Source organism: Variovorax sp. ZS18.2.2, assembly GCF_024701975.1.
Taxonomy (GTDB): Bacteria; Pseudomonadota; Gammaproteobacteria; order Burkholderiales; family Burkholderiaceae_C; genus Variovorax.
Genome location: NZ_JANLNM010000004.1, coordinates 1 through 451,967, shown reverse-complemented (window position 1 = coordinate 451,967; position 451,967 = coordinate 1). Strand labels below are relative to the sequence as shown.

Annotated in this window: 424 protein-coding genes, 1 other RNA gene and 5 pseudogenes (1 of these 430 running past the window's edge); 198 read left to right on the top strand and 232 right to left on the bottom strand. The window is 65.5% G+C overall.

Annotated elements, in window-relative coordinates; translation table 11 throughout:
* The 5 genes from cphA to NU688_RS18955 form a co-directional block, all read left to right on the top strand.
* On the top strand, positions 1-868 hold the end of the coding sequence (cphA, locus tag NU688_RS18970) for a cyanophycin synthetase (protein ID WP_257862339.1). Its footprint begins 1,700 nt before the window's first position; only the last 868 of its 2,568 coding nucleotides appear in the window; its start codon lies off the left edge, out of view; its stop codon occupies positions 866-868.
* A gap of 157 nt (positions 869-1,025) precedes the next feature.
* On the top strand, positions 1,026-1,436 hold the full coding sequence (locus NU688_RS18965; RefSeq protein ID WP_257862338.1) for a hypothetical protein: 411 nt from the start codon (positions 1,026-1,028) through the stop codon (positions 1,434-1,436).
* Between the two features lie 29 nt (positions 1,437-1,465).
* Complete coding sequence (locus tag NU688_RS33990; protein WP_308340316.1) at positions 1,466-1,720, top strand: hypothetical protein; 255 nt, start codon at positions 1,466-1,468, stop codon at positions 1,718-1,720.
* A gap of 33 nt (positions 1,721-1,753) precedes the next feature.
* A complete protein-coding gene (locus NU688_RS33985) occupies positions 1,754-1,921 on the top strand; it encodes a hypothetical protein (protein WP_308340315.1) in 168 nt (55 codons plus the stop codon).
* A 152-nt stretch (positions 1,922-2,073) separates the two neighbouring features.
* Positions 2,074-2,328 carry a hypothetical protein gene (locus tag NU688_RS18955; protein ID WP_257862337.1) on the top strand — a complete coding sequence of 85 codons (255 nt, stop codon included), beginning with the start codon at positions 2,074-2,076 and terminating at the stop codon, positions 2,326-2,328.
* A gap of 24 nt (positions 2,329-2,352) precedes the next feature.
* Here NU688_RS18955 and NU688_RS18950 read toward each other — a convergent pair whose 3' ends face one another.
* On the bottom strand, positions 2,353-3,132 hold the full coding sequence (locus NU688_RS18950) for an SDR family NAD(P)-dependent oxidoreductase (protein ID WP_257862336.1): 780 nt from the start codon (positions 3,130-3,132) through the stop codon (positions 2,353-2,355).
* A 120-nt stretch (positions 3,133-3,252) separates the two neighbouring features.
* Here NU688_RS18950 and NU688_RS18945 point away from each other — a divergent pair.
* Positions 3,253-4,122, top strand: a pseudogene (locus tag NU688_RS18945) (LysR family transcriptional regulator); the annotation flags it as partial.
* 46 nt (positions 4,123-4,168) lie between these two features.
* Here NU688_RS18945 and NU688_RS18940 read toward each other — a convergent pair.
* The 9 genes from NU688_RS18940 to NU688_RS18900 form a co-directional block, all read right to left on the bottom strand.
* Positions 4,169-5,086 carry a dihydrodipicolinate synthase family protein gene (locus NU688_RS18940; RefSeq protein WP_257862335.1) on the bottom strand — a complete coding sequence of 306 codons (918 nt, stop codon included), beginning with the start codon at positions 5,084-5,086 and terminating at the stop codon, positions 4,169-4,171.
* A 16-nt stretch (positions 5,087-5,102) separates the two neighbouring features.
* Positions 5,103-6,143 (bottom strand): galactofuranose ABC transporter, permease protein YjfF, encoded by a 1,041-nt coding sequence (gene yjfF, locus NU688_RS18935; protein ID WP_257862334.1) that lies wholly within the window; start codon positions 6,141-6,143, stop codon positions 5,103-5,105.
* Entirely contained in the window at positions 6,140-7,174 is a 1,035-nt protein-coding gene (locus NU688_RS18930) for an ABC transporter permease (RefSeq protein ID WP_257862333.1), read from the bottom strand. The genes yjfF and NU688_RS18930 overlap by 4 nt, the downstream gene beginning before the upstream one ends.
* 145 nt (positions 7,175-7,319) lie before the next feature.
* The gene (locus tag NU688_RS18925; protein ID WP_257862332.1) at positions 7,320-8,840 is read right to left on the bottom strand and encodes a sugar ABC transporter ATP-binding protein; all 1,521 of its coding nucleotides are present in this window, start codon (positions 8,838-8,840) and stop codon (positions 7,320-7,322) included.
* 2 nt (positions 8,841-8,842) lie between these two features.
* Positions 8,843-10,051 carry a multiple monosaccharide ABC transporter permease gene (mmsB, locus tag NU688_RS18920; RefSeq protein WP_257862331.1) on the bottom strand — a complete coding sequence of 403 codons (1,209 nt, stop codon included), beginning with the start codon at positions 10,049-10,051 and terminating at the stop codon, positions 8,843-8,845.
* A complete protein-coding gene (gene mmsA, locus NU688_RS18915; protein ID WP_257862420.1) occupies positions 10,038-11,564 on the bottom strand; it encodes a multiple monosaccharide ABC transporter ATP-binding protein in 1,527 nt (508 codons plus the stop codon). The genes mmsB and mmsA overlap by 14 nt, the downstream gene beginning before the upstream one ends.
* 38 nt (positions 11,565-11,602) lie before the next feature.
* Positions 11,603-12,673 (bottom strand): multiple monosaccharide ABC transporter substrate-binding protein, encoded by a 1,071-nt coding sequence (gene chvE, locus NU688_RS18910; protein WP_257862330.1) that lies wholly within the window; start codon positions 12,671-12,673, stop codon positions 11,603-11,605.
* Between the two features lie 12 nt (positions 12,674-12,685).
* Positions 12,686-13,651, bottom strand: a complete 966-nt coding sequence (locus tag NU688_RS18905; RefSeq protein ID WP_257862329.1) for an ABC transporter substrate-binding protein — start codon at positions 13,649-13,651, stop codon at positions 12,686-12,688.
* 47 nt (positions 13,652-13,698) lie between these two features.
* Positions 13,699-15,165, bottom strand: coding sequence for an aldehyde dehydrogenase family protein (locus NU688_RS18900; protein WP_257862328.1), 1,467 nt, complete (start codon positions 15,163-15,165; stop codon positions 13,699-13,701).
* A 408-nt stretch (positions 15,166-15,573) separates the two neighbouring features.
* Here NU688_RS18900 and NU688_RS18895 point away from each other — a divergent pair, with 408 nt between their 5' ends.
* Positions 15,574-16,533 (top strand): LysR family transcriptional regulator, encoded by a 960-nt coding sequence (locus NU688_RS18895; RefSeq protein WP_257862327.1) that lies wholly within the window; start codon positions 15,574-15,576, stop codon positions 16,531-16,533.
* On the opposite strand, the gene NU688_RS18890 is transcribed toward NU688_RS18895, so the two are convergent.
* The gene (locus NU688_RS18890) at positions 16,534-17,307 is read right to left on the bottom strand and encodes an SDR family NAD(P)-dependent oxidoreductase (RefSeq protein ID WP_257862326.1); all 774 of its coding nucleotides are present in this window, start codon (positions 17,305-17,307) and stop codon (positions 16,534-16,536) included.
* 130 nt (positions 17,308-17,437) lie between these two features.
* Here NU688_RS18890 and NU688_RS18885 point away from each other — a divergent pair, with 130 nt between their 5' ends.
* On the top strand, positions 17,438-18,358 hold the full coding sequence (locus tag NU688_RS18885; protein WP_257862325.1) for an SMP-30/gluconolactonase/LRE family protein: 921 nt from the start codon (positions 17,438-17,440) through the stop codon (positions 18,356-18,358).
* A 9-nt stretch (positions 18,359-18,367) separates the two neighbouring features.
* Here NU688_RS18885 and NU688_RS18880 read toward each other — a convergent pair whose 3' ends face one another.
* The 5 genes from NU688_RS18880 to NU688_RS18860 form a co-directional block, all read right to left on the bottom strand.
* Complete coding sequence (locus tag NU688_RS18880) at positions 18,368-19,447, bottom strand: aldose epimerase family protein (protein ID WP_257862324.1); 1,080 nt, start codon at positions 19,445-19,447, stop codon at positions 18,368-18,370.
* On the bottom strand, positions 19,444-20,388 hold the full coding sequence (locus tag NU688_RS18875; RefSeq protein WP_257862323.1) for a S9 family peptidase: 945 nt from the start codon (positions 20,386-20,388) through the stop codon (positions 19,444-19,446). The genes NU688_RS18880 and NU688_RS18875 overlap by 4 nt, the downstream gene beginning before the upstream one ends.
* 14 nt (positions 20,389-20,402) lie before the next feature.
* Positions 20,403-25,178, bottom strand: a complete 4,776-nt coding sequence (locus NU688_RS18870) for a CapA family protein (RefSeq protein WP_257862322.1) — start codon at positions 25,176-25,178, stop codon at positions 20,403-20,405.
* 107 nt (positions 25,179-25,285) lie between these two features.
* Entirely contained in the window at positions 25,286-26,332 is a 1,047-nt protein-coding gene (locus NU688_RS18865; protein WP_257862321.1) for an OmpA family protein, read from the bottom strand.
* A 215-nt stretch (positions 26,333-26,547) separates the two neighbouring features.
* A complete protein-coding gene (locus NU688_RS18860) occupies positions 26,548-27,429 on the bottom strand; it encodes a LysR family transcriptional regulator (RefSeq protein WP_257862320.1) in 882 nt (293 codons plus the stop codon).
* Positions 27,430-27,561: 132 nt separating this feature from the next.
* Here NU688_RS18860 and NU688_RS18855 point away from each other — a divergent pair, with 132 nt between their 5' ends.
* From NU688_RS18855 to NU688_RS18815, 9 genes are all read left to right on the top strand, one after another.
* Entirely contained in the window at positions 27,562-28,545 is a 984-nt protein-coding gene (locus tag NU688_RS18855; RefSeq protein ID WP_257862319.1) for a DMT family transporter, read from the top strand.
* A 1-nt stretch (position 28,546) separates the two neighbouring features.
* Positions 28,547-29,668, top strand: a complete 1,122-nt coding sequence (locus NU688_RS18850; protein WP_257862318.1) for an NADH:flavin oxidoreductase/NADH oxidase — start codon at positions 28,547-28,549, stop codon at positions 29,666-29,668.
* A gap of 265 nt (positions 29,669-29,933) precedes the next feature.
* A complete protein-coding gene (locus NU688_RS18845; RefSeq protein WP_257862317.1) occupies positions 29,934-32,489 on the top strand; it encodes a type VI secretion system Vgr family protein in 2,556 nt (851 codons plus the stop codon).
* 3 nt (positions 32,490-32,492) lie between these two features.
* Entirely contained in the window at positions 32,493-33,368 is an 876-nt protein-coding gene (locus tag NU688_RS18840) for a DUF4123 domain-containing protein (protein ID WP_257862316.1), read from the top strand.
* Positions 33,369-33,382: 14 nt separating this feature from the next.
* Entirely contained in the window at positions 33,383-33,772 is a 390-nt protein-coding gene (locus NU688_RS18835; RefSeq protein WP_257862315.1) for a hypothetical protein, read from the top strand.
* On the top strand, positions 33,769-34,302 hold the full coding sequence (locus NU688_RS18830) for a DUF3304 domain-containing protein (protein WP_257862314.1): 534 nt from the start codon (positions 33,769-33,771) through the stop codon (positions 34,300-34,302). Before NU688_RS18835 ends, NU688_RS18830 begins: the two co-directional genes overlap by 4 nt.
* Before the next feature lie 160 nt (positions 34,303-34,462).
* Complete coding sequence (locus NU688_RS18825) at positions 34,463-34,912, top strand: DUF3304 domain-containing protein (protein ID WP_257862313.1); 450 nt, start codon at positions 34,463-34,465, stop codon at positions 34,910-34,912.
* A gap of 94 nt (positions 34,913-35,006) precedes the next feature.
* Positions 35,007-35,519 carry a DUF3304 domain-containing protein gene (locus NU688_RS18820; protein ID WP_257862312.1) on the top strand — a complete coding sequence of 171 codons (513 nt, stop codon included), beginning with the start codon at positions 35,007-35,009 and terminating at the stop codon, positions 35,517-35,519.
* A gap of 26 nt (positions 35,520-35,545) precedes the next feature.
* Positions 35,546-37,711 (top strand): DUF2235 domain-containing protein, encoded by a 2,166-nt coding sequence (locus NU688_RS18815; RefSeq protein WP_257862311.1) that lies wholly within the window; start codon positions 35,546-35,548, stop codon positions 37,709-37,711.
* 64 nt (positions 37,712-37,775) lie between these two features.
* On the opposite strand, the gene NU688_RS18810 is transcribed toward NU688_RS18815, so the two are convergent.
* The 4 genes from NU688_RS18810 to NU688_RS18795 form a co-directional block, all read right to left on the bottom strand.
* Positions 37,776-38,270, bottom strand: a complete 495-nt coding sequence (locus NU688_RS18810) for a DUF2147 domain-containing protein (protein ID WP_257862310.1) — start codon at positions 38,268-38,270, stop codon at positions 37,776-37,778.
* A 139-nt stretch (positions 38,271-38,409) separates the two neighbouring features.
* On the bottom strand, positions 38,410-39,468 hold the full coding sequence (locus NU688_RS18805) for a DUF3396 domain-containing protein (protein WP_257862309.1): 1,059 nt from the start codon (positions 39,466-39,468) through the stop codon (positions 38,410-38,412).
* 71 nt (positions 39,469-39,539) lie between these two features.
* Positions 39,540-39,965, bottom strand: coding sequence for a hypothetical protein (locus NU688_RS18800; RefSeq protein WP_257862308.1), 426 nt, complete (start codon positions 39,963-39,965; stop codon positions 39,540-39,542).
* Positions 39,966-39,969: 4 nt separating this feature from the next.
* Positions 39,970-40,209 (bottom strand): hypothetical protein, encoded by a 240-nt coding sequence (locus NU688_RS18795; protein ID WP_257862307.1) that lies wholly within the window; start codon positions 40,207-40,209, stop codon positions 39,970-39,972.
* Positions 40,210-40,675: 466 nt separating this feature from the next.
* On the opposite strand from NU688_RS18795, the gene NU688_RS18790 reads away from it, so the two are divergent.
* Positions 40,676-42,376 (top strand): carboxylesterase/lipase family protein, encoded by a 1,701-nt coding sequence (locus NU688_RS18790; protein WP_257862306.1) that lies wholly within the window; start codon positions 40,676-40,678, stop codon positions 42,374-42,376.
* A 128-nt stretch (positions 42,377-42,504) separates the two neighbouring features.
* Entirely contained in the window at positions 42,505-42,846 is a 342-nt protein-coding gene (locus NU688_RS18785; protein ID WP_257862305.1) for a hypothetical protein, read from the top strand.
* On the opposite strand, the gene NU688_RS18780 is transcribed toward NU688_RS18785, so the two are convergent.
* The 4 genes from NU688_RS18780 to NU688_RS18765 all read right to left on the bottom strand — a co-directional run bounded on the left by NU688_RS18780 (position 42,831) and on the right by NU688_RS18765 (position 45,533).
* Positions 42,831-43,448 (bottom strand): hypothetical protein, encoded by a 618-nt coding sequence (locus NU688_RS18780; protein WP_257862304.1) that lies wholly within the window; start codon positions 43,446-43,448, stop codon positions 42,831-42,833. The genes NU688_RS18785 and NU688_RS18780 overlap by 16 nt on opposite strands.
* A gap of 161 nt (positions 43,449-43,609) precedes the next feature.
* A complete protein-coding gene (locus NU688_RS18775; RefSeq protein WP_257862303.1) occupies positions 43,610-44,386 on the bottom strand; it encodes a class I SAM-dependent methyltransferase in 777 nt (258 codons plus the stop codon).
* Positions 44,383-44,925: a GNAT family N-acetyltransferase gene (locus tag NU688_RS18770; RefSeq protein WP_257862302.1), complete on the bottom strand. Its 543-nt coding sequence runs from the start codon at positions 44,923-44,925 to the stop codon at positions 44,383-44,385. Before NU688_RS18770 ends, NU688_RS18775 begins: the two co-directional genes overlap by 4 nt.
* Before the next feature lie 5 nt (positions 44,926-44,930).
* Positions 44,931-45,533: a helix-turn-helix domain-containing protein gene (locus NU688_RS18765; protein WP_257862301.1), complete on the bottom strand. Its 603-nt coding sequence runs from the start codon at positions 45,531-45,533 to the stop codon at positions 44,931-44,933.
* 130 nt (positions 45,534-45,663) lie between these two features.
* On the opposite strand from NU688_RS18765, the gene putA reads away from it, so the two are divergent.
* The gene (gene putA / locus NU688_RS18760; RefSeq protein WP_257862300.1) at positions 45,664-49,410 is read left to right on the top strand and encodes a trifunctional transcriptional regulator/proline dehydrogenase/L-glutamate gamma-semialdehyde dehydrogenase; all 3,747 of its coding nucleotides are present in this window, start codon (positions 45,664-45,666) and stop codon (positions 49,408-49,410) included.
* A gap of 268 nt (positions 49,411-49,678) precedes the next feature.
* Here the strand turns inward: putA and NU688_RS18755 are convergent, their stop codons facing one another.
* The 14 genes from NU688_RS18755 to NU688_RS18690 form a co-directional block, all read right to left on the bottom strand.
* Entirely contained in the window at positions 49,679-50,071 is a 393-nt protein-coding gene (locus NU688_RS18755; protein WP_257862299.1) for a carboxymuconolactone decarboxylase family protein, read from the bottom strand.
* Positions 50,072-50,113: 42 nt separating this feature from the next.
* Positions 50,114-50,752, bottom strand: a complete 639-nt coding sequence (locus tag NU688_RS18750) for a phytanoyl-CoA dioxygenase family protein (RefSeq protein WP_257862298.1) — start codon at positions 50,750-50,752, stop codon at positions 50,114-50,116.
* Positions 50,753-50,773: 21 nt separating this feature from the next.
* On the bottom strand, positions 50,774-52,018 hold the full coding sequence (locus NU688_RS18745) for a lipopolysaccharide biosynthesis protein (RefSeq protein WP_257862297.1): 1,245 nt from the start codon (positions 52,016-52,018) through the stop codon (positions 50,774-50,776).
* Between the two features lie 5 nt (positions 52,019-52,023).
* Positions 52,024-53,289 carry a hypothetical protein gene (locus NU688_RS18740; protein ID WP_257862296.1) on the bottom strand — a complete coding sequence of 422 codons (1,266 nt, stop codon included), beginning with the start codon at positions 53,287-53,289 and terminating at the stop codon, positions 52,024-52,026.
* Entirely contained in the window at positions 53,286-54,350 is a 1,065-nt protein-coding gene (locus tag NU688_RS18735; protein WP_257862295.1) for a glycosyltransferase, read from the bottom strand. Before NU688_RS18735 ends, NU688_RS18740 begins: the two co-directional genes overlap by 4 nt.
* Positions 54,351-54,362: 12 nt before the next feature.
* Positions 54,363-55,520: a polysaccharide pyruvyl transferase family protein gene (locus NU688_RS18730; RefSeq protein WP_257862294.1), complete on the bottom strand. Its 1,158-nt coding sequence runs from the start codon at positions 55,518-55,520 to the stop codon at positions 54,363-54,365.
* The gene (locus NU688_RS18725; RefSeq protein WP_257862293.1) at positions 55,517-56,587 is read right to left on the bottom strand and encodes a hypothetical protein; all 1,071 of its coding nucleotides are present in this window, start codon (positions 56,585-56,587) and stop codon (positions 55,517-55,519) included. Before NU688_RS18725 ends, NU688_RS18730 begins: the two co-directional genes overlap by 4 nt.
* Positions 56,584-57,309 (bottom strand): sugar transferase, encoded by a 726-nt coding sequence (locus NU688_RS18720; protein WP_257862292.1) that lies wholly within the window; start codon positions 57,307-57,309, stop codon positions 56,584-56,586. The genes NU688_RS18725 and NU688_RS18720 overlap by 4 nt, the downstream gene beginning before the upstream one ends.
* Positions 57,310-57,638: 329 nt before the next feature.
* Positions 57,639-59,900: a polysaccharide biosynthesis tyrosine autokinase gene (locus NU688_RS18715; protein ID WP_257862291.1), complete on the bottom strand. Its 2,262-nt coding sequence runs from the start codon at positions 59,898-59,900 to the stop codon at positions 57,639-57,641.
* Positions 59,897-60,352 (bottom strand): low molecular weight protein-tyrosine-phosphatase, encoded by a 456-nt coding sequence (locus tag NU688_RS18710; protein WP_257862290.1) that lies wholly within the window; start codon positions 60,350-60,352, stop codon positions 59,897-59,899. The genes NU688_RS18715 and NU688_RS18710 overlap by 4 nt, the downstream gene beginning before the upstream one ends.
* Positions 60,353-60,371: 19 nt before the next feature.
* Positions 60,372-61,526: a polysaccharide biosynthesis/export family protein gene (locus NU688_RS18705; protein WP_257862289.1), complete on the bottom strand. Its 1,155-nt coding sequence runs from the start codon at positions 61,524-61,526 to the stop codon at positions 60,372-60,374.
* Between the two features lie 903 nt (positions 61,527-62,429).
* Positions 62,430-62,633: a hypothetical protein gene (locus NU688_RS18700; protein WP_257862288.1), complete on the bottom strand. Its 204-nt coding sequence runs from the start codon at positions 62,631-62,633 to the stop codon at positions 62,430-62,432.
* Positions 62,634-62,717: 84 nt separating this feature from the next.
* Positions 62,718-62,900, bottom strand: coding sequence for a hypothetical protein (locus tag NU688_RS18695; RefSeq protein ID WP_257862287.1), 183 nt, complete (start codon positions 62,898-62,900; stop codon positions 62,718-62,720).
* Positions 62,897-63,931 carry an aldehyde reductase gene (locus NU688_RS18690; RefSeq protein ID WP_257862286.1) on the bottom strand — a complete coding sequence of 345 codons (1,035 nt, stop codon included), beginning with the start codon at positions 63,929-63,931 and terminating at the stop codon, positions 62,897-62,899. Before NU688_RS18690 ends, NU688_RS18695 begins: the two co-directional genes overlap by 4 nt.
* A gap of 114 nt (positions 63,932-64,045) precedes the next feature.
* Between NU688_RS18690 and NU688_RS18685 the strand changes: the two genes are divergently transcribed.
* Complete coding sequence (locus NU688_RS18685; protein WP_257862285.1) at positions 64,046-64,669, top strand: TetR/AcrR family transcriptional regulator; 624 nt, start codon at positions 64,046-64,048, stop codon at positions 64,667-64,669.
* 7 nt (positions 64,670-64,676) lie between these two features.
* Here NU688_RS18685 and NU688_RS18680 read toward each other — a convergent pair whose 3' ends face one another.
* From NU688_RS18680 to NU688_RS18645, 8 genes are all read right to left on the bottom strand, one after another.
* On the bottom strand, positions 64,677-65,642 hold the full coding sequence (locus tag NU688_RS18680) for an alpha/beta fold hydrolase (RefSeq protein ID WP_257862284.1): 966 nt from the start codon (positions 65,640-65,642) through the stop codon (positions 64,677-64,679).
* A gap of 11 nt (positions 65,643-65,653) precedes the next feature.
* Positions 65,654-67,081 (bottom strand): aldehyde dehydrogenase family protein, encoded by a 1,428-nt coding sequence (locus NU688_RS18675; protein WP_257862283.1) that lies wholly within the window; start codon positions 67,079-67,081, stop codon positions 65,654-65,656.
* Entirely contained in the window at positions 67,078-68,409 is a 1,332-nt protein-coding gene (locus tag NU688_RS18670; RefSeq protein WP_257862282.1) for an MFS transporter, read from the bottom strand. The genes NU688_RS18675 and NU688_RS18670 overlap by 4 nt, the downstream gene beginning before the upstream one ends.
* Entirely contained in the window at positions 68,406-69,800 is a 1,395-nt protein-coding gene (locus NU688_RS18665) for an ATP-binding protein (RefSeq protein WP_257862281.1), read from the bottom strand. The genes NU688_RS18670 and NU688_RS18665 overlap by 4 nt, the downstream gene beginning before the upstream one ends.
* Positions 69,791-70,459 (bottom strand): response regulator transcription factor, encoded by a 669-nt coding sequence (locus NU688_RS18660; RefSeq protein WP_257862280.1) that lies wholly within the window; start codon positions 70,457-70,459, stop codon positions 69,791-69,793. Before NU688_RS18660 ends, NU688_RS18665 begins: the two co-directional genes overlap by 10 nt.
* On the bottom strand, positions 70,456-71,691 hold the full coding sequence (locus tag NU688_RS18655; RefSeq protein WP_257862279.1) for an MBL fold metallo-hydrolase: 1,236 nt from the start codon (positions 71,689-71,691) through the stop codon (positions 70,456-70,458). Before NU688_RS18655 ends, NU688_RS18660 begins: the two co-directional genes overlap by 4 nt.
* Positions 71,691-72,350 carry a class I SAM-dependent methyltransferase gene (locus tag NU688_RS18650; protein WP_257862278.1) on the bottom strand — a complete coding sequence of 220 codons (660 nt, stop codon included), beginning with the start codon at positions 72,348-72,350 and terminating at the stop codon, positions 71,691-71,693. The genes NU688_RS18655 and NU688_RS18650 overlap by 1 nt, the downstream gene beginning before the upstream one ends.
* A gap of 249 nt (positions 72,351-72,599) precedes the next feature.
* Entirely contained in the window at positions 72,600-73,667 is a 1,068-nt protein-coding gene (locus NU688_RS18645) for an agmatine/peptidylarginine deiminase (protein WP_257862277.1), read from the bottom strand.
* Positions 73,668-73,766: 99 nt separating this feature from the next.
* Here NU688_RS18645 and NU688_RS18640 point away from each other — a divergent pair, with 99 nt between their 5' ends.
* The 3 genes from NU688_RS18640 (at position 73,767) to NU688_RS18630 (ending at position 77,012) form a co-directional block, all read left to right on the top strand.
* The gene (locus tag NU688_RS18640) at positions 73,767-74,666 is read left to right on the top strand and encodes a LysR family transcriptional regulator (RefSeq protein WP_257862276.1); all 900 of its coding nucleotides are present in this window, start codon (positions 73,767-73,769) and stop codon (positions 74,664-74,666) included.
* An 82-nt stretch (positions 74,667-74,748) separates the two neighbouring features.
* A complete protein-coding gene (locus NU688_RS18635) occupies positions 74,749-75,909 on the top strand; it encodes an agmatine deiminase family protein (RefSeq protein WP_308340314.1) in 1,161 nt (386 codons plus the stop codon).
* An 11-nt stretch (positions 75,910-75,920) separates the two neighbouring features.
* On the top strand, positions 75,921-77,012 hold the full coding sequence (locus NU688_RS18630; RefSeq protein WP_257862275.1) for an agmatine/peptidylarginine deiminase: 1,092 nt from the start codon (positions 75,921-75,923) through the stop codon (positions 77,010-77,012).
* A 1-nt stretch (position 77,013) separates the two neighbouring features.
* Here NU688_RS18630 and NU688_RS18625 read toward each other — a convergent pair whose 3' ends face one another.
* Complete coding sequence (locus NU688_RS18625) at positions 77,014-77,772, bottom strand: winged helix-turn-helix domain-containing protein (protein ID WP_257862274.1); 759 nt, start codon at positions 77,770-77,772, stop codon at positions 77,014-77,016.
* 735 nt (positions 77,773-78,507) lie between these two features.
* Positions 78,508-78,735: a hypothetical protein gene (locus NU688_RS18620; protein WP_257862273.1), complete on the bottom strand. Its 228-nt coding sequence runs from the start codon at positions 78,733-78,735 to the stop codon at positions 78,508-78,510.
* A 676-nt stretch (positions 78,736-79,411) separates the two neighbouring features.
* Here NU688_RS18620 and NU688_RS18615 point away from each other — a divergent pair.
* A complete protein-coding gene (locus tag NU688_RS18615) occupies positions 79,412-79,816 on the top strand; it encodes a helix-turn-helix domain-containing protein (protein ID WP_257862272.1) in 405 nt (134 codons plus the stop codon).
* Positions 79,817-79,939: 123 nt separating this feature from the next.
* Here the strand turns inward: NU688_RS18615 and NU688_RS18610 are convergent, their stop codons facing one another.
* Complete coding sequence (locus NU688_RS18610; RefSeq protein WP_257862271.1) at positions 79,940-80,401, bottom strand: hypothetical protein; 462 nt, start codon at positions 80,399-80,401, stop codon at positions 79,940-79,942.
* A 126-nt stretch (positions 80,402-80,527) separates the two neighbouring features.
* Positions 80,528-80,764: a hypothetical protein gene (locus NU688_RS18605; protein WP_257862270.1), complete on the bottom strand. Its 237-nt coding sequence runs from the start codon at positions 80,762-80,764 to the stop codon at positions 80,528-80,530.
* A 414-nt stretch (positions 80,765-81,178) separates the two neighbouring features.
* On the opposite strand from NU688_RS18605, the gene NU688_RS18600 reads away from it, so the two are divergent.
* Positions 81,179-81,523 (top strand): hypothetical protein, encoded by a 345-nt coding sequence (locus tag NU688_RS18600; RefSeq protein WP_257862269.1) that lies wholly within the window; start codon positions 81,179-81,181, stop codon positions 81,521-81,523.
* A 127-nt stretch (positions 81,524-81,650) separates the two neighbouring features.
* On the top strand, positions 81,651-82,316 hold the full coding sequence (locus NU688_RS18595; protein ID WP_257862268.1) for a DUF1826 domain-containing protein: 666 nt from the start codon (positions 81,651-81,653) through the stop codon (positions 82,314-82,316).
* A 449-nt stretch (positions 82,317-82,765) separates the two neighbouring features.
* On the opposite strand, the gene NU688_RS18590 is transcribed toward NU688_RS18595, so the two are convergent.
* From NU688_RS18590 to NU688_RS18530, 13 genes are all read right to left on the bottom strand, one after another.
* Positions 82,766-83,548: a type 1 glutamine amidotransferase gene (locus NU688_RS18590; RefSeq protein ID WP_257862267.1), complete on the bottom strand. Its 783-nt coding sequence runs from the start codon at positions 83,546-83,548 to the stop codon at positions 82,766-82,768.
* Between the two features lie 106 nt (positions 83,549-83,654).
* Positions 83,655-83,831 (bottom strand): hypothetical protein, encoded by a 177-nt coding sequence (locus tag NU688_RS18585; RefSeq protein ID WP_257862424.1) that lies wholly within the window; start codon positions 83,829-83,831, stop codon positions 83,655-83,657.
* Positions 83,832-83,857: 26 nt separating this feature from the next.
* Positions 83,858-84,217, bottom strand: a complete 360-nt coding sequence (locus NU688_RS18580; RefSeq protein WP_257862266.1) for a hypothetical protein — start codon at positions 84,215-84,217, stop codon at positions 83,858-83,860.
* A 56-nt stretch (positions 84,218-84,273) separates the two neighbouring features.
* Positions 84,274-84,669 carry a roadblock/LC7 domain-containing protein gene (locus tag NU688_RS18575; protein ID WP_257862265.1) on the bottom strand — a complete coding sequence of 132 codons (396 nt, stop codon included), beginning with the start codon at positions 84,667-84,669 and terminating at the stop codon, positions 84,274-84,276.
* Positions 84,666-85,208: an ATP/GTP-binding protein gene (locus tag NU688_RS18570; RefSeq protein ID WP_257862264.1), complete on the bottom strand. Its 543-nt coding sequence runs from the start codon at positions 85,206-85,208 to the stop codon at positions 84,666-84,668. The genes NU688_RS18575 and NU688_RS18570 overlap by 4 nt, the downstream gene beginning before the upstream one ends.
* Positions 85,205-85,903: a hypothetical protein gene (locus NU688_RS18565; RefSeq protein WP_257862263.1), complete on the bottom strand. Its 699-nt coding sequence runs from the start codon at positions 85,901-85,903 to the stop codon at positions 85,205-85,207. The genes NU688_RS18570 and NU688_RS18565 overlap by 4 nt, the downstream gene beginning before the upstream one ends.
* Before the next feature lie 31 nt (positions 85,904-85,934).
* Positions 85,935-89,699: a pilus assembly protein gene (locus tag NU688_RS18560; RefSeq protein WP_257862262.1), complete on the bottom strand. Its 3,765-nt coding sequence runs from the start codon at positions 89,697-89,699 to the stop codon at positions 85,935-85,937.
* The gene (locus tag NU688_RS18555; protein ID WP_257862261.1) at positions 89,696-90,316 is read right to left on the bottom strand and encodes a hypothetical protein; all 621 of its coding nucleotides are present in this window, start codon (positions 90,314-90,316) and stop codon (positions 89,696-89,698) included. The genes NU688_RS18560 and NU688_RS18555 overlap by 4 nt, the downstream gene beginning before the upstream one ends.
* Complete coding sequence (locus NU688_RS18550) at positions 90,313-91,437, bottom strand: PilW family protein (RefSeq protein ID WP_257862260.1); 1,125 nt, start codon at positions 91,435-91,437, stop codon at positions 90,313-90,315. The genes NU688_RS18555 and NU688_RS18550 overlap by 4 nt, the downstream gene beginning before the upstream one ends.
* Positions 91,434-91,850: a type IV pilus modification protein PilV gene (pilV, locus tag NU688_RS18545; RefSeq protein WP_257862259.1), complete on the bottom strand. Its 417-nt coding sequence runs from the start codon at positions 91,848-91,850 to the stop codon at positions 91,434-91,436. Before pilV ends, NU688_RS18550 begins: the two co-directional genes overlap by 4 nt.
* A complete protein-coding gene (locus NU688_RS18540; RefSeq protein WP_257862258.1) occupies positions 91,847-92,422 on the bottom strand; it encodes a GspH/FimT family pseudopilin in 576 nt (191 codons plus the stop codon). The genes pilV and NU688_RS18540 overlap by 4 nt, the downstream gene beginning before the upstream one ends.
* 8 nt (positions 92,423-92,430) lie before the next feature.
* A complete protein-coding gene (locus NU688_RS18535) occupies positions 92,431-92,940 on the bottom strand; it encodes a type IV pilin protein (protein ID WP_257862257.1) in 510 nt (169 codons plus the stop codon).
* A gap of 123 nt (positions 92,941-93,063) precedes the next feature.
* Positions 93,064-94,002 carry a LysR family transcriptional regulator gene (locus tag NU688_RS18530; RefSeq protein ID WP_257862256.1) on the bottom strand — a complete coding sequence of 313 codons (939 nt, stop codon included), beginning with the start codon at positions 94,000-94,002 and terminating at the stop codon, positions 93,064-93,066.
* 317 nt (positions 94,003-94,319) lie between these two features.
* On the opposite strand from NU688_RS18530, the gene NU688_RS18525 reads away from it, so the two are divergent.
* Positions 94,320-94,904 carry a MarR family winged helix-turn-helix transcriptional regulator gene (locus NU688_RS18525; RefSeq protein ID WP_257862255.1) on the top strand — a complete coding sequence of 195 codons (585 nt, stop codon included), beginning with the start codon at positions 94,320-94,322 and terminating at the stop codon, positions 94,902-94,904.
* Between the two features lie 110 nt (positions 94,905-95,014).
* Here the strand turns inward: NU688_RS18525 and NU688_RS18520 are convergent, their stop codons facing one another.
* Positions 95,015-97,303, bottom strand: coding sequence for a LamG-like jellyroll fold domain-containing protein (locus NU688_RS18520; protein WP_257862254.1), 2,289 nt, complete (start codon positions 97,301-97,303; stop codon positions 95,015-95,017).
* Between the two features lie 258 nt (positions 97,304-97,561).
* Positions 97,562-98,812, bottom strand: a complete 1,251-nt coding sequence (locus NU688_RS18515) for a hypothetical protein (RefSeq protein ID WP_257862253.1) — start codon at positions 98,810-98,812, stop codon at positions 97,562-97,564.
* Positions 98,813-99,443: 631 nt separating this feature from the next.
* Here NU688_RS18515 and NU688_RS18510 point away from each other — a divergent pair.
* The gene (locus NU688_RS18510; RefSeq protein WP_257862252.1) at positions 99,444-100,355 is read left to right on the top strand and encodes an amino acid ABC transporter substrate-binding protein; all 912 of its coding nucleotides are present in this window, start codon (positions 99,444-99,446) and stop codon (positions 100,353-100,355) included.
* A 285-nt stretch (positions 100,356-100,640) separates the two neighbouring features.
* Positions 100,641-102,770, top strand: a complete 2,130-nt coding sequence (locus NU688_RS18505) for a LamG-like jellyroll fold domain-containing protein (protein ID WP_257862251.1) — start codon at positions 100,641-100,643, stop codon at positions 102,768-102,770.
* Positions 102,771-102,841: 71 nt separating this feature from the next.
* On the opposite strand, the gene NU688_RS18500 is transcribed toward NU688_RS18505, so the two are convergent.
* Positions 102,842-103,231, bottom strand: a complete 390-nt coding sequence (locus tag NU688_RS18500; protein ID WP_257862250.1) for a MarR family winged helix-turn-helix transcriptional regulator — start codon at positions 103,229-103,231, stop codon at positions 102,842-102,844.
* Positions 103,232-103,335: 104 nt separating this feature from the next.
* Positions 103,336-103,941 (bottom strand): hypothetical protein, encoded by a 606-nt coding sequence (locus tag NU688_RS18495; protein WP_257862249.1) that lies wholly within the window; start codon positions 103,939-103,941, stop codon positions 103,336-103,338.
* A gap of 464 nt (positions 103,942-104,405) precedes the next feature.
* On the opposite strand from NU688_RS18495, the gene NU688_RS18490 reads away from it, so the two are divergent.
* On the top strand, positions 104,406-105,344 hold the full coding sequence (locus tag NU688_RS18490; RefSeq protein ID WP_257862248.1) for a LysR family transcriptional regulator: 939 nt from the start codon (positions 104,406-104,408) through the stop codon (positions 105,342-105,344).
* 110 nt (positions 105,345-105,454) lie between these two features.
* A complete protein-coding gene (locus NU688_RS18485) occupies positions 105,455-106,393 on the top strand; it encodes a LysR family transcriptional regulator (RefSeq protein ID WP_257862247.1) in 939 nt (312 codons plus the stop codon).
* Between the two features lie 49 nt (positions 106,394-106,442).
* On the opposite strand, the gene NU688_RS18480 is transcribed toward NU688_RS18485, so the two are convergent.
* The 3 genes from NU688_RS18480 to NU688_RS18470 form a co-directional block, all read right to left on the bottom strand.
* Positions 106,443-107,240 (bottom strand): winged helix-turn-helix domain-containing protein, encoded by a 798-nt coding sequence (locus NU688_RS18480; protein WP_257862246.1) that lies wholly within the window; start codon positions 107,238-107,240, stop codon positions 106,443-106,445.
* Entirely contained in the window at positions 107,218-108,000 is a 783-nt protein-coding gene (locus NU688_RS18475) for a response regulator transcription factor (RefSeq protein ID WP_257862245.1), read from the bottom strand. Before NU688_RS18475 ends, NU688_RS18480 begins: the two co-directional genes overlap by 23 nt.
* 220 nt (positions 108,001-108,220) lie before the next feature.
* Entirely contained in the window at positions 108,221-109,132 is a 912-nt protein-coding gene (locus NU688_RS18470; RefSeq protein WP_257862244.1) for a LysR family transcriptional regulator, read from the bottom strand.
* A gap of 162 nt (positions 109,133-109,294) precedes the next feature.
* Here NU688_RS18470 and NU688_RS18465 point away from each other — a divergent pair, with 162 nt between their 5' ends.
* Genes NU688_RS18465 through NU688_RS18455 form a run of 3 tightly spaced genes read left to right on the top strand, consistent with a single transcriptional unit; the run spans position 109,295 to position 112,350 of the window.
* Positions 109,295-110,287, top strand: coding sequence for a tripartite tricarboxylate transporter substrate binding protein (locus NU688_RS18465; protein ID WP_257862243.1), 993 nt, complete (start codon positions 109,295-109,297; stop codon positions 110,285-110,287).
* Positions 110,287-111,843 carry an amidase gene (locus tag NU688_RS18460; RefSeq protein WP_257862242.1) on the top strand — a complete coding sequence of 519 codons (1,557 nt, stop codon included), beginning with the start codon at positions 110,287-110,289 and terminating at the stop codon, positions 111,841-111,843. The genes NU688_RS18465 and NU688_RS18460 overlap by 1 nt, the downstream gene beginning before the upstream one ends.
* Positions 111,844-111,897: 54 nt before the next feature.
* Complete coding sequence (locus tag NU688_RS18455; protein WP_257862241.1) at positions 111,898-112,350, top strand: hypothetical protein; 453 nt, start codon at positions 111,898-111,900, stop codon at positions 112,348-112,350.
* Positions 112,351-112,462: 112 nt separating this feature from the next.
* Here the strand turns inward: NU688_RS18455 and glmS are convergent, their stop codons facing one another.
* On the bottom strand, positions 112,463-114,343 hold the full coding sequence (gene glmS, locus NU688_RS18450; RefSeq protein ID WP_257862240.1) for a glutamine--fructose-6-phosphate transaminase (isomerizing): 1,881 nt from the start codon (positions 114,341-114,343) through the stop codon (positions 112,463-112,465).
* Between the two features lie 137 nt (positions 114,344-114,480).
* Between glmS and NU688_RS18445 the strand changes: the two genes are divergently transcribed.
* Complete coding sequence (locus tag NU688_RS18445) at positions 114,481-114,963, top strand: Lrp/AsnC family transcriptional regulator (RefSeq protein ID WP_257862239.1); 483 nt, start codon at positions 114,481-114,483, stop codon at positions 114,961-114,963.
* A 14-nt stretch (positions 114,964-114,977) separates the two neighbouring features.
* On the opposite strand, the gene glmU is transcribed toward NU688_RS18445, so the two are convergent.
* Positions 114,978-116,408: a bifunctional UDP-N-acetylglucosamine diphosphorylase/glucosamine-1-phosphate N-acetyltransferase GlmU gene (glmU, locus tag NU688_RS18440; protein ID WP_257862238.1), complete on the bottom strand. Its 1,431-nt coding sequence runs from the start codon at positions 116,406-116,408 to the stop codon at positions 114,978-114,980.
* Here glmU and NU688_RS18435 point away from each other — a divergent pair.
* Positions 116,407-117,294, top strand: coding sequence for a DUF6279 family lipoprotein (locus NU688_RS18435; RefSeq protein ID WP_257862237.1), 888 nt, complete (start codon positions 116,407-116,409; stop codon positions 117,292-117,294). The genes glmU and NU688_RS18435 overlap by 2 nt on opposite strands.
* A 22-nt stretch (positions 117,295-117,316) precedes the next feature.
* On the opposite strand, the gene NU688_RS18430 is transcribed toward NU688_RS18435, so the two are convergent.
* Positions 117,317-118,087 carry a Crp/Fnr family transcriptional regulator gene (locus tag NU688_RS18430; protein WP_257862236.1) on the bottom strand — a complete coding sequence of 257 codons (771 nt, stop codon included), beginning with the start codon at positions 118,085-118,087 and terminating at the stop codon, positions 117,317-117,319.
* Positions 118,088-118,178: 91 nt separating this feature from the next.
* On the opposite strand from NU688_RS18430, the gene NU688_RS18425 reads away from it, so the two are divergent.
* A complete protein-coding gene (locus tag NU688_RS18425) occupies positions 118,179-118,583 on the top strand; it encodes a BLUF domain-containing protein (RefSeq protein ID WP_257862235.1) in 405 nt (134 codons plus the stop codon).
* A 78-nt stretch (positions 118,584-118,661) separates the two neighbouring features.
* Here the strand turns inward: NU688_RS18425 and NU688_RS18420 are convergent, their stop codons facing one another.
* Positions 118,662-118,982 carry a DUF2917 domain-containing protein gene (locus NU688_RS18420; protein WP_093443289.1) on the bottom strand — a complete coding sequence of 107 codons (321 nt, stop codon included), beginning with the start codon at positions 118,980-118,982 and terminating at the stop codon, positions 118,662-118,664.
* Positions 118,983-119,157: 175 nt separating this feature from the next.
* On the opposite strand from NU688_RS18420, the gene NU688_RS18415 reads away from it, so the two are divergent.
* Positions 119,158-120,141, top strand: coding sequence for a LysR substrate-binding domain-containing protein (locus NU688_RS18415; protein WP_257862234.1), 984 nt, complete (start codon positions 119,158-119,160; stop codon positions 120,139-120,141).
* A 6-nt stretch (positions 120,142-120,147) separates the two neighbouring features.
* Here the strand turns inward: NU688_RS18415 and NU688_RS18410 are convergent, their stop codons facing one another.
* Positions 120,148-120,765 carry a 5-formyltetrahydrofolate cyclo-ligase gene (locus NU688_RS18410; protein WP_093443293.1) on the bottom strand — a complete coding sequence of 206 codons (618 nt, stop codon included), beginning with the start codon at positions 120,763-120,765 and terminating at the stop codon, positions 120,148-120,150.
* Between the two features lie 36 nt (positions 120,766-120,801).
* Between NU688_RS18410 and NU688_RS18405 the strand changes: the two genes are divergently transcribed.
* From NU688_RS18405 to NU688_RS18395, 3 genes are all read left to right on the top strand, one after another.
* Complete coding sequence (locus tag NU688_RS18405) at positions 120,802-122,805, top strand: lytic transglycosylase domain-containing protein (RefSeq protein WP_257862233.1); 2,004 nt, start codon at positions 120,802-120,804, stop codon at positions 122,803-122,805.
* Between the two features lie 91 nt (positions 122,806-122,896).
* Positions 122,897-123,451: an MgtC/SapB family protein gene (locus tag NU688_RS18400; protein ID WP_257862232.1), complete on the top strand. Its 555-nt coding sequence runs from the start codon at positions 122,897-122,899 to the stop codon at positions 123,449-123,451.
* Between the two features lie 96 nt (positions 123,452-123,547).
* Positions 123,548-124,231 (top strand): glutathione S-transferase family protein, encoded by a 684-nt coding sequence (locus tag NU688_RS18395; RefSeq protein ID WP_257862231.1) that lies wholly within the window; start codon positions 123,548-123,550, stop codon positions 124,229-124,231.
* Positions 124,232-124,252: 21 nt separating this feature from the next.
* Here the strand turns inward: NU688_RS18395 and NU688_RS18390 are convergent, their stop codons facing one another.
* Complete coding sequence (locus NU688_RS18390) at positions 124,253-124,978, bottom strand: OmpW family protein (RefSeq protein ID WP_257862230.1); 726 nt, start codon at positions 124,976-124,978, stop codon at positions 124,253-124,255.
* Positions 124,979-125,189: 211 nt separating this feature from the next.
* Between NU688_RS18390 and NU688_RS18385 the strand changes: the two genes are divergently transcribed.
* From NU688_RS18385 to otsA, 5 genes are all read left to right on the top strand, one after another.
* Positions 125,190-126,452, top strand: coding sequence for a multifunctional CCA addition/repair protein (locus NU688_RS18385; protein WP_257862229.1), 1,263 nt, complete (start codon positions 125,190-125,192; stop codon positions 126,450-126,452).
* Positions 126,453-126,540: 88 nt separating this feature from the next.
* On the top strand, positions 126,541-128,376 hold the full coding sequence (locus NU688_RS18380) for a hybrid sensor histidine kinase/response regulator (protein WP_257862228.1): 1,836 nt from the start codon (positions 126,541-126,543) through the stop codon (positions 128,374-128,376).
* A gap of 160 nt (positions 128,377-128,536) precedes the next feature.
* Complete coding sequence (gene otsB, locus NU688_RS18375; protein WP_257862227.1) at positions 128,537-129,355, top strand: trehalose-phosphatase; 819 nt, start codon at positions 128,537-128,539, stop codon at positions 129,353-129,355.
* Positions 129,352-131,274: a glycoside hydrolase family 15 protein gene (locus NU688_RS18370; protein WP_257862226.1), complete on the top strand. Its 1,923-nt coding sequence runs from the start codon at positions 129,352-129,354 to the stop codon at positions 131,272-131,274. The genes otsB and NU688_RS18370 overlap by 4 nt, the downstream gene beginning before the upstream one ends.
* On the top strand, positions 131,271-132,656 hold the full coding sequence (gene otsA / locus NU688_RS18365) for an alpha,alpha-trehalose-phosphate synthase (UDP-forming) (RefSeq protein ID WP_257862224.1): 1,386 nt from the start codon (positions 131,271-131,273) through the stop codon (positions 132,654-132,656). Before NU688_RS18370 ends, otsA begins: the two co-directional genes overlap by 4 nt.
* A gap of 15 nt (positions 132,657-132,671) precedes the next feature.
* On the opposite strand, the gene NU688_RS18360 is transcribed toward otsA, so the two are convergent.
* Positions 132,672-133,010, bottom strand: a complete 339-nt coding sequence (locus NU688_RS18360; protein WP_257862223.1) for a hypothetical protein — start codon at positions 133,008-133,010, stop codon at positions 132,672-132,674.
* 196 nt (positions 133,011-133,206) lie between these two features.
* Between NU688_RS18360 and NU688_RS18355 the strand changes: the two genes are divergently transcribed.
* Positions 133,207-134,667 (top strand): PLP-dependent aminotransferase family protein, encoded by a 1,461-nt coding sequence (locus tag NU688_RS18355; protein WP_257862221.1) that lies wholly within the window; start codon positions 133,207-133,209, stop codon positions 134,665-134,667.
* Here the strand turns inward: NU688_RS18355 and NU688_RS18350 are convergent.
* The 5 genes from NU688_RS18350 to hisN are packed head-to-tail and all read right to left on the bottom strand — an operon-like array spanning position 134,664 to position 138,597.
* Positions 134,664-135,113: a YfbM family protein gene (locus NU688_RS18350; RefSeq protein ID WP_257862219.1), complete on the bottom strand. Its 450-nt coding sequence runs from the start codon at positions 135,111-135,113 to the stop codon at positions 134,664-134,666. The genes NU688_RS18355 and NU688_RS18350 overlap by 4 nt on opposite strands.
* Positions 135,110-136,648 (bottom strand): tetratricopeptide repeat protein, encoded by a 1,539-nt coding sequence (locus NU688_RS18345; RefSeq protein WP_257862217.1) that lies wholly within the window; start codon positions 136,646-136,648, stop codon positions 135,110-135,112. The genes NU688_RS18350 and NU688_RS18345 overlap by 4 nt, the downstream gene beginning before the upstream one ends.
* A 21-nt stretch (positions 136,649-136,669) precedes the next feature.
* Entirely contained in the window at positions 136,670-137,596 is a 927-nt protein-coding gene (locus NU688_RS18340; protein WP_257862216.1) for an ROK family protein, read from the bottom strand.
* Positions 137,597-137,616: 20 nt separating this feature from the next.
* Entirely contained in the window at positions 137,617-137,811 is a 195-nt protein-coding gene (locus NU688_RS18335) for a DUF2905 domain-containing protein (RefSeq protein WP_257862215.1), read from the bottom strand.
* A gap of 9 nt (positions 137,812-137,820) precedes the next feature.
* Positions 137,821-138,597, bottom strand: coding sequence for a histidinol-phosphatase (gene hisN / locus NU688_RS18330; RefSeq protein WP_257862214.1), 777 nt, complete (start codon positions 138,595-138,597; stop codon positions 137,821-137,823).
* 112 nt (positions 138,598-138,709) lie between these two features.
* Between hisN and NU688_RS18325 the strand changes: the two genes are divergently transcribed.
* On the top strand, positions 138,710-139,102 hold the full coding sequence (locus NU688_RS18325; RefSeq protein ID WP_257862213.1) for a DUF5329 domain-containing protein: 393 nt from the start codon (positions 138,710-138,712) through the stop codon (positions 139,100-139,102).
* Between the two features lie 10 nt (positions 139,103-139,112).
* Here NU688_RS18325 and NU688_RS18320 read toward each other — a convergent pair whose 3' ends face one another.
* From NU688_RS18320 to NU688_RS18300, 5 genes are all read right to left on the bottom strand, one after another.
* Positions 139,113-139,982, bottom strand: a complete 870-nt coding sequence (locus tag NU688_RS18320; RefSeq protein WP_257862212.1) for an ABC transporter permease — start codon at positions 139,980-139,982, stop codon at positions 139,113-139,115.
* A complete protein-coding gene (locus NU688_RS18315) occupies positions 139,979-140,848 on the bottom strand; it encodes an ABC transporter ATP-binding protein (protein ID WP_257862211.1) in 870 nt (289 codons plus the stop codon). The genes NU688_RS18320 and NU688_RS18315 overlap by 4 nt, the downstream gene beginning before the upstream one ends.
* Before the next feature lie 60 nt (positions 140,849-140,908).
* Positions 140,909-141,919, bottom strand: a complete 1,011-nt coding sequence (locus tag NU688_RS18310; protein ID WP_257862210.1) for an ABC transporter substrate-binding protein — start codon at positions 141,917-141,919, stop codon at positions 140,909-140,911.
* Between the two features lie 23 nt (positions 141,920-141,942).
* Positions 141,943-142,833, bottom strand: a complete 891-nt coding sequence (locus tag NU688_RS18305; protein WP_257862208.1) for a TauD/TfdA family dioxygenase — start codon at positions 142,831-142,833, stop codon at positions 141,943-141,945.
* Positions 142,834-143,730: 897 nt separating this feature from the next.
* Positions 143,731-144,843 carry a class I SAM-dependent methyltransferase gene (locus NU688_RS18300; protein ID WP_257862206.1) on the bottom strand — a complete coding sequence of 371 codons (1,113 nt, stop codon included), beginning with the start codon at positions 144,841-144,843 and terminating at the stop codon, positions 143,731-143,733.
* A 29-nt stretch (positions 144,844-144,872) separates the two neighbouring features.
* Here NU688_RS18300 and NU688_RS18295 point away from each other — a divergent pair, with 29 nt between their 5' ends.
* From NU688_RS18295 to NU688_RS18285, 3 genes and pseudogenes are all read left to right on the top strand, one after another.
* The gene (locus NU688_RS18295) at positions 144,873-145,652 is read left to right on the top strand and encodes an SDR family oxidoreductase (RefSeq protein WP_257862205.1); all 780 of its coding nucleotides are present in this window, start codon (positions 144,873-144,875) and stop codon (positions 145,650-145,652) included.
* A 21-nt stretch (positions 145,653-145,673) separates the two neighbouring features.
* Positions 145,674-146,051 (top strand): dihydroneopterin aldolase, encoded by a 378-nt coding sequence (locus NU688_RS18290; protein ID WP_206177330.1) that lies wholly within the window; start codon positions 145,674-145,676, stop codon positions 146,049-146,051.
* 52 nt (positions 146,052-146,103) lie between these two features.
* Positions 146,104-146,295, top strand: a pseudogene (locus NU688_RS18285) (tRNA 2-thiocytidine(32) synthetase TtcA); the annotation flags it as partial.
* A 547-nt stretch (positions 146,296-146,842) separates the two neighbouring features.
* Here NU688_RS18285 and NU688_RS18280 read toward each other — a convergent pair.
* On the bottom strand, positions 146,843-147,088 hold the full coding sequence (locus NU688_RS18280) for a helix-turn-helix domain-containing protein (protein WP_257862202.1): 246 nt from the start codon (positions 147,086-147,088) through the stop codon (positions 146,843-146,845).
* 286 nt (positions 147,089-147,374) lie between these two features.
* Here NU688_RS18280 and NU688_RS18275 point away from each other — a divergent pair, with 286 nt between their 5' ends.
* The 9 genes from NU688_RS18275 to NU688_RS18235 all read left to right on the top strand — a co-directional run bounded on the left by NU688_RS18275 (position 147,375) and on the right by NU688_RS18235 (position 152,910).
* Positions 147,375-147,707 (top strand): hypothetical protein, encoded by a 333-nt coding sequence (locus tag NU688_RS18275; protein WP_257862201.1) that lies wholly within the window; start codon positions 147,375-147,377, stop codon positions 147,705-147,707.
* Positions 147,708-147,709: 2 nt separating this feature from the next.
* Positions 147,710-148,150 carry a hypothetical protein gene (locus NU688_RS18270; protein WP_257862200.1) on the top strand — a complete coding sequence of 147 codons (441 nt, stop codon included), beginning with the start codon at positions 147,710-147,712 and terminating at the stop codon, positions 148,148-148,150.
* A 30-nt stretch (positions 148,151-148,180) separates the two neighbouring features.
* Positions 148,181-149,014, top strand: coding sequence for a metallophosphoesterase (locus tag NU688_RS18265; protein WP_257862198.1), 834 nt, complete (start codon positions 148,181-148,183; stop codon positions 149,012-149,014).
* Positions 149,011-149,226: an antitoxin Xre/MbcA/ParS toxin-binding domain-containing protein gene (locus NU688_RS18260; protein ID WP_257862196.1), complete on the top strand. Its 216-nt coding sequence runs from the start codon at positions 149,011-149,013 to the stop codon at positions 149,224-149,226. The genes NU688_RS18265 and NU688_RS18260 overlap by 4 nt, the downstream gene beginning before the upstream one ends.
* Positions 149,227-149,252: 26 nt before the next feature.
* The gene (locus NU688_RS18255; protein ID WP_257862194.1) at positions 149,253-149,759 is read left to right on the top strand and encodes an HAD domain-containing protein; all 507 of its coding nucleotides are present in this window, start codon (positions 149,253-149,255) and stop codon (positions 149,757-149,759) included.
* A gap of 19 nt (positions 149,760-149,778) precedes the next feature.
* Positions 149,779-150,723, top strand: coding sequence for a metallophosphoesterase (locus NU688_RS18250; RefSeq protein WP_257862193.1), 945 nt, complete (start codon positions 149,779-149,781; stop codon positions 150,721-150,723).
* Positions 150,724-150,814: 91 nt separating this feature from the next.
* Entirely contained in the window at positions 150,815-151,267 is a 453-nt protein-coding gene (locus NU688_RS18245) for an HAD domain-containing protein (RefSeq protein ID WP_257862192.1), read from the top strand.
* Positions 151,264-152,097 (top strand): metallophosphoesterase, encoded by an 834-nt coding sequence (locus NU688_RS18240; protein ID WP_257862190.1) that lies wholly within the window; start codon positions 151,264-151,266, stop codon positions 152,095-152,097. Before NU688_RS18245 ends, NU688_RS18240 begins: the two co-directional genes overlap by 4 nt.
* Before the next feature lie 243 nt (positions 152,098-152,340).
* Complete coding sequence (locus NU688_RS18235; RefSeq protein WP_257862188.1) at positions 152,341-152,910, top strand: hypothetical protein; 570 nt, start codon at positions 152,341-152,343, stop codon at positions 152,908-152,910.
* Between the two features lie 16 nt (positions 152,911-152,926).
* Here the strand turns inward: NU688_RS18235 and NU688_RS18230 are convergent, their stop codons facing one another.
* Positions 152,927-153,475: a zinc-ribbon domain-containing protein gene (locus tag NU688_RS18230; RefSeq protein ID WP_257862187.1), complete on the bottom strand. Its 549-nt coding sequence runs from the start codon at positions 153,473-153,475 to the stop codon at positions 152,927-152,929.
* A 238-nt stretch (positions 153,476-153,713) separates the two neighbouring features.
* Here NU688_RS18230 and NU688_RS18225 point away from each other — a divergent pair, with 238 nt between their 5' ends.
* Positions 153,714-154,058 carry a hypothetical protein gene (locus tag NU688_RS18225; protein WP_257862186.1) on the top strand — a complete coding sequence of 115 codons (345 nt, stop codon included), beginning with the start codon at positions 153,714-153,716 and terminating at the stop codon, positions 154,056-154,058.
* A 370-nt stretch (positions 154,059-154,428) separates the two neighbouring features.
* Positions 154,429-154,869 carry a helix-turn-helix transcriptional regulator gene (locus NU688_RS18220; RefSeq protein WP_257862184.1) on the top strand — a complete coding sequence of 147 codons (441 nt, stop codon included), beginning with the start codon at positions 154,429-154,431 and terminating at the stop codon, positions 154,867-154,869.
* Here the strand turns inward: NU688_RS18220 and NU688_RS18215 are convergent, their stop codons facing one another.
* Genes NU688_RS18215 through NU688_RS18205 form a run of 3 tightly spaced genes read right to left on the bottom strand, consistent with a single transcriptional unit; the run spans position 154,870 to position 156,740 of the window.
* Positions 154,870-155,496: a hypothetical protein gene (locus NU688_RS18215; protein ID WP_257862182.1), complete on the bottom strand. Its 627-nt coding sequence runs from the start codon at positions 155,494-155,496 to the stop codon at positions 154,870-154,872.
* Positions 155,497-155,499: 3 nt separating this feature from the next.
* Complete coding sequence (locus tag NU688_RS18210; protein WP_257862181.1) at positions 155,500-156,522, bottom strand: ImmA/IrrE family metallo-endopeptidase; 1,023 nt, start codon at positions 156,520-156,522, stop codon at positions 155,500-155,502.
* The gene (locus NU688_RS18205; RefSeq protein WP_257862180.1) at positions 156,519-156,740 is read right to left on the bottom strand and encodes a hypothetical protein; all 222 of its coding nucleotides are present in this window, start codon (positions 156,738-156,740) and stop codon (positions 156,519-156,521) included. The genes NU688_RS18210 and NU688_RS18205 overlap by 4 nt, the downstream gene beginning before the upstream one ends.
* 185 nt (positions 156,741-156,925) lie before the next feature.
* Here NU688_RS18205 and NU688_RS18200 point away from each other — a divergent pair, with 185 nt between their 5' ends.
* The 4 genes from NU688_RS18200 (at position 156,926) to NU688_RS18185 (ending at position 162,064) form a co-directional block, all read left to right on the top strand.
* Complete coding sequence (locus NU688_RS18200) at positions 156,926-157,570, top strand: sce7726 family protein (protein WP_257862179.1); 645 nt, start codon at positions 156,926-156,928, stop codon at positions 157,568-157,570.
* Between the two features lie 143 nt (positions 157,571-157,713).
* Entirely contained in the window at positions 157,714-158,757 is a 1,044-nt protein-coding gene (locus tag NU688_RS18195; RefSeq protein ID WP_257862178.1) for a beta family protein, read from the top strand.
* Positions 158,758-158,867: 110 nt separating this feature from the next.
* Positions 158,868-159,170 carry a hypothetical protein gene (locus NU688_RS18190; protein ID WP_257862177.1) on the top strand — a complete coding sequence of 101 codons (303 nt, stop codon included), beginning with the start codon at positions 158,868-158,870 and terminating at the stop codon, positions 159,168-159,170.
* Between the two features lie 224 nt (positions 159,171-159,394).
* Positions 159,395-162,064, top strand: a complete 2,670-nt coding sequence (locus NU688_RS18185) for an AAA family ATPase (protein ID WP_257862175.1) — start codon at positions 159,395-159,397, stop codon at positions 162,062-162,064.
* A 115-nt stretch (positions 162,065-162,179) separates the two neighbouring features.
* Here NU688_RS18185 and NU688_RS18180 read toward each other — a convergent pair whose 3' ends face one another.
* Entirely contained in the window at positions 162,180-163,058 is an 879-nt protein-coding gene (locus NU688_RS18180) for an EamA family transporter (protein WP_257862173.1), read from the bottom strand.
* A gap of 91 nt (positions 163,059-163,149) precedes the next feature.
* On the opposite strand from NU688_RS18180, the gene NU688_RS18175 reads away from it, so the two are divergent.
* The 11 genes from NU688_RS18175 to NU688_RS18125 all read left to right on the top strand — a co-directional run bounded on the left by NU688_RS18175 (position 163,150) and on the right by NU688_RS18125 (position 171,603).
* A complete protein-coding gene (locus NU688_RS18175) occupies positions 163,150-163,473 on the top strand; it encodes a helix-turn-helix transcriptional regulator (protein ID WP_257862172.1) in 324 nt (107 codons plus the stop codon).
* Positions 163,474-163,495: 22 nt separating this feature from the next.
* The gene (gene arsN2, locus NU688_RS18170) at positions 163,496-163,945 is read left to right on the top strand and encodes an arsenic resistance N-acetyltransferase ArsN2 (protein WP_257862171.1); all 450 of its coding nucleotides are present in this window, start codon (positions 163,496-163,498) and stop codon (positions 163,943-163,945) included.
* A gap of 53 nt (positions 163,946-163,998) precedes the next feature.
* Complete coding sequence (locus NU688_RS18165) at positions 163,999-164,481, top strand: ArsI/CadI family heavy metal resistance metalloenzyme (RefSeq protein WP_257862170.1); 483 nt, start codon at positions 163,999-164,001, stop codon at positions 164,479-164,481.
* A gap of 9 nt (positions 164,482-164,490) precedes the next feature.
* Entirely contained in the window at positions 164,491-164,985 is a 495-nt protein-coding gene (locus tag NU688_RS18160; protein WP_257862169.1) for an arsenate reductase ArsC, read from the top strand.
* 1 nt (position 164,986) lies between these two features.
* Positions 164,987-165,472 (top strand): arsenate reductase ArsC, encoded by a 486-nt coding sequence (locus NU688_RS18155; RefSeq protein WP_257862167.1) that lies wholly within the window; start codon positions 164,987-164,989, stop codon positions 165,470-165,472.
* Positions 165,473-165,559: 87 nt separating this feature from the next.
* On the top strand, positions 165,560-166,846 hold the full coding sequence (locus NU688_RS18150; RefSeq protein ID WP_257862166.1) for an arsenic transporter: 1,287 nt from the start codon (positions 165,560-165,562) through the stop codon (positions 166,844-166,846).
* Between the two features lie 37 nt (positions 166,847-166,883).
* The gene (arsC, locus tag NU688_RS18145) at positions 166,884-167,315 is read left to right on the top strand and encodes an arsenate reductase (glutaredoxin) (RefSeq protein WP_257862165.1); all 432 of its coding nucleotides are present in this window, start codon (positions 166,884-166,886) and stop codon (positions 167,313-167,315) included.
* Positions 167,299-168,018 (top strand): arsenical resistance protein ArsH, encoded by a 720-nt coding sequence (gene arsH, locus NU688_RS18140; protein WP_308340313.1) that lies wholly within the window; start codon positions 167,299-167,301, stop codon positions 168,016-168,018. Before arsC ends, arsH begins: the two co-directional genes overlap by 17 nt.
* A 25-nt stretch (positions 168,019-168,043) precedes the next feature.
* Positions 168,044-169,222: an MFS transporter gene (locus tag NU688_RS18135; RefSeq protein WP_257862164.1), complete on the top strand. Its 1,179-nt coding sequence runs from the start codon at positions 168,044-168,046 to the stop codon at positions 169,220-169,222.
* 21 nt (positions 169,223-169,243) lie between these two features.
* Positions 169,244-170,299: an ArsO family NAD(P)H-dependent flavin-containing monooxygenase gene (locus NU688_RS18130; protein WP_257862162.1), complete on the top strand. Its 1,056-nt coding sequence runs from the start codon at positions 169,244-169,246 to the stop codon at positions 170,297-170,299.
* Positions 170,300-170,514: 215 nt separating this feature from the next.
* Positions 170,515-171,603, top strand: coding sequence for a methyltransferase domain-containing protein (locus NU688_RS18125; protein ID WP_257862161.1), 1,089 nt, complete (start codon positions 170,515-170,517; stop codon positions 171,601-171,603).
* Between the two features lie 104 nt (positions 171,604-171,707).
* Here NU688_RS18125 and NU688_RS18120 read toward each other — a convergent pair whose 3' ends face one another.
* The 3 genes from NU688_RS18120 to NU688_RS18110 are packed head-to-tail and all read right to left on the bottom strand — an operon-like array spanning position 171,708 to position 175,360.
* The gene (locus tag NU688_RS18120; RefSeq protein ID WP_257862160.1) at positions 171,708-173,078 is read right to left on the bottom strand and encodes a sigma-54 dependent transcriptional regulator; all 1,371 of its coding nucleotides are present in this window, start codon (positions 173,076-173,078) and stop codon (positions 171,708-171,710) included.
* The gene (locus NU688_RS18115; RefSeq protein ID WP_257862158.1) at positions 173,053-174,507 is read right to left on the bottom strand and encodes a sensor histidine kinase; all 1,455 of its coding nucleotides are present in this window, start codon (positions 174,505-174,507) and stop codon (positions 173,053-173,055) included. Before NU688_RS18115 ends, NU688_RS18120 begins: the two co-directional genes overlap by 26 nt.
* 4 nt (positions 174,508-174,511) lie before the next feature.
* Positions 174,512-175,360 (bottom strand): PhnD/SsuA/transferrin family substrate-binding protein, encoded by an 849-nt coding sequence (locus tag NU688_RS18110; RefSeq protein ID WP_257862157.1) that lies wholly within the window; start codon positions 175,358-175,360, stop codon positions 174,512-174,514.
* Between the two features lie 167 nt (positions 175,361-175,527).
* Here NU688_RS18110 and NU688_RS18105 point away from each other — a divergent pair, with 167 nt between their 5' ends.
* The 5 genes from NU688_RS18105 to NU688_RS18085 are packed head-to-tail and all read left to right on the top strand — an operon-like array spanning position 175,528 to position 179,789.
* Complete coding sequence (locus tag NU688_RS18105) at positions 175,528-176,055, top strand: arsenate reductase (azurin) small subunit (RefSeq protein WP_257862154.1); 528 nt, start codon at positions 175,528-175,530, stop codon at positions 176,053-176,055.
* Positions 176,056-176,067: 12 nt separating this feature from the next.
* Complete coding sequence (locus tag NU688_RS18100) at positions 176,068-178,551, top strand: arsenate reductase (azurin) large subunit (protein WP_257862152.1); 2,484 nt, start codon at positions 176,068-176,070, stop codon at positions 178,549-178,551.
* On the top strand, positions 178,548-179,201 hold the full coding sequence (locus NU688_RS18095) for a nitroreductase (RefSeq protein ID WP_257862150.1): 654 nt from the start codon (positions 178,548-178,550) through the stop codon (positions 179,199-179,201). The genes NU688_RS18100 and NU688_RS18095 overlap by 4 nt, the downstream gene beginning before the upstream one ends.
* Before the next feature lie 33 nt (positions 179,202-179,234).
* Positions 179,235-179,552, top strand: a complete 318-nt coding sequence (locus tag NU688_RS18090) for a c-type cytochrome (protein ID WP_257862148.1) — start codon at positions 179,235-179,237, stop codon at positions 179,550-179,552.
* 39 nt (positions 179,553-179,591) lie between these two features.
* Entirely contained in the window at positions 179,592-179,789 is a 198-nt protein-coding gene (locus NU688_RS18085) for a hypothetical protein (RefSeq protein ID WP_257862147.1), read from the top strand.
* Positions 179,790-179,803: 14 nt separating this feature from the next.
* On the opposite strand, the gene phoU is transcribed toward NU688_RS18085, so the two are convergent.
* From phoU to NU688_RS18060, 5 genes are all read right to left on the bottom strand, one after another.
* Positions 179,804-180,553, bottom strand: coding sequence for a phosphate signaling complex protein PhoU (gene phoU, locus NU688_RS18080; RefSeq protein ID WP_257862146.1), 750 nt, complete (start codon positions 180,551-180,553; stop codon positions 179,804-179,806).
* 7 nt (positions 180,554-180,560) lie between these two features.
* Positions 180,561-181,358, bottom strand: a complete 798-nt coding sequence (pstB, locus tag NU688_RS18075) for a phosphate ABC transporter ATP-binding protein PstB (RefSeq protein ID WP_257862145.1) — start codon at positions 181,356-181,358, stop codon at positions 180,561-180,563.
* Positions 181,359-181,407: 49 nt separating this feature from the next.
* Positions 181,408-182,328: a phosphate ABC transporter permease PstA gene (gene pstA / locus NU688_RS18070; RefSeq protein WP_257862144.1), complete on the bottom strand. Its 921-nt coding sequence runs from the start codon at positions 182,326-182,328 to the stop codon at positions 181,408-181,410.
* The gene (pstC, locus tag NU688_RS18065) at positions 182,328-183,287 is read right to left on the bottom strand and encodes a phosphate ABC transporter permease subunit PstC (protein WP_257862417.1); all 960 of its coding nucleotides are present in this window, start codon (positions 183,285-183,287) and stop codon (positions 182,328-182,330) included. The genes pstA and pstC overlap by 1 nt, the downstream gene beginning before the upstream one ends.
* A 93-nt stretch (positions 183,288-183,380) precedes the next feature.
* A complete protein-coding gene (locus NU688_RS18060) occupies positions 183,381-184,376 on the bottom strand; it encodes a PstS family phosphate ABC transporter substrate-binding protein (protein WP_257862142.1) in 996 nt (331 codons plus the stop codon).
* Between the two features lie 332 nt (positions 184,377-184,708).
* On the opposite strand from NU688_RS18060, the gene pstS reads away from it, so the two are divergent.
* The 3 genes from pstS (at position 184,709) to NU688_RS18045 (ending at position 187,317) form a co-directional block, all read left to right on the top strand.
* Positions 184,709-185,746, top strand: coding sequence for a phosphate ABC transporter substrate-binding protein PstS (gene pstS / locus NU688_RS18055; RefSeq protein ID WP_374684663.1), 1,038 nt, complete (start codon positions 184,709-184,711; stop codon positions 185,744-185,746).
* An 837-nt stretch (positions 185,747-186,583) separates the two neighbouring features.
* Positions 186,584-186,892 (top strand): type II toxin-antitoxin system HicA family toxin, encoded by a 309-nt coding sequence (locus tag NU688_RS33980; protein ID WP_308340312.1) that lies wholly within the window; start codon positions 186,584-186,586, stop codon positions 186,890-186,892.
* 8 nt (positions 186,893-186,900) lie between these two features.
* Positions 186,901-187,317, top strand: a complete 417-nt coding sequence (locus NU688_RS18045) for a type II toxin-antitoxin system HicB family antitoxin (protein ID WP_257862140.1) — start codon at positions 186,901-186,903, stop codon at positions 187,315-187,317.
* A 68-nt stretch (positions 187,318-187,385) separates the two neighbouring features.
* Here NU688_RS18045 and NU688_RS18040 read toward each other — a convergent pair whose 3' ends face one another.
* A complete protein-coding gene (locus tag NU688_RS18040) occupies positions 187,386-188,108 on the bottom strand; it encodes a winged helix-turn-helix domain-containing protein (protein ID WP_257862139.1) in 723 nt (240 codons plus the stop codon).
* Between the two features lie 184 nt (positions 188,109-188,292).
* Here NU688_RS18040 and NU688_RS18035 point away from each other — a divergent pair, with 184 nt between their 5' ends.
* On the top strand, positions 188,293-188,670 hold the full coding sequence (locus tag NU688_RS18035) for a helix-turn-helix transcriptional regulator (RefSeq protein ID WP_257862137.1): 378 nt from the start codon (positions 188,293-188,295) through the stop codon (positions 188,668-188,670).
* A 124-nt stretch (positions 188,671-188,794) separates the two neighbouring features.
* Here the strand turns inward: NU688_RS18035 and NU688_RS18030 are convergent, their stop codons facing one another.
* The gene (locus tag NU688_RS18030) at positions 188,795-191,068 is read right to left on the bottom strand and encodes a PhoX family phosphatase (protein ID WP_257862136.1); all 2,274 of its coding nucleotides are present in this window, start codon (positions 191,066-191,068) and stop codon (positions 188,795-188,797) included.
* Positions 191,069-191,512: 444 nt separating this feature from the next.
* On the opposite strand from NU688_RS18030, the gene NU688_RS18025 reads away from it, so the two are divergent.
* The 4 genes from NU688_RS18025 to NU688_RS18010 all read left to right on the top strand — a co-directional run bounded on the left by NU688_RS18025 (position 191,513) and on the right by NU688_RS18010 (position 197,191).
* Entirely contained in the window at positions 191,513-192,796 is a 1,284-nt protein-coding gene (locus NU688_RS18025) for a tyrosine-type recombinase/integrase (protein ID WP_257862135.1), read from the top strand.
* Between the two features lie 12 nt (positions 192,797-192,808).
* Complete coding sequence (locus NU688_RS18020) at positions 192,809-194,308, top strand: hypothetical protein (RefSeq protein ID WP_257862134.1); 1,500 nt, start codon at positions 192,809-192,811, stop codon at positions 194,306-194,308.
* A gap of 296 nt (positions 194,309-194,604) precedes the next feature.
* Positions 194,605-196,791, top strand: coding sequence for a hypothetical protein (locus NU688_RS18015; protein ID WP_257862133.1), 2,187 nt, complete (start codon positions 194,605-194,607; stop codon positions 196,789-196,791).
* Positions 196,772-197,191 (top strand): hypothetical protein, encoded by a 420-nt coding sequence (locus tag NU688_RS18010; RefSeq protein ID WP_257862132.1) that lies wholly within the window; start codon positions 196,772-196,774, stop codon positions 197,189-197,191. The genes NU688_RS18015 and NU688_RS18010 overlap by 20 nt, the downstream gene beginning before the upstream one ends.
* A gap of 112 nt (positions 197,192-197,303) precedes the next feature.
* On the opposite strand, the pseudogene ttcA (NU688_RS18005) reads toward NU688_RS18010, so the two are convergent.
* Positions 197,304-198,188: pseudogene (ttcA, locus tag NU688_RS18005) on the bottom strand (tRNA 2-thiocytidine(32) synthetase TtcA); the annotation flags it as partial.
* A gap of 199 nt (positions 198,189-198,387) precedes the next feature.
* Between ttcA (NU688_RS18005) and ttcA (NU688_RS18000) the strand changes: the two are divergent.
* The 4 genes and pseudogenes from ttcA (NU688_RS18000) to NU688_RS17985 all read left to right on the top strand — a co-directional run.
* Positions 198,388-199,140: pseudogene (gene ttcA / locus NU688_RS18000) on the top strand (tRNA 2-thiocytidine(32) synthetase TtcA); the annotation flags it as partial.
* A gap of 47 nt (positions 199,141-199,187) precedes the next feature.
* The gene (locus tag NU688_RS17995; protein WP_257862131.1) at positions 199,188-199,832 is read left to right on the top strand and encodes a DUF4136 domain-containing protein; all 645 of its coding nucleotides are present in this window, start codon (positions 199,188-199,190) and stop codon (positions 199,830-199,832) included.
* Positions 199,833-199,853: 21 nt separating this feature from the next.
* Positions 199,854-200,498 (top strand): histidine phosphatase family protein, encoded by a 645-nt coding sequence (locus NU688_RS17990; protein WP_257862130.1) that lies wholly within the window; start codon positions 199,854-199,856, stop codon positions 200,496-200,498.
* Between the two features lie 53 nt (positions 200,499-200,551).
* Positions 200,552-201,244 (top strand): Crp/Fnr family transcriptional regulator, encoded by a 693-nt coding sequence (locus NU688_RS17985; protein WP_257862129.1) that lies wholly within the window; start codon positions 200,552-200,554, stop codon positions 201,242-201,244.
* A 235-nt stretch (positions 201,245-201,479) separates the two neighbouring features.
* Here the strand turns inward: NU688_RS17985 and NU688_RS17980 are convergent, their stop codons facing one another.
* A complete protein-coding gene (locus NU688_RS17980) occupies positions 201,480-204,644 on the bottom strand; it encodes an efflux RND transporter permease subunit (RefSeq protein ID WP_257862128.1) in 3,165 nt (1,054 codons plus the stop codon).
* Positions 204,641-205,822: an efflux RND transporter periplasmic adaptor subunit gene (locus NU688_RS17975; RefSeq protein WP_257862415.1), complete on the bottom strand. Its 1,182-nt coding sequence runs from the start codon at positions 205,820-205,822 to the stop codon at positions 204,641-204,643. Before NU688_RS17975 ends, NU688_RS17980 begins: the two co-directional genes overlap by 4 nt.
* Before the next feature lie 277 nt (positions 205,823-206,099).
* On the opposite strand from NU688_RS17975, the gene NU688_RS17970 reads away from it, so the two are divergent.
* The 9 genes from NU688_RS17970 (at position 206,100) to NU688_RS17930 (ending at position 216,311) form a co-directional block, all read left to right on the top strand.
* On the top strand, positions 206,100-206,534 hold the full coding sequence (locus NU688_RS17970) for a hypothetical protein (RefSeq protein WP_257862127.1): 435 nt from the start codon (positions 206,100-206,102) through the stop codon (positions 206,532-206,534).
* A gap of 90 nt (positions 206,535-206,624) precedes the next feature.
* Positions 206,625-207,992 carry a tRNA (N6-isopentenyl adenosine(37)-C2)-methylthiotransferase MiaB gene (gene miaB, locus NU688_RS17965; protein WP_257862126.1) on the top strand — a complete coding sequence of 456 codons (1,368 nt, stop codon included), beginning with the start codon at positions 206,625-206,627 and terminating at the stop codon, positions 207,990-207,992.
* The gene (locus NU688_RS17960) at positions 207,992-209,419 is read left to right on the top strand and encodes a sensor histidine kinase KdpD (RefSeq protein WP_257862125.1); all 1,428 of its coding nucleotides are present in this window, start codon (positions 207,992-207,994) and stop codon (positions 209,417-209,419) included. The genes miaB and NU688_RS17960 overlap by 1 nt, the downstream gene beginning before the upstream one ends.
* 103 nt (positions 209,420-209,522) lie before the next feature.
* Positions 209,523-210,143 (top strand): hypothetical protein, encoded by a 621-nt coding sequence (locus NU688_RS17955; protein WP_257862124.1) that lies wholly within the window; start codon positions 209,523-209,525, stop codon positions 210,141-210,143.
* Positions 210,140-211,528: a sigma 54-interacting transcriptional regulator gene (locus NU688_RS17950; protein ID WP_198787992.1), complete on the top strand. Its 1,389-nt coding sequence runs from the start codon at positions 210,140-210,142 to the stop codon at positions 211,526-211,528. The genes NU688_RS17955 and NU688_RS17950 overlap by 4 nt, the downstream gene beginning before the upstream one ends.
* Positions 211,529-211,721: 193 nt before the next feature.
* Positions 211,722-211,925 carry a hypothetical protein gene (locus tag NU688_RS17945; RefSeq protein WP_257862123.1) on the top strand — a complete coding sequence of 68 codons (204 nt, stop codon included), beginning with the start codon at positions 211,722-211,724 and terminating at the stop codon, positions 211,923-211,925.
* A gap of 5 nt (positions 211,926-211,930) precedes the next feature.
* A complete protein-coding gene (gene mdoH / locus NU688_RS17940; RefSeq protein ID WP_257862122.1) occupies positions 211,931-213,955 on the top strand; it encodes a glucans biosynthesis glucosyltransferase MdoH in 2,025 nt (674 codons plus the stop codon).
* A gap of 317 nt (positions 213,956-214,272) precedes the next feature.
* Entirely contained in the window at positions 214,273-215,175 is a 903-nt protein-coding gene (locus tag NU688_RS17935) for an RNA ligase family protein (RefSeq protein WP_257862121.1), read from the top strand.
* On the top strand, positions 215,172-216,311 hold the full coding sequence (locus tag NU688_RS17930) for an AAA family ATPase (RefSeq protein ID WP_257862120.1): 1,140 nt from the start codon (positions 215,172-215,174) through the stop codon (positions 216,309-216,311). The genes NU688_RS17935 and NU688_RS17930 overlap by 4 nt, the downstream gene beginning before the upstream one ends.
* A gap of 61 nt (positions 216,312-216,372) precedes the next feature.
* Here NU688_RS17930 and ffh read toward each other — a convergent pair whose 3' ends face one another.
* On the bottom strand, positions 216,373-217,761 hold the full coding sequence (ffh, locus tag NU688_RS17925) for a signal recognition particle protein (protein WP_257862119.1): 1,389 nt from the start codon (positions 217,759-217,761) through the stop codon (positions 216,373-216,375).
* A gap of 115 nt (positions 217,762-217,876) precedes the next feature.
* Here ffh and NU688_RS17920 point away from each other — a divergent pair, with 115 nt between their 5' ends.
* The 8 genes from NU688_RS17920 (at position 217,877) to NU688_RS17885 (ending at position 228,284) form a co-directional block, all read left to right on the top strand.
* On the top strand, positions 217,877-218,692 hold the full coding sequence (locus tag NU688_RS17920) for an inner membrane protein YpjD (RefSeq protein ID WP_257862118.1): 816 nt from the start codon (positions 217,877-217,879) through the stop codon (positions 218,690-218,692).
* The gene (locus NU688_RS17915; RefSeq protein ID WP_013539480.1) at positions 218,689-218,961 is read left to right on the top strand and encodes a PP0621 family protein; all 273 of its coding nucleotides are present in this window, start codon (positions 218,689-218,691) and stop codon (positions 218,959-218,961) included. Before NU688_RS17920 ends, NU688_RS17915 begins: the two co-directional genes overlap by 4 nt.
* Before the next feature lie 16 nt (positions 218,962-218,977).
* Entirely contained in the window at positions 218,978-220,675 is a 1,698-nt protein-coding gene (locus NU688_RS17910; RefSeq protein ID WP_257862117.1) for a nitrogen regulation protein NR(II), read from the top strand.
* A 4-nt stretch (positions 220,676-220,679) separates the two neighbouring features.
* Entirely contained in the window at positions 220,680-222,251 is a 1,572-nt protein-coding gene (locus tag NU688_RS17905; protein ID WP_257862116.1) for a sigma-54 dependent transcriptional regulator, read from the top strand.
* The gene (gene ampD / locus NU688_RS17900) at positions 222,238-222,861 is read left to right on the top strand and encodes a 1,6-anhydro-N-acetylmuramyl-L-alanine amidase AmpD (protein ID WP_257862115.1); all 624 of its coding nucleotides are present in this window, start codon (positions 222,238-222,240) and stop codon (positions 222,859-222,861) included. The genes NU688_RS17905 and ampD overlap by 14 nt, the downstream gene beginning before the upstream one ends.
* Positions 222,862-223,211: 350 nt before the next feature.
* Positions 223,212-226,127 (top strand): ribonucleoside-diphosphate reductase subunit alpha, encoded by a 2,916-nt coding sequence (locus NU688_RS17895; RefSeq protein ID WP_257862114.1) that lies wholly within the window; start codon positions 223,212-223,214, stop codon positions 226,125-226,127.
* Between the two features lie 203 nt (positions 226,128-226,330).
* Complete coding sequence (locus NU688_RS17890) at positions 226,331-227,569, top strand: ribonucleotide-diphosphate reductase subunit beta (protein ID WP_257862113.1); 1,239 nt, start codon at positions 226,331-226,333, stop codon at positions 227,567-227,569.
* 196 nt (positions 227,570-227,765) lie between these two features.
* Complete coding sequence (locus tag NU688_RS17885) at positions 227,766-228,284, top strand: histone H1-like DNA-binding protein (RefSeq protein ID WP_257862111.1); 519 nt, start codon at positions 227,766-227,768, stop codon at positions 228,282-228,284.
* Between the two features lie 81 nt (positions 228,285-228,365).
* On the opposite strand, the gene NU688_RS17880 is transcribed toward NU688_RS17885, so the two are convergent.
* From NU688_RS17880 to NU688_RS17850, 7 genes are all read right to left on the bottom strand, one after another.
* Entirely contained in the window at positions 228,366-229,268 is a 903-nt protein-coding gene (locus tag NU688_RS17880) for a carbohydrate kinase family protein (protein WP_257862109.1), read from the bottom strand.
* A 70-nt stretch (positions 229,269-229,338) separates the two neighbouring features.
* Positions 229,339-230,730, bottom strand: coding sequence for a zinc-ribbon and DUF3426 domain-containing protein (locus tag NU688_RS17875; protein WP_257862108.1), 1,392 nt, complete (start codon positions 230,728-230,730; stop codon positions 229,339-229,341).
* Positions 230,731-230,812: 82 nt separating this feature from the next.
* On the bottom strand, positions 230,813-231,703 hold the full coding sequence (gene prmA / locus NU688_RS17870) for a 50S ribosomal protein L11 methyltransferase (protein ID WP_257862107.1): 891 nt from the start codon (positions 231,701-231,703) through the stop codon (positions 230,813-230,815).
* A gap of 16 nt (positions 231,704-231,719) precedes the next feature.
* The gene (gene accC / locus NU688_RS17865; protein ID WP_257862106.1) at positions 231,720-233,069 is read right to left on the bottom strand and encodes an acetyl-CoA carboxylase biotin carboxylase subunit; all 1,350 of its coding nucleotides are present in this window, start codon (positions 233,067-233,069) and stop codon (positions 231,720-231,722) included.
* Positions 233,070-233,071: 2 nt separating this feature from the next.
* Positions 233,072-233,530: an acetyl-CoA carboxylase biotin carboxyl carrier protein gene (gene accB / locus NU688_RS17860; RefSeq protein ID WP_257862105.1), complete on the bottom strand. Its 459-nt coding sequence runs from the start codon at positions 233,528-233,530 to the stop codon at positions 233,072-233,074.
* 100 nt (positions 233,531-233,630) lie between these two features.
* On the bottom strand, positions 233,631-234,185 hold the full coding sequence (locus tag NU688_RS17855) for a TlpA disulfide reductase family protein (protein ID WP_257862104.1): 555 nt from the start codon (positions 234,183-234,185) through the stop codon (positions 233,631-233,633).
* Complete coding sequence (locus NU688_RS17850) at positions 234,186-234,782, bottom strand: hypothetical protein (protein ID WP_257862414.1); 597 nt, start codon at positions 234,780-234,782, stop codon at positions 234,186-234,188. It lies immediately after the preceding gene.
* Between the two features lie 111 nt (positions 234,783-234,893).
* Here NU688_RS17850 and mpl point away from each other — a divergent pair, with 111 nt between their 5' ends.
* Both mpl and NU688_RS17840 read left to right on the top strand, forming a co-directional pair.
* A complete protein-coding gene (gene mpl, locus NU688_RS17845; RefSeq protein WP_257862102.1) occupies positions 234,894-236,366 on the top strand; it encodes a UDP-N-acetylmuramate:L-alanyl-gamma-D-glutamyl-meso-diaminopimelate ligase in 1,473 nt (490 codons plus the stop codon).
* Positions 236,363-236,872 carry a cupin domain-containing protein gene (locus NU688_RS17840; protein ID WP_257862101.1) on the top strand — a complete coding sequence of 170 codons (510 nt, stop codon included), beginning with the start codon at positions 236,363-236,365 and terminating at the stop codon, positions 236,870-236,872. Before mpl ends, NU688_RS17840 begins: the two co-directional genes overlap by 4 nt.
* Positions 236,873-236,879: 7 nt before the next feature.
* Here the strand turns inward: NU688_RS17840 and NU688_RS17835 are convergent, their stop codons facing one another.
* From NU688_RS17835 to NU688_RS17810, 6 genes are all read right to left on the bottom strand, one after another.
* Entirely contained in the window at positions 236,880-237,998 is a 1,119-nt protein-coding gene (locus NU688_RS17835) for a 3-deoxy-7-phosphoheptulonate synthase (RefSeq protein ID WP_257862100.1), read from the bottom strand.
* Between the two features lie 228 nt (positions 237,999-238,226).
* The gene (locus NU688_RS17830; protein WP_257862099.1) at positions 238,227-238,772 is read right to left on the bottom strand and encodes a hypothetical protein; all 546 of its coding nucleotides are present in this window, start codon (positions 238,770-238,772) and stop codon (positions 238,227-238,229) included.
* Between the two features lie 79 nt (positions 238,773-238,851).
* Positions 238,852-240,312 (bottom strand): metalloprotease TldD, encoded by a 1,461-nt coding sequence (tldD, locus tag NU688_RS17825; RefSeq protein ID WP_041942779.1) that lies wholly within the window; start codon positions 240,310-240,312, stop codon positions 238,852-238,854.
* 56 nt (positions 240,313-240,368) lie between these two features.
* Positions 240,369-241,523, bottom strand: a complete 1,155-nt coding sequence (gene rodA, locus NU688_RS17820) for a rod shape-determining protein RodA (protein ID WP_257862097.1) — start codon at positions 241,521-241,523, stop codon at positions 240,369-240,371.
* A 32-nt stretch (positions 241,524-241,555) separates the two neighbouring features.
* Complete coding sequence (locus NU688_RS17815; protein ID WP_257862096.1) at positions 241,556-243,412, bottom strand: ATP-binding protein; 1,857 nt, start codon at positions 243,410-243,412, stop codon at positions 241,556-241,558.
* A gap of 6 nt (positions 243,413-243,418) precedes the next feature.
* Positions 243,419-244,162, bottom strand: a complete 744-nt coding sequence (locus tag NU688_RS17810) for a response regulator transcription factor (RefSeq protein WP_257862094.1) — start codon at positions 244,160-244,162, stop codon at positions 243,419-243,421.
* A 368-nt stretch (positions 244,163-244,530) separates the two neighbouring features.
* On the opposite strand from NU688_RS17810, the gene NU688_RS17805 reads away from it, so the two are divergent.
* From NU688_RS17805 to NU688_RS17785, 5 genes are read left to right on the top strand one after another with little or no spacing between them, the layout of a single operon-like run.
* Entirely contained in the window at positions 244,531-245,124 is a 594-nt protein-coding gene (locus tag NU688_RS17805; protein ID WP_257862413.1) for a YqiA/YcfP family alpha/beta fold hydrolase, read from the top strand.
* A 48-nt stretch (positions 245,125-245,172) separates the two neighbouring features.
* Positions 245,173-247,233, top strand: coding sequence for a ribonuclease catalytic domain-containing protein (locus tag NU688_RS17800; RefSeq protein ID WP_257862093.1), 2,061 nt, complete (start codon positions 245,173-245,175; stop codon positions 247,231-247,233).
* Between the two features lie 49 nt (positions 247,234-247,282).
* Positions 247,283-248,134 carry an energy transducer TonB gene (locus tag NU688_RS17795; protein WP_257862092.1) on the top strand — a complete coding sequence of 284 codons (852 nt, stop codon included), beginning with the start codon at positions 247,283-247,285 and terminating at the stop codon, positions 248,132-248,134.
* A gap of 23 nt (positions 248,135-248,157) precedes the next feature.
* Entirely contained in the window at positions 248,158-249,015 is an 858-nt protein-coding gene (aroE, locus tag NU688_RS17790; RefSeq protein ID WP_257862091.1) for a shikimate dehydrogenase, read from the top strand.
* Positions 249,012-249,755, top strand: a complete 744-nt coding sequence (locus NU688_RS17785; protein ID WP_257862089.1) for a transglycosylase domain-containing protein — start codon at positions 249,012-249,014, stop codon at positions 249,753-249,755. Before aroE ends, NU688_RS17785 begins: the two co-directional genes overlap by 4 nt.
* On the opposite strand, the gene NU688_RS17780 is transcribed toward NU688_RS17785, so the two are convergent.
* Positions 249,700-250,140, bottom strand: coding sequence for a DUF2809 domain-containing protein (locus tag NU688_RS17780; RefSeq protein WP_257862088.1), 441 nt, complete (start codon positions 250,138-250,140; stop codon positions 249,700-249,702). The genes NU688_RS17785 and NU688_RS17780 overlap by 56 nt on opposite strands.
* Before the next feature lie 9 nt (positions 250,141-250,149).
* Here NU688_RS17780 and NU688_RS17775 point away from each other — a divergent pair, with 9 nt between their 5' ends.
* From NU688_RS17775 to ruvC, 3 genes are read left to right on the top strand one after another with little or no spacing between them, the layout of a single operon-like run.
* On the top strand, positions 250,150-251,010 hold the full coding sequence (locus tag NU688_RS17775; protein WP_257862087.1) for a lysophospholipid acyltransferase family protein: 861 nt from the start codon (positions 250,150-250,152) through the stop codon (positions 251,008-251,010).
* Between the two features lies 1 nt (position 251,011).
* A complete protein-coding gene (locus NU688_RS17770) occupies positions 251,012-252,001 on the top strand; it encodes a phosphatidate cytidylyltransferase (protein WP_257862085.1) in 990 nt (329 codons plus the stop codon).
* 5 nt (positions 252,002-252,006) lie between these two features.
* Complete coding sequence (ruvC, locus tag NU688_RS17765) at positions 252,007-252,555, top strand: crossover junction endodeoxyribonuclease RuvC (RefSeq protein ID WP_257862084.1); 549 nt, start codon at positions 252,007-252,009, stop codon at positions 252,553-252,555.
* 3 nt (positions 252,556-252,558) lie between these two features.
* Here the strand turns inward: ruvC and NU688_RS17760 are convergent, their stop codons facing one another.
* The 22 genes from NU688_RS17760 to dksA all read right to left on the bottom strand — a co-directional run bounded on the left by NU688_RS17760 (position 252,559) and on the right by dksA (position 277,382).
* Positions 252,559-252,948, bottom strand: a complete 390-nt coding sequence (locus NU688_RS17760) for a hypothetical protein (RefSeq protein WP_257862083.1) — start codon at positions 252,946-252,948, stop codon at positions 252,559-252,561.
* 65 nt (positions 252,949-253,013) lie between these two features.
* Positions 253,014-253,190 carry a hypothetical protein gene (locus NU688_RS17755; protein WP_257862082.1) on the bottom strand — a complete coding sequence of 59 codons (177 nt, stop codon included), beginning with the start codon at positions 253,188-253,190 and terminating at the stop codon, positions 253,014-253,016.
* Between the two features lie 21 nt (positions 253,191-253,211).
* Entirely contained in the window at positions 253,212-254,135 is a 924-nt protein-coding gene (gene lpxC, locus NU688_RS17750) for a UDP-3-O-acyl-N-acetylglucosamine deacetylase (protein WP_257862081.1), read from the bottom strand.
* Positions 254,136-254,336: 201 nt separating this feature from the next.
* Positions 254,337-255,548, bottom strand: a complete 1,212-nt coding sequence (gene ftsZ / locus NU688_RS17745; RefSeq protein WP_257862080.1) for a cell division protein FtsZ — start codon at positions 255,546-255,548, stop codon at positions 254,337-254,339.
* Between the two features lie 170 nt (positions 255,549-255,718).
* Positions 255,719-256,948: a cell division protein FtsA gene (gene ftsA, locus NU688_RS17740; RefSeq protein ID WP_013539446.1), complete on the bottom strand. Its 1,230-nt coding sequence runs from the start codon at positions 256,946-256,948 to the stop codon at positions 255,719-255,721.
* A gap of 22 nt (positions 256,949-256,970) precedes the next feature.
* Positions 256,971-257,759 (bottom strand): cell division protein FtsQ/DivIB, encoded by a 789-nt coding sequence (locus tag NU688_RS17735; protein WP_257862078.1) that lies wholly within the window; start codon positions 257,757-257,759, stop codon positions 256,971-256,973.
* 2 nt (positions 257,760-257,761) lie between these two features.
* Positions 257,762-258,733 (bottom strand): D-alanine--D-alanine ligase, encoded by a 972-nt coding sequence (locus NU688_RS17730; protein WP_257862077.1) that lies wholly within the window; start codon positions 258,731-258,733, stop codon positions 257,762-257,764.
* On the bottom strand, positions 258,730-260,208 hold the full coding sequence (murC, locus tag NU688_RS17725; protein ID WP_257862076.1) for a UDP-N-acetylmuramate--L-alanine ligase: 1,479 nt from the start codon (positions 260,206-260,208) through the stop codon (positions 258,730-258,732). The genes NU688_RS17730 and murC overlap by 4 nt, the downstream gene beginning before the upstream one ends.
* A gap of 157 nt (positions 260,209-260,365) precedes the next feature.
* Positions 260,366-261,430, bottom strand: coding sequence for an undecaprenyldiphospho-muramoylpentapeptide beta-N-acetylglucosaminyltransferase (gene murG, locus NU688_RS17720; protein ID WP_257862075.1), 1,065 nt, complete (start codon positions 261,428-261,430; stop codon positions 260,366-260,368).
* Positions 261,427-262,728, bottom strand: coding sequence for a putative lipid II flippase FtsW (gene ftsW, locus NU688_RS17715; RefSeq protein WP_257862073.1), 1,302 nt, complete (start codon positions 262,726-262,728; stop codon positions 261,427-261,429). The genes murG and ftsW overlap by 4 nt, the downstream gene beginning before the upstream one ends.
* Entirely contained in the window at positions 262,725-264,815 is a 2,091-nt protein-coding gene (murD, locus tag NU688_RS17710) for a UDP-N-acetylmuramoyl-L-alanine--D-glutamate ligase (protein ID WP_257862072.1), read from the bottom strand. The genes ftsW and murD overlap by 4 nt, the downstream gene beginning before the upstream one ends.
* Positions 264,816-264,825: 10 nt before the next feature.
* Positions 264,826-266,004 (bottom strand): phospho-N-acetylmuramoyl-pentapeptide-transferase, encoded by a 1,179-nt coding sequence (gene mraY, locus NU688_RS17705; RefSeq protein WP_257862071.1) that lies wholly within the window; start codon positions 266,002-266,004, stop codon positions 264,826-264,828.
* A 22-nt stretch (positions 266,005-266,026) separates the two neighbouring features.
* Complete coding sequence (gene murF / locus NU688_RS17700) at positions 266,027-267,466, bottom strand: UDP-N-acetylmuramoyl-tripeptide--D-alanyl-D-alanine ligase (protein ID WP_257862070.1); 1,440 nt, start codon at positions 267,464-267,466, stop codon at positions 266,027-266,029.
* Positions 267,463-269,025: a UDP-N-acetylmuramoyl-L-alanyl-D-glutamate--2,6-diaminopimelate ligase gene (locus tag NU688_RS17695; RefSeq protein ID WP_257862069.1), complete on the bottom strand. Its 1,563-nt coding sequence runs from the start codon at positions 269,023-269,025 to the stop codon at positions 267,463-267,465. The genes murF and NU688_RS17695 overlap by 4 nt, the downstream gene beginning before the upstream one ends.
* A gap of 2 nt (positions 269,026-269,027) precedes the next feature.
* Positions 269,028-270,782 (bottom strand): penicillin-binding protein 2, encoded by a 1,755-nt coding sequence (locus tag NU688_RS17690; RefSeq protein ID WP_257862068.1) that lies wholly within the window; start codon positions 270,780-270,782, stop codon positions 269,028-269,030.
* Positions 270,779-271,126: a cell division protein FtsL gene (ftsL, locus tag NU688_RS17685; RefSeq protein ID WP_257862067.1), complete on the bottom strand. Its 348-nt coding sequence runs from the start codon at positions 271,124-271,126 to the stop codon at positions 270,779-270,781. Before ftsL ends, NU688_RS17690 begins: the two co-directional genes overlap by 4 nt.
* A 1-nt stretch (position 271,127) precedes the next feature.
* Positions 271,128-272,051 (bottom strand): 16S rRNA (cytosine(1402)-N(4))-methyltransferase RsmH, encoded by a 924-nt coding sequence (gene rsmH, locus NU688_RS17680; RefSeq protein ID WP_257862066.1) that lies wholly within the window; start codon positions 272,049-272,051, stop codon positions 271,128-271,130.
* Positions 272,052-272,059: 8 nt separating this feature from the next.
* Positions 272,060-272,488, bottom strand: coding sequence for a division/cell wall cluster transcriptional repressor MraZ (gene mraZ, locus NU688_RS17675; protein ID WP_012746060.1), 429 nt, complete (start codon positions 272,486-272,488; stop codon positions 272,060-272,062).
* Between the two features lie 272 nt (positions 272,489-272,760).
* Positions 272,761-274,089, bottom strand: a complete 1,329-nt coding sequence (hslU, locus tag NU688_RS17670) for an ATP-dependent protease ATPase subunit HslU (RefSeq protein WP_176660160.1) — start codon at positions 274,087-274,089, stop codon at positions 272,761-272,763.
* Between the two features lie 2 nt (positions 274,090-274,091).
* A complete protein-coding gene (gene hslV, locus NU688_RS17665) occupies positions 274,092-274,637 on the bottom strand; it encodes an ATP-dependent protease subunit HslV (protein ID WP_257862064.1) in 546 nt (181 codons plus the stop codon).
* A 54-nt stretch (positions 274,638-274,691) separates the two neighbouring features.
* Positions 274,692-276,356 (bottom strand): STAS domain-containing protein, encoded by a 1,665-nt coding sequence (locus tag NU688_RS17660; protein WP_257862063.1) that lies wholly within the window; start codon positions 276,354-276,356, stop codon positions 274,692-274,694.
* A gap of 48 nt (positions 276,357-276,404) precedes the next feature.
* Positions 276,405-277,382, bottom strand: a complete 978-nt coding sequence (dksA, locus tag NU688_RS17655; RefSeq protein WP_257862412.1) for an RNA polymerase-binding protein DksA — start codon at positions 277,380-277,382, stop codon at positions 276,405-276,407.
* Between the two features lie 378 nt (positions 277,383-277,760).
* On the opposite strand from dksA, the gene NU688_RS17650 reads away from it, so the two are divergent.
* Positions 277,761-279,260, top strand: a complete 1,500-nt coding sequence (locus tag NU688_RS17650; protein ID WP_257862062.1) for a YdgA family protein — start codon at positions 277,761-277,763, stop codon at positions 279,258-279,260.
* A 137-nt stretch (positions 279,261-279,397) separates the two neighbouring features.
* Here the strand turns inward: NU688_RS17650 and NU688_RS17645 are convergent, their stop codons facing one another.
* The 12 genes from NU688_RS17645 to NU688_RS17590 form a co-directional block, all read right to left on the bottom strand.
* A complete protein-coding gene (locus tag NU688_RS17645; RefSeq protein WP_257862061.1) occupies positions 279,398-280,450 on the bottom strand; it encodes a GTP-binding protein in 1,053 nt (350 codons plus the stop codon).
* Between the two features lie 95 nt (positions 280,451-280,545).
* Positions 280,546-281,766, bottom strand: coding sequence for a class I SAM-dependent rRNA methyltransferase (locus NU688_RS17640; RefSeq protein WP_257862060.1), 1,221 nt, complete (start codon positions 281,764-281,766; stop codon positions 280,546-280,548).
* A gap of 16 nt (positions 281,767-281,782) precedes the next feature.
* Positions 281,783-282,736 (bottom strand): tyrosine recombinase XerC, encoded by a 954-nt coding sequence (locus NU688_RS17635; RefSeq protein WP_257862059.1) that lies wholly within the window; start codon positions 282,734-282,736, stop codon positions 281,783-281,785.
* On the bottom strand, positions 282,720-283,355 hold the full coding sequence (locus NU688_RS17630; protein WP_257862058.1) for a YdcF family protein: 636 nt from the start codon (positions 283,353-283,355) through the stop codon (positions 282,720-282,722). Before NU688_RS17630 ends, NU688_RS17635 begins: the two co-directional genes overlap by 17 nt.
* Complete coding sequence (locus NU688_RS17625; protein ID WP_257862057.1) at positions 283,352-284,047, bottom strand: DUF484 family protein; 696 nt, start codon at positions 284,045-284,047, stop codon at positions 283,352-283,354. The genes NU688_RS17630 and NU688_RS17625 overlap by 4 nt, the downstream gene beginning before the upstream one ends.
* The gene (gene dapF / locus NU688_RS17620; RefSeq protein ID WP_257862056.1) at positions 284,044-284,919 is read right to left on the bottom strand and encodes a diaminopimelate epimerase; all 876 of its coding nucleotides are present in this window, start codon (positions 284,917-284,919) and stop codon (positions 284,044-284,046) included. Before dapF ends, NU688_RS17625 begins: the two co-directional genes overlap by 4 nt.
* Before the next feature lie 9 nt (positions 284,920-284,928).
* Entirely contained in the window at positions 284,929-285,564 is a 636-nt protein-coding gene (locus NU688_RS17615) for a 2-hydroxychromene-2-carboxylate isomerase (RefSeq protein WP_257862055.1), read from the bottom strand.
* A gap of 48 nt (positions 285,565-285,612) precedes the next feature.
* On the bottom strand, positions 285,613-286,350 hold the full coding sequence (locus tag NU688_RS17610; RefSeq protein WP_257862054.1) for an anti-sigma factor domain-containing protein: 738 nt from the start codon (positions 286,348-286,350) through the stop codon (positions 285,613-285,615).
* Positions 286,347-286,949 (bottom strand): sigma-70 family RNA polymerase sigma factor, encoded by a 603-nt coding sequence (locus NU688_RS17605; protein WP_257862053.1) that lies wholly within the window; start codon positions 286,947-286,949, stop codon positions 286,347-286,349. The genes NU688_RS17610 and NU688_RS17605 overlap by 4 nt, the downstream gene beginning before the upstream one ends.
* A gap of 57 nt (positions 286,950-287,006) precedes the next feature.
* On the bottom strand, positions 287,007-287,567 hold the full coding sequence (locus NU688_RS17600) for a DUF3455 domain-containing protein (RefSeq protein WP_257862052.1): 561 nt from the start codon (positions 287,565-287,567) through the stop codon (positions 287,007-287,009).
* A 308-nt stretch (positions 287,568-287,875) separates the two neighbouring features.
* Positions 287,876-288,211: a hypothetical protein gene (locus NU688_RS17595; RefSeq protein ID WP_257862050.1), complete on the bottom strand. Its 336-nt coding sequence runs from the start codon at positions 288,209-288,211 to the stop codon at positions 287,876-287,878.
* Positions 288,212-288,778: 567 nt separating this feature from the next.
* Positions 288,779-289,846 (bottom strand): hypothetical protein, encoded by a 1,068-nt coding sequence (locus tag NU688_RS17590; protein ID WP_257862048.1) that lies wholly within the window; start codon positions 289,844-289,846, stop codon positions 288,779-288,781.
* A gap of 409 nt (positions 289,847-290,255) precedes the next feature.
* Here NU688_RS17590 and NU688_RS17585 point away from each other — a divergent pair.
* From NU688_RS17585 to NU688_RS17575, 3 genes and pseudogenes are all read left to right on the top strand, one after another.
* Positions 290,256-291,458: pseudogene (locus NU688_RS17585) on the top strand (MFS transporter).
* 55 nt (positions 291,459-291,513) lie between these two features.
* Positions 291,514-292,338 (top strand): 2,5-didehydrogluconate reductase DkgB, encoded by an 825-nt coding sequence (gene dkgB, locus NU688_RS17580; protein ID WP_257862047.1) that lies wholly within the window; start codon positions 291,514-291,516, stop codon positions 292,336-292,338.
* 11 nt (positions 292,339-292,349) lie between these two features.
* Positions 292,350-292,733, top strand: a complete 384-nt coding sequence (locus NU688_RS17575; RefSeq protein ID WP_257862046.1) for an adenylate cyclase — start codon at positions 292,350-292,352, stop codon at positions 292,731-292,733.
* Here NU688_RS17575 and NU688_RS17570 read toward each other — a convergent pair.
* From NU688_RS17570 to NU688_RS17555, 4 genes are all read right to left on the bottom strand, one after another.
* Positions 292,693-293,070: a hypothetical protein gene (locus tag NU688_RS17570; protein ID WP_257862044.1), complete on the bottom strand. Its 378-nt coding sequence runs from the start codon at positions 293,068-293,070 to the stop codon at positions 292,693-292,695. The two genes, NU688_RS17575 and NU688_RS17570, sit on opposite strands and share 41 nt — an antisense overlap.
* A gap of 124 nt (positions 293,071-293,194) precedes the next feature.
* Positions 293,195-293,752: an RICIN domain-containing protein gene (locus tag NU688_RS17565; protein ID WP_257862043.1), complete on the bottom strand. Its 558-nt coding sequence runs from the start codon at positions 293,750-293,752 to the stop codon at positions 293,195-293,197.
* 75 nt (positions 293,753-293,827) lie between these two features.
* Positions 293,828-294,817: a patatin-like phospholipase family protein gene (locus tag NU688_RS17560; RefSeq protein ID WP_257862042.1), complete on the bottom strand. Its 990-nt coding sequence runs from the start codon at positions 294,815-294,817 to the stop codon at positions 293,828-293,830.
* A gap of 150 nt (positions 294,818-294,967) precedes the next feature.
* Positions 294,968-295,246: a hypothetical protein gene (locus NU688_RS17555; protein WP_257862041.1), complete on the bottom strand. Its 279-nt coding sequence runs from the start codon at positions 295,244-295,246 to the stop codon at positions 294,968-294,970.
* Positions 295,247-295,405: 159 nt separating this feature from the next.
* On the opposite strand from NU688_RS17555, the gene NU688_RS17550 reads away from it, so the two are divergent.
* Positions 295,406-295,816, top strand: coding sequence for a hypothetical protein (locus NU688_RS17550; protein ID WP_257862040.1), 411 nt, complete (start codon positions 295,406-295,408; stop codon positions 295,814-295,816).
* A gap of 17 nt (positions 295,817-295,833) precedes the next feature.
* On the opposite strand, the gene NU688_RS17545 is transcribed toward NU688_RS17550, so the two are convergent.
* Together NU688_RS17545 and NU688_RS17540 are read right to left on the bottom strand one after the other, a co-directional pair.
* Positions 295,834-296,547 (bottom strand): hypothetical protein, encoded by a 714-nt coding sequence (locus tag NU688_RS17545; protein WP_257862039.1) that lies wholly within the window; start codon positions 296,545-296,547, stop codon positions 295,834-295,836.
* A 25-nt stretch (positions 296,548-296,572) separates the two neighbouring features.
* Positions 296,573-297,604 (bottom strand): trans-acting enoyl reductase family protein, encoded by a 1,032-nt coding sequence (locus NU688_RS17540; RefSeq protein ID WP_257862038.1) that lies wholly within the window; start codon positions 297,602-297,604, stop codon positions 296,573-296,575.
* 121 nt (positions 297,605-297,725) lie between these two features.
* Between NU688_RS17540 and NU688_RS17535 the strand changes: the two genes are divergently transcribed.
* Positions 297,726-298,334 carry a TetR/AcrR family transcriptional regulator gene (locus tag NU688_RS17535; protein WP_257862037.1) on the top strand — a complete coding sequence of 203 codons (609 nt, stop codon included), beginning with the start codon at positions 297,726-297,728 and terminating at the stop codon, positions 298,332-298,334.
* Between the two features lie 11 nt (positions 298,335-298,345).
* Here NU688_RS17535 and NU688_RS17530 read toward each other — a convergent pair whose 3' ends face one another.
* The 3 genes from NU688_RS17530 to NU688_RS17520 form a co-directional block, all read right to left on the bottom strand.
* Positions 298,346-298,603: a hypothetical protein gene (locus NU688_RS17530; RefSeq protein WP_013539384.1), complete on the bottom strand. Its 258-nt coding sequence runs from the start codon at positions 298,601-298,603 to the stop codon at positions 298,346-298,348.
* Positions 298,604-298,714: 111 nt separating this feature from the next.
* Entirely contained in the window at positions 298,715-299,974 is a 1,260-nt protein-coding gene (locus NU688_RS17525; RefSeq protein ID WP_257862036.1) for a S9 family peptidase, read from the bottom strand.
* Between the two features lie 52 nt (positions 299,975-300,026).
* On the bottom strand, positions 300,027-301,229 hold the full coding sequence (locus tag NU688_RS17520; RefSeq protein WP_257862035.1) for an amidohydrolase family protein: 1,203 nt from the start codon (positions 301,227-301,229) through the stop codon (positions 300,027-300,029).
* A gap of 137 nt (positions 301,230-301,366) precedes the next feature.
* Between NU688_RS17520 and NU688_RS17515 the strand changes: the two genes are divergently transcribed.
* Together NU688_RS17515 and NU688_RS17510 are read left to right on the top strand one after the other, a co-directional pair.
* Positions 301,367-302,299, top strand: a complete 933-nt coding sequence (locus tag NU688_RS17515; protein ID WP_257862034.1) for a DMT family transporter — start codon at positions 301,367-301,369, stop codon at positions 302,297-302,299.
* Between the two features lie 387 nt (positions 302,300-302,686).
* A complete protein-coding gene (locus tag NU688_RS17510) occupies positions 302,687-303,988 on the top strand; it encodes a hypothetical protein (protein ID WP_257862032.1) in 1,302 nt (433 codons plus the stop codon).
* Here NU688_RS17510 and NU688_RS17505 read toward each other — a convergent pair.
* The gene (locus NU688_RS17505; RefSeq protein WP_257862031.1) at positions 303,985-305,433 is read right to left on the bottom strand and encodes an MFS transporter; all 1,449 of its coding nucleotides are present in this window, start codon (positions 305,431-305,433) and stop codon (positions 303,985-303,987) included. The genes NU688_RS17510 and NU688_RS17505 overlap by 4 nt on opposite strands.
* Before the next feature lie 137 nt (positions 305,434-305,570).
* Between NU688_RS17505 and NU688_RS17500 the strand changes: the two genes are divergently transcribed.
* The gene (locus NU688_RS17500) at positions 305,571-306,401 is read left to right on the top strand and encodes a TorF family putative porin (protein ID WP_257862030.1); all 831 of its coding nucleotides are present in this window, start codon (positions 305,571-305,573) and stop codon (positions 306,399-306,401) included.
* A gap of 167 nt (positions 306,402-306,568) precedes the next feature.
* Here NU688_RS17500 and NU688_RS17495 read toward each other — a convergent pair whose 3' ends face one another.
* Positions 306,569-307,588, bottom strand: coding sequence for a tripartite tricarboxylate transporter substrate binding protein (locus tag NU688_RS17495; RefSeq protein WP_257862029.1), 1,020 nt, complete (start codon positions 307,586-307,588; stop codon positions 306,569-306,571).
* 206 nt (positions 307,589-307,794) lie between these two features.
* On the opposite strand from NU688_RS17495, the gene NU688_RS17490 reads away from it, so the two are divergent.
* The 3 genes from NU688_RS17490 to NU688_RS17480 all read left to right on the top strand — a co-directional run bounded on the left by NU688_RS17490 (position 307,795) and on the right by NU688_RS17480 (position 310,895).
* Complete coding sequence (locus NU688_RS17490) at positions 307,795-309,492, top strand: MBL fold metallo-hydrolase (RefSeq protein WP_257862028.1); 1,698 nt, start codon at positions 307,795-307,797, stop codon at positions 309,490-309,492.
* On the top strand, positions 309,489-310,214 hold the full coding sequence (locus tag NU688_RS17485; RefSeq protein WP_257862027.1) for an RNA pseudouridine synthase: 726 nt from the start codon (positions 309,489-309,491) through the stop codon (positions 310,212-310,214). Before NU688_RS17490 ends, NU688_RS17485 begins: the two co-directional genes overlap by 4 nt.
* A 108-nt stretch (positions 310,215-310,322) precedes the next feature.
* Positions 310,323-310,895, top strand: coding sequence for a hypothetical protein (locus NU688_RS17480; protein WP_257862026.1), 573 nt, complete (start codon positions 310,323-310,325; stop codon positions 310,893-310,895).
* A 10-nt stretch (positions 310,896-310,905) separates the two neighbouring features.
* On the opposite strand, the gene NU688_RS17475 is transcribed toward NU688_RS17480, so the two are convergent.
* From NU688_RS17475 to NU688_RS17440, 8 genes are all read right to left on the bottom strand, one after another.
* The gene (locus NU688_RS17475) at positions 310,906-312,123 is read right to left on the bottom strand and encodes a multidrug effflux MFS transporter (protein ID WP_257862024.1); all 1,218 of its coding nucleotides are present in this window, start codon (positions 312,121-312,123) and stop codon (positions 310,906-310,908) included.
* Complete coding sequence (locus NU688_RS17470; RefSeq protein ID WP_257862022.1) at positions 312,120-313,589, bottom strand: efflux transporter outer membrane subunit; 1,470 nt, start codon at positions 313,587-313,589, stop codon at positions 312,120-312,122. The genes NU688_RS17475 and NU688_RS17470 overlap by 4 nt, the downstream gene beginning before the upstream one ends.
* A 4-nt stretch (positions 313,590-313,593) precedes the next feature.
* Positions 313,594-314,517, bottom strand: a complete 924-nt coding sequence (locus tag NU688_RS17465; protein WP_257862021.1) for an HlyD family secretion protein — start codon at positions 314,515-314,517, stop codon at positions 313,594-313,596.
* A 13-nt stretch (positions 314,518-314,530) separates the two neighbouring features.
* Positions 314,531-314,737 (bottom strand): DUF1656 domain-containing protein, encoded by a 207-nt coding sequence (locus NU688_RS17460; RefSeq protein ID WP_257862020.1) that lies wholly within the window; start codon positions 314,735-314,737, stop codon positions 314,531-314,533.
* 11 nt (positions 314,738-314,748) lie between these two features.
* A complete protein-coding gene (locus NU688_RS17455; RefSeq protein ID WP_257862019.1) occupies positions 314,749-316,857 on the bottom strand; it encodes an FUSC family protein in 2,109 nt (702 codons plus the stop codon).
* A complete protein-coding gene (locus NU688_RS17450) occupies positions 316,858-317,304 on the bottom strand; it encodes a MarR family winged helix-turn-helix transcriptional regulator (protein WP_257862411.1) in 447 nt (148 codons plus the stop codon).
* Positions 317,305-317,472: 168 nt separating this feature from the next.
* An RNA gene (gene rnpB / locus NU688_RS17445) (RNase P RNA component class A) lies at positions 317,473-317,830 on the bottom strand.
* Positions 317,831-317,974: 144 nt separating this feature from the next.
* Positions 317,975-318,769: a helix-turn-helix domain-containing protein gene (locus tag NU688_RS17440; RefSeq protein ID WP_257862018.1), complete on the bottom strand. Its 795-nt coding sequence runs from the start codon at positions 318,767-318,769 to the stop codon at positions 317,975-317,977.
* Between the two features lie 111 nt (positions 318,770-318,880).
* Between NU688_RS17440 and NU688_RS17435 the strand changes: the two genes are divergently transcribed.
* The 6 genes from NU688_RS17435 to NU688_RS17410 all read left to right on the top strand — a co-directional run bounded on the left by NU688_RS17435 (position 318,881) and on the right by NU688_RS17410 (position 324,685).
* Positions 318,881-319,777 (top strand): DMT family transporter, encoded by an 897-nt coding sequence (locus NU688_RS17435; protein ID WP_257862016.1) that lies wholly within the window; start codon positions 318,881-318,883, stop codon positions 319,775-319,777.
* A 100-nt stretch (positions 319,778-319,877) separates the two neighbouring features.
* A complete protein-coding gene (gene cysK, locus NU688_RS17430; RefSeq protein ID WP_257862015.1) occupies positions 319,878-320,798 on the top strand; it encodes a cysteine synthase A in 921 nt (306 codons plus the stop codon).
* Between the two features lie 71 nt (positions 320,799-320,869).
* Complete coding sequence (locus NU688_RS17425) at positions 320,870-322,516, top strand: NAD(P)/FAD-dependent oxidoreductase (protein WP_257862013.1); 1,647 nt, start codon at positions 320,870-320,872, stop codon at positions 322,514-322,516.
* Positions 322,516-323,076, top strand: coding sequence for a VUT family protein (locus NU688_RS17420; RefSeq protein WP_374684661.1), 561 nt, complete (start codon positions 322,516-322,518; stop codon positions 323,074-323,076). The genes NU688_RS17425 and NU688_RS17420 overlap by 1 nt, the downstream gene beginning before the upstream one ends.
* A 9-nt stretch (positions 323,077-323,085) precedes the next feature.
* Positions 323,086-323,709, top strand: coding sequence for a flavin reductase family protein (locus NU688_RS17415; RefSeq protein ID WP_257862012.1), 624 nt, complete (start codon positions 323,086-323,088; stop codon positions 323,707-323,709).
* 64 nt (positions 323,710-323,773) lie between these two features.
* On the top strand, positions 323,774-324,685 hold the full coding sequence (locus NU688_RS17410; RefSeq protein ID WP_257862011.1) for a ProQ/FINO family protein: 912 nt from the start codon (positions 323,774-323,776) through the stop codon (positions 324,683-324,685).
* Positions 324,686-324,779: 94 nt separating this feature from the next.
* Here NU688_RS17410 and htpX read toward each other — a convergent pair whose 3' ends face one another.
* The 5 genes from htpX to NU688_RS17385 form a co-directional block, all read right to left on the bottom strand.
* Positions 324,780-325,652 carry a protease HtpX gene (gene htpX, locus NU688_RS17405; RefSeq protein ID WP_257862010.1) on the bottom strand — a complete coding sequence of 291 codons (873 nt, stop codon included), beginning with the start codon at positions 325,650-325,652 and terminating at the stop codon, positions 324,780-324,782.
* Positions 325,653-325,801: 149 nt separating this feature from the next.
* The gene (locus NU688_RS17400) at positions 325,802-326,527 is read right to left on the bottom strand and encodes a DUF3025 domain-containing protein (protein WP_257862009.1); all 726 of its coding nucleotides are present in this window, start codon (positions 326,525-326,527) and stop codon (positions 325,802-325,804) included.
* Positions 326,528-326,531: 4 nt separating this feature from the next.
* Positions 326,532-327,335: an NYN domain-containing protein gene (locus NU688_RS17395; protein ID WP_257862007.1), complete on the bottom strand. Its 804-nt coding sequence runs from the start codon at positions 327,333-327,335 to the stop codon at positions 326,532-326,534.
* Positions 327,332-328,363, bottom strand: coding sequence for a dihydroorotase (gene pyrC / locus NU688_RS17390; protein WP_257862006.1), 1,032 nt, complete (start codon positions 328,361-328,363; stop codon positions 327,332-327,334). The genes NU688_RS17395 and pyrC overlap by 4 nt, the downstream gene beginning before the upstream one ends.
* A 32-nt stretch (positions 328,364-328,395) precedes the next feature.
* Positions 328,396-329,124, bottom strand: coding sequence for a peptidoglycan-binding protein (locus NU688_RS17385; RefSeq protein WP_257862005.1), 729 nt, complete (start codon positions 329,122-329,124; stop codon positions 328,396-328,398).
* 226 nt (positions 329,125-329,350) lie between these two features.
* Here NU688_RS17385 and NU688_RS17380 point away from each other — a divergent pair, with 226 nt between their 5' ends.
* From NU688_RS17380 to NU688_RS17350, 7 genes are all read left to right on the top strand, one after another.
* Positions 329,351-331,012 (top strand): ABC transporter substrate-binding protein, encoded by a 1,662-nt coding sequence (locus tag NU688_RS17380; RefSeq protein WP_257862004.1) that lies wholly within the window; start codon positions 329,351-329,353, stop codon positions 331,010-331,012.
* A gap of 37 nt (positions 331,013-331,049) precedes the next feature.
* Positions 331,050-332,003 (top strand): ABC transporter permease, encoded by a 954-nt coding sequence (locus NU688_RS17375; RefSeq protein WP_257862003.1) that lies wholly within the window; start codon positions 331,050-331,052, stop codon positions 332,001-332,003.
* A gap of 19 nt (positions 332,004-332,022) precedes the next feature.
* Positions 332,023-332,925: an ABC transporter permease gene (locus NU688_RS17370; protein WP_257862002.1), complete on the top strand. Its 903-nt coding sequence runs from the start codon at positions 332,023-332,025 to the stop codon at positions 332,923-332,925.
* 4 nt (positions 332,926-332,929) lie between these two features.
* Positions 332,930-333,976 (top strand): ABC transporter ATP-binding protein, encoded by a 1,047-nt coding sequence (locus NU688_RS17365; RefSeq protein WP_257862001.1) that lies wholly within the window; start codon positions 332,930-332,932, stop codon positions 333,974-333,976.
* 103 nt (positions 333,977-334,079) lie between these two features.
* Positions 334,080-335,069 carry an ABC transporter ATP-binding protein gene (locus NU688_RS17360; RefSeq protein ID WP_257862409.1) on the top strand — a complete coding sequence of 330 codons (990 nt, stop codon included), beginning with the start codon at positions 334,080-334,082 and terminating at the stop codon, positions 335,067-335,069.
* A 25-nt stretch (positions 335,070-335,094) separates the two neighbouring features.
* Positions 335,095-336,273 carry an amidase gene (locus NU688_RS17355; RefSeq protein ID WP_257862000.1) on the top strand — a complete coding sequence of 393 codons (1,179 nt, stop codon included), beginning with the start codon at positions 335,095-335,097 and terminating at the stop codon, positions 336,271-336,273.
* Positions 336,274-336,336: 63 nt separating this feature from the next.
* Entirely contained in the window at positions 336,337-337,083 is a 747-nt protein-coding gene (locus tag NU688_RS17350; RefSeq protein WP_257861999.1) for a hypothetical protein, read from the top strand.
* A gap of 13 nt (positions 337,084-337,096) precedes the next feature.
* Here the strand turns inward: NU688_RS17350 and NU688_RS17345 are convergent, their stop codons facing one another.
* Complete coding sequence (locus tag NU688_RS17345; RefSeq protein WP_257861998.1) at positions 337,097-337,705, bottom strand: hypothetical protein; 609 nt, start codon at positions 337,703-337,705, stop codon at positions 337,097-337,099.
* A 96-nt stretch (positions 337,706-337,801) separates the two neighbouring features.
* Here NU688_RS17345 and NU688_RS17340 point away from each other — a divergent pair, with 96 nt between their 5' ends.
* Entirely contained in the window at positions 337,802-338,182 is a 381-nt protein-coding gene (locus NU688_RS17340; protein ID WP_257861997.1) for a cupin domain-containing protein, read from the top strand.
* On the opposite strand, the gene NU688_RS17335 is transcribed toward NU688_RS17340, so the two are convergent.
* Entirely contained in the window at positions 338,179-338,691 is a 513-nt protein-coding gene (locus NU688_RS17335; RefSeq protein WP_257861996.1) for an ureidoglycolate lyase, read from the bottom strand. The genes NU688_RS17340 and NU688_RS17335 overlap by 4 nt on opposite strands.
* A 98-nt stretch (positions 338,692-338,789) precedes the next feature.
* Here NU688_RS17335 and NU688_RS17330 point away from each other — a divergent pair, with 98 nt between their 5' ends.
* The 3 genes from NU688_RS17330 to NU688_RS17320 are packed head-to-tail and all read left to right on the top strand — an operon-like array spanning position 338,790 to position 340,020.
* Complete coding sequence (locus NU688_RS17330; RefSeq protein ID WP_257861995.1) at positions 338,790-339,143, top strand: Rieske (2Fe-2S) protein; 354 nt, start codon at positions 338,790-338,792, stop codon at positions 339,141-339,143.
* Positions 339,144-339,171: 28 nt separating this feature from the next.
* Entirely contained in the window at positions 339,172-339,741 is a 570-nt protein-coding gene (locus NU688_RS17325; protein WP_257861994.1) for a YbhB/YbcL family Raf kinase inhibitor-like protein, read from the top strand.
* Positions 339,742-339,786: 45 nt separating this feature from the next.
* Positions 339,787-340,020, top strand: a complete 234-nt coding sequence (locus tag NU688_RS17320; RefSeq protein WP_257861992.1) for a hypothetical protein — start codon at positions 339,787-339,789, stop codon at positions 340,018-340,020.
* Here NU688_RS17320 and NU688_RS17315 read toward each other — a convergent pair.
* Entirely contained in the window at positions 340,005-340,925 is a 921-nt protein-coding gene (locus NU688_RS17315; protein ID WP_257861991.1) for a LysR family transcriptional regulator, read from the bottom strand. The genes NU688_RS17320 and NU688_RS17315 overlap by 16 nt on opposite strands.
* A 157-nt stretch (positions 340,926-341,082) precedes the next feature.
* On the opposite strand from NU688_RS17315, the gene NU688_RS17310 reads away from it, so the two are divergent.
* The 12 genes from NU688_RS17310 to NU688_RS17255 all read left to right on the top strand — a co-directional run bounded on the left by NU688_RS17310 (position 341,083) and on the right by NU688_RS17255 (position 355,652).
* Positions 341,083-343,218, top strand: coding sequence for a 3-hydroxyacyl-CoA dehydrogenase NAD-binding domain-containing protein (locus NU688_RS17310; RefSeq protein WP_257861990.1), 2,136 nt, complete (start codon positions 341,083-341,085; stop codon positions 343,216-343,218).
* 14 nt (positions 343,219-343,232) lie between these two features.
* Complete coding sequence (locus NU688_RS17305) at positions 343,233-344,423, top strand: acetyl-CoA C-acyltransferase (RefSeq protein WP_257861989.1); 1,191 nt, start codon at positions 343,233-343,235, stop codon at positions 344,421-344,423.
* Between the two features lie 10 nt (positions 344,424-344,433).
* Complete coding sequence (locus NU688_RS17300) at positions 344,434-345,642, top strand: acyl-CoA dehydrogenase family protein (RefSeq protein ID WP_257861988.1); 1,209 nt, start codon at positions 344,434-344,436, stop codon at positions 345,640-345,642.
* A 12-nt stretch (positions 345,643-345,654) separates the two neighbouring features.
* Entirely contained in the window at positions 345,655-346,797 is a 1,143-nt protein-coding gene (locus NU688_RS17295) for an acyl-CoA dehydrogenase family protein (RefSeq protein WP_257861986.1), read from the top strand.
* Complete coding sequence (locus NU688_RS17290; protein ID WP_257861984.1) at positions 346,794-347,606, top strand: oxepin-CoA hydrolase, alternative type; 813 nt, start codon at positions 346,794-346,796, stop codon at positions 347,604-347,606. The genes NU688_RS17295 and NU688_RS17290 overlap by 4 nt, the downstream gene beginning before the upstream one ends.
* Before the next feature lie 82 nt (positions 347,607-347,688).
* Entirely contained in the window at positions 347,689-348,897 is a 1,209-nt protein-coding gene (locus tag NU688_RS17285; RefSeq protein WP_257861983.1) for a CaiB/BaiF CoA-transferase family protein, read from the top strand.
* 45 nt (positions 348,898-348,942) lie between these two features.
* Positions 348,943-349,926 carry a tripartite tricarboxylate transporter substrate binding protein gene (locus tag NU688_RS17280; RefSeq protein WP_257861982.1) on the top strand — a complete coding sequence of 328 codons (984 nt, stop codon included), beginning with the start codon at positions 348,943-348,945 and terminating at the stop codon, positions 349,924-349,926.
* A 48-nt stretch (positions 349,927-349,974) separates the two neighbouring features.
* Entirely contained in the window at positions 349,975-351,918 is a 1,944-nt protein-coding gene (locus NU688_RS17275; protein WP_257861981.1) for an acyl-CoA synthetase, read from the top strand.
* Between the two features lie 42 nt (positions 351,919-351,960).
* The gene (locus tag NU688_RS17270; RefSeq protein ID WP_257861980.1) at positions 351,961-352,959 is read left to right on the top strand and encodes a tripartite tricarboxylate transporter substrate binding protein; all 999 of its coding nucleotides are present in this window, start codon (positions 351,961-351,963) and stop codon (positions 352,957-352,959) included.
* 32 nt (positions 352,960-352,991) lie between these two features.
* A complete protein-coding gene (locus NU688_RS17265) occupies positions 352,992-353,741 on the top strand; it encodes an electron transfer flavoprotein subunit beta/FixA family protein (protein ID WP_257861978.1) in 750 nt (249 codons plus the stop codon).
* 2 nt (positions 353,742-353,743) lie between these two features.
* The gene (locus tag NU688_RS17260; protein WP_257861977.1) at positions 353,744-354,676 is read left to right on the top strand and encodes an electron transfer flavoprotein subunit alpha/FixB family protein; all 933 of its coding nucleotides are present in this window, start codon (positions 353,744-353,746) and stop codon (positions 354,674-354,676) included.
* Between the two features lie 4 nt (positions 354,677-354,680).
* Positions 354,681-355,652 carry a nitronate monooxygenase family protein gene (locus NU688_RS17255; protein ID WP_257861976.1) on the top strand — a complete coding sequence of 324 codons (972 nt, stop codon included), beginning with the start codon at positions 354,681-354,683 and terminating at the stop codon, positions 355,650-355,652.
* Positions 355,653-355,741: 89 nt separating this feature from the next.
* Here NU688_RS17255 and NU688_RS17250 read toward each other — a convergent pair whose 3' ends face one another.
* Positions 355,742-356,224, bottom strand: coding sequence for a GreA/GreB family elongation factor (locus NU688_RS17250; RefSeq protein ID WP_257861975.1), 483 nt, complete (start codon positions 356,222-356,224; stop codon positions 355,742-355,744).
* Positions 356,225-356,626: 402 nt separating this feature from the next.
* On the opposite strand from NU688_RS17250, the gene NU688_RS17245 reads away from it, so the two are divergent.
* Both NU688_RS17245 and NU688_RS17240 read left to right on the top strand, forming a co-directional pair.
* Positions 356,627-357,136, top strand: coding sequence for a DUF1993 family protein (locus NU688_RS17245; protein WP_055803081.1), 510 nt, complete (start codon positions 356,627-356,629; stop codon positions 357,134-357,136).
* A 327-nt stretch (positions 357,137-357,463) separates the two neighbouring features.
* Positions 357,464-358,024, top strand: coding sequence for a hypothetical protein (locus NU688_RS17240; RefSeq protein ID WP_257861974.1), 561 nt, complete (start codon positions 357,464-357,466; stop codon positions 358,022-358,024).
* Positions 358,025-358,192: 168 nt separating this feature from the next.
* Here NU688_RS17240 and NU688_RS17235 read toward each other — a convergent pair whose 3' ends face one another.
* Entirely contained in the window at positions 358,193-359,641 is a 1,449-nt protein-coding gene (locus tag NU688_RS17235) for an IS1182 family transposase (RefSeq protein ID WP_257862408.1), read from the bottom strand.
* 138 nt (positions 359,642-359,779) lie between these two features.
* Between NU688_RS17235 and NU688_RS17230 the strand changes: the two genes are divergently transcribed.
* From NU688_RS17230 to NU688_RS17205, 6 genes are all read left to right on the top strand, one after another.
* Positions 359,780-360,214, top strand: a complete 435-nt coding sequence (locus NU688_RS17230; RefSeq protein WP_257861972.1) for an ankyrin repeat domain-containing protein — start codon at positions 359,780-359,782, stop codon at positions 360,212-360,214.
* 440 nt (positions 360,215-360,654) lie between these two features.
* On the top strand, positions 360,655-361,245 hold the full coding sequence (locus tag NU688_RS17225) for a TRAP transporter small permease (protein WP_257861971.1): 591 nt from the start codon (positions 360,655-360,657) through the stop codon (positions 361,243-361,245).
* On the top strand, positions 361,242-362,540 hold the full coding sequence (locus NU688_RS17220) for a TRAP transporter large permease (RefSeq protein WP_257861970.1): 1,299 nt from the start codon (positions 361,242-361,244) through the stop codon (positions 362,538-362,540). The genes NU688_RS17225 and NU688_RS17220 overlap by 4 nt, the downstream gene beginning before the upstream one ends.
* A 46-nt stretch (positions 362,541-362,586) precedes the next feature.
* Positions 362,587-363,624 (top strand): DctP family TRAP transporter solute-binding subunit, encoded by a 1,038-nt coding sequence (locus NU688_RS17215; protein WP_257861969.1) that lies wholly within the window; start codon positions 362,587-362,589, stop codon positions 363,622-363,624.
* 247 nt (positions 363,625-363,871) lie between these two features.
* The gene (locus tag NU688_RS17210; RefSeq protein WP_257861968.1) at positions 363,872-364,927 is read left to right on the top strand and encodes a nucleoside hydrolase; all 1,056 of its coding nucleotides are present in this window, start codon (positions 363,872-363,874) and stop codon (positions 364,925-364,927) included.
* A gap of 129 nt (positions 364,928-365,056) precedes the next feature.
* Entirely contained in the window at positions 365,057-366,085 is a 1,029-nt protein-coding gene (locus tag NU688_RS17205) for a dienelactone hydrolase (protein WP_257861967.1), read from the top strand.
* Between the two features lie 54 nt (positions 366,086-366,139).
* Here the strand turns inward: NU688_RS17205 and NU688_RS17200 are convergent, their stop codons facing one another.
* From NU688_RS17200 to NU688_RS17175, 6 genes are all read right to left on the bottom strand, one after another.
* Positions 366,140-366,877: an amino acid ABC transporter ATP-binding protein gene (locus tag NU688_RS17200; RefSeq protein ID WP_093442030.1), complete on the bottom strand. Its 738-nt coding sequence runs from the start codon at positions 366,875-366,877 to the stop codon at positions 366,140-366,142.
* A 35-nt stretch (positions 366,878-366,912) separates the two neighbouring features.
* On the bottom strand, positions 366,913-367,602 hold the full coding sequence (locus NU688_RS17195) for an amino acid ABC transporter permease (protein WP_257861966.1): 690 nt from the start codon (positions 367,600-367,602) through the stop codon (positions 366,913-366,915).
* A 1-nt stretch (position 367,603) separates the two neighbouring features.
* Positions 367,604-368,335, bottom strand: coding sequence for an amino acid ABC transporter permease (locus tag NU688_RS17190; protein ID WP_257861965.1), 732 nt, complete (start codon positions 368,333-368,335; stop codon positions 367,604-367,606).
* A 91-nt stretch (positions 368,336-368,426) separates the two neighbouring features.
* Complete coding sequence (locus tag NU688_RS17185; protein ID WP_257861964.1) at positions 368,427-369,326, bottom strand: amino acid ABC transporter substrate-binding protein; 900 nt, start codon at positions 369,324-369,326, stop codon at positions 368,427-368,429.
* 182 nt (positions 369,327-369,508) lie between these two features.
* Complete coding sequence (locus NU688_RS17180) at positions 369,509-370,963, bottom strand: aspartate ammonia-lyase (RefSeq protein ID WP_257861963.1); 1,455 nt, start codon at positions 370,961-370,963, stop codon at positions 369,509-369,511.
* Between the two features lie 199 nt (positions 370,964-371,162).
* Complete coding sequence (locus NU688_RS17175; protein WP_257861962.1) at positions 371,163-372,155, bottom strand: LysR substrate-binding domain-containing protein; 993 nt, start codon at positions 372,153-372,155, stop codon at positions 371,163-371,165.
* 61 nt (positions 372,156-372,216) lie between these two features.
* Here NU688_RS17175 and NU688_RS17170 point away from each other — a divergent pair, with 61 nt between their 5' ends.
* A complete protein-coding gene (locus NU688_RS17170; RefSeq protein ID WP_257861961.1) occupies positions 372,217-373,659 on the top strand; it encodes an amidase in 1,443 nt (480 codons plus the stop codon).
* A gap of 123 nt (positions 373,660-373,782) precedes the next feature.
* On the opposite strand, the gene NU688_RS17165 is transcribed toward NU688_RS17170, so the two are convergent.
* Positions 373,783-374,721, bottom strand: coding sequence for a 2-hydroxyacid dehydrogenase (locus NU688_RS17165; protein ID WP_257861960.1), 939 nt, complete (start codon positions 374,719-374,721; stop codon positions 373,783-373,785).
* A 42-nt stretch (positions 374,722-374,763) separates the two neighbouring features.
* Positions 374,764-376,608, bottom strand: coding sequence for an ABC transporter ATP-binding protein/permease (locus tag NU688_RS17160; protein WP_257862407.1), 1,845 nt, complete (start codon positions 376,606-376,608; stop codon positions 374,764-374,766).
* Positions 376,609-376,649: 41 nt separating this feature from the next.
* Here NU688_RS17160 and NU688_RS17155 point away from each other — a divergent pair, with 41 nt between their 5' ends.
* Positions 376,650-377,075: an acyl-CoA thioesterase gene (locus tag NU688_RS17155; RefSeq protein WP_257861958.1), complete on the top strand. Its 426-nt coding sequence runs from the start codon at positions 376,650-376,652 to the stop codon at positions 377,073-377,075.
* A 6-nt stretch (positions 377,076-377,081) separates the two neighbouring features.
* Here NU688_RS17155 and NU688_RS17150 read toward each other — a convergent pair whose 3' ends face one another.
* The 13 genes from NU688_RS17150 to NU688_RS17090 all read right to left on the bottom strand — a co-directional run bounded on the left by NU688_RS17150 (position 377,082) and on the right by NU688_RS17090 (position 390,446).
* Positions 377,082-378,239, bottom strand: a complete 1,158-nt coding sequence (locus NU688_RS17150) for an ABC transporter substrate-binding protein (RefSeq protein ID WP_374684660.1) — start codon at positions 378,237-378,239, stop codon at positions 377,082-377,084.
* A gap of 145 nt (positions 378,240-378,384) precedes the next feature.
* Complete coding sequence (locus NU688_RS17145) at positions 378,385-379,149, bottom strand: enoyl-CoA hydratase (RefSeq protein WP_257861956.1); 765 nt, start codon at positions 379,147-379,149, stop codon at positions 378,385-378,387.
* 46 nt (positions 379,150-379,195) lie between these two features.
* Entirely contained in the window at positions 379,196-379,789 is a 594-nt protein-coding gene (locus tag NU688_RS17140) for a 2-hydroxychromene-2-carboxylate isomerase (protein ID WP_257861955.1), read from the bottom strand.
* 29 nt (positions 379,790-379,818) lie between these two features.
* A complete protein-coding gene (locus tag NU688_RS17135) occupies positions 379,819-380,568 on the bottom strand; it encodes an SDR family oxidoreductase (RefSeq protein WP_257861953.1) in 750 nt (249 codons plus the stop codon).
* Positions 380,569-380,570: 2 nt separating this feature from the next.
* Entirely contained in the window at positions 380,571-381,407 is an 837-nt protein-coding gene (locus NU688_RS17130) for an acyl-CoA thioesterase II (protein WP_257861952.1), read from the bottom strand.
* A 31-nt stretch (positions 381,408-381,438) separates the two neighbouring features.
* Positions 381,439-382,356, bottom strand: a complete 918-nt coding sequence (locus NU688_RS17125; protein ID WP_257861950.1) for an alpha/beta fold hydrolase — start codon at positions 382,354-382,356, stop codon at positions 381,439-381,441.
* 55 nt (positions 382,357-382,411) lie between these two features.
* A complete protein-coding gene (locus NU688_RS17120; protein ID WP_157611950.1) occupies positions 382,412-383,608 on the bottom strand; it encodes an acetyl-CoA C-acyltransferase in 1,197 nt (398 codons plus the stop codon).
* The gene (locus tag NU688_RS17115) at positions 383,605-384,021 is read right to left on the bottom strand and encodes an endonuclease domain-containing protein (RefSeq protein WP_257861948.1); all 417 of its coding nucleotides are present in this window, start codon (positions 384,019-384,021) and stop codon (positions 383,605-383,607) included. The genes NU688_RS17120 and NU688_RS17115 overlap by 4 nt, the downstream gene beginning before the upstream one ends.
* A gap of 60 nt (positions 384,022-384,081) precedes the next feature.
* On the bottom strand, positions 384,082-386,481 hold the full coding sequence (locus tag NU688_RS17110) for a 3-hydroxyacyl-CoA dehydrogenase/enoyl-CoA hydratase family protein (RefSeq protein ID WP_257861946.1): 2,400 nt from the start codon (positions 386,479-386,481) through the stop codon (positions 384,082-384,084).
* Between the two features lie 39 nt (positions 386,482-386,520).
* Positions 386,521-386,955, bottom strand: a complete 435-nt coding sequence (locus NU688_RS17105) for a DUF2147 domain-containing protein (protein ID WP_257861944.1) — start codon at positions 386,953-386,955, stop codon at positions 386,521-386,523.
* Positions 386,956-387,002: 47 nt separating this feature from the next.
* A complete protein-coding gene (locus NU688_RS17100) occupies positions 387,003-388,799 on the bottom strand; it encodes an acyl-CoA dehydrogenase C-terminal domain-containing protein (RefSeq protein ID WP_257861942.1) in 1,797 nt (598 codons plus the stop codon).
* Positions 388,800-388,865: 66 nt separating this feature from the next.
* Positions 388,866-389,561 (bottom strand): TetR/AcrR family transcriptional regulator, encoded by a 696-nt coding sequence (locus tag NU688_RS17095; protein WP_093441643.1) that lies wholly within the window; start codon positions 389,559-389,561, stop codon positions 388,866-388,868.
* 126 nt (positions 389,562-389,687) lie between these two features.
* Positions 389,688-390,446: an SDR family oxidoreductase gene (locus tag NU688_RS17090; RefSeq protein ID WP_257861940.1), complete on the bottom strand. Its 759-nt coding sequence runs from the start codon at positions 390,444-390,446 to the stop codon at positions 389,688-389,690.
* 117 nt (positions 390,447-390,563) lie between these two features.
* On the opposite strand from NU688_RS17090, the gene NU688_RS17085 reads away from it, so the two are divergent.
* Positions 390,564-391,451 (top strand): LysR family transcriptional regulator, encoded by an 888-nt coding sequence (locus NU688_RS17085; RefSeq protein ID WP_257861939.1) that lies wholly within the window; start codon positions 390,564-390,566, stop codon positions 391,449-391,451.
* Between the two features lie 10 nt (positions 391,452-391,461).
* Here NU688_RS17085 and NU688_RS17080 read toward each other — a convergent pair whose 3' ends face one another.
* Genes NU688_RS17080 through NU688_RS17065 form a run of 4 tightly spaced genes read right to left on the bottom strand, consistent with a single transcriptional unit; the run spans position 391,462 to position 394,667 of the window.
* Positions 391,462-392,295, bottom strand: coding sequence for an AraC family transcriptional regulator (locus NU688_RS17080; protein ID WP_257861938.1), 834 nt, complete (start codon positions 392,293-392,295; stop codon positions 391,462-391,464).
* A gap of 20 nt (positions 392,296-392,315) precedes the next feature.
* Positions 392,316-393,164: a fumarylacetoacetate hydrolase family protein gene (locus tag NU688_RS17075; RefSeq protein WP_257861937.1), complete on the bottom strand. Its 849-nt coding sequence runs from the start codon at positions 393,162-393,164 to the stop codon at positions 392,316-392,318.
* A 25-nt stretch (positions 393,165-393,189) separates the two neighbouring features.
* Positions 393,190-393,936, bottom strand: coding sequence for an SDR family NAD(P)-dependent oxidoreductase (locus tag NU688_RS17070; RefSeq protein WP_257861936.1), 747 nt, complete (start codon positions 393,934-393,936; stop codon positions 393,190-393,192).
* Positions 393,933-394,667, bottom strand: coding sequence for an SDR family oxidoreductase (locus tag NU688_RS17065; protein WP_257861935.1), 735 nt, complete (start codon positions 394,665-394,667; stop codon positions 393,933-393,935). Before NU688_RS17065 ends, NU688_RS17070 begins: the two co-directional genes overlap by 4 nt.
* A gap of 125 nt (positions 394,668-394,792) precedes the next feature.
* Here NU688_RS17065 and NU688_RS17060 point away from each other — a divergent pair, with 125 nt between their 5' ends.
* The 7 genes from NU688_RS17060 to NU688_RS17030 are packed head-to-tail and all read left to right on the top strand — an operon-like array spanning position 394,793 to position 402,146.
* The gene (locus NU688_RS17060) at positions 394,793-395,500 is read left to right on the top strand and encodes a FadR/GntR family transcriptional regulator (protein ID WP_257861934.1); all 708 of its coding nucleotides are present in this window, start codon (positions 394,793-394,795) and stop codon (positions 395,498-395,500) included.
* A 46-nt stretch (positions 395,501-395,546) separates the two neighbouring features.
* Positions 395,547-396,560 (top strand): sialic acid TRAP transporter substrate-binding protein SiaP, encoded by a 1,014-nt coding sequence (locus tag NU688_RS17055; RefSeq protein WP_257861933.1) that lies wholly within the window; start codon positions 395,547-395,549, stop codon positions 396,558-396,560.
* A 9-nt stretch (positions 396,561-396,569) separates the two neighbouring features.
* Complete coding sequence (locus NU688_RS17050) at positions 396,570-397,127, top strand: TRAP transporter small permease (RefSeq protein ID WP_257861932.1); 558 nt, start codon at positions 396,570-396,572, stop codon at positions 397,125-397,127.
* A 38-nt stretch (positions 397,128-397,165) separates the two neighbouring features.
* Complete coding sequence (locus tag NU688_RS17045; protein ID WP_257861930.1) at positions 397,166-398,560, top strand: TRAP transporter large permease; 1,395 nt, start codon at positions 397,166-397,168, stop codon at positions 398,558-398,560.
* Between the two features lie 47 nt (positions 398,561-398,607).
* Positions 398,608-400,134 carry a UxaA family hydrolase gene (locus NU688_RS17040; RefSeq protein WP_257861928.1) on the top strand — a complete coding sequence of 509 codons (1,527 nt, stop codon included), beginning with the start codon at positions 398,608-398,610 and terminating at the stop codon, positions 400,132-400,134.
* A 14-nt stretch (positions 400,135-400,148) separates the two neighbouring features.
* A complete protein-coding gene (locus NU688_RS17035; RefSeq protein ID WP_257861927.1) occupies positions 400,149-401,081 on the top strand; it encodes an SMP-30/gluconolactonase/LRE family protein in 933 nt (310 codons plus the stop codon).
* A 3-nt stretch (positions 401,082-401,084) separates the two neighbouring features.
* Positions 401,085-402,146, top strand: a complete 1,062-nt coding sequence (locus NU688_RS17030) for a malate/lactate/ureidoglycolate dehydrogenase (RefSeq protein ID WP_257861926.1) — start codon at positions 401,085-401,087, stop codon at positions 402,144-402,146.
* 123 nt (positions 402,147-402,269) lie between these two features.
* Here the strand turns inward: NU688_RS17030 and NU688_RS17025 are convergent, their stop codons facing one another.
* Both NU688_RS17025 and slmA read right to left on the bottom strand, forming a co-directional pair.
* Entirely contained in the window at positions 402,270-403,793 is a 1,524-nt protein-coding gene (locus NU688_RS17025; RefSeq protein ID WP_257861925.1) for a catalase, read from the bottom strand.
* 130 nt (positions 403,794-403,923) lie between these two features.
* Positions 403,924-404,571, bottom strand: a complete 648-nt coding sequence (gene slmA, locus NU688_RS17020) for a nucleoid occlusion factor SlmA (protein WP_257861923.1) — start codon at positions 404,569-404,571, stop codon at positions 403,924-403,926.
* A gap of 125 nt (positions 404,572-404,696) precedes the next feature.
* Between slmA and galE the strand changes: the two genes are divergently transcribed.
* On the top strand, positions 404,697-405,713 hold the full coding sequence (gene galE / locus NU688_RS17015; protein ID WP_257861921.1) for a UDP-glucose 4-epimerase GalE: 1,017 nt from the start codon (positions 404,697-404,699) through the stop codon (positions 405,711-405,713).
* 22 nt (positions 405,714-405,735) lie between these two features.
* On the opposite strand, the gene argB is transcribed toward galE, so the two are convergent.
* Together argB and NU688_RS17005 are read right to left on the bottom strand one after the other, a co-directional pair.
* Positions 405,736-406,629 (bottom strand): acetylglutamate kinase, encoded by an 894-nt coding sequence (gene argB, locus NU688_RS17010; RefSeq protein WP_257861919.1) that lies wholly within the window; start codon positions 406,627-406,629, stop codon positions 405,736-405,738.
* Positions 406,630-406,679: 50 nt separating this feature from the next.
* Positions 406,680-407,777, bottom strand: a complete 1,098-nt coding sequence (locus tag NU688_RS17005; protein ID WP_257861918.1) for a glycosyltransferase family 4 protein — start codon at positions 407,775-407,777, stop codon at positions 406,680-406,682.
* A 45-nt stretch (positions 407,778-407,822) separates the two neighbouring features.
* Here NU688_RS17005 and NU688_RS17000 point away from each other — a divergent pair, with 45 nt between their 5' ends.
* Together NU688_RS17000 and NU688_RS16995 are read left to right on the top strand one after the other, a co-directional pair.
* Positions 407,823-408,593 carry a glycosyltransferase family 2 protein gene (locus NU688_RS17000; protein ID WP_257861917.1) on the top strand — a complete coding sequence of 257 codons (771 nt, stop codon included), beginning with the start codon at positions 407,823-407,825 and terminating at the stop codon, positions 408,591-408,593.
* 66 nt (positions 408,594-408,659) lie between these two features.
* Positions 408,660-410,708 carry an acyltransferase family protein gene (locus tag NU688_RS16995; RefSeq protein ID WP_257861916.1) on the top strand — a complete coding sequence of 683 codons (2,049 nt, stop codon included), beginning with the start codon at positions 408,660-408,662 and terminating at the stop codon, positions 410,706-410,708.
* Here NU688_RS16995 and NU688_RS16990 read toward each other — a convergent pair.
* From NU688_RS16990 to NU688_RS16980, 3 genes are read right to left on the bottom strand one after another with little or no spacing between them, the layout of a single operon-like run.
* Positions 410,705-411,757, bottom strand: coding sequence for a glycosyltransferase family 2 protein (locus tag NU688_RS16990; protein ID WP_257861915.1), 1,053 nt, complete (start codon positions 411,755-411,757; stop codon positions 410,705-410,707). The two genes, NU688_RS16995 and NU688_RS16990, sit on opposite strands and share 4 nt — an antisense overlap.
* Positions 411,758-411,785: 28 nt before the next feature.
* Positions 411,786-412,790 (bottom strand): glycosyltransferase family 2 protein, encoded by a 1,005-nt coding sequence (locus tag NU688_RS16985; protein WP_257861914.1) that lies wholly within the window; start codon positions 412,788-412,790, stop codon positions 411,786-411,788.
* Positions 412,787-414,619: a glycosyltransferase family 2 protein gene (locus NU688_RS16980; protein ID WP_257861913.1), complete on the bottom strand. Its 1,833-nt coding sequence runs from the start codon at positions 414,617-414,619 to the stop codon at positions 412,787-412,789. Before NU688_RS16980 ends, NU688_RS16985 begins: the two co-directional genes overlap by 4 nt.
* Before the next feature lie 93 nt (positions 414,620-414,712).
* Here NU688_RS16980 and NU688_RS16975 point away from each other — a divergent pair, with 93 nt between their 5' ends.
* From NU688_RS16975 to NU688_RS16965, 3 genes are read left to right on the top strand one after another with little or no spacing between them, the layout of a single operon-like run.
* Positions 414,713-416,131, top strand: a complete 1,419-nt coding sequence (locus NU688_RS16975; protein WP_257861912.1) for a mannose-1-phosphate guanylyltransferase/mannose-6-phosphate isomerase — start codon at positions 414,713-414,715, stop codon at positions 416,129-416,131.
* The gene (locus NU688_RS16970) at positions 416,128-416,931 is read left to right on the top strand and encodes an ABC transporter permease (protein ID WP_257861911.1); all 804 of its coding nucleotides are present in this window, start codon (positions 416,128-416,130) and stop codon (positions 416,929-416,931) included. The genes NU688_RS16975 and NU688_RS16970 overlap by 4 nt, the downstream gene beginning before the upstream one ends.
* Before the next feature lie 3 nt (positions 416,932-416,934).
* A complete protein-coding gene (locus tag NU688_RS16965) occupies positions 416,935-417,639 on the top strand; it encodes an ABC transporter ATP-binding protein (protein ID WP_257861910.1) in 705 nt (234 codons plus the stop codon).
* Here NU688_RS16965 and NU688_RS16960 read toward each other — a convergent pair whose 3' ends face one another.
* The 14 genes from NU688_RS16960 to NU688_RS16895 form a co-directional block, all read right to left on the bottom strand.
* Positions 417,640-421,656 (bottom strand): glycosyltransferase, encoded by a 4,017-nt coding sequence (locus NU688_RS16960; protein WP_257861909.1) that lies wholly within the window; start codon positions 421,654-421,656, stop codon positions 417,640-417,642.
* Positions 421,657-421,698: 42 nt separating this feature from the next.
* Positions 421,699-424,239, bottom strand: coding sequence for a glycosyltransferase (locus NU688_RS16955; protein WP_257861908.1), 2,541 nt, complete (start codon positions 424,237-424,239; stop codon positions 421,699-421,701).
* A 70-nt stretch (positions 424,240-424,309) separates the two neighbouring features.
* A complete protein-coding gene (gene gmd, locus NU688_RS16950) occupies positions 424,310-425,347 on the bottom strand; it encodes a GDP-mannose 4,6-dehydratase (protein ID WP_257861907.1) in 1,038 nt (345 codons plus the stop codon).
* A gap of 223 nt (positions 425,348-425,570) precedes the next feature.
* Positions 425,571-426,308, bottom strand: coding sequence for a cephalosporin hydroxylase family protein (locus NU688_RS16945; RefSeq protein WP_257861905.1), 738 nt, complete (start codon positions 426,306-426,308; stop codon positions 425,571-425,573).
* Entirely contained in the window at positions 426,298-427,362 is a 1,065-nt protein-coding gene (locus tag NU688_RS16940) for a class I SAM-dependent methyltransferase (RefSeq protein ID WP_257861904.1), read from the bottom strand. Before NU688_RS16940 ends, NU688_RS16945 begins: the two co-directional genes overlap by 11 nt.
* Positions 427,362-428,204: an NAD(P)-dependent oxidoreductase gene (locus NU688_RS16935; protein WP_257861903.1), complete on the bottom strand. Its 843-nt coding sequence runs from the start codon at positions 428,202-428,204 to the stop codon at positions 427,362-427,364. Before NU688_RS16935 ends, NU688_RS16940 begins: the two co-directional genes overlap by 1 nt.
* Positions 428,201-429,427 carry a class I SAM-dependent methyltransferase gene (locus NU688_RS16930; RefSeq protein WP_257861902.1) on the bottom strand — a complete coding sequence of 409 codons (1,227 nt, stop codon included), beginning with the start codon at positions 429,425-429,427 and terminating at the stop codon, positions 428,201-428,203. The genes NU688_RS16935 and NU688_RS16930 overlap by 4 nt, the downstream gene beginning before the upstream one ends.
* Positions 429,424-429,984: a dTDP-4-dehydrorhamnose 3,5-epimerase family protein gene (locus NU688_RS16925; RefSeq protein WP_257861901.1), complete on the bottom strand. Its 561-nt coding sequence runs from the start codon at positions 429,982-429,984 to the stop codon at positions 429,424-429,426. The genes NU688_RS16930 and NU688_RS16925 overlap by 4 nt, the downstream gene beginning before the upstream one ends.
* Entirely contained in the window at positions 429,971-431,041 is a 1,071-nt protein-coding gene (rfbG, locus tag NU688_RS16920; RefSeq protein ID WP_257861900.1) for a CDP-glucose 4,6-dehydratase, read from the bottom strand. The genes NU688_RS16925 and rfbG overlap by 14 nt, the downstream gene beginning before the upstream one ends.
* A complete protein-coding gene (gene rfbF, locus NU688_RS16915) occupies positions 431,038-431,811 on the bottom strand; it encodes a glucose-1-phosphate cytidylyltransferase (protein ID WP_257861899.1) in 774 nt (257 codons plus the stop codon). Before rfbF ends, rfbG begins: the two co-directional genes overlap by 4 nt.
* A gap of 152 nt (positions 431,812-431,963) precedes the next feature.
* Positions 431,964-433,295, bottom strand: coding sequence for a glycosyltransferase family 2 protein (locus NU688_RS16910; protein ID WP_257861898.1), 1,332 nt, complete (start codon positions 433,293-433,295; stop codon positions 431,964-431,966).
* 182 nt (positions 433,296-433,477) lie between these two features.
* Positions 433,478-434,638: a glycosyltransferase gene (locus NU688_RS16905; protein WP_257861897.1), complete on the bottom strand. Its 1,161-nt coding sequence runs from the start codon at positions 434,636-434,638 to the stop codon at positions 433,478-433,480.
* 2 nt (positions 434,639-434,640) lie between these two features.
* Entirely contained in the window at positions 434,641-437,262 is a 2,622-nt protein-coding gene (locus NU688_RS16900) for a glycoside hydrolase family 99-like domain-containing protein (protein ID WP_257861896.1), read from the bottom strand.
* 509 nt (positions 437,263-437,771) lie between these two features.
* The gene (locus NU688_RS16895; RefSeq protein WP_257861894.1) at positions 437,772-438,173 is read right to left on the bottom strand and encodes a hypothetical protein; all 402 of its coding nucleotides are present in this window, start codon (positions 438,171-438,173) and stop codon (positions 437,772-437,774) included.
* Between NU688_RS16895 and NU688_RS16890 the strand changes: the two genes are divergently transcribed.
* The 11 genes from NU688_RS16890 to NU688_RS16840 all read left to right on the top strand — a co-directional run bounded on the left by NU688_RS16890 (position 438,150) and on the right by NU688_RS16840 (position 450,700).
* Positions 438,150-439,343, top strand: a complete 1,194-nt coding sequence (locus NU688_RS16890; protein ID WP_257861893.1) for a hypothetical protein — start codon at positions 438,150-438,152, stop codon at positions 439,341-439,343. The genes NU688_RS16895 and NU688_RS16890 overlap by 24 nt on opposite strands.
* Positions 439,344-439,365: 22 nt before the next feature.
* On the top strand, positions 439,366-440,655 hold the full coding sequence (locus NU688_RS16885) for an FkbM family methyltransferase (protein WP_257861891.1): 1,290 nt from the start codon (positions 439,366-439,368) through the stop codon (positions 440,653-440,655).
* Between the two features lie 313 nt (positions 440,656-440,968).
* Complete coding sequence (locus tag NU688_RS16880; protein ID WP_257862406.1) at positions 440,969-442,396, top strand: UbiA family prenyltransferase; 1,428 nt, start codon at positions 440,969-440,971, stop codon at positions 442,394-442,396.
* Positions 442,393-443,730, top strand: coding sequence for an FAD-binding oxidoreductase (locus tag NU688_RS16875; RefSeq protein ID WP_257861890.1), 1,338 nt, complete (start codon positions 442,393-442,395; stop codon positions 443,728-443,730). The genes NU688_RS16880 and NU688_RS16875 overlap by 4 nt, the downstream gene beginning before the upstream one ends.
* Positions 443,727-444,473, top strand: coding sequence for an SDR family oxidoreductase (locus NU688_RS16870; protein WP_308340311.1), 747 nt, complete (start codon positions 443,727-443,729; stop codon positions 444,471-444,473). The genes NU688_RS16875 and NU688_RS16870 overlap by 4 nt, the downstream gene beginning before the upstream one ends.
* A 37-nt stretch (positions 444,474-444,510) precedes the next feature.
* Positions 444,511-445,446, top strand: coding sequence for an NAD(P)-dependent oxidoreductase (locus NU688_RS16865; RefSeq protein ID WP_257861889.1), 936 nt, complete (start codon positions 444,511-444,513; stop codon positions 445,444-445,446).
* A complete protein-coding gene (locus NU688_RS16860; RefSeq protein ID WP_257861888.1) occupies positions 445,447-446,799 on the top strand; it encodes an NAD(P)/FAD-dependent oxidoreductase in 1,353 nt (450 codons plus the stop codon).
* A gap of 10 nt (positions 446,800-446,809) precedes the next feature.
* The gene (locus NU688_RS16855; RefSeq protein WP_257861887.1) at positions 446,810-447,199 is read left to right on the top strand and encodes a GtrA family protein; all 390 of its coding nucleotides are present in this window, start codon (positions 446,810-446,812) and stop codon (positions 447,197-447,199) included.
* The gene (locus tag NU688_RS16850) at positions 447,196-449,292 is read left to right on the top strand and encodes a hypothetical protein (RefSeq protein ID WP_257861886.1); all 2,097 of its coding nucleotides are present in this window, start codon (positions 447,196-447,198) and stop codon (positions 449,290-449,292) included. Before NU688_RS16855 ends, NU688_RS16850 begins: the two co-directional genes overlap by 4 nt.
* A 5-nt stretch (positions 449,293-449,297) precedes the next feature.
* A complete protein-coding gene (locus NU688_RS16845) occupies positions 449,298-449,675 on the top strand; it encodes a GtrA family protein (RefSeq protein WP_257861885.1) in 378 nt (125 codons plus the stop codon).
* Positions 449,672-450,700 carry a glycosyltransferase family 2 protein gene (locus NU688_RS16840; protein ID WP_257861884.1) on the top strand — a complete coding sequence of 343 codons (1,029 nt, stop codon included), beginning with the start codon at positions 449,672-449,674 and terminating at the stop codon, positions 450,698-450,700. The genes NU688_RS16845 and NU688_RS16840 overlap by 4 nt, the downstream gene beginning before the upstream one ends.
* Positions 450,701-450,709: 9 nt before the next feature.
* Here the strand turns inward: NU688_RS16840 and rfbC are convergent, their stop codons facing one another.
* Both rfbC and rfbA read right to left on the bottom strand, forming a co-directional pair.
* Complete coding sequence (gene rfbC / locus NU688_RS16835; RefSeq protein ID WP_257861883.1) at positions 450,710-451,258, bottom strand: dTDP-4-dehydrorhamnose 3,5-epimerase; 549 nt, start codon at positions 451,256-451,258, stop codon at positions 450,710-450,712.
* Positions 451,255-451,967: glucose-1-phosphate thymidylyltransferase RfbA (gene rfbA / locus NU688_RS16830; RefSeq protein WP_257861882.1), on the bottom strand; the 713-nt coding region annotated here is incomplete at its 5' end. The genes rfbA and rfbC, both read right to left, overlap by 4 nt.

Below are 451,967 nucleotides of genomic sequence, written 5' to 3'. Positions count from 1 at the left end.
CCACCTGGGCCTGAACTACATCACCACCGTGGAAGACCTTGCGGTGCTGAAGCGCGTGATCGTGCGCAACGTGGCCGCCGACGGCTACGCGGTGCTGAATGCGGCCGACGTGAACGTTGCCGCCATGGCGGCCGGCTGCCCCGGCCATGTGATCTTCTTCACCGCCGACCGCATGCACCCGGTGATGGCCACGCACCGCGCGCAGGGCAAGCGCACCGTCTATGTGGACCAGGACACGCTGGTGGCCGCCGAAGGCTCGTGGCGTGAGCGCATTGCACTGCGCGACGTGCCGATCACGCGCAACGGCACCATCGGCTTCCAGGTCGACAACGTGATGGCTTCGGTGGCCGCGGCCTGGGCCGTGGGCCTGGACTGGGACACGATCCGCAGCGGCCTCGCGAGCTTCATGAACGACGCGGCCGGCGTGCCCGGGCGCTTCAACGTCATGGACTACCGCGGCGCGACCGTGATCGCCGACTACGGCCACAACACCGACGCGATGCGCGCACTGGTCTCGGCCGTGGACACGATGCCGGCCAACAAGCGCTCGGTGGTGATCAGCGGCGCGGGCGACCGGCGCGATTCGGACATCCGCGACCAGACGGCGATCCTCGGCGAAGCCTTCGACGATGTGATCCTTTATCAGGATGCCGCGCAAAGGGGCCGCGCCGATGGCGAGGTGATGGCGCTGCTGCGCCAGGGCCTGCAGGGCGCGGGCCGCACGCGCCAGATCGACGAGATCCGCGGCGAGTTCGTGGCGATCGATACGGCGCTGGCCCGTTTGCAGCCGGGTGACCTGTCGCTGATCCTGGTCGACCAGGTCGAGGAAGCGCTCGCTCACCTCGCACAGCGCATCGCGGCAGGCTGATCCCGGGGTTGACGGACGTGTCCCACACACAGGGGCGCGTCCGGCCCGCCCGGTGAACGGGCCTGTCCCACACACCGCGGGCCAGGGTCGGCACAACACTGTGGCTCCGGTCGCGCAATGCCTCTCGCAGGCATGCGCGCCCCAACCAGGAGCCCGCATGACAACAACAGTTCGTTCCCTTCTTTCCGCCACGGCCCTCTTCGCCGCCGGCGGCTTCATCGTCTTCGGCGCACAGACCGCCAGCGCGCAAGCGCCCGGCACGGATGCCCGCGCACAGAAGGAACGCGCCGTGTGCGACGGCGTGCAGCAAGACCGTGCGGCGTGCCTGCGTGAAGCCGGCGCCGCGAAACAGGAAGCCGGCCGCGCCGGCCTCACCACGCCGAGCCCGGCACGCGGCCAGGTCAACGCCCTCGCGCGCTGTGCCGAACAACCCGCTGCCGACCAGGCCGATTGCGAAGCCCGCATCAAGGGCGGCGCCCGCACCACCACCGAAGGCAGCGTGATGGGCGGCGGCGTGATCCGCGAAACCGTGACGCCCCTGCCTGCGCAACCCGCGCCGGCACGTTGATTTGCTCTGATCCCTCCCAGGAGAACATCATGAAAAGCAACACCCGTTCGATCTTCATCGCCCTGCTCGCCGTCGGCGGCATGGCCAGCGCCACCCTGGCCACCGCACAAAGCGGCCGTGGCGGCATCTACCAGCAGGAGCTCTCGGTCTGCGGCCACAACCAGCAAGACCGCGCAGCCTGCATCCGCGAAGCCGGCGCCGCCCGCCAGGAAGCCGCGCGCGGCGGCCTGACCGGCGCACCCGACTACCGCGCCAATGCGCTCGCGCGCTGCGGCCTGCAGTAGTCGCCCGGTGATCGCAGGGATTGCGAAGCCCGCGTGCTCGGCGGCGCAGGCAACACCAGCGCCAGTGTCGAAGGCAGCGTGATGGGCGGCGGCGTGATCCGCGAATCGGTCACCACGGTCGTGATGCCGGCACCCGCCGTGATGCCTGCACCGGCTCCGGCGCCGATCATCATCGCGCCGATGCCGGCGCCGATCCGCTGAGTTGGCACGCAAATGAAGCCATAGGCATTCGCTTTGGGCGGCGGGAGGCCCCGGCCTCCGGGCGATGGCCTTGATTGTCACGAGATTGTCATAAAAGGCCATCCCGTGCTAGCTATAGTTCTCGGTCCCTGCCCACCGAGGAACTCTTTCCCATGAATGCCATCAAGGTCGCTCGCCGATTCATAGAAACGGACCCGGCCAACGAATCGGCCAAGATCCTGGCCCAACTCGTGTTGGCCCTGGAGTCCGAACACAGCTTCGAGCTGGTCACGCTCTACTCCCTCGACTACAAGAGCTTCGAGCTCGCCATGAACATCCTGAAGGAATGGCGGCTCGACCGCTACTACGCCAGCAAGTCCAAGCTGTTCGACCTGTCGCTGCAGGTCTCCGAACTCGAAAAAGACTGAACGCCCCCGTCGCCGGGGTGCCGTTCAGACGAGCATCCCGCCCGACACCTCGATGCGCTGGGCATTCACCCAGCGACTCCCCTCCCCCAGCAAGCCCGCGATCGCACCGCCGATGTCGTCGGGCTTGCCCGCGCGTCCGAGCGCGGTGAAGCCCGCGACCATCGCGTTCACCTGTGCGTTGTCGCGCACCATGCCCCCGCTGAAGTCGGTCTCGATCGCACCCGGTGCGATCGTGTTCGCCGCGATGCCGCGCTTGCCGAGTTCCTTGGCGAGGTAGCGCGTCAGCACTTCCACGGCGCCCTTCATCGCGGCATAGGCCGAAGCGCCTTCCATGGCGAAGCGCGTGAGCCCCGTCGACACGTTGACGATGCGCCCGCCGTCGTTGATGAGCGGCAGCAGCTTCTGCGTGAGGAAGTACGTGCCCTTGAAGTGGATGTTGTAGAGCGTGTCGAACTGCGCTTCGGTCATGTCCTCGAAGTTCACGTGCAGGCCGACGCCGGTGTTGTTCACCAGAAAGTCGAAGCGCTCTCGCTGCCAGGTGGCCGCCAGTGCCGCTTTCACTGAATCCGCAAACGCGGCAAAGGCTGTGCTGTCGCCGACGTCGAGTTGCAATGCGACGGCGCGGCGCCCTTTCGCCTCGATATCGGACACCACCGCCTGCGCGCTGGCTTCGTTCGACACGTAGGTCAGGATCACATCGACGCCGTCTGCGGCGAGCGCCAGCGCGGCGCTGCGGCCGAGGCCGCGGCTGCCGCCGGTGATGAGTGCGATGCGAGAAGGGTTGGAGATGGTGGAAGCGGTCATTTCAAAGTCCTTGGGTAATTGATCGGTGGATCGATGGGTGGACTTTAAAAATTACCGGCAGAAAGATAAATTCCGCCAAACTACGCACACTGTTATCCACAAGAGAAACAATCTGCCGCCATGAACACCGACGAACTGCGCATCTTCGCGAGGGTCGCCGAGCTCGCGAGCTTCAGCCGCGCCGCGGACCAGCTCGGCCTGACCCGCGCACGCGTCTCGGTCGCCGTGCAGCACCTCGAAGAGCGCCTCGGCACGCGGCTCCTGCAGCGCACCACACGCAGCGTGCGCCTCACCGAAGACGGCGAGCGCTTTCTCGACCGCTGCAAGGACTATCTCGCCGAAGGCGAGCAGCTCACCACCATGTTCCGCGCGGACACCGGCGGCCTGACCGGGCGCCTGCGCATCGACCTGCCGGCCACCGTGGCGCGCGACCTCGTCATTCCGCGCCTGCCCGAATTTCTCGCGCGGCATCCCGCGCTGGAGATCGGCATCAGCACCACCGACCGCCGCGTCGACCTGGTGAACGAGGGCTTCGACTGCGTACTGCGCGCGGGCGTGCTGGGCGACTCCGAACTGGTCGCGCGGCCGCTCGGTTTCATGCGGATGGCCAATGCCGCCAGCCCGGCCTACCTGCAGGCGCACGGCACGCCGCAGACGCTGGCTGACCTCGCGCAGCACCGCATCGTGCATTTCGCGCAGACCCTCTCGCCGAACGACGCGGGCTGGGAATACTTCGACGCGACCCAGGGCCGCTACCGGATGCAGCCGGTGCGCTCCCTCGTCACGGTGAACGGCACCGACGCCTACAACGCCGCGGCGGTCGCGGGCCTCGGGCTGATCCAGGCGCCGATCGGCGGCCTGCTGCCCTGCTTTGCGGCCGGCTCGCTCGTGCAGGTGATGCCGGCGTTCACCGCGCGTCCGATGCCGGTGTCGCTGGTGTACGTCAACCGGCGCCAGCTCGCGCCGCGCGTGCTTGCGGTGATGAACTGGCTGACCGAGATCCTCGCGCCCTACTTCGTCGAGGACAGCGAACTGGCTATCGCGCCCAGCGCAGTACCAGCGGATCGAGCCGCTTCGCAGTCTCGATCAGGCCTGCGCGCGTCGCGGGATGCATCGCCGGCAGCGGATGCCGCGGTGCCTCGCAAGCGATCACGCCGCCCTCCTTCATGAGCGACTTGCAGGCCAGGAGACCTGCCTGCCGGTTCTCGTAGTTGATGAGCGGCAGCCACTGCTGGTAGAGTGCGCAGGCCTTGTCGCGGTCGCCCGCGCGGTGCGCCTCGATGATCGGGCGGATGCCATCGGGATAGCCGCCGCCGGTCATCGAGCCGGTCGCGCCGGCATCGAGATCGGGCATCAGCGTGATGGCTTCCTCGCCGTCCCACGGGCCTTCGATGGCGTCGCCGCCCAGACGGATCAGCTCGCGCAGCTTCGCGGCCGCACCGGCCGTTTCGATCTTGAAGTACGCGACGTGTTCGATCTCCTTGGCCATGCGCGCAAGGAACGGCGCCGACAGCACCGTGCCGCTCGCGGGCGCATCCTGGATCATGATCGGAATGCTCACCGCATCGGAGAGCCGTGCATAGAACTCGAAGATCTGCGGCTCGGGCACGCGGAAGGTCGCACCGTGATACGGCGGCATCACCATCAGCATCGCCGCGCCCATGTCCTGTGCGCGGCGGCTGCGCTCGGCGCACACCTTGGTGCTGTAGTGCGTGGTGGTCACGATCACCGGCACACGGCCCTTCACGTGCTCGAGCATCGTGCGTGTGAGCACCTCGCGTTCCTCGTCCGACAGCACGAACTGCTCCGAGAAATTCGCAAGGATGCACAGCCCGTCGGAGCCCGCGTCGATCATGAAATCGACGCAGCGCTTCTGGCTTTCGAGGTCGAGCGCGCCCTGTTCGGTGAAGGTGGTCGGCACCACCGGGAAGATGCCGCGGTATCTGGGAGTCATGGGGGATGTAGATCGATCAGTGGGAATGACGGGGCGCACGCGAGGTGAAGAAGCGTTGCAGCAGGCAGAACACGAAGAGCAGCGCGCCGACGACGATGCGCGTCCACCACGAACTCAGCGTGCCATCGAAGGAAATCAGCGTCTGGATGATCCCGAGCATCAGCACGCCGAAGAGCGTGCCCGCCACATAGCCCACGCCGCCGGTGAGCAGCGTGCCGCCGATCACCACCGCCGCGATGGCGTCGAGCTCCAGCCCGAGCGCATGCAGGCCGTAGCCCGAGAGCATGTAGAAGGTGAAGATCACGCCCGCCAGCGCCGAGCAGAAACCCGAGAGCGTGTACACGCCCACGAGCGTGCGGCGCACCGGCAGGCCCATCAGCATGGCCGAATGCTCGCTGCCGCCGATGGCGTACACCGCACGGCCGAAAGGCGTGCAGTGCGCGATGAACACCGCGGCCAACAGCACCACGATGGCGATCACCGCGCTGATCGAGACCGAAGCCTCGCCCCAGATCGGAATGCGGATCTGCGAGACCTCCGAGTAGAACTCGTTGGTGATGCTGATCGAATCGATGCTGATGAGATAGCAGAGCCCGCGCGCGAGGAACATGCCCGCGAGCGTGACGATGAAGGGCTGCAGCCGGAAGCGCTCGATGAGCAGGCCCATGAACGCGCCGAACGCAGTGCCCATCGCCAGCACCAGCGGAATCACGATGGCCGGGCTCCACCCGTGCTTTTCGACCAGCGAGGCCGACACCATCGTCGTGAGCGCGATCACCGAGCCCACCGAGAGATCGATGCCGCCCGAGAGAATCACGAAGGTCATGCCGACCGCGACGACGATGAGGAACGCGTTGTCGATCAGCAGGTTGAGGAACACCTGCGCCGAGAAGAAGCCGTCGTAGAACACCGAGCCCAGCGTTGCCATCAGCATGAAGAGCGAGATGGTCGCCGTCAACGGCAGGTATTTCGGATTGAGCCCTGTCTTGCCCCCTCTCCCGCGCGCGGGAGAGGGCTGGGGTGAGGGTGCAGCGCTGGTCTCGATCACCGCACTCATGCCCGCCCCCCTTCATGCGCCGGCCGCTGCACCAGCGACCGCACCTCCGCCCTGAACTCCGGCGACTGCAGCAGCATCACCACGAACACCACCACCGCCTTCACCACGAGGTTGATCTCGGGCGGCACGCCCAGCGAATAGATCGCGTAGGTCAGCGTCTGGATGATCAGCGCGCCGATCACGCTGCCCATGAGGCTGAAGCGCCCGCCCGTGAGCGCCGTGCCACCGAGCGTGACCGCGAGGATCGCATCGAGCTCCAGCAATTGGCCCGCGTTGTTGCCGTCCGCGCTCTTGACGTTAGAGCTGATCAGCAAACCTGCCACGCCCGCGCACACGCCGCAGAACGCGTACGCGCCGACGACGAGCCGCCGTGCCTGGATGCCCGCGACACGCGCGGCCGTCGGGTTGATGCCCACCGCCTGGATGAAGAGCCCCAGCGCCGTGCGCGTGATCGCGAGGTACAGCAGCACGAACACCGCCGCCACGATGAACAGCGAGAACGGCAGGCCCAGCAGGTAGCCGCTGCCGAGGAAGAAGAAGGGCTTGTAGTAGATCGTGATGATCTGCCCGTCCGAAATGAGCTGTGCGATGCCGCGCCCTGCCACCATGAGGATCAGCGTCGCGATGATCGGCTGCATGCCGACCTTCGCGACCAGCAGCCCGTTCCACAGGCCGCACAGCAATGCGACACCGATGGCCGCGAGGATCGCGAGGGGCATCGGGAAGCGGCTTACGTCGCTGGTCACCGAACCGCCAATCATCCAGGCCGCGACCGATGCCGCAATGGCGACCACCGCGCCGACCGAGATGTCGATGCCGCGCGTGGCGATCACGAGCGTCATGCCGAGCGAGACCAGCACGAGCGGCGCCGCGCGGTTGAGGATGTCGATCAGGCTGCCGTAGAGATGGCCTTCGCGCCATTCGAGGTGCAGGAAGCTGGCGTTGAAGGCGGTGTTGATTGAGAGCAGGAGCAGCAATGTGACGATGGGCCAGGCGAGGCGATGGCTCATGAGGGACGAGAGGCGGTTCATCTGGTCTGCCTTGCTCCTTCCCCCTTTGGGGGAAGGTTGGGATGGGGGCAGGCGGCCTCGAACGCTGTGCAGCGGTGAAGGCCGCTTGCCCCCACCCCGGCCCTCCCCCAGCGGGGGAGGGAGAAGGGCCAGAGGAGTGCGTAGCTCATGTCGCGGCAATCATTTCGTAGACCTCGTCCTCGGTGGAGCCCCCCGGCAGCTCGCCCACCTTCTGCCGGTCCCGCAGCACCACGATGCGATGCCCCACGCGCACCACCTCGCTCATCTCCGACGAGATGAAGATCACCGCCATGCCCGCACGGGCGAGCCGCAGGATCTCTTCCATGATTTCCTGCTTGGCCGCCACGTCGATGCCGCGCGTGGGCTCGTCGAGGATCAACAGGCGCGGCTCGGTCGCGAGCCAGCGCGCGATCATGGCTTTCTGCTGGTTGCCACCCGAGAGCAGGCCGATGGGGGTCTCGACGCTCGCTGTCTTGATGCCCAGCGAGGCGACGAAGCGCTCGGCCATGGCGGTCTGCTCCGCATGCGAAAGAAACTTCCGCGTGCCGAGGCGCGCCTGCAATGCCAGCGCGATGTTCTCGCGCACTGACAACTCGGCCACGATTCCGTCGGTCTTTCGCTCTTCGGGGCACAGCGCGATCCCTTCTCGGATCGCATCGGCCGGATTCGAGAAACTGACGTAGCGACCATCGATCTTCAACACACCACGGTCGGGCGATTCGAGCCCGAACAGCAGGCGTGCGAGTTCGGTGCGACCCGCGCCCAGCAGCCCGGCGATGCCGACGACCTCGCCGGCACGCACGCGCAGATCGGTCGCCTGCAACTGTCCCGCTTGACCCAGCCCTTCGGTTTGCAGCAAGGCGGGCGCCGCTTCATCGAATGCCGGCAGTGCGGCAGGTCGCGCAGATTGCGCCGCCAACTCGCGCCCCAGCATCGCCGCAATCAGCGCTTGCGGCCCGAGATCCGCAGCGCGCCACTCGCCCACCCAGTTGCCATTGCGCAGCACCGTGATGCGGTCCGACACCGCGTACATCTGGTTCAGAAAGTGCGTCACGAACACGATCGCGAGCCCTTCGCCGCGCAGCCGCCGCAGCACCTCGAACAGCTTCTCGACCTCGTCGTCATCCAGGCTCGATGTCGGCTCATCGAGGATCAGCACCTTCGACGACACGCCGAGCGCGCGCGCAATCGCCACCATCTGCTGCACCGCGACCGAATAGCTCGACAGCAAGCGCGTCACGTCGATATCGAGCCCGATGCGCGCCAGCAGCTCTTCTGCCCGGTGATTCACCGCCGCCCAGTCGATGCGAAAACCCTGCATCGCGCTGCAGCGCGGATAGCGCCCCGCAAACACGTTCTCCGCCACCGAGAGGTTCGGGCACAGGTTCACCTCCTGGTAGACCGTGCTGATGCCCAGCTTCTGCGCCTCCAGCGGCGAGCCGGGCCGGATGGCCTCACCACCCAGGAACATCTCGCCACCGCTCGAGGGCAACACGCCGGTGAGCACCTTGATGAGCGTCGACTTGCCCGCGCCGTTCTGCCCCATCAGCGCATGCACCTCGCCCGGGTAGAGCTTGAGCTGCACGTCGTTCAGCACGGAGATGCCGCCGAACTGCTTGTGGATGCCCCGCAGTTCGAGCACGGGTGCGGCGCTGGAGTCGGCCATGTCTACTTGTTCTTGTTGTAGACGTCGATGAACACCGCCGCCAGCAGCACCAGCCCCTTGATGACCTGCTGGTAGTCGATGCCGATCCCCAGGATCGACATGCCGTTGTTCATCACGCCCATGATGAAGGCGCCGATCACCGCGCCCATCACCCGCCCCACGCCGCCCGAAGCCGAGGCGCCGCCGATGAAGCAGGCCGCGATCACGTCGAGCTCGAATCCGAGGCCCGCCTTGGGCGTGGCCGTGTTGAGCCGCGCCGCGAACACGAGGCCCGCGAGCGCCGCGAGCGCACCCATGTTCACGAAGGTGAGGAACGCCAGGCGCTGCGTCTTCACGCCCGACAGCCGCGCGGCCTTCTCATTGCCGCCGAGCGCGTAGATGCGCCGGCCGATGGTCGTGCGGTTGGTGACGAAGTCGTACACCACGATCAGCACCGCCATCACCACCAGCACATTGGGCAGGCCCTTGTAGGTGGAGAGCAGGTAGCTGAAGAAAAGAATGATCGCCGCGAAGAACAGGTTCTTCACGAGGAAGAAGGCATAGGGCTCCTGCTCCATGCCATGCGCCTTGAGCTTGGCGCGTCCGCGCAGCTTGAAGAACACCAGCGCCGCAGCGGCCAGCACGCCCACGATCAGCGAGGTGGTGCGCAAGGTGTCGCCACCCAGCGGATCGGGAATGAAGCCTGAGCTGAGCCGCTGGAACTCGACCGGAAACGGCCCCACCGACTGCCCCGCCAGCAGCGCCAGCGTGAGCCCCTTGAACACCAGCATGCCCGCGAGCGTGACGATGAACGACGGGATCTTGCGGAACGCGACGAACCAGCCCTGCGCGGCGCCAATGACTGCGCCGGCCGCGATGCTGATGATCGCGGTCGGTATGAAGTGCCATTCATATTCCACCATCAGCACCGCCGCGAGCGCGCCGATGAAGCCGCACACCGAACCCACCGACAGGTCGATGTGCCCCGCCACGATCACCAGCAGCATGCCCAGCGCCATGATGACCACGTAGCTGTTCTGCAGCAGCAGGTTGGTGAGGTTGAGCGGCCGCAGCAGCGTGCCATCGGTCAGCACCTGGAACAGCACCATGATCGCGACCAGCGAGATCAGCATGCCGTATTCGCGCAGGTTGTTCTTCAGGAAGCCGACATGCAGCTTCGGGGTGGCAGCGGGTGCGGCGCCCTGCACCGCGTTGGCTTCAGGCTGCGACATGGACCGTGCTCCCTGCGCTCACGATGGCATGCATGATGCGCTCCTGCGAAGCCTCGGCCGCGGTGAACTCGGCCACGAAGCGCCCCTCGTTCATCACGTAGATGCGGTCGCACATGCCGAGCAGCTCGGGCAGTTCGGAAGAAATCATGAGAATGCCTTTGCCCTCGCTCGCGAGCTGGTCGATGATGGTGTAGATCTCGTACTTGGCGCCCACGTCGATGCCGCGCGTGGGTTCGTCCAATATCAGCAGTTCGGGCTTGGTGAAGAGCCACTTGCTCAGCACCACCTTCTGCTGGTTGCCGCCCGACAAATTGACCACCAACTGCTCGACGCCCGAGCAGCGGATGTTCAGTGCCTTGCGGTAGTCGTTCGCCACCTTGAACTCGCGCCCGTCGTCGATCACCGCGCGTTCGGAAATCGCATCGAGGTTCGCGAGGCTGATGTTCTTGCGGATGCCTTCCTCCAGCACCAGCCCGAGGCCCTTGCGGTCTTCGGTGACGTAGGCGATGCCGTGGTCGATGGCCTTGCGCACGGTACTCACGTCCACCAGTTTTCCGTGCATGAGCACCGAACCGCTGATGCGCTGGCCATACGACTTGCCGAACACGCTCATCGCGAGCTCGGTGCGGCCCGCGCCCATGAGGCCCGCGATGCCGACGATCTCGCCCTGGCGCACATGCAGGTTCACGCCCTTGATCTGCTCGCGGTCGGCGTGCAGCGCGTGGTGCACGCGCCAGTCGCGCACCTCCAGCACCGTCTCGCCGATCTTCGGCGAGCGCTGCGGGTAGCGGTGCTCCATGTCGCGCCCGACCATGCCGCGGATGATGCGGTCCTCGCTGATCGCCTGCCGCGCGCAGTCCATGGTCTCGACCGTGGCGCCATCGCGCAGCACGGTGATCGAGTCGGCCACCTTGGCGATCTCGTTGAGCTTGTGCGAGATGAGGATCGATGCGATGCCCTGGCGTTTCAATTCGAGCAGCAGCGCGAGGAGCGCGTCGCTGTCGTTCTCGTTCAGGCTCGCAGTGGGCTCGTCGAGGATCAGCAGCTTCACCTCTTTCGCCAGCGCCTTGGCGATTTCCACCAACTGCTGCTTGCCGACGCCCAGGTCGGTCACGAGCGTCGTGGGCAGTTCCTTCAGGCCCACCTTGGCAAGCAGCTCGCGCGTCTTCGCATAGGCGGCGAACCAGTCGATCACGCCGCCGGTGGCGATCTCGTTGCCGAGAAACAGGTTCTCGGCAATCGAGAGCAACGGCACCAATGCGAGCTCCTGGTGGATGATGATGATGCCCAGCTTCTCGCTGTCGGCGATGCCCTTGAAGCGGCGCAGCTCGCCCTCGAAATGGATCTCCCCGGTGTACGAGTCGCACGGGTAGACGCCGCTCAGCACCTTCATGAGCGTCGACTTGCCCGCGCCGTTCTCGCCGACCACCGCGTGGATCTCCCCCGCGCGCACGGCGAGGTTGACGTTGCTGAGGGCCTTCACCCCCGGGAACGTCTTGGTGATCCCGCGCATCTCGAGGATCGTGCGTCCGTCCTCTTTGCCCTTGTCGCTCACTTGACCTGGCTTTCCTTGTAGTAGCCGCTGTCCACCAGCACCTGCTTCCAGTTCGAGGCGTCCACGCTCACCGGCTTGAGCAGGTACGAGGGCACGACCTTGATGCCGTTGTTGTAGGTCTTGGTGTCGTTCACCTCGGGCGTCTTGCCCGAGAGCATGGCGTCGACCATCGCGACCGTCACCTTGGCCAGCTCGCGCGTGTCCTTGAACACGGTGGAGGTCTGTTCCTTGCGCAGGATCGACTTGACCGACGGCACCTCGGCGTCCTGGCCCGAGACGATGGGCATCGCCTGCGTGCCCGAGCCGTAGCCCACGCCCTTGAGCGACGAGAGAATGCCGATGGAAAGACCGTCGTACGGCGACAGCACCGCATCGACACGGTCCTTCGTGTAGTAGGCCGACAGCAGGTTGTCCATGCGCGCCTGCGCCACCGCGCCGTCCCAGCGCAGCGTGCCGACCTTGTCCATGCCCATCTGCTTGCTGCGCACCACCAGCTTGCCGCTGTCGATGTAGGGCTTCAGCACCGACATCGCGCCGTTGTAGAAGAAGAAGGCGTTGTTGTCGTCGGGCGAGCCGCCGAACAGTTCGATGTTGAACGGGCCTTTGCCGCTCTTGAGGCCCAACGCCGTTTCGATCGACTGCGCCTGCAGCACGCCGACCTGGAAGTTGTCGAAGGTCGCGTAGTAGTCGACGTTCTTCGAGCCCTTGATGAGCCGGTCGTACGCGATGACCTTCACGCCCTTGTCAGCAGCCTTCTGCAGCACGTCGGAGAGCGTGGTGCCGTCGATGGCCGCGATCACCAGCACCTTCGAGCCCTTGGTCACCATGTTCTCGATCTGCGCGAGCTGGTTCGGAATGTCGTCGTCCGCGTACTGCAGGTCGGTCTTGTAGCCCTTGTCCTTGAAGTACTTGGCCATGTTCGCGCCATCGGCGATCCAGCGGGCCGACGACTTGGTGGGCATCGAGATGGCGATCAGGCCCTTGTCCTGCGCGTTGGCAAGGGGCGTGAAGCCGACGACGGCGAAGGCGAGGCCCGCGAGCGAGGCCTTGAGGAAGTTGCGTTTCATGGGGTGCTCTTCTTAGTACTTGCGGTTCGGGAATTCTTTTGCGGCCACTTCCATCGGGAAGATGCCTTCTTCGGTGACGATGCGCTTGGGCAGCGCCTTGCCGGCCTTGATGTCTTTCACAGCGCTCATCAGTTGCGGCCCGAGCAGCGGGCTGCACTCCACCGACACGTTGAGCTTGCCGGCGATCATGGCTTCGAAGGCGCCCTTCACCCCGTCGATGGAGATGATGATGATGTCCTTCGCGGGCTTCAGGCCCGCCTCTTCGATGGCCTGGATCGCGCCGATGGCCATGTCGTCGTTGTGCGCGTAGAGCACGTTGATCTTCTTGCCCTCGGCCTTGAGGAAGGCCTCCATCACCTCCTTGCCCTTGGCGCGGGTGAAGTCGCCGGTCTGCGAGCGGATGATCTTGAACTTCGGGTCGGCCTTGATGATTTCCTCGAAGCCCTTCTTGCGGTCGATGGCCGGCGCCGAGCCCACGGTGCCCTGCAGCTCGACGATGTTCACCTCGCCCTTCTGGTCCTTCATCTTCTCGGCGAGCCAGCGGCCGGCCTTGCGGCCTTCCTCGGTGAAGTCGGAGCCCATGAAGGTCACGTAGAGCGTTTCGTCCTTGGTGTTGACGGAGCGGTCGGTCAGCACCACCGGGATCTTGGCGGCCTTGGCTTCGCGCAGCACGGTTTCCCAGCCCGACTCGACCACGGGCGAGAACGCGATCACGTCGACCTTCTGCGCGATGTACGAGCGGATCGCCTTGATCTGGTTTTCCTGCTTCTGCTGCGCATCGGAGAACTTGAGCTCGATGCCCGCCTCCTTGGCCGAGGACTTGATCGACTCGGTGTTGGCGGTGCGCCATTCGCTCTCGGCGCCGACTTGCGCGAAGCCGAGCACGAGTTTCTTCTGCGCGAAGGCGGAGGCGGGCAGCAGGCTGCCCAGGGACGCTGCGGCGAGCGCGATGTTGAGGGTGCGGCGATTCATGGTCATGGGATGTCTCCTTCTTTCTTGCTTGCGATGGGTGATGGATGCCCGGGTCAGGCCAGCATGTAGCCGGTCTTGACCGTCGTGTAGAACTCCGCGGCGTGGCGCCCTTGTTCGCGCGGCCCGTAGCCCGACCCCTTGCGGCCGCCGAAGGGCACGTGGAAGTCCACCCCCGCGGTCGGCAGATTGACCATCGTCATGCCGACCACGGCATGGCGCCTGAAATGCATCGCGTGTTTCAGCGAGTTGGTGCAGATGCCCGCGCACAGGCCGAAGGGCGTGTCATTGCACAGCGCCAGCGCCTCGTCGTAGTCGTCGGCGCGCAGCACAGAGGCGAGCGGCCCGAAGATTTCCTCGCGCGCGATGCGGTGCGACGGCTTCGCGAGGAACAGCGCGGGGCTCATGTAGTGGCCAGGCGTCGAACGCTCCAGCGCCTCGCCGCCCCACACATGCTCCGCCCCTTCTTCGCGCGCGATCTCGACCCAGGCGAGGTTCATCGCCAGACGCTCTTCGTTGGCCACCGGGCCGATGTCGATGCCGCGCTCCAGCGCGTGGCCGATCTTCAGTGTCTTCAGGCGCTGGCGCAGCTTCGCCACGAAGGCGTCGTGCACCGCCGCCTCGACGATGAGCCGGCTCGATGCCGTGCAGCGCTGGCCCGCGGAGAAGTAGGCGCCCTGCACCGCGCAATCGACCGCGCGGTCCAGGTCGGCATCGGCCAGCACCACGAGCGCGTTCTTGCCGCCGGTCTCCAGCTGCACCTTGGCGCGGCGCGTGGCAGCTGCCTGCAACACGCGCTCGCCGTTGGCGGTGGAGCCGGTGAAGCTCAGCGCATCGACCAGCGCGCTGTCGACCAGTGCTTGGCCCACCTCGCGGCCGCTGCCCATCACGAGGTTGAAGGCGCCCGCCGGCAGGCCCGCACGGCTGATGATCTCGGCCAGCGCCCCGCCGCAGGCCGGCACCAGTTCGGCCGGCTTGAACACCACGCTGTTGCCATGGGCCAGCGCGGGCGCGATCTTCCAGGCGGGAATCACGAAGGGTGCGTTCCACGGCGTGATGAGCCCGACCACGCCGACCGGCTCGCGCGTCACGTCGACCTGCACGCCGGCGCGCACCGAGGCGAGGTTCTCGCCGCCCCCCGCACCCGCGCCACCGCGCAGCGCCTCACCCGCGAAGAACTTGAAGACCTGCCCCGCGCGCGCCGTCTCGGCCACGGCCTCGGGCAAGGTCTTGCCTTCCTCGCGCGCCAGCAACAGGCCCAGCTCGTCCTTGCGTGCGATCAGCTCGGCGCCGATGCGGTCGAGCACGTCGGCGCGGCGCTGCGGGGTGCTGTGGCTCCAGTGCGGAAAGGCCTCGGTGGCCGCGCGGATGGCGGCTTCGGCCTGGCGGCGGTCGGCGCGTGCGTACTCGGCGACCACCTCGCTGGTGTCCGACGGATTGGCGCTCACACCGGTGGTCGCGCTGGTTTCCCAGCGGCCGTTGATGTACTGCCGCACGTTCTGGTGGATCTCGCCGTGGATCACGAAGGCGCCGACCTTGTCTCATTGTTTGAACTGGCGAGAGTCTAGGAACAGAATTGATATCGATCCAATCGTTTTTTAGACAAAATGCATATCGATCGCCGGATTCTGGAAAACCCGCGCAGCCTCGAGCCTGTTCATGGTCTTTTTGGGGCCACGTTGGGGTGCAATCGGGATGAGTTGGTGCGCCGAGCTCGCCGCATGGGCTCATGCCCATGCAAGAGATTGGGGCGCCAAATCGCCCGATTTCACCCCAACCCGAAGGGCAGGTGCCTATGGGGGCGGGCTGCGGCGTTGCGCTGCTTGCCAATAGCCATGCTATTGGCCGCGCACCGCGCCTTGCAGCCCGCCCCCATAGGCACCTGCGTGGCCCCAAAAAGACCATGAACAGGCTCTCAGTTCCCACGAACCATGACCAACTACAACCACTGGTTTATTCGCGCTCGCCTCAAGACACGGCAGCTGCTCTTGCTGGTCGCGCTGGCCGAGGAAGGCAACATCCACCGCGCGGCGCAGGTGCTCAACATGACGCAGCCCGCCGCGTCGAAATTGCTGAAAGACCTGGAAGACGTGCTGGAGGTGCCGCTCTTCGACCGCCTGCCGCGCGGCATGCGGCCCACCTGGTATGGCGAAACCATGATTCGCCACGCCCGCGTCGCGCTCGCGAGCCTGAACCAGGCACACGACGAACTCACCGCGCTCAAGGCCGGGCGCTTCGGGCAGGTGAGCGTGGGCGCCATCACCGCGCCGGGGCTGGCGCTGCTGCCGCCGGCCGTCGCGATGGTCAAGCGCGAGCAGCCCGATCTGCGCGTGTCGCTGGAAATCGAAACCAGCCCGGTGCTGATCGAGCGGCTCGAGCAGGGCAAGCTCGACATCCTCGTGGCCCGGCTCTTCGCCGAGCACGACAAGTCGCAGCTGCGCTACGAAGCCCTGAGCGAGGAGCCGGTGTGCGCGATGGTGCGGCCGGGCCATCCGATGCTCGGCGAGAGCGGCCTCACGCTGCGCGACGTGGTCGGCGCCGGCTGGATCGTGCCGCCCGCGGGCAGCGTGCTGCGCCACCGCTTCGAGCTGATGTTCCAGGAGGACGGCCTCGCGCCGCCGACCAACACCATCGAGAGCTCGGCCCTGCTCTTCATCACGCGGATGCTGCAGCAGAGCGACATGGTGGCCGTGCTCGCGACCGACGTGGCGCGCTACTACGCGTCGCACGGCATCGTGTCGATGCTGCCGCTCGACATGCCCTGCCACATGGACCAGTTCGGCATCATCACGCGCACCGACCGGCTGCTGTCGCCTGCGGCGCGGGTGATGATGAAGGCTCTCAAGACGGCCAGCATGAGCGTCTACGGACGCAAACTGGAGATGGACTGATCAGGTCCAGCCCGCGTCCACCGTGAACTCCTGCGCCGTGCACATCTTCGCGTCGTCCGATGCGAGGAACAGCACCATACGCGCGATGTCTTCCGGCATCAGCTTGTCGGGCAGGCACTGGTTGCGCTTGAGCGCCTTCTCGCCCTCTTCATCGAGCCACAGCTTCACCTGCCGCTCCGTCATCACCCAACCCGGCGACACGGTGTTGATGCGGATGCGGTCCTTGCCCAGGTCCACCGCAAGCCCGCGCGTGAGACCGTTCACCGACGACTTCGCGATCGCATAGCAGGGATAGCCCGAGCCCTTGGTCTGCCAGCCCGTGGAGCCGAGGTTGACCACCGAGCCAAAGCCCAGCCGCTTCATGCCCGGCACCACCGACTGGATCGCGAACAGCGCGGGCCGCTCGTTGATCGCCATGCGGTTGTCGTAGTACGCGGGCGTGACCGATTCGAGCGTGTGGCGGTCGTCGCTCGCCACGTTGTTGACCAGCACCGCGAAGTCACCGAGCGAGGCCGATGCATCGGCGATGGCAGCTTGCAGCGCGCCGATGTCGCGCACGTCGCAGGCGCGCCACCACGGCGCGTCATCGCCGGCTGCGACGATCTGCTGCGCGAGGGCGGCGCTCGCGCCTTCGGCGATGTCGACAAAGGCCACCCGCGCGCCCTGCGCAGCGAAAGCCGCGACGATGGCCGCGCCGATGCCGCTGCCGCCGCCGGTGACGAACACGGTGCGGCCTTTCAGGCTCGGATGGATCGAGAGTTGGGGCGAATTCAAGAAAGGTCTCCAGTGAGATGGAAAAGTGATATTGCAAAATGCATATCGATCTATTCCATATTGTTTGATTTCAATTATCAATATGCCTTGATACGATCCGCCGCGTCAAGGAGACATGACAAGGAAAACAATGACGAGCTACACCGCACCCTCGATCGAGGGCTCCCCCGAATGCATCTGGCCCGCCGAAGCGAACCTCGGCGAGGGCACGCTCTGGTCGCAGCGCGAGCAGGCGCTCTACTGGATCGACATCCTCACGCCGCGCCTGTTCTGGTTCCGCCCGTCGGACGGCGCGCGGCGCGCCTGGCTGTTCGACGAAGAGATCACCGCGATCTCGGAGCGCGCGAACGCGCCGGGCCTCATCCTCACGCTGCGCCGCGGCTTCGCGCTCTTCGACACGACGCAGTTGCCGGGCGCCGGCGCCCAGCCGCGCTACCTGCACCAGCCCGAACCCGAGCGCACCAACAACCGCTTCAACGACGGCAAGTGCGACAGCCGCGGCCGCTTCTGGGGCGGCAGCATGGACTTCGACTGCAAGGCACCCACCGGCGCGCTCTACCGCTACGACGCCGACGGCCGCTGCACCAAGCACGACGACGGCTTCGAGGTGACCAACGGCCCGACGTGGTCGGCCGACGGACGCACCATGTACTTCAACAACACGGTGCTCAACAACCTCTACGCCTACGACTTCGACATGGAAGCCGGCACCGTGTCGAACCGCCGCGTGTGGCATCGCTTCCCCAAGCCCGATGGCCTTCCCGACGGCATGACCACCGACGCGGCCGGGCGCCTGTGGATCGCGCACTGGGACGGCGCCTGCGTCACCTGCCACGACCCAGTGACCGCGGCGGAACTCGCGCGCATCGCGCTGCCTGCAAGCAACGTCACCGACTGCGCCTTCGGCGGCGCGGACATGCAGACGCTCTACATCACGACCGCGCGCAACGGCCGCACCGAAGAACAGTTGAAGAGCGAACCGCTGGCCGGTGGCCTGTTCGCCGTGCGCATCGGCAGCCCCGGCGTGCCGGCTGCGTTGTTCGCTGGCTGACGCGAGGCTTCAGCCAGCGACGCTGAAGCGGTGTTCCGTGATGCTGCGGAACACCTCGCCCGGCCGCAGCACGGTCGACGGAAAACCCGGCTGGTTCGGCGAGTCCGGGTAGTGCTGCGTCTCGAGGCAGAGGCCATCGCCCTGCCGCAAGCTCGCACCCTGCGACCCCATGAGGCTGCCGTCGAGGAAGTTGCCCGAATAGAACTGCACGCCGGGTTCGGTGGTGTGCACTTCCATCACGCGGCCCGAGGCTTCGTGTTCGACGCGCGCGGCCATGGCAAGGCCGGCGAGGCCGTCGTCCTTGCGATCAAGCACCCAGTTGTGGTCGTAGCCATGCGCGCGCAGCAGTTGCTCGTGTCCTTCGCGAATGCGTTCACCGATGAGGGTCGGCGTGCGGAAGTCGAAAGGCGTCGTGCTCACCTCGGCTGTGCCGAGCGGAATCAGTTGCGCATCGACCGGGCAGAAGCGGCTCGCGGGAATCGTCAATCGGTGGTCCATCACATGGCCACTGCCCGCGAGGTTGAAGTAGTCGTGGTGGCTCAGGTTCAGCACCGTCGGCTTGTCGGTCTCGGCGCGGTAGTCGATGCGCCATATGTTCTGCGTCGCCGAGAGCGTGTAGCGCACCGTGAGCTGCACTTCGCCGGGGTAGCCTTCTTCGCCATCGACGCTCGTGTAGCGCAGCTCGATGGCGACATCGCCGCGCGCGTCCTCCGCGGACACCGGCGCGATCTCCCAGAAGCGCGTGCCGAACCCCTTCGGCCCGCCGTGCAGCGAATTCGCGCCGTCGTTCAGGCCAACCTGGTACGTGGTGCCGTCGAGCACAAAGCGCCCCGCCGCGATGCGGTTCGCATAGCGGCCGACGATGGTGCCGAAATGCGGATGCGGCTTCAGGTAGTCATCGAGCGATGGCAAACCCAGCACGATGTTCGCGCCGTTCCCATGCCGGTCGGGCACGTGCAGCGCGGTGACGATGCCGCCGTGGTTGATGGCACAGAAGCGCAGGCCGCGGCCGTTGTCGAGGGTGTATTCGGTCACCACGCGCCCATCGGGCATGCGGCCGTATTCACGGGAGGTGATGCTGATGCTCATTCGGCTCCAGATGTTGGCGGAAACAGCGCCTCGCGCGCGCACAGCGATGCGGTGTGCAGGCCGATGCGGTCCGTGAGGTCGTGATAGGTGGGTGGCTCGGCCGCATGGGTCTTCACCTCGATGCGGTGCCCCGCCTTCGCCACCGCATCGCCGAAGCGCTGCTGCAGGGCGAAGGGCGTGTTCCTGTCGTCGCGGTTGCCGATCAGCACGATGCGCCGCGCCGGGTCGCGCACGATGCCGTTCACATGGTCGAGCGGGTCGTAGAACAGCGTGCTGCCGGTGGTGTCGGTGCGTCCGTCCTTCGACATGCCCAGCATGCGCGCCCGTTCGAGCAGCCCATAGGCGCCCGAGGTCAGCACCGCGCAGGCCACGCGCGTGCGGCCCATGGTGAGCAACGCGGCGCCGGCGGTCGCGCCGCCGCTGTGCCCCAGGATCACGATGCGCTGCAGCTGGTGGCGCTGCATGAGCGCATCGAGCGCCGCATCGAGCGCGTGAAACTCCACGGGCTCGCGGCGCCTCCGGTGGTCGCCCGAGGAGCCGTACGTGCCGGGCCGTGCCATGAAGATCCACGGCACGCCCGCACGGTCGCGGCTGCGCTGCGCATCGAGCGTGCGCAGCGCCTCGGTATTGCCGGAAATGCGCGTGGGCGGCTGGTCCATCACGCTGTCGCGGTCGCCGGAAAACTGCACGATGGCCACGCGCGCGCCGTCGATTTCGTCGCTCGCGAAATAACGGATGCAGGCCGGCCCTTCGACCGGCTGCACCCAGAGGTAGCCGCGGCGGTCGGGGCAGTTCGCGCGCACGGCGGGCTGGTTCCAGTGCAGCACTTCGTCTTCGGCCGCCGGCGCGCGCAGGTCGGCGCCGGCGCGCTGCGCGCAGGCGGCCTGCATCAACGCGAGCAGCACGAACGCGAGGCGCCGGTGCCACCGCAGGACGGGCATGAAAGGCAGCGTCGTCACAGCTTCTTGAGCAGCGAGGGAATGGTGCCGAAGTCCGAGCGGTCGCGGTCGCCCTTCACCAGCAGCAGGTCGCCATCGCGCAGGTACTCGCCAAGGTAGAGGGTCAGCTCGGCTGCGTTGTCGAAATGCGGGCCGAGCAGGCTCACGGGCACTTCTTCGCGCAGCCAGCGCATCTCGTCGCCGTGCGTCACCAGGTGCGCGATGCCCGAGGCCAGCAGCGGTTCGGCCAGTCCGCGGTGCATTGCCTCGGCCTGCTCGCCCAGGTTGACGATGCGCCCGAGCACGCCGACCTTGCGGGCGACCGGCGCGTTGCCGCCTGGTGCGCGGTAGCTGCGCACGAAGCTCATCGCGTTGCGCATCGACATGACCTCGGCATTCCAGCTGTCGTCGATCAGCGTGACCAGCGCGCCGCTGCGGGTGCGCAGCGGCTCCACCTGCATCACCGACGCGGGCAGCCGCACGTTGGGCATGCGCGCGCTGGCTTCTTCGGCATCGAAGCCCATCGCCACGATCGCGGCGAACGCCAGCGCCGAGTTGCGCACCAGCCCGATGCTCGCCACCGGGAACAGGTACTCGTGGATGCGCCCCTTGAACGAGAGCCGCACGCGGCAGCCCGAGGACTCGGGGCGCGCATCGAGCAGGCGGATGTTGTCGTTCGGCCCGGTGCCCACGGTCCACACCTTGGCGGCCGTGCGCATCGCGGCCTTCACGACCTTCGCCATGTAGGGAATGTGCGCGCTGACGACGGCGATGCCGCCGGGCTCCAGCCCGAGAAAGGCGCGAGACTTGTACTCGGCCGTCTTCTCCAGCGTGTCGGTCTTGGCGGTTTGCGAGAGCCCGACCTCGGTGAGGATCGCCACGTGCGGGCGCGCCTCCAGCGAGATCGGTCCGCGGTCCATCCACAGCGCGCTCTGCGCCATTTCGAGGATGCACACGTCCACGTCGGGCCCCAGGCTCGCCATGGCGCCGGGCACGCCGACGCGCGAGTTGTTGTTCTCCACCGTGGTGAGCACGCGCGCGCCGGGCGGCAGCAGGTCGCGCACCATCGCGATGGTGGACGACTTGCCCACCGTGCCGGTGACGCCCACCACCAGCCCCTTGTAGCGCGCCCGGGCCGCCGCGCCGAGCGAGAGCAGCGCGCGGATCGGGTCGGGCACCTGCAGCAGCGGAAAGTCCGGCGGCAATCCTTCGACCGGGTGCTGCACGATCGCGCCCGCGCACAGGGTATGCAGGCGTTGCAGGTCATCGTGCTGGTCCCAGTCTTCAGGCGCGCGGCTGAAGTTCTCGTGCGCGGCCAGCGTGCGGTAATCCGACGCGACGAACAGCGCCGGCCCCGGCCGCACCTTCAGGTGCATCGGAAGGCGCACCACCGACTGCACCGACCAGCCCGCGGGCGGCGGCACCAGCCACTGGCCACCGGTGATCTGCGCGAGCTGCCCGGCCGTCCACACCGGCCCGGGTTCGCGGCTTGCACCCGGCAGGTTGACCGAGAGCACCGGCGCGCGGGTTTCGGGCAGCGGCGCCGGCACGCCGGGCATGCGCAGGCCGCACCACACGGGGAGCCGACGCGGCCCGGGCAGCTCGGGCGCGCCGCGCAGGCGCACTTCGAGCTGCAACACATCGCTTTCCATCTGGCGCGTGAGCGGCGGCCGCAGGCCGTAGCGGTCGCGGTAGATGCGCCCGGGCGTCCAGCGGCTGGTCGGCCACATCCAGTCGCAGGGGTCGTGGTCCATGCCCTCGCCCCACACCGGCATGGTCTTGCTGCGCACCGGCAGCGCGCGGAACTGCAGCCGCAGGTCGGCCTCGACGGGCGCATCGACCGTCCAGAACGATTCGACCCACAGGAGCTGGCGGCCGAAGACCTGGTTGGGCATGCAGCGCATGCCCACGAGGCGCAGCGGCCCGATCTTCAACGGCGCCATGGCCGCGTCCGCGGGCACGGCATCGACGACCCAGCCGGGCCTTGCGGTGCCCAAGGGCGGCGAGGCGGGGCGAGCCGCCGCTTCGGCTTTTACTGATTGCAGCGGCTGTTGCGGCAGCACCTCCCGCGCGGGCGGCGCCAGGTGCAGCACACAGCCGCCCCCCGGCGTCGGAAAGACCTGTGTGCCCAACGCATGGCATTGGGCGGCGAAGTGTTCGCTCGCGGCGCGTGCGCGGTCGCCTTCGTACTGTTCGGAGAAACCGAAGTCCACGCGGATAGGCGTGAACTGCACCCGCTCGACGCCGTGCGGATGGAGCGTGAGCGAGAAGATGCCCGCGTTCCACGCATCGCCGCGCATCGCATCGAACAGCAGGTCGCCCGCGTCATGGATGATCGGCCGCCCGCGGTAGATCTCGATGCCCTGCAGCACGTGCGCCGAGGTGCCGAGGATGGCGTCTGCGCCCGCATCGATGATCGCGTGGCCCACAGCGATCTCGGCGCGCGAGGGCACGGTCTCGAGGTTGTCGCCCCAGTGCACCGCCACCAGCACCACGTCGGCCTGCGACCGCGCGCGTGCGATGCGCGGCGCGAGCACCGCGGTCCATTCGGCGGGGTCGGCCAGCGGCAGGTAAGCGCCGCCCGGGTGCCAGGCCGTGGCCGCGAATTTCGGCTGCGTGGCATCGAGCGAGAACAGCGCCACGCGCACCTCGCCGGCGCGGCCCATCACCGGCTGCAGCGCGGCCTCGAGGTCGGGCCCGGTGCCCGCCGAGCCGATGCCCGCGGCGTCCAGCAGCGTCTTCTGTTCCAGCAGGGCCTGCGGGCCGTAGTCGCCGCTGTGGTTGTTGGCGGTGCTCACGAGGTCGATGCGCGCGGCCGTCAGCACGTCGATCATCTCGGGACGCGCGCGGTAGTAATACGCGCCGGTCTCGTCCTTGTCGGCGCCCTGCTCGCCGGTGGTCGCGACCACGCATTCGAGGTTGACGATGCGCAGGTCCGCATCGCGCAGCGCGGCGATGTTGCCCAGCATCGCCTGTGGGCCGCCCAGCTCGGCCACCCGGTAGTGCTGGCGCCGGCCCAGGTTCACGTCGCCGCCCCAGGCCACTACACCGCTCGGGCCGCGCGGGCCCGATGCGGCCGCCGTTTCCGCGGCGCCGGCTTCCGCCTGCTGCGCCTCGCGGTTGCGCAGCAACCGGTGGTACGCCACATAGCCCGAGAGGTAGTGCTCCACATCGTCGATGCGCACCCGGAAGCTGTGGTGCTTGATGAAGAACGAGCCGGCCACGCGGTCCGGGTTGCGAAAGAACATCGCCAGCTCGGGCCAGAAGTGGCCGTTGGCCAGATACCGCGCGCGGTGCTCCAACGCGCGGTCGAACTTCTCGCGGTCCAGGCCATCGAGCAGCGGGCGAAGGGCCGGGTCGGCATCGATGCGCAACACCATCTCGCGCGCCGCCATCATCAGTTCGAGCAGCGTCGGGAAGGTGGTGATGCGCTCCAGCACGAAGTCAAGATAACCCGTCACGTTCTGCAGGCCGAACCGGTAGTAGCGCGTCTCGGGCCGGTAGCGCGTGAGTTCGTTGACGCAGTAGCTCAGCCAGTGGTCGTGCGCCTCCCAGTGTTTGGCGGCGATGAAATGGTCGAAGGCCTTTTCCACCACCGCAAGCCAGCGCTCGTCGCGCGTGAGCCCGTACAGGCGCATCAGCCCGAAGGCGGCCTCGCCGTCGTAGTAGATGACGCGGAACGCATCCTTGATGTCGAGCTTGGGGAAATTGAGCACATGCACGAAGCGCCCGCTCTTCTGGTCCTGCATGGCGCGGATGCCGAGCGCGAGTTGCTCCATCAGCGTCAGGTACTGCCGGTCGCCGGTGAGCTCGGTGTACTTCACCAGCGCGAGCAGGCAGACCGCGTTGCCGCCGAGCTTGACCTCGTTGCCGACGTCCACCAGCAGCGCCGCGCGCGTGCCGTCAGGCAGCGGCACCTGGCGGATCAGTCGCTGCGTGAGGATGCCCAGCGAACGGTCGATGGCCGCCTTCTGCGTGGCGCTGCGGGTGAGCTCCCAGGCTTCGAGCATCGCGTAGGTGGTGCTGGCGTGACGCAGGGTGTTGTAGGTGGGAATGACGCGGTCGAAGCAGGGAAACCAGCCGTAGTGGAACTCGCCGGTGGGCTTGACCTGCTCGGCGAGGTAGTCGCTGGCCGAATCGATCATGGTGCGGACCTGCCGTGCGTTCCAGTGGTCCAGCCGACGGAAGCCCGCGGCCTGGCCTTCGGCGGTGAGGGGCCACGCGCCCTCGGCATCGACGTACACGGCGCGGGTGGTGAAGCACCAGACGGGCGCGGCATCCTCCGTGGGAAAGTCGATCTCGGCGCCGAAGCGGCGCTTGGCGTACAGGCGCAGGTTGGCGAGGTTGGGGAGCGCATGCTCGACCTCGCCGCTGTAGAGGACCGCGGCGCCCTGCATCTCCTGGGCGAGCAGCGCGTGCTTGAAATGCGCGTCGAAAGCGATGCCGAGGTTGAAGTAGTTGCGCTTGGTTTGCGCCAGCTTCGCCTTCAGCTCGCCCCAACTCATGGCCGTGACCGTGTCGACGATCTCCGCGCGCAGACGTTCGGGAGGCCGGTCGCCGCGCTTGGCCTGGACAGCCGCGGCATCGGCGGTGCGCTTCCATGCGGCCTCGATGTCGGGTCCGCGTCCGGATGCCACGCGGGCCCGGCTTTCGCCTTCGCCCATGGCGAAGAACACCACGCACCCCGCCTCCGCGGTGGCGGGCGATGCGGAGGGCAGCGCGCCCCCGGCATCGACCAGGGCAAGCCTGGCACGGCTCAACAGATCGGAGAGGGGGTGAGGGTCGTGCGTCATTCCACTGCGAATGATGACAGGCCACGATGCAGCCTGCCATCCCGGTAACCCATGACGCCGGATACTGCCCGGCCGCTATTTATTCAGGTGCTGCTCAGGTATCAGGTCTACAGCCGCATCAGTTCCACGCGCCGGTTCTTCGCGCGGCCGTCTTCGCTCGTGTTCGGCGCCACGGGTTCTTTCGATCCGGCGCCGCGCGAGGTGAAACGGCGCCCGTCGACGCCCGTCTTCGCCAGCGCTGCAATGACCGACACGCTGCGGCGGCGCGAGAGGTCCGCGTTGTGCGGCTCCTCGCCCTGCGCATCGGTGTGGCCCACCACCTGCACACGCAACTGCGGGTTGGCGCGCATCAGCTTGGCGATCTCGTCGATGGTGGGCTGCGACTCGGGCTTGATCGTGTCCTTGTCCAGGTCGAAGTGAATGCCGTAGAGATTGACGCGGCCGTTCTCCGCGAGCCCCTTCTGCATCGCGGTGGCATCGACAAAAACGATCTTGTCGGCCTCCATCGCCTTCGTCTCGACCACGCGCACGAAGGCGAAGTTGCCCTTGCCCGGCGTGCTCTCGGCCAGCGCGATGCTGGCGTACACCGTGCCCGCGGGACCGTCGTACTGCGCGAGCACATAGCGGCCGCTGTTCTCGAAGTAGTTGCTGACGAACTGCCGCCCGCGGCCGATCTGCGGCCACTCGGGCGTGTCGATCGCGTTGGCCAGGCCCGAGACATCGGTGTACGGGGTCTCGCGGTCCGGGTCCTTCTTGTAGCAGCTGCTGTCGGTCGTCGCGCAACTGAACTTCAGCTGGAAGCCCTTGGCCTTCAGGCTGGCTTCGTAGTTGCGCTGCACCTCGAGCAGCGAACGTCCGTCGGGCAGCTTGTAGTAGTAGAGCGAGACCTTGCCCGCCACCTTCAGCGCATCGGGGTTCGTCTTGTCCGCGTACTTGATGGGACCCCGGATGAGGCCGACCTCGTCGTAGGCGTTGCTCTGAAACGCGTCGAGCACCGAGCCTTCATAACGGCCGACCAGCGGGTGGTCCTTGGCCGGCTCGGCGGCCGATGCGAAGGCGGCTGTCGTGAGCAGCGCGACGAAGGCCAGAAGGTGATGCCAGTGGGAGCCTGCGCGTCCGGGCCGGACGAACGTCGGCGATGAAGAATGAGCCATGTAGTTTTCCGTTTTTCCAATGCAGATCGCGCCCCGGATGGAGCGCGATTCAAAGGTAGCGGCGGCGCGGCGAGCCGGTCAATAAGCCGTTCGTCATGGCCGTAAGTCGAAACTCGTAAGAACAGGGGCGGACAGATGTAAATATCGCTGCGGCGTGTCGCGCACGCTACTCGGCGCGCTGCGTCGGCACCAGTCAGGCGAGAGTCAGGCGAGAGTCAGTGGGCCCAGGCTTCCAGCACTGCACTCCGCACCGCATCGACCGACACGGCGCGCTTGCCATCGACCGTCGCAATCCAGCAGAGCCACGTGTGCGAGCGCCAGCCGTTCCAGATCGCGAACTCTCCGTTGCGCTCGCCCTGCTCCGCCTGGTCCAGCCGCATCAGCCCCGCGCCCATGCCGCTCGCGACCATGCTGCGGATCGCGCTTTCGCCGTCGGCGGTGCGGCCCTGCTGGTACTCGCGACCCGCGCTCGCGAACAGCTTGTCGAGGTGCACGCGCAGCATGCAGGAGGTCGGCGTGCCCACCCATGGCAGGTTCACGAGTTCGTCGAGCGAGAGATCGGGATGCGCCCGGGCCACCGGCAACGGCAGCACCACGGCCAGGTCGACCACGCCGAGGCGCCGCAGCTCCAGCCCCTCGGACTGCTCGCTGTCGCTGAGCACATAGGCGCAGTCGAGGTCGCCGCGCTGCACGCCAGCCAGCGTTTCGAACGACAGCCCCTGCTTGAGCTGCAGCGTGACCTGCGGATGCCGCTCCGCCAGCGTCACCAGCACCTCGCCCAGCTTCAGCGACACCGGATCGACCACCGTGCCGAAGCGCACCACGCCCTGCGCCGCGCCGCGCAACTGGTCGGCCGCCGAACGCATGCGCATCGCCGAGGCCAGCGTGCGCTCGGCCTCGTCGAGCAGGCTGTGACCGGCTTCGGTGGGCACCATGCCGCGCGGGGTGCGGTCGAACAGCTTCACGCCCAATTCGTCTTCCAGCGCCTTGAGCTGCGCGCTGACCGCCGGTGCGCTGGTGAACACACGCTCGGCGGCGCGGGTCAGGCTGCCCTCCTTGGCGATGGCGACAAAGGTCTTGAGTTGGTAGAGCTCCATGGGGCAAATTGTGGGCGCTTCGGCGCGAATCGGCCATTCGCTTTTTTGGAGGACCCGGTCCAAAGAAGCGAATGGAAATCGGGGCGCGGAACCCCGATTCTTGGAGCCATTGATTCATTGCAAAGGCTCCCCGTGTCACTCCCTCTATCCCATCGTCAACGCCTGCTCGGCATCGCCGCGCTGCTGCTCGCCACCTCCAGCTGGGGCGGCATGTTCCTTGTCAGCAAGGGCGTGCTCCACCATGTCGAACCCGTGTGGTTCACGCTGATCCGCTACAGCATGTCCGCGCTGCTGTTCGCGCTGCTCATTCTTCCGCGCGGCACGGCGCCCTGGCGCAAGCTGCGGCTGCACGCGGGGCCGCTGGCGCTGCGCGGGTTCGCGGGCTTCGGCGTTTTCAGCGTGATGCTGCTGGTCGGCCTTGCGCATTCGGTGCCCTCGCACGGCGCGGTCATCGTGGCGACCACGCCGATGACCACGCAGCTGCTGCGCTGGGCGCTCGACGGCGTGCGCCCCTCGCGCACGACGCTGCTGGCCTCGGCGCTGGCGCTGCTGGGCGTGGCGATCGTGTCGGGGCTGCTGTTCGGCGATGCGGCGGCGGGCGCGTCGACGCTCTTCGGCGATGCCGTGGCCTTCGTCGGCACGTTGGGCTGGGTCTGGTACACGCGGGGCGCCGCGCGCTTTCCCGGACTGGACGTGATCGAGTACAGCGCGCTCACCGTGCTGGCCGCGTGGCCGCTGCTGCTGGCCGTTGCCGTCGGAGCGAGCCTGCTGGGGCTCTCGCAGATGCCGAGCGCGGAGGGCCTGCGCCTGTCGTGGGAAGCACTGCTCTACGTGGGCCTGGTGTCGTCGGCCATCGCGGTGCTGGCTTTCAACTATGGCGTGAGCAAGCTCGGGGCCGTGACGGGCACGGCTTTCTTCAACTTCGTGCCGGTGTCGGCGCTGCTGATGAGCATGGCGATGGGCAAGATGCCCACGGCGAACGAAGCGGTCGGCATGGCGATGGTGATCGGCGCGCTGCTGATCCATACCGCGGCGGGCCGCAAGGCTTCTGCGGCGGCGGCAGCAGAGGCCGTGCCGCCGCTCCAGAATCGCGGCACCTGCGCCGCCACTTCATGACATGAGCCAAGCCCAACTCTTCACGCCCCTGCAACTCGGAACGCTTCGCCTGGACAACCGCATCGTCATCGCGCCGATGTGCCAGTACTCCGCCACCGAGGGCACGCCGGGCGACTGGCACCTGATCCACCTGGGCCACCTCGCGCTTTCGGGCGCGGGGCTGATGATCCTGGAGGCGACGGCGGTGGAGGCCGAAGGGCGCATCTCGCCGGGCGACCTCGGGCTTTACTCCGATGCGAATGAAGAGGGCCTGGCTCGCGTGCTCGCGGCGACACGGGCGAACTCACCCATCAAGATCGCGATGCAACTCGGACACGCGGGGCGCAAGGCGTCGAGCCGCGCGCCGTGGGAAGGCGGCAAGCAGATTGCGCCGGGCGAGCCCGGCGGATGGAAGGCTTACGCACCTTCGGCGGTGCCGCATGCGCCCACCGAAGACCCACCCCTTGCACTCGACGCCGCAGGCCTCGCACGCATTCGCAACGCTTTTGCCGATACCGCACGGCGTGCGGCGCGGCTGGGCCTCGACGGCCTGGAGATCCATGCGGCGCATGGCTACCTGCTGCACCAGTTTCTCTCGCCGCTGGCCAATCACCGCAACGACGCATACGGCGGCAGCCTGGAGAACCGCATGCGCTTTCCGCTCGAGGTGTTCGATGCGGTGCGCGAGGCCTTTCCCGCCGACAAGCCGGTGTGGGTGCGCGTGTCGGCCGTCGACTGGGTGCCGGACGGCTGGGACCTCGAGGGCACCGTCGCTTTCGCCAAAGCGCTCGAAGCGCGCGGCTGCGCGGCCATTCACGTGTCCAGCGGCGGCGTGTCGCCGAAACAGGCCATCGCGCTCGGCGCGGGCTACCAGGTGCCGTTCGCCGAGCGCGTGAAATCGGAGGTCGGCATGCCGGTCATTGCCGTGGGCCTCATCACCGAACCGCGGCAGGCCGAGGAGATCATCGCGAAGGGACAGGCCGATGCGGTGTCGCTCGCACGCGCGATCCTCTACGACCCACGCTGGCCGTGGCATGCGGCCGCCGAGCTGGGCGCGCAGGTGAAGGCGCCGCACCAGTACTGGCGCTCGCAGCCGCGGGAGTTCAAGGACCTGTTCGAGAACGCGGCGTTCGGGGCGCGTTGATGCTCGCTGTCAGATCGGCGGCTGCGGCATCTCTTGCTGCAGCCGGCATCCGCATATCCGTGCCGCTGCTCTGAGTAGCCCGCGGCAGATTGCCCGATGAGTCGGTCCGCTCATCGAAATTTCACCGTGTCCGCTTTCGCGCATGTGAAGTTTTCATGCCCCTCCAAACTTGATTGATGGAGATCGAGGCTAGTTCACTATTGTTGGCAGTGTGTGCAGCTGGCGTGCGCCAGACTTTTGAGCCTTCCGTACAAGAAGCTCTCGCATGCCACAGACCCTCTCCATTTCCAGCACCGCCATTTCGCCGATCCAGGACCACCCGGGCCTCGAGCCTGTGCGGCTCGCAGGTCGCGAAGGCATGAACAGCCTCTTCGAATATGAGCTGCTTCTCAAGACACCGGATGCACTGAATCCCGGAGCCGACGGGGCCGCCGACTTCGACCTCGATGCCTTCATTGGTCGCGAGATCAACTGCACGATCGAACTGGATGGCTCCGGCGCCTTCGTGCCCGGTGCCACTGGCTCAGGCAGCAGCCACATCGGATCCGGCGTGCGCCAGATCAATGCACTTGTCACGGATGCCGCCATCTGGGGCGAAGAAGGCCGGCATATCCAATACAAGCTGACGCTGAGGCCCTGGCTGCACTTGGCCACCCTCACCACCGACTGCAAGATCTTCCAGGACAAGACCGTTGTCCAGATCCTCGATGAGTTGCTCGCCGACTACGCCTTCCCGGTCGACAAGCGGCTGTTCGAGACCTACCCGGTGCGCGATTTCCAGACCCAGTTCAACGAGACAGACTTCGACTTTTTCAGCCGGATGTGCGAAGAGTGGGGACTGAGTTACCACTTCGAGCACAACGAAGGAAAGCATCGCCTGGTCCTGAGCGATGCCATGGGGGCTTACAAGCCTGCCGACAGTGCGGCGTATCGGGAAGTCGAGTATCACGCGCCCGGCTGGAAGGTCGATGCCGAATACATCAGCAGTTTCGTTCCGCATGCCCACCTCACGAGCGGCCAGTATTCGACCCGCGACTACGACTACACCCGTCCGCGCGCCGACCTGAGCGTCAGCCGCAAAGAGCCTCGGCCAACGGGGCAGGCCGGCGCCGAGGTGTACCAATGGCATGCCGTCCATGCTGGCAGCCACTACGCTCAACCTCGCGCCGGCCAGGCACAGCGGAACGATCCTCACGACGAAGGCCGGCTGCTCGCGCTGCTGCGCATGCAGACCCTGCGCACCCACGGCGAACGGGCAGAGGCCAGCGGCAATCTGCGCGGCATGTGCCCCGGCTGCACCTTCGAGTTGCAAAAGCATCCTCGCGAAAAATCCAACACCGAGTACCTCGTGCTCGACACCCATTTCGTCATCGAGAACGTCGCACAGGACAGCCAGAACAAGGATGCGGAGCGAGCACGCCGACAACAGTGGCACGTCCTGGTGGACTTCACCGCCCATCCGGTTACCCAGCCCTTGCGCCCGGCTTCCACGCGCGCGAAGCCGCAAGCGGGCGGCCCGCAGTCCGCACTGGTGGTCGGCCCCGAAGGGCAGAACCTCTGGACCGACGAATTGGGGCGCATCAAGGTCCAGTTTCCCTGGGATCGCATCGGCCTGAAGAACCAGCACAGCACCTGCTGGTTGCGTGTGAGTTCACCGTGGGCCGGCAACCAGCTGGGCGGCATTCATATTCCGCGCATCGGTCAGGAAGTACTTGTCGACTTTCTGGGTGGAGACCTTGATCTGCCCATCTGCACCGGCCGTATCCACAACCAGTCGAATCTGCCGCCCTGGGTCTTGCCCAATCAATCAGCCCTCTCCGGTTTTCGCAGCCGCGAGCTGACCAAGGAAGGCGGCAACAGCGCGTCGGGGCGCTCCAACCACCTGGCTTTTGACGACACCGACGGAAAGATCCAGGCCCAGATCAAGTCCGACCATCAGCACAGCCAGCTATCCCTCGGCCACATCACACGCATCGAAGACAACGCGGGACGCAAGGACCCGCGCGGCCAGGGCTTTGAACTGCGCACCGACGGACATGGTGCGGTGCGCGCGAACAGCGGCTTGCTGCTCACCACCGAGCCACGCCCGAATGCGCGATCGCATGTGCTCGACAGCGCCGAAACCGCGATCCGCTTGTTGCAAGGCCAGGACCAACACGACAGCCTTGCCGCTGCGGCGATGAAGGCGGAGGCTCACGAGACGGGAGACCAAGACGAAGTTGCCCAGGCCCTGAAAAAACAAGGCGATGAGATCAAGGGCCATGGAGGCAATCGTGCAGAGGGCGAATTCCCTGAATTTCTGGCTCCTCATCTGGTGCTCGCCAGTCCGGTCGGTATTGCAACCACCACGCCGAACTCGACGCATCTGGCCAGCGGCGAGCACATTGCGTTGACCAGCGGCAGCCACACCAGCATCTCGTCCAACAGGAGCTTCCTGGTCAGCGCCGCCCATGCCGTTCGCATGTTTGCCTTCAAGGGTCTCGTCAAGATCGTCGCGGCCCAGGAAGACATCGACATCACGGCACTGAAGAAAAGCATCCACATGCTGGCCAAGAAGGACATCACGCTGAGGGCCAACAGGATCACGCTGGACGCCGACGAGATCGTGACCATCAACGGCGGCACCAGCTACAGCCTCTGGAAAAAAGCCAGCATCGAGCATGGCACCAGCGGCCTGTGGCGCGAGTACGCCGGCAGCCACAGTCTTCAGCCGCAGAAGGACTTGCCGCTGCCCGAGATCAAGTTCCCGACGACGCTGTGCGAGGACTGCGTGCTCAAGGCGCTCAAGTCCGGCAGCCTTGTTGCAGCGGTAGGGGGATGAGCCGTGTACTTTGCGCAAGACCCCACCAACCTCAAGGCGGCTGAAAAACACCTGGCCGACGCATTCGCCGCCGAACCCGGCCTGCATTGGATCGCGCTGGTCGATGCTGCATTCGATCACGGCAGCAACGCCGCAGGAACTCTCTACAAAGGACTGAATTGCTACGCCGCGGAATTTCCGCTCAATGATCTGACAGGCGCAGCGCCGTGGCTGATCGAACTGGACCCGTTCGAAAAGAACCACCGGCAGATGGCGCAATTGCTCGCCCATTGCAGCGGGCGACCAATGCTCAGCGTGATGGCAAGCCGTATCCCGGCGTGGGCTCTTGCCAAGCGTTGGCTGCCTCTGCATCGCGTGCATACGAACGACAAGCAGCGCCTTCTGTTGCGCTTTGCCGACACCCGCACGCTGCCCTTGTTGCCAGACATCCTGACACCTGCGCAGTGGTCCGCCATCGCAGCACCGCTTGCCCGTTGGCTCTATGTGGAACGAGAGGGCGCCATGGTCGCCGTTCGCTTACCCGAGCCCTTAGCGATTGCCCCGCCAACGGCCTTGCATCTGAGCCAGGCGCAGCTCGACACCATGGTGAGTGCCTGCGAACCCGATGCCGCACTCGGCTTATTGGCCGACCAGATGCCCGAAGTGTTCGCCCCCACCATGGCGCACGGCAACCTGCACGCCTACATCAAGAAAAAGACATTCGGCCTGATCGAAAGACATGGCATCGAAAACTGGACCGACAAGGTGTCGCTGGTCACGGCCGAATTGCTGACCAACGGAAAGATTCACGACAACCCGATGCTGCAGGAGTTGCTTCTCACCAAGGCATGGCAACCCGGCAATCTGCGCGAAGCCTTGCTGAATCACAAAATCGTTTGAACATCTGAAAACGTATGGAATACCTTGTCGCTCCTCTTTCGTTGCTTCTGTATTTTTGGCAACGCTACGGCCTGTTCATCTTCGTTCCGCTCGTCTATTCAATCGGCTACCTCTTGCTCGGATGGGCCCGGGTCAGATCCAGGATCTTGCGTTTCGGACTGACCTTGCTGCTCGTGCCCATCCTTTTCTGGCTTTTCTTGTTCCGGCATGTCTTCTTCATGGCCGACGACGCCTCGGAGTTCTGGGCAATGGTTGTCAGTCTTTGGCGCGAGGTGCTGACTGCTCTTCCTACGGACCCCTGGACCGTCTGCACCCTGCTCAGCATGGTGACGGGGTCGATTCTTTGCGGCATAGGAATAGCGAAGAAGAGGCATGCAACGCAACGCCAGAGCACGCTGTCATGAGAACGATCATTCCTGAAAGCGCCTCGAATCGCTCACGCATCGCGGGCCGACTCTGGCGCGCGCTGGGAGCCCCGGTCCTTGCGGCCATGCTGAGTGCTTGCGGCGACAACGACATACTGACTGGGGATGTCACCGGCTACAACCATATGCCTGAATCCGGTTGGAGCATTGCGGGTTTTACGGTCAATGGTGCGGGGGGGCCGAACATTCAGCCCGAGAGTGGGGGCGGCGCGTTCTCCTGCTGCATTTCCTTCCCCAAGCACTGGCGCCCTGGCATGAAGGCAAAGGTCAGATGGTTCTACAACCATAAAGCCAGTGACCCTGAGGCTACGCCTCCACCACCGCAAGAAGCGGAAGTCGATATCCCCGAGTACACACCCAAGACAGCAGGTGCAATCAACGTGCATTTCTATTCGGATCACCGCATCAAGGTGGTGATTAGCAGGTATGCGATCGAACACCCTCGCTATCCCATGAGTGAAGAGGACAAGAAACCATGGGTCACGCGCACGGACATCGTTGGCGAATGACCCAGTGCATTCGCCGGAGAAACCGAGCGAGCACAACGCGAGGCTCAGTCGACGACCATGACGACAGCATTAAAAACATCAGGAGGAAATCCATTGAAATCAAGCGCCACACGTCATCCTGTTTCGCATCGTTTCCGGCAGTTCGCATGTCTCGGGGGGGATGGCTGTCACGCTGGCTTCCTGCAGCGACAACGACATGCTGGCTGGGGATGTCACCGGCTACAACCACATGCCTGAATCCGGTTGGAGCATTGCGGGTTTCACGGTCAATGGTGCGGGGGGGTCCAATGCCCAGCCCGGAAGCGGCGCGGGCAATTCCTGCTGTATGTCGTTCCCCAAGAAATGGCGCCCCGGCATGAAGGCCAAGGTCAGGTGGTTCTACAACCACAAAGCCAGTGACCCCGAGGCGACGCCTCCGCCGCCGCAAGAAGCAGAAGTCGAAATCCCTGAATACACACCCAAGACAGCAGGTGCCGTCCAGGTGCATTTTTATTCCGACCATCGCGTCAAAGTCGTGATCAGCATCTACGGATTGGGTCACCCACGCTACCCCATGAGCGAAGAGGACAAGAAACCCTGGGTCACGCGCACAGACATTGTTGACGAATGACCCCGTGCATGCGCTGGATCAACCCCAACGGACACGGCAGAAGGCTCGATCTATTGAACGTAATGCAGCATCTAAAACGTCATGAGGAAATTCAATGAAATCAATCACCAAACGCCGCCCTGTTTCGCATCGCCTTCGGCAATTCGCTTGCATCGGCGGATTGACGGTCATGCTGACCGCCTGCAGCAAGAACGACATGCTGGCTGGAGATGTCAGCGGCTACAACCACATGCCTGAATCCGGTTGGAGCATCGCGGGATTTACGGTCAACGGCGCGGGGGGCGCCAATGCCTCACCTGGATACGGAGCAGGCAGTTCCTGCTGCATGTCGTTTCCAAAGCACTGGCGCCCTGGCATTAAGGCCAAGGTCAGGTGGTTCTACGACGTCATGGTCGGAGATCCCCGAACGCCACCTCCCCCGCAGGAAGCGGAAGTCGAGATTCCGGAATACACACCCAAGACGGCAGGCGCAATCAATGTGCATTTCTATTCGGATCACCGAATCAAGGTGGTGATTAGCAGATATGCGATCGAGCACCCACGCTATCCCCTGAGCGAAGAAGACAAGAAACCCTGGATCACACGCACAGACATTGTTGGCGAGTAACTCCTACACACACCGGAGCACATTTCATGAGCATGACGATTCCTGTTGATTCCGCACTGAATCCCGCATTGGGCCGGACCCGCAGCGGGGAACGCCCCCTGAGCAATCGGGAGCAATTACAGCGGGCGGCCGCGCATTGCGCAGCCAATCCATCCGGTCCGTCGCCCGCGTGTACAGGCTGTGTGTTCATAGGCATGTTCTTCGACGGCACCGGCAACAACGAGCAAAAGGATTACCTCGATCAAGTCGGTACACCACGTGAGATGCGGCACAGCAATGTAGTTCGGCTCTATCACGCGCATCCGGGGCCGCTATCTATCGCAACCAATGGGTACTACCGCTACTACATCCCTGGCCTCGGCACCCCCTTCCCTCAAATTGGAGATGTCGATGGCGAAGGTGACGAGAAAGGCAGCTTGACTCAGAAGTGGCACACGCTCATGCAGCAACTGGGCTCCATCGGCGCGATGAACGGGGCCCCTCGCATCGTGTGGGGTTTGACTCGCATCTTCAATGCCATCAATCGACATGTTCACGGAGATGATCTGATCGACGATGCAACGGCCAAGGACCTGGCGGTTTCGTTCTTCGACATGATGCTGCCGCAGCCCGTCATCGACATCCGCCGCCGAGAATCGCTCAAGGAATACTGGCAAGGCAAGCTCAAAGACAAGCTCGCCCATCAGCCTGTCAAGCTGAACCTGATCACCGTCAACGTGTTCGGATTTTCCCGGGGGGCAGCCGAAGCGCGGACCTTCGTCAACTGGCTGTATGAAATCTGCAAGCAAAAAGACGGCGGCTACCTTTTTGCAGGCATCCCGATTCGAGTGCAGTTTCTGGGCCTCTTCGACACCGTGGCGTCGGTCGGCGCAGCGGGTCTCTACACCTTCATCGAAGGTCGCGCGGGTTGGGCCGACGGCAGCATGCAGATCAACCCTGGCGTGGAGCAATGCGTGCACATGGTCGCAAGCACCGAGGTGCGCGCCTGCTTTCCTCTGGATTCGGCGCGCGTCGGCAGAAGCTACCCTGCCAATGTGGTGGAGTACGTTTATCCAGGCTCGCACTCGGACGTGGGTGGCGGCTATAAGCCCGAGGCATTGGGCTGCAAGGATTGGGGCAATGAGGACGAAGACCTACAGTTGGCCCGAGTACCGGGCTACGAGATGTATTGCGCAGCGCTGGGCGCCGGAGTGCCTTTTCAAACCACCTTCGGTCGACAAAAGATCGCGGGAACCGGCTTCGGACTTGGCGCATTTCCACCACTGAATCAGATGATTGCCAAGGCTCTCAAACCCTCCCCTGCCACAGTCAAGGCATTCGACGCCTACTACCTGAAGGCCAACATACAAGCCGGGCCCGTGGAAGACATGGCGCGGCAACACCTGAGCCTGTATTTCACCTACCGTGTGCGCCACAGCGACTGGCGGACCTCGCCAGCCATGAAGCAGTCCCTCCGAACACCCAATGGCTCGCTCGGCTCCTACAAGGATGAACCGCGCACCTTGTGGAAGACGCAGCTCGCCTTGATCTTCGTGATCGCCTCGCTCTGCGACGAAATTCAGCGCCGCATTCAAGCAGGCGGCACCGAAGACGAAGTGCTGCGGCAACGCTACGACGCTTTCGCCGAAGTAAGAGACAGCACGGTCAAGGGTCTGTCGGAGTGGTGGCCCGGCAGTTCCGTTCATGCGCTGGTCGGCTCTGCCATGAGCGGGTTTTCCACTCGCAAAGGGTTGATGGAGCGCAACCTGCGCGAAGAGGACTTGCAAAGAGCCATCGGCAAGGCAAAGAAGGCGCCGCTCTATCTGGCCGAGTGGCGCAAGTTTCTGGCTCAGGCGACACAAGCCGAAGTGCGCGATATCGTCGTCGAGCGCGACGGTGTTCGTTTGCTCGAAGCCATCCAGTCGCAGCCTGTGCCCGGCGAGGTCGCGATATTCTTCGACGAACTGGTGCATGACAGCATGGCCGGATTCATCGGATTCGGAATGCCCGAGTTCGAGACGAACGGCTACGGCATTGCCAAATTTCGTCGCACATTCTTCGGTGATGACGGAGATGCCATGCTGCGCGATGAGGCCGAGCGCGGCAACAAGAGGCGCGCCTCGGCACTCGATGCGAAGCGCGCCAAGGACCGGGCGCAACGTGCCAAGTGGGAGGGGGAAGCCGCCGGATTTCGGGGAGCAATGCCGCGCTGACGAGTTGGGATCGCGAAGCCGGGATGCGCGCGAGAGCGGAACTGGCGAGCGCTGGCACCCGCGTTCAGTTCGACGCAACCCGCCCCCAGCGCTGCGTCTTGCCGAACAACGGCAACCCGACATACGCATGCAGCAGCAGTTCGCCCGCCGCATTGCCGGCCGTGCTGACCGACATGTTGCAGCTATAGGTCTTGCCGTTCTCGCGGTTGTAGATCTGGCCGGCCCATTCGGTGGGTGGCCGTGCGGAGTCGGCAGTGGCATCGACGGGTGCGAAGTCCTTCAGCAGCGTCATGCCCAGCACTGGGCGGTTGTCGGCGGCCTGCATGTCGCCGCCGCCGGGCGCCATCGAGCGGTTGCCCAGGACCTTGGTGACGGTGCCGCACAGCGCGGCGCCGCAGGGCGCGACCTCCACTTCGAGGTTGCCGTTCGCGGTGACCCAGCGACCGCGCGGATCGGAGGAGGCGGATGAAGAAGACTGCGCCTGCGCGGCGAAGGCTGTGGCGAACAGCAGGACAGCGCCGAATGCGCGGCCTGGACGATGAAACGAGGAAGTGGTCATGGCGGGTTTCGTGTCGAGTGGATGGAGCGCTCATTCCATCGCGACAGGCGCCTTCATATGTGTCGAGACACACACTGAATCGTCGTGTTCCGTATCTGGCGGGGCGCCAGACAAAGTGAGATACAAATATCTCCGCGCTTCATTCGCGCAGCGCCTCGAACCACCGGCCGTCGTAGAAACGACGCTCCCACAACAAGCTGGAATGGGCCGCGCCGCTGCCGAACACCGGCTCCCGCGGCCAACGCACGCTGGGGCAGCCTTCGCCGAAAGGCTTCAGCCTGCGGCCGAGCGCGTGATAGAGCGGCAGGAGCGCGTCGTCTTCGTCCTTCTGACCGGTGATCGGCCGCTCGCCCAGCTGGAACAGCACGGCCCTGTCCGAGACATCCGCCTCGATGGCGCGCGGCAAGCCTTTCAGCAGGCGCTCGGCGCCGCCCAGCACCGACAGGAACGGCTCGCCCACCAGCGTCAGCCAGTTGATGCCGCAGATCCACGACCGCCCCAGGTCGTGGTCTTCATTCGGGAACCATGCGCGCAGCGGCGATGGGCAGACATCGATGGCCGGGTACTTCCGTGCGACCGGCAGCAGCAATGAGCGCGGCGGCTCGTTCCTGTCGAAATGGCTCGAAGTGGCCATACCGTAGCCGGCCAGCGCCGTGCGCACCGGCAGACCGAGCATCGCGGCCTTGAGGGCGGCGATGTCGAGCTCCTGCCTCTCGAAGGAAGAGACGGGAATGGTCGCATCGACCTGAACCGACCGGGCAACCCGGAAGCGAAAACCGGTGGGGCCCCTGTCGTGCAGCCGCGCCGTCCTTCCGCTCTGGAAGTCGAAGCCGATCCAGTAGCGCTCGTAGTTGTCGACGACCCGCTTCAGGTGATGGAAGGGTTGCCAGTCCGCGCGGGTGACCGTCGTTCTCTTTCGTGGATCGGCCACGGCCTCCTCGATCATCGTCAGGCGTTCGGCGTCCCGCTGCAGGATGGGCTTGAACACCTGGAAGAGCCGGTCATAGGCCTGTACATGGTCCAGCGGGTGGGCCTCTCTCAACGCGCCCTGGGCGCTCAGCCGGAAGGCCGGTGTCGCCACCCCGCCGAGCTCCTTCAGGCTGCCCGGATCGCTCGCCTGGAACAGGCCATCCGACGGCCATCCGGTCCGGTGTATCGCGTCGGCACCGGCATCTTTCAGGAGAACTCTGGATGTCATGGATTTCGCCCGGTCGGTTGCTGTTGTCCGTTGACCCTCGCGTTCATCCACGCCTTGGTGAACCGGGCGCGCTACCGCCCGAGGAACTGCCCGCGCGCGGCGTTCCGCGCCGGCCGCCACACCGTCGCCAGCGGCGGCTGGGTGCGCAGCGCGTGCTGCACCGTGGTCAGGGTTTCGAAATCCACAGGCGCTTCCGGGTCCGGTTCAGATTCCGGAGCTGCGTACGCCCAATCCGATGTCGCCTGTTCCACCCGCGCATCGCCGCTCTGCGTGCGGCGAAAGCGTGCGATCTGGTTGCTCGGCGCGCCTTCGTTGATGCGATCGACATGGCCGCGGCGGCGCAGATAGCCCACGGTGTTCATCAGCATGACCATCGGCAAGCTGGTGTCCTGCGCGAGTTCCGCGTACGTGGTGCAGAGCCCGATGGCGGCGAGCACGCGCAGCATCCTTGCGTCCCGGCCCATCGCCGCATTCGCTTCACGCGCGGTGTTGTTCATTCACTCAGTTTGCAAACTTCACCACGGGCGCATCGTGTCGCGGGTGAAGGGCTTCGCGCGACGGGCGCTCGGACCTGGGAGCGTCCCAATACGTCTGCACTGCATGGACCACGCGCTCCTCGGTGCGGTACATCGCCGCGTCGGTCGATGGCACCCAGAAACTGGCGGCGAGCATCGCAAGACCGATGAGGATCGTCGAGCCGAACACGACGACCCCGACGACGTGTCCGGTGGAGTAGGTCATTTTTTCGCTTTCCTTGGCGCTGAAGAAGAAGCGTCGTCCATTGCGTCGGCTGTGCCGGACAGCGTCAATGCAACCCGCCCGCAGGCACGCCCGATGTACAGGCCCACCCGCACAGGGTTCGACACGTGGACGACGTTCGAACTATGGGCCTGCGAGTCGCGCCAGAAAATGATCGCGGTGACCTGAAACCATACAAAAAGGGACAGCCTTCATCGTTGCTGCGCGCATGTGTGGAATCGTTCCGGAACGAGATGCGCTCGGGCGTTCGCCTGCTCGGTAAATCCGACGCCAACGACGACGGGCAGTGCAGTTGTCCGTTTTCGCATCGTTCGAGGCCGCCGCGATCATTCCCAAGCGCAGCGCTCGCACCCATAGTCCGACGCGGTATCCGTGTCGTTCGACACCTCGGCAGTCGACAACCAAGACACCGCCTTGCTTCCTGCCGAATCCACATGGGAGACAACTCGTGAACTTCAGATATCTGTCACGCGTCGTGCGTCGCGCCTCGGCGCTTGGCGCCGCGGCGGTTATTGCGGCTTTCGCAACGGTCTCGGCGCCCGCGATGGCCGCCTACGACCAGAGCCTCGTGCGCTCGCTGACCGACGGCCCGATCAAGGGCAAGGCGGCCGCCAACGAGACGCAGGCATTCCTGGGAATCCCCTTCGCCAAGCCACCGGTCGGTGATCTGCGCTGGCGTGCGCCACAGCCGCCGGACAAGTGGAGCAGCGAGCGCGATGCCACGCAGTTCGCCAGCATGTGCGCGCAGATTGGCGGCCTGTTCGGCGAGCCCGACCCCGACACCTTCGGCAAGCTGGTGGGCAGCGAAGACTGCCTTTACCTGAACGTGTGGCGCCCGAACTCCCGCGACGAGAAGCTGCCGGTGTTCTTCTGGATCCACGGCGGCGGCAGCATCATGGGCTCGGCGCGCGAGCCCATCTACGACGGCGCCTACCTCGCACACCAGGCCAACATGGTGGTGGTGACAGTGCAGTACCGCCTGGGCATGCTCGGCCTGCTGCGCCATCCGGCCCTGAGAACTGGCAACAAGCTGGACGATTCGGGCAACTTCGCCACGCTCGACCTGGTGCGCGCGCTCGACTGGGTCCGGGGCAACGCCGAAAAGTTCGGCGGCGATCCCGGCCTCGTGACCGTGGCCGGGCAGTCGGCAGGCTGCTTGAACACCTGGGCCCTGCTGCAGTCGCCGCTGGCCGAAGGCAAGCTCCATCGCGCGTTGTGCATGTCGAACCTTGCGTCCGTCTCCAAGCCGATAGACGGCGAGGCAAAAGCGGAAGAGCTGATCAACCGCCTGCTGATCGATACCACCCGCGACTTGGGCGAGGCCATCAAGCAACGCGTGGTCGTGAACCTGCTCCCTTCAGGTATCAACTCCTACCTGCTGCGCAAAGTCGGCGCAGAGCAGATCATGAGACTCACGGTCGGGGGACCGCTGACAGACTCGGTCATGCCCGGCCCGTACGCCGACGGCACCGTGATCCGCTCCGGCAGCACGGATGACAACCTGGCGAAGGGCAACTACAACAAGGTACCGCTGATGATCGGCTCGACAGGCGAAGACGCCAGCAGCACGGCCTTCTGGGTGGACTCGATGGGTCCGAGGTGGATGGTCCAGCCGACGCAAAAGGAGTTGTGGAAGCTGATCAATGAAGGAGACCCCAGCAAGGTGGCCTCCGGTCAACTCATCAAGCCCGGACTGAGCCAGGGCCTCTTCGCAATGGCAACCTGGGCTGGGACCACCGCCCTTAACAAGTTGATCGACGACCAGATCCGAGTGCTGACGCCGAAGAACGACAACATCTACCGCTACAGCTACAACTGGAAAGACATTCCCCAACCGTGGAAGGACACTTTCGGCGCCTTCCACAACAGCGACCTGGCGGCACTGTTCGGCAACTTCGTGACCGACGAGCCGAGCTTCATGCGCTTTGCCTGGACCGCGGACAACGCCGTCAGCCGCAAGGCGCTGTCGGACAAGTTCATCGGCTACGTGGCCAACTTTGCCCGCTACGGCAAACCGTTCGGGCAGTTCGACGGTTTCGAGCTGAAGTGGTGGTTTCCGTGGACGGACACCCATTGCCCAGGGCTGTGCCCCAAGGGTCCCACGCGGATGATCTTTGACAACAACCTCCGCGTGTCGAGCGACAACTGACCTCTGGCCGCCTTGTCTCAACGGGTAGCTCGTCCCAATGAGGCAAAGCACGTTTGTCCGTTTTCATATCGATTGTGGTCACTTCCATCATTCCCAGGCTGGACTCTGAAACCTAGAGTCCAGCCTGGATGAACGCCTTCAAGACCGACTGCGAACCCCGCATCGAAATGCGCCCGGGCAGCCTCCCGCACGCCCGGACACTGACGCTTGCCTTCGGGCGGCGCGTCTTCTCGCGGGTGAGCGCTCGGTGGATGCAATCCCAAGCGTTCTGGATCGGTCTCTCGCTCGCGATGCCGATCGCGGCGCTGGTCGCGTGGTACCTCTTCGACAGCCGCAGCTTCGGCACCTGGATGCGCAGTGAACGGGCGGGCTGGCTGGTGCTGGCGTCCGTGGTGCCGGTCGTCTTGCTGTATGTCGTGAGGCTCGCGATGCTGATGCGCGAATGGAGACCCGGTCAGCGCCCGCCTTGAGGCACCTGCCCGGCGTACCCCGGCTGCGTGGCAGCCAACTGCCGGGTGAACTCGTCCCGGATCTCGGGGGCGATCTGGCCGACCTCCGACAGCAACTTGGCCACGACCACCGCTTCGTTCGGACGGAGCCCGCCCTGCGCCACATGCTCGGGAAGCCGCTTGAGCACTTCATAGGCTTCCTGCCGCCGCTCTTCCTCGCTGAGGCTCGGCAGCAGTTCGCCCAGGGTGTTCATGCGGTCGCGGTAGCGTGCGAGCCCGACCTGCCGGGCCACCTCGTCCTCGACAGGCTTGCCGGCGCGCGCCAGATCGCGCCGCAGTTGATCGACATCCAGCTTGCGTTCGAGCGGCCCTGCCGACATGAGGTAGGGCGAGGCGCCCGGCGCAAACACCTTGTACTCGGGTGCGCGCCGCGCGAGCACGACGCTGTCGCCGGCCGGCACGGGCTTCGTGCCGACCGTCGTCGCGGTGCTCGGCGCCGCAACGACGGGTGCCTGCTCGGCGCCCGGCTCCGCGAACAGCAGCCACAGCACCGCGGCCGTCATCACGCCGCCCACGAGGGCGATCAGCCTCGCGCCGGTCAGGAAACGAAAACGGGAACGCATGCGAATCTCTCCCTGTCTGGTTTGTCCATTCGACACGCGGTACGAACGACGACGCCAGCATAGGAAAACCCGCCGGGTCGGGAGCGCGGGTATGCCCTCGCTTCTGTCTCGCCCCTGACAGATTCGGACCCGGATTTCTCGGATGGGGCCTGGCCAGCACCCTATGGCTTGCTGGCCTCCAGCCAGAACAGCTTCTGCCGCATCGTCAGCGGCCCATGGTCTTGAATGCGCTCGTGCAATCGCTCCAGCGCGGCGCGGCATCCGTCGATGGTGAATTCGGGGCACACATAAGGCACGTGCTTCAGGTACCAGGCAAACGCGCCGATGTCATCGAACGACAGCACTTCGGCGCCCTCTTCGCCTTGCTCGATGACCAGGCCGGCAAGCGTGAGCTGATCGACCGCAGTGTCCAGTTGCCATCGCGGCAACGCGGGCATGCGCAGGTCCAGCAGCGCGTAGCAATCGGCATTGAAATCCGATGCGACCTGCTGCGTGACGAAGTGCCCGCCCGCCGCAAGGATGCGGTGCACGTCGTTCGCAACGAAAGACTCGTGGCGATTGACGACCAGATGGAATGACGCATCCGCGAACGGCAGCTGCGCCTGTTGCTCTTCGCCCTGCGTTGCGTTGTCGTCGGCGCCTTCGACCTCGACCACTTCGACACCCAGCGGCGCAAGGCGCTCGCGCGCGACGGCGACATTGGGCGCCCAGCCCTCGGTCGCAACGGTGCGCGCCGGACGATGCGCCAGTCGACTCAACCACTCGCCACCGCCCGTGCCCATGTCGAGCATGTCGAGCGACCGGCGCGCATGCCGCTCGACTGCAGCCTCGAAGTTCCATGGCGTGGCGGTGGTGGTGATGCGGCCGTCGCACGACAGGTCCCATCCGACCAGCGGCCGTGTATCCGCATCGCGCAGCAGTTGCTCGAAAGCGCTCACGCGCGCGCCTCCAGCGCGCGATAGAAGAAGGTGGTGCCGCACGGCTCACCCTCCGGCAGCAGCGCGAAGCCGGGGATCACGCCCACGCGCTGCCAGCCCATGCGCGCATAGAGCCGCTCGGCCTCGGCGCTCGATGTGTCTAGCACCAGCAGCGTCTTGCGATGTTCGTGTGCCGCATCCTCGGCCGCCTGCATCAGCAGCGCGCCGATGCCCCGGCGCCGCGCCCGGCGGTACACGAGCATCTTCGAGACCTCGGCGCGGTGCGGCTGGTTCTCGGGCTGGTCGAGCACGAGCTGCACCGTACCCAGCAGGCCCTCGGCGTCTTCGGCCACGAGCAGCACGCGCTCGCCGCGCGCCACGCCGTCGGCCACCTTGCGCCAGAACGCGAGGGCGCGCTCGCGCGTGATCGGCAGCATGAAGCTCACCGACGCGCCGCCCTCGACGCAATCGATCAGCAGGTCGGCCAGCGCGTTCACCTCTGCATCGATCACGGTCGACAGGGCACGGATGAGGGGTACTTCGGTCGTTGTCGTCGTCATGTCATTCATCTCCAGGAGGTGGGTGCCGTGGTGATCACGACGGCATAGCGCGCGGTCTTGCGCGTGGGGTTGTGATAGCTCATCGGGTGGTCGAGCGTGAGCGCGAGGCAGTCGCCCGCATCCAGTTGGTGGAGGTCGTCGCCCACGGTGACTTCGATGCGGCCTTCGAGGACCCACACCTGCTGGTGGATGCGCGGCTCGCGCGCGCCGGTTTCGTAGGCCACGCGGGCCTTGGGCGGAAAGTTGACCTCCACGATCTGTATCGGCGAGATGGCGCCGCCGGGCGAGACGTTCCGCCGCACATAGCCGGAGTGCGGGTCGCGCCACTGCAACTGGTCGGCCAGCCGCGACACGGGGCTGGCGACAGGCTCGGCGTCGTCGAACAGCGAGGCGAGCGGAACGCCGAGGCCGGTGGCGAGTTTTTCGAGCAGCACTGCGGTAGGACTGCTCTCTCCACGCTCGATCAGAGAGATCATCGAGCGGCTGACGCCGCAGTGCGTGGCCAATGCATCGAGCGACAGGCCGCGGGAGGCGCGAAGCTCGCGCACGCGCTGGGCGATACGGTCGTTGAGGGTGGTGGTGGCCGGGGGTGGCGTTGATTCCGTCATATTGGATTAAATATCCATTAAAAGGGAAACCACGTCAACCCGTCATTTACTCAGTGAAGCGGCCATTCTTCGAACGAATATTCGTCAAAGAGATTGAGATCATTCAACAACTCACCAGCACGGATTCGACATGAGCGCCAACAACCCCGACCCTCTGCCTTCCTCGTTCATCGATTTCGCCGACGGCCTGACCCCGCCTTCGGCCTTGCGTGCACCGATCACCGCCGCCTACCGACGCCCCGAACCCGAGGCATTGCCGCCCCTTCTCGAACAGGCGCGCCTACCGGCCGGGCAGGCCGAAGAGGCGCATGCCCTCGCTCACCGAATCGCCGAGCAGTTGCGAAACCGCAAGAACGCCGCTGGCCGCGCCGGCCTCGTGCAAGGCCTGCTGCAGGAATACGCGCTCTCCTCGCAGGAAGGCGTCGCGCTGATGTGCCTGGCCGAAGCGCTGCTGCGCATTCCCGATGCCGAAACGCGCAACGCGCTGATCCGCGACAAGATCGCGCACGGCCAGTGGCAGTCGCATGCGGGGCGCAGCCCCTCGGTGTTCGTTAACGCCGCGACCTGGGGCCTGCTGCTCACCGGAAAACTCGTGGCCACGCACAGCGAGACGGGTCTCTCCACGGTCCTCACGCGCCTGATCGGCAAGGGCGGTGAGCCGCTGATCCGCAAGGGCGTGGACATGGCGATGCGCATGATGGGCGAGCAGTTCGTCACCGGCGAAACCATCGCACAGGCGCTGGACAACGCGCGCGAGCTGGAGGCCGAGGGCTTTCGCTATTCGTACGACATGCTCGGCGAAGCGGCGCTCACCACGGAGGATGCCAAGCGCTACCGCATCGCGTACGAAGACGCGATCCATGCGATCGGCAAGGCCTCGAACCACCGCGGCGTGTATGCCGGCCCGGGCATCTCCATCAAGCTCTCGGCACTGCACCCGCGCTACAGCCGCGCGCAACACGCGCGTGTGATGGACGAGCTGTACCCCGTGCTGCGCGCGCTCACACTGCTCGCGCAGCAATACGATATCGGCATCAACATCGACGCCGAGGAAGCCGACCGCCTCGAACTCTCGCTCGACCTGCTGGAGCGCCTGTGCTTCGAGCCGGCGCTCGCGGGCTGGAACGGCATCGGCTTCGTGATCCAGGGGTACCAGAAGCGCTGCCCCTTCGTGATCGATTTCGTGATCGACCTTGCGCGCCGCAGCCGGCATCGGTTGATGGTGCGCCTCGTGAAAGGCGCGTACTGGGACAGCGAGATCAAGCGCGCGCAGATCGAAGGGCTCGAGGGCTACCCGGTCTACACGCGCAAGGCCTATACCGACGTGTCGTACCTCGCCTGCGCACGCAAGCTGCTCGACGCACCCGAGGCGATCTACCCGCAGTTCGCCACGCACAACGCGCACACGCTCGCCGCGATCTACACGATGGCGGATCCGTCGCGCTACCAGCCGGGGCAGTACGAATTCCAGTGCCTGCATGGCATGGGCGAACCGCTGTACGAGCAGGTGGTCGGGCCGCTCGGACGGCCGTGCCGCATCTACGCGCCCGTGGGCACGCACGAGACGCTGCTCGCATACCTCGTGCGGCGGCTGCTGGAGAACGGCGCCAACACTTCGTTCGTCAACCGCATCGCGGACCCGACGATTCCGCTCGAAGCGCTGGTGGAAGACCCGGTCGCGACGGTGGAACGCATGGCCTTGACTGAAGGCGCCATCGGTTTGCCGCACCCGGCCATTGCATTGCCCGCCGCGCTCTACGGCAAGCAGCGCATCAACTCGCAAGGCATCGACCTCGCGAACGACGACAGCCTGCGCATGCTGGGTGAAACGCTCCGCGCCACGGCCACCCACCCATGGCGTGCAGAACCGCTGCTCGCCGAAGGCGGATCAAGTGACAGAGCCTCCCCACAATGGGCCGATGTGCTGAACCCCGCAGATCATCGCGACGTCGTCGGGCAGGTGCGCGAAGCCACACTGGCCGATGTCGAATCGGCCGTGACACAAGCCAAAGGCATCGCAACGACATGGGCAGCAACGTCGCCCGCAGAACGCGCCGCCCTGCTCGACCGCGCAGCCGACCTGCTTGAAGCCCAGCAACCCCGCCTGCTCGGCCTGCTCGCACGCGAGGCCGGAAAGACCTATGCCAACGCCATCGCCGAAGTGCGCGAGGCGGTGGACTTCCTGCGCTACTACGCGGCGCAGGCACGCACCGATTTCTCCAACGACACGCACCGCGCGCTCGGGCCGATGGTGTGCATCAGCCCATGGAATTTTCCGCTCGCGATCTTCACCGGCCAGGTGGCCGCCGCGCTCGCGGCCGGCAACCCGGTGCTGGCCAAGCCCGCGGAGCAGACGCCGTTGGTCGCCACCGAGGCGATCCGCGTGCTGTGGCAGGCGGGTGTTCCGCACGCGGCCGTTCAACTGCTGCCGGGCCGCGGCGAGACCGTGGGCGCCGCGCTGGTCGCGGATGCGCGCGTGCAAGGCGTGATGTTCACCGGCTCGACCGAGGTCGCGCGCATCCTGCAGAAGACGCTGTCGACAAGGCTCGGCGCGAATGGCGCGCCCGTGCCGCTCATCGCCGAGACCGGTGGGCAGAACGCAATGATCGTGGACTCGTCCGCGCTGATCGAACAGGTCGTCACCGACGTGATGGCCTCGGCCTTCGACAGCGCCGGCCAGCGCTGCTCGGCGTTGCGCGTGCTGTGCGTGCAAGAGGAAGCGGCCGACCGCCTGATCGAGATGCTGAAAGGCGCAATGGCCGAGAGCTGCCTCGGCAACCCCGCGCGGCTGGCCGTGGACGTGGGCCCGGTGATCGACGCCGAGGCCCGCGACAACATCGAGCGCCACATCGCCACCATGCGCAGCCGCGGCCGCCGCGTCTACCGGCAAGGCCGCGAGTACGCGCACGACACGCGCCAGGGCACTTACGTGATGCCGACACTCATCGAGCTCGACAACATCGCCGAGTTGCAGCGTGAGGTGTTCGGACCGGTGCTGCATCTGGTGCGCTACCGCCGCCGCGACCTGGGCGCGCTGGTCGGCCAGATCAATGGCACGGGCTATGGGCTCACGCTGGGCGTGCACACGCGCATCGACGAAACCATTGCGCAGATCGTGGAGCATGCGAAGGCGGGCAACGTTTATGTGAACCGCAACATCGTCGGCGCGGTCGTGGGCGTGCAGCCGTTCGGCGGCGAGGGCCTGTCGGGCACAGGGCCGAAGGCGGGCGGGCCGCTGTACATGTACCGCATGCTGTCGAAGCGGCCGGACGATGTGCTGGTGCGTGCGATCGCGGATGCGGACCCGGGCAACACGTCGCAGACACATGCCGCGCTCTCGGCCTTGGCCCGATGGGCCAACGAAACGAACCGCAGTGCGTTGGCAACGCAATGCCAACGCTTCGGCGAACTCTCGCGCTCGGGCAGTTCGCGCACGCTGGCCGGTCCGACGGGCGAGCGCAACGTGTACACGCTGCAGCCGCGCGAAGCCGTGCTGTGCCTGGCCGATGCGGAAGCCGACCGGCTGGTGCAACTGGCGGCCGTTCTATCGGTGGGAAGCACCGCGATCTGGCCTGCGGATGCCGGCGCACAAAGCCTGCGCGCATCGTTGCCAGTCGAGGTGCAGCAATCGGTCGCCGTTGCGAGCGACTGGACTTCGGAGACCGTGGTCTTCGACGCTGTTCTTCATCACGGCGATGCGACGGGCCTGACGGGCGTCGTGCATCACATCGCGTCGCGGCCGGGGCCGATCGTCGGCGTGCGCGCGTTCGCTCCTGGGGATACGGGCATTCCGCTTGAAAGCCTTGTGGTCGAACGTGCTTTGAGCGTCAATACCGCCGCTGCCGGGGGCAATGCGAGCTTGATGACCATCGGCTGAGGCCGTTGTTCAGGGCGGGTGCACAGGCCGCCGGGTACTCCCCTCCGCGAATGTCCCCCGCTTCGCTCCTCCTTTATTTCGCTGCGGGGAGCACCCGACGCCCTGCGCACTTGGGCACGCTGCTGGTGCGCGGCCGATCAACGACCGCTCTGAAAACACTCGCGCTGATGGTGGGTTCTGTTTCGCGAAATCAAGGAGGAGCGAAGCGGGGGACATTCGCGAAACAGAGCCCACCGCCGGCGCGAGTGCCGCCCCGAACGCAGAGAACTTACTTGTCGAACGCAGGATCGACAGGCACGCGATACCCGTTGACCAGCCGGTTCGTCTCGTTCGCCATCCCGACCACGCCCATGAGCTCGCCGAACATCTCGGGCGTCATGCCAGCCTTCTCCGCGCCCGCGTGGTGGCTTGCGATGCAGTAGCCGCAGCCGTTGCTGACGCTCACCGCGAGATAGATCATTTCCTTGACCACGGGGTCGAGCGCGCCGGGCGCCATCACCTCCTTCAGGCTCGACCAGGTGCGCTTGAGCGCCGCGGGGTCGTTGGCCAGGTACTTCCAGAAGTTGTTGACGTCGGGCACGTTGCGCGAGGTCTTGATGTCGTCGAACACGGCCTTCACTTCGGCGGAGGCGTCTGCGTAATCGATCGGTTGGGGTTTCATGAGGTCTCCTGTGTCAGCGGTGTGGCGAGGATAGTCCGCCCCTCATGCCAGGCGAGGTCCGTGGTCTCTGGCGGCCGGGGGCATGAGCGGCGGCCGGTGCCTCAGCGCGAGCGCGTCGTCCGCATAGAGGATCGCGAACGCCCTTCGCTTCTCGTTGAAGTTCACGCCGCTCGCGCCCGCATGGTGCAGCGACCGGTAGTTGAAGGCCACCACGTCGCCCGCGTCGACCTCGTAGCCCACGATGTCGAAGGCGCGGCGGTTGGCCTCGATGTCGCGCACCTCGATGCGGCCGGCCCAGCCGCGCTCCACCTTCCAGAGGTGCGAGCCGCGCACCACCTCGATGCCGGTTTCGCGCGGCACGTGGTCCACCGGCATCCACACGCGCACGATGCGGTGGCTGTCGGCGAGGCCGTACGAGGTGTCCTGGTGCCAGGGAGTACCCGCCATGGAGTCGCTGTCGAACAGCTGGTCGTAGATCCAGCGCAGCCGCCTCGTCACGGTCAGTTGTCGTGCGACCTCGCCGGCACCCGACTCGAACATCACCTGCTCGTGCTCGACGCCGTCCTGCGCGCGCCGCACCCACTCCGGCGAGATGATCTGGCGCAGGCACACCACGCCATCCCGCAGGAAGCGCAGGCGCTCGTCCATGCGGACGTCGCGGAGCAGAGGGTTGATGTTCATGGCGGATTGCCTCTCGGCCTCTCAGGCGCCTTGTTTCCTCGGCGTTCGCATGAACACGAACAGCCAGCCGATCATCAGCGCGGCCATGCAGGCAAAGCCCAGGGTCATCGCGTGGATGGTCTGGATGTACGAGACCGGTGGCTTGGCCGCGAGCATCGAGATGCCGAACACCACCGCCCCCACGACCGAGCAGAACAACAGCGCGCCCGGCCGCGCGGCAGCACGGAAGCCCGTGCGCAGGCACATGGTGAGACCGAAGATGGCGGGCGCGTAATAGAAGGGCGAGAAATCCATGTGCCGGTAGTTCTCGCCGAAGGCCAGCACCACGAGGTGCGGCCCGAGCAGGCCCAGCACCACGCCGGCAACTTCGGCGATCAGGAACCCGACCACCACGAACATCACGAAGAGCCGGTGCACGCTCCTGCGGTCTTCGGCATGCCAGCGGGCCGCCAGTTGCGGCAGCAGGTAGTAGCCCAGCGCCGCGAGCACGTACTGCATCGGCAACAGGAAGGTGATGTAGATCTTGAGCAGGCCACCCTGCTCCGAATCGGCCGACGAACCCAGCAGCAGGATGGCGCCGCCCGTCATGATCCAGCTCATGAACTGCGAAAGGCTGGCCTTCCAGCCGTAGGCCATCGATTCCTTCACGGTGAGCCCTTGCGCATCTTTCGCAACAGGCGGTGCAGGCAACGCGGGCATGACGTTGCGCAGGTTCAGCAGAACAAGGACCAGGAACGGGAGCTGGAGCACCGAGACCAGCAGCAGCGCCTCGGCCCATGTCGCGGGCTTCTCCACGCCGAGCACCGCGACATACCCCACGCTGATCAGCACGCCGGTGATGCACAGCATCGCGTAGCGACGCCCGGTAAGCAGCAGACTGCGCGAGAGCCAGAAGATCTCGTAGCCGACGATGAGCGCCACGCCCACCCAGCGCAGTTGCCCGGGAAACACGATGAGCTGCCAGCTCAAGTAACCCACGAGCGAGAAGAGCGCCACCAGCCCCCAGCTCGTCCACGCCGCCGACCGGCTCACGTAGAAGCGCCGGATCAGCAAGGGCTCGTGCACCATCGCCGTGTGCAGGATGTACTGGAAGCTCACGACCGCCAGGAACGCGGAGGCGATGCCGAAATCCGAAGGCGACAGCACGCGCGCGAGCGCAAAGCTCAGCAGCAGCTGGCTCGCGCTGTAGATGCACTGGTCCGCAATGGCGAAGACAGGGCCGCCGAGACGTTTACGGAGTCCCGAAAGGCGGGCAATGAGCGCCATCGCATCTAGTCCGAGATGGACAGCAGCACGGGATAGGCCGAGGCCTTTGCGGAGAACCCGCCGTCCGCGCGGGGCCCGCAACTGCCGCGGCGCACCTGCGGGAAAAAGTCGACGCGCGTGCACTTCTTGCCTTCGGCGACGGGGACTGTCACGTCCTTGTCTGAGCCGGGTGTCCACAGCACATGCAGCAGCGCGTCGTCGCGCTTCAGGACCAGCTGGTTCACACCCTTCGCGTCGTCGTACGAAATCTTCTTCGAGTGCCTGGCGATCTTCAGGAATTCGGTGAGCGCGGAGAACGCCTCCTTCTTCTCGCCCGCGTTCGACATGATCCCGAAGTTGTCCTCCTTCGAGAACGACGAGCGGCCACGGTCGCGCCATGCATAGAGGTTCAGCAGCTTGATGTCGGCTGCGGCGTTGATGAGGTACTCGCGAAAGACCAGCGAAGCCTGCATGCTCTGGCTGCGCACCGGCAGGTACGAGGCATAGCCCCATTCGGAGATGGCGATGCCGGTCTTCTGCAGTTGCCGCTGGTCGAGTTGCGCGCGCAGCTTCCCGTAGTCGGCGAAGGCGGTCTCGGGCACCGGACGGTACGGGTGGATGGAAATGTCGGTCAGGCAATCGGACTTCGCGGCCGCGACGAAGGCGTTTTCCAGTTGCGCCGGCACCTTGCCGCCCACGAAGGGCAGGTTCGCGAAACCGAAGCCAACGACGATGTTCGGCTGCACTTTCTGCCGGGCCATGTTGGCGCACAGCTCCGACGATGCGGCCTCGAAGTCCGACAGCAGCCCGGGGTTCAAGAAGGTCTTGTGGTCGGGCTCGTTCCAGACTTCCCACACGGCCACGTCGTCGGTGTGCGCCTTCATGAAGCCGACCGCGAAATCGGAGAACAGGCTTTCCTTGCGGGCGCCGGCGCGCAGGTCTTCAGGCTTCGAGCCCCAGATCGCATTGCCGCCGAACAGCGTCACGATCGCGTCGAGCTTCGCGTTGCGCACGCGCTTGATGAGGCGCGGGTAGTCGATGAGGCTGGGGTTCACGCTCTTGAGCGGCGGGCGCACGCCGAAGCGCACGAACTCGAAACCGGCCGCGCGGATTTCGTTGAGGTCGGCGTCGGTGATGGTGGCGGGGTCGATCTGCACGCTCAGCGCCACCGGGTAATCCGTGTCGATGCCGCTCACGCCCCGGGCTTGCGCGGGATTGCCCGCGAACATCCACACGCCCAGCAACGCAAGGACCTGCAGGAAGCGCACGGCGCGGCAGGAAAAGCTCTTCATCGGAGAACCGACTCCTTGTACAGGTTGACGATGGCGGTGTTCATGCGCTGCGAGGTGAACTTCTCCTCGAAGATCTGCCGCCCGGCCTGCCCCATCTGCCGCAGGGCCGCATCGGAGAGGCCGTCGATGTCGCGCAGGGTCTGGTCCATCTGTTCGAGGGGAAAGAGCCGGCCGCTCTTGCCGTGCTCCACGATGTCGACGAGGCCGCCGACGGCCGAGGCGAACACGGGTTTGCTGCGCGCCATCGCTTCCACCGCGACGAGGCCGAAGCCTTCCCACCGCGACGGGACGATGGTGGCATCGCACGCGCGGTAGACCGCGTCGAGCGCGTCTTTCTCGAGCCAGCCCTTGAACTCGACGTGCTCGGGCTGCGCGAGCTGCAGGTCCTTGCGCACGGAGTCGCCGACCACGATGAGCTTGAAGTTCGGCCGCACCCTCGCGTACGCATCGAGCAAGGCGTCGATGCCTTTCTGTTTGTCGAGCCGGCCGACGAAGAGCACCTTGCGCGGCTCGGCGGCGCTCGTCGGCATGCCCTGCTGCACCGGCTCCATGCGGTCGATGCCGTTCGGAATGCACTGGCAGCGCAGGATGCCGAACTTCTCGGCAATCCGGATCTCGTGCTTGCTGATGCAGATGATCGCGTCGCTGCGCCAGGAGAGCAGCCGCTCGATCCAGCGGTAGGCCACGTTCTTGTACGCGGGGCCGGTCTGGTCGAAGGCCCATCCGTGCGAGCAGTAGACGATCTTCACGCCGCGCGGAACCTGCCCGGCGAGCGCCATGGCGCGCACGACGCCGCCGGCGATCGAGCTGTGCAGGTGAAGAATCGCCGGGCGCTCCGCCTCGATGATCTTGCGCACGCTCTTCGCATACCCGAGCAGCGCCGAGGCCTTGCGCGCCGTCGGCACGACGTGCGTGTTCTCCGCGCCCAGCCAGTCGACCTGCCCCGGCAGCACGAACTTCACTTGGCTGATGTCAGGCGAAGTGGTCTGGTGGCGCGCGACGATGCGCAGGTACGTCTCCAGCCCGCCCTTGAGCGTCTCGGCAACGTGCAGTACTTTCATGATGAGGCGTGCTCAGATGAGGGCATGCGTGCCGGCGATGACTTCGCCCTGCAGCACATCGAGCCGTTCGCGATTGGGGTTCTTCTCGCGCAGCAGCTCCAGCACCGAGGCCTTGAGCTGGTCCGGGCGCGGCGACAGGTCGAACAGGTACTGCGTGCGGCCGGTGAGGCGGAAGAACGATTCGACCTTCTTGTCCCAGTTCATGCCCACCGAGGGAATGTTCAGGCTGTAGGCCACGATGTTCGCGTGCAGCCGGTGCGCCGCGATGCACGAGCACGCGCTGATGAGCGCGACGAGGTCGTCGGGGCGCTTGGGCACGAGGAAGGCGGTTTCCGCCGCGTCCGCGCTGACGGGGCGCGCCGAGATCTCGGCCATCACGCGGTTGTCTTCGGCCGCGCCGTTCGTGAAGTACAGAACGCGCGCGCCCTCCTTCTGCAGCGCCTCGGCGAGGTTCGCGAAGAACTCGGCCGAGCCGATGGCGTTCGCTTCGCCGTACTCCGAGTTCATGACCAGCGCGTCGAGGCTGCTCACGCAGATGCCCACGTCCCATTTCTTCTCGGTCGAGAGTTCGCCGGAAAAGGCACTCTCGCAGACCAGTGCCGGGTCGGGCACCACGCGGATGTCGGGCCGGGGAATGCGGAAGATGTCGTGCAGGTTCTTCGCCGACTCCGCATCGCGGGTGGCGAAGAAGACGGGCGCGGCATTCTTGAAGAACTTGTTGACGAGCACCTTGCCCCAGTACGACCACTTGGCCGTGACGCCGACCGACACCACCGCCACGCGCTTGCCGCGCAAGAGGCGGCTCAAGAGGAACAGCTTGGCCGGGAAGTTCAGCGCCACGTCGCAGAAGAGCTGACCGCCGCCGACGATGACGAGGTCGGCATCGCTCACGGCCGCCTTCCAGTGCGGGCGCCAGCGCTGGAAGTAATTCTTCAGGCAATAGGCGAACACGATGGCCGAGCGCAGCAGCGCCGGCAGCTTCTGGAAAACACCGAATGCGCCGCCGCCGCGCAGGTTTTGCTCGTCGAATCCGTGCCGCCCGGCAATGTCGAGAAATTCGACCCGGGCGTCCGGGTATTTGAGGGCTGCAATGTGCGCCAGCGACGCTGCAATGACCCCGTCGCCGAGGTTGTCGCTGAATGGCACGGCGCAAATCAGGATTTTTTTCATCTGAGGAATGGTTTTCTCTCGGCAACCTTGATGGCAATGAGATAAAGCAGCACCGAGGTCAAATGGCGGGTGAAACTGCCGAGATCGGGTTCGAATATCAATTGCACCAATATGTGGGCAATGAAAAGACTGGCAAAGAATCTGGTTTCGAAGCGGTCATGCCCGCGCCGGGCTTTTTTCCGGGCGCGGTAAAGAATGATCAGCATGACGCCGATCATCAATTGCATGAAGAAATCACTGGGCGTCTGGAAATACAGAACCGGCGTGATCAATACCGTACCGGCATAGACGTAATTGACCAGAAACCCGGGGCCGCTGGCGGGCGACGCGATATTGGTAAAGGCTGTCCGGTTGTCGCTGCCTATTTGCTCCGCATAAGCGTTCGACGTGTCCCGCGGCGATTGCAATGTCTGCAAAATACTGGACGGCGCTGCCATGATTGCACCCGCCGCAACAATAGCTGCCAGCACGTGGTATTTGAGCGGGCGCCGCCAGATCCAATAGACGACGAAGAACACGCCAACGATCAGCAAATAATATTGCCGGACGAATATTCCATAGACCGCGTACAGGAAAATAAACGAGATGAAGGTGTATTTCTTCGAGGTCCGGAAATAGATCGCCGACACGGTGATGAACATCGTCATGATGAGCACCACCGTTTCCTTCGACGGCGCAAACATGTTGAGCATGATGCACGGCGCAATCAGCAGCAATCTCGCAAAGAAATCCCCGGCCCGACGGATATCGTGGGTCGCGAACAGCAGAAACAGCGCGCTCACGCTGCAGGTGAAGACATCCAGGTTGTCCACGCCGATGATGCCGAACAATGCCGCGGTGATCGCGAACGAATTGTCCAGATCACCGCCCGCACCGCCGTAATTCAGGATCTCGATGATTTTTGCCGAGTCGACGCTCCATTTATCGGGAAGCGAATCCCGAAAATAGACGTAGATGACCGTGTAGATGAACACGATCGAAATCCCGGCAATCGCATAGGGGTTGACGCGCCCCGAATTTCTTTTTGTTGTTGTCGCTGGATATCCCTGCTGGATGGCGTGGCTCACCGCGACCCGTGACCGACCGCGACCACCCATATCGTTCTCAGGAAAATATCGACGTCCTTCCCGACGGAAAGCGTCTCGACATACCTCACGTCCAATGCAACGCGCGCGTTATAGGTCAGTTGATTGCGGCCACTCACTTGCCAGAGGCCCGTGATGCCCGGGCGCACGGCGCAGTAATGAACCCAGTCGTGCCCGTAGAGCGACTTCTGGTCGAGCATGCAGGGGCGCGGGCCGATGAGGCTCATCTCGCCCGTGAGCACATTCCAGAACTGCGGCAGTTCGTCCAGGCTGGTCTTGCGGATGAACTTGCCGAAAGGCGTGATCCGCGGGTCGTTTTCCAGTTTCTGGTATTCGTCCCATTGCCGGCGCGCCTCGGGATTGTTTTTCAGATGCTCCTCGAGCACCTGTGCCGAATTGGCCGTCATTGAGCGGAATTTCCAGAAGCGGAATACCCGCCCGTCTTTTCCATAGCGTGGCTGCGAATAGAAGACGGGCGCGCCGGAACTGATCATCACGCAGAGACCGATCAATACGAACACCCAGCCGAAGGCAATGAAGAAGAAAAGCGCGGCGGCAATGTCCACCGATCTTTTTCCGATTCGAAGCACGGCCGGATGGCGCACCCGGTTCTGCCCGATGTCGTAGGGCGATTCGCTGTGATGATTTTCCGAATTGTCCCAACCTTGCGGGACCAGTGATTCTTCGGGGCGGAGGTTTCTCATGGCTTTCTCCATCCAGCGGTGAAACGCGAAAGGATTTCTTTCGGAAGGTATTTCATTGGCGACGCACCTTTCCACATGCAGGCAAAACGCCTGCATTTCTTCGGTTATGGCCCTTGATTTTTTTGGCCGACACGACCCGCGCAAATGCCTCGTAGCTTCTGCTCTGCAAAAACTATTGCGCGGCCAACGGACTCGAATGACGTAGTAAGAATGAATGACTGTTCATTGTTACTACATAGGTTTGACTGAATACAAATTGAGTATGGACTCAATGCGCCCGTCTAAATGTCAAGCGCACCGAGATGAATTTAACTCCAATTTTTCACGGTCTAGGTGGAATCCCTGTTGGTTTTGTATGTGTATTGTAAGTGCTTGTAAGCACCAAACTTATAACCCCCACTGCCGGCATGGCGACGTGATAGGTCAATAGCATTCAGAATTACGCCATTTACCGAACGGCCCGCATGCGCAAGCCGCCGGACGCTTTCATTCAATTCGCCGAGCTGGGTCTTTTCGGCCCGTGCAACCAGCAGCAAGGTGCTTGCCAGCGGCGCCACAGAGGCGGTATCGGCGGCCACCAGGACGGGTGCCGTGTCGATGATCACGAGGTCATAACCGGGCGACAGCTTGTCCAGCACCTGGACGAAGGATTCGCTCATGAGCAATTCGGCCGGATTGGGCGGCAGCACGCCGGTGGTGACGATGTCCAGATTCGGCAGCACCGAAGGGCGCACGGCCTTTTCGTAGCTGAGGGTTCCTGCTATCAATTCCGACAATCCGGAAGACCTGGGAATCGACAGGAATTGATTGACACGGCCTTTTCGCAAATCCGCATCAATCAAAAGAACTCTTTTTCCGGCGGCGGCGGAAATGGCCGCGAAATTGACCGAAATAAACGTTTTGCCTACACCGGGCGTTGCACCGGAAATGAGCAGGCGATTGTTGGTCGCCTCCAGCATGGCGAACTGCAGCGCGGTGCGCAGGCTCCGCAGGCTCTCGACCGCCGGGTCCTCGGGCTGCAGGTGCGCGAGCACGTGCACGCCGGCCACCTTGTTCTCGATGTTCCGGTCGATCGTGCGCTGGGCGGCGCTCAGCGGAATGCTGCTGTAGACGTTGAGCCCGGTGTGGGTCTCGATCTCGCCCGGGTTGCGGATGCCGCCGAAGAACGAGCTGCGCGCCACCGCGGCCGCCACGCCGGCAGCGAGCCCCAGGATGAGCGCGAGCGCGATGACCAGCGGGCGCTTGGGCCACACCGCTTCTTCGGGAACGATGGCCTCGTCGAGCAGGCGCACGTTGCCGACCTTGCCCTCCTTGGCCAGGCGCATCTGCAGCGAGCTGTTGAGCAGCGACACATACAGGTCGGTGTTGACCTTGATGTCGCGCTGCATGCGCACGGTGTTCTGCTGCAGCTCGGGCATCTTGCGGATGCGCGCATCGATGCTGGCCAGCGCCGCCTTCCATGCCACGACCTGGGTGTCGAGCGTCTGCACCGCGGGGTGCTCGTCGGTGAAGCGCGCGGCGAGCTCGCGCCGCTTCTGTTCGGCTTCGAGCAGCTTGGATTGCAGGTCGACGGTTTGCGTGAGCGCGTTCTTGGCCTCGTCGTCCAGGCTCACCGTGCCGTTCTGGTTGCGGTAGCGGTTGTAGATGTCTTCGGACTGCTCCAGCTGCTTCTTGAACTGCGGCAGCGCGGTGTCGAGGAAGCCCAGCGTCTTCTCGGCTTCAGCCGCCTTGCGCTCCATGTTCTGGCGTACGTAGAGGGTGCCGATCTCGTTGAGCAGCTGCGTGAGCTTTTCGGGGTCGGCGCTCTTCCAGCTCACGTCGAGCACGCCCGACTGCTTGCCCTTCTCGACGACCTTCAGGGCGTCCTGCAGCGCGAGCAGCGTCTGCTGCGTGGACGAGCGCACGAGCTGGAACTGCGCGCCCGGCTTGCCGTCGATGCTGGTGACCATCAGGCCGAGGCTGCCGTTCACGACGTTCGGGATGTTCGCCGAGAGCAGCGTGCCGACGGTGCCCTTCATCGGCGTGTCGATGGCGGGGTTGCTCAGTTCGTACTGGCCGTTCGTGCCGACGGTCAACGTGAAGGGCTTGTCCTCGAAGTCGGGCGGCACGTCGAAGCGCGGCACGAGGATCTTCTCGGTGCCGGTGACGTAGCCCGAGAGCCCCATGAAGCCCGGCTCCGAAAGGTCGGTGGCGCGGCGCGAGAGGTAGCTGCCCACGAAGGGCGCATAGCGCGGCCGCGCGCTGATGTAGAGCCGGGTGTTCTCCACGGCCTTGCCGAGGATGGCGCGCGAGCGGAGGATTTCGATCTCGCCCGCGGCCGGCGTCTTCACGCTCAGGAGCGACGAGGCCGCATCGCCGAGGAAGCTGCCCGCGGAGTTGCCTGAGTCTTCCACCTGCACCGCGAGGTTGGCTTCGTAGACGGGCTTGCCCAGCAGCGCATAGGCCGTGCCGATGAACAGGAAAACGGCGACCACGGCCGCGACGAGCCAGCGGTTGTCGACCAGGATGTCCCAGTACTCCGCGGGATTGATGCCTTCGCCTTCGTCGTCCGGCGCTTGCATCGGTGGGGCGGCTTGCGGGGATGCATTCATGTGGGTTGATGCTCGGGTTTTGTGATCTTCAGGACGCGCTCGATCCACGAGCGGGCGCCGGCCTCGATGAGGGCCAGCGCGTCGGTGAATGCGGCTTCGCCTTGGCGGTAGGGGTCGGGCACGTCTTGCGCAAGGGTGTCGGCGATGCGGAACACCTTGCCGCGCACGAAGGGGTAGGTCGACTCGAGGTGGCGGCGCTGCGCGAGGTCCATCACAAGGACGAGGTCGGCCTGGCGGCACAGCAGTTGGCTCACCTGCTGCGCGACGTGGCCCGAGATATCGATGCCGCGCGCCCGCATGAGTTTTTGCGCGGTGGCGTCGGCCGGCTGGCCGATGAGCGCGCCGGTGCCCGCGGACACCACGCGCAGCTGCGGAAGGCCCGCCGCGAGCAGGCCCTCCGCCATCGGACTCCGGCAGATGTTGCCGATGCAGACTGTGAGCACGGATTTCATCGGTGGCCTCCTCGCTGGCTCATCGGTGGTTCATGTAGACGCGGTCGCCGATGTCCAGCACCTGGGCGGCCGGCAGGATCAGGCTGGCCACGCGGTTCCAGCTCACGAGCGGCACCGAGTCGATGTAGACAACGTCGCGCGGCTGCAGCGGAAAGCGGTCGGCCAGCGCGAGCGCGGCGGGATTCTTCGCGTTCAGGTGGAACACGGCCGGCGTGCCCTTGGCGGTGTTGCGCACGACGTAGATCTGCCCCGTGTTCGCGGTGCCCAGGCTCGCGCTGCCGGCTTCGCCGAGCGCTTCGTTCAGGCTCAGGCGCCCGTTGTGCATGAGCAGCGCCGAGGGACGCAGCACCTCGCCCATCACCACCACCTTGTTCTCGTCGCGGTTGCGCACCAGCACCACGTCGCCGTTCTGCAGCGGAATGCTGCCGGCGCCGCTGCCCAGGTCCTGCAGGCGGGTGAGGTCGATGAGCGTGGTGCGGTCACCGCGCGTGAGCGTGACGAACGAACGGTCGCCGTTGGCGGTGATGCCGCCAGCGCGGTTGAGCGCTTCGGCCAGCGTCATCGGCACGTCGGTGAAGATCTGCAGCCCCGGCGTGCGCACCTCGCCTTCGACGAACGCGCGGCGGCTTCGGAAGGACTGGATGCGCACCGTGACCTGCGGCTCCTTGATGTAGCGCGCGATGCGCTTGGTGATGAGATCGGAGGCCTCGATTTCGGTGAGGCCCTGCATCTTCACGCGGCCGATGTACGGAAAGCTGATCTCCCCGTTGGCGCCGACGATGAAGCCCGGCGCCACGCTGATGCCGGTCGGATCGACCTGCTGGGAGATGACGGCGCCGGCGTTGGGCAGCAACTCGGGGTGGTCGTAGACGATGACGCCCACGACGTCCCCCGGCCCGATGGTGTACGGAGCCGCTTCGCCGAACAGCGCCTTCACGTCAGCCGGCACCGCGGTCGATTGGGCATCGGCCATCGCGCGGATGAGCGCCGGCGAAATCGGCGTGAGCGCGCCTTCGGGCGAGCCGTCGGCGGACAGGGCCGGCGCCGGACCCAGGTCGGGCTCGGAAGCCGCCATGGCGCCGAAGCCCGGCGCACAGCCCTGGAGCAACATCGCGCCGGCCAGGGCAGCGCTCCACCCCATCAGGTACACGTAGCGTGTCAAATTGATCTCCATTGCAAAACTGGTTTTTCTTTCAACTGCGGTGCATATGCAAAGGTCGAGCCCGCTCGGGTCGGACGGACCTTTTGATCGCGGTGCACCGCAAAGCGAATCCGTGATTTATCGGTGCACGGGTCGAAAACTGAATTGTCGCTGCGCCCGAAGACCCATTTTTTCGTCGTGCAGGCGAAAGAAACGTGTCTATACGTGGCGCAACCCTGTGCAATGCATGGGTATCTGCCATCGCACTCTTCGGAACACTGTTTTCACTGGGAAAACCGGTGCTGGAACAGCATTCCGGAATGCCATTTTTGCGTTTGGAATGGCGACTTATTAATTACCCCGCCAAGCGGGGAGATCGTGGTGTGTGTGCCACAAAATCGGATTTCTGAGGGTTTTTGATATTGCACGCCCTTTTGTAAGCGTTTGTGTTTTCGTGCAGTGTAGGAGAACTTCCCGAGTGGAGAACGATGGCGACGCCCTTCAGCCGGGCATGCGGCAGCACCCGCAAGGGGCACCGCGACGGTGATCCACGCCCCGATTCGAATGGTTGTAGGTTTTTCGATTTACCTGGAATTCGGTTTGCACGGCCGCGAGTGGCACCAATATCGTGCAACCATTGCTCACAAAGTTAAATGAATAATTTCACATTCATTTTTCAGCTAAAACTTTTGCATTGTTTTTCAATTGAAGTCATCCAGATGCCACGGATCTTTCGCATTTCGGTCATGCAAATCCGGCCTAATCACCAAATCGGAAGGGTGAATCAGAAAAAAGAATTCAGGCCGAATGTGGATATACGAATTCCCCGATAAGAGTTATCGGGGAATTCGGGCGCGCAGGCGCGGGGCCGTTAAATGAAAAAGGCCTCCGTGAGGAGGCCAATGATCGATGCGGGCCGGTGGGCCGTGAGGAGGCTTACTGCTCCAGGTCGTCGCCGGGCTGGCCCAGCTTGTCCTTGGTGGCGCGAACGCCGCGCAGCACCAGGAACAGGGTGATGCCGACAAGAACGAGAAAGCCGACGAGCGCCCAGCCACCCATGCCGAAGGCCCACCACCAAAACAGGCCGCTCAGTGGCAGCAGCACCACGGCCAATAGCAGTTCGATGAAGATCAAGCGCATTTGTCTCTCCCCCTTCGCTCGGGCACGCGTCAGCCCCATGGGTGTGTAAAAAATCGCTACGCGTGTCGGGTGCGAGAGGATAGCCTAAGAAAAGCCGAGGATATGCAGGTCCCTGGACGCTGCATAGAGAGTATTTGCGCTGAACCTGTGCACCGGCTGACCGCGCACTTTCCCGCTTCTTTTCGGCACACCCCGCGGGTCGGCCAGCGCCTGGCGCAGCACCTCGGTGCCGGCAAAGCCGGTGGCACCCGTGAGGATGCGCTTCATGCCGCGCCTGCGGGCAATCCGGGCAACAGGCTGCGCGCGCAATCGGCCAGCGTTTCGGCCGCCGGGCGTGGCTGCCAGCCGAGCAGCGCCTTCGCCTTGGCATTCGAATGGCGGTGCTTGCGGCCCAGGCGCGGCGTCATCGAACGCAGCGACGGATCCAGGAGCGACAAGAGGCGCAGCAGCATGTCCGGCATCGCGCGGGTCGGCACCTTGGCGGCCGCGCTGCCGAGCTGGTCGCGCAGCGATTGGGCGATCTCACGCATCCACATGAATTCCCCGACCGCCAGGAAGCGCTGGCCCGCAGCCTCGGGCGCGGTCATGGCGCGGATGTGCGCATCGGCGAGGTCGCGCACGTCGACCACCTCGAAGCCCAGGCGCGGCGTGCCGGGCATGCGGCCTTCGAGCATGCGGCCGATGACCTGCACCGAGCCCAGCGTGTCGCGAGACAGCACCGGGCCGAACACCGCACCCGGCAGGATGGTGGCGAGCGTGGTCGTGGCGGGCGCGCTCTTCATGAAGTCCCAGGCCGCGCGCTCGGCGAGCTGCTTGGACTTGCGGTAGGCGTCGGCATCTTTTTCCGTCGGATCGAACCACACGGATTCGTCGCTGAAGCTGTCAGGGCCGGTGATCGGCGGCGTGGCCGCGGCGGCGGCGGAGGTCATCACCACGCGGCGCACGCCGGCGCGGGTGGCCGCGCGCAACACGCGCAGCGTGCCGTCGAGCGCGGGGCGGATCACTGCGTCGGGGTCCTTCGGTGCATCGATGCCGAGCGGCGACGCCACGTGCAGCACGTAGGCGCAGCCTGCGACCGCCTCGTCCCAGCCCGCGTCCTGCGTGAGATCGGCCACATGAAAACTCAAGCGCACGCGGCTCTCGCGCCCGGCGACCGCCTCGACCGCGGCGCGCACGCCCGCTTCCTTCGACAGGCTGCGCACCGTGGTGCGCACGGCATAGCCGCGCTGCAGCAGCAGGGCGATGCACCAGCCGGCGACATACCCGGTGCCACCAGTGACAAGAACAGTTTCGACCATGGAAAGGACTCCGATACCAAAAATACCAAGGGGGAATCCGGCAGGTGCCGGATTCATGTCTACAGCCGTATACTAATCAAACTCCAATCCAATGTCTACAGCCGTATACACGCCATGAGCACTTCCGAGGTTTCTTCCGCAGAACCGGCGCGCAAGCGCAACGCCGCCGCCACGCGCGAGGCGATCCTCTTGTCCGCGCGCAAGGCCTTCGCCCGTGCGGGTTACGACGGCGCCGGGGTGCGCGAGATCGCGGCCGGCGCCGGTGTCACCGCGATGTTGGTCAACCGCTATTTCGGATCGAAGGAGCAGCTCTTCGCCGAGGTGGTGGCCGAGGGCATGAAGCAGCCGATCATCCTGAGCGAGAAGAACATCGGCTCGACCACCATGGCCCGGGACTTCGCCAAGGCGCTCGTCGCGATCACCGACCCGCATGCACCGGCGCTCGAGGGTTTCCAGGTCATGCTGCGTTCGGCCTCGAGCCAGCGGGCCGCGGAGATCGGCCGCGAGGAAATCGAGAAAGGCCACCAGCGCACGATGGCCACACTCTTGCGCGGCCGCCTCGCGCCGCAGCGCGCCGCGCTGCTGCTGTCGCTGGTCGCGGGCGTGCAGGTGATGCGGCAGATGGTCGGACTCAGCGCGCTGGCCGATGCCGACCCGGCCGCGCTGGTGAAGCTGCTGGAGCCGCTGATCCAGCAACTGCTCGACGACGGCAAGACGCCCAAGCCCCCGAAGGATTGAGGCTGGCTCAGCGCCCCTGGCGCTGCTGCGCCTGCATGAACGGCAACGCCGCCGCCAGCACGGCCGGCGCCTCGCCGAAGGTGATCGCATGGCCCTTGCCTTCGAGCTTCGCAAGCTTCATCTGCGGCACCGCTTCGGACAGCACGGCGGCCTGCGCGATCGGATTGACCTTGTCCTCGGTGCCCCACACCGCGAGCACCGGCAGGCCCGAGCGGCCGAGCGCCTTGTAGTCGTCGGGCTGCCAGGCGGCGTCGTAATGGCGCAGCGTGTTGAGGATGCCGCTCGCGAAACCGTCGTAGCGGGTCTGCGCCTGCATCCAGCGGTTCAGGCTCTCGCCGTCCGGTGAGCCGGCATAGGCGTCGGCCATCATGCCGCGCATGTTGCGATTGCCGAAAAAGTGGAACACCGCATCGCCCACCACCGGCCAGAGCAGCGCGCCGTTCACCACCTGCACACGCCCACCGCCCGCGGGTGCCACCAGCACCACCGAGCGCAGCCGCTGCGGATGGCTCGCGGCAAACGCGGTGACGACCGCACCGCCCAGCGAGGCGCCCACGATGTCGACCGGCGCGCGGATGTCCAGCGCGTCGAGCAGTTGCGCGATCTGCGCGGCATAGAAGTCGCGGTCGTAGTTCATGTCCGGCCGGTCCGAGAACCCATAGCCCAGCAGGTCCGGAATCACCACGCGGTAGCCGGCGTCCACCAGCGGACGCTGCCATTTCTCGAACGCGAAGCCGCCGATCACGCCGCCATGCACCAGCAGCACCACCGGCCCGTCGGCGGGGCCGAGCACGCGCACATGCATCGTGCCGAGCGGCAGCTTCACGAACTGCCGCGCCTCGCCGGTCTGCAGCAGCGAAAGGCGCGCCGCGTCGTCGAGCCGTTCGCCCGCTTGCGTGGCGAAGGGCGTGCCCAGGAGCGAGGCCGACATGGAAAGCGCGGCCAGGGTCTTCTTCATCCAATGGTTCTTCATGACTGTTCTCTTCATTCCACAAAAACCGACTTCAGCTCGAGGTACTCCCTGATGCCGTACTCGCCGAACTCGCGGCCGATGCCCGACTGCTTGAAGCCCCCGGCCGGTGCACCGGCTTCGTCGAGCAGGTCGAAGCCGCGGTTGACCATCACCATGCCGGCATCGATGCGCTCCGCGACGGCGCGGCCACGCGCGGCGTTGGTGGTGCTGATCCAGCCCTGCAGGCCGTAGATGGAGTCGTTGGCGATGGCGATCGCTTCTTCCTCGGTGTCGTAGGCGATGACGGCCAGCACCGGGCCGAAGATCTCCTCGCGCGCGATGGTCATGCGGTTGTCCACGTCCACGAAGACGGTCGGCCGCGCGAAGCAGCCCGTTGGCAGATGGGACGGGCGGCCCGGTCCGCCCACGAGCAGCCGGGCGCCCTCCTCGATGCCGCGGCGGATGTACGCCTGCACGCGTTCGTACTGGCGTTCGTTCACCAGCGGGCCGAGTTGGGTGTCGGCGTCGGCGGGGCTGCCGACCTTCCATTGCGCGACCGCTTCCGCAAGCGCGGCCGTCACTTCATCGAGCCGGCTGCGGGGCACCAAGAGGCGCGTCCCCGCGATGCAGGCCTGCCCGTTGTTCGCAAAGCCGACCGCGAGCGCGAAGGGAATCGCCTGCGCCAGGTCCGCATCGTCCAGGACGATGTGCGCCGACTTGCCGCCCAGCTCCAGCGTCACGCGCTTCATCGTCTCGGCGGCGTTGCGCATGATCGTCTTGCCCACGGCGGTCGAGCCGGTGAAGGACACCTTCGCGACGTCGGGATGCATGGACAAGACGTTGCCCACGGCCTCGCCCGTGCCGTTCACGATATTGACCACGCCCGGCGGCAGACCGGCCGCGTGGATGCATTCGACAAGCAGCCGCGTCTGCTGCGCGCTCAGTTCGCTGGGCTTCACGACCACGGTGCAGCCTGCGGCCAGCGCCGGCGCGAGCTTGTTGCACACCATGAAGACCGCAGAGTTCCACGGCGTGATGAGCGCGGCCACACCCACCGGCACCGAGACCACCTCGGCCTCGCCGAGCTTCTTGCTGAACGGCATCGCCTCGAGCGTCTTCTTCATGTTGAGGAAGACCTTGGCCGCGCCTGCAATCGAGAACCGGCTGTGTTTCGCGACGCCACCGTACTCCTCGGTGCGCACCGCGATGTGTTCATCGAACCGCGCGAGGATCGCGTCGTGGATCGCCTGCAGGTAGCCGGCGCGCTCCTGCACCGAGGTCTTCGAATAGCTCGCGAAGGCGCGCCTGGCAGCCCCGATGGCGCGCCGCGCGTCGACTTCGTCGCCCAGCGTCACGCGCGCCAGCGGCGCGAGCGTGACCGGGCTGGCGAGGTCCAGCGTGGCGGTGCCGTGCGACGGAACGAATCGCCCGTCGATGTAGTGGCGGTCGATGATTTTCATGAAGACAAGGCTCCTGTGATGGGGGTGGATTCGCGATGCGCCTGTGCGATGGCGGCCACCGCATGGCGGCGGCCGAGGTGAAGCACGAGGGCGGCGCAGCCTCCGAAGAAGGCATAGGACAGGGCCAGGGCGGTGCCCAGGCCATCGGGGCCGCCGATGCGATCGCTGAGAAAGGCCACGGTGCTCGGCCCCAGCGTCATTCCGACGGCGTTGTAGAACATGATGTAGGCGGCCGAGATGCGGCCCCGGTACGCGTCGGGCGCCACGATCTGCAGCACGGCGCCGGAGACGCCGGAGAAAGGTTGCAGGAACTGGATCGCACCGAAGACCAGCACCACGATCGCGAGCGACACCGGCAGCGACGGCGCGAGAAAGAAGCCCAGCCCGCCGATCATCGCGACGCTCGCCGCCACGCGCGAGAAATGCCGCAGGTGCGCATCGCGCCGGCCACGCGCGAAGGCGCGGTCGACGAACCAGCCGGTCGACAGCACGCCCACCATTCCGACCGGCACCGCCGCCACAGCCAGGATCAGCCCGACGGTCTGCACATCGAGCCCGTGCACCCGCGACAGGTATGTGGGCACCCAGGCGGCTGCGCCGAAGACGGCGGCGCTGTGAAGGCCGAAGCCCGCGAAGTGGCAGGCGAGAAATGCACGCCGGCTGCGAACGAAATTCAGCCAGCCGTGCGCGGCCGATGCGCCCTGCCCGCCCGCTCGCCGCGCTGTCGAAGGCGCGATGAAGATCAGCAGCGCCAGTGCAAGACCCGGCAGGCCCGCCACCACGAACACCAGCTGCCAGGGCGCGAGCCCGTCGAGCCACGGCAGGCCCGCAACATGCCCCCACTGCCCGGCCTGCGCGAGCAGGAAACCGCCCAGGAGGTAGGAGCCGGCCGCGCCGATCTGCGCCCCCGAAGACAGCACGCCGATCGCCAGACTCAGCCGGTGCGCGGGAAAAATCCGCGCGACCACGGTCCACCCCGCCGGCTGCAGGATCGCCTGGCACAGTCCGACGAAGCAGCGCGCCACCACCATCTCGACGAAGGTGCCCGCGAGGCCGCAGGCGATGGTGGCCAGCGACCAGCCGGTCACGCCCAGGTAGATCGCCCACTTGCTCGAAAAGCGGTCGACCACCCATCCCATCGGCAGGCTGCCGAGCAGAAAGAAGATCGCGAAGGCCGGCCCCTGCAGCAGACCCATCTGCGCATCGCCGACACCGAGTGCATGGCGGATCGGATCGACCATCAGCGCGATGGCGTTGCGGTTCACCGAGGCCAGCACCGAGAGCACCAGCAGCACCGCCACCACGGACCACGAACGCAGCGCGCTCATGGCGCCGCCTCCGCCGGCGGAAAGACCAGCCGCACGCACAGGCCCGGATCGCCGAAGCCCGCGCCGGTCTCGATGCGCGCGCTGTGCATGCGCGCAATGCGCCGCACCAGCGACAGGCCGATGCCCGCGCCGCGCACGCCGGGGTTGCCGCTGCCCCGGTGAAAGCGCTCGAAGATCGCCTCGTGCTCGGCGGGCGGCACGCCGGGGCCGTCGTCCGAGATCTCCAGCACGGTGCGTTCGCGGCCGTCGATATCGCGGTGCGCGGTGCAGCGCACACGCACGCGCCCACCCACGAAGCTGTAGCGCAGCGCGTTGTCGACCAGGTTGCGCACGAGGATGCCGATCTCGTCGACATTGCAGTGCATGCGGCACGCGTCCACGGCAAGCTCGATGTGCCGGTGGCTGCGCTCGGCGTGCAGCTCGAACTCGCTCACCACATGCCGCACGATGTCGCCGAGGTCGCACCATTCACGCACCGGCGCATGCTCGCCAGCCTCCAGCTGCGCCATGTCCAGCAACTGGTCCGACAGGCGGCTCGCGCGCTTCACGCCCAGCAGCAGCTTGCGCAGCGCGGCATCGCGCTCGTCGTCGGCGCGGGCGCGCATCACCACCTCGAGCTGCGACTGCAGCGCCGCCAGCGGCGTGCGCAGCTCGTGCGCCGCATCGCCGATGAACTGGCGCTCGGCCTTGATCGACTGGTCCAGCCGCGCCAGCACATGGTTGAACGAATTCACCAGCGGCAGCAGTTCGGCGGGCAGCGCGCCGGTGGAGAGAGGCGTCAGGTCGAAGGCGCTGCGGCTACGCGTGTCCTTCTCCATCTTCGCGATCGGCTTCAACGCGCGGTGCACAGCCCACCACATCATCAGACCCACCAGCGCCATGCCCAGCGCGCCGAGCGAAACGGCCTTGGCCGAGTGCTTCTGGAAGTCCGCGTCGATCATGTCGCGGTCGTTGCCGACCTGCACGCGCACGCGGCCGCCCACGTCGGCCACCGAGTACACACGCCAGTCGCGGCCATCGACCACCACGCTGGAGAAGCCGTTCGCAAAGCCGGCGTTCAGCGGTGCCGATGGCGCCCCGGGCGTGGCGGCGATCAGGCGGCCCTCGCGGTCCCAGATCTGGAAGTTCAGCTCGTTGTTGTGGGCGATGACGTCGGCGCGCAGCGTGGGCAGCTTCGGTGCGTCGGAGGCTTCGATTCCCGCGGGCTGCATCTCGAGCAGCTTGATCGCCATCGACTGCAGCTTGTCGTCCCAGTTGCTGGCCTGGTTGCTCACGCTGAAGCTGTACATCGCGAGCAGCGCGGCGCCCCATGCGAGCACTGTCCACAGCACCAGCGCCCGGATCATCCGGCGCTCGAGCGAGCCGTTGCTGTTGTTGTTCGTCATGGGCATGGCGCGCTCCCGATCGTGTAGCCCTGGCCATGGACCGTGACGATGATCCCTTCGCCGAGCTTGCGCCGCAGCTGGTGAATGAACACCGCGGCGGTGTTGCTCTCGGCCGTGTGCTCGTCGCCGTACACCAGGCGCTGCAGATGGTCGCGCGTGAGCACGCGGCCCGGGCGCTCCATCAGCGTCAGCAGGGTACGGTACTCGTGCGCGCTCAGCGGCACGCGTTCGCCGCCGCGCGTGACGACGCGTGCCGCGGGGTCGATGCGCACGTCGCCGCACGCGAGCGCCGACACCACGCGCCCCTGGCTGCGGCGCACCAGTGCGCGCACGCGGGCGAAGAGTTCGTCGAACTCGAAGGGCTTGATGAGGTAGTCGTCGGCGCCCGCGTCCAGGCCCTTGATGCGTTCGGTGAGTTGCCCGCGCGCGGTGATGATGAGCACCGGCGTGGCGTCGTAGCGCGCGCGCAGCCACTTGAGCACCGACAACCCCGATTCGCCCGGCAGGCCGATGTCGAGCAGCACGCCCGAGTAGGTGTGGTCCGAGAGCAGCAGCCGCGCCGCCGACGCATCGGCCACATGCGCGATGCGCCATTCGTGCTGCCGCACGCCGTCGCAGACGGCATCGGCCAGCGGCAGGTCGTCTTCCACCAGCAGGAGGTTCAAACGGGCTTCTCCTTGCGGCACGCGTCGACCTCGAAGCGCTCCCCGGGCTCGCCCTTCTTCGTCGCGGCAACGGGCGCGGACGCGGCCGTCTGCCAGGGCAGTTCCGGCCACCAGCGCGCCACCGGGCGGGCCCGCGTCGGCTCGATGCTCTCGCCGGGACGCGGCAAGGCGACCGTCACGCCGGCGCACCGCGCGGCAGCCAGCACGCGCTCGGCCGGCTCGGTCCATCCGTGGTTCGCCTCCTTGAGCAGCGCCCAGTGCACTGGCATCAGCGTGACGCCGCGCACGAGCTGATGGGCGCGCACCGCGGCTTCGGGGCCCAGGTGCGTGTCGGGCCAGAGGGTGTCGTACTGGCCGGCATCGAGCAGGGTCAGGTCGAAAGGACCGAGGCGTTCGCCGATGCGTGCGAGTTCGCCGTGGAAGCCGGTGTCGCCGGAATACCAGACACGGTGCTTCGGACCGACGAGCGCGAAGCCGGCCCACAGCGTCTTGTCCTGCTGGCCGATGAATCGGCCCGACTTGTGGCGTGCCGGCGTGGCCGTGATCTCGATGCCGCCGATGCGGCGGGACTCCCACCAGTCGAGCTCGACGATGCGCTCGGCGGGAACATGCCATCGCGCGAGGTGCGCGCCGATGCCCGGCGGCACCACGAACAAGGCGTGCGAGGACTTCAGGCCTTCGACGGCCGTGCGGTCGAGGTGGTCGTAGTGATCGTGCGAAATGATCACCGCGTCGATGGCGGGCAGCGCATCGAGCGCGATCGGCGGAGGAAACCAGCGCTTCGGCCCCGCCCACGGGACCGGCGATGCGCGCTCGCCCCAGAACGGATCGATCAGCACGCGCACGCCGTCGATCTCGACCAGCGTCGAGGAGTGGCCGAACCAGGTCGCGCGCAGGCCCGATGCGGGCGGCTGGGCAAGCAACGCAGGGTCGGTGCGAACGACAGGCACGGGCGTTGCCGGCTGCACATCCGGCGTGGACGCACCGAACAGCAGGCGGCGCCAGGCGCCGGCCGCATCGGACCACTGCGGCTCGACGTTGTGGAAGCTGCCGTCGTGCCACTGCGGCGACTTCTGCAGCCGCTTCAGATGCTCACCGGATGGCGTGTCGCCAAGCGACGTGCAGCCGGCCGTGAACGCTCCCGCGAGCAACGTCGAGCCGAGGGCCAGCGCAGCCAGGCCGCGCCAGAGCCAGCCGCGACGCGTGCGCTTCGTTTGTCCGGAAGCAGCCATCAGCCGATCGCCTCGAAGCCGTGCAGGCGCACGCGGCCCGTGCCGACGCGGCTATCGCGCCGCGTCACCGCCAGAGGCTGGCGCCGGCTGATGCGATAGACCCGGGCCGGCGGCAGGTTCCACAGCGTGCCGCCGACGCAGACGGCCTTGAGCCCCAGGCGCTCCAGCAAGGCACGCGGAACCGGGCAGCGCGGGAAGTAGGTGAACTGGTAGAAGCTGCCCGCGGGGCGCAGCCTGTCGAAGGCGCCCGAGAGGATTTCCATCACGCGCCGCGGCGGCATGGTCAGGAGCGGCAGCCCGCTCACCACCGCGCCGAAACTGTCGGCCGCGAAGGGTTCGCGGCGCGCGAGCAATGTTGCATTCGCCTGCACCACCCGCGCACGCGGAAAACGCTCTCGCAAGGTGGCCGCGAAATCGTCGTCGCATTCGACGAGGGTCAGCGCGTCTTCGGGAATGCCGAGGTCCAGCAGCGCGCGCGTGAAGACGCCGGTGCCGACGCCCAGCTCGAGCACCGCGCCGTCGGAGGGCGAGATGCCGCGCGTGATGAGGCGGGCCAGCGTATCGCTCGACGGCGCGACGGATGCGACCCGCCGCGGGTCGGCGAGCCATGAGCGAAAGAAGCGGCTGAAGTCGGTGGTTTGGGAAAGAACGGTCCGCATGAAACGGGCTCCTGTTGGGCGACGCGGCGGAGCGCTTTCTTCGCTGCTTCCGCGTTTGTCTACACTCGTATACTAAATTGAATCGAAGCTCATGTCTACACATGTAGATTTTTGAAGACGACCCGTCGCGACGCGTGTGCAGGGATGTGCGGGAAGCGCAAGAAGGGCCGGTTCGTCGATCCGGCACCGATGCTCTCGTGAAGTTTTTAAGGACGCTTTAACGCAGCGCCCGAGCCGGTTCCGCCGAGTTCAGAACGCGCGCACGGCCAACCGGTTGCCCAGCATCGGCTGCTGCTGCGTGGAACAGTGCGCAGCACCGCCGCCCAGCGAGATGGCGCCGATGGGCAGCAGTTCGATCCGGCGATCGGGGAAGGCACGGCCGAAGACCTCGCGGGCCTCTGCGTCCCGCGGCACGTCGAAGGCGGTGGAGATCACGGCGCCATTGACGAGGATGTAGTTCGAATAGATGTCGCAGAAACGCGCGCTGCCGTGGTTCTGCACCTGGCGCGGCACGGGCAGGTCGAGGATCTCGAAGCGGCGGCCTTGTGCATCGGTGGCCAGTTCCAGGGCGCGGCGGTTCTCCTGCATCGCCCGGTGGTAGTCCCCCTGGTCGGGATCTGCCGTGTTGAAGAGAACCCTGCCCGGTGCGATGAAGGACGCGATGCCGTCCACATGCCCATCGGTTTCGACCTCGGCCGCGTGGCCCGGCAGCCAGACGATCTTTCGCACGCCCAGCATGCGCCGCAGCTCGGCCTCGATGTCCGGCTTGCGCATGCCCGGGTTGCGGTTGACGTGCAGCAGGCAGCTTTCGGTGGTCAGCAGGGTGCCCTGCCCGTCCACGTAGAAAGCGCCGCCTTCGAGCACCATTTCTGATTCGACCAGCGGCACCTGGGCCAGCGCCGCGATGTCCGCAGCGGCACGCTGGCAGCCGTCATGGGGCTGGTACTTCTCGCCCCATGCATTGAAGCGAAAACCGACCGCCGTCTGCGTGACCCGGTCCTCGTCCACGAGAAAGATAGGGCCGCAGTCGCGCAGCCAGTTGTCCTCCGCCGCGATGGGCACGACGGTCACGTTCGGCCCGCAGATCGCCCGGGCATCACCCGCCAGCGGCGCATGCGTCGCGACGATGCAGCGCTGGTAGCGGGCGATCGTTCGCGCCAGCAGGCCGAACGCCTGGCAGACCGATTCATAGTGCGCGCCCCAGAGCGCTTCGCGGTTCTCCAGCACCGGCCAGCCCAGCCAGGTCGCGGCCATGGGCTCCCATTCGGCGGGCATGCGCAGCCCGGCACGGCGCGCGTCGAAATCGTTGGAAATCAAGGTGTCCTTCTTGCGGAAATTTCAGAGGCGGCCACTCTGACTTGAACTCCTTCGATTAAAAAGCGATATTTTCTCAGCCCATTCATCGATCTGATTCATATGTCCAATGCCAAGCTGCCCTCCTTCAAATTCCTGATCGGCTTCGAAGCGGCGGCGCGCCTGGGCAACTACTCCCGCGCGGCGGAGGAGCTTTTCGTCTCGCAGTCCGCCATCAGCCACCAGATCGCGCAGTTGGAGGAGCAGCTCGGCCAGCCGCTGTTCCGGCGCAAGGGGCGCGGCGTGGAGCTGACGGTGGCGGGGGGCCTGCTGCTGGACAGCGTGGGCAAGTCGATCGAGCAGTTGCGCAACGGGCTCGCCCGCATCGAAACCTACATGGACGATCGCCTCGTCACGCTGGTCTGCCCCGCGCCCATTGCCAGCGGCTGGCTGCAGCCGCGCGTGGACCGGCTGCTGCAGGCGCACCCCGATCTGTGTCCGATCATCTCCGTCGACGAGAGCGCCCGCTTCATCGACGAACTGGACGTGGACATCGCGATCACCCTCGAGCCGCTCAAGCAGCCGGACGTGTTCGAGGTGCCGCTCCTGACCGACGAACTGGTGGCCGTCGGCCCGCCCCAGGGGGCTGCGGAGGATGTCGATGGAGATGCGGGACTCGGCCTGCTGTGCCTCGAAGCGGACCTCACGAGCGACCGCATCGGCCCCTTCATCCGCGCGCACTTCGGGGGCCTGCGCAAGGCCGCGATCTACGACGATCCGCGCCTCCTGCTCGACGCCGCGCTGCGGGGACGGGGCATCGCGCTGGTGTCCCGGCTGCTGGCCGACGAGGCCCTGCGCACCGGGCGGCTGCGGCATCTGGCAGCGTATCCGGGCTTGTCGCTCGGGACCGTCTGGATCTCGCGCACGAACGGCCCGTCGCGGCTGCCCCTGGTGCGGGAGGTGTTCGACAGCCTGCTGGCATTTTCACGCGAAGACGCGCTAATCATGAGCCATATCGATTGATATACCAATAAAAGATCAATTGTGCAGATGAATAGGCGCAGACAGAATCCGGGACTTCTTATTGGTAGTAACCCTGATCTGCATGACAACTCGACGCACTCTCCTGGGCCTGGGCGGCCTTGGACTCATCCACGGACTCGTGACCGCCTGCGGCGGCGGTGGCGGCGGTACTGGCGGCCCGTCGGCACCCTTTCCCATGCCTGCGCCTGCCCCGTCTGCTGCGCCTTCGCCTTCACTCGCCGCCGGCTGGCAGATGCCTGACGAAGGCGGCGCCCATCGCGCGGTCTGGATGGCTTTCGTGGCGCGCGAGTCCATCTGGACCGCAGCCCTGCGCCAGCCGGTGCAGCAGGCGCTGGCGCGCATCGCAAACGCCATCAGCGTCTATGAGCCAGTCAAGATGCTCGTGAACGCTGCCGACTTCGCCACGGCCCGGCAGCTTTGCGGCTCCAACGTGCAACTGATCGAACACCCCATCGACGATCTCTGGATACGCGACACCGGCTGCGTCTTCGTGCGCAACGCCCGCGGCGAGCGGGCCGCGGTGAACTTCAACTTCAACGGCTGGGGCAACAGGCAGCCGCATGCGCGGGACGCCACGGTCGCAGCGCGCATGGCCGAGCTCGCCGGCGTGCCGCTGCTGCAGAGCCGCCTGGTGCTCGAGGGCGGCGGCATCGAGGTCGACGGACAGGGCACAGCCATCGTCACCGAGAGCTGCGTGCTCAACGAGAACCGCAACCCGGGCGTCGGCAAGGCCGCGGCCGAGGAGGAACTCAAGCGGATGCTGGGCCTGGACAAGATCATCTGGCTGCCGGGCATCGCGGGCCGCGACATCACCGACGGCCACACCGACTTCTACGCCCGCTTCCTCAAGCCGGGCGTGGTCGTGGCGGCGCTGGACAACGACATCGACTCCTTCGACCACGCCGTGACCCGGCGGCACCTGGAGTTGCTGCGCGTGGCCACCGACGCGCGCGGCCGCGCCCTGCAGATCGTCACGCTCCAGACGCCCAGCCAGGTGCGCCCCGCCTATGCGCGCAAGGAATTCGCGGCCGGTTATGTGAATTTCCTGGTCACCGACAAGGCCCTCTTCCTGCCGGAATTCGGCGACGCCGTGGCCGACGAGGCAGCGCGTGCCGCGCTGGCGGCCCAGTTGCCCAGCCACCAGATCGTGCAGCTGAACATCGACGCCATCGCCGCGGGCGGCGGCGGCATCCACTGCACCACACAGCAGGAACCAGCCTGAAGATCGACACCATGAATTTCTCACCAACCCGCCGCCGCCTGCTGAACGGACTGGGCCTCGCGCCCCTGGCTTGGGCCGCCGACCCGGTCGCCGCGGCGCCCGAGGCCTGGCACATGCCGGACGAAGGCGACCCTCACCGCGCCACCTCGATGTCCTTCGGGCCCAGCGAAAAGATCTGGGGCCGACGCCTGCTGAAGCCGGCGCGCGAGCAACTGGCCCTCATCGCCCGCACCATCGCCGCCTTCGAACCCGTGCACCTCCTCGTGCGCGAGCAAGAGCACGACCTGGCCGCGCGCCTATGCGGCAACCGCGTGCAACTCGAGGTGCAGCCGGTGGACGACCTCTGGATGCGCGACACCGGCCCGGTGTTCGTGCGCGATGCCAAGGGCGAATGGGCGGGCATCGACTTCAATTTCAACGGCTGGGGCGGCAAGCAGGCCCATGCGAACGACGCCGAGGTGGCCGGATACGTGACCGGCGCGGCCAAGGTGAGGCGATTGGCCACCCGGCTCGTGCTGGAGGGCGGAAGCATCGAGGTCGACGGCGCGGGCACGGCGATCGTCACCGAGAGCTGCGTGCTCAACGCCAACCGCAATCCGGGTCTGAACAAGGCCGCCTGCGAAGCCGAGCTCGGGCGTCTATTGGGCGTGCGCAAAATCATCTGGCTGCCGGGCATCGCGGGCCGCGACATCACCGACGGACACACCGATTTCTACGCCCGCTTCGCCGCGCCCGGCGTGGTGGTGGCGGGCCTGGACGAAGACCCCGATTCCTACGACCACGCCGTGACCCTGCGCCACCTGGAGATCCTGCGCCGGGCCACCGATGCGCGCGGACAGCGGCTGCGTGTGGAAGTGCTCAAGGCGCCCGAGACGGTGCGCCCCACCTTCGAGACCGACGAGTTCGCGGCCGGCTACATCAACTTCTATGTGTGCAACGGCGCCGTCATCGCACCGCAGTTCGGCGATGCGGGCGCCGACGCCAATGCGCGGGGGCTGCTGCGCGACCTGTTTCCGCGGCGCGAGGTCGTGCAGCTCGACATCGACGCCATTGCCGCGGGCGGCGGCGGCATCCACTGCACCACGCAGCAGCAGCCGCGCTGATTCACACCTGCGCCTCCTTGCGCATCGAATTCACCTCGTAGCCCCGCCCGTAGATCGATCTCAGGATCAGCCCTCTTTCCGGCAGAAGCTTCAGTTTTCTGCGCACGTTCGAAATGCAGACATCGAGAGCTCTCGATCCGGGAGATCGGGGCCGCCCCCGCCATAGGACGGAAAGCCTTTCGCGGGTCACCAATGAATTCATATTTCGGAACAATTCGAGCGCCAGATGGAATTCCATGGGCTTCAAGGGCACGCTTTGTTCCCCCAGCCACACCTGACGCCGGGCGATTTCAAAGCGATATTCATCCCACACAAAATCCCCAGCAGTTGCATTGGCAGCCAACTTTCGCTGTGCCAGCATTTCCAGCCGCCATTCGAGTTCCTGATCGCTGCAGAAAGGAAGCACGACATCCATGCTTCCCAATCCCGCGAGTTCCGTCTTCAAACCGGACAAGGTACCGAGGTATTCGGGAAGCGCCACGAGCAGCAAGGGCACATCGAAATCGATCAGGATCGATTTCAACTGATGTTTGAATTCTTCGGTGGAGATTGCAATCAATATGCATCCGAACTTCTTTCCTGCGCGCAGGTCGGCAAATAGATCGTCCATCGAATCGAAGGCCAGGGAAGCGCATCCGAGCGCATCCAGACGGCAGCGCAGCAAACTCCTTTGTGTCGCATCGCTGTCCATCAGCGCTACAAAAAAGGTTTTGTCTTTGACAGCGGTACCCGCTTGTCCTGATTTATCAAATGAAATCATAAATTCATTTCCAAGGGAAGTGGAATGGCTCGGTTTCATTACAAGCACTTGCGACTCGAAAATAGGCTTTCAATACACCACGGTTATCATGAAACTTCACATCCCAACGTATTGAATAAGATTTTAGAAATATCACAATAAACAATTTTCCCGATCCAGATTTTTAATTCAATCCGCGTTTATTTGCAGGCATTCAAAGAAAATACAAAGGCCTGTTAGTTCTATTTATCGACGCCGAACAAGCAAGGCCTTCGACCAGCGGACCGAGAGCAATGCCCGAGGCGGGGAAAGATGGATATGAGTAGCGAACTCGCCTCCGATCTTTCCTGCCGCTATTGCGCAGAAAGGTGAGGAATTCTTCCCATCTCTAAACCAAATGCTTTTTTGAATGTAAAGCAGACGACTTTTGAGAGAAAAAACTTGCCAAACCTGCAAGTATTTCACTTAAAAATTCGGCCATCTATTGCCATCCAAGGCGGAAAGTGGTTTCAAACCCGCCGGACTCGAAGGCTCGCGCGGGCGCAACCCGGGCGCTTCAGACAGCAGCGAGGGCTTTCTCAGCCTGGCAGCGAGCAGGTTTGAAGGCGACTCCAAGGCAGATCAAGCTGCATCTGGTCGATCTTCATGATTTCTGGCGTCGTCGGCCGCTTTGAACCGCCGAGAAGGAGGAAGCTCAAGGCGACCCCGTATGTAGTAACAAAGATTACAAATACCGTGAACAGGGTAGTGCAGCAGTCACGGGTTCGCTGAAAGAATGCTGCGTTGCAATACATCTGCCGATAAGCCATAGAGCTTGGCAAGGGGGCCCATGACATCCAGACCGCCCTCTTTATGCACAACCTGTTTTCTGCCTGCCCATGCGGCATCGATCATCTCAAGCGCATGCGCCGCAGCACGTGGATGCGAGTCCTGCCGTGGCTGCGCCTCTATCGCTGCGACAACTGCGGCAAGCACCAACTCCATTCCGAACGGGAGATAGAGGCGGCACGGGTCAAAAGAGACGCCCGGACCAGTTTCGCGAAGAGGTAGTGGCCTTGCCAGTACAGAAGTGACGAGCGGGGTGCGCCTTCATTCCTTTCCCTTCACCTCCAGGCGCATTCGGCGAAGAAGCGCCTTGCCGGTCCGCCGCGTCGCCCGAATGCTCCCGAGCCGTTCGTGGCGAGCGTCCCTTCACGAACGCCGGCAGGCGATGAAGCGTCGGCAGCGTTGCCGCAACGGGCGCTCATGCGATCCGGCCGGATGTCGCTTGCGCGATCAATTCATCGCAGATATCTCCAGTTGATGATGAAAAATAACCTATTTCGTGAAAAAATGCACAGATGCATCGGCATAGCCAATGGACGGAGAGCCTGGCAGGGGGAGCGTCACGGAACCGTTCTCAACCCCTGGATTTCATGTCTCATCCGTCTTTCGCCTTCCCATGCAGCGTTGTTCACCCGGTGAAACATCTCTGCCGACGCGCAAGGACGCGCCCGTTTCCCTGGCTGCTCCTGCGGCATCGCCGCGCCCTGTGCAGCAAGCCTCGAACGCCTTCCGAACACGCGTCGGACGCTGCATTCGCACTCCGGACCACGCCGCAGCGCTCTTGGCGCCTCCTTGCCCCGCCGCTACCTCGCGGCCGGATCGCGGGTTGACCGCAATGAGCAGTACGTTCACCGAGCGTCTGAAGGAACTCACGACGGACATCGGCCGCGGATGGCAGGCCAGCCTCGCCCGCCGCTGCGGGGTGACTCGTGCCGCAATCACCAACTGGCTTTCGGGTCGAAACAAGGGCATCGAATCGACTCACCTGTTCGCCATTGCCGACTATTTCCGGGTCAACCCGCGATGGCTGGCCACCGGTGCCGGGCCCAAGTGGGCCGAGGTCCCGATGCAACTGTCGAAGAATGTGCATCCCACCGTGGGCGAGGTACTGGTCAAGTTCGAGGAAATGGCCGCCCGGCACCAGCAGATGAACGAGTCCGAACGCATCGAGCTCTACATCTGGCTGGCCGGCGAGAGGCTGAGTATTCAGGCAACGGTGGGCCCGCAAACCACGGATTGAAGGCTCGCTGTTCTTGGCCACTAATGCCGGAGACACCTCAAAGGGTGGCTCATCACCAGTGCGGCGAGTCGTGAACTTAGACATCAATGGAGAACCTGCTCCATCCGAGTCGGCGGCCAAGGACTACGGCTCTTCGGATGCCACGTCGCTTCCATTGAGCGACCTGATGCCTCCGTCGCGGTAGTACAGCCGATCCCCTACCCGGCTCGGGTGTCGGAGCGCATCAAGACATCCCTGTCGGCCGTTGAAGGGACGCATCTCGGACCCGTCGTACGCCTCTCGAATTGGCGACGACACGGGCCTGCCGGGCCGAACGCCCGTCTCCGGGGGAGCGGGATGGCCCGAGTCGGCGAGCAGCGCCGCACCCTTGACAGTGATGGTGTAAAGCGTGGCGGGTGTTCCATCGAATCGGCGGCCCAGATGTTCGCAAATGTGCCCTTGCTGGCACAGCGTGAGCAGGTCTTGAGGCACGGTTCGCCCCAGTGCCTGCGCGATGGCGGAAGCCGGCATGAAGTCCCTGCGCGAAACCGCTCGCAGCACCTCGACATGCGCATGGCTGACAGATGCAGTTGCCTTGTGATTCATGCGATTACTCTTTGACTCGTGGTATGTCCACGCAAATGAAAACCCGCGCAGGCAGACATAGAGCGTCGGAAATCTTTTGATCTCGACCTGTACGCGGCTGCGAAGAAGCAAAACGGCGCGAGGAAGCTACAGGCCCGGTGTATCAGCAGGCACGCGAAGCGCAAGCCTGCCTTTGTCGGTGATGGCGAGCATCGTGGCCGCCTTGGAGCCAGTGGCACCGTGGCGGATGACTTCCGTCGACGGGATGAAAGCCATGACCAACCCCGCTGCTCTCAGTACGCTGAGCATGTTGATCTCGCTCGGGGTGTGCACCTGGCAGGGAAGACTCTGCTTGGCGAGGTGCCTCAAAAATTCCACGGTCATACAACGGTTCCTTGCTGCCATCTCGAAGATGGCAGAGAAATATTCTGAGCCGCCGTCGAAGCGCGATCAACCCGCAAGCAGGCCTGGCGCACGCGCTTCTATTCATTTTTTACAGGTCGCCCCCAACATTTATTTCCGCTTTTACGCACGCCTTCCGAGACTCGCTGACTTGTGTCGTTTGCAGAGGTGATGAATGGATTTCGTGTGCATTGCCGCCATCGTGATCGTGTGGGTCGCAGCGGCAGAGTTGTTGGTCTGGCGGTTCAAGCTCGACGCGCCCAGGCGTGAATGGCCATGATCGATCCTCAGGGATCCCGTTTACGCGGCATTTCCATCGACGGGCGCAATGTTTGCACCGTTTTCATACGCATCTGACGATATTGGCGCTGTGTACATTTCCATCACAGGAGTTTCATGGCTTACGCCGCCTATCGGGAATATGCGGGCACCGTGCTCGCCAAGAGCGAGACGATCTTCAAGGTACTTGATGTCACGGTGCCATCGATTGACGCGTGCCGCGTTCGGCGCGGCATCGCCGTATGCAAGGGGGCAGGCGTGCTGCGCTGCGAACCCCTGATCCGCGTGAATGCAACATGTTCGAGCGGAGCCCCGCGCGCGCGCCTCATGATTCGTCTGCCCTTGGAGAGCTATGCCTCCGTGGTGCACTGCTTGCTCGAATGCGCACCCGATGGCGAGATCGGCCACCTCACAAGCTGGCGCGAGCATCTCCAGCGTCGTGGGCTGGCCCACGGTGGGTGACTCGCGGAGGACGGTCGTTGACCTGGCCCTCGAGTCCGGCCTGACTCTGGGCCGCAGTCGCGCAGGCGAGTTCGAGGGGCGCTCGCAATGGTCCGGTGCAAGGTCCTCGACGAACTCGAACATATCTTTGCCGCAGCCGATCGCGCCGTCTGTCCGGCAGGAAGCTTCGCGGTCTCGGCAATCGCACGAGGTATTGCTCGGCCAGGACATCGAGGTGCTCGAAAGGATTCTGGAACCAGGGGTCGATCTGGCGTTGTGGGAGCGTGACCCCTGCGCTTCGATGTCTGCATGGCTGGAAGCCTTGCCCTCGGCAAGGCTTCCCACAGGGCAACTGCAATTGCGCGCGGCCGATGTCGCATCCGGACTGAACGCGGCGTGCAAGACATCGCGTACGCCGAGTGGGCCGGAGCGAGACGGCTTGATGGCGGACATCGACATGCTGGCGACCCGCTTCGCGCTGATCACGGGACACCCCCGAATGACCCTTACCCTGCAGGCGCGTGGACGAGACGTCGATGAAAACTGGCACTTCGACGATGCCGGCCTGCATCTGCTGTGCACCTACAGCGGCCTCGGCGCCGAATGGGTAGCCTCCCGTCATGCGGACGCAGCGTTGCGGGCGCCGAAGGGATTTGCCGGGCCTTTCCGGCGCATGCCGCTGCACACCGTTGCTCTCTTTCGAGGTCGTGGGACGGATGAACAGGACTGCGGCCGGGGGCTCGCGCACCGTTCCCCGGCGTTGAGCAGCGCCCGGTCGCGCCGGTTCGTGCTGCGCCTGGACGAATTGCGCTGACTTCCCGTGCGGGCTGATGACCCCGCTGATCCGGTCAACGCAGATTCAGTCCGATCCGAGGTCAGCGATCAGTGGAGCCCAACAGGAGCGCATCCTGTCGGGCCCGAATGCCGCAAAACCGCTCGACTCTACGGTCTCGCCAACGTCTGGCTGCAGGCATTGGCAAAGGTTTTCAGCTTTGGAGGGTTGGCCATGGGCGAGCCACGGCTCCACTCGCTCCTGGTGTCTACGCGCACCTCGAAACGGACTTTCCCGTTTTCGATGGCCGTCACTCGGCGTTCTTGCGTGTTGGACAGTGCATAGATGCCTCCAACAACGACTTCGGATTCAGCGATTGGCACAAATACTCCGCTCATGGATGTTTGAAAAACGGCTGAGTGTTCTCAGCCAGGTGCAATGCGTCGGCAGGCTCAGGCTGTTTCACCTCCAGCCCGCCGCGCCGTTTCGTTTCAGGCCGCGAGCCTGACGAAGTCCACGGGGCGCGGCGCGCCTGGCAACTGCTGCGCCCAGCGCGTGAAGATCCGATGGGCCAAGGTGTTCAATTTGCCCATGCGTTCAGGCAGGGCGCGCTGCATGGAGATGCGGTTCTGCACATCAGGCCCTTTGGCCTGTGCGAGCTTGGTGCCTTTGCGGGCGCACCAGGCGACCAGGTCCACGGGCGTGAGCCCCAGGGGACACAGCAAGCCCATGTTTTGTCCCAGCGTGAACCCCTTGTTGTGGCAGTGCCTGTCCAGCAAGAAGCATTCGGCTTCGGGCGGCAGTTCGAGGGTGTGGTCGTGGGCATTGAAGATCTCCAACCTGGTCGGCACGTCGAACCAGGCGCCGGCCTGGGGCGTGAGCCACGACGGTGTCCAGCCATAGCTCGGAGAATTGCTTGGCGCGACGCTGCCTCCTGCAGCCACGGCCAGCAACTGAGCGCCATAGCCCAGTCCAAGCACGGGCACGCCCTGGGCCAGACTTTCCTTGCAAAGACTCAGCTCGGCGCGAATCCAATTCAACCGGTCGAGCGCACTTCGCTCGCTGTCGAGCAGGACAATGCCGCTGAACGCCTGCGCGTCCTTGGGCACCGCCTGCCCTTTGTCGGTCCGGATCAGTTGCAGCGGCACGGCGAGTTGCTGCAGGCATTCGTGCAGGCTGCCCGGGCCCATGTGTTGTTCGTGTTGAAGGATGGCTACTGGTTTCATGTGCTTGCCAAGGCATTGATTCATTGAGGCAGCCATCTTGTCCGCCATCGCATCAAAACCTTGTACAAAACAGCGCTATGCGCATAAAGGTTTGATCATCGCGATGCGCTGTCTCCGACATTGCCGGCAAGGAACACGGCAAACCATCGATTGTTCAGGTCTTGGTCGCGTAGCGCGCATCGCCGCGCTGGTTGGTCGCGACGTTGTCGACGAAGGGCGGCGTCGCGGCCGGGTCAGGCACGGGCGCGGTGTCGGTGAAGCCCAGGTCCTTCGGCGGACCGGCCACGACAACGACCGGCGGATTGGCTGCGCACCTGACAGCGGAACTCAACGAACTGATGGTTCGCGTGAGCGGTTTCAAAATTCCATCTGCTTGTCGGCGTCCTGCGTCTTGCGGCGGCCGAGCGCGAGGTTGGCACGCTGCTTGTCCAACACGACGTAGATGAACACACCCTCCTTGGTGGCCGAGGGACGGATGATGTGGTACTGCTTTCCCAGCGTGATCAGCATGTCCTCGATCACGTCGCTCAAGCCCAGGGCCCGCATGGTCTTGAGTTTGGCGCGCACGACCTCGGTGTTGCCGGCCGCGGCGATCTCTATGTCCAGGCCCGCGCCCGCGGCGCCCAGGATCATGCCGCTGGCCGAGTCGACCACGGCCGCGCACATGGCACCTTCGATGGTCAGGATGTCGTCGAGGGTCTGCTTGATGGTTGCCAAGTTGTTCTCCAGTAAAAAAAGCGGTTCGAAAAAATGCGGCCTTGCCGCTCGGTGGGTCATGCGTCGGTGAGGGTCCTGGCCAGCTGCGCGGCCCGATAGGCCACCAGCGCCAGCACGGCCGCATCGCGGGCGAGCACGTTGATGACGAGTTCGACGTCGCGCCGGGGCACGCTGCAAAAGACGGCAAAGCCCGACTCCGTCTGCACGATCACGCTCTTGTGGCGGCCCAGGCGCGCCTCTTCGGAGACAACGCTGGCAATGGCCACGATGGAACTGGCCATCGCCGCGACGCGGGCGGGGTCCGCATCGCCGATGACCGCGGAGGCCACATTGAAGCCGTCGATGGTCGCGACCACGACGGCCGTCACGCCGTCCAGTTCGTCGACCAGCTTGCGTGCCTCGCGCTGCGCATGCGCGGCTGCCGTACGGGACAGGTCTTGTCGATCAATCACTTTGTCTCTCTCCCACAATCGGCTTCGAGTTGCACCAGCAGCGTGTCGATCAACAGGAGCACGTCGCTCCTGTCTCGCACGTCCACTTCGAGGATCGGATGTACCTGGCCCTTTGCGGCGAGCGCTTCCGCGTAGTCGTCCAGGGTCGGCACCGGATGCGCCAGCAGTCGCCCCACGCCGACGACGCAAGGCATCGTGCGAAGCGCTTCGGAGAAGCCGGTCATGTAGATGGCCAGGTCCGCCAGCGGATCGGGCCGCGAGTTGTCGATCAGAACGATCACGCCCAGCGCGTTGCGCACCAGGATCTTCCAGAGGAATTCGAAGCGCGGCTGCCCGGGCGTTCCGTACATGCGGACGCGGTCCCCGCTCTCCAGCGTGAGCAGGCCGAAGTCCAGGCCCACGGTGGTGCGCTCCTTGTCGATCGATGTGTCGGAGTTGAGCACGTCGGTCATGACCGGCATCGCATCGCTCACGCAACCGATCGCAGTCGTCTTGCCGGCGCCCACGGAGCCCGTGAAGAGGATCTTGTATTCCCTCATGGCGTTGCTCCGAGGCCCAGCCGGCGACGGATGCCGCCGATGAGGCCGCGCATGAACTCGCTGCGCACCGGGGCTGAAGTGATCGGGAGGTACGGCAGTTCCGCGTGCCCCCTTGCGGCAGCCGGTGCCACATGCAGCTCCAGCATGCCCGCCGAGCGCAGCGTCTGCAGGAACGTGACGCACCGGGGAAGAGAGATCTCGCCCAGTTCGGCCAGTTCGATGGCGCTCAGCGTGCGGCGCGCCAGCAGGCTGGACATCCGCACCTTGTCGGGGTCGTTGCGCAACAGCAGGGCCGAAGGCCAGCGCCGCAGCGTGAAGCGGACCGAATAGGAAACCTCGATCTCCAGCGCGGACTGCTCTTCCATCGCCGAGCGCGTGGACCGCGCGGCCAGCAATGCGCGCTCGGTGCTCTTGAGCCATTGCTGCAGCTTGTCGGCCCGTATCGGACGCTCCAGCGTATGGGGCGAGCCACCGGAATTCCTGCGCGTGAGCGCGAGCACGGCGCCGGCCGTGCGGGCGAACTCGGCGCGCTCGTTTGCCGTCGCGCTCTCGTCGACAAGCAGTGCGTCGTACGGCGGTGCATTGACCATGGTCCACGGAAAGGCCACGTCGTTCGCATACAGCTGGACGATGGTCCGGATCACGGCCGCCTCGGGCGCGGGCAACCTGTAGACACCGAGTCTCAGAACGGTCATGTCTCGCCTCCCTTGCACACGCAGCTGCGCATCAGTTCACCGCCGGTACTTCGCGCCAGTTCAAGAGACGCAGCGAGATGCCCTTGGTCAGATCGGCTTTCACGGGCACCGGTCTCCCATCCGTCCCGACGATGATGCGGGCGGACCCATCCACGCTCACGAATCGCAGGTCGGTGACGGCGCTGGGGAAACTCTGATAGGCGGTTCCGGAGGGCAGCAGCACCGAGCTTCCCGTTCCGTAGTTGATGGCATAGACCCGGCTTTGCCCCGAAGGACTGCAGGCGTCGCCGGTGGTCAGCAGGCTGGAGAAAGCCACGATGCCGTTGAAGGCCGCCGGGTTGGAAACCAGGCGCCAGCTGACACTGGTATCGACACCCATGTCCAGATACCAGCCCGGCGAAGTGTTCGAGAGGCTGATGCCCTTGATCACGTCGTCCACCTTCGTGAGCTGGCTGCGCGTGATGGGATCGGTCACGGCATTGAAGCTGCCGGCCGTGCCGTCGACGATGGCGTAGAACGACTGCGGCGCCTTCGAATTCACGTCCGAGGCGTCCAGCAGCCTGCCGGTTCCGAGCAACACGAAGCGCTTGCGCGTGACAGGGTTGATCTCGATCAACGGCGCGGTGGTCACGGGCTGCGCGTTGCCGGATGAATCAGTGAGCCTGGCCAGCAAGGTCGGCACCGGGTAGGCGGCAGTGCTGCCCTTGGCGGCGGTGAGATCGAAGCGCCAGAGCTGCCCGTCGAGGTCCGCGGCATAGACGGCATCCGCCGTGTTGTCGGCATGGTCGGCGACATAGGCGGACGCCTGTGCGAGGCCGCTGGAGGACGTGGGCGTTCCCATCTTCTCGAGCAACGCGCCGGTCTTCGGATTGACGATGTACAGGTAGCCCTTGCCGTCGCTGTTGTTGTAGCCCGAGGTGAGGATCACGACCCAGCCGTATTTCTTCGTCTTCACGGCTGTGGGCGCGCCATAGCTGTAGCCCATGGTGGCGTCGGTGAACTCCCATTTCACCTTGCCGGCCACCGCGGCTTCGCTGCCCATGCCTGCCGGGTCGGTCACGTCGATGGCGTAGTAGCTCTTGCCGCCCTTGCCCAGCCCGCCGATCAGCAGGCTGTGCCAATCGGCGCCGTTGCCGTTGCTCGCGGTGGTGAATGCGCCGCCGGCGCTATTGAGGTCGATGTCGAAGGCCAGCGGTGTCGCGTCCACGTAGTAGCGATGGGCGTACTTGGGGCTTCCAAGCTGTGCCAGTCCATCCACCTGCGGTGTGCCGTTCGGCCCCTGGAACAGCGCACCCGGCACGTAGGCGAACTGCTCGACTCCGGCGGTGGCGCCGTCGAGCGCGCCATTGAATGCATGCAGCATGCCGTCGTTGGCGCCGACGTAGACCATGGTGGGACGCGCGGCCCACTTGGTCTTGAAGGCCGTGTAGCCCGGGTTGCTCTTCTCCGAATAGCCGGTGCCGGGCGGCCCGACAGGCATCACCTTCGCATTGACGATGTCGCCCAGCAGCAGGGCCCGGCTGCGCAGGGCCCGCGTGCTTCCGGCCACCGTCGAGGTGCCTTCGTTCTTGCGATCGCCACGCAGGTAGTTGAGGTAGTCGGTGCTGGTCGTGGTGGGGGCGTAGGCAGGCGCGAGGGCGGCCAGTTGTGCCGACGTCACGCTGCCGGCGCGGAAGGCCACGCCCTTGCTGCCGTCCCATGTCGCGATGCGGCGCGCCGTGTCCCAGCCGCCGTTGGCCAGTTGCGCCTCGAGCGTGGTGCTCGTGGTCCAGACCGGCGCGGCGGACGGCGTGCCGTCGCTGGCGAAGGTGAGCTTGCTGGCGGTGAGCACGCCCGTCCATCCCTTGGAGTCGTACTGCGACGCATAGGAAGCGCTGCCGGTGGAAGCGGCCTGCGCGGTGGAGAGGGAGAAAGACGTGGTGTAGGCCTTGATGGCGTTGGCGATGTCGGTGAATGCGGCTCGCAGGCCGCTCACCATCTGTCCTGCGTTACCGGCCAGGAAGTAGTTGTCGGGCCGAAGGCGCTTGTTGCCGTTCATGTCGATGCTGTCGCCCGAGGTGTTCCACCATTCCTGCGCCAGCGGCGCGGTGGTGTTGGCCGGGTCGTAGTTCGCGGGCACGCTGAAGCCGCCGTACTTGGTCGCCAGGTAGTACGGGTTCAGGTCCTCGGCCCGCTGGTACTCCATGACGTCCATCCAATAGGTGGAAATGTTCTGGACGCCGGCCAGGTCGGGGCGGATGTCGTTGACGTGCGTGCCGTAGGCCAGACCGGCAATGTAGTAGGTCGTATCGCTGCCGCCGTTGCTCCACCATGGCGTCGGTGTCTTGAAACCTTCCAGCACCTGCAGGTTCTTCGTCCACGCATCCGCCTTGTTCAGCGAGTCCGCGGCGACCGCCGCGGGATTGCCCCGCCAACTCGTCACGGCGCTTCCGCCCACGTTGTAGTCGTAGTGGGTGTGGTCATCGCCGATGCCCAGAATGAAATTCTTCTGGCACGAATAGGCGATGGGGTCCTTGCCGCTCCAGTCCGTCACCGCAGGAAAACCGTCGAGCTTGGCCTCCCTGCCCTCCACGTTCGCTGCCACCGAGTTGGTCCATTCGGGCACGTTGCCCAGGTTCTCGAAGTACCGCACGGTCGCGTAGTAGAGCTCGCTGACGTTGTCATACATCATGTAGTTCTTGGCGGACTGGCCGAACTTGTTGAGGTAGTTCATCACCCCGCTCTGCGTGACGCCGCTCGCGGTGGCCGAAACAGCGTCGGGGTTGGTGTTCATGATGCCGGTCGTGGCATCCCACTCGCCGCGGGTGTTGGTGACCACCGCGGTGGACAGCGGCTGTGGATACGTCGGGCCGATGAACCCCATCGGCGCGCGCATCACGCCGCCCTGCTGCGCTATGCCGCCAGCATTCAGGAACGAGAAGGTGCCGTAGCGGATCTTGTTGGCGTTCTGCTGCAGCAAACCTTCCGGCTTGTAGTTGGTGCCGTACTTGACGCAGTTGGCTTCCACGCCGCCGGCCGAGGCCGACGTGTCGCAGACCTTGACGCGCACATAGACCTGGTAGACGGCGTCCGCCTTCTTCTGCTTGTTGGCAGCGTCGACGTCCTTCAGGTCGTCTCCCGTGCCGGTGGAGTTGCCTGTCCCGGTGAACACCATGGTGTTGCCGCGCGACCAGATGTTCGCGTTGAAGTTGCTCCAGTTGCTGAACGGCGTGACCGAGGAAACCAACGCCTTTGGCAGCCTGTGCCCGGCGCCCTGGTCCGTTCCCCGCAACGGGAAGTTGGTCAGGTTGCCCTGGCTGGAACCCCACGCCTTCTCCAGGATGGTCTCGCTCGTCGTGTCGACGCTGCGGTAGCCGCCCGAGAGTGCCCATCGAAAAGGGTCGATGGTCTGCATCGTGGCCCAGTTCATGAAGTTGCCGCTCCATTGGCCCGAGCAGCTGTGCTTGCTGGTGCCGGTGGCCGCGCCCGCTGGCTGGAAGTAGCTGTCGGACGCGGCGCCCTTCTTCTCCGCCGGCTTGACGTACTGGTAGGTGTAGCACTTGCGCGGATCGAAGTAGCCGAGGTACTCGGTGGCATCCGCGTAGTCGTTGAGGTTCGCCACGCTGATCGCAGTGGGGTATTCCACCGACAGCGCCAACGCAAGATTGCCCGGCACATCGGATGAGGCAAACACCGGCTGGTCCGACAGCTTCGCGGTCGCCGCCAGCGCGGCCGTGCACGACACGCCCAGACAGACGGCCGCGATCGCACCGATGCGCGAGGCCACAGTCGATGAACGACAAAAAGCGCGTGTCATGGGGATGCGGTGCCTTCCTGGTCTGGCTTGGTGAACGTCGACTGCATGAACACCTGCGTGTCGCGCGGACCGCTGACGCGCAGGCTCAGGCGGTAGATCGTGGCGGTGGGTGGCGTCGGCGGCGGCGAGGGGCTGGCCGTGCCGCCGGCCGGGGCCGCGGACGACTGCACGCAGTTGGTGCTGGTGGCCAGTCCGGTGCTGCTGCAGAGGCGATCGATCACGTAGCGGATGTCAACCTGCGCCACCGTGTCGGCGATGTCGTTGGAGGCCTTGCCGACGGTGGCGAAGGTCTTGTCGTCCAGCAACGCCAGCGGCACGCCCTGCGTGTTGGTGTCCAGCTTGGTCGCCTTGAAGTTTTCGCCCGGCAGGTCGTCGGTCGCGTTCGCGAGCGCGCCGCCGCTGGCCAGCTTGTTGGCCAGCACGAAGGACACGGCCCGCTCGCCCTGGTTCACGAGGTCGCGCCGGAAGGCCAGGTTGCCGGCGGAGGTCAGCGACGTGTTCATGGACCGCACCACCGCGACACCACCGGCCAGCAGGATGACGAGGACGATGAGGCACAGCAGCAGGACGACGCCGCGCTGGCGTCGCGCGGGCGGGAAGGCGCTTGAAATCTTCATGGCAGCAGCAGCATGTTGCGCAGCGGGATGGTGAATTCGACGACCCGGTGGCGGTAGTGCCGCTCGTCGTCGCTCAACGTCACGGTCTGTGCGACCGGATTCTTCGAAGCGTCCTGGAAGTCGTCGCCGAAGAGCTTGAGCGTGGCGGACGACACGGTCTCCTTCTCCTTGTTCGCGCTGCGCATGACCAGCGCGATGCGAACGGCGACGATCTTGCGCATCGTCTCCGGCGTCTGCATGACGGCGGCGATGTCGAAGCCCGCGGCGCCCGGGTCCGCCCAGCTGTCGAGAATGCCGTCGCCGTTGCTGTCCACGCCGTAGATGGCATGCAGTTCGGCCACGCCGTCGGCCAGGGCTTGCGTCGCGCCGTCGGCGCCCAGCAGCAGGTCGTAGCCGACCAGCGTGCGGTTGTCGCCCACGCCGAGGAGCAGGAACTGCACGTTGCCGTTCGCGGGATTGCCCAGCGGCGTGACATAGGTGGAAGTGCTGGCCGCCAATGTCTCCAGCGAGGTGGACTTGCCGGCCGTGTAGTAGTTGCCGCCCAGCGTCAGCACCTTGCTCGCGACGCCCGAGACCTGTTCGAGCAGGCAGTCCGTCGTGCCCTGCTGGCTGACCAGCACAAGGTCGTCCACCGACACGCCGACGGTGTTGTCCATCGCGAGCGTGTTGGCGCTGCCCGGGTCCGTCAGGCCGCGCGGCACGCCGCCGGCCACCGCATCGCCGCCCATGACGACCAGCACGTCGGAGCCGGTGTCGGACTGGCTCTTGCCGATGAGCAAGGGCGCCACCCGCAGGTCGGACGCGGCCTTGGTCAGAAAGGCCTTCTTGAACGGCGCGGGAAATCCGGTGGCCGGTAACTTGGCGGCCGCGTTGAGCTTGCAGCCGAACACGCCCCGGTCCGTCGGCTGCACCGACTGGACCAGGCTCGAGCCGGCGCTGCGCACCGCGCGGTCGAGCACGTAGGCTGCGTACGCGCCGGCCTGCTCCATGTCGTTGGTCGAGGTGGTGATGCGCTTGTGGGTCTCGCCCGTCACCACGATGCTGGTCACGGCCAGCGTCACGATCAGGCCGATGACCATGGCCACGAGCAGTTCGATGAGCGTGAGACCGCGCTGCTTCATGGGAGGGTCACCCGCGTGGTGAGCTTGCTGTCTTGATCGGCGACCACGCGGCCAGGCGCCCTCCAGGTGACGAGGATGTCGGCGCTGTTGGTGGTGCCGGTCACCGCGGTGACGGTCACGAGACCGTCCGGCAAGCCCGCACCTGCTGTATCGCTCGCACGTTTCTGCCAGACCGAGTTCGCGCCGGTGTCCACCGCCACCGACTTGCCGAGCCACATCGCGCTGGCGACATCGTTGGCCAGCAATGCGGCACGGTTGCGATCCTGCGCGTCCGTCGACAGGCTGATGGCACGCGCCTGCAGGCCGATCAGCCCGAGGATGCCCAGCGAGAACAGCAGGACGGAGACGAGCACTTCGAGCAAGGCGACGCCCGACTGCCTCGCACCGGAGGCTTTGCGGAGACTTTTCTTCATGGGCAGCCGTCAGGGGAATCTGCGAGCTTGCGGGCCGGGTCGCACATGCGGACCTGCCCGCCCAGGCCGACGAGCACGCGCAGGGGGCGGTCGGAGCCGGTCGCATTGACGATGTAGGTGAACACCGGCGAGCCGGTGCCGCAGTTCGCACCGTTCACGCCGGTATCGGGATTCACGGCAAGGCGCCCCATGGCGTTGAAGCAGATGGCCGCAAGGCCGGTGATGCTGACGCCGGATGCAACGTCGGGAAGCACGCCAGCCTGCACGAACGCACTGCTCGCATCCAGGCTCGACTTGGAGACGTTGATCGACCAGTTGCTGCCGTTTTCCGCGGCGGTCAGGCTCTTGTCGGGCGCGGCGCTGTTGGTGAGCGAGAAGACCATCGGCCGGCTGCGGCGCAATGCTTCGGACTGCGCGAAGCGCAAGCCGTTCTGCAGCGAATCGCTGACGGTGCGCACCTTGTTGTTGGCGACCCAGGTGGTGAACGACGGCATGGCGAGCATCGTCAGGATGCACATCAAGGCGATCGTCACCATCATCTCGATGAGCGTGAATCCCGCTGCGCGTGCCATGCGGTCTTTCATTTCGGGCACGCCTGGCCTCGCCGGGTCACCCAGGCCTTGTCGCAGCCCGTCCAGCCGGTCTTGTTGTTGACCGTGGTGCCTTGAACGCCCAGCTGATCCACCTTGAAAGTGAATCCGTCGGTGGGTCCGCTGCCGACGGCCTGCAGCGTGTACGTCGTCGACGTGGCCGCAGGCGCGGAGGCGCAAGACAACTGGAAGGTGCCGACGATATTGGCGCGGGCAGCGGTCGCGGTGCACGGCGGAACGAAGTCCCCGGTCTTGAGATAGGTCCGGTTGTCCTGGTAGTAGCGCTCCATGTCCGCACGCATGACCGACAGGCCGTTGGTGCCGTCGACGAGCTGGCCGCGCAGCACATAGTCGCGATAGCTGGGGAAGGCGATCGCCGAAAGGATCGCCACGATGGCCACGGTGACCATCACTTCGATCAACGTGAAGCCGGCGATGCCTCGGCCCGCGATGACGGTCGCACGCTGCCGCCTCGCTGTCTTCAAAAGCCGAACTTGCATTGCCGCCTCCTTGCCACAAAAAACCAGCCTCTTGCCGGTGTCGTTAAGAAACTGATGTGACAATTGTTTGCAAGAATGAATGCTTTCGACTAGACCAATGAATGAAATGCAGCCACTCATTTTTCAGGGCAATGGCGTGGCCGAACGGGGTGCACCAGATGCGGGCGCCCATTCCTGCTGGCTCAGTTTTTCCACGGCCATGTCGGCGAATGCCGCTACCGCCAGCGGGCGCTGCTGGCGACTGGGATAGACGACGCTCAGCCCACGACCGGCCCGCGTGTACTGCGGCAGCACCCGCACCAGCCTGCCCGCCGCGATATCCGATGCGGTCAGGACCGACGGCAGCGCCGCGATGCCAAGGCCGGCGCACGCGGCCTTGCGCAGGACCTCTTGTGCGTTGCTGTTGAAACGCCCGCTCACGCGCACCTCCTTCTGCATGCCATCCATGTCCTGCAGGTGCCACGTGACGCTGCCGCCGGCATTGGACTGCACCACGCATTCATGCTCGCGCAGTTCTTCCAGGTCGGCGGGCATGCCATTCGCCGCCAGGTAGGAAGGGCTGGCGATCAGTTCGCCATGGCTCGCGAAGATTCGCCGGATCACGTAGCTGGAGTCTTGCAAGGGTCCGCCGCGAAATGCGATGTCGATGCGATCCGCAATCAGGTCGACCAGAAGATCGCTGAGCACGAAGTCCAGGCGCACCAGCGGATGCTCGGCCAGAAACGTCTCCACCCATTCCATCTGAAAGAAGTCGAAGAAACTGGTTGGCGCAGCCACCCTCACCATGCCAGTCGGCTCCGCGTTGTCCGCCACATGCAGTTGACCGGCTTCGATGAGTTCCTCGACCGCCGGGCCGCATCGCTCGTGGAAGGATTCGCCCGCGCTCGTCAACGTGAGCTTGCGGGTCGAGCGCTGCATCAACCGTGTGCCCAGCCGCGCCTCGAGTTGCTGGATGCGCCGGCTCACCGTGGCGGAAGGTACGCTCAACCGTCTTGCCGCCTCGGCAAAGCTGCCGCTGCGAGCCACCTGCACAAACATCGCTACTTCATTCAGATCGAGCATGGGATTCTTTCTGTTGTTGTCGTCGGGTTCGAGCCGGCTTTTTTCGATGCTTCTCCAACTTTCCCGGCAGCTTTAGGCACCAATCGGGGGCGCATGCGGCGCACCACGAGTGCGCACCCGGGATGTATTTGAGGTACGCCCCTCAAACAAAACCCTGAACGGTGGCTGACATCCCCGTCAGCGCTGTGTACTTTGCGAAAAAAAGCTCGCCGTTCGCTCCAAGTTGCCGCAGCATGTCGTCCGTTGATGGTTATAAAAACATAACGATCAATTGACCTAATTAACTACCGGCAGCTTCGTCGCGAGCCTTGACCCACATGCAAGCCTTTCCCGATACGAGAGCACTGCGCGCGCCGCGCGCACTGGATGACCTCCTGCTTTACCGCTTGTGGCGTGCCACGCGCGCAAGCACGGCCATGGCGACGCGCATCGTGGAGGGCGGCTTCGGCATCACGCATCGCGAGTGGGGAATGATCGGCATGCTCGCGCAGGTCGGAGAGATCAAGCCCTCGGCGCTCGCCGAGCAGTTGCAGCTGGACCGCGTGCGCACATCGCGCGGCCTGCGCAGTCTTTTCGAAAAGCGCCTGATCGAACGGCGCCAGAACGCCGATGACGGCCGCGAAGTCCACGTGCAATTGAGCGATGCCGGTCAACAACTCTTCGACGAGTTGTTCCCTCGCATCGCCAGCCTCAACATCGATCTTCTCGAAGGCCTCGATGCCGAAAACCACGACATCTTTCTCCAGTGCCTGCGCCTGCTCGAGTCGCGCGGCAACGCATTGAATGCACAGCGTGCCGTCCCGGAGAAAGCAGATCGTCGCTCGGGTGGCACGCGCCACCATTGGTCAAGGCAGATCGACATCTGCCTGACCCAGGGGAGCGTCTACTCAAGTCCCCGCTAGACGATCCGGATCGGTTGTGCGATCGCGGAAGTACAGCGCCGGGTGAAGCGCGATGTGCAATGGCACATTGCGGGCCGACCCGGCGACATGGCGAAGATGCCCAAAGCGCTTCAGGATGCCCGTGCCGTCAGCCACTTGTCCGAGGAAAGCGGTGCGCCAACGATGCGGATTTCACCCATGTTTCCTAGGAAACCCGTGGACATGTTGCCGTCCCATTGACCGCAGCCGATCGCTATCTGCTGCGTGGGGGCCACATAGCGAATGCCTTTCATGTTCGTGTTGTTGCGCAGAACCGGGGCGCCTTCCACATACATGGTCGTCGAATACGACGCGGCCGGATCATTGACGATGGCCACGTGCAGCCATTGGCCCGCCGACACACCGCCGGACCAGCAGGTCAGATTGGTGTTTTGATCCGTCGGAGCGATTTCCCACTGGAATTCCATCAGGTTCGAAAAGGCGAACATCAGGGCGCAATCGCCGTCGCCGGAGTCGAATCCCGGCAATTGCGACCGCGCGCCCAGGCGATAGATGATCCCCATCCAGCCATTGAGGTTCGCGTCGAAGGCCGGGTCGATATTGACAAAAGCCTCGATGGTGTAGCCATTGGGGAAAGTCTCCACATTCAAAGCCGAATTTTTATCGGTGGTGAAATAGGCCGACCGGGTTTTGGTTGCATTCAGAAAACGCAGGCTTCCAGGCGCGGACGACAGCGGATGATGGCTTTTGGACCACACCAGGTCGCCCGATTTCCCCATCCAAGTATTCACCGAAACAGGATTTTTGGCGCCGGTCGATGAATCCGGAATTTGCTGCCCTGCCTGCCAGGGAAACAGATCACCTTCCGCCGCGGCCGAATTGAAGAAGCGCCAGTGCGCGAGGGTTCCATCGACCTTGGGGTAATCTTCCGTGCCCGAAGGGAGCTTGGCGGATTTTTGCGGCGGCTGGCTGTAGTTGGTCAATATCAGTTGCTTGGCCGCATCGGTCAAAGCGGTTTCGGACGATCCGTCGGGCACGGAGAAACTGGCGTTGAAAGAAGAAAATCTTTTGACGAAATCAATGTCCAGAGAAAAAGATTGATTGGTGTCCGTCAGCCACGCGGCGTCAAAATCATTGAGCGCATCCGCGGGCTTCAAAGGCACCCATGGAGAAAACGAACTGGCAATGATTTTCTTGTTGGTGAGATCGAATTCGAACATCCGCATGAGGCCATTGCCGCCCATATAGGCCATCTGGTAATCCACGACCATCAAATGAACATCATTGCCGAATGAATTCTTTTTCACGGCGCCGCAGGAGCCGTGGTAATGACCGCTCACGGCCATGAAAATCTGGTCGTTGCCCTTGATGAGCTTGTCCCACATGTAATTCGAATAAGCGGTGTCCGCAGCGGTTTTACCGTCCGTCCCGATGCCTACCAGCTGATGGTTCACCAGAATGACCGGGGTGTCCTTGTGCGTCTGTATGACCTGGTTCGCCCAGGCAATGGCGTCGTCCGACGCTCTCCACGACATGGAGAGCACGAGGAATTGATTTCCCTCCGCCTGGAAAACATGGTATTCGTGAAATCCGGAGGCATGCCGGCCGCCGAAAGTGGCCTGCTTCCTGGCGCGCTCCGCCGGGAAAACCTGCAAATAGGGCTCGAAAAGTCCGGCCCGATGGCTGCCACCATCCTGATAACCGTCGTTATTGGCGAAACCTGTCACGCCCACGCCCCAATCGGGACCCCATTGCATATCGCTGCCAATGGCACCGACATCATGATTGCCGGCGCAAATCGAATAAGGACATTTGGCCACCTCGAGCACCTGCATGGCCTGGCTTGCGAGTTCCCATTCCTTCGTCACCTGGCCGTTGCTCAATTGCCCATTGCCCACCAGATCGGTTGAATCGCTCCACGGCGTCGATCCTTCTGCCTTGTAATACCACGACTGATCGACGATATCTCCGAGATGGATCGTGAATGGCATTTTCAATTGCCGGGCGTTCTGTGCAATCCATTGCGTCTGGGTCTTGAATGGATTGTCGTACTGCGGATTGATATGGGGATACAGCTTCTGGTATAGCTCTCCCATTTTTTCCGATGCATAACGGGGATAGAACTGCGTGTCCGGCAGCACGGAAATGGTGAAGCTGGAGATCTTTTGCGCAGGAGAATCCGGATTGGGAGGGGTTTGACCGGGAGGCGTCGAACCTCCAGTGTCCGGCGAACCGCCCACTCCCGAAATCGGAAATGTTCCGATGCCACCACCACCACCGCCGCAACCCGACAGGGTTGCAATTCCCGCCGCGGAGCCGGCAATCATCAATTTCAACAATTCTCGCCGCCGGGTTTCCGGTACGCGAGCCAGTTCATTCAGGTCGATTGAGTTTGCTGCCGCATTTTTCCGATTCATCATTTCTTTGATTCCGTCGCCGCATTGAATATTTACGGGATGCAGGATGATCCCGAACGGCCACGACTCTATCGACGGAATATGATGCTTTTGTGAAACAATTACCGCGTAAAACCGCGTATTTGCGCGCAATTAATCTGAAATTGCACGCAATCCATTTTCCATATACGCGGAATTACGGAAGGCAATGATTTGATGCTGACGCACTCCTGACCGGATCCCGGTATTTGAATCGGCAAGTGCAATTCCGATGGCCGATCGCTACTTCAAGGCCGCACCGCCTCGTGCGAGGTACTGGCCCGAGAGGCGGGCAAACTGACCGCCATCGGTGGCAATCGAGGTCTGGTGGCTCCCACCCGGGCTGAAGACGATCGCGAACGTGTGGGTGTCGCCGTACTCCTGCGCGTTGCGCAGCATGTAGTCGACATGGTTGTTGCGGTAGTGCTGGTCGGTGCCGCCGGGCGTGTCGGACGGCACGCCCATCGGGGTCTGCCACCACAGGATCGGGAGGCCATTGCCCAGCGCCGCGCGATAGTCCGAAATCTGGCTCTGCGACTCGTGGAAGTTCGGGCTGGTCTTGTTGCTTGCGTCCCAATAGAACGGACCGCTTCGTCCCGTGCATTCGTCAGGAGGCGATGCGACTTCCCTGCAGCCCGCGTCGCGGTCGCTGGTCTGGGCAACGATGAAGTCCGCCCTGTCGGCCCCGACCGCCCGCATCTGCGCGCCGATTTCGGCGGGGGTGCCGCTCCAGAAGGCGGGCGGGAATCCCACCAGCGCCTTGGGCGCGATCTGCCTGCCCATCTGCACGAGACATTGGCCCAGGCCCGCGGCGGTGTTCGGCAACCCGGCACATTCGGGCTGGTTGTTCACGGAGGCCGGCAGCCGCGTCGCATCGCGACCGGGCGCCTGCGAGGCAACGAAGCCCCAGAAGTCCGGCTCCAGGTTGATCAGAACGGGGCCACCGAGGTTTGCAATGAGCTGGTACATGAGCCGGACCTGCGCCCAGTATTTATTCATGAACGCCGGGTCGTTGATGCCGCCCAGATTGCCCTCGCCATTCGCCGTCATCTGGTAGAGCGTGTACATGGGAATCGCGCCGTAGGCCTGGATGGCCTGCGCGGTGAACGTGAGGTATGCCCCTTCGGGGCTATTCCAACTGGGCCAGGACGTCGGGCCGACGCCTACGAGGTAGGTGTCCACGATGTCCGGGTGAATGTCCTGGCTCTTCATCTGATCGATGCTGCCCGAGCCCAGTCCGACCAGCACCCGGGCGGGCTTGCCGAGCTTGGTCACCAATGCGGTGGTCGCTGCGACGGGCGAAGCGCCGCCGTCGGTGCCACCTGCGTCACCTGTGTCACCGCCGCTTTGGCTATCGCCGCCTTGGCTCCCACTGCTGCTGCCCAGGCCGAGCAGGCCGGCGAAGCCACCACCTTGACTACCGCCGCCACCGCCACCGCAGCTGGACAAGAACGCCGAAAGCATCAGCACGGAAACGCATCGTCGGGTAGGCATGTTCATGGATATGGATTTTTTGAGATTGAAAGACAACCAGCCGCTGCGCGCGACGCGCGGTGCGTACTTCGTTTCTGGGGATCTGTCGATGACCAAGGTCCGACCTCAACATCGAAAGCAATCGTGGGCCCGCCGAAAGGACCGCTCTTGACGTTGATTCACCGCCGGCTTCAACGCCCGGTTCGGTGGCGCAGGACCTCTGACCTGCGGTCGGCTGACCGCAGAGCCACAAGCAGACCACCCGTGCCCCGTTTCATGAAGAAACCGAGGATGACGATTGTTTGAGGTGACCGTGCTTTCGACTAGGTGGCCGAATGAGATGCAGCCACTCATTTTTCATGGGAATGACGTGAAGGCTGAACGGCGACTTCTGCGTTAGACACTCAGCGCCCTTGCCGATTGCACGGAAAACTGAGTGTCTGATTTCCATTTTTATTGCTAGTGAAAAGTACACGTTGCTCCAAACAATGGGCGCTTATTTTTCTGTACGACTCATGTGCCTGCTTTGAGAGATTCGAATCTTTTTCAAGGGCGAAGAAGCGCAGCGGATGAACCGACGCCTGAAGGTTGGCGAAGCGGCAATGGCGTGTGATCGACATCGAAATTCAAACAGCCCTTGGAGCCGTACCTCATGTTCCCCTTTTCCGCGCATCTGCTGCGCGCCACGCTGATTCCTTTTTCCCTCGCGCTGGCGGCACTGCAGGCGCAGGCCGCCGTCGATACGATGAGCAAGATCCGCGAAACACGCACGATCGTGCTCGGCGTGCGCGAAGCCGTGCCGCCCTTTTCTTTCGTCAATGCGCAGAAGCAGCCCGCGGGCTATTCGGTGGACCTGTGCATGAACGCGGTCGAGGAGATCAAGCGCGAGCTCAAGCTTCCCGACATCAAGGTTCAGTACAAGTTCGTGGCCGGCGCGGAGCGCATTCCGAAACTGCTCGCCGGCGAGATCGACCTCGAGTGCGGCTCGACGACCAATACGATGGCGCGCCAGGAGAAGGTGGACTTCAGCTACACCTTCTTCGTCGCTGCGATGCGCGTGCTGACGAGCAACAGCCTTCATGTGGAGACGGTGAAGGATCTGCAGAAACAGCCGGTTGCGCTGACCAGGGGTTCGACCTCGGAGAAGCTTTTCAGGCAACTCGCCGAGGGTGAACTGCGCGACGCGAAGTTCACCACCTACGACAACAACGGCGAGGCCTACAAAGCCCTGAAGGAAGGCAAGGTGCGCGCGTTTGCGCAGGACGACTCGCTGCTGCAAGGCCTCGTGTCCAACGACAAGGGGATGGATACGCTCGGCCTGAGCAGGCTTGCGCTGTCGGTCGAGCCGTACGCCGTGATGGTGCGCAAGGGCGACACTGCGTTGCTCGCCGCTGTCGACCGGAGCCTCGCGCAGTTGTATGCGAGTGGCGAGATCAACAAGCTCTATGACAAGTGGTTCAACACCAGCACGCTCACCATCAAGATGGGGCGCCTGACACGCGACAGTTTTGTTCGGCCGAACAAGCAGGCCGGCGTCGCCATGGTGCTCGGCCATTCGATCTGAGAAGAACAACGCACGCACGCATGCAGGTTCTCGACGCAAGCGGTTGCAACGCACTGCTGCGGGAGTGGGCGGGCAGCCTGATGGCTCCTCGGGTCCGGCACCGGCTGACATTTCACGGCCCGTCGAAAGTGCCATGTGCCGCGAAACGTCAGACGCAGGACACGCCTTGTCAGGCTCGAGCGTTCTTCATGCACCGTTTCTCCTTATAGATCTGCGCAATCGACAGATACCCAAAAGCACGGCGCGCATGTTGCTGTCGAAACTCCTCACACATTCCTTTTCTCAATGCATTCATCCGACAACAAGAACAACGCGCCCCTGGACCGCCGCATCTTTTGCCTCAGCGCGATCAGTCTCGCCACTCTGGGCGCAACTGCTTGCGGAGGGAGCGGCGGCAGCTTCACCGGCGGGGGGGCTTTTGTGGGGGCCGCGCCACCGGCCACTCCCGCGGCAGTCGATCCTTCCAGCGAACCTGGCGACCCCGCGGTGGCCCCGCCCCCGCCGTCTCCCCCCCAGCCGCGCAAGTTCGCCCACCCCGGCCTTCTTCACACGGAGAGCGACTTCGAGCGCATGCGCCAGAAGGTCAAGGACCAGGCGCAACCCTGGCTCGACGGCTGGAACGCATTGACAGGCAACGGCCGTGCGCAACTCGGCGCCAAACCGCGTCCGCTGGCCACGGTGATCCGCGGTGGCGACGGCCAGAACTTTGCGCAGATGTACATCGACATCGCGCGCGCCTACCAGTTGGCGCTGCGCTGGAAGGTCTCGCAGGACAAGCGCTATGCCGATCTCGCGGTCGTGTTCCTGAACACCTGGTCCTCCACGCTCACAACGGTCACGGGCAATGCGGACCGTTTCCTCGCAGCGGGCATCTATGGCTACCAGTTCGCGAATGCGGCCGAGATCATGCGCACCTACGACGGCTGGGCGGCGGAAGACTTCGCGCGCTTCCAGAACATGATGCTCACGGTTTTCTACCCGCTCAACCACAGCTTCCTCACCGACCACAACGGCACCAACGCCACCGGCATCACCAATTACTGGGCCAACTGGGACCAGTGCACCATGGCCTCGATGCTGGCCATCGGCGTGCTCTGCGACCGGCTGGACATCTACGACGAAGCCATCAGCTACTACAAGACCGGCCAGGGCAACGGCGCGGGCCTGCAGGCCGTCTATCACGTGCATCCGGGCTATCTCGGCCAATGGCAGGAGAGCGGCCGCGACCAGGGGCACTGCACGCTCGGCATCGGCCTAGCCGGGGCGTTCTGCGAGATGGCGTGGAACCAGGGCGACGACATCTACGGCTACGAGAACAACCGCTTCCTGGCCGGCGCCGAGTACGTGGCCAAGTCCAATCTTCGCGATGGCTCCGACGTCTTCTACACGGTGCCGTACTTCACCAACGTCAACAGGCAGGGCACGCAGTCCGTGCTGTCGACGGGCAGCCAGGGAAGCCGGCGGCCCGTCTGGGAGAGCGTGCACAACCACTACGCGAATCGCCTGGGAATCGCGACGCCCTACACCGCCCTGCAAGTCGCGCAGATGCACCCCGAGGGGGATGGCAGCGGCGGCGACCAGCTGGGCTTCGGCACGCTGACCTTCACGCGCGATCCGCTGCCGGCAGCCGTGCGACCCAGCGGGCTCACGGCGCGGTTGCGCGGCGCGCAGGTGGCGTTGTCGTGGTGGGGCTGCACCGGTGCGCTGAGCTATTCGGTGCAGCGCGCGGAGCAGGCAGGGGGTCCCTACGCGGAGATCGCCTCGGGCATCGCCGACGTGCTCACCTTCACCGACACCTCGGTCCGCGCGACGGGCATTTACTACTACGTGATCGTCGCTGCCACCGCGTCGGGCGCGAGTGCCCCGTCCGGCGAAGCACGAGTGGCCATGCAGCCCGAACTGCTGCTGCAGTGGAAGGCCGACAGCAGCACGACTGCTCCCGTCAGCCTTTCGGCCGGCCTGGCGAAGAACGTCGCGGACTTCACGGTCGCGGCCCGCGTGTTCCTGGACAGCGCCGCGACGTGGTCGCGCGTCTTCGACTTCGGCTCCGGCCCGCGCCGCTACATGATGCTCACGCCGCGCAGCAACGCCGGCGCGGTGCGCTATGCGATCTCCACGGTCCACGGCTACAACGAGCAGGTGATCAATGGCACGGCGCCACTTCCGACCGGCCGCTGGGTGCATGTCGCCGTGACCTTGTCCGGCACGCTCGGCACGCTGTACGTGGACGGCGCCGTCGTGGGCACCAATGCACAGATGACGCTCGCGCCCTTCGACCTGGGCGAGACGACGCAGAATTGGCTCGGCCGTTCGCAGTTCTCCAACGATCCCGATCTGCAGGGACGCGTGGACGATCTGCGCCTCTACAGCGGCGCACTCGGTCCGACGGAAATTGCGGCGCTGGTTCAGGCCTGACGCGCCAGCAGCGTGTCATGGCTCAGGCCCATGGCGCCGAAGGCCTGCATCGCATCGCCGGCCGGATTTTTTCAGGGGTTGGCAGTCTGTGCGTTCAGTTCGCTTCCACGCAATTCGAGGTCTTCCAGGCAATCGAGAAAAACCTCGAGTTGCGTGGCATCGATGCCATCGAGGAGATCGACGTTCAGGCGCGAGAGGCGGGGAAACAGATCGTCGAAGAGCTGCTGGCCCGAAGGGCTCAGGCGCACATGCACGATGCGGCCGTCCCCGGCGTCCTGCCGCCGCTCCACCAGCTTCTTTTCGGTAAGACTGCGCAGCGCCAGCGAGGCGCTCGCACGGTCCAGATGAAGGCGCTCCGCGAACTTGGAGGCGGGTATCTCCCCCAGTTCCTCGAGCACGCCGATCATTCCCAGCTCGCGGCGCGTGATGCCGAAACCGCCTTCGATCATGCGGGTCACCATGCCGTTGCTCGCGCATGCTGCACACCATATCCGGTAGAGGAGCAGGTCATCCAATGTTTGGGGGGTGCGCAAGGCAACCGCATCGGGGAAAGCGCGCATATGAATCAGAAGGGTTGGGGCCGAGCATTTCTTGCAGGAGGAGATGCATGCACATCCAGCACGCCTGCGCTGCGCAATGCCTGCAGGAAACCCACGCACCGCGAAACCGGTTGCCTGCAGCGATCGGCCAACTCGCTCGCGCTCAGTTCGCGCCGCCAGAGCAGATTGGCCATCCTGTCGTTGTCCTCGTTGCGCCCCATCAGGGCGACCGGAGGCCAGCGGCGCAACGTGAAGCGAGCCGAATCGAGAAGCTCCTGCGACATCGCCGACTCCAGCATTGCCGGGCGCGTCCATCGCCGCGCTTCGAGGAGTTCCCGGCCTGTGTTCAACAGCCATTGCTGGAGCTTCTCGGCGCGAATCGGACGCTCCAGCGTGTTCGCCATGCCCTCCGAATGCATGCGGCTCACAGTCAGCACAACGGGCGCCATTTGTTCGACCTCGGCCAGACGGTCTTCGATCAAGGTTCCGTCGACGAGCAGCGCGTCGAACGGCGGCGCGTCGACCAGCTTCCACGGGAATGAAGCGTTCTGTGCGGACAGCCGAACGATCGTCTGAACGACCACGATTTCGACGGCCGGCAATCCGAACAAGCCAAGCCTCAGCCTGGGCATGCGTTGCCTTCGAGATGCATGGGGCGAGCGATCACTTGTCGTTGTTCTTCCTGCAATGAAATTACCTTTTGGATGGCTTCGCGACACAGGCGCGGTCGCACCCTGCGGCAGCCATCGGAGCGAGCTCAGTCGGATACGGCGCCGGGCTCAACCGGGACAAGGAGGCTCTGGATCTGGAGAGTCGACGCCGCCTGGCACCTGATCGCCTGGCGAGAACGGGGAGGGCTTGCCAGCGATGAATTGACGGACAGAGCGAGTTAGGAGAAAAACGGTATGCAAGAGAAGATGAAACAAACGGTAATGCAACAAAGTGGCGAAGCATAGGAGCGCGGGATGTATACGCAAAACTGTTTCGTTCGATACCTCGTATCGATGCTGGAGATACCTGAAAATCGATCGGGGGGCACCGCGGCAGCCGAACCGGGACAACGGGGATGGTGTATCGATCCACCAGGAGGAAGACCATGCGATTCCAAAAGCTGGACCTGAACCTGCTGGTGGCCCTGGACGCACTCCTGCGGGAGCGCAGCATCAGCCGAGCAGCCGAACAGATGCATCTGAGCCAGTCCGCAATGAGCAGTTCGCTGGCGCGGCTTCGGACTTATTTCGAAGACGATCTGTTGGTACCCGTAGGCCGCAAACTGGAACTCACCAGCCGGGCCGAGGTGTTGAAGGAAGCCGTGCGCGACATCCTCATGCGCGTGGACACCACCATTGCAACGCCTCCGCAGTTCGATCCGTCGGCGTCGGATCGCCGGTTCCAGCTGGCCGTCTCCGACTACACCGCGGCAACCCTGATACCCCACGTACTCGCGCTGGCCGAGAAGCAATCCCGCACCCTGCGCTTCGACCTGATACCGGTGCCGGGCCGGCCCCAGCGCGCCCTGGAGAGCGGCGATGCAGACCTCATGGTCATCTCTCGCCCCTACGCCTTGCCGGACCACCCTACCGAGATGCTGTACGAGGACGAGCTCTGCTGCGTGGTCTGCAACAGCAGCCGCTTTGCGCGATCCGGTGAACTGACGCTCGAGCAATACACAGCGGCCGGCCATGTCGCGGTGCAGCCTCCGGCCATGGACAAGCCGACCCTGGAGAACTGGTTCAAGGAGCGCTACGTCAAGGCAGAGCGCATCGAGGTCACGACCTTCAGCTTCGTGAGTGCGCCCTATCTTGTCGCGGGCACCGAGCGTATTGCGATCATGCATGCCAGGCTTGCCCGCATCGCCCGCAAGTCGCTGCCGGTCACGCTGTTCGCACTGCCCACGCCGCCGCTGCGCATGCAGCAGGTGCAGCAGTGGCACAGGCACCGCACCCGGGACCCGGGGCTGATCTGGCTGCGCGGGTTGATGCATGAAGCCGTTGTGCGCATGGATACCGGACCCGACCAGGACTTGCCGGGTTGAACGCACCGCCCGGCGGCTTGCGTACCGTACCGCAGCGACGAGTGGTGCACTACATCTGCGCCGATGCGAAGGAGAGGTCCGTCATCTGATCCAGGAGGAGAAGAAAAATCATGCGATTCCAGAACCTGGACCTGAATCTGCTGGTCGCCCTGGATGCGCTCCTGCGGGAGCGCAGCATCAGCCGGGCAGCGGAGCAACTGCACCTGAGCCAGTCCGCGATGAGCAGCGCGCTCGCGCGGCTGCGGGCTTACTTCGACGACGACCTGTTGGTACCCGTGGGGCGCAAGCTGGAACTCACCGGTCGGGCCGAAGTATTGAAGGAAGCCGTGCGCGAGGTCCTCGCGTGTGTGGACACTGCCATTGCAACGCCTCCGCAGTTCGATCCGTCGGCGTCGGATCGCAAATTCCAGTTGATCGTCTCCGACTACACGGCGGCCATCCTGATACCCCACGTGCTCGCACTGGCCGAGAGCCAATCGCGCACCGTGCGGTTCGACCTGGTGCCGTTGCTGGACCGGCCCCAGCGTGCACTGGAGAACGGCGAGGCGGATCTCATGGTGATCCCGCGCACCTACGCCTTGCAGGACCATCCCACCGAGATGCTGTTCGAGGAAGAGTTTTGCTGCGTGGTGTGCAACAGCAGCCGCTTTGCGCAATCCGGTGAACTGACGCGCGGGCAATACGAAGCAGCCGGCCATGTTGCCGTGCAGCCTCCGGCCATGGACAAGCCGACCCTCGAGGCCTGGTTCAAACAGCGCTACCTCAAGGCAGAGCGCATCGAGGTCACGACCTTCAGCTTCGCGAGCGCTGCGTATCTGGTCGTGGGCACCGAACGCATTGCCACCATGCACGCCAGGCTCGCCCGCATCGCCCGCAAGTCGCTGCCGGTCACGCTGTTCGCGCTTCCCACGCCGATGTCCGCCATGGCGCAGATGCAGCAGTGGCACAGGCACCGCACCCGGGACCCGGGGCTGATCTGGCTGCGCGGACTGATGCATGAAGCCGTTCTGCGCATGGATGCCGAACCGGGCCGGAGCCTGCCGGACTGAACGCGCCACTCAAAGACGTTGCCCGGTCGCGCTCGCGCGTGCCGACCGCTCAACAGGAGCCGGGCTCGCAAACCTCGTCATGCATGGCAGGGCACCTCGACAGCAGATAGCCCTGTCCATACACAGCCTTCAGCACGAAGCCGTTCTCTTCGTGCAGCGCAAGCTTTCTTCGCACGTTGGTGGCGCAGACATCGAACCCCCGCGAACTGCGCTGGGACGTGGACCTCCACAGCACATTCCAGAGCCAGTCTCGCGTCACCACACAGTCCATGTTGCGGAACAGTTCCAGCGCAAAGTCGAACTGGCGCGGCTGCAGAAAGATCTCGCGCTCCCGATGCAGCACGATGCGATGGCGCTCGATGAACCGGTAGTCGCCCCAGGCCAGCTCCGAAGCCTGGGCAGATTGCGCCGAATTTTTTCTCGTTCGCGCGAGCAGCGTGCGCATGCGCCAATCCAATTCTTCGTTGGTCGTTCGCAAGACGTCGAATTCGATGGCATCGCGCGCCTCGGCGTCTTCGTTGCGAAGCAGCAGTTGCCCCCACTGCGTTCCCTCGACGAGAAGGAGCGCCGGCATGCCCAGCGCATCTCCACCGGCGGAAAGAACCTTCCGGGGCAGACCGTCCTGCAAAGGTGCCAGAAGCAGATCGAATCGTTGGTGCTCTTCCAGGACTTCCAGAAAGTTATCCATGCGGGTGAATACGATGGCTCGGTGTCCCATCGAACTCAGCCGGCTCTTGAGCGCGGCACTGCGCACGCCGTCACGGTCGTACAACGCGATGAACAGGTTCTGCCGCTCACTCATTCGCTGCACTCGACATGCGCGATCAAGCGCCAGGACGCTCTTCAAGAACGTACCCCTCGCCCCGCACGGAATGCAACAGCTTCGTTTCGAACGGTGCGTCGAGCTTGCTGCGCAGGCGCAGCACGGCCACGTCGACGGCGTTGTTCTTGCCGTCGAATTCCCTGTTCCATACGCGCAGCGAGAGCTGTTGCCGCGAGAGCACTTCGCCCTGGCTGCGAAGCAGCACCAGCAGCAACGCAAACTCCATCCGGGTCAGATCGAGTTCCACGCCCTCGCGGCTGCACCTCGTGGTGCGCTCGTCGAGTTCCAGATCGCCCAGACGCAACACCGGCCGACGGAGCTCGCGCGGGCGACGGGCCAACGCCGTGACCCGCGCAAGCAGGTCGGAAAGCGAGAAGGGCTTGACCAGATAGTCGCTCGCCCCCAGCTCCAGACCCGCGATGCGGGCGGCAACGCTGTCGCGTTCGGTCAGAACCAGAAGAGGCGCATCGGTCTTGCGCCGGATCGCCTGAACGGCACTGAATCCGGCCTGGCCGGGCCGCATCGAATTCAGGAGGATGAGTGCGTAGTCGCCCGCGAGCGCCGCGGTCGCCGTGGCGTTGTCGCCGGTGGCGATGTCGATGGAAAACCCGTTTCTCTCCAACCCCTCGCTGAACGACTTGCACTGGGTCGACTGGTGGTCGATGAGCAGGATGCGCAGGGGGTCGATCTCGTCATCGATCTGCGCGGCGCCCGCAAGGCCGGCGCCGAGAAACGAACCGCTCAGTGCGGTTTCGAAAGGAAGCTGGGAAACATTCAGTCGCACGATCTCTCCTGTTCCAGCGCCAGGAGGAGCCGTCGTGCTTTTATATGTTTGCGACGAATCGTTGACCTAATTCATCATCTCTCGCCACCTCTGCCCGCGATTGAAATCGGACCATTCGCACGGTGTTTTCTTTATTGCGGCGAAGAATGAGATCAAGCCTCTCACTTATTCATGCAATCGCTTGAATGGCACTGCCCTGCGGCCAATGTCGACGTCGTCGTCACCCGCTGGCCTTGACCGCTTCCACCAAGTACCGCACGAAGGCCTTTGACGCATCGGGCAGCGAGCGGCCCGCCATGGTCTCGATCTCCAGGTGCCGCTCGTTCATCTCGCGGTCTTTCAAGGGGATGGCGACCAGCGCCTTGCTCTGCAGCAGCGTGCGTATCGACAGCGCGCCATAGAACGCGATGCCGCCGCCGGCCGCCGCGAAGCTCAGCAACGCATTCGCATGGTTGCTCGACATGGCCTCTGCATAGCGCAGCCCTTGCCGGGTGCAGCTGGCGTCGAGCAAACGGCGTATCGAGCTGTCTTCCTGCGGCAGCCCCAGCGGATACGCCACCACCTGGCGCAGCGACAGCTGCCGCTGCGAGGCCAGCGGATGGGCCCTGGCCATCACGGCCAGGATGGGGCTCGGGTGCCGCAGTTCGATCCCGATGCCGGGCTCGGGCACAGCGCTCAGGGTGATGCCCACGTCGGCTTCGCCATCGCGCACCCGCCTGGAAATGTCGGCGAGCGAGCAGACCTCCAGGTGGAATCGGATGCCCTCGTGCTTGCGGCGGAAGTGCGCGATCAGCGTGGGGATGAAGTCGAAGGCAAAGCCCTCGGTGCTCGCGACGCGCACATGCCCGCTGCGCAGGCCGCGCAGACTGGCAATGTCGTTCGCGACCCGCTCGATGTCCTGCTGCGCCCGCTTGGCATGCGCCGCCAGCAGCTCGCCCGCGGCATTGGGCTCCATGCCGCGCGCATGGCGCTCGAAGAGAAGGGTGTCCAGGTCGCGTTCCAGCCGCGCCACCTGCCGGCTCACCGCCGAGGGCGCCACGTTGAGCTTGAGCGCGGCCTCCTTCACCGAGCCGGTTTTCACGACCTCGAGAAAGTAGCGCATCGCGGTCTCTTGCAAGGCACGAAGCTGCATGAATCTCTCCTGTGATGCAGAGCCAGGTGGATGGCGCCGATTGCCGATTCGGCAACGAAGAATTCTAAACATTGCGCTTGTGACACCTGCTTGGCGCTCCTAGGATGAATCCGCCCTCCCCCCAATCCCGCCGAATCCCCGCCGAAATCCCAGGAGTTCACGATGAAGCATCTCCCGCTCATGACGCGCCGCATGGCACTGCTGTGCGGCCTCGGCCTTGGCGCGATGCCGCTGGCTGCGCTTGCCACCGCGGCGGGCTTTCCCACGCGCCCGGTCACGCTGGTCATTCCCTTCCCGCCGGGTGGTGCGACGGATGTCAACGGGCGGGTGATCGCGCAGCGCCTTGGCAAGGAGCTCGGCCAGCCCGTCATCATCGAGAACCGCGCGGGTGCCGGCACGGTGGTCGGCGCCAGCTATGTGTCGAAGGCAGCGCCCGACGGCTACACGCTGCTGCTCAGTTCGGGCTCCACCTTCACCGTCAACCCGGCGATCCGCCCCACCCTGCCCTACGACCCGGTGAAGGGCTTCGAGCCGATCGGCATTGCGGGGCGCGTTGCGCTGATCCTGCTGGCGAACAGCGAGGTGCCGGTGCAAACGGTCAAGCAGTTCGTCGACTACGTGAAGGCCTCGCCGGGCAAGTATTCGTACGGCTCCTACGGCACCGGCACCACCGCGCAGTTCGCCGGCGAAACCATCCTGCACGCGACGGGCCTGAAGATGACGCACGTGCCCTACAAGGGCAGCGCGCCCGCGATGACCGACCTGATGGGCGGCCAGATCCCCTTCAGCATCGACACGGTCAGCGCCGCGATCCCCCAGCTCAAGAACGGCAAGATCAAGGCCATTGCGCTGACCACGGCAAGGCGCTCGGCACTGCTGCCCGATGTGCCCACGTTCGCGGAGAGCGGCTACGCCGGCGTCGACATGGATTCGTGGCTGATGATCGCTGCCCCGAAGGGCGTGCCCGCCGACGTGAAGGCCAGGCTCGAGAAGGCGCTGGCCGCGACCATCGCCGACCCCGACACGCGCGCCAAGCTGCTGAGCCAGGGACTGGAGCCGGGCTTCAGCAACGCCGCCGCGGCGAGCGAACTCATCAACCGGGAACTGCCCCTGATGCGCGCCGTTGCGGCGCGCGCGAACATCACCGCCGACTGATGAACCCGAACAGCACATCCCACGTCGCCGGCTCGGAGCTCGTCGAGAAATCCGCCGTCGAGTTGCGCCGCCTCATCGGCAGCAAAGTCATCTCGCCCGTCGATCTCCTGGAAGCGTGCATCGCGCGAATCGAGCGTGTGAACCCGTTCGTCAACGCGGTGACCGCCACCTGTTTCGAGCGCGCGCGCACCGAAGCCGCGGCGGCGGAACGCGCCGTGATGCGCGGCGACACGCTCGGCCTGCTGCACGGCCTGCCGCTGGGCGTCAAGGACCTCGAGCCCACCGAAGGCCTGCTCACGACCTGGGGCTCCGCGATCTACCGCGACCACGTGCCCACGGAAGACATCGAGCTGGTGGCGCGCCTGCGCCGCGCGGGCGCCATCGTGGCGGGCAAGACCAACGTGCCCGAGATGGGCGCGGGCGCCAACTCGCGCAACGACGTGTGGGGCGCCACGGGCAACCCCTTCAATCCGGACCTGAATGCCGGCGGCTCCTCCGGCGGCTCGGCGGCCGCGCTGGCCTGCGACATGCTCCCGGTGTGCACCGGCTCCGACACCGGCGGGTCGCTCCGCATTCCGGCGGCCAAGTGCGGCGTGGTGGGTTTCCGGCCATCGCCGGGCATCGTGCCCAGCGTGCGCAAGCCCCTGGGCTGGACGCCCATCTCGGTCGTCGGCCCCATGGGCCGTACCGTGGAAGACGCCTGCCTGCAGTTGGCCGCCTCCGCCGGCATGCACGCGGGCGACCCGCTGAGTTATCCGCTCGATCCCATGTCCTTCCTGGCGCACGCGCAGGTCGACCTCGCCGGCCTGCGCGTGGCGTGGACCGAAGACTTCGGCACCTGTGCCGTGGACGACGGCATCCGCGCCACCTTCCGCCAGAAGATCGGGGCCATGCGGCACCTGTTTCGCCGCTGCGACAAGGTCGAGTTCGAGATGGGCGAGGCGCACCGCTGCTTCGACGTGCTGCGCGCGGAAGCCTTCGTGGCAGGCATGCAGACGGCCTACGAACGCAACCCCGACAGCCTGGGACCCAACCCGCGCGCGAACTACGAGATGGGCGCACGCATGAGCCTGCTCGACAGCGCCTGGGCGCAGGCCGAGCAGACGCGGCTCATCAAGCGTTTTCAGGCGACCTTCGCCGACTACGACCTTGTGCTGTCGCCCACCACGCCGGTGTCGCCCTTTCCATGGACGCAGCTGTACGCCGGCCATATCAACGGCGAGCAGCAGGCCAACTACTACCGCTGGCTGGCGCTGACCTATGTGGTCACGCTGACCACGCATCCGGCCATTTCACTGCCCTCTGGGCTCGACCACGCCGGCATGCCGTTCGGCTTGCAGGTGGTGGGCGGCTTTCGGGCCGACCACCAGGTGCTGGGCGCGGCGCGGGCGATGGAAGAAGCCTTCTCGGCCCATGCGCAACTGCGCCGCCCGCGGCCCGATCTGGCCGCGCTGCGCGTGGCCGATCCCGCGCTGACCTCGATCGTCAAGACGCCGCCGGTGTTTCCGGGCGGCGGCAGGTCTGCGGCTGTTGCTGCTGCTGTGTCCGTCGTCTGAAAACACGCGGCGGATTGGAGGAGGCAGGCCGTTCAAGGATTCGAAGCACCACCCATGGTTTTCAGTGACGATAGTTTCGGGTTCGCGTTCTCCTGTGAAGACGCGAAGATGTCCATTAGCGCCAACAGCTGGAGCAGGCGCCTGTCCCACATCGCGCGCGTCGTCGGTCCCATTCTGATCATGACCGGATCACTTCCAGACCCGGACTACATCTCGCAGATATTGGGAAAGCGCCCGCGGGACATCTTCATCATTGCCAACACCGATGCACACAAGGAGGCGAGGATGCTCAAGCTCCGCTTCCCCGATGTACGCATCGCACTGCATCGCAACACCAATGCCAAGGCGGTGCTCGTGGCGCCGGACACGGTTTGGGTTTCCAGCACCGACTTCGGCAAGACGACGCAGATCGAGTCGGCCATCGGACTGCATTCGAGCCTCGTCTTCGAAAGAACTCGAGAATCCTTTTTCAACAAGGTGTGGACGGAAGCCAGCGAAATCGCCTGAAGCCGTTATTCCGTATGGGATCGGTGTCCACCTGCTGCGCTCGCATGTTGATTGCCGCCGAAAATTGCCCCCTAAACCCAGTAGGGGCAGATATCGGCGGAATTCAACAGCCTCACTCCACCGTCACGCTCTTCGCCAGATTCCGCGGCTTGTCCACATCGGTCCCGCGCGCACACGCCGTGTGATACGCCAACAATTGCAGCGGCACCACATGCAGCAGCGGCGACAGTTGCCCGTAGTGCTCCGGCATGCGGATCACATGCAGCCCTTCGCCGCTCTTGATCTTCGTGTCGCCATCGGCCAGCACATAGAGAACGCCGCCGCGCGCACGCACTTCCTGCAGGTTGCTCTTGAGCTTTTCGAGCAGCGCGTCGTTCGGTGCGACCGCGACGACGGGCATCTCGCTCGTCACCAGCGCGAGCGGGCCGTGCTTGAGTTCGCCCGCCGCATACGCCTCGGCGTGGATGTAGGTCACTTCCTTGAGCTTGAGCGCGCCTTCGAGCGCGATCGGGTAGTGCAGCCCGCGGCCGAGGAACAGCGCGTTGTCCTTGCGCGCGAAGTCTTCGGCCCAGCCGATGATCTGAGGCTCCAGCGCGAGCACCGACTGCAGCGCGACCGGCAGGTGGCGCATTTCCTTCAGGTAGCGCGCCTCGTCGGCCTCGCTCAAGTGGCCCTTGGTCTGCGCGATGGCCAGCGTCAAGAGGAAGAGGCCGGCCAGCTGCGTGGTGAAGGCCTTGGTCGACGCCACGCCGATCTCCACGCCGGCGCGCGTGATGTACGCCAGCTTGCACTCGCGCACCATCGCGCTGGTCGCGACATTGCAGATCGTCAGCGTCTGTTCCATGCCGAGCGAGCGTGCGTGCTTGAGCGCGGCGAGCGTGTCGGCCGTCTCGCCCGACTGGCTGATGGTGACCACCAGCGTCTTGGGGTCGGGCACGGAGTCGCGATAGCGGTATTCGCTCGCGATCTCGACCTGCGTGGAAATCTTCGCGATGCTTTCGAGCCAGTACTTGGCGGTGCAGCCGCTGTAGTAGCTGGTGCCGCAGGCGAGGATGAGGATCTTGTCGATGTCCTTGAAGACGCGGTGCGCGCTCGCACCCGTGGCGCCGTCCTGCCCGATGCCGTCGAACAGCTCGGGCACGATGCCCGCCACGCCTTCGAGCGTGTCGCCGATGGCGCGCGGCTGCTCGAAGATTTCCTTCTGCATGTAGTGGCGGTAGGGGCCGAGTTCGGCCGCGCCGCTGTGGGCCTGCACGGTGCGCACCTGGCGCGTCACCGGCTTGTGGTTCTTGTCGACGATCCAGTACTTGCCCGGCTGCACGTCGACCACGTCGCCTTCTTCGAGATAGATGATCTGGTCGGTCACGCCCGCCAGCGCCATCGCATCGCTCGCAAGGAAGTTCTCGCCGCCTTCCTTGCCCGCGCCCAGGATCAGCGGCGAACCGGCGCGCGCGCCGACCACGCGCTGCGGCTCGTCGCGGCAGATCACGGCAATGGCGTAGGCGCCGTGCAACTGCAGCACCGCGGCCTTCACGGCCTCGAACAGGTCGCCGTTGTAGAGGCTGTCGACCAGGTGGGCGATGACCTCGGTGTCGGTCTGGCTCTCGAACACGTAGCCCTTGACCTCGAGCGCGGCGCGCAGCGTTTCGTGGTTTTCGATGATGCCGTTGTGCACCAGCGCGATGCGGCCGGGGCGCGCGCCCTGCGCATCGGCGCCGGGGCCGTGGCTGAAGTGCGGGTGCGCGTTGTGCACCACCGGCGCGCCATGCGTGGCCCAGCGCGTGTGGGCGATGCCGGTCAGGCCTTCGACCTTGTCTTCGCGCACCTGCGTGACGAGGTCCGCCACGCGCGATGTGGTGCGCGCCCGCGTGAGTCCGCCCGCATGCACCGCGACGCCGCAGGAGTCATAGCCGCGGTACTCGAGCCGCTGGAGGCCCTGGACGAGGACCGGAACGATGTTGCGATGGGACGCTGCCCCGACGATGCCGCACATGGTGAACTGCCTTTGGATAAGAGGAGGCGTGATGGTAGAAAGGCTTCGGGAAAATATGCTCTCGAAGTTTCTTGATTTTTGGACTTTTATTTCATCATTTCTTTGATTTGGATTTTTATTCCATAATTTGTACATATATGGAATCAATCTCCCTCGATGCAATAGACCTCCGATTGCTCGACGCCCTTCAGCGCGACGCCTCGCAGACCAACCAGCGGCTGGCCGCCGACGTGGGCATCTCCCCGCCCACGTGCCTGCGGCGCGTGCAGCGGCTGAAGGACGAAGGCCTCATCGAGCGCCAGGTCGCGCTGCTCTCGCCCGACCGGCTGGCCACGGTGCTGGGCCACGGATTGCAGGCAGTGGTCGAGATTTCGCTGGACCGGCAGGACGCCGCCGCGCTCGACGCCTTCGAGACCCGCGTGATCGCCGACGGCGCGGTGCAGCAGTGCTGGCGCGTCTCGCCCGGCCCGGACTTCGTGCTCATCGTCGCGGCACGCGACATGCCGGACTACGGCGCGCTGACGCAGCGCCTCTTCACAGCCGATGCCAATGTGCGCAACGTGAAGGCCTTCTTCAGCCTCAAGCGCGCCAAGTTCGAACCCGCGGTACCGCTGGGCTGAGGCCCTGTCTTCTGTCAGGCCTTGGGCTTCTTCTGCGGCCGCTTCCAGTTGGGAAAGCTCACCGGCTTGCTGCGCGCCACAGTCAGCGCGCCGGGCTCGGTCGACTTGTTCACCGTCGATCCGCCCCCGATGGTGCCGCCCGCGCCGATGGTGATCGGCGCCACCAGCACGCAGTTGCTGCCGATGTGCACGTCGGCCTCGATCACCGTGCGGTGCTTGTTGGCGCCGTCGTAGTTGGCGGTGATGCTCCCCGCGCCGTAGTTGACGCGCTCGCCCACCGTGGCATCGCCCAGGTAGGCGAGGTGGTTGGCCTTGGCGCCGGCGGCGAGCGTGGAGTTCTTCACCTCGACGAAATTGCCGATGTGCACCTCCGTCCCGAGTTGCGCGCCGGGGCGCAGGCGCGCGAACGGGCCGATCAGGGCGCGCTCGCCCACCGTCACGCCGGCCTTCTCGCCGTCGATGTGGGTGAACGGATGGATCACCGCGCCGGCTTCGATGCGGGCGTTGGCGATCACGCAGTTCGCGCCGATGCGCACGCCTTCGCCCAGCGACACCTGGCCTTCGAAGACGCAGTTGACGTCGATCTCGACGTCGGCCCCGCATTCCAGCGTGCCGCGCAGATCGAAGCGCGCCGGGTCGGCCAGGCGCACGCCCTGCTCCATCAGCGCATGGGCCTGGCGCAGTTGCCAGGCGCGTTCGAGCGCCGCGAGCTGCACCGGGCTGTTGATGCCCGCCACCTGCAGCGCATCGGTCGTGATGTGCGCAACCACCGGCACGCCATCGGCCGCGGCGAGCTTCACGACGTCCGTCAGGTAGTACTCGTTCTGCGCGTTGCGGTTATCCAGGCGCGCGAGCCAGCCCTTGAGCAGGCGCGCGGGCACGGCCATCACGCCGCTGTAGATCTCGCGCACCGCGCGCTGCGCCTCGTTGGCGTCCTTGTGCTCGACGATGGCGGTCACCGCTCCGCCGGCCGCGCTGCGGATCACGCGGCCGTAGCCGCTCGGGTCGTCGAATTCGATGGTCAGCAGCGCCAGGCGCTCGCCCGCGCTGGCCGCGACCAGCGCCCGCAGCGTGGCTTCGCCGATGAGCGGCACGTCGCCCGAGAGCACGACCACCGTGCCGTCGTCCGGCAGCAGCGGCGTCGCCTGCTGTACCGCGTGGCCGGTGCCCAGCTGCGGCTCCTGGCGCGCAAAACGGGGCGTCGCGCCCCCCACGGCGCCGGTCATGGCGGCCTCGACCTCGGCCGCGCCGTGACCGGTCACGACCACCACATGGCGGGCGCCGATGCGCGCGGCGGTGTCGGCGACATGCGCGATCAGTGCGCGGCCGCCCAAACGATGCAACACTTTGGGCAGTCTGCTCTTCATGCGCGTGCCTTTGCCGGCCGCCATGATCACCACGTCGATCGGCCCCTGGATGTCTTGCTGCTGCGGAGTCTGATTCATGCTTTCTTCTTCCCGGATTCGTTGCGCTGAACTGGCGCGGATTATCGGCGTGCTGCTGTTGGTCGCCGCGCTGGGCGCCTGCAGCGCGATCCGGCTGGCCTACAACAACCTGCCCGAGGTGAGCTACTGGTGGCTCGACGGTTACTTCGATTTCGACAGCACGCAGTCGCCCAAGGTCCGCGACGAACTCGCCCAGTTGCTGGCCTGGCACCGGCAGAACGAGCTGCCCAAAGTCATCAGCCTGCTGCAGGAGGCGCAAGGCCTGGCGCCGGGCGAGGTGACATCCGCGCAGGCCTGCAACTTCGCCGACGGCATTCGCGAGCGCCTCCTGGCCGTGACCGAGCGTGCCGAGCCGGCCACCACCGACCTCGCGCTGACGCTGAGCGAATCGCAGCTGCAGCAGCTCGAGCGCAAGTACGCCAAGCTCAACAACGAATATCGCAAGGACTGGCTCGACCGCACGCCCGCGCAGGTGCAGGAAAAGCGCTACGACCAGTTCCTCGACCGCATGGAAGACTTCTACGGCCGGCTGACCGCCGAGCAGCGCGACCTGCTCAAGCAACAGGTCGCGCAGTCGGTCTTCAACCCGCAGCTCGCGGATGCCGAGCGCCGCAAGCGCCAGCAGGAGGCATTGGCGATGCTGCGCGGGTTCGCCACGAAGAAACCGTCGCCGGCCGAAGCCCGCACGGCGCTGCATGCCTACCTGCTGCGCATCGCCGAGCCGCCGCCCGGGCCCTGGCGCGACCAGCAGCAGGCGCTGCTGGAGGAAGGCTGCCGCAACCTCGCGGCCCTGCACAACGGCACCAGCGCCAGCCAGCGCGAGCAGGCGGTGCGCCGGCTGCAGGCCTACCAGAGCGATCTGCGCCAGCTGGTGGCCGCGCGCTGAAGCCGCGGCGCATGCGCCTCTTTCAGATCAGGGGAATCGGCCGCAGCGGACGCTCGAAGTAATCGCCCAGCGTCTCCAGCGCATGCGGCTCCAGGATGCGCAGCCACCCCGCATCGAGCTTGTAGAGCCCCAGGCGCTGCAGGCGGCGCAGGGTCTTGTTGGTGTGCACCAGCGAGAGCCCCAGCGCATCGGCGATGTGCTGCTGGTTGAACGGAAACTCCACCCAGCCGTCACGCACCATGCCCACGCGCTCGGCGCGGCGGTACAGGTGCATGAGCAGCATCGCCACGCGCTCGCCCGCGTTGCGCCGGCCGGTGGTGACGAGGTTGTCGTCCACCATCTTTTCCTCGCGCGCCGCGAGCCAGGTGATGTCGTAGCCGAGCTTGGGCTGGGCGTGGAAGAGCGGCCAGAGACGGTCGCGCGAGAAGGCGCACAGCGTGGCGTCGGTCACCGCCTCGACGCCGTGCGTCTGGCCGTCGGCGAACTCGTCCTGCAGGCCGATGAAGTCGCCGGGCAAAAGGAAGCTCAGGATCTGCCGGCGGCCGTCGCTCAGCGTCTTGTAGCGGAAGGCCCATCCCGCATAGAGCGTGAAGAGCTGTGGGCTGGGGCGATGCTCCTCGACGATCGAACTGCCGGCCTCGACGCGCCGCGCGCCGACACGAAACGACTGGATGGTCTTGAGTTCTTCGTCCGATGTGGGCAGGAAGGCCTCGAGCCGGCGCAGTGCGCAGTCGTCGCAGGGATTGAGGCCCTGCGGCGGGGAAGCGGCTACGGGATGGTCGTCGAATCGCACGGCTCACTATAGGCGCTCCGGTCATGTCTTTTTACATTTCGCCGTGCGTTGCGGCTGCCTAGACTGCGCACCGCTTTCCCTCCAAAAACGCATGACCGAAGAACAGACGCTCCACGAGATTTTTTACTGCAGCGTGCTCGCGCAGGACCTGCCCGCCCATGCCGTGGGCGCCATCGTCGGCCAGGCGCGGGCGCGCAACGCCGAGCGGAACATCACCGGCCTGCTGGTCTTCGACGGCCTGCGCTTCTGCCAGCACCTGGAAGGCCCGCGCGATGCGGTGGAGGCATTGATGCGGCGCATCGCGCAAGACCCCCGGCACACCGACGTGCGGGTGGTCCACGAGGGTCCGCTGGAAACCCGCCGCTACAGCGGCTTCGGCATGGGCCTGGCCGAGAGCGAAGGCCCCGATCTGATGGCCGGCGTGCACGCCCTGGAAGGGGAAGCCGCCCTCAAGCACTTCCTGGCGCTGCGGTCCAGCTTCGACATCAGCGGCTGAAAAAGCGCCGCAACCCGCCCACAAAAAGAAAAAGGCGGCCGAAGCCGCCTTTGTGCGTCCATGGAAACCTGTGACCGTTCAGGCCTGATCCCATGTGTAGGTGGCGCCGTAGCCATCCCATGCTTCCATCACGATGCGCTGGCCGGCGGCCACCGTCATCGATTCGCCCGGTGCGAGCACCAGGTCTTCGCTGGGGTTGGCCAGCGTGGCGTCGGGCGTGATCCATACCCGGCCTTGCTTGACGCGCAGGACGCTGGCCGCACGCGCCTTCAGGCTCATCGCCTCGCCGGGGGCGATCTGCCAGGCGCCGCGGCGCACGGCCGGGGGCACGGCGACAGCGGTACGGGCGGGGATGGACAGGGAAGCGAGCGATTCGGTGGTGCAGACAGCGGTGGACATGATGAAACTCCTTGGGCTTGCCGAAGTGCGATTGACAGGACGGAGGCAATGGCGCAGTTCGGGAATGAATGATCGTTTCTATGGCGTTGTGGGTCCAATGAAAAGGAAGTAGCCTACTGATGCTGGTTTCGCATCAATCGACCCGACCGCCGGCCCGCCACCGGAAGCCCCCTCCATGCAGCATTCGCAAACCCACCTGCGCTCCCGCCCTATCTCGGCCGGGCACCTGCGCGCCTTCGAAGCCGTCGCCCGGCACCTGAATTTCCGCGCCGCCGCGGAGGAAATGGCGCTGACCCAGTCGGCCGTCAGCCGGCAGATCCAGTCGCTGGAGGAGGAAGTGGGCGTGTCGCTGTTCCTGCGCCACACCCGGGCGGTGGAGCTGACCAGCGCCGGCGCGCAGTTGCTGCTCGCGGTGCAGCAGTCGCTGCCGCGCATCGACATGGCGGTGCGCCAGATCCGCCAGAGCGCGGGGCGCAAGAGCGTGTCGCTCACCACCTTCGCGTCGTTCGCCTCGATGTGGCTGATCCCGCGGCTGGAGGTCTTCCAGCGCGACAACCCCGAAATCGACATCCGCATCGACGCCAGCGACGTGGCGGTTGACCTCGAAGTGGCCGATGTGGACATCGCCCTGCGCTACGGCCCGCGCGAGGCCATGCCGCCCACCGCCGTGCGCCTGTTCGGCGAAAACCTGACGCCGGTGGCGAGCCCCTGGCTCATCAAGAGCAGCCCGCCGATCAAGACGCCGGAAGACATCACCCGCTTCACGCTGATCGAGGCCGGCGACGCACACCGCACGCACCTCGAATGGTTGACCTGGCGGCGCTGGTTCGAGGTGAACGGCCTGGAGCGCGCGCAGCCCAAGCGCTGGCTCTATTTCAACTATGCCTACCAGATGGTGCAGGCCGCGCTCACCGGCCAGGGCGTGGTGCTGGCGCGCAGTTCGCTGATCGCCGAAAGCCTGGCCAACGGCGACCTGGTCGAGGTGCTGCCCCAGCACCGCATGGATTCACCGATGTCCTATTGGCTCATCGCCGGCCCGCGCAACGCGCTGCGGCCCGAGATCAAGGCTTTTTGGGACTGGCTGCTGCTGCAGGCCGGCACCACGCGCGGGACCATCGGCGAGGTGCCTGATCCGGACACCATCGACGACATCGACTGAGGCTTTTCAGCTCATCGGCCAGACGACGCCGTTGTCGTTGAGGATCGCGTCCAGCGGCAGGTCGTGCGCTTCTGGCTCGAAGTCGTCGAGGAACCCGTGCGTGAAACCGAGGCCCACCGTGAACGGCCGCGGCTCCAGCGCCGCCAGCGTGCGGTCGTAGAACCCGCCACCGTAGCCCAACCGGTATCCGCCGGCGCTGTAGCCCACGCAGGGCACGAACAGCAGGGTCGGCACGATCAGCTCGGTGTCCTTGGGCTTGGGGATGCCGTAGGCGTCTTCTTCCATCTGGCAGCCGGGGTACCAGGCATGGAAGGTGAGGGTCTTGTGAACCTTGTCGATCACGGGCAGTCCGATGCGGCGACGTTGGGTTTCTTCCATCAGCTCGCCGTCTTCCTTCCAGCGGTGCAGCGCGGGCAGCGGATCGAACTCGCCCTTGATCGGCCAGTAGGCGCCGATCACCGTGTCGGGCCGGCCGACCAGCCAGATGCGCATGACGCGCTGCAGCAGGTCGGCGCGTGTCAGCCGGTCCGGCATGGCCAGGCGTTGTTCGATCAATGCCTTGCGCAACTGATCCTTCAGAAAACTCGCCGTCGCCGAAGTGTCGGCACCCTTTGACTTGTCCATAATCCCCCGATGCAGTTCCCAAGCATTTTGGCATCCATGCGCAGCCGCCCGCGCAACGCAACGCCAGCCGTTGCTTTTTCCCTCGTCCTGACTGCCGCCGCACTGCTCTTTCATCCACCCGCCAGCGCACAGACCAACACCAACGACGACGTGCTGGTGCAGATGAAGCAGGCCTTCCAGCGCGGCGACAAGGCCCGTCTCACCGCCCTCCTGCCGCAAGCCCGCGGCCACGCGCTCGAACCCTGGGCCGCCTACTGGGAACTGAAGGCCCGCCTGCAGGAAGTCGCGCCCAACGAAGTGCAAGACTTCTACGCCCGCTACCCCGGCACCTACCAGGAAGACCGCCTGCGCAACGACTGGCTGCTGCTGCTCGGCCAGCGCCGCGACTGGGACGGCTTTGCCGCCAACGTGGCCGGCTACCGCATGGGCGACGACGCGCAGGTGCGCTGCTACGCGGTGCTGGTCGACACGCTGCGCTCGGGCACCGCCACGCAGGCCCAGGCCGACGAGGTGCGCCGCAACTGGCTCGGCCAGAAAGACGCCGACGACGGCTGCCTCACCGCCGCCGACCGCATGGTCGCGGCCCGCCTCATGTCGCCCAACGACGCCTGGAAGAAGGCGCGCCTGGCCATCGAGGCCAACCGCCCGCAGGCCGCGCGCGGCGCCGTCACCATCGCCGCGCCCGATGCGCTGCCGCTCTTCGAGGAGCTCAACGCCAGCTCGGCCAAGTTCCTGACCGGCCGCGCCTTCGTGGCCGCCAAGTCGCGCAAGGAACTGGTGGTGCTCGCGCTCATCAAGGTCGCCATTGCCGATCCCGACATGGCCGCCTCGCAGCTCGACAGCAAATGGGGCCCGATGCTTTCGGCCGAAGAGCGCAACTGGCTCTGGGGCGCCATCGGCCGCGCGGCCGCGAACAAGCTCTCGCCGCAGGCGGCCGGCTATTTCGCCAACGTCACGAAGAACAGCGACCTGTCGGACGACATGCTCGGCTGGCGCGTGCGCGCCGCGCTGCGCACCGGCCAGTGGAAGGACGTGGCGCCCGCCATCAACGCGATGAGCGAAACCGCCCAGCTCGATCCGACCTGGGTCTACTGGAAGGCCCGCGCACTCGCCACCGAACGCAGCGACGAGCGCCGCGCCCAGGCCCGCGACCTGTACACGAGCATCGCCGGCACGCGCGGCTTCTACGAAATGCTCGCGCTCGAGGAACTGGGCCAGCGCGTCGTCGCGGCCACCCGGCCCGCGCCGCTCACCCCCGAGGAAAAGGCCGCTGCGCGCAGCAATGTCGCGCTCAACCGCGGCCTCTACGCGATCGCGATCGGCCTGCGCTCCGAAGGCACGCGCGAGTGGAACTACGCCACCAACCTGCACGACAAGGGCGGCATGGACGACCGCGCCCTGCTGGCCGCGGCCGACTTCGCCTGCCAGCGCGAGGTGTGGGACCGCTGCATCAACACCAGCGAGCGCACCAAGGGCTCGATCGACGTGGAGCAGCGCTTTCCGATGCCCTTCCACGACACGGTGCTGCGCAAGAGCCAGGACATCGGCCTGGACCCGGCCTACGTGTACGGCCTCATCCGCCAGGAGAGCCGCTTCATCATGGACGCCCGCTCGGGCGTCGGCGCCTCGGGCCTGATGCAGGTCATGCCCGCCACCGCGCGCTGGACGGCCCGCAAGATCGGCATGACCGACTTCACGCCCGGCCAGATCAACGACCGCGAGACCAACATCACCATCGGCACCAACTACCTGAAGCTCGCGCTCGACGACTTCGACGGGTCGATGGCGCTGGCGGCCGCGGCCTACAACGCCGGCCCCGGCCGCCCGCGCAACTGGCGCAACGGCCCGGTGCTCGATGCCGCGATCTGGGCCGAGAACGTGCCCTTCACCGAAACCCGCGACTACGTGAAGAAGGTGCTGGCCAACACCACCAACTACGCGGCGATCATCAGCGGGCGGCCGCAGTCGCTGAAGGAACGCCTGGGCCGCGTCGGGCCGCGCGACGCCTCGGAACCCGAACCCAACAAGGACCTCCCCTGAAACATGAGCCCCCACGCTCATCACTTCGTGTATTCGCTGCCCCCCGAGGGGGCGCAGGCCTTCCTTGGGGCGGCCCGGCGGAAGGCCTGAAATGACCTGGCGCGCCGAGGTGCTCGACACCATCGCGTCCGAGTTCTCGGACGTGACGGACGTCGCGCAGCTCACGCGCATCGTCGTTCGCCTCACGCTCGCAGCGATCCTGGGCTTCGTGCTGGGCTTCGAGCGCGAGCAGCAGGGCAAGGCGGCCGGCGTGCGCACCCACATGCTGGTGGCGATCGGCTCGGCGATGTTCGTGCTGATCCCGCAGCAGACAGGCATCGTGCCGGCCGACATGAGCCGGGTGATCCAGGGGCTGGTGGCGGGCGTCGGTTTTCTCTGCGCCGGCACCATCCTCAAACAGGGCAAGGACGAATCGCACGTGCAGGGCCTCACCACCGCCGCCGGCTTGTGGATGACGGCCGCCATCGGCATGGCCTGCGGGCTCGGCCGCGAGGCCACTGCCTTGCTGAGCGCGCTGCTGGCGCTGGCGGTGCTGTCGCTGGTGCCGCGGCTGGTGAGCCTGCTCGAACGCACCGTCGCCAAGGACGATGCGCAAGGCGCGCCGCGCGTGATCGCCTCGCCGGACGACACGCCCCGCGACCGCTGACATCAATTCGCGCCGCGTTCGGCATCAATGGCCGCGGAGCGCCCGGCTAGCATCGAAGGCTTTGCAGTACATCGAACCCAACCGGAGGAACCCCTGATGCGCAAGCTCTACATCGGCAACAAGAACTACTCGTCGTGGTCCATGCGCCCCTGGGTGCTCATGAAACAGGCTGGCATCGCCTTCGAGGAGGTGATGGTGCGCTTCGACTCCTTCGAGGCGGAGTCGCAGTTCAAGCACACCATCGCCGCGCTGAACCCCGTGGCCAAAGTGCCCGTGCTGGTCGATGGCGACCTCGTGGTCTGGGACACGCTGGCCATCGCCGAGTACCTGGCCGAGACCTTTCCCGAAAAGCAGCTGTGGCCCAAGGGTGCGGCCGACCGGGCGCGGGCGCGCAGCATCTGCGCCGAGATGCATTCGGGTTTCGGGGGTCTGCGCGGCCATTGCGGGATGAACATCGAGGCGTCGCTGCCCGAAGTCGGCGCGAAGCTGCTGGCGGAGAAGCCCGAGGTGCGCAGCGACCTGGACCGCATCGTGCAGATGTGGAGCGACCTGCTCGGCACCCACGGCGGCCCGCTGCTGTTCGGCGAATTCACCATCGCCGATGCGTATTTCGCGCCTATCGGCACGCGCATCAAGACCTATGGGTTGCCGGTGCCGCCGGCCATCTCGGCCTACATCGAACACGTGCAGGCGCTGCCGGGCATCAAGGCCTGGATCGACGAAGCGCTGGCGGAGAAGGATTTCCTGCAGTTCGAAGAGCCCTACCGCACAGCGCGATAGGGCTTGCACAGCAGGCGGGGATCAGAACCTGTAGGTCGCCGACAGGAAGGTGACGATCGGGTTCAGCTTCAGGCTCGCTTCGCTGCGGGCGACCGGCAGGCCGGTGATCGAGGTCGTCGTCAGCTTGGCCTTGGTCTTCAGCGGGATGTACGACACCGAGAACGAGATGCCCCAGTGCTTGTCGAACTGGTAGGCGATACCGGCGTTGAGCACGGGTGCGAACGAGCTGTCGAGCTTGGCCGTGGTGTTCACCGAAGACGGCGACTGGCGGAACTGGCTGGCCAGCGCGCTCTGCAGGTTCGGGGTCAGCTTCACGTCGCTGTACCAGACGTAGGTGGCGCCCAAACCGACGAACGGACGGAAGGCGTCGTTGCCTTCGTTGAAGTTGTACTTGACCAGCACGGTCGGGCTCCATTGGCGGGCCTCGCCGAGCTCGCCCACGCGGGCCAGCGTGCCCTTGCCGTTGAGCTTGAACTTCGGCGGAACGCCCAGGACGCCTTCCACAGCCCAGTGGCTGTCGATGAAGTAGGCCAGGCTCAGGCCCAGCGTGTCCGAGTCCTTGACGCTGGCGCCCGAACCCTGGAGCACGCTCTGCACCGGCGCCGTCACCGTGAGCGGCTTGCTCGAGTCCTGAGGCGACAGGTGGAACCAGCCTGCCCCTGCGACCCAGTCGCCGGCGTTTTGCGCCAACGCGCTGCCGGACGCCAAGGCACCCAGAGCCGCCAGCGCAAACATTGTTTTCTTCATGATGTGAATGCTCCTTTGGTTGAAAAATCCCGTTCGACGCGGCGCGAGGCCGTGACCGGCGCTGCGATCGAGCAAATAAACGAACGTTCGTTCTGTTTGCAATTCGGATTATCGAACGCTCGTTCTATTTAGTGGGTGCGGGGTATCCCTATCTCGCATCCCGGGCTAATTCCCCGCTCATTCCCCATCTCTGCATCCCTACACTGCGGCCATGAAAATCTTTCTCGTCGGCGGGGCCCTGCGCGACCGGCTGCTCGACCGGCCGGTTTCCGATCACGACTGGCTGGTCGTCGGTGCCACGCCCGAAGACATGGCCCAGCGCGGCTACCTGCCCGTGGGGCGCGACTTTCCGGTGTTCCTGCACCCCCAGACGCGCGAGGAATACGCCCTCGCCCGCACCGAGCGCAAGAGCGCGCCCGGCTACCGCGGCTTCACCATCCACACCGCGCCCGACGTCACGCTGGAGCAGGACCTCGCCCGGCGCGACCTGACCATCAACGCCATCGCGCTGCCGGCCGAACTGGTGAGCGCCGATGGCCAATTCGAACCTGACCCCGAAAAACTGGCCGATCCCTTCCACGGTCAGCGCGACCTGCGCGACAGGGTGCTGCGCCATGTGACCGACGCCTTCCGCGAAGACCCGGTGCGCATCCTGCGCGTGGCGCGCTTCGCCGCGCGCTTCGACGATTTCTCGGTCGCGCCCGAAACCATGGCATTGATGCGCGAGATGGTCGAGGCCGGCGAGGCCGATGCGCTGGTGCCCGAGCGCGTCTGGCAGGAGCTCGCGCGCGGCCTCATGGAAACGCGGCCTTCCCGCATGTTCGAGGTGCTGCGCGAATGCGGCGCCCTCGCCGTGCTGCTGCCCGAAGTCGACCGCCTCTGGGGCGTGCCCCAGCCCGAGGCGCATCACCCAGAGGTCGACACGGGCGTGCACCTGATGATGGTCATCGACACCAGCGCGCGGCTTTCAGCCGCCTTGCCGGTGCGCTTCGCCTGCCTGATGCACGACCTGGGCAAGGGCACCACGCCCGCCGACGTGCTGCCGCGCCACATCGGCCACGAGAAGCGCAGCGTCGACCTGCTGCACGCGGTGTGCGACCGCTGGCGCGTGCCAGTCGAAATCCGCGAACTGGCCGAGGTGGTGGCGCGCGAGCACGGCAACGTGCATCGCAGCGGCGATCTCGATGCGACGCCGCTGGTCCGCCTGCTGGAGCGCTGCGACGCCTTCCGCAAACCCGCGCGTTTCGCCGAGGTGCTGCAGGCCTGCGAGTGCGATGCGCGCGGCCGGCTCGGTTTCGAGGACAGGCCCTATCCGCAGCGCGAGCGCCTGCTCGCCGTGCTGGCCACCGCCGCGGCCGTGCCCACCGATGTGGTCGCGCGCAAGGCACAGCAGTCGGGTGCGACCGGTCCGCAGATCGGGGATGCCATCCACCGCGCGCGCATCGAGGCCGTGGCGGCATCGCTGGAAACCTGAAGAAAAAGTCGCGATCCGCCTTTCGCGGACATGGCGGGCATGACTTCTGGCACTTCTCCCCGGGGATCGGCTCGATAGCATCGAACGGGTGAATGCCACCGAGCCGACGCTGTCACACGAATCGCCGCCGCCCCGCCCGGCGGTGCCGAGCGATCTCGGCCTCCGTGTGCTGCGGGAACACGTGGCCTCGGTGTACGCGGCCTACAACGCGTCGATCCTGGTCCATTTCGGCCTGGGCGCGGCACTGGGCATCGTCATGTACGTGCACCGCCCCCGGTGGTGGATCCTCGCCTGGATGGCCGCGCACCTGAGCTTCGGTCTCGCCCTCTTCCTCATGCCGCGCTGGCACGCCGATGTGCCGCTGAAGGACACCACCCGCTGGGCGCGCCGGCATTCGCGCACCGTCACGCTGGTCAGCATGGCGACGGCCACGGCGCCGTGGCTCTTCATCTCGGCCGACGACCTGCCCACCACCTCGGTGCTGACCGTCGTCATCATCGGCAGTTGCGCCCGCGCCATGCAGCTCCTGTGGCCGCTCAAGCCCGCGCTCTACGGCTACACCCTGCCGATGATGCTGAGCCTGATCGCCGCGCTGGCCTGGCAGGGCGACGCCATGCATCTGTTCCTTGCGGTGTTCAGCCTCGGCTACCTGCTGTTCACGCTGCGCGTGGGCGGCCAGCAGCACAAGCTCCTGACCGATTCGCTGGTGCTGCGCTTCGAGAACGAGGCGCTGGCCGCGCAGCTGGGCGTGCAGATCGCCGCCGCCGAGCGCGCGAGCGCCGAGAAGACGCGCTTCCTCGCCACCGCCAGCCACGACCTGCGCCAGCCGCTGCATGCCATCGCCCTCTTCGGCGCCGCGCTGGAGAACGAACTGCGCGAACACCACGGCAGCCGCAACGCGCAACGGCTGATGCGCGCGGTGAATGCGCTGGGCAACTCGCTCGACACCATGCTGGACGTCTCGCGCCTGGACGCGGGCGTGATCACGCCGGACATCGCGCCGGTGTCGCTGGACGCGCTGTTCCGTTCCCTCAACCACATGTTCGCGGCGCAGGCCGAGCAGCGCGCGCTGCAGCTGCGGGTGCGCGCGAGCGGCCTGTGGGTGCACAGCGACCCGCAACTGCTCTACCGCATGCTCTCGAACCTCGTGGACAACGCGCTGAAGTACACCGCGCACGGCGGCGTCTCGGTGCGCGCACGCGCGCGCGGCGGGGTCGTGTGGATCGAGGTGCTAGACACCGGCATCGGCATCGCGCCCGAGCAGCAGGACCGCGTGTTCGAGGAGTACTACCAGGTGCAGAACCCCGGCCGCGACCGCGCGCAGGGCCTGGGCATCGGCCTGTCGATCGTGGAGCGGCTGTCGCGGCTGCTCGACCATCCGGTGCAGGTGACCTCGCGCATCGGGCGCGGCACGCGCTTTCGCCTGCAACTGCCGATGGTCGCGGCCGCACCGCGGCACGACGACCGGCCCGCCGCGCCCGCGCACGCTGCGGCCACCGTGCCGGCGGCGGTAGCAGTGGCCGCAGCGCACGGCCGCATCCTGCTGATCGACGACGAGGCCGAGATCCGCGAAGCCATGAGCGGGCTGCTGCACGCCCACGGCATCGCTGTCGAAACCGCCGCCAACGAGGCCGAGGCCATCGCGGCGCTGACGCAACCGGATGCGCAGGATCGGCCCTTCGCGCTGCTGCTGTGCGACTACCGCCTCTCCAACGGCGACAACGGCCTGGACGTGGGCCAGCGCCTGCAGCGCCGCTTCGGGCTCGACGCGCCGCTGGTGCTGGTCACCGGCGAGACCGCGCCCGAGCGGCTGCAGCGCGTGCGCGCCTCCGGCGTGCCCGTGCTGTTCAAGCCGGTGAGCGCGGCCACGCTGCTGCGCATGCTGGCCGATTTCATGCCGGGCCTGGCCACGCGGCCTGCCTGACCTGCCTGATTCGTGAAACACCGCGGAACCGGCTTCGCCGGGCCGCAGGTGTTGCCCCCGGCGAGGGGGAAGGAGAAGCGACACGAAGTGCGCGAAGCCTGGGGGAGTACCGGCTTTCGCCGACACGCAGCGACGGAAGCCCGTGTTATGGTTTTTCCCAATGCCAAAGTCCTCCGACAGCAACCTCCGGTTGCCACCTCCGCTGGGCCGCGACGCCGCCCTTTTTCTCGACTTCGACGGCACGCTGGTCGGCCTTGCGCCCACCCCCGAGGCCATCGAGATTCCCCCTGCGCTCGTCGCCCTGCTCGGCGACCTGCGCGACCAGCTCGGCGGCGCGCTGGCCGTGGTGTCGGGCCGCCAGATCGATTCGATCGACCGTTTTCTCGCGCCGCTGCGGCTGCCCGCGGCCGGCGAGCACGGCGTGCAGCGCCGCGATGCCGAGGGCCACATGCAGGAGCAGCACGCGCCCGATCTCGTGCCGATCCTGGACATCGCCAACGAACTCGCGCGCGTGCACGAGGGCCTCTTGGTGGAGCGCAAGCACGCCGCCATCGCCCTGCACTACCGGCTCGCGCCGCAGCTCGAAGCGGTGTGCCGCGATGCGATGTCGCGCGCCATCGAGGGCCGTCCGACGCTCGAGCTGATGCACGGCAAGTTCGTCTTCGAGGTCAAGCCCGCGGGCATCAACAAGGGCATCGCCATCGACGCCTTCATGACCGAGGCGCCCTTTGCGGGCCGCACCCCGGTCTTCGCGGGCGACGACACAACCGACGAGAGCGGCTTCGCGGTCGTGCAGCCGCGCGGCGGCATCGCGATCAAGGTCGGCTCGGGGCCGAGTCTCGCGCTGCACCGGCTCGAATCACCGCGCGCAGTGTACGAATGGCTGGTGCAGGCGCGCGACATGCTGGCAGCGCAGCCTCCCGCCCAGCCTGAAGAAAACACGCCACAGAAATCCGAAGAACCGAGGAGCCCCCGATGAGCGAACAACAACTGTCGAAGGCGCCCGAGGACCGCGCCGGCCAGGCACTGCCCGGCGCCGCCGGCCCCGACGACCGCGCGCCGGTCGACATTGCGGCCGCCGCCGCACCCGGCCCGCGCGGGTTCGCACCGCCGGCCGAGCCGTCGCTCAACGTCGGCGTGATCGGCAACTGCGCCTACAGCGCGCTCATCGATGCACGCGGCCGCGCGGTCTGGTGCTGCCTGCCGCGCTTCGATGGCGACCCGGTGTTCAACGCGCTGCTGCATCCCGGCGAAGGCGCGGGCGCGTGGAGCATCGACATCGAGGACTTCGCAGAAGCCAAGCAGTGGTACGAGCCGAACACGGCTGTGCTGCGCACGCAGCTCTTCGACAGCGCCGGCCAGGGCATCGAGATCACCGACTTCGCGCCGCGCTTCTACAGCCGCTCGCGCTACTTCCGCCCGCTCATGATGGTGCGCCGCGTGCGGCCGATTGCCGGCGCGCCGCGCATCCGCGTGTCGCTCGACCCGCGCTTCCAGTGGGGCGCCTCGGAGCCGATCGAGGTGACGCGCGGCAGCAACCACATCCGCTATGTCGGCCCCGATGTCACGCTCCGGCTGAACACCGACGCCTCGATCTCGCACATCCTCGCGCGCCAGCCCTTCGTGATCTCGCGCGAGTACAACTTCATGTTCGGCGTGGACGAGACGCTGCTCGACGGCATCGCCGACACGGCGCGCAGGTTCGAGCAGGAAACCATCGCCTACTGGCGCACCTGGAGCAAGCGCCTGGCGATCCCCTTCGAGTACCAGGACGCGGTGATCCGCGCGGCCATCACGCTCAAGATGTCGCTGTACGAGGACACCGGCGCCATCGTCGCGGCCATGACCACCAGCATCCCCGAGGCGCCGGGCAGCCAGCGCAACTGGGACTACCGCTATTGCTGGCTGCGCGATGCCTTCTTCGTGGTGCGTGCGCTCAACTCGCTGAGCGAGGTCGGCACCATGGAGGACTACCTGCGCTGGCTGGCCAACGTGGTGATCGGCTCGCACGGCGAACACATCCAGCCGCTGTACGGCATCGGGCTGGAGCGCGAGCTGCCCGAGTCCTTCGTCGACGGCCTTCCCGGCTACCGCGGCATGGGGCCGGTGCGCGTGGGCAACCAGGCGCAGGAGCATTTCCAGCACGACGTGTACGGCAACATCGTGCTCGGCGCGGCGCAGGCCTTTCACGACCATCGGCTCCTGAGCCGCGCGGGCGTGGCCGAGTTTCCGCACCTGGAGGCGGTCGGCGAACGGGCGGTGAGCGTCTACGGCACGCCCGACGCCGGCATGTGGGAGCTGCGCACGCGCGCACGCGTTCACACCAGCTCGGCGCTGATGAGCTGGGCCGCCTGCGACCGGCTCGCCAAGATCGCGCGCACGCTGGAGCTGCCCGAGCGCGCCGCCTACTGGCACGGCCATGCCGCGCGCATGAAGGAAGAGATCCTCGCCAAGTCGTGGTGCGAAGAACGCCAGGCCTTTGCAGAAAGCTTCGGCGGGCACGAGCTCGACGCGAGCATCCTGCTGATGGTCGAGGTCGGCCTGATCGACGCGCGCGACCCGCGCTTCATCTCCACCGTCGATGCGATGGAAAAGTCGCTCTGCGACGGCCCCTACATGCGCCGCTACGAAGCGGCCGACGACTTCGGCAAACCCGAGACCGCCTTCAACATCTGCACCTTCTGGCGCATCGACGCGTTGGCCAAGATCGGCCGCAAGGCCGAGGCACGCCAGATCTTCGAGACCATGCTGGCGGCGCGCAATCCGCTCGGCCTGCTCTCGGAAGACACCCACCCGGTCACGGGCGAAATGTGGGGCAATTTCCCGCAGACCTATTCGATGGTCGGCATCATCAACGCGGCCGTGCGTCTGTCCGCTCCCTGGGATTCGTGCATATGAGTCGACTCGTCGTTGTTTCCAATCGCGTGGCCGACCCACGCAAGCCCGCGGCCGGCGGCCTGGCCGTCGCACTCGGCGAAAGCCTGCAGCAAAGCGGCGGCCTCTGGTTCGGCTGGAGCGGCCATGTCGTGGAAGACGGCCCCACCGGCGAAGGCGAGTTGCACAAGCAGCAGGCCGGCAAGGTCACGCTCGCCACCATCGACCTGAGCCGCGAGGACCACGACAGCTACTACCTGGGCTACAGCAACGACGTGCTCTGGCCGGTGTTCCACAACCGCCTGGACCTGGCCCACTTCGAGGCCGGCTTCATCGGCGGCTATCGGCGCGTGAACCAGCTGTTCGCACGCAAGCTGCTGCCGATGCTCAAGGACGACGACGTCATCTGGATCCACGACTACCACCTGATGCCGCTCGCCGCCGAGCTGCGCGCGATGGGCTGCAGGCAGCGCATCGGCTTCTTTCTGCACATTCCGCTGCCGCCGCAGATCATCGTGGCCGCCATTCCGCAGCACGAGTGGCTGATGCGCTCGCTGTTCTCCTACGACCTGATCGGCTTCCAGGCGCAGCAGGACGTGCAGCACTTCGAGCACTACGTGCGCAACGAGGCGCATGGCGAGTACCTGGGCAACGAGATGTACCGCGCCTATGGGCAGACGGTGCGCTGCAGCGCCTTCCCGATCGGCATCGACGTCGACGAATTCGCCGCGCTCACGCATGCGAAGGAATCGCGCGACATGTACGAGACCATGAAGCGCGAGTATTCGAGCCGGCGCCTCCTGCTGGGCATCGACCGGCTCGACTACTCCAAGGGCATTCCGCAGCGCGTGCGCGCATTCCGCGAACTGCTCGCGAACTACCCCGAGAACCGGCGCAGCGCGACGCTGATCCAGATCGCCTCCCCCACGCGCGAGACGGTCGATGCGTATGGCGACATCCGGCGCGAACTGGAATCGCTGTGCGGCGCGATCAACGGCGACTACGGCGAGCTCGACTGGATGCCGGTGCGCTACATCCACCGCATGGTGGCGCGCAAGCGCGTGCCGGGGTTGTGCCGGGCTGCGGCGGTCGGACTGGTCACGCCGCTGCGCGATGGCATGAACCTCGTCGCGAAGGAATACATCGCGGCGCAAGACCCGGCCGATCCGGGTGTGCTGGTGCTGTCGCGCTTTGCCGGTGCGGCCGAGCAGTTGAAGGAAGCGCTGCTGGTGAATCCGTACGACACGCACGGCACAGCGGAGACGGTGCAGCAGGCGCTGCAGATGCCGCTGGAAGAGCGGCGGGAGCGCCACCAGAAATTGCTGTCGCGCATTCGCGAGCAGGACATTCACTGGTGGCGGCGGACTTTCCTCGACGCATTGCGCGAGGCGGCGAGCGAACGCTGATCCGGCGCGCTCCCCTTACCAGCCAGTGAGCAGCCGCACGAAGCGCATCACCGGCCGAGCCTCCGAAGAAGCCGAAACCAGCGCCGGCGACACCCTCGGCGCATGAACCCGCAGGTGCGCAGGCGTCAGCGCCGACACCTCGATCCATCCCCCGTGTTCCATGCGATGCACGTCGCCTTCATCGAGTGCCGCCTCGCTCATGAACACCGTGCCGCCGAACCAGCCCGGCGGTGACACGACCCGCACGCGCCCTTCGGCCACCTGCAGCCAGGTGCCCGCATCGACGCAGGTGCGCAGGGACTGGCCGGGCTCCAGGACGATGGAGTCGGGTGCTTGGGACAGGGTGGTGATCATGGCGGGCCTCGAGGTAGGTGAGTCGGTGGAAAAGCGGTTCGGCGAGTCCAGATCGTAGAAATTCGGGCGCTGAAAAAACAGGCACAAACTCCGGCTATTCGCACCAGAACAGCCAGCCCAGCGCCCATCTGTTATGGTCGTTTTCCCGTTCAACTGCATCTGTTTTCAGATGCCCGTTTGAGGGAGCATCGACGCCATGGACTCGCTACCGCTCTACCGGCAACTCGCAGCGCACTACGTGGATGCGATCCACACCGGCTCGCTCAAGCAGGGCGACAAGCTGCCTTCGCTGCGCACCCTGATGCGCCTGCACGAGATCAGCCTCTCGACCGCGCTGCAGCTGTGCCGCGCGATGGAGAGCGACGGCTGGGTCGAGGCCCGCGACCGCTCGGGCTACTTCGTGCGCCGGCCGCAACGCCTGGCCATCGCGCCGATGGAGGAGCCGGTGGCCGACGTGCCGCCGGACCCCGCGCAGTTCGTCAGCATGCGCACCCGCATGGCGAACTTCATGGCGCGCGGGCGCCACGCGGGCGTGAAGCTCAACTTCGCCATCGCCCGCGCCGCCCCCGAGCTGTACCCGGCCGAGGCCCTGCGCAACTCCATGACGCGCGCGCTGCGCCAGCGGCCCGAGCTGCTGACCACCGCCTCGTCCCAGAAGGGCCACGAGCAGTTCCGCGAGGCCGTGGCCCAGCGCAACCTGCGTGTGGGCATGACGGTGTCGCCCGACGAGGTGCTCGTCACCAACGGCTGCATCGAGGCGCTGAACCTCGCGCTGCGCGCCGTCGCCAAGCCCGGCGACACCGTGGCCGTGGAATCGCCCACCTTCTACGGCCTGCTGCAGGTGCTCGAAAGCCTGGGCATGCGCGCGCTGGAAATTCCGACCAGCCCGCAGACGGGCATCTCCATCGAGGCGCTGGACCTCGCCATCCACACCTACGACGACATCAAGGCCGTGGTGGTGGTGCCGCACCTGCAGAACCCCATGGGCAGCGTGATGCCCGATGCCCACAAGCAGCGGCTCGTGCAGCTGTGCGAGAGCCACGGCATCGCGGTGGTCGAGGACGACACCTACAGCGACCTGGTCGAGACCGAGGTGCCGCTGCGCGCGGTGAAATCGTGGGATCGCACGGGCAACGTGATCTATTGCGCCTCGCTGCACAAGGTGCTGGCGCCGGGCCTGCGCCTGGGCTGGATCACCGCCGGGCGCTGGCATGCGCAGGTGGAAATGCTCAAGTACGCGCAAACGCGCAACAACGAGGCGCTGGCGCAGATCGCCGCGGGCGAGTTCATCGCGAGCGGCGGCTACGACCGGCACCTGCGGCGCCTGCGCGACCGGCTGCACGCGCAGCGCGACCAGACGGCGGACGCCATCGCGAAGTACTTTCCGCCGGGCACGCGGCTGAACCTGCCGCGCGGCGGCCTGCAGCTGTGGGTCGAGCTGCCCGAACAGCGCTCGTCGGTCACCGTGTTCGAAGCCGCGCTGCGCGAGCACATGCTGGTGTCGCCGGGCGCGCAGTTCTCCAACTCGGGGCGCTTCGACAACTACCTGCGCATCAACTGCGGCTGGCCGTACTCGAAGGCGGTGGACGCGGGGCTGCAGCGGCTCGGCGAGATCGTGTCGTCCACGCGCAAGACGCCGCGCCCGCCCGCCGCCTAGACGATGTAGAAGACCACGGCGTCGCGCCGTGTGGCGGCCTCTGCGAAGAAACGCTTCACGCCTTCCATGAAGTCCGCGAGGTCCTCGGCACCGCTCTGCCAGGTCTTCGCCCAGTAGAGCTCGGCGAACTGCGTCGGCTCGCCAGTGAACCGCGCCACCAGCTCGGGCACACTGCGCCGCGCCAGCCGGGCCGCCGCGCGCTCGACGTGGCTGGCGGTCAGGTAGATGCAGCCGAGGGCCTCCGTGCCTTCGAGCTGCTCGCCGTCCACAGCCTCGGGCAGCAGCACGCGCACCACGTCCCACGCTTGCTCCACCGTCTGGCTGGCGTGCGGTCCGCCCTTGTCCTCAGGCGTGTGGAAGAGAAAGCCCGACACGCTGGACGGATCTATGACCAGCTCGCGCAGCCGGTAACGGTCGAAGGCGTAGAACGCGCCCCCGATGCTCACGTGCTCGGCTCCAGCCGCGCGGCCCGCGCGACCGCCGCCAGCGCGAGGCTCACGTTGTCGATGTTGCGCTGCGCGTTCGCGAGATTGCCGAAATGGTCCGGCGCGCAGATCTGGTTGAGCAGCAGCGTGCGCTTGAAATGCTTCAGCGCCTCGCGGAGGTCGCCCTGCTCCTGCGCGATCAGCCCCAGGTCGTTGTGGGCGGTGGCCGCGCTGATGGAAATGCCCCGGCAGCTGCGCTCCTGGATCGCCAGCGCGCGCTCGAACAAGGGCTTGGCGTGGTCCGACTCGTTGCGCGCCATGTGGAGTTGGGCGAAATTGATCAGGAGGTCGGCGTGCAGGTCGGCATCGCCCTCCCCCTTCTCTTCCGGCGCGAGCTTGTCCAGGTGCACCATGGCCCGCGCATAGCAGAGCTCGGCCTTCTGGTCCTGGTCGGTGTTCGCGTAGAGAAACGCCAGGTTGTTGATGGCCCGCACCACCTCGTCGGTCGAGTTGCCCTTGCTGAGCGCCACGGCCATTGCGATGGTCTTCTTGTAGAGGGCCTCCGCCTCGTCGGAGCGGCCGGCACCGGCATGCAGCAGCGCGAGCGTGTTGCTCGGACCGAGCCGCCAGCTGTCGTCCAGGCCCAGCTGGTCGATGATGGCCAGGCATTCGTCCAGCAGGGACACGGCCTTGTCGTGCCATTGCAGCTGCCGGCAGAACTCGGCATGGCTGATGAGGTGGAACACGACGGCCTTGCCAAGCCCGCCCTCGCCGCACAGCAGGCGGCTGGTATGGACGGCCTCGGCGCACAGCCGCTCGGCAAGCGCCAGGTCGCGCCGCTCGAAGGCCGCCTTGTAGCGCCGCTCCTGGTCTTCGAGCAGGCTCAGCAGCACGGTGTCGTCCCCGGGGCCGCGACCGACGGGCAGGCCCGCGCGCAGCTGGCGGGCGGCGTGGTGTTCACCGATGCCGGCGAGGGTCATGGCCAGCGCCTTGCGCACGATCTCCATGTCTTCCACCGGCATGCCGATCTGGCGGCCGATGGCGAGGCTTTCCTCCAGGCTGGCCTTGGCCTCGTCGAAGGCCTTGAACTGATAGCAGGCCTGGCCGTGCATGCACAGGGACATCGCAAGGTTCTGGTGCGGTCCCTTGAAGACCTTGCGCGCATTGGCGACGATCTGCTCGCTCAGGGCCACGGCCCGGGCCCAGTCGTGCATCTCGGCGGCGGCGACGAAGCGCTCGCGCAGTTCGTCGGCATGGCTGAGCGCTTCGAGGTCGTAGGTCTTGGCGGCCGGACGGCGTGCGGCGTCGCTCTCGTCCTGCCGCTTCAGGCGGACGTGGACCCAGTAGATGTCGAACAGGAGCCAGGGGCCGAGCAGACCCAGGCAGAACCGCGCGCCCGGCAGGCTGCTGGTTCCGACCAGCAACAGCAGCAGTTGCGCCGTGCCGCCCAGGTAGCTCCCGAGATAGAAACGGTGCGCACCCAGGAAGCCGCCCACCACCAGCAGCAGCCAGGCGAACGGCTTGCGGCGGGGAGACCTGAGTGGCGGGATGCGCATGGTTCTCCGAGCGTATTCCGCTCAGTCCAGCAAAGCCAGTGCTGCGTAGTCGCCGACCTTCTCGCCGAGCCCCGCGGGCACCAGCAGCACGCCGCGGGTGAGCGGCATCAGCTTGCCGTCGATCTGCGCCTGCAGCCGGGGCAGCAGGAAATCGCGGTGGTGCCAGAACACGCTGCCGCCCAGGCTGATGCGCTGCAGGTCCAGCGTGATGATCATGTTGTAGAGCATGCGGCCCATCACGCGGCACAGCGCATCCACGATTTCCAGCGCATGCGGTTCGCCGGCCGAGGCGGACGAAAACAGATCCGGGGCGGGTTGCCCGAAGCGGCGCGAAATCGAGTTGCCGGCGACCAGCGCCTCGACGTCGCCCAGGTTGCCGCAGCCGCACAGCGCGCCGCTGGCATCGTCGACCACGAAGCTGTGCCCCGCATGGCCCGCATTGCCGTTCTTGCCGCGCAGCGCACGCCCGTCGACGCAGAGGCCGACGCCGACGCCCGTGCTCCAGGTGGCATACGCACAGTGATCGAATCCCTTGAGCGCGCCCCAGTGGCGCTCGGCCTCCAGGCCCGCCACCGCATCGTTCTCGACACGCACCTGCCCGAAGCGCCTGGCCAGCGGGGCTTCGACGATCGCGGTCATCCACTGGTTGGGAAGACCGCGCGCCGGACCGGCGATGCCGCCGCAGATGTTGGGAGTGGCCAGTTCGACCATGCCGTCGTGCAGCTCGAAGGGACCGGTCGACGACACGCCCACGCGGTCGATGGTGCCGGGATCGATCCCCTGCTCGGCACAGACCTCGTCGATCAACCGCATGATCTGCACCGCCACGGCATCGTTGTCGCCGGTCTTGGCGGTCGGCTCGCTGCGGCGGCCGATCAACGGCGCATCGCTCGAAGGGGAAAGGCTCACGGCCACCTTGGTGCCGCCGATGTCAACGCAGGCTCTCATTGCGGGTTTTCTTTTCTTCTCTAGATGAGGCGCGCCACCAGCGCCGCGATCATGCTGAGCACCACGGTGCTCGCAATCGGCAGCTGCCAGTCGCGGCCGAAGGCGCGAAACTCGAAATCGCCAGGCAGCCGTCCGAAGCCGAAGCGGCGCAGCCACGCGGTCAGCCCGCTCATGAGCACCAGTGCAAGGACGACGACGATCAGCCAGCGGAACATGAGGACAGTCTAGGCGGCGAGGATCGCCATGGCTTGTCGGTGAAGTTCGGGCGTTGCCGCGGCAATCACCCTACCGTCGGACTTCAGGTTCAGCGGCTGGCCCTGCCAGTCGGTGATGACGCCGCCTGCGGCCTCGATCAGGCCGGCGGGGCCCAGGTAGTCGTAGGGCTGCAGGCCGGTCTCGACCATGAGGTCGATGGTGCCGCCCGCCAGTTGGGCGTAGCCGTAGCAGTCGCCGCCGAAGCGGCGCATCGCGCACTGGCGGCTGAGCCGGTCGAAGGCCTGCCAGTCGGCGGGCGCGAAGATGTCGGGCGAGGTGGTGACGATGCGGGCCTTGGCCACCTCGGTGCAATTGCTCACGCGCACCGGCTGGCCGTCGCGCGTGGCGCCCTTGCCAGCCTGGCCGATCCAGCGCTCTTTCAGCACCGGCATGTCGATCACGCCGAGCACCACGCGATTTCCCTGCAGCACGCCGATCAGCGTGCCCCACAGCGGCGAGCCGGTGATGAAGCTGCGGGTGCCGTCGATCGGGTCGAGCACCCAGATGCGATCAGCATCGAGCCGCTCGGGGCCGTGCTCTTCACCGTAGATGCCGTCCGCCGGCACGCGCGCACCGAGGATCTCGCGCATCGCCGTCTCGGCCGCGCGGTCGGCCAGCGTGACGGGGCTTTCGTCGGCCTTGGTGATGATGTCCAGCGGCGTGCGGAAGTAGTGCATCGACTCTGCGGCGGCCGCATCGGCCAGCGCCTCGGCAATCGGCGACAGATCGGGAGTGGAAGAGCTCATGGGGGAGAGTGAACGCGTGCCAAAAGCTGCGATTAGACCCGAGCCGGCGTGGGTTTGACACGACAAGGGCCGTCGCCCTAGCATGGCGCGAAAATTGCCAGGGATAGAACCGATGGCCTCTTTCAAATTCCTGCGCGCCGCGCTCCTCACCCTGCTGCTCGGCACCTCGGCCGTGCTGGCCCAGGCCACGCCTTCCGACGCCGAGGAGAAGCTGATCGACACGCTGATCCAGCGCGTGTCGAAGATGAGCGCCATGGTGTTCCTTCGCAACGGCAACGAATACAACGCCGCCGATGCCGCCAAGCACATGCAGGCGAAGTACGACCACTTCAAAAAGGAACTGGCCACGGCCGAGGATTTCATCGACCGCTGCGCCTCGCGCTCCGAGATGACCGGGCAGGCCTACAAGGTGAAACTCAACAATGGCGCGGTGCGGGACGCCAACGAATTCCTCAACAGCGAGCTGCGCATGCTGCGGCAGCAGGCGAAGAAATCGAGCGGTTGAGCCGGCCGCTTCAGCGTTGCTGGCCCCAGCGCCGCACGGTCAACCGCTCCAGCGTCTTGAACCCCAGGCTTTCCACCAGCAGGCCAATCAGTACCACCATCGCGAGGCCCGCGAACACGCGGTCGGTGTAGAGCTCGTTGCGGTTCTGGAAGATGTACCAGCCGAGGCCGCCCTTGCCCGAGGAAGCGCCGAACACCAGCTCGGCCGCGATCAGCGTGCGCCACGCGAAGGCCCAGCCGATCTTCAGGCCCGAAAGAATCGACGGCAGCGCGGCCGGCACCAGGATCTGCAACACATAGCGGAGCCCCTTGAGCCCGTAGTTGCGCCCGGCCATGCGCAGCGTCTCGGGCACGCCCTGAAAGCCCGCATAGGTGTTGAGCGCCAGCGGCCACAGCACCGAATGGATCAGCACGAACACCAGGCTGCCGCGGCCGAGGCCGAACCACAGCAGCGCAAGCGGCAGCAGTGCGATGGCGGGCAGCGGGTTGAACATGGAGGTGAGCGTGTCCAGCAGGTCGCGGCCGATCTGCGTGGACACCGCGAGCGTGGTGAGCGCGAAGGCCAGCAGCACGCCGGCGAGGTAGCCCTGCAGCAGCACGGCCAGCGAGATGCGCACCTTCTCGATCAGCTCGCCGCTGGCCAACCCCTCGACCAGCGCACGCGCGGTGGCGGTGAAGGTGGGCAGCAGCAAGTCGTTGTCCTGCCAGCGCGCCGCGAGCTCCCAGAGCACGGCGATGACGATGAGGATCAGACCCTTGCGGACGCCCGCCTGCGCCCAGATGCGGGCGGGCAGCGGCAGCGTGCGTTCGAGCGGGACTTCGGTGAAGGGCTCGAGCGTGCGCTCGTATTCGGGGCGGATCGGCGGGACGACGGCACTCATGCGCCAGCCTCCGCATGATCTTCCTCGAACAGCATGTCGTGGATGCGCTGCGCCGTGCTCTGGAACTCGGCGCCACCCAGGCTCGCGAGCGAGAAGCCGTGGCTGTTGACCTCGGCACGCATGCGCCCCGGATGCGGCGACAGCAGCGCCACGCGGTTGCCCACCACCAGCGCCTCTTCGATCGAGTGCGTGACGAACAGCAGCGTGAAGCGCACCTCGTCCCACAGCTCGAGCAGCTCCTGCTGCATCTTGCGGCGCGTGAGCGCGTCCAGCGCGGCAAAGGGCTCGTCCATCAGCAGCACGCGTGGCTGCATCGCGAGCGCACGCGCAATCGCCACGCGCTGCTTCATGCCGCCCGAGAGCTGGTGCGGATGCACATCGGCGAACTTGGCAAGGCCGACCTTGTCGAGGTAGTGCAGCGCGCGCTCGGCCGCTTCCTTCTTGCCGAGCGTGCGCGATGCGAGCAGCGGGAACATGACGTTCTGCTTCACCGTCTTCCACGGCGGCAACTGATCGAACTCCTGGAACACGACGATGCGGTCGGGGCCGGGTTGCGTCACGCGCTGACCATCGAGGCGGATCTCGCCTTCGACCGGAGCGATGAAACCGCCCACCGCCTTCAGCAGCGTGGACTTGCCGCAGCCCGAGGGGCCGAGGAGCACGAACCGGTCGGCGGCGTGGACGTCGAAGCTCACGCGGTGCGTGGCGCGGACGACGCGTTCGGGGGTGCGGTATTCGAGGCTGACGCCGTCGACCTGGAGCAGCGGCGCCAGGTCTTGGCTTGGGTATTCCTCCCTCCCCTCCCGGGGGAGGGCCGGGGTGGGGGCAAGCGGCGCTGGCTTCGTCACCGCTCTGCCCGCCCCCATCCCAACCTTCCCCCAGAGGGGGAAGGAGTCAACCCCCGAAGACGCCTTCGCCGAACTCACTCAGTTCCCCGAAGCGTTCTGTGCATCGTCGAAGAAGTAGTCCTTCACCGACGCCGGCTTGTTCTTGATCGCGCCCACCCGGTGCATGAACTCCGCCAGCGCATAGGTGTTCTGCGGCGTGGTCTTGAACTGCACTTCGGGGTTCTTGATGATCTTGAGCAGCAGCTCGCGGTCGAGCTTGGCGTTGCTTACCTTCAGATAGATGTCGGCCGCCTTCTCGGGGTTGGCCGTGACGAACTTCGCCGCTTCATCGAGCGCATCGACGAAGGCCTTGTAGGTCTTCGGGTTTTCGTTGCGGAATTTCTCGGTGGCGTAAAGCACTGTGGCGGAAGCCGGCCCACCAAGCACCTGGTACGAATTGAGCACGATGTGCGCATTCGGATTGCCCGCGAGCTCCTGCTCCTGGAACGGCGGATTGCCGAAGTGGCCCGTGATCTCGGTGCCGCCCTTGATGATGGCCGCGGCCGCATCGGGGTGCGGCAGCGCCACGCTGATCTTGTCGAGCTTGTTGAATTCCTTGTCGCCCCAGAGCTTGGCCGAGGCGAACTGCAGCACGCGCGACTGCACCGACACGCCCACGGCGGGCAGCGCGATGCGGTCCTTCTCGGTGAAGTCGGCGATCGTCTTCACGTTCGGGTTGTTGCTCACCAGGTAGTACGGGAAGTTGCCCAGCGACGCCACGCCCTTCACGTTCTGCTTGCCCTTGGTGCGGTCCCACAGCGTGAGCAGCGGGCCGACGCCGGCACCCGCGATCTCGATGTTGCCGGAGAGCAGCGCGTCGTTCACCGCCGAGCCGCCCGAGAGCTTGATCCATTCGACCTTGGCATCGACGCCCGCGGCCTTCGCATGCTTCTCGATGAGCTTCTGTTCCTGCGCCACGTTGAGCAGCAGGTAGACGATGCCGAACTGCTCGGCGATACGGATCTGGCCCTCGGCTTGCGCGGCGAGGCTGCCGGCGAGAAGGCCGAGGCCGGTGACAAATGCAGCGGCCTTGCGTGTGAAGCGGTTCATTGGAAGCAGTCCGGAAAGAAAAATCAGAAGGGCGTGTCGCCCACGATGGTGGTGCGATTGAGGCGACGACGAAGATGATCGGGCGTACCCGCCGCTAGGTGCATCAGCGAGCGGTTGTCCCAGAACACCAGGTCGTGCGGCGCCCAGGTGTGGCGGTACACGAACTCGGGCTTCACGCTGTGCGCGAACAGCTCGGCCAGCAGCGCATCGCTTTCGTCCTGCGGCAGGCCGACGATGCGCGTCGTGAAATGCTCGCTGACGAACAGCGCCTTGCGGCCGGTCTCGGGGTGCGTGCGCACCACCGGCTGCACGGCGGGGGCGACCTGGTCGATCTGCGCCTGCGAGAGCTTCGGGCGCCACGGGTTCTTGGCGCGCAGTTCTTCGTACTTGGCGAGGTAGCTGTGCTCGGCCTTCAACGGCAGGATGCGTTGCTGCAGCTCGGGGCGGAGCGATTCCCACGCGAGGTGCTGGTCGGCGAAGAGCGTGTCGCCGCCTTCGCTCGGCAGCTCCTGCGCGTGCAGCAGCGAGCCGAGGCTGGGATGGGGCTTGTACGAGATGTCGGAGTGCCAGTAGACGCCTGCGTCGCCCAAGCCGATGGGTTCGCCGTTCTCCTTGATGTTGGAGACGATCAGGATCTCGGGGTGGTTCTTGAGCTGGAACTGGTGCAGGACGTGGATTTCGAGCGGGCCGAAGCGGCGGCTGAAATCGATGTGCTCTTGCGGGGTGATCTGCTGGTTGCGGAATACCAGGACGTGGTGGTCGAGGTGGGCGCGGTGGATGCGGGCGAAGTCTTCTTCGTTGATGGGCTTCGAGATGTCGAGGCCGATGATTTCGGCGCCTACCGGGGCATTGAAGGGGCGCACTTCGAAGTGCTGCGCTACGGCCTCGGGTTCGTGGGGAAGAACGGCAGTCATGCCGGGAATGTAGGGGCGGGGGTGCCGTTCCCCAACGAACTCTTCGTTGCTAGCTTATTCCTTACTTTTCATCTTCTGCTGCTTGGTTTTTTCCCGAGGCCGGGTCTCGCCCTGGCAGGCGACCTACTTTTCTTTGCTTCGCCAAAGAAAGGTAGGCAAAAGAAAGGCGACCCTGCTGTCTGCGTCCCTTCGCTTCGCTGCGGGCAACCTGCGGTGCTCGCGTTTCGCGGGGTCTCGCCCAAACTCGCTGCGCTCAAACAAGGGCGAGCCCTGATCCGCGAAACGCTGCGCTCCTCGGCGCATACAGAAGGGCTTGGGGGACCAACAGGCCATCGCTGCGCTCGGCCAGCTCACGGGCCTTCGCTTCGCTCGGCGGGGATGGGCGCCTCTGCGCTTGAAGACACGCCGGGCTTCGCTTCGCCGCTTGACTGGCTCCCTCTCCCTCTGGGAGAGGGTTGGGGTGAGGGCCGTCGGCACAGAAACATCGCCTGGCCCGCACAAAGGCCGATGCCCTCACCCCCGCCCTCTCCCCAAGGGGAGAGGGAGCAAGTCCAGCCGCCGAACGAAACAGCGGCCCACCCGAAACGAGGCCGAGCAAAGCAAAGGCCCGATTGCAAGCCGAGCAAAGCGATGGCCCGTTCGGTGCCCACCCCCTCTGGCTGCGCCGAGGAGCGCAGCGTTTCGCGGATCAGGGCTCGCAGCTGTTTGAGCGCAGCGAGTTCTGCGAGACCCCGCGAAACGCGAGCACCGCAGGTTGCCCGCAGCGAAGCGAAGGGTCGCAGACAGTGGGGTCGCCTTTTCTTTGCTTACGTTCTTTTGGCGAAGCAAAAGAAAGTAAGTCGCCTGCCGGGGCGAGACCCGGCCTCGGAACTCAAAAAAAGCAAGAAAGAGAAAGAGTCACAGCGTATGGCTGCGATCCCCTTCAACAAACCCCATCGCATCCCAAGCCGCGCCGACCGCAAACCCAACCACCTTGAAGAGCTCCCCCATCTCATGCTCATGGATCAGCCGAGCCGCCATCGCGCGCTCGGCGAGCGTGCCCTGCTCCATCCTCACCAACAGTCCGCAGTTCAGCAGAAACCGCGCCTGACTCGTGTACCCCAGCACCTCAAGCCCCGCCTCCTGCCCCGCAACCGCGATCCCGGTGAAATCGACATGCGCCGTGATGTCCTTGTAGCCCACGTCAGCCAGCGGATCCCCATCCGCCTGATGCGCCCGATGGCACATCACCGTCCCCATGTGCCGCTGCGGGTGGTAGTACTCGCCCTCGGGGAAACCGTAGTCGATGAGAAAGGCCGCGCCTTTCTCCAGCCGATCCGCCAGCGTGGCAATGAAGGCCTGGGCCTGCGGATGGACTTCAGTGAGGTAGTCGTGCTCGCCGAGCACATCGACCGGCGGGCGCAGGTCGGTCGCACGATCAGCCCAGCTCCAGCCGTCATTGCCCGCATTGCGCACCACGCCGCGCTCGAACCACTGGCCCTTCACGCGAGCCAGCAATTGCACAGGCATCGCATCGAGCACCTCGTTGCCGACCACCACGCCCTGCATCGATTCGGGCAGTTCGCCAAGCCATTCGACACGGCCCGCATACCGCACCAGCGCCTGCTGCTGCCGCTCCCGCAAGGTGCCCGAGAGATCGACGATTCGATAGCGCACATCGCTGCGCCCCATCTCGTCGAGCGCGTGCAGCAGCTGCACTGCCAGCGCACCGGAGCCGGCGCCGAATTCCCAGACCGTGTCGGTGCCGGTCTTCTCCAGCGCCTCGACCACCTGCGCCGCCAGCGTCTGGCCGAACATCGGCGTGAGCTCGGGCGCGGTCACGAAGTCGCTGCCCGAAGACGGCATGTGGCCGAACTTGGCCGAGGTGTTCGCGTAATAGCCCAGGCCCGGCGCATACAGGGCGAGCGCCATGAAGCGGTCGAAGCCGATCCAGCCGCCCGCGCGCTCGACGGAGCGGGCGATCAGGTGGTCGAGGGCGGTGGGTAAACTGTTCGGGGTCTTGGTCGTCACCCCCCGATTCTCTCTCCCTCTCTCCCCGCATGAGCACCGCTCCCCTCTCCCCCGTTCACCGCACCGTCCTCGTCACGGGTGCGGGCCGACGGCTGGGCCGCGAGATCGCGCTGGGGCTCGCAGCGGGCGGCTGGCAGGTGGCGGTGCACTACCGCAGCTCGCGCGCCGAAGCCGAGAAAACCGTCGCCGATTGCGCGGCGCTCTCGGGCGATTCGGCGCTCTTCGAAGCCGACCTCGAAGACGAACACGCCACGCGCGCGCTGCTGCCCCGCGTGGCGGCTCGCTTTCGCACCGTCGATGCGGTGGTCCACAGCGCGGCCCTCTTCGAACATGACGACACCGCCAGCTTCAGCTACGCGCTCATGGAACGCCATGCGCGCAGCAACACGGGCGCCGCCATCCTTCTGGCGCAGGCGCTGCACGACCACCTCGCACGGCGCGGCGATGCGCAGGGCGCGGTCGTCCACCTGCTCGACCAGAAGCTCTGGAACCCGAACCCCGATTTCCTGAGCTACACGCTCTCCAAGGCCGCACTCGAAGCCGCCACGCCGATGCTCGCGCTGGCCCTGGCGCCGCGCGTGCGCGTGGTGGGCGTCGCGCCCGGCCTCACGCTGCCCAGCCACATGCTGGACGACGACAAGTTCGCGCAGCTGCACAAGCTGTCGCCGCTGGGCCGCTCCTCCACGCCGGCCGACGTGGTCGCCACCGTGAGGTTCGCGCTGGAGAACGGCTCGATCACCGGCACCACGCTCTTGGTGGACGGCGGCCAGCACCTGATGAAATTCGAGCGCGATTTCTCGCTCATGTGAGTAACTGCGAGCACCACCACCATGTCCTCCTCCCACACCCACGGCCGCCAGACCCTCACCCTGCTGGGCCTGCGCTTCAACGCCAACCTGGGCATCCTCGACCACGAGAAGGTCGCGCCGCAGCCGATCCAGGTCGATGCCGAACTCAGCATGGGCCAGCAGCCGCTGCTGCCGCAGGACGACGACATCTTCCACGTGCTCGACTACGGCAAGGTGCGCCTGATCATCATCGACGAGTGCACCGCCGAGCACGTCAACCTGCTGGAGAGCCTGATCGGCAAGGTGGTGCACCGCCTGCTGCAACTGCCCGGCGTGCTGGGCGTGCGGGTGAAGATCGCCAAGCTCGAAATCTTCGACGACTGCGAAGTGGCGATCCGCATGGAAGCCGGGGAATGGTGATCCAAGGCAAAATCGGGGTCCTTTCCCCCGTTTTGCCTGAAGTAGCCCACCAATGAACGCCGTCTGGATCGACGAGGCGCCTGCCGACGCCACGACCGTCGCCGCGCCCACCAACTCGCTGAAGATCGAGCGCGAGACGCACAAGCTCGAGAAGCGCCTGTGCCGCGAGGTCGGCCGCGCCATCGTCGACTACAACATGATCGAAGAGGGCGACAAGGTCATGGTGTGCGTCTCGGGCGGGAAGGGTATTGGATTACGCCCTTGATATGGTGGCTTTAACTTGCTAACTGCTTGTTCTGGTTGAGGCTTTTCCGTCATGGGCGCCGAAAAGATTGTGAAGCCCGACAATCGCCCCCTGTATTGGGGAACAGATCCCGAAGTGGAAGGATTTGGCTGTGTTTGAAAGCTAATCCATTGTCTTCATGCGATCTCGGTAAGGGCCGCGCCGTCGTGAACGAACAGACCTTTCTCCGCGAAGCGCCAGCGGCTCTCATTCGCTCCGCTATGGATGGATTCGGCCCCCCTGCCTGAGAGACGACCTGCCCCGAGGCTACGACCCTCGTCTCATTGATTCAGCGGGAATCACAACCCTCGCCACTTGCCGCAGTAAGGTAGTCAAGCAGTTTTCAGCGACGGCAGCAAATCAGGCTTCGCATTTCATTCTGCTGCAGAAGGGTGAACTCAGTGGAAGTCCCTGCTCAGAGCATGCGAGTCGTTCCACCACGGCGCAGCCGAGGCCAGCCCCAGGAGCATGCGGAGCTGTACCGCCAGATTGGTACTCCGGCCGGTCGCTAGGAGCGCCGAATCACCGGCGAAACGAGAAGCGAAACGTCGACATCCAGTGCAGTTGCAAGGCGCTCGAGATTGTCGATGGAGATATTCCTCTCCTCCCTCTCGACTGCCCCTACAAACGTCCGATGAAGCCCGGCAGCCTCTGCAAGCTGCTCCTGGGAGATGCGGCGTTCCGCGCGGATGACACGTAGATGGAACGCCACCCTTTGCCTTGCGCTCTGCGTTCTTGGTTGAGGTTGGCCCATCCACCAAGAATTCCCTGTCTAGCATTTTTTATCGACAGCACTAAGATAGCGATTAGATGCGTTTAAGTAGCACGATAGCTTTTTTGGTGGCAATGAGCGGCATTTGTGCAGGTTGTTGAATTACTTGAGGATCAGATCAACAAGGTATCTGCGACCAAGCCTCACATAGAGCTGCGACCTATAGGATTCATTTTTTATGTTTATGACGATGGATTCGCACGAGGTGAGGATCTCTTCCATGCTGGCCGGGCCTGGAGCGAGATGTTGGAGAGCAGTCCAGTTGAACTTGACCATTCCTGCTTTCTTCCCGACCTGGGTGGTGCAAGAAGACGACCTCGAGGTCCCAGAGCGAGCTTTGCTGATCTATGAGAGCGATTTCCTCGATCTCTTTGAGAGCGTGGGGCCGCAGTCGCTGCGGCACGTTCAGTATCTGGCGCCGACGGAGAGCGATCCCGATCGCTGGCAAATTCGAGACATTCGGAAGATCTGGTCGGCGACCAGCGCCGATGCCGATCAAGTCGACCTTCTGGTCCTCGAAGATGAGAGCGGAGCGCAGTTCACACACTACGGCATGCCCACTTCGTTCAGCATTCGGCATCAGATCTGGCCGGTCAACTGAACATGGAAATCCCGCTCCTGCTGGCCCTTGCCGTCGTCTTGGTACTCTTCTACTGGACCTGGATCGCATTGCCTCGTTCGATTCAGACCGGACGCGAGCAGATGTTGCGGGAACAAGGGCAGGCATCCGGTGCGACCTTCTTCCCGGTCGATCCGCGCCGCATGCTGGGCGATTGGGATGAAACCTGCATCCTGTTCGATCCGGATGCGCGCAAGGCCTGCATCGTCAACCGCGGAAAGAAAGCCCGAACGGTCGATTTCGAGTACTTCAACACCTGGCAGCTCAAGTGGACCGAATATCCCAGGAACCCGGTGCTTCGCTTTCAGCACGTGCACTTCCTCTTCGAGACCAGTGACTTCGATCGCCCGACGATCCGCGTCGCCGTACCCTCCAGGTCCGATGGCGAGGCATGGAACGCCAAGCTCTCGATCCTGATGTCCTGAATGCGCTGCTGAAGAGAAGGGCCTACCGACGTGAAACTGCTCATCCTTTCGGACCTTCACCTCGAGTTCGGGACCTTTCTCGTCCCGAAGGTCGACTACGACGCAGTGATCCTTGCTGGGGACATCTTCGTCCCCGGTTCCAAGGCCATGCGCTGGGCCCGGCGGGCGGGGAACTTTGGGGAGACGGTCCCCATCGTCCTGGTGCCTGGCAACCACGAGTTCTTTCAAGGCGTTTTGCAGACCACGCTCAAGGAAATGGCGCTCACCGCGAGTTCGTGCAACGTGCATCTCCTGGCACCCGGCGAGGCCGTGATCGCCGGCGTCCGCTTTCTGGGCTGCACGCTGTGGACAGACTTCGAACTGCCGATCCAGACCAAGACGGGAACTCTGACCGACACCGAGCGGGCCATAAAGGCGGCGAAAGTCCGTCTCAACGACTACTCATCGATCCGGTGGGCCGAGGCGCAGGAATCCTCCGACGCACCCGTGGTAGCAGCCAAGTCAAGAAAGCGCCGCCTGGTACCCGAGGACACACTGGCGCTCCACCAGCGTGACCGCGCCTGGCTGGCCCAGAAGCTGGCCGAGCCCTTCGACGGGCCAACGGTGGTTGTGACCCACCACGCCCCGCATCGAAACTCTCTCGCGCGGCACTATCAGTCCGACTGGCTGTCCGCAGCCTTTGTGAGCGAGCTCCCAAGTTCCTTCTTCGAAGTGCCGTCACTCTGGGTGCATGGCCACATCCACGAGAGCTTCGACTATCAAGTCGGCAACTGCCGGGTGGTGTGCAATCCCCGTGGATACTTGCAGCATGGCCGCGGCCTGGAGAACAAGCAGTTCAACCCCGAACTCGTGGTCGATCTATGAGTGACATCCAGTCATCTATCCGCACGATCCAGCAAGTGCTGGCTGCCGCGACTGCGGTCTCGGGTGGGGACCTCGAGGCGGCCATCCTCTGGTACAGGAACGAGCCACTCGCGCTGTTTGATTACAGGACCGCCGAGTCGCTGGTAGCCGAAGGACGAGCTGCCGATGTGCTCAATCTCCTTGAGTCCTTCCAGGCGGGGCTTGTTGGATGATGAAGCCCTGTACTTGCCGTCTACCCATGGCAGAAGCGACGCTGACCCATGTTGCCACCGGCTACACGGGCGATTCCAGCGATTTGCTGTTCCTGGATGTCGATGGTGTTCTCCATCCTGTCGGCGTGGACTACTCGTTCAGCAGCAGGTTCTTCAGCCATTTGCCGCGGCTGGAAGAGCTTCTTCGAGAGTTCGAGTCTGTCGACGTCGTCATCTCGTCGGATTGGCGACTGGCCGAGAGCATCGAGCAACTGCAGCGGTATTTCAGTGCTGACATTCGGCACCGGATCATCGGAGCGACGCCGCAAATTGATCCCAATGCGGCCGTCCACCACGGGCGCCAGTTGGAAATCCAGGCCTGGCTCGATGGGAATGGCCGCAGCGACGCGGAATGGGTCGCACTCGACGATTGGCCCTCGCACTTCGAAGCGGGCTTCGCGCGGCTCGTCCTCACCGATCCCAAGCGTGCATTCGATCAAGACAGCTTCCAGGAACTGCGCTCGCACTTCCTGCGGTTCGCGGCTGGACGATGAACCGCCATCGGCATATGCAATGAAACCGCTCATCTCATCGGACCTCCATGCGCGATCCGAGCACAACCAGTCGAAGCCCAAGCTGATGTTCTTCGGCGACCCGCACGGCGATCTCGATCCGGTGATTGCCGCGGTTGAGCGCCTTCAGCCTGAGGCGATCGTGCTGCTGGGTGACATCCAGGCGCGCCGACCTCTGCACGACGAGCTAAGGCCGATCCTGGATCTCACCGAGATCTGGTTCATCCACGGGAACCACGACACGGACTCCGATGCCGACTACGACAACCTGTGGGGATCAGAGCTCGCCACCCGCAACCTACACGGACGCATCGTCGAGATCGCCGGATTCAAGGTCGCAGGCCTGGGCGGCATCTTTCGCCGCAAGATCTGGGATCCGCAGCGGCCGATCGAGGAGGCGGCGTTCCAGTCGAGCGATGCCATGCGCCGCACCATGAAGCGCGAGGAACGGTGGCGCGACGGCATCTCCCGCAAGCACCGGTCCTCCATCTTCCCGGCCGACTACCAGCAACTGCTGCAGAGCGGCCACTCCGACATTCTGGTGACGCACGAGGCACCGGCGGCCCACCCGCACGGCTGGCAGGTGATCGACGAGCTTGCCGAGACGCTCGGTGTCCAGCTGGTGGTCCATGGCCACCACCATCAGTACATCGACTATCTCGCCGAAGGCCTGACAACTGCCGCGGCACCGTTCCGCGCCTTCGGAGTCGACATGGGCTCGCACTTGGCGTGGCCAACTGATCCCCAGAACAGTACTGAATCGGAAGGCCCTTCACAAGACTTGCTCGATCTCGCAGCCGAGGTGTTCGGTGTCGCGGCCCAGGACTGGCTGGGTAAGCCGCACAAGCTGTTCGACGGTCAAACACCAGCAGCGTTCGCAACCGAGGGCGGCTCAGAAAAGGTGCGATCCATCCTCAACGCAATTCGAAACGGCGGGGTTGTATGAAAGCCGCTGCGGCGCAGTTCTGCGCCTTCGGGGTCGGCATGGGCTTGCACCTCGCGTGGCCGCTTGATGGTGATCGAGTAGGAGGCTCGGAGTGATCCTTTTCCTCGACTTCGACGGCGTGCTACATCCCGAAGGGGAGGACCACATCCACAACGGCGGCGTCGACTTCTGCTTCCTGCCGCGCCTGGAGGCGTTGTTGCGCGAGTTCCCATTCGTGAAGATCGTGATCAGTTCGTCCTGGCGTGAGCACCTGCTCAACAAGACGCTGCTGAAGCCGTTCTCCAGCGACATCCGGGCCCGCATCGTTGGAGCTACCCCTCCTTCGGGGTTTGGCCTTCAGCCGCCGTACAGGAAGCGTGAAGGAGAAATCCTCGCTTGGCTACAGATCCACGATGCGGTCGACGAGCCATGGGTCGCACTCGACGATGCCTATTGGCAGTTCGATCGCTGCAAGGACCACCTGGTGGTGTGTGGCTCATTCACCGGCTTCGACGACAAGGCCAGTGCCGAGCTTCGTGCGCGCTTTGAAGGGGCGATTCAATGAAAGTGTTGATTCTTTCAGACCTGCACCTCGAGTTCGCTCCGTTCGAACCATCGCCCGATCTAGAGTTCGATGTCGTCATTCTCGCCGGCGACATTCATTCACCGGCCAAACGCGCCGTCCAATGGGCCGCTGATCGCTTTCGCAACAAGCCCGTGGTGTACCTGCTTGGAAACCACGAGTACTACGATGGCCGCCTGGACACGACATTGGCCGAAGCGCGCCGCGAAGCCGAAGGCAGCAATGTCCATCTGCTCGACGGTGACGAGCTGGTGATCGACGGCGTACGCTTCCTCGGCGCGACGCTTTGGACCGACTTCGCGCTCGCCATCAAAACGCCTGAAGGTCCGATCAGCGATGTCGGGCGCGCCATGAAGATGGCGACCAACCTGTTGAATGATTACGCGCTGATCCGCACGGTCGACGAGTCGGCAGAACCCGATACCTGGCGCGACAAGCAGGGAAGAAAGCTTCAAGCGGCCGACACGCTGCGGATTCATCAGGCACAGCGAGCCTGGCTGCGTGACAGGCTGGCAGAACCGTTCGCCGGACCGACGGTGGTCGTGACGCACCACGCACCTCATCGTGGCTCACTGGCGCAGCGCTACGCCGATGACTGGGCCTCGGGGGCCTTCGTCAACGAGCTTCCGGATGCATTCTTTGACGTACCCGTTCTCTGGTTCCACGGCCACACGCATCAGTCGTTCGACTATCGTGCCCGCTCTTGCCGGGTCGTATGCAATCCGCGCGGCTACGTGAACTGGAGCGGCAGGATCGAGAACAAGGCGTTCGATCCTGGCCTGGTCATCGACATGAGTGTCGATCGGCATTGAGTTCTGAACTCGAAAACCCGCTGCGCCAACAATTTAGGCGGATTTGGGTCACGGCGGTCTGAACCGCTGTCTCACTGAGCTCTGAATTCCTCGGGTTGTGTATCACTAAGTTTGGAATTTAGCGGCTAAATTGCGACCTCGACACTGGAGCATCGGTCGTCTTGGCCGCGCGGTGCGTCGCTACTTGGGGCCGTCTGACGGCATATCGGTCAAAAGTCAGACGGCAAGAGCCGAGGAGCAATCGTGAGCGACTGGGAATTTCTGTATGAGATGCGCGAGCGCGGCTACAGCGCCGAGGACATCGCTGATGCCGCGGGCACAGGAGTTGCCCCTTGGGAATGGAAGTACGTCGACAGAGAGTGGGCCGATGAGCAGCTTGAACACGTTCTAGAGGAGGATGCTCGGTCAATCCAGCCTGTTGGAAGCAGAGACGGTTTTCCGTTCAGCATCCTTGAACAGACGGAAATTTTCCGAGATTTAGTTGACTGCGCGGCACGCCATTTTGAGAACACTGGGCGATACCTACAAGTCTGGGGGGAACTCGGAGAAATCTACGCAGAGATCAAGTTTGGGCTTCGCCGCCATGCGACCCACGCGCCGGGCTCGGACGGAACGATTGGCGGCAAGCTTGTTGAAGTGAAGACCATCTCGCCCGAGAAGGCCAGCGACCGCGCATCGGTCAAGAGCCAGGGCAACTTCGAGCAGTTGCTTATCGTCCGCATTGATCGGGACTTCCAGTTTCGAGGCAAGCTTATTGACCGCAACGAGCTAAAGGGCGGTGCAGGAAAGCTTCTCCACGGGCGGCTTGCCTGACACAAGAAATGCTTGCCTACGAAAAGACGCACTTCCTCGACATCGGCGTCTTCGCGATGTCGCCCGCGCCGGTGCAGATCAAGGTTGCTTTCTGTCCTTTCTTCAGCGCGGCGGCGGCGTTCTTTTCGGAGTCCTCTAACGCGAACTGCGGCTGAAGGAACGGGTTGCCGCCTTTCATGGTGATGTAGATGCCCCCACCGAAGCCGGTGTTGATCGAATCCACCGCACCGGTGACTTTGTAGCGCCTGCCCTTGTACTGGTTGTCTGCCGCCACGGTATTTTCGTCGTAGGCGGCGGCGAGCTGGGCAGGCGTGGTTTCAAAGTCGAACGCTGGTACGGCAGGTGCGCCCGGAGTGCTTGCGTTGGCACTCGCGCTGGTGGATGCCCGCTCCTTCGGGTCAGACATCGTTCCAATGATGAAGAGCACGCCAACGATGATCACTATGCCGTAGATGGTGTTCCGCAAGAAGCCGGGCTTCTTTTTCTTCGCGGCGCCGCAGTGGGGGCAAGTCTTCGCCTCGCTGCTGATTTCTTTCTGGCACTCCCTGCATTTGACCATGGCCATCTTCTCTCTCCGGTTAAATATTGGTTCTAGATCCGCTCGCTCTGCCGATGCACCATGCGCTCGACCATGATGCACGAGTCGCAACAGTCAGAGCGCATTTTGCCGTGCCCGCGGCGCGGCCAGGACACGAGCAACACGACTGGTGGAGCCTTCTTCTGGAAGGCCCATAACGGCGTCTTGCAATCGGTGTTTTATGCGTCAAGCCCGCTATGCTGCGCACCACCACAGGAGCGAAGAAATGAAGGTTCAACCGGTCCGAGCCGCAGCGAGTTTGACGATCGCGTGCTTGGTCTCGCAGGGGGCTATCGCAGCTCCTATGCGCCTGCTCTGCGCGGCGCGCGATGGGGGTTCCCCGCTTGTCATCGTGATGGACGCTGAGGCCCGGACGATGAACGGCCTGCCCGCCTTATTCAGCGACACACAAATTCGGTGGGTTGCACAGCTGAGAGACGCGAAAGGGCACGTGGAGCCCTACGACCTGTCGATCAGCCGTTTGAACGGCGCCTATACGCAGATGGGAAGGGGCGGGTGGGCATATCCGGTGACCCTGTTCTGCGAGAAGGCACCGGCTCCGAAGTTCTAGCTCCGCATTCTGCCGATTGAGCGCCAGGCCGGCGGCGCCCGGCTGTCTGGGGAGTTTCGCGGGCGCGAAACCGACTGCAGCAGCCCGTTGTGGTTCGGTGCGTTAAGAGTTCAGAACTCAGTGAGAAAAATTCGAGGGTCAGTGAGAACCGACAATGAGCCCTTCGGTCATCGAAACAGTTTGTGGAGTTATCCAATCATGACTAGTGGCGCGTCCAGAATGACGCGGCTACGCATGACGTTGACGCTATAGCGCATTGGAATCAGCACTGCCGCTTTCTCCGTCGATGATATGACAGGCAAACGCGCCGAGATCACAGATCTGAACGACCGCTTTGTCTAGCGCTGCAACGGCGCGGCACAATGTGTCCATGCCAAACATCGCCTCGATCCTCAAAGCCGAAATTTCCCGCGTTGCTCGCAAAGAAGTTCGCGCTGAGATAGAAACACTCAAGAAGGCATCCGTCGCCCATCGCTCATCGATTGCCGAGCTACGTCGCCAAGTGAATTCACTCGAGAAGGAGCTGCGTCGTGTTGCTAAGGGTTCGAAGCGCCCCACCACAGCAGTTGGTTCGGACAATGAGGCGGCAGCAGCCACGAAGCGCCGATTCAGCGCAACCAGGTTGGCGGCACACCGCGCAAAGCTCGGGCTCTCCGCGGCGAGCTATGGGCAACTGATCGGCGTTTCCGGGCAAACGATCTACCACTGGGAACAAGGCAAGGCACGCCCGCGGGCGGCACAGCTCGAAAATCTTGCGTCGGTGCGAGATCTCGGCGCGCGCGAAATTGCGGAGCGCCTGACCACGCGATAGTCAGAGCTTTTCGCAGATCAGCGAGGGATCGCACAGCGAAGTCAGTTCGCCGATGTACGAAGCGAGCGCCTCCCGGACCGAGGCCTCCCCTGCGTCGCAGCGACTTCCCATGATGATGTTCACTGCGACGTCGATCTTCTTCCAAGGACATACCCTGGATCGCAGCGCATCCAATCCCCACTGGTTCAGCCCCGCCTCGATGATTCGTTCCACGCAGATCACGCGGCCATGAAACGGTTCACGCGCTTCAAGCGGTAGCGCTGCAAGTGCGCGCAGCGCCCGCTTGTCTCCGGTCAGCAGCCTTGTCTCCGGTGCTGCCACGAGCGATGCGAGAAGCACCGCCTCGCCGGCGTCGATGCCCAACACGTTTTCGAAATCACCCAGGCTTTGACTCGCGGGCTCTATCGGCGCCTGCATCAAGGCGATGGCTTCGAGTACGCGGTCGGCCGCTTCAACCGCGTGGAACACACGCCCGTCGAGTTTGCTCTTTGCCTTGATGGCCCGGTACTTTGACGAGGCGAGCGTGGTGCACTCTTGCAGCGGGATGCCCATCAACAACGGGATCTCATCGAGAAGCCCCCAGTGCGCCAGCTTGCACAGCGCGTCGACGTCGATCAGCAGACGCACGCTTCAGTTCGCTCCATCCCAGCCGGTGATCTGCGACACGAGGTCCTGCAGATCATCGGCGACGCGGCTGAGATCCAAGTGCGAGCGCAACTGCTGCAGCAGCGCTCCCTCTGGATCCAAGTCTTCACTGAGGAAGTTCAGCGCCGTCAGCGCGGTGGGCCAACGCTTCGTGAGAAAGGCATACCTCAGAACGAAGTGTCCCGCTTCGATACCCACAGCGCCAGCAGCGCCGCGGGCCAGTACCGCGATGTCCACAGGCGCAGCCAAAACTGGCCATTTGGTCACATGCGCCGTCACCTCGTCGCCACCCAGCGTCTGGAGCGCGAAGCTGTCCGCTTCTGCTTCCTGGCCGTCTGTCGACAACTCGGTTGCATACGTGCTCGTCTCCTGAAGCGACACATCGATGATGGAGGATCCGGGGCGCAGATGCCCCAGTGCGATGTGTCCGATTTCATGCGCCAGGATGAAGCTCAGCCAGGCCCGCGACGACTTCTTCTTCGCGATCACGATGGCCGGACGTCCGCCCAACTGCAGCGCGGCCCCATCCATCTTGCGCACGCCCACAGGCAGATGTGGCAAGGGAATGACCGGGATTCCGTGGGCCCAGCACAGGTCCAGAAGGGCACTGAAACCGAACTGACCGGCGCGATCGCGCATGGCCAGTGCGCGCAACTCACCTGGATTTGGAGGCAACGGAACGTACGGGATCGGCAAGGCGGCCAGCACTGCCTGCGCAAGAGATGACGCAATGAAGCTTGCGGCCGAGAGTGAAGACGCCTCAATGTTGACCGAGTGCTTGTAGGCAACGCTGGCCATGGCACCTTTGGGAACGATCTGACCCGACAGCAGCGGCTGAAGCTCGACGCTCAGCCGCCTGCTCACGTGCATCGCCAACTCCGCCGCACCGCCGCGTTCCTTCTCCAGTGCGGGATCCCACCAGTCAGGCAGAAGCCGACGCACTTGCGCGCGCGTCAGGCCAATCGCCGACACGGCTTGGTAGATGGTCTTGGCATCCGGATGGGTCACTGCATGTTCCTGGTTGCCGTCGATGGCGCGCTCTTCAGAACGGGGCCTAACGCCTCGATCAATCGGGCGAGCAAGTCGGCCGTCTCCGGTCGTCCGTCCCAGACACGCTCGAGCGCGTCTCGCACACGCGGATTATCGAGCACGCCGCCTATCTCGGTTATGCCATTTTCGAAATCAATATTTGCATAATCCAACAGCGGCCGAATGGCTGCCGTCACGGACTTCGTCCGCCCACTCAAAAAACGGCTCACTGTGGGTTGGCCTACACCTACAGATTGAGCAAGCGCATTCACAGAGATACTCTGCCGCTTCAGGTACAGCCTGAGTGCTTCTCGGGCCCGGACAGCTTCCAAGGTGGTGGGCTTTGCTGTTCTTGGCATAACTGCATTATATAATGCATAAAATGAGCACCCCCTCCATCACCGAGCGCGAGTTGCGCCAAGCAGTTCGTTCGCGACTGCTCGCAGACGCCACCAAGTCGGGTGGACGGCTCTTCGAAGAGTTCGGTATCGAAGGTGGGGAGGCACGAGTAGACCTCGCGTTGGTGGACACACAGCTCAGCGCTTTCGAGCTGAAGAGCGATCTCGATTCATTCGCACGCCTGCACAACCAAATTCATGCCTACAACCGCGTCTTCGACCGGGTGACGCTGGTCACGGGTCCGGTCTATTCCGAGGCCAGTCTGGCCTTGATGCCTGCATGGTGGGGCGTCTGGTCAGCCGCGCGTCGTACGGACGGTACGCTCTCGCTGCACGTGCTGCGCAAGCCGAAGGCCAATCCAGTACAGGAGCGCCTGAGCATGGCCATGCTGTTGTGGCGTGCCGAATGCATCGAAGCGCTGGCCTCGCACAGGGGCGAGTTGCCTCCCAAGCGGGCCACGAAGTTCGAGTTGCAAGAGATGCTCGCGCGGGAACTCAGCATGCGTACGCTGCGTGATGCTGTCACCGGTTTTCTTCGTGAACGGCAGTTGGGCTTCTTGCCGTCGACTTCGCTCGCGCCGGATGGCCCCCCGGATGCCGTTGCCTTTGCGCTGAACTGCTTGGCATAAGCCGTGGCGGCGTGCCCCGGCAGCATGCGGCACACGCTCACGCACCGAAACCACGGCATGGTGGCATGCCTGGGAAATCCCGTAATCCAATGTAAGTAATCGTGACGTACCCTCCAGACACAACAAGTCTGGAGGGACGACCAATGCCTGCGATATGGAAATACTTGCCCATCCTGAAATGGAAGCAAGGGGAACGAATCGCCTTGAGCAAGCTCACGGGCGCCCAGTGGGATGGAATGGTCCCGCTGATCGAAATCCTCCCCATCGACCCCAAGAAGGGGACGCTCTCCGAAACGCTGGTGCCTTACATCACCAAGATTGGAGGGCAAATGGCCAAATCGATTCCGCAGGGCTCGCCCATCGCGATCGACATTCGGTACTTCATGCCTACCTATGCAAAACAGACCCAGGTGCTCACCTCGATCTGCAAGCGACTCTCGGCGCTGACAGGTCGTCAGATCATCCCGGTCATCACGGAGGCGATGGTTGCGCGTCCGGCAGACCTGCCGGACCTCGCCAAGGCCTTCGAGGTCTTCGTGCTCCGCATTCAGACACACGGCGTGACCTCCGACCAGGTCAAGGATTTCGTGAAGGTCGTGGTCGGCGCGGGCATCGCCAAATCGAGGCTTCACCTGCTCGTTGATCAGTTCTCGATCGTGGGTGTCGCCCCCGCCGCGTGCATTGCGGCCGTACAGCCTTATCTTGACGAGGCGCTTGCGGCCGGGTGCAGCAGCACCACGCTCGCAGGCGGCTCTTTCCCGCTGAACCTCGTGGGCCGCAAGCAAGGGCTGCACGACATCGAGCGCGTTGAATGGAAAGCTTGGAAGACGTTGGTTGCCAAACCTGCATACGCAAAGGTGCTGTTCAGCGACTACACCGTAAGCAACCCAGCTCCCGCGCCTGACATCGATCCCACCATGATGAATCCCTCGGTGGCCATCCGCTATGCTAGCGACGGCTTCTGGCGCTTGTTCAAGGCTGGCGGTTTCAAGAAGGGGAAGCAGGATCAATACAAGAACCTGTGCATCCTGCTCAAAGGCGATCCCGTGTATTCAGGTGCCGCTTTCAGCTTCGGCGACGATTGCTACGACAAAGCGTCCGTCGGCGTGCTCGGCAATGGCAACCCGACCAGCTGGCGGCGCGATGCCGCGAGTCACCACCTGGTGTTCACGTCGTCGGCCATATGAGACAGCGGTACTGATCCGGCCGCCTCCTTTGTCCTTGTTCAGCACTCGCGTCCGCACGCAACAGCGCAACGGGCCGCCTCACACCTGCAAACCAACCTTCGAGGAACAGCATGCCCCAACTTACAAAAGCTGATTTGCACTACACAGACTACAGCTGGACGGCCGTTCCCGGGGACGATCCGACCAAGGTCAAGGCAGATTCGGATCGGTTGAGCCGCAAGGAAGGATACGAAGTCCTTGCCTACCTCAACTCGTTTGTCGGACCGGAGAAGGCCGACTTGTCGAAGGCAACGCGGCTCATCATCGAATGGATCGTGCATGAAAAACTGCCGTCGAATGTTCAAGGAAGAACCAAGGTCACCGCGTGGATCGTTGAAAACTACGTCACCATGAAGCCCAGTTATCCACGGTAGTGAGGGTTTCTCGCGACGGCGTGCCCTCCGGCATCGGCCTCAAGATTCTGCGGCAGCCGCGACTTTGACGTTGCCGACCATGTCGATTTGGTAGTGCCCCCCCCGGACGAGACAAGCGAGATCGAAATCGCCGGCACGGTTGACGGTCCAGACGATCTCGCCGATCTAGCCTGCCGCGATATGCGCCATATAGGGTTGCCTACTTCCAAGAAGGGTTAAAGGGCATGTCCTCCGCAAAACGAGACTTCGAGCAATTCACCCAATGGCTACATCAGCAACCCCGGGGTATCGCTGATGACGTGAAGCGCCTGGCGCACTTGGTGCTCGCCAATTTCGACGGCGTTGCGCGCACCTCGACCCGTCAATCGCAGAGAGCGGGTCTCCTTGCGGACCTCTGTCGTCGCGATCTTGCCGATTCTCCGATCGACATGCCAGACATCGCTGCCAACGCGGTAGCGCAGGATTGGGCGTGGACGCGACTGAGTCGTTTGCGAGTCGGTCCCTTCAGGGGCTTTCGCCAAGCCGAGGAATTCGATCTCAGCAAGCGCGTCACCCTGATGTATGGCCCGAATGGAAGCGGCAAGAGCAGCTTCTGCGAAGCACTGGAATATGCGCTGCTTGGCAGCGTTGATGAGGCGCAGGCGACCCGTCTCGAAACCGATGCATATCTGGCGAACGTGCACGAGCGACGCTTCGTCGCTCCTGCGCTGAGCGCAAGAGATGCACGCGGCGAAGCGGTGAACCCGAGACCTAACCAAGACGCGCATCGCTTTCTCTTCGTTGAGAAGAACAGAATCGATTCATTCTCTCGGTTGGCGTCCCGCGCGCCTGCCGAGCGCTCCGCGTTAATTGCCACGCTTTTCGGCATGGACCAGTTCAACGACTTCGTGGGAGATTTCAATGATTCCATGGATGCGAAGTTGAAGCTGGTGTCTGTTAAGCAGAGGCAACTAATGACCGCACGGGCGGGCCTAGCCCAAGACCAGCAGACCTTGGAACGAGAAAAGGAGACGATCGCTACGCTGGACCTGGAAGACGCCGCCTTGGCGGCCGAGTTGCAACCGGATCTGGCCTTCGAGGCCATGCAGACCTACATCGGTACGGAACAGGCCCCGGGAAAGTTGCAGGAGCTTTCGGCGCTGATCGACAGGGTCCAACCGGCGATGGTGAACGTATCGCGCGCGGACGTCGGCCGCCAGTTGGCTGAAGCGACAGAAAAACAGACCGCACTCGATGCCCGCGAGGAAGAGTTGCGTAGCAAGGGCGATCAGATTTCCTTCCAGGAACTCTACACCGCGGTCTCGAAATTGCGCAAGGCCGACAGCGCGACATGCCCCGCGTGCGACACACCGCTGGCACAGGTGACTCGTGATCCATTCGCCAAAGCGATCGACGGTCTCGCACAACTTCGCGAGCTCGCGGAACTGCAAAACGCGAGGGATGCCGCGCGCACAAGGCGCGATGCAGTCTCTACAGCTCTGCACGAAGTAGTCGAAAGGCTGCAAAGATTCGAGCATGCGGAAATGGGTGGTGCAGCACCCGCCCGAGTTCCCCTACAGATCCAGATCGCCAGCCCTTGGTGGACGAAGCTGCAGGAGCCCATCGATGGCGGCACAACCCAGTTCGGGAGGCTCTGTGCCGCGGCAGACCGCGCGGCGTTGCGCGATGCTGAAACGAAGACCGCAACAGATGAGCGCGCTCAGCGAATCCGCGAACGAGACACGCTGCAAGGCCTGAAGGAACGCGCCGTGGTCCAGGTTTCCAAGCGGCAACAGCTTGCGCTCCTGGTCGACGCAGCGCGCATGCGTGTAGCTGCATTCGACGAGCAGAACGCCGCACTCATCGAGCAGGCGGAGGCGGAAAAAGTCGAGATCGAACTCGATATGCGTATTGGCGTGGCATACGACGCATTTCTTCGGTTGCTCAGGCAGTACCGTGACGGCCTACCGGCGCAGTTGATGGCGGGGCTGAACGAATCGGCAATGGCGCTCTACAACGATTTCAACCGGCAGGACCGGGATGAGGACAAGCTCGCCGCGCTTTTCCTACCGACCTCGAACGCCATGCGCATTCAGGTCGCCTTCCGAGCCAATCCCGATCGACGGCACGACGCGTTGCAGGTGCTCAGCGAAGGACACATTCGGTGCCTCGGCTTGGCCGTGGTGCTGGCCAAAGCGATTGCCACTGGCGCACCGCTGATCGTCTTCGATGATGCGATCAACGCGATCGATACCGAGCACCGTCAAGGCATTCGGGAAACCATCTTCGATACTCAGCGCTTCGCCGGCACACAGCTCATCGTGACCTGCCACAGCCAAGAATTCATCAAGGACATTCAGAATCACATGCTGCCGGCTCAGCGCAACGACCTGCAGGTGTATGGAATCCGTCCCCACAGAGGCGACTATCACCCGGTGATCCATGCCGACCCCCAGATTCGCAGCTATCTCGTGGAGGCTCGGGCAGCCATCAACGGCATGAACGATCGCGGCGCCCTCGCTGCGTCTCGCCAGGCGTTGGAGATGCTCAGCGGCCGAGTCTGGAAATGGTTGATCAACCACGACCATGGCAACTTGTCTATTTCCATGCGCCGACCGGGTGCGGAGCCAGAGCTGAGGAACCTGTGCGAGCAGCTTCTCAGCAAAGCCAGGGCGGCCGGATTCGCTCATCAGGACAAGGCGGAGGTGATCGCATGCCTCCAGGCGCTCCTTGACGCCAACGCTCACGTTTGGAACTACTTGAACAAAGGCACCCACGAAGAGGAAGACCGCGAGGACTTCGAACCCGGGGTTGTCGAATTGGTGGTTGGCACGCTTGAGCGTCTCGATGCTCTTGTGCTCGGAAGAGCCGTGGCACCCCAACCTGCGCCCGCGGCACCCGCCGCTGGCGCCTGAAAGTCTTGTGATCCAGCAGACCCTGCAGATGAGTTCGCTGTACATCCACCGCGCTGAGCGGAATCAGCCAATCGAGGGCGCGGATGTCCACCGAACTTGCCATGGCATCGAGCGATCAGCGTTTCGCCCCGCCGCTAGCTGCGGCTGAGTGGAGCGAACGATTGAGCAGCCCAGCAGCAATCGCAACGCCGATAAGCAGAAGAGCCATCCCTGCCAGTCGCGTGATGCTGAAGCTTTCGCCGTAGATCAGCGAGGACATGCTCAGTCCGACCGCGGGCGCCAGCAGAGCGAAAGGTGCGACGGTGCTGGCCGAGTAGCGCTGCAACAGATCTCCCCAGATCGCGTACGCCAGCACGGTCGCCAGTAGCCCGAGGTAGACCGGCGCGAAAAGACCCCACATCGATGCGTGCGTCACTGCCCACATGAGCGCCCCCGGGCCGTCCTGCATGAACGAGAGCGCCAGCGCGGGGACAGGGGGAACCAGGCTGGCCCACGCCATCAGGTGAAGCATTTTGACCTTGGACAGCCGCTTGATCACCAGGTTGCCAACAGCCCAGCTCAACGCTGACGCGAGGGTCAGCGCGAAGGCCAGTACAGGCACGTTGCCGTTGAGCGTCAGGCCGATCACGAGCAGCCCGACGAGAGCAACGACCATGCCGATAGTCTGCCGGGTGCTGGGGCGGTCTCCAAACATCAGGGCCGCGAATACGACCGTGAAGAGCGCCTGGGTCTGCACTACGAAGGCAGTGAGTCCGGCGGGCATTCCAAATGCGATCCCGAAGAACTGCAGCAGAAACTGCCCAGTGAAGACGGTGAGGCCGATGAACACCACCGCCTTCCACGAAATCGCGGGCCGCGGCAGCCAGAGCACTCCCACGGCGGCCACCAAGAACCGTAGCGCGGTCAATTGCGGCGGTGTGAAGCTCTCCAAGCCAATCTTGCTGACGACAAACGCCACACCCCAGATCACGGCAACCAAAACGGCGAGAAGCATGTGGAACGGCCTCATTGGAGGATCTCCTGTTGCGGCACGACTTTGGAGCCGGGTACTTGCATGGATTCAATGATTCGACGATACTTGAATTATGGAAGAAAACACTGTTGTCCGTTCTTTGATGGCACTTGCGCAGTCGGTTCGCCTTCGGGTGTTTCGTGCTTTGGTCGTTGCAGGTCCTCAGGGCATGACCCCAGGCGCGCTGACGGAAGCTCTGGCGGTTCCAGCGACCAGCCTCTCGTTCCACCTCAAAGAGTTGACGAATGCCGGTCTCGTCTCGCAAGAGCGGCAGGGCCGGCATCTGATCTACCGGGCGTCGTTCGACCAGATGAATGACTTGCTGGCCTACCTCACCGAGAACTGCTGCCAAGGGCAGGCATGTGTCGCGGAGGCCGACGCCTCGTGTGCTTGCTGACATTCACGCCCGCCGTCGAGCCATGAACCCCGAACAGGCAAGCGCCGCTGACTTTGCGCAAGTGCGCTCGCTGCTGCTCACTTGCGAGTTGCCCGACAGCGATCTGAGCCCAGGTCACATGAACGACTTCCTTGTGCTTCGAGCCGACGACGGCTTGGTGGGCTGCGTTGGGCTTGAGCGTGCGGGAGATGCAGGCCTGTTGCGTTCTCTGGCAGTAGCTCCCGAGAGTCGGGGCGCTGGCCTCGGCGATGTGCTCCTGCACGCGATCGAAGCCAGGGCTGGAACTGCAGGCATTCAGCGGCTGTTCCTGCTCACGACAACCGCACCCGACTTCTTCGCTGCACGCGGCTACCTTTCCTGCCCGAGATCCGACGCACCCGACACGATCCAAGCTACCTCTGAATTCGCCAGCATCTGCCCCGCCTCGGCAACCTGCATGGCCCGCGCGCTTGGATCGACGACCTCGAGCTAGGCGTATCGCCAAAACATTACCCCTTTCTCAACGCCCATTTAGGAGAGCCCGTCATGAAGCGTTTCCACGTTCACCTGCACGTCGATGACCTAAGCAAGAGCATCGCCTTCTACTCACACCTCTTTGCGGCAGAGCCTGCGCGCGTCGAACGCGACTACGCGAAATGGATGCTGGAAGACCCTCGGGTCAATTTCGCGATCTCCACGGTGGGCAATGGCGCCGGCATCGATCACCTCGGTATCCAGGCCGATGACGAAAGCGAACTCGCTGAACTGAAGGTTCGCGCCCAAGCCGCGGACCAGACGCTGCTCGACGAAGGCGAAACCGTGTGCTGCTATGCCAAGAGCGAAAAGCACTGGGTCACCGACCCACAGGGCATTGCCTGGGAGCACTACCGGACGCTCGAGGCGGCCGTCGTGTACGGCCAGAGCCGTGCGGCGGACGCCCCAGCGGAGGTTGCGAGCGCCTGCTGCGCCGGCCCCGTTGGCCTGAAAACCATCCCCGTAGTGGCGCCCCCCCGCAAAGCCTGCTGTTGAAAGCACCCCATGACTGAACGCAAACACAACGTCCTCTTCATCTGCACGGGCAACTCCGCCCGCTCCATCCTGGCCGAGGGAATCCTCGACCACCTGGGTTCTGACCGCTTCACCGCCTTCTCGGCGGGAAGCCACCCCAAGGGTGCCGTGCATCCGCTCGCGCTGGCCACATTGCGCAACCTGCACTTCAGGGACTCCGGCTACCGAAGCAAAAGCTGGGGTGAGTACGCGAAGGACGGCGCACCGCACATGGATTTCGTGATCACCGTGTGCGACCAGGCCGCCGGCGAGGTGTGCCCGATCTGGCCGGGTCAACCTATCACCGCGCACTGGGGCCTTGCCGATCCGGCGGCGGCCGAAGGATCGGACGAAGCCCGGCAGCGCGCGTTCACCGACGCGGCTGTCACGCTCAAGCGCCGCATCGAATTCTTGCTCTCGCTCCCACTCGCCAAGCTCGAGACCTTGGCCATTCAACGCGAAGTTCGCGACATCGGAATCCGCTGACATGACGACGAATATCCTGATCCTCTGCACCCACAACTCGGCGCGCAGCGTGCTGGCAGAAGGCATGTTCAACCATTGGGCACAAGAACTCGGCGTCGACGCGCGCGCCTACAGCGCCGGTAGCGCGCCCAGCGGCCGTATCAACCCGGTGGCCATCGAAGTGCTCGAGAACGCCGACATCGACACCTCCAGTTATCGCAGCAAGAGCTGGGATGAATTCACGGCGCCTGACGCACCGACCATGCGCGTGGTGATCACCGTGTGCGACAGCGCCGCGCAGGAAACCTGCCCCTACTGGCCCGGCTCGCCCGTGCAGATCCATTGGGGTTACCCGGATCCGTCCAATGTCGGAGCGAGCGCGGATGAAAAGCGGGACGCCTTCGAATCCACCCGCCAGGCCATCGGCGAACGCATGCGCAAGCTGGCTCAAATCCCATTCGACACCCTGAACGACGCACAGCTGCGCGCGGCCCTCGAAAGCATCTGATCCAGGTCTGAGAGATTCCCGGCCTTGTGTAGCAGGCGGGCAGTGCCTGCTTGTGCATCTCAACTAACAACCAAGAAAAACTCTCCAATGCTCGCGGCTATCCTGATCTTCGTCTTCACGCTCGTGCTCGTCATCTGGCAGCCACGCGGCCTGGGCATCGGCTGGAGCGCTTCGCTCGGCGCCGTCATTGCGTTGCTCTTTGGCGTGGTTCACCTCGCGGACATCCCGGTCGTCTGGGGCATCGTATGGAACGCGACCGCGACCTTCGTTGCCGTCATCATCATCAGCCTGCTGCTCGATGAAGCCGGCTTCTTCGAATGGGCCGCGCTGCACGTGGCGCGCTGGGGCAACGGGCGCGGCCGGCTGCTGTTTGCATTCATCGTGCTGCTGGGCGCAGCGGTCTCGGCGCTCTTCGCCAACGATGGCGCCGCGCTGATCCTCACGCCCATCGTGATGGCCATGCTCGTCGCGCTGGGCTTCACGCCCGCCGCCACGCTCGCGTTCGTGATGGCGGCCGGCTTCATCGCGGATACGGCCAGCCTGCCGCTGATCGTGTCGAACCTGGTGAACATCGTCTCGGCCGACTTCTTCAAGATCGGCTTCAACGAATACGCATCGGTCATGGTGCCGGTGAACATCGCGGCCGTGCTCGCGAGCCTGCTGGTGCTGATGCTCTACTTTCGCCGCGGCATTCCAGCGAGCTACGACGTGGCCCAGCTCAAGGCGCCAGTCGATGCGATTCGCGATCCGGCGACGTTCCGGGCCGGCTGGATCGTGCTGGTGCTCCTGCTCATCGGCTTCTTCGGCCTGGAGCCGCTGGGCGTTCCCGTCAGCGCGGTGGCGGCCGTGGGTGCGGTCATCCTTCTGGGCGTTGCGGCGCGCGGACATGTCATCAGCACGCGCAAGGTGCTGCACGGTGCGCCCTGGCAGATCGTGATCTTCTCGCTGGGCATGTACCTGGTGGTCTACGGCCTGCGCAACGCAGGTTTGACCGGCCAGATCGCCTCGCTGCTGAACGTCTTCGCGGAAAGCGGCGTCTGGGGTGCTGCCATGGGCACGGGCTTTCTCACGGCCGCACTTTCATCGGTGATGAACAACATGCCGACCGTGCTGATCGGTGCGCTCTCCATCGACGCATCGAGCGCGAGCGGCATCGTGAAGGAAGCCATGATCTACGCCAACGTGATCGGCTGCGACCTGGGCCCCAAGATCACGCCGATCGGCAGTCTGGCAACGCTGCTCTGGCTGCATGTGCTCGAGAAGAAGGGCACCACCATTGCCTGGGGCTACTACTTCAAGGTCGGCATCGTGATGACCATCCCCGTGCTCGCGGTCACGCTGGCCGCTCTTGCGCTTCGCTTGAGCCTCGGCTGAGGCTGCGCCACCTCTCCACACCTACTTTTCGAATCTCATGAGCGACGTCACCATCTATCACAACCCCGCCTGCGGCACGTCCAGGAACGTGCTCGCGTTGATCCGCAACACGGGCGAGGCGCCCACGGTCATCGAGTACCTGAAGACCCCGCCCGATCGCGCCACGCTGAAGCAGCTGATCGCGGCCATGGGCGTGCCGGTGCGCGATGTGCTGCGCCGCAAGGGAACGCCTTTCGACGAACTCGGCCTCGACGATCCGAAGTGGACCGAAGAGCAACTGATCGACTTCATGGGGCAGCACCCGATCCTCATCAACCGGCCGATCGTGGTGACGCCGCTTGCCACGCGGCTGTGCCGGCCTTCCGAAGCCGTGCTCGACATCCTGCCGCGCCCGCAGCTTGGCGCGTTCACCAAGGAAGACGGCGAAGCCGTGATCGACGCGAAAGGCCAGCGTGTCGCAAAGCCCTGATCTGCCCAACATCGATCCGGAAGCCTTTCGCCGCCCCGATCTGCACAGTCTCCTGCCTGCAACGCGCGCCGCACATGCACCGCGCATCCTGCTGCTCTACGGATCGGTGCGCGAGCGCTCCTACAGCCGGCTGCTGACCGAAGAGGCCGCGCGCCTGCTTCGTGCCATGGGTGCGGAGACCCGCATCTACGATCCCCGCGGTCTTCCGCTGCCGGACGGCGCGCCCGAAGATCACCCGAAGGTGCAGGAGTTGCGCGACCTGGCGCAGTGGGCCGAGGGCATGGTGTGGACATCGCCCGAACGCCACGGCGCGATGACCGGCATCATGAAAGCGCAGATCGACTGGATCCCGCTGGCCGTCGGCTCGGTGCGCCCCACCCAGGGCAAGACGCTTGCGGTCATGGAGGTGTCGGGCGGCTCGCAGTCGTTCAACGCGGTGAACCAGCTGCGCGTGCTCGGACGCTGGATGCGCATGATCACGATCCCCAACCAGTCGTCGGTGGCCAAGGCCTTCCTCGAGTTCGAGGAGAACGGCCGCATGAAGCCTTCGCCGTACTACGAGCGGGTGGTCGACGTGATGGAAGAGCTGGTGAAGTTCACGCTGCTCACGCGCGACTGCGCGGATCACCTGGTCGACCGCTACAGCGAGCGGCGCGAGAGCGCGGAAGCCCTGTCGAAGCGGGTCAACCTGCGCAGCATCTAGTTTGACCGTTGCCGAGCGGACATTCATGACAACGGTAATGCTCGGCGTAACCCAGACCTTGGCTTGGGCATCGTCGTACTACCTTCTTGCGGTGCTGGCAGGTGCTGTGGGCCGAGATGTCGGCATGTCGACCTCCATGGTCTTCGGTGCTTTTTCGACAGCGTTGCTTGTCGCCGCGGGCGTGGGTCCGTATGCCGGTCGAATCATCGATCGGTTCGGCGGACGCCCGGTGCTGGTCACCAGCAATCTGATCTTCGCGGCCGGGCTGGCGGGCTTGAGTCAGGCCATACAGCCGGCTCACGTCTTCATCGCGTGGGCTGTCATCGGCGTTGCCATGGGCAGTGGACTTTACGAAGCGGCGTTCGCGACGGCTGTGCGTCTGCACGGCCACGACGCGCGCCGGACGATCACCGGCATCACCCTGTTCGCAGGTTTTGCAAGCACGATCGGATGGCCCTTGTCTGCCTATCTGGAGGGGCGCGTTGGCTGGCGTGGGGCATGCGTCTCATGGGCGACATTGCACTTGCTCATTGGCATCCCGCTGAACGCCTTGCTGCCGCGCGCGGGCCTTTCCGCGGCTTCCATGCAGGCAGCCGCCGGCAAGGCAGAAGGTCTTGGCCTCTCTGCAGCGCAACAGCGCCGCGCCGCAATCCTGATGGCTTACGTCTTCGCCGTGACCTGGTTCATCAGCACCTCTATGGCCACACACTTGCCACAACTGCTGCTGGCCAGCGGCGCCACGCTGGCCGTGGCGGTGGGCATCGCCGCTCTGGTCGGGCCGGCCCAAGTGGTGGGCCGGGTGATCGAGTTCACGCTTCTCAAGCGCGCGCATCCGCTGTTGTCGGCCCGCCTGGCCACGCTGGCTCACCCACTCGGCGCCCTCTGCCTCGGCCTGTTCGGTACTTCGGCCGCTCCCGGCTTCGCGGTGCTGCACGGCTTGGGCAACGGCATTCTGACCATCGCCATCGGGACGCTCCCGCTCCTGATCTTCGGCACCAAGGGCTACGGCCAGCGCCAGGGATTTCTGATGGTGCCAGCGCGCATCGTTCAGGCCGGCGCGCCGTTCCTGTTCGGCATCGCCGTGGAACGATGGGGAGATGGTGCTTTATGGGTCTCCGCGATGCTTGGCCTATCCGCGTGCCTTGCACTGGTGGTCATGACCGCTGACATGAGGAAGGTTTTACGTGTCTCTGAGGTGCATTGAAATCAGAACCCTGATCGTCGCGTGACCCACGATGTGATCATCATCGGTGGTGGCCAAGCGGCGCTCTCCGTCGCATATTTCCTGCGGCGGGCACAGCGCTCGTTCCTGATGCTTGATGCTGAAGAGGCCGGTGGCGGAGCCTGGCAGCACGGCTGGGATTCGCTGAGGCTGTTCTCGCCGGCGACGTGGAGTTCCATCGCGGGCTGGCCGATGCCGAACGCGGGTACCAGCTACCCCGGCCGCGACCATGTGGTGAGTTACCTGCGAGATTACGAGAAGCGATATGCGCTTCCGATCGAGCGGCCCGTGCTGGTGTCGTCGGTTACGCGCGCCGAGCAGGGGTTCGAGGTTCGCGCCGGGAATCGGACCTGGACGACGCGAACGATCGTGAGCGCGACGGGCACTTGGCGCAAGCCTTTCGTGCCCGACTATCCGGGCATCGCGAATTTTTCTGGCCGCCAGCTGCACTCGGCCCACTATCTAAGCCCGGGCGAGTTCAGAGGACAACAGGTCATGGTCGTGGGTGGTGGGAATTCCGGCGCGCAGATCCTTGCCGAGGTCTCGCTCTCGGCTGCCGAGACCGTGTGGGTCACGCAGGACGAGCCCACATTCCTGCCGGACGACGTCGATGGCCGGGTCCTGTTCGAACGCGCGACCGCGCGATGGCACGCGCTGCAAGAGGGGCGAAGCCTGGATGATCTACCTGGTGGGTTTGGCGACATCGTCATGGTGCCGCCTGTGGTGGACGCGCGCACTCGGGGCGTCTTGTCCTCTGTCAGGCCTTTTGAGCGGATGACGGAAGACGGCGGCGTATGGAGCGGCGGCGTGGCACGCAGCTTCGATGCGGTGATCTGGTGCACCGGCTTCCGGGCAGCCTTGGATCACTTGGTGCCACTTGATATCGTCGAAGACGGAAAAGTGGCTGTGAGGGGCACTCAATCATGCGATGTGCCTGGCGTGTGGCTGGTGGGCTATGGCGAATGGACCGGCCCAGCCTCGGCAACGCTGATCGGCGTGATGCGCACTGCCAGAAGTACCGTCAATGAACTCGACGAGTTCCTGAAGACCGAGCCATAACGGGGAACACCCCATTTCTGCGCCCAATCTGGCAAAAAACTCCCCGATTGGGATGGCCATAGCGCGAAAAGCACCCGAGAACCCTTCATCAACGGGTCGTCATAGGTCGCCATCATTTCAGAACTTATCCCAGCCAAGCAACGCAGGGACGAGGTGGCGCAAGCCGATGCCATTCAGACGCCAAGTGTCAACCAACCTGTTGAGGGGATACCCAGATGAATGCGAAGGATCAAGGACTGGCCCAACGTATCGAAGAGGTCCAGCACTACTACGGCGCGACTCTCAATGACAAGGAAGATCTGGCGACCAACGTCTGCACCGTGGATGAACCGCCATCTGAAGCTATCAAGGCGATCTTGAAGAAGATCCACCCGGAGGTGCAGATGCGCTTCTATGGTTGCGGGGCGCCATTCCCTCCGCTGCTCGACGGCACGACCGTGCTCGACCTGGGATGCGGTGGCGGCCGCGACTGTTTCATCCTGTCCAACCTGGTGGGAGAGCATGGCCACGTTATCGGAGTCGATGCCACCGCCGAGCAGATCGAGTTCGCTCAGCGCCACATCGAGTATCACCGTGAGGCATTTGGCTATGACAGGAGCAACGTGCAGTTCCTGCAAGGTCGTATCGAAGCTTTGGAGCAGCTCAATCTGGCACCTGAAAGCATCGATGTCATCGTCTCCAACTGCGTGATCAACCTGTCCATGGCGAAGTCTGATGTGCTGAAAGGCATGGCCAGCCTGCTCAAGCAAGGTGGAGAAATCTATTTTTCAGACATCTTTGCGGATCGTCGATTGGCACAGGAGCTGCGCGACGACCAGCAAATCGTTGGCGAATGCATTGGTGATGCGCTCTACTACGAGGATTTCATCCGGTTGGCCCGAGCCGCCGGCTTCCTCGACGTGCGTGTCGTATCAAGCAGCCTGAAAGCCATCAACAATCCAGAAATCGAAGCTCGCTTGGGCGGTGCCAAGCTGTACTCGATGACGCTGCGGCTCTTCAAGCTGGCCTTGGAGGACGGATGCGAGGACTACGGCCAAGCCGCCGTCTATCAGGGAAATTTGCCTGGAGCGCCTGACCGTTTTGTATTGGATCAGGGACATGTCTTCGATGCAGGTCGGGTTGTGCCGATATGCCGGAACAGCGCGGACATGCTCAGCGGAAGCCGCTATCGCGGTCTGTTCGAGGTGATCGGCGAAGGTCGCCGGCACTACGGCGTGTTTGCTTGTGGCGCGGAACAGGTCTCATCGCCCGGCATGGCTGGCGCTAGCATGGCAGCCCAAGTGCCCAGCAACTGCGGATGCTAGGGGCAACCCAGAAGCAAATGGAGATTCGGATTTTCTCCGCGTGCTCGATCCAATCAATTGCACCAGGTTGAACAGAGGGCGTGTCCAGAACGGAACGGGCTTACCTAAGCTCCTGCTTCCGTTTTTCCAGTCAGGTTCGATTCGTTCAACTCGACCTCGGCGGCCCTGACCTTCAATCGTTTCATTTTTTCCCACAGGGTCTTACGGCTGATACCCAGCAAATCCGCCGTGCCAGAGACACTGCCGTCGGCACGCTCTAATGCACGCTGAATGTGTCGTCTTTCCGCTTCCTCGACCATCGCCTGAAGCGGTACGAAGACGTCGCTCTCATCGCGCTGCTCCGAGCGAAGCCCTGGCCTTTCATATTCACCTGGTGGCAGGTCAATCACGCCCTGATCGCTGAGCACGACGGCTTGCTCCAGGTAGGACCGAAGTTGCCTCGCGTTTCCTTTCCACGTGCGCCCGAGCACGTCACGCATGAATGGTTCCGAGACTGCAATGGGCCTGCCATGCTCCTCTGTGAGTTGCGACAGCATCCGTTCGGCAAGCCAGCGGATGTCCTCAGGTCGCTCGCGCAGCGGTGGCAGCCACAGGTTGATCACGGCCAACCGGTAGAAGAGATCTTCGCGAAACGAGCCCGCCAGCATGTCGGCGTAGAGATCGCGATTGGTCGCGGCGATCACCCGGAAATCGCTGCGCGTCGTGCGCTCCGACCCCAGCCGGAAAAAGCACCGCTCTTGCAGCGCACGCAGAAGCTTCGCCTGCATCTGGTGCGGGAGGTCGCCGACTTCGTCGAGGAACAACGTGCCACCGTGGGCTCTCTCGAGATAGCCCTTGTGCGCCCGCTGCGCACCTGTGAAGGCGCCTTTCTCGTAGCCGAAGAACTCGGCCTCCATCATGTTTTCGGGAACGGCAGCGCAGTTGACGGCGATGAACTCACCCTGGGCGCCGCGCGGATCGAGACTGTGGACGAACTGCGCTGCCACCTCCTTGCCGACCCCGGACTCGCCCGTCAGCAGCACGGATGATCGCTGACCCGCCACCTTGCGAATCATTTCCTCGATCTTGCGCATGGCACTCGAAACGCCGAGCACCGCCTCGTCATTCGGCGTGCGGCTTGACGACGTTGCGGCATGGATGAGCGCGACCAGGCGCTCGATCTCGAAGGGCTTGGTCAGGTACTCACGCGCTCCCGAGCGAATCGCTGCAACGGCGTCGTTGACGCTGCCGTAGCCCGTCAAGAAGAACCATGGCACGGCCCGTATCTGCGGCGACAGGCCCGCGAACCATTCGGTGGCCAAACCGTCTGGCAGACGGACATCACTGATGACCGCGGCCCACGGATCCTCCATGCGGCCAGCGGCTTCGGCCAGCCGCCGGCACCAGACCACCTGGAAGCCCTCCAACTCGAAGCGCTGCTGGAGCGACTCGCCCATGATCGGATCGTCTTCAACGAGTAGGAGTGACTTGCTCATTTGCTTCCATGTTGGGGATGCAGAAACACAATTCCGTTGCGGCTGCAGGCGAGTGCAGCAGACCAAAGTGCCCGCTGAAGCGGTTCGCGATTTCGCGGCAGATCCAGAGGCCGAAGCCGCGCGGGTCGTTGCCGCCTTCCGCGGCCAGCCGGGCCTCCAGTGCATCGGGTGTCAGCTGCGAGCCGCTGTTACTGACCGTGACCTTCACGGTGTGGGCATCGGCGTGCACGGCAGCATGCGCCAAGCCGCCACTGCCGGCGGCCTTGATGGCGTTCAGCAGCAGGTTGAGCAGCACCTGCCTCACCACGGCCGAGGGGACGCGAAAGGCCGAAGCGATCTCCACCTCGTGCGTCAGGTGGACGCCCAGCCGGGAGGCCTCGGGTTGCACCAGGGTGATGACATCGCTCACATCGCCCGGCTGCAACGCCCGGTCCTCGACACGGGCCTGCGGCAGCAGCGCTGCCGTCATCGTCTGGATTTGCTTCAGGCCCCGATCGATGAGATCGATGCTTCGCAGACGTGCCTCCTCGGAGGCACCATGAATTCGCAGCGTCTGTGCTGCGGTGAGCAAGCCGGCCAGCGGGTTGTTGATCTCGTGCGCGACCGCCGCGGTGATGCGACCGACAGCAGCGAGACGTTCCGCCGACAGCGCGCGCTGCTCCGCCGCTTGCCTGACCTCGAGCTCCGATAGCAGGCGTCGAACGGCATTGCCGATCCGGTTGAGTTCCGGGTCCTTGGCTTCGGGCACCTCAGCTTGCAGCTGCGCAGCGCTTGTGTTGCCGATACGGGCGATGCAATCGGCGATGCGGGCGATCGGGCGGCCCATGCGCTCTCCGAGCCACCAGCCGGTTGGAATGAGCAACGCAGCCGCGAGCATGGCGCCGATGAGCGCTGGCTGGGCAACCGCAACCCAATCGGGCGCAAACACCGGCGCATCGACTTCCACGTAGACGAATCCGAGCACCTCCCCGTCTTCGCTCTGGATAGGCTCGATCAACGTCAGGTCCCCGGCCTGGTCCGGCAACTCCACGTGACCCCGAATGTCTTGCGCTGAGGGTGTGACCCTGGCTCCGGTCTGAAGGCCAAGAGCCTGTTCGCCGGTGGCGAGCCGTGAGGGATCGGAGCCCGCCAGGAAGCGGCCCTTTGCATCCAGGATTGCCCCCCTTGTCTGTCCACTCTCGGCGCCCGGGAGCAAAGCCGCCGTATCGCGCAGCAGCGTAAAAGCGCGCCAAGTGTCCTCGGAAGCAAGCAATGGCCGCGCCTGCGCGCTCAACAGAACCATGGACTGCCTGACCGTCGACAGAATCTCCTGCCGCACCGAGCGTGCCGAAATTTGGGCCGCAACGGCCGATACCAGCAGCGCCGACACCACGACGGCCAGCACCAGTCCGAAAGGAATCTGGAAGCGATAAGGCAAGCGACCGAGCATGGTTTCAGCTCACGCGTTCCTGCTCGGCCGCCAGCTTCTCGATCGAAGCGAAGATGCTGCCCGGCTCCTGCGCGAATCCATCGAGGTTGAGCGCCTGCAGCAAAGATTGGCCTTCCGCGTCCTGGCTCATGGCAAGCAATGAAGAGCGTAGCTGCTGCCTCAGCTCGCCGAGCGCTCCCGCGCGCACCACCAGCGGCGGGAAACCATACGGCTCAGAGCGCCAGACGACCTCGGTTCGCTCGGCCGCGGCCATCTTCTGCCGCCGCATCGTCTCCCACACATAGCCGTCGATGCAGCCGGCATCGGCCAGCCGGGCGGCGACGGCTTCCGCAACGTTGCGGTGGCCATGGGCAAAGAAACCGCGACGCAGATCACGGGGAAGAAGGCCCGCAGCACGCAGCTGCGCTTGCGGCACCAGCCATCCCGAGTTGGAAAGGGGATCCGAGTACGCGAGCACGCGCCCCTTCAGATCGGCCCAGCCTTCAATGCCATTGCTCTTGCCGGCGGAACGGATGAGGTAGGACCGGTACAGCGGCTTGTCCTCATAGATCGGCACGGCCAGCAGCTCCAGGCGTGCCTGCTGAAGCACGTAGGGATAACCGCAGATCCAGGCAGCTTCGAGTTGACCGCCGAACAGCAGATCCAGGATCTGCTGGTAGGACTCGCGAGCGGAGAAGGTCACTGATACCCCCGTCCGGCTGGACAGATAGCTGCCCCAGCGCGAAAGAAACGCAACCTGGTCAGCCAGGATGACAGCCGTCAAGCCGATGCGGATGCGCGGCCGATCGGCTGCGTTGGCCGCACCCAAGCCGACCAGCGCCGGCAGCGCCTGGAGCAGCGTTCTTCGTTGCATGTGTGGGATCGTGGGACGTTACGAGTTCGTAACTTACCCGCGGAAGTGGCGTTACGTGATTCGGACATTCCCGAGGCGACTTTGTTCTAAGTCGTTGAAAACATTGGAAAGCTCCGTTGGCACCTGTCTTGCGCACAGAAGACGTTTGCCCCAACAACGGAGACACGATGGAAAACCCGAAAGTCAGCCGACGCATCTTCATGATGACCAGCGGCGGCAGTGCCGCGGCGCTGGCCACCTCTGCCTTGACACCCGCCCACGGCGCACCGGCCGCATCGCCGTCCGCTCCCGGCGCCACCACCTTGAACTATCCGAAGCGCGCGGTCGGCAAGGCCGCTGCGATGCCCGTGAACCAAGCCGTCAACTTCAGCTATCCCGACGCCAGTTCGCCTTGCTACGCCATCCGCATGGGTTCGCCTGTGCCAGGGGGCGTTGGCCCCAACAACGACATCGTCGCGTACAGCGCCATGTGCACGCACATGGGCTGCCCTGTCGCTTACGACACCGGCACCAAGACGTTCAAGTGCGGCTGTCATTTTTCCGTGTTCGATCCGGAGAACAAAGGGCAGATGGTCTGTGGTCAGGCCACGGAAGACCTGCCGCAGGTCCTGCTGGAGTACGACTCGCGCAGCGACAGCGTGCAGGCCGTCGCCATCAACGGCTTGTTGTATGGCCGCCAGTCCAACGTGCTCTAAGGAGGCAGGGTCATGACTACCGACATTCGAGACCGTATCGCCTTGCCCACCAAGGACGCCCAGAAAACCAACATGACATGCCACTTCTGCATCGTCGGTTGCGGCTACCACGTCTACAAGTGGGATGCGAGCCGTGAGGGCGGGCGCGCAGCCGGCGACAACGCACTCGGGATGGACTTCCGCAAGCAGTTGCCGCCGATGGCGATCACGATGACGCCGGCCATGACGAACACCATCACAGATCGAACCGGCAAACGCTGGAACATCATGGTCGTGCCGGACAAGGAGTGCGTGGTCAACAGCGGCCTCTCGTCCGTGCGCGGCGGCAGGATGGGGTCGTACATGTATTCGGCGGACGGCATCGGCAAGGAGCGCCTGAAGACACCGCGCATCTTTCGCGGCAGCGAATGGCTCGACACCAACTGGAACGAGGCCCTGGCCATCTACGCTGGCGTGACCAAGAAGATCCTGGACACCGACGGTCCCTCGGGCGTGATGTTCGACTGCTTCGACCACGGCGGCGCAGGCGGCGGTTTCGAGAACACCTGGGGGACGGGCAAGCTGATGTTCTCGGCGTTGAAGACGCCGATGGCGCGCATCCACAACCGCCCGGCCTACAACTCCGAATGCCATGCCACACGCGAGATGGGCATCGGCGAGCTCAACAACAGCTACGAGGACGCCGAACTGGCGGACTGCATCCTCGCAACGGGCTGCAATTCCTACGAGACCCAAACCAATTACTTCCTGAATCACTGGGTGCCCAACCTGTCGGGCGGCACGGTCGACAAGAAAAAGAAGTGGTTCCCCGGCGAGACGGCGGCGGCCGCGAAGATCATCGTCGTCGATCCGCGGCGGACATCGACGATCGCGATCTCGGAGCAGGTGGCCGGCAAGGAAAACGTGCTTCACCTGGATCTGGAGCCCGGGACCGACACGGCACTCTTCAACACGCTCTTCACCTACGTCGTCGACCAGGGCTGGCACGACAAGGACTTCATCGCCCAGCGCACCACCGGCTTCGAGGAAGCGCTCAAGACGAACCGGATGTCGCTGGCGGACGGCGCCAGGATCACCGGTCTGTCGGTTGAAAAAATCAAGCAGGCCGCCGAGTGGGCCTACAAGCCGAAGGCCTCCGGCCATCGTCCCCGCACGATGCACCCGTACGAAAAAGGGATCATCTGGGGCAACGACAACTACGTGATCCAGAGCGCGCTGGTGAGCTTGGTCATTGCGACGCAGAACGTCGGACGTCGCGGCACTGGCGTGGTTCGCATGGGTGGTCACCAGGAGGGCTACACGCGCCCGCCGTATCCCGGCGACAAGAAGATCTATATCGACCAGGAGGTCATCCAGGGTCGCGGTCTGATGTACACGATCTGGGGGACCAATCCGTTTCAGAGCACCAACAATGCGGAGCGGCATCGCGAGGCCCTCACCCGCAGAGCCAACATCGTTCGCGAAGCGATGGCCAAGGCACGTGGTGCAGATGTGGCCGCCATGGTCGACGTCATCTACGACGCATGCAAGAACAAGGGCGGTCTCTTCGTCGTCGGGATCAACCTGTACCCGACCAAGCTCGCCGAGGCAGCCCAGTTGCTGATGCCTGCAGCGCATCCCGGCGAGATGAATCTCACGTCGATGAATGGGGAGCGGCGGTTGCGACTGTCCGAGAAATTCATGGACCCTCCCGGATCCGCCAAGCCCGACTGCCTCATCGCGGCAGACATCGCCAATGCGTTGAAAGCGCTCTACACCCAAGCGGGCAACACAGCCAAGGCGGCCCAGTTCGAAGGTTTCGACTGGAGGTCCGAAGAGGACGCATTCAACGACGGGTTCAGGCGTGCGGGTCGGCCTGGCGTCTCGGCCATCGACAGCCAGGGCGGCGACACCGGCTATCTGGCCACCTACGAACTGCTTCGAAAGGCCGGCAACAACGGTGTGCAGCTTCCCATCAAGGAAGTCAAGAACGGCAAGTTGATCGGCACGGAGATGATCTACACCGACGGCAAGTTCGACACGAAAGATGGCAAGGCGGCCTTCAAGCCCGCCGCTTGGAATGGCCTTCCCAAGCCGGTCGCGGGGCAGAAGGAAAAGCACAAGTTCTGGATCAACAACGGTCGTGCCAACGAGGTCTGGCAGACGGCATATCACGATCAATACAACGAGCAGGTCAAGGGTCGCTATCCGATGGCGTACCTCGAAATGAATCCAGACGACGCGAAGGCGTCGGGCGTGGGCGCCGGTGATGTGGTCGAGGTTTTCAACGACTACGGCGGCACGTACGCGATGGTGTATCCGACCAAGTCCATCAAGACCGGTCAGACGTTCATGCTCTTTGGTTACTTCAACGGCATTGCAGGCAACCTCACGACCGACTGGACCGATCGAAACATCATTCCCTACTACAAGGGTGCGTGGGCCAGCATCCGGCGGGTTGGTACTTTGGCCGACTACAAGGCGACCGTGTCGTTCAAGGACCGGCATTTCGCATGAAGACATCCGACGCACATATCGAGCGCGCTGCGCCGGGTTCATATTCGAGTCGGGCACGGCCGGTCCCAGAAGACCCGCGCGCCGGGACGCACCAACTGCTGGCCACGCGGCGAAACATCTCGCCCAGGCGGTTGGTCGAGCCGGGACCGGGCGCGGATGAACTCTCTTGCTTGATGGAAGCTGCGGTGACAGCGCCCGATCACGGGTTGCTCACGCCGTGGCATTTCATCCTGATCCCCACGGTGTCGCGCCCAACGCTCGGCGACGCTTTCGCAAGAGCGCTGATCGAGCGCGATCCCGGCGCAACACAAGCGCAGATAGAGGCTGCCAGGGAGAAGGCCGATCGAGCGCCTTGCCTCCTTCTGGCGGTCGCCCATCTCGATGCAGAGCCCAATGGAATTTCTCACACAGAGCGGCTCATCTCCCTGGGCTGTGCCATCCAGAACATTCTTCTGAGTGCGACTTCAATGGGTTACGGCAGTGGGTTGACCAGCGGCCGGTCGCTACAGGCCGCGGCCGTACGGGATCTGTTCTCGCTGAAGTCACATGAACAAGCCGTCTGCTTCATTGCAGTTGGCACAACCGACCAGCCCAAGCCCGCTCGAGAGCGTCCGGATGCGGGCTCGGTCTTTCGCACCTTGAGCGTTTGAGCTCGCTGTATTTCATCTCACTGGAGAACTCTTTTGTCTCGATCGATCATCACGCTTGCCAGCCTAGCCGCCACACTCAGCCTTCTTTCGCCAATAGCCCAGGCCAGCGACGCGCTTGCGGCCAAGAACAGCTGCATGGCGTGCCACGCCAAAGACACCAAGGTGGTGGGCCCTGCATTCAAGGACATTGCAGCCAAGTACGCCGGCGATGCCACTGCCACCGACAAGCTCATCGCGAAGGTGAAAAAAGGTGGCTCGGGCGCATGGGGCAGTGTTCCCATGCCGCCCAACGCGCAGCTCTCGGACGCCGATGCGAAAGCACTTGTGACTTGGATTCTGAAGATGAAATAATTGGCTCTTCCGCCGGTCGATCAGATTGCGAGTGGAAACATGGCATCCAGGCTCATCAGTTTGGCGTTGTACTTTGCGGCCGTGGCCCTTGGCTTCTTGGCCATGTGGGTAGCAAGCAAGTACTCCGTGCGGCAGCGCACGCTGTGGGTCGTTTTCATCGTGACGACGGTGGTGTTGATTGCTGCGCTGAGCCTGGCAGGCATTCGCCTCTTCCCCGGCGCCGAGGGGTCAGGCTGATCGACAGCAAAGGTCTACCCGACCGCGGGTCGGGCACTGCCTTCGATCTTCTCTGCTCCCGCGTCCTGATCGGTCGTGTCTTCCCGGGCAATGGATGCGTGACGCACATCCATTCCGTTGACCACGTAGATCGTGAACTCGGCCAGGTTCTTCGCATGGTCGCCAATCCGCTCGATGGCCTTCGCCACGAAGAGCAAGCTCAGGCTGGCCGAAATCGCGCGTGGATCGTCCATCATGTACGTAACCAACTTGCGCACGAATCCATCGAATTCGAGGTCGATCTCATCGTCGCTCGCAATGATGGACTGGGCCTCCACTGCATCCAGCCGCGCGAAAGCATCGAGAGCGCGCCGAAGCAATGTCGAGGCGAGCTGGGCCTCGAGGCTCAGATCGGATGTTGGCATGACAATGCCAGCACTTTGTTCGTGCATCGACTTTGCCATCCGCGCAATCTTGGCCGCTTCATCTCCGACACGTTCCAGGTTGGCGGTGATCTTCGACATCGCGATCAGCAGCCGCAGATCGATCGCAGCCGGCTGCCGCCTGGCAATGATGGCGGACAGATCCCTGTCGATTTCCATTTCCATCAAGTTCACCTGCGCTTCGCGAAGCAGAACGCCATCGGCAACATCCGGTGCGAAGCTCGCCAGTCCGTGGATAGCCTGGGCGATCTGGTTTTCGACGAGGCCCCCCATGGCCATCACCTGGCCCGAGATGGCCTGGAGTTCGGCGTCGAACTGCGTGGACAGATGTTTGGTTGGCATGATTCGATCAGCCGAAGCGTCCGGTGATGTAGTCCTCTGTCTCTTTGCGTTTCGGCTTCATGAAAAGGTCTTTCGTCAAACCGAACTCCATGAGTTCGCCCAGGTACATGTAGGCCGTGTAATCAGATACGCGGGCCGCCTGCTGCATGTTGTGCGTGACGATGAGAACCGTCACTTTTTCCTTGATCTCACCGATGAGCTCCTCAATGCTCCCGGTCGCGATCGGGTCCAGCGCGGACGTGGGCTCATCGAACAGAATGATCTCCGGATCGGTCGCCAGTGACCTGGCAATACACAGCCGTTGCTGCTGACCACCAGAGAGGTTCATCGCGAGCTCGTCGAGCCTGTCCTTGACCTCGCCCCACAGCGCTGCATTCTTGAGTGCGACTTCGACCTTGTCCTGCAGATACGAGCGCGACTTCTCGCCGCGAACCTTCAAGCCGTAAGCCACGTTCTCGAAGATCGACTTCGGAAACGGATTGGGCTTCTGGAAGACCATGGAAATCCGCATCCGCACCTCGATCGGGTCCACTGACGGGTCCAGCAGATCGACCTGGTCGGGATGCAGCTGAATGTTGCCCACATAGCGATTGCCAGGGTACAGGTCGTGCATGCGGTTGAAGCAGCGCAGATAGGTGGACTTGCCGCAACCGCTGGGACCGATCAATGCGGTCACCTGGTTTTCGTAGACAGGCATGGAGATGCCCTTGAGTGCCTTGAACGTGCCGTAGAAGAACTCGAGGTTGCGGGATTCGGCCTTGAGCGCTGGGGCCGGCGACGTGCCTGACAGGATGGGTGGCGTCATGTTCTGGATCTTTTGCTCGTGGAGTGGCTGAGGTGACGGCATGGCGGGCTCACCACTTGATGTTCTTGCGCAGGCGATACCGCAGCCAGATCGCCAGACCATTCATGCACAGAGTCATGAGAACGAGAACGAAGCTGGCCGCCGCAGCGTTCTGGAGAAACGCAGGGTCGGGCCGCGAGGTCCAGTTGAAGATCTGGATCGGCATGACCGTGAAGGGAGACATCAGCCAATCGAAGAGGCCTGCGGGCGGATCGCCGGAGAAAGGCGCAGGCGGCAGGAAGGCGATGAACGTCAGTGCGCCGATGGTGATGATCGGGGCGGTCTCACCAATCGCCCGTGACATGCCGATGATCACGCCCGTGAGGATGCCGGGCAGGCTGTACGGCACCAGATGATGGCTGACCACCTGGAACTGCGATGCACCGCAGGCGTATGCACCTTCGCGCACATGCTGAGGGATCGATCGCAACGCTTCGCGCGTCGTGGTGATCACAATGGGCAGTATCAGCAGCGCCAAGGTCAGTCCGGCTGTCAGGATGCTCTGGCCCAGACCGAAGGTGTAGATGAACAAGCCCAGTGCCAGCAGCCCATAGATGATGGACGGAACACCGGCGAGATTGGTGATGTTGATCTCGATGACGTCGGTGAACCAGTTTTTTCGCGCGTATTCTTCGAGATAGATGGCGCTGGAGATACCGATCGGCACAGCGACAAAAGCCGTCACCATCATCACGAGGATCGAGCCCACCCAGGAGGAAAGAATGCCCGCGTTGGCGGCGCGCCGCGATGGAAAGGACGTGAAGAACTCGGTGCTCAAACGAGGAACGCCGGTGATGGCCATGTCCACGAACAGCGCAAGCAGGGTCAGGATGGCGATCGAGATGGCCAGGATCCCCAGGATGCCGAATACCAAGTCCCACCGCTTGTTTTTACGAACCAGCGCTCGCAGATTTTCTGTCTTGGTGCGCATCAGTACACCTCGCGAAAGCGGCGGCGCATCCAGTGCCCGACCAGGTTGAAGAAGAGCGTGAGCGCCATCAGCGACAGGCCTGCAGCGAAGATCGTCTGATAGCCAACGCTTCCGTGCGGCAGGTCGCCCAACGCCACCTGGACGATGTAAGCGGTGATGGTTGCCGCGGGCTCGAGCGGATTGAAGGTGAGGTTGGGCTGCATGCCTGCAGCCACCGCAAGAATCATGGTCTCGCCGACAGCACGCGAGATCCCGAGGATGTAGGCCGAGGCAATGCCGGAAGTCGCAGCCGGTACCACCACCCGCAGGGACGTCTGCAAACGGGTTCCTCCCATCGCATACGAGCCCTCGCGCAGGCTCATTGGAACGGCGCGCATCGCATCTTCAGCCAGCGACGACACGTAGGGAATGATCATGATCCCCATGACCAGGCCGGCCGACAGAATGTTGAAGCTGGGCAGGCCCGGGTAGATCTTCTGGATCAGTGGCGTGACGAACAACAGGGCGAAGTACCCGTAGATGATGGTCGGAATCCCGGACAGGATCTCCAGGATGGGCTTGAGGACTTCGCGCTTGCGGTGACCGGCAAATTCAGACAGGTAGATCGCGATCAACGTGCCCAGCGGAATGGCCACGCACAGCGCTACCAGCGAACTGGTGATCGTTCCGGACATGAGCACCCAGATGCCGAAGTGCGCATCGGAGAACAGCGGCGTCCATTGGGTGTCCGTCAAGAACTGGGAGATCGGTACTTCGGCGAAGAAGACCACCGATTCCTTGACCAGGATGTAAACAATTCCGATGGTTGTGAACACCGAGACGCATGCCGTGAGGAGCAGCACCAGTTCGATCAGCTTCTCGCGTCTTTTGCGTGAATTCTTCAGCCGCGCGTAGTGCGCAAGGCGGGCCGCTCCCGTCAGGGCACCGCTCTGCTGCACAGTTCTTATTTCACTAGGCATGGTGCTCACGATGGACCGTCCAGAAGAGGCAAATAGGCAGAGCAATGCGGCAGGAGAGGTTCGACCTCACCGCCGCCATTGAATCGCTCGTGCTCAGAGCTTGGCTTCGCGCCGTTGAAGTTCTTCGATCGTCACGCCCACTTCGGCGATGCCACCAAAGACCGTGCCTTTCTTGCCCTTGGCCAGATGCTCCTCGTTGTTCTTGTAGGCGCTGGCGGGCAGGGGAACGTACTTGACCTCCTTCATGATTCGCGAGCCTTCCTTCATGTAGAAGGCCACGAATTCCTTGACCTCAGGGCGCTCCATGGCCTTCGTGTTCACGTAGATGAATATCGGGCGGGCCAGCGGCTGGTAGGTGCCGTTGATGACGTTCTGTTCGCTGGGCAATACAGCAGCCTTGCCAGCCTTCTCGACGATGGGAAGAGCCTTCAGCGTCTTCTGGTTCTCTGCGTAGTAGGCGTAGCCCAGGTAGCCGAGTGCGTTCACATCGCCGGCCACGCCCTTGACCGTCACATGGTCGTCTTCCGTTGCAGCGTAGTCGCCACGGCTGGCCTTGGCCTTGCCGTTGATCGCTTCGGTGAAGTAGTCGAACGTGCCCGAGTCAGAGCCAGCGCCGTAAAGCTTGATCGGCGCATCGGGGAAGGCAGGATTGACCTGCTTCCAGCTGGTGATCTTGCCTTGTGCCGCAGGCTCCCACATGGTCTTCAGCTCGGCCACCGAGAGCTGGCTCAGGAAGGTGTTCTTCGGGTTGACGACCACAGTCAATGCATCGAAGCCCACTGGCAGCTCGTAGTACTCCACACCGGCAGCCTTGCAGGCTTCCATCTCAGCTTTGAGGATGGGGCGGGAGGCGTTCGAAATGTCGGTTTCGTTGCGGCAGAACTTCTTGAAGCCACCGCCCGTGCCAGAGATACCTACGGTGACCTTCATGGCACCTTTTTTCAGCTTCTGGAAGTCCTCGGCAACCCCTTCCGTTGGCGGAAACACCGTGGAGGATCCGTCGATCTTCACAACCTGGGCGAAGCTGGGGGCTGCCAGTGCCGACAGCGCTACAGCGGCGAACGTGAGCTTGAAAGCGAACTTTTTCATTGGGTCTTTCCGTGATGAGGGTGAAGGGATTAGCTCCAAACTCCTAGATTTCTAGATTTATGGAGTTGTTGGGCGGATTCTGTGGAGCCTCTGTGACAACGAAATGACAGTCCACGGGGTCGTGGTGGGTAGATCAGTCAGCCGCCGGCTGAAGCGCCCCATTCATATCCAAGGCGGAGGATTGAGCCAGGTTCTGCGGCACCAAGCAGAAGCTACTGTCATCTGTTCGTCACGAATGTTGGGGAGACTACATTTCCATAAATCTGGTGATATCGAAACAAGGAAGTGCCATCATGCCCATCGCCCACAAACGCAGCTCCGCACGTACTTGGATGCTCCTCGCCGCTGGCCGCGCGAACCGGCTTCGCGTGAACGTCCTGCGCGCATCAGCGGCCGCACTAATCTTTGCAGGTGCTGGCGCACACGCCGCAGACGTTATGGGCGCTGGGTCTACATTCGTCTACCCGATCCTCTCGAAGTGGGCCGCCACGTACCACGAAAAAACCGGCGCCAGGGTGAACTACCAGTCCATCGGCTCCGGAGGCGGGATCGCACAGATCAAGGCTGGCATGGTCACATTCGGCGCCTCGGACAAACCGCTTGCCCCGGACGAGTTGAGCAAGAGCGGTCTTGCGCAGTTTCCCTTGGTCGTCGGTGGTGTTGTGCCAGTAGTGAACGTCGATGTCGCCGCTGCGGCCCCTTTGAAGCTCACGGGTACCGTTCTGGCAGACATCTACCTTGGCAAGGTGACGAAGTGGAACGACCCGGCGATTGGCGCGCTCAATCCGGGTGTCGCGTTGCCGGACCAGAAGATCACGGTCGTGCGCCGTTCGGACAGTTCGGGGACGACCTTCAACTGGGTCAACTACCTGTCCAAGTCGAGCGAAGAATGGAAAACCAAGGTCGGCAATGACACGGTCGTTCAATGGCCGGTCGGCGTCGCAGGCAAGGGCAATGAGGGCGTGGCCACCTATGTCAACGCCACGAAAGGCGCCATTGGATACGTCGAGCTGTCGTACGCCGTGAAGCACAAAATGAAGTACGCCCAGGTCAAGAACAAGGCCGGTATGTTCGTAGACCCGAGCGCTGCATCGTTCCAGGCTGCTGCAGCAAGCGCCGAATGGAAGGCGGAGGATTTCTACGAAGTCATCACCGATGCCCCCGGCAAAGACTCGTGGCCCATCGCAGCGACCACCTTCGTGCTGATGTACAAAGACCCGAAGAATGCGCCCGCCAGCAAGGAAGCCCTGAGCTTCTTCAAATGGGCCCTCGAAAGCGGCCAGGCCGACGCACAGAAGTTTGACTATGTTCCGCTGCCGAGCACACTGGTCCAGCAGATCGAGGCTTACTGGGTGAAGCAAATCAAGTAATCGTCAAGGGAGCCTGCCAAAGCGCCGCGGCGGTGTCGACGACCAGACCAACGTGCGCTGATGACAGTTTTTTCGAATGGCGTTGAGACGATCGCGAAAAAGGCTGCGCTTGGCTACGTTAAAAACTCAACCGCCGCGCCCAGTCCATTCGCATGCCGTGATGGGCTTTCGCGACGTGGCTCGGGCGGGAACGCTCGGCAGCTAGTTGCGCGCGAGGCCTTGGAATCGAGTCGGTAGGCAGGCTGCATCTCGGCTGCAGGGGTTAATCGAACCCGGGGACGATCATTTCGGGGTAGCAGCGACAGTACCCTCGTTCACCGCACGACGCTTCGCCCGGGTGACCATGAGAAGGACGTCGATCCAGACGGAATTTCTTACCCTCCCGGCTGACGCACGTGGGGCATGCACCGCCACTGTCGCCCATAGAGCGCCAACGATAGTGGGTGATTCCGGCGGCCTGCGCCCGCGGAAAGTCCCTCGCAATTCGCTTCTGCGCGAGCTCCAGCATGTGAGCGGCAAGGCTCGCACGTTCTGCCTCTAATTCTTCTGCCGTCTTGCGCTTACCTTTGCGTTCCGGCGGGCGCTGCGGCGGCGCCCAACGCGGGATCCCATCGACGTCAGCGGGCGCGGCAGCTTGAGTTGGCTCTGGCCGAAGGTTAGGGACGATCAGATTTACGAGAAAGTTCAAGAGGCCCATGCACGGATCTTGCCGCATCGCGGCTCGATGCGCATCGGTGATGCATTCGCGCAGATCAACATTTTTGTTTATACTGGCCGTGGGCTTTCCGTATGCTCCCAGTGACAGGGAGCATCGGCAAACCTCCTTCGCCGAACAACATGCGCGCACCTAAGACGTTGCAAGTGAGGTTGAGGGCCCAACAGGTCGATTTTTTCAACTTGATCAAGGAAACAGAGAAATGGCAACTGCAAATCGAGCGCTCTCCCGCGCTCATCAACCTAGTTGGACACATGAAAACATCGGAGTTCAAGCGTTTCCTTGCGTCGAAAGGCGCCAAGTTTGTTGAGGGTGCAAAGCACACCAAGATTTACGTCAACGGTAAACAGACGACGCTACCGCGTCATGCCAAAGAGTTGGGCGACGGGCTGCGTAAAGCGATCCTGCGACAGCTCGAAATTAAAGATTGAGATGACCCATGTTTAGCTACCCCGCACGAGTGGCGCGGGATGGCGATGGCTACCTGGTGACCTTCCCGGATATTCCGGAAGCAGTGACCGGCGCCAAGGAACGAGCCGAAGCGATTGAGCTGGCGGCCGATGCCTTGACGACCGCGATGGACTTCTATTTCGAGGACAGGCGGCCCGTGCCAATGCCTTCTCCGCTGAAAAAAGGACAGGTCGCAGTGGATCTGCCCGTAAGCGTTTCCGCAAAGGTGCTTTTGCTGAACGAAATGATTGCTCAAGGCAAACGTCCAGCGGAGCTGGCGCGGCTGATGAACGCGCGCCCTCAAGAGGTCACGCGCCTTGTCGACCTGCATCATCCGACAAAGATCGACACCATCGCCGCAGCCTTGCTGGCTATGGGTAGGCGACTCGACCTCCGGCTGGCTTGAGAGCTGCCGTAGAGAGATTGTTGGAGATGCCCACACTGCGGTCACTGCCGCTGATCGGCACGAGCCATTTATCCACTCTTCTGTAGGGTGAATCGGTAGCCGCTTTTGAGAACGGTTTCAACGACGTCTCGCAGCCCGAAAGGTGCCAAGGAATCACGCAGGCGCCGGATGTGGGCATCAACCGTCCGGGCGGCAATGCGTGCGCCGGACGGCCAGAGTCGGTCCAAAAGTTCCGTGCGGGAATGCACCGTCTCGGGATGGCTGACCAAGAAGTAAAGCAACCGGTACTCCGTCGGGCCAACTGGTATTTTCCTTTGATGTCCCCCTGCGACTGCCATCACTTCACGGTGTACCCAGCGAAAGCTCAGCGGGCCCGCGACCAGATCTTCTTCCAGCAATTCAGGGGCGCGGCACCGGATAACAGCTCGGATGCGCGCCAGCAGTTCGTGCGAAGAGAATGGGCGTGAGACGTAGTCGTCCATCCCGGCGTCGAGTGCGGCCACCGCCATATCGGCGTCGCCATGGATGCATGTCGTCAGGATCGGAAGGTGGGCAGTTCGGGGGTGATTGCGCAGCTTCCGTCCCCACTCCAACATGGCATGCCCACCGCGCGGCACGTCGATGATGACGAGCTTGGGCAAGCCAAGTCCGAGCGACCGGGTCGCATCCACGTCGTTGCGCGCTCGGAACACGTCGAAGCCACCGCGTCGGCAGGTCGCACTGATCGACTCGAGAGCTCCGGAGTCACTTGCAACGATGAGCGCGCTTTTGGGGATGTCGTAAGAGAACACGGCGGAAGGGTGATGAGCCCATATGAAGCTATTGATCCATAAATCTAGATTTCTAGAGTCGTACTATCTTTGCGCGCGATCGTGACAGACAGATGACGTTTCTGAAACAGGACTGACATATGCTCGGGCCATACTCACCTCATCACCCTGTCATATGGGAAAGTCTGCCTCGCCCAAACGCTCCATGAACTCTGAAAACGCCGTTGTCGCCCTGGCCGCCCTGGCGCAGCCTTCTCGACTGGCCATCTTCCGCCTGCTGGTGGTCGCAGGCAGCGGCGGCATGTCCGTCGGGAAAATCGGTGAGGAGCTTGCTTTGCCTGCCGCGACGCTGTCGTTCCATATGAAGGAGTTGACTCACGCTGGCCTCATCCAAGGCACGCAGGAAGGCAAGTTCGTTTACTACCGCGCGAAGTTTGCGCAGATGAACGAGTTGCTCGCCTTCCTCGTGGAGCACTGCTGTGATGGCTCCGGGGAGGACTGCGAGGTGGAACTCCCACAGTGCGTGGCAGAAGTCGTCCAGCGACGTCGAGCACCCGCCCGCAAGCGCGTCGCGCGGGCCTGATTCAACGCTCCCAGTAGTGAGGGCGCGCGCCGGCGGTGTGGCATTGCCATAGCTAAGGGGCGCTCGACGTTTCGCCGGCGCCCCCTTGGCGTTGAGCGGCACGGTGAAGTGCCGCACGGATCACTCAGGTGCCGATACGGCCGCCATCGTTCTTCGTGATCACGATCGTCGCCGAGCGCGGCCGCGAACCGGCGCCATAACCGGCGTTGCTGGGCCAACGGCTCGTGTACTTCGACGGGTCGGCAATGTCGGCCTGCTTCGTGTTCTCGCCCGGGTGCTGAATGTTCACGAAGATCGCCTTGCCGTCCGGCGTTTCGCAGAAGCCTGTGAGCTCGCATGCCGACGGACCCACCAGGAAGCGCTTGAGCGTGTCGGGCGTCGGGGCCTTGCCCACCTGGGTCAGCACATCGAGCTTGCTGCTGTCGGCCTTGGTGTAGCTCAGGGTTTTTGCGCCACCATCGCCGACCTTGCCGGGTAGGCCGGCGAGCATCATGCAGTTGGTCACATCGGTGTAGGCGCCATCGTCCGTCTGAATCCAGCAGATGCCTGTCGAAGGGCTGAAGACCAGACCGTCGGGACTCGAGAAGTCCTGGTCGGCTGTGAGCTTCGAGATATTGACCAGACTCTGGTCAGCACCGGCCTCGGCGCCGAGGAGATAGATGTCCCAAGTGAACGTTGTGGCCGAACCGCCCGCACTGCCTTCCTTCATGCGCAGAAGGTGGCCATTCGGGTTGCCCTGCTGCGCCGTTGCGCCCTTCATGTCCGTGTAGACGCGCGGATTGGCCGCGTCGGGCGCAAGCTGCGACGACCCGCTCGGGTCGATCCGGCGGTTGCTGTTGTTGGTCAGCGTCTGGTAGATCTCGCCATTGGCCGGGTTCACGGCGCCCCACTCGGGCCGATCCATCTTCGTCGCACCGACCGCATCGGCTGCAAGGCGACAATGAACCGAAACATCGGCCTGGTCGGCGAACGCGTACGTCGCGTAGCCTGCAACGATGGGATTGGTGAAGCTCAGTTCCAGCCATGTGCCAGTTCCGTCCGGGTTGTATTTCGCGGCGTACAACTTGCCATCGTTCAGGTACTTGTCGCCCGTTGCCATGCGGTCCGCCGGGTTCGCGTCTGCAGCCGTCCACAGCGCGGTGGAGACGAACTTGTACATGTACTCGTTGCGAGCGTCATCGCCCATGTAGACGACCAGGGATTGCCCGACCGTCGGCACGCCGAACGCGGCGCTCTCATGAGCGAAGCGGCCCAGCGCGGTGCGCTTGCGAGCAGCCTTGTTCTTGTCGAACGGGTCGATCTCGACGATGTAGCCCATGCCGTTGAGTTCGTTGCGGTAGTCGTCGCTGCCGTCGACCGACGCGCCGGTCTTGCTGATGATCCAGCGAGCGTATTTGTCGTCCGAGCCGGCGCTTTCCCAGCCGTGACGCGATGCACCGCCCTGGGCGCTTCCGTAGCGCTTGAGCGCCACGACACTCTTGTCGGCACGCGCTGCGTCGTCGGTGGCGCCGCGTGTGAAATAACCGAACCAGTTCTCTTCGCCCGTGAGGAAAGTGCCCCAAGGTGTCTTTCCGGTGCCGCAGTTGTTCAGCGTTCCACGGGTGCGGGTGCCATTGGTCGAATATTTGGTGACCATCAAGCTGCTGCCGCGTGCAGGCCCTGCGATTTCAATGTCGCTCAGCGCCGTCAGGCGGAAGTTGAAGCTAGAGCCTGGAACCGTTGCCCACTTGTTCGATGTCTTGGCGACTTCGACCACGGAGATACCGTGAATGGCGATCTCTTTGTCGACCTCTGCAACGGGGCGCGGCAGCGTCGAGGTTCCGCCATTGGCATGCAGGAAGAACGAGCTGAGCTTTTCGTCGGTCGTCGCTTCGTGGTTGACCGCCAGCAGGCCGCGATCGGCGGACGTGAGGGAGTACTTTCCACTCGCGTCGAGGCCGAACCACTCCATGCCGTCGTGATGGTCGCCGGCTCGGTTTTCGAAATCCGTGTCCGTGCCGTCGTTCTTGTACGCCGTGGTGCCAGCGGTCAGCGGGTCGCCCAGGGCGTAGAGAACGCTGAAAGAATAGCCAGCGGGAATGGAGACAACGTCCGCCAAGCTCTTTGCAACCGCGCCAAACCCGAGAAGCTTCTCGGTCGGAGGTTGCGGTGCTGGTGCAGGGGCCGGAGCCGGTGCGGGCGGCAGGACGGGGAAGCTGACGCCGTTGCTCCCACCGCCGCCGCAGCCTGCGACTGCCAAGCCGCCCAGCAAGGCCGTTCCTGCCGTGCCGACGCCACCGCGCAGAAGGCCCCGGCGACTCAGCCTCGCGGCCAGCACCGTGTCGAAGGTCGGGTTGGGCGAGGTGTTGGAGTCTTCGTCGTTGAAGTCGATCTGTTTGGGATCGGCTGGGTTTTTCATTTAGAGCTTTCTAGATACGTGGAAACGTTTAATCTAGAGAGCCACGGTGACGGTTTCGTGACTTGGTCAGGCCCTGGTCAGTGGATCAATGTTCTTCAGCAGCAAGTCTGAAAACTTCCACACACATGAACTTTGCGAGGCGGAGCGTCGGCGCCGTAGTGGAACTCAGCCCCTCGTTCGCTCGGCCCAAATGCTGATTGCCAGCCATCCAAGCCTGTCGCAATCAACTGACACCCAGAACTTCGACGCGCCACTGTCGTGATCGCACGTCCGACGTCATGGCACCGGCCACATCCTCTTTCGACGAAGGTTTTGCACGCCGGAGAACACACTTATCGGATTTCTTCCGGATTTGACAAGATTTTTGAAGCGAATGAAGCCTTCGTCCTTGGCCATTCGTCAATCTTGTTGCCGAGACGACCCGCTCTTTGTAAGGTTTCGGTCATGACGCTTCGTTTTCGAATTGAATTGCTGTTGGACACATCGCCGGATGGCAGTGATGCCGTTCGCCGCGTTGTCCTTGTCGACCGTGAAACCGAACTGCAACACGAGCTTGCAGTAGCTTTTTTGCTCGACGAATTCGGCCAGAAGCCGCTGAACACCCAGATCGCAGTTCTTTTGGATCTCGCGTTCTTTCTCGAATGGCAGTTGCTTCGCGCAAGGCGTGCTGAAACCTCCGGAAAAGCGAAAACGCCCTTCATCAGTCCGGAAGGTCGCGTGCTTGCCGGCATACGTGCACTGAGGAATAGAGAAATTACTGAGTACTGCAGTTGGGCATGCCTGTCGGCCAACAAGCTCGCAACCGCGCTACAAGACGAATCCTCCACCTTCGCTCAGTTGGCAACCGGCAAGGCCGTCAAATTCGGCACCTCAAACCGCCGCATCAGGACCACCGGAAACTACGTTGCTTGGCTAACGAAGGAATGCGATCCTCGGTCGGAACTAACGGCGGAGGAGCATCGAATGCTCGAGGCCAGCGCACAGAGCATTCGAATGGAATTTGATAGGCACCTCGCCACCGGCGACGATTCTGTAGAGGTGCGCTCCTTAAACGAACAGCAACGAAGCGCGGTCGAGAAAGCCATAGGGAATGGCGGCCCGTTTCCTCAGACTCCAACGGGGCGGCGCGACCGCTTGATAGTGGAAACACTCCACGAGTCGGGCCTCAGAGCGGGAGAGTTACTCAAGCTCTGCTGTGTAGATGTGATGGAGTCGTGGGAATACAAGCCTGGGCACCTCACCGGATGCATCAAGGTCGTCGAAGCGCAGAACGATCCTGCCGACACTCGATTGCACGAACCCGCTTGCAAGACCGGGGGTGGCTTGGTGCCGATCTCCACATCACTTGCGACCAAACTCATTGAATACATCGTTGGCGATCGCGAAGCGGCCGTCTTCAAATCAAACTCAGCGACGCCCTTTCTGTTTGTAAATCATGAGGGCAAGTACGAAGGAAGCCCCCTCGGCCGAAGGAACCTGAATCGCATACTCGCCAAACTCAAATCCTTCGAATCGCTCCCTTCCACCATCTCGCCTCACGTCCTGCGACACACCAACCTCAATCATGTTTACAAGACTGCGACGTCAAAAGGCCGTGATGCTCGTGAAATCGTGATCCAACGAGGTCGATGGTCTACGAAATCAACAATGCCCGATCGATACGCCGCTCGTGCAATCGAAGAACGCTCGGCTGAACTCGTTCAGCAAAGAGACCGGATCATTTCCTGACGAGACCGCGGAATGTACGGCCCATACACTGAGTTCGTCGTGGGGAGCGAGGAAGTTTTTCCCGACGGTCTTCCAACTCACATCAAGGTCATCGACAACGAATCGCGGCTCATCCCCGTCAATTTGGACGGCATGATGCTTCCCAAAACCGATGGCATAGAAAGCGTATTCAGGCTCAGGAATGTCGAGGATCTGCTGACGCCCGCAACAGCGACCATTTATTACGCAGTGGTTCTGCACGCCTTGGACGGCCACCGCAAGGTCTCAACCGCGGTCCAGTGGTTTTCCCGTTTTGAGCGGATGATCAGAAGGTTGAATCTCACCGCAAGAGTTGCATCCATCACGCTGAAGATGTACATGGAGGAAGCGCGGCAATCTTCACCGAATGATCTAAAGACGCTCAGGAGCTTGTTGAGGTATTGGATACGTCTCCGATATCCAGGCGTCGCCCCAGACCTCAAGGCGCACATTCTGACCTCTCAATCGCCGAAGAGCGCGACCTCCATCGAGATTCAGGCAAGGAAGGTGCACGAGCGCCCCTTCTCGATCGAGAAGGTGCGCTCGATTCATCGACAAGTAGATGACCTGTACATCGACGGGAAGTTCAATCCACAGCAGAACCTGCTTTGGCGTCTGATGATCTCCGAGGCTTTGCGGCCCTCGCAAATGCAACTCTTGAGGGTCAAGGACGTTTCATTGTCCGCCAAGACACTCGCAGTGCCTTTGGTCAAACTCCATGGAAGACCGAGCCGCTCGAGGATGATGACCGTGAGCGTCTCAGAGGCTGTACACGTGGCTCTTCGCGATCAGCTGGCTTGGATGGAGAAGCTGTCTGGCCCCAACCTTTCTCCCGATCAGCCACTCTTTTGCGTCAACATCAATCAGCACGTTCCTTTTCTACAGAAGCGATCCCTCGGTATCACATCTCTGATAGTTCGCACTCGAGGGCGAATCACAGACCACATTGCAGACCTAGGCGATCTCGATCTTTTCACCAGGCGATTCAAACACACAAAACTCACCCATCTGGCCATCCTCGGTGCTCCATTGGAGGTCCTCAGGCAGGCGGCCTTTCACACCACCACCGGTTCGCTCACGCGCTATGTCAATTTGACCGACGAGATGGCTGAGGCGTATGAGCGGCAGATGGATCCGCACTTTGTGCTTGTCATAGACGCGTTTAGAGGTTCGGTGCTGGATGCGGGCAACGAGAAGTCCATACCTGAAGACAACCTCATCCTCGACGCCGAGTTGAACGACAGCCTGGGCGGATGCGGAGATGAACTATGCGGCGTTTTAGCTCCCGATGGTTGCTATATCTGTCCGCGGTTCAAGGCCTTCGTAGATGGACCGCACGACCAAGTTCTAGCGAAGATGGAGAAGGCGCGAGAAAGGAAAGTGCTGATGCTATTGCCAGTGGAAACGATTCAAAGAGACGACAACATCATCTCCGCGGTGAAGCAAGTCATGGAAATCTGTGAGCGCAGAAGGGAAAACGAATGCAAGGAGTAGTTCCGCTCTTCAGAAGCCAGACTGCTGCAGGCCCTGACAGATTTGAGGAGTTTTTCAGGTGGGGATGCCCCGGTGGAGTCGCAGGTTTTGACGCTGTGCACGAGCAAGGTTATGACCCAAGTGTTCCATGGTTTGCGATGGCTCCACATCGTCTGAAAGCGGGTGACAAGACCACACGACTACCGCTCATAAAACTCGAGCACCGCGCGAGGGCACGAAAGATATTCATTCGTACTCGAACAGGGCCGCCCAAGGTTACCGACCCAGAGGCAATGGTTGGTGGAGACCGTTTTCTCATGTTTGCGAAGACATACATCAATGTGATGGTCATCTACCGCAATCTGAGAGGGACACCGAAGACGATCGCCCGCACCCTGGAGCTTCTAGACTGGGCCCTGCGCCAGCTCAACTCTGGAAACAACGACCCAAGCTTGCTGACGCGTGCGACCTTCGCCCTCGCCGAACAAGCCTTGACTGGCGGATCAGATTGCGTATCTGTCAAATACGATATTGGACGCGAGTTGGACTTGATTGCAGGCATGTTGCAGGGTGGCCATCACACGAAAAGCTTCAGGTTTGGCCAATACGGATTCGGCCTGCTGGCAACTCGTTTCACCTTCAGGTCCAAGGTGCCCATGCCGACGAAACGGAAAGCACAACTTCTTGATGAAGATGTGCAGAAGAAGAGCCAGTCCAGGCGGCTACCGAATGAAATCGTAGCAGCTGTTGGACTGGCATACCGTTCCGCGCAACAGCGCTTCGGTCCGGCGCACGAAGTTACCTCAATGGCCGCATTGGTAGCGCTGCCCTTCACAACCGTGTCGATGCGTCTATCGGATCTATTGCAGCTCCACCCCGACGCCCTCAGGAGCGTTGAAGGAAGGGTTCGGATATCAATTCATCGACCCAAGACCGATCTGTACCAAGAACTTCCTATCCCGAAGCAACTCGAGGCTCTTGCCCAGGAACTGTTCGAGGTCGCCTCCAATTTCTCAGCGGACGCAAGAGCAGCGTTCAAGTACTACATTGAGAACTTCGACAGCTTCGAAAAGATCAATCAGCTGTATATCCCGGACCACCTGCAGAGCGATTTTTCGCAATCGTACTTCAGAAGACCTCCGTTCGGCACCAGAAAGAATGACCCATATGTACCCGTCAGTGCCGTGGATTTAATGGCTCGTGAATACCCTTCGCTCTACGACAAGATCTCGAAGGTCATCTGCGTCAAGCTGCGCACGCTACGTGGCGTGAACCATCCCCAAGACTTCTTCCCGCAGCAGACCAGATCTCAAGTCTCAGGGCGAATCTACCTATCACACCTCGATCTGAGCGTGCTGCTCAGGGTCATCGGGGTCAAATTGCCCGGTGAAGTTCAACTGCTTGAAAAAGATATCTTCATTGATCGGGACTACTTACTCAACTCGATCTCTGCAAACGAAGGACAGAAGATCGGAATCGAACTGGCTTTTCTGGTGGCTGGGCGAAGTCTTTCCTGTTTTTCCAGTGTTGAAGAGTTGCGTAGCAGACTTTTGGCGGACTTCAAGAAGGCAAGATTCCCTCACTGGCCTTACTCATCCAGAGACAGAAAGACGCGGCTCGACGAGGTCCTCTGCGCTGCGTTTGATGGTCAGATTGATCAGGAAACTGATCACTTGGCGCGGAAGCGAGCTTGGTGGCGCCCTGTTGTCGTCACGCATTCTCGCTTTCTCAGATGGACTAGCGTGCGCTTGGGTAAACCTCCCAGACTCTTCGCGACACTGAACATCAAACTTTCGAATGGAGAATATCCATCGTTCACCCTTCACGACACACGAGCCTATCTTCAAACGCGAGCGCTAACGTTGGGGGTGAGCGAGCAGTACCTTGATCTACTTGCGGGACGAACGTCAGGCACGCAGTCGGCACATTACGATTTGCGCACCCCAGCAGAGATCGTGAGCGGCTCTATCGAGGGGTTCGATCCGGCAGTCGACTTTAAGGTGACTGGCCCTGTGGCGAACGCCGCTCGAACAATTGAAGTAGTAGATCGAAAAATCTTTCTCTTTGAGAGAGCTACACCCAAGCAAATCACGGAAGTGGGGGGATGCTCAACATCTTGGTCTCTCAATCCTTGTGAACAGCATGGCGACTGCATGGGGTGTGGCCACCACGTCTGGATGAAAGGGGACAAGAAGCGCTTGCCGATCATCAAAGAAATGCATCAGCACTCGATCCACATGATCGCCGAGGGGCGCAAAAAGTTGCGATCGAGCGGGGGCCTGAAGAAGCCAATCGAGCGCCACATCAGACAACACGAATGGGTTCGCGCTCGCTGTGAAGAGATCTTCGCTGTGGAGAATGACCCCTCAATTGCACCAGGCACGATCGTGACGTTCGATGCGGCGCCAGCGGCTCTGGGCCTGTCCGAGCTCACGTCTCGGCTACATGAGAAACATGTCGGCACGCCGCCGGAAAGAGATGACCATGGGAATGCCGAAAATTAATCGGAGGGCCGAAACGGCGATCGTCGTCATCTTGAAAGAATGGCCGGCCAAGCAGCGATTGACCTGGGATTCACTAAGAAAGCAAATTGCCAAGAAATTCAAAGCTTCAGACGTGTGGTCGCGCCAATCGCTCAGCGCGAATGAGGCCATCTACAACGCATACGAGGCAGCAAAGAAACCAGATGCTGAGCGCTCGAGCGCTCCCCAGCACAGTCGGTCTTGGTACGTGAAGCGAGTTTTTGAGTTGGAACTAAAGGTTGCCGACCTGTCTGCGAAACAAGCCGCACTGCAGTTGCGTCACATGCAGCTAGTCCACAACGTGTCCCTATTGCCTGGTGGCATCGGACTGCTGGCTCTTCCATTGCCCAGTAATACACGCAGAAGGCGAGAAGATAGGTAGAGACCCAATCCGAAGACGCTGCCGGACGACAAGGAACTGTATTCCTCTGCGCTTCGCCCGGGTTGTTGTGTTCATGCGCTCGTCGATCCCCATTCGGCGCCAAGCTCCCCGATCAGCTAGCTGAACTACCGATGGTCGAAATAACAGGTATGAGCCGGATCGGGGCTGCGACAACTTCTGAAGGCTCATTCGGCGCAGCAAGCCAGTTGCTGACGTCATCCAGTTCCCCGCTCACCTTCGCTGGCGTGTTGAAGTCATGCAACTTTCGGTCCAGTAGGTGTGACGGCACCACATCCGTCAATGCACGAAACATGTTGTCGGAGCGCCCCGGGAAGCGTCGGTCCCATTCTTGAATCATTTCCTTCATTGCTCTGCGCTGAAGGTTGGGCTGAGAGCCGCAAAGGTTGCAAGGAATGATCGGGAAATTCATCGCCGCCGAATAGGCCTTGATGTCTCGCTCGTTGCAGTATGCGAGTGGGCGAATGACGACATTTCGTCCGTCGTCTGAGACCAGCTTCGGCGGCATGGTTTTCAGCTTTCCGCCGAAGAACATGTTGAGAAGCAGCGTCTCCAAAATGTCGTCGCGATGGTGACCCAACGCTACCTTGGTCGCACCCAATTCCACTGCCGTCCGGTAGAGGATGCCGCGCCGCAGCCTTGAGCAAAGAGCGCAAGTCGTTTTTCCCTCAGGCACCTTCTCCTTGACAATGGAGTAGGTGTCCTCCTCGATGACGCGAAACGGGACGTTTAGCTGAGTCAAATATGCGGGAAGGATGTCCTCGGGGAAGCCTGGCTGCTTCTGGTCGAGGTTGACCGCTACGACATCAAAATTGATCGGAGCGACTTCCCGGAGGTAAAGAAGGCTGTCCAGCATGGTGTAGCTGTCTGCCCCACCCGACAGACAGACCATGACGAGGTCACCTTCCTCGATCATCCCGTAGTCAACGACAGCTTGGCCGGCGAGTCGGCGGATGCGCTTGCGTAGCTTATTAAATTCAACACTCATAGGGAACCTTTCGTGGAATTGTAGGGAAGACTTGTCAGCGACGCCCCTCCGATGTAAACATTGGCCGGTCTAGCGACTTTTCTTGACAAAATTCAACGGCTGTAAAGGACCGCGCCTTAGCCGCTGCGATCCGTCCCTCTCGAAGGCCTCAGAAAAAGCATGTTCTTGATGGGCTCTACGTCCGATAAGCAAGGACAGCTACGCGATGCTGGACATCCTGCTCAAGCTCAAGGCGCGCGCACCGATCCATTTCGACATCGTCGCGGTCAATCTCGACCAGAAGCAGCCCGGCTTTCCCGAAGAGGTTCTGCCCAAGTACCTGAGCGAGCTCGGCGTGGCCTTCCACATCGAGAACCAGGACACCTACAGCATCGTCAAGCGCGTCATTCCCGAGGGCAAGACGACCTGCGGCCTCTGCAGTCGCCTGCGCCGCGGCATCCTGTACCGCGTGGCGGACGAGCTGGGCGCCACCAAGGTCGCGCTGGGCCATCACCGCGACGACATGCTGCAGACCTTCTTCCTCAACATGTTCTTCGCCGGCAAGTTGAAGAGCATGCCGCCCAAGCTGGTGAGCGACGACGGCAAGCACATCGTGATCCGCCCGCTCGCCTACGTGGCCGAAAAAGACCTGGTGCGCTGGGCGCAGCACCGCGAATTCCCGATCATTCCCTGCACCCTCTGCGGCAGCCAGGAGAACCTGCAGAGGAAGCAAGTCGGCGAAATGCTGCGCGAGTGGGACCGGAAGCACCCCGGCCGCGTGGAGAACATGTTCACCGCGCTGCAGAACGTGGTGCCTTCGCACCTGCTCGACGGAACGCGCCACGACTTCAAGGGTCTGAAGGCGACGGGCGTGGCCGACGACGACGGCGACAAGGCCTTCGACACGCCCTCCTTCGACTTGCTCTCCCAGGCACCCGCAGCCCTTCGCATCGTCCAGGGCTGATCGGCTACCCAGGGGAATTTTGGGCATCGCTTGCCCGGAGACCCTTCATGAAACGTACTTCTCTCGCTCTGCTTTTGGTAGCAGCAGCATCAGTGACTCTCAGCGGCTGCGCCACCTCCTGGGTGGTCGACAGCGACGTGAAGAGTTTTTCGTCGCTCGGCACCGTGCCGCCCGGCGCCACCTACCGTTTCGAACGCCTGCCTTCGCAGCAGGCCGACACCGCCCGGCAGGACTCGCTCGAAGCGATGGCCGCCTCGGCGCTCGAAAAAGTGGGCCTGCGCCGCGACGACGCCAAGCCGCAGTACAGCGCGCAGATCGGCGCCCGCGTGACCGCCGGCCTCTCGCCCTGGGCCGATCCGTGGCTCTTCGACGGCCCCTGGGGCTATGGCTACGGCGGCGCCTACGGCTATTACGGCCGCCGCGGGTATGGCGGCTGGTACGGCGGCCCGGCGTTCTTTCCGCCGGCGGCCAACCCCTGGTACGAGCGCGAAGTGAGCATCGTGCTGCGCGAAGCCGGCACGAACCGCGTGGTCTACGAGACCCGGGCCCGCAACGACGGCCCGTACAACGTGAGCGCGGCGATCCTGCCGGTGATGTTCCAGGCCGCGCTGCAGGGCTTTCCGAATCCGCCCCAGGGCGAGCGCCGGGTGAACATCGACCTGGCCACGGCGAAGACGCCGGTCGCGAAATAGCCCACTTCTAGAATCGAGCGGATGCAAGAAGCCACCCGTTTGATTGCCGTCCGCCACGGCGAGACCGCCTGGAACGTCGACACCCGCATCCAGGGCCAGATCGACATCGGACTCAACGCCACCGGGCTCTGGCAGGCGCAGCGGGCCGGCCAAGCGCTCGCGGACGAGGACATCGGCGTCATCTACGCCAGCGACCTCTCGCGCGCCTGGCAGACCGCCGAGGCCATCGCCAAGCCGCATGGGCTCGCCGTGCAGTCCGAGCCTCGCCTGCGCGAGCGCGCTTTTGGCCACCTGGAGGGCATGAGCTTCGCGGAGATCGAATCGATGCTTCCCGAAGACGCCAAGCGCTGGCGCGAGCGCGATCCCGAATTCGAACCGGTCGGCGGCGAGAGCCTCCTGACCTTCCGCGATCGCGTCACGCGCGTGGCCGCCGAGCTGGCGGCGCGCCATCCGGGCCAACTGGTCACGCTGGTCGCACACGGCGGCGTGATGGACGTGCTCTACCGCGCCGCCACCCGCCAGGAACTGCAGGCGCCGCGCACCTGGCAGCTCGGCAATGCGGCCATCAACCGCATGCTGTGGACGCCGGAGGGCTTCAGCCTCGTGGGCTGGAGCGACACCGCCCACCTGGCGGCGGACACGCCGCTCGACGAGCCCACGACCTAGCGCGACGGCACGATGGGCCGCTTGCCTTTCTCCGACCCGGGCAAGACACTCCCATGAGAAGAACCAATCCCACCCCCTCGGCGTACGCCAGTTGGGATGCATCCCAGACGCTGTCTGCGCCGTGGACCAACGCCACGCATCTGGGAAGCTTCGTCACCCTGGAGGCCGGCGACACGATTGCGCGCGAAGGCGAACGGCACGACTACTTCTATCTTTTGCGATCGGGATTCGTTCACTCCACGATCCACCGAAGCAACGGCTCGGAGTTCCTGCTCGAGATCTTCGGACCGGGTGCGATTTTTGGCGAAGGCCCGGCGTTTGCCGACAGTCCTCGGCCCACGACGACCCGGGCGGTCGCGCCGGCCATTCTCAGCCGCTATCGCCCGGCGGATGTCGCGCAGCAATTTTCGGAGCTTCCCGAGCTCGCGACCTCGTTGATCCAGCTGCTCGGCTTCAAGAATCACATGATCGTCGCCAAGCTTGCCGGGGTGGCCTCGGCGGCACCCAAGGAGCGGATCATCGATTTGCTGCTGCGCGTGGCACGCCTGCCATCGGCGCAGGCATCGAAACAACTCACCGTCGATCTGACGCATGAACAGATCGGCGCCATGACGGCATTGAGCCGCGTCACCGTCACCCGCACGTTGAATGCGCTGGCGGGACACGGGCTCATTGAAACGCGGGCCCGGCAGGTCAGCATCCCGAATGCGCCGGCCTTGCGGCGTTTCCGCGATGCGTCACCGTAAGAAAAAAGCCCACTTCCTGTATCGCTGGATACCGTCGAGACCTTCACCCATCGCCATCATTCATCCCGTCACACACATGGATGGGAAGAGCGGAGGAGGGAACGGGAGGAGCCGTTGTAGAAGAGGCCCGCCTTCCATTGGCGATGGCCCGGGTGTGACGCTTCGCAGGACTGCCAAAGTCCTTTCTGGCCGGGTGGCTCACGCTCATGGCCATCCGGCATCTTTTGGATCGCCGTCAGGCGTGCGAGGCGGCGTGACCGCCCGCTGCAGCCTCGGCCTTCGCCTCGCCCGGCAGTTCCACCATCGGCCCCGAGCCGCTGTAGCGGTCCAGCGCGAGGTAGATCGCGGGCGTGATGTAGAGCGTGATCACCTGCGAGAAGATCAACCCGCCGACCACCGCCACGCCCAGCGGCTGACGCAGTTCGGCGCCGGCGCCGAGGCCCAATGCGAGCGGCAATGCGCCCATCAGCGCGGCCAGCGTGGTCATGAGAATCGGACGGAAGCGCAACCGGCAGGCTTCGCGGATCGCGTCGACCGGCTTCATGCCCTCGGTGCGCTGCGCGTCGAGGGCGAAGTCGATCATCATGATCGCGTTCTTCTTCACGATGCCGATCAGGAGCAGGATGCCGATGGTCGCGATCAGCGTGAGGTCGAAGCCGAAGATCTTCAGTGAAAGCAGCGCGCCCACCGCCGCCGACGGCAGCCCCGCCAGAATCGTCAGCGGGTGGATGTAGCTCTCGTACAGCACGCCCAGCAGCACATAGATGACCAGCACCGCGAGCACCAGCAGCACCGCCTGGCTCGACTGCGAACTCTGGAACACCGCCGCATCGCCGCCGTAGGTGGTGATGATCGACTGCGGCATGTTCAGCTCGTTCTTGAACTGGTCGATCTTGGCGGTCGCGTTGCCCAGCGGCACGTCGGGCGCGAGGTTGAACGACACCGTCACCGCCTGCAACTGGCCCTGGTGATTCACCGAGGTCGGCCCCACGGTGCGGTTGATGGTCGAGAAGGCCGACAGCGGCACCAGCCTGCCCGTGGTGCTGCGCACCGACAGGCGCGAGACGTCGTCCTCGAACTGCCGGTCGTTGTCGGCGGCCGAGAGGATCACCTGGTAGGTGTTGCTCGCGGCGTAGATGCTGCCGATCTGCCGGTCGCCGTACGCGTTGTAGAGCGCGGTGCGCAGGTCGCCCACCGCCACGCCGAGCACGCCGGCCTTGTCGCGGTCGATCTCCAGCGTGGCCTGCAGGCCGCGGTTCTGCGAGTCGCTGGTCACGTCGCGGAAGGCCGGATCGGCCCGCATGCGCTCCATGAGCCGCGTGGCCCAGGGCACCATCTCGCCGGCGTTCACGCTCTGCAGCGTGTACTGGAAGCGCGCCTTGCTCTGGCGGCCGCCCAGGCGCAGGTTCTGCACCGGCTGCATGTAGACGGCAATGCCCGGAATCTCGCGGAAGCGCTGGCGCAGCGATTCGAGCACCTTGGCCATCTGCGGGCGCTCGCTGCGCGCCTTGAGCACGGCGAACAGGCGCCCCGAGTTCTGCGTGGCGGTCGGGCCGCCGACGCCGACGAAGGAGCTCACGTAATCGACGCTCGGATCGTCCTTGAGCGTTGCGGCCACGCGGTCCTGCAGCACCTTCATGGCGGTGAAGGAAATGTCTTCCGCGGCCTCGGTGGTGATCTGGATCTGGCCGATGTCTTCCTCGGGGAAGAAGCCTTTGGGAATGGTGACGAAGAGCCAGGCGGTGACGACGAAGGTCAGGCCCGCGGCCGTCAGCATCACCCAGCGGTGCGCGAGCGTCCAGTCGAGCGTGCGCATGTAGTTGCTGTGCACCCAGCGATAGCCGCGCTCGAAGGCGCGGCCGATGGCGGTGCCGGGCTCGGGGTGTTCTTCCTCGTGGTCGAGCGCGCCCTCTTCGCGCGGCACATGCTTCAGAAGCCGGCTCGCGAGCATCGGCACCAGCGTGAGCGAGACGATGGCCGACACCAGCACCGCCAGCGCCACCACCACCGCGAACTCGTGGAACAGGAGACCGATGACGCCCGGCATGAAGAAGATCGGGATGAACACCGCCACCAGCGAGATGGAAATCGACACGATGGTGAAGCCCACCTCGCGCGCACCGCGCAGCGCCGCCGCAAAGGGCTCCATGCCCTTTTCGACGTAACGCATGATGTTTTCGAGCACCACGATGGCGTCGTCCACCACCAGCCCCACGGCCAGCGTGATGCCCAGCAGCGAGACGTTGTCCAGGCTATAGCCGAAGGCGTAGAGCAGCGCGACCGCGCCGATCAGCGAAATCGGAATGGTGGCCGCCGGAATCAGCGTGGCCACCAGCCGGTGCAGGAACAAGAAGATCACCAGCACCACCAGCGCGATGGTGCCCAGCAGCGTGAGTTGCACGTCGTGCACCGCCTCGCGGATGGAGAGCGAGCGGTCGTTCACCATCTGGATCTCGACCGATTGCGGCAGCTCTGCCTTGAAGCGCGGAATCAGCGCGCGCACCGCGTCCACCACCTGCACGGTGTTGGCATTGGGCTGGCGCTGCACGGCCAGCGAAATGGAGTCCTGGCCGTTGAAGCTGCTGGCGGTCTTCACCGATTCGAAGCTGTCCTCGATGGTTGCCACTTCGTCCAGCCGCACCGGGGCGCCGTTGCGCTGGCCGACGATGAGCTTGGCGAAATCGGCCGCCTTCACGAGCTGGCGGTTGGCCTGGATGGTGAGCGTCTGGCGCGGGCCGTCGAGCACGCCGACCGGCGTGTTGGCGTTGGCCGAGTTCACCGCCTTGGCGAGTTCGTCGAGCGTGATGTTCCGCGCGTTGAGCAGGTCGGCGTTGGCCTTGATGCGCACCGCGAAGGCCTTGCGGCCGTACACGCCCACCTGCGCCACGCCGTCGATGGTCGAGAGCGTGGGCGAGATCAGGTTCTCGGCGTAGTCGTTGAGCTCGGCCGGGTTCATCGAGGGCGAGATCAGCGCGATGAAGAGCACCGGCGCATCGGCCGGGTTTACTTTGCGGTACGAGGGGAGCTGCGTGAGTTCCTGCGGCAGCTGGCGTTGAGCACGCAAGAGCGCGGCCTGCACGTCGACCGCGGCGGCGTCGATGTCGCGGCTGCTCACGAATTCGAGCGTGAGCGAGGTCACGCCCTGCGTATTGACCGAGCTGATGGTCTGCAGGCCCGGAATGGTCGAGAACTGCTTCTCGAGCGGCAGCGCGACCGAGGACGCCATGGTCTCGGGACTGGCACCGGGCAGCTGCGCGTTGACGTTGATGACCGGCGTGTTGTAGCTGGGCAGCGCCGCGACCGGAATGCTGAAGTAGGCAAAGATACCGATGACCACCACCGCGGCAGACAACAGCACCGTCATCGCAGGACGACGGATGCAGAGCTCCGAGATGTTCATGCGCGTTCCTGCTGCGGCGCCGGCTTGACGTTGTCGGTGCCTTCGGACGAAGCCGCGCTACCCGGTGTCACGCCCGTGGTGCCGTTGGGCGCGCTACCCGGCCCGCCGCCCTTGGCGTCGACGCGCACCTTGCCCCCCGGGCGCACGTTCTGGCTGCCCTCGATCACCACTTGCTCGCCCGGCTCCACGCCGCTCACGGCCACCTTGGTGCCGAAGGTGTGCAGCGTCTTCACCTTGCGGCGGGTGGCGTTCCTGGCGGCATCGACCACATAGAGCGAGGTGCCGTCGGACAGCATCATCAGCGCCGCGGCCGGCACCACCGTGGCGCCGTTGAGCGTGCGCACGGTGATGCGCGTGCCGACGAACTGCCCTGGCCAGAGGCCTTGGTCGGCATTGGCGAACACAGCCTTGGCGCGCACGGTGCCGATCTGCGGATCGACCGTGTTGTCGACGAAATCGAGCGAACCGATGAGCGGCGTCTTGCGCCCGGTGACAAGGGCCTCGACCGGCGAACGGTTGCGCGCGGCTTCCAGCAGGTCCTGCAGGTTGCCTTCGGGCACCGGGAAGCTCACCGCGATCGGGTCCAGCTGCGTGACGGTGACCAGCGACAGCGTCGGCTGCACCAGCGTGCCCGGGTAGATGTTGACGGCGCCGATGCGTCCGGCAATCGGCGCGCGAAGGGTTGCATAGCCCAGCGCCACCTGCGCCGACTGCACGGCGGCACGGTCGGCGGCCACGGCGGCGCGCTGCGCCTCGAGCTGCGAGAGCGTGGCGTCGGCCGCGCTCTTGGCGATGAAGTTCTGCGCCACCAGGTCCTGGCTGCGCTTGTACTGGCGCTCCAGGTCGGCCATGGTGGCCTCGTCCTTCTGTTGCTGGGCGCGGGCGCGGGCCAGGTTGGCCTGGTCGTTGCGGTCGTCCAGCGAGAAGAGCAGCTGGCCCGCCTTGACGAACTGGCCTTCCTTCACATGAACGGTGCTGACGGTGTTGGTGACCTGCGGGCGCAGGTCGACGCTGTTGAGGGACACCACGCTGCCGTTGACCTGCACCGTGACCGGCACGTCCTGCTTTTCGGCGGTGGCGAGAGTCACCAGCGCGGGGGCGCTGCCGCCGGATGCGGCGCCGTTTCCGGAGGCGGCGGCCGTCTTCGCATTCTTTGCCCCGGCCTTGTCTCCGGACATGCTCCACCACCCGCCTGCGACGGCTACGATCAACACACCCGCAAGGGCAATGGCAGCATTTTTCTTCATGGGTTCTTGTGCACTTTGGGCTGACACTGGCTATTGAATCAGCGCCCAACTCACGGCGTTCATGGTTCCCGTAAAGAAATGTAAAGCAGGTCAACCGAAAAGCCCGCGCTCAACCTGCTGTGGCCGGCGCGACGGGGGCCATACCCCCTCGTTAAAATCGCCGCTCCACAGCCTCTGGATATACCCCATGAACCGCTGCAAGAAAACCATGAATGCCCTCACTTTGACCGCGCTTTGCGCCCTCGCCGCCAGCGCCGGACTTTTCTCCCTGCAAGCCAGCGCCCAGGACGAGGTTCCCCGTCCGCAGACCCAGAACGAATCGCTCAACGGCGGGCGCAACTTCCCCATCGGCACGCTGCGCGGCAAGTTCATGGTGACCAATGCGCCCGACGTCGAGCTCGACGGCAACGCCGACCGCCTCGGCGCCGGCGCCCGCATCCGCAGCCCGCAGAACATGCTGGTGATGCCCGGCGCGATCATTGGCCAGAAGTACCTGGTGAACTACACCCGCGATGCCGCCGGCCTGCTGCGCGAGATCTGGATCCTCACGCCCGAGGAAGCCGTGGCCAGCCGCGAGTCGCTGAACAAGCCGCTGCTGAACATCTGGCCGTTCGCCACGAACGACACCCTCAATACGCAGTAACCGCTGCACATAGATAGACAAAAAGAGGCGGCGCAGGCCTTCCGCGCCCGCCGCGCCCTCCATCCCCGGAGGGCATCGAGAGAGCACCCCATGAAAAAAGTATTCATCAAGACCTTCGGCTGCCAGATGAACGAGTACGACTCGGACAAGATGGCCGACGTGCTGAACGCCGCGCAGGGCTACGAGCCGACGCAGAACGTGGACGAGGCCGACCTCATCCTGTTCAACACCTGCTCGGTGCGCGAGAAAGCGCAGGAGAAGGTGTTCTCCGACCTCGGCCGCGTGAAGCACCTGAAGGCCAAGGGCGTGAAGATCGGCGTGGGCGGCTGCGTGGCGAGCCAGGAAGGCGCGGCCATCATCGCGCGCGCCCCGTACGTCGACATCGTGTTCGGCCCGCAGACGCTGCACCGCCTGCCCGAGATGCTCAACGACCGCGAGCGCCTGAACCGCCCGCAGGTGGACATCAGCTTCCCCGAGATCGAAAAGTTCGACCACCTGCCCCCCGCGCGCGTCGACGGCGCGACCGCCTTCGTGTCGATCATGGAAGGCTGCTCCAAGTACTGCAGCTACTGCGTGGTGCCCTACACCCGCGGCGAGGAAGTGAACCGGCCGCTCGACGACGTGCTGGTGGAAATCGCCGGCCTGGCCGACCAGGGCGTGCGCGAGATCACCCTGCTGGGCCAGAACGTGAACGCCTACCGCGGCCGCATGGGCGACACCGCGGAGATCGCCGATTTCGCGCTGCTCATCGAATACGTCGCCGAGATCCCCGGCATCGAGCGCATCCGCTACACCACCAGCCACCCGAACGAATTCACGCCACGGCTCATCGAGGCCTACGCCAAGGTGCCGCAGCTGGTGAGCCACCTGCACCTGCCGGTGCAGCACGGCAGCGACCGCATCCTGATGGCGATGAAGCGCGGCTACACCGCCATGGAATACAAGAGCACCGTGCGGAAGCTCCGCGCCATCCGCCCCGAGCTCGCGCTCTCCAGCGACTTCATCGTCGGCTTCCCCGGCGAGACCGACGAAGACTTCGCCAAGATGATGAAGCTCATCGACGACTGCCAGTTCGACAACAGCTTCAGCTTCATCTTCAGCCCGCGCCCCGGCACGCCGGCCGCCGCGCTGCACGACGACACACCGCACGAGGTGAAGCTCGCGCGCCTGCAGACGCTGCAGCGCGTGATCGACGGCAACGTGCGCCGCTTCGGCGACGCGCTGGTGGGCAGCACGCAGCGCGTGCTGGTCGAAGGCGCTTCCCGCAAGGACGCCAACGAGCTGATGGGCCGCACCGCCTGTAACCGCGTCGTCAACTTCGAAGGCGACGCGCGCCTGGTCGGCCAGATGACCGACCTGCGCATCACGCGCTCGCTGGCCTACACGCTGCGCGGCGAAGTGGTGACGCGCGAATCGTCGCCGGCGCTGCAGCAGCCCGCCGTGGCACTCGCCCACTGATGGCGAAGCGACCGTCGATCCGGGGCTCGTTCCAGCAGCTCCTGCTCTTTGCCTTTCTGCTGATCACCGCGCTGCTGGTGGGCGTGGCGCTGCGCTCGGTGTTCCAGTACGACGCGCTCATGACCCAGAGCCGCGATGCCGCGGCCCGCGCACTGCGCCTTTCGGGCGCGTCCCAGTCGCTGGCCGAACGCAGCGCGGCCATGGAGCGCGCCGGCCGCCAGTCGCTGGTGCTCAACGACGCGGTGCTGCGCCGCCGTTTCGACGAGGCCGCGCGTGAGTCGCACCAGGTGCTCGAACGGCTCGAGAAGAACGGCCTGCTGCCCGCCAGCATCGAGCCGTGGCGCGCGCAGCTGGGCGTGATCGAAGGCCTGATGAGCGGCAGCGCCGACAGCGCCCTTACGCGCGAAAGCACGATGGCCATGCAGTTCCGCGAGCTCGACACGCTCAACACCAGCCTCGCGCAGCAGGCCCAGTTCCTCATCGAGATGCAGAACGACGCGCTCGCCAAGCGCATCGAGAACGCGCGCCGCCGGCTGATGCGCGAAGTGGTGGCCGCGAGCGTGCTGGCGGTGGTGCTGGCGCTGGCCTTCGGCATCTGGCTCGCGCGCCCGTTCAAGCGCATGGAGCACGCCATCGTCGGCCTCGGCCAGAACCGGCTGGACGAACCGATCGACATCCGCGGACCGGCCGACGTGCGGCGCGTGTCGCAGCAGCTCGAATGGCTGCGGTTGCGGCTCACCGAACTGGACGCCGACAAGGCGCGGTTCCTCCGCCATGTGTCGCACGAACTCAAGACGCCGCTGGCCGCGCTGCGCGAGGGCGTCTCGCTGCTCGAAGACGGCGTGACGGGTCCGCTGAATCCGGCGCAGCTCGAAGTCGCGCAGATCCTGAACCAGAACACCGTGTCGCTGCAGGGCCAGATCGAGGCGCTGCTGCGCTTCAACGCTGCCGCCTTCGAGGCGCGCGAACTGCGCCGCGAACGCACCGAGCTGCTGCCGCTGATCGAGGAGCAGATCGAGGCCCAGCGGCTGCAATGGCAGTCGCATGGCCTGCGCGTACGCGCAGAAGGCGAGCCGATCGCGATCACGGTCGATCGCACCAAGCTCGGCACGGCGATCGCCAACCTGCTGTCCAACGCGATCCGCTTTTCGATCACCGGCGGCGTCATCACGCTCGCGGTGTCGGGCACGCCGGAGGCGGTCTACATCGACGTGAACGACGCCGGGCCGGGCATTGCCGAGGGCGACCGCGACCGGATCTTCGAACCCTTCTTCCGCGGCGAACGCCAGCCCGAGCACACGGTGAAAGGCACCGGCATCGGACTTTCCATCGTGCAGGAGTACATTGCAGCCCACGGGGGCCGCATCACGCTGCAGCCTGGCGGGCCCGGTGCACGTTTTCGCATCGAGCTGCCGCGCACGGCCTGACCCTTCCCGGCACTCCTCCCATCTGAATCACCGCTTCGCGTCCCTTTTTCGACCCATGTCTTTTCCGTTCGTCCGCAGTCCCACCCTCGCAGCGGCGTTGGCCATGCCTTTCGCCCTGCTGCTGGCCGCCTGCGCCACAGGCCCCAAGCCGCCCGCCGAGGCCGATGCACTGCCCCCGCCCGCCGTCGTGCCGCGCGTCATGCCGGTCGAGGCCGAGCCCCGTGCGCCCGCCACGCAGCCGGCCTCGCTCTTCACGCTGATGACCCAGGGGCCGCAGGCCGCCATGCTGTCGTATGCCGACAAGGTGCGTCCGCTCGGCGGCGGCGAACTCAACACCGAGATCGCCCGCATCGGCGACCCCGGCGATTCGCCGACCACGCAGATGCAGCTCGCAATCCTGCTGTCGCAGACCCGCGTGCCGGCCGACCTGGCACGCGCGCTGGGCCTGCTGCAGCGCGTGATCGCCAACCCGTCGCCCGAGGCGCAGCCCCTGCACCCGCTCGCGCGCGCACTGGCCGCCCGCTATGTGGAGCAGCGCCGCGTCGAGGACGACCGCGACAAACAGGTGCAGCAGCTGCGCGACAGCCAGCGCCGCATCGACCAGCTCAACGACCGCATCGAAGCGCTGCGCGCCATCGAACGCAGCTTCGCGCGGCCCGCCGCCGCGCCGCCCCCGGCAGCAGCCCCGGCGCCGGCAACCAACGGAAACAAGCCAGGCCCATGAGTACTTCCGGTGCCCGCCTCCTCGTGGTCGACGACGACCCGGACATGCTGCGTCTGATCTCGATGCGGCTGGTGTCGGCGGGCTACCAGGTCACGGCCGTCACCTCGGCCGAAACCGCGCTCACCCAGCTGGAGATCGAGCATCCGCAGCTGGTGCTGAGCGACGTGCGCCTGCCGGGCCGCGACGGCCTCGCCCTCTTCGACGAGATCCGCAAGCGCCACCCCTCGCTGCCGGTGATCCTGCTCACCGCGCACGGCACGATTCCCGACGCCGTCGAAGCCACCGCGCGCGGCGTGTTCACCTACCTCACCAAGCCCTACGACGCGCGCGAACTGCTCGACAAGATCGGACAGGCGCTGGCGCTCGGCGCCCCCGCCAGCACGCCGGCCAAGAGCGGCGACGAAAGCTGGCGCGCCGAGATCGTGAGCCGCAGCAACCGCATGGCCGAGCTGCTGGCCGAGGCGCGCATGGTCGCCAAGTCGGACGCCTCGGTGCTGCTGCGCGGCGATTCGGGCGCCGGCAAGGAACTGCTCGCGCGCGCCATCCACAAGGCCAGCGCGCGTGCCGACAAGCCGTTCGTGGCTGTCAATTGCGGCGCCATTCCCGAGGCGCTGCTCGAGTCGGAGCTGTTCGGCCACATGAAGGGCGCCTTCACCGACGCCCACGCGAACCACAAGGGCCTGTTCCAGCAGGCCGACGGCGGCACGCTGCTGCTCGACGAAATCGGGGACATGCCCCCCGCCCTGCAAGTGAAGCTGCTGCGCGTGCTGCAGGAGCGCGCGGTGCGGCCGCTGGGCGCGAGCCAGTCGATCGAAGTCGATGTGCGCATCGTCTCGGCCACCCACCGCGACCTGGACGCCGCGATGGAGGCGGGCCAGTTCCGCGAAGACCTTTACTACCGCCTCAACGTGGTGACGCTCACGCTGCCGCCGCTGTCGGCGCGGCGCGAGGACATTCCGCTCTTGGCCAACCACTTCCTGCAGCGCCTGTCGACCAAGTACGGCAAGCGGCTCTCGGGCTTTGCACCGGAGGCGCTGAAAGCACTGACCACGGCCGCCTGGCCGGGCAATGTGCGCCAGCTGTTCAACGTGGTCGAGCAGGTGTGTGCGCTGTCGAGCTCGCCGCTGATTCCCCTGGCGCTGGTGCAACGCGCGCTGCGCGTGCCGACGGTCGAGGTCCAGACCTATGCCGATGCCAAGCAGCGTTTCGAGCGCGATTACCTCGTCGGCCTGCTGAAACTGACCGACGGCAACGTGGCCGACGCGGCCCGCCTGGCCGACCGCAACCGCACCGAGTTCTACCGGCTGCTGCAGAAGCACGAACTCACGCCGGGGCATTTCAAGGCCGACGCTGTCGCTCCGGGCTCGGACCCTGTCGCCGAGTAGCGACGCCCCTAAGTCGTTGATTTCAAAGGGCATATCCCACCAGCCGCCAAGGCTTGTCGGGATTCGGCGACAAAAACAGGGGTTTTGAGGGCCTCCGGCGGGCCTCCCCACCGAAATCCGTATCCAGATCGCTCCAAGTCGTTGATCTGAAAGCGTTTTTCCATGCTGGCACAGGGTTTGCCCCTGTACTGGCATGACAGCACTTACCAGCCCATCTTTCGCACTGCGCCCGCAGCGCGACGGCCTGCGTCAAAAGCAGTTTTCCCTCTCGCGGCCCCGTGCCGCGGGCCATTCGCTCGCCGCGCTCGCCAGCGCAGGCGGCGCCGAACCCGATTGCGTCATCAAGCGCTTTCCGGCCATTGGCGACACCCCTTCCCTCGACAAGCAACGTTGGTAAATCACATGAAGCCCACTGACTTCTCCCAACTGAACGTGCTGACCGAAGCCGATTTCACGCACCGCAGCCCGGTCCGCGAAGAACGCCACCCCAATTCGGTCACCGCACCGCCCGTCAACCGCGGTTCGATGGCGCCCCGCCCCTGGCGCGGTTTCTGGAACAGCATCGGCACCGCCCTCCTGGTCAAGCTCGGCGCAGGCCGTGCGGCTGAAGGCACCGACGCTGAATCCGCCGAATCGGCCGGCCAGGTCAAGCAGCCGTGGCAGCGCGCCGCGGCCCGTCGCCGCAACGCCTTCATGCTGCTCACCGTGCTCAGCACCGTGATCGCCTCGACGCTGTTCGCCGGCGTGCAACCCGACTACAACAACGTCTGGCTCGAATACGGCCAGATCGGCCTGTACGGCCTGCTCTCGGGCTGGGTCGTGACCGGCTTCGTGACCGCCCTCATGGGCTTCTACGTTTCGGTGCGCGGTGACAAGCACGCGCTGTCGGCCAAGCAGGTCACCAACCACCCGATGAACCCCGAGGCACGCACCGCGATCATCATGCCGATCTGCAACGAAGACGTTGCCACGGTGTTCGCCGGCCTCCGCGCTACCTGCGAATCGGTTGCCTCCACGGGTCACGCGAAGCAGTTCGACGTGTTCGTGCTGTCCGACAGCTACAGCCCCGAAACCGCCGCGGCCGAGCGCGCCGCTTGGGAAGACCTTCGTGCCGCGCTGGCCGAAAGCCCGAACCAGCCGCAGGTCGAGGTGTATTACCGCCTGCGCACCCGCCGCACGCACCGCAAGGCCGGCAACGTGGCCGACTTCTGCCGCCGCTGGGGCAAGGACTACCGCTACATGGTCGTGCTCGACGCCGACTCGGTGATGAGCGGCGACTGCCTGACCTCGATGGTCAAGCTGATGGAAGCCAACCCCACCGCCGGCATCATCCAGACCGCGACGCAGGCCATCGGCCACGTCACGCTGCACGCCCGCGCACAGCAATTCGCTTCCCGCGTGACGGGCCGCCTGTTCACGCTGGGCATGCAGTTCTGGCAACTGGGCGAATCGCACTACTGGGGCCACAACGCGATCATCCGCGTCGAGCCCTTCATGAAGCATTGCGCGCTGGCCCCGATCAAGGGCACCGGCGGCATGTCGGGCGGCATCATGTCGCACGATTTCGTCGAAGCCGCGCTGATGCGCCGTGCCGGCTACAACGTGTGGCTGGTGTCCGACCTGGTCGGGAGCTACGAGCAGCAACCGCCGGACCTCTTGGCCGAACTGCAGCGCGATCGCCGCTGGTGCCAGGGCAACCTGCAGAACGCCCGCCTGATGGCCGAGCCCGGCATCCATTCCGTGCACCGTGCGATGTTCGTGACCGGCACCATGGCCTACGTTTCCGCCCCGCTGTGGCTCGCGTTCCTGACGCTGGGCACGGCCCTGTGGCTCAGCGGTTCCAGCCTCGTGTCGAGCTGGAGCGTGCTGCCCGCCGAACTGGCCGGCCTCTGGGTCTGGACCCTGTGCCTGTTGTTCCTGCCGCGCGTGCTGGGCATCGCGGCCGTGCTGATGCGCGGCGAGCAACGCCAGTACGGCGGCACCTGGGGTCTGGTGAAGAGCTCGGTGATGGAAAGCGCCCTGGCCATCGTGCAGGCGCCGGTCCGCATGCTCGCGCACTCGCTGTTCGTGCTGGTCGCCCTCACCGGCATCAAGCTCGACTGGAAGTCGCCCCCGCGTGAAGCCAACGCCGTGCCCTGGAAGATTGCGGCCACGCAACTGGCGCCCATGACGCTGGTGATCGGCATGCTGGCCGTCGGCGTCGCGATGATCGACCCGAGCGCGCTGATCTGGCTCATGCCCGTCGGCCTGCCGCTGCTGCTGGCGATTCCGCTGACCGTGCTGACCAGCCAGATCGCGCTGGGCACCACACTGCGCGACCGCGGCTTCCTGCTGATTCCCGAGGAATCGCGTTCGCCGGCCGTGCTGCGCCGTGCGTGGATGCATGCGTTGCGCCTGGCGCGTCCTGCTGCGCTGGCCGCCGCCTGAGATGGCCTGACGCGCTGAAGACACAGCGCCCACGAAAAGCCGGCCCGAGGGTCGGCTTTTTTCATGGGGCGTGGCTAGAATCGCCCACTCTTTTTCCTTCAACCCACGGATCTCTTCGATCCCCTGGAGCGCCAAGTGCCCCGATTCGCCGTCATCACTCTCTGACGCCGACAACACCACTTCATTGCTGGTCATGTCGGGCGCCAAGCTGCGTTCCACTGACCAGGCACGGCCTCCCGGGCCACTGAAGTCGACTCTCTTTCCAGCTTCGCTCCCGCACGTTGTCGGTTCTTCCTGATTTCCATCTGGAGAACAACGTGTTCCCTCTTTCTTCTTCCCTTTCATCGATTCCGCTGCTCAAGTACCCGCGTACTGCGCATCTGGAAGGCTCTCGCCTGCAGGCCGGCGATACCGACGACGGCCAGACGCCGTTGTCCGCGCTGCACGGCCAGCATGTGGTCATCGAGGAAAAACTCGATGGCGCGAATGCCGCCGTGTCGTTCACTTCGGCAGGCGAGCTGCTGCTGCAATCGCGCGGCCACTACCTGGCCGGCGGCGCGGGCGAGCGGCAGTTCAACCTGTTCAAGCACTGGGCCGCGGCGCATGAAGCCGCGCTGCTCGAGCGCCTCGAAGACCGCTACGTGATGTACGGCGAGTGGTGCTTTGCCAAGCACAGCTGCTGGTACGACCGACTGCCCGCGCTCTTCCTGGAGTTCGACTTGTATGACCGACGGGCGGCGTGCTTTCTCTCGACGCCTGCCCGGCACGCGCTGCTGGCCGATGGACCGGTGATGTCGGTGCCCGTGCTGTACGAGGGCGAGATGCCGCACAGCGCGAAGGCACTGCGCATGCTGGTGCGGCCGTCGCTGGCGCGCAGCACCGACTGGAAGCCGGCCTTCGAGCAGGCCGTAGCGCAAGAGAACCAACCGCTCGATCTCGTGCGGCAGCAAACCGACCTGTCCGATCTGGCCGAGGGCCTGTACCTCAAGACCGAATCGGACGGCCAGGTGACCGGCCGCTACAAGTGGGTGCGGCCGGACTTCGTGCAGACCATCCTCGACTCGGGCTCGCACCACAGCCGCCGGCCCGTGCTGCCCAACCAGCTCGCGCCGGGCGTGGACCTCTACGCGCCGACACCGCAAGTGAGCTGGCAAGACCTGGGGCTGCGCACGCTGCATGACCCCGCCGACCTGACAACAACCACAAGGAGGCCGCGATGACTTACGACGATCTGCGCGCGCTGGTCCCCACGCCCACGCAGGGCTACGACTGGACCCGGTGCTGTGACCTGCTGCCGGCCTTGCTGCGCCTCGAAGAAACGCCGCAAGACCCGTACTACCACGCCGAGGGCAACGTCGGCATCCACACGCGCATGGTGCTCGACGCGCTCATGGCCGACGCGCACTTCCAGGGCGCCGACACCGATGGCCGCTTCGTGCTGTTCATGGCCTGCCTGCTGCACGACATCGCCAAGCCCGACACCACGGTGATCGACGAAGCCAGCGGCCGCATCGGCCAGCCCGGTCACTCGCGCCGCGGATCGGTCGACGTGCGCGTGCTGATGTGGAAGGCCCGCGTGCCGTTCGGGCTGCGCGAGGCCATCTGCCGGATCATCGCCGTGCACCAGGTACCGTTCCACGCCTTCGCCTCGCGCAAGGGCGAGCGGCCCGAGTGGCTGGTGCACCGGCTCTCGTGGGAGCTGAGCCTGCCCGACCTGTGCTGCGTGGCGCGCTGCGACATGCTCGGGCGCCACTACGAAAAGCGCGCCGACAGCCTGGCCGACATCGCGCTCTTCGAGCAACTCGCGCAGGAGGAAGGCTGCTGGACCGGCCCCCGAAAGATGGCCGATGCGCACACGCGTCTGGCGTACTTTCGCGGCGCCGACACCAGCCCCGACTACCCGCTGTTCCAGCAGCCGGGCGCGCAGGTCACGGTGATGTGCGGCCTGCCCGCAAGCGGCAAGAACCACTGGGTGGCGCAGCATCGCAAGGGCTGGCCGGTCGTGTCCTTTGACGATGCACGCGCCGAGTTGGGCCTCAGGCATGGCGAGAACGATGGGCTCGCCGCACACCACGCGGTCGACCAGGCGAAGGCGCTGCTGCGCAAGCACGAGCGCTTCGTCTGGAATGCCACACACCTGAGCCAGCAGATGCGCACCAAGACGCTGGACCTGCTCTGGGCGTACCACGCGCAGATCAAGCTGGTGTACCTGGAGGTGCCGCACCCGGAGCTGATGCGCCGCAACCGCGAGCGCGACACCACGCTGTCGAACGCAGGCATCGAGCGGATGCTGCATCGCTGGGAGCTGCCCGCACCGATCGAGGCGCACGAGACGGTCTACGACGTGCAGACCTGAAAACGACGAAGCCCGCCGGGACATCCCCCGGCGGGCTTCTGTCTATATATATGTGCGCAGCTCAGAACGGCAGCTTCGGACCACCAGGCCCACCCATGCCGCCCATCCCCTTCATGCCGCCCATCTTCTTCATCATCTTCATGAGGCCGCCGCCCTTCATCTTCTTCATCATTCCCTGCATCTGCTCGAACTCGTTGAGCAGGCGGTTCACTTCCTGAACCTGCACGCCCGCGCCGGCCGCGATGCGGCGCTTGCGCGTGGCCTTCAGCAACTCGGGCTTGCGGCGCTCCAGCGGGGTCATGCTCTGGATGATCCCTTCCTTGCGGCGGATGTCGCGCTCGGCACGCGTCATGTCGGCCTCGCTCGCCTTGGCGGCCATCTGCGCAGGCAGCTTGTCCATGAGGCTGGAGAGTCCGCCCATCTGCTTCATCTGCTGCAGCTGGCCGAGGAAGTCGTTGAGGTCGAAGCCCGCGCCGCTCTTGACCTTGGCCGCGAGCTTCTGCGCCGCCACCACGTCGACGCCGGCCGTCACCTGCTCGACCAGTGCGACGATGTCGCCCATGCCCAGGATGCGGCCCGCATGGCGCTCGGCGTCGAACACCTCCAGGCCGTCGATCTTCTCGCTCGTGCCGGCGAACTTGATCGGCACGCCGGTCACCTGCCGCACCGACAGCGCCGCACCGCCGCGCGAATCGCCGTCGGTCTTGGTCAGGATGATGCCGGTGAGGGGCAGCGCCTCCTTGAAGGCCTTGGCGGTGTTGATCGCGTCCTGGCCCTGCATGGCATCGACCACGAACAGGGTTTCGACCGGATCGAGCGCTGCGTGCAGCTGCTTGATTTCGGTCATCAGCACTTCGTCGATGGCGAGGCGGCCGGCGGTGTCGACCAGCAGCACGTCGAAGTAGTGGCGCTTGGCGTGGTCGAGCGCGGCGCGCGCGATGTCCAGCGGCTTCTGGTCGGGCGTGCTCGGGAACCACTCGGCGCCGGCCTGCTTGGTCACGGTCTTGAGCTGTTCGATGGCGGCCGGACGGTACACGTCGCCCGACACCGTCAGCACCTTCTTCTTGCGCTTCTCGATCAGGTGCTTGGCGAGCTTGGCGGTGGTGGTGGTCTTGCCGGCGCCCTGCAGGCCGGCCATGAGGATCACCGCCGGCGGCTGGGCCGCGAGGTTGATGTCGGAAATGCCCTCGCCCATGGTGGCGGCAAGCTCGCGGTTCACGATGCCGACCAGCGCCTGGCCCGGCTTGAGCGAGCCCAGCACCTCCTGGCCCAGCGACTTTTCCTTCACCCGGGCGACGAAGTCGCGCACCACGGGCAGCGCCACGTCGGCCTCCAGCAGCGCCATGCGCACCTCGCGCAGCATGTCCTGCACGTTGCTTTCGGTGATGCGGGCCTGGCCGCTCATCGTCTTGACGAGGCGGGAGAACTTTTCTGTAAGGGCGGTGGCCATGAGCGGGGATGCCTTGCTGCCCGCTGCGGCGGGCCGGATGGAAAGTCTGAAAGACGAGGGGAGAACTTGAAGTCGGGCGCGGGGAACGCAAGGGCGAGCCGGTACACTCCGGCCGATGATTTTAGCGATCCCCTCCCCACTCGGCGTGGCGCTGGGCATCGCCACTGCGGCAGCCTATGGGTTTGCCGCTGCTGCGGGTGCCCGGCTGAGCCGTCAAACCACCCAATGGGCCCTTGGAATTGCATGGCTTCTGCATGCAGCGGTGCTGGCCCATGGGCTGGTCGGCAACGAGCCGCGCTTCGGTTTTGCACCTGCCCTGTCAGTTACGGCCTGGCTGGTGCTCACGGTCTATGCGATCGAAAGCCGCATGTACCCGCAATTGAAGGTGCGGCGGGCGCTCGCCTGGCTTGGGGCGGCGGCCGTGCTGTTGGCCATCCTGTTTCCGGGAACGCCGCTGCATGTCACCGCCTCGCCGTGGCTGCCTTTGCACCTCGCGCTGGGCATCGCCTCCTACGGATTGTTCGGTGCGGCCGTGGTCCATGCCTGGCTGATCACGCGCGCCGAGAAGCAGATTCGCCTGACGACCGGCACGGCCCCCGAAGGCGGCGTGCCGCTGCTCACGCTGGAGCGCCTCACCTTCCGCTTCGTGACCGCGGGCTTCGTGCTGCTGTCGGCCACGCTGCTGGCCGGCCTGCTGTTCACCGAGCAGCTGTATGGCGCCGCGGGCCGCGCCTGGAAGTGGGACCACAAGACGACCTTCTCGGTCCTCGCCTGGGTCACCTTCGCGGTTCTCCTGATCGGCCGCGCGCGCTTCGGCTGGCGTGGCCGCACGGCCCGCCGCGTGCTGTACGCCGGCTCTGCCCTGTTGCTGCTGGCCTATGTGGGTTCCCGCTTCGTGCTCGAAGTGGTGCTGGCGCGTCCTCCCGTATGAAATACCTCCTCGTCCTCGCCGTGCTCTGGATCGCCATCTGGCTCTGGCGCAAGAACCGGCGCGAAGAAATGCGCGATGCCCAGCGCGAGCGCATGGCCAAGGCACAACAACGCCCGGCCGCGCCGACGGCTGTCGGCGCGCCGCAGGCGATGGTGCGCTGCGCCCATTGCGGCCTGCACCTGCCCGCGAGCGATGCCATCGCCGGCCCCGACGATGCGGTCTATTGCAGCACCGCCCACCGTCAGGCCGCGGTCGCGGCGCGCGGCTGAACACGCCCTCTGCTCCATGAGCACCCCCCTCTGGTCGCGCGGCGAGCCGGTCACCGACTGGGACGTGCTCGAACCAGGCGGGAGTGAAAGCACGGCGCTGCTGCGGCTCTGGCGCGGCTTCATGGCCGCGCGCTGTTTTGTCGCGCTGGTGCTGGTGGTGCTGCAGGGCGTGGCCTTCGCGCTCGGGCAGACGATGCAGGCGGTGGCCATCGCGATCTGCGCGGCTTACCTCGTCGCCACCTGGCTGGAGCTGCGCTATGCGCACTTCGAACCACCGATCCGCGGTTTCTCGACGCTCTGGCTGCTGACCATCGGCGTCGACCTCGCCACCTTCACCGCAATGCAGGTGCTGCAGAGCGGCAACGTCAACTACACGCCGCTGTTCGCGCTGCCGGTGCTCATGAGCGCGGTGCTCGGCACGATGATGGTGAGCCTGGGCACCACGGCCACCGTCACGCTGCTGCTGCTGGCCGATGCGGGATGGCACTGGCTGCAGCAGCCGGGCGACTCCTCGGCCCGCTTCGTGCAGGCGGCGCTCACCGGCACCGGCCTCTTCGTGGTGGCCCTGCTCGCGCACGAGCTGGCGCGCCGGCTGGCGCGCGAAGAGGCGGTGGCGCAACGCAACCGCAGCAGCGCGCAGATGCAGGCGGAGGTCAATGACCTGGTGATCGAGACACTGGCCGAAGGCGTGCTGGTGATTGACGCCGAAGGCATGGTGCATGCGGCCAACCCGGCGGCCGATGCGATCCTCGGCCAGGGCCTGGCGAAACTCCCGCTGCCGTTCGCGCTGCATGCGCAGCCCGCCTGGCATGCGCTGGCGGCACTCTCTCGCCAGACCTTCGCGCGGCGGGCGCCGCAGTCCGAGGAGATTCCCGTCGCGCAGGCCCGCGGCGCGGCGCGCGAGGTGCGCGTGCGCACCCGGCTCACGCCCACCAGCGACAAGCGCGCCGACAGCCTCTGCGTGATGTTCCTGCAGGACCTGCGCGAACTCGAGGCCCGCATCCGCACCGAGAAGCTGGCCGCGATGGGGCGAATGTCCGCCGCCGTGGCGCATGAAATCCGCAACCCGCTGGCCGCCATCGCGCAAGCGAGCGCACTGCTCAGCGAAGACCTCACCGACCCCGCGCACCGCAAGCTGACCGACATGGTCCAGCACAACGCGCAGCGCCTGGCCCGCATCGTGGACGACGTGCTCGACGTCTCGCGCGCCCGTCAGCAGCGCGTGCTCTCGCTCGGCGAACAGGTGGTGCTCGACCCGGCGGTGCAGGTGCTGGCCGAGGAATGGGTGCGCCAGACGCAGCGCAAGGGCGTGCTGGTCGCGCTCGACGCGGCCGGCATCGACGTGCGCTTCGACGCCGAGCACCTGCGCCGACTGCTGGTGAACCTGCTGGACAACGCGTCGCGCTATGCGGGCAAGGGCGAGGGCGCGATCCAGGTCATCACCACGCTGCAGCGCGCGGGCACCAACCGCCCGGCCCTGCAGGTGTGGAGCGACGGTGCGCCGCTGGAGCCGGCGGTGCAGCGCCACCTGTTCGAGCCCTTCTTCTCATCCGAAAGCCGCTCCAGCGGCCTGGGCCTTTTTCTCTGCCGCGAGCTGTGCCGGCGCCACGGCGCCACCATCGGCTACGAGCGGCGGGCGCTGGTGACGGGCGGCCCTGAAGGCAACGAATTCTTCGTCAGCTTTGCCGCCAGTGAGAACCGGCTGACACAATAGCGTCGTGAGCACCCCACTGTCTTCCGCCCCGCGTCCCGCGCAGATCCTTGTCATCGACGACGAGCCCGACCTGCGCACGCTGTATGAGCTGACGCTGCTGCGCGAGGGCTACCGCGTCGAAGCCGCGGGCAGCGTGTCCGAAGCCTGGCAGCACCTGGAGGCTGCGCGCTTCGATGCGGTGATCACTGACATGCGGCTGCCCGACGGACAGGGCATGGAGATCATCCACCGCATCCAGAAGAACCAGCGCAGCGAGCGCTGCGTGGTGATGACGGCCTACGGCTCGGCGGAAAACGCGGTTGAGGCGCTCAAGGCGGGTGCGTTCGACTACCTCACGAAGCCGGTCGACCTGAAGCAGTTCCGGGCCGTGGTCGCTTCCGCGGTGCAGGCCACGCGGGCGCCCGTCGTGCAGGTCAAGCCGGAGAAAACGGCCGCTGCGAGCACCAGCGAACGCGCCGAGGCCGCATCGGTCACCGGCAGCAGCGGCATTGCGGCGCTCGATCGCCTGGTGGGCGAGTCGGACCCGATGCGCCTGGTCAAGTCGCGCATCGCCAAAGTGGCACGCGGCATGGCACCGGTACTGGTGCGTGGCGAGTCGGGCACCGGCAAGGAGCTGGTGGCGCGTGCGGTGCACGCCTGCAGCCAGCGCAGCGACGGGCCTTTCGTCGCGGTCAACTGTGGCGCGATTCCCGAGAACCTGCTCGAAGCCGAATTCTTCGGCGCGAAAAAAGGTTCGTACACCGGCTCCTCGCAAGACCGCGACGGCTACTTCCAGGCCGCGCGCAGCGGCACGCTGTTCCTCGACGAAATCGGCGACCTGCCGCTGGCTATGCAGTCGAAGCTCTTGCGCGCGATCCAGGAGCGCAGCGTGCGCTCGATCGGCTCGACGCAGGAAGAAGCGGTCGACGTACGCATCGTGAGCGCCACCCACAAAGACCTGCACGCCGAAGTGCAGGCCGGCCGCTTCCGGCAAGACCTTTTCTACCGCCTCAACGTGATCGAGATCGCGGTGCCCGCGCTGCGCGACCGCCGCGAGGACCTGCCCGCGCTCTGCGCCGCGCTGCTCGCGCGTATCGCGCAGGACGGCGGGCTGCCGGTGCCGCACCTGTCGGCCGAGCTGCTGCGCCGCCTCGCGCTGCACCCACTCGACGGCAATGTGCGGGAGCTCGAGAACCTGCTGCACCGCGCGGTCGCGCTCAACGACGGCGACGAACTGCACCTGGACCTGATGGGCGGCAACGTCGCCACGACGATGGCTGCGGCCGACGTGGCATCGGCCACGGCCGCGCAGCTCGCACCGCCCGGCGACGCACCGGTCGCTTTCGTGCCGCCGCCAGCACCGGTGGCGGAGTTCAAGCCTGCGCCGCCGCCCCTGCCCTCCGACCTGCAGGCCTACCTCGACCAGCAGGAGCGCGAGATTCTCGTGCGCGCCCTACACGAGAGCGGCTTCAACCGCACCGCGGCCGCCGCACGCCTGGGCATGAGCCTGCGCCAGATCCGCTACCGCATCGCGCGGCTGGGCATCACCACGCCCAACGGCGACGATGGCGCCAGCAGCAGCCATGTCGACGACTGAAGAGACCCTCCCGCACAACACGCCGCCCGCCGACGACGGGCTCTGGCGGGCCGGCTGGTACCGCTTCGCGAAGGCCCTGCCCTCGCCGAACTTCGGCCCCCGCCCGGCCGGTGCGCAGACCGACCTGATCGTGCTGCATTCGATCAGCCTGCCGCCCGGCGAATACGGTGGCGATGCGGTGCAGCGGCTCTTCACCAACCGGCTCGACTGGGATGCGCACCCCTACTTCCAGTCGATCCGCGGCATTGAGGTGTCCTCGCATTTCTACGTGCGCCGCAACGGCGAGCTCTGGCAATTCGTGAGCTGCGACGACCGGGCCTGGCATGCAGGCGTGTCGTCGTGGCGCGGCCGCGGCAACTGCAACGACGACTCCATCGGCATCGAGCTCGAAGGGCTCGAGGGCCAGACCTTCGAAGCCGCGCAGTACGAGACGCTGGCCAGCCTCTGCCCCGCGATCGCGCAGCACTACGCCATCGCATTCATCGCCGGTCACGAGCACATCGCACCGGGCCGGAAACAGGACCCCGGCGCGGGCTTCGATTGGCGATTGCTGCACGCGCAATTGGGCTGGAAATCACAGATGTTTCCCCCACATGTGATCGAGCACTAATTTTTTCAATCGCGTGACGCCCCGCGATGCCCTGCCCTCCGGCCGCATCGCTTTCGAGAATTCAAATGTGAACCGCAGCAACCATGCGGCTTGCAGGCTCAAATCAGCTTGCAAGCCACGCCCCATGCGGGTTGCGCGACCATAGGCCAGTGTTCACGCGGCATCGCCAGCCATGGCCTATGCCTGGAGAGATACCCGCCCTAGGTGAACCACTCACAAAACACTACCGGTAGTGGCTTGTAGACCCATGACACCCTAGATATAGTGTCCTCCGTCCGGTCAACAACGCCGGCGCGGCGCCCCGCCAAGGCGTCGCCACCCAACAAGAATTGCCAACCGAGAGGAAGCGAATGCAAACTGCCCTGAACACCCCATCGACCCCGCGTGCCGTTCCCTCGACGCCGCCGCAGCAGCAGCGGGACACTGCCGGCTCGCCCACCGGCCAGAACCTCGCGCACTACCAGATCATCCGCCGCAACGGCGCCGTCGTGCCCTTCGAGCCGAACAAGATCGCCATCGCGATGATGAAGGCCTTCCTGGCCGTGCACGGCACCCAGGGGGCGGCTTCGGCCAGCGTGCGCGAGACGGTCGACACGCTCACCCAGGCCGTCATTCGCGCCATGGTGCGCTCGCGTCCGGGCGGCGGCACCTTCCACATCGAAGACGTGCAGGACCAGGTCGAGCTCGGCCTGATGCGCGGCGGCCACCATGAAATCGCACGTGCCTACGTGCTGTATCGCGAACACCGCACGCAGGAGCGTTCCAAGCAGGGCGAACACGACATGCCCGCCGTGCAGACGCTGCACGTGCTGGACAACGGCGAGCGCGTCGAGCTCGACCTGAACCAGCTCAAGGGCCTGATCGAATCGGCCTGCGAGAACCTGGGCGACAGCATCACCGCCGCGCCGATCGTCGCCGAGACGATGCGTAACCTCTACGACGGCGTGCCGCTCGACGAGGTCTACAAGGCCTCGATCCTGGCGGCCCGCACGCTGATCGAGAAAGATCCCGACTACACCTTCGCCACCGCGCGCCTCTTGCTGCACACGATCTTCAAGGAGATCGTCGGCCGCGAAGTGATGCCGGTCGACCGTGCCACCGCCTACGCCGATTACTTCCCGCAGTTCATCAAGAAGGGCGTGGAGAACGATCTGCTCGACGAGAAACTGCTGCAGTACGACCTGCCCCGCCTGGGCGCGGCCCTCAAGGCCGAACGCGACAACCAGTTCGACTACCTGGGCCTGCAGACGCTGTACGACCGCTACTTCCTGCATGTGCGCAAGACCCGCATCGAACTGCCGCAGGCGTTCTTCATGCGCGTGGCCATGGGCCTGTCGCTTGGCGAAATCGACCGCGAAGCGCGCGCCATCGAGTTCTACGAAGTGCTGTCTTCGTTCGACTTCATGTCGAGCACACCGACGCTGTTCAACGCCGGCACACTGCGCTCGCAGCTCTCCAGCTGCTACCTGACCACCGTGCCCGACGACCTGGACGGCATCTACGAGTCGATCAAGGAAAACGCGCTGCTCTCGAAGTTCGCGGGGGGCCTCGGCAACGACTGGACCCGCGTGCGCGCGCTCGGCAGCCACATCAAGGGCACGAACGGCGAATCGCAGGGCGTGGTGCCGTTCCTCAAGGTGGTGAACGACACGGCCGTGGCGGTGAACCAGGGCGGCAAGCGCAAGGGCGCCGTCTGCACGTACCTCGAGTCGTGGCACCTGGACATCGAGGAGTTCCTGGAACTGCGCAAGAACACCGGCGATGACCGCCGCCGCACGCACGACATGAACACGGCCAACTGGATCCCCGACCTCTTCATGCGCCGCGTGATGGAAAAGGGCACCTGGACGCTGTTCTCGCCTTCCAACGTGCCTGACCTGCACGACCTGTTCGGCGCCGACTTCGAAAAGGCCTACGTCGCCTACGAAGAAAAGGCCGCCCGCGGCGAGATCAAGCCCGCGCGCACCATCCAGGCGTCGGACCTGTGGCGCAAGATGCTCACGATGCTGTTCGAGACCGGCCATCCCTGGATCACGTTCAAGGACGCCTGCAACGTGCGCTCGCCGCAGCAGCACGCCGGCGTCGTGCACTCGTCGAACCTCTGCACCGAGATCACGCTGAACACCAGCGACACCGAAACGGCCGTCTGCAACCTGGGTTCGGTGAACCTGCTGCAGCACTTGAAGGACGGCAAGGTCGACCAGGAAAAGCTCAAGCGGACGATCTCGACCGCGATGCGCATGCTCGACAACGTGATCGACATCAACTACTACGCCGTGAAGAAGGCGCGCGACTCGAACCTGCGCCATCGTCCGGTGGGCCTGGGCCTCATGGGCTTCCAGGACGCGCTGTACGAGCTGCGCATCCCCTACGCCTCGCAGGAAGCCGTGCAGTTCGCCGACGAGTCGATGGAAGCCATCTGCTACCACGCCTACTGGGCATCGACCGAGCTGGCCAAGGAACGCGGCAAGTACTCGAGCTACAAGGGCTCGCTGTGGGACAAGGGCATCTTGCCGATCGACACGCTCGACCTGCTCGAGCAGGCACGCGGCGGCTACGTCGAGGTCGACCGCTCGGCCACGCTCGACTGGGACGCGCTGCGCGCCAAGATCAAGGCCGACGGCATGCGCAATTCGAACTGCGTGGCCATCGCACCGACCGCGACCATCTCGAACATCATCGGCGTGGACGCTTCGATCGAGCCCTGCTTCGGCAATCTCTCGGTCAAGTCGAACCTGTCGGGCGAATTCACCGTGATCAACCACTACCTGGTGCGCGACCTGAAGCGCCTGGGCCTGTGGGACGACGTGATGGTGATGGACCTGAAGCACTTCGACGGCTCGCTGCGTCCGATCGACCGCGTGCCGCAGGACGTGAAGGCGCTCTACGCCACTGCGTTCGAAGTGGAAACCACGTGGCTCGTCGAAGCCGCCTCGCGTCGCCAGAAGTGGATCGACCAGGCGCAGTCGCTCAACATCTACATGGCCGGCGCATCGGGCAAGAAGCTCGACGACACCTACAAGCTCGCATGGCTGCGCGGCCTGAAGACCACCTACTACCTGCGCACGCAGAGCGCGACGCACGCAGAAAAGTCGACGGTGCAATCGGGCCGTCTCAACGCGGTGTCGTCGGGCAACGACGCACCCTCGGGCATGAGCGCACTCGAAGCCGCCGCTGCTGCAGCGAAGGCACAGATGAGCGCGATGCCTGCCACCGACATCGCGTTCTGCGGTGTGGACGATCCGACGTGCGAAGCCTGCCAGTGACACGCCGATGCTCGCGACAACAGTGAGCCCGTTGAGCCAGTGAGGTGCATGCGAAAGTCGCGCGACGTTCAAGCAATGAAGCCATTGACTGACATCGCGCGATGCATGCGAGCAACATAACAACCACATAAATGGAGCGCGATGTGAACGAGCACTTTGCAACTCACATCGTTACTCCGATAATTTGAGCATTGGATTTTTCTATGTTGACCTGGGACGAAGAAGTCAAGCCCTCCTTACCAAAGGATATGCAACAAGGATTGCAGCACCACAACGCATCGACCAGCGGCTCGCCCGCAGGCCGTTCGGTGGACGCTCCGACTTCGTCGATTGCACAACCCGCATCGTCTGCCCCGCGCACGCTCGATGACGGCGCCGCCGCACCGCTGCGTCAGGTTGCTCCCGCTTCGGTTCCCGTCGTGGCGCAACGCGTCAAGGCTTCCGACAAGCGCATCATCAACGGCCAGACCGACGTCAACCAGCTGGTGCCGTTCAAGTACAAGTGGGCTTGGGAAAAATACCTCGCCACCTGCGCCAACCACTGGATGCCGCAGGAAGTGAACATGACGCGCGACATCGCGCTCTGGAAAGACCCGAACGGCCTGACCGAAGACGAACGCCGCATCGTCAAGCGCAACCTCGGCTTCTTCGTGACCGCCGACTCGCTGGCCGCCAACAACATCGTGCTGGGCACCTACCGCCACATCACGGCTCCCGAATGCCGCCAGTTCCTGCTGCGCCAGGCCTTCGAGGAAGCGATCCACACGCACGCGTACCAGTACATCGTCGAGTCGCTCGGCCTGGACGAGAGCGAGATCTTCAACGCCTACAACGAAGTGCAGTCGATCCGCGAGAAGGACCAGTTCCTGCTCCCGTTCATCGACGCCATCAGCGATCCGCACTTCAAGACCGGCACGCACGAAACCGACCAGACGCTGCTCAAGTCGCTCATCGTGTTCGCCTGCCTGATGGAAGGTCTCTTCTTCTACGTCGGCTTCACGCAGATCCTTGCGCTCGGCCGCCAGAACAAGATGACCGGCGCCGCCGAGCAGTACCAGTACATCCTGCGTGACGAGTCGATGCATTGCAATTTCGGCATCGACCTGATCAACCAGCTCAAGCTCGAGAACCCCGGCCTCTGGACCTCCGAGTTCAAGGCCGAGATCAAGGACCTCTTCATGAAGGCCGTCGAGCTCGAATACAAATACGCCGAAGACACCATGCCGCGCGGCGTGCTCGGCATGAACGCCTCCATGTTCAAGGGCTACCTGCGGTACATCGCCAACCGGCGTGCGCAGCAGATCGGCCTCGAAACGCTCTTCCCGAACGAAGAAAACCCGTTCCCCTGGATGAGCGAAATGATTGACCTGAAGAAAGAGCGCAACTTTTTCGAAACCCGCGTGATCGAGTACCAGTCGGGTGGTGCGCTCTCCTGGGATTGAATCTTTCCGATAAGAATTAATGAATTCAAGAATTGCCCTTGCCACCGATCGCGTCGAAGAGCGCGGCATGGACCAGGGCTCAGGTGTTCATGGTGCTGGGGCTCAGATTCCAACGCCATGAATCGCTTCACGCTCCCAACGTGCGTGGAGTGCTTCAATAGGTTGATTTTTTCAACTTGATCAAGGAGAAATAGAAATGGCAACTGCAAAGAAAGCGCCGGCTAAGAAAGCCGCTGCAAAGAAGGCTCCGGCAAAGAAGGTCGCGGCCGCTAAGAAGGCTCCGGCAAAGAAGGTAGCAGCGAAGAAGGCTCCGGCCAAGAAGGTTGCTGCCAAGAAGGTCGCCGCCAAGAAGGCTCCTGCCAAGAAGGTAGCAGCGAAGAAGGCAGCACCGGCCAAGAAGGCTGCTGCGAAGAAGGCTCCGGCGAAGAAGGCCGCTGCCAAGAAGGCGCCTGCGAAGAAGGCTGCGGCGAAGAAGGCTCCTGCCAAGAAGGCCCCTGCAAAGAAGGCCGCCGCCAAGAAGGCTCCTGCGAAAAAGGCTGCGGCCAAGAAAGCCGCGAAAAAGCCCGCTGCCAAGCCTGCCGCTGCTGCCAAGAAGCCTGCTGCAAAGAAGGCTGCCAAGGCACCTGCCAAGGCTGCTGTAGCGCCTGCCCCTGCCGCGCAAACGACGCTGAATCCCCAGGCAGCCTGGCCGTTTCCTACGGCCAGCAAGCCCTGAGTTTTCTCAGCGCCTTGACGGCAAAAAACCCGGCACCTCACGGTGTCGGGTTTTTTTATGGACGCTCGAAAAAGACGCTTCTTACAGGCCCAGGGCCTTGCGGTCGACCTGGTAGTTCTGCGGTCCGCGCTGCGCGATCTTGAGCGCGCCGATGCGGTTGCCCAGTGCCGCGCATTGCGCGAGCGGCCATTCCTTTTCCAGACCGAACAGCAGCGCGCCGCGCCATGCGTCGCCGCAACCCGTGGGCTCGATCACCGCGGTGGGCGTCACGCCCGGCACATGTTCGCGCTCGCCATCGATCCAGACTTCGCAGCCCTCGGCCGCCAGCGTGACCACCAGGCCGCGCACGCGCCTGGAAATCTCGGCCAGGCTCCAGCCGGTGCGCTGCGACAGCATCTTTCCTTCGTAGTCGTTGACCACGACCCAGCTCGCGAGATCGACAAAATGCTTGAGCGCATCGCCGTCGAACATCGGCAGGCCCTGGCCCGGATCGAACACGAACGGAATGCCGGCGGCGGCGAATTGCTCCGCGTGCTGCAGCATCGCCTCGCGGCCATCGGGCGCGATGATGCCGACCTTGATGTCTTCGCGCGCAACCACCTTGGTGATGTGCGCCTGCTGCATCGCACCGGGATGGAATGCGGTGATCTGGTTGTTGTCGACGTCGTTCATGATCATCGCCTGCGCGGTGAAGGTGTCGTCGAGCTGGCGCACGAACTCGGTGTCGATGCCCAGCGTGCGCATGCGCTCCAGGTAGTCGGCGCCGTCACTGCCGAGCGTGGCCATCGGCAGTGCCGTGCCGCCCAGCGCGTTGAGGCTGTAGGCGATGTTGCCGGCGCAGCCGCCGAAGTCGCGACGCAGGCCGGGCACGAGGAACGACACGTTCAGGATGTGCAGCTGGTCCGGAAGGATCTGATCGGCGAACCGGCCCTCGAAAGTCATGATGGTGTCGAACGCGAGGGAACCGCAAATCACTGCTGCCATGGGTGGACCGTTTTCGTTGAATGAAGATGGATGAAAGAAGGACGATTGCTTGCGTGCAGGCGTCGTCCAGCTAGGGATAGAAAGCTTCCACGCGGTAGCCCGCAATGGGCGGCAGCGCAGCCGCTTCTGTCGGCGACAGGGTCAGCGGCAACGAGGCTGCGCGATCGGCGCGCGCCGCGAGCACCGATGGCGCGCCGTAGTCCACGGGCATCAGCACGCGCCGCACCACCGCGCGCTCCTGCGTGTCGAGCAGCGACAGCTCGACGGCCGGCATCGCGAGCGGCACGGTCGCGGCGTTGCGCAAGGTGAAGCTCAGCCGGTAGTCGTTGCCGCCGCTCTTCTCGCGCGCGAAGGCGGCGCCCTCGATCATGATGTCGCCGATCTGGCGCAGGGCCGAGAGCTCGCAGCCGGTGTACTGGCACAGCGTCGCCAGCGCGGGACGCAAACCCGGCTGGCGCGCGACGATGCCGTCGCGCTCGTGGCGCACGATCTGCACGATGAGCAGCAGGACAGCGAGCACCGCCAGGACGACCAGCAGCAGCCGCACGCCCTTGCGCTGCCAGAAGCCGGGCGCATGGGTGTCGTGCTCTTCGTCGTCGGAAAAACGGTGGTCCTCCTCGCGCTCCGCGAACATCGGCGGCAGCGAGACAGGATTCTCCGGCTCGCTCGCCTCCCGGACCATCGACGACGACGCGGCCTTTGCCGCAGCCCTGGCCTCGCGCGACTTGTTGGCGCTCGCGATCTTGGCCGACTTGATGCGCGCGCGCCGCAGCGCCTTCTGCATCTGGACCTGGTCGTGGTCCTCTTCTTTTTCTCCCCTCTCTTCGGCGTCGTCGTCAAGGGTGGGCTCGACCAGTCCGTGCGCCTTGGCGCGCGGCACGGGCAGCGGGGGCACCGGAGGAGGCGGAGACGGCGGCGGTGGTGCGAGATTCAGGTCGATGTTCGGGAACGGCGGCAGCGAACTCGCCGGCGGCCGCCACGCGGGCTCGCTGACATCCAGGTCGGACCACGGCTCGTCCGCGATGATGCCGTGCGTGGGCAGCGAGAGCGCCGGGGACTGCGCGGGTGCTGCAGGTGGAGGAGGCGGCGCCGGTGGCTCGGGTGGCGGCGCGACCGCGACTTCCACGGGCTCGAAAGCTTGCGGCGCCGGCGACGGATGCGCCACTTCAGCCTGGGCATGCTCTTCAAGCTCGTCATCGAAGAAATCCGCGTCTTCGGAAGCCTGGGCAGGTTGCGACGGCGCGTCGGCCCGGCGCTCGGAGGAGGGCTCGACCAGTGCGGGCGAATAGCCGCTCACCGGCGACGGTGCGGGCGCCCCGTCGGATGATTCGTGCAGGTCGAGCGTCGCATCGAACACGTGGCTGCAGCGGCCGCAGCGCACCCAACCGTCCGAGATGCGAAGCTGGTCGCGCACCACCTTGAAGGTGGTGGTGCAGGCGGGGCAACGCGTGACGAGGCTCATGACCGGGCGATTGTAGGGTTGGGCCCCCGCCGCACGAATGGCGCGAACGGTGCGCGGCAGCGCGAAAACCGGGCCTCGCTGCTCAGCAGCGTGCCGTCATGAGGATCCAGCCGTCCTCGCTGTCGCTGACCTCGAGGGCCGCATACGGTGCGTAGGCCTCTTTCAGCTCGTCGGCCTGGCGCTCGAGGATGCCGGCCATCACCAGCGATCCACCTGCCGCCACATGGTTGCGCAGCAGCGGCGCGAGCACCTTAAGCGGCGTGGCCAGGATGTTGGCGAGCACGGTGTTGTAGGCACCCTTGGCCGCGTCCGGCAGGCCGGCATTCAAGCTGACGCCATTGGCTTCGGCATTGAGCAGGGTCGAGGAGACCGCGGCCTCGTCGATGTCGACAGCATCGATATCGAGCGCGCCGAACTTCGCGGCGCCGATCGCCAGAATGCCGGAGCCGCAGCCGTAGTCGAGCACGCGCTGCTTGGCAAAAGCGCCCTCGCCCTGCTTCGCGATCCAGCGCAGGCACATGCGCGTGGTGGGATGCGTGCCGGTGCCGAAGGCAAGCCCCGGATCCAGACGGATCACCTGCTTCGCCTGTTCGGGCGGCTCATGCCAGGTCGGCACGATCCAGAACTCGGGCGTGATCTCGACCGGCGCGAACTGCGATTGCGTGAGCCGCACCCAGTCCTGCTCGGGCACATTCGCCACGCCGAGCACCGCGCAGCTTTCGAAGAAGTCCTGCAGTGCGAGCAGCGATGCGGCTTCGTTCGCCAGCGCCTCGTCGGGGAACAGCGCGATCACGCGCGAGCGCTGCCAGCCCTCCTTGGGCGGCGGCATGCCGGGCTCGCCGAACAGCGCCTGCTCGGCATCGGTCTGTGCGTCGGCATCCTCGACGGACACGCTCAGCGCATCGAGTGCATCGAGCGCGTCGCTGAGCATTTCGACCCGGTCTTCGGGTGCCATCAGGCGAAGTTCGAACATGGCGTCGTCTCGTGGGTCAGCGCTTGTGTGCGGCGAGCCACTCTTCCAGGTAGTGGATGTTCGTGCCACCGGCCATGAACTTGGCGTCGACCATCAACTCGCGGTGCAGCGGGATGTTGGTCTGGATGCCTTCGATCACGGTCTCATTCAGCGCCGTGCGCATGCGCGCCATGGCCTGCTCGCGCGTGTCGCCGTACACGATGATCTTGCCGATCATCGAGTCGTAGTTCGGGGGCACGAAGTAGTTGGTGTACGCATGCGAATCGACGCGAACACCAGGGCCGCCCGGCGGGTGCCACATCGTGATGCGGCCCGGCGACGGCGTGAACTTCCAGGCGTCTTCGGCGTTGATGCGCACCTCGATGGCGTGGCCGCGCATCTCGATCTGGCGCTGGGTGAACGGCAGCTTCTCGCCGGCGGCCACCATGATCTGCGTCTTCACGATGTCGATGCCGGTGGTGAACTCCGTCACCGGATGCTCCACCTGCACGCGCGTGTTCATCTCGATGAAGTAGAACTCGCCGTTCTCATAAAGGAACTCGAAGGTGCCGGCGCCGCGGTAGCCGATCTTCTTGCAGGCCGCAGCGCAGCGCTCGCCGATCTTCTCGATCAGCTTGCGCGGAATGCCAGGGGCCGGCGATTCCTCGATCACCTTCTGGTGGCGGCGCTGCATGGAGCAGTCGCGTTCGCCCAGATAGACCGCGTTCTTGTGCTTGTCGGCGAGGATCTGGATCTCGATATGGCGCGGGTTCTGGAGAAACTTCTCCATGTACACGGCCGGATTGCTGAAGGCCGCGCCGGCCTCCGCCTTGGTCATCTGGATCGCGTTGACCAGCGCCGCCTCGGTGTGCACCACGCGCATGCCGCGGCCACCGCCGCCGCCCGCCGCCTTGATGATGACCGGATAGCCGATCGCACGGGCGATGCGCTTGTTGGTGGCGGCGTCGTCCGAAAGCTCGCCCTCGGAGCCGGGCACGCAAGGCACACCGGCCTTGATCATGGCCTGCTTGGCCGAGACCTTGTCGCCCATCGTGCGGATGTTGTCGGGCGTGGGGCCGATGAACTGGAAGCCGCTCTGCTCCACGCGTTCGGCGAAGTTGGCGTTTTCGCTCAGGAAACCGTAGCCGGGGTGGATGGCTTCGGCGTCCGTCACTTCGGCCGCCGAGATGATCGCCGGCATGTTGAGATAGCTCTGCCCCGACGGTGCCGGGCCGATGCACACGGCTTCCTGCGCCAGCTTGACGTACTTGGCGTCGCGGTCGGCTTCGGAATAGACCATGACGGCCTTGATGCCCATCTCGCTGCAGGCGCGCTGAATCCGGAGGGCAATCTCCCCCCGGTTTGCAACCAGGATCTTCTTGAACATGGTCACTCGATGATGAACAGCGGCTGGCCGTATTCGACCGCCTGCCCGTTTTCGCCGAGGATCTGGGTGATCGTGCCGGACTTGTCCGCTTCGATTTCGTTGAGGATCTTCATCGCTTCGATGATGCAGATCGTGTCGCCCTCGTTCACCTTGCTGCCGATTTCGACAAAAGCCGGCGCGCCAGGGCTGGACGAACGATAGAACGTGCCGACCATGGGCGACTTGACCGCGTGACCGGCCGGAGCGGCTTCGACTGCGGGGGCACTTGCGGCGGCCGGGGCAGCAGGCGCACCTGCCACCGGGGCGGCAGGCGGCGCTGCCAGGGTTTGCACATACTGCACCGGCGCGGCGCCACCGCCCTTGACGATGCGAACCTTGCCTTCGGTTTCGGTGATTTCCAATTCGGAAATATTCGATTCGGACACCAAATCGATCAGTGTCTTGAGTTTGCGCAGATCCATGGGACTCCAGTGCCGGCTTTGCCGGTCATTCGGATATAACTGGGCTGAAAATCGGCGATTTTCAGCGTTTGGTGGCTAACGCCAGCTTGGGCGGCCGATTCTAACCATGAACAAGTTCACGCCGCCAAGTCTCCAGATCGGAGGTTTCGAGCTTGCCCATTTTACGAGCTGCAACAGAGCCGTTACCGTTCAGCACCAGCGTGAAGGGCAATCCGCCGCCGGTATTGCCCAGGTTCTTGACCAGCTCCGTGCCTTGCAGCCCGGCCAGGCCGGTGGGATAGGTGACTGGCGTGCGCTGCAGGAACTTGCGTACAGCGCTGGGTTGGTCGATAGCCAATCCGACCACTTGCCATCCAATGGCGCCATGTTCGCGGAAGAAAGTGTCGATCATCGGCATTTCCTCGACACAGGGCGGACACCATGTGGCCCAGAAGTTGAGCAGCAGCGGCTTGCCACGGAGGCTGGAGAGGACAAGTTCACCGCCCTCCGGGCGTTCGAATTTCTGGGCCCAGAAGGTCGCGTCGAGTTGCTCGCCACCCGCCGCACTGCTGCCGGCGCTGCGTTCCCGCCACCAGGCGCCACCCACCCCGGCAGCGGCGGCCACCGCCGCCACGCCGCCATAGAGCATGCCGCGTCGTGTCGGCGAAGAAGTCATTCACTTGTCCTTTTCTCTTTCAATCAGTCGGCGCAATGCGGGCAGATCGCCGCGCGGTGTACGGCCCTGGGCATCGGGCTTCAAGGCGCCGCGCAGGTCGTCGAGGTCGTAGACCAGCAGGTGCACCCCGATTTCTTCGCCGAGCGCACGGCTTGGCGCATGCACGCTCAAGGCCTCGACCTGCTCGCCATGAAAGCCGGTGACCATGCGCGGTTCGTAGTCCACGTGGTGGTCGATCAGAGCAATCTCGGCTGACTTGGAATCGTCGCAGAACATCTGTATGTAAATGTCCGACAGCCGCGTGGCCGTGCCGTGCCACACGGCGCCGCCCACGTGCGGCCGGAAGGCGGCCATTCGCTCCATCCATTCCAGTGCCAACAGGCGCAGCGCATGCAATTCCTGTGGCTGTGTGTCGGCGCAGAAGAGCGCGATGTAGTCGCGCACCTCGGCCTCGACTTCGTCGTTGTTCGGCAGCGAAGTGCGGGCCGACAGGCCCAGGTCACGCAGGGCCCGGCGCTTGGCGGGGCCATATTCCAGCCCTTCCTCGACGACAAGGCGGGCTGCGGTGGCGGCGATTTCACGCTTGGACGTGTCCATCAGGGCATTTTGCCCGCAGTAGGCGCCACGCACACGAAATCAACATGAAGCTCGGGGCGAAGGCCGGGCTTGCGGGGTGAGCCCCGCATTCCGCCTCCCTAGAATCGCCGGATGCACATTCATATTCTGGGTATCTGCGGCACGTTCATGGGCGGACTGGCCGCCCTGGCGCGCGAAGCGGGCCACCGGGTCACGGGCTGCGACGCCGGCGTGTACCCGCCGATGAGCGACCAGCTGCGCTCCCTCGGCATCGATCTGATCGAAGGTTTCGGCGCCGATCAACTCTCTCTCTCTCCCGACATGTTCGTGGTCGGCAACGTGGTTTCGAGGGCGCGCCTGCCCGACGGCAGCCCCAAGTTCCCGTTGATGGAGGCCATCCTCGACGCCGGCAAGCCCTACACGAGCGGCCCGCAATGGCTGGCCGAGCACGTGTTGCTGGGCCGCCATGTGCTGGCCGTGGCCGGCACGCACGGCAAGACGACCACCACGTCGATGCTGGCCTGGGTGCTCGAGCAGGGCGGCAAGGCGCCGGGCTTCCTGGTGGGCGGCGTGCCGCTGGACTTCGGCGTGTCGGCCCGCCTGGGGCATGTGGCCCCCACGCTCCCCGCGTTGCGTGGTTCGCTGCCCCCCGCGGGGGCGTTCGCCGCCTTGGGGCGGCCCGGCGACGGCTCAGCGCCCTTCGTCATCGAGGCCGACGAGTACGACACGGCCTTCTTCGACAAGCGCAGCAAGTTCGTGCACTACCGGCCGCGTACCGCCGTGCTCAACAACCTCGAGTTCGACCACGCGGACATCTTCGACGACCTCGCCGCCATCGAGCGCCAGTTCCATCACCTCGTGCGCACCGTGCCCGGCACCGGGCGACTGGTGGTGAATGCCATCGAAGAGAGCTTGCAGCGCGTGCTGGCCCAGGGTTGCTGGAGCGAGCTCGCGCGTTTCGGCGCGGGCGGTGAATGGCAGGCCCGCGGCTCGCACGATGCCTTCGACGTGCTGCGACACGGCGAAGTGGTCGGCCGGGTCGAGTGGGAACTCTCGGGCCTGCACAACCAGATGAACGCGCTGGCCGCCATCGCGGCCGCCGACCACGTCGGCGTTGCGCCGGCCGATGGGGCGCGCGCGCTCGGCAGCTTTCGCAATGTGCGCCGGCGGATGGAATTGCGCGGCACGGTGGGCACGATCACCGTCTACGACGACTTCGCCCATCACCCCACCGCCATCCGCACCACGCTCGACGGCCTGCGCAAGAAGCTCGACGACACTGGCAAGCAAAGTGAGCGCATCCTCGCCGCCTTCGAGCCGCGCAGCAACACGATGAAGCTGGGCGTCATGGCTGCGCAGTTGCCGTGGAGCCTGGAGTCGGCCGATCTTTCGTTCTGCCACACCGCCGGGCTTGACTGGGATGCCGCAGCCGCCCTGGCGCCGATGGGCGACCGCGCGCAGTTCGCCGGGGCCATCGAGCCGCTGGTGGCGCAGATCGTCGCGGTCGCGCGGCCGGGCGATCACGTCGTCTGCATGAGCAACGGCGGCTTCGGCGGTGTGCACGACAAACTGCTCGCAGCCCTGCGCGCCGCGGCGGCATCATGAGCACCATGCGCACCCGGGAACTGATCGACAGCCTGAAGCTGCAGCCTCATCCAGAAGGCGGCTGGTACAGCGAGGTATTCCGCTCGACGGCCAGCGTGCTGCCGACCGATGGCCGGGACGCGCGCAGCGCGCTCACCAGCATCTACTTTTTGCTCGAAGCAGGCCAGCATTCGCGCTGGCACCGGGTGCTGTCCGACGAAGTCTGGGTGCACCTCGAAGGCGTGCCGCTGGCGCTCTGGACCTGCGATGCCGCGATGCGCACGGCACCGGCCCATGTGCGGCTGGGCCCGGTCGACGCGCACGGCACGCGTCCGCAACATGTGGTGCAGGCCGGCCAGTGGCAGGCCGCCCGCCCGATCCAGGGCCATGCCTCAGGCGACTACACGCTGGTCGCCTGCATGGTCGGCCCGGGCTTCGATTTTTCCGACTTCTCGATGGTGCCGCCGGGCAGCGACGAGGCGGCATCCATGCAGCATCACTGGCCCGACCTGGCCGGGATGCTGTAGCTCCTCTTCAACCGCGGCGGGCCTTGACGGCCTGCGACAGCGTCTCGAGCACCTGCACCGAATCGTCCCAGCCGATGCAGGCGTCGGTGATGCTCTTGCCGTATTCGAGGCCCGAAAGCTTGTCCTTGCCCGGCGTGAACTTCTGGGCGCCGGCCTGCAGGTGGCTCTCGATCATCACGCCGAACACGCGGTTCGAGCCGCCGGCGATCTGTGCGGCGATGTCCTTGGCCACGTCGATCTGCTTCTGGTGCTGCTTGGAGCTGTTGGCATGGCTGCAATCGACCATCAGCGTGGGCGGCAGCTTGGCGGCTTCGAGGTCCTTGCAGGCCGCCTCGACGCTGGCGGCGTCGTAGTTCGGCGCCTTGCCGCCGCGCAGGATCACGTGGCAGTCGCGGTTGCCGTTGGTCTGCACGATCGCGACCTGGCCGTTCTTGTGTACCGAGAGAAAGTGGTGGCCGCGGGCCGCAGCCTGGATGGCGTCGGTGGCGATGCGGATATTGCCGTCGGTGCCGTTCTTGAAGCCGATGGGGGCCGAAAGACCCGAGGCCAGTTCGCGGTGCACCTGGCTTTCGGTGGTGCGCGCACCGATCGCGCCCCAGGAGATCAGATCGCCGATGTACTGGGGCGAGATCACGTCGAGGAACTCGCTGCCCGCCGGCAGGCCGACGCGGTTGATGTCGATCAGCAGCTGGCGCGCGATGCGCAGGCCTTCGTCGATGCGGAAGCTTTCGTCCAGGTATGGGTCGTTGATCAGGCCCTTCCAGCCGACGGTGGTGCGCGGCTTCTCGAAGTACACACGCATCACGATCTCGAGGGTGCCGGCGTATTTCTCGCGCTCGACCTTCAGGCGCTTGGCGTACTCGACGGCGGCAGCCGGGTCGTGGATCGAGCAGGGCCCCATGATCACCAGCAGCCGGTCGTCCTTGCCGGCCATGATGTTGTGAACGTTGCGGCGGGTGCCCTCGATCAGCGTTTCGACCGGCGTGCCGCGAATCGGGAAAAAGCGGATCAGATGTTCAGGAGGGGGCAGCACGTTGATGTCCTTGATGCGTTCGTCGTCGGTCTTGCTGGTTTTTTCGACGCTCGCATACCAGCTGTCGCTGGCCGGGGCAGTGTTCGTGCTCATGGTGCTGTTCCTTGTTGGAGTGAATATCGTCAGGGCATAAAAAAACCGCCGGGGCTTGAGGCGCCGGCGGTTTTGGGAGGGTGTTCGTTTGCTTTACGCGCTCGCCTCTCGTCCGCCGGAAACCGGGAACCAAAAGTAGGCAAAAAAGTAAGCGCGGAGGGCGGACATAGGGGCGGAATGTAGCACGGAAAACAAAGACCCGGTCAAGCGGCCGGGTCCCGGGGTGGTTTACCGGTAGCCCGATTCGTTGGCGTTGTGAATGATCCAGATCAGGTTGCCGCTGGAGAAATCGCCCATGCCGCCGCCCGCGAAGATCAGCCGTCCCTGGCCCTTGTAGGTCATCTCGAAACGGTGCCGGTCGCTGCCGAAGTAGAACGGAATGAAGGCCTTGCCCGTCACATAGGCGCCCTGGTCGGTCGGCGGGCCGGTGAGGTCGGTGACCTGCCTGGCACTCATGCCGATCTGCAGGCGGGTGAACTTGCTGTTGCGCGCCGGATTGCCGGTGATCTCGCCTTCGTAGCCGTTCAGGCCCTTGACGGTGCGGCCGCTGCCGGCCTCGACCTTGGAAGAATCGGTCACGTTGCCGCGGCCATCCATGCCGGCGCCGGAGCCGCTGCGCGCGGGCGCTGCCGGAGCGGCGGCCGCGGGCGCAGGCGCAGGGGCGGCCTGGGGCTGGCTGCCCGAACCGCCGCGCGATGCGCAGCCGACGCTGCCCAGCGCAACCAGAGCGGTCATGGCCCAGAGGGCCGCGGGCGAGTTGATCCTGTTCCCCATGAAATGCTCCTTGAATGCGTCGTGCGCAAAAGGGCGCAGCTTAGCAACCGGAGGAAACGCCCGGCAAGTGCCGAAAGTCCTAAGCCGTTCCACCTACCGTGAGCCCGTCGATGCGCAGCGTGGGCTGGCCGACGCCCACGGGCACGCTCTGGCCTTCCTTGCCGCAGGTGCCCACGCCGGAATCGAGCGCCATGTCGTTGCCGATCATGGTCACGCGGGTGAGCGCGTCGGGGCCGTTGCCCACGATGGTCGCGCCCTTGACCGGGTACTGGATCTTGCCGTTCTCGACCCAGAAGGCCTCGCTCGCCGAGAACACGAACTTGCCGCTCGTGATGTCGACCTGCCCGCCGCCGAAGTTGGTGGCGTAGAGGCCCTTCTTGATGCTGGCCACGATTTCCTGGGGGTCCTTGTCGCCGCCGAGCATGTAGGTATTGGTCATGCGCGGCATCGGGACGTGGGCGTAGCTCTCGCGGCGGCCGTTGCCGGTGGGCTTGACCTTCATGAGGCGGGCATTCATCGAGTCCTGGATGTAGCCCTTGAGGATGCCGTCCTCGATCAGCACGTTGCGCTGGCTGGCGTTGCCCTCGTCGTCGACGTTGAGCGAGCCGCGGCGGTCGGCGATCGTGCCGTCGTCCAGCACCGTGACGCCCTTGGCGGCCACGCGCTGGCCGATGCGGCCCGAAAACGCGCTCGAGCCCTTGCGGTTGAAGTCACCCTCCAACCCGTGGCCGATGGCCTCATGCAGCAGGATGCCGGGCCAGCCGGAGCCGAGCACCACGGTCATCTCGCCGGCCGGCGCCGGGCGGGCGTCGAGATTGGTCAGCGCGGCCTTCACGGCCTGGTCGACGTATTCGGCAATCTTCTCGTCGTCGAAGTAGGCCAGGCCGAATCGGCCGCCGCCGCCGCCGGAGCCGACTTCGCGGCGGCCGTTCTGTTCGGCAATGACGGTGACCGAGAGGCGCACCAGCGGGCGCACGTCGGCGGCCAGCGTGCCGTCGGCGCGTGCCACGAGCACCACGTCGTATTCGCTCGCCAGGCCCGCCATGACCTGGGCCACGCGCGGATCGCGCGAACGCGCCAGCTTCTCGGTCTTCTCGAGCAGCTTGACCTTGGCCGTGCTGTCGAGCGTGGAGATGGGGTCGACGCCGTTGTAGAGCGACCGGCTCGAGGCGATCTTGCGGGTCGGCGTCTTCACGCGGCCGGTGCGGCCTGCGGAGGAAATCGAGCGGACCGTGCGAGCCGCATCGAGGAGCGAGGCTTCGGAAATATCGTCCGAATAGGCGAATGCGGTTTTCTCGCCGCTGACAGCGCGCACACCGACGCCCTGGTCGATGCTGAAGCTGCCGGTCTTGACGATGCCCTCTTCCAGGCTCCAGCCCTCGCTGCGCGTGTACTGGAAGTAGAGGTCGGCGTCGTCCACCTTGTGGGAGGTGATCTCGGCGAGGGCCTTGCTCAGGTGCGATTCGTCGAGTCCGAATGGCGTGAGCAAGAGTTGTTGGGCTGTTGCCAGGCGCTCGATGGTGGGTTCGCGAGAGATCATGAGCGCCATTCTAGGCAGCCACCCTCTTCCGTGCCGCCCCAAAGGGCACTCCGGCGCTAGTTCTGCGCCAGCTTCCTCGCCCGGGCGATCGACATCAGGATGCCCAGCCCCAGCCCCAGCGTCACCATCGCCGTCCCGCCGTAGCTGATGAACGGCAGCGGCACCCCCACCACCGGCAGGATGCCGCTCACCATGCCCATGTTCACGAAGGCGTAGGTGAAGAAAATCATCGTGACCGCCCCTGCCAGCAGCCGCGAGAAGAGTGTCGTCGCGCTGGTCGCGATGGCCAGTCCGCGGAAGATGAGGAGGATGAAGGCCGAAATCAGCGCCAGGTTGCCCACCAGCCCGAATTCCTCGGAATAGGCGGCAAAGATGAAGTCGGTGGTGCGCTCGGGAATGAATTCGAGGTGCGTCTGGGTGCCCTGCATGAAGCCCTTGCCGCCGACGCCGCCCGAGCCGATGGCGATCATCCCCTGGATGATGTGGAAGCCCTTGCCCAGCGGGTCCTTGCTCGGGTCGAGCAGCGTGCACACGCGCTGCTTCTGGTAGTCGTGCAGCACCCGCCAGTCGACGCCGTCGGCGCACAGCCTCGACTCGAAGCTCACGATCAGCGTCACCACAATGGCGCCGATCAGCACCGGCGGCACGATCAGCTTCCAGGGCAGCCCGGCGAAGAAGATCACCGCCATGCCCGCGGCCAGCACCAGCAGCGAGGTGCCCAGATCAGGCTGCTTCATGATGAGCCCGACCGGCACCGCCAGCAGCACCGTGGCCACCACGAAATCGAGCGGCCGCAACTGGCCTTCGCGCCGCTGGAACCACCAGGCCAGCATCAGCGGCATGGCGATCTTCAGGATTTCGCTGGGCTGGATCACCACGCCCACGTTGATCCAGCGCTGGGCGCCCTTCTTGGTGATGCCGAAGAGCGCCACCGCGATCAGGAGCGCCACCCCCGCCGCGTAGAGCGGCACCGCGAACATCATCAGCCGCTGCGGCGGCACCTGCGCCACCACGAACATGATGAAGCCGGCCAGCAACATGTTGCGGCCATGGTCGACGAAGCGCGAGCCGTGGTCGTAGCCGGAGGAATACATGGTCAGCAGCCCGGCGAAGGCGAGCAGCAGCACGGCGAAGGCCAGAAAGCCGTCGAAGCCCTGGAAGATGGGCGCAATTCGACGCGCCAGGGAGGGCTGATTGAACACGGCAGACATGGGGGCGGATTATCCGCGCCCCGCATGCCCTTTCAGCCGAAAGCGAGCTGAACGACCGTGCGCCCCGGTCGGCTTTCGACTGCCAGCCGCGCGCCGATCGCGCCCGACCGCTCCCACAGCGCCCTCGGGACCTGCGAGGCGTCGAAGCCCCGGCCGTTGTCGATCACCCGCAGCCGCACGGTGTCACCCTGCATGTCCGCCTCGATCCGCAGCACGCTGGCCTGCGCGTGCTGCAGCACGTTGGAGATGGCCTCGAACAGCAGGAACTGCAACTGCCGCATGGCGTGCGCATCGAGCAATTGCACCGGCCCGACCTCGTCCACCGCCCATTCGAACTCGATGCCCGCCGCTGCCAGCCGCGGTTCCAACCGGTAGCGCAGCGCCGCCAGCAGCGCGCCGACATCGCCCGGCGGCAGGTGGATCGAATCGATCGACAGCTTGAGCTGGTCGAGCGAGTCGCGCAGCGTGCGCAGCAGTTCCTCGGAGCTGGTCTGGCCCGACTGCAGCTGCCGGATCGCCGAGCTGATGTGCGAACCCACCCCGTCGTGCATGTCGCGCAGGATGCGCTCGCGCTCGTGGGTGCGGGCCTGGTCGCGCGCCACCTGTTCGAGCTCGGCATAGGTCAGCGCCAGTTCGCGCTCGCGCTGCGCCACCCGGTCGGCCAGCGCCGCGACCCATCCGCGCGCCTGCGTGCTCACGGCGTGAAAGCGTCGCAGCACGATCAGGAGCAGCGCGATGCCGAAGAAGATCGACGAATAGCGCACCCAGGTGGTCTCGCCATAGGCGTCGCTCAGGCGGATCACCAGCCAGTCGCGCATGCCGAAGGCCACCGTCACGAGCGCCGCGATGGCCACCAGCATCCGCTCGGTGCTCGGGTGGCGTACGGTCGCCACCACGAAACCGCCCACGAAGACGCCGATGATCACGATCTCGATGGCGAGCCAGCCGGTGAGCCACAGGGGCTGTTCGCGCTGCAGCGCCAGCGCACTCGCCACCACTGTTCCGGCGACCACCGCGGCGAGCGGCCAGCGCAGCCACTGCAGGCGGGGATTCCGGGCCCACCCCGCGAGGTGGTAGCAGAACATCATGGCCGACGCCGCCCAGCCCGCATAGCAGGCGGCCATCAGCACGCCCCAGGGAACCCAGGGCAGCGGCGGCTCGGCGATCACGCCGTCGGCCACGCGGATCGCCCAGCAGAACTCGGCGAGCGCCGCCCAGAAATAGATGCCGTCGCGCCGGTGCCGCCCCACGGCGCCGGTGTCGACCTGCGTGAGCCACAGCGCCAGCGCAATGCTTCCGACGATCAGGCTGAAGGCGGTCAGCAGCACCGAGCCGGTGAAGCGCCAGGCATAAGCGCTCTCGAAGAGTTCGGTGCGCACCGGCGTGGCGGGGCCGACGACGATGCGCGAGAGGCCTGCGCGCCGCGCGCTGTCGGCGCGCAGGTGGATCTGCAGGTGGTTCTCGCCGGCCTTCAGCAAGCGTCCGGGCACGGGCACATAGATGGGCGCCTTGGCGTAGTCGGCGTCGTTGCCCACGCTCATGTCGCCGTAGACCTGCAGCAGCGCCCCGTTGAGCTGCACCTCGAAGACGTTGCCGACGCGGGGAATGAAGATGCCCCAGGGCGTTTCCGGCGCGACCGCGAGGGTGAACGGCAGATCGAAGCTCGCAAGGCCGGGCCGACCCCGGTGCTGGCGGTCCCAGTGGTAGGACAGCTCGACCGGTCCGGTGCGGGTGATGCCGTCGACCGATGTCGTGATGGTGCCCTGGCGCAGTTCGATCGAGCCATCGGCCGCCTGGAGCGGCTCCGCCGACGCGGCCCCCATGCCGCCAGCGCCGGTCACCAGCACCGCCAGCCACAGCGAAAGCAGTGCGCCCAGCCTCGCCAGCATCCGTCCTCAGCCCGGGTGAGGCAGCAGGCCGAGGCGCGTGGCCTCGAAGACCGCCTCGCTCTTGGAATGCACCGCGAGCTTGCCGTAGAGGTTCTTGATGTGGGTCTGCACCGTGTGCACGCTCAGGCCCTTGAGCCGCGCGATTTCCGCATACGAGAAACCGCGGGCGATCAGCGTCAGCACCTCGTGTTCGCGCGCGGACAGCAGGCCGCGCTCGCTCTCGTCGAAGGCGGCCTCGGGTGCGGCGGCGCTCAGACCGAGGATGCTGGCCGATTGCAGGCTGCGGTACTTGGCCAGCACCCGCCGCGCGATCATGGGCGAGATCGGCGATGCGCCGGCCTTCATCTCCACGATGGTCTGTGCGATGTCCTCGGGCGCGGCGTCCTTGTGGATGTAGCCCACGGCGCCGGCCTCGATGCTGGCGAGCACGTTCTCCTCGTCGCCGAAGACCGACACCACCAGCGGCTCGCAGCCGGGAAAGCGCGCGACGGCGTCGCGGATCACGTCCAGGCCGGTGCCGTCGGGCATGCCGAGGTCGACCAGCAGAACATCGGGAATCGTCGTGGTGCGCGCCAGCCAGCCCAGCGCCTCCTGCACCGTGCCCGCGCTGCCGAGCCAGAAAAGACGCGGGCTGCGCTGCACGCTGGCTTCGAAGAAGGCGCGCGCGCGGCTGTCGTCCTCGACCACGAGCACGCCCCAGCGGCGCAGCGTCCCGTCATCCAGAGCCTCTGTATTCATGGGATGAAGCATAAGCCTCGATGCGCCCCCGAACGCCGCGCACGCATACCCCTTTCATGGGATGCGCACTGCGGATCGCATCCCGAAAATTGGGCGCTTTCTTTTTCTTTTTTGCCGCGGGTTCATCGCCGTGCGTGCGACGCCGGCAACGAGGAGCAGCCGATGAATACTTTCGAACTCCAGCCAGGCGACCGTCGCAGGGCCGAGGTCGACGGGACATTCATGCGCTGTAAGTAGTTATGAGTTATCGCTTTCCCCAAGAACCCCTCGCCGCAGGGTTTTTGAATGCCGCAAGCCCCTTTGCAGGCACAGACCTCATGCAGAATTACTTGGCCTCGGCCAGCGAGGTGCGGCGTTCGCACCTTCCCGCCCTTCCCCCCATGGACCCGCAAACCACCCATCTGCTGTACCTGCACGGCTTCCGTTCCTCGCCCCGTTCGACCAAGGCGAGGCTCGTGGCGCAGCGCGTGGCGCAGGCGCATCCGAACCTGGAGTGGTGGTGCCCGCAATTGCCGCCCTCGCCGCACGACGCCATCGACATGGTGATGAAGGGCATCGCGCACTGGCCGCGCAAGTCGATGGCCGTGATCGGCTCGTCGCTGGGCGGCTTCTACGCCACCTACGTCGCCGGCATGACGCGCTGCCGCGCAGTGCTGCTCAACCCGGCCGTGTACCCGGCGCGCGACCTCACGCGCTACATCGGCGACCAGACCGTCTGGCACGACCCGGCCGAGCATTTCTATTTCCGGCCCGAGTACATCCACGAATTGCGTGCCATGGAAGTCGGCTCGCTCACGCGGCCCGAGCGCGTCTTCGCGATCATCGCCAAGGGCGACGAGGCGCTCGACTGGCACGAGATGTCGGCGCGCTATCCGGACAGCAACGTCAAGCTGCTGGAAGGCAGCGACCATGCGCTGTCGGATTTCGAGACGGCGCATCTCGATGACGTGATGGCGTTCATCAACCCGGTCTGAGCATCGTGGGGCCGGGCCGCCCCATCCCGCGTGGGAGAATCCGCGCCTATGTTTGTATTGTTTGAAGAAGCCGGCAAGTACCTCGGCGGCCGTGTCCTGTCGGAGGCTGAAGCCTCGGCGCAGGTCGAGCTCGAGACCGGCAAGCGCGTCAAGGTCAAGGGCGCCAACATCGTTCTGCGTTTCGAGAAACCGTCCCCGGCCGAGCTGATCGCCGAGGCGCGCACGCTCGCCGCTGCGATGGACCTCGACCTGGCCTGGGAATTCGCAGCCGAAGGCGAGTTCGGCTTTGCCGACCTGGCCGCCGACTATTTCAGCGACAAGCCCACGCTCGCCCAGCAGGCGGCCGCGCTGTTCGCCCTCTTCGAGGCGCCCCACTACTTCCGCCGCGCGGGCAAGGGACGCTTCAAGAAGGCGCCGGCCGAGATCGTGCAGCAGGCGCTCGCCGCCATCGAGAAGAAAAAGGTCATCCAGGCGCAGATCGTCGAATGGGCCGGGCAACTGGCCGAAGGCGTATGCCCGCAGCCGATTCGCGAGCAGCTCTACAAGATCCTGTTCAAGCCCGACAAGAACGCCCCCGAATACAAGGCCGTGGTCGATGCCGCGCGCGCCACGCAGCGCCCGCCGCTCGACCTCTTGGAACGTGCCGGCGCGATCGACTCGCCCTACCAGTTCCACTGGCGCCGCTTTCTCTTCGAGAACTTCCCCAAAGGCACCGGCTTTCCGGCGCTCGCGGCACCGGCCATCGCGGACGAGCTGCCCGTCGCCATCGGCGTGCAGGCCTTCTCGATCGACGATTCGCAGACCACTGAAATCGACGATGCGTTGTCTGTGCAAGGTCTTGGCAGCGGCACCATCACCGTCGGCATCCACATCGCGGCGCCAGCCTTGGCGCTCACGCCGGGCAGCGCCATCGACAACGTCGCGCGCGCGCGCATGTCGACGGTCTACATGCCGGGCTACAAGATCACGATGCTGCCTGACGAGGTGGTCAACACCTACACGCTGCTCGAAGGCGCGGACCGCCCGGCCGTGTCGCTCTATGCGCGCTTCGATGAAGCCACGCTGGAGTTGCAGGGCACCGAGACCAAGCTCGAACGCGTGCCCATCGTCGCCAACCTGCGCCACGACCAGCTCGACAGCGTCGTCACGCAGCCCTGGCTCGAAGACGCCACGGTCACGAGCCCTGACACCCCCGAGGCCGCCGCAAATTTGCGCGCCCCGCTCTCCTTCCTGTTCCGCCTCGCCAAGCAGCTGAAGGCGCAGCGCGAAGTGGTGCGCGGCAAGCCCGAGAACTTCAACCGGCCCGACTACAACTTCCGCCTCGTCGGCAACGACGGCAACGAACCCACCGGCAACGAGCAGGTGCAGATCACCACGCGCCAGCGCGGTGCGCCGCTCGACCTGATCGTCTCGGAAGCGATGATCCTGGCCAACAGCAGCTGGGGCGGCTGGCTCGGAGAACTCGGCGTGCCCGGGCTCTACCGCAGCCAGGCGAGCCTGGCGCCCGGCATCAAGGTGCGCATGGGCACGCGCGCGCTGCCGCATGCGGGCCTGGGCGTGAAGAGCTATGCGTGGAGCACCTCGCCGCTGCGCCGCTACACCGACCTCGTGAACCAGTGGCAGATCATCGCGGCCGCCCGCCACGGCAAGACCGCCGCGCTGGCCGCACCGTTCAAGCCGAAGGACGCCGACCTGTTCTCGATCCTCTCGGGCTTCGACGCGGCCTATGCAACCTACAACGGCTACCAGGGCGGCATGGAACGCTTCTGGACGCTCAAGTACCTGCAGCAGAACGGCATCACCGAGCTCGAAGCGACGGTCATCAAGGACATTCCCAACGGCGCGCTGGTGCGTGCCGATGCGCTGCCGCTGGTGTTCCCGGTGGCCGGCCAGCAGGAACGCGGTGCGCGCCTGCGCGTGAAGCTCGGCGAGATCGACGAGATCGCGCTCGACGTGAGCGGCACCGTGCTCGAACGCCTCGATGCGCCGAAGGCCGATGCTTCCGCCGAGGATGAAAGCGGCGAGGATGAAGAAGAAGTCGCTGGCCCGATCGCCATTGCCGTCGATTTGAGCGACAGCGAGGCCGCGCCAGAAAACACACCTGCATGAACTTCGGCGGAACGTCCGGAGAAATGCAGCCCCTGGAGGAGTTTCGAGAATGAACTTCAAGGACCTCAGCACGCTGCAGATTGCACTGGGCGTGTCGGTCATTGCGCATGCCGCGCTGCTGGCGGTGCGCTTCGTCGATCCCGAGTCGTTCAACCGCGCGTTCACCGACACGCCGCTCGAGGTGATCCTGGTCAACAGCAAGACCAAGGAGCGGCCCGACGCGAATGCCAAGCTGATGGCGCAGACCTCGCTCGCGGGCGGCGGCGACCTCGACAAGGGGCGCGCGACCAGCCCGCTGCCGCCGTCGAGCTTCACCGCCGTGGGCGACTCGTTCGAGGACGCACGCCGCCAGGTCGATTCTCTGCAGGCCGAGCAGATGCAGATGATCACGCAGCTCAAGCGCGACATCGCCGCGATGCCGGTGCGCGATCCGCGCAATGCGGGCGACCCGACCGAAGCGGCCGCACAGGAAGAAAAGCGCCGCCAGATGGTCGAGCTGCTGGCCCAGATCGAGCGCCGCGTGAACGAGGAAAATTCGCGCCCCAAGAAGCGCTACATCAGCCCGTCCACGCGCGAGGCCGCCTTCGCGGTGTACGTGGACACCATGCTGCGCCGCGTCGAAGCGCGCGCCGCCGAAAACTTCCCCGAGCTGGCCGGCAAGAAGCTGTACGGCGAACTCAAGATGACGCTGACCGTCAACTTCGACGGCAACGTGCTCGCCGCCGTCGTCGACCAGAGCTCGGGCAACATCGCGCTCGACCGCCGGGCGCAGGCCATCGTTCGCAGCACCGGCAACTTCGGCAAGTTCACGACCGCGATGCGCCAGGAGCAGGCCGACCAGATGGTGATCCAGGGCACGTTTCGCTTCGCGCGCGACGGCACGATGGAAATCTCCCAATAAGCAGAAACAGCGAGACCGCAGCGATGGACCTGTACTGCGTCATGGGCAACCCCGTCGAGCACAGCCGCTCGCCGCGCATCCATGCCCGCTTTGCCGAACTCTGCGACCAGCAGATGGACTACGGCCGCCGGCTGATTCCGCTCGGTGCCTTCGCCGAAGGCATTGCCGCATTCCGCCGTGAAGCCGCCGAGCGCGGCGACAGCGCGCGCGGCTGCAACATCACCGTGCCCTTCAAATTCGAAGCCGCCGCATTGGCGCAGCACACCAGCGAGCGCGCCACGCTCGCGCAGGCGGTCAACACGCTGCGCTTCGAAGCCGACGGCAGCATCCATGCGGACAACACCGACGGCATCGGTCTCGTCAACGACATCGTCCACAACGCGGGCGTGCCGCTGGCGGGCAAGGAGCTGCTGCTGATCGGTGCCGGCGGTGCCGCCGCCGGCGTGCTGGGCCCGCTGCTGGATGCAGGCGCTTCACGCATCGTGGTGGCCAACCGCACCATCGACAAGGCCGTTGCGGTGGTCCAGCGCCATGCCGCGCTCGCGCTCCGCCACGGCGCCACGCTCGAAGCCTGGGCCCTCGACGAAGTGCCGGGCAACTTCGACGTGGTGGTCAACGCCACCGCCTCTAGCCTGGCCGGCGATGCGGTGCCGGTGAGCGCGCAGGTGCTGCGCCCCGGCGCGCTTGCGGTCGACATGATGTACGGCCCCGCGGCCGAAGGTTTCATGGCCTGGGCCGAGGCGCATGGCGCCGTGCCGCGCGACGGGCTCGGCATGCTGGTCGAGCAGGCCGCGGAATCGTTCGAGATCTGGCGCGGCGTGCGACCGCCTTCCGCGCAGGTGCTGGCCGAGTTGCGCGCATCGCTCGCCGCGAGCCAATGAAAGCGGTGCTGCGCCTCGTCGCCTGCCTCGCGGTGGCGGCTCTCGCGCTCGCACTCTTCTTCGTGGTGCGCATCGCGGCGATGGCGGTGATCGATCCGCAGAGCACCGCGTTCCAGCGCTCCGAGGCCTGGCAGGTCGCCATCCACCAGGGCAGCGAGGGCGGCTGGCGCCAGGAGTGGGTGCCGTATGCGCAGATCAACGACACGCTCAAGCGCGCCGTGATCGCGAGCGAAGACGCCGGCTTCGTCGATCACAACGGCGTGGAGTGGGAAGCCATCGAGCGAGCGCGCCAGCGCAATGCCAAGGCCGAGGAACTGGCGGCCAAGCGCGCAGCGCGGGCCGCGGCGCGCGGCAAGCCGGTGCAGCCGGTGCGCCTGCGCGGCGGCTCCACCATCACGCAGCAGCTCGCGAAGAACCTGCTGCTTTCGGGCGAGCGCACGATGCTGCGCAAGGGCCAGGAGCTGGTGCTCGCGACGCTGCTCGAGGTGTTTCTCGACAAGCGCCGCATCCTGGAGATCTACCTGAACAACGTCGAATGGGGCGAAGGTGTGTTCGGCGCCGAGGCCGCATCGCAGTATTACTTCCGAAAGCCGGCCTCGCGGCTGGGCGCCAACGAAGCCGCGCGGCTTGCGGTGATGCTGCCGAGCCCCAAGTTCTTCGAGCGCCGCCCCGGCTCGCCGTACCTCAGCGGACGGGCGTCGACGGTCGTGGCGCGGATGTCGTCGGCCGAACTGCCCTGAAGCCCCTGGCGCTCAATGCCTCAAAGGCCAGCACGGCCGCGAAGCCGATCGTGTAAGCCACCACATCCCACCAGTCGGCCGTGCTACCGAGCACGATGCGCAAGGCCCGGTTCGGAATGTGCAGGTGCCACGCCGACGCCAGGAACTGGCCCAGTTCGACCGCGCAGCCCACGCCGAGCGCGGCCAATGCCAGCGGCAGCACGCGCGCGGCGATGAAGGTCTTGAAGACGAAATAGACCCACACCACGGCCAGCACGTCGCCGAAGAAACTGCGCAGCCAGCCCCATCGCGCACCGACGGTGGCCAGCAGCACAAGCACAACGAACAGGGCCACCGCCCACGCCAGTGAAAGAGGATCGAATCGCCATCGCATGGCCCGTATCATCGCGCCCATATGCTGGCAAAGCTCACAGGTTGGTTGTTGTTGGGAATCGTCCGGTTGCTCACGGGCGCGCAGGCGCGCTGGTACGGCTGTCCACCGAAGGCCGAGCAGCGCATCTATTTCGCCAACCACCAGAGCCACGCCGACCTCGTGATGATCTGGGCGGCCCTGCCCGAGGAACTGCGCAGCATCACGCGGCCGATCGCGGCGCGCGACTACTGGGCCAACACGCCGGTCAAGCGCTGGATCACGACGGAGGTGTTCAACGCGGTGTATGTGGAGCGTGCGGCCACGGCGCCTGCTGCAGTTGCTGCGCCCGAACCGATGCAGGCTGAGCCAGCGCCTGAACCAGCTGTCGTTGCAGCGCCGGCCGAGCGCGTCGAGCCTTCGATGGAACCGCTGCTGCCGGCCACACCGCCCGTCGCGGAAGCCGTGAACGAACTGCAGGGTGAACTCGACCTTCCGGCGCCACCACCGCCGCCCCCACCCGTCGCGCCACCGCCGTTCGTTGCGGAACCGGCGCCACCAGCCGAACCCGCACCACCTGCACCCGATCCTCTCGCACCCCTCGTCGAGGCGCTGCGCAGCGGCGACTCAATCATCATCTTTCCCGAAGGCACGCGCGGCCACACGGGCGAGCCGCAGAAGTTCAAGTCCGGCCTCTACACGCTCGCGACGATGTTCCCCGACGTGGTGCTCGTGCCGGCCTGGATCGACAACGTGCAGCGCGTCATGCCCAAGGGCGAGATCGTGCCGGTGCCCATTCTTTGCTCCGTCACCTTCGGCGCGCCGATCCGCGTCGAAGACGGCGAGGAGCGCCGCCCTTTTCTCGATCGCGCGCGTGCCGCGGTGATTGCATTGCGCGACATCTGACATGAACCAGTTCCTGCGCAGCCTCACCCCGACCCAGCAGGTCGCGGCGCTCTTCCTCATCGTCTTCGGCGTGCTGGTGATCATCAGCACCACCGCCTTCTTCCTGAGCTTCCGGGAAAAGCGCAACCCGGTGCACGACGCCACCTGGCAGGCCGAGCTCGCGCATTACCGCGCGCTGCTGGGCACCACCTGGTTCATGGTGATCGTGTTCTGGATCGGCTGGGCGCTCGGCGAAACGGTGGCCACGGTGCTGTTCGCACTGATCTCGTTCTTCGCCCTGCGTGAGTTCATCACGCTCTCGCCCACGCGGCGCGGCGACCACCGCAGCCTGATCCTCGCGTTCTTCGTGGTGCTGCCGATCCAGTTCTGGCTGGTGGCCACGGCGCGCTTCGATCTCTTCACCGTGTTCATTCCGGTCTATGTGTTCCTCGCGATCCCGGTGGCGAGCGCGCTGGCGAACGACCCGAGCCATTTCCTCGAGCGCAACGCGAAGCTGCAGTGGGGCATCATGGTCTGCGTCTACGGCATGAGCCATGTGCCGGCGCTGCTGCTGCTGAGCTTTCCGGGCTACGAGGGCAAGAGCGCGTTCCTCGTGTTCTTCCTGGTGTTCGTGGTGCAGACCTCGGTGCTGGTGCAGCACGTCATTTCGCGCCGGACGCAGCGTGCGCCGTTCGCACCCAACGTGAGCCGCAGCTTCAACTGGACCAGCTGGGGCATCGGCATCGTGGTGGCCAGCCTGGTGGGTGCGCTGTTCTCGTTCATCACGCCGTTCAAGTTCGGGCAGGCGCTGGCGGTGTCTGTCATCGCGTGCATCGCGGGCTCGATGGGGCACCTCGTGATGAAGGCGCTCAAGCGCGACCGCGGCATTCCGAACTGGGGCAAGAAGGGCGTAGGCGTGACCGGCGCGAACGGCCTGCTGGACCGTGTCGATGCGCTGTGCTTCGCGGCGCCGATCTTCTTCCATTCGATCCGCTGGTACTTCAACGCCTGACAGACATGCGCATCCTCGGCATCGACCCCGGCTTGACGACCACCGGCTTCGGCGTGGTCGATGCGGACGGCCATGCGCTGCGCTATGTCGCGAGCGGCACCATCAGCACGCGGCACCTGGGCAGCGGCAACCTGCCGGCGCGCCTGAAGGTGCTGTTCGACGGCATCGCGGAAATCGCGGCGCGCTACCAGCCCGATGCGTCGGCGGTGGAAATCATCTTCGTCAACGTCAACCCGCAGTCGACGCTGCTGCTGGGACAGGCGCGCGGCGCCTGCGTGACCTCGCTCGTGAACAGCAACCTCACGGTGGCCGAGTACACCGCGCTGCAGATGAAGAAGGCGGTGGCGGGCCACGGCCAGGCCGCCAAGGCGCAGGTGCAGGAGATGGTGAAGCGCCTGCTCGACCTGCCGGGGTTGCCGGGCGCCGACGCGGCCGACGCGCTGGGCATCGCGATCACGCATGCGCAAGTCGGCCGTTCGATGGCGCGGCTGGCCGAAGCGGCCGAGCTGTCGAAGACCCATGCCGGCACGTACCGGCAAGGGCGTTCGCGCTGACCGCTACCTGCGGAAGTCCAGCCGCCCGTTCGTCCAGCGCCCGTCGATGCGCCGGTTGTCCACGATCATCCCGACCCAGGGGCGCGTGATGTCCGGACTGCTCAGGTTGATGTAGCGGCCCATCAATGTGTCGGGTGCGATGTAGCGGACGTCGAGCAAGGCATGGCGTTCGCCATTGCGCCAGTCGAACATCAGGTAGAAGCGGCCGCCGGCCACCTTGACCATCGCCTTGCCTTCTTTCCAAGCCTCCGCGGTGTCGCCGGGGATGGTGGGGGCCGCGCCGCCGCTCAGTTCGACGCTGTCGGCGAATTCGTCCACATCGGCGGCGTCCGGGTCCGGGTCCTCCTGAACGCCGAACGGATTCCTCGTGGGTTGTTCAGTGTGTGTGTTCATGGCGTCATCGTGCGCCGGTGTCCGTGGCTTCGCATGCCGTTTCCGGACATGCGAACGGCCAAAAACTAGGCCACGCGCTCTGCGATCAGCACCGCGAAGAAACCGAAGGCCGCGAGCAGCGTCCACTTCAGCACGATCCAGCCGACGCGCTTGTACTTCGCCTGCCCGGTGCCTGCATAGAACGCGAACGACACGCCGGCCACCAACAGAAGCAGCAGGATGGCCCAGCGGAAGAGAAGCATCGGTTGGAGGCGGCAGCTCGCCTACCAGGCCCGCGCCACTTCGCCGAAGCCGCGCGGTGCGCGCTTCTCGTCGTCGAAGGTCACGACCTCGTAGGCATCGCTGTTCGCCAGCAGTTCGCGCAGCAGCTTGTTGTTGAGCGCATGGCCCGAACGGAACGCGGTGTAGGCCGCGAGCAGCGGCTTGCCGATGATGTACAGGTCGCCCATCGCATCGAGGATCTTGTGCTTCACGAACTCGTCGTCGTAGCGCAGGCCACCGGCATTGAGCACCTTGGTGTCGTCCATCACGATGGCGTTGTCCAGGCCGCCTCCGCGCGCGAGTCCCTTGCTGAGCATGTACTCGAGTTCCTTCGTGAAGCCGAAGGTGCGGGCCCGCGCGATGTCGCGGCTGTACGAATCGGTGCCGAGGTCGAACTCCACGCGCTGGCCGGTGGAATTGACCACGCGGTGATCGAAGTCGATCTCGAAGCTCAGCTTGTAGCCGTGGTACGGCTCCAGCCTCGCCCACTTCTCGTTGGCGCCCTCGCCTTCGCGCACCTCGACCTTGCGGGTCACGCGGATGAAGCGGCGCGGCGCCCTCTGCAGTTCGATGCCCGCGCTTTGCAGCAGGAACACGAAGGAGGAAGCCGAGCCGTCGAGGATCGGCACTTCGTCGGCCGTGATGTCGATGTAGAGGTTGTCGATGCCGAGACCGGCGCAGGCCGACATCAAATGCTCGACCGTCTGCACCTTCGCGCCGCCGGTCGAGACCGTGGAAGCGAGGCGCGTGTCGGTGACCGCCTCGGCGGTCATGCGGATCTCAGCGGGTTCGGGCAGGTCGACGCGGCGGAACACGATGCCCGTGTCGGCCGGGGCCGGTCGCAGGGTCAGTTCCACGCGTTGCCCGCTGTGGAGCCCCACGCCCACGGCGCGGCTGATCGACTTGAGGGTTCGTTGTTGCAGCACGCCGGGGATTTTAGGCGCGCCACGGCTGTGACGGCCTATTCCCCTCGCTATGGCAGCGATAGACATCGGTTCTATGCAATCCAGACGATGGACGCAAAGGGCACGAAGCGAACGCAGCGCCTAGAGCCAGCAGAAGTCCCTTTCAGGTCTTCCCTGTACCCCTTGCGAACCTTCGTGCCCCGAGCGTTCGGTCGCCTTCCGTCAGTCGGCCTGACGGCGCAGGAAAGCGGGAATCTCGAAGTCGTCCATGCCACCCGACGACAGCGCATCCACCTTGGCCGCGGCCATCGTGCGGTTGGTGCGCCACACGCTGGGAACCGCCATGCCGTCGTAGTTCGGCTGGCTGCTGCCGCCGCCGTGGCCGCCGTTGCCACCCATGGTGGGCACGTTGAACGGGATGTTGTCGGTGCCGGTGCGAATGACTTCCAGCGTCGGTGCCTGGCGGCGTGCATCCGCGCGCGACAGGCCCGTGGCCACCACGGTCACGCGCATCTCGTCGCCCAGGGCTTCGTCGTAGGCAGCGCCGTAGATCACATGCGCATCGGGCGAAGCGTAGGCGCGGATGGTGTTCATCGCGAGCTTCGACTCGTTCAGCTTCAGCGAACCCTTCGATGCCGTCACCAGCACCAGCACGCCCTTGGCGCCCGAGAGGTCGATGCCTTCGAGCAGCGGGCAGGCCACGGCCTGTTCGGCAGCGATGCGTGCACGGTCCGGACCGGCAGCCGCAGCGGTGCCCATCATGGCCTTGCCCGGCTCGCCCATCACGGTGCGCACGTCTTCGAAGTCGACGTTCACGCCGCCGTACTCGTTGATGATTTCCGAGATGCCGCCCACGGCGTTCTTGAGCACGTCGTTGGCGTGCGCGAAGGCTTCGTCCTGGGTGATGTCTTCACCGAGCACGTCGAGCAACTTCTCGTTGAGCACCACGATCAGCGAATCGACATTCGCTTCGAGTTCGGCCAGGCCGTCGTCCGCGTTCTTCATGCGGCGGCCGCCTTCCCAGTCGAAGGGCTTGGTCACCACACCCACGGTGAGGATGCCCATTTCCTTGGCGATGCGCGCGATCACCGGCGCAGCGCCGGTGCCCGTGCCGCCACCCATGCCGGCCGTGATGAACAGCATGTGCGCGCCGTCGATGGCCGCGCGGATTTCGTCCACCGCGGCTTCGGCGGCTTCACGGCCCTTGTCGGGCTTGCTGCCGGCGCCCAGGCCGCTGGTACCGAGCTGGATGATCTTATTCGCGTTGCTGCGGGTGAGTGCCTGCGCGTCGGTGTTCGCGCACACGAACTGCACGCCCTGCACACCACGCTCCATCATGTGGGCGACCGCATTGCCGCCACCGCCGCCGACGCCGATCACCTTGATCTGCGTGCCTTGATTGAATTCTTCGACTTCGATCATTTCGATGGTCATTTCTAACTCCTTGAATATTGCAGTTGCCGTTTTGTATCTATGAATAATTCTTTTGCCGTGACGAGTTCAACGAGAGCGTCGTCACGATGGTGGACCTGTTCGTCGCCATCGCTCGTTGAAGTGCAACGGAGGACTGCCGCGTGCGAGCCAGAGTGAGGAGTGGTTCATGGTCAGAAGTTCCCCACGATGAAGTCCTTGAAACGTCCGAACGCAGTCTTTACCGACCCGTTCTTCTGCGCGACCTTGAAGCCGCGCATGCGTGCGAAGCGCGCCTCTTCGAGCAAGCCCATCACGGTCGCCGCGCGGGGCTGCGCCACCATGTCGGACAACGCGCTCGAATACTTCGGGATGCCGCGGCGCACGGGCTTGAGGAAGATGTCTTCGCCCAGCTCGACCATGCCCGGCATCACCGCGCTGCCGCCGGTGAGCACCACGCCCGAAGAGAGCACCTCTTCGTAGCCCGATTCACGCACCACCTGCTGCACGAGCGAGAAGATCTCCTCGATGCGCGGCTCGATCACGCCGGCCAGCGCCTGCTTGCTCAGCATGCGCGGGCCGCGGTCACCCAGGCCCGGCACCTCGACCTGCTGATCGGGGTCGGCCAGGAGCTGCTTGGCATAGCCGCTCTCGACCTTGATGTCTTCCGCATCCTTGGTGGGCGTGCGCAGCGCCATCGCGATGTCGCTCGTGATGAGGTCGCCCGCGATCGGAATCACGGCCGTGTGGCGGATCGCGCCGTTGGTGAAGATCGCAACATCGGTGGTGCCCGCGCCGATGTCCACCAGCACCACGCCCAACTCGCGCTCGTCTTCGGTCAGCACCGCCTGGCTGGAGGCCAGCGGGTTCAGCATCAGCTGGTCGACTTCCAGGCCGCAGCGGCGCACGCACTTGATGATGTTCTCGGCCGCGCTCTGCGCACCGGTCACGATGTGCACCTTGGCTTCCAGGCGCATGCCGCTCATGCCGATCGGCTCCTTCACGTCCTGGCCGTCGATCACGAACTCCTGCGGTTCCACCAGCAGCAAGCGCTGGTCGCTCGAGATGTTGATCGCGCGCGCGGTCTCCACCACGCGAGCCACGTCGGCGGGCGTCACTTCCTTGTCCTTCACCGCCACCATGCCGCTCGAGTTGATGCCGCGGATGTGGCTGCCGGTGATGCCGGTGTAGACGCGGCTGATCTTGCAGTCGGCCATCAGCTCGGCTTCTTTCAGCGCCTGCTGGATGCTCTGCACCGTGGCGTCGATGTTCACCACCACGCCGCGCTTGAGGCCATTGCTCGGCGCGATGCCGAGCCCGGCGAGCTTGAGCTCGCCGCCGGGCAGCACTTCGGCCACGACCACCATCACCTTGGCGGTGCCGATGTCCAGTCCTACGACCAGGTCTTTGTATTCTTTGGGCATTGAAATATGTCCTCGGTATTCGCTACTTGATTCTTCTTGGGGCCTCGGGCGAGACCGTGGTGACGCCGCGCAGCCGCAATGCATACGCGTCGTTGTGGCGCAGATCGGCGCCTTCGACGTCGGCCACCGTGCGGTGGTACTGGCCCGCGACCTGGGTCACGGTCTTCAGGAAGCGCTGCAGCCTCGCCGACACCTCTTCGCTCTGCCCGCGCCCCAGCTCGATCTGCGCACCGCTGTCCAGCACCACCTTCCAGCTGCCGCGGCTGGACAGCGTGAGCTCGTCGATGCCGAAGTCGTAGGGCTGGAACTGCGGCGCAAGCACGCGGTACATGCCGAGCACCTGCCCGGCCTGCTCGATCGGGCCGTCCAGGCGCGGCAGGTTCTCGTCCACCTCGGCCACGTTGGCCTCGAACACGTCGCCGAAGCCGTTGATCAGCTTGGAGCCCGCCTCGTCGCCCCAGCTGGCCACCGGCACCTGCTCGGTCAGCGTCACGCGCAGCTTGTTGGGGAACTCGCGCCGCACCACCGCACTGCGCACCCACGGCACCGCTTCGAAGGCGGTGCGCGCACGCGCGAGGTCGATGGTGAAGAAGTTGCCCGAGAGCTGCGGCGCCACGTTGGCACGCAGCGTGACCGCGTTGTTGTGCGTCACTTCGCCGTCCACCTTGATCCCCGCGAGCGGGAAGAAAGGCTGGCGCAGCACCCACCACGCACCCGCGGCAAGCAGCATGAGCGCCACCGCCGCGAACGCGAGGTTCGCCACGATGTTCATGAGCTTGACGTCGAAGGGCGCCTGGATGCTGTCGGCCATGGCTATTGCGCTCCTCCCCTGGCATCCAGCGAGGCCGATGCCAGCACGCGCAGGCACAGCTCCTCGTAGGGAATGCCCGCCGCGCGCGCCGACATCGGCACCAGCGAATGGCTGGTCATGCCGGGCGAGGTGTTCATCTCGAGCAGGAAGGGCTTGCGGTCGCTGGCGCGGATCATCACGTCGGCGCGGCCCCAGCCGCGGCAGCCGAGCGTGTGGTACGCGGCCAGCGTGATGCGCTGGATCTCGTGTTCCTCATCAGCCGGCAGGCCGCTCGGGCACTGGTACTTCACGTCGTCAGTGAAGTACTTGTTCTGGTAGTCGTAGGCACCCTCGGGCGCGGCGATGCGCACCACCGGGAGAGCGCGCGCATCGAGCCCCTGGCCGAGCACGGCGCAGGTCACTTCCTCGCCTTCGATGAACTCCTCGCAGAGCACGTCGGCGTCGTATTTCGCCGAGAGCGCGACGGCGTCCTGCATCTGCGAATAGCCTTCGACCTTGGTCACGCCGATGGACGAGCCCTCGCGCGGCGGCTTCACGATCAGCGGCAGGCCGAGCACGTCGGGCACCACCCTGATCTGCTCGCGGCTCTGCTGGTCGAAGGCCAGGCGCACGTACTTGGGCGTCGGCAGGCCGTCGGCCTGCCAGATGCGCTTGGTCATGACCTTGTCCATCGCCACGCTCGAGGCCATGACGCCCGAGCCGGTGTAGGGAATGCCGAGCAGCTCGAGTGCGCCCTGCACCGTGCCGTCCTCGCCATGGCGGCCGTGCAGCGCAACGAAGCAGCGCGCGAAGCCTTCGCGCTTGAGCTCGACCAGCTCGCGCTCCGACGGATCGAAGGCATGCGCATCGACGCCGCGCGAGCGCAGCGCCTCGAGCACGCCGGTGCCCGACATCAACGAGACCTCGCGTTCCGCGGAACTGCCGCCGAACAGCACGGCGACCTTGCCGAAGAGTTTTGGATCCTGAAGGCTCACGATGCCCTCCCCTTGCGCGAGGTGCGCTCCGATGTTGTTGACGAGGGCGCGGCTGCTGGCGCCGGCGCTGTCGCAGCACCGCCGAGCTCGACCACCTTGCCCGGCACCGCGCCGATGGAACCAGCGCCCATGGACAGCACGACGTCGCCCGCACGGGCGTTGTCCAGGACCGCCTGCGGCATGGCCGCGATGTCGTCGACGAACACCGGCTCGACCTTGCCGGCCACGCGCAGCGCGCGCGCCAGCGTGCGACCGTCGGCCGCCACGATGGGCGCCTCGCCGGCGGCATACACCTCGCCGAGCAGCACCGAATCGGCCGTGCCGATGACCTTCACGAAATCCTCGAAGCAGTCACGCGTCCGGGTGTACCGATGCGGCTGGAAAGCCAGCACCAGCCGGCGGCCCGGGAAAGCGCCGCGTGCGGCGGCGATCGTGGCCGCCATCTCGACCGGGTGGTGGCCGTAGTCGTCGATCACGGTGAAGCTGCCCGCACCGCCCGGCACGCGCACCTCGCCGTAGCTCTGGAAGCGGCGGCCCACGCCCTTGAAGCCGGCCAGGCCGCGCTGCACCGCCTCGTCGGGAATGCCGAGCTCGACCGCCACCGCGATCACCGACAGTGCATTGCGCACGTTGTGCTCGCCCGGCAGGTTCAGCACGATGGGCAGGTCAGGCAGCGTCACGCCGTTGCGGCGCTGCGCGGTGAAATGCATCTGGCCGCCAACGGCGCGCACGTCGACGGCGCGCACCTGGGCGTCCTCGCCGAAGCCGTAGCTTGTGACCGGGCAGGTGACCTCGGCCACGATGTCGCGCACCGCCGCGTCGTCGGTGCAGAGAATGGCCACGCCGTAGAACGGCATGCGGTGCAGGAAGTCGACGAACGCCTTCTTGAGCTTCGCGAAATCGTGCCCGTAGGTCTCCATGTGGTCGGCGTCGATGTTCGTGACCACCGCCATCACGGGCAGCAAGTTCAGGAACGAGGCATCCGATTCATCGGCCTCGACCACGATGTAGTCGCCGCTGCCGAGCTGCGCATTCGCGCCGGCGCTGTTCAGGCGCCCGCCGATCACGAAGGTCGGGTCGAGCCCGGCCGCGTCGAGCACGCTCGCCACGAGGCTGGTGGTGGTGGTCTTGCCGTGCGTGCCCGCGATCGCGATGCCTTGCTTCAGGCGCATCAGCTCGGCCAGCATCAGCGCACGCGGCACGACCGGAATGCGCTTCTCGCGCGCGGCCAGCACCTCGGGGTTGTCCGACTGCACCGCGGTGGAGGTGACGACCGCATCCGCGCCGTCGATGTGCGCGGCCGCATGGCCCACGAAGGTGCCGATGCCCAGGCCCGCAAGCCGGCGCAGCGTGGCGCTGTCTGACAGGTCGGAGCCGGTGATCTTGTAGCCCAGGTTGAGCAGCACCTCGGCGATGCCGCTCATGCCCGAGCCGCCGACGCCGACGAAGTGAATGTGGCGGATCGCATGCTTCATACGCGGCCTCCATTCATCGGCGATGCGAATTGCATGGCGAGCGCAGCGAGGCCCGTTCGTGAGACACCGCGGATCCGGCTTTGCCGGGCCGCTGGTGTCGCCCCCGGCGAGGGGGTTGGCGAAGCGACACGAAGTGCGCGAAGACTGGGGGAGCGCGTCATCTTGCAAGCTCCTCGCAGGCGCGGACGACGGCTTCCACGGCTTCGGTCTTCTGCATGGTCTTGGCCTTCGCGGCCTTCTCGATCAGCGCGGTGCGCCCGGTGTTCTGTAGCAAATCAGCCAGCAATTCAGGAGTGAGGTCGGCCTGCTGCACCAGCCAGCCGCCGCCCGCATCCACGAGGAAGCGCGCGTTGGTGGTCTGGTGGTCGTCGACCGCCGAGGGGAAAGGCACGAACAGCGCTGCTGCGCCGACGGCCGCGATTTCTGTGACGGTGCTGGCACCGGCGCGCGCGACGATGATGTCCGCGTCCGCATAGGCCTGCGCCGTGTCTTCGATGAACGGCGTGAGTTCGCCCTCGACGCCCGCGGCCGTGTAGTTGGCGCGCAGTTCGTCGATCTGCTTGGTGCCGCTCTGGTGCAGCACCTGCGGGCGCGTGGCCGGCTCGATGCGGGCCAGCGCCTGCGGCACCACGGTGTTGAGACCGCGCGCGCCGAGGCTGCCGCCCACGACCAGCAGCTTGAGCGGACCGGTGCGGCCCGCGAAACGCGAAGCCGGATCGGGCTGCGAGGTGAACGCCGCGCGCAGCGGATTGCCGACCCACTGCGCTTTCTTCAGCACATTCGGGAAGGCGGTGAACACGCGGTCGGCCACGCCCGCCAGCACCTTGTTGGCGAGGCCCGCGACCGAGTTCTGCTCGTGCAGCACCAGCGGCTTGTTGAGCAGCACGCCCATCATTCCGCCCGGAAAGGTGATGTAGCCACCCAGGCCCACCAGCACATCGGGCTTCACGCGGCGCACCACGCGAAAGCTCTGCCAGAAGGCGCGCAGCAGCTTCAACGGCAGCAGGAGCAATGTGAGCGGACCCTTGCCGCGCACGCCGCCGAACTGCACCGGCTCGAATGCGAAGCCGCGCGGCGGCACGAGCTTTTCTTCCATGCTGCCGGGCGCGCCCAGCCAGTGCACGCGCCAGCCGCGCTCGCGCAATGCCTCGGCCACGGCGAGGCCCGGGAAGATGTGGCCGCCGGTGCCGCCGGCCATCACGAGTGCGGTGCGCCCGGTCATACGCGACCTCCGCGCATGAGAACGCGGTTTTCGTAGTCGATGCGCAGCACGATGGCCAGCGCAATCATGTTCATCAGGATCGCCGAGCCGCCGAAGCTCATCAGCGGCAAGGTCAGGCCCTTGGTCGGCAGCGCGCCGAGGTTCACGCCCATGTTGATGAAGGCCTGGAAGCCGATCCACACGCCGACGCCCTGGGCCACAAGACCCGAGAACACGCGGTCCAGCGCAATGGCCTGGCGGCCGATGTGCATGACGCGACGGGTCAGCCAGAGGAACAGGCCGATGATCAGCAGTACGCCGACGAGGCCGAACTCCTCGCCGATCACGGCGAGCAAGAAGTCGGTGTGCGCCTCGGGCAGCCAGTGCAGCTTCTCGACGCTGCCGCCCAGGCCCACGCCGAAGATCTCGCCGCGCCCGATGGCGATCAGCGAGTGCGACAGCTGGTAGCCCTTGCCGAGTGCATGCTCCTCGCTCCACGGATCGAGGTACGCAAAGATCCGTTCGCGGCGCCATGGGCTGCTCGCCACGATGGTGCCGAAGGCCACCACCACGAGCGCGGCAATCACGAAGAACATGCGCGCGTTCACGCCGCCCAGGAACAGGATGCCCATGGCGATCACCGCGATCACCATGAACGCGCCCATGTCGGGCTCGGCCATCACCAGCATGCCGACCACCACCACCGCGATGCCCATCGGCAGCACGGCACGGAAGAACCGCTCCTTGATCTCCATCTTGCGCACCATGTAGCTGGCGGCGTAGAGCACCATCGCCACCTTCGCGAGCTCGGAGGGCTGGAAGCGCATGAAGCCCATCGGCAGCCAGCGCCGCGCACCGTTCACGCTGATGCCGATGTGCGGAATCAGCACCGCGACCAGCAGCAGCAGCGAGGCCACGAAAAGCCAGGGCGCGGCGCGCTCCCAGGTCTTCATCGGGATCTGGAAGGCCAGCAGCGCCGCGATGAAGGCGAACACCACCGAGGCCGCATGCCGCGTGAGGAAGAACGAGGCGCCGTAGCCGGCGCGCGCGAAGCGCGGGTTGTCGGGCAGCGCGATGGAGGCGGAATACACCATCACCAGGCCCCAGGTCAGGAGCGCGACGGTGACCCAGACCAGCGCCTGGTCGAAGCCCAGCACGCGCATCGGCGTGGCCTTGGTCTGCGCGATGCCGGCGCCGCCCAGCCGCACCGGCAGGTGCACGGGCAGCGAATCGATGCCGCTGCGGGCGCGCCTGAACCAGCCACCGAAGCGGCTGGTGCGGGTGTCGGGCGTCGAGGCGCCTGCAGCAGCGGAGTTCACAGCGTTTCCTCCGGGGACGAACCGTCGGTCGACATGCCGCGCGGGTTGTCCGCGAGCGCCTGGACGACCTCGCGGAACACTTCCGCGCGATGCTCGTAGTCGTTGAACATGTCGAAGCTCGCACAGGCCGGTGACAGCAGCACGGCATCGCCGGGGTTGGCGCGCGCGGTGGCCAGCTTCACGGCCTCGTCCATCGAGGCGGCATGCATCAGCGAGACGCCGGTGTTGGCCAGCGCGGCTTCGATCAGCGGTGCGTCGCGGCCGATCAGCACGACGGCGCGCGCATGCTGGGCCACGGGCGCGGCGAGCGGTTCGAAGTCCTGCCCCTTGCCTTCGCCGCCGAGGATCACGACCACGCGGCGGTCTTCGCCCAGGCCGTTCAGCGCCGCGACCGTCGCACCGACGTTGGTGCCCTTGCTGTCGTCGAAGTACTCGACGTCGTCGATCAGCGCGATCGGCTCCACGCGGTGCGGCTCGCCGCGGTATTCGCGCAGGCCGTAGAGCATCGGGCCCAGCGGGCAGTCGGCGGCGGTGGCGAGCGCGAGCGCGGCCAGTGCGTTCATGGCGTTGTGGCGGCCGCGGATGCGCAGCGCGTCGGCGGGCATCAGGCGCTGGAAGAAGATTTCTTCTTCGACCACCGCACCGCGCTTGCGCTTCTGCGTTTCGTCGGCTTCCAGCGCGCGCACCAGCCAGCCTACGCCGTTGATGCGCTCGATGCCGTAGTCGCCCGGGCGCTGCGGCATCGCGCTGCCGAAGGTGACGTGCGTGCGGATCTGCGGACGCTGCAGCTTCACCCGGACGGGCGGCGGCAACATCGCCATCACGCCGGCGTCGTCGCGGTTGAGGATCATCAGGCCGCGCGTGCCGAAGACGCGCGCCTTGGCGGCCGCGTATGCCGGCATGTCGCCGTGCCAGTCGAGGTGGTCCTGCGTGAGGTTGAGCACGGTGGCGGCGGTCGGCTCGAAGCCCTGCACGCCGTCGAGCTGGAAGCTGGAGAGTTCGAGCACCCACACGTCGGGCAGCGTCTCGGCGTCGATGTGCGCGGCCAGCGTGTCGAGCAGCGTCGGGCCGATGTTGCCGGCGACGGCCACGCTCTTGCCCGCGCGCTCGACCAGCTGGCCGGTGAGCGCGGTGACGGTGGTCTTGCCGTTGGTGCCGGTGATGGCGAGCACCGCGGGGGTGTAGCCCTTGGGCGCCGGCGGTTCCTCGATCGGCACCAGGGGCAGTTGGGTCGTCGGCTCTTCCTCCACCGCGGCGGAGGCCGGATTGGTGGCGGAGAGTTCGGCGATCTTGGCGACGAACTCGGCGGCCTCGCGGGCGGCCGTGGGGACGTAGGGCTTGCCGGTGGCGGGGAGCCTGGAGCCGGTGGCGGGTGCGGCTGCCGGCGTGGTCTCGTCTGCGACCGGTGGGACCGGAACGCTCAGCGAGGGATCGCGCGGCATGGCCTCCGCCATCGCGGGGGTTGCGGACTCGGGTGTTGCTTCGGGTGCTTCAGTTGCAGCGACAGGCTCGACGGTCTGCGCAGCCGCTTCAGCTTCGGCTTCGACCTGTTCGGTCACCGCAAGGACTTCCGGTGCGGCTGGCACTTCGGCCACCTCAATGGGTGCGGGTTCCGTCGGCTCGACGGTCAACGCCAGCTCGGCTTGTGCCTCGGGCAGCGCGGGTTCGGCAGGCACTTCGGCAACAGGTTCGACCGCGGCTTCAGACTCGACTTCGGCGACTTCCGCCACCGGCACTTCAACCGTCCGCAAATCCAGCAACGCGCGCGCGAAGAGGTCCAGCTCGCCGCCGACCGTCAGGCCCACGGCCCGTGCCGCATCGACGATCGGCGCAATGATTTCCGGAGACAGCCCCGGCGAGCGATACACCGCGCGAATCGGCGTGCCTTCGATCAGCGTGGCCGAGAACGGCCCGCCAATGAAGGTCACCCCAGGCAACTCCGCCTGCAGCGTCGCGAGCGCGGCGGGCGCCTCGCGCGTGTCCGCCACGGTCACGACCGCACCGTGGCGCGCGCACCAGCGCGCCATCGCCAGCCCGGACGCACCGAGGCCGAGGACGAGGACGGGGAGGTCTTTCAGATGGCGCATCTGTTTCTTCTCACCGCAGCTTCAGCGTCGAAAGACCCACGAGGCAAAGCAGCATCGTGATGATCCAGAAGCGCACCACGACCTGCGTCTCGCGCCAGCCGCTCTTCTCGAAGTGGTGGTGCAGCGGCGCCATCTTCAGCACGCGGCGGCCTTCGCCGTAGCGCTTCTTCGTGTACTTGAAGTACATGACCTGCGCCATCACCGAGATCGCCTCGACCACGAAGATGCCGCCCATGATGAAGAACACGATCTCCTGGCGCACGATGACCGCGATGGTGCCCAGCGCGCCGCCAAGCGCGAGCGCGCCCACGTCGCCCATGAACACCTGCGCCGGATGCGTGTTGAACCAGAGGAACGCGAGGCCCGCACCGGCCATGGCCGAGCAGAACACCAGCAGTTCGCCCGAGCCCGGGATGTTGGGGAACAAGAGGTACTTGGAATACACCGCGCTGCCCGTGACGTAGGCGAACACGCCCAGCGCCGAGCCCACCATCACCACCGGCATGATCGCAAGACCATCGAGCCCGTCGGTGAGGTTGACCGCATTGCTTGCGCCCACGATCACGAGGTACGTGAGGATCACGAAGCCGATGCCACCCAGCGGATAGCTCACTTCCTTGAAGAAGGGCACCAGCAGGTTGATCTTCGGCGGAAAGTCGAGGTCGAAGCCCGACTGCACCCAGGCGAAGAACAGCTGGATCACGCGCCAGTTGGAGCTCTCTGAAATGCTGAAGAGCAGGTAGAAGCCCGCGAGCAGGCCGACCACCGACTGCCAGAAATACTTCTCGCGCGAGCGCATGCCTTCGGGGTCCTTGCGCACCACCTTGCGCCAGTCGTCGACCCAGCCGATGGCGCCGAAACCCATCGTCACCCACAGCACGATCCACACGAAGCGGTTCGAGATGTCGAACCACAAGAGCGTGGCGAACGCGATCGCGAACAGCACCAGCACGCCGCCCATGGTGGGCGTGCCGCTCTTGGTGAGGTGCGTTTCCATGCCGTAGCCGCGGATCGGCTGGCCGATCTTGAGCGCGGTGAGGCGGCGGATCACGTAGGGACCGGCCACCAGGCCGACCACGAGCGCCGTCACCGCGGCCATCAGCGCGCGGAAGGTGAGGTACTGGAAAACGCGCAAAAACCCGAACTCGGGCGAGAGCGTCTGCAGCCATTGGGCAAGGCTCAGCAGCATGGTGTGTCGCGCGGCTCATGCGTCATGACCGGCCTCCTTTTGTTGTTTTGGGGTGTGACTGGGCGAGACCGCCGATGGCCTGCACCACGCGTTCCATCTTCATGAAGCGCGAGCCCTTGACGAGCACGCTGCCGACCAGCGGCAGGCGGGCGAGCACGGCGGCATGGAGCGCTTCGTAGTCACCGAAATGACGGCCGTTGTCCGCGTCCTGGAAGGCCGCGACGGTGTGCGCGGTCTCGGTGCCGAGCGTGTAGACGGCCTCGATGCCGCGCTGCTTCGCCCAGGCGCCGACCTCGGCGTGGAACTCCGGCGCGCGGTTGCCGACCTCGCCCATGTCGCCGAGCACCAGCAGGCGCGGACCGGGCAGGCCCGCGAGCACGTCGATGGCGGCGATCACGGAATCGGGGTTGGCGTTGTAGCTGTCGTCGACCAGCGTGAGCGTGTGCTTGTTCGATAGCACGACCTCGCTGGCCTTGGAGCGGCCCTTGACCGGTTCGAAGGCCGACAGGCCTTCGGCAACGCGATCGAGCGGCACGCCGGCGGCCAGCGCGCAGGCGGTGGCGGCCAGCGCGTTGCCCACGTTGTGGCGGCCGGCGATGTGCAACTGCGCATCGAAGGCGCCCAGCGGCGTGCGGATGCGCACCGCCCAGGCGCCCTGCTTCCATTCGGCGCTGTCCGGCGAGATGTCGGCACCCTCGTCTTCGCCGAAGGTCAGGCAGCGGCGCGAACCGCCGTCGTGCGCCATGTCGGTCCAGAGCGAGGTGAAGGTGTCGCCGTACGGGAAGACGGCCGTGCCGTCATCGGGCAGCACCGCGAACACGGCGGCGTTCTCGATGGCGACCGCCTCGACGGTGGCCATGAATTCCTGGTGCTCGCGCTGGGCGTTGTTGACCAGCGCGATGGTCGGGCGCGAGATGGCGGCCAGCCGCGCGATCTCGCCCGGATGGTTCATGCCCAGCTCGAGCACCGCGTGCTGGTGGCGCGCGCGCAGGCGCAGCAGCGTGAGCGGCACGCCGATCTCGTTGTTGAAATTGCCGGCCGTGGCCAGCGCGCGGTCGGCGCGGAAGGCGACAAGGATCGCCGCGATCATCTGCGTGACGGTCGTCTTGCCGTTGCTGCCGGTGACGGCGATCAGCGGCAGTTCGAACTGCGCACGCCAGCCCGCGCCGAGCGCACCCAGCGCAACCAGCGAGTCGGGCACTTCGAGGCCCGCGAGGCCGGCGGCTTCGAGTCCGTGGTGGGCGATGGCGGCGACGGCGCCGTGCTCCTTGGCCTGGGCCAGGAAATCGTTGGCGTCGAAACGCTCGCCCTTGAGCGCGACGAACAGGTCGCCCTCTGCCAGCGTGCGGGTGTCGGTGTGCACGCGCGCGATGACCGTCGCCGGGTCGCCCACGAGGCGCGAACCCGGAATCCATTGCTGCGCCTGGGCGAGCGTCATGTTCAGCGGCGTCATATCGCTCATGCCGCACCTCGCTTCGTCAGCGCATCCAGCGCATGGGTCTTGTCGGAGAACGGAATGCGCTGGCCCGCAATCTCCTGCCAGGCCTCATGGCCCTTGCCGGCGATCAGCACCACGTCCTGCGGCGCGGCCTGCGCGATCGCATCGGCGATGGCTGCCGCGCGGTCGGGCTGCACCTGGGCGGCGTCGGAACGCGAGAAGCCGCGCAGCACCTGGCTGATGATCGCGTCGGGCTTTTCGCTGCGCGGGTTGTCGCTGGTCACGATGACGTGGTCGGCCTGGCGCTCGGCGACGGCGGCCATCATCGGCCGCTTGATCGGGTCGCGGTCGCCGCCGCAGCCGAACAGGCACCAGAGCGCGCCGCCGCGCTGCTGCGCCAGTGGACGCAGGCCGGCGAGCGCCTTGTCGAGCGCGTCGGGCGTGTGGGCGTAATCGACCACGGCCAGCGGCGCATCGCCACCGACGCTCACGCGCTCCATGCGACCCGGCACGCTCGTGAGATTCGCGCAGGCTGCCACCGCCTGCGACAGCGAGAGCCCCAGCGCGCGCAGCGTACCGAGCACACCGAGCAGATTGGCCACGTTGTACTGGCCGATCAGGCCGGTGGAAAGCCGCTCGACCGATGCGGTGCCGTGTTCGGCCACCGAGAACTGCAGCCCCTGCGCGTCGTAGCCGATGTCGCGTGCCACGAGGCGCGCCGCCTTGCCGCCGGCCGACACGGTCCAGACGTCGAGCGCGCCGATGCCGGCGTCCACGAGATTGGCGCACAGGCTCGCGCCGTGCATGTCGTCGATGTTGATCACCGCGGCGCGCAGGCCCAGCCAGCGGAAGAGCTCGGCCTTGGCTTCCCAGTAGGCATCCATACTGCCGTGGTAGTCGAGGTGGTCCTGCGTGAAATTGGTGAACACCGCGACCGCGATCTGCGCGCCGTCGAGCCGGCGTTCGGCGATGCCGATCGACGAGGCCTCGATGGCGCAGGCGCCGAAGCCGCGCGCGACCAGCGCGCGCAACTCGCCCTGCATCATCACGGGGTCGGGCGTGGTGAGGCCGGTGTAGGTGAGATCGGGCGGCACGCCGATGCCCAGCGTGCCCATCACCGCGCAGGGCGAAGGTGCGCTGCGCTCCATGGTGCCGTCGGGCCGCATCGCGCGAACGCCGCCGGGCGCACGCAGCGTGGAAAGCGACTCGGCCAGCCACCACGCGGTGGAGGTCTTGCCGTTGGTGCCGGTCACAGCCAGCACGTCGAGCAGCGCCGAGGGGTTGTCGTGGAAGGCCGAGGCAATCGGGCCGGTGGCGGCCTTCAGGCCCGGGTAGGCCGCGATGCGGTCGCTGTATTCACTTTGATCGAAGCCGAAGGCATCGACGCCCTCGTACTCGACCAGGCAGGCTGCGGCGCCCTGCGCCAGCGCGGCCGCCACATGCTTGCGCCCGTCGGTCGCGGCGCCGGGCCACGCGATGAAGCCGTCGCCCGCGCCCACGGGCCGGCTGTCGGCATGCAGCGCACCCTGCACGCGCTCCTTGAGCCAGAGCGCGGCCAGTTGGGGGGATGTGAGTGTCAGCATGCTCAGAAGCTCTCGGGGGCGTCTTGCGTCAGCACGAGCGGCTTGACTGCCAGATCGGGGGCGACGTTCATCATGCGCAACGTCTGCTGCACGACTTCGCTGAACACGGGCGCTGCCGCAACGCCGCCGAAATACTGGCCGTCGCTGGGCTCGTCGATCATCACCGCGACGATGATGCGCGGCTTCTCGATGGGTGCCATGCCGGTGAACCACGCGCGGTACTTGTTGCTCGCGTAGCCCTTGCCGACCTGCTTGTGGGCCGTGCCCGACTTGCCGCCGACCGAATAGCCGATCGTCTGCGCGCGTGTGCCAGTGCCGCCGGGGCCGGCCGCCATCTGCAGCATCTTGCGCACGGCGAGCGCGTTGGAGGGCGAGAACACACGCATGCCGACCGGCGGCTCGGAGTTTTTGAGGATGGTGACGGGAATGATCGAGCCGTCGTGTGCGAACGAGGTGTACGAATGCGCCATCTGGAACAGCGACGCCGACAGCCCGTAGCCGTAGGCCATGGTGGCCTGCTCGACCGGCTTCCAGGTCTTCCACGGGCGCAGGCGCCCAGTGACCGCGCCGGGGAACTGGATCTGCGGCTTCTGGCCGTAGCCGAGCGCGGTGTAGGTGTCCCACATCTCGTGCGGGGTCATCTTCTGCGCGATCTTGAGCGCGCCGACGTTGCTCGACTTCTGGATCACGCCTTCGACCGTCAATGCCCCGTTGTTGTGGGTGTCGGTGATCGTGAAGCCTCCTAACTGGTAGCGGCCAGGAGTCGTATCGATGATGGTTTTTGGCGTGATCCTGCCCGCCTCCAACGCCATGGCGACAGTGATGGGCTTCATCGTCGAGCCGGGCTCGAAGGTGTCGGTGACCGCGCGGTTGCGCAGCTGTTCGCCGGTGAGGTTCTGGCGCTTGTCGGGTACGTAGCTCGGGTAGTTGGCCAGCGCCAGCACCTCGCCGGTGATGGAGTCGAGCACCACCACGCTGCCGGCCTTGGCCTTGCGCGCCGTCACCGCGTCGCGCAGCTTCTGGTAGGCGAAGAACTGCACCTTGCTGTCGACGCTCAGCTGGATGTCCTTGCCGTCCAGCGGCGGCACGATGTCGCCCACGCCCTCGACCACGCGGCCCAGGCGGTCCTTGATGACGCGGCGCGAACCCGCCTTGCCGGCCAGATCGCCGTTGAACGCGAGCTCGATGCCTTCCTGGCCGCTGTCTTCCACGTTGGTGAAGCCGACCACGTGCGCGGCGGCCTCGCCCTCGGGGTACTGGCGCTTGTATTCCTTGCGCTGGTAGATGCCCTTCAGGTTCATCGCGGCGATCTGCTTGGCGATGGGCTCGTCGACCTGGCGCTTGATCCAGACGAAGGTCTTGTCCTCGTCCTGGAGCTTCTTGTCGAAGTCTTTCTGCGGCATCTCCAGCAGCTTGGCCACCTGCTTGAGCTTGGCGCGCACTTCGGGGTCGTCGCGCTCGATGTCTTCGGGAATGGCCCAGATGCTCGGCGCCACCACGCTGGAGGCCAGGATGAGCCCGTTGCGGTCGAGGATGCGGCCGCGGTTGGCCGGCAACTCGAGCGTGCGCGCAAAGCGCACTTCGCCCTGCCGCTGGAAGAAGCTGTTGTTGAAGACCTGCACGTACGCGGCGCGCCCCGCCAGCATGACGAAGCCGAAGGCGATGCCCGCGACGATGAACTTGCTGCGCCACACCGGCGTCTTGCTCGCGAGCAAGGGGCTGGTGGTGTAGCGCACGCTGCGGTCGCTGCGGCTCATCGTGCAGCCCCCCTGGCGCTGGTGGCGGCCGGCTTCGGCGGCGTGACCGGCGGCAGCGGCGCGACGGCCGGGATCACCGAGCCGTCCGGGCGCACGTACTGCGTGATGGCCGGCGTGGTGGTGCGCATCTGCAGCTGCTCCTTGGCGAGCTTCTCGACGCGCAGCGGCGTGGCCTGGGCGCGCTTCTCGACCTGCAAGCGGTCGTGATCGGTATCGAGGCGGCGGGCTTCCTGCTGCACGCGGTCGAGCTCGGTGTAGAGCTGGCGCGAGCGGTACTGCGTATGGACGAGATAGAGCGACGTCGCGATGACGGCCATCAGCAGGAGCAGGTTCAGGCGGGCCATGTCAGTTGGCCCCGGTGCGTTCGGCCACGCGCAAGATCGCGCTGCGCGAACGCGGATTGCCGCGCACTTCGTCTTCGGACGGCTTGATGCGCTCGAGCGCATTGAGCTTCATCACCTTGGGCGCAGCAAAAGGCGCCCGGCGGTCGTAGACCTCCTTGGAGTGCTTCGCGATGAACTGCTTGACGATGCGGTCTTCCAGCGAGTGGAAGCTGATCACCGCGAGCCGGCCTCCGGGCTGCAACACGGACAGGCTCGCCTCTAGCGCCTGTTGCAGCTCTTCAAGCTCGGCGTTGATGAAAATCCGAAAAGCCTGAAATGTGCGCGTTGCAGGGTTCTGGCCCTGCTCGCGGGTTTTGACCGTGCCAGCCACGAGCTCGGCCAGTTCGGTGGTGGTTGAAATTGCGCCCCGTTCTTGTCGGCGAGCAACAATCGCCTTTGCAATCTGAACAGCAAACCGTTCTTCGCCATAGTCACGGATCACCTCTGCAATCTGCTGAAGTTCGGCCGTTGCCAGCCAATCGGCCACGCTCTCGCCGCGCGTGGTGTCCATGCGCATGTCGAGCGGGCCGTCGAATCGAAAACTGAAGCCGCGCACCGGGTTGTCGATCTGCGGCGAACTCACGCCCAGGTCCATCAACAAGCCGGTGACGCTCGCATCGGGCAATTCGCCCAGCGAACGGAATCCCTGGTGCCGGATGGAAAAACGCGCATCCGAGATGCGCGCTGCTTCGGCCACCGCTTCCGCATCCTTGTCGAATGCGATCAGCCTGCCTTCCGGCGCCAGCCGCGCGAGGATCGCGCGCGCGTGCCCTCCCCGACCGAAGGTGGCGTCCACGTAGGTGCCGGTGGCCGTCGTGCTGCCGGAAAGAAGGGCTTCCACCGCTTCGTTCAGCAAGACGGTCGTATGGGTCCATGGGGTGTTCACGTGGGTCCTCAGAACGCGAAGTCCTGAAACACATCCGGCATCTCGCCCTGGGTGGCCTCGGCCTCCTTGGCCTCGTAGGTGGCCTTGTCCCAGAGTTCGAAGTGGTTGCCCATGCCCAGCAGCAGCGTGTCGCGCACGATGCCGGTGGCGGCGCGCAGCTCGGGCGAGACCAGGATGCGGCCGGTGCCGTCCATCTCCACGTCCATCGCGTTGCCGAGGAAGACGCGCTTCCACCACTGCGCCGACATCGGCAGTGCGGCGATGCGCTCGCGGAATTTTTCCCATTCGGGACGGGGGAACACCATCAGGCACCCGTGCGGATGCTTGGTGATCGTGAGCTGGCCGCCTGCCGTCGCGCTCAGGACGTCACGGTGCCGGGTCGGCACGGAGAGCCGCCCCTTGGCATCCAGACTGAGCGATGAAGCGCCTTGAAACACGACCACAAACCCCTGTGTTGGGAGGTGCTGCAATGCCCGAAAGAGGCACTACCCGCACTTTTTCCCACTTAACTGCACTTTTTTGCACTGTAGCAGGAAACACTTGGGGCGCAACTGGCCGTTGGTGGTATTTTTTGTAATGGAATCAACGACTTAGCGCCGATTCCAAAACCTCGGAATCGGTGAATTTCGTTGAAAATGAAGTACTTAGCTCACGCAGTGAAAGTAATGCGTGAAGCATTCCCCCGTTACAGGGGGAAGAGGAAGCAGCTTCAGAGGATGAAGCGCGAAAGGTCTTCGTCGTGACTTAGTGCCGCGAGGCGCTCGTCGACGTAAGCGGCATCGATGCGAATCGTCTGACCCTCGATGCGGGCCGCGTCGAAGCTTACCTCATCGAGCAGGCGCTCCATCACGGTCGACAAACGGCGTGCGCCGATGTTCTCGGTGCGCTCGTTCACCTCGAAGGCGATGCTCGCCAGCCGGGTCACGCCGTCAGGCTGGAAATCGAGCGTCACACCCTCCGTCGCGAGCAGTGCCTGGTACTGCTTCACGAGCGAAGCGCGGGTCTGCGTGAGGATGCTCTCGAAGTCCGACACCGAGAGCGATTGCAACTCGACGCGGATCGGAAAACGTCCCTGCAGCTCAGGAATCAGATCGCTCGGCTTGCTCAGGTGGAACGCGCCGCTCGCGATGAACAGCATGTGGTCGGTGCGCACCACGCCGTACTTGGTGGTCACGGCCGTGCCCTCGACCAGCGGCAGCAAATCGCGTTGCACGCCTTGGCGCGACACGTCGGAGCCCTGCGCTTCGCTGCGGGTCGCAACCTTGTCGATTTCGTCGATGAAGACGATGCCGTTCTGCTCGGCGTTGGTGATCGCCTGCGCGCGGATCTCGTCCTCGTTGACCAGCTTGGCGGCCTCCTCGTCGATCAGGAGGCGCAGCGCCTCGGCGATCTTGAGCTTGCGCGTCTTGCGCTTGCCGCCGCCCATCTGGCCGAACATGCCGCGCAGTTGCTCGGTCATTTCCTCCATGCCGGCGGGGCCCATGATCTCGAGCGGCGTGCGGGTCTCGGCGAGGTCGAGTTCGATTTCCTTGTCGTCCAGCTGATGCTCGCGCAGCTTCTTGCGGAAGGCCTGGCGCGTGGGGTTGGGGCCGTCGATCGCCGCGGTCGTGCCGTCGGCGCCGCGCGCCGGGGGCAGCAGCACGTCGAGGATGCGGTCTTCGGCGGCGTCTTCGGCCCGCGCGCGCACCTTGGCGCTTTCGGATTCGCGGGTCTGCTTGACGGCGATTTCGGCGAGGTCGCGGATGATCGAATCGACGTCCTTCCCGACATAGCCCACCTCGGTGAACTTGGTCGCCTCGACCTTGATGAAAGGCGCGTCCGCCAGACGCGCGAGACGGCGGGCGATCTCGGTCTTGCCCACGCCCGTCGGGCCGATCATGAGGATGTTCTTTGGGGTGATTTCGCTGCGAAGCTTTTCGTCGACCTGCTGGCGGCGCCAGCGGTTGCGCAAGGCGATGGCCACGGCGCGCTTGGCAGCCGGCTGCCCAACGATGTGGTTGTCGAGCTCGGAGACGATTTCCTGGGGGGTCATGGACATGGTCAGAGCGCTTCCACTGTGTGGTTCATGTTCGTGTAAATGCAGATTTCTCCGGCGATCGCCAGCGATTTGCGCACGATCTGCTCGGCTGTGAGGTCGGTGTTGTCGATCAGCGCCTTGGCCGCCGACTGGGCATACGCGCCACCCGAACCGATGGCGATCACGCCGTCTTCGGGCTCCAGCACGTCTCCGTTGCCGGTGATGATGAGCGAGGTGGTGGCGTCCGCCACGGCCAGCATCGCCTCGAGCTTGCGCAGCACGCGATCGGTGCGCCAATCCTTGGTGAGCTCGACCGCCGCGCGGGTCAGGTTGCCCTGGTGCTTTTCGAGCTTGGCCTCGAAGCGCTCGAAGAGCGTGAAGGCATCGGCGGTGGCGCCGGCGAAGCCGGCCAGCACCTTGCCGTGATAGAGGCGGCGCACTTTGCGCGCCGTGCCCTTGATGACGATATTGCCGAGAGTGACCTGCCCGTCCCCGCCGATGGCGACCTGGTCGCCTTGGGGGGTCTTGCGGCGCACGCTCACGATGGTGGTGCCGTGAAACTGTTCCATCGCAGCCATCTGGGGATGGCCGAGGGCAATGCAACCCCGGAGCAGGGGGCGGTTTCAGTTCTTTCGAACGGCTACGGTTGCGTGGTCGGCAATGCCTACCAGGCCGAAAAGCGCGGCGATCAGCCGGTGCGCATCGACGAACTGCACCCGCTCGCCATTGGCGTCGCGCGCCCGCACCCAGCTCAGCAACGTGCCGGCGGCGGCCAGGTCCATGCGCAGCAGCGCCGCGCACGAAATGACGGGCGCCGTGGTGTGCCGCAGGTCCGTGTCCAGCCGTTGCCAGGCCGACAGCGATTCGCCCCGCAGATCGCCCGCCAGCGCGGCAAAGCCCGTGTCGTGGGTGGGAAAGCTCTCGGATTCGGCACTCGACAGCAGCGACCACACCGAGCTGCTGCGGCTCGGCGGCGGCGCGGCGAGCGCGGTGCATTCGCCGATCGGGTCCTGCCAGGACGGCGGCGACACCTCGTAGGTGATGCAGTAGTTGAGCGCCACCAGCTCGAAATCGTCGGGCAGGTGCATCACCCGCAGCGCGGACAGGTGCAGCTGCCACCAGACGTCGTCGGTGCCGCGTTCGTTGTTGGGCGCCGCCTCGGCCAGCACTGCCAGCAGTTGCGCGGTGCCGATGAAGCGCAGCTTGACCGGCGAATCGGCCCAGTGGGTCAGCAGCACGCGCAGCGGCGCGGCCGCTTCGGGCTCGATGGCGGTCAGCGAGCGCCAGTCGAGCGTCCAGACCGAACCGGCCTGCGACAGCGCGCGCGTGAGGCTCATCAGCCCCTCGCGGGCCAGGCGCGCGGGGCTGTTCCAGTCGGCCTGGGCGCCACCGCCCTCGCCGCCGTGCTCGGCCTCTTCGCTCGCGGTCACCGCCTTCACGCTGCGCGCCAGGTCCTCGAGCGACACCCAGTCGGGGCCCATGCGCTTCATGCGCTGCGCGTAGCGCATGCGGGCGGCCGCGAACTTGGCGGCGTCGCCGGTGGCGCGGTACAGGTCGAACAGGGTGCGCCAGCGGCTGTCGTCGCGTTCGGCCGCGGCGTCGTTCTCGCCGTCGGCGGCCGGGGTGCTCTCGGACGCCAGCGCTTGCAGCAGGATGGCCTCGGCGCCGGCATCGTCGCCGTGCGCGAAGCGGATCACGGCCTCTTCCATCGCGCCGTCGTGCGCCAGCCGGGAAGACAGCAGCGGCGGCGCACCGCCGGCACCTGCCGCACCTGCGGCTTCGACGGGCGCCACAGCCGCCACCGTGCGGTGCACCGGAGGCGGTTGAAGCAGATCGTCGACATGCACCGGCGGCAGCGTCTCGGCCCCGGCATCGGGCGGCGGGTTGACCAGCGTTTCGCCGTTCGGGCCGCGGCCCTTCCACCACTGCTGCGACATCTGCTCTTCGATCTCGTCGATCTTCTTGAGCGTGAGCGCGCGGCCCTCGGACTTTTCCGAAGAGCTGTTGATGTTGAACGACGACGGCGTGACCGTCGCCTCGAAGGCGTGGGCGGCCGCCTCGCGCTGACGAAGCTTGCGCAGCATGTCGAACTCGCGCCGGCGCACGAAGTCGTTGCGCTGGCGCCGCTCGATCATCTCCTTGAGCATCTCCCGGCTGTAGGTCTGCTCGGGCAGCGAGGAGTCCGACGTCGCGGAGGAAGGCGCATCCAGCTCCGACCAATCCTTGAGCGGATTGCGGACAAACTTGGCCACCTTCGAGAAAAGACGGCCCGATTCTTCCTTTGGCATTCGGTGAAGACTATCGAACAGGCTGGTTTTTATCTACCTTGACCCGGTTCAATCTCCGAACATTTTCTGCTTGAGCTCGCGGCGCTGTTGCGCCTCGAGCGACAGCGTGGCGGTCGGGCGGGCCAGCAGGCGGCCGACGCCGATCGGTTCGCCGGTCTCGTCGCAGTAGCCGTAGTCGCCGGCATCGATGCGCTGGATCGACTGCTCGATCTTCTTGAGCAGCTTGCGCTCGCGGTCGCGGGTGCGCAGTTCGAGGGCGTGTTCTTCCTCGATGGTGGCACGGTCGGCCGGATCGGGCACGACCACCGTGTCTTCACGCAGGTGCTCGGTGGTCTCGCCGGCGTTTTCCAGGATGCCGCGCTTGAGTTCGACGAGCTTCAGGCGGAAGAACGCCATCTGCTTTTCGTTCATGTACTCGGTGTCGGGCATCGCGATGACTTCGGCATCGGTCAGCTCGGCGGGCGACTTGGTCTTCCAGTTGTTCGCGAGCTTGGGGTCTTTCTTGACGGCCAGCGGCGGCGGCGGCACCAGCGCGGTGGACGGCGCCTGCGAGAAGCTGGACTTGGCGGCGGTCGACGCCACGGACTGCGGCATCGAGGGGACGGTCAGTTGCGACAACCGGGACACACGGCCCCCACGCGCGGCGGGTGCGGGCGTGGCGGTTTGAACGGGCATCGAGGGTGTCGCCGGGGCGGAAGAGGAGGCGGCAGCCGTTTTTTTCATGGGGATCGGGGGAGCAGAAGGAACGGCAGCAGGGCGGCCGACGGGTTTGGATGACGATGAACCCGTGCCTGCGGTCTTGGTTGCTGTTGCAGGTTTGGCGGGCTTGACGGACTTCTTTGTCGCAGCAGTGGCAACGGCCTTGACCGGTGGTGCTGCGGGCTTTTTGGACGCGCTTTTCTCCTTCGTTGCAGGCGCTTTCGCGGTGGCGGAAACCTTTTTCGCTGCGGGTACAGCCTTCGCAGCCGGCGCCTTCTTTGCGGCGGGCTTGGATGCTGGCGTGGCCTTGGCGGCGGGTTTCTTCACGGTGACTGGCTCCTTGGACGAACTGGAACGCGCTTTCACTGGGTGTCTCCTCCCATGGGAACCACTCGCGGCTTTCGTGCCGCGCGGGCTCCACGTTGTCGGGGTGCTCGCGGTTGCGAACCCCGGGGTTATACCCCCGAAAGCCCTGCAGAAACGTGCGGCGCCCCGTGCCGGAAGTCACATCTCGTCCATCGAACGGGGTATGGCCACCGGAACAGGCGCGCGATTGTATAGAGAACTCGAAACCGCTGGCGATGTGTCTGCATGCCGGTCGCGTCCGGTAGCATCGGCCGGCGTTGCCGGAGGGGGTGACGCAAGGCCCGCCTTGCCCATACGCGGTACGGGCCCATCCGATCATTCGATAAAAGAAAGCAAGCCTTGAGCAAGAAAGCAGTTCTGGGAGCGGTGGCCGCGGCCATCGTCGTCGCCTACGGGGGGAGCACCTGGTGGACCGGTTCGAAGGTCCGCTCGATCTACGACACCGCGCTCGACGAGATGCCCAAGCAGACCGCGCTGGTGCGTGTGACCGAGCGCAAATACGAGCGCGGTTTCTTCGGCGCCGTGAGCACCGTGACGCTGGAAATCGGCTGCGCGGCCGACACCCCTGCCGTGGCGCAGGCGCCCGCCGCCAAGCCCGCAGAGGGCGAGGAGCAGCAGGAGGAAGAAGACCGCGACGAGACGGAAGCCAAGCCGTCCAAGCCCCTGCGCATCACCATCCGCGACACCATCCACCACGGCCCGATCGCCGGCGGCACATTCGCGGCCGCCACCATCGACAGCGAGCTGGTGCTCGACATCAAGGGCCAGGCCGAGGCCGAGAAACTGTTCGGCAAGGCCAAGCCGCTGACGGCGTTCACCAAGGTCGGCTTCGACGGCAGCTACGCCATCGACATGGCGGTCGCGCCCGTCAAGTTGGCCGAAGAAGGCAAGGGCGAACTCGCATGGCAGGGCGCGAAGGCCCACATCGAGGTGAACGCCGCGCGCACCAAGGCGCGCTACGACCTGACCATGCCCGGCCTCGACTTCAACGACCCCGCCAAGGGCCTGCAGATGAAGATGGGCAAGCTCAGCGCCAAGGCTGACACGGACACCAGCGCGGGCTGGGTCCTGGCCACCGGCAAGTCCGAAGGCCGCCTCGAGTCCTTCGAGTTCTCCGCCGCCAAGGGCTTCGGGCGCAGCGCCGATGCCGACGCGCCGGCCGGCACACACAAGCCTGTGAAGGTGCTGCTGCAGAACGTCGACCTGACCGCCGACGCCAGCATCAAGGACGGCCTCTACGCCTCGGACGCCACCCTCAAGGGCCAGGGCAAGATCGGCGAGACGAGCATCGACAAGTTCGAGATGTCCAGCGGCGGCCGCCGCATCCACGCCGCCGGCTACAAGAAGCTGGCCGACGCCTACATGCAGTCCAGCGCCGCGGCCGGCTGCGGCAAGAGCAGCAAGGCCACGCAGGCCGCGATGAAGGCGCTGACCGACCAGCTCGCCCCCGACCTCAAGGCCATGGCCAAGTACAGCCCCGAATTCGGCCTCGACAAGATGGTGGTCGAAATCGGCGGCAAGCGCGGCGAAGTCAGCTACACGGCCGGCATGGTCGGCGTGACCGACGAAGACCTGCAGGCCCCCGGCATGGCCCTCCTGATGAAGCGCGGCGTGCTCAAGGCCAACGCACGGCTGCCGGTGCAATGGCTAGAGCAGATCGCCGCCACCGGCGCCGAGAGCGGCCAGACGCCACCGCCCGAAATGGTGGCGGGCCTGATCGAGCAAGGCGAAGAAAAGGGCTTCGTGAAGCGCGACGGCGAGCACGTCACCGGGCAGATCGAATTCAGCGAAGGCAGCCTGAAGGTCAACGGCAAGCCACTGACCGAACTGGGCAAATAAGGTATTTCTCCCTCCCCCGCTGGGGGAGGGCCGGGGTGGGGGCACGACGGCCTCCCAAAAAACACGGCGCCTGATCGAAGGCCTGCCCCCATCCCAACCTTCCCCCAGCGGGGGAAGGAGCAAGGCAAGTCAGGGCCTCAAACCAGGCACTGCTCCAGGCCTTGTTCCAGGATTTCGCGCGGCAGCTCGATGCCGATGAACACCATGCGGCTCTGGCGGTTTTCGTCCTTGCCCCACTCCGGACCCAGGTCGCTGCCCATCAGCTGGTGCACGCCCTGGAAGATCACCTTGCGCTCGGTGCCCTTCATGTTCAGCACGCCCTTGTAGCGCAGCATGCGCGGGCCGTAAATGTTGACGATGGCGCCCAGAAAATCTTCGAGCTTGGCCGGATCGAACGCACGGTCGGCCTTGTAGACGAAGCTCTTCACGTCGTCGTCCGTGTGGTGATGGTGGCCGTGGCCTTCGTGCTTGTGCGAGGGGTGGTCGCAGGCCTCGCCATGCGCGTGATCATGGTCGTGGTGATCGTGGTCGTCTTCCTTCAGGAAGTCCGGGTCGATGTCGAGCTTGGCGTTCAGGTTGAAGCCGCGCAGGTCGAAGATGTCCTTGAGCGGCACATCGCCGAAATGCGCCTTCTGCTGCGGCGCGCGCGGGTTCATGTGCTTGAGGCGGTGAATGAGCGCCTCGGTCTCCTCGGCCGACACCAGCTCGCTCTTGCTGATGAAGATCTGGTCGGCAAAACCCACCTGGCGGCGCGCTTCCTGGCGGTCGTTGAGTTGCTGCGGCGCATGCTTGGCATCGACCAGCGTGAGGATCGAGTCGAGCAGGTAGCTCTCTGCGATCTCGTCGTCCATGAAGAAGGTCTGCGCCACCGGGCCGGGGTCTGCAAGGCCGGTGGTCTCGATCACCACGCGGTCGAAATCCAGCAGGCCCTGGCGCTTCTTGGCGGCCAGCATCTGCAGCGCTTCGCGCAGGTCTTCGCGGATGGTGCAGCAGACGCAGCCGTTGCTCATCTGCACGATCTGCTCCTTCGATTCGGTCACGAGGATGTCGCTGTCGATGTTCTCTTCGCCGAACTCGTTCTCGATGACCGCGATCTTCTGGCCGTGGGCCTCGGTCAGGATGCGCTTGAGCAGCGTGGTTTTGCCCGAGCCGAGAAAGCCGGTGAGGATGGTCGCGGGGATGAGGGCCATGAGGTGGGTGCTCCGAAGCGGAAAACTAAAAACGGGGTATCGGGGGGATGGGCGGGCAGTTTAGCCAATGCCACTGAGTTGCGTTGGCGGAGGGGTCAAGCGGGTTTTCTCACCACCACCAAACCCTTCAGATACTCCCCTTCCGGGAATTCGATGGTCATCGGATGGTCGGGGGCCGCGCCCAATCGTTCGCTGATGTAACCGTCCACGTTCGCGTCCAGCCCGGCCGAGGCCACGATCTTGTGGAACAGGTCGGCACTGATGCCGCCCGAGCACGAAAAAGTCAGCAGCACGCCGCCCGGCTCCAGGATCTTGAGTGCGAGGCGGTTGATGTCCTTGTAGGCCCGCGCGGCGCGCTCGGCGTGCGCCGCCGTGGGCGCGAACTTCGGCGGGTCGAGCACGATCGCATCGAAGGTGCGGCCCTGGTCGATGAACTCGCGCAGCACGGTGTTCACGTTAGCGTCGAGAAACTCGGTCTTCACGCCCGAACCCTCACCGCCGAAACCGTTGAGCGCGATGTTGGCGCGCGCGAAATTCAGCGCCGGCTGCGACGAATCGACCGACACCAGCTCGGCCCCGTCGAGCGCACCCGCGGCCTTGAGCCCCGCCAGCGCTGCGACGGTGAAGCCGCCCGTGTAGCAGAAGCAGTTCAGCACGCGCCTGAAGCGCCTGTGCTTCGCCAGTTCGGCAAAGCGCTGGCGGCTGTCGCGCTGATCAAGGTAGAAGCCGGTCTTGTGACCGGTCGCGATGTCGAGCGAGAGCTTCCAGTCGTGCTCGCGGATGGTGATTTCGGTGGCGCCCTCCCCGCGCAGCCAGCCCGTGACAGGCTTCAGTCCCTCGCGCTCGCGGCCGCTGGCGTCGGAGCGCTCGTAGAGCTTCGTGAGGCCCGTGGCCTTGAGCAGTGCATCGGCCAGCACGTCTTTCCAGCGCTCGACACCGGCCGACAGGAATTGCGCGACCAACGTGTCGCCGTAGCGGTCGACGATCAGGCCCGGCAGGCCGTCGGCCTCGCCATGCACCAGCCGCACACCGTCGCTCTGCAGATCGAAAAGGCCCCGCGCACGCACGGCGCGCTCGCACACCGAAGCGAGAAACGCCGCGTCGATGCGCTGCGTCTCGACAAAGCTCCAGGCCCGCGCGCGGATCTTGGAGATCGGGCTGAACGCCGCCCAGGCGAGGAATGCGCCGTCGTGGGATTCCACGCGCACCGTCTCGCCCGAATCGGCACCGCCGCGCGCAATGGCGGATTCGAAGACCCACGGGTGGCGGCGCTGCATCGAGCGCTCTTTGCCGGGTTTGAGGCGAAGGGTTTTCATTTTTTTACTTGCTTATTTATTTGTCTTTGTCGGTCCGGGCCTTCGCACGCGGATGCGCCGCGTCATAGGCCTTCGCCAGATGCTGGAAATCCAGCCGCGTATAGATCTGCGTGGTCGCGATGTTCGCGTGGCCCAGCAGCTCCTGCACCGCGCGCAGGTCGCTGCTCGACTGCAGCACATGGCTCGCGAACGAGTGCCGCAGCATGTGCGGATGCACAGGCGCGGCGAGGCCGGCCTTCAGGCTGCGTTCGCGCAGCAGCTTCCACACCGCCTGCGACGACATCCGCGCGCCCCTGCTGCTGACGAAAAGCGCGGGCACCGAACGGTCGCCGCGCACGTCCAGCCACTCCTGCAGCGCCTCGGCCGCCTTGCCGCCCACCGGCACGATGCGGCGCTTGCTGCCCTTGCCGAGCACGTTCGCTTCCTTCGCGTCGAGATCGACCCAGCCGAGCGCCGTGTTGCTCGCCTGCGCATCGAGCCCCGTGAGCTCGCTCACGCGCAGGCCGCAGCCATAGAGTATTTCGACGATGGCGCGGTCGCGCGCCTCGGTCCACGGGTCGGCGTCTTCGTCGTGCAGTTCGGCCAGTTGCACCGCGTCGTCCACGCCCAGCGCCTTCGGCAATGGCCGGCCGGCCTTGGGCGCGTGCACGTCCTGCACCGGGTTGAAGCCAATCAGCCCTTCATGCCCGAGCCAGCGATAAAAGCTGCGCCAGCACGACAGCACCAGCGCGATGCCGCGCGGCTCGCGCCCGGCGCTGTGCAGTTGTGCCATCCAGCGGCGGATGTGGGCGGTCTGCACGCGGTCCAGCGGCAGCTTGGCCTCGGCCGCGTTTTCCCTCAGCGCCTGCAGGTGGAAGGCGTAGAGCTCGACCGTTCGCGCCGCGAGCCGGCGCTCGACGCGCACATGCTCCAGGTACTTTGCGATCCAGTCCGGCGGAGCGGATGCGGTCGGCTCAGAAGAGATAGCCATGGCCGGCATTGTTGATGATCGCTGCCGGCTCGCGCAATGCACCCTTGAACAGCATGCCCCAGCGGCGCCAGCACGAGGTCGGCGCGGCGGCGTACTGCACGTCGAAGGCTTGATCGAACCCGCTCATGCGCACCAGCCGCTCGACACGCCACAGGTGGTACGGCTCTGACACGATCACCACGCTGCGCACCCCAGCCGCCTGCAGCATCGGGCGCGAGAGCGAAAGATTCAGCCGCGTGGACGTGGATGCGGGCTCCTGCAGCATCGGCCCCGCAAAGCCCACGCCTTGCGCGTGCTGCTGCATCACGTCAGCCTCGATGCGCCCGTCTTCCTTGTCGACGCCGCCCGTGAACACCAGTTGCTTGACCCGCCCGGCTTGCGCCAGCGCGATGCCCGTGTCGACGCGCCCCGTGAGGCAGGGATTCGGTTTGCCATCCAGATAGGCGCGGCTCCCCAGGATCAGTGCCGCATCAGCGGCCCTTTGCGGCGGGTTGTCCAGCACCTCGTCGGCGCGCTGCCAGATGACGACGCCAATCGCCGCATAGGCCAGCACCAGAACCCCCAGCGCGCCGAAAAGCGCGACCTGCCACGGCCGGCGCAGCCAGCGCGGCCGGTTCAAGGACGCAGCCGCGAGAGGCCGCCCGAGGCCAGCTCGGCGATGCGCTCGAGAAAGTCGGTGCCCATCTCGGCGTTGAAGCGCTGCGCGTCGGGCGACGCCAGCACCAGCAAGCCGAAGGCCGGCGATTCGGCATCCGCGCGCAGCGGAATCAGCGCGATCGACAGCGCGGCCTGCGGCTCCGGCAGCCAGTTGGCCGCCTCGAAGCCCGAGTTCAGGCCGCAGTACGGCGAAGTGAGCGAGGTGGCCAGCGCCTTCACGTCGTCGCTCACCCACTGGGCATAGGCTTCGTTCAGGTATTCGCTGCTGCAGTCCCACACCTTGATGGCCGTCTGCGGCACCAGGAAGAGCGACTGCAGGTCGACCGCGATGCGGTACGGCAGGCTGCGCGGGTCGCGCGTGGTCAGGAGGCCGCTGGTCCAGCGCTGCAGGCGGTCGGCGATGACGACGTTCTCGGTGCCGTGGCGCACCATGTCCATCAGGCGGTGTTCGAGCGCCTTGATCTTCTCGCGCAGCATCTCGGCCTGGCGCTCCTGCAGGCTCACGGCGCGGTTGCCATGCGGGCTGGTGAGCTGCACCTGCGCCAGCAACTGGGCATGGCGCTCGAAGAAGTCGGGCGTGTTCGCCAGGTAGTTGGCGATGTCGTCTTCGGTGATCGGGTTCATGGCGTCGTTGTTGTGGGTGGGGTGGGTCATGGCAGTTCCGGAACTTCGATGTCGCCTTCGAACACAGTGGTGGCCGGGCCCGTCATGAGCACCGGCTGGCCCTCGCCCTGCCATTCGATCGTGAGAATGCCGCCGTGCGTCTGCACGTCGACGCGTCGGTCCAGCAACCCGAGCCGGATGCCCGCGACCACCGCCGCGCAGGCACCCGTGCCGCAGGCCAGCGTTTCGCCGGCGCCGCGCTCGAACACGCGCAGCTTGATGTGGGAGCGGTCGACCACCTGCATGAAACCCGCGTTCACCCGCTGCGGAAAGCGCGGGTGGTGCTCGATCTGCGGTCCCTGCTCGGCCACCGGCGCGGTGTCGACGTTGTCGACCACCTGCACCGCATGCGGATTGCCCATCGACAGCACCGCGACCGAAACAATGGCAGTGCCGGCGCGGGTGCCCAGTGCGAGGTGCCACTTTTCCCAGGCGCCGTCGGACTGCGCATCGAGCCCGGCGGTGTCGAAGGGCACGCGCGCGGCCTCGAAGATCGGGGCGCCCATGTCGACCGTCACGCGGCCATCGGCGCCCATGCGCGGCTCGATCACGCCGGCCAGCGTCTGCACGCGCACTTCGGACTTGTCGGTGAGCTTGTGCTCCTTCACGAAGCGCATGAAGCAGCGCGCGCCGTTGCCGCACTGCTCGACCTCGCCGCCGTCGGCGTTGTGGATCACGTATTGAAAGTCGATGCCTGCGGCCGGCGATGGCCGCACGGTGAGGATCTGGTCGGCGCCGACGCCGAAATGGCGGTCGGCCAGAAAGCGGTATTGCGCGGCCGTGAGGCCCAGCGTGCCGCGTGTTTCGTCCAGCACGACGAAATCGTTGCCGGCTCCCTGCATCTTGGTAAAGCGGATTCGCATGGGGGCCGATTATCCGCCGCTGGCCTGGCGCAGCTTGTCCAGGGCTCTATCGAGGAAGGCCAGTCGGTCTTGCCCCCAGAACCGCTCCCCATTCAGGATGAACGTCGGCGCCCCGAACACGCCCGCTTCCAGCGCCTCCGCGCTGTTCGCGCGATACACGGCCAGCGTCTCGGCCATTTGCTCCAGCGCCTGCAGCGAAGCACCGTCGTAGCCGTTCTCGTTGGCGACCGCGATGCGCACATCGGCCTGCGAGGTGTCGCGCTCCTCAGCCCACAGCGCGCGCAGCAGCGCATGCGAGAGCGGCTGCGCATCGAGCCCCTTGAGCTGCGCGGCAATCACCATCCAGCCCGGGTACTTGTTCCAGTTCGGATCGGTGGGTGCGCCCTTCGGGTAGTGCGCGGGTTCCAGGTTCATCGGCATGCCCAGGTGCTCGCTCCAGCGTGCGAGCTCCAGCGCGTGGTACGTGCGGCGCGGCTCGGGGCGAGTCTTCAGCGGAATGCCGCCGGTCTGCGGCACTACCGCCTGGAAGTCGTAGGGCTTGAACGTGAGCCGCACATGGTGGCGGCGCACGATGTCCTGAAGTTGCGGGCCGCCGAGGTAGGCCCAGGGGGAGGAGAGGCTGTAGTAGCAGTCGAACGTGATCATCGGCGGATTATCTGCAGCACCTGCATGGGCCCCTGTCGGCCATGAGCGCTACATCACCTTGACCGCACGCCCGATGAACTGGATCGGCCCCGTCGGCCGGTCGATCGGCGAGCCGTTCTCCGGCTCCAGCGTCAGCTCGAAGAGTTGATTCGGCTCCAGCGGCGGCAGCTTGTCGACGGGGATGCGCAGCGTCTGGCCCTGCTGCTTGACGAGGCCCAGCGACACCGGCCCGCGCCACTGGTCGGCCTTGGTCCAGAACTGCAGCGTCTTCTGCGGCGGCACCTCGAACGTGCCCAGCGGCACCAGGCTGAGCTGACGCGACGAGTTCGCCTGGATCACCCAGCCCGGCGACTTGTTCTCGGGTGCGACCAGCACCACCATGTACTGCGTGGCAGGCGGCGCCCCGACGCGCGTGACCACCACCGCCAGCAGCAGCGCCGCCGTGGCGAAGCCGCCCGCGGCCAGCCCACGCCAGAGCTTCAGGTTGTTCCACCAGCCGACGACGCCCGCAGCCTGCGCCTTCGACGCCCTGCCCAGCCCATCGACGCTGCGCTCGATGCGCGTCCACAGCGAGGGCGACGGCTCTGCCGGCTCCGCCAGCGCGGTGAGCGGCTGCAGCCGCGCCTCCCACGCGCGCACCGCTTCGCGCAGCGCCGGCTCGCTGCGCATGCGCACCTCGACCGCCGCGCGCCCGGTGGCCGAGAGCGTGCCCAGCACGTACTCGCCCGCCAGCCCGTCGATGTCGTTGACGTCGCCGATGTCCTTGTTGTCTTCAGCGCTGCTCATCCCATGCACTCCCGCAGTGCGCGCATGCCGCGCTGGATCCAGGCCTTCACCGTGCCCAGGGGCGTCTGCAGCCGCTCGGCGATTTCGCCATGCGAGCAGCCTTCGACGTACGCGTAGAGGATGCAATCGCGCCGCGCCGGCTCCAGCCCCGAGAGGCAGCCGTGCAGCCGGCCCAGGTCAGCGCGCAGCTCGAAGGGATCGCCCGCCGCCGCATACGCCGCGAGCGAGGCCTGGTCGTCGGCCGCAACGGCCGCGTCTTCGCCCAGGCTCACCTGCCGCGCGCCGCTGCGCACCATGTTCAGCGCCGCGTGGCGCACCACGCTGTACACCCAGCCCCGGCCTTCGCCGAGCGCGGGGTTGAAGTTCTCGGCGCGCTGCCAGATGCTGATGAAGGCATCGTGCAACACGTCTTCGGCCTGCGGGCGTTGGCGCACGATGCGCATCGCCACACCCATCAGATAGCGGCTCTCTCGCTGGTAGAGCTGCTGCAACGCCGTACGGTCGCCGCGGGCGCAGGCCATGAGCGCGGCGTCGTAGTCGAAGGGGGCTGCGGTGGATGTGGGGGGCGACAAGGTCTGCGGCGGGAGTGAGCGGCCCATCGTAGTGGAGCCCGCCCGCGCCGCAGCAGATTCACCCCCGAAACATCAGGACGCCTGTCAGGACGCCTTGTAGAAGATGTAGTCGGCCTGGTACTTCACGACCTGCTTCTGGCCCTTGGTGGCGGGCGTGCAGGGCACGGCCGCCGGTGCCACGCCGCCTTGCAGGGCCACGCGCTGGATGTAGGTGACGCCCGTCATCGCGCCCGCGCCCGTGGCCGGGTTGGCCTTCACGAGCTGGAACGGCAGGCTGGTCGGGCCCGACGGTGCGACCGCCAGTTGCGTGGCCGTGAGCTTGGAGCCGTCGTTCGACTCCCAGGTGGCCGGCGGGCCGTAGTACTTGCCGACCTGCTTGCCGCTGCGGTCGTTCAGCTTCGCGTCGGGGCCGACGAACACCCACTCGGTCGCGCCGGGGGTGTTGGCCTTGTCGCGGCATTCGTAGGTGATGTCGCCCACGCCGACGGTTTCCATGGCGACCTTGTTGCCGGCGGGCACCTGGATGGTGGGGGGCAGGCTGGACTGGTTGAACGTGGGGGCCATCGACATCGAGCCGCAGGCGGTGAGCATGGCTGCAGCGGCGGAGATGGCGCCGAGGACGGCGATCGAACGGGAGGTGTGCATGGAATTGCTCCTGGGTTGTAGAAGGTCAGCAGCTCCTCGCTGCTGACAGGTACTACCCGCCAGATGCACGTTTGGATGCAGGGGATGCGAAAGAATTTTTTGCCGCTGGCCGAGGCGGTCGTTTGTTGGTTTGTTTGAAGCGGCCGGCGCGTGGTCGGGGCGCGAGCGGAGAACACCGGGTGTCCCCCTCCGCGAATGTCCCCCGGCCTGCGGCCTCCTCCTTGATTTCGCTGCGGGGGACACCCGGTGCTCTTCGCTCGAGGGCACGCTGTGGGGGTGGGCGATCAAGCCCCGCTCTGGATGATTGATCAGCAGGTCGCTGGGGGCAGGCTGCTGCCTTGCATCAGCGCCCGGCGCATGTCGCCAGCGGCTGCGTTGACGGCGTCGATGCGCGCCACGAGCGCTTCGTTGAGCAGGCCGAGCAAGGCGCTCAGTTCGCTGCGGGTGGGGGCGAGCACTTCGCTGTCGTTCGGGGCGCCGGTTTCGATGAGCTTTTCGAACGCGGTGTAGGCGCGAAGGATCTCGTTGAGGTTTTCGGCGTCGTCGCAGGTTTGGATTGCGAGGGTGTCGAGGTCCGGAAATGCGGGATCGAACGAAACAGAAGGATTGCGAGATTGCGCGCAGGCGCGAGCGGATTCAGCCATTAGATGGACTCCAAGTTACGCAAGGGCTTCATCAGGCTTCCAAACCCGGCCGCGTCTCCGGACGCGGCGCTGAAGTATATCTACCGACTTCAAGAAGTAAGAAAGGCCAAATCTTTTTTTATGGCCGCCACTGATTAATCCGACTCATTAATCAGAATGAACAGCAAGACAGTTGCGTTGCAGAAATTTCAACTGGACTCTTTTCTTTTAGCAGAAGGATTCGCATATCTTGCTCAATTACATCGCGCACTTTAGTTTTAGATTTTTTTGAAAGCATATTTCCCAGCACAAAATCCAAAATCAATCGTTGTTGATTACCGCCAAAAATCACACCCTAAACCCAGCGCCTAAGACCGACTCATGTGAAACGTTACCCTGCTCATTTTCAAAATAGCAGATCCTACGAGTGATACGCATAGCGACATTGAGTGTCATCAGACGAGGCGCCGGGCGAGCAGATACCCATTCGCAAGATAGTTAGACATTCAGGCCTTAGAGGCATAGACGGTGGAGGTGGAGGTGGAAGTTTTATTGCAATAAAAAATTTACGGCGTTGCTTGGCCCCCTCTACAGAGAAATTATTCCTCGCATTTGTCGAATACTTTTCACGCCTTTTTCATTAATTTCGAGATTGTTGTGGCGCGCAATTGCATTAACGTCCGATACGAATTCCCAGAGTGGATCGAAAATTTCCAAACGCCCGTCAGTACTACCTGTTTGTTGACGGATATAAATCTTCAATATCAACTCCAAATGAGATACAAAGTTTGACAGGCCAGAAGGCATTTCCGTTTTAAATAAAAAATGTAGGTCACGCGCATCTTCAATATTTAAAAACTCATTGCCAAGCAGGTAATAATTTGAAGTGCAGCACCGCTTATAACCGCTTATTAATATTTTATAAGGCTGCAAATCGGCGATTACATTTTTCAAGTACGCGGCCACTTGGCCAGAAATAATCTTCTGTTCGGTTTGGTTATTAATTTTGCTCGTTATACTGTTAGTATGAAGATAAAATTCATGCAGCATCTCAAAAAGACCGATTGGGCTTTGAAAAACGATTCCTTTAAATTTCAATTCCCCGGCCTCAGATCGAAATGCCGCAGCTTGATTTTGAACAATAGTGGATAAGCGAGTTACCACGTCCTGTCTGCGAGCCTCTTTAGAATCGTCGCGTTGGACTTTCAAATCCTCACGCTGCTGCAGAATCGTCCAAATAAGGCCCACGAATGCTAGCCCAGAGAACAACGATGTAAGTACACCGAAGCTGTCGCCGAACGTTCCTGAATCGGCAAGCGACCAAGTCTTTTTTCCGATCATGACCAATAAAACCATCGCGTAAATTCCGACGATTGCCACCACCGCGGCAACCAACCATTTAAAGCGCTGATCGATTCGAGCAGATGAACTCGGCTCATTGGCGGAAATTTCTGTTAGTAGGGGATCGAAAACGTCGGCCTGATCTCCTATTGGAAACGATGGGTTTTTTGGACGACGGGGGGTGATTTTGCGTGCTTCTTCCATCTGTTTCATCGTTGCATAAGCCGGAAAATTGCAACTGGCGCAATGCTCAGTCAGCGCTGCGTTGTAGCTGTCGCAAGCAAAACAGCACCATTTGTAAGTAGGGGCAGTCACGTAGGAATCGATGGGTGGATTAATTTCGTGGCAGGGTAACACGGTGCATGCCAAGCTCTAAGCGGTTTATCCCGAAATATCAATGTACGAGAAGCACGCAGCCTAGCAATTTTCGGCTACGGCTGATCCCCGTAAAACTCTACCCTGCGCATTTTTATGATTTTCTTCTTCGCTCTCGCCAATCTAATTCATTTAGAGAGCGGTATTTCCTTACTGTGAGATGGCGGGAATCGGATCGGGCGATCACATTTCTCCGTCATTGTTCGTGTCCCGCCGCAAATAGCCGCCACTGCGCCGTGAAAAGCTATTTTCTATTTTTGCATCCCAAGCAACTATCTTCTGCCCCAACCCCCATTTATCCGCAAAGGTATCCGCAAGACACTCCTCCTAACCCATCCAGGAGTGCCTCATGCCAATCGCCTTACTCGCGCTGACCCTCAGCGCCTTCGCCATCGGGACGACCGAGTTCGTCATCGTTGGCCTCATCCCCACGGTCGCTGCTGACCTCGCCATCAGCCTGCCCTCGGCCGGCTTGCTGGTCAGCCTCTACGCGCTGGGCGTCGCCATCGGCGCGCCGGTGCTCACCGCCCTCACGGGCAAGCTGCCGCGCAAGGCGCTGCTGCTCGGGCTGATGGCGCTGTTCACGCTCGGCAATCTGCTGGCGTGAAAGGCACCGAGCTACGAATCGCTGGTGGCCGCGCGCATCCTCACGGGCCTGGCGCACGGGGTGTTCTTCTCGATCGGCTCGACCATCGCCACGGGCCTCGTGCCCAAGGAAAAGGCGGCGAGCGCCATCGCGATCATGTTCACCGGGCTCACGGTGGCGCTGGTCACGGGCGTGCCGCTGGGCACGTTCATCGGGCAGCACTTCGGCTGGCGCGAGACCTTCCTGGCCGTGTCCGCGCTGGGCGTGGTCGCCTTCATCGGCAGCTGGATCTTTGTGCCCAACAACATCCGCCACACGGCGCCGGCCTCGCTGGCGCAGCAGGCCAAGGTGCTGGCCGAGCCGCGATTGCTGCTGGTGTATGCCAAGACGGCAATTGGCTACGGCGGCTCGTTCATTCCGTTCACGTTTCTCGCGCCGATCCTCACCGACGTGTCGGGCTTCAGCGCCGGCGCGGTGGGCTGGGTGATGCTGGTCTACGGCATCTCGGTGGCGGTGGGCAACATCTGGGGCGGCAAGCTGGCCGACCGCCTGGGGCCGATTCCGGCGCTCAAGATCATCTTCGCGCTGCTGGCCGCCGTGCTGCTGGTCTTCAACTTCGCGGCGCCGCACAAGTGGCTGGCGCTGGTGGCGGTGCTGATGTGGGGCGCGGTCGCGTTCGGCAACGTGCCGGGGCTGCAGGTGTATGTGGTCAAGCAAGCCGAACGCTTCACGCCGCAAGCGGTAGACGTGGCCTCGGGTCTGAACATCGCGGCCTTCAACCTGGGCATTGCCCTCGCAGCTTGGGCCGGCGGCCTGATCGTGACGCACCTGGGCCTCATGCACACGCCCTGGATCGGCGCGCTGGTGGTGCTGGTGTCGCTGGCCCTCACGCAGTGGAGCGGCGCACTGGACCGCCGTGCCGGGATTCCGGTGCGCGCTTCGGGGCCGGTGCCGGTCGGTCACTGATTGATCTGACTTCTTTTCTCCTTCTTCTTTTTCTCAACGCACAAAGGACAACACCATGACAACGACGAACAACAACGCATCCATCCCCGCCTTCGGCCTCGGCACCTTCCGCCTGAAGGGCCAGGTGGTCATCGACTCGGTGAAAAACGGCCTGGACGTGGGCTACCGCGTCATCGACACCGCGCAGATCTACGGCAACGAAGCCGAGGTGGGCCAGGCGATTGCCGAAAGCGGCGTGGCGCGCAGCGACCTCTTCATCACCACCAAGATCTGGACCGACAACTACGCCAAGGCCAAGCTGGTGCCCAGCCTGAAAGACAGCCTCGCCAAGCTGCGCACCGATCACGTCGACCTGACGCTGATCCACTGGCCCTCGCCCGGCAACGCTGTTTCCGTCGCCGAGTTCATGGGCGCGCTGGCCGAGGCGAAGGCAGCGGGGCTCACGAAACGCATCGGCGTGTCGAACTTCAACATCGCGCTGATGAAGGAAGCGATTGCGGCCGTGGGCGCGGAGAACATCGCCACCAACCAGGTCGAGCTGCACCCGTACCTGCAGAACCGCAAGGTGGCCGAGTTCGCGAAGAGCCAGGGCATCCACATCACCTCGTACATGACGCTGGCGTACGGCAAGGTGATTGCCGACCCGGTGATCGAGGCGATTGCCAAGGCGCACAACGCGACGACCGCGCAAGTCACGCTGGCGTGGGCGATGCAGCTGGGCTATGCGGTGATTCCGTCGTCCACGAAGCGCGCGAACCTCGAAGGCAACCTGAAGGCGCAGCAGTTGACGCTGACGGATGCGGAGATGGCGCAGATGGCGGCGCTTGACCGCGGCGAGCGGCTTACGGACCCGGCTGGCCTGTCGCCGGCTTGGGACTGATCGGCACTGCCATGAACGACCACACGGCATTCGCCCTGCTCCCGTTCGCCGGTCGCACGTTCGAAGTGCGCTACGGCGAGACGATGACCGCGCTGAACATCTACGCGGCCGACGGCCAAACGATGCGCTACCAAGTGACGGCCGGGCCCTTCAAGGGCGCGACGGCCGAGGTGCGCTACCAGGCCGAGCAGATCGGCCCCGGGCTCTACGCGCTCTCGTGGCAGGAGGCGGACAAGGGCACGGTGGTGCACGTCGACGACTTCGAATGCGGCCATTCGCGCTCGTACTACACGACGGCCGGGCATGAGTTCGTGCGCATGGCGGGCACGCTGCGCGAAAAGAAGGCGACGACGCCTACTCCGCCGCCACCGGCCCCGTCTTCTTCTGCGCGGTGATCGCGGCAGGCTTGATGAGCACGGCGCTCAGCGCATCGCACTCCGACTTCAACTCGGCCGCTACCTGCTCGGGCGCCGCGTGCAACTCGACGATGTCGCGCTCGCCGACGCAGTGGCCGTCGAGGCGAACGTAGATGCGCTTGAAGTCGCCACCGAGCGCCTTGGCCACATCGCGCAGGCAATCGGCGAGGGTTTCGAAGCCGCCGTCCTTGTAGGAACTCGGCGGGATCACACCCTTGGAGCGGGGTGCGCGAACGGAATAGGCAAACGTGGCGCCCTCGCCCCGCAGCTCCACGACGGGCTGCAGGATGCGCTGGGCTTGCGTGATGCGTTGCATGGGCGCAGTTTAAAACCGACATGGCCGCGAAGTGCTGGCGGACCGGATGGTGTTCACGCGCGTGTCCTGAGCTTTTTTTCTTCGCGCGTGAACTCCGGCGCCCTCCCCGCTCCACCCTCGCGTGTCAACCCAGCGGCAGGAGCGGCACGAACCCCCACGCCTGTTTTTCGAACTCGATGAAGCTGATCGGGCCGGCCATCGCTGGCGCCGCGGACTGGGTGCCGGAGAGCTGGACGACCATGGGCGTCTGCGAATTGCTCGAGTGGGCCTTGCTCTGGATGTACCAGTAGCCGAGTTTCTCGGTGGACTGGAGGCACCAGAGCTGGTACTCGGTCTGCTTCGGGTCCTTCGGCAGCATGAACAGGGGCCTCGGCTCGAGCGGCAGGTTCGGCTCGATCGGCGTGTACGGCTCGAGCGTGACGACGAAGTTGCTGCTCATCTTCGTCTGCAGGTACCACCACCCCGGGTTGTCCGCGCCGGCGGAAACGAACATCCATTGCTGGTTGCTGCTGTTCGGCGTATTGCGCGGATACCCAATGACCTTGGTGCCCGCGGCGGCGTTGTTCTGGAACACATCGAGCACGTAGTGGCTTCCGGCCAGGTGCCGGATGGCGTAGGGGCCAAGGTCCAGCGGGCCCATGGTCGGGGCCGCTGGCGAAACATCTTTTTGAAGGGTCGACATCGTTGCTCCTAGAGGGGAATGCGTTTGTGGGATTCCGTGAAACGGCGTTCGGGTGCTTGCGGCGCGGCGCTGGCTCTAGCCCTTGACGACATGGTTCCACCAGTAGGCCTCGATCAATGCCTCGGCCTTGGAGGTGTCCGCGGCCCGGCCCTTGTCCTGCAGCAGCTGGATGGCCTCGGGGTACGTCGTGTTTTCCGGAATGAAGAAGGGCAGCGACGGGTTGATGTTGACGTAGCGGTCGCCCAGCAGGAAGCCGGCCAGCGTCGGCATGAGGTTGCAGGAGGTTCCGTTCAGGCTCATGTCCAGGACCGGGCCGGGCGTGGACTGGTTCATGAGAAACGGCGGCGAGTTGTTGAACGGGTTGCCGTCGCCCGTCATCCACTGGTTGGCGCCCCAGTTTTTGGTGTCGCTCGCGATCCAGTCGTACATGAGGCCGGTGCCGATGGTGATGGCCGTGATGTCCTCCAGCTTGTGCCCTGCCTGCACGGCCAGCGCAATAGCCGTCACGGTCGGATCGTGGTTCAGGAAAGCGCCGTCGACGTTGCCTTCATAGGAGCCCAGTTGCCCCGGCATCGCACCGCTGGAGGTGGCGGCCTTGGCGATGAGCACGTCGCCCATGCCCGGCGCCATGTTCGTGTACATGATCGGCTTCCACGGCGTGGGCGTCACGACGCCGTCGGCCGAGGTCGCGAGGCCGCCGACATTGAAGGTCACGAAAAGCACCTTGCGATCAAGGTCGGCGACTTTCTTGTTCAGGTGCCGCGCGTACTGCGAGCCGAAGACTTCCTCGATGTCGTACGCAGGCGTGTTCGGGTCGGTGTCCATCTTGTCGTAGAACTTGATCTCGCCGCTCGTGAAGAACTTGATGAGATCTTCCGGGGTCCTTCCGGCGACGAGTTCGCTCGTGATGATCGACCCCGTCGAGCACCCTGCGATCAGGTCGGACTCCTGCACGACGTTCGGATATTTCTCGCACAGTTTCTTCAGGATCGTGACCGACATCAGTCCGCGTATGCCACCTCCGACGAACGAGAGGATGGTGAATTTTTTTCCAGGCTCTGCCATGACCAGCTCCTTTCAAATCATTGAATTCCCCGGGTTGGGGAAGCGGAGTCTCTGCCTGCGGCCCGTGCATCGTCTACGCGTGGAATCCCGTTCAATCCATCGGCGTAATTCCGAATGCCGCGCAAGATATCGGTTGCTCTTCATGCATCGTCATGCGGGTTCTTGCAGTGCTTCAAGCGCAGTCCGTAGTTCACTCGCTTGCGCGGATGAGAGCGATTGCGCGATCTTGCGAAACTCGGCCCGGTAGCAAGGAAGCATCAGTGCGGCGGTGAGCGCATGAACGCCGTCGCCGCGTGCGATGTGCGCGTGGCATGCGGCAATATTGCGATGGATGCCGAGGGCGCACGCGACAAGCGCGGTGTGCATCAGGTCGCTGTCGTGTTCGTGTTCGTGCTCCTCGTTGCTCGTGTGGTTTGCCGTGCGCGTCATTGCATGCTCCTCGTGGCGCACTGCAATGGCGCCGTGAGACAACTCTATGCACGCAGGCGCGCCGCGGGGAGTAACAACATCGTCGTGAATCGGACGGGGCCGCCAGCCAGCGAGGTGTCGTGCGGGGACAATCGGAGGCTCCTTGAAACGAATGCATCCATGCCGACCGAACCTCGCACCCCTCCTTCACCGACGGACCAGCCGGCCGATGCGTCCGCCCCCACGCCTCAGGCGCATGCCGCGCAGAGCGCAGGCAAGGCCCGGCGCCTGCGCACCGAAGCCGACAAGCTCGAGGCCTTCTGCGTCGTCGTGCGCGCGGCTTCGTCCGCGGCGGACCATGCGGCGTTTGCGGAGGTGAGCCGTGCGGCATCGAAAGCGCTGAAGGCCAAGTTCGGCGGCGGAACGATCACTTCGGTGTTCGCGTGGCTCACCAGCAGTGCGGGAAAAGATGCGCTGGACAGCGTTCTTGCAGGCGAGGTCGCGTTGACGGGGTCGCTCTCCGTCGAGCAGGTCGTCGAGGCGGTGGCACTGGCACAGAAGGCGGAGCTGCTGCGCGCCACACAAGGCTGAGGTTTCTGTTTCTTCGCTCAGCCCGCTGCGCGCCAGCGGCCGGACTCGGGGCACACGCTGGCCCGCGCACCGTCGAGCCAGACCTGCTCGTCATTCAAATGCGATGCGGTCGAGGGGTCGGTGTCGAACGCGATGCGCAACGCGCGCGCCACATCGGCGTTGTCGATGGGAAGCTCCCAGGTAAGAAAGAGCTGGCTGCAATCGCGCCCCGCTGCGAAGTCTTCCGCATCGAACCCGCTGGCACCGCGGCGGATCACCGCATGCGGCTGGGCGGTGTCGAACATCAGCACCGTACCCCTGGCCAGCGGAATGCGATGCCCGGTGCCGGGAAAGTGCACGTCGAGCCCCTTGTCCTCGCTCACGAAGAGATTGCAGAAAGCGGCGCTGCCGTACTGCTCGCCGTCGTGGTGGTAGCGCGCGCCGCGGCAGGCCATGAGGGCAATGTCGCTCGACGCCAGCACGTCCTTCAGGCCGAGCGCCTCCGTCCACTCGTTCATCGCCTGCACGCAGCGCTTGTGGTCGGGCCAACGCATGCGCGCGCGTGCCAGCGGCAAGGGCTCGACATCGCCGGGCTCGAGAAAGAGGGTCTCGGCGATGTCGCGCTCCCAATCGGCCATGAGCCGGGCAGGCGGCTGCGGCACATCGACCGTGCCCGACAGCACGATGCCGCTCACGCTGCGGCTGCGCAGCGCGGTGCTGTTCCAGAAGTAGGAGGTGAGGCGATGGCTCATCGGGGAGCCAGTGTAGTGAGCGCCTCTACCGGATCTGAAAAGACAGGTGCGCGGGGCTGAGCGACGCGAGGAAGTCGCGCGCATCGAAGGCCTCGCCGGCGGTCAGCACGCCGGGTGTCGCGACCTGGCCGCCGACGACCCGCGTCAACGCCTCCACGACGAGCGGTGCGGTGAATGCATAGATGTCCCGCCCGCTTGCGATCGCCCGGCGCTCTTCGCCGCCGCGGCGCGCGATCACTTCGACCACGAAGGTCTGCGACGACCGGCCGCTCGCGTCGCTGGCGGTCGGTGCCTTCTGGCTCGGGTCGGTCAGGTCCTTGACGGCGGCGAGCGTCATGTACGAGCGGATCTCGGGCACTTGGATGTGGCGCGAGATCGTCACCGTGTCGGCCATGGTGAATTCGGAGACGGCCTGCTGCCGGCCCACGGGCGCGGGGAATTCCCATTCGACAACCGGTGCGGTGTCCGTCGTGTACGCGATCTTTCCGTTTGCGAAGACGACGCGGCGGCCGTCGCGGCGCTGCCGGGAGATCTGGCCCGCGATCAGCGTGCCGGCGGTTGGCAGCCAGCTGTCGAGGCCGTACGCGATGGAGATTTCATCGGCCGATGTCCAGTCGTCCATGGCCGCGGTCGCGAGCAGATCGCCCAGTCCGCCATAGAAGGCCATGGCATGCACGACGACGACGCCCGCCTCGCGTGCGCGGTCGGCGTACAGCGCGAAGGTGTCGATGTTGGCTTCGATCTCGGCGGCGACGTCGAGGTACGGAATGCGCGCGCGCAACGCCGCTTCGATCACTGGGCCTGCCGTGCTGGCGAAGGGGCCGGCGCAGTTGATGACTGCTGCGGCGCCCTTGAGTGCGCGGTCGAGCGAGGCGGGTTCGTCGACGGATGCGGGCCTTGCTTCGAGGCCGATGTATTCGGTTGCCAGCGCGTCGAGCTTGCGTGCATCTCGCCCGGAGAGCACAGGCTTCCAGCCGCGCCTCTGCAACTCCGATACGACGAAGCGGCCGGTATGCCCATAGGCGCCATAGACGACGACCGATTGATTGGATGTCACTGCGAATCTCCTCCAGGTAGAGCCACCTGCCGCGAAACGCTACAGATCTGTACTCCTCGGCGCCGAGCTTAGAGTACAGATCTGTAGCGTGTCAAGGTAAACTGCCGGCATGAACAAACGCATGGTCGCGACCACCGAAGCAGTCGCCGGCGAACGCAGCCCCTCCGTCGCGCGGGCGCGCATCCTCGAAACGGCGGCGGCGCTGTTCTATCGGGAAGGTGTGAGGGCCGTCGGTGTCGACCTCGTGGTCGAGCGATCGGGCGTCGCGAAGACCAGCCTGTACCGGCACTTCACGACCAAGGACGATCTCGTCGTTGCGTTTCTCGAGCAGGAAGACGCCGAGTACTGGCGCGATTGGGACGGCGTGGCAGAAAAGGCGAAGGGCGACCCGCTGGCCGAGCTGGAGGCGCACATCCGCTGGATCGCCAATCACATCCTCAAGCCGACCTACCGCGGCTGCCCGTTCCTCAACGTGGCCACGGAGTTTCCGGATGCCGCGCATCCTGCACGCGCCATCACCACGCGGCACAAGCTCGAACTGCACCGACGCCTCGCCGTGCTGGCAAAGCAGGCGGGCATTCGCAAGCCCGCCGAGCTGGCGGACCAGCTGGGGCTGCTTTTCGATGGGGCCTACATGAACGGGCACCTGACGGGCAAGAAGGGGCCCGTGCGTTCGTTCGTCGCGGCCGGGATCGCGCTGCTGCGTCTTGCCCAGGAACAGAAGAAATAGCGCGCGATTTTTTAACCCGCGTTCTTCAGCGACTGCTTGGCCTTGTCGGCCGAGCTTTTCGAGCGGTTCTTGTGATAGCCCGACTTGACGTTGTTCACCGCCTTGCCGACCGGGCCGCTCTTCTTGGCCTTGCTGTCGGCCTGCTTCTCGTCGATCTTGTGCTGCGCGGCATCGGTCGCCTCGGAGGCGGCCTTGCCGATCTGCGCATTGGCCGTGCCGGCCGCGAGCAAGGTGAGCGAAGTGGCGAGTGCGATCAGGGTCTTGTTCATCGGGTGTCCTCCAGCGTTTGAGATGAAACCCGATGGTTGCATCGCGCGCTGCGGCAGCGTGTCAGCGAGGGCCGCGCATGCACTGGGGGCCGGGCCCGACAACGCGGCCGCTTAGCGGAGCGAACCCAGGTACGAATCCACGGCCGCGCCCCACAGGCGTTGCACGGTGTAGGTGCCGTGGCCGTCCATCCCCTTCGGCGGCACGAGGACGTCGAACGTCCCTTTTCCACCCGCCGACTGGAACACCTTGAAGTTCGCCTTGCTGTGCGCGATGGGGTAGTAGGGATCGTCTTCGCCGTACAGCCAGAGCGTCGGGCGGGGAAAGGCCGCCGCGCGCTTGAACAGGTCGCCATTCACCTTGGCAGCATCCGGGCAGCCCGCACCGATCCAGCCACCGACGAAGTTGATCACCCCTGTCACCTCCTGCGGATGAAGGCCTGCATAGGTGCTGGCGAGAATGCCGCCGCGCGACACGCCGCCGATCACGATGCGCTTGGCGTCCACGTCGCTGCGCTGCCGGATGTGCGCCATGGCCACCTGCAGGTCCGCGAGCGCATGTTCGGCACCGGGCATCGACAGCGAGGCCTGGCACGAATAGCGCGAGCGATCGGTTTCGAAGCCCTCGTCGTACAGGCCCTCGGACCGCCCGCGCCCACGGCGCTGCGGATAGATGACCTGCCAGCCGCGCGCGACGAAGAACGCGCTCACCTCGGGGCTGACCCAGGTCAGCTTGAACCACTCCGGGCGATTGCCCATGCCTGTCGAGCCATGGTTCATGACGAGTGTGGGAAAGGGCCCGTCGCCTTCGGGGCGGTGGATGACCATCTCGAGCTTCACGGGCTTGCCGTTTTCCGTGAACGGCGTGTCCAGCCATTCGACGCGCCGCACGTAGGCGGGCGAGCGGCGTGACAGCACGCCCATGGACAGCAACTGGGTTTCAGGCCGCCAGATGCCGAGCTCCATGTCGCCGTCCTTGCGCAGGCGCAGCACCAGCTTGGCGCCGGTCTTGAGCGTGGCCTGGAGTTCGTCGTTCTCGAAGCGGCCGGGCGCTTCGTCGACCACGGTCTGTAGTGGACTCGCCCCTGCATAGGTCACGGTCGCGCCGGTGGCGGAAAGATCGCGGATGGCGACCTTGATGTCGCAGCCCGCCACGCGGCACGCCCATCCGTGCCAGATGCCGCTCCATTGCGCGACTTCGGCAGGGGCCGTGGCGTCCTGCGCCAGTGCGGCCACCTCCGGTGGCAGTTCGGCCGGCACGGGGCTTTCAGAAACGGCACGCGGCAGATCGCCGATGTAGCTGGGCCATGGGGTCTGGGCCGATGCGGCCATGCAAACGCTGAACAGAAACGCGGCGACAAATCCTTGCTTCAAGAGAACTCCCTTCATTTTTTTCGTGATCGAAACACGCGCCTTCGCGTGCTCCCTACAACGATGCTATCTCGGCCTCCAGCGTGCCATCGCGCGCCACGATGTGCCCACCCGCCACCACCAGCTTTCGCACCGGCCGCGACACCACCGCATGCGCCACGGTCTGCGCATCGACCAGCACCAGGTCCGCGCGGTTGCCCGGCACGAGGCCATAGGCCTCGAAGCCGCAGCCGAGCGCGCCCGCGTGAGTGACGGTGTCGAGCGCCACTGCCACCTCGTCGTCGCGGCGCAGGTTGTAGCGCAGGCCGATGAGCATCGCGCGCTCGAGCATGTCGGGGTTGCCATAAGGCGTCCACGCATCGCGGATGCCGTCGTTGCCGCCGACCACCGTCACGCCCGCCTGCCTGCAGGCCATGAGCGGCGGCACGCTGCGCGAAGGCGGCGCGCTGGTGATCAGCACCACGCCGAGCTTCGCCATGCGCGCGAGCAGCGTCTCGCGCTCGCGTTCGGCCACGTCGCCGAGGCAGAAGCCGTGGCTCACCGCGACCTTGCCCTGCATGCCCAGCGCCTCGGTGCGCTGCAGGATCAGGTCAAGCGAGAACGCGCCCATGGCGCCGGGCTCATGCAGGTGGATGTCGATGGGGCGCTGGTGTTTGTCGGCAATGCCGAAGAGCACATCGAGCGACTTCACCGGGTCGCCATCGATGGCGCAGGGGTCGAGGCCGCCGAGCACGTCGGCGCCGAGCGCGAGCGACTGGTCGAGCAGTTCGGCGGTGCCCGGGCGGCCGAGCAGGCCGGACTGCGGGAACGCGACGACCTGGATCTGCTGCAGCGCGCGCAGCGCCTCGCGCGTGCGCAGCGTGCCTTCGAGGTGGCGCAGGCCCGCCTGCGTATCGACATCGACATGCGTGCGAAGCCGCGTGGTGCCGAGGGCGAGAAAGGCCTTGGCGAGCGCGAGCGACTGCACCGCGGCATCGTGCCCGCTCGCGTGGCGGAAGGCGCGCTCGTTCTCGATCTTGTCGATGAGGTTCGTGCCGACTTCGTTGCGGTACCAGTCCATGCCCCACATCGTCTTGTCGAGGTGGGTGTGGCCTTCGACGAGGCCGGGGAGCAGCAAGGCGCCGCCGCCCTCTTCGGTCGCTGCATCGGCGGGCGCGGACAGCGCGGCGCCAATGTCTGCGATGCGGCCGTCGCGCACCAGCACGTCGACGGGGGAAGCGCCCATGGGGCGGACGTTGCGGATCAGGAGCGTGGGCATGGTTCTTTTTGAGAAAGCATCGAGCCGGGTTGTCGTGAGACAGCGTACCCAGATTCGGGCGCGCGGTCATCACCGCCGCGCACGATTCGTTCCAGGCCGAAGTGTTCGTGCCGCCCGGTCGCGATGATCGACGCACCATGCACATGACCGCACTCGATACAGCCACCAAACCCCGCCCCCACCTCGCCTTCGAATGGGCGCTGCTCGCGGTGCTCGCGACCTGCTGGGGCGCCTCGTACACCTTCATCAAGATAGGCGTCGAGACGCTGCCGCCCGTCACGCTGGTCGCGGCGCGCACGCTGGTCGCCGGCCTGCTGCTGCTCGCGGTGCTGCGCATGCGCGGCGTGAAGCTGCCGACCGAGCCCGCGATGTGGGGCCGCTTCGCGCTGCAGGCGTGCCTGAACAGCGTGCTGCCGTTCACGCTCATCGCATGGGCCGAGCGCAGCGTGGATGCCGGGCTCGCGACCATCCTCAACTCGACGTCGCCGATCTTCATCTTCCTGCTGGGCCTCGGCATGGGCGGCGCGGACAAGCCCACGCTGCGCCGGCTGTTCGGCGTGGGCGCGGGGCTGGCGGGCATCTGCCTGATCGTGGGCTTCGAGGCGCTGCACGGCCTCGGGCATTCGCTGCTCGCGCAGATCGGTCTGGTGGCGGCCGCCGTGTGCTACGGCTTCGCCGCGATGTTCGGCCGCGTGTTCAAGGGGCTGGACCCGATGGTGCCGGCCGCGGGCTCGCTGCTGAGCGGTGCGGCGATGCTGCTGCCCGCGAGCATCGCGATCGACAGGCCGTGGACGCTCGCGCCTTCGGCTGCATCGGTGATGGCGGTGCTGGCGTTGGCCATGCTTTCGACGGCCCTTGCCTTCACCATCTACTTTCGCCTGATCAAGACGCTCGGGCCGATGTCCACCGCCGCACAGGCGTACCTGCGCGTGCCCATCGGGGTGACGATCGGCGCGGTGTTCCTCGGCGAAGCGCTCTCGCCTACTGCGTGGGTCGGGCTTGCGTGCATCGTGGCGGGCGTGGTTGCGATGACGATGCCCGCGCACAACACTCCACCGGCCGGGCGCTGAGCCTTCACTGCTGGTTCATTTTTTTCCGCGCGGATGCGTCCGTTCGGAAACCCGTGGCGTAAGTGAAAGCAGGACAACCGCCCGTTACCTTCGATGCGCAAGCGCCTCTGATCGGCACTTCGGCCCGAATGCAACATCGTTGCATTTTTCAGGAGCGCCCGGCACCGTGCCATTGGCACAGATGTTGCAAATGAGCGCCTGCACTTGTTGTGCTTCATTAACAATATTCAGGGAGTTGCCTACATGGCTCATCAACGCAAGGTTGATTCGGAAGAACCGTCTGTGCAAGGAACACGGCGGCGTTCGTTGCTGAGGGTCGGCCTCGCGCTGCCTCTCGGGTCCACCGCATTGCTGGTGGCATGCGGCGGTGGCGGTAACGGAGGTGGAATGTCGTTCGTCCCCGTGGCCTCCGAGCCACCACCGGCGCCGACTCCGGAGACCGCGCCTCCTGCACCCGCCCCCGTCACGGTGGAGACCCCGCCGGTCGATCCCCCGCCACCCAAGCCCGTGGAAAAGGCGGTGAAGAACATACGTGTTCTCAACTTCCAGACGCCCACCTACACGCAACCCGCCGACCAGCGCCTGAAGAGCGAAGACATCAAGACCTATACGCAGCGGGCCCTGCAGGCCAAGTTCGCGCTGCTTCGCGACGCCCTGACGGCAGGCCTTCCAAAGAAGAGCGCGCCGACCGATCTTTGCTACTTCGTGGTGCCGGAGTTCTTCTGGAACGTGAACTGGGATGCGGTGCAGAAAGAAGACGACATCAGGGTTTTCTCGGCGACCTGTGTCGTCGAAGTACAGAAGCATGTGCGTGCCTTGATCGCGCTGTTCCCGCAAGAGCAATACGGCAAGCTGGCACTGCTGCCGGGGACGGCGCAGGTGCTGATGAAGCAGCTTGTCAACGCCGGCCCTGCGCCCCTGTCCGATGACGAGAGCGTTGACGACGAGGATCTGCCGCCCTACGAAGCGCTCAACTACGTGCTTGTGATCGACAACTTCAGCAAGGCCAATCCCGATGGCAGCCGGCCCATCTCGATGTGGCCCAAGCGCAATGTGTCGGGGATCGATTTCTATACGTATGGCAGGACGACCGTCATGAAAGATGGCCGGGCGTATTGGAAAGTCCGACTGGGCCCTTTCAATATCCTCGTACTGAAGAAATCCACGACAACGGCCGTGACCCTTGCGGACGGGAAGGAAATCAAGGCCTTCGACAACGACCCCCTCGGCGGCGTGCCTTTCGGCGTGGACGTGTGCCTCGACTACGCGCTGGCGTACACAGAGGAGGAGTACCTCCGGATGTCGCAGATCGAGGACACGAACTACATCATCGACTTCCTGATCGCGTGCGGCATGACGGCCGACCCGTCCACGCACAAGTACCTTCCCTCGGTGCAGTACATCGTGCGCAACGACGGCATGAACGCGACCTACCCACCACCCTACGAGTCGTACAGCACCTACGGTACCTGCGAGATCTTCAAGCTCTCCGCGCCGGAGGACAAGGACGGCATCGCCCTGAGGCCGGTCAACGTGATGGTTCCCCAAACCCAGGTTGCCAGCCCGGGCCCGAACAGCATCCTCTTCGACTCCTACTTCGACGTTCATCCGTTGGGGCAGTACCCGAGCACGGACCTTCCCACCGAGCCGCTTCCCTCCCTGATCACGCCGCCGCCCCCATCCGCCTAGGCTGCGCGCACCATCGACGGTCTTCGCAGCAGCAGCCCCGCCACCAGCAGGCCGGCTGCCGCGAAGACGGCACAAGCGACAAAAGACGCCTGGTAGCCGTGGTTCAGTGCCACGACGGTGCTGCCCACGGTGAACGACACCGCCACCGTCGCCACCACGGCGGCGCCGAACGCGCCGCCCAACTGGAATGCGGCCGTGTTGAGCCCCGAGGCCAGCCCCGACTCCGCGCCAGTCACGCCCATCAACGCGGCGATCGAGGCCGCGACGGCACATGAACCCAGCCCCGCACCGAAGATGAACAAGCCGAAGAAGATATCGCCGAAGTAGGTGCCCTCCACGCGGATGCGGCTCAGGAGCAGACTGGCAATGCCGAGCAGCAGCATCGCGACCATCGCCACGCGGCGAAACCCCACGCGCGTGACAAAACCCTGCCCGAAGGTCGAGCCCACCACCGCCATCACGGTGAGCACCGCGGTGCCGAGCCCGAACTGCATCGCCGAGTAGCCGAGCACCTTCTGCGCATAGAGCGACACGGTCGTGCCCACGCCCCATGCGGTCATGCCGAGCACGAGCATCAGGAGATTGCCGCCTACCAGCGTGCGCGAGCGAAAGATCGCGAGCGGCACCAGCGGCGCAGCCGAGCGTGCCTCGATCCAGACGAAGAGCGCGATCAGCACCGCGGCCGCGGCGAACCCGCCCAGCGTCTGCCCGCCGAGCCACCCGACAGCCGGCGCCTCGACCAGCGCGTAGACCAGCAGCATCAGCCCCGCCGTGATGGTGAGCGCGCCGGCCGGGTCGTAGCGGCGCGGATGCGTGCGCTCGTCGGCGCGGCTCTCGCGCAGCAACACGGGCGCAAGCAGCATCACCGCGCCCGCCACCGGCACGTTGATGTAGAAGATCCACGGCCAGCCCAGCGAGTCGGCCAGCGGACCGCCGATGAGCAGCGCCGACGTCGCGCCCACGCCGCCCATGCCCGACCAGATGCCCAGCGCCTTGTTGCGCTCGGCGCCCTCGCTGAACGTGGTCATGAGGATGGAAAGCGCCGAAGGCGACATCACCGCCGCCGCCACGCCCTGCAGCACGCGCGCCACGATCAGCACCTGCGGCGATGTAGCGAGCCCGCAACCCAGCGAGGCCAGCAGGAACAGCCCCGTGCCCAGCATGAACAGGCGCCGCCGCCCCAGCAGGTCGGCCATGCGCCCGCCGAGCAGCAGCAGGCCACCAAAGCTCAAGAGGTATGCGCTCATCACCCACTGCACGCGCCCCGGCGAAAAGCCCAGCGCCCGCTCGATGGACGGCAGCGCCAGGATGACGATCTGCGAATCGAGGATCACCATGAAGTAGGCGGTGCACAGCACGGCCAGCGCTTTCCAGCGGCGTGGATCGGGCCCGTTCGCGACTGCGGACGAAGCGGCGGCAGGGGAAGAGGTCTTGAAGGTGTTCATGGCCAGTAGTCGAACGGCAACCGCCCGGATCGACATGCGCGCTCAAAACTTTTGCGCCCGGGCCCTGTTTTTTTACACGGCTTTTAGACGCCTCCTCCTACGCTGCCGGCTCCTCTATCCGTTAGCGATTTCTTTCGATGAAACACCTTATCCGCATCGCCCTGCCGGTGATCCTTCTCCCCACCCTCGCCGCCCTGCCGATGCTCGCGAGCGCACAGCTCACCGGCAACGTCGCGCTGACCAGCAACTACAAGTTCCGCGGCCAGGACCAGGACATGCTGGGCCGCAACGACTACGCCAAGACCAGCGGCTTCAAGCCCGCCATCCAGGGTGGCCTGGACTACGCCTTCGGCGAGAGCGGCTTCTATGTGGGCAACTGGAATTCGAGCGTCAACTGGCTCAAGGGCAACAGCCTGGAGAGCGATTTCTACGGCGGCTACAAGTTCAAGGCCGGCCCGCTCGACCTGGATGTGGGTGCGCTCACCTACGTCTACCCCGGCAATTCGTCGGGCAACACGACGGAGCTCTACGGCAGCGCCGGCTACACGAACGAAGCGATCGGCTCGTTCACGCTGAAGTACTCGCACACGGTGTCGAAGGACTACTTCGGCTACGCGGGCAACAAGGCCGGCTCGGGCCTGAAGGGCACCAACACCGGCTACCTGAACCTGGCCTACAGCAAGGAGATCGCGCCCAAGCTCACGCTGAAGGCGGCCGTGGGCTACACGAACATGTCCAGCGACATCCGCAGTCTCGGCTACAAGAACTACGTCGACTACAACGTGGGCGCCTCGTACGACTTCGGCAACGGCCTCTCGCTGGCCGGCTCGGTGCAGGGCGCGAACAAGAAGACCTCGTACACCGCAGTGAGCAACCCCGGCGTGGACTTCGGCTTCGGCACCTTCGGCCGCGAAACCTATTCGCCGAACAAGGCCCGCTTCATCGTGACGTTGACGAAGACGCTGTAGGGCCAGCCGTCAGAGCACTGGCGCCAGCCGCACACCCGCAGCGTGCCCATGTGCGCAGGGCGTCGGGTGCTCCACGCAGCGAAATAAAGGAGGAGCGAAGCGGGGGACATTCGCGGAGGGGAGCACCCGGTGGCCTGCGCACTCGCCCCGAACACAAGCCGCACCAATCAGTCGATGCTGATGTTCGCAGCCTTCGCAACCTCCGCCCACTTCACACGGTTCTCATGCACGGTCTTCTTGAACTGTGCAGGCGACTCGATGCGGATGGTGTTCCCCTGTGCCTCGAACTTCTCGCGAATATCAGGCTGCTCCAGCACCGCCTTCACCGCGGCATTGAGCTTGTCCACGATCTGCGGGTCCGTGCCCTTGGGCGCGAAGATGCCGAACCAGATCGAGCTGTCGAAACCCTTGGTGCCCGGCACGCCGCTGGAGGCGATGGTGGGCACTTCTTTCACCGCCGCCACCGGCGCGGCCGTGGTCACGCCCAAGAGGCGCACCTTGCCCGCCTTGTAGTGCGGCAGCACCGTCTGCACCTGGTTCATGATGCAGCAGGTCTCGCCGCGCACCACTGACGTGATGGCCTCGGGGCCGCCCTTGTACGGCACATGCACCATGTTCAGCCCGAGGCGCGAATTGAACTCGGCAAACGCCATGTGCGTTCCGGCTCCATTGCCTGTAGACGCATAGTTGTATTTGCCGGGGTTGGCCTTGACGAGGTCGACGAACTCCTTCAAGGTCTTCACGTCGATCACGCTCGAATTGACGGTGAGCACGTTCGACACGTCGAGCACCGGCGCCACCGGCACGAAGTCGGTCTCCACGTCGAAGGGTAATTTCTTGTAGAGCGCCGCGTTGCTGCCATGCGTGGCGGCCGTGCCGAACGAGAGCGTGTAGCCATCGGGCTTCGAATGCGCCACGTACTCACTCGCGATGTTGCCGGCTGCGCCCGAGCGGTAATCGATGATGACCGGGCGGCCCAGCTGCCTGGCCAGCGGCTCCTGGATGGTGCGGGCGACCACGTCGACGCCCGAGCCGGCCGGAAAGCCCATGATCAGCGTGACGGGCTGCTGCGGCCAGTCGTGCTGGGCGAAGGCGGCCGGTGTCGCGGCGGCGCACAGGGCCGTGGCCAGGAGCAGCGAACGGCGTGACCACAGAGAGAAAAAGGGAGAGGAACGAGAATGGGCCATGACTGTCTTTCTGCGAGACCGACGGTGTGGACGGTACAGACGATGCAAAAAGCGGATTGTGGCGCGCAAATCATCGGAGTACCTTCGTGCTCCGCACTGCGGTGCGAGCTTGCTTGGGGCGGCCCGGCGCGGCGCTCATGCCCGTTCCCCCATGATCTTATGCACCGCGCCCCACGCGCATCGCACCCGCTCCCCATAATCACCCCATGGTCCGCTTCTCCCAACTGATTCACCCCGCACGCGAGCCCGCGCCCGTGCGCGCCGCCGCCACCGTGCTGCTGCTGCGCGACACGCCCGCCGGCATCGAGGTGCTGATGACCCGCCGCTCGGCCACCGCGAGCTTTGCACCGGGCGCCTACGTTTTCCCCGGCGGCCACATCGATGCGGCCGACGAGGCCGCCAAGCGCATCGCCACCCGCCGCCCCACCCAGAGCCGCGCGCAGCGCACCCAGGCGATCGCGGCGATTCGCGAGGCTTTCGAGGAACTGGGCGTGCTGCTCGCACACCATGCCGACGGGCGCCCCGTGAGCGCCGAAGACATCGCCGCCATGGACCGCGGCGCCACCGCGGGCACCGGCTTCGCCGACCAGTGCGCGGCGCGCGGGCTGGTGCTGGCGTCCGACCAGGTGTTCACCTTCGCGCACTGGATCACCGACCGCGACCTGCCCAAGCGCTTCGACGTGCCCTTTCTCGTGGCACGCATGCCCGAGGGCCAGGTGCCCACGGCCGACGAGAGCGAGCAGTTCGAGCCCAGCTGGGTGCGCCCCGCCGATGCACTCGCGCGCCATGCGGCGGGCAGCTTCTTCATGATCTTCCCGACAGTGCGCACGCTGCAGCGCATGGCGGCCTACGCCACGGTCGATGCGGTGCTGGCGGCCTGCGCGCCCGGCGGCAACGGCGAGGCGCCCCTATGGACCAGCTGCCCGCGCGCCGGCCTCCTCAAGGGCGAAGACGTGCGCTACATGGAAAGCGATTCGCCCTACGGCGAGCTCGCGCTGGTCTGCCCCGACGGCCAGGTCGTGCACGCGCTCGACTGGCAGAGCGAGCAGCCGGTGGCGCTTTTGAAGAACGTGCAGCGCCTCACCGCGCCCAACCCGAGCGCCATGACCGGCCCGGGCACCAACACCTACATCGTGGGCGATGCGACCACGGGCTACCTGGTGATCGACCCGGGCCCGAACGACTTCGACCACATCGGCCGTCTCTGGCGCCTCACGCGCGGCGACATCCGCATGATCGTCTGCACGCACTCGCATGCCGACCATTCGCCCGGCGCCGCGCCGCTGCAGGCGCTGTGCAAGGCGAAGAAACCGCCGATCCTCGGCCTGCCCTCGGCGCCGACCGCACGCGCCACGGCCCGCTTCACGCCCGAGCGCTCGCTCGAAAATGGCGAACGGCTGGCGCTCTCGGGCACCACCGCCGAGGGCGAGCCCATCACCCACACACTGCGCGTGATCCACACACCCGGCCACGCGGCCAACCACCTGTGCCTGGTGCTCGAAGAAGACGGCCTGCTGTTCTCCGGTGACCACATCCTGAACGGCAGCACCACGGTGGTCGATCCGCCCGATGGCGACATGACGGCCTACCTCGATTCGCTGGACACGCTGGACGTGGCCTGTGCCGCGGGCGTCGTCGAATTCATCCTTCCGGCCCATGGCTACGTGATCGGCTTTGCACGCACTGCCATCGCGCAACTGAAGGCGCACCGCCTCAAGCGCGAGGCCAAGATCGCCGCGGCCATGCACAAGCTGCCCGAAGGCACGCCCGAGCAATGGCTGCCGATCGCCTACGACGACGTGCCCGAGCGCATGTGGCCGGTGGCCGCGCGTTCGCTGGCCGCGCATGTGGCGCGCATCCAGCAACTGCAGCAGCAACCACAACAACAAACGGGCGCCCGATGAAGAACAACAGTGCTCCCGAAGACGAAGGCATCCGCCTCGCCAAGCGCGTGGCGGCTCTTGCCGGCGTGTCGCGGCGCGAGGCCGAGCTATTGATAGAGAACGGCGCGGTACGCGTCGATGGCGTGCCCGCGCTGCTGCCGCAGTCGCGCGTGCAGGCGCACCAGCAGGTCGAAATCGCGGCCGGCGCCAAGCCCGAGCCAGTGGTGCCTGTGACGATGCTGCTCTACAAGCCGGCCGGCATGCCGACCGACAACGCCTTCAAGCTGCTGGTGGCCGCGAACCACCACGAGCCCGAGCGCGCCGGCCAGCGCTTTCTGCCGGCGCATGTGAAGGGACAGCACTGCATGACGCCGCTGGAGACCGGCGCCAGCGGCCTCGTGGCCTATACGCAGGAGTTCCGCATCGAACGCAAGCTGCAGGAAGACGCGGGCATCCTCGAGCACGAGGTGATGGTCGACGTGGCCGGCACGGTGAGCCCCGAGGTGCTCGCGCGCTTCGAGCGTTCGCCCGCGCGGGTGAGCATCGGCCGGCAGGCCGAGGACGGCAAGCAGACCGGCCTGCGCTTCGCGCTCAAGGGCGCGCGGCCCGGGCAGATCGCGCACCTGTGCGACCAGATGGGCCTGACCATCGTCGCGATGCGGCGCATCCGCATCGGGCGCGTGCCGCTCGCGGGGTTGCAGCCCGGCCAGTGGCGCTACCTGACGCCGCACGAACGCTTTTGATCATCGAAGAGCGAGAAAGAAAGAGAACAACGACGCGCCGCCTGCCTCGTGCTTGCGGCCTGAAATTTTCAGCACGCGGCCTGGCGCCGCCGACAGGGAGACCGAGCCATGACATTCAAAAGAACCAGAACCACGGCCGCCGCGCTGGCCTCCATCGTGCCCGTGGCACTGCTTGCGGGCTGCGGCTTCTTCGCCTCGCTGCAGCCGGCGCCCGCGCCCGTCGCAGCACCTGCACCGCCCGCCCCACCACCCGAGGTGGTGTCCAAGGACGGGCTCGCACCGATCACCGGCGAGCAGGTGGAGCGCATCCGCGAAGCCATCGGCGGCAAGACGCCCAGCCCGGCCGTGACCAAGGTGGTTCGCGGTGCGGCGCCGACCATCGAATCCTTCGTGCGAACCGAAGGCTGCATCACCGAGCGCAATGGCGCGGTGCTCAACCCCTTCGCGGCACCGGGCCGGCTGTTCGACGGCACCGGCTTCCAGGGTGGTCCGATGCTGCAGATGCAGTACCACGACAAGACGGCCTGCGTGACCGTCAAGCGCATCCAGAACTGGAAGATGGTGTCGCCGAAGCTCCTGCGCTTCGACGTGGTCTATGTGGGCGACGACGGCGAGGAGCACTCGATCCGCCGCCACGAGCTGATGCGCCAGCCCAAGGGCGGCTGGCTGTTCACGCGCTGAGCGTTGTTCTTCAGTCCGAGGCCGCGCCCGCGAGCTTCTTCTGATGGCGCAGCGCCACCGCGAACGACAGCTGCGCCACGATGCCCGCCCCGGCCAGCACGATGGCCGCGGCCAGCGCCGGATTCTGGTGGCCCATGCCGGCCAGCGCCGTGCACAGCGCACCCACCGCCATCTGCGTCGAACCATAGAGGCCCGAGGCCGAGCCGATGACCTGCGGGTTGACGCTGATCGCCTGCGTCAGCGCGGCCGGCGAGGCCATGCCCGCGCCGACGGTGTAGAGAAACATGGTGCCCACCGCCAGTGCCACCGACAGGTGCCCCGTCAGCACGCCGCCCAGCAGCACGAAGGCCGCGAGCACGCTGAGCGCGTTCGAGCGGATCATGAGGCGGTCGACGCGCACGCGCTGGATCAGGTGGCTCGTGAGAAAACTGCCGAGCCACACGCCCGACACCAGGATCGCGAGGTAGATGCCCGCCTCGTGCGCCGGGCGGTGCAACTGGTCCACGAAGATGAAGGGCGCGGATGCGATGAAGGCGTACATCGAGGTGGTCGCGCAGCCGCCGCCGACCGAGAAGCCAAGGAACGCGGGCGAGCGCAGCAGCTGGCCATAGTTGCGCGCGAGCGCCGATGCATCGAGCCGCGTGCCCGGCGTGCCGGTCTCGGGCAGCAGGCGCCAGGTGAAGAGCAGGCCGACGATGCCGAGCGCGAAGAGCGCATAGAAGATCGAGCGCCATCCGAGTGCGGTGGCGAGCGCGCCGCCGACGAGTGGCGCGATGCTCGGGCCGACCGTGACCATCAGGTTCATCAGCGCAAGGCGGCGCGTGGCCTCCTGCGGCCCGGCCGTGTCGCGCACGATGCTGCGGCCCAGCACGAGGCCGGCGCAGCCGCCGATGGCCTGGAACAGCCGCGCCGTGATGAGCGCATGCACATCCGGCGCGAGCGCGGCGACGAGCCCCGCCGCCGAGTAGAGGCCGAGCCCGAACAGCAGCACGGGGCGCCGGCCGAAGCGGTCGGCCATCGGGCCGTACAGCAACTGCCCCACCGCGAGGCCGAAGATGTAGAGGCTCACCGTCATCTGCATCGCGCCCATGCCGGCGCCGAGGTTCTTCGCGGCGATCGGCAAGGCGGGCACGAAGATGTGCATGGCCAGCGTGCCGCTGAAGGTGACCAGCGCGAGCAGCCACAACGGCGCGTGCGGGCGTTGCGACGGCGTTTCTGTCGAGGTCATTGCTTCACGGTCGCCGTGTTCCTGTCGAGTACGACGGCGCTGGACTCATCGGGCTCCCAGCCGCCGCCGAGGGCCATGAACAGCACCACCTGGTCATCGGCCAGCTGCGCTTCGCTCGCTGCCAGGGCCGCATCGCTCGCCGCGAGCGAGCGCTCGGCATCGAGTGCGTCGAGGTACGCGGTGCGGCCGTTCCGGTAGAGCTGGCGGGCCTGCGCCGCGACCTTCGCGCTTTCGTCGCGCGAGGCCTGCAGGGCGGCGCGGCGGTCGAGCTCGCGGGCGTAGGTGCCGAGCGCGGTTTCGGTTTCGCGCAGCGCGGTGAGCACGGTGCCGTCGAACCTGGCGAGCGCGCCGCGCGTGCCGGCCTCGGCCTCGGCGATGCGGGCCTGCGCGATGCCGGTGTTGGGAATGGTCCAGGAGATCAGCGGGCCCATGCTCCAGCTCATCGTGTCCTTGCGGCCGAAGTCGGTGGCCGGGCCGGCGGACGAGGCCGAGAGGCCGAGCGTGACCTTCGGATAGAGATCGGCCGTGGCCACGCCGATGCGCGCGGTCGAGGCGGCGAGGCTGCGCTCGGCCTGGCGGATGTCGGGGCGGCGGCGCAGCAGGGCCGCGCCATCGCCCACGGGCAGCGTGCCGGCCACGCGCGGGGGCACGGTGCAGTCGGCGACTTCGCGCGGAAAGTCCTGCGGCAGTGCGCCGGTCAGCGTCGCGAGCCGGTAGAGCGCGCCTTGGCGCTCGGCCTTCAGCGGCGGCAGCGCGGCGTTCAGTTGCTCGAGCTGCGCACGCGCGCGGCCGGTGTCGATGGCGCCGGCACGGCCTGCGCGCTGCAGGCGGTCGGTGACGTTCACGGCGTCCTGCTGCAGCGCGACGGACTTCTCTGCGATCTGCAGGCGCAGGCCCGTCGAGCAGGCCTCGGCATAGGCGCGCGCGGTGCCGGCGGCGACATTCACGCGCACGAGATCGAGTGCGGCCGCAGCGGCCTCGGTGTTGGCGCCGGCCGCTTCGATGCTGCGACGAATCTGGCCGAACAGATCGACCTGGTAGGACAGCGATGCACCCGCGCTGTAGTTGAAGCGGCTCGGCGGCTCGTAGCCCTTCTGCAGCAGCGAGAGGCCTGACACGTGGCCGAACGAAGGGCCACCGCTCACGCCCAGCGTGGGGCGCTCGGCGCCGGCCACTTCGGACTCGATGGCGCGCTCGCGTTCGAGGTTCGCCACGGCCTGGCGCAGGTCGGTGTTGTGCGCAAGGGCTTGCGTGACGAGCTTGTCGAGCAGCGGGTCGTGGTACAGGCGCCACCAGTGCGGGGGCAGCGGCGCGGCATTCGCGGGCGCCTCGGCGAAGGGACGCGCGGCAGCGGGCTGGCTGGCGAGCGCCTCGGGCGGCTGCTTGTAGTCGGGGCCGACCGCTGCGCATGCGGCGAGCCCCGCGGCGACCGCCAATGAGGCCAAGCGAAAGGCGAAGCGGGTCATGGATTTATCCCTTCTGCGGTGCGGTGGCACCGCGGGCGACGACGCGATCCAGCACCTGCACGGTCACGGTCTGGCCTGCCACGAGCCGCGCGCCTTCGGGCAGCGGATCGAGCTTCACACGCACCGGAATGCGCTGCGCGAGCCGCACCCAGTTGAAGGTCGGGTTCACGCTCGGCAGCAGGTTCGCGCTGGTGGAGCGGTCGCGGTCGGCAATGCCGGCCGCCACGCTATCGACCGCGCCTTCGAGCACCGCGCCGCCGCCCATGGGCGTGACGCGCACGCGGTCGCCCAGGTGGATGCGGGGCAGCTTCGTTTCCTCGAAATAGCCTTCGACGTAGAACGACTGCGCATCGACCAGCGCGAGCACCGGCCGGCCCGCCGCGGCGTAGCTGCCCTGGCGCAGGTCGAGGTTGGTGACGAGGCCGTCGGCCGGCGCGCGCACCTGGGCGCGCTGCAGGTTGAGGCGCGCCGAATCGAGCGCCACTTCAGCTTGCGCGACGGCGGCCTGCATCTGCTCGACGCGCGAACGCGTCTGTTCGCGCGATTCCTTGGAGACGAGTTCGTCCAGGCCGGTGTTGCGGGCGTTCTCGCGCTGCACCTGCGCGCTCGCGGCGCGTTGCGCGGAGAGCGCGGCCTGCGCCTGGCGCACGGCGAGGTCGTAGCGGGCACGGTCCACCTCGAACAGCAGCGTGCCGGCGGCGACCGATTGGTTGTCCTGGATCGGCACGGCGGTGACGAGACCCGACACGTCGGGCGCGATCTGGACCACGTTGGCGCGCACGCGGCCGTCGCGCGTCCACGGCGCGAGCTCGTAGTGGTCCCAGAGCCGGAAGCCGGCCCAGACGGCCGCGGCCACCACGGCCACGGTGAGGAGGACGCGCACCAGGCGCTGTACCCGGGGGTTGTCTGCGGAAGAACTGGCTGTCATGGAAATCTCTTCGTCATTGAAGGTGTGAGGTGAGGCCGCTCAGCGCATAGAGCAGCAGCAGGTAGAGCGCCATGTCGAACAGCGCCGGGTGCCACACCCAGCGGTAGAGGCCGGTGGCCGCGAGCAGGCGGCGCACGCCCCAGAGCGCGAGCAGCGCACCGGCGGCGAGCACCATGAGCCATGGCAGGTAGAGGCCGTAGAAACTGGCTTCGCCGATCATGCGGAAGCTCCTTAGAGGACTGCGGTAGGGGCCGCCGCGAGCGAAGGCGGCGCGTCGGGGAACAGGTTGCGGCGCAGGCCCACCAGCGCGGTGACGGCGGAACGCGACGCTGAAGAGGTGTCGCGCGCGGCGAGCACCGCGTTGAGCGCTTCGTCGATCTGCGGCAGCAGGCCCTGCGGCCGCGGCGCCATGCGGCCCTCGCCGCGCTGGCGGAAGAAGCGCGAGATGCCGCCCAGCAGCGCGGCCGAAGTGGCCAGTGGCAACTGCGCGCGCACGCGCTGCAGCACCGCGATGTCGGCACCCATGCGCAGGTCGCGCAGCGCGTCGTTGGCGGCCACGCCTTCGACGGTGCCGCCGGCCTGGGCGATGCGCGGTGCGAGCAGGCCGATGCGGTCGAGCATGCGCACCGCATAGGCATCGCTCTGCGCGTACTGCGGTTGCGACGAGGCAGCCATCTCGCCGAGCTCTCGCCAGGTCGCGCGCTGGATGCGGCGCGCGCTCCAGTCCGCGCCCACCGAGCGCACGAGGCGCGTGACGCGGGCCGCGACCAGCACGCCGACGATCTGGCCGACCATGCTGTTGATGAAGCTCACGAGGTCGGCGCTGGCGGTGTCGTGCAGCGCGAGCGTGCCGGCCACGCCGAAGACCATCGCCATCGCGGGCATGAAGTGCGTCGGCCGCGGCAGGTAGAGGCCCAGCACCAGGAAGAGCGGCGCGCAGATCGCGACCAGCATGCCGAAGTCCTGCACCGTGGGCATGAGCACCAGCACGTAGACCGCGGAAATCGGAACGGACCACAGCGTCCATTTCAGGAAGCCGTGGATCGCCGGCACCGGATCGTCCATGGTCGCGAAGAAGCAGCAGAAGACCGCGGCCATCATGGTGGCAACCGAGCCCATGGTCCAGCCGGTGAAGATCCAGAACGCGCCGCAGAGGCAGATGGCGATGACGGCCGCGAGTGCGGAGAGCAATGCCATGCCGTAGTCGCGGTGCAGCGCACGGTTGCCGAGGGCGGCGGTGCGGCGCAGCGGGGCGGCGCCCTTGAGGCCTTCGTCGATGTCCAGGCGCAGTTGGGCACAGGCGGTCCAGCCGTCTACGAGTTCTTCGAGGCGGCCCGCGAGGCCGATGCGCAGGGCGCGGCCCCAGGCGGTGGGTTGCGCGCCGTTGTTGGATTGCGGTGTGGCGCTCAGTGCGGCGATTGCATTGCGCAGGGCTTGCAAGCGCTCGGCGCGGGAGGTGATGTCGCTCGCAGGCTCGGCTTCTGCGCGCAGCCATTGCGCAGCCTGCGCGAGCACGGCCGCCACGTCGGGCGCGAGCGCGCCTTCGGCCTGTTCGAGCGCGCGCAGCCGGTCTTCGACGGCCGAGAGCGCGGGCGTGAGCGCGGCGACTCGATCCTGCATGGTGCGGATCGCGCCTGCGGTCCAGCGCAGGTGCGTGGTGTCGAAGGGCACGTGGGTGGAGAGCAGGCGCAGCTGCGTGATGTCGCCCGCGAGGCGGCGGCGGTCGTCGTCCAGGCGCTTGGGGTCGGCATCGCTCTTGCGGCCGGTCGGCTGCAGCAGGTCGCCGAGCCACTTGCGCGCGTCCTGCAGCGTGCGGTCGAGCAGGCCCAGCACGGTCGGCGCGAGCCCCGTGGGCAGCACGAGGCTGTGGACCAGCGTGGCGCAGAAGATGCCGAGGCCAATCTCCTCGACGCGCGCCACGGCGGTGTCGAACAGCACCAGCGGCGTCTGCACCGACGGAAAGCCGATCAGCGCGGCCGTGTAGCCCGCGAGCATGAAGACGTACGAGCGCGGCGTGCGGTCGAAAAGCGAGATGCACAGGCACAGGCCCACCCACAGCGCGAGCACCAGCGTCAGCAGCTCGGGCGCGTTGGAGAGCGCGGGCACCAGCAGCACCGTCGCCGTGCTGCCGATCAGCGTGCCGACGAAGCGGTACACCGCCTTGGAGCGCACCGCGCCGGCCAGCGGATGGGCCACGATGTAGGTGGTCATGAGCGCCCAGAACGGACGCGGCAGGCCGGCGCGGCTGGCCAGGTACATCGCGAGCATCGCGGCGGCGAAGCTCTTGCCGGAAAACAGGAACTCCGCGCGGCTGAAGCGCGGCAGGCGGAGCGCGGTCATTTACTTGCGGCCTTCCTGTTGCGTTGCCAGCGCGTTGCGGCCCAGGCGCTCTTCGAGCGTGGCGAAGACGCGCAGGCACGCGGCGACGTCTTCGTCGGTAATGCCTTCGAACAGCGTGTTGCGCATCTCGCTCAATGCGGCTTCGATGGTGGCGCAGGCGGTCACGCCGGTGGGTGTGAGGTGCAGGGTCTTGGCGCGGCGGTCGGCTGGGTCTTCGAGGCGTTGCACGAAGCCCGCCTCGACCAGCTGATCGACCGAGCGCACCAGCGACGGCCCTTCGATGCCCAGCACCTCGGCGAGCACGCCCTGGCGCATGCCGTCGCCCATGCGCCCGATCATCACGATGGGCCAGGCCAAGGTCTGAGACACGCCGACGTGGGCCACCGCCTTGTCGGCCACGGCACGGTAGGAGCGCTGCAGCGTGGACAGCGACATGCCCAGGTGCATGAGCGCGTGTTCGCGGGTCTGGGTGGTTTGGGGGGTGGTCACGTCGGATAGCAATTAGTTAGCTTGCTATCTATTATACGGGTAACTACCGATCCGTGCAGCAGCAACGCTGGCGCCCGCCTCGGGCGCCGGAAAACCGGGAAAGAAAAAACGGGGGAAAGAAGAAAAGTGTGAAGCCCGCCGATAAGCCGGATTCTGTGCACCGAAGGCCTCTTGCGAAGCCCTCGGCGTGACCGCCATTACTCTGGGCCGTTTGTCACCAAACGGCTCGATGCCACCTACCCGCCAGCTCAGCGGAACCACCTCGATACTGGCCTACTTGGTGTTGCTGCGCGCAGAGATTGCCCGTTTCACCCGAACTCAATCGGCTCGTCTCTGTTGCTCTGATCCTCACCTCACGGTGGAGAGTCGTTAACTCCTGCGCTGTCCTGTGCAGTCCGGACGTTCCTCCAGTGCGGTCTTTCGACGCGGCGCCCTAAGGCGTCGCCCCTTTCGGGCTTGCACCAGCGGCGGTCTGGCGTGCTTCACCGTTCGATTATCGCCTCATGCCCAAAGAAGCTCGCTCTGCATCAGGGATACCGCGGAACCGGCTTTGCCGGGCCGCAGGTATCGCCCCCTGCAAGGGGGTTGGCGCAGCGACACGAAGTGCGCGAAGCCTGGGGGTGTGCCATCAGACTCCGCAGAACTCTTTTCTGTACTGCTCCGGCGTGGTGCCGGCCTCGCGCTGGAACATCGCGATGAACGCCGATGCGGTGCTGTAGCCCAGGTCGAACGCGATCTCCTGCACGGTGCGGCCCGCCTCCAGCGCATCGATCGCGCGCAGGAAGCGCAGCCGCTGGCGCCAGTCGCCGAAAGACATGCCCAGTTCGCGCTGGCACTGGCGCGCGAGCGTGCGCTCGGTCATGTGAACGCTCTCGGCCCATTCGGCCAGCGAGCGGTGGTCGCCGGGGTTCGCCTGCAGTGCCTCGAGCACCGTGACGAGTGCCGGTGCGGCAGCGGCCGGCAGATAGCTGCGCTGCACCTCGGCCACGGCGAGCTGGTCGACCACCACGTAGGCCAGCCGCAGGTCGGCCGGCGTCGAAGGCACATGCACGTCGCGCGCCGCGAAGTCGGCCAGCACGCTGCGGATGATCGGGCTGATGCGCACCGTGCAGGGCTCGGAAGGCAGCCGTTCGCACAGGTCGCGCGTGATGTAGATCGAGCGGTAGACCACCGCGTGCCGCAGCGTGCAGCTGTGCACCACCGTCGGCGGGATCCACACCGCGTACTGCGGCGGCGAGAGAAAGCGCAGGCCCTCGGTCTCCATCTGCATCGTGCCGTGCGCGGCGTAGTTCAGGTGGCCCCAGGTGTGGCTGTGCGGCGCGGCCCGCACATCCGCGCCGAACTCGTCGTAGCGGAAATAGAAGGGCCCCGCCATCCCCTCGACGTTCTGGATCTGGACAAAGCGCATCGCGGGCGTGGCCATTCGGTGCTCCAGGCGACGAAGGTCCGGAATTCCGGACGATATGTCCTGATCGAGCTATATGCCTCAGGACGGACGAACGGATGATAGCCCTGCACTCCAAGGACCGTCTCCATGTGGCTCTATGCCTTCCCCCTGCTCGCCGTCGTCATCTGGTCGGGCAACACCGTCGTCAGCAAGATGGCTGCGGGCGCCATCGCCCCGGCCGAGATCAGCTTCTACCGCTGGCTGCTGGCGGCCGTGCTCTTCACGCCCCTGGCGCTGCGGCCAGTGCTGCGCAACTGGGCCGCGATCCGCCCGCAGCTGGGCCGCATCGCGGTGCTGGGCCTCCTGGGCATGGTGGTCTACCAGAGCCTTGCCTACTACGCGGCCTACATGACCACCGCCACGCACATGGGCATCATCGGCTCGCTCACGCCGATGATGGTGCTGGCGCTGTCGATCCTGCTCCTGGGCCAGCGGCTCACGGCCGGCGCGGTGGCGGGCTCGCTGGTGTCGATCCTGGGGGTGCTGGTGGTGGTGTCGTCGGGCGACCTCGGCATGCTGATGCAGAGCGGCGCCAACATGGGCGACGGGCTGATGCTGCTGGCCATGCTGGCCTACGCCGTCTACGTGATCCTGCTCAAGCGCTGGGGCATGAAGGACGTGCCCGCGCTGCAGCTGCTCTACCTGCAGATCGTGATGGCCGTCGTCGCGTTGCTGCCGCTCTACCTGCTCACGCCGAAGATCGGCCTCTCCGCCGCCAACCTGCCGCTGATCGGCTTCGCGGGCCTGGGCGCCTCGATGGTCGCGCCGCTGGTGTGGATGCACACGGTGGCCCACATCGGGCCGAGCCGCGCGAGCATGTTCTTCAACCTGATCCCGCTGTTCACCGCGGTGATCGCGGCCGCCGTGATCGGTGAATCGCTCGCCGCGTACCACGCGGTGGGCGGGGTGCTGACAGTGGCCGGGGTGCTGCTGGCCGAACTGTGGAAAGCGCCGCTGCGGAAGCACTCGCTCGCCGGGTCCTGAGATCGTCATGGGGTCTTGGCGCGGGTCGCACTTGCGCCGCGCACCTGGTCTCACAATGCGCGCTGTCCGTCCGACAAACGCATCCAAGGAGATCCATTCCATGAAGGCCCAGAACATCCTCCAGACCATCGGCAACACGCCGCACATCCGCATCAATCGCCTGTTCGGCAATGCGAAGCAACAGGTGTGGATCAAGTCGGAGCGCGCCAATCCCGGTGGCTCGATCAAGGACCGCATCGCGCTGTCGATGGTGGAAGACGCCGAGAAGTCCGGCGCGCTCAAGCCCGGCGGCACCATCGTCGAGCCCACCTCGGGCAATACCGGCATCGGTCTCGCGATGGTGGCGGCCGTCAAGGGCTACAAGCTGATCCTGGTGATGCCCGACAGCATGTCGATAGAGCGCCGCCGCCTCATGCTGGCCTACGGCGCCACCTTCGATCTCACGCCGCGCGCCGGCGGCATGAAGGCCTCCATCGCCCGCGCCGAGGAGATCGTGGCCGGCACGCCCGGCGCGTGGATGCCGCAGCAGTTCAACAACCCCGCCAACGTCGAAGTGCATGCGCGCACCACGGCCGAGGAAATCGCCGCCGACTTCCCCGACGGCATCGACGTGATCATCACCGGCGTGGGCACGGGCGGCCACATCACGGGCGTGGCACGGGTGCTCAAGAAGAAGTGGCCGAAGCTGCAGGTGTTCGCGGTGGAGCCGGTGGCCTCGCCGGTCATCTCCGGCGGCGCGCCGTCGCCGCACCCGATCCAGGGCATCGGTGCGGGATTCATCCCGAAGAACCTCGATACCTCATTGCTCGACGGCGTGCTGCAGGTCGATGCCGAACCCGCCCGCGAAATGGCCCGCCGGTGCGCGCAGGAAGAAGGCATCCTCGTGGGCATCTCTTCGGGTGCCACGCTCGCGGCCATCGCGCAGAAGCTGCCGTCGCTCGCGCCGGATGCGGTGGTGCTGGGCTTCAACTACGACACGGGCGAGCGTTATCTCTCTGTCGAGGGTTTCCTGCCGGCCTGATCCAGCTATCTCTTTCATAGCGCCCTGGCGCGTAAAATCCGCGGTCTGCTTGATAACCACAAGCCACCGCCATGCTGCGAATCTCCGAACTCAAACTCCCGCTCGACCACGCGCCCGATGCGCTCATCACCCTGATCGCCCGGACGCTCGACGTCCCGCTCGAAGCGATCGCCTCCCACACCGTCTTCAAGCGCAGCTTCGATGCGCGCAAGGTCGACCTGCTCACGGTCTACATCTGCGACGTGCAGCTGGCAGATGCAAAGCGCGAAGCCGCATTGCTCGCCAAGCACGCCGGCCATCCGCACATCCAGCCCGCGCCCGACATGCGCTACACGCCGCCGGCCAATGCGCCCGAGGGCACGAGCCGCCCAGTGGTGATCGGCTTCGGTCCCTGCGGCATCTTCGCGGCACTGATGCTCGCGAAGATGGGCTTCAAACCCATCGTGCTCGAACGCGGCAAGACCGTGCGCCAGCGCACCCGCGACACCTGGGGCCTGTGGCGCAAGAGCGTGCTCAATCCCGAGTCGAACGTGCAGTTCGGCGAAGGCGGTGCGGGCACCTTCTCCGACGGCAAGCTCTACAGCCAGATCAAGGACCCGCGTTTTCTCGGCCGCAAGGTGATGGAAGAGTTCGTGAAGGCCGGCGCACCGCCCGAAATTCTTTATGTCGCGCATCCGCACATCGGCACCTTCAAGCTGGTGAAGGTGGTGGAGAACATCCGCGAGCAGATCGTTGCGCTCGGCGGCGAGATCCGCTTCGAGCAGCGCGTGACCGACGTGCGCATCGAAGACGGCCAACTGCGCGCCCTCACCGTGCTCGACCAGACCACCGGCGAGAGCAGCGAACTGCGCGCCGACCACGTCGTGATGGCCCTGGGCCACAGCTCGCGCGACACCTTCGCGATGCTGCACGAACGCGGCGTTCACATCGAGGCCAAGCCCTTCTCGATCGGATTTCGCGTCGAGCACCCGCAGGGCCTCATCGACCGCGCGCGCTGGGGCCGGCATGCGGGCCATCCGCTGCTGGGCGCGGCCGACTACAAGCTGGTGCACCACGCAAGCAACGGCCGCTCGGTCTACAGCTTCTGCATGTGCCCGGGCGGCACGGTGGTCGCGGCCACCAGCGAGCCGGGCCGCGTGGTCACCAATGGCATGAGCCAGTACTCGCGCAACGAGCGCAACGCCAATGCGGGCATCGTGGTGGGCATCGATCCGAAGGACTTCCCCGGTGATGCGCTCGCGGGCATCGCGCTGCAGCGCGATCTCGAATCGAACGCCTACCTGCTCGGTGGCAGCAACTACCACGCGCCGGGGCAACTGGTCGGCGACTTCGTGGCCGGCAAGCCCTCGACCGCGCTCGGCAGCGTGACGCCTTCGTACAAGCCCGGCGTGACACCGACCGACCTGCGCGAGGCCCTGCCCGCCTACGCCATCGAGGCGATGCGCGAGGCCTTCCCTGCCTTCGGTCGCAAGATCAAGGGCTTCGATACGCACGACGCGGTGCTCACCGGCGTCGAGACGCGCACCTCGTCGCCGATCCGCATCACGCGCGGCGACGATTTCCAGAGCCTCAACGTGCGTGGCCTCTACCCGGCCGGCGAAGGCGCGAGCTATGCGGGCGGCATTCTCTCGGCGGGTGTCGACGGCATCAAGGTGGCCGAAGCGGTGGCGCGCAACGTGCTCGCCGCGGCCGAACGCGAACGCACGGCGAACGTCTGATGCAGATCACGTCGTTTGCTCGCCCCACCGCCGGCCAGTTCGCCGTCGCCACGCTGGCCATGGCCGCGGTGGTGCTCGCCTCCAACATCCTGGTGCAGTTCGCCATCAACGACTGGCTGACCTGGGGCGCCTTCACCTACCCGGTGGCGTACCTCGTGAGCGACCTCGTCAACCGGCGCTTCGGCCCCGGCATGGCGCGCCGCGTGGCGTGGGTCGGCTTCGCGGTGGCCATCGCCGCCTCGCTGATGCTCGCGCCGATGCGCATCGCGCTCGCGTCGGGCCTGGCCTTCATCGCTTCGCAGCTGCTCGACATCCGCGTGTTCGACCGCCTGCGCCGTGGTCTCTGGTGGCGTGCGCCGCTGGTGGCAACCGTAATCGCGGCGGTGCTCGACAGCATCGTGTTCTGGGGCATCGCCTTCGCAGGCACTGAGGGCCCCTGGCTCACCTGGGCCGCAGGCGACCTCGCGGTGAAGCTCGGCGTGGGCGTGCTGATGCTGCTGCCGTTCCGGCTGCTGATCGGGCGGCAGGCCGCGCGTGCATCGTCGGCCCTGAGCCACTGAGGAATCGCAATGTCCAGCGACGACTTCCACTACTACGAACCGGCCAAGGGCCACGGCCTGCCGCACGACCCGTTCAACGCGATGGTCGGCCCGCGCCCCATCGGCTGGATCTCGTCGCAGGACGAGAACGGCGTGCTGAACCTCGCGCCCTACAGTTTTTTCAACGCCTTCAACTACACGCCGCCGATCGTCGGCTTCGCCAGCATCGGTGCGAAGGACAGCCTGCACAACATCCGCCAGACGCGCGAGTTCGGCTGGAACCTCGCCACGCGCCCGCTGGCCGAGCAGATGAACCGCTCGTGCGCGATGGTGCCGCCCGAGGTGAACGAGTTCGAGCTTGCCGGCCTCACGCCGGTGGCTTCGAAGCAGATCGCCGTGCCGCGCGTGGCCGAGAGCCCCGTGTCCTTCGAATGCCGTCTCACGCAGTTGATCCAGCTCGAAGGCGTCGATGGCGTGCCGGTGCAGACCTGGCTCGTTCTCGGTGAAGTGGTGGGCGTGCACATCGCGCGCCACCTGCTCAAGAACGGCATCTACGACACCGCGGCGGCGCAGCCCATCCTGCGCGGCGGCGGCCCGGCCGATTATTTCGAGATCAGCCCCGACAATATGTTCAGGATGTTCCGGCCGCGCTGACAGCGCGCAACCGGCTTTCTGTTGTTCCTCTTTTCATCCATCGCGCCCACCGCCGATCCCACGTATGACCGACGCATCCACCGCCGCCCCGAACACGAACGCGCGCAACGCACGGCGCCAGCGCCCGGACCTCGCCGAGCAGTTGCAACAGCTCAAGGCCGGCACGGGCGACGGCACTGCAGCGCCCGAGGCGCAGCAAGCGCCGCAGCAACAGCAGCAACGCCCCCCGCGCGAGAAGAAGCCACGCCCACAAGGCCAGCAGCCCCAGCAGCAGGCCCGCAAGCCCCAGGCGCAGCAGCAACAACAACCCCAGCGCGCGCCGCGCAAGGTCAACCCGGTGCTCGAGCGCCTGTTCGAGCTCTACCCGCAGCTCTTCGGCGCACGCTTCGTGCCGCTCAAGCTCGGCGTGTACGAGGAGCTGATCGCGCGCCATCCCGAAGACTTCAAGGCCGAAGACCTGAAGATCGCGATGGGCCAGCACGCACGCTCCACCCGCTACCTCGAAAGCGTGGCCGCCGGCCTCGCGCGCCATGACCTGGACGGCAACGCGCTCGACCCGGTCGCGCCCGAGCATGTGCACCACGCCATCCTCGAGCTGCACCGCCGCCGCACGCATCGCAACCCCGGCGAAGACCTGCGCCCGCAGCTCGTGGCGCGCATCGCCAAGGCGATCGAGGCCTCAGGGCTCGACCGCGAAGCCTATGCCGTGCTCGTGCGCTCGCGCGATGCAAACAACAACGCGGTAGTCGACGAGGCACTGGCCGAGCTTGCCCAGCAGGCCGCCAAGCGCGAGGCGCTGCTGCGTGCCTTCGAAGCCAGTGGCCGCACCGAGCAGGAGTTCGCCGAGATGTACGGCATGAAGCCGGGCGAGGTCGCGCGCACGCTGCAACACGCACGCGCAGAGCGGCAGGCGCCGGCTGCTGCCGTTGCAGAACCGGCAGCACCGGTCGAGCCTACCGAACCCGCTGCCGACTAACACGCCCGATGCACCCGGGCCTCAACAGCCCATAAAAAAACCGCCACGCAAAGCTGGCGGTTTTTTTACGTCCGGCGGCAACGCCGGGTTCGTGTCAGCGCGCGTTCTGCAGCGCAGCAATGCGCTCTTCGATCGGCGGGTGCGTCGCGAACAGCTTGCCGATGCTGCCGGTGATGCCCATGGCTTCCACCGCCTTGGGCAGTTCGCCGGCGGGCAGGCCGCCCAGGCGCGCGAGCGCGTTCATCATCGGCTGCTTCTGGCCCATGAGCGCGGCGGCGCCGGCGTCGGCGCGGAACTCGCGCTGGCGCGAGAACCAGGCCACCACCATCGCAGCGGCAAAACCGAGCACGATGTCCAGCACGATGGTGCTCACGTAGTAGCCGATGCCGGGGCCCGACGAGCGGTCGTCGCCGCGGCGCAGGAAGCTGTCGACCGCGTAGCCGATCACGCGCGAGAGGAACACGACGAAGGTGTTCATCACGCCCTGGATCAGCGCCATCGTGACCATGTCGCCGTTGGCGATGTGCGCCACCTCGTGGCCGATGACGGCCTCGACCTCTTCGCGCGTCATGTTCTGCAGGAGGCCGGTGGACACGGCCACGAGCGACGAATTCTTGAAGGCACCGGTGGCGAAGGCATTGGGCTCGCCCTCGAAGATCGCGACCTCGGGCATGCCGACGCCGGCCTTGTCGGCGAACTTGCGCACGGTGGCGACGATCCAGGCCTCGTCGGGCGACTGGGGGTTGTCGATCATGCGCAGGCCCGCGGTCCACTTGGCCATCGGCTTGCTGATGAGCAGCGAGATGAACGCGCCGCCGAAGCCCATGATGAGCGCGAAGCCCAGCAGCGCCGTCAGGTTCAGGCCGTTCTTGGTGAGGAACTGGTTGACGCCGAGCAGGCTCGCGACGATGCCGAGCACTGCGACGACCATCACATTGGTCAAAACGAACAGAAGGATACGTTTCAAGTTGAATTCTCCGTGGGGAACTGCCGCTCAGATGAGGGCCGGCGGGCCCTCTTCAAGCCATGCGGTGTGCGGGCGCTTCTTTGTTGTTGGGATACTGACGCGGCCCCGGCATGGCGGCTGCGGGTAGAGCAATGATAGGAGCAAAAGTTCTACGGACGGGGGCGGAAGACCTTCGGATCGTCGTAGTACTCGGCCGACATATTCCCGGCACACCACCCCGGTACGCCCAGCACGGGGAGCGGCACGAAGGGCTTTTGCGCGAGCCATTCCGGGCCCAGGCGCTGCGCCAGCGCGGTGTCGTCGAGCGAGGTCGGGCGCCCGGCATCCGGCAGCAGCACGTGCGCCGTCGCGGCCTTGCGGGGCGCAACGAGCTTTTCGAGCAGCGCGTGGCCGAACACGAGCAGCCGCGCCTCGGACCACAGGGCGCGCCGCGTCACGAAAAGCGCGTGCCAGTCGCGCGCCACCAACGCGTCCCACAGCGCGGGCGGCGCATCGAGCACCGCGCCGTTCTCGTCGAACAGCGTGAGCGCGTCGCGCAGCGGGCCGCGCGTGGCACCGATGCCGGTGCTGGCAATCTCGGCGGCCTGCAGTTCGTTCAGGCGCCGCTTGGTTTGCGGAAAGGCGAGCCAGACCAGGCCATTGAAGAAGTCGTGCAGGTTGTCGCGCGTCGGCACGGTGCGGGTCTGGAAGATGTGCGCTTCGTAGGCCTGGCCAGCGGGCATGTTGTCCTGATGCACGAAGTCGGGCGCCGACGGCAATTTGATCGCCTGCAACGCCGAGGCGACCGATGTGCCGCTCGTGGCCTGCGCCACCGCCTCGCCATGGTCACGATAGGGCGCGAGCCAGGGCTGCGCCCAGTCGACCGCTGGCAGCATCGGATCAGGACGCGGGCGCGCCCGTCCAGCGGATGCGGTCGGGGTGCTGCAGCACGGCGAACTCCGCGGTGAGCTTGTCGAACAGCTTGAGCGAGCTGCCGCTCTTGCTGAGGAGGCCTGCGGTGCGCAGGGCTTTGGCCACGTCGTTGAGCGGCACGTCCTTGCCGCTGCGGAGGGCTGGCGCGGCCTTCAGGATGAACTCTGCGGCTTCGGAGACCGACTGCGGCACGGGCTCGGCGGCGACCCGCGTCGCCTTGCGCGCGGCGGTCTTCGTCGCAGTCTTCTTGGCGGGCGCCGCCGTGCTCTTCACGCGCGCGGTCTTCACGGCAGGCACCTTCGCCGCGACCTTCTTGGCTGCCACGGTGCGGGCCGCAGGCTTCGCGCTATGGTGCGCAAGATCGATGAAGGTGTCGTACACGCCCACCGTCTCGTCACCCGTCTTGCCTTGCTGGCCGATGCCGCAGACGCGGCAGCCCTTTTCGCGCAGCCGGCTCACGAGCGGCGCGAAGTCGGAGTCCGAGGACACCAGCACCACCACGTCGGGCCGCTCGGCGATCACGAGGTCGATTGCATCGACCGCGAGCGCGATGTCGGTGCTGTTCTTGCCGGCCGAGAGGTTCACCATCGGCCGCACCGAGAGCTGCTTGAACAGCGCCTGCCGGTTGACCGCCATCTCGGCGTTGCAGTACGCGCGGCGCACATGGATGGCGCCGTACTCGTCCATCGTGCGCTGCACGGCCTGCTCGATCACGTCGGCCGAGACGTTGTCGGCATCGATCAAAAGCATCACGCGCAGCGTGGGTGTCATACGAGTTTCCAGTTGATGGTTTCGCCGCCGCGCAGCGGCTTGAGCGTCGCTTCGCCGTAGGGCACCGTCTCCGGCACGGTCCAGCTCTCACGCTTCAAAGTGACGGTGTCGGTGTGCCGCGGCAGGCTGTAGAAGTCGGGGCCGTGGAAGCTCGCGAAACCTTCCAGCTTGTCGAGCGCATTCACGCTGTCGAAGGCCTCGGCATAAAGCTCGATCGCGGTCAGCGCGGTGTAGCAGCCGGCGCAACCGAGCGCATGTTCTTTCAGGTGCGCGGGGTGCGGCGCGCTGTCGGTGCCGAGGAAGAAGCGGTCGCTGCCGCTCGCAGCCGCCTCGACCAGCGCCACGCGGTGCGTCTCGCGCTTGAGCACCGGCAGGCAGTAGTAGTGCGGGCGGATGCCGCCGGTGAAGATGGCGTTGCGGTTGTAGAGCAGGTGGTGCGCGGTGATGGTGGCGGCCGTGAAGCGGTCGGCATCGCGCACGTAGTGGGCGCCCTCTTTGGTGGTGAGGTGCTCGAACACCACCTTGAGCTCGGGGAAGTCGCGGCGCAGCGGAATCATCACGCGGTCGACGAACACGGCCTCGCGGTCGAACAGGTCGATGGCCGGGTCGGTCACTTCGCCATGCACCAGCAGCAGGAGGCCGTGCTTCTGCATGGCTTCGAGCGTCTTGTAGGTCTTGCGGATGTCGGTCACGCCGGCATCGCTGTTGGTGGTGGCGCCGGCCGGGTAGAGCTTGAGCGCGCGCACACCGGCTTCGGCGGCGAGGGCGATTTCCTCGGGCGGCAGCTTGTCGGTCAGGTAGAGCGACATCACCGGTTCGAAGGTGGCGCCTTCAGGCACGGCGGCAAGGATGCGGTCGCGATAAGCCACGGCCTGCGCGGCGGTGGTCACGGGAGGGCGGAGGTTCGGCATGATCAGCGCGCGGCCGAACTGGCGCGCGCTGTGCGGTACGACGGCTTCGAGCGCGGCGCCATCGCGCACATGCAAATGCCAGTCGTCGGGGCGGGTGATCGTGAGGGTGTCTGTCATGGCGCGGGGATTGTCGCACCGCCTCCCCGGGGCTACGGGTGCAGGAACACCCGGCAGATGTTTCCGGCCGTGTGCCGGCTCCAGCTGGCATGGTTGACCGAGCAGCGCGCGCCCTTGTTCGGCGGCCAGGGATCGAAGACGCGCAGCGTGGTGCCGGCGTCGCCCTCGCCGCGGATGCCGGCCACGACCACCATATGCCCCGGGCCGCCGACGCCCGCCGCATGGCCCTTGGCGCCCCAGCGCAGGTCGAACATCAGCAACCCGTTCTCCAGTGCGGCGCGCATGGCGCCGACCGTCCAGCAGGTCGCCGGTTGTTGCAGCACCAGGCCGTGCGCGGAAGCGAAGAGCGCGTCGGCGGTCATCGCCTCGTCGGTGTCGGCGTTTGCGAAGGTGCGCAGCCCACCGTCCTCGGCGATCAGCTCGCCCGGCGTGCGCGCGACCACCGCCTGCACGGCGGCGCGCGTGACCATGGCCGTGGCGGCCGCCCAGCACAGGGCAGGCTCCGGCTGGGGGATCAGCGCAACGGGATGCAGGATCGGCGCGCGGCCTTCGCGGCCGAACACAAGGTTCTGCGTGCAGGGGCCGGCCTCGCCGTCCTCGACCAGCCAGTTCGCAGCCTGCAGCCGGCGCACGGCCATCCGGGTGAACGGACCGTAGTCGCCGTCGATCGCGAGCCCGGGCCCCGGCTGGAGCGTCCTGTTCAGGGCCTCCTGCAGCCTGCGGACATCGGCCCCGCGCGAGCCTTGTCTCAGTGTTGTCATCGGTTCTTGCCCTCGCCCGCGCGACTTTGGCTTTCGAAGCGGGGCGGTGCATTGTGGAAAGCGGGGCGCGGCTGCGTCTATCGGTCGGATGGCATAGCCGGGATGGCGGCATCGCCGCAATAGCCGGCAATAGCCAGCGCATGCCTGGGGCCTCTGCGCCGGCTGGCACATGTCGTGCTTGAGACATTCGTTCGTCTTTTTCGTCACCCCCACACCGGAGTTCCATGTGAAGCGTGCTGCCCCCGCCCTGTCCCTGAAACCCCTGGCCGCCTGCGCGGCACTCGCCACCCTGGTCTTCGCATCGCCCGCCGCGCTGGCCCAGGAAAAGACACTGCGCATCGCCATGACCGCGGCCGACATCCCGCGCACCCTCGGCCAGCCCGACCAGGGCTTCGAAGGCAACCGTTTCACCGGCATCCCGATCTACGACGCGCTCACGCAGTGGGACCTGTCCAAGGCCGACGCGCCCAGCGTGTTGATTCCCGGCGTTGCCACCTCGTGGGCGGTCGACGCCAAGGACAAGACCAAGTGGGTCTTCAAGCTGCGCCCCGGCGTCAAGTTCCACGACGGCTCGGCCTTCAATGCCGATGCGGTGGTGTGGAACGTGCAGAAGGTGCTCGACAAGGACGCACCGCAGTTCGACGCCAGCCAGGTGGGCGTCACTGCATCGCGCATGCCCACGCTGCGCACCGCGCGCAAGATCGACGACCTCACGGTGGAGCTCACCACCAGCGAGCCCGACGCCTTCCTGCCCATCAACCTGTCGAACCTGTTCATGGCTTCGCCCGCGCACTGGCAGAAGAAGTTCGATGCGGCTGCCGGCGCCACGCCCGCCGACAAGGCCAAGGCCGCGTGGACCGCCTTCGCGGCCGACCCGGCCGGCTCGGGTCCGTTCAAGGTCACGCGCTTCGTGGCGCGCGAGCGGCTGGAACTCGCCGCCAACAAGACCTATTGGGACGCCAAGCGCGTGCCCAAGATCGACAAGGTCGTGATGATCCCGATGCCCGAAGCCAACGCACGCACCGCCGCACTGCTGGGCGGACAGGTCGACTGGATCGAGGCGCCCTCGCCCGACGCCATGGCGCAGATCACGCAGCGCGGCTTCAAGATCTATTCGAACGCGCAGCCGCACGTGTGGCCGTGGCAACTGTCGTTCGCCGAAGGCTCGCCCTGGCTCGACAAGCGCGTGCGCCAGGCCGCCAACCTGTGCATCGACCGCGGCGGCATGAAGCAGCTGCTGGGCGGCATGATGGCCGAGCCCAAGGGCACGGTGCCGCCCGGCCACCCGTGGTTCGGCAAGCCCACCTTCGACATCCGCTACGACGTAAAGGCCGCGCAGGCCCTCATGACGCAGGCCGGCTACTCGGCGGCCAAGCCGATCAAGGTGAAGGTGCAGATCTCGGCCTCGGGCTCGGGCCAGATGCAGCCGCTGCCGATGAACGAGTTCGCGCAGCAGTCGCTCAAGCAGTGCTTCTTCGACGTGCAGTTCGACGTCATCGAATGGAACACGCTCTTCACCAACTGGCGCAAGGGTGCGAAGGACCCGTCGGCCAACGGCGCCAACGCGGTCAACATCAGCTTCGCGGCGATGGACCCGTTCTTCGCGATGGTGCGCTTCGTGAGCACCAAGGCTTTCCCGCCGGTGTCGAACAACTGGGGCTACTACGGCAACGCCGAGGTCGACAAGCTGGTAGCCGATGCGCGCACCAGCTTCGACGACAAGGCGCGCGACGCCGCGCTCGCGAAGCTGCACACCCACATCGTGGACGACGCGCCCTTCGTCTGGATCGCGCACGACGTGGGTCCGCGCGCCATGTCGGCCAAGGTGAAGAACGTGGTGCAGCCGAAGAGCTGGTTCATCGACATCGCGACCATGACGATGGACTGACCGCTTCTTTCTCCAGCCAGCCACGAGCCAGCCACCCATGTTCGCCTACCTCCTGCGCCGCGTGATCTACGCCGTGCCGATCATGATCGGCGTGGCCCTCGTGTGCTTCCTGCTCGTGCACATCGCGCCCGGCGATCCACTGGTGTCGATCCTGCCGCCCGACGCCTCGGCGGACCTTCAGGCGCAGCTGCGCGAGCTCTACGGCTTCAACCGCTCGCTGCCCGAGCAGTTCGCCATGTGGGTCTGGCGTGCGGTGCACGGCGACCTGGGCGTGTCCATCGCGAGCAACCGCGCGGTGGCCGGCGAGGTGTTCACCGCCGTGGGCAACACGCTGCGCCTGGCGGTGGTGGCCACCTTCATCGGCTTCGTGCTGGGGTGCCTCTTCGGCTTCGTGGCCGGTTACTTCCGCGGCTCGTGGATCGACCGCCTCGCCTCGATGTTCTCGGTGCTCGGCGTGAGCGTGCCGCACTACTGGCTGGGCATGGTGATGGTGATCGTGTTCTCGTCGCAGCTCATGTGGCTGCCGGCCACGGGCGCCGGCCCGAGCGGCTCGGACGACTGGGCCTGGAACTGGGAGCACCTGCAGTTCCTGCTGCTGCCCGCGCTCACGATGTCGGTGATTCCGATGGGCATCATCGCGCGCACCGTGCGCGCGCTGGTGGCCGACATCCTCGACCAGGAGTTCATCGTCGGGCTGCGCGCCAAAGGGCTCACGCACTTCGGCGTGTTCCGCCACATGGTGAAGAACGCGGCGCCCACGGCGCTCGCCGTGATGGGCCTGCAACTGGGCTACCTGCTGGGCGGCTCGATCCTGATCGAGACCGTGTTCTCGTGGCCCGGCACCGGCTTCCTGCTGAACTCCGCCATCTTCCAGCGCGACCTGCCGCTGCTGCAGGGAACGATCCTGGTGCTGGCGATGTTCTTCGTGGTGCTCAACCTGCTGGTCGATATGCTGCAGACGCTGCTCGATCCGCGCATCGCGCGGGCCTGAAGAAGGAAGCCGACAAGCCATGTCCACCGTGCTCGCTTCCTCTCCCACCGCCGCAGCCGTCGAGCCGTTGCCGGCCCAGCGCTCGCGCGGCTACTGGGCCTCGGTCTGGCTGCGCTTTCGCCGCGACCCGGTCGCGGTCGGTGCGGCCATCGTCGTCTTGCTGCTGATCGCGCTCGCGGTGTTCGGCCCGTGGCTCGCACCGTCCGACCCGTACCAGTCGTCAATGCTCAAGCGGCTCAAGCCCATCGGCACCGAGGGCCTGCCCTTCGGCAGCGACGAGCTGGGCCGCGACATGCTCTCGCGCCTGATCGTCGGCGCGCGGCTGTCGCTCTTCATCGGCATCACGCCGGTGCTCTGCGCCTTCGTGCTGGGCACGGTGATCGGCATCGTCGCGGGCTATGCGGGCGGCATCACCAACACGCTGATCATGCGCACCATCGACGTGTTCTACGCGTTTCCCTCGGTGCTGCTGGCCATCGCGCTGTCGGGCACGCTGGGTGCGGGCGTGGTCAATTCGCTGATCTCGCTGACCATCGTTTTCATTCCGCAGATCGCGCGCGTGGCCGAGAGCGTGACCACGCAGGTGCGTACCCGCGACTACGTGGAGGCGGCGCGCGCCTCGGGCGCCAGTCCCTTCACCATCGTGCGGGTGCATGTGCTGGGCAATGTGCTAGGGCCGATCTTCGTCTACGCCACGAGCCTCATCGCGGTCTCGATGATCCTGGCCTCGGGCCTCTCGTTCCTGGGCCTCGGCGTGAAGCCGCCGGAGCCCGAGTGGGGCCTGATGCTCAATACGCTGCGCACCGCGATCTACGTGCAGCCCTGGGTGGCCGCACTGCCGGGGGCGATGATCTTCATCACCTCGATTTCCTTCAACCTCCTGTCCGACGGGCTGCGGTCGGCCATGGACAACAAGGGCTGAGGCCATGGAAGCATTGAAGGACATCGGCGGCCCCGCGCAGCCGCTCCTCACCATCGCGGGCCTGGTCAAGCACTTTCCGCTCAAGAAAGACCCGCTGGGCCGCGGCGGCGGCGTGGTGCGCGCCGTGGACGGCGTGGACTTCGAGGTCATGAAGGGCGAGACGCTCGGCGTGGTCGGCGAATCGGGCTGCGGCAAGTCGACCACTGCGCGCCTCCTGATGCAGCTCATCGAACCGACACGCGGCGAGGTGATCTTCGACGGCCGCGAGGTCGGCAGCCGCGACCTGCCGCTGAAGGAATTCCGCCGCCAGGTGCAGATGGTGTTCCAGGACAGCTACGCCTCGCTCAACCCGCGCCTAACCATCGAGGACTCGGTCGCCTTCGGTCCGCAGGTGCATGGCGTGTCGCGGCGCGAATCGGTGGCGCGGGCGCGCGACCTGCTGGCGCGCGTGGGCCTCGCGCCGCAGCGCTTTGCCGAGCGCTATCCGCATGAACTCTCCGGGGGCCAGCGGCAGCGCGTGAACATCGCCCGGGCGCTGGCATTGCAGCCGCGCATGGTGATCCTCGACGAAGCCGTGTCGGCGCTCGACAAGTCGGTGGAAGCGCAGGTCATCAACCTGCTGCTCGACCTGAAGACGGAGTTCGGCCTGACGTACGTCTTCATCAGCCACGACCTCAACGTGGTGCGCTACGTGAGCGACCGCGTGATGGTGATGTACCTGGGACAGGTGGCCGAGATCGGTCCGGCCGATGCGCTGTACGAGACGCCCGCGCATCCGTACACGCGCGCATTGCTGTCCTCGATGCCGTCGATGGACCCGGACAACCGCACCGAGGTGGCGGCGCTCGCGGGTGACCCACCAAACCCGATCAACCCGCCGACGGGCTGCCGCTTCCATCCGCGCTGTTCCATCGCGGCACCGGTGTGCAGCCAGGTCGTGCCAGAACGCATCGCGACGGGTTCGCAGCATGCGGTGAGCTGCCTGGTGCATGAGCCGGGCAGCGGGCATCCGATGGCGCAGCCGCAACCCTTCCAGAGGCAGGCCGCATGAGCGCCGCGCCGGGCCGCCCCAAGCAAGCTCGCACCGCAGTGCGAAGCACGAAGGTACTCCAATGACCGCAGCAGCAGTGACAGAAACCGCCGCCACCGGCCCCATGGTCCGGCTGCGCGACCTCAGCGTCACCTTCAGCGGCGGCCGCAAGCCCGTGCACGCGGTCAGCGGCGTGAGCCTCGAAGTGCAGCGCGGCGAGGTGGTCGCGCTGATCGGGGAGTCGGGTTCGGGCAAGAGCGTGACCATGCGCACGCTGCTGCGCCTGCACCCCGAGCGCCGCACCCGCATGGGCGGGCTGGTGGAAGTGGCGGGCCGCGACGTGCTCGCGATGTCGCAGCGCGAACTCGCGGACTTTCGCGGCAAGGTCGCGTCGATGATTTTCCAGGAGCCGCTGCTCGCGCTCGACCCGGTGTACTCGGTGGGCGCGCAGATCGTCGAATCGATTCGCCGCCATGAAAACGTCGGTCAGGCCGAGGCGCAGAAACGCGCGCTGGCGCTGTTCGAGCGCGTTCGCATTCCGAGCCCCGAACGACGCCTGCAGGCCTATCCGCACGAGATGTCGGGCGGCATGCGTCAGCGCGCCATGATCGCGCTCGCATTGGCCTGCAAACCGCAGCTTCTGCTCGCCGACGAGCCGACCACTGCGCTGGACGCGACGGTGCAGATCCAGATCCTGTTGCTGCTGCGCGAGCTGCAGCGCGACCTCGGCCTCTCGGTGATCTTCGTCACGCACGACATCGGCGCGGCCGTCGAGGTGGCCGACCGCATCGCGGTGATGTATGCGGGGCGCATCGTCGAGGAAGGCACGGCGCGCGAGCTGATCCGCTCGCCGCGCCATCCGTACACCATCGCGCTGCTCAAGAGCCGGGCGCACGGGACGCTCGCGCGTGGCACGCGGCTGGAGACCATCGGCGGTGCGCCGCCTGATCTTTCGGCATTGCCGCCCGGCTGCTCCTTTGCCGAGCGCTGCACGCTCGCGAGCGATGCCTGCCGTGCCGCGCAACCGCCAGTGATTGAACTGGCACCGAATCACCGTGTACGCTGCATCCACACGGAGGCCGCCGCGGCCATCGCGCCCGTGCTGGTCGCCTGAACCTTCTTTTCATTCATCCATCGCCATGCCATTGCACGACCCCGCCCACGCCTTCGTTCCGTACCCCGATGCGCCGGTGGCGCGTGCCAGCACCGGCCCTTTGTCGGACCTGAGCTTTGCGGCCAAGGACCTGTTCGACGTGGCCGGCTATCCCACCGGCGGCGGCAACCCGATCGTGCTGGCGATGTCGGGCATCAAGACCCGCACCGCGCCCACGGTGCAGAAGCTGCTCGATGCCGGTGCGCGCTTTGCCGGCAAGACCGTGACCGACGAACTCGCGTTCTCGATGAACGGCAACAACGCGCATTTCGGCGCACCGGTCAACGGCGGCGCGCCGCTGCGCATCACGGGCGGCTCGTCGTCGGGGTCGGCCTCGGCGGTGTCGTCGAAGCTCTGCGACTTCGCGCTCGGCACCGACACCGGCGGCTCGGTGCGTGCGCCGGCCAATCACTGCGGCCTGTACGGCCTGCGCCCGACACACGGCCGCGTGAGCCTGGAAGGCGCGCTCGACCTCGCGCCCAGCTTCGACACCTGCGGCTGGTTCGCACGCGACGTCGGCACCTTCGCGCGCGTGGCCGATGTGCTGCTGGACGCTGACGCGCCCCCCCTGCCCGAGCGCGTGCGGCTGCTGCGTCCCGACGACGTCTGGGCGCTGGCCGTGCCTGCCGCGACGGATGCGCTCAGGGGCGTGGCCGACCGCGTACAAAGCCTGCTCGGCCCCGCGCAAGGAACAACGGTGGCGCTGGAATCCTTCGACGCGATGTACTGGCACTTCCGTTATCTGCAATCGCGCGAAGCCTGGCTCACCGACGGCCCGCTGATCGAACGCTACGCACCGCCGCTCGGCCCGGGCGTGGCCGAGCGCTTTGCGTGGTCGCGCGAAGTGACCGATGCGCAGGTGGCGACCGCACGGGTTTTCCGCACGGCCTTTCGCGCGCACCTGGGCGCCCTGCTCGGCACCGACGGCGTGCTGCTCCTGCCGACCATGCCCGACATCGCGCCGCTGCGCAGCGACAGCGAGGCCTCGATGGAGGACTACCGCAACCGCGCGATCCGCCTCTTGTGCATCGCGGGGCTGGCGGGTTTTCCGCAGCTCTCGATGCCGCTCGCCACGCGCGACGGCGCACCGCTGGGCATTTCGCTGCTGGGGCCGGCGGGGTCGGACCGGTCGCTGATCGCATTGGCTGAGCGCATCGCGGCCTGAGCGCGCCGCGGCGGCACCCACAGCTACAGTCGGAGCCGACGCCAACTCCGGAATCGGGTCCTCATGATGAACTGGCAAGAAGCCGACATCCTTTCCGTTCTCGACCAGTGCTGCGACAGCTACACATTCCCGATGCTGGACAACGGCTATGTGTACCTCGCGGCGACACGCCTGTCGCTGTTCCGGTCGCTCGAAGACTGGGCGCTGGTGATCGAGGTGTTCGGCTTCTCGCCACGGGCCGGCATTCCGGACACGCATGTGCACACCTTCGCCAGCCGGCTGCACAACCGCAACACGGAAGCGAACTACGTCAGCCCGGAGGCCTACGAGAACTATCTGGCCCTCCATCCGCACAACGAATCGCGTTTTGTCTACCCCATCGAGGAAGGCGAGTGGCAGGACCCGGAAAACCTCGAATGGGTTGTCGGCGGCCCGCATGACTTGGTGCTGAGGGGCAAGCCGGTGCCGGCGCCGTCGCTCGCGGACAGCCAGGCCCACGGCATCGTGCCGCTCGATGTGGCGCAGATGCACACCTTCGAACTTGCCCGCGTCCTCGCGGCCACGCACCGCGACGACGTGCTGGCCAGCATCTCGGAGCGCCGCGCCAGCGTGTTACCGGAGATGCAGCAGATCCTGCAGCTGGAGGCGTGGCACCACCCCGATGTGGTCGAGGATGCGCATCGTCCAGGCAACTCGCCGACCTTCCAGCAACTGGCGAAGGTCCTGGTGACCGGGGATGTCTCGCACTACCGGCCCACGCTCGAGCCCAACACGCATTGGGAAAACTGGCCGGAGGGTGGCACCCTCTAGTCGCTGCGCCGACTTATTGCCCCGCGTCCGACCACAACTGCGGATAGGCCTTCGGGCTCAGGCAATTGCGCCCTTCCTGCGGCGGATCGATGCACAGGTGCGCGAGCGGGCGCAACAGCGCTTCCACGGCCTGTGCGCCGCGCACGGTGCGCGCGGTCACCTCACAAGACTCGTCTTCGTCCGACATCGCCAGATCGAGCCGGCCGGCGCGAACCCACGCGAGCACGGCGGCACCGGCAATGCGCACCTGGCCCGGCTGACGGATCGGCGGGTCGCAGCCCGGGATCGACGGCTTGAACTTCGCGAACTCGGCGCTCGTGTAGCTCGTGCCCGCCATCGGCTCGGGGTTGTCGGGCGGCAGGCGTTCCAGCGCAATGCCCAACTGCACGGCCACGTCGAACAGGTCTTGCTCCGAGGGAACAGCCAGCGCTACGCGCAGGCAGTCGCCGTCATTGGCATGGCCGCCGAAGGCCCGGCAGAAGCGGAAGTGCGAGAGGCTGCGCGCCCATTCACGCAGCTCGTCGGGCGAATGGCTTTCGTGGAGGTACGCGTCCCAGCGCGGGTCTTTTCGGGTCATCGGCTTCGATGATGGCAGGCATTCGAAGACCTGGGTATCGTTCATGACGACGCGTTCCGGATCACGGTGAAGCCTTTTCGGGAAACGATCGCTCAGCCAACCCGCGTGCCTCGCGCCGCGAACAGCCACAGGAATCCCACCATGTCGAACACCCACCAGGTCAGCACCCCCAAGGAAATCGCCGCCTCGCTCACCGAATTCTGGTCGCCGCGCGTCGTCGCCGAAGTCGACGATGCCTATATCAAGGTCGCCAAGGTCCACGGCTCGCTCGCGTGGCACAGCCATGACGACGAGGACGAGCTCTTCATGGTGCTCAAGGGCCGCCTTCGCATCGAGATGGAAGCCGGCCCGGTCGAGCTTGGCGAAGGCGAGATGTTCGTGGTGCCCAAGGGCGTGCGGCACAACCCGGTGGCCGAAGAGGAATGCCACCTGATGCTCATCGAGCGCAAGACCACGCTGCATACGGGCAGCACCGTCACCGAGAAGACGCGCTCGCTCGCAGACCAGCTGCGGCCTGTCTAGGCGATCACGACGCGGGCTGGCTCCCGCAGCCAGCAGACATCGCAATCGACCGCAGCCGCGGCCCGCTCGATCACCACGAAATCCCCCGCACCGACCGCCAGCAACGCGTGATGCCAGGTGCCGGGCGCGAGCACCACGCCTTGATGGCCATCGGTGATGAAGGCCTGGAGCATGCCGGGCTCGACGGGCGCCTCGCCAGCCGGCGCAACCACGATCACGAAGCGCCGCTCGCCCAGGGGCACGAAGGTCTGGCTGCCAAGCGCGTGCCGCTCCATCTCCGTGACCGCGTGCGGGAAATGCCGGGCCTGCGCGCGGAACAGCGCGAGCATCGGCCGGCCGCCGTCGGCGCCGAGCTGTAGGTCATCGACGAGGTCGAAGCGCTCGGCATTGCCGCCGTTGATCGGGCGTCCCGCACCTGAAGAAGGCCCGGCCAGCACCGTGCCGTAGGGCTCGAAAGCGCGAGGCGTCAGCGGTTGCGGCACCAGCATGTGGGGAGCGACATCGTTCATAGGGCAATGAGTACAGCAGAAAACATGCCGGTGGTCATTCAACATGGCTGCAATGTCGCGTTGCAGTGCGCCCGAACCTTGGCTACCCTCTGCCGCAGATGACGCACGACCACACGACGCTCGATACCGCAAAACGCCAACCGATTGCCACCGACCTTGCCGACGGCGGCCTGGCGGCCACGTTCACGACGCCCGGTGGCGAGTCCGCCTTTGCAGTCCGCTGGAACGGCGGCGTCTACAGCTACCTCAACCAATGCCCGCACGCTGGTGGTCCGCTCGACTTCGAGGGGCTGGTCCTCGAAAGCTCGGGCCGCTTCCTGATGTGCGCGCGGCACGGCGCGATCTTCGAGCCGGACACCGGAAAGTGCGTCGGCGGCCCCTGCCGCGGCGCGCGGCTGACATCGCTCGCGGTCCGCGAAGCAGCGGACGGCAGCGTGTGGCTGATCGACTGACACCGACAACCCTCACTGGAAAGAACACATGCGCACCCTTCGCCTCGGCACCCTCTCCCTCTCGTCCGTCGCCCTCGCCGCTCTGTTGGCAGGTTGCGGCGCCATGGCCCCCGCCACCGGCGGCAAGGCGCCCACCGGCATGAAGGTCACCTCGACCGCCTTCGCCGACAACGGCACGATTCCCGCCGAACACGCCGGCGTCGGCGATTGCGGCGGCAAGAACGTCTCGATGCCGGTGGCGTGGACGCAGTTGCCCGCCAAGGCGAAGTCGGTCGCCGTGCTGATGTCGGATCCGGACGGCTCGCTGGGCCTGGGCGTCTCGCACTGGGTGGCCTACAACATCGCGGCCGAGCGTGGCCAGCTCAAGGCGAACGAAACGGGCGGCTTCACCGTCGGCACGAACGTGGCGGGCGCCACGGCCTACCGCGGCATGTGCCCGCCAGTGGGCGACCATCCGCACCACTACGTGCTGACCGTGGTGGCCTCCGACCTCGCGCCGGACGCGCTGCCGGCCGGGCTCACGCGCGATGCGCTGCTCGCGGCGCTCAAGGGGCATGCGCTGGGCGGGCAGAGCGTGGTCGGACTGTACAGCCGCTAAAGTCGCAGGCTCCTTCCAAACCGTGCGCAGCGATGCGCATCCACGATGCGCCGCTCACTCGCACTCCTCGCTCTTCTTCCGGCCGCTCTTGTCGTCGCAGGCTGCGCCTCGTCCCGGCCTGCGCCGCGCGTCAGCTTCCTCGGCGACGGCCAGTTCAAGTCGCCCACCACGCAAGACGCCGAGGCCTACTGCCGCAACTTCGGCGCGCCGCTGCGCTACCTCGACCCGAAGGCGGCACGCCTGGCACCCGACAGCGAAGTCACCTACCGCTGCGATTGATCAGGCGGCTGCGCGGCAGTCGCCCGCACCCGCTCCAGGATGAAGTCGATGAAGGTGCGGATCGCCCGCGTGTGCTGCCGGTTCGGCATGTAGAGCATGAACATCTGCGTGCCGAAGATGGAGAGGCGCCAGTCATCCAGCGTGGTCAGCACCTTGCCTTGGCGCACGTCTTCCTGCACCACGTAGTCGGGCACGAGGCCGATGCCCAGGCCCGCGAGGATGGCCTGCCGCAGGAACAGGAAATTTTCCGAGATCAGCGTGGGCTCCAGGATCACCTCGCGCCGAGTTTCCCCCTGGTAGGCCGACACGCGCAGTTGCCGGCCGATGACCGCGGCCGTGACCACGGGCGCGCCCTGCAGTTCGTCGAGCTGCACGGGGAGCGGATGTTTTTCCGCGTAGTCGCGTGAGGCGCACGCCACATAGCGCACCGGCCCCAGATCGCGCGCCACCAGGTTCTGCGGCGGCTCGGGAATCACACGCACCGCGATGTCGACTTCGTCGCGCAGCAAATCCTCGATGCGGTTCTCGAACACCACGTCCAGCACGATGCCGGGGTACTGACGCTTGAAGTCGATGAGCCAGTCCGCCATCACGAGCTGCCCGTAGCCGCTGGGCACGCTCAGCCGCACGCGGCCCTGCAGGCCTTCGCCCAGCGTGGTGACCGATTCGCGCGCGGCCAGCAGTTCGGTCTGGATGGCCACGCCGTGCTGGTAGAGCCGCAGGCCGATTTCGGTCGGCTCGGCGCGCCGCGTGGTGCGCCGCACGAGCTGCGCCCCGACCGAGCGCTCCAGCTGGTTCAGGTGGTAGCTGACGTTGGCGCGGCTCATCTTGAGCCGGCGGGCGGCGGCGCTCAGGTTGCCGGCGTCAAGGATTTCCACCAGCAGGGTGAGCGATTGGAGGTCCATGCGGCGATTGTGTCAAAAATCCTTTGACAGTCTGTCAACCGTCTATGCAATTGTCAAAGCGCCGGTACGGGCCAAGAATGCGGGGTTCACCCCCAGAGCCTCGGGCCCCTCGCATTGCATCCGCATTCGAGGGCCCGCCAACGCAAGAGACAAGCACATGGCCACCACAACCTCCAGCCCTTCCACGTCTTCCGGTCCCGTCACCTTCGAGCGTCAAGGCGACGTGTTCGTGGTGACCATCGACAACCCGCCCGTCAACGCCCTGGGCGTGGATGTGCGCCGCGGCCTCGTGGCCGCCATCGAGGCGGCCGAGGCCGACAGCGGCGCGAAGGCGGTGCTGATCGTCGGCGCGGGCCGCAACTTCATCGCCGGCGCGGACATCCGCGAATTCGGCAAGGCGCCGCAGCCGCCGTCGCTGCCCGAGGCGTGCCTGGCGATCGAGAACTGCACGAAGCCGGTCGTCGCTGCCATCCATGGCGCTGCGCTCGGCGGCGGGCTCGAAGTGGCGCTCTCGGCGCACTACCGCATCGCCTCGCCCACCGCCAAGCTGGGCCTGCCAGAAGTGGCGCTGGGCCTCCTGCCCGGCTCGGGCGGCACGCAGCGCGCGCCGCGCCTCATCGGCGTGAAGCCCGCGCTCGAACTGATGCTCAGCGGCCGCCACGCGGGCGCGAAAGAGGCGCTGTCGCTCGGCCTCATCGACCGCCTCGCCACCGATGCCGACGCGCGCGCCGAAGGCCTCGCCTACGCGCAGGAACTGGTCGCCGCCAAGGCCCCCGTGCGCCGCACGCGCGAAGCGACCGGCCTCGCCGACAAGGAAGCGAGCCGCGCCGCCCTCGAAGCTGCGCGCGCAGACACCGCCAAGAAGAGCCGCGGCCTCTTCTCGCCGATGAAGATCATCGAAGCCGTCGAGGGCGCGCTCGCGCTGCCCTTCGACGAAGGCATGGCGCTGGAGCGCAAGCTCTTCATGCAGTGCATCGACAGCCCGCAGCGCGCGGGCCTCATCCACGCCTTCTTCGCTGAGCGCGAAGTGCTCAAGGCGCCCGAGACCCGATCCGCCAGCCCGCGCAAGCTCGAATCGGCCGGCATCATCGGCGGCGGCACCATGGGCGCAGGCATCGCGGTGGCGATGCTCGACGCGGGCCTGCCCGTGACCATGATCGAGCGCGACGAGCCCAGCCTCGCGCGCGGCCGCCAGCACGTCGAGAAGGTGTATGACGGCCTCATCGCCAAGGGCCGCATGACGCCCGAGGCCAAGGCCGCCGTGATGGCGCGCTTCAGCGGCTCCACCTCGTATGACGCCTTGGCCAACGTCGACATCGTGGTCGAGGCGGTGTTCGAGGAAATGGGCGTGAAGAAGGCCGTGTTCGCCGAACTCGACCGCGTGTGCAAGCCTGGTGCGGTGCTCGCCACCAACACCTCGTACCTGGACATCGACGAGATCGCGGCGAGCATCAAGCGCCCGCAGGACGTGGTGGGCCTGCACTTCTTCTCGCCCGCCAACATCATGAAGCTGCTGGAGATCGTGGTGCCCGCCAAGGTGAGCGCCGACGTGGTCGCCACCGGCTTCGAGCTTGCGAAGAAACTCAAGAAGGTGCCGGTGCGCGCCGGCGTGTGCGACGGCTTCATCGGCAACCGCATCCTCGCGGTGTACCGCCAGGCCGCCGACCACATGATGGAAGACGGCGCCTCGCCCTACCAGATCGACGAGGCGGTGCGCGAGTTCGGCTACCCGATGGGCCCGTTCCAGGTATCGGACCTCGCAGGCGGCGACATCGGCTGGGCCACGCGCAAGCGCAAGGCCGCCACGCGCGATCCGCAGGCGCGCTACGTGCAGATTGCCGACCGCATCTGCGAGCGCGGCTGGTTCGGCCAGAAGACGCAGCGCGGCTACTACCTGTACCCCGAGGGCGCGCGCACCGGCTCGCCCGACCCGGCGGTGCTGGCCATCATCGATGCCGAGCGCGAGCGCGCGGGCATCGTGCGGCGCAGCTTCACGAATGAAGAAATCATCCGCCGCTACATGGCCGCGATGGTCAACGAAGGCGCCAACGTCGTGCTCCAGCGCATCGCGCTGCGCCCGCTCGACGTGGACGTGACCTTCCTCTACGGCTATGGCTTCCCGCGTCATCGCGGCGGCCCGATGAAGTACGCGGACACGGTGGGCCTGCCGAAGGTGCTCGCCGACATCCGCGAGTTCGCAAAAGAAGACCCGATCTTCTGGAAGCCGTCGCCGCTGCTCGTGGAGCTCGTCGAACGCGGTGCCGATTTCTCGAGCTTGAACCAATCCGAATAAACAGGAGCATTCCCATGCGTGAAGCCGTCATCGTTTCCACCGCCCGCACCCCGCTCACCAAGGCGCACCGCGGCGAATTCAACATCACCCCCGGCGCCACGCTGGCGTCCTTCGCAGTGAAGGCCGCCGTCGAGCGCTCGGGGCTGGACCCGGCACTGATCGAGGACGCGATCCTCGGCTGCGGCTACCCCGAGGGCACCACGGGTCGCAACATCGCGCGCCAGTCCATCATCCGTTCGGGCCTGCCGATCAGCATCGCCGGCACCACGGTGAACCGCTTCTGCGCCTCGGGCCTGCAGGCCATCGCGATGGCCGCGGGCCGCATCGTGGTGGACGGCGCACCGGCCATGATCGCGGGCGGCGTCGAAAGCATTTCGCAGATCCGTGGCCGCAGCCCCGGCGATGGCGGCGACCTCAGCCTCGACCCGTGGATCGTCGAGCACAAGCCCGATCTCTACATGGCGATGATCGACACGGCCGACATCGTGGCCAAGCGCTACGGCATCAGCCGCGAGGCACAAGACCGCTTCTCCGCCGAGAGCCAGCGCAAGACCGAGGAAGCCCAGCTCGCCGGCCGCTACAAGGACGAGATCGTCGCCTGCACCACCACGATGGCCGTGACGGACAAGGAGACCAAGGAAGTCACCCACCGCGAAGTCACTGCCACCGAAGACAACTGCAACCGCCGCGGCACCACCTACGAAGCGCTGGCCAAGCTCAAGCCGGTGATGGGCGAAGACAAGTTCGTCACCGCCGGCAACGCCTCGCAGCTTTCCGACGGCGCATCGGCCTGCGTGCTGATGGAAGCCAAGGATGCGGAGCGCGCCAACATCAAGCCGCTCGGCGCCTTCCGCGGCCTGGCGCTGGCCGGCTGCGAGCCCGACGAAATGGGCATCGGCCCCGTGTTCGCGGTGCCCAAGCTGCTCGCGCGTCATGGCCTGAAGGTCGAGGACATCGGCCTGTGGGAACTCAACGAAGCCTTTGCCTCGCAGTCGATCTACTGCCAGGACAAGCTGGGCATTCCGTCGGAACTGCTCAACGTGAACGGCGGCGCGATCTCCATCGGCCACCCCTTCGGCATGACCGGCGCGCGCCTCACGGGCCACGTGCTCATCGAAGGCAAGCGCCGCGGCGCCAAGTACGCGGTCGTGACGATGTGCATCGCCGGCGGCATGGGCGCCGCGGGCCTGTTCGAAATCTATTGAGGAGCCAGCGATGGACCTGAACTTCACCCCCGAAGAAGAAGCCTTCCGCGCGGAAGTGCGCGCCTTCCTCGCCGACAAGCTGCCCGCGCGCCTCTCGGCGAAAGTCAGCGGCGGCCAGATCCTCAGCAAGGCCGACATGCAGGAATGGCACGCCATCCTCAACGCGCGCGGCTGGCTCGCCAACCACTGGCCCGAGCAGTACGGCGGCCCGGGCTGGACGGCGGTGGAGAAGTTCATCTTCGAACACGAATGCGCGCTGGCTTTTGCGCCGCGCATCGTGCCCTTCGGCGTGAACATGCTGGGCCCAGTGCTCATCAAGTACGGCAACGAGGCGCAGAAGCAGCGCTGGCTGCCGCGCATCCTCGACGGCTCGGACTGGTGGTGCCAGGGCTATTCGGAACCCGGCGCGGGCTCTGACCTCGCCGCGGTGAAGACCTCGGCCGTGCGCGGCATCGATGCGCAGGGCGATCACTACCTCGTGAACGGCCAGAAGACCTGGACCACGCTGGGCCAGCACGCCAACATGATCTTCTGCCTGGTGCGCACCAACCGCGAGGCGAAGAAGCAGGAAGGCATCAGCTTCCTTTTGATCGACATGACCTCGCCCGGTGTGGAAGTGCGTCCGATCATCACGCTCGACGGCGAGCATGAAGTGAACGAAGTGTTCTTCTCGGACGTGCGCGTGCCGGCCGAGAACCTCGTGGGCGAAGAGAACAAGGGCTGGACCTGCGCCAAGTACCTGCTGACCTACGAACGCACCAACATCGCGGGCGTGGGCTTCTCGGTGGCCGCGCTCGAACAGCTCAAGGGCATTGCCGCCAAGCAGGTGAAGAACGGCAAGCCGCTTGCCGAAGACCCGTCGTTCGCCGCACGCATGGCGCGCGTGGAGATCGACTTGGAGAACATGAAGACGACGAACCTGCGCGTGATCGCGGCCGTGGCCGGCGGCGGCGTGCCGGGTGCGGAAAGCTCGATGCTGAAGATTCGCGGCACGGAAATTCGCCAGGAGATTTCCTCGCTGGCCCGCCGCGCAATGGGCGTCTACGGGCGCCCCTTCGTCGAGGAAGCGCTGCACGACGGCTTCGATGGCGAGACCTTCGGCCCGGCCTATGCGAAGGCAGCCGCCGCGCGCTATTTCAACAACCGCAAGCTGTCGATCTTCGGCGGCTCGAATGAAATCCAGAAAAACATCATCTCCAAGATGATCCTGGGCCTGTAAAGGAGACATGCAATGAACTTCGAACACACCGAAGACCGGCGCATGCTCGCCGACAGCCTGAACCGCTTCATCGCCGAGCAGTACGCCTTCGATGCGCGCGACCGCATCGCGAAGTCGGCCCACGGTTTCAGCAAGGAAATCTTCCAGCAGTTCGCCGAACTCGGCGTGATCGGCGCGCTGTTCAGCGAGGCCGATGGCGGCTTCGGCGGCGGCGGCTTCGACATCGCCGTGGTCTTCGAGGCACTGGGCCGTGGCCTTGTGGTCGAGCCGCTGCTGGGCGCGGTGATGGTCGGCGAGGCGCTCAGCGCCGCCGGCAGCGATGCGCAGAAGGAAAAGCTCGGCGACATCATCAACGGCGTCACCGTCGCGGCCTTTGCGCACGACGAAGCCGACACGCACTACGAACGCACGCGCGTGGCAACCCGCGCCGAGCGCAGCGGCGATGGCTGGGTGCTGAAAGGCGCCAAGGCCGTGGTGCCGCAGGGCGAGCAGGCCGACCTGTTCCTGGTCTCGGCCCGCACCTCTGGCAGCGTGGACGACGAAGCCGGCATCTCGCTGTTCCTCGTGCCCGCAAAGACCGCAGGCCTCAAGGTGCGCGGCTGCCCCGCCATCGACGGTGGCCGTGTTGCCGAACTCACGCTCGACGGCGTGAAGCTCGGCGCCGATGCATTGCTCGGCACCGAAGGCCAGGGCGCCGCCACGCTGGAACGCGCCATCGGCCGCGGCGTGCTCGCGCTGTGCGCCGAAGCCGTGGGCGCAATGGAAGCCGCCAAGACCGCGACGCTGGAGTACCTGCGCACGCGTAAGCAGTTCGGCATCCTCATCGGCAGCTTCCAGGCGCTGCAGCACCGCATGGCCGACCTGCTGCTGGAGATCGAACAGGCCCGCTCGGCCGTGATCAACGCCGCGGCCGCCATCGACGGCACCGACCGCGTGGCGCGCGAACGCGCGCTGTCGGCCGCCAAGTTCAGCATCGGCCGCATCGGCGCGCTGGTGGCGGAAGAAAGCATCCAGATGCATGGCGGCATCGGCATGACGTGGGAGCTGCCGCTGCCCCACTACGCCAAGCGGCTCGTGATGATCGACCACCAGCTCGGCGACGAAGACCATCACCTGCAGCGCTACATCGCGCTCGGCAAGGAGGTGGCGGTATGACGGACAAGACCGTTCTGATCTCGCAGCAGGGCGCCGTCCGCATCCTGACCAACAGCAACCCCGGCGCGCGCAATGCGATCACGCCGACGCTGTATGCCGAACTCTCCGCCGCGCTCACCGATGCGCAGAACGACCCCGAAGTGGGCGCCATCGTCTTCACCGGCGCAGGCGATTTCTTCTGCTCCGGCGGCGACCTGAACCTGCTGGCCAAGCGCCGCGAACTGCCCGCCTCGGAACGCCGCGAAAAGCTCGAAGGCCTGCACAACCTGATCCGCGCGATCCGCGATTGCGGCAAGCCGGTGATTGCTGCCGTCGAAGGTGGCGCGGCGGGTGCGGGCCTGTCGATGGCGCTGGCCTGCGACATGCTGGTGTCGGCGCGCGATGCGTTCTACACGGTGGCCTACGTCAAGGTCGGCCTCACGCCGGACGGCGGTGCGACGGCCTTCCTCGCGGAGTTCGTCTCGCGCCAGGTGCTCACCGAGATGTGCCTCACCGGCGACCGCATGCCGGCCGAGCGCCTGCATGCACTCGGTGCGGTCAATCGCCTCACCGACAAGGGCGCGGCGCTCGCCGAAGCCATCGCACTCGCGGCCAAGGTGGCCGACGGCCCGCAACGTGCGAGCGCCCGGATCAAGACGCTGTGCCGCCAGGCGCACCGCGCCACGCTCGAAGAGCAGCTCGAAGCCGAGGCCGTGTACATGGTCGAATCGCAGGCCGACGCCGAAGCGGCCGAAGGCATCGGCGCGTTCCTCGGCAAGCGCAAGGCGGATTTCGTCGCGCTGCGCCACAAGAAGCAGGACGCGCCCTGACGCCGTCCGCACAACCCCGCTTTCCCGCCTCGCACATCGGTCACGCCGTGCGGGGCTTTCTCGTTTCCAGGGAGTTGCCTTCATGCCACTGCTGAATTCCTCGCTGCCGCTTGCCGGCGTGCGCGTCCTCGATCTGTCCCGCATCCTCGCGGGCCCCTGGTGCGGCATGGTGCTGGCCGACATGGGCGCCGAAGTCATCAAGGTCGAGCACCCGGGCCGCGGCGACGACACGCGCGATTGGGGCCTGCGCGTCGGCAAGACCGAGACCGCCTACTTCAACAGCGTGAACCGCAACAAGCGCTCGGTCACGCTCGACCTGCAGACGCCCGAAGGCCAGCAGATCGCGCGCGATCTTGCCAAGCAGTGCGACGTGGTGATCCAGAACTTCAAGTTCGGCGGCATCGACAAGCTGGGCCTCGGCTACGAGCAGTTGAGCAAGGAGCAACCGGGTCTCATCTACTGCTCGATCTCGGGTTACGACCGCACCGGCCCCGAAGCCGCGCGGCCCGGCTACGACCTCGTGGTGCAGGGCGAGGCCGGCCTGATGGCGCTCAACGGCGAAGCCAACCAGCCGCCGCTGAAGTTCGGCGTCGCGGCGGTCGACCTCTTCACCGGCATGTACTCGGCGCAGGCGATCCTCGCCGCGCTCTACCAGCGCGAGAAGACCGGCAAGGGCCGGCATGTGGAGATGGCGCTCTTCGACTGCGGCCTGATGATCACCGCCTACTACGGCCTCGAGGCGCTGCTGATGGGCGAAGACCCGCCGCGCTACGGCAACTCGCATCCGTCGATCGTGCCCTACGGCGTGTTCGATGCGGCCGACGGCCCGCTGGTCATCACCGTGGGCAACAACGCGCAGTTCGCGCGCTTCTGCACCGACGTGATCGATCGCCCCGACCTTGCGGCCGACGAGCGCTTCAAGACCAACATCCTGCGTTCGGCGAACCGCGCGGTGCTGCTGCCCGAGCTGCATGCCGAACTGGCCAAACGCCAGCGCACCGACCTGCTCGCCAAGCTCACCGCCTCGGGCATTCCGTGCGGCGAGGTGCTGGGCCTGCTCGAAGCGCTGCAGTCGAAGCGCGCGACCGATGCCGGCCTCGTGACCACGCAGCCGCATCCGGTCGCCGGCACGGTCAACGTGCTCGCGCCGCCCTACCGTTTCGACGGCGAGCGCCTGCCGGTGCGCAACGCGCCGCCCACCCTGGGCGAAGGCACGCACGACGTGCTGCAGTCCCTGCTCGGCCTGTCTGACGAAAAGCTGGCCGCGCTGAAAACAAGTGGCGTCGTCTGAAGAAGACGCCTGTGCATTCCTGATTCCCTGAAGCAATAGAAGTCCATGGCCTCCCTCCGCAATCCCCTTCGCCGCGCACTCATCGCCCTGGCTCTTCCTTTCGTTACCGGCGTTGCCTTCGCGCAAGCCTGGCCCGCCAAGCCGATCACGCTGATCGTGCCCTTCCCGCCCGGCGGCCCGACCGACGTGGCCTCGCGCATCGTGGCGCAGAAGATGTCGGTCGCGCTCAAGCAGAACATCGTCATCGACAACCGCAGCGGCGCCTCGGGCACCGTGGGCGCGGCTGCCGCGGCGCGCGCCGCACCGGACGGCTACACCTTCGTGATGCTGGCCACGCCGACGCTGCTGGCCTCGCACCTCTACGGCCCGACCGGCTACGACATCTTCAAGAACTTCACGCCCGTGGGCAGCGTGTACGACCTGCCGATCGTGCTCGTGGTGAACCCCAAGTCGCTGCCCGACGTGACCACCCTGCAGGGCCTGATCGCCAAGGCCAAGGCCGAGGGCGGCAAGCTCAACTACACGACGGCCGGCGCGGGCAGCTTCGGCCACCTGACGACCGAGCAGCTCAAGACCATCGGCAAGTTCGACATGCAGCACGTGCCCTACCGCGGCAGCGCGCCGGCCGTGACCGACCTGATCGGCGGCCAGGTGCCCGCGATGTTCTCGGACCTCGTGGGCGTGCTGCCGCACATCAAGGCCGGCAAGCTGCGCGCCATTGCCGTGGGCTCGGGCCAGCGCGTGAGCCTCCTGCCCGATGTGAAGACGGTGGCCGAGCAAGGATTCCCCGGTTTCGATGCGACCTCGTGGGGCGGCCTGCTGGCGCCGGCCGGCACGCCAAAGAACGTGATCGACCGCATGAGCGCCGAACTCAAGACCGCGCTGGCCGACAAGCAGGTGCAGGAAAAACTCGAAAGCGTCGGCTCCTTCGCGGCCTACCGCACGCCCGAGCAGACCGGCACACGCATGCGCCAGGACTTCGAACGCTGGGGCAAGGTCATTCGCGACAACAAGATCACGAACCAGTAAAACAAGGCGCTTCGCGCGCGGTCCGCAAGACGACATCAAGGAGACAACATGACAGGCAACGACAACAAGAAAACGGCCGCTGCGCCGTTCCGCCCCCTGTTCCCGGTGCGCGGCCTCGCCGACATCCGGCGACTCGAAGAAACACCGCTCGAAGAAGCGCTCACGGTGCGCAGCACCTACGAGCTCTTCCGCAACTCCGGTGCGGCCTTCGGCGACAAAACGGCGCTGACCTTCCTGCGCAGCGGCAATCCGGCCGATGCGCCGATCCGCTGGTCGTACGCCCAACTGCTCGCGGGCATCCACCAGACCGCGAACCTGCTGCACACGCTGGGCGTGGGGCCTGACGATGCGGTCGCGGTGCTGCTGCCCGGTTGCCTCGAATACCACCTCGCGCTCTGGGGCGGCGAAGCGGCCGGCATCGTGCAGCCGCTGAACCCGCTGCTGACCGACGAGAAGCTGGTCGCGCTGATGACCGCGGCGCGCGCCAAGGTGCTGATCGCCTACGGCTCGGATGCGGAATCGGGCATGTGGTCGAAGGCGATGCGCCTGCGCGGCCAGGTGCCCACGCTCACCACCGTGCTGCGCGTGGCGCCGCACGACGAAGCGCCGGGCGCCGCGGGTGCGTTGCCCGAAGGCGTGGCCGAGTTCGACGTGCTGCGCGCCGCGCAACCGTCAGACCGCCTCGTGAGCGGCCGCGACATCGCGCCCTCCGACATCGCCGCCTACTTCCACACCGGCGGCACCACCGGCGCACCCAAGCTCGCGCGCCACAGCCACGGCGCGCAGGTGTTCACCGCCTGGGCCAGCGTGCAGCTGGCGGGCATGAACGAGAACGGCATCTCGATCAACGGCTATCCGCTGTTCCATGTGGCGGGCGTGCTGCCGGCCTCGCTCTCGTCGCTGTCGGCGGGCGTGGAGGTGATCATTCCGACGCCCTCGCTGCTGCGCAACAAGGAGGTGCTGGCCAACTACTGGAAGCTGGTCGCGAAGTACCGGCCGACCTCGCTCTCGGCCGTGCCGACGGTGCTCGCGGCGCTGGCGAATGTGCCGCTGGATGGCGCGGACATCTCCTCGATCACCTACTGCCGCACCGGTGCCGCGGTGCTCGCGCCCGAACTGGCCGCGCGCTTCGAGCGCCTGTTCGGCCTGCATGTGCACGAGAGCCTGGGCATGACGGAGATGGCCGGCATCTCGACCATCACGCCGCCCGGCGTGAACGGGCCCGCGGGCTGCGTCGGCTTTCGCCTGCCGTATTCGCGGATCCGCATCGTCGCGCTCGACGAGAACGGCAACGCGAGCGACCGCGACGTAGCGTCCGGCGAGCAGGGCATGGTGCTGTTCAAGTCGCCCAACGTGTTCTCGGGTTTCGTCGACCCTGCCGACAACGCCAAGGCCTTCACGGCCGACGGCTGGCTCGCGACCGGCGACCTGGGCTGGATGGACAACGAGGAGCGGCTCAACCTCACCGGCCGCTCGAAAGACTTGATCATCCGCAGCGGCCACAACATCGACCCCAAGACCATCGAGGACGCGCTCGGCGCGCACCCTGCGGTGCAGTTGTGCGCGGCAGTGGGTGCACCCGATGCCTACGCGGGCGAGCTGCCTGTGATCTTCGCGACGCTGGTGCCCGGCGCCTCGGCCACCGAAGACGAGCTGCTCGCCTTCACCGCCGCGCGCGTGGACGAAGCGCCCGCCAAGCCCAAGTGGGTGTCGGTGATCGGCGCGATGCCGATGACCAACGTCGGCAAGATCTACAAGCCCGAACTGCGCGCCATGGCCGCACGGCAAGTGGTGGCCGCGACGGTCGCTGAGCTGTGCGTCGAACTCGGCGCGAGCGATGCGGCAAAGCCCGCAGTGACCACCGAAGGCGAAAGCCTCGTGCACGTGCAGATCGACGCGAATGCAGCGGGCGCACTCGCCGCAACGCTGCAGGAGCGGCTGCAGAAGGCGCTCGCGCCGCTGCCCTTCAAGACGCGCATCGCGCTGAAGTGAACTGAACCTCAAGAGTTTCTGAAACCAACGGGAGACAAAACCATGACCCATTCATCCTCCAACCGCCGCGCCTTGCTCTGCGCCGCCGCATCGACCGCCGCGCTGTTCGCGCTGGCCCCCGCCCACGCGCAGGCGCCCTACCCGAACAAGCCGATCCGCCTCGTCGTGCCCTTCCAGGCCGGCGGCGCGACCGACGTGCTCGCGCGCGTGCTGGGCCAGAAAATGTCGGCCGGCTTCGGCCAGCCGGTCGTCATCGACAACAAGCCGGGCGCGGCCGGGATCATCGGCACCGATGCGGTCGCCAAGTCGGCGCCCGATGGCTACACCGTCGTCTTCTCGCTCAGCAACGCGCTGCTGACCAACGAGTTTCTCTACGAGAAGCTGCCCTACGACACGCAGCGCGACCTCACGCTGGTCTACCAGGTGGCGATGGGTCCGCTGGTGCTGGTGGTGCATCCGAGCGTGCCGGTGAAGACCGCGCCGGAACTCTTGAAGTACGTGGCCGCGAACAAGGGCAAGGTCGCCTACGGCTCCTACGGCGTGGGTGCGTACCCGCACCTGGCCGGCGCGCACATGAGCCTCACGCAGCAGGCCGACATGAACCACGTCGCCTACAAGGGCGAGGCGCCGATGATGCAGGACCTGATCGGCGGGCAGATCCAGATGGCCTATGCGAGCGCGCTGGTGGCCAAGCCGCACATCGACGCGGGCAAGGTGCGGGCCATCGGCGTGAGCGGCGAACGCCGCATGGCCGCGCTGCCCAACGTGCCGACGATGGCCGAGCAGGGCCTGAAGGACGAGGCCTACCGCGTCACCGGCTGGCTCGCCTTTGCGGTGCCGGCGAAGACGCCCAAGCCCATCGTGGACCGCATCGCCGACGAGGTGCGCAAGGCCTCGCAGCAGCCCGACGTGCGCGAGCGCATCGCAGCCATGGGCTTCGAGCTGAAGGACAGCTCGCCCGAACTCTTTGCCGCCGCCTGGAAGCAGGAACGCCCGGTGTGGGAGCGGCTCATCAAGCAATCGGGCGCGAAGCTCGAGTGAACGAAGCTCATCTGATTTGTGAAGGACCAACCATGAAGATTCTTGTACCTGTCAAACGGGTCGTCGACTACAACGTGAAGGTGCGCGTCAAGAGCGACGGCACCGGGGTGGACATTGCCAACGTCAAGATGAGCATGAACCCCTTCGACGAGATCGCTGTCGAAGAAGCTGTGCGCCTGAAGGAAAAGGGCGTGGTCACCGAAGTGATCGCCGTCTCCTGCGGCGATGCGAAGTGCCAGGAAACGCTACGCACCGCAATGGCCATCGGCGCCGACCGCGGCATCCTGGTCGAAACGACTGAAGAGCTGCAGCCCCTGGCTGTCGCCAAGCTCCTGAAGGCGCTGGTCGACAAGGAACAGCCCCAGCTCATCATCCTCGGCAAGCAAGCCATCGATGACGACGCGAACCAGACCGGCCAGATGCTGGCTGCACTGGCCGACCTTCCCCAGGCCACCTTCGCCTCCAAGGTCGAAGTCGCTGGCGACAAGGCCACGGTCACGCGCGAAGTCGACGGCGGCCTGGAGACCATCTCCCTCACGCTGCCGGCCGTCATCACGACCGACCTGCGCCTGAACGAGCCGCGCTACGTGACGCTGCCCAACATCATGAAGGCCAAGAAGAAGACGCTGGACGTCTTCAAGCCCGAAGACCTGGGCGTGGACGTCAAGCCCCGCCTGAAGACCCTGAAAGTCAGCGAGCCGCCCAAGCGCGGTGCCGGCATCAAGGTGCCTGACGTGGCGACGCTGGTGGACAAACTGAAGAACGAAGCGAAGGTGATCTGAACATGACTGCACTTGTTATTGCCGAACACGACCACGCCAGCATCAAGCCGGCAACCCTGAATACCGTGACCGCAGCGCTGGCTTGCGGTGGCGACGTGCACATCCTCGTGGCTGGCGCCAATGCGGCTGAAGCCGCCAAGGCTGCGGCCCAGATCGTTGGCGTGTCGAAGGTCATCGCCGCCGACAGCCCGAGCCTGGCCGAGAACCTCGCAGAGAACGTGGCAGCTCAAGTCCTCGCGATTGCCGCCAACTACAGCCACATCCTGTTCCCCTCGACCGCCAACGGCAAGAACGTCGCACCGCGCGTGGCCGCCAAGCTGGACGTGGCCCAGATCTCCGACATCACCAAGGTCGACAGCCCCGACACCTTCGAGCGTCCGATCTACGCCGGCAATGCGATCGCCACTGTGCAGAGCAGCGATGCCACCAAGGTGATCACTGTCCGCACGACTGGTTTCGATGCTGCAGCCGCTACCGGTGGCAGCGCAACGGTCGAAACCGCCGAAGGCGTCGCAGACAGCGGCAAATCGAGCTTCGTCGGCCGCGAAGTCACCAAGAGCGAACGCCCCGAACTGACGGCCGCCAAGATCATCGTCTCGGGTGGCCGCGCCCTGGGCAGCGCCGAGAAGTTCACCGAAGTGATGGCGCCGCTGGCCGACAAGCTCAACGCAGGCCTGGGCGCCAGCCGCGCAGCCGTCGACGCGGGCTACGCCCCGAACGACTGGCAAGTGGGCCAGACCGGCAAGATCGTCGCGCCGCAGCTGTACATCGCAGCGGGCATCTCGGGCGCGATCCAGCATCTGGCCGGCATGAAGGACTCCAAGGTGATCGTGGCGATCAACAAGGACGAAGAGGCACCGATCTTCTCGGTGGCCGACTATGGCCTCGTGGCCGACCTGTTCGTGGCTGTGCCGGAACTCGTCAAGGCACTGTGAGCCGATGAAGACCCGCATCACCGAACTGCTCGGCATCCGCTATCCGATCATCCAGGGCGGCATGCAATGGGTGGGCCGCGCCGAGCTGGCCGCGGCCGTGTCGAACGCTGGCGGCCTGGGCATCGTGACGGCGCTCACGCAGCCCACGCCCGATGACCTGCGCAACGAAATCGCGCGCACCCGCACGCTGACCGACAAGCCCTTCGGCGTGAACCTCACGATCCTGCCGGCGGTGAAGCCGCCGCCGTATGCGGAGTACGTGCAGGCCATCATCGACAGCGGCATCAAGATCGTGGAGACGGCGGGCAACAGCCCGAAGGATTTCATCGAGGCGCTCAAGCGCCACGACGTGAAGATCGTGCACAAGTGCACCTCGGTGCGCCATGCGCTCTCGGCGGAGCGCAACGGCGTGGATGCGGTATCGGTGGACGGCTTCGAGTGCGCGGGCCATCCGGGCGAGGACGACGTGCCCGGCCTGGTGCTGCTGCCCATCGCGGCGCGGAAGCTCCGCATTCCGATCATCGCCTCGGGCGGTATCGCCGACGGGCGTGGCATGGCCGCCGCGCTCGCGCTGGGCGCCGAGGGCGTGAACATGGGCACGCGCTTCTGCGTGACGCAGGAGGCGCCCATCCACCCGAACATCAAGCAGGCGCTGGTCGATGCGACCGAGCGCGACACGAAGCTGATGTTCCGCACCATGCGCAATACCGCGCGGGTGTTCCGCAACGCGATCTCCGAAGAGGTGGTGGCGACGGAGAACCGTCCGGGCGGCTGCGAGTTCGAGGAAGTGCGCCCGCTGGTGGCCGGCGCGCGCGGCCGCGCGGCGCTGGAATCGGGCGAGGTGCAGAACGGCGTGGTGTCGGCCGGTCAATGCATCGGGCTGATCGACGATGTGCCGACCTGCGCGGAGCTGATCGAGCGCATGGTGCGCGAATGCCGTGAGCATCTGGACCGGGCACGGTCCTGGATGGACTGAGTCCTTCTGCTCGCATCGGGGGCGACGCTCACGCCGACGGGGTACCTTGCTCCGCGAATCGGCCAATTCGGCGTGAACTTGCTTGCGGCTTAATGAACCCGCAGCACCTCAAACTGCCGTCGGGTTAGAGCCACCTGTATTGACACCTCATCACCCTCGCATTTGCCCAGCATGGCCCTGCCCAAAGGTGCTTCGCTGCTGATGACCTGAACGAGCTGAGCGCCGCTGACCAACGTCATGCCGCCCCCATTCGGACCGAGGAAAAGCTGTTGCTGCTTGTCGTCGGAATCGACCAGGCAGACCAGCGCGCCGAGCTGTATACCTTTGCTGGCGTCGTAGGGACGCGGGCGGAATTGGCGCCAATTGGCCATCGCCTGGCGGATCGCTTCGGCGCGCCGAGCTTGGCCCGTGGCCAAGTAGGCGGCTTCGAGTCCCAATGTGTCGTATTTGTTTTCGGCGATGTTCTCTTCGTGAGTCGCCGTTTCATGGGCCGCCCGCATTGCCTGTTCGGCTTGCAGCAGGTCTTCGGCGAGCCGTTCCAGCACCTGCTGTTGCAGCAAGAATTTATCCATGACGAAAGGTCGGCATCTCGAGCAAGCGGGGGTAGGTTTTGAATATGAAGGGCTCCAGAACCCTTCGACGCTTATGTTGGCTGCAGGTTAACTTCAGCTATGGGCCCACCCGCGCCGTTTCGCTGCCTGGTGTCGAACGGCAGCAGACAGTCAATCTGAAGCGTGCGCACGCGAAGGACAGCTGTGCAGCGATCGCGGTCTGTCGTGCGTCTGCAATGGACGTCCGCTTCTTGCTGGTGAACTGCCCTTCAACGCGGCTGCTCCAACTATCAGCGGGAAGAAAAGCTGGTCACAAAAGCCGGGGCGATTCAGTTCGCCCTGTGCTGTTAGCCTCACATGGTCGGCAGGATCTCTGCCACGCCAACTCCGGCCATCGAGCCCAATTTTAGAAGTGAACTCACTATGACCAGCCCGCTGTACAACGCCTCCGTTCCCGTCATGCAGCAGATGCTGCGCGCCCTGTCCGACGTGCTCAAGAAGGCCGAAGACCACGCGACGCAAAAAAATATCGATCCCAATGCGCTGCTGCAGGCGCGGCTGTTCCCTGACATGTTTCCGCTGGTACGTCAGGTACAGATCGCCGCAGACTTCTCCAAGGGCATTGCCTCCCGCCTGGCTGGTGCCGAGGTGCCGTCCTGGCCCGACACTGAGGTCAGCTTCGCCGACCTGCAAGCGTTGATCGCCAAAGCTTTGGCCCATATCGGCTCCTTCAAGTCTGAGCAATTTGATTCGAGCGAGAGCCGCGAGATCGTATTGCGCCCCGGCACCCCCAAGGAAAAGAAGCTGACCGCAGGCGCATATCTTCTGCACTATGGACTGCCGCAGTTTTTCTTCCACGTGACCACCACCTATGCCATCTTGCGCCACAACGGTATTGAGATCGGTAAGCGCGACTACATGGGTGCCTACTGACCCAAGACAGACAGGAGTTCAGCCACTCTGGCCACTGTCGCTCGATAGCAACTAGAGCCTCCGTCGCTGCGCGATTTCGGCTAACTGTGGATGGAGGCTTTATCTACCCGAATTTGCTTGGCGCCTGGTCAAAGCTGACCAAATGTCTGTTGCGTTAGTCTGTGAATTACACAGTCGACCCGTTGCGGGCGTTCGACGTTGGTCTGCTGATGGCGGCTATGCAGCGGGAGCGGACTGTCTTTGGCCGAGGCTAGACTTCCGAGTTCGGCCACAACCGGACATTCCGATGAATCCCCTAGTTTGCAGTTTCGCCGGCGGAAAGCAGGCATGAAGCCGCGTCTTCGTCCACCTGCGGTTCCTTGGAAGGTCAGCCCGTCGGTTCCGCACATAGGCCTTACTCAGCCGGGCGTCGATGGCATCGCATACGTGACCTTCATTGGATTTTTCAAGACCGCTGCTGTGGACGCAGCAGCTGATTCGGTCGTAGCGACTATTCCGGTCCCCGATGCCTTCGTCGAATCGTCCGATTGGCACGGCTCTCGACACAGGCTGGTGCAGCTTGAATTCTCAAGCTGCATACAGGTCCGGCAAACGCCCGCTTTCTCCGATGCAGAGGTTGTCGAGGAAGAGGGATACGACTGGTCCTTTGTCCCGAGCAACATGCGAGAGCATGAAACTCCCGAGGACTGCGTCCAACGTGTTCATGATCTTTGGATGTCCAAGGGCACTTGTCCGGACCCTGGGATGTACGAGGTGGAGGGATCGCTCTGGCTCGCGTCTCTGGGCCACCCTCGCAACGCGCGGCACTTCTTGCTTCTTGGGCATGACGAGTATCTAGAGGTCATTGCCAGCGACTGGAAGTGGAAGCCCGGCCAGGCCGTGCTTTGAACCGGACCGGTGACCGGCAGAATGCGGCCGAGGCTGTGTGGAAACGCGTTCGGCACGCGAGTATGCCGAACTCAGTAGCGCTGTAGAGCGTTGCAGAAGCCGAGGGCGGCGATCAGGCCGGTGGTTCAAGGCCGCGCCCATCTGCGCAGTGAACGCAATTAGAAGGGCTCATGCCCCGGCCAATTGCATCGCCTTCATCGTTCTGACGAATCCCAGCACCTTCATGACCCGCTTGAGGTTGTAGGCCAGCACATGCAAGCTCATCTCGGTGCTCGCATGCCTCAAGGTCCTGGTCAGGAAGTGGGTTGATCCCATCCAGTGCTTCAACGTGCCGAACACGTGCTCCACGGTTCGCCGTCGCAAGGTCATGGCGTCGGGCTTTCGATCAAGCCGCTGCTGCACCCGATCAAGCACCGCTTCGTGTTCCCAGCGTCGGATGCGGCGGTAGCTGCTGGTTGTGCACTGCTCTCTCATAGAGCAACCAGGGCAGGCGCTGGGCCAGTAGACGTGCAGCTTGTGGTCGTTCTTCTCCAACGTGCTGAACCTGTAGATCGCTCGTTCACCCGCGGGGCATTGGTATTCGTCGTCTTTCGCGATGTAGACGAAATCGGTCTTGTCGAAGCGACCCGCGGCCTTGGCGTTCGATGTCATCGGCTTGGGAACAAAGGCCGTGATGCCGTCGTCCTCGCAGGCCTTGAGTTCCGTGCCACTGAAGTAGCCCCGGTCGGCGAAGGCTTGAAGCCTGGGCTTGTCCATCGCCTCGCGCGCAGCACGCGCCATCCTGTTGAGCTGCGCGCGGTCGTTGCCGACGTTCGTGACCTCGTGCGCCACGATCAAGTGGTTCTTCGCATCGACCGCGGTCTGGACGTTGTAGCCCACAAGTCCCGAGCCCTTGGCCTGCGAGATCATCGAACGGGCATCGGGATCGGTGGTCGAGCGCTGTCCATCAGGCTCATGCTTCAACTGCTCTTTGACCTCGTCGAGCTGGCGCATCTGATCGCGCAGCTTGCGGATCTTGTCTTGCAGTCGCTCGGTCTTGGCTTCGACCTCTGCAGGCTGCGTGCGGTCCGCCGTTTCCAGCGCGTCCAGGTAGCGCTGGATGCTTTGCTCGATCTGCTGCTGGCGCGCATCAATCTTGGCTGGCGTGACGTTGCGGTCCCGGCTGTTCACTGCCTTGAACTTGCTGCCGTCGATGGCCACGATGGCCTGTGTGAACAGCTTGAGTTTACGGCACATGGCGATGAAGCGCTTGCAGACATTGCGGATGCCTGTGCCGTTATCGCGGCGGAAGTCAGCGATGGTCTTGAAGTCCGGTGCGAGCCTTCCGGTGAGCCACATCAACTCGACATTGCGCTGGGTCTCGCGCTCCAAGCGACGGCTGGACTGAATGCGGTTCAGGTACCCGTAGATGTAGAGCTTGAGAAGCACCGTCGGGTGGTACGCCGGCCGGCCGGTGGCGGCTGGATCTGCTCCTTTGAAGCCCAGTGCTTGAAGATCCAGTTCATCGACAAAGACGTCGACAACGCGCACTGGGTTGTCTTCGCCGATATAGTCATCAAGACATTCCGGCAGCAGTGCAACCTGCTGTCGATCTTCGCCTTCGATGAATCGCTTCATGAGCACCTCGCTGAGAACGGGTGCCATGATTTTATTTAGACGGGCGTCAACGGCGAAGCGTTTTCACACAGCCTCGGCCAGGAGCGGTCGTCCATATAAGCGTGCATATCTCACGACCAGCAACAAGTAGAAATAGCTATGAAATTTGACCTCGGACGCGACCTATTTGATGCTTGTATCGCAGGGGACCTTAGCCGGGTTGAAGAGGTTCTGGAGAAATCGGATTCATCCTGCTTAGTTTGGCGCGACATGGACGGGCGTACCGCGCTTCATGCAGCGATTGAGTCGCGAAATGTAGAGATGGCCGCTCGCCTACTCGCCGCAGGCGCGAAAACTTCAGCTGTCGACAGGATCGGCGATACGCCTCTTCATCTTGCATTGCACGTCGAACTCGAGGGCTCGAACACGTCCGACAATCAGCTTGTTTTGACCCGCCTCTTGCTCGACGCGGGCGCTGACCCCGCCGCGCCGGGAAGCGATAGAACGCCTGCAATCGGCCTTGCTCGCCTCTACAAATCGGTTGAAGCCGAGCGCCTACTATCCGCCCATCTCGAAAAGAAAAGCGCCGAATAGTAGTAGAGGAATGTCAGCTTTGCAGAAACCCGAGAGACTGCATTGGGCCCATCCTTGCCCTTCGGGCTCCACGCGTGAGCGTCCGCAACCAGCCTGAAGCGAACATTGAGCGTAGTCGTGCCAATGTCGAGCGCAACCGACACCGACCCTTCGGACTTCTGCTTGTTCACCGCCCGTCTCTCACGAAAGCTCAGTAGTACGCCCCCGCACGTCCACCTGCAATCCGCCCCAGCCGTCGAACCGCCAACCTCACACCCGCACACGCCCCTGGAAGTGCCTCTGCCAAGCCCGAAAGGAAGAGCCCAGCTAAGGAAACCCCCGATGCATGAGTGGTCATCGACCCTCTAGCATCGGCGGCTGCTCCCCCTTGTCGAGGTGTACGGACCGCGTCCCGGCGTCCGCCCGGTGACATGGCGCCTGCCTCACCTGCCCTTTCTGCGATGACAACTCCTCCCGAGTCCGGCCCCACGCTGGACGCCGCCAGCCCCCTCCCCCCCGACATCGAAGCCGCCGACGAACCCACCAAGGTTCCGCTCGCCATCGAAGACTGGCTCACCGTCATCATCATGGGCGCCCTGGCGCTCATTACCTTTGCCAACGTGCTGGTGCGCTACTTCACCAGCTCATCCTTCGCGTGGACGGAGGAGTTCTCGGTGTTCCTCATGATCATGCTGGCGCTGGTGGCCGGCTCGGCCGCGGTGGCGCGCGACCGGCACATCCGCATCGAGTACTTCTCCGAGAGCGGCTCGATGGCGCGGCGCAAGCGCCTGGCGCAGTTCGGCGCGCTGATGATCGCCATCCTCTTCGGCTTGATCGGTACGCTCAGCATCCGCATGGTGTGGGACGACTACCGCTTCGAGGAAACCACGCCGGGCATCGGGCTGCCGGCCTGGTGGTATTCGATCTGGCTGCCGATCGTGTCCTTCGCCATCGCGGGGCGCGCCATCGGCCTCATGGTCCGGCGCGGGCGCAAGACGAGCTACCAGTCCGATGACAGCAGCAACAGCAACAACAAGGGCGACGCCAAGTGATCGCCACCCTGCTCTTCGTCGCCTTCGTGCTGATGATGCTGGTGGGCGTGCCCATCGGCGCCGCGCTGGGCCTGGCGGGCGCGGCCTGCATCGCGCTGGCCAACAGCGATGTCCAGTGGTTCGGCCTGCTGGCCGTGCCGCAGAACTTCTATGCGGGCCTGGGCAAATACCCGCTGCTGGCCATTCCGATGTTCGTGCTGGTCGGCTCGATCTTTGACCGCTCGGGCGTGGCGCTGCGGCTGGTGAACTTCGCGGTCGCCATCGTCGGACGCGGCCCCGGCATGCTGCCGCTGGTGGCGATTGCGGTGGCGATGTTCCTCGGCGGCATCTCGGGCTCGGGCCCGGCCAACGCCGCCGCCGTGGGCGCGGTGATGATCGCGGCCATGTCGCGCGCCGGCTACCCGGCGGCGTTCTCGGCCAGCGTGGTGGGCGCCGCGGCGGCCACCGACATCCTGATTCCGCCCTCGGTCGCGTTCATCGTCTACTCGGTGCTGGTGCCGGGCGCCTCGGTGCCGGCGCTGTTCGCGGCGGGCATGATCCCCGGCATCATGGCCGGCCTGGCGCTGATGATTCCGGCCGTGTGGCTGGCCCGCACGCACAAGATGGGCGCGCTCGAAGCGACGCTGCCGCGCCCACCGTTCTGGAAGAGCTTTCGCGAAGCGATCTGGGGCCTCGCGGCGCCGGTGCTCATCCTCGGCGGCATGCGCGCGGGCTGGTTCACGCCGACCGAAGCGGCGGTGGTGGCGGTGTTCTACGGCCTCTTCGTGGGCATGTGCATCCATCGGACCATCAAGGTGCGCGACCTCTTCGTCATCTTGCGCGAATCGGGCGAGCTCTCGGCGGTGATCCTCCTGGTGGTGTCGCTCGCGGGGATCTTTGCGTATTCGCTCTCGACGCTGGGCATCATCGATCCGGTCACGCGGGCCATCGTGAATTCGGGGTTGGGCGAATACGGCATCCTGGCGCTGCTGATCCTCTTGCTCATCACCGTGGGCATGTTCCTCGATGGCGTGTCGATCTTCCTGATCTTCGTGCCGCTCTTGCTGCCCATCGTGCAGTACTACAAGTGGGACCCGGTGTGGTTCGGCGTGATCCTCACGCTCAAGGTCGCGCTCGGCCAGTTCACGCCGCCGCTTGCGGTGAACCTCATGGTCTCGTGCCGCATCGCCAAGGTGCGCATGGAAGAAACCGTGCGCTGGGTCGGCTGGATGCTGTTCTCGATGTTCGTGGTGATGGTGCTGGTCATCGCGTTCCCCGAATTGGCGCTCTGGCTGCCGCGCAAGCTGGGCTACTGATTTTTTCGTTCCACATTTCGTTCCATCTACAAAGAGGAGACCTCTCATGAAATTTCGCCGCACCCTGCTCGGCCTTGCCGCCGTAGCCGCCACGCTCGGCCTCTTCTCGTCCGGCGCGATGGCGCAGGCCGCCTACAAGCCCGAGTACAAGATGTCGCTGGTGCTCGGCCCGCCCACGCCGTGGGGCCAGGCCGGAAAGATCTGGGCCGACCTCGTGAAGGAGCGCACCCAGGGCCGCATCAACATCAAGCTGTACCCCGGCGTGTCGCTCATCCAGGGCGACCAGACGCGCGAGTTCAGCGCGCTGCGCCAGGGCGTGATCGACATGGCCGTGGGCTCGACCATCAACTGGTCGCCGCAGGTCAAGCAGCTCAACCTGTTCTCGATGCCCTTCCTCATGCCCGACTACGCGGCCATCGACGCGCTCACGCAGGGCGACGTGGGCAAGGAAATGTTCAAGACCCTCGACAAAGCCGGCGTGGTGCCGCTCGCCTGGGGCGAGAACGGCTATCGCGAAATCACCAACTCGAAGAAGGCGATCAAGTCGCCCGAGGACATGAAGGGCATGAAGATCCGCGTGGTCGGCTCGCCGATCTATTCGGACATGTTCACCGCGCTCGGCGCCAACCCCACGCAGATGAGCTGGGCCGATGCGCAGCCCGCGCTCGCGAGCGGTGCGGTCGACGGGCAGGAGAACCCGCTCTTCCTCTTCACCGTGCTCAAGATGCACACCGTGGGCCAGAAGTTCGTGACCACCTGGGGCTATGTGGCCGACCCGTTGGTCTTCGTGGTGAACAAGGAAATCTGGGCCTCGTGGACGCCGGCCGACCAGGCCATCGTGCGCCAGGCCGCCGTCGACGCGGGCAAGCAGGAAATCGCGATCGCACGCAAGGGCCTGGTGGAAGCCGACAAGCCGGTGCTCAAGGACATCGCCGCCATGGGCGTGACGGTGACCAGCCTCACGCCGGCCGAGCGCGATGCCTTCGTGAAGGCGACGCGACCGGTGTACGACAAGTGGAAGTCGACGGTAGGCGCCGACTTGGTGGCGCAGGCCGAGAAGGCGATTGCCGCGCGCAAGAAGTAAGCAGCGTTTTCACAACACTGCGGGGCCTTCGATGGCCTCGCCGAAGCCCCGCTTGCGGGGCTTTTCTTTTGTCGGTTGCGCACTTTCAACTGCAACGAAAATGGCGGGCGAAATCCTTGGTTTGCGGATCGTCCGATGCCCCGTGGCAGACGCCAAAAACACGCCTTCGATTTCACACCGCCGACGCGAAATGCTCTGGCAGACTGGTTTTCACCGCGCGTTTTTCGCGCTTCAAGGAAGCCCATTCATGCCTCTCTCTTCGCGTTGGAAAGCCGATCTTTCCTCGTTCCTTCTCGCGGGATTCGCCCTCTTGATGACCACCAGCATCGCCCCGACCGCAGCGCACGCCGCCGACGCCAACACGGTGCACACGTTGATCATCGACACCGACCCGGGCGCCGACGACGTGATCGCGCTGCTGTTCGCCATGGCATCGCCCGAGACGCTCAAGATCCAGGCACTGACCACGGTGGCCGGCAACGTGCCGCTCGCGAAGACTTCGCGCAATGCGCGCCTTGCACGCGAATGGGCCAGACGCCCGGACATTCCTGTCTACGCGGGCGCACCACGCCCCCTGCTGCGCACGCCGATCTACGCGGCCGACATACACGGAAGCGAAGGCATCACGGGCGTGAAGGTGTCCGAGCCGAAGCAACCGCTCGCCGATGGCAATGCGGTCGACTATTTGATCCGCACGCTGCGTGCCGCGCCCGAGAAGAGCGTGACGCTCGCGATGCTCGGGCCCGAGACCAACCTCGCGCTGGCGCTCACGCAAGCCCCGGACATCGTGCGCGGCCTGCGCGAGCTGGTGCTCATGGGCGGCGCGCACTTCAACGGCGGCAACATCACGCCGACGGCAGAGTTCAACGTGTTCGCCGATCCGCATGCGGCCGAGATCGTGCTGAAAAGCGGCGTGCCGATCACCATGCTGCCGCTGGATGTGACGCACAAGATCCTCACGAGCCCCGACCGCATCGCCAAGCTGCGCGGCCTCGGCAACCAGGCGGGCAAGACGGTGGCCGACATCCTCGATGCCTATGTGCAGCACGACATGCAGTACTACGGCCTGCCCGGCGGGCCGGTGCACGACGCGACGGTGATCGCCTACCTGCTGCAGCCTTCGCTCTTCAAGGGCAAGCAGGTGAACGTGGAAGTCGACAGCCGCGAAGGCATCGGCTTCGGCCAGACGGTGACCGACTGGTACGGTGGCCTGAAGCGCCCGGCCAATGTGAACTGGATCGCCGAGGGCGATGCGCAGGGCTTCTTCGATCTGCTGACACAGCGCATTTCTCGCCTGCCCTGAGCCGTTCCCGAGCGCGGCGCCCGTCACTTCGCGCCGCGTTTCGCGCACTTCGTCGCAATCCCATGGCGGTGGCGACGGCGCGCGGCAACCATGCGGGCTCCACTGACAACCACGTCGAGGAGATCCGCGATGCGCACCGCTTTCCGACCGATCCTGCTGCTGGCCTCGGGCCTGCTGCTGTCCTGCCAGCTTCTGGCCGCCGAGGCCGGCTGGCGGCAGCTGCGCATTCCGGGCGCGACGCCCGATGCCGCACCGACCGTGATCGCGCTCTATTACCCGACAGAGGCGTCCGCCCGCACCACGGCCATGGGGCCGTTCACGGTCCAGGCGGCCATCCAGTCAGCGCCCGAGGACAAGTTCAAGGGATTGATCCTGCTGAGCCACGGCATCGGCGGCACCGAGCTGGGCCACAGCAGCCTCGCCGAAGCGCTTGCGCGCAGCGGCTACATGGTCGCGGCCATCCGCCACCCCGGCGACAACTGGCAAGACGGGTCGCTGCTGCAGGCGGGTGCCAGCGTCTATTTCACGGAGCGGCCACGGCAGGTGTCGCGCGTGATCGATGCGTTGCTGCAGGACCGGCAGTGGAAGGACCGCATCGCCAGCGATGCCCAAGGCCCACGCATCGGCGCGGTCGGCCACTCGGCCGGTGGGTACACCGTGCTGGCGCTGGCGGGTGGGCAGGCCGACCTGTCGCGCATCCGCGCGCATTGCGAGGCCGAGCGCGCCGCGGACCCGATCTTCTGCGGCGTGAGCCGGAATGTGCCATCGGCGGCCAACGCGGCCGCGGCACCGGTCCTGCCTTCCCTGCGCGATCCGCGGGTGCGCGCGGTCGTGGCGCTGGCGCCGGCCGGCGTGCTCTTCACGGCATCTTCGCTCGCGGAGATCTGGGTGCCCACGCAGATATACGAGGCGGAGCAGGATCGCTTCCTCGTCCCGCGTTTCCACGCTGAATGGGTCGCGCAGAACATGCCTCGGGCCGAACTGCACCGCATCCCCAATGCCTGGCACTTCGCGTTCATGGACACGCCGGGCACGGCGATTCCCACCGACGACGGGAACATCGCGGACGACCCGCCGGGCTTCGACCGCAATGCTTTTCTCGCGCGCCTCGGCCGCGAGATTCCGACCTTCTTCGACAAGGCATTGCCGGGCCCATGAAAAAAGCCACGCTGCAGAACAGCGTGGCTTTTGTCTTTCTTGAACCGCGGCGGATCAGTGCTGCAGGATCTTGTTCAGGAAGTCCTTCGTGCGCGGCTGACGGTTCTCAGGGTGATTGAAGAACTCGTCCTTCGGGCAGTCTTCCAGGATCTTGCCGCCCACGTCGATGAAGATCACGCGGCTCGCGACCTTGCGGGCGAAGGCCATTTCGTGCGTGACCACCATCATGGTCATGCCTTCCTTGGCCAGGGCCACCATCACGTCGAGCACTTCGCCGACCATCTCGGGGTCGAGCGCCGAGGTGGGTTCGTCGAACAGCATCACGATCGGGTCCATCGACAGCGCACGGGCAATCGCCACGCGCTGCTGCTGGCCGCCCGAGAGCTGGCCCGGAAACTTGTCCTTGTGCGCCATCAGGCCCACGCGGTCGAGCATCTTGAGGCCGCGGGTCTTGGCCTCTTCGGCACTGCGGCCCAGCACCTTGATCTGCGCGATCGTGAGGTTCTCGGTCACCGACAGGTGCGGGAACAGCTCGAAGTGCTGGAACACCATGCCGACCTTGGAGCGCAGCTTGGGCAGGTTGGTCTTGGGGTCGTGCAACGGGATGCCGTTGACGGTGATCTCGCCCTTCTGGAAGGGCTCGAGCGCGTTCACGGTCTTGATGAGCGTGGACTTGCCGGAACCCGACGGGCCGCACACCACCACCACGTCACCCTTGGAGATGTTCACCGAGCAGTCGTTGAGCACCTGCACCGGGCCATACCACTTGGAGACGTTCTTGATTTCGATCATTTTTTCGGACATATCTTTCTCTCCGGTTCAGCCACTCAGCGAATGATGGCGATCTTCTTGTGCAGGCGCTTCACGAGCCACGACAAGGCATAACACATGATGAAGTAGACGACGGCTGCAAGCAGGTACGCCTCGATCGGGCGGCCGAAGTTCTTGCCGGCCGTCTCGAAGCCCTTGAGCATGTCGTAGGCACCGATGGCATACACCAGCGAGGTGTCCTGGAACAGGATGATGGTCTGCGTGAGCAGCACCGGCAGCATGTTACGGAACGCCTGCGGCAGCACCACCAGGCGCATGTTCTGACCGTAGGTCATGCCCACCGCCTGGCCCGCATTCACCTGGCCGCGCGGAATCGACTGGATGCCCGCGCGCATGATCTCGGAAAAGTACGCCGCCTCGAACGCGACGAAGGTGATCACGGCCGAGATTTCGGAGCGGTAGTTCGAGCCGAGCGAGCCGAACAGCGAATAGAACGACGCCGGCACCAGCAGGAAGAACCACAGGATCACCATCACCAGCGGAATGCTGCGCATGCCGTTGACGTAGATGGCGGCGGGCGTGTCCAGCCACTTCTTGCCCGACAGCCGCATGAGCGCGAGGATGGTGCCGAAGATCACGCCGCCGATCGTGGCCACCACCGTCAGCATGATGCTGAAGTAGAAGCCCTTGACGACGAAGTTGCTGATGACGTCCCAGTTGTAGAAGGACAGGTCGAGATTCATCATGTCAGTGTCCTCCGCCGCCGGCGCTGGCCGAGACGATGAAGCCCGGCACACGGGTCTTCTTCTCGATGAATGCCATGAGGCGGTTGATGGCCAGGGCCGACACCACGTAGCACGCCGTCACCGCGAGGTAGACCTCGATGCCGCGCGAGGTTTCTTCCTGCGCCTGCATGGCGAACATGGTGAGCTCGGTGACCGACACGGCGAACGCGACGGACGAGTTCTTGAAGATGTTCATCGTCTCGCTCGTGAGCGGCGGGATGATGATGCGGTAGGCCATCGGCAGGATCACGTAGCGGTAGTACTGCACCGTGGTGAAGCCCACCGCCATGCCCGCATAGCGCTGGCCCTTGGGCAGCGCCTGGATGCCCGAGCGCACCTGCTCGGCAATACGCGCCGAGGTGAAGAAGCCCAGCGCCAGCACCACCAGGATGAAGCTCGGCACGCTCTTCATCACCGGGATCAGCGCCGGAATGACGTGGTACCAGAGGAAGATCTGCACCAGCAGCGGGATGTTGCGGAAGAGCTCCACCCACGCATTGCCGAAACGCACCAGCCACGGGCTGTCGGGCAGCGTGCGGATGATGCCGATCAGCGAGCCCAGCACGAGCGCCACGATCAGCGCCAGCAATGCCACGGACACCGTCCAGCCCCAGGCCGAGAGCATCCATTGCAGGTAGCTCGGATATTCCCCACCCGGGTCCTGCAGGAAGACCTGCCAATCCCAGTTTCCCATTTCTTACTCCTTCACCGTCTTCGACAAAACCGTCCCTTGAAAAGAAACGCCCACCGCGAAAGGTGGGCGTCATTCACGCAGCGACGCGTGTTTATTCCTTGGTGACGTACTCTTCCGCGGGCTTGTCGTTCGGGTTGGCCCAGGCGTTCTTGGTGGCTTCGCCCAGCGGCAGGCCGATGGTCACGCCTGCCGGGGGAATCGGCTTCAGGAACCACTTGTCATAGAGCTTGGTCAGCTCGCCCGACTTGGCCTGTGCCTTGATGCTGTCGTCCACGGCCTTCTTGAAGGCGGGGTCGTCCTTGCGGATCATGATGGCGATCGGCTCGACGGCCAGCACGTCGTTCAGGATCTTGTAGTCCTTGGGCGACTTCGACTTGGCAGCGAGCGCAGCCAGGATCGAGCCGTCCATCACGAACGCATCGGCGCGGCCGGTTTCCAGCAGCAGGAAGCTGTCGGAGTGGTCCTTGCCGTAGACCTCCTTGAAGGTCAGGTTCTCGGCGCGCTTTTGCTTGCGCACGGTTTGCAGCGGCGTGGTGCCGGTGGTGGTGGCAACCGTCTTGTCCTTCAGGTCGGCCAGCGAGTTGATGCCCGAGTTGGCCTTGACGACGATCTTGGTTTCTTCGACGTAGGTGGTCACGCCGAAGGCCACGTCCTTCTGGCGGGTGGCGTTGTTGGTGGTCGAGCCGCACTCGATGTCCACGGTGCCGTTCTGCACGAGGGGAATGCGGTTCTGCGAGGTGACGGGCTGGTACTTGACTTCGAGCTTCTTGCCGGCGGCCTTCTCGAGGTCCTTGATGATGTTGGCGCAGACGTCGTAGTGGAAGCCGGTGTACTGGCCGTTGCCCAGCGTGTACGACAGGCCGGAAGATTCGCGCACGCCTTCGGTGATGGTGCCCGAGGCCTTGATCTTGGCCAGGGTGTCATTGGCCTGAGCGAAGGCGCCGCTGGTGGCGAACGCCGCGATTGCCAATGCCATTGCTTGTTTTTTCATACAGAAAACTCCTGAGGGTGACTGAAACAGATACAACTAAATTCTAGACATACATATTTTGCGTGATACCCGGACCAACCCGGTGCATCCGGGGGGCATCCCGCCGTGCATTGCTGCACCGGCTGCGCGCATCGCGGCGCCAGCCTGGTGCGATCCTGCCTCCTGGCATTGTCCGACTTTCACTAAGCAGCCTTTGTGCCCGAAGGCTCGGCAGCCGGGGGGACCGGTGCGGCGGACAGGCGCACCGGCTGGGTCAGGTTCTCTGGAATCAGCAGCGCCTCCATCTCGGCGCGCGTCATGATGCCGAGCGACTCCGCCACCAGGTCGATGGGCCCGCCGGTGGCGAGCGCGGTCTTGGCGATGAGCGCGGCCTTCTCGTAGCCGATGAGCGGATTGAGCGCGGTGACCAGCGTGACCGACTCGCGCACCCGCTTGGCCAGGAACTCGCGGTTGGCCTCGATGCCGTCGACGCAGTTCAGCTGCAGCGTGTTGCAGGCATTGCCCAGGTGCTTGATGCTCTTGAACAGGCTCCAGCCCATGATCGGCTCGAAGGCGTTGAGCTGCAGCTGGCCGGCCTCGGACGCCATGGTCACGGTGATGTCGTTGCCGATGACCTCGAAGGCCACCTGGTTCATCACTTCCGGAATCACCGGGTTGACCTTGCCCGGCATGATCGACGAGCCCGCCTGCCGCGCGGGCAACCGGATCTCGCCGAAGCCGGCCTGCGGGCCGCTGGAGAGCAGGCGCAGGTCGTTGCAGGTCTTGCTGAGCTTGGTGGCCACGCGCTTCAACACGCCCGACAGCTGCACGAAGGCGCCCGTGTCCTGCGTGGCTTCGATGAGGTTGGCCGCCTGCTTGAGCGGCACGCCGGTCTGCTCGGCCAGGTACTGGCAGGCGAGGTTGGCATAGCCGTGCGGCGCGTTGATGCCGGTGCCGATGGCGGTGGCGCCGAGGTTGATTTCCTCGATCAGCGCACGGGCCTCGCCCAGCCGAGCCTCGTCCTCGCCGATCATGATCGCGTAGGTCAGGAACTCCTGGCCCAGCGTCATCGGCACGGCGTCCTGCAGCTGGGTGCGGCCGATCTTCAGAATGTCCTTGAACTCGAGCGCCTTGGCCTCGAAGCTGCGGCGCAGCGCGGCCATGGCTTCGAGCAGCTTGCCGATCGCGAACCACAGCGCCAGGCGCACCGCCGTCGGGTACACGTCGTTGGTGCTCTGCGAGGCGTTGACGTGGTCGTTGGGGTGCAGCACGTCGTAGCGCGCCTTCTCGTGGCCGAGCTTTTCGAGCGCGAGGTTGCAGATGACCTCGTTCGCGTTCATGTTGGTCGAGGTGCCGGCGCCGCCCTGGATCACGTCGACCACGAACTCGTCGAGCAGCTTGCCCTCGATGAGGTCCTCGCAGGCCAGGATGATCGCGGCGGCGCGGTCGCGGTCGATGGCGCCCAGGTCGGCATTGGCGCGGGTGGCCGCCTTCTTCACATAGGCCAGCGCGCGAATGAGGTCGGGCATGGCCGAGATGCGGGTGCCGGAGATCGCGAAGTTCTCGACGGCACGCGCCGTATGCACGCCCCAGTAGGCGGCGGCGGGAATCTGCTTCTCGCCGAGGAAGTCGTGTTCGGTCCTGAAATTGGAGCTCATACAGGTTCCTCGGCTAAAAAAAAGCACGCGGATGGCGCGTGCCTCGAATGATGCCGCTATTGCAACTGAAGTTGCAGCTGAAGTTGCGGCTGAAGAAAAACTGCCGCGACTGTAGTACCGGCGTGCTCATGGTGCCAATGCTGAATGCGGGAGGCCTCATGCGCGGCATTTATAGATTGTGCAGCGCACAAAACCGGAGTCAGCGAGCCGCCGGCTGGGTGCCGACGAGGTACGACCAGAGCGCGTCGGCCGTGCGCTTGGGCTGGATGCCTTCGGACACCGCCGCGACCTTGGCGGAGCGCCCGGTGCCGGTCTTCACCGGTGCCGGGGCGCTCGGCTTCTCGCGGTAGGCGCGGATTTCCATCGTCGCCTCCAGGCTGTCGATCTCTGGCGGCAGCGCGCTCACGAGCTTGCGGGCCTTGATTTCCTTGCGCACCGCGCTCTGCGGCAGGAAGGCGATGCCGTGGCCTTCGAGCGCCATGACCTTCAGGCCCTCGGCCATGTCGGTCTCGTAGACGCGGTCCAGGTGGATGGCCGTGCCCGACTCCTTGAGCAACTGGTCGACCACGCGACCCAGGTAGGCGCCGGGCGCGTAGCCCAGGTAGGGCAGCGGCTGGCCCGGGCGGCCCGGCAGCCGGAAGCGCGGCGCGCCGTCGGCATCGGCCTTGACCCAGGGGGCCACGGTTTCCTCGCCGAGGCTCACCATCTCATACTTGTTGTTGTCCAGCTGCAGCGGCTGCGAGGGGTGGTGGTAGGCGATCAGCAGGTCGCAACTGCCTTCGACCAGCCGCAGCACCGCGTCATGCACGTTGAGCGCGATGAGCCGGCTCTTGATCGGCCCGAAGTGCTCGCGCAGGCTGGTCACCCACGAGGGGAAGAAGGTGAAGGCCAGCGTGTGCGGCACGGCGATCTCGATCACGTCCTGCCCGGCGGCCGAGTGGCCGCGCAGCATGGCCCGGGTGCTCTGCAGCGACTGCAGCATCTCGATGGCCTGGCTGTAGAGCGTCTGGCCCGCGGGCGTGAGGCGCGTGGGGTAGGAGCTGCGATCGACGAGGTCGGTGCCGGCCCAGCCTTCGAGCGCCTGGATGCGGCGGGAGAACGCGGGTTGCGTCACGTGCCTCAACTGGGCCGAGCGGCTGAAGCTGCGGGTCTCCGCCAAGCTGATGAAGTCTTCAAGCCACTTTGTTTCCATGAGTGACGATTATGCGAGCGCCGCGCCATACTGGGCGCCCCCTCCTTTTCCCGCATCCACCATGCCTTCAGACGATCTGCTCGCCCTCAGCGCCACCGAACTCTCGCGCCGCATCGCGGCCCGCGAGCTGTCCTGCCATGAGCTCATGCAGGCCTCGCTGGCCCGCATCGAGGCGCTGAACCCGCGCTTCAATGCCATCGTCTCGCTGCGGGAGCCGGAACAGTTGCTGGCCGAAGCGAGCGAGCGCGATGCCGAGCTGGCACGCGGCGAACGGCGCGGCTGGATGCACGGTTTTCCGCTCGCGGTGAAGGACCTGAGCCATGCCGAAGGGCTGCCGACCTCGATGGGCTCGCCCCTGTCGCCGCGCTCGCCTTCGCGCATCGACAGCCTGCACGTCGCCCGCATGCGCGCGGCCGGCGCCATCGTCATCGGAAAGACCAACACGCCCGAGTTCGGCCTCGGCTCTCACACCTACAACACGGTGTTCGGCATCACCCGCAACGCCTACGCGCCCGACCGGAGCGCAGGCGGCAGCAGCGGCGGCGCGGCCGTGGCGCTGGCCCTGGGCATGCTGCCGGTGGCCGACGGCAGCGACATGATGGGGTCTCTCCGCAACCCCGCCGCCTTCAACAACGTAGTCGGCATGCGGCCCTCGCGCGGTCGCGTCCCCGGCGATCCGGAGCAGGAGCTGTTCTTCCAGCAACTGAGCACCGAAGGTCCGATGGCGCGCACGGTGGAAGACACGGCGCGGCTGCTCGCGGTGCAGTCGGGCTTCGACGGACGCGTGCCGCTGTCGTCGCCGCACGCCCTGCCCTCGCCCGACGAACTCTCGCTCGATGGCGACGGCAAGGGCCTTCGCATCGGCTGGCTCGGCAGCATCTGGCCCGAGCTGCCGCTGGCGCCCGGCATCCGCGAGCTCGGCGAGAAGGCGCTCGACACCTTCCGCACCATCGGCTGCGAGGTGGAGCCCTGCGCGCTCGATGTGCCGCGCGAGCACAACTGGAGCGCGTGGCTGCGGCTGCGGCAGCTGCTCGTCGGCGGCAAGCTTGGCGCGTACCTGAGCGATCCGAAGCTGTTCGCGCAGTTGAAGCCCGAGGCGCAGTGGGAAATCGATCAGAGCCAGCACCTGGATGCGGCGTCGCTGTACCAGGCCTCGATCTATCGTTCGAACGTGTACCGCGCGTTCCTCAAGCTCTTCGAGCGCTTCGATTTCGTCGTGGCGCCGACCGCGCAGGTCTTTCCGTTCGATGCCGAACTGCACTGGCCCGCTGAGGTGAATGGCGTGAAGAGCGATACGTACCACCGCTGGATGGAGATCGTCACGCCGTTCACGCTGGCGGGGCTGCCGACGCTGAATGTGCGCGCCGGCTTCGGTGAAGGCGGTTTGCCGATGGGCTTGCAACTCGCGGGGCCGATCCATGCCGACCTTGACGTGCTGCGGCTCGGGCATGCGTATGACCAGGCCTGCGGCTGGGGCGCTCACCGCCCTTCGGCTCTGGCTTGACTCCCTCCCCCGCTGGGGGAGGGTTGGGGTGGGGGCAAGCGGCCGTCGATCGAGGGCTGCCCGCGTTGCAAGCGCCGTCTGCCCCCATCCCAGCCTTCCCCCAGCGGGGGAAGGAGCAAGACATCAGATCGGGGTGAGCACGCCACGCCCCGCGAAGTGCCCTTGGGCATTCGCGAGGAAATGGTCCACCGACTTCTGCGTCGCCTCGGGCGACCAGCCGGCCATGTGCGGCGTGAGCAGGACGTTGTCGAGGCCAACGAGCGGCTCGGGCCGCTTGGGTTCGCTCTCGTACACATCGACACCTGCACCCGCGATGCGGTTCTCGCGCAGCGCCGCGGCCAGCGCCTCGGTATCGACCACACTGCCGCGGCCGATGCTCACGAGGTAGCCCTGCGGCCCCAGCGCATCGAGCACTTCGGCGTTGACCAGGTGCTTGGTCGCAGGCCCGCCCGGCGCCGCAAGGATCAGGAAATCCGCCCAGCCCGCGAGCGACTTCAGGTCGTCGAAGTAGCGGTGCGTCGCGCCTTCGCGCGGCTTCCTGTTGTGATAGCCGACTTCCATGTCGAACGCCGCCGCGCGCTTGGCGATCTTCTGGCCGATGGTGCCGAGGCCCAGGATGCCGAGCTTCTTGCCCGACACGTTGGCCGGCTGCGGAATCGCTTCGCGCCACACGCCTTCGCGGCACAGCCGGTCGAGCTTGCGGAACTCGCGCACGATGCCGATCAGGAGCCCGAAGGCGTGGTCGGCCACGCAATCGTCGTTGGTGCCCGCGCCATTGGCGGTCACGATGCCACGGGCACGCGTCACTTCGAGCGGCACGCCTTCATAGCCCGCGCCCAGGCAGCAGATCAGCTCGACGGCCGGCATGGCCGCGATTTCCTCGGGGGTGATGCCGATGACGCCGATGGTCAGCACCGCGCGGAATGTCTTGCCGTGCTCTGCCACCGCGGCGGCGCGCTCGGCAGCGCTGAAGGCAAAGGTCGCGTCGTAGACCTCGGCAATCTGGGCCTGATGGGCGCGCGAGAGGCGGTTGAGCACCAACAGGGGAATCTTGGTCGACACGTCTGAACTCCTGGAATCGATGGAAAGGGTTGAATGATCGGGCTAGAGCAGCGGCGCTGCTTCGCTCTTCTGCAAAGCCCACATCTGGGCGTAGCGGCCCTGTTTGGCGAGCAGTTCGCCATGCGTGCCGCGCTCGACGATCACGCCGGACTCGAGCACCAGGATCTCGTGCGCATCGACCACGGTCGAGAGGCGGTGCGCAATGACCAGCGTGGTCTTGTCCTGCGCGGCGCTCTTGAGCTCCGATTGAATGGCGCGCTCGTTGGCCGAATCGAGTGCCGAGGTGGCCTCATCGAAGATCACGATCGGCGGGTTCTTCAAGAGCGTGCGCGCAATGGCCACGCGCTGCTTCTCGCCGCCCGAGAGCTTGAGGCCGCGCTCGCCCACGGTCGTTTCGTAGCCCGCGGGCGTGGCAGAGATGAAGTCGTGGATGCGTGCGGCTCGCGCTGCGCCTTCCACCTCTTCGCGCGTCGCACCGGGCCGGCCGTAGGCGATGTTGTATTCGACCGTGTCGTTGAACAGCACCGTGTCCTGCGGCACGATGCCGATGGCCCGGCGCACGCTCGACTGGGTGACCTCGCGGATGTCTTCGCCGCCGATAGTGATGCGCCCCTGCTGCACGTCGTAGAAGCGATAGAGCAACCGCGCCAGCGTGGACTTGCCCGAGCCCGACGGGCCGACCACAGCCACTGTTTTCCCCGCCGGGATCTCGAAGCTCACATGCTTGAGGATCGGTCGCGCGGCTTCGTAGGCGAAGCTCACGTCCTCGAAGCGAATGGTGGAATCGGCACCGGCCAGGGGCTGTGCCGTGGGTGCATCGCGCACCTCGCGCTCCTTCTCCATCAGCACGAACATCTTGTCCAGGTCGGTCAGGCTCTGCTTGATCTCGCGGTAGATCACGCCCAGGAAGTTGAGCGGAATGTAGAGCTGGATCATGAAGGCGTTGACCATCACCAGGTCGCCCAGCGTCATGCGCCCTTCGACCACGCCCGAGGTGGCGCGCCACAGCATCAGCACCAGGCTGACGGCGATCAGCAGTTGTTGCCCGATGTTGAGCATGCTCAGCGTGCGCTGGCTCTTGATGGCCGCCTTGCGGTAGCGGTCGAGGCTCGCGTCGTAGCGCTTCGCCTCGAACTCCTCGTTGTTGAAGTACTTGACCGTCTCGTAGTTCAAGAGCGAATCGACTGCGCGGCTCTGGGCCGTCGAGTCGAGTTCGTTCATGGTCTTGCGGAACTGGGTGCGCCACTCGGTCACGGTCACCGTGAAGGTGATGTAGAGCACCAGCGCGGCCACGGTGATCCAGACGAACAGCCAGTCGAACTTCACGCCCAGGATCGCGAGCACCAGCACCAGCTCGATGATGGTGGGCACGATGCTGTAGAGCGACATCGAGATGAGCGAGTGCACGCCGCGCGTGCCGCGCTCGATGTCGCGCGTCATGCCACCGGTCTGGCGCTCCAGGTGGAAGCGCAGGCTCAGCGCGTGCAGATGGCCGAACACCTCCAGCGCGATCTGCCGCGCCGTGCCCTCGGTGGCCTTGGCGAAGATCAGCTCCCGCAGCTCGCCGAAGAGCGCGGTCGAGAAGCGCAGGAGGCCATAGGCGAGCAGGAGCCCGATGGGCACGATCAGGAGCGCCTGCGCCATGTCCGGCTTGGGCGTCATCGTGTCGACGAGGTTCTTCAGCAGCACCGGCACGCCCACGTTGGCCACCTTGGCGCCCACCATGAACGCGAGCGCGGCCATCACGCGCCACTTGTATTGCCAGAGGTAGGGGAAGAGCCGACGCAGCGTCGCCCAGTCGGAGCGGTCGCTTTTCGCCGGCGGATGGCCGGAGACGGTGTGGGAAGAAGAGGGCGAGGAGGTGGGGGCTTCGCCGCTGCGGCGCATGAGGGACAATCGTGGTTGTTGTTTGTTGCCAGATTGTGCCCATGTCAGATACTTCCAGTGCTGCCGCCGCAGCGACCCTCAAAAGCCTGCCCACCGACATGGAGCTGGTGCTCAAGGTCATCCCGATGCCGGCCGATTGCAACGTCAACGGCGACATCTTCGGCGGCTGGGTCATGGCCCAGTGCGACTTGGCCGGCTCGGTGATTCCGGCGCGCTACGCCAAGGGCCGGCAGGCCACGGTGGCGGTCAACGAGTTCATCTTCAAGCAGCCGGTGCGCCTCGGCGACATCCTCTCGTTCTATTCGAAGCTGGTGCGCGTCGGGCGCACTTCGGTCACGGTGACGGTCGAGGTGTTCGCCGAGCGCTTCCGGGCGCAGGGCGAGTACATCAAGGTGACGCAAGCCACGTTCACCTATGTGGCGATCGACGACAACGGCCGGCCGCGCGTCATCGAGCAGCAGCCCTGAACGCCGTCAGGCGCCCGGGTCGCGCACGCGCTCGAAGCGCTCGAACTCGCGATTGACCCAGCGCCCGTCGCGCCGCTCGGTGCGGCGGATGTAGACGGTCTGCACGATGTCGCGGGTGTGGGCATCGATCTCGATCGGGCCGCGCGGGCTCTCGAACTTGAGGCCGCGGAAGGCGTCGACCAGCCGCTCCCCACTCGCATTGCCGCGCGCCGAAGGCGATGTCATCGCCGCATCGATGGCGGCGAGCGCATCGTGCGCCGCCACCGCGAAATAGCCCGGCCGCAAATGGCTGCCGTACTCCGTCTCGAAGACACCCGTGAAGCGGCGGTTGGCCGGCGATTCGTGCGCGAACGAGTAGTGGTGGCTGGTCACGAGCCCATCGGCCAGTTCGCCGATGCCTTGGAGGTAGTGGTCGTCGGTGGCGTCGCCGGTCGCGAGCAGGCGGATGCCGGTGTCGGCCATGCCGCGGTCGCGCCAGAACTTGAGGAACGTCGCCGGCATCTGCCCCGAGGGCAGGAAGAAGAACACCGCCTGCGGCTTGAGCTCGCGCAGCCGCAGCATGTAGGCCGAGTAGTCGAGCGTGTTGAGCGGCACCCGCAGCATCGCGCCGACCTGCCCGCCGCCGGCGGTGATGCCCGCGACGAAGGCGCTTTCGGCATCGACGCCCGAGGCGTAATCGGCCACCACGGTGCAGACCTCGCGCAGGCCCTGCTGCAGCGCCCAGCGCGCGAGCGGCAGCGTGACCTGGGCGATGGTGAACGACAGCCGCACCGCATACGGACAGCGCGCCGTGATGCCCGAAGAGGCCGCGTTCATCACCACCAGCGGCAGCTTCGCCTGCACGGCGACGGTGCCGACGGCGTAGGCGTTGGAGCTGAAGTCCAGGCCGGTGAGCAGATCGACGCGCTCGTTCTCCACGAGGTCCTGCGCATTGCGGCGCGCCTGCTCGGGCGCGCTGCCCGGCACGTCGCGGCGCAGCAGCTCGACGGGCCGACCCGCGATCTGCTGGTTGTGCGCGGCCAGCCAGACCGACATGCCCGCATCGAACTGGCGCCCGCCGCCCGCATAAGGACCGGACCAGGAACCGATGACACCGATGCGCAGCGGGCGAACGCGCGCCAGGACCACGGAAGGCGCCGCCAAGGTGCCTGCAAGCAGGCCCAAAGTACGCCTGCGCGCAAGGTCGACTGCTACTTTTTCAGTAGCATCATCTGCCCGCTGGACGGGCGTTTCAGGCGGTCTTGTCTCGAAAAATTGCACGGCAGACAGTGTAAAGGGCCACTGTCTGCAGGCAACGCGGGAGGAACCCTCAGACCTTCGAGAAATCGGGCTTGCGCTTCTCCATGAAGGCGCCGAAGGCTTCCTTGGCAGCCGGTTCGCGCAGCATGCGGCCGAAGCTCGCGCCCTCTTCGCCCATGCGCTCGAGCACGGCCGGCAGTTGCGCCTTCTTCAGCAGGCGCTTGGTCTCGACCAGCGCGCTCAGCGGCTTGGCCGCGAGCTTGCGGGCCTGCGTTTGCGCGATGCCGTTGGCTTCGGTGGGCGGCACGACACGGTTGACCAGGCCCACTTCGAGCGCGGCCTCGGCCATGAAGGGTTCGCCCAGCAGCAGCGCCTCGGCCGCGCGGTGGTAGCCGAGCATCTGCGGCACCAGCAGGCTCGACGCCGCTTCGGGGCACAGGCCCAGGTTCACGAAGGGCATCGAAAACGCTGCGTTGTCACCGGCATAGACGAGGTCGCAATGGAACAGCATCGTCGTACCGATGCCCACGGCCGGGCCGCAGACCGACGCGACGATGGGCTTCGGAAAGGTCGCGATGCCGCGCAGGAACCGGAACACCGGGGACTCCTGCGTGGCAGGCGGCGCGTTGAGGAAGTCGCCGATGTCGTTGCCCGCGCTGAAGATCGTCGGGTCGCCCTGGATCAGCACGCAGCGCACGGCCGCCTCGCTCTCGGCCGTGGCCAGCGCGTCGGCCAGCTCGGCGTACATGCTGCTGGTGATCGAGTTCTTCTTGTCGACGCGGTTGAAGGTGATGGTCATCACACCCGCTTCGGTGTGGACGAGGATGTCGCTCATGGGAAGGGTCCTTGGGTAAAAACGGTTGCTGCTGCTGGCGATGCGCTCAGGCGTCGAGGGCTTCGCGGACGAAATCGAGGCGGTCCTGCCCCCAGAACATCTGGTCGCCGACGAACATGGTGGGAGCGCCGAACACGCCGCGCTCCACCGCCTCCTGCGTGACGGCCTTCAGGCGGTCCTTCGTCTCCTGCGCGCCGGCCAATGCGAGCAGGCCCGCAGCGTCGAAGCCCGCATTCTGCAAGACGGCGCCGACGGTCGCCGGGTCGTTGAGGTTCTGCGGCTCGACCCACATCGCGTGGTAGATCACATCGACATACGCGCCAAAGCGTTCGGGCTCCTTCATCTGCATGCCGGTGGCACCGCGCATCAGCAGCAGTGTGTTGATCGGGAAGTGCGGGTTGTGAACGAACGGCACGCCATAGCGCCTGGCGAAGCGCTTGAGGTCGATGTTCATGTACGGGCCCTTGGGCTTGATCTCCGCGGGCGAATGGTTGCCGGTGGCCTGGAACACGCCGCCCAGCAGCATGGGCTTCCACACCAGTTCGGCGCCGGTGTCCGCGCACACATGCGGCAGTTGGGTCGCGGCCAGATAGGCGGCGGGGCTGCCGAAATCGAAATAGAACTCGACGGTCTTTGTCATGGGCGTCTCCGGATCTTTTGATTTGTTTGTCAGAACTTCTCGGACCAGGGCCGCAGATCCAGCTCGTGCGTCCACGCGTCGCGCGGCTGCGAATGCAGCATCCAGTAGCTGTCGGCGATGTGGTCTGGGTTCAGGATGCCGTCGCTCTCCTTGAGCGCATAGCGCTCGGGAAAGTTGCTGCGGATGAATTCGGTGTCGATGGCGCCGTCGACCACCACGTGCGCGACGTGAATGCCCTGCGGCCCCAGCTCGCGCGCCATCGATTGGGCCAGTGCGCGCAAGGCCATCTTTGCACCCGAGAACGCACCGAAGTTCGCGGCGCCACGCAGCGATGCGGTCGCTCCGGTGAAGATGATCGTGCCGCGATGCCCGCCTTGCGGCACTTCGCGCGCCACCATGCGCTTGGCCACTTCGCGCCCGTTGAGAAAGCCCGAGAAGCACGCCATCTCCCACACCTTGAAGTACTTGCGCGCGGTCTCGGTGAGGATGCTCTCTGGCACGTTGGCGCCGATGTTGAACACCATCACCTCGATCGGGCCGACAGTCGATTCGATCTGCTCGATGAGCGCGACGACCTCTTCTTCTTTCCGCGCATCGCATGCAAAGGCATGGGCGCGGCCGCCATCGGCTTCGATCTGCGCGACCAGCGGTTGCAGCTTGTCGAGGCTGCGCCGCGTGACGCAAGCGGCGAAGCCCTCGCGCGCGAAACGGCGGGCGATGGCGCCGCCGGTGGCATCGCCGGCTCCGACGATGAGTGCGGCTTTCTGCAGAGCGGCCATTTCTATTCCTTGTAGTAGACGATCTGATTGGAGGTGGCGAGCAACACGCCCTTCTCGCTCCACAGATGCGCCGTCTGGTCGAAGAATCCGTTGAAGAACTGCTGCCCCGCCGCACGGCCCAGCAGGTAGCCCGTGCCGACCTCGGCCAGTTGCTCCGGCCCGGCGTGGAAGTAGGTGGTGATCGACACCGTGCCCGCCGGCACATGCTTGGCGCGGCGCAGCCAGACGCGTGGATAGAACATGTCGCTCATCGCGGCGAGCGAAGCAAAGTCGAGCGGCCGCGGCTGCGCATCGCGCAGCCAGATGCGGGTTTCGCTGTGCTGCAGGCTCTCGTCCCACTTCGCGGGAATGCCGCCGCTGAACGGGCGCATCTCGTACTGGTTGATCCAGGCCACGCCGGACGGGCCGATGCTCATTCGCTCGACCGTTGCGGGCGCGGGCGCCTCGGGCATCGGCATGTCGCTCTCGCCCCAGGTATCGCGGCGCGCGGCGGTCACCACGGTGGCGGTGGTGGTCATGTTCGGCGCGCCGCTCGCGCCGGCCTGCGTGATCTGCACGGTCCAGTGCTGCGTCGAGCGGTTGGTGCGCACGACCGTGGCCTGGATGTCGAACGCGCCAGCTTCGAGCGCGGCTGCGTAGTTGACGGTCAGCGCGATCGGCGTGCCGAGCACATCGGGATGCCGCATCACCGACTGCAGCACGAGTGCCGCGGTGGTGCCCCCGAAAGGGCCGACCATGTTCCAGTAGTCGGGGCTGGTCATGCCCGTGAAGTGGCCCACGCGGATGTCGCTGTGGTGCAGGGCCAGGGCTTTGTCGAAGGGGTGTTGCGTGCTGCTCATGGTGCTTGCAGTGTGCCTCCGGAGGATGGCGTCACGCAGTCGTGTGCGGGACGTTGGCGTGCTGCACCGCCGCAGGCGCGGCAGGTGCGGTAAGAGCGGCCAGCCGGTGCAGCTTATCGACCATGCTCGGCCAGAGGCTCTGGCTGAACTGCTCGCGGAAGAAGCCGAAGTGCCCGATGCGCCGCGCCTGCACGTCGGCCGGTGCGATGCGCTCGACCGCGCTCGGCGCGCCCGTGTAGAAGCTCAGCAGGCTCTCGGTGCCGGCGAGCGTCATCAGTTCGTCGTCGGCGATCGACAGCGCGAGCACCGGGAAGCGCACGCGCCCATAGCTTCGCGCGGCCAGCTCACCTTCCGCGCCCAGGCTGTAGCGCGGGTGGAGGCACCAGCGCCGCCATTGCAGGATCACGCCGCGCGGCAGGTCGCCGACCTTTTTCAGCTTGCGACCCGGAAAGTAGCCGAACAGCCGCGTGACCAGCGGCACGAGCACGAACCAGAAGTACAGGATGCTGCGCTTGAGCCTCGGCGCGTTCTCGCGCCAGTAGCCGCTGCCGGCCGCGATGCTGATGAGGCCCGCGACCTGCTCGGGACGCTGCAGGAAGCCCGGCAGCTGCGCGCCGAGGCTGTGGCCCAGCAGGTAGAGAGGTTCATCGGGAAGCGCGGCCTTGGCGGTGTCGATCACCGCTTCGTAATCGCGTGCCCAGTCGAACAGGTCGGCCTTGAAGCCACGCAGCGGTGCATTGCCGCGCGAGTCGCCCGAGCCCCGGTAGTCGAAGGTCCAGACGCGCAGGCCCTGGCTGGCGAGCCATTGCGCGAAGGGTTCATAGAACGATTGGCGCACGCCCATCGCGCCGCCGATCACGATGCTGGCGCGCGGTGCGCCGGCGGGCTCGTAGCGGCGCACCGCCAGTTGCTGCGCGCCGCCGTCGACCGGGAGTTGCTGCGTCTGCATGAAGTTGTCTCCTTCGTTGCGCTGGCACTCGTCGTGGTGTCTTGCGCGTAGTCGATCAGACGCGTTCGAAAATTCCTGCAGCGCCTTGCCCCATGCCCACGCACATCGTGACCATGCCGTACTTCAGGTTCTCGCGGCGCAGCGCATGCACCACGGTCGCCGCGCGGATCGCGCCGGTCGCGCCGAGCGGATGGCCCAGTGCAATCGCGCCACCCATCGGGTTGACCTTCGACGGGTCGAGCCCCAGCGTGTTGATCACCGCGAGCGATTGCGCGGCGAAGGCTTCGTTGAGCTCGAACCAGTCGATGTCCTCGTGCTTGAGGCCGGCATAGCGCAGCGCAGCGGGAATGGCCTCGATCGGGCCGATGCCCATGATGTGCGGCGGCACGCCCTTGCTCGCGAAGCTCACGAAGCGCGCGAGCGGCGTGAGGCCGTATTGCTTGACGGCCTTCTCGCTCGCGAGGATCAGCGCGCCCGCGCCGTCGGAGGTCTGTGAGCTGTTGCCGGCCGTCACGGTGCCGCGCGCGGCGAACACGGTGCGCAGCTTGGCCAAGCCTTCGAGGCTGGTGTCGGGGCGCGCGCCTTCGTCCAGGTTCACGGTGCGGGTCTTGGCAATCGACTCGCCGGTCTCCAGGTTCGGCGCGCGGTCAGTCACTTCGATGGGCGTGATCTCGTCGGCGAACTTGCCGGCCTTCTGCGCGGCCAGTGCCTTCTGGTGCGAGGCGAGCGCGAACTCGTCCTGCGCCTCGCGGCTCACCTTCCACTGCTGCGCGACCTTCTCGGCCGTGAGGCCCATGCCGTAGGCAATGCCCACGTCGCCTTCGCGCTCGAAGATGGAAGGCGACAGCGACGGCGAGTTGCCCATCATCGGCACCATGCTCATGCTCTCGACACCGGCCGCGATCATCACGTCGGCTTCGCCGACACGGATGCGGTCCGCCGCCATCTGCACGGCCGAGAGACCCGAGGCGCAGAAGCGGTTGACAGTGATGCCGCCGATGCTGGTCGGCAGGCCCGCGAGCACCGCGCCGATGCGCGCGACGTTCAGGCCCTGCTGCGATTCGGGAATCGCACAGCCGCAGATGATGTCTTCGATGGCCTTGGGGTCGAGTCCCGGCACGGCGGCGAGCGCAGCCTTCAGCGTCGTCGCGAGCAGGTCGTCGGGACGGTAGTTGCGGAAGTAGCCGCGGTGGGACTTGCCGATGGGGGTGCGGGTGGCGGAGACGATGTAGGCGTCTTGAATCTGTTTCATGGGTAGCTCCTGGATTTGGCTCCTTCCCCCTCTGGGGGAAGGTTGGGATGGGGGCAAGCGGCCTTCAACTCGTCCAATCGGTTGATGACAGCCTGAAGCACCCCTTCAAAATTGACAAACGGATCGTTTGACGCGAAACGCAGCACGTCGAATCCCTGTGCACGCAGGAAGGCATCGCGCCGCGCGTCGTAGCCTTCTTGCGCCTGGTGTTGCGATCCGTCGATCTCGACAATCAGCTTGGGGTCGAGGCATGCAAAGTCAGCGATGAAATTGCCGATCGGGTGCTGGCGACGAAACTTCACCCCCAGTTGCTCGCTTCGAATTCCGCTCCAAAGCCTGCGCTCGGAATCGGTCATCTCGCCTCGCAGAGCGCGGGCGTTCTGCTGTGCTTTGGGAGTGGATTGGTTTTGCATAGGCTGCTTGCCCCCATCCCGGCCTTCCCCCAGAGGGGGAAGGAGGAAGAGGGAACCTCGTCAGTTGCGCACCGGCTTCCCCGTGCTCAACATCCCCATGATCCGCTCCTGCGTCTTGGGATGCACGATGAGCGAGCAGAACGCCTTGCGCTCCAGCGTCATCAGGTATTCCTCGGTCACGAGCGAGCCCGCGTCCACGTCGCCGCCGGTGACCACGTTCGCGATCAGGCTCGCGATGTGGAAGTCGTGCGCGCTGATGAAGCCGCCGTCGCGCATGTTCACCAGCTGGCCCTTGATCGTCGCGGCGCCGCTGCGGCCCGCCACGCGGAAGGTGCGGCGCAGCGGTGCGCGGTAGCCAGCGTCGGCCATCGCCTTGGCTTGCTGCAGCGCGACGTAGAGCAGTTCGTCCTTGTTGGGCACGATCACGTCGCTGTCGAGCAGGTAGCCCAGCTTCTTCGAATCGAGCGCGCCCGTGCCGACCTTCGCCATCGCCGCGGCGGTGAAGCCTTCGGTGAGGAAAGGCAGCAGGTCTGTGCCCGTGGAAGCCGATGCGTTCTCGGCCGCACGGCGTGCGATGTAGGTCAGGCCGCCCGCGCCGGGGATCAGGCCCACGCCCACTTCGACCAGGCCGATGTAGCTTTCCATCGCAGCCACGCGCTTGGCCGAATACACGGCCAGCTCGCAACCGCCGCCCAGCGCCAGGCCGCGCACGGCCGACACGACCGGCACACTGGCGTAGCGAATCTTGAGCATCACGTTCTGCAGCTCTTCTTCCGCGCCTTCGACTGCGCCGATGCCCGCGACCACGAAGGCCGGCAGCATCGCCTGCAGGTCGGCGCCGACCGAGAACATCTCGTCGGGCGACCAGATCACCAGGCCCTTGTATTCAGCCTCGGCCAACTCCACCGCGGCGCCCAGCGCTTCGGCCACATCGGGGCTGATGGCGTGCATCTTCGAATGGATGCTTGCAATGAGCACTTCGCCGTCGAGCGTCCACACGCGCACGTCGCCTTCGTCGCTGATCGTCGTGCCCGCGGTGTTCGCGTCGGGCGCGTTCGCGCCGAGCACGCTCTCGGGAAACAGCTGGCGGTCGTGCACCGGCAACTTGCGTTGCGGAACGAACTGGCCCTGCGACGCGCTCCACGAGCCTTCGGGCGTGTGCACGCCACCGGCCTTGGCCACGGCGCCTTCGAACACCCACTTGGGCAGCGGCACGGTGCTCAGCGCCTTGCCGGCGTCGATGTCTTCCTGCACCCACTTGGCGACCTGCGCCCAGCCGGCTTCCTGCCAGAGCTCGAAGGGGCCCTGCTTCATGCCGAAGCCCCAGCGCATCGCGAAGTCGATGTCGCGCGCGCTCTCGGCGATGTCGGCTAGGTGCACGGCGGCGTAGTGGAACCCGTCGCGCAAAATCGCCCAGAGGAACTGGCCCTGCGGTCCTTCGCTCTCGCGCAGGAGCTTCAGGCGTTCGCCCGCGGGCTTCTTGAGCATGCGGCCATACACCTCGTCGGCCTTCGCGCCGGCGGGCACGTACTCGCCGCTCTGGAGGTCGAAGCGCAGGATGTCGCGGCCGACCTTCTTGAAGAAACCGGCCTTGGTCTTCTGGCCCAGGTTGCCCAGCTCCAGCAGCTTGGCGAGCACCGGCGGGGTCGAGAAGTTGGCGTAGAACGGGTCGCTCTCGGCGTTCAGGTTGTCCTGCAGCGTCTTCACGACGTGGGCCATCGTGTCCAGGCCCACCACGTCGGCGGTGCGGAAGGTGCCCGAGCTCGCGCGGCCCAGCTTCTTGCCGGTGAGGTCGTCCACCACGTCGGGCGTCAAGCCGAACTTCTCGACTTCCTTCAGCGTGGCCAGCATGCCGGCGATGCCGACGCGATTGGCGATGAAGTTGGGCGTGTCGTGCGCGCGCACCACGCCCTTGCCGAGCGTGCTGGTGACGAAGGCCTCCAGGTCGTCGAGCACCTGCGGCTGCGTGGTGGGCGTGTTGATCAGCTCCACCAGGAACATGTAGCGCGGCGGGTTGAAGAAGTGAATGCCGCAGAAGCGCGGCTTCAACGCTTCAGGCAACGCTTCGCTCAGCTTGGTGATCGACAGGCCCGAGGTGTTCGAGGCCAGGATCGAATGCTTGGCCACGTGCGGCGCGATCTTCTTGTAGAGATCGAGCTTCCAGTCCATGCGCTCGGCAATGGCTTCGATGATGAGGTCGCACTCGCCGAGCTTGGCGAGGTCGTCGTCATAGTTGGCCTGCTCGATCAGGCCCGCATCGGCCACGTCACCGAGCGGTGCGGGCTTGAGCTTCTTGAGGTTGTCGATGGCGCGCGTGACGATGCCGTTCTTGGGGCCTTCCTTGGCTGCCAGATCGAACAGCACGACGGGCACGCGCACGTTGACGAGGTGGGCCGCAATCTGCGCGCCCATCACGCCGGCGCCGAGCACGGCGACCTTCTTCACTTGAAATCGGGACATGTTGCTTGGTATTTCTTCGGTTGAATGCGCGCGGCTGCGTTACTGCGCGCGGGTCCAGGTTTGGGTGCGCCAGAAGGGGCCAAGGTAGCCGCGCACTTCGAGCTTCTTGCCACCGTCGATCGGCGTGAAGCTCGCGCGGTATTCCTTGCCGTTCTCGGGGTCGAGGATCTTGCCGCCTTCCCAGACGTCCTTGCCCTCGGCCTTCTTGCCGCCGCGGATGATCTCCAGGCCCGTGATGGGCTTGCCCTTGCGGTCGTCGCTGCATTCGTCGCAGGTCGCGTCGGGCTTGGTGTCTTTCTTCAGCGACTTCTCGATGCGGCCGCTGAGCGCGCCGTTGGTCTCGGCGATGCGGATCTCCGCCTTGACCTCGCCGGTCTTGTCGTCGGCGTTGCGCCACAGGCCCACCGGGGTGCTCTGGGCCATGGCCGAGGCGGCGGTAACGGTGAACAAGATGGCTGCAAGCGTCGATTTCATGAGCGGCTCCCGGTGTGAACGATGAAGAAGGACAGTGACCTTGGGCCTCAGGCCAGCGCTGCGTCGGTGTCCATCAACACCTTGCTGCCGGCGCGCGCGGTGCGCATCAGCGTCGCGGTCTCGGGGAACAGCTTGGCGAAATAGAAGCGCGCGGTCTGCAGCTTGGCGACGTAGAACGGGTCGGTGTTGCCGGCGGCGATTTCGCGCAGCGCGACCTGCGCCATGCGGGCGAACAGGTAGCCGAACACGAAGTGGCCGGCCACGCGGAGGTAATCCACCGCGGCGGCGCCCACTTCGTCGGGGTTCTGGAAGCCCTTGAAACCGATCTCGGTCGTGAACTTGGTGAGCTGGTCGCCGAGCATCGCGATCGGGTTGATGAACTCGGCCATCTTCTCGTTGACGCCTTCTTCTTCCACCAGCTTCGCGACGAGCTTGCCGAACTTCTTGAGCGACGCACCGTTGTTGCCCAGGATCTTGCGGCCCAAGAGGTCCAGCGACTGGATCGTGTTGGTGCCTTCGTAGATCATGTTGATGCGGTTGTCGCGCACGAACTGCTCCATGCCCCATTCCTTGATGAAGCCGTGGCCGCCGAACACCTGCATGCACGAATTGGTCGCGATGTGGCCGTTGTCGGTGATGAAGGCCTTGACGATGGGCGTGAGCAGCGCGACCAGTTCGCCCGAGTCCTTGCGCACCTTTTCATCAGGGTGGTTGTGCTCCTTGTCGAGCAGCAGCGTGCAGAAGATCTGCAGCGCACGGCCGCCTTCGGCAAACGCCTTGGCCGTGAGCAGCATCTTGCGCACGTCGGGGTGCACGATGATCGGGTCGGCTTCCTTGTCCTTGGCCTTCACGCCCGAGAGCGAGCGCATCTGCGTGCGGTCCTTGGCGTAGGCCAGCGCGTTCTGGTAGGCCACTTCGGTCAGGCCCAGCGACTGGTTGCCCACGCCCAGGCGCGCGGCATTCATCATCACGAACATCGCGGCCAGGCCCTTGTTGGGCTCGCCCACCAGCGTGCCGGTGGCGCCTTCGATCACGATCTGCGCGGTGGCGTTGCCGTGGATGCCCATCTTGTGCTCCAGGCCCGCACAGAAGATCGGGTTGCGCTCGCCGAGCGAACCATCGGCCTTGACCTTGAACTTCGGCACCACGAACAGGCTGATGCCCTTGCTGCCCTTGGGCGCGTCCGGCAGGCGCGCCAGCACCAGGTGAATGATGTTGTCGGTCATGTCGTGCTCGCCGGCCGAGATGAAGATCTTGCTGCCGGTGATGCGGTAGCTGCCATCGGCCTGCGGTTCGGCCTTGGTGCGCAGGAGGCCCAGGTCGGTGCCGCAATGGGGTTCGGTCAGGCACATGGTGCCGGTCCATTCGCCGCTCGTGAGCTTGGGCAGGTAGGTCTTCTTCTGGTCGTCGGTGCCATGCGCCGCCAGCGCTTCGTACGCGCCGTGCGAGAGGCCGGGGTACATGGTCCAGGCTTGGTTGGCGCTGTTGAGCATCTCGAACAGGCACTGGTTCACCACAAAGGGCAAGCCCTGGCCGCCGAAGGCCGGGTCGCACGACAGCGCCGGCCAGCCGCCTTCGATGTACTTGGCGTAGGCGCCCTTGAAGCCCTTGGGCGTCTTGACTTCGTGCGTGGTCTTGTCGAGCACACAGCCTTCTTCGTCGCCGCTGATGTTCAGCGGGAAGGTCACTTCGGCGGCGAACTTGCCGGCCTCTTCGATCACTGCGTTGATGGTGTCGGCGTCAGTGTCGGCGTGGGCCGGGAGTGCCTTGAGTTCTTCGGTGACGTTGAGCACTTCGTGCAGCACGAACTGCATGTCGCGCACGGGTGGGTTGTAGGTAGGCATCCGGGACTCTCCTGGTCGAAGCTAGATAGAAAGAAGAAAAAGGGGAAAGCGAAAACGGTGCCGCACTCAGCGCACGGGCTTGAGGCGCCGGCCGGCGGGTGCCGGTGCGGCAGCGGCCGGGTCCACCGGCGCATCGGGCGTGGCGCTGCGCGCGAGGATGTTGTTGAAGCCGACGGTGGCGCGGCCGATGGAGCCGGGCACCTGCAGAAAGCGGGCTTCGTAGTGCAGCGCGAGGATGAGGCCGTGGATCTCGAACGCGACCTGGCGTTCGTCGGCATCCGCGCGAAGGTGGCCTTCGGTCTGCGACTGCACGATGGCCCGCAGCACCGCGGCCTGCCAGATGCTGACCGACTCGACCAGCGCATCGCGCACGGGGCCGGGACGGTCGTCGAATTCGGAAGCGCCGCTGATGTAGATGCAGCCCGAGTCGATTTCGGTCGAGGTGCGCTTCATCCAGTTGGCGAACATGGCGCGAAGGCGCGGGAGGCCGCGCGGCGCCGAGAGTGCAGGAAAGAACACTTCCTGCTCGAAACGTGCGTGATACTCGCGCACCACCGAGATCTGCAGTTCCTCGCGCGAACCGAAGTGGGCGAAGACGCCCGACTTGCTCATCTTGGTGATTTCGGCCACTGCGCCGATCGACAGGCCTTCGAGCCCGATCTGCGCCGCCAACGCCAGCGCGGCGTCGACGATCACGGCCTTGGTCTGCTGGCCTTTCTGGGCGGCGCGGGCCGGCTTGGCGGGAACGGCATTGACAGACATCGTGGAGCTCCGAATAAAACGAACGGTCGTTCTATTTTGCGGGAGCTTTGCACTTTTGGCCGCAAATGACCTTCTATTCTGGAAGGTTAAATGATACGAAGCGGGGCCGCACTGGCCCCGCCCCGATCAGAAGTCTTGCGACACCGGCCGCACGACCACCTCGTTGATGTCCACGTTCGCCGGCTGTTCCACCGCGTAGACCACCGCGCGGGCGATCGCGTCAGCCGGGATCTGGTTCGCGTCGTAGAACGCCTTCACGCCGGCCGCGGCTTCAGCATCGGTGCTGCCGAACTTCAGCTCCGACTCGACCGCGCCGGGCGACACCACCGTCACGCGCACGCCGCTGTTGCCCATCTCGACGCGCAAGCCTTCGGAGATAGCGCGCACCGCATGCTTGGTGGCGCTGTAGACCGTGCCGATGGGCGTGAACACCTTGATGCCCGCGATCGACGCGACATTCAGGATGTGCCCGCTGCCCTGCGCCTGCATGCGCGGCAGCACCGCGGCGATGCCGTAGAGCACGCCCTTGATGTTGACGTCGATGGTGCGGTCCCACTCGTCGACCTTGAGCTTCTCGATCGGCGACAGCGGCATAACGCCTGCGTTGTTGACCAGCACGTCGATGCGGCCGAAGGCTTCGACCGTCGCGGCGGCGAGCTTTTCCAAGTCGGCGCGCTGGGAAACGTCGGTGGCAATGGCGACCGCTTCGCCGCCCGCCTCACGAATCTCGGCGACCACCTTGTCGAGCCGGTCGGTGCGGCGTGCCGCGAGCACCACCTTGGCGCCGCGTGCGGCCAGATGGCGCGCCATGGATTCGCCGATGCCGCTGCTCGCGCCGGTGACGATGGCGACCTTGCCCTTGATGTTGTCTTGAACGGATGTCATGGGAAATTCCTTTCGGATGTGTTGAAGAAGTGCATGCAGTGTGGAAAATCCACGCGTTCCGGTAAATGAAACTCTGGCGACTTCAGAATTCCAGATCCAGGAATCAAGGAACACCCCATGTCCAACCGTCTCGAAGCCCTGCGCGTGTTCTTCACCGCCGCCGATGCCGCCAACTTCCGCGAGGCGGCCGTGCGCCTGTCCGTGTCGCCGCAGGTGGTGACGCGCGCGGTGCGCGAACTCGAAGAAGAGCTGGGCGAGCCGCTGTTTCACCGCAGCACGCGCGGCGTGCAGCTCACCGATTTCGGCCGGCAGCTCGCGCAGCGCGCACGCACCGCGGTCGGCGGCGTCGATGCGCTGTTCCACCGCACCGACCGGCGCGCGCTCTCGCAGCACGCCGGCACGGTGCGCGTCACCGCGCCCAACGTCTACGGCCGGCGGCTGATTCCCCAGGCGCTGGCGCCGATGCTGGCCGCGCATCCGGGCCTGGTGCTCGACCTGCGGCTGTCAGAGGAGCACGCCGACGTAGTCGACGAGCAGATCGACATCGGCGTGCGCGCGGGCCCGATCCGCGATGCGCGCTTCGTCGCGCGCACGGTCGGCCGCATGCAGTTGCGCGTGGTGGCCACGCCGGCGCTGATTGCGCGCACCGGCATCCCGAAGGACCTCGATGCACTGGCCAGTTTTCCGCTCACCGCGCTGCTGGACCGCAGCGTGGGCCGTCCCTGGTCCTGGTTCTTCAGCAAGGGGCGGCAGATGGCGGTCGCCGCGCCAGCCTTCATCACCGACGACGTCGATGCCGAGTGCGCTGCGGTGCGCGCGGGCCTGGGCTTCGGCCAGCTCGCGGGGCCGCTGGCCGAGCCGCTGATTGCGTCGGGCGAACTGGTGGAAGTGCTCGAAGCCGAGGCGCCCGAGTCCTGGCCGATCCACGTCTACCGCTCGCAGCGCGCGCCGGTTCCGGCGCGCGTGCGGCTGGTCTACGACGAGCTGGTGCGCGCGCTGAAGTGAAAGCCGCTAGCTAGATCCTGCGCTCTGCACGCTGCCAGGCACCCGGCGTGAAGCCGAACTGGCGCGTGAAGATGCGCGTCATGTGGCTCTGGTCAGCGAAGCCGCTTGCCGCGGCAGCCTCTGCGAGATCGGCGCCGCGGCGGATCAGGTGGCGCGCGCGTTCGGTGCGCTGCAGCACGAGCCAGGCATGCGGCGGCACGCCATACGCCTTCTCGAAACGGCGCAGCACTTGGTAGGTGCTCAGGCCCGTCATCGCCGCGAGTTCGGCGAGCGTGGGCGGGGCGAGCAGTTCATCGGCGAGGCGGTCGCGCACCTGCTTCACGTCGGCGGATGCTTCGCGCGAAGGTGCGGCGGTGGAGTGGTCGTCCCGCAGCAGGCCGCAGACTTCGGCCAGTGCTTCGTCGCAAGCGAGCGATTCGGCGCGGCGTGCATCGGGTGTCGCAATACGCCAATCGTCGAGACGGATGAACAGACGGCGCAGCATGTCGCCGAGCCTTGCATCCTGGATGACGGGACGCGTCAACGCCACATCGCCAGCCACGTCACCATTCATGGCCGCCATCACATCGGCATCGAAATACACCATGCGCCAACGGCGCGACGGCCCGCCGAGCGGCTGGCCGTCATGCACTTCACCGGGGTTCGTGGCGATCAGGTCGCCGGCATACGCATCGACCTTGCCGCGCCCGCTGGCCGAGCGCTGCGCGCCCTGCTCCAGGAGGCCCAATCCGTAGGTGCTATGCCAGTGCCGGCCGTAGTGGCGGGCACTCTCGATCGCGGTGCCGTGCACGCCCTCCCAGGGCGTGCCGAACACCTGCGATCGATGGTCCGGCGGCGCTTTCATCCGCCGGATGATCGCAGGGATCAGAGCTTGAAGGGGACTACTTCCTGGCGTTGTTCACCCAGGCCTTCGATGCCCAGCGTCATCACGTCGCCCTTCTTCAGATACAGCGGCGGCTTCATGCCCATGCCGACGCCGGGGGGCGTGCCGGTGGTGATCACGTCGCCGGGCATCAGCGTCATGAACTGGCTCACGTAGCTCACGATCTTGGCGACCGTGAAGATCATGGTCTTGGTGCTGCCGGTCTGCACGCGCTGGCCGTTCAGGTCGAGCCACATCGAGAGCTTCTGCGGGTTCTCGATTTCGTCGCGCGTCACCAGCCAGGGGCCGAGCGGGCCGAAGGTGTCGCAACCCTTGCCCTTGTCCCATGTGCCGCCGCGCTCGATCTGGTATTCGCGTTCGCTCACGTCGTTGATGGTGCAGTAGCCGGCCACGTAGTCCAGGGCGCCCTTCTGCGAAACGTAGCGCGCTTGCGTGCCGATGACCACGCCGAGCTCGACTTCCCAGTCGGTCTTGACCGAACCCTTGGGCAGCATCACCGGGTCGTTCGGGCCCTGGATGCAGCTCGTGGCCTTCATGAAGACCACGGGTTCCTTGGGCACCGGCAGGCCGGATTCGGCCGCGTGGTCCGCGTAGTTCAGGCCGATGGCGATGAACTTGCCGACGTTGGCCACGGGGCTGCCCAGGCGCGGCTTGCCCTTGACCAGCGGCAGCTTGTCGAGCTTGGTCTTGCGCAGCTTGGCAATGGCGGCATCGCCGAGCTGGTCAGGGCCGATGTCCTTGACGATGGCGCTCAGGTCGCGCAGCTTTCCTTCGCTGTCGATGAGGCCGGGCTTCTCCTTGCCGGGGTTGCCATAACGGACGAGTTTCATGCTTTCCTTTCAGTGCGTTGAATGATCAATAAGTGGAGCGGCCACCGGACAAGTCGAAGACCGCACCGGTGGAAAAAGAACAATCTTCGGTGCAGAGCCAGCCGACCATCGCGGCCACCTCTTGCACCGTGCCGAAACGGCCCATGGGTATTTTCGACAACATGAACGCGATGTGCTCGGGCGTCATCTGGTCGAAGATCGCGGTCTTCACCGCCGCGGGCGTCACGCAGTTCACGCGGATGCCGGTGTCGGCCAGTTCCTTGCCGAGCGACTTGGTGATGCCGATGACGGCCGCCTTGCTCGCGCTGTAGGCGCTGGCGTTGGGGTTGCCTTCCTTGCCGGCGACCGAGGCGATGTTGACGATGCGGCCATAGCCTTGCTTCTGCATCTGCCCGACCACCTCGCGGCAGCAGAGGAACACGCCGTTGATGTTGACCTCCATCACCTGGCGCCAGTCGTCCACCGGGTAGTCCCACAGCTTGACGTTGGGGCCGGTGATGCCCGCGCTGTTGACGAGCGCGTCGATGCGCGATGCATGCACCAGCGTGGCCGCCACGGCCTTGGCGACCGAAGGCTGCTGCGACACATCGACCTTCAGTGCGAAGGCCTTGTCGCCGAGCGCCTCTGCGGCCTGGTTCACGGCCGCCTCGTCACGGTCCCACAGCGTGACGCTGCCGCCCGAGGCCACCAGCCGCTGTGCGATGCCGAAGCCCAGGCCCGTGGCGCCGCCGGTGATGACCGCGTGCCGACCGGTGAAGTCGAGCTGGTTCATATCGTGATGCCGCCGTCGACGGTGAAGAACTGGCCGGTGGCGAAGATCGACTCATCGCTCGCCAGGAACACCACCACGGGCGCGATCTCTTCCGCCTGCGCGAGCCGGCCCATCGGCTGGCGCGCGATGAAGGCCTTGCGGGCCTCCTCGGGGTCGGCGTTGGCGTTGATGCGGTCGCCGAGCGACGGTGTATCGACCGTGCCCGGGCACACGGCATTGCAGCGGATGCCCTTGGTCACATAGTCGGCGGCCACGCTCTTGGTGAGGCCGAGCACCGCGGCCTTGGTGGTGCCGTAGACGAAACGGTTGGGCAGGCCCTTCATGCTGGAGCACACGCTCGCCATGTTGATGATGCTGCCGCGCCCCGCCTTCAGCATGCCGGGCAGCACGGCCTGGATGGTCCACATCTGCGCGCGCACGTTGAGCGAAAAGGCGAAGGCCAGGTCGTCGTCGCTCGCCTGCTCGATGGTGCCGTTATGCACCACGCCCGCGCAGTTGAAGAGCACGTCGAGCGCCGGCAGCTTCGCGAACAGCCCGCCGATGGCGGCCTTGTCGAGCACGTCGAGCTTCACGGCCGTGACGTTCGCGACGCCCGCATAGCGCTCCAGCAGCTTCTCGTTGACGTCGGTGGCCCAGACCTGGGCGCCCTCGGCGGCGAGCGCCAGCACGCTGGCGTAGCCAATGCCCTGCCCGGCCGCCGTGACGAGCGCGGTCTTTCCCTTCAATCGCATGGTGTCTGTCTCCAATTCGGGTTTGGCCCGATGGGTGACACGGGCGACACATCGTATTCTGAATTGGCCTTACCACTTGTCCAATTCAGGACAACCCTTAAACCCTGTTCGTTCATCCGCCCCTCGTGCCCCTCCAGACCGTCGAACCCCAACGCCTCTATCGCCAGATCGCCGACCAGCTCCGCGCGCTGATCGCCAAGGGCGAATTCGCCGTGGGCGCCCGCCTGTCGGCCGAACGCGACCTCGCCAAGCAGCTCGGCGTGAGCCGCCCCTCGGTGCGCGAGGCGCTGATCGCGCTGGAGGTCGAAGGCTGGGTCGAGGTGCGCACCGGCTCCGGCGTGTATGTGCTCGACCGTTCGCACCGGGCCGCGGCGCCGGTTGCGCCCACCGAATGGGGGCCGCTGGAGCTGATCCGCGCGCGCCGCGTGATCGAGGGCGAAACGGCCGCCATTGCCGCCACCGCCGGCAAGCGCAAGGACGTCGACGCGATGACGCGCGCCATCGAGGTCATGCGCGAGATGGCCGACCGCAAGGTGATGCCGCTGGAGGGCGACCGCGCCTTCCACCTCGCCATCGTCAACGCCAGCGGCAACGCGGTGCTGGTCGAGACGGTGCAGAACTTCTGGGACTCGCGCAAGGGCCCGATCTTCACGCGCCTGGGCGGCTACTTCGAGAACGTGTCTTCCTGGCGCTCGGCCATCACCGAGCACGAGGCCATCCGCGATGCGGTGGCCGCCCGCGACGCCGAGGGTGCGCGTGCCGCGATGCATGCGCACATGGACAAGTCGCACCAGCGATTCAGCGCGAGCTGGCGACGCGCGAAGCCTTCCTGATTCCTCGCCAGCATTCCTGCCAATTACTACAACGGAGACAAGCCACATGATCAGCAACAGCAGCAAGAACAGCAAACGCACCGCCCTCAAGGCCCTGGCCGCCTGCGCCCTCGCGGCCAGCGTCGTGGGCATCCCGGGCATCGCCTCGGCGCAGACCAAGCTCAAGTGGGCGCACGTCTATGAGACCTCCGAGCCGTTCCACAAATACTCGGTGTGGGCGGCCGAGGAGATCAAGAAGCGCAGCAACGGCAAATACGACATCCAGGTGTTCCCGGCCTCCAGCCTCGGCAAGGAGGCCGACATCAACCAAGGACTGACGCTGGGCACGGTCGACATCGTGCTGACCGGCGCAAGCTTCGCGGGCAACAGCTACAAGCCGCTGGCCATCACCTACTTTCCGTTCATCTTCCGCGACGCGGAGCACCAGCTGAAGTACGCCAAGAGCGACGTGTTCAAGGAGCTCGCCAAGGGCTACGACGACAAGACCGGCAACCACATCACCGCGCTCAACTACTACGGCGCGCGGCACGTCACGTCGAGCGCGGCGCGGCCGGTGAGCAAGCCCGAAGACATGAAGGGCCTGAAAATCCGCGTGCCCGATGCGCCCGCCTACCTCGCTTTCCCCAAGTCGCTGGGCGCCAACGCCACGCCGATCGCCTTCGCCGAGGTCTACCTCGCGCTGCAGAGCGGCACGGTCGATGCGCAGGAGAACCCGCTGCCAACCATCGAGGCCAAGAAGTTCTACGAGGTGCAGAAGAACATCTCGCTGACCGGCCACATCGTCGACTCGCTGCTCACCGTGGTCTCGGGCCAGCTGTGGGGCAAGCTGAGCGCCGACGAGAAGAAGATGTTCAGCGACGTGATGCAGGAAGCCGCCGAGAAGACCGGTCGCGAGATCATCGCCTCCGAGACACGGCTGGTGGATGAGTTCAAGAAGAAGGGCAACAACGTGATCGTGGTCGACAAGAACGCGTTCCGCGAAGCGGTGCTCAAGAACACCAAGCCCACCGACCACGGCTACCGCCAGCAGGACTACGACCGCATCATCGCGATCCAGTAAGGCGACACGATGAGCGACGAAAAACTGCTGGGCGACGACGGCGAGTTCCACGTCAAGGACGAGGCCGTCGACCTGTCCGGCACCACCGTGGAGGCCTGGGCCGCACTGGGCATCTTCTGGGTGCTCGGCCTCACGGTGCTCTACCAGTTCGTGACGCGCTACGTGCTGAACGACTCGGCCTCCTGGACCGAGGAGATCGCGCGCTACCTGCTCGTGGGCACCGTGTTCGTGGGCGCCTCGATCGGCGTGGCGCGCAACAGCCACATCCAGGTCGACTTCTTCTACCGCCACATGCCGCCGGTGATGGGCCGCGCGCTGGGCATCCTGGTGGATGTGCTGCGCACGGCGTTCTATGCCGCGGCGGTGGTCATGACGGTGCAGATGATGATCAAGATCGGCAACAACGCGAGCATGACCATCGTCGACCTGCCGATGAACATCGTCTACGGCGTGTGCCTGCTGGGCTTCGTCGCCATGTTCGTGCGCTCGGTGCAGGTGAGCGTGGTGCACTGGCGCCGCGGCTACTGCGTGCTGGAGCGGCCCGAATCCACGATCGACGACCACTGAGCTCGCAACCTTCTCCACGTCCCCACGACAACTACAACATGCTGAAGATCGTCTTCCTGCTCTTCATGAGCGCCGGCATCCCGGTCGCCGTGGCCATGGCCGGCGCCTCGCTGGTCTACATCCTCTGGAGCGGCAACCTGCCGGGCTTCGTCGTCATTCACCGCATGGTGAGCGGCGTCGACAGTTTCCCGCTGCTGGCCGTTCCCTTCTTCATCCTCGCCGGCAACCTGATGAACAACGCCGGCATCACCAACCGCATCTATAACTTCGCGCTCGCGCTGGTGGGCTGGCTCAAGGGCGGTCTGGGCCACGTCAACATCCTCGGCTCGGTGATCTTCTCGGGCATGAGCGGCACCGCGATCGCCGATGCGGCGGGCCTGGGCACGATCGAGATCAAGGCGATGAAGGAGCACGGCTACTCGACGGAGTTCGCGGTCGGCGTGACCGCGGCCTCGGCCACGCTGGGCCCGATCATTCCGCCGAGCCTGCCCTTCGTGATCTACGGGATGATGGCCAACGTGTCGGTGGGGGCGCTCTTCATCGCGGGGCTGATGCCGGGGCTGATCATGACGCTGCTCATGATGCTCACGGTGGCCTACTACGCGCACAAGAACGGCTGGGGCGCGGACGTGAAGTTCCAGTGGACGCGGCTCATGAAGGCACTGGTCGAGCTGCTGGTGGTGTGCCTCTGGCCCTCGTTGCTGTGGCTCGCGATCGACAAGCTCGGCGCACCGGCGCAGCCGGCGGTGCTGGTGGCCCTCGTGATCCTGTTCGCGGCCGACAAGTTCTTCAAGTTCGAAGCGGTGCTGCCGATCATGACACCGGTACTGCTCATCGGTGGCATGGCGACGGGCCTCTTCACCGCCACTGAAGGCGCGATCGCGGCCTGCGTGTGGGCGATGGTGCTGGGCTTCTTCTGGTACCGCACGCTCAAATGGAAGATGTTCGTCAAGGTGTGCCTGGAGACGGTGGAGTCGACCTCGACCGTGCTCTTCATCGTGGCGGCCGCCTCGATCTTCGGCTGGATGCTGACGGCCACGGGCGTCACCGCCGACATCGCCGCCTGGGTGCTCAACTTCACCAAGGAAGCCTGGGTGTTCCTGCTGCTCGCGAACCTGCTGATGCTGTTCGTGGGCTGCTTCCTGGAGACCACCGCGGCCATCACGATCCTGGTGCCGATTCTTTTGCCGATCTCGAACCAGCTGGGCATCGACCCGGTGCACTTCGGCGTGGTGATGGTGCTCAACCTCATGATCGGCGTGCTGCATCCGCCGATGGGCATGGTGCTGTTCGTGCTGGCGCGCATCGCGAACCTCAGCATCGAGCGCACCACGATGGCGATCCTGCCCTGGCTGGTGCCATTGTTATTGAGCCTGGGCATCATCACCTACTGGCCCGCCACCGTGCTGTGGCTGCCGAGGATCATGCAATAGCGACCACCGCCGGCGCGCCCGCGCCGGCCCCAAAGACGGTATCCACGATGACCCCCTACATCCGACTCCATCCCGCCGACGACGTCGTCATCGCGCGCTCGCAGCTCTTGGGCGGCACGCTCGTCGAGAACGTGGCCGTGCGCGGCCTGATCCCGCCGGGCCACAAGGTCGCGATGCGCGCCATTGCGCAGGGCGAACCGGTGCGGCGCTACAACCAGATCATCGGTTTCGCGAGCAAGGCCATCGCGCCCGGCGAGCACGTGCACACGCAGAACCTGGACATGGGCCCGGACAAGGGCGACTTTGCGCGCGACTACGCCTTCGGCGCCGATGTGAAGCCCGCGCCCGCGAAACGCGAGGCCACCTTCATGGGCATCAGGCGCGCCGACGGCCGCGTGGCCACGCGCAACTACATCGGCGTGCTGACCAGCGTGAACTGCTCGGCCACGGCTGCGCGCGCCATTGCCGATCATTTCTCGCGCCGGACCAACCCTTCGGCGCTCGCAGCATTCCCCAACGTGGACGGCATCGTCGCGCTGACGCACGGCACGGGCTGCGGCATGGACACCGAGGGCATGGGCATGCAAGTGCTGTCGCGCACGCTCACGGGCTACGCCACGCACCCGAACTTCGCAGGCGTGCTGGTGGTCGGGCTCGGCTGCGAGGCCAACCAGATCAACGCATGGCTCGCGACCGGCCACCTCGCCGAAGGCGAGAACTTCCGCACCTTCAACATCCAGGACACCGGCGGCACGCGCAAGACGGTCGAGAAAGGCGTGGCGCTCATCAACGAGATGCTGCCGCGCGCCAATGCGGTCAAGCGCGAGCCGTGCAGTGCGGCGCACATCACCATCGGGCTGCAGTGCGGCGGCTCGGACGGCTACTCGGGCATCAGCGCCAACCCGGCGCTCGGCGCCGCGGTCGACCTGCTCGTGGCGCATGGCGGCACGGCCATCCTCAGCGAAACGCCCGAGGTCTACGGCGCCGAGCACCTGCTGACGCGCCGCGCGGTGAAGCGCGAGGTGGGCCAGAAGCTCGTGGACCGCATCAAGTGGTGGGAGCACTACACCGAGATCAACGAAGGCGAGATGAACAACAACCCCTCACCCGGCAACAAGGCGGGCGGGCTCACCACGATCCTCGAGAAGTCGCTGGGCGCGGTCGCCAAGGGCGGCACCAGCAACCTCGAAGCGGTGTACGAATATGCGGAGCCCGTCTCGGCGCACGGCTTCGTCTACATGGACACGCCGGGCTACGACCCGGTGAGCGCCACGGGGCAGGTAGCGGGCGGCGCGAACCTGATCTGCTTCACCACCGGGCGCGGCTCGGCCTATGGCTGCGCGCCCTCGCCTTCGCTCAAGCTCGCGACCAACTCGGCGCTGTGGCAGCGGCAGGAAGAAGACATGGACATCAACTGCGGCGAGATCGTCGACGGCACGGCCTCGATCCAGGAGATGGGGCAGCGCATCTTCGAACTGGTGCTGGCCACCGCGTCGGGCGCGCAGTCGAAGAGCGAGCAGCACGGCTACGGGCAGAACGAATTCGTGCCCTGGCAAGTCGGCGCGGTGATGTGAGCAGGGAGCACGCGATGGCTACCCTCCCCTTCGGCTTTCTGGAAGGCACCGGCTTCGAACGGCTGGATGCGCGCTTCAACACCTGCATTCCCGGCCCCGAGCGCGTCGAGCGGCTGTGGACCGGCGCGCGCTGGTGCGAAGGCCCGGTGTGGTTCGGCGCGCACCGCACGCTTCTGTGGTCGGACATTCCGAACAACCGCATGCTGCGCTACGACGAGGTGAACGGCACGGTCGGCATCTTCCGCGAACCGTCGAACAACACGAACGGCCACACGGTCGACCGCGAAGGCCGGCTGGTGAGCTGCGAGCACCTCACGCGGCGCGTGACGCGCACCGAGCACGATGGATCGATCACCGTGCTGGCCTCGCACTGGCAGGGCAAGCGGCTGAACTCACCCAACGACGTGGTGGTGCATTCGGACGGCGGCGTGTGGTTCACCGACCCGAGCTACGGCATCCTCTCGGACTACGAAGGCCTGCGCGCCGAGAGCGAGATCGGCGCCTGCCACGTCTACCGCATCGACCCTGCGAGCGGCGACGTCGAGCGCATGGCCGACGACTTCGTCAAGCCCAACGGCCTCGCGTTCTCGCCCGACGAATCGCTGCTCTACATCGCCGACACCGGCGCGAGCCACATGAAGGACGGGCCGCGCCACATGCGCCGCTTCAAGGTGGGCGCCGACGGCCGCAGCCTGAGCGGCGGCGAGGTGTTCGCCGAATGCACGAGCGGCATGTTCGATGGCTTTCGCCTCGACACCGAAGGCCGCATCTGGACCAGCGCGCTCGACGGCGTGCACGCCTATCACCCCGACGGCACGCTGCTCGGAAAGATCCTGCTGCCCGAGCGGGTGGCGAACGTCTGCTTCGGCGGGCCCAAGCGCAACCGGCTTTTCATCTGCGCGACGACCTCGCTCTACGCCATCACACTGAACGCGAAAGGGGCCTGACCCATGCCCAGAACACTGCCGGCCGACGGCCTGCAAACCACGGTCTCCCGCATCCTCGAAGCGGCGGGCAGCAGCCCTGCCGAAGCGCAGCAGGTCGCCGCCAACCTCGTGCTGGCCAACCTGAGCGGGCACGACTCGCACGGCGTGGGCATGCTGCCGCGCTACATCGATGCGGTGGCCGAGAGCGGGCTGAAGCCCAATGCTTCCGTGAAGGTCAATCTCGACATTGGCACGCTGATGGGCCTGGATGGCCAGCGCGGCTACGGGCAGATCGTCGGCGTGCAGGCGATGGAACTCGGCATCGCGCGGGCGAAGCAGCACGGCAGCTGCATCTTCACGCTTTCGCATGCGCATCACCTGGGCCGCATCGGGCACTTCGCCGAGATGGCGACGGCCCAGGGGCTGGTGGCGATGCACTTCGTGAACGTCCTGTCGCGGCCCGTGGTTGCACCCTGGGGCGGTGGCGACGGGCGCTTCGGCACCAACCCGTGCTGCATTGGCGTGCCGCTCGCGGGCGCGGAGCCCTTCGTGCTCGACTACGCGACCAGCCGCGTGGCGCAGGGAAAGATGCGCGTGGCGCACAACAAGGGCGAGCAGGTGCCCGACGGCTACCTCATCGACGAGAAAGGCGCGCCGACCAACGACCCCGGCGTGGTGGTCGTGCCGCAAGGCAACGGACTCTTCGGCGCACTCATGACCTTCGGCGAACACAAGGGCTACGGCATGGCGGTGGCGTGCGAGCTGCTGGGCGGCGCGCTCACCGGAGGCGGCACGTGGCACCGGCCGGCGGACACGGCGCGCTCGGTGTTGAACGGGATGCTGACGGTGCTGATCGATCCGGCAAAGCTCGGGACGCAGAAGGCTTTCGACGAAGAGGCGCGCGAGTTCATCGACTGGTTGAGGAAGAGCCCACCGGGACAAGGCTTCGACGAAGTGCAGATCGCGGGGGAGCCGGAGCGCAAAGCCCGTGTGGCGCGCAGGCGCGATGGGATCTGTGTCGACGATGCGACTTGGGGAGAGATCGTCGCAGCAGGAGCCAAGGTTGGCGTGACGGTCACGGCCTGACCCTCTTGCTCCTTCCCCTTCCGGGGGAAGGTTGGGATGGGGGCAGGCAGAGCGCCCGACGGGTACGCCGCTTGCCCCCACCCCCGCCCTCCCCCAGAGGGGGAGGGAGAAAGACACCCGAGTTCAGCTCTTGCTGCTGCCGTGCGCCGGTTTGCCGATCTGCACGCTGGTCTCGTCGCCCTTGATCTTCGCCTGCACCGCCTTGATCGCCTTCTCGAGCCGCGCGCCGTAGTCCGCATCGGCCTGACGGAAATAGCTCACCGAGCGATCAATGATGTCCTGCCGCGTGACCGCGCCCAGACCGCCCGCGATGCTTTGAATCAGCCGCTCCTTCGCGGCCTCGTCCATCAGGCGGTAGAGGTCGCCGGCCTGCGCGAAGTCGGTGTCGGCCTCGTGCTTCTGCCACTGGTGGCTGCCGGTCCAGCCGTGGATCTCGAGCGGTGCGTAGACCGGCTCGTTCGTCTGCTTGGGCGCATCGCTGAAGCTGTTCGGCTCGTAGTTCGGGCCGCGTCCGCCGTTGCCGTCGCCGCGCATCGCGCCGTCGCGGCCGTAGTTCTGCGCGGTGGTCGCGTGCGGGCGGTTCACTGGCAGCTGCGTGTGGTTGACGCCCAGGCGGTAGCGCTGCGTGTCGCCGTAGCTGAAGAGCCGCCCCTGCAGCATCTTGTCGGGCGAGGGGCCGATGCCGGGCACGAAGTTGGCCGGGTTGAACGCGGCCTGCTCGATCTCGGCAAAGTAGTTGTTGGGATTGCGGTCGAGCCTGAGGATGCCGATGTCGATCTTCGGATAGTCCTTGTGCGACCAGACCTTCGTGAGGTCGAAGGGGTTGAAGCGGTAGGTCTGCGCATCGGCCACCGGCATGATCTGCACCTGCACGCGCCAGCTGGGGAATTCGCCGCGCTCGATGGAGTGCAGCAGGTCGAGGTGGTGGTGGTTCGGGTTCTCGCCGCCCACGCGCTGCGCCTCTTCGGCCACGAAGGTCTCGATGCCCTGGTTGGTTTTGAAGTGGTACTTGACCCAGAAGGCCTCGCCCTTGGCGTTCACCCACTGGTAGGTGTGCGAGCCGAAACCGTCCATGTGGCGGTAGCTCTTGGGAATGCCGCGGTCGCCGAACAGCCAGGTGAACTGGTGCGTGGCCTCGGGCGAGTGCGAGAAGAAGTCCCACGCGTTGTTGGGCTCCTGCACGTGGCTGTACGGGTCGCGTTTTTGCGAATGGATGAAGTCGGGGAACTTGAGCGGATCGCGGATGAAGAAGATCGGCGTGTTGTTGCCCACGAGGTCGTAGTTGCCGTCTTCCGTGTAGAACTTGAGCGCGAAGCCGCGCGGGTCGCGCACCGTATCGGCCGAGCCGAGCTCGAGCGCGACGGTCGAGAAGCGCGCCAGCACTTCGGTCTTCTTGCCGACCTGTCCGAGGAATTTCGCCTTGGTCCATTTCGAGACATCGGCCGTGAGCTCGAAGGTGCCGAAGGCGCCCGAACCGCGGGCGTGCACCACACGTTCCGGAATGCGCTCGCGGTCGAAGCGCGCCAGCTTCTCGATGAGGTTGTGGTCCTGCATCAGCACGGGACCGTTGACGCCAGCCGTCTGCGACTGCTGGTTGTTTTCGATGGGGGCGCCGCTTTCGGTGGTGAGCTTGCGGGTGTCTGCCATGGGTGCTGTCCTCTGATGAAGTAGTTGGGGTCCATCGATTTTGTCAATGAATATGCCGACATGGCATCAGATTCGGCTATCGCATTGATAGACCCGCAGCCGCAGCAGGCAGGCCCGAAGGCCCGCGCGCTCAGACGATCAGTGCGATCGTGGCTTCGAGGTGTTCGGAAGGCGCGCGGCGAAAGCCCGAGCGCGCAAAGCGCTGCAGCTGCCCGACCACGAAGGCCGTGAGCGCCGCGGCGCGCACCTGCGCATCGACGGAGGGCGTGGACGACCCTTCGGCGGTGGCCGCGCCGCGCAGCACCTGGCGCAGCGTCGCTTCGATCTTGTCGAAAAACTGGTTCATGCGCTGCTGCAGGCGCTCGTTCTCGTAGACCAGCGCATCGCCGACCATGACGCGCGTCATGCCCGGGTTGCGTTCGGCGAACTGGACCAGCAACGTAAGAATCTTGGCGGCCTGCTGGGCACCGGTGGCGCCCTCGCGCTCGAGGATCTGGTTCACCAGGGTGAACACGCTCTGCTCGATGAAATCGATCAGGCCCTCGAACATCTGGGCCTTGCTCGCGAAGTGGCGATAGAGCGCAGCCTCGCTCACCTCGAGCCGCGCGGCCAGCGCCGCGGTGGTGACCCGTTCGGCACCCGGCTGCTCGAGCATGGCGGCCAGCGCCTGCAGGATCTGCACGCGCCGCTCCCCGGGCTTCGGACGCTTGCGCGTCGGGGTGGCTGGCGTTTCCGCTGAGGTCTCTACGCCGGGAGCAGCTGTCTCTTCGTTCTGCATGGGAGCGCGTGCAAAGATGTAATCAATTGATTCTCGCACAGCCCTGGGAGCGAGCCAGCGCCGACGGCCACACGGCCAAGCGCTCGTTCAGAATCGAGTTCTTTCAAGAAATAGCACGCATCTGCATGACACAACGCGTTCTCGTGACCGGCGGCACCGGCTTCATTGGCAGCCACACCTGCGTGGCGCTGGCGTCCGCTGGCTATGTGCCCGTGATTCTCGACAACCTCGGCAACAGCGATGTAAGGGTGCTGGAGCGCCTGCGCCAGATCATCGGCAGCAAGCCGAGGTTCATCGAAGGCGACGTTCGCGATCGCGCGTTGCTGGCACGAATCTTCAGCGAGGAATCGTTCTCCTCGGTGATCCATTTCGCCGGCCTCAAGGCGGTGGGTGATTCAGTGGCAGACCCGCTGGCGTACTACGACAACAATGTGCATGGCAGCTTCGTCCTGGCCTCGGCAATGCGCGATGCCGGCGTGAACACCCTGATCTTCTCGTCTTCGGCCACGGTATACGGCGAACCGGAGAGCTCCCCCATTCCGGAAGACGCGCCGCAGCGCCCAGCCAACCCCTATGGGCGCTCCAAGTTGATGGTCGAGGAGGCGCTGCGCGACCTGTACCGCTCCCAACCGGGGTGGCACATCGCGCTGCTGCGCTACTTCAACCCGGTGGGCGCACACGAAAGCGGGCTCATCGGCGAGCATCCCCAAGGCAAGCCCAACAACCTGATGCCCTTCGTCTGCCAGGTGGCCGGGGGCCAGCGTGACAGGTTGCAGATCCATGGCAACGACTACCCGACCGCCGACGGTACAGGCGTGCGGGACTACGTCCACGTCATGGACCTGGCCGAGGGCCACGTTGCGGCCCTGAAGCACGCGCAAAGCCATGGAGAACTGGTCACGCTGAACCTCGGCACCGGCAAGGGCGCTTCCGTGCTGGAGGTGGTCCACGCCTTCGAACGGACGAGCGGCCACTCGCTGCCTTGCGAAATCGGTCCGCGCCGGCCCGGCGATGTACCGGCCTACTGGGCCGATCCATCCTTGGCCTACAAGACGCTCGGCTGGCGAGCGCGTCGCGATCTCGACCAGATGTGCCTCGACAGCTGGCGCTGGCAGCAGGCCAACCCGAACGGGTACAGCTGAAGGCGGCCTGGCCAGGCCGCCTTCAGCGGGCGCGGATCATCGTCCCGTAGGCCTGGTCGGTCAGGATCTCCAGCAGCATCGCGTGGGGCACGCGGCCGTCGATGATGTGCACCGCGTTCACGCCGCTCTTGGCCGCATCGAGCGCGCCCTCGATCTTGGGCAGCATGCCGCCCGAGATGGTGCCGTCGGCGAACAGGTCGTCGATTTCGCGGGCACTCAGGTTGGTGAGCAGCTTGCCGTTCTTGTCGAGCACGCCGGGCGTGTTGGTCAGGAGCATGAGCTTCTCGGCCTTGAGCACGATGGCGAGCTTGCCGGCGACGACGTCGGCGTTGATGTTGTAGCTCTCGTTGTCCTCGCCGAAGCCGATGGGGCTCACGACGGGAATGAACGCATCGTCCTGCAGCGCCTTCACGACGCTGGGGTCGATGGAGACGATGTCGCCGACCTGGCCCACGTCGTGCTGCACGTTGGGGTCGTTGCGGTCGGCCAGCTTGAGCTTCTGCGCGCGGATCAGGCCGCCGTCGCGCCCGGTCAGGCCCACGGCCTTGCCGCCGGCCTGATTGATCAGGCCCACGATGTCCTGCTGCACTTCGCCGGCCAGCACCCATTCGACGACTTCCATGGTCTCGGCGTCGGTCACGCGCATGCCCTGGATGAAGCTGCCCTTCTTGCCCAGCTTGTTCAGCGCGGCCTCGATCTGCGGGCCGCCGCCGTGCACCACCACCGGGTTCATGCCGACCAGCTTGAGCAGCACCACGTCTTCGGCGAAGTCGGCCTGCAGGGCTGGGTCGGTCATGGCGTTGCCGCCGTACTTGATGACGATGGTCTTGCCGTGGAACTTGCGGATGTACGGCAGCGCCTGGGCCAGGATCTCGGCCTTGTCGCGCGGGGGAATGTTGAGGACGGGGTCGGTCATGGGCGGTCAGGCTCCAAAGCGTTGAACGATGGGAACGAACGGAAATTCTCTCAAGGCCGCAACCAGCGCGGGACCTTGAATCGCACGATCATGAGGTACGCACCGACGTACGTCGTGACGAACAGCAGGCAGAACAGCATCAGCACGATGGTGTTGTTCCAGAACAGCACCGCGGGCACCACCGACAGCGCGGCGAACATCCAGAGGTACGGCGATGTGCGGTTGTTGCGCGCCAGCAGTTGCCGCGCCTCGTCGTCCGCCAGCGCCACGCGCACGATGCGGCGAAAGATCAGCTGGTGGAAGTGCAGCGCATCGGCCGTACCGGGCGACTGCCCGCGCGCGAGCTTGCGGTAGATGGAGAACAACGTCTCCCACACGGGATAGATCAGCAGCAGCATCGGGAACCACGGCGACACGACGCGGTGCCGCTGCACCAACGTCACGCAGGCCACGGCGATCACCATGCCCCAGACGTAGGCGCCGCCGTCGCCGGCAAAGATCTTGCCGCGCGGATAGTTCCAGACCAGGAAGCCGACCGTGGCGCCGACGAGGCACACCATCATGGCCGCCAGTTGGCGGTCGCCCACCTGCAGGGCCACGTGCGAGATCGCCAGGCACACCAGCACGGCGACCGTGCCGGCCAGGCCGTTGTAGCCGTCGATGATGTTGAAGGCATGCGGCAGTCCGCCGATGGCGAGCGCCGCGAAAAGCACCGTGGCGTACGGCAGCATGGCCAGCCAGCCATCGACCAACGGGATGCCGGTGCGCGCAACGCCCAGGCCGAGCAGCCAGCACACCAGCAGGGCCGAGCCGATGGTGAGGCCCAGCCGATAGCGCACCTTCACCTGCTGCGTCATGTCCTCGACGATGCCGCCCAGCACCGCAGGCGCGATGCACAGCAGCGTCAGCATCGAGGTCTTGACCGGCCACGACACATTGAAGGGATCGGTGCCGGTGATGCCCGCCGCCAGCCAGGCCACCCCCATGCCCAGCAGGATGCCCGCACCGCCCAGGCGCGGCACGTGGCCCTTGTGGAAGCGCTGCGGCATGTCGGCGCCGTAGAGCCGTGCGTGCCTGCGCGCCCGGCGCATGAAGAGCTGGACCGCGAAGGCGGCGACGAAGAAACTGATGACGATCAGGGCAATCATGTGTGGGAGTTGGGGAACCCTAGAATTCCCGAGCGAAATTAGACCATGCCCACGCCTCCATCCCCCGCCTCCCCCGCTCCTTTGCCCTCGATCACCATTTCCATCGTGAGCCACGGCCAGCTCGCCCTGGTGCAGCCGCTGCTCGACCAGTTGGACCGGTACAGCCGCGCGTCGATCGCCAAGGTCGTGCTCACGGTGAACATCCCGGAGCCCGACGTGCTGGCGGGGCAAAGCTGGGGTTTCGAGGTCGAGCGGATCGAGAACGCGAGCCCCAAGGGCTTCGGTGCCAATCACAACCAGGCCTTCGGGCGCTGCACGACGCCCTGGTTCCTGGTGCTCAACCCGGACATCCGTTTCGACAGCGACGTGCTCGCGCCGCTGATCGTGCAGGCCACACCTGACGCCGGCCTGATGACCCCGCGCATCCTCGAGCCCGGCAAGCACGCGCCCGAGCCGCACCGGGCGCTGCTCACGCCCTTCGAGATCCTCGGGCGCAACAAGCCGGGCTACGTGCGGCCCACCGTGCCCGCGTGGATTCCGGGCCTCTTCATGCTGTTCCGGAGCGACGCCTACCGCGAGATCGGCGGTTTCGACGAGCGCTTCTTCATGTACGGCGAAGACTTCGACATCTGCGCCCGCACCCAGCTCGCAGGCTGGAAGCTGCAGATCGGCGAAGACCTGCTTGCGCGGCACGACGCCCAGCGCGCCAGCCACCGCAGCAAGCGCTATCTGTACTGGCACGCCACCAGCCTGCTGAAGGTGTGGCTCTCGGGCGCCTTCTGGCGCTACCGGCGGATGCAGCCACCCCGCCCCTGAGGAGGGCGAAAAGCGTTTGCGAAGACAATCGGGAACGAAAAAAGCAAGCGCGCCTTCACACCAACGATGACGACGACAACGACGAGCCCGACGCTCCACAACGAACACGCCCACCTGGTTCACCCCAAATACCGCCCGGACATCGACGGGCTGCGCGCCGTGGCGGTGCTCTCGGTCCTGGGTTACCACGCGTTCCCGCAGTGGATCAAGGGCGGCTTCATCGGTGTCGACATCTTCTTCGTCATCTCGGGCTTCCTGATCACCACGATCATCCTGGCCAGCTTCGAGGGCGAGGGCTTCAGCTACCGCGAGTTCTACGCCCGGCGCGTGAAGCGGATCTTCCCGGCGCTGGCGCTGGTGCTGGCGGCCACGCTGGCCTTCGGCTGGTATGCGCTGCTGCCCAACGAATGGGTGCAGCTCGGCAAGCACGTGGCCTCGGGCGCCGGGTTCGTCTCGAACTTCGCGTTCTGGAGCGAGGCCGGCTACTTCGACAACGCGGCCGAGACCAAGCCGCTGCTGCACCTGTGGTCGCTGGCCATCGAGGAGCAGTTCTACATCTTCTGGCCCGTGCTGCTGGGCCTCGCGTGGAAGCGCAAGTGGCGCGTGCTCTGGGTGGTGGGCATCGTGGCAGGGGCATCGTTCCTGCTCAACGTGACGACCATCCACAGCCACCGCGAGGCCGCGTTCTATTCGCCGCTCTCGCGCTTCTGGGAGCTGATGATCGGCGGCATGCTCGCGTACATGCGGCTGCACCGGCCGCTGCCCAAGCCGGGCTGGGGGCGTCATGCGCAGTCCATCGCCGGGCTGGCGCTGATCGTGCTGGGCCTGTGCCTGATCCGCGGTGGCAAGGCCTTCCCGGGTTTCTGGGCGATCCTGCCGACGCTGGGCGCCTTCTTCTGCATCGCCGCGGGGCCGACCGGCGTGCTGAACCGCTACGTGCTCGCGTCGAAGCCGATGGTGTGGGTCGGGCTCATCAGCTATCCGCTGTATCTGTGGCACTGGCCGCTGCTGGCGTATGCGCGCATCCTGGAAGGCAAGCTGCCTTCCGACGGCATCCGGGCGCTGATGCTGGTCGCCTCTTTCGTGCTCGCGTGGCTGACCTACCGTTTTGTGGAGCGCTACACCCGCAAGACCGAGAACCCCACGGTGACCTCGGGCCTCGTGGCCGCGATGGTCGGTTTCGTTGTGCTCGGCCTGCTGGCCACCACGGGCTACTACGTCGGACGCCACAGCGATCCGTACTTCAACAAGACCGCCGCCGCGGCGAAGGACTGGGCGTACCCGGACGGCCTCAACCCGATCAAGGTCGATGGCGAGGTGCTGCAGCAGATCGGGCACGGCAAGCGCCGCGTGCTGTTCTTCGGCGACAGCCATATCGAGCAGTACGGGCCGCGGGCGGTGGAACTGAGCAAGACCGCGCCGGACACGCTCGATTCGCTCTCCTTCGCGACCTGGGGCGCCTGCCCGCCGATTCCCAACGTGGTCGACGAGCAGAACAACCTCTGCGCGGAACGCCGCGACGGCGGCATGCGCCTGGCGGTGAGCGACAAGTTCGATGCGGTGGTCTTCGGCGGCTGCTGGAACTGCTACTTCTCGGAAACCGACAAGCCCACCGCCGACAACGCCGCGGCGGACCGCTACTACTACCTCGACGGCAAGAACAAGCGCCGCTTCATGGGCGGTGGCGGCGCGGACTTTGCGCTCAACACCCTCGAGACGGTGATGACGGCGCTCTCCAAGCACAAGCAGGTCTACCTGCTGCTGGACAACCCGGTCGGTGAAGGCTTCGGCCCCGAGGAGTTCGTGAAGGGTGGCCGCCTGGGCAACATGAGCGTCGGGCGCATGTCGCCGACCGCGCCCTGGGTGTCGGAACAGAAGGCGCTGCACGAGCGCATGCGCCAGATCGCGCAGCGCAGCGGCGCCATCGTGATCGACCCGATTCCGACGCTGTGCGAGAAGGACTGGTGTACCCGCGCGGACGCTGATGCCACGCCGATCTACAAGGACGCTGGGCACCTGCGCGCCGAATACGTGCGCAAGTTCGCCACCTACATCGACCCCGCGATGACCACGCCGAAGCAGCCTGCAGCGGCTGCCCCGGCCCCTGCCCGCTAGGCGTACAGGCGCCGCAGGCTGCGAATGCCGGGCAGGCGCGTGACGGCGCCGACCAGGCGCACCACGCCCGGCGGGCAGTGGTTGAGCAGGAACAGCGTGATCCGCAGGCGCAGCTTCTTCTTGCGCCCCACATACGGATTGGCCAGCACCATCGCGCCGTATTCGTTGAGGATCGCGCTCATCTCCTCGCGGTACTGGTCGTCGTTCTTGATCGACTCGATCGCGTGGTTCACGAAGTACGGCTGGAAGCGGGGCACCAGGCAATCGCGAAAGTAGTAGCGACCGCGCAGGTGCTCGTCGGGGAACATCTGCGTGAGCTTCTTGAAGTACTTGAAGCGGCTGCGGATCATCCGGATGCCGAAGGACGTGCTCGCCGTGTGGATGCACCAGACGGTGACGGCCTTGTCCACGAAGTAGTTGCTGAACCCCTTGCGGAAGATGCGCAGGAACAGGTCGTCGTCCTCGAAGCCCATGAACTGCGAATCGAAACCGTCGACCGCCTCGAAGGCCTTGCGGCTCACCAGCGCGGCCGACGGCAGCACGAACATGTCGTTGCGCAGCAGGTCGTTGATGTTGCGCTTGGGGTGCGTCGCGTGCTCCTTGATCACGCCGGTGCGGACCACGTTGCCGTCGGCGTCCGCTTCGTACAGGTCGGCGTAGACATAGCCGAACAGCCGGTCGCCGGGCGGAATCGAGGCTGCCAACGTCTCGATGTGGTTGGGCAGGTAGAAGTCGTCCTGGTCGAGAAAGCAGATGAAGTCCGAGGTGGAGGCCTTCACGCCTGCGTTGCGCGCCGACCCCTGCCCGCCGTTCTCCTTGTCGATGATGCGAAACGGGTAGCGCGCGGCCAGCGCATCGAGCGAAGCGCGCTCTTCGGGGCGCGAGCCGTCGTTGACCACGATCACCTCGGCCGCGGGCACCGATTGCTCGAAGACGCTCTTGACCGAGCGCTCGATGAAATCGGCGCCGTTGTAGAACGGGATGATCACCACGACGCTCGGCCAGGCGGTCGGTTGCGCTGCGATGGTGGAATCTGGGGAGGCGTTCATTGGATTCATGGTTCTTTGGGGGCGGAGCCTACACAGATTCGAAAAGGTCGCGGACCACGCCGCGCACGCCGCGGCCGAACTTGTCGTAGCGGCCGGTCATGGCTTCGCGGGCGATCGGCACGATGCGCGCCAGCCGCGACGCGGGCAAGGCGGCGCGAAAACGCTGGTGCTCGATCTTGCTGCGCACCTTGGCGATGATCTCGGGCGGGACCCGGTCGCCCAGTTGCAGCAGCCGCGCGAGCAGCAACTCGGCCTTGATCGCACGCTCCACGTGCGTGTTGCCGCGAGAAGCCAGCGCCTTGCGCACCTTCTCCGCAAAGGTGTCGCGCCGCGCGCCGATCTGGTTGGACTCGTGCTGGCGGTAGTCGATGAGGGACTGCTCCAGCAGGTCGACCCGCGCCGTGCTCGACGCGACGATGCTCAGCCATTCGTCGTGCACCCACTCGACCGGCAGCGGCAAGGCGTCGGCCAGCAGCGTGCGGCGAAAGACGGTGGTCGCACCGGTCACCAGATTGCGGCGCAGCAGCGCGTCGAAGGCCTTGCCGCCGTGCACCTGCGCGAGCTCCAAAGGCGTGACCTCGAGCGCATGGAACAGCGTCTGGTTCAGATCGCGGCGCTCGGAATCGACCAGCCGCGCATCGGTGTGCAGCAGCAGCAGGTTGGCGTCCTGCTCGAAGCGCGCCACCATCAGCGCGAGCCGGTCGGGCATCCACACATCGTCCTGGTCGCTGAGCGCGATCAGCTCGCTGGTGCAGGCGCTGATGGCTTGTTCGAAGTTCTTGACGACGCGCAACGCGACCGGGTTCTCGAAGACCCGCAGGGCGATCGGCGGCCCCGGGCGCTCGGCCGCGCATTCGGCGACGGCGGCGCGCACCACCTCGACCGAGCCGTCGCGCGAGGCGTCGTCGGACAGCACGATCTCGACCGGCGGCCGGGTCTGCAGGCAGATGCTGCGCACCTGCTCGCGCAGGAACCGGGCGCCGTTGTAGGTGCAGAGCGCGACGGAGACTTCGAGGGGACGGGGAGCGTTCATGGGTGGGTTGCCGGGGCGGCGTCGCTGCGGGGGTCGCGCGGCGGCCATGCCAGGTCGAAATCTTCGATGTCGAGCGTGAGGTTGGGGTTGTAGGCGGGGTCGTGGGCGATCAGGCCGGCCCAACGGCTTTGCATGAACGCGGACTCGCGCGCGAGCCGGTCGCGCGATTCGGCCGCCACTTCGAGGCCACGGCTCGCCGACTCGTGATGCAGCAGCTCGGCGTATGGCGTCCAGACATTGCGATAGCCGGCTTCGCGCAGGCGCAGGCAGAAGTCGACGTCGTTGTAGGCCACACCGAGCTGCGCTTCATCGAGACCACCGACCTGTTCGTAGAGCGACTTGCGCACGACGAGGCAAGCCGCGGTGACGGCGGAAAAATTCTGGACCAGTTGCGCGCGGCCGCCATGGCCCGCGACGGTCGATGGCAGGTGCTTGTGCGCATGCCCGGCCATGCCCCCGACGCCCAGCACGACGCCGCCATGCTGGATGGTCATATCGGGATAGAACAGCTTCGCGCCGACCGCGCCCACGCCGGGCTGCAACGCGAGCGACACCATCTCGTGAAGCCAGTCGGACGAGATGACTTCGATGTCGTTGTTGAGCAGACCGATGAGCTCTCCGCGCGCCTGCGCCACGGCGGCGTTGTTGAGCGCCGAGTAGTTGAAGGGGCGGTCGTCGCGGATCACGGTGATGCCCGGCTGCGCATCGAGCGCGGCGAAGTACGCGAGCGCCTCGACATCGTCCGAGCCGTTGTCGACCAGCAGGATCTCGTAGTTCGGGTAGGCGGTTTCGAGGACGATGCTTTCGATGCACTGGCGCACCAGGTTCACGCCGTTGCGGGTCGGGATGACGAGCGAGACGAAGGGCGGCGCCTCGGGCAACGCATAGTGCGCGCGAAGGCCGTGGGGCGTGACCTCGGCGGTGGCCGCGGCGCCGGTGCGCTGGAAATGGCGGTCGAGCGCTTGTGCGTCGGCTGCATCAGGCGCTGCAAGCGGAGCACTGGAATGGCTGAGGATGCGCGGGATGTGGCGGATCTGGTCGGGTCGAACGTGCTCCACGCAGCGCAATGCCAGGTCGAAGCCCTGCGCGCCATTGGTGGCTGCATTCAGCCCCCCGGCTTCGTCGAACAGGCTGGTCTGGACAACGCCCATCGGCGAGAAAAGATTGCGGGACAGGAACAGGTCCGGGTTCCAGTCGGGCTTGAAGCAGGGATCGCTGCGACCGCCAGCGGCATCGACCACGTCCGTGTCGGCATACAGCATGCGGGCCTCGGGATGCGCGGCGATCTCCTTCGCGATCGTGAAGAGCGCGTGGGCGCTCAGCGTGCAACCTGGCTCGAGCCAGACGATCCAGTCCGCATCCACGGGAGCGGTCGGCGGGCCGGCCTGGAGCTTCCACTCCTTGTAGGACTGAGCCGCCAAGGACCGGGTCGTTTCCTGCAACGACGCTGCGTTTGAAGTCAGCACCAGAAAGCGGGGACGCGTGGGCCACGCGGCCATCTCCACACGCCGGCTGTCTTCACGAGCGTCGCTGCCGGGGTTGTCGTAGCGCGCCACCCAGTCGGCGTAGCTCCCCCGTTTGGCGAGAGCGGCCGCCGCCGGCACGCCGCGAACAATGCGCTGAAAATGCCCGCCGAGCCACCGCAGCGGAGCCGTCAGGCGCCAGCTGCTGGACTGCGTCATGCCACGGACCTGCGCATCCAGGGCCTTGACCTGCACCTCCAGCAAACCGATCTGCCGCTGCAACTGGGCATTGCTCGAAGCGATGTCGAGCCCGCGCCGCCGCCGGGGAAAGGGCTGCGCAGCCGGCAGCGTAGGCTTACTGAACATTGCTCGAGATCACGAAAATAGACGCTTCCAATCGTTACGGGGCCGCCTCGTGGGGACCGGTAAAATTATCCCCTCATCACACCCTATAAAAAAATGCGCGTCCTTTCAGTTGTGCTCTCAGGGGGGGCAGGTTCCCGGCTTTGGCCAGCGTCTCGGCAAGCCTTTCCCAAGCCCTTCATGAAACTTGGTGGCACCACCCTGCTCCAGCAGGCCATCGAGCGGGGCCAGGCCTGCGGCACGGGCGACCTGATGGTCGTGACCAACAAGGACCACCTGTTTCTCACCAAGGACGTGCTGCGCCAGATGTCCGACCCGCCCGAGGCCACGCTGCTGCTCGAACCCCGGGGCCGCAACACCGGGCCGGCGATCGCCTTGGCCGCGCTGCAGTGCATCCGGCAATTCAGCGGCGACACCGTGATGCTCGTGCTCTCGGCCGACCACCTGGTGCCCGACATCGAAGCCTTCGTGGCCAGCGCCAACCAGGCGTTCCGCCTCGCCACCCAGGGCAAGCTGGTGGTGTTCGGCATCAACCCCACGGGGCCCGACACGGGCTTCGGCTATGTCGAGGTGGCCAAGGTCTCGCGCGAGAGCCAGGCGGCCAAACGCTTCGTCGAGAAACCCGATCTCCAGACCGCCCAGGAGTACCTGGCCACCGGCCGCTACTACTGGAACAGCGGCATGTTCTGCTTCACCGCGGACGCCATCGTCGCCGCCTTCGAGCGCCATGCGCCCGAACTGCTGGCCGCGGCACGCCGCGCGCTCGAGTCGTCGCAGACGGCGGGCGAGACGATCCAATTCGACCTGCACACCTTCGGGCTACAGCCTGACATCAGCATCGACTACGCGATCATGGAGCCGGCCGACAACGTGCACGTGGTGCCTGCCAAGTTCGGCTGGAGCGACGTCGGCTCGTGGCCGGCGCTGGCCAAGGTGCTCACGCCCGATGCCAGCGGCAACACCATGCCCTCGAACGTCGTGGCCATCGACACCACCGGCACCCACGTCCAGGTCGACAGCCACTCGCCCAAGCTGGTGGCCACGCTGGGCGTGCACGACCTGGTCATCGTCGACACGCCCGACGCACTGCTCGTGGCGCACAAGGACAGCGCCCAGGACGTGAAGAAGGTGGTCGACACGCTGAAGGCCCGCAAGCACGAGACGGTGCATTCGCCCGCGGTGGTCAACCGCCCGTGGGGCACCTACTCGGCACTGAAGGAAGAGGAAGGCTACAAGGTCAAGCGCATCACGGTCATGCCGGGAGAATCGCTGTCCTTGCAATATCACCACCACCGCGCGGAACACTGGGTCGTGGTTCAGGGCCGCGGCATCGTCCAGATCGGCGATGTCGAGCACGAAACCCTGCCCGGCCAGTACCGCTACATCCCCTTGAAAGAGAAACACCGCTTGACCAATATCGGCGACGAAGAACTGGTGCTCATCGAAGTCCAGTGCGGCGGCTACCTTGGCGAGGACGACATCGTTCGCCTCGCAGACACTTACGGACGCACATGAGCCAAGTTCACTCCAATCTGCATCGAAGCGCCATTTCCGACTGGTGGGAAGGCACCCGCCGCACCGACATCTGGTGGACGCTCGCCTGGTTCGACATCGTGCTGCGCTACCGCCGCTCCATGCTCGGGCCGCTGTGGCTCACGCTGAGCATGGGCGTCATGATCAGCGGCATGGGGCCGCTGTACGCGTCGCTCTTCGGCACCAAGCTCAACGAGTTCTTTCCACATCTGGCGCTCGGCGTCATCTTCTGGGCCTTCTTCTCCAGCGTGGTGACCGATGCCTGCAATGCCTTCGTCGGATCGTCCAACTACCTGAAGCAGGGCTACTTTCCGATCAGCCTCTTCGTCTGGCGCAGCATGGCGCGCAACGTGATCCAGTTCGCCCATCAGATCGTGCTCTACGTGCCGGTGGCGCTGTGGGCGGGCATCTCGCTGTCCTGGTCGGCGCTGCTGGTGTTGCCGGCCTTCCTCATCCTGATCGTCAATGCGCACGCCCTCGGCCTGCTGCTCGGCCTCGTCTGCACGCGCTACCGCGACGTGACCCAGATCGTGACCAGCGTGATGCAGATGCTGATGTTCCTCACCCCGGTGTTCTGGGTGCCTTCGAGCCTGCCCGCGCGCGCCAAGTACATTCTCTGGAATCCCTTCGCGCAGATGCTGGACTTGCTGCGCACCCCATTGATGGGCGGTGTCGCCGATGTCCACAACTGGCTGGGCATCCTGTGCTGGACGGCAGTGAGCATCATTGCCGCGACCCTGCTGTTCGCCAAATACCGTCGCCGCGTCGTCTACTGGCTCTGATCCATGGCATTCATCTCTCTCAAAAACGTCGCCGTCAATTTCCCGATCTACGGAGCCGGCGCGGCATCGCTCAAGAAGACGCTGGCGGCATCGGTCACCGGTGGACGCTTCGGCAAGGAAACCGGCGTCACCGTGGTGCAGGCGCTCAGCGGCATCAACATCGAGCTCAAGAGCGGCGACCGGCTGGGCCTCGTTGGCCACAACGGCGCGGGCAAGTCCACGCTGCTGCGCACGCTCGCAGGCGTATATGAACCCTCCTCCGGCGAATTCACCCGGCAGGGCTCGGTGGCGAGCCTGATCGACCCGTCGCTCGGCATCGAGATGGACGCCACCGGCATCGAGAACATCATGCTGCGCGGCCTCGTGATGGGCATGAGCAAGAAGGCGGTCGATCGGCTCACCGACGATATCTGCGAGTTCAGCGGCCTGGGCGAGTACGTCAACATGCCCGTTCGCACCTACTCCACCGGCATGATGATGCGGCTGGCGTTCTCGATCTCGACCAGCGTCGAGGCCGACATCCTGCTGATGGACGAATGGCTCTCGGTCGGTGATGCCGAGTTCACCGAAAAGGCCGAGAAGCGCATGCGCGACGTGGTGTCCAAGTCCGGCATCCTGGTGCTGGCCTCGCACTCATCGGAACTGATCGCCAAGGAATGCAACCGCGTGATCCACATGGAGCACGGGCGGATCGTCGAGGTTTCCTGATCAGTCGTCGCGGCGCCCGTTGCGGGCGTCCCGCTGCTGCGCCCTGATCTCGGCCAGCCGGTCCGCGGCCTTTTGCCCGGCAACGTCGAGCGACAGCGCGCGCTCGGCACTGGCCTTGGCCGCGGCCCCCAACTCGGCCGCCCAGGCCTGGTCGTCGAACACGCGCCGCATCAGTTCGGCGGCATGCGCCTCGGAGGGCTCGGCCCATTCGAGGTGCGCGTCGTAGGGCGGGATCGACTTGCCCAGCTTCACGAGTTCGTAGTCCACCAGCAGGCTGTTGCTGCTGTCCATGAAGTCGACGTTGCCCGAGAAGTTGGTGGCAATGACGGGCTTGCCCATGAGCATGGCTTCCGCCATGGTGAGGCCCAGGCCCTCGCTGCGATGCAGCGACACGTACGCATCGCAGGCATCCATCAGCGAGAGCACGTCCTCGGGGCTGTACACCTCGTTGATGATCGTCACGTTGGCCGCCGCGGCGGCCGCCGCCTGCAGGGCCTCGAACTGCTGCGGATGGCGATCGCCGAAGGAGGTCTTGAGCACCAGTTGCACCGTGTCGTCGGCACCGAAGGCGCGCGTGAAGGCACGGATGAGCCCGATGGGGTTCTTCCGCTCCATGACGCTCATCATGTGGAAGGTGAACAGGAAGGTGTAGGGCTCGTCCCTGAGGCCGAAATGCGAGCGCGGACGTCGCTCGAAGGGGCCGAGCTTCACGCCCGGGAACAGCGTGCGCACCGGCTGCGCCAGCCGGGCGCGCAGGCCGCGCGCCACGAACTCGGTGGCCGCCCAGACCTCGTCGACCTTCTCGGCGTGCGCCACCCACGAATCGGGAATGGAATCGAACTCCCAGTACCAGTAGCCGATGCGATAGGTGCGCGGCGAGCGCTCGTGGAGATCGCTGCGAGCGAACGCCAGGTCGAAAAAGGGCTCGGGCTGCGCGTGGATCAGCGTGGTCCCGAAATCCTCGAAGCCATCGAACTTCGCATGCGTCGGATCGTCCTTGCGGTCGGTCTTGAGATCGCGCAGCGAGGTCTTCACGCCCACGCGCTGCAGGCCTTCGACCAGCGCCTCGACCGAGACGCGCAATCCCGAGGGATAGGAGAAGTGCCCGATCACGTTGACCCCGGGCACGACCATTTCCGCCGCGACCTGTGCGGTGTCGAGCGCGGCGCACCATGCGGCGACCTCGGCCGGCTGCGCCGCGGCGGGCGCGGCCAGCCATTCGATCAACGCAGCGGCATGGCGCGCATCGTCGAGCGCGCGCGGATGTTGCAGGCGCCAGTCCTCGCGGGCCAGGTAGGCCATCCGGATCTGCGCCGCGGGCGTCATGTCCACGCGCCAGTGCGCCGGATCGACCCATGCATCCTTCACGCGGTAGGTCGCGCCGAACCAGGCCGCGAACGCGCGCCGACCGAAAATGGTGAGGCCGTCCGGATAGAGCGTTTGCCAGGCGGGTGCGAAGGCATAGGCCCGCAGCAACTCGACAGCGGGCTGCTCCGATGCCTCGCGCAACAGCCACCAGACTTCTTCGAGCCGCAGGCCCGTGGCCTGGCGGCCCTGCCGCATGAACCACTGGAACAGCTCGAACTGCCCCGTCGGCAGCAGGCCGTGGGGCAATGGGGTCTTGATGTCGTCGTGGAAAAGGTAAGTCTGGCGCGCGCGCGCGCCAAGGTCCATCGACAGGCAGCCCGCCACGAGGTCTCGCGCGCTGTCTGACAGGTGCAGCGCCTTGCCGCCTTCGTGCGCGATCCAGCGACCGAATTCACCGTCGGTGCCACCGGACAGCGCCTGCGGAAAGCGCCGGGCGATGTCGGGGCGGGTGCGCAGCAGGTCGAGGCACCAGCGTGCCGCGGACCATGTGTCGGCGATGCGGTGCGAGGGCTCCGGGGCCCACACCACATCCTCCCTCGGCAGGCCCGCGGCCTCCAGGCAGGTGCGGTCGTTGGACAGGTCGAGCACCGTGGCTGGCAGCATCAGCGAACCGAGCGCGCGCGTGTCGGCCATGAGGCTCTCGCGCACCGTGGGTGCGCCGCCCAGCCGCAGCGCGGGAATCGGCTCGCGGGCATCAAGCTCCGGGTGCAGGTAGGGGTCTTCGTCGATGCCCAGCAGGCGGATATCGTCGGCGAGGCGCTGCATGTCGAGCGTCGGATTGACCGTACCGCGCGTCGCACCTTCGTGATGCCGCAGCCGGGCATGCGGCGCATAGGCCGTGCGGTAACCCGCGCGCCAGATGTTCAGGCACAGCGCAACATCGCTGCAGGCCACCAGGTAGGCCTCGTCGAATCCGCCGACGCGCTCGAAGGCCTCGCGGCTCACCAGCTGGCACGCGCCCATGATGGCGAGCCAGTTGCGCGGATGGCCCGCGGACCCGAACACGCCCCACGCTGCGCTCTCGGCCGAGCGGTACATGAGCCCGCACAGGTGGATCCCCACGCCGACGCCGCCGTGCTGCAGTTGCCCGTCGGGATAGAGAAGCTGCGTGCCCACGACACCGACCCCCGGGCGCTGGGCAAAGCGCACCATCTCCTGGAGCCAGTCGCGGGACAGGACCTCGATGTCGTTGTTGAGGAACAGCAGCAGCTCGCCGCGCGCAAACGACGCGCCGTGGTTGCATGCCGCCGAGTAGTTGAATTTCTTGCTGAAGTGAACGATCGACACCTGCGTGTGGTGCCGGAGCTCTTCGTAGTAGGCCTGCGTCTGGAGTTCGACCGAGCCGGTGTCCACCAGGATGATCTCGGTGTTGCCGTAATCGGTGCCCGCCAGCAGTCCGTCGATGCAGATTCGCAGCAGGTCGACCTTGTCCTTGGTCGGGACGATGATCGACACCAGCGGCTGATGGGCCAGCGCCCAGGTGGCTCGCTGCGTGCCGTCGGGCTGCGTCTCGATGGCGGCATCGACGCCATGGCGCACCCAGTGCCTGCGCAGCGCCTCGCGGTGTCCGGCCGCCTCCGGGGTCCCGGGGCCGGCGCGCTCCCGGTTGCCGCCGGTCTTCCGGTGGCACAACACCTTGGGAATGCGGGTGACGATGCCGGCCTGTTCGCTCGCCCTCAGGTTGAGGTCCCATTCGACGCCGGCCTCGAGGGTCGGATCGATGCCGCCCGCCGCCTGGAGCACGCTCGCGCGCAACAGCGTCAGGCGCCCGAAGTAGTTGAAGGCATAGAGCAGGTCCGGCGACCAGCCGGGCTTGAAGTACGGGTTCTGGCGAAACCCCTCTGCGGAGATCTCGTCCTCGTCGCCGTAGACGATGTCGCTGTGCGGCGCGCGTGCCAGTGCACAGGCGATTTCGTCGAGTGCGCCCGCCGCCACGATGTCGCCGGCCTCGAGCAGGGCGACGAACTCGCCCGTGGCCTGTGCCGCGCAGGCGGCCAGGCTCCGCGAGCGCGAGCCCTTCGGGACCGCGATGCGGACGATGCGCGGGTCCTTGGCCAGCAGCGTGTCCAGCACGGACTGGAGGGCCGCCCCCGCATCGCCGGTCTCGACCGCGACCAGGGCCTCCCAGCGCCTGGAGGCCTGGGAGCGCAGCGACGCGAGCGTTCGCAGCAGCGCCTCGGGATCGCGCTCCGCGGCCAGGAGAAAAGACAGCTGCGGCGCCTGGGACGCATCGCCGGCGACAGACGACCGGGTCTCGGTGCCGGCGACCCACGCGCCATAGGCATCCTCGGGATCGGGCGTTCCGCCGAGCGATTCCTCCTCCGGACGCTTCATGCGCAGGGCGCGCAGCCGCTCGGGCATGCGCCAGGGCGTCAGCGCCCACCATGCGGCCTTTGCGCCGCGCCGCAGGTTGGCGCGCACGGGCTCCGGCATCGCGTCGGCCGCCTTGCGCAGCGGCGCCGTGATGCGCCAGGAGATCGAGTTCTGGATCTCGCGCTGCTGCGTCAGCGCAGCGTTCGCCCGCTCGTTCGCCGCATCGAGCAAGGCCTCGAACGCGGACGCGCTGCCGCCTTCGATCTTCTCGACGTCATCGGCGGCCACCGGCCCCTCGTGGGCGGGGCGATTCGGGATCGATTCGTTCTTGTTCATTGAAAAGGCGTGACGACTCGAATATGAAAACGCACGAATTTCTCAATCGGTCCGGGTCGGTTCGAATTCACCGTTCTCCCTCATGATCGCTTCGAAGAACCGCTGTCGCTGGTGCGCCTGCCGCGCGGCCCAGACCTTGTCCGCGGTGGCCAGCGCCTGCAGGCACAGCGTCTGGGTCGCCGCTCTCGAATAGTGCTGCTCGACATAGGCCAGTCCGGCCTCGCGCATGCGCAGCCACGACGCATCGTCCTGGTAGATGCGCAGCACCTCGGCGGCAAATTGTGCGGGATCGTCCGTGATCGAAAGATGGCCTTCTTCCGACGTCGCGATGCCTTCCGCGGCGATCCGGGTCGCCACGCTCGGAACGCCATGGGCCAGCGCGGTCACCAGCTTTCCCTTGATGCCGGCCCCGTAGCGCAGCGGCGCCACGAACACGCGGGACGTCAGGAAGTACGGTGCGAGCTCTTCCACGAAACCCGTCACGATGACGCGCTCCGACGCCAGGTCCTGCACCTCCTTCGGCGGCTGGTTGCCGACGACCAGGAGCCTGGCGTGCGCCGGCAGGTCGCGCTGCAGCACGGGCCAGATCGACTGCATGAAGAACAGCATGGAGTCGACGTTGGGCGCGTGCGGAAAGTTGCCCAGGAACATGATGTCCGCGCGGTTCGCGAAGCCCGGGGTGTCGCGAAAGACCTCCGAGATCCAGGGCAGCACGACCATGTTGTCGAGCGCGCGGGGCACGGCAGCCTGGATCACGTCCCTCTCGATCTGCGTGTGGACGAACGAGGCATCCGCACGCAGGAACATCTCGAGTTCGTTCTTCTTGGTGGACTCGGAACGCAGGAGCGCCAGTTGATCGTTGGCGTTCTCGGCCGCACGCGCTTCGCGCAGGAAATGAAGGTCGACGTTGGCGAACAGCACGCGCGTGGCCGGCGCCTTTTCGCGCAGTTCCCCGTGGATCGCCTGCGCCACGTTGTAGCGGTACAGCAGCGCGTAGTCGAAGCAATTGTCGAGATCGAGCACCTCGCCGACGTCGCTGGAAAACGGCTTGTAGTGGCAGCACACACCCCGGCGCTGCAGCGCGGCCGTGTACTTCTTCGACCAGTACGGCGAATGAAGCGGGAAGAAGCTCTCGCCGAAACCGGCCTCGCGGTAGGAGGCCATGACCTCGTTGGTCACGATCGAGCCCGAATCCTGGTCCGGCGTGGGTGTCAGTGCATCGACGAAGAGGATGTTCTGCCCGCAGCGCCAGCTGGCCGCGCGCACCGAGCTCGAACCCGGCTGCGGGTGCGCGACCAGTTCGGCACGGAAGCGTTCGGCGAACTTCTGCAGGTTGGTGACCTGGTAGGCCTTGATGCCCTGCGTGACGTCGCGCCCGTGGGTGATGCCTTCGTAATGGATGACGCGCGACGTGGGAACGAACCACACCTCGTAGCCGGCGCGGCGCAACCGGAATGCCAGGTCGGCGTCCTCGCAGTACGCCGGCTTGTAGACCGGATCGAAGCCGCCCATCGCATCCCAGACCGATTTGCGGATCGCGATGGAGGCGCCCGAAATGAAGTCGGCCTGGCGCGCGAAGCAGTACTGCGGCCGGTTGGGATCGTCGCCGCGGCCGTAGTTGTGGGCGGACCCGTCGCGCCAGAAGATGCCGCCGGCCTCTTGCAACGTGGCGTCGTCGTTGAACAGCTTCGAGCCGACCATGCCGGCCTTGGGAAACAGGTCGAAAGCCTCGACGAGTTCGTCCAACCAGCCGTCGAGCACCCGCGTGTCGCTGTTCAGCAGGACGATGATTTCGCCCCGCGCCAGCTGCACGGTCGAATTGCAGCATTCGAGAAAACCGCCGTTCTCGGCGCGGCGCTCGTAGCGGATCCAGGGAATGCTCTTGAGCACGTCCGTGCGCGCGGCCGCGGGCGATGCATCGTCCGCCACGATCACCTCGACCGAATACTTCGAGCGCAGCCGCGCGAGCGAGTCGAGGCAATTGAGCGCGAAGTGCGTCTGCCCGTACACCGGGATGACGATCGAGACCTTGGGCGATGCGGCATCGATGGTCAGAAGCGGCGTTCTCGATGCCATCGCCCTGGCCGCCTCGACGACCGTGGCACCGGCTTCGCGCTGCGCGAAGTCGAAGCCCGCACCGCCGAAGTACGCACGGCCGGCCATCAATTCGTAGTGCACCACGTCGTCGGGCAGCGGGTACAGCCTGTCGTCCTCGAACCATGGGGTCTCGGCGATCGACGCCTGCGGAAGGATGCGGCCGTCCGTCTTGCCGTAGCGCACCCAGTGGGCCAGCGGATCGAGCCCTGCCTGCCGCACGTCGGGATTCCTGCCGAGGTAGGCCCGCACCGAGAACCGGTCCGAGGGCTCCATGGCGTGCTTCCACCCGTGCGCGAGGTAATGCTGCAGCGGATCGGACGCTCCTGCGGCAACGACGGGGTACTCGCGGCGATAGAAGTCGGCGTCGAACAGTCCCTGCTCCCGGATTCCACGAACGATGGAAGCCCTGGAGCCCAGGCTCTTTCCCAGGTTGCGCGCCTGCCTTCCCAAGCGTCGGACAACCTTCTTGAGTTCGTTGATCACCATTCTTTTCCTTCGGCGTCTTGGTGCGCCTGTTCCGCGTTGCGGACGTGCGGGCCGGACGATCCGGCCACTGTCAGAACGAGTGACCGCTCTTGTTGCGGCGAAGGTCTGCTTCCACCATCATCGTGCAGAGTTGTTCGAGCGTTGTCTTAGGCTCCCAGCCGAGCTTTCGCTTCGCCCGCTCCGGATTGCCGATCAGCAAATCCACTTCGGACGGCCGATAGAACTTCGGGTTCACCCTGACCATCGTCTTGCCGCTGGCGATGTCGATGCCGACTTCGTTCTGCTCCTCGCCTTCGAAGCGCAGCTCGTAGCCTGCCGCCTTGAACGCGAGATCGACGAAGTGCCGCACCGTCTCGGTCCGGTTGGTGGCCAAGACGAAGGTATCGGCTTCGTCGACCTGCAGCATCCGCCACATGCCTTCGACGTATTCCTTGGCGAAGCCCCAGTCCCGCTTGGCGCCAAGGTTGCCCAGCTCCAGCACCTCGAGCTTGCCCAGCTTGATCTTGGCCACGGAGTCGGTGATCTTGCGGGTCACGAATTCGCGGCCGCGCAGCGGACTCTCGTGGTTGAACAGGATGCCGCTGCTGCCGAAGATGTCGTAGCTCTCGCGGTAGTTGATCGTCATCCAGTGCGCAAAGAGCTTGGCGACGCCGTAGGGGCTGCGGGGATAGAAGGGGGTTTCCTCGACCTGGGGAATCGCCTGCACCTTGCCGAACATCTCGGAGGTGGACGCCTGGTAGAAGCGAATGCCGCGGTCGGTGAGGCGGATGGCTTCGAGCAGGTGGAGCGCGCCCATGCCGGTGATCTGCGCCGTGGCGTCGGGCTGGTTGAAGCTCACGCCCACGAAGCTCTGCGCCGCCAGGTTGTAGACCTCGTGCGGCTTGGCTTCCTTGATGAGCGTCAGCGAGCTTCCGAGATCGGTGAGGTCGTGCTCCACGAGCTTGAGGTTGGGATCGTCTTGAATGCCCAATTCCTCGATCCGCCAGAAGTTGACGGAACTGGTGCGACGGAATGTGCCGTGCACGACATAGCCCTTGCTCAAGAGCAGTTGGGCCAGATAAGCGCCGTCCTGACCTGTAATACCGGTGACTACTGCGTGCTTTTTCATATTCAATCTCGAATCTTCTTCAGTTCAGGGGCAGGGCGTGTGATTGTGCCGCAATGCATTGCGCTCCCCGCCGAGGCGGCGCACCAATCTGGCGACCTGGAATGCGCCTCGAAAGCCGCGCCACGACAACAACAACGCGCCTGCGCACCAGATGGCTGTCAGAAAAACGTAATACGTGTGACGTTTCTGCCCAATCCTCCGATCTTCTGCCTTAGCGCGCGACTCAACGAACCCGTTTCAGGTACCCATCGGGAGCCACGCTGATCATCAGCTTGTGGTCGACCGCGCGGTCGATCTCGAACTCCGGATGTGTCTTCAGGTATTCGTGGACGGCCGTTTTCGGGTTGTCGCCCGGACCCCAGGGGCGGTCGGGGTACATCTCCTTGGGGAGGTCTTCCACGATGGTGTCGAACACCACGCAGTAGCTGCCGACCGTCGCCAGGGGCGCGTAGGCCTCCAGTTCCGCCAGCACGTGGGCGTGGGTGTGGTTGCTGTCGAGGCAGACCAGCACGCTCTTCCTGCCCGATGCGAACTGCCGCACCTGCTCGATCACCTCCGGCGCGGTGCTGGAGCCTTCGATCATCGAGATGCGGCGGGACATCGGATGCGCCTCGATCGCCTGGCGGTTGTGCGCGCGGATGTCGATGTCGAGCCCCAGGACCTTCGCGTCCCCCGGTCCGCCGCAGGCGGCATTGAGCTCGAGCATCGCGGCCGAAAAGATCAGCGATCCGCCGTGCGCAATGCCGGTCTCGATGATCAGGTCGGGTTGCACCTGCCAGATGATCTCCTGCATCGCCACCAGGTCCTGCGGGTACTGGATGACCGGCCGCCCCATCCACGAGAAGTTGTACGAGTAGCCGGCCCTGATGGACGAATTCATCAGGTTCTGCGCGTCCTTCTTGAGCGTCAGGTTGGTTTCGTTGGCCGCGACGCGTTGCGCGACCTCTGCTTCAAAAGTCATGTTGATCTACCTTGACGAGATGGAATCGGTGATGAGACTGCTGCGCGATCTCATTGAAGTAATTGGAGTTCATCACGAACACCAGCGAATTCGCGGGAAGGGCCTGGAGCGCGTCCGACGGCGAGAGGATTTTGAGGCCGGTGCCGGCCATGTACCTCTGCTGCTTGACGGGATTGATGTCGATCGCGAGGTCCAGCGTGATGCCCTCGCGCTCCAGATGGTGCGCAAAGATCACGCCCTTCGACGATGCACCCCAGATGGCCTTCGGGCCTTCGGTGCTGCGTGCGAGCGCCTTGCTTCGTTCGATGCCGCCCAGAAAATCTCCGGGTAGCGCGAACTCGCTCGCTTCGGGGGCGAGATCCTGCAAGGTCGACAGGTCCGCCACGACGTACTGGTACTGGCCGCCGAAGAGATGGCCCATCTCTTCGATCTGGCCGAACATGCGCCGGAAGTCCGCCGCGCGAAAGTAGTTCACGTGCTCGTAGAAGATGTCGAACCAGGCACGCCGCTCGCAGATCCAGTCGAAGCAAGGCACCTCGATGTAGATTTTTCCCTGCCCGCCATTGGCACGGGCCACCGCATGGAGAAATGACAGCGGATCCTGGATGTGTTCCAGCACATGCCGCAGCACGATGGCATCGGCGGTCATGCCGAGCGCCTCGGAAAAGGCCGCCTTGACGACATGCGGGCTGTCGCCCTCGTAGGCCGGGTCGATGCCGGTGGCGTCGTAGCCCGCCGCGCGCAGATGCGCCAGGAAATAGCCCTTGCCACAGCCGACCTCGATCAACGAAGGCGTGCGGAAATGGCGCCGGACGATATCGAGCACGTTGTCCAGGTGCTCGCGGAACACGGGTGAGCAGGCCTGCTCGTTCTGGTAGTCGGCGTCGTAGCTCAGCAGATCGGGATCGAATGCGCTGTTGAAGATCAGGCCGTTGGCCTGGCTCTGGGCGAGCACCATGCGCCCTCTGGGCGCACTGCGAGCCGCTTTGGCATGCGGGTAGACCTTGTTCTGAAGCACCGGCAGGTCTTCGACACGGAGCAATTCACGGTCCATCAACGGTTCTCCAGGCATTGCGTCAATCGCGCGTTGCTTCCCCAGAACGCCATCGGTTCGTAGGTGGGATAGGGGAAGTGTCCGAGCGCCAGTTTCATGGGCCATTGGTGCGTCGCGAGCCATCCCTCGACCAGTGCGCGGACCGATATGGGGCGCCCCGCGCAGACATTGACGACGCCCGCTCCGGTGGTACGGCACGCCAGCGCGACCAGCGCTGAAGCGACCGCTGAAACATGCAGATAGTCGCGCAACTGCTCGCCGCCCGACATCCTGAAAACATCGTCGCCGCGAAGGCCTGCCGCCATGAACTGGCTGTAGAGCGAGTTGGGCGCCTGCCCTTCGCCATGCATGTAGAAAAGGCGTGCCCAGGTCAGCTGGAGCTTGCTGCCATCGCGCAGGAACTCGAGCTCGCGTCGCAAGGCGTCCTTGGCAAAGCCGTAGGGATTGCGCGGGTCGGTCGCCAGCGACTCGTGCAGCTCGCCCGATTGCATGCCGTACTCGAAGCAGGTGCCGGTGCACAGCAGCGATGGCAGGCCTGCATCGACAAGACCGCGAAGGAAGCGGTACTGCTGCCCCAGCTGCAGCTCGAAATGATGCAGCGCCTGGTAGTTGGGCAAGCCGTCCCAGGCCAGATGCATCACCACGTCGGGGCGCCCGAGCTTCGAGAACGCCTCAGTGGCCGGCGCGGCAATGTCGAGCAGGACATGCCGCATGCCGATCGGGAGCCAGTCACCGGCAGGGCCGCGCGAAGCCGCCACCACCTCGACGTCGTCGGTGCGGGCAAGCGCCTGCAGCACGTGGCGTCCCACGAAGCCGCTGGCGCCAGTGACCGCGATCTTCATGAGACTTCGATCCCGGGCACCGCCCATACGAACCGGCCGCCCCACTCGCGGATATAGGCCAGCTGATCCATGACCTCGGCCTTGAGGTTCCACGGCAGGATCAGCACGTAGTCCGGTCGCTCACGTTTCAGGTGTGCTTCATCGACGATCGGAATACGGCTGCCGGGCATGAAGAGCCCCTGCTTGGCCGGGTTGCGGTCCACCACCCACGGCAGCAGGCCGGCGCGAACACCCGCGTAGTTGAGCAGCGTGTTGCCCTTGGCCGCGGCGCCATAGGCGCCGGTGCGCTTGCCCGCGCGCCGCGCTTCGATCAGGAACGACATCAGTCCATCGCGCACATCGTCGGCACGTTGCTGGAAGCCCGCGTAGTAGTCGGAAGTCGCGACGCCCGCCGCGCGCTCCATTGCCAGCACCCGGGACACAGCGGGTTCGACCGTACGCTGGCCCGTATCCCGCCGCTGTGCAAACACGCGCAGGCTGCCGCCGTGGGTTTCGAGTTGCTCGACATCGAACACGCCGAGCCCGTTCGCCTCGAACATCCGGCACACCGACGTGAGCGAGAGGTACGAGAAATGCTCGTGATAGATCGTGTCGAACTGGCACTCCGACACCAGCCGCAGCAGATGCGGAAACTCGAAGGTGGCCACGCCCTGCGGCTTGAGGACCGTGGCAAAGCCTGCGACGAAGTCGTTGATGTTCGGCACGTGGGCCAGCACATTGTTCGCGGCGGTCAGGTCGGCGCTCTTGCCGGCGGCGACGAGCCGCTCGGCCAACGCCACGCCAAAGAACTCCTCGACGATCTCGATGCCTTTCTCGCGCGCGGCCTTCGCGGTGCTCGCCGTCGGCTCGATGCCCAGGCACGGAATGCCGGCGTCCCGCACGTACTGCAGCAGGTAGCCGTCGTTGGCCGCGACCTCGATCACATGGGCGTTGCGATCCAGTGCAAAGCGCTGGACCATGTCGCGGACATAGCGCTGCGAATGCGCGAGCCAGCTGGAAGAAAAAGAGCTGAAGTAGGCGTACTCGCTGGAAAAAAGATCGGCGTGGTGCGCGTAGTCGTCGGTCTGCACCAGCCAGCATTGCGTGCAGGTGAAGACACGCAGGGGGTACCACTTTTCAGGCGCGTTCAGCTGATCGGCGTGCAGGTACGCGTTGGAAGGCGGCGCCGTCGCCAGATCGATGAACGGCAGACTCAGCTCGGCGTGACAGTGGCGGCATTTCATCCAGGAAGACCCGTGAACTCGGCGGTGATGAAGGGATGACTGGCATCGCGGTCGGACATGTCGCCAAACGCGAGGGGCCAGGCGATGGCGAGCGCGGGGTCGCGGGCGTTCAGCGCGCCCTCGGCCGCCGCAGCATACGGCGCCGAATGAAGATACAGCAGTTCGGCGTCGTCGCCGAGCGTCTGGAAGCCGTGGGCAAAGCCCTTGGGGATGAGCAGGCTCGTGGCGTTCTCGGCGCTCAGTATTTCGCCGTGCCACTGCAGGAAGGTCGGCGAGCCCCGGCGCAGGTCGACCGCAACGTCGAAGATCTCACCGCGCAGGCAACTCACCAGCTTGTCCTCCGCGTGCGGCGGATGCTGGAAATGCAGCCCGCGCACCGATCCACGCCGGCGGGTCAGCGTATGGTTGATCTGGGCGATGGGCTCGGAGAACCCCGCGGCGCCCAACTCCTCCGCGCAGAAGAAGCGGCTGAAGAAACCGCGCGCGTCTTCGAGCTTCTGGCGCTGGACGCGCATCACGCCCGCGAGTGGCGTCGCGCGGACATCAAACCTGGCCATGCTGGCCGTCGCCCTGGTAGGCCGCGATCTGCGAGCGGCAGACCTTCTGCATGTCTTCACCCGCGCGCCAGGCCCGATGCCATTCGACCGTCCTGTCGAGCGCCTCGTCGAGCATCCAGCGGGGACGCCAGCCCAGCGCCGCGCGCGCCTTGCTGCTGTCGAGCTTCAGGTAGTTGGCCTCGTGCACGGTGCCGGGGGATGTTTCCCGCCATTGCGCACCGGGCACGCGGCGCGCAAGCCGGTCCAGCAGGTCGCGCACCGGCACCGCATCGTCGTCGCCGGGGCCGAAGTTCCAGGCCTCTGCGAATGCGGGGTCGCCGCTCGCCAGGCGTTCCGCCAGCAGCAGGTAGCCGCCGAGCGGCTCCAGCACGTGCTGCCATGGCCGCGTGGCACCGACATGGCGCACCTCCAGCGACAGGGCCTTGTCGGTGGCGCGAAAGAAATCGGGCACCAGGCGGTCGTCGGCCCAGTCGCCCCCGCCGATCACATTGCCCGCACGCGCGGTGGCCACGGCCACGCCGGCCTGCGCGAGAAAGGATGCGCGGTAGGCGGAGGTCACGAGTTCGGCGCACGCCTTGCTGCTGGCATAGGGGTCCAGTCCGCCGAGGGGCTCGTCTTCGCGGTAGCCCCAATGCCATTCGCGGTTCTCGTAGACCTTGTCCGTCGTGACGCTGACAACGGCCCGGACACCGGCACAAGCGCGCACCGCTTCGAGCAGGTGCACGGTGCCCATGACGTTGGTGGCATAGCTTTCCACCGGGTCCTTGTAGGAAGGGCGAACCAGGGATTGCGCGGCCAGGTGGAAGACGATCTCCGGCGCGGCTTGCCGAACGGCCTGCTGCAGCCCCCCGAGATCGCGAACATCGCCCAGCGTGTGCCCCGCCAGGAGATCGGCGACACGGGCCTGCGTGAACAGGTTGGTTGCCGTCGGCGGTGCCAGCGAGTAACCGTGAACCTCGGCGCCGGCGGCCTGGAGCCAGAGCGCCAGCCAACTGCCCTTGAAGCCCGTGTGCCCCGTGACCAGGACCCGCTTGCCACGCCAGAACGCTGTGTTCACGCCCACACCTTCCAAGGTGCGGCCTGGGTCGCCCACAGCTGCTCGAGGTGCATCTTGTCGCGCAGCGTGTCCATCGGCTGCCAGAAGCCCGCGTGTTCGAAGGCGCGCAACTGGTCGTCCTTTGCAATCTGGGCCAGGGGCTCGCCCTCCCAGCTGGCGCGGTCGCCGTCGATGTAGTCCAGGCACTGCGGGGACAGCACGAAGAAGCCGCCGTTGATCCAGCCGCCGTCGCCGCGCGGCTTTTCGACGAAGCCACGCACCGCATCGCCATCGAGCTCCAGCGCGCCGTAGCGTCCGGCCGGCTGCACGGCGGTGACCGTCGCCAGGCGTCCGTGGTTGCGGTGGAATGCGATCAGCTTGCCGATGTCGATGTCCGCGACGCCGTCTCCGTAGGTGAAGCAGAAGGCCTCTTCATCGCGCACGAATTCGGCCACCCGCTTGAGGCGCCCGCCGGTCATCGTGTCTTCGCCGGTGTCGACCAGCGTCACCTGCCAGGGCTCGGCCTTGCGCTGGTGGACATGCATCTGGTTGCTGCGCATGTCGAAGGTGACGTCGGACATGTGAAGGAAGTAGTTGGCGAAGTACTCCTTGATCATGTAGCCCTTGTAGCCACAGCAGATGACGAAGTCGTTGATGCCGTAGGCCGAGTAGAGCTTCATGATGTGCCAGAGCACGGGCTTGGCACCGATCTCCACCATCGGCTTGGGCTTCAGGTGGGTTTCTTCCGAAATCCGGGTGCCCAGGCCGCCCGCGAGGATGACGGCCTTCATGGGGGGAGCGCCTTCTCGGGGTAGCCCGGCAGCCAGCGGGCCTCGGCTTCACTGGCTGCGCGCATGCCGCCAATGGCATTCATCATGTTCACGGATTTCATGGGGCGACATTGTGCGCCGGACCCGCGCCGTGAACCGCGGTTTTTCCGGCATTAGAGCCGCATCAGGCGGAGCTTGCGCAGGATTCTGAAGAGCAATCCGCCCTGAAGCACCGACACCCTGGCGTCGATGACTTCAAACTTAGAGCGCCAGGCATCGGCCTCTGCGCGCGCAGCCGCGGTCTGCGCGGTCTGGTCGGCGAGGCTGGATTCCAGGGCGACGCAGGTCTGCTGCCATTGCGCGGCGAGCACCTTCTGTTCGGACAGGGCCTGCTCCTTTGTCGCCGCGGTGCGCTTTGCCGAAGCGATCACCGCGCTGGCCGCCTTGAAGCTCCACAGCACCGACGCGAGAAATCCCTGCGGCCGATCCGGCGCCGCGCTCTCGGCAACGACGTCTTCGGGCAGCAGCAGAACCGAGGTGTCGTCAACGCCGTCCGGCCCCGGAGCGCGAGGCTTTGCGGCGAGGGTGTCGATGAGCGAAAACGCCAATGGCCAGTCACCCAGCCGGAACCCGGCCGCGGAGGCGGACGACACCAGCTGCCGCGAATCGAGTTCTTCCTTGGCGGCGATGTTCCAGATGCTCCTGTAGCGCTGCTGCACTTTCGCGCGCAGCGGCAGGTACTCCTCTACCGGGAAGAGACCGCGATCGAGGACCGCGCGGTCCAGGCGCTTGAAGAGCGCCCCCCAGGACTTGATGTGCGACAGGTCGTACCCCATGCTGGCCTGGTCGTCGTGCTGCGTGTAGACGGCGCCGAGCCTGTTCACGATGTAGACCGGGTACGCGCAGAAGATCTGGGCCTGGAAGTCGACGTCGCTGGGCAGCCCCACATGCAGGTAGGGCGCGCCCACCTCGGCGAGCACCTTCGATCGCCAGAGCACCGAGCTCCAGCTGTAGTGGCCGTAGGTCAGCCAGTCGCGCATGTGGTCGTGCGGGTTCACCAGGCCGAGCCGAATCTTGTCGGGATGCTCCGGGTACGTCATCCCGATGGCGCCGCCGTCGGTGCGCGTTTGGGTCACGAAGACGGCAGCGCCGACGCTTTCGTGCGCCTCGAGGATCCCGTAGGCGTCGTGCAGGAAATCGGGCAGCAGATAGTCGTCGTCGGCCAGCGGGAGGAAATACGCCGTCTCGACGCTGTCCAGCGCTTTCGCATAGTTCGCATGCCCGCCGATGTTGGTGGCGTTGCGCACATAGACCACCCGTGAATCGCGTGCCGCCAGCTCGCGCGCAAAACGCTCGGTTTCATCGGTGGAGGCGTTGTCGAAGATGTGCAGGGCGATCGGAACCCGCGTTTCCTGCAGCACGCTTTCCACGGCACGCCGAAGGCGCTCCTGCCGATTGAACGTGGGTATGACGACGGCGATCGTGCGCGGGGTAGCAGGAAACATCGCAACAACATTTGTTTTTTGTTGCGCGGAGTCTATCCATGAACCTTGGTTAACAATAATTTTTCACGGAAGCAACCCGCACTTGGCGAGCCCCCTGCATCAACAAGTCGCACATACGTGGTAGGGGCGATTGTTTTCGGGAGCTCCGACTCCCCGTGCAACACACACGGGGCGCCGCGCGCTCAACGCTCCTGCGGGAGCGTCAACGCGATCCGTTGCAGTTGCTCGCGGTAGCGCAGGCCCTGCCGGCGATGCGAGAAATGCGTGCGCATGTGGATGCCGGCGCGCCTGCCCAGTTGCCGACCGAACTCAGGGTCGTCGAAGAGCGCGAGCACCTTCTGCGCGGCGTCGTCCAGATCGGCATCGGCCCACACCTGGTCCTGCCAGTGCGGATAGTCGCCCTCGACCAGCGGGACGAGGTTGTAGCGAACGCCCAGCGAGTTGTCGGGCGTCATGTAGTCCATGTTGCCGGACCAGGCCGTCACGATGGCCGGCTTGTCGAAGAACATGGCTTCCGCCGGCCCGAGACCGAAGCCTTCGGCCCGGTGCAGCGAGAGGAAGGAGTCGCACACCCGCACGAGGCTCTTGACCTCCTCTTCGGACACCGTCTTGTCGATCAGCGTGACCCGGTCGTGGATGGGTTCGATCTCGGCCTTGAGCCGCTCCAGCGACTTCGCATCGCGCGCCGAGTTGTTGATCTTCAGCACCAGCTGGAGCTTGGCCAGCGGCCTCTGTGCGAGCACGCGCTTGAAGACGTCGATCGCGGCCCACGGATTCTTCCGGCTGGCGTAGGACAGCGCATCGAAGAAGAAGAGCATCGTGTAGCGCGACTCCGGGATGCCGAAGTACTTGCGGTCGAAGAGCTCGTGAACCCGCGGCTCGACGGCAATGGGCAGGTGGACGACCGGCTTGCCGACCGCCGCGCGCAAGGCCGCATCCACGTGAAGCGACGGCGACCACACTTCGTCGAATCGCTCGATCTGCCGCGCCCACTCCTGTGGATACCTCGGCAGCTCCCACATCGGATAGATGATGTTGTAGCCGCTGGCGAACGCGCCCGGCAGCTTCTGCTCGATCGTGCGGATCACGGGATCGATCTCGTCCCCGTTGATGCAGAAGATCCGCACGGGCGCCGTGAACTGCTCGGTCAGCAGCGGGCCGAACTCCCGGGCTTCCCGCGGTATGGGCTGGGTGACCTTGTAGACATCGTGCACCGACAGGTTGCCGTACGCCGCGGCCAGCGAGCGCACCACGCCCCGGCAGTGGGCACCCATGCCGATGGCGGCATACGGGTGGCCGACGATCAGGCAGTCCGGATTCTTGGAGTGGTCAGTTGCCGCCATGCTCAGCCGTTTCTCTTCTGGTACTTGTGTGATTCGAGCGCATCCCGCAGCGCGGTCAGGTAGGCATGGCCGTAGCGCTGGTCGGGCTCCAGGTAGGCGCCCTCTCCCCACTCGTTCCAGGCGTTGATGAAGACCATCCGGCGCTCCGGCACGTTGAAGTCGCGCGAGAACTCCAGCGCGTGCTCCAGCCAGGCACGGAACGCGCCGGGGCTGGGATTGTCCAGGATGTAGGGCGCGTCCTGGCGGCGCGGCGTGTTGTCCCATCCCGGCAGCACGCCCGGGAAGTGGGTGTGCGGCCGCAGCGGCAGTTCGGTCGCATAGCGCGTGCCCACCGTCTCGTAGTCGTCGATGGTTCCGGTGAAGCTCGGGCTGACCGCCGAAGGCTTCTTGGGAACGGGCGAGCCCATGTTGTGGGGCGGGAAACCGATGCTCGCGTCCAGCCCGTGGTCGGCCGCGTTCTTGAGCTTCCAGGCCAGGTCGAACGAATCGACGCTCGCCACGAAGATCTCGCCGATGCCGGCGTTGCGGCACTCCTCGCGCCAGACCTTCACCGTGTCCGCGATCGAAGGCAGCAGGTCCCAGCGGTAGACGATCACCAGCGGCTTGCCCTCGATGCGGATGTAGCGCGCGTCGCGCATGAACCGCATGAGGTCGTGGATGATGGCCTTGTCGTCCTCGGTCGAGTATTCCTGCTTGAGCAGCAGGTCGTGATCGCGGCCATCCCAGCGCCGGCTCCAGTTCTCGTTGGCCCAGCACAGGCAGAACGGGAAGTCGAGCGACTTGTCCTCCAGGTACAGCTCCAGCGGCGCCTCGAGGATGCGGCGGCCGTTGAACCAGTAGTAGTAGAAGCAGAAGCCGTGCAACCCGTATTGCATGGCCAGCTCGATCTGCTTGCGGATGCTCTTCGGATTCGTGAGGTCGTAATGCCCGAGATCGGCCGGCAGGCGCGGCTGGTCGTGCCCAGGGTAGTTGGGCTTGGCCTTGGACACGTTGGTCCACTCGGTGAAGCCCGGCGCCCACCACAGGTCGTTCTCCGGAACCGTGTGGTACTGCGGCAGGTAGAAGGCGATGGCCTTCACCGCGTTGTCGGCCTCCAGCTGGGCCTGCCAGCGCTCGGCGAAGTTCTGCGCGCTGCGCGCCGACTGCCCGTGCTTGTAGGCCGGCGCCAGCGACGACATCGTCTCGCTCATCAGGTGCACGATGCGCGCCGTCGGTTCGTAGACCACGCGAAGGCCGCGCGTGCGCACGCGAAAGCACAGGTCCACGTCCTCGTAGTAGGCCGGATGGAACAGCGGATCGAAGCCGCCCAGTTCGTCGAACAGCGCCCGCTCGATCAGGAGGCACGCACCGGAGATGTACTCCACGTCGCGGCGATAGTTGAACCGTGGATCCTCGGGGCTGGCGCCGTGTCCGACGAGCGCCGCGGAACAGTCCACGCGGATGCGGCCACCGGCCTCCTGCAACACGCCGGACGGATACAGCACCTGCGGGCCCACGATGCCGACGCCCTGCTCGTGCGCCGCCACCATGGCATCGAGGAAGCCTTCCTGCACCAGCGTGTCGTTGTTCAAAAACAGCACGAACTTGCCGCGCGCCGTGGCCGCAGCCCGGTTGCAGTTGCCGCCGAACCCCAGGTTTTTTTCCGAGCGCAGGAACGTGAGGCCGGAGACGTTGGCCAGCTCGAAGCAATCCGGATCGACCGACGCATCGTCGGCCACGATCACTTCGTAGGACGTGCGGCAGTTGCTTTCGACGATGGTCTTCAGGCAAGAGCGGGTCAATGCCACCTTGTTGTAGACCGGAATCACGATCGAGACGAGCGGTTGCTCGAACGCCGGGATCGCGAGGGGCGCGGCGGGTTCGCTCGCGGCGTCCTTGCAGACCGCGGACACCGGGGTCTCGACGCGCGGGTATCGCTCCGCGCGCCGCTGCTCGGCCTGCGCGAGCCGCGCCCGCATCGCGCCGTAGCGGGACCACTCCCACTTCCCGTTCGCGACGCGCGCGAGGCCTTCATGCATGCGGGCGCGCGGAATGCCGTCCTTGGCAAACGCCTCGGCGAAATCGCTGTCCAGGGCGTACGAGCTTTCCTGGACCAGAAAGTGCGCAAGCTCATGCACCTTGTCGGCCCCGGCGGCCGGGTACTTGCGCGCATGCTCGACCAGGTCGATCGCAGAGGAAGGATTCCGGAGGGCATCGTGCCGGTGCGCCAGGAAATGGGCCAGCGGATCGGCAGCGTCGCCGACATCTCCGTAGGCTGCGCAGTACCACTCCGAGTCGAAGCTCGGGTGGGGCATCCGGTGCTCGGGCGCACCGAACAGCACGTAGTGCAGCAGCGGATCGAGGCCCGCCGTCTTCACGTCGAGGTACTGGTCCAGGTACCAGGTCGTGTTGAACAGCGGATGGGGGTCCCGGCCTTCCTTCCAGCCGAGGTCCACGTAGTGGACGAGCGGGTTCCAGCCGACCTTCGCCACGTCCGGATTCCGCTCCAGGTACCACGCCACATCGAACAGCGGATGGGGGTTGCGTCCTTCCTTCCAGCCGAAGCGCATGAAGTGCCGCATCGGGTTCAAGCCGGCTTTCACGATGTCCGGATTGCGCTTTGCGTACCAATCCGCATCGAACAAGGGATGCGGCTCCGGCAATGTTTTCTCGCCGAATGAAATGCGCCCTCTGGTCGCCCGATTGACTGCACGGCCGGCAATTGATTTCAAGCGGCGATACCAATGAATTGGATTTTTGTTCATGTTTCTTCAGCCTGCGGGCCGTTTTTTGCAGCTCGGCAAATTATGCGCAGTGGAATTCAGATAGGCGACTGTACTTATTGAATGCCGCGCTTCGGGTGCGGCATTTATTTTCGGCTGAATGAAATTTCCCGGACTCATTCAAATCGCTTGATTGCAGCGAATTCCGGGGTTGGATCTTGGAATCAAAAGAGCTGCCAGATTGACGGAACTTGTAAATTCGCCTATGCGAATCGAAACTGAATTCAGCAAATCAATTCACTCCAAATGGCACGGCCTGATTCATCCATACAGGATCTCACCGCAATGCGCCGCACACGCTCCCCTGTCACGCGACCGCAACGATGGTCGACAACCCGCGTACAACGGGGCGAGGCAACGGTCGTTGACGATCATAGCAGCCCGATTTTTGCCGCTCGGGCGGCGTCGCCGAAGGCCGGCCGCCGACCTTCGTCCGGCAACGCACGTCCCGTCAACGACGAAAATGCCATGGGCACGCTGGCGATGCCGCAGGGCACTTCGCGCGCGAGCCCGCGATTCAGCTTCAGGTATAACGCAGGCCATCCGACGCTTCTCCCAGGAATCGCTTTAAAGCAGCGAACTATTCGATGAACCCCAGGTTTACGCCAAAAATTGTAAAGATCGCCACAGTCGGCATATTCATTGTTTTCGTTCTTTTCATATTCCCGGTTTCCCGCGCGCATCCGTGGTCGGATGACTGGACTTACCCGGGTATTTACGGCGCAAGTTGGAAAGAATTCTTTCAATGGGTGATCGCGCAGCACGTCGACCATCGCATCCCCCTCATCAAGCTCGTTCAATACGGCCTGCTGAAACTGAGCAAGTTCGATTTTCGGGTCCTGCTGTTGTTCAATGCGGCCATGGCAACCGCGGGCGCCCTGGCGCTGGCCGGCGCGGCGCGATTGCACAGGGGTTCGGCGCACTGGGGCGATCTGGTCATTCCGCTGACGGTTCTGAACTTCGGCTTCGGCCTTTACCTGTGGTCGTTCTCGGCCCAGTTCAGCTTGTGCATTGCGCTCAGCTTCCTGTTTCTCTATTTGTTCATCAAGTCGCAAACCGCCCGCTCGACGCCCTTTCTGATCGCAGCGATGGTGGCCCTGTGGGCTTGCGCCCTCTGCGGCATGAACGGAGCCATCGTCGCCACGGTGATCGCGGCGGCCCTCTTGGTGTTCGGGCTTCGTCAACGGGCCTGGAAAACCCAATTCGCCATGGTTGCGGGCCCCGCGCTCGTGCTCGCGATGAACGCGGCGATCTTCCTCACCTGGCAGCCCTCGGGAACGACGCTCGCGGCGCAGCAGACCGATCTCGCGACGCGCATGCTGTCGTGGGGGCGCCACCTCGTCGAATCCAGCTTCATCCTGGACGGCTGGCTGCAGGGCTACTGGCGCCCCATCCTGTGTGCGCTGCTCTTCGTCGCAGCGCTGGTGCGCGCACTGGTCTACCTGGTCCCGGCCCTGCGCCGCGGCGACGCCGACATGGCGAAGGTCGCGATCTACGCCACCCTTCTTGCGTACGCCATGCTTTTCGTTTCGATCGTGCTTGGACGCTCGCGCAGCAGCGAATGGTCGCCGGGGCTGGAAATGCACTACGGCTACCTCGTCGTGGCCCTGGTTCCGCTCTCCTGGATCATCGTGACGGAATCGGGAAAGAAGTCCCTGGCACGGTGGGCGCTCGCGGCGGTGCTGCTCGTTGCCTATGGGCACGCTTTCAGGTGGGGCGCGATCTACCGCTTCCACGATGTTCGCGACAACAATGTTCCCTACACCAACGCGACGCTGGCCATCGGATCCCAGGAGGCGCCGGAGGCCCTGGCCAAGCGCAAGATCAGCAGCTACTTCTTCGTCGACACGCCGGACACCCAGGACACCGTCGCGCAGGGAATCGCCAAGCTGCGCAGGGTGGGCGGCCCGCTCTACAAGGCACAACCCGCCGAGTCGAACTGAACCCGCGGCACCACCGGCCTCCATGCACACCAGCGAACCCCACCCCGTCACCGCGCGCTACGGCCGCATGCACCTGCTCGGGCGGGATTCGATCGTGTCGGAGTCGCTGGCGCTGTACGGCGAGTGGGCGCAACGCGAGATCGACTTTCTCGCCCGTTTCATCGCGCCGGGCGCCACCGTGCTGGACATCGGCGCCTTCATCGGAACGCACACGCTCGCCTTCTCCACGCTGGTGGGCGAGCAAGGCGCGGTGATCGCGTTCGAGCCGCGCGCCGAAGCCTTCGGCCTGCTGTCGCGCAATGTCCAGGACAACCGGCGCACGAACGTCCGCCTGCACCAGCGGGGCGTCTCCGATGCGCCGGCCACCATCGCACTGCACCGGCTCGCGCCGGGTGCACTGACGAACTTTGCGGGGCTTGCGCTCGAAGACGACGACGCGGGGCCGGCCTCCGGCCCGGCCTACGAAGTGCCGCTCGTGACGGTCGACAGCCTCGCACTGTCGGCCGTCGGGCTGTTGAAGATCGACGTCGAGGGCATGGAAAGACAGGTGCTCGACGGCGCGCGCGAAACCATTGCAGCCTTCCAACCCGCAGTGTTCGCCGAGGCCAATTCGATCAGCGCGGGCCTCAAGATCCTCGACTGGTGCAAGGCCAGCGGCTACGAGTGCCTCGGTCATCTGACCGACGCGTTCAACCCGGGCAACTTCAACGGCGAGACGCGGAACATCTTCGACGACGGCAAGGAGCTCAATCTCCTGCTGCTGCCGCTGGGTCGGGCACTCCCTCCCGGCACGCCGCGCGTGTTTCCCATCGACAACGCGGACGACATCGCCGCCCTGCTTCTGCACAAGCCGCAGTACCCCCAGGAGGTGCTGAGCCTCGCGAACAGGAGAGAGGGGCCGGGCCTGGCCTACCCCTCGCCGATGGCGAAGGCGGCGATGGAGGCTCGCCAGAAGCTCGAGAGCGAGGTGTCCGATCTCCAATCCGAAATGCGGGCAGCCCGGGCCGCGCAGCTGGCACAGGCGACGGCACTGCAGGCCACGGCAGAGGCGGTGCAGCGCCAGGCCGATGCGCTGCAGGCGCAGTTGGCGGAGGCGTCCACGGCGCGCGAACGCGTCAACCGTCAACTGGCAAGCACTGCCGGCGAGCTCGAGCGAACAAGCGAACGCCTCGACGAACTGAAGGCGCAGCGCGAAACAACCCTTGCCGCATTGACGACCCTCCGCGAGAGTCGCTCGTGGAGATTCACCGCGCCGCTGCGGTATGCGAGCCATCGGCTTCGCGCTGTCCTGGCCCGTTTCAGGCCCCGTTGACGCGGGGCGCTGGGCCGCGCGAGCCCCGGTTTCACGCCTCTGGGCGGCGTCTTTCCCTCTGTTCAATGCAAATAGAATCCCCGCTTCTGCATCCACCTCGCGAACATGTGTACCGTTGCTGCACCTCCAGTCCTACAGCCACGGCCGATCAACCCGTCGCGACGTCTCCCGGACGCCAAGGCCGACCTGTTGCCATGAGCGCCGCGCCGGGCCATCCCAAGCAAGCTCGCACCGCAGTGCGAAGCACGAAGGTCATCCAATGAGCGCCTTGCCCCACGTGGAAGACGACATCGGCACGCCCCCTTCCCAGACGATGGCGGGGCAGAGAATCATCGCGGTCGACCTGGACGGAACGCTGATCCGCTCCGACCTGCTGGTCGAGAGCGTTTTCCTGCTGCTGAGATACCACCCCCTGCTCTTCGTGAAGGCCCTGTTCTGGGTCCTGAAGGGCAAGGCCTATTTCAAGCGGAGGATCGCCGACGCGGTCTCGCCCGTCGTCCAGACGCTGCCCTACAACCAGCCGCTCGTCGCATGGCTCGAGGCGCAGAAGAAAACCGGCGCCCGCCTCGTGCTGGCCACGGCGTCCGAAACACGCCTTGCCAGGGACGTCGCAGCCCATCTCGGCCTCTTCGACGAAGTCCTCGGCACCGAGAACCAGAACCTCGCGTCCGCCAACAAGCGCAAGGCGCTGGTCGCGCGCTACGGCGAGCAGGGCTTCGAGTACGTCGGCAACTCGTCGGCCGACCTGAACGTGTGGAGTTCCGCGAACGTCGTGCACGTGGTGAATCCGGAGTTCGGCGTGCTCGCGCGCGCGCGTCGCATCGGACGCATGGGGCAGGTGTTCGACGATCGCGCGAGCTACCTGCGCGTGCTGCGCAAAGCCCTCCGGCTGCACCAGTGGGCCAAGAACCTGCTGGTGTTCGTGCCCTTGCTGGCAACGCACCAGATCACCAACCTCGACCTGATGCTCAACGGCGTGCTGGCCTTCGTCTGCTTCGGCATGTGCGCTTCGAGCGTGTACATCCTGAACGACCTGCTCGACCTGAAGGACGACCGGCAGCATCGCACCAAGCGCAACCGGCCCCTCGCGGCCGGGACCTTCCCGATGACGCATGCCATGGTCTGGATGGTGGCGCTGCTGGTGGTGGCGTTCGGCGTGGCGCTCGCGGCGTTGCCGTGGCGGTTCGCGCTCGTGCTTTGCGCGTACTACGTGCTCACGCTGGGCTACTCGCTCTGGATCAAGCGGCTGGTGATGCTCGACGTGATCACGCTGGCCATGCTCTACACGGTGCGCGTGGTCGCCGGCGCGGCAGCCATCTTCGCGCCCCTGACGTTCTGGATCCTCGCGTTCTGCATGTTCATGTTCCTGAGCCTTGCGTTCGTCAAGCGCTACACGGAGCTCTATGACGCCAAGGAACAGCGCAAGGGCGACGCCGTGCCCGGCCGCGGCTACCAGTTGCAGGACTTCGAACTGCTCGCGTCGCTCGGCAGTTCCTCGGGTTACCTCTCGGTGCTGGTGCTGGCGCTCTACATCAACGACGCCGCCGCATTGACCCTCTATGGGCATCCCAAGCTGCTGTGGGTGGCCTGCCCGCTGCTCCTGTTCTGGCTGAGCCGGGTCTGGCTGATCGCGCACCGCGGCCAGATGAACGACGACCCCATCGTCTTCGCGCTGCGCGACCGCGTGAGCCAGTTGATCGGCCTTGCGTTCGCAGGCACTTTCGTCCTCGCTTCGCTTTGAACCCGCGCACTCGCCTGTCCTGGGGAAGGTACCCGCAGCACCCGCAAACGGTCCATCCTGTCCAGTGGCCTTCGGAGGTCGGCGGGGCCGTCGCCGCCGCGCTCGCGGCCGCCCCCGGCGGCACCCTGGCTTTCGGCATGGGCCGCAGCTACGGCGATTCGTGCATGGCCGAGTCGGACCACGTGGTCGCCACGGCCGCCTTCGACCGGGTGATCTCGGCGGACTGGGACACCGGCACGATCGTGGCCCAGCCGGGCCTGACGCTCGGCGCGCTGATCGACATGGCCCTGCCGCGCGGCTGGTTCCTGCCCGTCACGCCCGGCACCAAGTTCGTCACGCTCGGCGGCGCGGTCGCCAACGACGTGCACGGCAAGAACCACCACGTCACGGGCACCTTCGGCCGCCACGTCAGGCGCCTGTCGCTGCTGCGGACCGACGAAGGCATCGTCGAGTGCTCGCCCGAGGCGAACGCCACTCTGTTCGAGGCGACCATCGGCGGGCTCGGGCTCACGGGCATCGTGCTGTCGGTCGAGCTGCAGTTGCGCCGCGTCGCATCGGCCTATGTGGACCAGTGCGCCATCAGGTTCGGCGGCCTCGACGAATTCTTCGCGCTGTCCGACGAGCTCGATGCGCGCCACGAATACGCGGTCGCGTGGGTCGACTGCCTGGCCACGGGGCGGCAGGCGGGACGGGGCCACTACATCGTCGGCAACCACGCGACCGACGGCCGGCTGCAGATCGCGGCGCCGCGGCCTAAGAGCATGCCGGTGGACCCGCCCTTCTCGCTGGTCAATGGGCTGACGCTCAAGGCCTTCAACGCCCTCTACTACCACCGCCAGCAGACCACGCGCGTGACGTCGGTCGTCGGCTACGACCCCTTCTTCTATCCGCTGGACGGGCTGCTGCACTGGAACCGCATGTACGGACGCGGCGGCTTCCAGCAGTACCAGTGCGTGATCCCCCACGCGAACGCCCGCGACGCGATCCGCGCGATGCTCTCGGAGATCGCGCGCAGCGGCAGCGGCTCCTTCCTGGCGGTGCTCAAGCGCTGCGGCGAGATCCGCTCGCCGGGCCTGCTCTCCTTCCCGCTGGAAGGCGTGTCGCTCGCACTCGACTTCGCCCAGCGCGAGGCCGCCAACGCCACCCTATTCGCCCGGCTCGACGCGCTGGTCGACGAAGCCGGCGGGCGCCTCTACCCGGCCAAGGACGCGCACATGGGCGCCGCCCATTTCCAGAAGGCCTATCCCGCGTGGCCCCGCGTCGAGGCGCTTCGCGACCGCCATCTGCAATCCCGCTTCTGGCAGCGGGTCACCCAACCGGTCACCACCTCATGACGATCAAGAACATCCTCCTCATCGGCGCGACCTCCGGCATTGCCGAAGCCGTGGCGCGCCGCTATGCCGCATCGAATTGCAACTTCGTGCTCGTGGGCAGGGACACCGCCAAGCTCGACGTCATCGCCAGCGACCTCGCGGCGCGCGGCGCGGCGCGCGTCCATGTCCTGCCATGGGACGCGCACGACGTGTCGCAAGCCGGCGCAACGATTGCCAGCGCGTGGCAGCAGCTCGGCACGGTGGACATCGCGCTGATCGCGCACGGCTCGCTCCCGGACCAGGCGCGCGCCGAGGAAGACCTCACGTATGCCGTCGAGCAGTTCCGCCTCAATGGCGAGAGCGCCGTCGTCTGCATGCTGGCGCTGGCGCAGCATTTCCGCAAACAAGGCAACGGCACGCTGGCGGTGATCGGCTCGGTGGCCGGCGACCGGGGCCGGCCGACCAACTACGTGTACGGCGCCGCCAAGGGCGCCGTGGAAGATTGCGCATCGGGCCTGCGGGCGAACCTCTTCAAGCAGGGCGTGCACCTGCTGCTCATCAAGCCGGGCTTCGTGGCCACGCCGATGACGGCGCACCTGGAACTGCCGGGGGCATTGACGGCCTCGGCCGACCAGGTGGCACAGGACATCCAGCGCGCGGTGGCGCGCGGCAGCGACGTGCTCTACACGCGCTGGTTCTGGCGCTGGATCATGCTGATCATCAAGAGCATCCCCACGAAGATCTTCAAGCGCCTGAGCCTCTGACGCGCACCGCGCCCCCAAGACAAATCACGCACAAGCCATGAACAAGAAAATCGTACTGCCCGGCGGCGCCGGCCTCGTGGGCCAGAACCTGGTGGCACGCCTGCGGGCCCGTGGCTACACGGACATCGTCGTGCTCGACAAGCACGTGCACAACCTCGCCGTTCTCCAGAAGACGCAGGACGGCGTCACCGTGGAGCAGGCCGACCTCGCCAGGCCCGGCACCTGGCAGCGGCACTTCGAAGGCGCGCACACCGTGGTGATGCTGCAGGCCCAGATCGGCGGCATCGACTACCAGGAGTTCGAGGACAACAACGTCTCCTCGACCCAGCTCATCCTCGAGGAAATCCGCAAGAACAAGATCCCGCAGCTGGTCCACATCAGCTCGTCGGTGGTGGAGTCGGTGGCGGACGATTTCTACACGCGCAGCAAGAAGGCGCAGGAGCGCATCGTGCTGGAGAGCGGCATCGAATGCCCGATCCTGCGGCCGACGCTGATGTTCGGCTGGTTCGACCGAAAGCACCTGGGCTGGCTGTCGCGCTTCATGGCGCGCGTGCCCGTGTTCCCGATTCCCGGCAACGGCAAGTTCATGCGCCAGCCGCTGTACGTGGGCGACTTCTGCAACGTGATCATCAGCTGCATCGAGAACGACGTGCGCACCGGCATCTTCAACATCACCGGCCATGAGCAGGTCGACTACATCGACATCATTCGCGAGATCAAGCGTGTGACCAAGGCCAAGGCGCACATCGTGAAGATTCCCTACGGCCTCTTCTATGCGCTGCTGTGGGTGTGGTCGCTGTTCGACCGCAACCCGCCCTTCACCACGCAGCAGCTGCAGGCACTGGTGGCGCGCGACGAGTTCGAGGTCATCGACTGGCCCGGCATTTTCGGCGTGCGTAGCACACCCTTCGCCGAAGCCGTCAAGGAAACCTTCAACCACCCGGTCTACAGCCAGGTTGCGCTGGAGTTCTGAATGACAGCGCCCTCCACTTCGACCTCCACTACAGCCACGCCATCCCAGCGCATCGCGGTACTCGGCGCCGGCCCCATGGGCCTGGCCGTGGCTTATCAACTGACGCTCGAAGGCCACCGTCCGGTGGTCTTCGAGGCCGACGACCGCGTGGGCGGCATGACGGCCGCGTTCGACTTCAGCGGGTTGCAGATCGAGCGCTACTACCACTTCCATTGCATCTCCGATGCGGCCTTCCTGCAGGTGCTGGACGAACTGGGCCTGGGCTCGAAGATGAACTGGGTCGCCACGAAGATGGGCTACTGGTACCAGAACCGCCTGCAAGCCTGGGGCAACCCGGTGGCGCTGCTGCGTTTCAAGGGCCTGGGCCTCGTCGCCAAGTTCCGCTACGGCCTGCATGCCTTTCTCTCCACCAAGCGCAACGACTGGAAGCCGCTGGACCGCGTCGATGCCACGGACTGGATCAAGCGCTGGGTCGGTGCCGAGGCGTACGAGGTGCTCTGGCGGCGTCTCTTCGACTACAAGTTCTACGACTACAGCTCGAACCTCTCGGCCGCCTGGATCTGGAGCCGCATCCGGCGCATCGGGCGCTCGCGCTACAGCCTCTTCAAGGAGAAGCTGGGCTACCTGGAGGGCGGCTCGCAGACGCTGCTCAATGCGATGAAGAACGCCATCGAAAGCAGGGGCGGCGAGATTCGCCTGTCGTCGCCGGCCTCGAAGGTCGTGATCGAAGCGGGCGCGGTCAAGGGCGTGCAGACCGCGGCTGGCATGGAAGCCTTCGACAAGGTGATCAGCACGGTGCCGCTGCCCTACGTGCCGCGCCTCATGCCGGACCTGCCGCCCGATGTGCTCGCGTCCTTCGCGGCGCTGAAGAACATCGCGGTGGTCTGCGTGATCGCCAAGCTGCGCAAGCCGCTGACCGAGAATTTCTGGCTCAACATCAACGACCCCGAGATGGACATCCCGGGCCTCGTGGAATACAGCAACCTGCGGCCGCTGAGCCCGCATGTGCTGTACGTGCCGTTCTACATGCCGGGCGAGCACCCGAAGTTCCAGGACGCGGACGAGGTGTTCCTGGCCAAGGTGCGCGCCTACTGCATGAAGATCAACCCGAGCCTCACGGCGGACGATTTCGTCGACATGCGCGCGAGCCGCTACCGCTACGCGCAGCCGATCTGCGACCCCGGCTACCTCGACCACTTGCCGCCGGCCGCACTGCCGGTGAAGGGCCTGTGGGTGGCCGACACGTCGTACTACTACCCCGAGGACCGCGGCATTTCGGAGAGCATCGGGTTCGGTCGCCAGCTGGCGACCTCCGCAGCGCTCGACACGCTGCCGACCACCAGCGCCGCATGAGAAACATGCCGTGGTGATTCCCCAGTTCCTGCGCTTCCTCGTCGCCGGCGGCATCGCGGCGGCGGCCAACTACGGATCGCGCTTCGTGTTCAGCATCTGGCTCGGCTACAGCACCGCGATCGTGCTGGCCTACCTGGTGGGCATGGTCGTCGCGTTCGCGCTCATGCGGCACCACGTCTTCGACGCCAAGGCCGGCGACCTGCGCGCGCAGGTCGCGAAGTTCGTCGTCGTGAATGTCTTCGCCGTGCTGCAGACGCTCGCCATCAGCCTGGTGCTGGTGCACTGGGTGTTTCCCGCCTTCGGCATCCAGCGCCATGCAGAGGCCATCGCGCACCTGGTGGGCGTACTGGTCCCCGCGGTCACGAGCTATTTCGGACACCGGATGCTGACGTTCAAATGAACCTCGGCCCCACCGAAACCAGACGCTCCTTCTGGCCGGTCGTTGCCTGCGTCGGGGTCTTTCTCTGCCTCGCCGCCGGGCTGGCCGCATCCGACATTGCCACCACCCAGACGCTGAAGGACGCGAAGCCCTACCTGCTGTTCGCACTGGCGCTTTGCGGCGTCGCCCTCGCCGGCGCATGGCGGCGCACGAATCCCGCGGTGCTTCTGCTGGCGGTCTTCGTCATCCTTTCCGTCCAATTCGTCGAGGTGTCCGCCTTCATCGCGATGCCGGCCTTCTTCCTTGCTTCCGCCGTGGTCGGGCAGAGGATCACGCGGCGCTTCGGCGTGGACGACCTGCTCCTGGCCACGCTCATCGGCATCTTCGTGCTGACGGGCGTGATCGGCTGGACGCTTCCCTACAAGATCCACACGCGCTTCATCTACACGGTCCTGCTGGTCGGGCTGCTCTGGCTGGAGCGCCGCGCGGCGCGCGAGGTGCTGGCGACAACGTGGCGAGGATGCGCCGAGGCCCTGTCGGGCTCGAAAGCCGCGGCGAGCCTTGCGCTTGTGGTCCTCATCGCCTCGCTGTCGGTCGCGTGGCGGCCGAACGTCTTCTACGACGACCTGGCCTACCACTCGATGCTGCCGACGCAGCTGATCCACCTGGGCTTCTACCGGTTCGACGTGGCGACCCAGATCTGGGCGGTCGCGCCCTGGGCCTCCGACATCGTGCATGCGGTGGTGGGCGTACTGGCCGGCACGGAGTCCCGCGGGGCGGTCAACATCGGTTGGTCCTGGCTCGCCTGCTGCGCGCTCTGGCGGTTCGGCGCGCTCATCGGACTGAACGACAAGTGGAAGTGGCTGAGCATCGCGCTCTATGCGAGCCAGCCCTACATCAGCGGCCTCTTCGGAACCGCGCAGGTGGAGAACGCGCTCGTTCCCCTCACGCTGGCGCTGGCGATCCTCTGCGTGCGGATCTGCCGGGACAAGGACCCGAACGCGATCTATGCGGTCGTGATCCTTGCCGGGTTGTTCGCGGCGCTGAAGGCATCGCAGGCCTTGGTGATCGCGCCGCTGGTTCTGGTCTGCGCGCCCGCGTTGCTGAAGGCCAACCCGCGCAAGCTGGCGGCCGCCGTGGCCATGGCTCTCGTCTTCTGCGCCTCCAGCTACGTCTACGCCTGGCTTCTCACCGGCAACCCGCTGCTGCCCCTCTTCAACGCCTACTTCAAGTCGCCGTTCTTCCCGGTCGCAAATTTCCACGACATGCGTTGGTCGCAAGGCCTGAACTGGCGCAGCCTCTGGGACCTCACGTTCGCGACGCAGAAGTACCAGGAGGTCGACGCCGGCGGCGCGGGGCTGTCGGTGCTGGCACTTAGCATCCCGCTGCTCGCGACGCTGGCCGTGCCGGCGCTGCGCCGCACGACCCTCTGGCTGCTGCTCGCGCTCGTGGGCATGTTCGCGGCGATCCAGTACCTGCGCTACATCGCGCCGCTGCTAGTCGCGTCGATCCCGATCGCGCTGTTCGCGATGCAACGGCATCTGGCACCCAGGGTCGCGACGGGCGCCGCCGTCGTCCTGATCCTTGCCAACCTGGTGCTCATTCCGGCGTCGATCTACCTGCCGAGGGGAAAGCTGCTCGAAGGGCAGCTTCGCTCCCTGGTCAACAAGTCGAAGGGCGATGCGAACGAACAGATTCTTCGCACCTTCGCTTTCGAGGCCATCGTCGCCGCGCACCTGCTGAAGGATCCCGCCGATACAAGGGCGGTCTTCCTCGCCGACAAGGAGCGACCCTTCACCGCACCGTTCGTGGGTCGCGCCTTTGCCGAGAGCTGGTATGACACCTACTTCTCGACAGCGGGCGCCAACGCGGACGCCGACCTCACCGGCGAACGCTGGAAGCAGCTTCTGTCGCAGCACGGCATCGGCTTCGTGCTCGCGAAGAACGATCCAGCCGATCGCCCCGCGCTGCGTGCCCTGCTGCGTGCCGAGGCCGAGCCCGTTCTCGCAGGCCCGGCCCACACGCTCTATTGCCTGTGCAAGCCCCGGCCCGCGGCCGCCGGCGACGCGCTCTACAAGACCCGTGACCTGAGCGCCCGGCTCAGGCTGTTCTGAAAGCCATGCGGCAACTCATCCTCTTCGGCGTGGTCGGCGTGACGCAGCTCCTCGCCGACACGCTGATCTTCTACCTGCTGCTCGAGCTGTCGATCACGCCGTGGATCGCGAACTCGCTCTCCAGGTTCCTCGCGCTTCTGCTCGGGTTCGTGCTGAATGGCGCCATCACGTTCAGGCAGCCCGACAACACGGCATCGACGTCGAAGAAGAGCTTCGTCCGCCTGCTGATCCTGTGGCTGGCGCTGACTTTGGTGAGCTCGGAGCTGGTCACGCTGGCGAGCCACCATGTCTCGGGTCCTCACCTGCTCCTGGCCAAGCTCGGGGTCGAACTGGTGCTGGCGTTCGTCTCGTTCTTCATTTCAAAGACCTGGGTCTACCGATGACGCCATCACCGAACGCCGCCTCACCCGCCATCGCCGTCGTCATCCCGTGCTACCGGTCGGGCGAGCTGGCCCTCGACGTGGTCCGGCGCATCGGTCCGGAGGTCGGCTGGATCTTCGTCGTCGACGACTGCTGCCCGGTCCAGACCGGCCAGACGGTGCAAGCGCACAGCACCGACCCGCGGGTCACCGTGCTTTTCCACAGCGAGAACCAGGGCGTGGGCGGCGCAGTGATCACCGGCTACATCGCGGCGATGAAGGCGGGCGCATCGGTCATCGTCAAGCTCGACGGCGACGGACAGATGGCACCGGAACGCATCCCGCAGCTTTGCAGCCCGATTCTTTCGGGGCAGGCGGACTATGTGAAAGGCAACCGCTTCCATATCGCCGGCGGCGTCGCCGCGATGCCGCCGCTTCGCCTCATCGGGAACGTCGCGCTCTCGTTCATCACCAAGGCGTCCAGCGGCTACTGGCAGCTGTTCGATCCGACCAACGGATACACCGCGATCCACACCCGGGTGCTGGCCGAACTGGACACGGACAAGATCGCGAAGCGCTACTTCTTCGAGTCCGACATGCTGTTCCGGCTGAACCTGCTGCGGGCGGTGGTTTCCGAGATGCCGATGAAGGCAGCCTACGACGGTGAACCGTCGAGCCTGAGTCCGGCGAAGGTGATCGCGCCGTTCCTCAAAGGCAACACGCGCAACTTCTTCAAGCGCGTGCTCTACCGCTATTTCGTCTCGGACTTTTCGCTCGCCTCGCTGGAGCTGCTGTGTGCGATGCCGCTGCTGGCGTTCGGCATCCTCTATGGCGCCGAGCATCTGCTCTCGAACCGCTTCAGCGGCGGCGTGGCATCGGCCGGCACCGTGATGGCGTCGGCGCTGCCGATCATTCTGGGGTTCCAGTTGCTGCTGTCGTGGCTCAACTACGACGTGTCGAGCCAGCCCACGCAGGCATTGCACCCGCAGCTGCCGCCGCTGACGGATGCCGCGCAACAAGAAGCGCAGCGCCCGCAGGCGCCGCACTGACCGGATCGATCAGTCGAACAGCGAAGCGTTCGCCAGCAACGACGCCACGGCGTCCTTGCCCGACAGCTGCGGCTCGACGCCGGTCGCGGGCCATTCGATGGCGAGCTGCGGGTCGTTCCAGACAATGGCGCGCTCGTGGGCGGGCGCGTAGTAGTCGGTGGTCTTGTAGAGGAATTCCGCCGTCTCGCTCAGCACCAGGAAGCCGTGCGCGAACCCGGCGGGCACCCAGAGCTGCTTGTGGTTGTCTTCGTTCAGCTCGACACCCACCCACTTGCCGAAGGTCAGCGACGACTTGCGGATGTCGACGGCCACGTCGAACACCGCACCGCGCACGACCCGCACGAGCTTGCCTTGGGGCTGTTGGATCTGATAGTGCAGCCCGCGCAGCACGCCCTTGGCCGAGCGCGAATGGTTGTCCTGCACGAAGTCGACATGCTTGCCGATCGCCTCGTCGAAGGCCTTCTGATTGAAGCTCTCGAAGAAGAAGCCTCGCGCGTCGCCGAACACCTTCGGTTCGATCACGATCACTTCAGGAATTGCGGTCGGTGTGGCCTTCACGAACGCACCTCCTCGGCCAGCAGATGGTTCAGATACTTGCCGTAGCCGTTCTTCTGCAGCGGTGCCGCCAGCCGTGCCAGCTGCTCGCGGTCGATGAACCCATTGCGCCAGGCGATCTCTTCGGGGCAGGCGATCTTCAGGCCCTGGCGATGTTCCAGCGTGGCGATGAATTGGCCGGCTTCGAGCAGGCTCTCGTGCGTGCCGGTGTCCAGCCACGCATAGCCGCGCTGCATGATCTGCACGTTCAGCTGATCGAGGTCGAGATAGGCCTGGTTGACCGCGGTGATTTCGAGCTCGCCGCGGGCGCTGGGCTTGACGGCCTTGGCGATGTCGACGACCTGGTTGTCGTAGAAGTAGAGGCCCGTGACCGCATAGCTGCTCTTGGGCTTCAGCGGTTTTTCTTCGATGCTGCTGGCCTTGCCCTGCGCATCGAACGCCACCACGCCGTAGCGCTCGGGGTCATGCACGTGGTACGCGAACACCGTCGCACCCGAGGTCTTGGCGTCCGCATCGGCCAGCAGGTGGGCGAAGTCGTGGCCATAGAAGATGTTGTCGCCCAGCACCAGCGCGCTCGGGTCATTGCCCACGAACTTCTCGCCAATGATGAACGCCTGCGCCAGCCCGTCCGGACTCGGCTGCACCGCGTACTGCAGGTTGATGCCCCACTGGCTGCCATCGCCCAGCAACTGCTGGAAGCGCGGCGTGTCCT

What these genes read in the sequence shown, in the direction of transcription:
- NU688_RS18965 (WP_257862338.1), top strand. Translation starts at nt 1,026, where the DNA reads ATGACAACAACAGTTCGTTCCCTTCTTTCCGCCACGGCCCTCTTCGCC.
- NU688_RS33990 (WP_308340316.1), top strand. Translation starts at nt 1,466, where the DNA reads ATGAAAAGCAACACCCGTTCGATCTTCATCGCCCTGCTCGCCGTCGGC.
- NU688_RS18955 (WP_257862337.1), top strand. Translation starts at nt 2,074, where the DNA reads ATGAATGCCATCAAGGTCGCTCGCCGATTCATAGAAACGGACCCGGCC.
- NU688_RS18950 (WP_257862336.1), bottom strand. Translation starts at nt 3,132, where the DNA reads ATGACCGCTTCCACCATCTCCAACCCTTCTCGCATCGCACTCATCACC.
- NU688_RS18940 (WP_257862335.1), bottom strand. Translation starts at nt 5,086, where the DNA reads ATGACTCCCAGATACCGCGGCATCTTCCCGGTGGTGCCGACCACCTTC.
- yjfF (WP_257862334.1), bottom strand. Translation starts at nt 6,143, where the DNA reads ATGAGTGCGGTGATCGAGACCAGCGCTGCACCCTCACCCCAGCCCTCT.
- NU688_RS18930 (WP_257862333.1), bottom strand. Translation starts at nt 7,174, where the DNA reads ATGAACCGCCTCTCGTCCCTCATGAGCCATCGCCTCGCCTGGCCCATC.
- NU688_RS18925 (WP_257862332.1), bottom strand. Translation starts at nt 8,840, where the DNA reads ATGGCCGACTCCAGCGCCGCACCCGTGCTCGAACTGCGGGGCATCCAC.
- mmsB (WP_257862331.1), bottom strand. Translation starts at nt 10,051, where the DNA reads ATGTCGCAGCCTGAAGCCAACGCGGTGCAGGGCGCCGCACCCGCTGCC.
- mmsA (WP_257862420.1), bottom strand. Translation starts at nt 11,564, where the DNA reads ATGCGCGGGATCACCAAGACGTTCCCGGGGGTGAAGGCCCTCAGCAAC.
- chvE (WP_257862330.1), bottom strand. Translation starts at nt 12,673, where the DNA reads ATGAAACGCAACTTCCTCAAGGCCTCGCTCGCGGGCCTCGCCTTCGCC.
- NU688_RS18905 (WP_257862329.1), bottom strand. Translation starts at nt 13,651, where the DNA reads ATGACCATGAATCGCCGCACCCTCAACATCGCGCTCGCCGCAGCGTCC.
- NU688_RS18895 (WP_257862327.1), top strand. Translation starts at nt 15,574, where the DNA reads ATGACCAACTACAACCACTGGTTTATTCGCGCTCGCCTCAAGACACGG.
- NU688_RS18885 (WP_257862325.1), top strand. Translation starts at nt 17,438, where the DNA reads ATGACGAGCTACACCGCACCCTCGATCGAGGGCTCCCCCGAATGCATC.
- NU688_RS18880 (WP_257862324.1), bottom strand. Translation starts at nt 19,447, where the DNA reads ATGAGCATCAGCATCACCTCCCGTGAATACGGCCGCATGCCCGATGGG.
- NU688_RS18875 (WP_257862323.1), bottom strand. Translation starts at nt 20,388, where the DNA reads ATGCCCGTCCTGCGGTGGCACCGGCGCCTCGCGTTCGTGCTGCTCGCG.
- NU688_RS18870 (WP_257862322.1), bottom strand. Translation starts at nt 25,178, where the DNA reads ATGACGCACGACCCTCACCCCCTCTCCGATCTGTTGAGCCGTGCCAGG.
- NU688_RS18865 (WP_257862321.1), bottom strand. Translation starts at nt 26,332, where the DNA reads ATGGCTCATTCTTCATCGCCGACGTTCGTCCGGCCCGGACGCGCAGGC.
- NU688_RS18860 (WP_257862320.1), bottom strand. Translation starts at nt 27,429, where the DNA reads ATGGAGCTCTACCAACTCAAGACCTTTGTCGCCATCGCCAAGGAGGGC.
- NU688_RS18850 (WP_257862318.1), top strand. Translation starts at nt 28,547, where the DNA reads ATGAGCCAAGCCCAACTCTTCACGCCCCTGCAACTCGGAACGCTTCGC.
- NU688_RS18845 (WP_257862317.1), top strand. Translation starts at nt 29,934, where the DNA reads ATGCCACAGACCCTCTCCATTTCCAGCACCGCCATTTCGCCGATCCAG.
- NU688_RS18835 (WP_257862315.1), top strand. Translation starts at nt 33,383, where the DNA reads ATGGAATACCTTGTCGCTCCTCTTTCGTTGCTTCTGTATTTTTGGCAA.
- NU688_RS18830 (WP_257862314.1), top strand. Translation starts at nt 33,769, where the DNA reads ATGAGAACGATCATTCCTGAAAGCGCCTCGAATCGCTCACGCATCGCG.
- NU688_RS18825 (WP_257862313.1), top strand. Translation starts at nt 34,463, where the DNA reads ATGGCTGTCACGCTGGCTTCCTGCAGCGACAACGACATGCTGGCTGGG.
- NU688_RS18820 (WP_257862312.1), top strand. Translation starts at nt 35,007, where the DNA reads ATGAAATCAATCACCAAACGCCGCCCTGTTTCGCATCGCCTTCGGCAA.
- NU688_RS18815 (WP_257862311.1), top strand. Translation starts at nt 35,546, where the DNA reads ATGAGCATGACGATTCCTGTTGATTCCGCACTGAATCCCGCATTGGGC.
- NU688_RS18810 (WP_257862310.1), bottom strand. Translation starts at nt 38,270, where the DNA reads ATGACCACTTCCTCGTTTCATCGTCCAGGCCGCGCATTCGGCGCTGTC.
- NU688_RS18805 (WP_257862309.1), bottom strand. Translation starts at nt 39,468, where the DNA reads ATGACATCCAGAGTTCTCCTGAAAGATGCCGGTGCCGACGCGATACAC.
- NU688_RS18800 (WP_257862308.1), bottom strand. Translation starts at nt 39,965, where the DNA reads ATGAACAACACCGCGCGTGAAGCGAATGCGGCGATGGGCCGGGACGCA.
- NU688_RS18795 (WP_257862307.1), bottom strand. Translation starts at nt 40,209, where the DNA reads ATGACCTACTCCACCGGACACGTCGTCGGGGTCGTCGTGTTCGGCTCG.
- NU688_RS18785 (WP_257862305.1), top strand. Translation starts at nt 42,505, where the DNA reads ATGAACGCCTTCAAGACCGACTGCGAACCCCGCATCGAAATGCGCCCG.
- NU688_RS18780 (WP_257862304.1), bottom strand. Translation starts at nt 43,448, where the DNA reads ATGCGTTCCCGTTTTCGTTTCCTGACCGGCGCGAGGCTGATCGCCCTC.
- NU688_RS18770 (WP_257862302.1), bottom strand. Translation starts at nt 44,925, where the DNA reads ATGACGACGACAACGACCGAAGTACCCCTCATCCGTGCCCTGTCGACC.
- NU688_RS18765 (WP_257862301.1), bottom strand. Translation starts at nt 45,533, where the DNA reads ATGACGGAATCAACGCCACCCCCGGCCACCACCACCCTCAACGACCGT.
- putA (WP_257862300.1), top strand. Translation starts at nt 45,664, where the DNA reads ATGAGCGCCAACAACCCCGACCCTCTGCCTTCCTCGTTCATCGATTTC.
- NU688_RS18755 (WP_257862299.1), bottom strand. Translation starts at nt 50,071, where the DNA reads ATGAAACCCCAACCGATCGATTACGCAGACGCCTCCGCCGAAGTGAAG.
- NU688_RS18750 (WP_257862298.1), bottom strand. Translation starts at nt 50,752, where the DNA reads ATGAACATCAACCCTCTGCTCCGCGACGTCCGCATGGACGAGCGCCTG.
- NU688_RS18745 (WP_257862297.1), bottom strand. Translation starts at nt 52,018, where the DNA reads ATGGCGCTCATTGCCCGCCTTTCGGGACTCCGTAAACGTCTCGGCGGC.
- NU688_RS18740 (WP_257862296.1), bottom strand. Translation starts at nt 53,289, where the DNA reads ATGAAGAGCTTTTCCTGCCGCGCCGTGCGCTTCCTGCAGGTCCTTGCG.
- NU688_RS18735 (WP_257862295.1), bottom strand. Translation starts at nt 54,350, where the DNA reads ATGAAAGTACTGCACGTTGCCGAGACGCTCAAGGGCGGGCTGGAGACG.
- NU688_RS18730 (WP_257862294.1), bottom strand. Translation starts at nt 55,520, where the DNA reads ATGAAAAAAATCCTGATTTGCGCCGTGCCATTCAGCGACAACCTCGGC.
- NU688_RS18720 (WP_257862292.1), bottom strand. Translation starts at nt 57,309, where the DNA reads ATGAGAAACCTCCGCCCCGAAGAATCACTGGTCCCGCAAGGTTGGGAC.
- NU688_RS18715 (WP_257862291.1), bottom strand. Translation starts at nt 59,900, where the DNA reads ATGAATGCATCCCCGCAAGCCGCCCCACCGATGCAAGCGCCGGACGAC.
- NU688_RS18710 (WP_257862290.1), bottom strand. Translation starts at nt 60,352, where the DNA reads ATGAAATCCGTGCTCACAGTCTGCATCGGCAACATCTGCCGGAGTCCG.
- NU688_RS18705 (WP_257862289.1), bottom strand. Translation starts at nt 61,526, where the DNA reads ATGGAGATCAATTTGACACGCTACGTGTACCTGATGGGGTGGAGCGCT.
- NU688_RS18700 (WP_257862288.1), bottom strand. Translation starts at nt 62,633, where the DNA reads ATGCGCTTGATCTTCATCGAACTGCTATTGGCCGTGGTGCTGCTGCCA.
- NU688_RS18695 (WP_257862287.1), bottom strand. Translation starts at nt 62,900, where the DNA reads ATGAAGCGCATCCTCACGGGTGCCACCGGCTTTGCCGGCACCGAGGTG.
- NU688_RS18690 (WP_257862286.1), bottom strand. Translation starts at nt 63,931, where the DNA reads ATGGTCGAAACTGTTCTTGTCACTGGTGGCACCGGGTATGTCGCCGGC.
- NU688_RS18685 (WP_257862285.1), top strand. Translation starts at nt 64,046, where the DNA reads ATGAGCACTTCCGAGGTTTCTTCCGCAGAACCGGCGCGCAAGCGCAAC.
- NU688_RS18680 (WP_257862284.1), bottom strand. Translation starts at nt 65,642, where the DNA reads ATGAAGAACCATTGGATGAAGAAGACCCTGGCCGCGCTTTCCATGTCG.
- NU688_RS18675 (WP_257862283.1), bottom strand. Translation starts at nt 67,081, where the DNA reads ATGAAAATCATCGACCGCCACTACATCGACGGGCGATTCGTTCCGTCG.
- NU688_RS18670 (WP_257862282.1), bottom strand. Translation starts at nt 68,409, where the DNA reads ATGAGCGCGCTGCGTTCGTGGTCCGTGGTGGCGGTGCTGCTGGTGCTC.
- NU688_RS18665 (WP_257862281.1), bottom strand. Translation starts at nt 69,800, where the DNA reads ATGCCCATGACGAACAACAACAGCAACGGCTCGCTCGAGCGCCGGATG.
- NU688_RS18655 (WP_257862279.1), bottom strand. Translation starts at nt 71,691, where the DNA reads ATGGCTGCTTCCGGACAAACGAAGCGCACGCGTCGCGGCTGGCTCTGG.
- NU688_RS18650 (WP_257862278.1), bottom strand. Translation starts at nt 72,350, where the DNA reads ATGCGGACCGTTCTTTCCCAAACCACCGACTTCAGCCGCTTCTTTCGC.
- NU688_RS18640 (WP_257862276.1), top strand. Translation starts at nt 73,767, where the DNA reads ATGTCCAATGCCAAGCTGCCCTCCTTCAAATTCCTGATCGGCTTCGAA.
- NU688_RS18635 (WP_308340314.1), top strand. Translation starts at nt 74,749, where the DNA reads ATGACAACTCGACGCACTCTCCTGGGCCTGGGCGGCCTTGGACTCATC.
- NU688_RS18630 (WP_257862275.1), top strand. Translation starts at nt 75,921, where the DNA reads ATGAATTTCTCACCAACCCGCCGCCGCCTGCTGAACGGACTGGGCCTC.
- NU688_RS18625 (WP_257862274.1), bottom strand. Translation starts at nt 77,772, where the DNA reads ATGATTTCATTTGATAAATCAGGACAAGCGGGTACCGCTGTCAAAGAC.
- NU688_RS18620 (WP_257862273.1), bottom strand. Translation starts at nt 78,735, where the DNA reads ATGGAGTTGGTGCTTGCCGCAGTTGTCGCAGCGATAGAGGCGCAGCCA.
- NU688_RS18615 (WP_257862272.1), top strand. Translation starts at nt 79,412, where the DNA reads ATGAGCAGTACGTTCACCGAGCGTCTGAAGGAACTCACGACGGACATC.
- NU688_RS18610 (WP_257862271.1), bottom strand. Translation starts at nt 80,401, where the DNA reads ATGAATCACAAGGCAACTGCATCTGTCAGCCATGCGCATGTCGAGGTG.
- NU688_RS18605 (WP_257862270.1), bottom strand. Translation starts at nt 80,764, where the DNA reads ATGACCGTGGAATTTTTGAGGCACCTCGCCAAGCAGAGTCTTCCCTGC.
- NU688_RS18600 (WP_257862269.1), top strand. Translation starts at nt 81,179, where the DNA reads ATGGCTTACGCCGCCTATCGGGAATATGCGGGCACCGTGCTCGCCAAG.
- NU688_RS18590 (WP_257862267.1), bottom strand. Translation starts at nt 83,548, where the DNA reads ATGGCGGACAAGATGGCTGCCTCAATGAATCAATGCCTTGGCAAGCAC.
- NU688_RS18570 (WP_257862264.1), bottom strand. Translation starts at nt 85,208, where the DNA reads ATGAGGGAATACAAGATCCTCTTCACGGGCTCCGTGGGCGCCGGCAAG.
- NU688_RS18565 (WP_257862263.1), bottom strand. Translation starts at nt 85,903, where the DNA reads ATGACCGTTCTGAGACTCGGTGTCTACAGGTTGCCCGCGCCCGAGGCG.
- NU688_RS18560 (WP_257862262.1), bottom strand. Translation starts at nt 89,699, where the DNA reads ATGACACGCGCTTTTTGTCGTTCATCGACTGTGGCCTCGCGCATCGGT.
- NU688_RS18555 (WP_257862261.1), bottom strand. Translation starts at nt 90,316, where the DNA reads ATGAAGATTTCAAGCGCCTTCCCGCCCGCGCGACGCCAGCGCGGCGTC.
- NU688_RS18550 (WP_257862260.1), bottom strand. Translation starts at nt 91,437, where the DNA reads ATGAAGCAGCGCGGTCTCACGCTCATCGAACTGCTCGTGGCCATGGTC.
- pilV (WP_257862259.1), bottom strand. Translation starts at nt 91,850, where the DNA reads ATGAAGAAAAGTCTCCGCAAAGCCTCCGGTGCGAGGCAGTCGGGCGTC.
- NU688_RS18540 (WP_257862258.1), bottom strand. Translation starts at nt 92,422, where the DNA reads ATGGCACGCGCAGCGGGATTCACGCTCATCGAGATGATGGTGACGATC.
- NU688_RS18535 (WP_257862257.1), bottom strand. Translation starts at nt 92,940, where the DNA reads ATGCAAGTTCGGCTTTTGAAGACAGCGAGGCGGCAGCGTGCGACCGTC.
- NU688_RS18530 (WP_257862256.1), bottom strand. Translation starts at nt 94,002, where the DNA reads ATGCTCGATCTGAATGAAGTAGCGATGTTTGTGCAGGTGGCTCGCAGC.
- NU688_RS18525 (WP_257862255.1), top strand. Translation starts at nt 94,320, where the DNA reads ATGCAAGCCTTTCCCGATACGAGAGCACTGCGCGCGCCGCGCGCACTG.
- NU688_RS18520 (WP_257862254.1), bottom strand. Translation starts at nt 97,303, where the DNA reads ATGATGAATCGGAAAAATGCGGCAGCAAACTCAATCGACCTGAATGAA.
- NU688_RS18515 (WP_257862253.1), bottom strand. Translation starts at nt 98,812, where the DNA reads ATGCCTACCCGACGATGCGTTTCCGTGCTGATGCTTTCGGCGTTCTTG.
- NU688_RS18510 (WP_257862252.1), top strand. Translation starts at nt 99,444, where the DNA reads ATGTTCCCCTTTTCCGCGCATCTGCTGCGCGCCACGCTGATTCCTTTT.
- NU688_RS18505 (WP_257862251.1), top strand. Translation starts at nt 100,641, where the DNA reads ATGCATTCATCCGACAACAAGAACAACGCGCCCCTGGACCGCCGCATC.
- NU688_RS18500 (WP_257862250.1), bottom strand. Translation starts at nt 103,231, where the DNA reads ATGGTGACCCGCATGATCGAAGGCGGTTTCGGCATCACGCGCCGCGAG.
- NU688_RS18495 (WP_257862249.1), bottom strand. Translation starts at nt 103,941, where the DNA reads ATGCCCAGGCTGAGGCTTGGCTTGTTCGGATTGCCGGCCGTCGAAATC.
- NU688_RS18490 (WP_257862248.1), top strand. Translation starts at nt 104,406, where the DNA reads ATGCGATTCCAAAAGCTGGACCTGAACCTGCTGGTGGCCCTGGACGCA.
- NU688_RS18485 (WP_257862247.1), top strand. Translation starts at nt 105,455, where the DNA reads ATGCGATTCCAGAACCTGGACCTGAATCTGCTGGTCGCCCTGGATGCG.
- NU688_RS18470 (WP_257862244.1), bottom strand. Translation starts at nt 109,132, where the DNA reads ATGCAGCTTCGTGCCTTGCAAGAGACCGCGATGCGCTACTTTCTCGAG.
- NU688_RS18465 (WP_257862243.1), top strand. Translation starts at nt 109,295, where the DNA reads ATGAAGCATCTCCCGCTCATGACGCGCCGCATGGCACTGCTGTGCGGC.
- NU688_RS18460 (WP_257862242.1), top strand. Translation starts at nt 110,287, where the DNA reads ATGAACCCGAACAGCACATCCCACGTCGCCGGCTCGGAGCTCGTCGAG.
- NU688_RS18455 (WP_257862241.1), top strand. Translation starts at nt 111,898, where the DNA reads ATGGTTTTCAGTGACGATAGTTTCGGGTTCGCGTTCTCCTGTGAAGAC.
- glmS (WP_257862240.1), bottom strand. Translation starts at nt 114,343, where the DNA reads ATGTGCGGCATCGTCGGGGCAGCGTCCCATCGCAACATCGTTCCGGTC.
- NU688_RS18445 (WP_257862239.1), top strand. Translation starts at nt 114,481, where the DNA reads ATGGAATCAATCTCCCTCGATGCAATAGACCTCCGATTGCTCGACGCC.
- NU688_RS18435 (WP_257862237.1), top strand. Translation starts at nt 116,407, where the DNA reads ATGCTTTCTTCTTCCCGGATTCGTTGCGCTGAACTGGCGCGGATTATC.
- glmU (WP_257862238.1), bottom strand. Translation starts at nt 116,408, where the DNA reads ATGAATCAGACTCCGCAGCAGCAAGACATCCAGGGGCCGATCGACGTG.
- NU688_RS18425 (WP_257862235.1), top strand. Translation starts at nt 118,179, where the DNA reads ATGACCGAAGAACAGACGCTCCACGAGATTTTTTACTGCAGCGTGCTC.
- NU688_RS18420 (WP_093443289.1), bottom strand. Translation starts at nt 118,982, where the DNA reads ATGTCCACCGCTGTCTGCACCACCGAATCGCTCGCTTCCCTGTCCATC.
- NU688_RS18415 (WP_257862234.1), top strand. Translation starts at nt 119,158, where the DNA reads ATGCAGCATTCGCAAACCCACCTGCGCTCCCGCCCTATCTCGGCCGGG.
- NU688_RS18410 (WP_093443293.1), bottom strand. Translation starts at nt 120,765, where the DNA reads ATGGACAAGTCAAAGGGTGCCGACACTTCGGCGACGGCGAGTTTTCTG.
- NU688_RS18405 (WP_257862233.1), top strand. Translation starts at nt 120,802, where the DNA reads ATGCGCAGCCGCCCGCGCAACGCAACGCCAGCCGTTGCTTTTTCCCTC.
- NU688_RS18400 (WP_257862232.1), top strand. Translation starts at nt 122,897, where the DNA reads ATGACCTGGCGCGCCGAGGTGCTCGACACCATCGCGTCCGAGTTCTCG.
- NU688_RS18395 (WP_257862231.1), top strand. Translation starts at nt 123,548, where the DNA reads ATGCGCAAGCTCTACATCGGCAACAAGAACTACTCGTCGTGGTCCATG.
- NU688_RS18390 (WP_257862230.1), bottom strand. Translation starts at nt 124,978, where the DNA reads ATGAAGAAAACAATGTTTGCGCTGGCGGCTCTGGGTGCCTTGGCGTCC.
- NU688_RS18385 (WP_257862229.1), top strand. Translation starts at nt 125,190, where the DNA reads ATGAAAATCTTTCTCGTCGGCGGGGCCCTGCGCGACCGGCTGCTCGAC.
- otsB (WP_257862227.1), top strand. Translation starts at nt 128,537, where the DNA reads ATGCCAAAGTCCTCCGACAGCAACCTCCGGTTGCCACCTCCGCTGGGC.
- NU688_RS18370 (WP_257862226.1), top strand. Translation starts at nt 129,352, where the DNA reads ATGAGCGAACAACAACTGTCGAAGGCGCCCGAGGACCGCGCCGGCCAG.
- otsA (WP_257862224.1), top strand. Translation starts at nt 131,271, where the DNA reads ATGAGTCGACTCGTCGTTGTTTCCAATCGCGTGGCCGACCCACGCAAG.
- NU688_RS18360 (WP_257862223.1), bottom strand. Translation starts at nt 133,010, where the DNA reads ATGATCACCACCCTGTCCCAAGCACCCGACTCCATCGTCCTGGAGCCC.
- NU688_RS18355 (WP_257862221.1), top strand. Translation starts at nt 133,207, where the DNA reads ATGGACTCGCTACCGCTCTACCGGCAACTCGCAGCGCACTACGTGGAT.
- NU688_RS18345 (WP_257862217.1), bottom strand. Translation starts at nt 136,648, where the DNA reads ATGCGCATCCCGCCACTCAGGTCTCCCCGCCGCAAGCCGTTCGCCTGG.
- NU688_RS18340 (WP_257862216.1), bottom strand. Translation starts at nt 137,596, where the DNA reads ATGAGAGCCTGCGTTGACATCGGCGGCACCAAGGTGGCCGTGAGCCTT.
- NU688_RS18335 (WP_257862215.1), bottom strand. Translation starts at nt 137,811, where the DNA reads ATGTTCCGCTGGCTGATCGTCGTCGTCCTTGCACTGGTGCTCATGAGC.
- hisN (WP_257862214.1), bottom strand. Translation starts at nt 138,597, where the DNA reads ATGAGCTCTTCCACTCCCGATCTGTCGCCGATTGCCGAGGCGCTGGCC.
- NU688_RS18325 (WP_257862213.1), top strand. Translation starts at nt 138,710, where the DNA reads ATGGCCTCTTTCAAATTCCTGCGCGCCGCGCTCCTCACCCTGCTGCTC.
- NU688_RS18320 (WP_257862212.1), bottom strand. Translation starts at nt 139,982, where the DNA reads ATGAGTGCCGTCGTCCCGCCGATCCGCCCCGAATACGAGCGCACGCTC.
- NU688_RS18315 (WP_257862211.1), bottom strand. Translation starts at nt 140,848, where the DNA reads ATGGGGGCGGGCAGAGCGGTGACGAAGCCAGCGCCGCTTGCCCCCACC.
- NU688_RS18310 (WP_257862210.1), bottom strand. Translation starts at nt 141,919, where the DNA reads ATGAACCGCTTCACACGCAAGGCCGCTGCATTTGTCACCGGCCTCGGC.
- NU688_RS18305 (WP_257862208.1), bottom strand. Translation starts at nt 142,833, where the DNA reads ATGACTGCCGTTCTTCCCCACGAACCCGAGGCCGTAGCGCAGCACTTC.
- NU688_RS18295 (WP_257862205.1), top strand. Translation starts at nt 144,873, where the DNA reads ATGAGCACCGCTCCCCTCTCCCCCGTTCACCGCACCGTCCTCGTCACG.
- NU688_RS18290 (WP_206177330.1), top strand. Translation starts at nt 145,674, where the DNA reads ATGTCCTCCTCCCACACCCACGGCCGCCAGACCCTCACCCTGCTGGGC.
- NU688_RS18280 (WP_257862202.1), bottom strand. Translation starts at nt 147,088, where the DNA reads ATGGGCCAACCTCAACCAAGAACGCAGAGCGCAAGGCAAAGGGTGGCG.
- NU688_RS18270 (WP_257862200.1), top strand. Translation starts at nt 147,710, where the DNA reads ATGGAAATCCCGCTCCTGCTGGCCCTTGCCGTCGTCTTGGTACTCTTC.
- NU688_RS18260 (WP_257862196.1), top strand. Translation starts at nt 149,011, where the DNA reads ATGAGTGACATCCAGTCATCTATCCGCACGATCCAGCAAGTGCTGGCT.
- NU688_RS18255 (WP_257862194.1), top strand. Translation starts at nt 149,253, where the DNA reads ATGGCAGAAGCGACGCTGACCCATGTTGCCACCGGCTACACGGGCGAT.
- NU688_RS18250 (WP_257862193.1), top strand. Translation starts at nt 149,779, where the DNA reads ATGAAACCGCTCATCTCATCGGACCTCCATGCGCGATCCGAGCACAAC.
- NU688_RS18240 (WP_257862190.1), top strand. Translation starts at nt 151,264, where the DNA reads ATGAAAGTGTTGATTCTTTCAGACCTGCACCTCGAGTTCGCTCCGTTC.
- NU688_RS18230 (WP_257862187.1), bottom strand. Translation starts at nt 153,475, where the DNA reads ATGGCCATGGTCAAATGCAGGGAGTGCCAGAAAGAAATCAGCAGCGAG.
- NU688_RS18225 (WP_257862186.1), top strand. Translation starts at nt 153,714, where the DNA reads ATGAAGGTTCAACCGGTCCGAGCCGCAGCGAGTTTGACGATCGCGTGC.
- NU688_RS18220 (WP_257862184.1), top strand. Translation starts at nt 154,429, where the DNA reads ATGCCAAACATCGCCTCGATCCTCAAAGCCGAAATTTCCCGCGTTGCT.
- NU688_RS18200 (WP_257862179.1), top strand. Translation starts at nt 156,926, where the DNA reads ATGAGCACCCCCTCCATCACCGAGCGCGAGTTGCGCCAAGCAGTTCGT.
- NU688_RS18195 (WP_257862178.1), top strand. Translation starts at nt 157,714, where the DNA reads ATGCCTGCGATATGGAAATACTTGCCCATCCTGAAATGGAAGCAAGGG.
- NU688_RS18190 (WP_257862177.1), top strand. Translation starts at nt 158,868, where the DNA reads ATGCCCCAACTTACAAAAGCTGATTTGCACTACACAGACTACAGCTGG.
- NU688_RS18185 (WP_257862175.1), top strand. Translation starts at nt 159,395, where the DNA reads ATGTCCTCCGCAAAACGAGACTTCGAGCAATTCACCCAATGGCTACAT.
- NU688_RS18180 (WP_257862173.1), bottom strand. Translation starts at nt 163,058, where the DNA reads ATGCTTCTCGCCGTTTTGGTTGCCGTGATCTGGGGTGTGGCGTTTGTC.
- NU688_RS18175 (WP_257862172.1), top strand. Translation starts at nt 163,150, where the DNA reads ATGGAAGAAAACACTGTTGTCCGTTCTTTGATGGCACTTGCGCAGTCG.
- arsN2 (WP_257862171.1), top strand. Translation starts at nt 163,496, where the DNA reads ATGAACCCCGAACAGGCAAGCGCCGCTGACTTTGCGCAAGTGCGCTCG.
- NU688_RS18165 (WP_257862170.1), top strand. Translation starts at nt 163,999, where the DNA reads ATGAAGCGTTTCCACGTTCACCTGCACGTCGATGACCTAAGCAAGAGC.
- NU688_RS18160 (WP_257862169.1), top strand. Translation starts at nt 164,491, where the DNA reads ATGACTGAACGCAAACACAACGTCCTCTTCATCTGCACGGGCAACTCC.
- NU688_RS18155 (WP_257862167.1), top strand. Translation starts at nt 164,987, where the DNA reads ATGACGACGAATATCCTGATCCTCTGCACCCACAACTCGGCGCGCAGC.
- NU688_RS18150 (WP_257862166.1), top strand. Translation starts at nt 165,560, where the DNA reads ATGCTCGCGGCTATCCTGATCTTCGTCTTCACGCTCGTGCTCGTCATC.
- arsC (WP_257862165.1), top strand. Translation starts at nt 166,884, where the DNA reads ATGAGCGACGTCACCATCTATCACAACCCCGCCTGCGGCACGTCCAGG.
- NU688_RS18135 (WP_257862164.1), top strand. Translation starts at nt 168,044, where the DNA reads ATGACAACGGTAATGCTCGGCGTAACCCAGACCTTGGCTTGGGCATCG.
- NU688_RS18125 (WP_257862161.1), top strand. Translation starts at nt 170,515, where the DNA reads ATGAATGCGAAGGATCAAGGACTGGCCCAACGTATCGAAGAGGTCCAG.
- NU688_RS18120 (WP_257862160.1), bottom strand. Translation starts at nt 173,078, where the DNA reads ATGAGCAAGTCACTCCTACTCGTTGAAGACGATCCGATCATGGGCGAG.
- NU688_RS18115 (WP_257862158.1), bottom strand. Translation starts at nt 174,507, where the DNA reads ATGCTCGGTCGCTTGCCTTATCGCTTCCAGATTCCTTTCGGACTGGTG.
- NU688_RS18110 (WP_257862157.1), bottom strand. Translation starts at nt 175,360, where the DNA reads ATGCAACGAAGAACGCTGCTCCAGGCGCTGCCGGCGCTGGTCGGCTTG.
- NU688_RS18105 (WP_257862154.1), top strand. Translation starts at nt 175,528, where the DNA reads ATGGAAAACCCGAAAGTCAGCCGACGCATCTTCATGATGACCAGCGGC.
- NU688_RS18100 (WP_257862152.1), top strand. Translation starts at nt 176,068, where the DNA reads ATGACTACCGACATTCGAGACCGTATCGCCTTGCCCACCAAGGACGCC.
- NU688_RS18095 (WP_257862150.1), top strand. Translation starts at nt 178,548, where the DNA reads ATGAAGACATCCGACGCACATATCGAGCGCGCTGCGCCGGGTTCATAT.
- NU688_RS18085 (WP_257862147.1), top strand. Translation starts at nt 179,592, where the DNA reads ATGGCATCCAGGCTCATCAGTTTGGCGTTGTACTTTGCGGCCGTGGCC.
- phoU (WP_257862146.1), bottom strand. Translation starts at nt 180,553, where the DNA reads ATGCCAACCAAACATCTGTCCACGCAGTTCGACGCCGAACTCCAGGCC.
- pstB (WP_257862145.1), bottom strand. Translation starts at nt 181,358, where the DNA reads ATGACGCCACCCATCCTGTCAGGCACGTCGCCGGCCCCAGCGCTCAAG.
- pstA (WP_257862144.1), bottom strand. Translation starts at nt 182,328, where the DNA reads ATGCGCACCAAGACAGAAAATCTGCGAGCGCTGGTTCGTAAAAACAAG.
- pstC (WP_257862417.1), bottom strand. Translation starts at nt 183,287, where the DNA reads ATGCCTAGTGAAATAAGAACTGTGCAGCAGAGCGGTGCCCTGACGGGA.
- NU688_RS18060 (WP_257862142.1), bottom strand. Translation starts at nt 184,376, where the DNA reads ATGAAAAAGTTCGCTTTCAAGCTCACGTTCGCCGCTGTAGCGCTGTCG.
- pstS (WP_374684663.1), top strand. Translation starts at nt 184,709, where the DNA reads ATGCTCCTCGCCGCTGGCCGCGCGAACCGGCTTCGCGTGAACGTCCTG.
- NU688_RS33980 (WP_308340312.1), top strand. Translation starts at nt 186,584, where the DNA reads ATGCGCGCACCTAAGACGTTGCAAGTGAGGTTGAGGGCCCAACAGGTC.
- NU688_RS18045 (WP_257862140.1), top strand. Translation starts at nt 186,901, where the DNA reads ATGTTTAGCTACCCCGCACGAGTGGCGCGGGATGGCGATGGCTACCTG.
- NU688_RS18035 (WP_257862137.1), top strand. Translation starts at nt 188,293, where the DNA reads ATGAACTCTGAAAACGCCGTTGTCGCCCTGGCCGCCCTGGCGCAGCCT.
- NU688_RS18030 (WP_257862136.1), bottom strand. Translation starts at nt 191,068, where the DNA reads ATGAAAAACCCAGCCGATCCCAAACAGATCGACTTCAACGACGAAGAC.
- NU688_RS18025 (WP_257862135.1), top strand. Translation starts at nt 191,513, where the DNA reads ATGACGCTTCGTTTTCGAATTGAATTGCTGTTGGACACATCGCCGGAT.
- NU688_RS18020 (WP_257862134.1), top strand. Translation starts at nt 192,809, where the DNA reads ATGTACGGCCCATACACTGAGTTCGTCGTGGGGAGCGAGGAAGTTTTT.
- NU688_RS18015 (WP_257862133.1), top strand. Translation starts at nt 194,605, where the DNA reads ATGTTTGCGAAGACATACATCAATGTGATGGTCATCTACCGCAATCTG.
- NU688_RS18010 (WP_257862132.1), top strand. Translation starts at nt 196,772, where the DNA reads ATGGGAATGCCGAAAATTAATCGGAGGGCCGAAACGGCGATCGTCGTC.
- NU688_RS17995 (WP_257862131.1), top strand. Translation starts at nt 199,188, where the DNA reads ATGAAACGTACTTCTCTCGCTCTGCTTTTGGTAGCAGCAGCATCAGTG.
- NU688_RS17990 (WP_257862130.1), top strand. Translation starts at nt 199,854, where the DNA reads ATGCAAGAAGCCACCCGTTTGATTGCCGTCCGCCACGGCGAGACCGCC.
- NU688_RS17985 (WP_257862129.1), top strand. Translation starts at nt 200,552, where the DNA reads ATGAGAAGAACCAATCCCACCCCCTCGGCGTACGCCAGTTGGGATGCA.
- NU688_RS17980 (WP_257862128.1), bottom strand. Translation starts at nt 204,644, where the DNA reads ATGAACATCTCGGAGCTCTGCATCCGTCGTCCTGCGATGACGGTGCTG.
- NU688_RS17975 (WP_257862415.1), bottom strand. Translation starts at nt 205,822, where the DNA reads ATGTCCGGAGACAAGGCCGGGGCAAAGAATGCGAAGACGGCCGCCGCC.
- NU688_RS17970 (WP_257862127.1), top strand. Translation starts at nt 206,100, where the DNA reads ATGAATGCCCTCACTTTGACCGCGCTTTGCGCCCTCGCCGCCAGCGCC.
- miaB (WP_257862126.1), top strand. Translation starts at nt 206,625, where the DNA reads ATGAAAAAAGTATTCATCAAGACCTTCGGCTGCCAGATGAACGAGTAC.
- NU688_RS17960 (WP_257862125.1), top strand. Translation starts at nt 207,992, where the DNA reads ATGGCGAAGCGACCGTCGATCCGGGGCTCGTTCCAGCAGCTCCTGCTC.
- NU688_RS17955 (WP_257862124.1), top strand. Translation starts at nt 209,523, where the DNA reads ATGCCTTTCGCCCTGCTGCTGGCCGCCTGCGCCACAGGCCCCAAGCCG.
- NU688_RS17950 (WP_198787992.1), top strand. Translation starts at nt 210,140, where the DNA reads ATGAGTACTTCCGGTGCCCGCCTCCTCGTGGTCGACGACGACCCGGAC.
- NU688_RS17945 (WP_257862123.1), top strand. Translation starts at nt 211,722, where the DNA reads ATGACAGCACTTACCAGCCCATCTTTCGCACTGCGCCCGCAGCGCGAC.
- mdoH (WP_257862122.1), top strand. Translation starts at nt 211,931, where the DNA reads ATGAAGCCCACTGACTTCTCCCAACTGAACGTGCTGACCGAAGCCGAT.
- NU688_RS17930 (WP_257862120.1), top strand. Translation starts at nt 215,172, where the DNA reads ATGACTTACGACGATCTGCGCGCGCTGGTCCCCACGCCCACGCAGGGC.
- ffh (WP_257862119.1), bottom strand. Translation starts at nt 217,761, where the DNA reads ATGGCCACCGCCCTTACAGAAAAGTTCTCCCGCCTCGTCAAGACGATG.
- NU688_RS17920 (WP_257862118.1), top strand. Translation starts at nt 217,877, where the DNA reads ATGATTTTAGCGATCCCCTCCCCACTCGGCGTGGCGCTGGGCATCGCC.
- NU688_RS17915 (WP_013539480.1), top strand. Translation starts at nt 218,689, where the DNA reads ATGAAATACCTCCTCGTCCTCGCCGTGCTCTGGATCGCCATCTGGCTC.
- NU688_RS17910 (WP_257862117.1), top strand. Translation starts at nt 218,978, where the DNA reads ATGAGCACCCCCCTCTGGTCGCGCGGCGAGCCGGTCACCGACTGGGAC.
- ampD (WP_257862115.1), top strand. Translation starts at nt 222,238, where the DNA reads ATGTCGACGACTGAAGAGACCCTCCCGCACAACACGCCGCCCGCCGAC.
- NU688_RS17895 (WP_257862114.1), top strand. Translation starts at nt 223,212, where the DNA reads ATGCAAACTGCCCTGAACACCCCATCGACCCCGCGTGCCGTTCCCTCG.
- NU688_RS17890 (WP_257862113.1), top strand. Translation starts at nt 226,331, where the DNA reads ATGTTGACCTGGGACGAAGAAGTCAAGCCCTCCTTACCAAAGGATATG.
- NU688_RS17885 (WP_257862111.1), top strand. Translation starts at nt 227,766, where the DNA reads ATGGCAACTGCAAAGAAAGCGCCGGCTAAGAAAGCCGCTGCAAAGAAG.
- NU688_RS17880 (WP_257862109.1), bottom strand. Translation starts at nt 229,268, where the DNA reads ATGGCAGCAGTGATTTGCGGTTCCCTCGCGTTCGACACCATCATGACT.
- NU688_RS17875 (WP_257862108.1), bottom strand. Translation starts at nt 230,730, where the DNA reads ATGAGCCTCGTCACGCGTTGCCCCGCCTGCACCACCACCTTCAAGGTG.
- prmA (WP_257862107.1), bottom strand. Translation starts at nt 231,703, where the DNA reads ATGTTCGAACTTCGCCTGATGGCACCCGAAGACCGGGTCGAAATGCTC.
- accC (WP_257862106.1), bottom strand. Translation starts at nt 233,069, where the DNA reads ATGTTCAAGAAGATCCTGGTTGCAAACCGGGGGGAGATTGCCCTCCGG.
- accB (WP_257862105.1), bottom strand. Translation starts at nt 233,530, where the DNA reads ATGGATCTGCGCAAACTCAAGACACTGATCGATTTGGTGTCCGAATCG.
- NU688_RS17855 (WP_257862104.1), bottom strand. Translation starts at nt 234,185, where the DNA reads ATGACTTCTTCGCCGACACGACGCGGCATGCTCTATGGCGGCGTGGCG.
- NU688_RS17850 (WP_257862414.1), bottom strand. Translation starts at nt 234,782, where the DNA reads ATGGACACGTCCAAGCGTGAAATCGCCGCCACCGCAGCCCGCCTTGTC.
- mpl (WP_257862102.1), top strand. Translation starts at nt 234,894, where the DNA reads ATGCACATTCATATTCTGGGTATCTGCGGCACGTTCATGGGCGGACTG.
- NU688_RS17840 (WP_257862101.1), top strand. Translation starts at nt 236,363, where the DNA reads ATGAGCACCATGCGCACCCGGGAACTGATCGACAGCCTGAAGCTGCAG.
- NU688_RS17835 (WP_257862100.1), bottom strand. Translation starts at nt 237,998, where the DNA reads ATGAGCACGAACACTGCCCCGGCCAGCGACAGCTGGTATGCGAGCGTC.
- NU688_RS17830 (WP_257862099.1), bottom strand. Translation starts at nt 238,772, where the DNA reads ATGGGGAACAGGATCAACTCGCCCGCGGCCCTCTGGGCCATGACCGCT.
- tldD (WP_041942779.1), bottom strand. Translation starts at nt 240,312, where the DNA reads ATGATCTCTCGCGAACCCACCATCGAGCGCCTGGCAACAGCCCAACAA.
- rodA (WP_257862097.1), bottom strand. Translation starts at nt 241,523, where the DNA reads ATGTCTGCCGTGTTCAATCAGCCCTCCCTGGCGCGTCGAATTGCGCCC.
- NU688_RS17815 (WP_257862096.1), bottom strand. Translation starts at nt 243,412, where the DNA reads ATGCTGGCGAGGCTGGGCGCACTGCTTTCGCTGTGGCTGGCGGTGCTG.
- NU688_RS17810 (WP_257862094.1), bottom strand. Translation starts at nt 244,162, where the DNA reads ATGCTTCATCCCATGAATACAGAGGCTCTGGATGACGGGACGCTGCGC.
- NU688_RS17805 (WP_257862413.1), top strand. Translation starts at nt 244,531, where the DNA reads ATGGACCCGCAAACCACCCATCTGCTGTACCTGCACGGCTTCCGTTCC.
- NU688_RS17800 (WP_257862093.1), top strand. Translation starts at nt 245,173, where the DNA reads ATGTTTGTATTGTTTGAAGAAGCCGGCAAGTACCTCGGCGGCCGTGTC.
- NU688_RS17795 (WP_257862092.1), top strand. Translation starts at nt 247,283, where the DNA reads ATGAACTTCAAGGACCTCAGCACGCTGCAGATTGCACTGGGCGTGTCG.
- aroE (WP_257862091.1), top strand. Translation starts at nt 248,158, where the DNA reads ATGGACCTGTACTGCGTCATGGGCAACCCCGTCGAGCACAGCCGCTCG.
- NU688_RS17785 (WP_257862089.1), top strand. Translation starts at nt 249,012, where the DNA reads ATGAAAGCGGTGCTGCGCCTCGTCGCCTGCCTCGCGGTGGCGGCTCTC.
- NU688_RS17780 (WP_257862088.1), bottom strand. Translation starts at nt 250,140, where the DNA reads ATGATACGGGCCATGCGATGGCGATTCGATCCTCTTTCACTGGCGTGG.
- NU688_RS17775 (WP_257862087.1), top strand. Translation starts at nt 250,150, where the DNA reads ATGCTGGCAAAGCTCACAGGTTGGTTGTTGTTGGGAATCGTCCGGTTG.
- NU688_RS17770 (WP_257862085.1), top strand. Translation starts at nt 251,012, where the DNA reads ATGAACCAGTTCCTGCGCAGCCTCACCCCGACCCAGCAGGTCGCGGCG.
- ruvC (WP_257862084.1), top strand. Translation starts at nt 252,007, where the DNA reads ATGCGCATCCTCGGCATCGACCCCGGCTTGACGACCACCGGCTTCGGC.
- NU688_RS17760 (WP_257862083.1), bottom strand. Translation starts at nt 252,948, where the DNA reads ATGAACACACACACTGAACAACCCACGAGGAATCCGTTCGGCGTTCAG.
- NU688_RS17755 (WP_257862082.1), bottom strand. Translation starts at nt 253,190, where the DNA reads ATGCTTCTCTTCCGCTGGGCCATCCTGCTGCTTCTGTTGGTGGCCGGC.
- ftsZ (WP_257862080.1), bottom strand. Translation starts at nt 255,548, where the DNA reads ATGACCATCGAAATGATCGAAGTCGAAGAATTCAATCAAGGCACGCAG.
- ftsA (WP_013539446.1), bottom strand. Translation starts at nt 256,948, where the DNA reads ATGCCCAAAGAATACAAAGACCTGGTCGTAGGACTGGACATCGGCACC.
- NU688_RS17735 (WP_257862078.1), bottom strand. Translation starts at nt 257,759, where the DNA reads ATGGCCGACAGCATCCAGGCGCCCTTCGACGTCAAGCTCATGAACATC.
- murC (WP_257862076.1), bottom strand. Translation starts at nt 260,208, where the DNA reads ATGAAGCATGCGATCCGCCACATTCACTTCGTCGGCGTCGGCGGCTCG.
- murG (WP_257862075.1), bottom strand. Translation starts at nt 261,430, where the DNA reads ATGACCGGGCGCACCGCACTCGTGATGGCCGGCGGCACCGGCGGCCAC.
- murD (WP_257862072.1), bottom strand. Translation starts at nt 264,815, where the DNA reads ATGCGCCATCTGAAAGACCTCCCCGTCCTCGTCCTCGGCCTCGGTGCG.
- mraY (WP_257862071.1), bottom strand. Translation starts at nt 266,004, where the DNA reads ATGCTGCTGAGCCTTGCCCAATGGCTGCAGACGCTCTCGCCCGAGTTC.
- murF (WP_257862070.1), bottom strand. Translation starts at nt 267,466, where the DNA reads ATGAGCGATATGACGCCGCTGAACATGACGCTCGCCCAGGCGCAGCAA.
- NU688_RS17695 (WP_257862069.1), bottom strand. Translation starts at nt 269,025, where the DNA reads ATGCTGACACTCACATCCCCCCAACTGGCCGCGCTCTGGCTCAAGGAG.
- NU688_RS17690 (WP_257862068.1), bottom strand. Translation starts at nt 270,782, where the DNA reads ATGAGCCGCAGCGACCGCAGCGTGCGCTACACCACCAGCCCCTTGCTC.
- ftsL (WP_257862067.1), bottom strand. Translation starts at nt 271,126, where the DNA reads ATGGCCCGCCTGAACCTGCTCCTGCTGATGGCCGTCATCGCGACGTCG.
- hslU (WP_176660160.1), bottom strand. Translation starts at nt 274,089, where the DNA reads ATGTCCATGACCCCCCAGGAAATCGTCTCCGAGCTCGACAACCACATC.
- hslV (WP_257862064.1), bottom strand. Translation starts at nt 274,637, where the DNA reads ATGGAACAGTTTCACGGCACCACCATCGTGAGCGTGCGCCGCAAGACC.
- NU688_RS17660 (WP_257862063.1), bottom strand. Translation starts at nt 276,356, where the DNA reads ATGCCAAAGGAAGAATCGGGCCGTCTTTTCTCGAAGGTGGCCAAGTTT.
- NU688_RS17645 (WP_257862061.1), bottom strand. Translation starts at nt 280,450, where the DNA reads ATGGCCCTCATCCCCGCGACCATCCTCACCGGCTTTCTCGGCTCGGGC.
- NU688_RS17640 (WP_257862060.1), bottom strand. Translation starts at nt 281,766, where the DNA reads ATGAAAACCCTTCGCCTCAAACCCGGCAAAGAGCGCTCGATGCAGCGC.
- NU688_RS17635 (WP_257862059.1), bottom strand. Translation starts at nt 282,736, where the DNA reads ATGGCTATCTCTTCTGAGCCGACCGCATCCGCTCCGCCGGACTGGATC.
- NU688_RS17625 (WP_257862057.1), bottom strand. Translation starts at nt 284,047, where the DNA reads ATGACCCACCCCACCCACAACAACGACGCCATGAACCCGATCACCGAA.
- dapF (WP_257862056.1), bottom strand. Translation starts at nt 284,919, where the DNA reads ATGCGAATCCGCTTTACCAAGATGCAGGGAGCCGGCAACGATTTCGTC.
- NU688_RS17615 (WP_257862055.1), bottom strand. Translation starts at nt 285,564, where the DNA reads ATGATCACGTTCGACTGCTACTACAGCCTCTCCTCCCCCTGGGCCTAC.
- NU688_RS17610 (WP_257862054.1), bottom strand. Translation starts at nt 286,350, where the DNA reads ATGAGCAGCGCTGAAGACAACAAGGACATCGGCGACGTCAACGACATC.
- NU688_RS17605 (WP_257862053.1), bottom strand. Translation starts at nt 286,949, where the DNA reads ATGGGCCGCTCACTCCCGCCGCAGACCTTGTCGCCCCCCACATCCACC.
- NU688_RS17600 (WP_257862052.1), bottom strand. Translation starts at nt 287,567, where the DNA reads ATGCACACCTCCCGTTCGATCGCCGTCCTCGGCGCCATCTCCGCCGCT.
- NU688_RS17595 (WP_257862050.1), bottom strand. Translation starts at nt 288,211, where the DNA reads ATGGCTGAATCCGCTCGCGCCTGCGCGCAATCTCGCAATCCTTCTGTT.
- dkgB (WP_257862047.1), top strand. Translation starts at nt 291,514, where the DNA reads ATGACAACGACGAACAACAACGCATCCATCCCCGCCTTCGGCCTCGGC.
- NU688_RS17575 (WP_257862046.1), top strand. Translation starts at nt 292,350, where the DNA reads ATGAACGACCACACGGCATTCGCCCTGCTCCCGTTCGCCGGTCGCACG.
- NU688_RS17570 (WP_257862044.1), bottom strand. Translation starts at nt 293,070, where the DNA reads ATGCAACGCATCACGCAAGCCCAGCGCATCCTGCAGCCCGTCGTGGAG.
- NU688_RS17565 (WP_257862043.1), bottom strand. Translation starts at nt 293,752, where the DNA reads ATGTCGACCCTTCAAAAAGATGTTTCGCCAGCGGCCCCGACCATGGGC.
- NU688_RS17560 (WP_257862042.1), bottom strand. Translation starts at nt 294,817, where the DNA reads ATGGCAGAGCCTGGAAAAAAATTCACCATCCTCTCGTTCGTCGGAGGT.
- NU688_RS17555 (WP_257862041.1), bottom strand. Translation starts at nt 295,246, where the DNA reads ATGACGCGCACGGCAAACCACACGAGCAACGAGGAGCACGAACACGAA.
- NU688_RS17550 (WP_257862040.1), top strand. Translation starts at nt 295,406, where the DNA reads ATGCCGACCGAACCTCGCACCCCTCCTTCACCGACGGACCAGCCGGCC.
- NU688_RS17545 (WP_257862039.1), bottom strand. Translation starts at nt 296,547, where the DNA reads ATGAGCCATCGCCTCACCTCCTACTTCTGGAACAGCACCGCGCTGCGC.
- NU688_RS17535 (WP_257862037.1), top strand. Translation starts at nt 297,726, where the DNA reads ATGGTCGCGACCACCGAAGCAGTCGCCGGCGAACGCAGCCCCTCCGTC.
- NU688_RS17530 (WP_013539384.1), bottom strand. Translation starts at nt 298,603, where the DNA reads ATGAACAAGACCCTGATCGCACTCGCCACTTCGCTCACCTTGCTCGCG.
- NU688_RS17520 (WP_257862035.1), bottom strand. Translation starts at nt 301,229, where the DNA reads ATGCCCACGCTCCTGATCCGCAACGTCCGCCCCATGGGCGCTTCCCCC.
- NU688_RS17515 (WP_257862034.1), top strand. Translation starts at nt 301,367, where the DNA reads ATGCACATGACCGCACTCGATACAGCCACCAAACCCCGCCCCCACCTC.
- NU688_RS17510 (WP_257862032.1), top strand. Translation starts at nt 302,687, where the DNA reads ATGTCGTTCGTCCCCGTGGCCTCCGAGCCACCACCGGCGCCGACTCCG.
- NU688_RS17505 (WP_257862031.1), bottom strand. Translation starts at nt 305,433, where the DNA reads ATGAACACCTTCAAGACCTCTTCCCCTGCCGCCGCTTCGTCCGCAGTC.
- NU688_RS17500 (WP_257862030.1), top strand. Translation starts at nt 305,571, where the DNA reads ATGAAACACCTTATCCGCATCGCCCTGCCGGTGATCCTTCTCCCCACC.
- NU688_RS17495 (WP_257862029.1), bottom strand. Translation starts at nt 307,588, where the DNA reads ATGGCCCATTCTCGTTCCTCTCCCTTTTTCTCTCTGTGGTCACGCCGT.
- NU688_RS17490 (WP_257862028.1), top strand. Translation starts at nt 307,795, where the DNA reads ATGGTCCGCTTCTCCCAACTGATTCACCCCGCACGCGAGCCCGCGCCC.
- NU688_RS17485 (WP_257862027.1), top strand. Translation starts at nt 309,489, where the DNA reads ATGAAGAACAACAGTGCTCCCGAAGACGAAGGCATCCGCCTCGCCAAG.
- NU688_RS17480 (WP_257862026.1), top strand. Translation starts at nt 310,323, where the DNA reads ATGACATTCAAAAGAACCAGAACCACGGCCGCCGCGCTGGCCTCCATC.
- NU688_RS17475 (WP_257862024.1), bottom strand. Translation starts at nt 312,123, where the DNA reads ATGACCTCGACAGAAACGCCGTCGCAACGCCCGCACGCGCCGTTGTGG.
- NU688_RS17470 (WP_257862022.1), bottom strand. Translation starts at nt 313,589, where the DNA reads ATGACCCGCTTCGCCTTTCGCTTGGCCTCATTGGCGGTCGCCGCGGGG.
- NU688_RS17465 (WP_257862021.1), bottom strand. Translation starts at nt 314,517, where the DNA reads ATGACAGCCAGTTCTTCCGCAGACAACCCCCGGGTACAGCGCCTGGTG.
- NU688_RS17460 (WP_257862020.1), bottom strand. Translation starts at nt 314,737, where the DNA reads ATGATCGGCGAAGCCAGTTTCTACGGCCTCTACCTGCCATGGCTCATG.
- NU688_RS17455 (WP_257862019.1), bottom strand. Translation starts at nt 316,857, where the DNA reads ATGACCGCGCTCCGCCTGCCGCGCTTCAGCCGCGCGGAGTTCCTGTTT.
- NU688_RS17450 (WP_257862411.1), bottom strand. Translation starts at nt 317,304, where the DNA reads ATGCACCTGGGCATGTCGCTGTCCACGCTGCAGCGCTCCTACCGTGCC.
- NU688_RS17440 (WP_257862018.1), bottom strand. Translation starts at nt 318,769, where the DNA reads ATGGCCACGCCCGCGATGCGCTTTGTCCAGATCCAGAACGTCGAGGGG.
- NU688_RS17435 (WP_257862016.1), top strand. Translation starts at nt 318,881, where the DNA reads ATGTGGCTCTATGCCTTCCCCCTGCTCGCCGTCGTCATCTGGTCGGGC.
- cysK (WP_257862015.1), top strand. Translation starts at nt 319,878, where the DNA reads ATGAAGGCCCAGAACATCCTCCAGACCATCGGCAACACGCCGCACATC.
- NU688_RS17425 (WP_257862013.1), top strand. Translation starts at nt 320,870, where the DNA reads ATGCTGCGAATCTCCGAACTCAAACTCCCGCTCGACCACGCGCCCGAT.
- NU688_RS17420 (WP_374684661.1), top strand. Translation starts at nt 322,516, where the DNA reads ATGCAGATCACGTCGTTTGCTCGCCCCACCGCCGGCCAGTTCGCCGTC.
- NU688_RS17415 (WP_257862012.1), top strand. Translation starts at nt 323,086, where the DNA reads ATGTCCAGCGACGACTTCCACTACTACGAACCGGCCAAGGGCCACGGC.
- NU688_RS17410 (WP_257862011.1), top strand. Translation starts at nt 323,774, where the DNA reads ATGACCGACGCATCCACCGCCGCCCCGAACACGAACGCGCGCAACGCA.
- NU688_RS17400 (WP_257862009.1), bottom strand. Translation starts at nt 326,527, where the DNA reads ATGCTGCCAGCGGTCGACTGGGCGCAGCCCTGGCTCGCGCCCTATCGT.
- NU688_RS17395 (WP_257862007.1), bottom strand. Translation starts at nt 327,335, where the DNA reads ATGACACCCACGCTGCGCGTGATGCTTTTGATCGATGCCGACAACGTC.
- pyrC (WP_257862006.1), bottom strand. Translation starts at nt 328,363, where the DNA reads ATGACAGACACCCTCACGATCACCCGCCCCGACGACTGGCATTTGCAT.
- NU688_RS17385 (WP_257862005.1), bottom strand. Translation starts at nt 329,124, where the DNA reads ATGACAACACTGAGACAAGGCTCGCGCGGGGCCGATGTCCGCAGGCTG.
- NU688_RS17375 (WP_257862003.1), top strand. Translation starts at nt 331,050, where the DNA reads ATGTTCGCCTACCTCCTGCGCCGCGTGATCTACGCCGTGCCGATCATG.
- NU688_RS17370 (WP_257862002.1), top strand. Translation starts at nt 332,023, where the DNA reads ATGTCCACCGTGCTCGCTTCCTCTCCCACCGCCGCAGCCGTCGAGCCG.
- NU688_RS17365 (WP_257862001.1), top strand. Translation starts at nt 332,930, where the DNA reads ATGGAAGCATTGAAGGACATCGGCGGCCCCGCGCAGCCGCTCCTCACC.
- NU688_RS17360 (WP_257862409.1), top strand. Translation starts at nt 334,080, where the DNA reads ATGGTCCGGCTGCGCGACCTCAGCGTCACCTTCAGCGGCGGCCGCAAG.
- NU688_RS17355 (WP_257862000.1), top strand. Translation starts at nt 335,095, where the DNA reads ATGCCATTGCACGACCCCGCCCACGCCTTCGTTCCGTACCCCGATGCG.
- NU688_RS17350 (WP_257861999.1), top strand. Translation starts at nt 336,337, where the DNA reads ATGATGAACTGGCAAGAAGCCGACATCCTTTCCGTTCTCGACCAGTGC.
- NU688_RS17345 (WP_257861998.1), bottom strand. Translation starts at nt 337,705, where the DNA reads ATGAACGATACCCAGGTCTTCGAATGCCTGCCATCATCGAAGCCGATG.
- NU688_RS17340 (WP_257861997.1), top strand. Translation starts at nt 337,802, where the DNA reads ATGTCGAACACCCACCAGGTCAGCACCCCCAAGGAAATCGCCGCCTCG.
- NU688_RS17335 (WP_257861996.1), bottom strand. Translation starts at nt 338,691, where the DNA reads ATGAACGATGTCGCTCCCCACATGCTGGTGCCGCAACCGCTGACGCCT.
- NU688_RS17330 (WP_257861995.1), top strand. Translation starts at nt 338,790, where the DNA reads ATGACGCACGACCACACGACGCTCGATACCGCAAAACGCCAACCGATT.
- NU688_RS17325 (WP_257861994.1), top strand. Translation starts at nt 339,172, where the DNA reads ATGCGCACCCTTCGCCTCGGCACCCTCTCCCTCTCGTCCGTCGCCCTC.
- NU688_RS17320 (WP_257861992.1), top strand. Translation starts at nt 339,787, where the DNA reads ATGCGCCGCTCACTCGCACTCCTCGCTCTTCTTCCGGCCGCTCTTGTC.
- NU688_RS17315 (WP_257861991.1), bottom strand. Translation starts at nt 340,925, where the DNA reads ATGGACCTCCAATCGCTCACCCTGCTGGTGGAAATCCTTGACGCCGGC.
- NU688_RS17310 (WP_257861990.1), top strand. Translation starts at nt 341,083, where the DNA reads ATGGCCACCACAACCTCCAGCCCTTCCACGTCTTCCGGTCCCGTCACC.
- NU688_RS17305 (WP_257861989.1), top strand. Translation starts at nt 343,233, where the DNA reads ATGCGTGAAGCCGTCATCGTTTCCACCGCCCGCACCCCGCTCACCAAG.
- NU688_RS17300 (WP_257861988.1), top strand. Translation starts at nt 344,434, where the DNA reads ATGGACCTGAACTTCACCCCCGAAGAAGAAGCCTTCCGCGCGGAAGTG.
- NU688_RS17295 (WP_257861986.1), top strand. Translation starts at nt 345,655, where the DNA reads ATGAACTTCGAACACACCGAAGACCGGCGCATGCTCGCCGACAGCCTG.
- NU688_RS17290 (WP_257861984.1), top strand. Translation starts at nt 346,794, where the DNA reads ATGACGGACAAGACCGTTCTGATCTCGCAGCAGGGCGCCGTCCGCATC.
- NU688_RS17285 (WP_257861983.1), top strand. Translation starts at nt 347,689, where the DNA reads ATGCCACTGCTGAATTCCTCGCTGCCGCTTGCCGGCGTGCGCGTCCTC.
- NU688_RS17280 (WP_257861982.1), top strand. Translation starts at nt 348,943, where the DNA reads ATGGCCTCCCTCCGCAATCCCCTTCGCCGCGCACTCATCGCCCTGGCT.
- NU688_RS17275 (WP_257861981.1), top strand. Translation starts at nt 349,975, where the DNA reads ATGACAGGCAACGACAACAAGAAAACGGCCGCTGCGCCGTTCCGCCCC.
- NU688_RS17270 (WP_257861980.1), top strand. Translation starts at nt 351,961, where the DNA reads ATGACCCATTCATCCTCCAACCGCCGCGCCTTGCTCTGCGCCGCCGCA.
- NU688_RS17265 (WP_257861978.1), top strand. Translation starts at nt 352,992, where the DNA reads ATGAAGATTCTTGTACCTGTCAAACGGGTCGTCGACTACAACGTGAAG.
- NU688_RS17260 (WP_257861977.1), top strand. Translation starts at nt 353,744, where the DNA reads ATGACTGCACTTGTTATTGCCGAACACGACCACGCCAGCATCAAGCCG.
- NU688_RS17255 (WP_257861976.1), top strand. Translation starts at nt 354,681, where the DNA reads ATGAAGACCCGCATCACCGAACTGCTCGGCATCCGCTATCCGATCATC.
- NU688_RS17250 (WP_257861975.1), bottom strand. Translation starts at nt 356,224, where the DNA reads ATGGATAAATTCTTGCTGCAACAGCAGGTGCTGGAACGGCTCGCCGAA.
- NU688_RS17245 (WP_055803081.1), top strand. Translation starts at nt 356,627, where the DNA reads ATGACCAGCCCGCTGTACAACGCCTCCGTTCCCGTCATGCAGCAGATG.
- NU688_RS17240 (WP_257861974.1), top strand. Translation starts at nt 357,464, where the DNA reads ATGAAGCCGCGTCTTCGTCCACCTGCGGTTCCTTGGAAGGTCAGCCCG.
- NU688_RS17235 (WP_257862408.1), bottom strand. Translation starts at nt 359,641, where the DNA reads ATGAAGCGATTCATCGAAGGCGAAGATCGACAGCAGGTTGCACTGCTG.
- NU688_RS17230 (WP_257861972.1), top strand. Translation starts at nt 359,780, where the DNA reads ATGAAATTTGACCTCGGACGCGACCTATTTGATGCTTGTATCGCAGGG.
- NU688_RS17225 (WP_257861971.1), top strand. Translation starts at nt 360,655, where the DNA reads ATGACAACTCCTCCCGAGTCCGGCCCCACGCTGGACGCCGCCAGCCCC.
- NU688_RS17215 (WP_257861969.1), top strand. Translation starts at nt 362,587, where the DNA reads ATGAAATTTCGCCGCACCCTGCTCGGCCTTGCCGCCGTAGCCGCCACG.
- NU688_RS17210 (WP_257861968.1), top strand. Translation starts at nt 363,872, where the DNA reads ATGCCTCTCTCTTCGCGTTGGAAAGCCGATCTTTCCTCGTTCCTTCTC.
- NU688_RS17205 (WP_257861967.1), top strand. Translation starts at nt 365,057, where the DNA reads ATGCGCACCGCTTTCCGACCGATCCTGCTGCTGGCCTCGGGCCTGCTG.
- NU688_RS17200 (WP_093442030.1), bottom strand. Translation starts at nt 366,877, where the DNA reads ATGATCGAAATCAAGAACGTCTCCAAGTGGTATGGCCCGGTGCAGGTG.
- NU688_RS17195 (WP_257861966.1), bottom strand. Translation starts at nt 367,602, where the DNA reads ATGATGAATCTCGACCTGTCCTTCTACAACTGGGACGTCATCAGCAAC.
- NU688_RS17190 (WP_257861965.1), bottom strand. Translation starts at nt 368,335, where the DNA reads ATGGGAAACTGGGATTGGCAGGTCTTCCTGCAGGACCCGGGTGGGGAA.
- NU688_RS17185 (WP_257861964.1), bottom strand. Translation starts at nt 369,326, where the DNA reads ATGAAAAAACAAGCAATGGCATTGGCAATCGCGGCGTTCGCCACCAGC.
- NU688_RS17180 (WP_257861963.1), bottom strand. Translation starts at nt 370,963, where the DNA reads ATGAGCTCCAATTTCAGGACCGAACACGACTTCCTCGGCGAGAAGCAG.
- NU688_RS17175 (WP_257861962.1), bottom strand. Translation starts at nt 372,155, where the DNA reads ATGGAAACAAAGTGGCTTGAAGACTTCATCAGCTTGGCGGAGACCCGC.
- NU688_RS17170 (WP_257861961.1), top strand. Translation starts at nt 372,217, where the DNA reads ATGCCTTCAGACGATCTGCTCGCCCTCAGCGCCACCGAACTCTCGCGC.
- NU688_RS17160 (WP_257862407.1), bottom strand. Translation starts at nt 376,608, where the DNA reads ATGCGCCGCAGCGGCGAAGCCCCCACCTCCTCGCCCTCTTCTTCCCAC.
- NU688_RS17155 (WP_257861958.1), top strand. Translation starts at nt 376,650, where the DNA reads ATGTCAGATACTTCCAGTGCTGCCGCCGCAGCGACCCTCAAAAGCCTG.
- NU688_RS17145 (WP_257861956.1), bottom strand. Translation starts at nt 379,149, where the DNA reads ATGAGCGACATCCTCGTCCACACCGAAGCGGGTGTGATGACCATCACC.
- NU688_RS17140 (WP_257861955.1), bottom strand. Translation starts at nt 379,789, where the DNA reads ATGACAAAGACCGTCGAGTTCTATTTCGATTTCGGCAGCCCCGCCGCC.
- NU688_RS17135 (WP_257861953.1), bottom strand. Translation starts at nt 380,568, where the DNA reads ATGGCCGCTCTGCAGAAAGCCGCACTCATCGTCGGAGCCGGCGATGCC.
- NU688_RS17130 (WP_257861952.1), bottom strand. Translation starts at nt 381,407, where the DNA reads ATGAGCAGCACGCAACACCCCTTCGACAAAGCCCTGGCCCTGCACCAC.
- NU688_RS17125 (WP_257861950.1), bottom strand. Translation starts at nt 382,356, where the DNA reads ATGCAGACGCAGCAACTCCCGGTCGACGGCGGCGCGCAGCAACTGGCG.
- NU688_RS17120 (WP_157611950.1), bottom strand. Translation starts at nt 383,608, where the DNA reads ATGAAACAGATTCAAGACGCCTACATCGTCTCCGCCACCCGCACCCCC.
- NU688_RS17115 (WP_257861948.1), bottom strand. Translation starts at nt 384,021, where the DNA reads ATGCAAAACCAATCCACTCCCAAAGCACAGCAGAACGCCCGCGCTCTG.
- NU688_RS17110 (WP_257861946.1), bottom strand. Translation starts at nt 386,481, where the DNA reads ATGTCCCGATTTCAAGTGAAGAAGGTCGCCGTGCTCGGCGCCGGCGTG.
- NU688_RS17105 (WP_257861944.1), bottom strand. Translation starts at nt 386,955, where the DNA reads ATGAAATCGACGCTTGCAGCCATCTTGTTCACCGTTACCGCCGCCTCG.
- NU688_RS17100 (WP_257861942.1), bottom strand. Translation starts at nt 388,799, where the DNA reads ATGCCTACCTACAACCCACCCGTGCGCGACATGCAGTTCGTGCTGCAC.
- NU688_RS17095 (WP_093441643.1), bottom strand. Translation starts at nt 389,561, where the DNA reads ATGTCTGTCAATGCCGTTCCCGCCAAGCCGGCCCGCGCCGCCCAGAAA.
- NU688_RS17090 (WP_257861940.1), bottom strand. Translation starts at nt 390,446, where the DNA reads ATGACATCCGTTCAAGACAACATCAAGGGCAAGGTCGCCATCGTCACC.
- NU688_RS17085 (WP_257861939.1), top strand. Translation starts at nt 390,564, where the DNA reads ATGTCCAACCGTCTCGAAGCCCTGCGCGTGTTCTTCACCGCCGCCGAT.
- NU688_RS17080 (WP_257861938.1), bottom strand. Translation starts at nt 392,295, where the DNA reads ATGAAAGCGCCGCCGGACCATCGATCGCAGGTGTTCGGCACGCCCTGG.
- NU688_RS17075 (WP_257861937.1), bottom strand. Translation starts at nt 393,164, where the DNA reads ATGAAACTCGTCCGTTATGGCAACCCCGGCAAGGAGAAGCCCGGCCTC.
- NU688_RS17070 (WP_257861936.1), bottom strand. Translation starts at nt 393,936, where the DNA reads ATGAACCAGCTCGACTTCACCGGTCGGCACGCGGTCATCACCGGCGGC.
- NU688_RS17065 (WP_257861935.1), bottom strand. Translation starts at nt 394,667, where the DNA reads ATGCGATTGAAGGGAAAGACCGCGCTCGTCACGGCGGCCGGGCAGGGC.
- NU688_RS17055 (WP_257861933.1), top strand. Translation starts at nt 395,547, where the DNA reads ATGATCAGCAACAGCAGCAAGAACAGCAAACGCACCGCCCTCAAGGCC.
- NU688_RS17050 (WP_257861932.1), top strand. Translation starts at nt 396,570, where the DNA reads ATGAGCGACGAAAAACTGCTGGGCGACGACGGCGAGTTCCACGTCAAG.
- NU688_RS17045 (WP_257861930.1), top strand. Translation starts at nt 397,166, where the DNA reads ATGCTGAAGATCGTCTTCCTGCTCTTCATGAGCGCCGGCATCCCGGTC.
- NU688_RS17040 (WP_257861928.1), top strand. Translation starts at nt 398,608, where the DNA reads ATGACCCCCTACATCCGACTCCATCCCGCCGACGACGTCGTCATCGCG.
- NU688_RS17035 (WP_257861927.1), top strand. Translation starts at nt 400,149, where the DNA reads ATGGCTACCCTCCCCTTCGGCTTTCTGGAAGGCACCGGCTTCGAACGG.
- NU688_RS17030 (WP_257861926.1), top strand. Translation starts at nt 401,085, where the DNA reads ATGCCCAGAACACTGCCGGCCGACGGCCTGCAAACCACGGTCTCCCGC.
- NU688_RS17025 (WP_257861925.1), bottom strand. Translation starts at nt 403,793, where the DNA reads ATGGCAGACACCCGCAAGCTCACCACCGAAAGCGGCGCCCCCATCGAA.
- slmA (WP_257861923.1), bottom strand. Translation starts at nt 404,571, where the DNA reads ATGCAGAACGAAGAGACAGCTGCTCCCGGCGTAGAGACCTCAGCGGAA.
- galE (WP_257861921.1), top strand. Translation starts at nt 404,697, where the DNA reads ATGACACAACGCGTTCTCGTGACCGGCGGCACCGGCTTCATTGGCAGC.
- argB (WP_257861919.1), bottom strand. Translation starts at nt 406,629, where the DNA reads ATGACCGACCCCGTCCTCAACATTCCCCCGCGCGACAAGGCCGAGATC.
- NU688_RS17005 (WP_257861918.1), bottom strand. Translation starts at nt 407,777, where the DNA reads ATGATTGCCCTGATCGTCATCAGTTTCTTCGTCGCCGCCTTCGCGGTC.
- NU688_RS17000 (WP_257861917.1), top strand. Translation starts at nt 407,823, where the DNA reads ATGCCCACGCCTCCATCCCCCGCCTCCCCCGCTCCTTTGCCCTCGATC.
- NU688_RS16995 (WP_257861916.1), top strand. Translation starts at nt 408,660, where the DNA reads ATGACGACGACAACGACGAGCCCGACGCTCCACAACGAACACGCCCAC.
- NU688_RS16990 (WP_257861915.1), bottom strand. Translation starts at nt 411,757, where the DNA reads ATGAACGCCTCCCCAGATTCCACCATCGCAGCGCAACCGACCGCCTGG.
- NU688_RS16985 (WP_257861914.1), bottom strand. Translation starts at nt 412,790, where the DNA reads ATGAACGCTCCCCGTCCCCTCGAAGTCTCCGTCGCGCTCTGCACCTAC.
- NU688_RS16980 (WP_257861913.1), bottom strand. Translation starts at nt 414,619, where the DNA reads ATGTTCAGTAAGCCTACGCTGCCGGCTGCGCAGCCCTTTCCCCGGCGG.
- NU688_RS16975 (WP_257861912.1), top strand. Translation starts at nt 414,713, where the DNA reads ATGCGCGTCCTTTCAGTTGTGCTCTCAGGGGGGGCAGGTTCCCGGCTT.
- NU688_RS16970 (WP_257861911.1), top strand. Translation starts at nt 416,128, where the DNA reads ATGAGCCAAGTTCACTCCAATCTGCATCGAAGCGCCATTTCCGACTGG.
- NU688_RS16965 (WP_257861910.1), top strand. Translation starts at nt 416,935, where the DNA reads ATGGCATTCATCTCTCTCAAAAACGTCGCCGTCAATTTCCCGATCTAC.
- NU688_RS16960 (WP_257861909.1), bottom strand. Translation starts at nt 421,656, where the DNA reads ATGAACAAGAACGAATCGATCCCGAATCGCCCCGCCCACGAGGGGCCG.
- NU688_RS16955 (WP_257861908.1), bottom strand. Translation starts at nt 424,239, where the DNA reads ATGGTGATCAACGAACTCAAGAAGGTTGTCCGACGCTTGGGAAGGCAG.
- gmd (WP_257861907.1), bottom strand. Translation starts at nt 425,347, where the DNA reads ATGAAAAAGCACGCAGTAGTCACCGGTATTACAGGTCAGGACGGCGCT.
- NU688_RS16945 (WP_257861905.1), bottom strand. Translation starts at nt 426,308, where the DNA reads ATGACTTTTGAAGCAGAGGTCGCGCAACGCGTCGCGGCCAACGAAACC.
- NU688_RS16940 (WP_257861904.1), bottom strand. Translation starts at nt 427,362, where the DNA reads ATGGACCGTGAATTGCTCCGTGTCGAAGACCTGCCGGTGCTTCAGAAC.
- NU688_RS16935 (WP_257861903.1), bottom strand. Translation starts at nt 428,204, where the DNA reads ATGAAGATCGCGGTCACTGGCGCCAGCGGCTTCGTGGGACGCCACGTG.
- NU688_RS16930 (WP_257861902.1), bottom strand. Translation starts at nt 429,427, where the DNA reads ATGAAATGCCGCCACTGTCACGCCGAGCTGAGTCTGCCGTTCATCGAT.
- NU688_RS16925 (WP_257861901.1), bottom strand. Translation starts at nt 429,984, where the DNA reads ATGGCCAGGTTTGATGTCCGCGCGACGCCACTCGCGGGCGTGATGCGC.
- rfbF (WP_257861899.1), bottom strand. Translation starts at nt 431,811, where the DNA reads ATGAAGGCCGTCATCCTCGCGGGCGGCCTGGGCACCCGGATTTCGGAA.
- NU688_RS16910 (WP_257861898.1), bottom strand. Translation starts at nt 433,295, where the DNA reads ATGTTTCCTGCTACCCCGCGCACGATCGCCGTCGTCATACCCACGTTC.
- NU688_RS16905 (WP_257861897.1), bottom strand. Translation starts at nt 434,638, where the DNA reads ATGGCGGCAACTGACCACTCCAAGAATCCGGACTGCCTGATCGTCGGC.
- NU688_RS16895 (WP_257861894.1), bottom strand. Translation starts at nt 438,173, where the DNA reads ATGGTCGACGTGCTGCGCGATCACCCATTGAAAGAATTCTTTCCAACT.
- NU688_RS16885 (WP_257861891.1), top strand. Translation starts at nt 439,366, where the DNA reads ATGCACACCAGCGAACCCCACCCCGTCACCGCGCGCTACGGCCGCATG.
- NU688_RS16880 (WP_257862406.1), top strand. Translation starts at nt 440,969, where the DNA reads ATGGCGGGGCAGAGAATCATCGCGGTCGACCTGGACGGAACGCTGATC.
- NU688_RS16870 (WP_308340311.1), top strand. Translation starts at nt 443,727, where the DNA reads ATGACGATCAAGAACATCCTCCTCATCGGCGCGACCTCCGGCATTGCC.
- NU688_RS16865 (WP_257861889.1), top strand. Translation starts at nt 444,511, where the DNA reads ATGAACAAGAAAATCGTACTGCCCGGCGGCGCCGGCCTCGTGGGCCAG.
- NU688_RS16860 (WP_257861888.1), top strand. Translation starts at nt 445,447, where the DNA reads ATGACAGCGCCCTCCACTTCGACCTCCACTACAGCCACGCCATCCCAG.
- NU688_RS16850 (WP_257861886.1), top strand. Translation starts at nt 447,196, where the DNA reads ATGAACCTCGGCCCCACCGAAACCAGACGCTCCTTCTGGCCGGTCGTT.
- NU688_RS16845 (WP_257861885.1), top strand. Translation starts at nt 449,298, where the DNA reads ATGCGGCAACTCATCCTCTTCGGCGTGGTCGGCGTGACGCAGCTCCTC.
- NU688_RS16840 (WP_257861884.1), top strand. Translation starts at nt 449,672, where the DNA reads ATGACGCCATCACCGAACGCCGCCTCACCCGCCATCGCCGTCGTCATC.